We start from the raw sequence: 458,621 nt of genomic DNA, 5'->3' as shown, positions 1-458,621 counted from the left end.
CCAGCGCCGTTTCCGGGCGCAAACCGGCGGCGGCGACCACCGCATCCACCGTCAGCGTACGCTGGCGGTCAAGAGTGACGCGAATTCCGTCGGCGTTCTGCGCCAGGCTTTGCAGCTGCGACTTCAGCATCAGATCCACGCCCATGTCGGTCAGACGATGCTGCAGTCGGCTGCTGGCTTCCGGCGGCATCAGCGCCGACAGCACGCTGGCGGAGTTATCCACCACCGTCACCGCTTTGCCGGCGCGGCAGAAATCCATCGCCAGCTCGCAGCCAATCAGCCCGCCGCCGACGATCAGCACCCTTTTTGCATCGCGCAGCTGGCTTTGCGCCGCGCCGTATTCCCGCTGGCTGTTGAGGGTCAGCATCAGCTCGCGGCCCGGCACCAGCGGGATAAACGGCGTCGCGCCGGTGGCCAGCACCAGTTTGTCATAGCGCCACTCGCGGTCCTGGCTCTTCACAACCTGATTATCGGCGTCGATATCGCTGACCCAGGTATGCGGAAACAGGCGCAGATTGTACTGCTCGGCAAACTCGCCCGCCGTTTGCAGGGTCAGATCGTCGGCGTTCTGCCCGCGGCTGACCACATGGCTGAGATCCGGTTTGTTGTACTCATCCATGCTGTCGGCGGCGATCAGGGTCAGCGGGATGTTCGGGTCCTGCTTGCGAATATTTTTCACCAACTGACGGGCCGCGAAGCCCGAGCCGATGATGACGATGCCATCACTCATTTTGCCTCCGACGCCAGCACATCAAACACATCTTTACCCAGCGAACATTCAGGGCAGAGGAAGTTATCCGGGACTTCGCTCCAGGGTGTACCCGGCTGAACGTCCTGGTTCGGTTCGCCCTGTTCGGGGTCGTAAATCCACTGGCAAACGCTGCACTGCATTTTCGGGCCGAGATCGGCTACCGCGGGCGCGGCGTAGGGCGTTGCCTCAGGCGCGGCTGGTTGCGCCTCGCTCGCCGGCAGCGGGGAGAGGGCCCACTGGCGGGCGATCTGACGACCGTGTTCGCGGCACAATTCCAGCGCGTCAAGGTCCGGGCGCCATTTGGCCTTCAGGCTCAGGGACATTTCAAAGCCTGCATCCTGTAAACGCGTGGACAGGCGATCAACCGCGCCGCCGCTCCAACCGTGGGAGCCAAAGGCGCTGGCGCGCTTGTTACGAAAACGCAGGCCGGTCATCTCTTCCACCAGCCCTGCTATTTTCGGCATCATCACGTTGTTCATGGTGGAGGTGCCGACCAGCACGCCCTTCGAGCGGAACACGTTGGTCAGAATGTCGTTTTTATCGCTGCGGGCGACGTTGAAAATTTTCACCGCCACGCGGGGGTCCACGTCGGTAATGCCCTGGGCGATCGCGTCGGCCATCATGCGGGTGTTGTTGGACATGGTGTCGTAGAAAATGGTGATGCGGTCTTCCTGATAATCCGCCGCCCACTCGAGATATTTTTCGACGATCTGCGTCGGGTTATCGCGCCAGACCACGCCGTGGGAGGTAGCAATCATATCTACCGGCAGGTTGAAGTCGAGGATTTCACTAATTTTCGGCGTCACCAGGCGGCTGAACGGGGTCAGAATGTTGGCGTAGTAGCGCTGGCACTGTTCATAAAGCTCAACCTGGTCAACTTCATCATTAAACAGATGCTCATCGCAGTAGTGCTGGCCGAAGGCGTCGTTGCTGAACAGCACCGCGTCGCCGGTCATATAAGTCATCATGCTATCCGGCCAGTGCAGCATCGGGGTTTCGACGAAAATCAGCTGTTTGCCGTTGCCGATATCCAGGCTGTCGCCGGTTTTCACCACCTTAAAGTTCCACTCCGGGTGATGGTGGTGGCCGGTAATGGAGTCGATAGCGTTGGCGGTGCAGTAGATCGGGGTATCCGGGATTTGCGTCATCAGTTCGGTCAGCGCGCCGGCATGGTCCTCTTCCGCATGGTTGATAATGATGTAATCGATATCGGCGAGGTCGATTTCACCGCGCAGGTTCTGCACGAATTCGCGACTGAATTTATGATCGACGGTATCGATCAGCACATTTTTTTCTTCCCGGATGAGATAGCTGTTGTAGCTGCTGCCGCGCAGCGTTTTGTATTCAGTCCCGTGGAAATCACGCACTTCCCAGTCGCGTTGGCCAACCCAATGAATGTTATTTTTAACCAGAATAGACATAGCAACCTCAATTAATTCAGCGTTGTTCAAAAAAGATATTTTGCTTATATCAAGATGCGTGCCATGTTTTTAATTTATTGAATTTAATGTGTTTTTTATTTTCCGATAAATCTGTTGATGTCAAAATGACAATGGTTAAAATAGTCGATATGACTATGTGGATTGTCAGAATGACTATGAGGCGACAATGAGTTTCTCCGTCGAGGCCCTGGCGAAAATCGCCATTGATTTACAAAGCGATCTCGGCCACGCCGACCGTTTTTCCCGACTGATTACCACCCTGCGGCAGATACTCGGCTGCGATGCTTCGGCGCTGCTGCGTTACGAAGCGCACCAGTTTGTGCCGCTGGCGATTGATGGCCTGGCCCAGGACGTGCTTGGCCGGCGCTTTGCCCTTGAAGGCCACCCGCGGCTGGAGGCGATTGCCCGCGCGGGGGACGTGGTGCGTTTCCCGGCGGATAGCAGCCTGCCGGACCCCTATGATGGGCTGATCCCCGGTCAGGAGAGCCTGAAGGTGCACGCCTGCGTCGGCCTGCCGCTGTTTGCCGGGCAAACCCTGATCGGCGCGCTGACCCTCGACGGCATGGATGCGGACCGTTTTGACAGCTTCAGCGACGAGGAGCTGCGCTTGATTGCCGCGCTGGTGGCCGGGGCGCTGAATAACGCGCTGCTGATCGCCCGGCTGGAGAGCCAAAACGTGCTGCCGGAGCAGGCTATCGTATATCCGCCAGCCGAACGTCAGGAGATCATTGGCCTGTCGGCGCCGATGCTGCAGCTGAAGAAGGAGATCGACATCGTCGCGGCTTCCGACTTAAACGTGCTGATTAGCGGCGAGACCGGGACCGGCAAAGAGCTGGTGGCGAAAGCGGTCCATCAGGGATCGCCGCGGGCGGTCAATCCGCTGGTGTACCTTAACTGCGCGGCCCTGCCGGAGAGCGTGGCGGAGAGCGAGCTGTTTGGTCACGTTAAAGGGGCGTTTACCGGGGCGATCAGCAACCGCAGCGGTAAATTTGAAATGGCGGACAACGGGACGCTGTTCCTCGATGAAATCGGCGAGCTGTCGCTGGCGCTGCAGGCCAAGCTGCTGCGGGTGCTGCAGTATGGCGATATTCAGCGCGTCGGCGACGATCGCAGCCTGCGGGTTGATGTGCGGGTGCTGGCGGCCACCAACCGCGACCTGCGTCAGGAGGTGGTGGAGGGGCGTTTTCGCGCCGATCTGTATCATCGTCTGAGCGTGTTTCCGCTATCGGTTCCGGCGCTGCGCGAGCGGGAAAATGACGTGGTGCTGCTGGCCGGCTATTTCTGCGAACAGTGCCGTTTGCGCATGGGGCTGGCGCAGGTGATTTTAAGCGAGGCGACGCGGGCCAGACTGCTGGCCTGGCCGTGGCCGGGCAACGTGCGCGAGCTGGAGCACGCGATTCATCGGGCGGTGGTGCTGGCGCGGGCGACGCAGGCGGGTAATGACATCGTGCTGGAGCCGCAGCATTTTCAGCTGGCCGGGGAAGCGCCTGCCTTGCCGGGCGTCAGCCCGCAGCCGGCGGCGGAAGCGGTGAGCCTGCGTGAGGCGACGGAGGCGTTCCAGCGCGAAGCGATAGCCAGCGCGCTGGCGGCTAACGGCCGCAGCTGGGCCGCCGCCGCCCGCGCGCTGGGGCTCGACGTCGCCAACCTGCACCGGCTGGCGAAGCGTCTGGGCCTTAAAGGATCCCGGCCTGATAAAAGTTCTGCAGGTTAATCGCGCCGACCAGCTGGCCGTTTTCATCCACCACCGGAGCGGCGCTGATTTTGTGCTTCATCAGGCGCTCTTTGGCTTCTATCGCGCGGCTTTCCGCCTGCAGGGTGACGCCGTTGCGGGTCATCGCCTGGCTGACGATATCCTGCAGGCTGCCGCCGCCCACCAGCCAGCGGCGCAGGTCGCCGTCGGTAAACACGCCCTGCACGTGATTGCGCTCATCGCAGACCGCCACCAGCCCCAGGCCGGTGCGGCTGAGTTCGAGCATCGCGTCCATCACGCTGGTGTCGACGTCTACGCGCGGCACGTCGCCGTCACGGCGCATCAGATGGTGAACCTTGTTCAGCAGCCGCGCGCCCAGCGCCCCAGCCGGGTGCGAACGGGCAAAATCTTCTTCGTTAAAGCCGCGGGCCTGCATCACCGCCATCGCCAGCGCGTCGCCGAGCATCAGGGTATTGACGGTGCTGGAGGTTGGGGCGAGGTGCATCGGGCAGGCTTCGCGTTCCACCGCGATATCGAGCACCGCTTTCGCCGCCAGCGCCAGCGGCGACGTGGATTTACCGGTCATCGCCAGCAGCGGAATCGACTTTTCCTCCAGGCGCGGGACGATAAGATCCAGCTCTTTGGCGCTGCCGGAGTAGGAGATAAACAGCATCACGTCGCGGCTGTCGAGCATCCCGAGATCGCCGTGCAGCGCTTCCGCCGGGTGGACGAAAAATGCCGGGGTGCCGGTACTGGCGAAGGTGGCGGCCAGCTTTTTACCAATATGGCCCGATTTGCCGATACCGGAGACCACCAGTTTGCCCTCGCAGTGGATGATGGTTTCCGCCGCGCGGATGAAGTCGTCGCCCAGGCGTTCAGGCAGGCGGCTCGCCTCCTGAAGCTCCAGCATTAGGGTCTGGCGTCCGGCTTCTAACAGAAAGTTACTCATGATGTTCTCCAGTAATAATGACTTCGATGCCTTTGTCTTCCAGCGCCTGCTTAAATTCCGGGCTGATATCGGCATCGGTAATCAGTTTGTCCACGCTCTCGAGGCCGCAGACGATATTGGGACTTTTACGGCCAAACTTTGACGAGTCGGCCATCAGGATAACTTCGCGGGCGGCATTGCACATCGCTTTGCTGACCGTATAAACCTCATTAAAGGTGGTGACGCCGGCGATTAAATCAATCCCGTCGGTGCCCATAAACAGGCGGTCGAAGCTGAATTGTTCGAAGGCGTTTTCCGCCAGCTGGCCGTGAAAAGAGGCCGATTTCTTGCGGAATGTGCCGCCCGGCATCAGGATGGTTTGCTCATTATCCAGTTCGGAGAGGGCGTTGACGATATGCAGGCTGTTGGTCATCACGGTGATGTTGTTGAAGCGGCTGAGCATCGGCACCATTTGCAGTACGGTGCTGCCGGCATCAAGAATGATCGAGTCGCCATCGTGAATAAAGCTGACCGCGGCTTCGGCAATCCGCTCTTTTTTATGGGTGTTGATCAGCGTTTTGTGGTCGATGGGCGGGTCGGCCTCGTCTTTATTTAACACCACGCCGCCGTAGGTGCGGATAACGGTACCGGCATTCTCAAGGATCACCAGATCCTTACGGATGGTCGTGCCGGTGGTGTCGAAGTGTTGCGCCAGCTCTTCGACCGAGCATTTGCCCTGCGATTGCAGGTGCTCGAGAATGGCTGCCTGGCGCTGACGTGGTTTCATAGGCGTTGTATCCTGCGTTTAAAGTTTCGAAATGATAATTTCGCAAGATATTAACGTTCACAACGAAATTATCCATGTTTCGGATTAAGCGCTAATGATAGTGCATTCTGACAGAGCGGATCATTGGGAAAGATCACATCAGGCTGCAATTCCTTAAGATGTTTGCCGTGGAGAGCGGGGATTTTTCGCGGCCTGGCGAAGACGGTGAGGCCTTTCATTAACAGCGTATCGCGGATGCGGTCGTCTTCGTCGACGGCGATGGCGACGACGGCCCGCGGCTTGAACCGCCCCGAGGAGCGGCCCACGCCGACGCGGCCCTGCTGGCACAGCCGATCGAACGCGCGATTGAACTGGCGGATTTGCCAGCCGCCAAAGGCAAGCTGGGTTATCCAGGCGATGGCGGCGACGGTGATGAGCGCGGTAACCATAAAATCTCCTTAAAGTGTGGGAAAATTCCCCCGGAGGCGGCGCGTTGCGCCTGTCCGGGCTACCAGAAAGCCGCATAATCGGTAGCCCGGACAGATGCGCAGCATCGCCTCCGGGAAAACAGTGCGCAACGTTTTAAAACATCACCTGCCCGCCGGTGACGTTAATGGACTGGCCGGTGCAGTAGGAAGCCTGCGGGCTGGCGTAAAACATCAACACGTTAAGTACGTCCTGGTAATCGCAGCCGCGCTTCAGCGGGACTTTGTCGATGTAATACTGCTCGACCTGCTCCTCCGGGATCCCCAGCTTGGTGGCGTACTGCGGCAGTAGCGACTGGAACATCGGCGACTTCAGCAGGTTACCCAGCATCAACGAATGGACGGTGATACCGTACTCCGCGAGATCTAATGCCAGAGACTGCGTCAGCCCCACGCCGCCAAATTTCGCCGCGCTGTAGCCGGAGTTGTGCTTGCTGCCCACTTTGCCGGATTTCGAGTTGATCTGGATGATGCGTCCTTTTATACCGTCGCGGATCATCAGCCGCGAAAACTCGCGGGCGCAAAGGAAGTAGCCCACCAGATTCACCTGCAGCGAGCGGTCGAAATCCCCCAGCGCGAAATCGCTGATAAACGCCGCTTTAGCGATCCCGGCGCTATAGACCAGCAGGTCGACGCGGGAAAAAATGTCGTCCACCCCGCGGGCGAGGGCGACGACGCTGGCTTCGCTGGTGGCGTCCGCGCCGAAGCCCCACGCCGTTCCTTCGCCATATTCCGCGTTAATCGACTGTGCGACGCGGGTCGCTTTATCGCTCTGAATATCGACCACCGCCACGCGATAGCCTTCTGCAGCAAGCCCGCGACACAGAAACTCCCCTAAGGTTTGTCCCCCACCAATGACAACAGCAACCTGATTCATACTTTTCTCCTTACAGCTTAAGCAACAAATTTCAGTACGCAGCCGGCGGCGATGCCTTCCGGCACCGGGCCCGCCACGTGTACGGTTCCGGGGAATTCCGCTTCGCGGTGACCGTCAAAGCGCAGCGTGATATGGCCCAGCTCGCGCAGGTTCTGCTCGGCGACGTCGCCGACGGCGGTGACCGGGTAGCGCAGCTCGCCAAGCTGGAGCTCAGCGCCCGGCACCAGCGCGCCGGAGAGCTCGCCGTGGTTGTGAATAAAGCAGTACTCTTCGATATCGGCCGGGGCGCCTTCGCGGAAGGTGATCAGCATCTGCTCGTCCAGCGCCATCGCCGCGCTGGCGCCGATATGGGTAATGGTGGTCTGGTAAATCACGGTCATCTTCAGGCACCTCTTATTGGTAAATAAATCCGGAAACGAACCAGGCGATCAGCACCGTTGGCGCGCCGGTCAGGAAGCGGCTCACCAGAACCGACGGTACGCCGACGCGCACGGTGTCCTGGCGCGCTTCCGCCAGCGACAGGCCAACCGGGATAAAATCGCAGGCGGCCTGGGCGTTGATGGCGAACAGCGCGGGCAGGGCGAGATGCGGCGGAATATTGCCAAGGCCAATCTGCACGCCAATCAGCACGCCGATAACCTGGGCGATGACCGCGCCGGGGCCGAGAAACGGCGACAGCAGCGGGAAGGAGCAGATCAGCGCCAGGGTGACGAGGCCCAGCGGATGGCTGGCGAGCGGCGCCAGACCGTGGGCAATCCAGTCGCCGATGCCGGAGGCCATGATGATGCCAATCAGCGCCGAGACGAAGGCCATAAACGGCAGAATGGTTTTTAGCACCGTATCGATGGTGTCGCGCCCGGCCTGGAACAGCACCGCCACGACGGAGCCCATTCCCATACCAACTTTGGCCAGCAGGCCGTCGCTCTGCTCGGTGATCTTTTTGCTGGTGTCATAGTCGCGGGCCGCCGGCTGGGCAGGCGCGGCCTGCGGGGCCGGGGAGTGCCCCTCTTCCAGGGCGAAAATGTTCTCCTCTTTGACGCCGGAAACGTAAATGTCTTCGACGATATACTGCGCCAGCGGACCCGATTTGCCGGTCGCGTGGATATTAATGGTCGGGATGCGGCGCTTCGGGTAGATACCGCAGCGCAGGGTGCCGCCGCAGTCGATAATCGCCACGCCGATTTCCGCTTCCGGCGGCTCGCCCTCTTTGAAGCCATCGACCGCCTGCCAGCCGGTGAGGCGGGCAATTTTATCGACGATCGCCGGGCGGGTGCCCGCGGTGATATAGACAATCTTTTTATCGGCAACGGCGTCGAGTTCGAGCGGGCCGCCCCAGCCGCCGGCGCCTTTTTCAATGCGAATACGGGTCATGATGTCGCTCCTGACAGATGCACTTTCTGCTCAAGCTGGATGGCCATTTTTTTCTCAAAAATCGACGTGGTCAGGTCGGTCACCCAGCCGCGGAAGAAGTTCGTCACCAGGCCCACCAGCAGATAGCTCACCGCCAGCGGCCCTAACGGCAGACCGAGGGTGGTGAGTCCATTGGCGATCCCCAGATAGACGAACAGTTCGCCGGGGTTGATGTGCGGAAACAGGCCGTTCATTGAGTGGCAGCTGTAGGAGGCCGCCGCGTAGTAGCTCGGTTTGTATTTCTCGGGCATAAAGCGCCCAAGGCTCAGGGTCATCGGGTTACAGAAAACGAAGGTGCCGATGCAGGGCAGCAGCAGGTAGCGGGAGATCGGATTACCGGCGCAGCGTTGCGCCAGCTTTTCGATCCGCTGCTGACCAATAAAGTTGATCAGCGCGTTCATGATCACCAGCAGACTGATCAGCAAAGGCAGGATCCCGGTGACCATACCGGTGAACACCTCGCCTCCCTTCTGAAACAGGCCGATAAACCATTCGGCGCCGTGGGTAACGACTTCAATCATTGTTCTCTCCTTCAGCGTGTTATTTTTCTTGCTAACTGGCAGCTGATTTTAATCATTTTAAAAGGTTTTAAATTGTTATATTGATCGCAAAATGAAAGATAAATATTTTATTTTGAAAGATTGTGGCTGAAGTGAGCGAAGGATCCGGCGGGGTGGGAGGAAAAAGAGCGATAAAAAAGAATTTACATTGCCGCCGCTTCCTTGTGAGCGGGCGCATGCTTTACCATAATTACCCCTTGCCGATTTGTTAAATGGATGTCCCATGTTGAAGCGTCGTTCCCTGGCTTTACTCCCCCTGTGCGTTCTCCTCGCTGCCTGCAGCAGCAAACCTCAAACTCCTGCTGAAAAGGAAATGGCGGGCGGTACGGGCGGTTTTTTACTCGAGCCGCAGCATAATGTGATGGAGATGAGCGGCGATTTCGCCAATAACCCGGCGGCGGAACAGTTCATTGATAAAATGGTGAGCAAGCACGGCTTCGACCGACAGCAGTTGCATCAAATCCTCTCCCAGGCCAAACGCCTGGATTACGTGCTGCGTCTGATGGACCGTCAGGCGCCCACCGGGCTGCCGCCGTCAGGGCCAAACGGCGCCTGGCTGCGCTACAAAAAGCAGTTTATTACCCCGGATAACGTGCAGAACGGCGTGGCGTTCTGGAACCAGTATCAGGATGCGCTCAACCGCGCGTACCAGGTATACGGCGTGCCGCCGGAGATTATCGTCGGGATTATTGGCGTCGAGACCCGCTGGGGCCGGGTGATGGGGAAAACCCGCATCCTTGATGCGCTGGCGACGCTGTCGTTTAACTATCCGCGCCGCGCCGAGTACTTCTCCAGCGAGCTGGAAACGTTCCTGCTGATGGCGCGCAGCGAACAGGACGACCCGCTCGATCTGAAAGGCTCCTTCGCCGGCGCGATGGGCTACGGTCAGTTTATGCCCTCTTCTTATAAGCAGTACGCCGTGGACTTTAACGGCGACGGGCATATCAACCTGTGGGATCCGGTCGATGCGATCGGCAGCGTGGCGAACTACTTCAAGCAGCACGGCTGGGTGAGCGGCGATCTCGTGGCGGTACAGGCGCTAGGCCAGGCGCCTGGGCTGAACAATGGGTTCAAAACCAAATACAGCGTCTCGCAGCTGGCGGCGGCAGGACTTACCCCGACTCAGCCGCTGGGTAACCATCAGCAGGCGAGCCTGCTGCGTCTGGACGTCGGCACTGGCTACCAGTACTGGTACGGCCTGCCGAACTTCTACACCATTACCCGCTATAACCACAGCACCCATTACGCGATGGCCGTCTGGCAGCTGGGTCTGGCGGTTTCTCAGGCCCGCATGCAGTAATCCCGCCTTCTGCGCTCCTCTCCGTCCGGAGAGGAGTCTGTAACATTTTGCAGCATTTCCTTTTGTTGACGCCAATTTACATTTCGCGCCTCTTTTAATATTGTTATGTTATAACGTTTTATTGAGGCGTAAACATTGACTTCCTTATTGATGACTTCAGGCATCGCCCGGTTGGGGATGGCCTGCGTGCTGCTGGCCGCTCTGTGGCTGGCAACCTGGTGGGCGGTATCGCTGCCATGATTGAGCTCGATCACCTGGTGGCGGGCTATGAGGGCCTGGCGATTACGCCGTCGCTTAGCGGCACGCTTGCAACGGGGAGTATGACCGCTATCGTCGGCCTGAACGGCTGCGGGAAATCGACGCTGTTAAAGACGCTGGCCGGGTTTATTCCGCCGGTCAGCGGCCGCCTGAACTGGCGCGAGGGACGGCCGGTTATCGGCTGGCTGGCGCAGCGGCACGCGCTGGAGTCGCAGTTTCCGCTCACGGTGCAGGATGTCGTCAGCCAGGGCGCCTGGCCGCGCGTATCGCTGCTGCGTGGGCTCGGCGGAGAGGTGCGTCAGCGCATCGTAGCAGCCATAGAGCGGGTGGGGCTGTTAACGCTGGCGAAAACGCCGATTGAGGAGCTCTCCGGCGGCCAGTTTCAGCGCATGCTCTTCGCACGGGTGATGGTGCAGCGCGCGCCGCTGGTGATGCTCGACGAACCGTTTACCGGCATCGATGAAGCCACCTGCCGCGAGCTGATGGCGCTGATCCTGGAAATGTATCAGCAGGGGCAGACGATTCTGGCGGTGCTGCACGATAACCAGCGGGTCGCCGACTATTTCCCGGAAACGATGCTGCTGACGCCGCAGCGCGCCCGCTGGGGCAGTACGCCTGATGTGCTTCCCGCCTTTCACGGCGCGAGGCTGGCATGATCTGGCATACGTTCATTCAGCCCTTTATCGAATTTGGCTTTATGCGCCGCGCGCTGCTGGTGTGCCTGGCGTTGTCCCTGAGCACCACCATGCTCGGCGTCTTCTTACTTTTACGCCGCATGAGCCTGATGGGCGATGCGCTCTCGCATGCAATTTTGCCCGGCGTGGCCGCGGGCTATCTGCTCAACGGGATGTCGCTGCTGGCGATGACCGTCGGCGGTTTTATCGCCGGCATCGCGGTCGCGCTGGTGGCGGGGTGGGTCAGCCGACGCACGCCTTTAAAAGAGGATGCCAGCTTTGCCGGATTTTATCTCGGCTCCCTGGCGCTGGGCGTCACGCTGGTCTCGCTACGCGGCTCTAACGTCGACCTGCTGCATCTGCTGTTCGGCTCGATTCTGGCGGTGGACAGCGATTCGGCGGTGTTTGTGAGCGGCGTCGCCAGCCTGACGCTGATCGGCATCGCCCTGTTTTATCGCGGCCTGGTCAGCGAAGCCTTCGACAGCGTCTGGCTTCAGGTAAACGCGCGAAGATTGCCTGCGCTGCTGCACGGCCTGTTTCTCGCCCTGCTGGTGCTCAATCTGGTGGCCGGGTTTCAGGTGCTCGGCACACTGATGGCGGTGGGAGTCATGATGCTGCCCGCGATCGCGGCTCGCTGCTGGGCGCGGACGCTGCCGGGCATTCTGCTGCTGGCGGCGCTCATCGGCGGCTTTTGCGCATGGATGGGGCTGAGCCTGTCGTGGGCGGCAAACCTGCCAGCCGGGCCCGCTATTGTGCTGACCGCCAGCGGTATCTTTTTTATATCGGTGTTTTTTGGCACGCGCAGCCGGCTGGTTGTCGGCTGGCGTAAATTAATGGGGTAAGGAACATGATGAAACGTACCGGGATATGGCTGGCGCTGGCATTGGGTCTGGCATCGCACGGGGTGATGGCGAAAACGCTAAACGTGGTGAGTAGTTTTTCCGTATTAGGCGATATGGCGCAGCAGATTGGCGGCGAACATGTGCATGTAGATACGCTGGTGGGGCCGGACGGCGACCCGCACACCTTTGAACCCTCGCCGAAAGACAGCGCGCTGCTGAGCAAAGCCGATGTGGTGGTGGTGAACGGCCTGGGACTGGAAGGCTGGCTGGACAGGCTGATTAAGGCATCGGGGTTTAAAGGCGAGCTGGTGGTGGCTTCCGGCGGCGTAAAAACCCATACGCTGGAAGAAGATGGCGCAACGGTAACCGATCCGCACGCGTGGAACAGCGCCGCGAACGGTGCGCTGTATGCGCAGAATATCCTCAACGGCCTGGTGAAAGCCGACCCGGAGGATAAGTCGGCGCTGGAGGCCTCCGGTCAGCGCTATATCAGCCAGCTCAATGAGATCGATCGCTGGGCAAAAGATCGGTTCAGCGCCATTCCGCAGGCAAAGCGTAAGGTGCTGACCAGCCATGACGCGTTCGGCTATTTTGGCCGCGCTTATGGCGTGACCTTCCTCGCGCCGCAGGGATTGTCTTCGGAAAGTGAAGCCAGCGCGGCGCAGGTGGCGGCCTTAATCAAGCAAATTAAAGCCGACGATGTGCATACCTGGTTTATGGAAAATCAGCTTGATCCAAGACTGGTTAAACAGATTGCCAGCGCAACGGGCGCGCAGCCGGGAGGAGAGCTCTACCCTGAAGCGCTCTCTAAACCGGGCGGCGTGGCGGACAGCTACGTGAAAATGCTGCGCCACAACGTGGAGCTGATTGCGGCGAGTATGAAATAAATGAAGCCGGCCCGCCGCGGGCCGGTTAACTGACCTTATTATTCTGCAAGTATCTGTTTGAATTTTTTTAATTAATGTCAATCCACAGACAATACAGCTCACCCCCAGCAGGATCTGTACGCCTTGGTACAGCGAGTTAAATGAGCGGGTAAACATAGGCAGTAGCGCGGTAAACAGTGACACGACGCCGCAGATAAACAGACGCAGGCGTATTCACGTTCTGCTCGGAGGTCATCGCTGCTTTGGCCATTCCTGGTAACCTCGTATTTCACTCTTCCTTATACGTGCGATGAATTGTATACCGGCGCCCCCTGGCGGCTATCCGAAAATACGCCGTCGGGCGCGGTCGATGTTTTTCGGAAGCCGACTCGTAAATTCGTTACCTCATCCCCATATCTCTGCTGAAAGTGCTATCTTTGATGGCCTGGTTGTACAGCTTACGTGGGGCGACGAATGACAGATTCCGAATTAATGCAGCTGAGCGAGCAGGTGGGGCAGGCGCTGAAAGCGCGCGGCGCGACGGTGACCACGGCGGAGTCCTGCACCGGCGGCTGGGTCGCCAAAACCCTTACCGATATCGCCGGTAGTTCGGCATGGTTTGAGCGCGGTTTTGTGACCTACAGCAATGAAGCGAAATCGCAGATGATTGGCGTCAGCGAAGCGACGCTGCTTGAGCATGGCGCGGTGAGTGAACCGGTGGTCGTGGAGATGGCGATTGGCGCCCTGCGCGCGGCCCGCGCGGACTATGCGATTTCGGTCAGCGGCATTGCCGGACCGGATGGCGGCAGCGCGGAAAAGCCGGTGGGAACCGTCTGGTTTGGCGTCGCCAGCGCCAGCGGACAGGGCGTGACCCGGCGCGAATGCTTCGCTGGAGACCGCGAGTCGGTACGCCGCCAGGCCACGGCCTATGCGCTAAATCTCCTCTGGCAACAATTTCTACAAAATACTTGATACTGTATGACTATACAGTATAATTGCTTCAACAGAACAGAATTCACTACCCGGTTACACCCGGCATGAGAGGAGTAATAATGGCTATCGACGAAAACAAACAGAAAGCGTTGGCGGCAGCACTGGGCCAGATCGAAAAACAATTCGGTAAAGGCTCCATCATGCGCCTGGGTGAAGACCGTTCCATGGATGTGGAAACTATCTCCACCGGCTCGCTTTCCCTTGATATCGCCCTGGGCGCAGGCGGCCTGCCGATGGGCCGTATCGTCGAGATCTACGGACCTGAATCTTCCGGTAAAACCACGCTGACGCTGCAGGTTATCGCCGCCGCGCAGCGCGAAGGTAAAACCTGTGCGTTTATCGATGCGGAACACGCGCTGGACCCGGTTTACGCACGCAAGCTGGGCGTCGATATCGACAACCTGCTGTGCTCCCAGCCGGATACCGGCGAACAGGCTCTGGAAATCTGTGACGCGCTGGCGCGTTCCGGCGCGGTAGACGTTATCGTCGTCGACTCCGTTGCGGCGCTGACGCCGAAAGCGGAAATCGAAGGCGAAATCGGCGACTCTCATATGGGCCTCGCGGCGCGTATGATGAGCCAGGCGATGCGTAAACTGGCGGGCAACCTGAAGCAGTCCAACACGCTGCTGATCTTCATCAACCAGATTCGTATGAAAATTGGCGTGATGTTCGGTAACCCGGAAACCACCACCGGCGGTAACGCGCTGAAGTTCTACGCCTCCGTGCGTCTGGACATCCGTCGTATCGGCGCGGTGAAAGAGGGCGACAACGTCGTCGGCAGCGAAACCCGCGTTAAAGTGGTGAAAAACAAAATCGCCGCGCCGTTTAAACAGGCTGAATTCCAGATCCTCTACGGTGAAGGTATTAACTTCTACGGCGAGCTGGTCGATCTCGGCGTGAAAGAGAAGCTGATCGAGAAAGCCGGCGCCTGGTACAGCTACAGCGGCGATAAAATTGGTCAGGGTAAAGCGAACGCAATCTCCTGGCTGAAAGAGAACCCGGCTGCGGCAAAAGAGATTGAGAAGAAAGTTCGTGAACTGCTGCTGAGCAATCAGGACGCCACGCCGGACTTCGCGGTTGATGGCAACAGCGAAGCGGAAACCGAACAGGATTTCTGATATCGTCTGAACAGACTAACAAGGGGCCGCTTACGCGGCCCTTTTGCTTTTTTGATTAGCGAGGCTGCCCGTGACTGAAACTTCATCCCGCCGCTCTGACTACGCCAGGCTGCTGGATCGCGCGATTCGCATTCTGGCAATGCGCGACCACAGCGAACAGGAGCTAAGGAGCAAACTGGCCGCGCCGGTTATGAGTAAAAACGGCCCGGAAGCGTTAAACGTGACGCCGGAAGAGGTCGATAACGTCGTTGAATGGTGTATTGAGAACCGCTATCTGGACGACGAACGCTTTGTTCGTCAGTTTATTGCCAGCCGCAGCCGCAAGGGATACGGCCCGGCGCGCGTCCGCCAGGAGCTAAAGCAGAAGGGGATTTCCCGCGAGACGATAGAGGCAGCCATGCGCGAGTGCGAAATCGACTGGGCGCAGCTTGCCAAAGAGCAGGCGCAGCGAAAATATGGCGAACCCCTGCCCACCGTATTTGCCGAAAAAGTCAAAATTCAGCGCTTTTTGCTCTATCGCGGTTATCTGATGGAAGATATTCAGGAAATCTGGCGAAATTTTGCAGATTGACCCATCCGGGATTTTACTTCCCCGTGAAGAAAACTTATCTTATTCCCACTTTATTTTCGTGAGTAGCCTGCCGGTCAATACTGGGTAGTGGCTGCCAGCGACATTTCGTTAGCTTGATTTCAGGATAATTATGAGCAAGAGCACCGCTGAGATCCGTCAGGCGTTTCTCGACTTTTTCCATAGTAAAGGACATCAGGTAGTTGCGAGCAGCTCCCTGGTGCCGCATAACGACCCGACCCTGCTGTTTACCAACGCCGGGATGAACCAGTTCAAGGATGTCTTCCTTGGTCTCGACAAACGTAATTATTCGCGCGCGACCACCGCGCAGCGTTGCGTTCGTGCGGGTGGTAAACACAACGATCTGGAAAACGTCGGCTACACCGCGCGTCACCACACCTTCTTTGAAATGCTGGGCAACTTTAGCTTCGGCGATTATTTCAAACAGGACGCCATCAAATACGCATGGGAACTGCTGACCGGTGAAAGCTGGTTCGCCCTGCCGAAAGAAAAACTGTGGGTGACCGTTTACGAAACCGACGATGAAGCGTTCGATATCTGGGCAAATGAAGTTGGCGTACCGCGCGAGCGTATTATCCGCATCGGCGACAACAAAGGCGCGCCGTTTGCTTCCGATAACTTCTGGCAGATGGGCGACACCGGGCCGTGCGGCCCCTGCACCGAAATCTTCTTCGACCATGGCGACCATATCTGGGGCGGCCCTCCGGGAACGCCGGAAGAAGACGGCGATCGCTATATTGAGATCTGGAATATCGTCTTCATGCAGTTCAACCGTCAGGCTGACGGAACCATGGAGCCGCTGCCGAAGCCGTCCGTAGATACCGGTATGGGCCTCGAGCGTATTGCCGCCGTGCTGCAGCACGTCAACTCCAACTACGATATCGATCTGTTCCGCGATCTGATTAAGAGCGTGGCGAAGGTTACCGGCGCGACCGATCTCTCTAACAAGTCGCTGCGCGTTATCGCTGACCACATTCGTTCCTGCGCGTTCCTGATAGCCGATGGCGTTATCCCGTCGAATGAAAACCGCGGCTACGTGCTGCGCCGCATCATTCGCCGCGCAATTCGCCATGGCAATATGCTGGGCGCGAAGGAGACCTTCTTCTGGAAACTGGTTGCCCCGCTGATTGACGTGATGGGTTCCGCCGGCGAAGAGCTGAAACAGCAGCAGGCTCAGGTTGAGCAGGTGCTGAAGACCGAAGAAGAGCAGTTTGCCCGTACTCTGGAGCGCGGACTGGCGCTGCTGGATGAAGAGCTGGCTAAACTGCAGGGCGACACGCTGGACGGCGAAACCGCTTTCCGCCTGTACGATACCTACGGCTTCCCGGTTGACCTGACCGCGGACGTTTGCCGCGAGCGCAACATCAAAGTTGATGAAGCGGGTTTTGAAGCGGCAATGGAAGAGCAGCGCCGTCGCGCGCGCGAATCCAGCGGCTTTGGCGCGGACTACAATGCGATGATCCGCGTCGACGGCGTCTCTGAGTTTAAGGGCTATGACAGCCTGGAGCTGAACGGCAAAGTCACCGCGCTGTTTATCGATGGCAAAGCGGTTGATGCGGTTAACGCGGGCCAGGAAGCGGTGGTCATTCTCGATCAGACGCCGTTCTACGCGGAATCTGGCGGCCAGGTGGGCGACAAAGGCGAACTTAAGGGCGCCGGTTTTTCCTTCCAGGTCAACGACGCGCAGAAATACGGTCAGGCCATTGGTCATATCGGTAAAGTCACCGGCGGCTCGCTGAAAGTCGGCGACGCCGTGCAGGCCGATGTTGATGAGGCTCGCCGTCAGCGCATCCGCCTCAACCACTCCGCAACGCACCTGATGCACGCGGCGCTGCGCCAGGTTCTTGGTACGCACGTTGCGCAGAAGGGTTCTCTGGTTAACGACAAAGCGCTGCGCTTTGACTTCTCGCATTTTGAAGCGATGAAGCCGGAGGAGATCCGCGCGGTAGAAGATCTGGTGAACGCGCAAATTCGCCGCAACCTGCCGATCGAAACCAATATCATGGATATTGACGCTGCGCGTGAATCCGGCGCGATGGCGCTGTTTGGCGAGAAGTATGACGATCGCGTTCGCGTGCTGAGCATGGGTGATTTCTCCACCGAGCTGTGCGGCGGTACGCACGCCTCGCGCACCGGTGATATCGGCCTGTTCCGCATTACCTCTGAATCCGGCACCGCCGCGGGCGTGCGCCGTATCGAAGCGGTCACCGGCGAAGGTGCGATGGCGATGCTGCATGCGCAAAGCGATCAGCTGAGCGATATCGCGCAGCTGCTGAAAGGGGACACCCACAGCCTCGGCGACAAAGTACGTGCCGCGTTAGAACGCAGCCGTCAGCTGGAAAAAGAGCTGCAGCAGTTGAAAGAGCAGGCTGCTGTGCAGGAGAGCGCAAATCTCTCCAGCAAAGCGGAAGAGATTAACGGCGTTAAGCTGCTGGTCAGCGAACTGGCTGGCGTTGAGCCGAAAATGCTGCGTACTATGGTTGACGATCTGAAAAATCAGCTGGGTTCAACGGTTGTTGTGTTGGCCACGGTCGCAGAGGGTAAGGTTTCTCTGATTGCAGGTGTGTCTAAGGATGTGACAGACCGCGTGAAGGCAGGGGAACTGATTGGTATGGTCGCCCAGCAGGTGGGCGGTAAAGGGGGCGGTCGTCCGGATATGGCGCAAGCCGGCGGTACCGATGCGTCTGCTCTCCCTGCTGCGTTGGCCAGTGTGAAAGGCTGGGTAAGCGCAAAACTGTAATAACTATAATTGCATAGATGCTGTGATTCTCGGATTACAGCATCTTGCGCGAGAAGCACTGATAACGATAAAGTCGGGTTGAAGTTGTGTATATCGGCTAAACTTAGGTTTAACAGAATGTGATGCCGTGACTGCTTACACCGTAGGGTGTTTGTCATCGCTTACTTTTTGGCGTTATATGATGGATAATGCCGGGATACGAGAGACCCGACTCTTTTAATCTTTCAAGGAGCAAAGAATGCTGATTCTGACTCGTCGAGTTGGTGAGACCCTCATGATTGGAGATGAGGTCACTGTGACAGTTTTAGGGGTGAAGGGTAACCAGGTACGTATTGGCGTTAATGCCCCTAAAGAAGTCTCCGTGCATCGTGAAGAGATCTACCAGCGTATCCAGGCTGAAAAATCCCAGCAGTCCAGTTACTAAGGTTTTCGCGCCTCGCTATTCGGTGAGGCGCCTCCTTCCATCCCCCGTTTTTGCCACTTTTCCTCTCCGATAGCCCCTCTTTTTTGTCTCTTTCTCCTCGTCCGCGACAATTATCTTTTGTGTTAGCAGCGGCGTAATCGCCAATTTCTTGTTGATAAAATACTCTTTTTGCCGTTTTCACAGGCTAATTGCGCGGGAAGTGTGCAAACGAAAAAAAGGTCTCGAAAAAAGGTTTGACTTATAAGTACCAGAAAGTAATATGTGCGCCATCGCAGCGACGAAGAGCAGAAACAAGTTCTTCGAAGCACTCGTAAGAGGCGTGTGGTGAGGTGGCCGAGAGGCTGAAGGCGCTCCCCTGCTAAGGGAGTATGCGGTCAAAAGCTGCATCCGGGGTTCGAATCCCCGCCTCACCGCCATTTTGCATCCGTAGCTCAGCTGGATAGAGTACTCGGCTACGAACCGAGCGGTCGGAGGTTCGAATCCTCCCGGATGCACCATCTTACTTGATACGGCTTTAGCAGCAGTATCAAAATCTGCAGTAAAGTAAGTTTCCCGATGCATCCGTAGCTCAGCTGGATAGAGTACTCGGCTACGAACCGAGCGGTCGGAGGTTCGAATCCTCCCGGATGCACCATATTCTCCGTACCTTCAGCAACGAAGATGTGGATGAGGTGGCGGTATTAGCCGCAAGCACCAGGGAGGATAACGTTGCTTTAGCAACGGCCCGAAGGGCGAGCCGCAAGGCGAGTCATCCTCCCGGATGCACCATCTCTTACTTGATACGGCTTTAGTAGCGGTATCAATATCGGCAGTAAAGCAAGTTTCCCGATGCATCCGTAGCTCAGCTGGATAGAGTACTCGGCTACGAACCGAGCGGTCGGAGGTTCGAATCCTCCCGGATGCACCATATTCTCCGAGATAGCAGCCACGCTGTTGTTTCATGGTCTGCGAGATAATCGCCAGCACCGGGGAGGATAACGTTGCTTCAGCAACGGCCCGAAGGGCGAACCGAGTGAGTCATCCTCCCGGATGCACCATCTCTTACTTGATACGGCTTCAGCAGCGGTATCAATATCGGCAGTAAAGCAAGTTTCCCGATGCATCCGTAGCTCAGCTGGATAGAGTACTCGGCTACGAACCGAGCGGTCGGAGGTTCGAATCCTCCCGGATGCACCATCTTCTCCGAGATAGCAGCCACGCTGTTGTTTCATGGTCTGCGAGATAATCTCCAGCCACTCTCTTTGTCTCAAAACCTCTTAAACGCAATAATTCACCTTGTCCTTCAGCACTTTTTTCATTGGCAACTCCCTCTTTCCACTATAATTTATTCCTGTTAACCGACCTGATCCTGGGTGGGATAAGTGCAAGGAGAGAAATCCATGAAATGGTTCAAAGCAATATCTGCGTGTTGCGCGACGCTTCTGGTCGCCGCCACGCTTGCGGGCTGCGCAGGTTCGTCCACAAAGGAAAGTACCGGTGGGTATATTGACGATACCGTCGTGACCACCAAAGTCAAAACCGCGCTCTTCAATGACAAAGAGATTAAGTCTTCGGAAATTAGCGTCCAGACCTTTAAAGGTCGTGTACAGCTCAGCGGCTTTGTCTCATCCGCCGATAGCGCTAAACGAGCGGTAGAAGTGACGCGAAAAGTGCAGGGCGTTCGTATGGTTGAGAACGATTTAAGAATCAAATAAACGCACCACACTGCATCTGTATCAACAAGGGCGCCATCGAGTGCCCTTGTTGCATCTACCGCTGGCAGCGACAAAGCAGACCTTTTGCGTTACAGTAACTCCTCCTTAACCGGTTGGTGAGAAGACGATGTACGAACGTTACGCAGGACTGATTTTTGATATGGATGGCACGATCCTCGATACCGAGCCGACGCATCGTAAGGCATGGAACGAGGTTCTGGGACGTTACGGTATGCGTTTTGATATGCAGGCCATGGTCGCGCTTAACGGTTCTCCTACCTGGCGGATCGCTCAGGCCATTATCGAATTAAATCAGGCTGATTTAGATCCTCACTCTCTGGCGCAGGAAAAAACGGACGCCGTGAAAGCGATGCTGCTTGATAGCGTCCGCCCCTTACCGCTGATTGAGGTGGTTAAGGAGTGGCACGGTCGTCGTCCGATGTCGGTCGGTACCGGCAGCGAGAGCGCCGTTGCTGAAGCGCTGCTGGCCCATCTGGGCCTGCGTCACTACTTCTCGGCGGTAGTTGCCGCCGATCATGTCGCCAACCATAAACCCGCGCCTGATACTTTCTTACTCTGCGCTGAGCGCATGGGCGTTGCGGCGGAGAAATGCGTGGTCTTTGAAGATGCGGACTTTGGTCTGCAGGCGGCGAAGCGCGCCGGAATGGATGCCGTGGACGTGCGGTTGCTGTGAGCGACTCGCTGTCGCTGATATCGCTGTTTGCCAGCAGCTTTTTGAGCGCCACGCTGCTTCCCGGCAATTCGGAAGTGGTGTTGATTGCCATGCTGCTGGCGGGGGTGAGCCAGCCCTGGTTACTGGTTTTAATAGCAATAATCGGTAATAGCCTTGGAGGGGTAACTAACGTTATTCTGGGGCGCCTGTTTCCGCTGCGCAAAACATCGCGCTGGCAGGAGAAGGCGTCCGGCTGGCTGAGGCGCTACGGCGCGGCCGCGCTATTATTAAGCTGGGCGCCTGTTATAGGCGATTTGCTGTGTTTACTGGCGGGATGGATGCGCATTTCCTGGGGACCAGTGCTCTTTTTTTTATGCCTTGGCAAAGCAATACGCTATATCGTCGTTGCGGCGATAACGCTTCAGGGCATGACGTGGTGGCACTAATTGGACTGATTGTTCAACCATTACAATTATGCTAATTCAAACGATTTCGACAGGCGGGAGGTCAAATTGATCCCGGACGTATCACAGGCGCTGGCCTGGCTGGAAAAAAATCCGCAGGCGCTGCAGGGTATTCAACGTGGTCTTGAGCGCGAAACGCTGCGCGTCAATGCTGACGGCACGCTGGCCACTACCGGTCATCCGCAGGCACTGGGTTCAGCGCTGACTCATAAATGGATTACCACCGATTTTGCCGAAGCTTTGCTGGAATTTATTACGCCGGTTGATGGTGATATCCAGCATATGCTCACCTTTATGCGCGATGTTCATCGCTATACCGCACGTCATATTGGCGACGAGCGCATGTGGCCGCTGAGCATGCCTTGCTATATCGCGCCCGGCCAGGATATTGAACTGGCGCAGTACGGTACCTCTAATATTGGCCGCCTGAAAACGCTGTATCGCGAAGGGCTGAAAAATCGCTACGGCGCGCTGATGCAAACTATCTCCGGCGTGCACTATAACTTCTCGCTGCCGATGGCTTTCTGGCAGGCTAAGTGCGGCGTGGAGGATGCCGAAAGCGGTAAAGAAGCGATCTCAGCGGGCTATTTCCGCTCCATTCGCAACTACTACCGTTTTGGTTGGGTGATCCCATACCTGTTCGGCGCTTCCCCGGCGATCTGCTCGTCGTTCCTGCAGGGCAAACCGACGTCGCTGCCTTTTCAGGAAGCCAGCAACGGCATGTACTACCTGCCTTACGCGACCTCGTTGCGTCTGAGCGATCTGGGCTATACCAATAAATCGCAAAGCAATCTCGGAATTACGTTTAACGATCTCTACGAGTATGTGTCAGGATTGAAGCGGGCGATTAAAACGCCTTCCGAAGAGTATGAAAATATCGGGCTGGAGAAAGACGGGAAGCGTCTGCAAATCAACAGCAACGTGCTGCAGATCGAAAACGAGCTGTACGCGCCGATTCGCCCGAAACGCGTGACCCGCAGCGGCGAAACGCCTTCCGACGCGCTGCTGCGCGGCGGTATTGAATACATTGAAGTGCGCTCCCTGGATATCAATCCGTTCTCACCGATTGGCGTTGACGAGCAGCAGGTGCGTTTCCTCGATCTGTTTATGGTCTGGTGCGTGCTGGCTGATGCGCCGGAGATGAGCAGCGACGAGCTGCTGTGCACGCGCACCAACTGGAATCGGGTGATTCTGGAAGGCCGTAAGCCGGGCCTGACGCTGGGTATTGGCTGCGAAACCGCGCAGTTCCCGCTGGCTCAGGTCGGTAAAGATCTGTTCCGCGATTTACGCCGCGTGGCGCAAACGCTGGATAGCATCCACGGATGCCAGGCCTATCAGCAGGCCTGCGATGAGCTGGTCGCCTGCTTCGACAATCCCGAATTAACCTTCTCGGCGCGCATTCTGCGTTCTATGCTTGAAGAGGGGATTGGCGGTACCGGCAGAGAGCTGGCCGATCGCTATCGGACGATGCTGCGCGAAGAGCCGCTGGAAATTTTAAGCGAGGCGGATTTTGTTGCCGAGCGTGAAGCATCGCTACAGCGTCAGGAGAAGGTGGAAGCGGCGGATAGCGAGCCGTTTGAAGCGCTGCTGGCAAGGCACGCGTAGCTTTCCGGGCCGTAAAAAAGAAAACGGCCACATCACTGTGGCCAAACTTTCATCTCTGATTCAGGGATGATGATGATAATAAATGCGCGTCTTTCATATACTCAGACTCGCTGCCTCAAAAAGAGTTCATTTTATTTTTAAAAAAATCACTATCGGAGGTGAAGAATGCCGTTGTTAGATAGTTTCACAGTCGACCATACCCGAATGGAAGCGCCTGCGGTGCGTGTCGCGAAGAAAATGAACACGCCTCACGGCGATGAAATCACCGTTTTCGATCTGCGATTCTGCGTGCCAAACCAGGAAGTGATGCCGGAAAGAGGCATTCATACCCTCGAGCACCTGTTTGCCGGCTTCATGCGCGATCACCTGAACGGCAATGGTGTGGAAATTATCGATATCTCTCCGATGGGTTGCCGCACCGGGTTTTATATGAGCCTGATCGGTACGCCGGACGAGCAGCGCGTCGCGGATGCCTGGAAAGCGGCGATGGCCGACGTGCTGAAGGTGAAAGATCAGAACCAGATCCCGGAGCTGAACGTTTACCAGTGCGGAACCTACACCATGCACTCGCTGGAAGAAGCTCAGGAAATCGCTCGCCATATCATCGAGCGCGATGTCCGCGTCAATAGCAACGATGAGCTGGCGCTGCCGAAAGAAAAACTGCAAGAACTGCACATCTAGTGCTTCTGCCACGGCCCGGCGAACCCCGTCGGGCCGCTATTCCCTGACGCCGCGGCGATGTCGACGACTTTAACCTTCAATTTTCAACACCGTTCGCTGGTGCCTTTTGCCCATGATTACGCTCATGGCGATAGCGAACCCTGGCATCAGCACGATTGCGCCCAACTGCTGCATATTCTCAGCGGCGTGGTGCGGGTGGAAACTGCGCATGGCTACTGGGTCGTGCCGCCGGGGCGAGGCGTCTGGCTGCCCGCCGGTACCCCGCACACCCTACGGGTTACCGGCGCTGCGGCTGCGCGAACCCTGTTTATCGATCCCCTCGCGCGCGCCGATCTTCCCGCTGCCTGCCAGATAGTGCAGGTGACTCCGCTGCTGCGTGAACTGATTGTCGCGTCGCTGACGCTGGCGGAATCCTACGCGCCGGGCAGCCGCGATGAACGCATCTACGAACTGATCCTTGATGAAATTCGCGTCATGGCGGTGCTGCCGTTTGGCCTGCCGGAGCCGCAAAGCGAAGCGCTGCGCCGTTTATGCCAGAAGGTAAGAGAAGCGCCCGGCGACTCGTGGAGCAGCGCCGAGGCGGCGAAAGAGAGCAGCATGAGCGAGCGCACGCTGAATCGTCATTTTCAGCAGCAGACCACGCTCACCTGGAGTGAATGGGTGCGCCGGGCGAAGCTGATGGAAGCGCTGGTTCGCCTGGCGCAGGGGCAGTCGGTACTGCGGGTGGCGCTGGATCTCGGCTACGGTAGCCACAGCGCTTTTAGCGCTATGTTTCGCCGGGTAACAGGCGTCGCCCCCAGCGACTACTTCCGTTCGCCGGAGTAATGGCCTGCGCTCATCGCATTGCACAGCGCCTGCAGCGAGGCGCGCGCCACGTCGTTATCAATTCCCACCCCCCAGCGGCTGTCGCCATTCGGGAAGACGCAGCGAATATAGGCGACTGAACGGCTGTCGCTACGTTCGCCGAGGGTATGCTCGTGATAATCCTTAATCACGATGTTTTGCTTTAACAGGCCGCTCAGCCCGCTGGCGGCTGCGGACAGCAGGCCGTTGCCGCGGCTCTGCAAACGTCGCGTTTCGCCGGCGATGCGCAGGGAAGCCTGCAGAGAAAGCTGGCCGTCCTGCTGGCTATCGCTTTGGTAATCCAGCAGCGCCAGCGGCGGCTGGGGGACCAGCCCGTAGCGTGCGCGAAACAGTTGCCACAGCGCGTTGTGGGTCATCTCCTTACCATGCGTATCGGTTTCGCGCTGGACGTGCAGGCTAAAATCCTGCTGCAGCGCGCGCGGCAGCTTCAGGCCATGATTCTGTTCAATCAGCCACGCGCTGCCGCTTTTGCCGGACTGGCTGTTAACGCGGATCACCGCCTCGTAGCTACAGCCGATATCCTGCGGGTCGATAGGCAGGTAGGGCATTTCCCAGCGATCGCCGGGCCGGCGGGCGTCGAACCCTTTTTTGATCGCATCCTGATGCGAGCCGGAAAAGGCGGTATAGGCCAGGCTTCCCGCCCACGGGTGGCGCGGATGAACCGGGATCTGGTTGCAGCTTTCGACGATTTCGACCACCCGGTTCATCTCAGCGAACCTGAGCCGGGGATCGACGCCCTGGCTGTAGAGATTCATCGCCAGCGTCACCAGACAGACGTTACCGGTGCGCTCGCCGTTGCCGAACAGGCAGCCTTCGACGCGGTCGGCGCCAGCCATCACCGCCAGCTCCGCGCTGGCGACGCCGGTTCCCCGGTCGTTATGCGGATGAACGCTAATGCACACATCGGCGCGGCGCGAGAAGTGACGACAAAAATACTCAATTTGATCGGCATAAACGTTAGGCGTGTTCACTTCTACCGTCGCGGGCAGGTTGATAATCATCGGCCGTTCGGCGCAGGGCTGCCAGATTTCCGCCACCGCTTCGCAAATCTCCAGCGCGAATTCCGGCTCGGTAAAACAAAAAGTTTCCGGGGAGTACTCGTATTGCCAGCGGGTCTGCGGCTGCTGTTCGCACCGTTGGCGGATAAGCCGGGTAGCGCGGGTCGCCAGCTCGACGACCTGCGCTTTGTTCATTCCAAAAACCCGCTCGCGGAACAGCGGAGCGGTGGCGTTATAGAGGTGAACGGTGGCGCGGTGGGCGTCGCGCAGCGATTCGAAGGTCCTGAGGATTAAATCTTCCCGCGCCTGGGTCAGCACCTGAATCGTCACGTCCTGCGGGATGCGCCGTTCTTCAATAAGTTGACGCACAAAGTTGAAATCGGTTTGCGAAGCCGAGGGAAAGGCCACCTCGATCTCTTTAAATCCGCACTCTAGCAGCAAGTCCCAGAACTGCAGTTTGCGCGCGCTGTCCATCGGCTCGGCCAGCGCCTGGTTGCCGTCGCGCAGGTCGGTGGAGAGCCAGCGCGGGGCACGGGTAATTTGCTGCTCCGGCCAGCGGCGGTCGGGCAGGGCAATCGGCGGATAGGGACGGTATTTTTCACCAGGTTGAGTCAGCATGATTTTCTCCTTCTAAGCGAGTCTTTATCGTGCATGACAAGGCGAAAAGGCATCTCCAGCGAACTGGACATAAACTAGCGCAAACTGGACAACCTGCGCGGCGGCCATAAAAAAGGGATCCGCAGATCCCTTCAGGTCAAACCTTAGTGCGCGCCGCCACCGCCGCCGCCGGCGCTGAACGGCGGTCTGGCAAACCACACCAGCCCGAGCAGAAGGATAAATATCGCCGCCGAGAACCAGAAAATTTCGTTGGCGGAGATAATCAGCCCCTGGTTGGTTATCTGCTGCGCGATCCAGCCGGACGCCTGCTGCTGCGTCATCCCTAATCCCTGCAGCTGGTCATACATCTGCTGGGCGTTGGGATTATACGGCGTCACCGACTCGGTAAGCTGAGCATGGTGCAGCGCCTCGCGGTTCGTCCACATGGTGGTGGTAATCGAGGTGCCGATGGAGCCCGCCAGGGTACGCGTGAAGTTCGACAGGCTCGATGCCGCCGCCAGCCTTTCCGGCGGCAGACCGGAAAGCGTAATGGTCGTCAGCGGCATAAAGAAGCAGGCCACCGCAAAGCCCTGGATAAACTGCGGCCACGCCGAGGCGCCGAAGTCCATACCCGGTTCGAAGGTCCACGCGCGCCAGTAAAAACAGACCGCGTACATGATAAAGCTGAAGGTGACCAGCCGACGCATATCCAGCTTATGCGCGAAGCGGCCGATAATCGGCGACAGGATAACCGGGATCACCCCGACCGGCGCCGAGGCCAGACCGGCCCAGGTGGCGGTATAGCCGTATACCTCCTGCAATAGCTGCGGCAACAGCACGATAGCGCCAAAGTAGAGCATATAGGCGAGGCTGATACACAGGCAGCCGATGGTGAAGTTTCGCGACTTAAAGAGCGACAGGTCGACTATCGGGTTGTCGTCGGTTAGCTCCCAGACGATAAGGAAGCTTATCGCCACCACTGCGACAATGGTCAGGATGATGATCTCGTTCGAGGCGAACCAGTCCAGCTCTTTACCCCGGTCGAGCATCACCTGCAGGCTGCCGATACCGATGATCAGCAGCGCCAGGCCGACGCCGTCGATCCGCCGCTGCTCGGTGCGGGTTTCGCGGTTGCGCAGGGTCTGTAGCGTCATCACCACCACGGCGATACCAATCGGCACGTTGATAAAGAAGATCCAGCCCCAGTGGTAGTTGTCGCTGATATAGCCGCCGAGGATAGGGCCGCAAATCGGCGCGACGATCACCGTCATTGACCACAGCGCCAGCGCGATAGAGCGCTTGGCGGGCGGGTAGTTGCTGAGCAGCAGACTTTGCGACAGCGGGATCAGCGGACCGGCGACGATCCCCTGAATCACGCGGAAGAAAATCAGCATCGTCAGGCTGTTTGACATGCCGCAGGCCCAGGAGGCGATGGCGAACGCCACCGTCGACCAGAGGAACAGCTTCACTTCGCCAACGCGCTTTGCCAGCCAGCCGGTAATCGGAATGGAGATAGCGTTCGCTACCCCAAACGAGGTGATAACCCAGGTGCCCTGGCTCAACGATGAGCCAAGGTTACCGGCGATGGTGGGGATGGCCACGTTGGCGATGGTGGAGTCCAGCACCTGCATAAAGGTCGCGAGCGACAGCGCAATGGTCATAATGACCAGCTGCGCGCCTTCCAGCGGTTTTTGCTGTTGCATTACGCTCACCCCGAATTATCCGGCGTTGGCCTGGATGATGTCGTTTATCAGCTTATTGACCGGCTCGAGGCCGATTTCGCGGGCATTACTTTCGTAAACCGGGGAGCTACGCACCTGACTTGCCAGCATCTCGCCGCCGCGGTCGGTGGTGTTCACCTCAACGAGGGTCGACAGGCCGATGCGCAGCGGGTGCTCCGCCAGCTGTTTTTCATCCAGCTCAATACGTACCGGCAGGCGCTGAACCACTTTGATCCAGTTGCCGGTGGCGTTCTGCGCGGGCAGCAGCGAGAAGGCGCTACCGGTACCCATATCGAGGCCGACCACTTTACCGGTGTATTTCACATCGTCGCCGTAAATATCGCTGATCACGGTGGCCGGCTGACCGATACGCATATGCGCCAGCTGCGTTTCTTTAAAGTTGGCGTCAATCCACAGGTTGGTCGCCGGAACGACGGCCATCAGCGGCGTGGTGCTGCTGATTTGCGCGCCGGGCTGTACGGAGCGACGCGATACGTAGCCGCTAATCGGGCTGACGATTTTTGTCCGCTGCAGGGCCAGCCAGGCGTTACGCACTTCGGTGGCCGCCTGCAGCACAGCAGGCTGCTGTTCCAGCTTCGTACCCAGCACGATTGCCTGGTTGGCGTTGTACTGCTGAATCGCCACGTCCAGTTCGGCCTGGGCGCTGGCAACCGTGTCGCGGGCGTGCTGCAGCTCTTCGCGGCCAATCAGGTTGGCGGCCCCCAGCGGAATACGGCGGTTAAGGTCGGTCTGCGCCTGGGAAAGCGCGGTTTTTTTAACCTCAATGCTGGCCTGCAGCTGCTTGCTGTTGATCATCTGCTGGCGCGTTTGACGCACGCTGGCGGCCAGCTGGGTTTGCGCTTTTTCAAACGCCTGCTGGGCATCGGTCTGGTCGAGGGTGACCAGCGGATCGCCTTTTTGCACGTAGTCGGTGTTGTCGGCCCAGACTTTCGTCACGCTGCCGGACACCTGCGCCATAATTTGCACCTGATTCCCTGCCACATACGCGTCATCGGTCTCTTCGAAGTGACGCAGTACTAAAAACCAATAAATCCCGTATGCCACGGCAACAATAATAAAGAGCAAGGTCAGCAGCAGCAGGGCGCCTTTACGCTTCCCTTTTTTGCTGCCCGGTTGCTGCGGGGTTTGGCTCTCCGCATTTGCGCTCATGTTATTCTCCACGATCTTATTATTTCACATCGGCTGAGCCGACCTGTTTATCAGAAAGGCCAGCAGAAGATCTGCTGGCCTGTTCGTTTCTTTGTCAATCCAGAAAAAGCGTTGAGCGGTTGGTTCCGCGCTTAGCGCAGAGACTCCGCAAGCACGCCATCCTCTTCCATTTGGTCGAGGCGACCAAGCAGTTTACGGGTGATGTGCTCGAGCTGATCTTTTTCGCTGGTGCTTAAAGAAGACCAGAGCTGATGCAGGCAGTTGTGCTGCGGCGGTAACACTTCGCGCAGGAACTGATGCCCCTTTTCGGTGAGCTGTAAATGCAGGCAGCGACGATCGTTATCGCTTTCGCGGCGCTCAATCCAGCCGCGTTTTTCCAGCTCGTCGGCAATGCGCGTGGCGTTGGTACGGGAAGAGCCCAGCGCGCAGCTCAGCTCAGAAGGCTGAATGCTGTGGTTTTCCTGAGACTCAAGCGTGATCAGCGCCATAAACAATGTCTCGTTAATCCCTTGCGCTTTCAGCATCTTGTTACGGTTTTCCAGCAGCTTTCCCTGCATATGCATGCAAAGGCGGGTGAGCAGAATTTCCTGAAAAGGAAAGTCTTCGTGACGGCTGGCGCGGAACTTGAGCATTTGCTCAATGGGAGTAAACGAACTATCCATTTTGGTTATGACCTCATTAATTACAGTCGATATAATAACTATTGTGACAAATAAATCAAATGAATTATTGACAAAAATTGATACTTTAGGCTTATAGCCATAGGCCGATTTTCCAGACAACACCGTAGGTTAGGGCGCTTAGAAGCGTAGGCAAAATAATGCTGCGCGTTTTCCAGAAGGCCAGGCCCAGCACGGCGAAGCCAGCCAGTGTAGGCAGCAGGCGGCGGGCGTCGTGGAGAATTTCCGGCACGCTGGAGACCACCAGCAGCGCGCAAATAGAGGCGATGCCGATGGTATCGAGCAGCACGCCGATCGGACCGCGACGCGTCGGACGCGCGTTGTCGGCGCGCAGGCGCAACGGCAGATAGCGAAACAGATAGTTTACGCAGCCGACCACAACGCCGATCGTCAGGACATCACTGTTCATCGGGCATCCCCTGTAGGCTGGCCTGTACCAGAGCGGTCAGGCAGCCGCAGACAATCCCGGCCAGGATGGCGGCGGGTATGGAAAACAGAATCATTCCCCCCAGCGCCCCTGCCAGCGCGGCGGTCACGCTAAGCGACTGCTTGCGCTGGAAAGAAGCCAGTAAAAAACTCATAAACAGCGCGGGAAGCATAAAGCCCAGCGCCGCCTCCACTGCCGGAAAGTCGGTCAGCAGGCCGCTGCCTGAATACGCGCCGATCAGCGTGCCGAAGACCCACGACGCCCAGGACAGAAAAGCGATACCGATCATCCAGCTTTCGCTCCAGCGTCGACCGTCGCGTACCAGTTTAGCGGTGGCGGCGGCAAACACCTCATCAGTCAGGCCGAACGCCCAGATCGCGGTTTTTTTGTTGCTCAGCGCGCGCGGGATGCGGCTGCGCAGGGAAGGGCCGTAGAGAACGTGACGAACGTCCATCGCCATGACGGTGAGCGCGGCGACCCACAGCGAGCTTCCCGCCGCCAGCATCGCGACGATCACGAACTGGCTAGCACCCGCGTAAATAATGCAGGAGAAGAACAGGCTTTCCAGGGGAGTGAAGCCGAGCTTCGTGGCGTTGAGGCCGAAGGCGAAGGCCACGGGAATATAGCTAATGACGATAGGCAGGCTGTCTTTCAGGCCTTCAGCCAGCGTGGCCTCAGCGGCGGGAGGGGTATGCGTCAATGCGTCAGAATTTTCCATAGGAATTGCTTATTAATCACTCACGTGAAAATCACATGATTAAACAGGTAGATTTACCTTAGCAGAGAGCCGTGCGGCTTAACAGCCGCTAAGAGGCTGATGGTTAAAGTTATGCACATTTTTTGCATATAAACCCATCGGGCGGGTAAGGCGGGGCGATGATAGCGAAGGTGGAGTCTGTATGTTCTGATGGCCCGGAAAGGCGGGAGCCTTTCCGGGGAAACGCGATAAAAGCGGGAGATTATTTCTGCGCGGCCAGCGCTTCGTTCACCCAGCCGTCAAACTGCTGCTGGTGGGCTTTGATCCAGCCGTCGACGTGGCCCTGAATATCCGCTTCCGAACCATGCCCCTCGTGCATCATGGCATTCTCGGCGTTGATATCGGCAATCGGCAGCTTCATGATGCTAAACAGCTTCGCCGCCGCCGGGTTTTTCTCGGCCCAGGCTTTGTTGGCGACGATATGCATGGTGCTGACCGGGAAGCCGTAGTTGGCGCCATTAGAGAGCTTCGTGTCGATATTTTTTTGCACGCCCGGCAGGGAGGAGAACGGTACCTGCAGCCAGACGACGTCTTTACCCGGTTTCAGCACATCGCTGACCCAGTAAGGCGTCCAGGTGTAGTAGATGACCGGCTTGCCCTCTTTATAGCGGGCAATGGTGTCGGCCATCATGGCGGCATAGTTCCCCTGATTGTGGGTGACGGTGTTATTCAGACCATAGGCATCAAGCTGATGGTTAATTACCGCTTCACAGCCCCAGCCAGGCGTACAGCCGGTCAGGTCGGCTTTGCCGTCGCCGTTGGTGTCGAACAGTTTGGCGATTTTCGGATCTTTTAGCTGGTCGATAGATTTGATGTGGTACTGCTCGGCGGTTTTCTTATCAATCAGGTAGCCCTGCGCCGCGCCGTTCACAAATACGCCTTGGCGGTAGAACTTTTTATCGCCGCCGGCGGCAGCGTACATATCGTCGTGCAGCGGCTGCCAGTTGACTGCGGTAAAGGTGGCGTCGCCGGAGGCGAGCGAGGTATAGCCGACGTTGTAATCCACTTCGCTCGGCTTATCGACGGTATAACCGAGCTTCTCCAGCGCGCGGCTGACCAGCAGGGTCTGGAAGGTCTCTTCCGAAATAGTGCTCTGAATCGGCTTAACGGTAATGCCTTTGCCAGGCAGATCCGCCGCGAAGGCGGTGGTGGAAATGAGGGCGGTTAACGCTGTGGCAAGGATCGCTGTATGTCGCATCGTTGTTCCTTTTACTTATCAGAAGGGGAGTCTATCCCCCCGATTGCCGGGGGGATGGGCTCTTATTTACAGAAAGGGCGAGTTATCAGCCCCAGTGGGCCGGTTGCATACCAGCGGCGGTTGCCGCGACTGCGCGAGTCCCGTCCTACGGCCTGAGTCAGACGGTCAAGAATAATGGCGAGGATAACAATCCCGACGCCGCCAACGGTGGCCAGGCCCATATCAAGGCGACCGATGCCGCGCAGTACCATCTGGCCGAGACCGCCAACGGCAATCATCGAGGCGATGACCACCATCGACAGGGCCAGCATCAGCGTCTGGTTGACCCCGGCCATAATAGTCGGCATGGCCAGCGGTAGCTGAACCTTAAACAGCAGCTGACGCGGGCTGGCGCCGAAGGAGCGCGATGCTTCAATCAGATCCGCCGGCACCTGGTTAATCCCCAGAATGGTCAGGCGGACAATCGGCGGCAGGGCGAAGATAATGGTGACCACCACGCCCGGAACGTTGCCGATACCGAACAGCATCACGATGGGCACCAGGTAAACAAATGCCGGCGTGGTCTGCATCGCGTCGAGCAGCGGACGGATGATTTTCGCCGCCCGCGGGCTGCGCGCCAGCCATATCCCAAGCGGCAGGCCGATCAGCATACAAAACAGCAGTGCGGTCAGCACCAGCGCCAGGGTTACCATCGCCTGCGACCAGGCGCCGATAGCGCCGATGGCGATCAGCGAAATCAGCGTCGCCGCGCCCATGCCGACGCTGGAAATCTGCCAGGCAATCAGCGAGAAAATAATAATCGCCACCGGCGCCGGCATGCCCAGCAGCAGCTGCTGGAAGGCGCTCAGGATGTAATCCACCGGTACGCGTATTCCCTGGAATAGCGGACGGAAATGCATCACCACCCAGTCGATGCCGTGCGTGACCCAGCTATCGAGCGGGATCAGCGTGTTATGGAACGGGTCCATAATATTGAAGTGTTCCGGCTGCGGCGCGGGCGCGCTGCTCAGCCAGTCGGCGCTGCCGCCGTTGGTCGGCGCTGGCGTAGAGGTGCCCCAGGCATCGGCGGATTGCGCTGCGCTATCCGCCGCCGGCGCGGTGTCCCACGGATTAGATTGATCAGCCATTGTTTGCCCCCTCGCGATCTAAAGCCTGCAGCAGCATGCGTTTGGAAATGATGCCGACGTACTGTTGCCCTTCATCGATAACCGGCACCGCACACGGTGCATGGCCGACGTGAGAGAGCAGCTCGCTGAGCGGCGTTTGCGCATCCACCGCCTGCGGGGAGTCGATTAACGCCGCATCGATTCCCTGGCCTTCGCTCAGCGCGGCTTTCAGAGAATCAATGGAGATAATGCCAACAAACTTATTCCCGCGTTCAATGACGTAGCCATATTCGCGGTCTTCATCCTGCAATAATTTCAGCGCGGAGCGCGGGCCGAAACCAGGCGTTTTACGAATCAGCCCCACCGGGCTGCGGCGGGCAATATCTTTAGCGCTGAACACCTGGCTAATATCGACGCCGCGGAAGAAGGTTCGGACATAATCATTGGCCGGATTATTGAGTATTTCATCCGGCGTGCCGACCTGAACCACTTCACCATTTTGCATAATGGCAATACGATCGCCAATCCGCATGGCTTCATCGAGATCGTGGGAAATAAATACCACGGTACGCTGATGCCGGGCCTGTAATTTAGTGAGCTCATCCTGCATTTCGGTACGAATTAATGGGTCGAGCGCTGAGAAGGCTTCATCCATTAACAGAATATCGGGGTTAATCGCCAGCGCGCGGGCGAGACCAACGCGCTGGCGCATGCCGCCGGAGAGTTCGTCCGGGTACGCATGAGCATAATTTTCCAGGCCGACCTGACGCAGCGCCTCCAGCGCTTTTTCCTGGCGTTCCTGAGTCGGCACGCCGGCCAGCTCCATGCCGAAACCGGCGTTGTCGAGCACGGTCATATGCGGCATAAGCGCAAAGGATTGAAAAACCATCGCAATCTTTTTTCTGCGCACCTCGCGGAGCTCGGCGTCAGAGATTTTAGCGATATCGACGCCGTCGATCAGGACCTGGCCGCGGGTGGGTTCAATCAGGCGATTGAGAAGGCGAACCATGGTGGATTTCCCCGAACCGGAGAGCCCCATGATGACGAATATCTCGCCTTCTTCAATGGTCAGACTGGCGTTCTTTACGCCAAGCGATAACCCCGTCTTTTCCAGTATTTGTTCTTTCGATAGTCCTTTGTCGATATATTTGAAAGCCCGCTGCGGGTGCTCGCCAAATATCTTATAGAGATTCTTGATTTCTAATTTAATTGCCATGCAAGAGAGTGTTTCCTGTTATTTATTAATATCGATATGGTACCCGGTGGTGATAATTGCTTTTTTACACCCTAACATACTGAGAATCTGTGACAACCCTTTATGTGGCGTTGCCAGGGAAATGCGCGGGAGAGAATTCCGGTACATCCCCCGTGATATAAGGGCTGAGCGCGAATGACTTGTGGTCGATATTTTTTAGTTATGTTGCCTTAATTCAGGTGAAAATCGAGGGCATGTTGTTGAATATGACACGGTGATGACCGAAAGATATTGAGTGAGGTGAAAACAAATAATGTGAAATAAATCACCAGGAAATATGCTGATATATTCCTGGTGAAAGTAAGGCTAAAAGTCCCAATCGGCGTCGACGGTTTCTTCCGCTTTTCCCATCACATACGATGAACCTGAACCGGAAAAGAAGTCGTGGTTTTCGTCGGCATTCGGCGAGAGCGCGGCGAGGATCGCCGGATTGACGGCGGCCATTTCCGCCGGGAACAGCGCGTCGTAGCCGAGGTTCATCAGCGCCTTGTTGGCGTTGTAGCAGAGAAAGGCGTTGACCTCCTCAATCCAGCCGCTATCGGCGTACAGTTCACGGGTGTAGGCCAGTTCGTTGTCATACAGATCCATCAGCAGGTCGAGGGCGAAGTTTTTCATCTCTTCGCGCTTCTCGGCGCTGACTATTTCCAGTCCTTTCTGGAATTTGTAGCCAATGTAATAACCGTGTACCGCTTCATCGCGGATAATCAGGCGAATCAGATCGGCGGTGTTGGTCATTTTCCCCCGGCTGGAGAAGTACATCGGCAGCCAGAAACCGGAGTAGAAGAGGAAGGATTCGAGAAAGACGCTGGCGATTTTTTTCTTCAACGGTTCATCTGCCTGATAGTACTCCAGCATCAGCTGCGCTTTGCGCTGCAGCGGCGCGTTTTGTTCGCTCCAGGCATAGGCGGCATCGACGTCTTTGGTCTGGCAGAGCGTCGAAAAGATTGAGCTGTAGGAGCGGGCGTGCACCGCCTCCATAAAGCTGACGTTCGACAGTACCGCTTCCTCGTGCGGGGTGAGGGCGTCGGCCATCAGCGCCGGCGCGCCGACGGTATTCTGGATGGTATCGAGCAGGGTCAGCCCGGTGAAGACGCGAATCGTCAGCTGCTGCTCCGCCGGGGTGAGGGTTTGCCAGGCGGGGATATCGTTGGACAGCGGCACCTTCTCCGGCAGCCAGAAGTTGCTGGTCAGCCGATTCCAGACCTCCAGATCCTTATCATCTTCAATCTTGTTCCAGTTGATGGCGCTGATGCGCGATAAATGGGTCATCCTGTTCTCCTTATAGCGCGCAGGACACGCAGCCTTCAATTTCGGTACCTTCCAGCGCCAGCTGGCGCAGACGGATGTAATACAGCGTTTTGATGCCCTTCTTCCACGCGTAGATTTGCGCTTTGTTGATGTCGCGCGTGGTGGCGGTATCGGGGAAGAACAGGGTTAGCGACAGCCCCTGATCGACGTGACGCGTCGCCTCGGCGTAGGTGTCGATGATCTTCTGCGGGCCGATTTCGTAAGCATCCTGATACAGCGCCAGGTTGTCGTTGGTCATAAACGGCGCCGGATAGTAAACCCGTCCGGTTTTCCCCTCCTTGCGGATCTCAATCTTCGACACGATCGGATGGATGCTGGAGGTCGCGTGGTTGATGTAGGAAATCGAGCCCGTCGGCGGCACCGCCTGCAGGTTGCGGTTATAAATACCGTAGCGCATCACGTCATCGCGCAGCTGCCGCCACATATCGCGGTCGGGCAGAACAATACCGGCACGGGCGAACAGCGCGCGGACTGTCGCCGTTTTCGGCTGCCAGTCGCCTTCCAGGTAGGGGCGGAAATAGTCGCCGCTGGCGTACCGCGACTGCTCGAATCCGGCAAAACGCGTCCCTTTTTCCCGCGCTATCAGCATCGAGGTGCGCAGCGCGTGCCAGGTGATGGTATAGAAATAGAAATTGGTGAAATCCAGGCCCGCTTCGCTACCGTAGGCAATACCTTCGCGCGCCAGATAGCCGTGCAGATTCATCTGCCCAAGGCCGATGGCGTGCGAAGCGGCATTGCCCGCCGCTACCGACGGTACCGAACGGATGTCGCTCATCTCGGAAACCGCCGTCAGGCCGCGCACCGCGACCTCGACCGTGCGGGCGAAATCAGGAGAGTCCATGGTGTGGGCGATATTCAGCGAGCCGAGGTTGCAGGAGATATCCTGGCCGATGCTGGCGTAATCCAGGTTTTCGTCAAAGGTAGAAGGCGAGTTGACCTGCAGGATCTCCGAGCACAGGTTGCTCATATTGATGCGCCCGGCAATCGGGTTCGCGCGATTCACCGTGTCTTCAAACATGATGTACGGATAGCCGGACTCAAACTGAATTTCCGCCAGCCGCTGGAACAGGTCGCGGGCGCGGATCCAGCGTTTGCTGACCCGCTCGTCGGCCACCAGTTGCGCATACATTTCGCTTACCGCGATATCGCCGAACGCTTTACCGTACAGGCGCTCGACGTCGTAGGGGGAGAACAGCGCCATCTGCGCATCTTCTTTCGCTAGCTGAAAGGTGATATCCGGAATCACGACGCCGAGAGAGAGCGTTTTAATGCGGATTTTTTCATCGGCGTTCTCGCGTTTGGTATCCAGGAACCGCAGGATATCGGGATGATGGGCGTGCAGATAGACCGCGCCGGCCCCCTGGCGCGCGCCGAGCTGGTTGGCGTAGGAGAAGGCGTCTTCCAGCATTTTCATCACCGGTACCACGCCGGAGGACTGATTCTCGATGCGCTTGATTGGCGCCCCGGCTTCGCGAAGGTTGGAGAGCAGAAACGCCACGCCGCCGCCGCGCTTGGATAGCTGCAGCGCCGAGTTCACCGCCCGGCCAATGGATTCCATATTATCTTCGATACGCAGCAGAAAGCAGGAGACCAGTTCGCCGCGCTGCTGTTTACCGGCGTTGAGGAACGTCGGCGTGGCGGGCTGAAAGCGCCCGGAGAGGATCTCATCGGTCAGTTGATGGGCCAGCGTCTCGTTACCCTGCGCCAGGGCCAGGGCCACCATGCAGGTGCGGTCGGCAAAGTCTTCCAGGTAGCGCTTTCCATCGAAGGTTTTCAGCGCGTAGCTGGTATAGAACTTCCATGCGCCGAGAAACGTCTGGAAGCGAAAACCGCCGTCCCGGGCATGGGCAAATAGCTCGAGAATAAACTGGCGATCGTAGCGTGCCAGCACCCTGGCATCGTAATAGCCTTCGGCGACCAGCCACGTCAGCTTGTCGTCCTGGCTGGCGAAGGGCACGGTATTGGGCGCGACGTGGCTGGCCATAAACGCCGCCACCGCCTGATGGTCTTTGTCAAACGGGATGCGGCCGTTGCTGTCGTAGAGATTCAGCATCGCGTTGAGGGCGTGGAAATCCGGCGCCTCGCTGGTTATACGTTCTGCGGTTGTCGTTGCCAAAATTCGCTTACTCCTTTACGCACGTTGTCGACATCTTGCGGGGTGCCCATCAGTTCAAAACGATAGAGATACGGTACGCCGCATTTCAGCTTGATGACGTCGCCAGCCCGGCCATAGGCCTCGCCAAAATTGCGGTTGCCCGCGGCGATGACGCCGCGAATGAGCTGGCGGTTGTGCGGATCGTTAAGAAAGCGGATCGCCTGTCGAGGGACCGCGCCCGCCGTGCCGCCGCCGCCATAGCTGGGGACGATGAGAATGTAGGGTTCGTCTACCTGGATGCGCTCGCGCTCGTTAAGCGGAATACGCACGGCGGGCAGCCCCAGACGCTGGACAAACCGGTGCGTGTTTTCCGAACTGCTGGAGAAGTAGACGATCAGGCTCATACGCTGGCCGCTGTAACTGTCGGGCGCAGGCGGTTGATCATGTCGGGACGAAAGCCGGACCAGCGGGTCTCTCCGGCAATGACCACCGGCAGCTGGCGGAAACCTTGCTCGCGCAGCAGATCGACGGCTTCAGGATGGTGGTCGATATTGATCGTGTCGAATTCAAACCCGCGGGTTTCCATGGCCCGCTTAGTGGCATGGCACTGTACGCAGTCGTTTTTAGTGTAAATAGTAATGCGCATGATTCGTATTTCCATTTAAAATAGCAGTACGGCGCTAAAACTGACGTCGCGTGCTATGGGTTACCGATAAAGGAAATACTAGATGTAGTTATTTAAAAGTTCAACAACGCAATATATATGGTTTTTGTAAAGATTAGCCCCCGCAAAAGGATTCTGCGGGGGGCGGGACTTTGTAACGTGAGATTACAGGCGCATGCTTACCGCCAGGCGGTTAAAGGCGTTCATCAGGCTGATGGCGAAGGTCAGATCGCTAATCTGGCGGGCGCTAAAATGGTCCAGCAGCGGCAGATAAACATCGTCTTGCGCATGGCTTTCGGCGATATGGGTGACCGATTCCGCCCACGCCAGCGCCGCGCGTTCGGCATCGCTGAAATGGGCGCTCACCCGCCAGCCTGCCAGCGCGTCCAGCTTGTTCTGCGCCACACCGGATTTACGCAGGGCTTTGCTGTGCATCTCCAGGCAGAAGGCGCAGCCGTTGATTTGCGACACCCGCAAATACACCAGTTCGATCAGCGCGCCATCCAGCTCGCTTTTTTCCAGCGCAATTTTGGCCTGAACCAGGGCGTTATAGACTTCCGGGCTCAGTTCATTGTACGGCTGACGTAGTGTGTTCATTTTACTCTCCTCATTAAGACGCGAGGAAAATAGCACTATAATGGACTGCATAAGATAGCCATATTGTGATGAAAAAAGCAGACCATGATGGACGCCCAAAAAATCCCCCACTACCGACGCATTGCCAGGCAGCTTAAGCAGGCGATTGAACGCGGCGAGCTGGCTCCCGGCAGCAGGCTGCCTGCGAGCCGGGTATATGCTCAGGAGCTTGGCGTATCGCGGGCGACGGTTGAGAACGCCTGGGGCGAGCTGGTGGCGCAGGGGTGGCTGGAGCGGCGCGGACAGGCGGGGACCTTTGTTAGCGAGCGGCTTATTCCGCAGCAAAACGCGCCCGTTCAGCCCGTCGCGGGCGATGAGCCCGCGGCGCCGCTGCCGTTTCAGCTGGGGCTGCCCGCGCTGGATCTGTTTCCACGCGGCCTGTGGGCGCGCGTGATGGGGCGGCGTCTGCGTACGCAAACGCGTTTTGACCTTGCGCCAGGCGATCCCTGCGGAGAACTGACGCTTCGCCGGGCGATCGCCGATTATTTGCGCCTGTCGCGCAGCATTGAATGTCGGCCTGAGCAGGTCTTGATCACCGGTAGCTACGCGGCCTCGATGCGCCTTATATTGCGCACGCTGGCGCGGCCTGGCCAGCAAATGTGGATGGAAGATCCGGGGTTTCCGCTGATCCGCCCGGTAGTGAACGACGAGGGGGTAGCGATCAACCCCGTTCCGGTCGACGACGACGGGATGGATATTGCCTGGGCGCAGCGGCATTACCCGACTGCCCATTTCGCGCTGCTGACCCCGGCTCATCAGAGCCCGCTCGGCGTGGCGCTCTCGCTGTCCAGGCGCAGACAGCTCCTGCTATGGGCGGCGCAGAATACCGCGTGGATTATCGAAGATGATTACGATAGCGAATTCCGCTATCACGGTAAGCCGCTGCCGCCGCTGAAAAGCCTCGACGCCCCGCAGCGGGTCATCTATGCCGGGGCGTTCAGCAAGTCTTTGTTTCCGGCATTGCGCGCTGCCTGGCTGGTGGTGCCTGAACCGCTGGTGGCGCAGTTTCGTGAACAGGCCGCGCTAATGAGCTGTAGCGTGCCGACGCTGTGGCAGCAGACGCTGGCGGATTTTATTCGCGAAGGCCACTTCTGGCGACATCTGAAGAAAATGCGCGCCAGCTATGCCCAGCGCCGCCTGTGGCTTGAGTCGGCGCTGCGCGCGCAGGGCTTTACCGTGGTGCCTCAAGCGGGGGGGATCCAGATGGTGGTCAGGGTGGCCGGTGACGATCGCCTTCTGGCGCAGCGCGCCAGGCGGGCCGGTCTGGCCGTCCAGGCGCTGAGCGACTGGCGGATGGAGAGTCGGGGAGATGGGGGGCTGATCATGAGCTTCACTAATCTGACGTCGGCGGAAATGGCCAACGAGGCCGTGCGTAAGCTTGATGCCGCGCTTTACGCGAAGAGATAACAAAAACCCCTGCAGAGCAGGGGTCGACGCGTATTTGTTATCTTCATGGGTCTGGCAGTTTTATTATCGACGTAAATTCAGTAATACGCCAATAAATACCCCAACGGCTGCTGCGGCGCCGACGCTTTGCCACGGTTTGTCGCGCACGTAGCTGTCAGCGCAGCCCATGGCGTCGCACGCCGCCTGCTGGACGCGGTTGTTGCCGTTAAGCCGGGCGCGGGTCTCTTTCAGCAGCGCCTGCGCTTTTTTGCGCGCGGCCTCCGCTTCGTCTTTGGCGTCGCTGCCCCACGATTTCAGCACCTCTTCCAGCGTATCCGCTAATTGGCTGACATCGTTATGGATATCTTCAGCGCTCTCTTCTACGTTGTTGCGGTTTGCTCGGTTGGCCATTGGTTTCTCCCTTAATTCCATTGAGTCTATAAGTGTAGGACAAGATTTTGAATTATGCTGTAAATAGCCCTTTATGGAATATTCCGAAAGCGTTGCCTTTAATGAATAAGGTAAGGTTAACGTGCGGTAAAAGATAATGAGGAATGAGTATGTATTTAAGACCCGATGAGGTGGCGCGTGTTCTTGAAAAAGCCGGCTTCACCATGGATGTTGTGACGCAAAAAGCGTACGGCTATCGCCGTGGCGATAATTATGTTTATGTGAACCGTGAAGCTCGTATGGGGCGTACCGCGTTAATTATTCATCCGGCTTTAAAAGAGCGCAGCACAACGCTTGCGGAGCCCGCGTCGGATATCAAAACCTGCGATCATTATGAGCAGTTCCCGCTCTATTTAGCGGGGGATGCTCAACAGCATTATGGTATTCCACACGGGTTCAGTTCGCGAATGGCGCTTGAGCGTTTTCTGAGCGGCCTGTTTGGCGAAACGCAGTATAGCTGACAAAAAGCGGCTGGCGGAACCAGTCGCTTTTTTGCATCAACTCAGGCTTTGGCCTGCGGGCAGGGGGCTGACGCGGAACAGGCGACGGCAGTAGTCGAGGAAATAGCCGTACGCGGCGCCCATCATCATTGATACCACGATATTGGAACTCACCGCCGCGGCTATCTGATGCCAGTCGGCGCCGACAACCAGCAGAATCGCCACGTATACCGGTGACTGGAACGTCACATAGGCCACCACATCGGCAATGTTCTTCATCCAGCCGGACGCGCTGATGCGACGCGCCTGGCGCATCGCGAAATCGCGATAAAAGCCGTAAGGCACCGCAATAATAATGTTCACCGGAATCGCCACCAGTCGCGAAGATAACGACTGCTGAAAAGTCATTCCGGAGAGAAAAATTTCGATCATCATGTTTACAACGGTGCAGTAAACCACCATCGCAAAGGTGTCTGCTACCGCATGACGCAAGCGGGACTGCGCAGAGAACATCGGTGTGCTCCTCGAAAATGAAGTCGATAATGCCAGAAGATTGGCGGGAAATCAGCGTTTTTGGGTGCCTGTTTTGATGTGCGTAGATTATATCTCTGCATTAAAAGAGGCAACTAGCTATAAATTTTTATTTAAAGGCTTTTGGTCGATAAAATACTCTGCTTCAGGCTGTTTTTTGTTCGTTACGCTACTTTTGTTGCCATTGTTTATTTTTATAATACATTTCAAATAGATAGTTGATTTGTGCGCTGTAGGGATCGGCGGGAGGCCGGAGCGAGAGAGGGCGATTGCGCGACAGAATCGCGTCGCGGTGGGCGTGGCGTCACTTTTGGCATTTTTTACTCGTCAAAAAGCAAAATGTCAGCATGATATGCTGATTTATTCGCTGGGTGAGCATTCAGATTTTTTGCATGACTATTCCGCCAGCGTCAGTGCCGCCTTGTGATGGCCTGGCGTGGATATACGGATAACCTGCTGAGCATGCAGGAAATAAGCTAAAGGTATTGGCTGGTTGATATTTTTCTTTTCGCCCGGGTTTATTCACTACGTGAAATTTCGCTTTTATCGATTTGTTTATCTTATTTATTGCCAAATATAGCTGATGGTATATCCGCAATTATTGAAAGGCTGGAAATAAATAATCGTATCAATTAAACTAGCGCCGTAATCTTTGTTTCATTTGCTATTTGGGAATTTTTTGAATTATATGTCATTACTATTAGAGAAATTGAATAATATCCGTTCACTCCGCGCCATGTCCCGTGAATTCTCCATTGACGTGCTTGAAGATATGCTGGCAAAGCTAAGGACCGTCACTGAAGAAAAACGTGCTGAAGAGCAGGCTGCTCAGGCACTGCGGGCAGAACATCAGGAGAAACTAAATACCTGGCTGGAATTAATGATTGCTGATGGTATTACGCCTGAACAATTAGTGGGCCACAATAGCGCTTCCTCGAAAGGCAACAAAAAGCGCCAGCCGCGTCCGCCTAAATATCGTTTTACCGATCATACCGGCGCCGAGAAAACGTGGACCGGGCAGGGACGTATGCCGAAGCCGCTTGCGAAAGCGGTGGCTGAGGGAAAATCCCTTGATAGTTTCCTGATCTAATCGTTAAAACGGTGGGGAAACCCACCGTTATCGTTACCCGGCTTAATCAGCATACGCCAAAATCGCCGTCTTCTTTATATGCCGTCACATCGGCTGCCTTCAGCGTATATTTCTCGCCCTGCTCGTTGTTTGCCTGAACGGCAATAATGCGATCGTCCTCGACTTCAACGACTTTAAGTTTTGGCCCACCCGCGCGCGGTTGTACCAGGTCACCGACTGAAAACATACTGCTTCTCCTGTGTGCTGATAAATCTTTCGCTGACAATAACCATAGCTCAGCAAAAGCGTTACCAACAACTGAGCAAAAGAGGTAGAGGCTAGCGGCGGTTCCACGGCATCAAAGCCAAAAGACGCGCCATACCGCAAAAACCGGTGATCCCGGCGAAGGTTAATCCGGCGCCGACGAAGGCGCTAAGCAGAAAAAAGCCGCTGTTAAAAGCGTAACCTAAAGCGACGCCAAGCAAGATCAGAACCCCGGCGACGATCTGGACCTGGCGCATCAGCGGCAGCGGCTGAGATTTATCCTCTTTCACCGGCAGACCCGCCGCTTTCCACGCCTGAATTCCGCCAGCCAGCAGCTTTGCCTGCGCCGGTGCGGCGGCCTGCGCCAGACGGGCGGCATTATTCTGCGTGCGCGAACCCGCCTGACAGTGAAAAACGATCGTCTCTTCAGGGCTGGCGCGCAGCGCCGCGCCATTCGTCAGGGTTGCCAGCGGCACGAGTTCCGCGCCGGGAATATGCTCGCGGGCGTATTCATCGGCATCGCGGATATCGATCAGCCGCGCGCCGTGGTTGATGAGGGCCCGGGCTTCGGCAGGAGAAAGAGTAGCAATAGTCATAAACGCTCCTTAAGGGCAATAGATTGACTTCAGCGTGGTGACGATGTGCCGAACCGCTGGCCGGGTAATGAAGTAGTGGATGCGCTGTGCCTGACGTTCGCAGCCGATCAGGCCTTCATCGCGCATTCGCGCCAGATGCTGGGAGGTTGCGGAGGGGCTCAGCCCGGTGATGCGCGCCAGTTCGCCGGCGCTGGTGCCCGGCGCATCGCATAGCATGCACAGAATCAATAGCCTACTGGGGTGGCTCATGGCTTTCAGCAGCGCGGCGGCTTCCCCGGCGCTGGCCTGTAGCTGTTCGGGTGTATTCATTTATTTTAGTCTTTTCTAAATTTAGTAAAGTCTAAAATAAAAAGCCGCAGTGCGCCAGCACTGAATGCTGCAGTGACAAAATGGCGCGGCTGAAACCTGGTAACGGTAATGACGGTAATATGGCCGCTGCGCTTCACGCCGCGAGCGAATCAGAAGCGGCTTCCGCGACGAGCGGCGCGGCGATACAGCGTGCTGCGCGCGACGCCTAAAGCCTGCGCGGCCTTACTGATATTGCCGTTATAGCTTGCCAGCGTATCGGCAATCAGCTGCGCATCGTGCTGCTGAAGCCCACGCGGCGGGCGGGGGGCGGGCGAACTTCGGTATTCCTGGGGCAAATCACCCACTGCCAGCGTTTCACCCTCTTCGGCGAGCGCCAGCAGTACCCTCATCAGGCTTTGCAGCTGGCGGACGTTGCCTGGCCAGGGCTGAGTCGCCAGGTGTTGCACAAGCGCCGGGCCCAGCGCGACGCGACGCTTTTCTCCGCCAAGATCGCGCCACAATCGCTGGATAAACGCCGGGAGTTCAGGCCACTCGCGCAGCGGCGGCAGCGTCAGAGCAAACTCGCGCAGGCGGTAGAGCAGATCTTCGCGGAAGGTACCTTCGGCGACGCGCTGCGCCAGGTTGCGGTGGGTGGCGCAAATCACAGCGAAGTTAACCGGCGAGCTCCGGCTGGCGCCAAGCGGCGTGACCTCTTTCTCCTGTAAGATCCTCAGCAGCCGGGTCTGCAGCGTTAACGGCATATCGCCGATCTCGTCAAGAAACAGCACGCCGCCGTCGGCCTCGCGAATTTTGCCGATATAGCCGTTTTTGTTTGCGCCGGTAAACGCCCCGGGCTGGTAGCCAAACAGCTCGGATTCAATCAGCGATTCCGGAATGGCGGCGCAGTTGATGGCGACGAACTTGCCGCCGCTCCAGCGGCTGTGCCGGTGCAGGGTGCGGCTGACGTACTCTTTGCCGCAGCCGGTTTCGCCTTCGATACACAAACCGATCCCGGCGTTAAGCAGACGCAGCAGCTTCTCCCCTTCGCGCTGGCTGGAGAAGAGCAGATCGATACCTGGGCGTGGGGTCACCGCGACGCTTGCGGTAGCGGGCGCGCGCAGACGGTAATAGTAGTGCCGATCCCCGGCGGCGAGCGGCAGCGGTATGCTGACGGCGGTTTGCCGCAGCCGTGGAAAAAGCTGCTGGAAGGTGAGATGGCCGAACTGTTCTGCGTTGAGCGAGAATTCGCGCATCGCCAGCCGGTTGGCGGCCGTCAGAACCGCATCCGTAAACACCAGCAGCAGTTCGTCGACGCCGTCGAGTTTCTCCGGCTGAGGATGCAGGCTCATCAGCCACTGCTGCGGATGCAGACTCTGCTTAAACCACAGATATTCTATTTGCTTCGCGGCGCCTTTCACCCACGACAGCGTTCGCGCGTGCGGATAGTGCGCCGGGCCGGAGATATCCAGCACCCCGGCGATATTGCCATCGGGGCTTTGCAGCGGCACGGCGGCGCAATAAAGTCCCCGGTTGCTGGTCAGGAAATGCTGGCGGCCATCGATTTCGCAGCTGTCGTCAATCGCCAGCGCGGTGCCAATGGCGTTGGTTCCGCGTCCGCTTTCGCTCCACAGATTGCCCGGCGCTAAAGCGAAGCGCTGCGCTTTCTGCATGGCGTGCGTATCGCCAAAGGTTTGCAAAACCAGACCGCTGGCGTCGGAGAGAACCACGACGGATTGCAGGTCGTTGACTTTGCGGGAAAGCGCATTGACGACCGGCTGGGCCAGCGTTTGCAGGCGGCTGTGGCTGGCGAGCCTCTCGGCCAGTTCGCTGGCGTGCAGGCGAGGGAAGTCATCCGTGGCGGGGTCGAGGCCATAGCGCTGGCTGCGGCACCAGGAGTCGCTCAGCAGCGGACTCGCTTCGATCTCTGGCGTCAGGGCAAACGGATTTCCTGGCACGGGACACCTCGTGGTTTTATTTGTGTTGCAATATTGTAGCTATAAGGTTTTTGTAGTGTTGCGATTTGCGACACATAAGAGACATTCCGTGCGACAGAACGAAAAGTGAATTTATTAAATAATTGAAAATAAATAATTATTTTAAACCTGGAAAAATGGCATAACCCCTGCAATGGAGGAGAGGCGCAGCGAGCAGCCGTACAAAACTAATACGCCGCTGCGCTTCAACCCTACATGAAGGAGATTCGCGATGCGTTATGCACATCCTGGCACGCCGGGCGCTTTGGTTGCACTGAAGTCAGCCTACGGTAACTTTATTGACGGTAAATTTGTCGAACCGATCGGCGGTGAATTCTTTATGAATACCTCCCCGGTCGACGGTAGCAACATCGGGCAGTTTCCGCGTTCTGATGCCAAAGATATCGACTTCGCCCTTGATGCGGCGCACCGGGCCGCCGACGCCTGGGGTAAAACGTCGGCTCAGCATCGCGCGAATCTGCTGCTGCAGGTTGCCGACCGTATTGAAGCCAATCTGGAATATCTGGCGGTGGCGGAGAGCTGGGATAACGGCAAGCCGATCCGCGAAACCCTTAACGCCGATCTGCCGCTGGCGGTCGATCACTTCCGCTATTTCGCCGGCTGCCTGCGCGCGCAGGAGGGAAGCACGGCGGAGATTGATGAAACGACGGTGGCTTACCATTTCCATGAGCCTCTCGGCGTGGTCGGGCAAATAATTCCGTGGAACTTCCCGCTGCTGATGGCCGCCTGGAAGCTGGCTCCGGCGCTGGCGGCTGGCAACTGCGTGGTACTTAAACCGGCGGAGCAGACGCCGCTTAGCATTACGCTGCTGCTGGAGATTATTGGCGATCTGTTCCCGGCGGGCGTACTTAACGTGGTGCAGGGTTTTGGCAAAGAGGCGGGCGAAGCGCTGGCAACCAGTAAACGCATCGCCAAAATCGCCTTTACCGGCTCCACGCCGGTAGGCCGGCATATTATGGCCTGCGCGGCGGAAAATATTATCCCCTGTACCGTTGAGCTGGGCGGGAAGTCGCCGAATATCTATTTTGCCGACGTGATGGAAGGCGAAGAAGAGTATATCGAGAAGGCGGTAGAGGGCCTGGTGCTGGGCTTCTTTAACCAGGGCGAGGTCTGCACCTGCCCGTCCCGCGCGCTGATTCAGGAGTCTATCTACGAGCCCTTTATGGCGCGGGTCATGGATAAGGTAGCGCAAATTCGCCGCGGCGACCCCTTTGATACCGACACGATGATCGGCGCGCAGGCGTCGCGTCAGCAGTTCGATAAGATCCTTTCCTATATTAAGATCGCCCGCGATGAAGGCGGTAAGATCCTGACCGGCGGCGAACGCGCCAGTATCTCTGCCGAACTGGATAACGGTTTCTATATTCAGCCGACGCTGATTCAGGGGCGCAACGATATGCGCAGCTTCCAGGAGGAGATCTTTGGCCCGGTTATCGGCGTCACCACCTTTAAAGATGAAGCCGAGGCGCTGTCTATTGCTAACCAGACCCAGTTTGGCCTTGGGGCCGGGGTGTGGACGCGGGATACCAATCTGGCCTATCGCATGGGGCGCGGCATTAAGGCCGGCCGAGTGTGGACCAACTGCTATCATATTTACCCTGCGCACGCCGCGTTCGGCGGTTACAAACAGTCCGGCGTAGGGCGCGAAACCCATAAGATGGCGCTTAACGCCTATCAGCAGACGAAGAACCTGCTGGTGAGCTACGGCACGGCGCCGCTGGGTCTGTTCTGATCGGCGCCCTCAGCTATTTATTTTAGTAAAACCCGCAATCTTCAGCACGGATTGCGGGTTTATTATTCCACAAAGAAAGTGCTGTTATTCGTTTTGCCTTCCTTACTTTCACATGAAATACCCTTGCCATTGATATCCCCTATATATAATTACTCAGGTGATTATTGTTTATTTGGTTACGAAAATAAGATTAAAACCAATCTAGGATTTATCCTAATATTGTGTAAATTCACGGTCCGCTCACAGAATGATTGCCGAAAAATCGCGGTAAATTTAAGTGTGATTGTTAAATTACACTGTCTGATGTTGATTTTTAATGTTGTTGTCTCGTGATTTTTGGTTGCGTTAATTAACAAACAGAGCAATGTTTTGAATATTATTTTCATATGTAAAATAAAACAGCATTTCATTAACATAACAAAATATTGCGAATTGTAATGGGTAAGGATATTATTTATTTGTTCCCTTAATGAATGGTTTATCAATTACGCCGAAGTAACTTTCTTTTTAATAAAAGAGTCAAATAAGCAGCTCAGATTTTTTGCTGCCTGCTATCCTGCGGACGGAACGCGAATATTATTAACATGGAGGATCTGTACGCAGATTTGTACGAGGCTTAAGCCCTCGCGCTCAATCTGTCGAAAATATAAGTTAGAGATGAGATGAATAATGAAAACGCAATTTCGTATTATGGCAATGTTTGTCGGTGCTCTGGTTTCCGCTAGCGCATTATCCAGTCCTTCACAACCGGCCAGTTCAGCAATGACCGTTAACCCCGGTTCTAATGCGGGAACCCAGGGCACGGGCGGCCAGGTAGAATTTACCGGCTCCATTACTGACTCCTCCTGTAATGTCGATAGCACCAGCGCGAACCAAAGCGTCGATCTGGGGAAATGGGCGAGCAGCTATTTTACCGGCGCTGGTTCTGAAACGACGAAAACCGCCTTCCACATCAAAGTAAAAGATTGTCCTTCCACCGTTACCACCGTCTCGGTACTGTTTGACGGTACCCGCGATACCAACAATAGCGATCTGCTGGCGATTAACGGTACCGCAAGCGGGGTGGCGATAAAGCTTTACGAAGACGACAAGTCAACGCCGGTTGATCTCGGCGCCGTGTCACGCGGCCACAGCGTTACCGCTGGCGCGAGCGGGGCGGCGACAGGTACCGCCGATCTGGAATTCTTTGCCGACTATGTCTCAACCAGCGCGGTTTCCGCCGGTTCTGCCAACGGTACGGCCAACTTCAATATGGTTTACAACTAATACCCTAAAAGCGGGTAAAGCTGCGGTTATTCATGGCTTCCCAGACCGAGCCGCCGCCTGGCTGAAATACGGGCTGCAGCATTACTGCAAATTTTTTATCAGCTTCAGGTCGTGATACCCGCTTTTATTATTCCCGGACGGTAGTCATTATGAAACGAACGATCGCCGCGATAGCCTTTTTATTGCTATCAACTGCGGCACAGGCCGGTATTGTCATGGGAGGAACCCGTGTTGTTTATCAGGAAGGGAAACGTGAAGCCGCAATATCGGTCACCAACGCGGATACTCATTCACCTTATCTGGTGCAATCGTGGGTGGAAAACTATGCGGAAAACAATAAAAGCCGCGTGCCTTTTATTGTGACGCCGCCGCTTTTCCGTCTCGATCCCGAACAGCAGAACGTATTGCGTATTAACTATATTGGCGGAACGCTGCCCACCGATCGCGAATCCGTTTTTTGGCTCAACGTAAAAAGCATTGCGCCCACGAAAAAAGATGAAGTGAATAAGCTTCAGGTTAATATTAAATCAAAATTTAAGATTTTCTATCGTCCGAATGGTCTCCCGGGGGAGCCTGCCGATGCATGGCGCAAGGTGACGTTTAAAATCGAAGGTTCCAGACTGGTTGCCCAAAACCCGACGCCCTATTTTGTCTCCTTTTTTGTTATTTCGGTTGGCGCGACAGACATTCCTGAACCCGGCATGATTGGCCCCCTTGACCATAAAGAGTGGCCGATTACTCATTCCGGGGTAGTTAAATGGCGCGCTATTAATGACTTCGGTGGTATTACGGATTACGCGCAACAGTAATTATTTTGCTTCGCCTGGTCGGGATATTGTGAAAAATAACACTTCTGATATGACTTCCGTTTATTCGGCGATCGCGGCGCCAACCGGCGGGATTTTCTTATTGCCGACGGCGATTTTTCTGCTGTGCCAAAGCGGTATCGCGCGGGCGGAGGACTACTTTGATCCAGCGGCATTAGAATTTGCCAATCCGCAGCAAAAGACCGCTGATTTACACTATTTTGCTAAATCAGGCGGCCAGCAGCCCGGGACATATCCGGTCAGCATCTGGGTAAATAACCAGGAAATAGCCCAGAGCGAGGTGACATTTGTCGACAGCAACGGCGCGCTGCAGCCGCAGTTAACCCCGGCGCAGCTGGCGGAATATGGCGTCAACGTCAGCGCTTTCCCGGCGTTTAATACCCTGCATGAGGGAGAGCCGTTCACCCACATCGAACGCTATATCCCCGATGCCAGCAGCCGTTTTGACTTTGCCACTCAGCGCCTGAACTTAAGCATTCCCCAGGCGGCAATGAACGTGCAAAGCCGCGGGTACGTCGATCCGGCGCGCTGGGATGAGGGGATTCCGGCGGCGTTTGTTAACTACAACCTGACCGGGTCGCAAACCCGGCAGTCGGATGACAACAGCCGCTCCAGCTACCTGAATTTACGCAGCGGAGTGAACTTTGGCGCCTGGCGACTGCGTAACGTCTCGTCGATGGAGTATGACCGGACCCGGCGCTGGAATTCACAGAGCACCTGGCTGCAGCGCGACCTGAAGTCACTCAAAAGCCTGCTGCGGATGGGCGATACCTTTACGAGCGGCGACGTTTTCGACAGCGTGCAGTTTCGCGGCGTCCAGCTGATGTCCGATGATGAAATGCTGCCGGATAGCCAGCGCGGCTTCGCCCCGACGATCCGCGGGATGGCGCACAGCAATGCGAAAGTCACCATCTCCCAGCATGGCTACGTTATCTATGAAACGTTCGTTTCGCCGGGGGCGTTCGCCATAAGCGATCTCTATCCGACGGCGCAAAGCGGCGACCTCGAAGTCCAGGTAAAAGAGAGCGACGGTTCGGTGCGGACCTTTACCCAACCCTTTTCAGCCGTACCGTTTATGCTGCGCGAAGGACGGGTGAAATTCAGCCTGAGCGCCGGGCGCTACCATTCGGGGCAGAGCCGGACGCCATCGCCGACGTTTTTACAGGGGACGCTATTTTATGGGCTGCCGGCTGAGTTCACGCTCTACGGCGGTAGCCAGCTGGCGCAGGATTACCAGTCCTGGGCGCTCGGCGTCGGACGCGGCTTTGGCGAGCTGGGCTCGCTTGGGGGCGATGCGACATGGGCCAACACCACGACGCCGTCGGGAAAGCGCTCGGCGGGCCACTCGCTGCGCGTGCAGTACCAGAAGGATTTTGCCGGAACCGGCACCTCATTTAGCCTCGCCAGCTATCGCTACTCTTCTGGCGGTTATTACGACTTTAGCGAGGCCAACGCGCTTGAGAGCCGCAATGGTCTCGTGGACAACAAGCGCAGCCGCGAGGAAATCTCTGTATCGCAGGCGTTTGGCGGTATGAGCAGCCTGGCGATTTCCGCCTGGTCGCAGGAATACTGGCACCGCCAAAGCCGCGATGAAACAATCCATCTCGGATTCTACAGCGCCTGGCGAGGCGTTTCGTGGGGCGTGGGTTATTACTACACCCAGTCTTCCGATCGCCAAAAAGCCGATCGCTCGTGGTCCTTCAACCTGAGCATTCCGCTTGGCGGCCCGCTTGCCGAGAGCGCGATTAGCTACAGCACCACCTCCGGCAATAACGGACGCACCTCGCAGCAGGCGTCGCTGTATGGTTCGATTCCGCGTAATCCCAATCTCTATTATTCCCTGCAGCAGGGCTACGCTAACGGCGGCCAGGGGAGTAACAGCAGCGCATCGCTAGATTACCATGGCGGCTACGGAACCGCGCAGCTCGGCTATCGCCAGGATAGCGCAAGCCATCAGCTGACCTGGGGCGCATCGGGCTCCATCGTCGCCCATCCTCATGGCGTGACGCTGGGGCAGACCGTCGGCGAAAGCTTTGCCATCGTACGCGCGCCGGGAGCCGCCGATGTGGCGATTCAAAACGGCAGCAACGTGCACACCGACTGGCGGGGGTATGCGGTGGTGCCCTCGCTGACGGCGTATCGCAAAAACACCATTACGCTCGATACCGAATCGCTGGCCGACGATGCCGATGTTGAGCTGGAAGGACAGACGGTGATCCCCGGCGGCGGGGCGGTGGTGCAGGCAAACTATCAGACCCATATCGGCAACCGCGTACTGTTTACGCTCAGCGACAGCCGCGGCCCGCTGCCGTTTGGTGCCAGCGTTCGCCTGCGTAAGGCTGAAGACGAGCAAGGCGCGGCTCCGGGCGGCATGGTGGCCGATGGCGGGCAGGTCTATCTGAGCGGTATCCCGCAAGAAGGGACGCTTGATGTCGCCTGGAACGCCGACAATATCTCGCGGAAATGCGCGCTGCATTTCCATCTTACCGATACCGTACAGCAGGGGCAGAGTCCGGTAAAAACCGTCTCTGGCGTCTGCCAGTAGGTCAGCACAGAGGTGATTTTGCGCATAGTATCGTTTTTATTGCTGCTAATGGCCGGGATTTATAGCCACGGCGGGTGGGCGGAAACCTGCAAAGTGGATATCGGTCAGATGACCGTTAACGTCCAGAATATCAAGTACCTGCCTACGCTGCCGCTGAATACGCAGATGACCAGCGTGATGGCGGATAACGGCAGCGGAATTCATTTCACCTGCGATCTTCAGCTGCCGAAAGCGGCGGCTAAACGTCTGGTGTATCGGCAGCTTAAAACCGCCTCATCGCCCCTGTCGATCGGCGGCCAGCACGTTTTTCCCTCCGCGCTGGACGGCATGGGCTACACGTTGGGTTTTCAGTGCAGCGGCGGCGCCATTCGCGTGATTGATGGCAGCCATGCGGCCGGTAGCGCGGAGTCCGTGACGGTTTGCGACAGCAATGAAATAGCTAACCTGCTGACGCAGCAGCAGATTGTGGTGAAAGTCTTCGTGACGTTTTATAAGACCGGCGAGGTCGCCCTGGCCAGCGGTAACCACGCTAACGTTCCGGCGCAGCCGCAGATTGGCGAACTGACTATTCAGCAGCAGGCCGACAGCAGTGCCGCTTTTGTCGCCAGCCCGCCGGTCACTCTCGATATGGCCGCGCTGAATGTCGATATCGGCAGCAGCGGCAGCTGTCAGGTCTCAACCGCGAATATTCACGTCAGCCTCGGCGCGGTAAATAAAGCGGAGTTTAAAGGCAAAAATACCGTCGGCGGCAGCGCCAGGAGCTTCTCCATTCCGGTCTTCTGCTCCACGCCGACCGATATCCGTATTGGTTTTTTTGGCGTGACGACGCAAACCGGGGGAACGGATACCCTGGCGCTCAGCAAAGACAATGCCTCCGCGAGCGGGGTGGGCGTCAGGCTCACCTACGGCAATAACAGCGCCCCGGCGCCGGCAGCCGGAACCGGCGTCAAAATTAACGAGGCCAGCAACTTACCTGTGCTCAAGCGGATTACCGCCAGCAGCGCCGGCGCGGCGGAAAATATCAACTTCAACGCCCAGTACGTACAGACGGATGACGCGGTAACCGCCGGCACCGCCAATAGCATGGTGACGTTTGCGCTGGAGTATAACTGACCGTCGCTTTCGCGCTGTGGCTCACAAAAAAGAGATGTCATAACGATTTTTCGCACGGTGAGCGGATCGGTACGCTATCAATGATCGAGAGATTAAGCGGCTGGCCGGGAGTACTTTTGTGCGGGAAAATCGAAAATGAAAATCGCCTTTGGTGATCTTAAGCCTCTATTGCAGGCGCAGCGCGTTTTTGTCGGCGGGCAGAAGCTGGTCTGCGCCCACGCCTTTTACCGTGATGATCTGCCGATCGACGTACCGGAAAATTTAGCTACCGAGGCCTATACCACCTACTGGGGGCGCTGCGGCGAACGGCTGGCCTCACTGGGCGCTTTTAGCTATACGCGAACCCTGCTGCCGGCGCTCATCAGGGTAGGGCGCTACACCTCGATTGCCGATCGGCTCCAGGTGCTGGGCGACCGGCATCCGCTGGAGTGGGCCAGCGCCAGCCCGGTTTTTTATGCCCATCACTCCGGCGTGATGGCGACGCTGGCGGCCGACAGCGGCAGGCCCAACCAGTTTTACCCTTTTGAGAAAACACCCCGGCCAATCACCATCGGCAACGATGTGTGGATTGGTCAGAATGTCACCCTGGCGCAGGGCATCACGATTGGCGATGGGGCCGTTATTGCCGCCAACGCGCTGGTGGTCAAAGACGTCGCGCCGTACGCTATCGTCGGTGGTAATCCGGCGAAGGTCATCCGCATGCGCTTTAGCGAGGCGATTATCGCGCAGCTGCTGGCGCTACGCTGGTGGCGTTACTCTGCCCAGGATATTGCCGCTTGTCCGGTTAATCAGGTTGAACGCTTTTGCGAGCTGCTCGCCGGGCGCGCCGCCGAAGGGACGCTGTCCGCTTTTTCGCCGCCGGTATTGACGGCGACCATGATTAAAGATTTTATGGCGAATAAACAGAACCCGCTGCGCAGCGCGGTTTAATCAAAAGCGGTTCACATTAGGACAAGGATATAAAGATGAAGTTGAAGTCAGGTCTTGCTTTCATCATTGCCGCCATCGCCTTTGGCGCCCAGGCGCGCGACATGAACAGCATCCAACAAAGCGGCGAACTTAAAGTCGGTGTGCCGGGAGACTACGCGCCGCTGGCGTTTCACAATAAAGCCGGAGAACTGCTGGGCTACGATGTGGATATGGCGAAAGATCTCGGCAAGCGGCTTGGCCTGAAGGTGCGCTTCGTGCCGACCAGTTGGCCAACGCTCTCCGCCGATCTGCAGGCCGATAAGTTTGATATCGCCATGGGCGGGGTGACGGAAACCGCGGCGCGGGCGAAGGATTTCGCGTTAAGCCAGCCGGTGGTGCCGAACGGCAAGATTGCGCTGGCTAACTGCGCGTCGGCGCCAGCCCTCGGTAGCCTGGAAAAAATCGACCAGCCGAACGTGAAGGTGGTAGTGAATCCGGGGGGAACCAACCAAAGCTTTGTCGATGAACATATCAAGCATGCGCAAATTATCCGGGTGAAAAACAATATCGATAACCTTGAAGCGCTGCGGCAGAAAACGGCGGATATGATGGTGACCGACCTGATTGAAGGCGTCTATTACCAGAGCAATGAACCGGGCGTATTCTGCGTGGCTAACGAGACGCCGTTCCCGGGCACCGCCAGCTTTAAAGTCTACATGATGAATAAAGATAACCCGCAGCTGCTCGAGAAGGTAAACCAGTGGCTGGCCAGCCAGGATAAAAATGTGCTTAAGCAGAAGTGGCGCATTCATGACCAGGTAAAACCATAGTGCAATAAAGGTTTTCTATGCGGGTTTGGCGGAAGATAATCAGCGCATCGGGTTTTCCGCCAGCACATCGTGAAGCAGCCAGTCATAAAACACCGTCACTTCCGGACGCATGACCGCATGCTGCGGCGTCACGATGTAGTAGGACCAGGTGAGCGGCCAGCGGCGGGCGGGCTGTAGCTGGACGAGCTGCCCCGTGGCGAGGAGCTGTTTTACCAGCGCCCGGCGGACGAGGGCGACGCCGCGCCCGCTGAGGGCGGCAAGGATAACCGCCGACGTTGAGTCGATATGCATTCCGCTATCGCGCGCCGTCGGGGCCTGAGCCGCGGCCAGCACATCCTCCCATGAGGGAAAGCTGGCGCCGGGATGCGGCGTATCATCATGAATTAGCTTTTGCGCCGCCAGCCAGTCGCCGCAGGCGATTTTTTCTGCCGGGACGATAAGCGGGCTGTACACCAGCACCGCCTCCTCATCCATCAGCCAGGTTTTATCGACCCCGGGCCAGTCGCCGCGGCCGCAGCGAATGCCTAAATCCGCTTCGCCGTGGGCCACATCCATCAGCTTTTCCGTAACGTTGAGGCGCAGGTCGATATTTTCATGGGCGGCGGAGAAGCGATTTAAGCGCTCCATCAGCCAGTTCATCATCAGCACCTGCGAGGCGGTGATCACCACCACCGAACGCGCCCGGCGGCCGCGAAGCTTATTCAGCCCGCTCTCCAGCTTATCCAGTCCCTGCGTAATATCCTGCAGCGCTTCCTGGGCCTCGCTCACCAGGGTCAGACGCGCTTTACCGGCACGGGTGCGGTGCAGCAGCGGATGGCCGACCCACTCTTCCAGCGCCCTGACCAGTTGCCCGACGGCGGCGGGGGTGACCCCCAGCTCGCGCGCCGCGCCGGTAAAGCTGCCGTGGCGGGCGGCGGCTTCAAAAGCGTGAAGCCATTTCAGTCGGTTAAGCGATCGCATGCTGGATATCCCTCAGTCAAATTTCGCCCCAGTATAGGCTATCAAGATAGATTTTCTTTGCTGCAGGACTATTTCTTCTCATTCGTCAGCGCGGTTGTGGACAGGCATGCTGAGGCCATACAAGCAAACGTGAAGAGGTGAATGATGAATACGACGTTTATGGGAAAAAAACTGCTCGTGGTTGGCGGAACCAGCGGTATGGGGCTGGCGACGGCCAAACGGGTGGTGGAGAATGGCGGCAGCGTGGTGCTGGTGGGCAATCGCCGGGAAAAGGCCGAACGGGCGCGCCAGGCGCTGGCGGCAGCGGGGAAGGTAGATGTTATCGTCGCTGACCTGACGAGCGAGGCCGGTATGCAGCAGGTTATGGCGAACATCAATGCAGAGCATCAGGATATCAGCCTGCTGGTCAACGCCGCCGGCGTCTTCTTCCCGAAGCCGTTTATCGAACATGAAATGGCCGATTACGATCGGTATATGCATCTCAACCGCGCGACGTTTTTTATCACCCGCGAGGTGGTGCGCAATATGCTGGCCAACGGCATCAAAGGCTCGATTGTGAATATCGGGTCGATGTGGGCGCAGCAGGCCATCGGCGCGACGCCGTCCTCGGCATACTCCATGGCGAAGGCGGGGCTGCATGCGCTGACGAAAAACCTGGCGATTGAGCTGGGCGGCAGCGGTATTCGCGTCAATGCGGTATCCCCGGCGGTGGTGCATACGCCAATCTATGAAGGCTTTATTCCTGAAGAGGATGTGAAGGCGGTGATGAATAGCTTTGACGGCTTCCATCCCATTGGCCGCGTCGGCACGCCTGATGATATCGCGCAGACCGTCGCTTTTCTCCTCAGCGAGAGCACCCGCTGGGTGACCGGCGCGGTTTGGGATATTGATGGCGGCGTGATGGCTGGTCGGAATGCCTGATTACGTTCATTATGTCAGTCAGGGTATTGGCATAACCAAAACGAATTCAGGATAAAAAGAGTCCATGAGCGCTGAGATAACGCTGCCCGTCGGGCAGCAAAACCAGAATATTATTCGCCTGGCGACGGCACAGGCGCTGGCGGGGGCAAACTCGGTGGTGTTTTACGCCACCGGCGCGATTGTTGGCAACGCCATCGCGCCCTCTCCGACGCTGGCAACGCTGCCTGTGACCATTTTTGTGCTGGGTATGGCCGCCTGCATACTGCCGTTTGGCGCACTGGCCAGAAGGCGCGGACGCAAAACGGTCTTTATGACCGGCACCGGGGCCGGCGTGTTGACGGGAGTACTGGCTGCGCTGGCGGTGGTGCTCGGTTCGTTCTGGCTATTCTGTATCGCGGCCTTTTTCGGCGGCGCCTATGCGGCGGTGGCGGTTTCTTTCCGCTTTGCCGCCACCGACGGCGTCAGCGGCGAGCGGCGCGCCCGGGCGCTCTCCCTGGTCATGGGGGGCGGCGTGGCGGCGGGGGTTATCGGCCCGATGCTGGTGACCGGCACCATGAATCTGTGGCCATCGCACACCTTCGCAATGACCTTTATCGCTCAGGGACTGGTGGCGGCGCTATCGGCGCTGGTCTTGCTGGGGGTAAAAACCGCCGCGCCGGTGGCGCAGACCCAATCTGGCGGGCGTCCACTGGGCGAAATCGTACGCCAGCCGGGGTTTTCCCGGACGGTCTTCAGCGGCGCAATCTCCTATATGGTGATGAACTTTCTGATGACCGCCGCGCCGCTTTCCATGCACATGCACGGTATCCCGCAGCAGGCGTCGAATCTGGGCATTCAGTGGCACGTGATCGCCATGTACGGCCCCGGATTTTTTACCGGCAAGTTGATTAATCGCTTTGGCGCCCGGCGTATTAACGCCGCAGGGTTGATTCTGCTGGTGCTGTCGGTGATGGTTGGCCTCGCCGGTATCGACGTTATGCACTACTGGCTGTCGCTCATCCTGCTCGGCATTGGCTGGAACTTCGGCTTTACCGGCGCGTCGGCGCAGATTATGGATTTTCACCGCCCGGAAGAGAAAACTCAGGTGCAATCGCTGAACGATTTTATTGTCTTCGGGGTCATGATGATTGGCTCGTTTTCCTCCGGCGCATTGATGAATCTCTTCGGCTGGAATGCCGTGCTGTGGGGTTCGCTGGCGCCGGTTGTGGTTGCGCTGGCGGCGCTACTGGTGGGGGGAAGGGCAGCCCAGAGGGTCTAACTTTTGCGTGATTTAACGCGCAAGCGCACGATATCGCGCATGGCGCGAATCAGGGGTTCTTTGCTGCGGCCGCGGCGGAAAATCAGCGAAAAAGGCGCTTGATAGCCATATTCCGTCGGCAGCAGTGCGCGCAGCTTATGCGATTGCACCCATGGCAAAGCGTAGTGTTCCGGCAGATAGCCGACGTATTTGCCGGACAGAATCAGCATCAGCTGCGCTTCCATACTTTCCGCGCTTGCGACGCTCCGCTTAAAGCCCTTACGCCCTAAATCGCTGCTGCTCCAGTAGCTGCGGGTGACCATTCGCATCTCGGAAATCAGTGCTTCCGTCGGATGTTTAAGGGTAAATAGCGAGTGTTTGTCGCCGCAATAGAGCCAGTTTTGTTCGCGATAGAGCGGATGGGACACCACGCTATTGGCCTGCAACGAGAAGGTACCGATGGCAATATCCAGTTCATTGTTCAGTACGCCCTGCAAAAGCGCGTTCGGGCTTTTGACCTGTAAATTGATATGCACCCGCGGGAAACGTTCGCTAAATGTGGCGATGATGTCGCTCATCGGCAGCATCGGGTCGGTAATTGTTGAATCGATCACTCCAAAGTTAAAGATCCCGGTTTGTTCGCCGCGTAGCGTCGCCGTATTGCGCTCAAAATCCTCCATTGAATTCAGCAGGTCGATGCTTTGCTGGAGTACGGTTTCCCCTTTTTCGGTCAGAGAAAAACCGCCCCTGCCGCGACGGCAGAGGATGATCCCAAGTTTCTCTTCCAGTTCGCTCATATAGTTGCTGATAGCCGAAACTGTCAGGTTGAGCTCCTGCTGCGCATTGGCGTAGCCCTGGTATTTCGCTACGGTAATAAACACGTGTAACAGCCGCAGATTGGGAAATTTTCCAACTGACATAAAGGGGATACTCCGCTGTAAGCTCCGGTTTTGTTGTTATTTTTCTAAACTAATTTTTTGGCTTTGACTATTTTTTCTCTATTCCCCGTTCAGCAGTATGTCTTCATCGCCCAATAAGCCATGGAGACACCGCAATGACTACCGCAACAGAAAAAAACTATCCGCAGCCGCAGGACGGTGAAATCCCGCGCTTTAGCGGATTGCCGACTTTTTTCCGCCTCCCTTTCGCACCGCAGGCCGCTGAGCTGGATATCGGCATCGTAGGCGTGCCGTGGGACGGCGGAACAACAAACCGTGCGGGAACTCGCCACGGGCCACGCGAGCTACGCAATGCCTCAAGCCTGGTGCGTCGGATCCACCAGACTACCCGCCGTTCTCCCTATGATTACGCCCGCGTTGGTGACCTGGGGGATGTGCGTATCAATCCGGTTGATATGCAGGATAGCCTGGCGCGCATTGAGGCCTGGTATCGCGCCCTGGCTGAACAGCAGGTGATGCCTTTAACCGCTGGCGGCGACCATCTCACCACGTTGCCGATTTTACGCGCGCTCGGACGGGATAAACCGCTGGGAATGATCCATTTTGATGCCCACTCGGATACCAACGACAGTTATTTCGGCGGCGAGCGCTTTACCCACGGTACCCCGTTTCGTCGTGCGGTAGAAGAGGGGGTTCTCGATCCACGGCGTACGGTACAAATTGGTATTCGCGGCGCGCTGTTTTCCGCAGATGAACACTGCTGGGCGGAGGAAAACGGCATCACCATCATTCGCATGGAGCAGGTGGACGAGCTGGGTATTGACAAGGTGATGCAGCGGGCGCGCGCGATTGTCGGCGAGCAGCCTACCTATATCAGCTTCGATATCGATGTCCTGGATCCGGTCTATGCGCCAGGTACCGGAACGCCGGAAATTGGCGGTATGACCACGCTGCAGGCGCAGCGCTGCGTTCGTCAGCTTGCGGGATTGAATCTGATTGGTGCCGACGTAGTGGAAGTCTCGCCGCCCTTTGATCAGGGCAATCTCACCAGCCTGACCGGCGCGACCATGATGTTTGAACTCTTGTGCCAGCTTGCCGACGCCCATCATTGGCGCATTTCTCTATAAATAACGAGGGAGCCTTATGATGAAAAGAAATCTCTCATTGCGCTATCTCGCCACTACGCTGGTTCTGGCATCGGGACTTGTCCCGGCGGCCAATGCGGCGGACGCCACCCTGACGCTACAGCTGGCGGATACCAAATTCAGCAGCTTAATCCTCGGCGCGCTATATCACACCGGAGCGTACCCGGCAGGCGGATGCGATCCCCTATGCCAAAACCGGGGCCAATATTATGGTGCGCAGCTTATCAGACAATATCATCCACCACGCCGCCATCAACGCGTAGCGCCGCACCTGACGTCGCTGAAGCCTGTGTCGAGCAGACGTAAACCACCATATTGGCAACTTCTTCCACCGTGGCCGCGCGCTGAATCACCGAGCTTGGGCGGTTCGCCATCACGAACTCTTTTGCCAGCTGTTCCAGCGATTTCCCGGTTTTCGCGACTTCATCTTTCATCATCTCAGCAAAGCCATCAGAGATAGTTGGCCCCGGCAGCACGCTATTGACCGTGACGCCGCTTCCGGCGACAAACTTCGCCAGCCCGCGGGCCAGCGACAGCTGAGCGGTTTTAGTCACGCCGTAATGAATCATATCCGCCGGAATATTACGTGCCGATTCCGAAGAGATAAACACCACCCGACCCCAGCCTTGCTGCACCATAGCCGGTAGCAGGGCACGGGAAAGACGCACTCCGGACATCACGTTGGTTTGCCAGTAGTTTTCCCAGGTTGCATCATCGGTTTCATAGAAATCCTGCGGGCCGTAAATACCGGCGTTATTCACCAGAATGTCGACCCCGCTCACCGCCTGCACCAGCAAATTGACGCCCTCAGCGCTGCTTAAGTCGGCGATCGCCGGACGCGTTGTTGCGCCGGGAACCGCATTTTGCAAACGGGCGAGGGCCGCGCTCACGCTACGCTCGCTGCGACCATTAATTATCACTTCCGCGCCGCTGGCCGCCAGACCTTTGGCGATGGCGAAACCAATACCGCCGGTAGAGGCGGTGACCAGTGCGACTTTCCCCGATAAATCAATATTCATGCTGACAGCCTTATTTTTTGTCGGACAGACCATTAAGCGTAGCAGCGGATATGAGACTATTGACGTTTTCGGGCTTAATAACCGCTCTGTTTGTTCACCAGGTTTTTCAGCGGCAGCGCCTGCCGCAGCCGCTGGATGTTGTCCAGCAGCTGGCGGGCAATCACCTCCGTCTGCGCGATGGAGGCCATATGCGGAGTGATAACCACCTGCGGATGTTGCCATAGCGGGTCTTGCTGGGGCAGCGGCTCGACGGGGAAGACGTCAAGCAGCGCGCCGGAGAGCTTGCCGCTATCCAGCGCCTCGAGCACGTCCCGATTCACCATATGCTCGCCGCGGCCGCAGTTAATCAGCGCCGCACCGTCGGGCAACTGCTGCAGTAAAGGATGGGCGAGGATGCCTCGCGTCTGCTCGGTTAACGGCAGGACGTTGATCAGCGCATCCAGTTGGCCAAGGAATTCGCCGGCCTGCGCCTCCCCGTGGTAGCAGCGCACGTCGGTAAGGGCTTTTTCGCTACGCGCCCAGCCGGAAACCCGATACCCCAGCCCGGCCAGCTGCGAGGCGATATAGCCGCCAATTTCGCCGAGGCCCATGACGCCAACGTGATAATCGGCTGCCGCTCGCTGCGGATACATTTTCCAGACGCGCTCGCGCTGGTGGGCCAGCGCCCGGTCAAAGCGCCGCTGAAACCACAGCACGCCCCACAGCGCGTATTCAAACATACCGTGACGAAAATCTTCATCCACCACCCGACAGAGCGGAACGTCGCTGGCGAAAACGCTGGCGGGCAAATGGTCGACGCCGGCGGACGCGGCCTGGATCAGCTTCAGCTGAGGCGAGCGCGCCAGCAGCTGCGGGTCGGGAAACCAGCAGCAGGCGCATTGCGCCTCGCGGGCGGCGGGGTCCTCTGGCAGAACCGCTTTCACTTGCGGAAACAGCGCGAACGCGGCGCAAATTTCCTCGCTGTACTGAGGATCGTTACAATCCACGACGATGGTTAACTGAGTCATAGGCATTAGCTTTTATAAGAAGTATCAAGACGATCGAGGCGGCGTAGCCACGCCTGCCACACCAGCTGGCGTTCATGTTCAACCCCCATCAGCTGCTCGCAGGCGTGTCGGCTCAGCGGCTCAGGTATCGTATGAATGGGGCTGAGCGGTGCCAGCTGCGCGGCGGCCATCTGGATCTCGCAGGCGCGGTTCAGGTAGTACATGATATAAAACGCATCGGCGACGGTGCGCCCGACCGACAGCAGGCCGTGGCTTTGCAGGATCATGGCGATGTTCTCGCCGAGCGAGCGTTGGATCCGCACCCGTTCATCGAGATCGAACGCCACGCCTTCATAAGGATGGTAGCCGACGCGTTGATAAAATTCGGTGCTGATTTGGTTAAGCTGCAGCAGCCCGTCTGCGCAGGCGGCAACCGCCATCCCCGGCAGCGTATGGGTGTGGATCACGCAGTGGGCGTCTTCGCGGGCCATATGGACCGCGCTATGAATCGTAAAGCCCGCCGAGTTCGCCGGGGCGCTGCCTTCGACGACCTTACCCTGCATATCGACCACGATTAAATTGCTGGCGGTGACTTCGTCAAACATCATGCCGAAGGGGTTAATCAAAAACCGCGGCTCGCCGTCGCCGGGCAGGCGTACGGAAAAGTGGGTATACAGCGTGTCTTCCCATCCGAAGAGCGCCGCCAGACGATAGGCGGCGGCCAGCTGCTGGCGTAGTTCCCGTTCAGTTGCCATTTATTGCACTCCCATAAATTCACGAATGCGGGTCAGCGACGGATCGGCGACATCGTTACGAATGCGCTGCGGCGGCATATCGCTCTGCACGACGCCGTTTTCCATCATCACCACCCGGTCAGAAATTGATAAGGCGAAGTCCATCTCGTGGGTCACGATAATCATCGTCATGCCTTCGCGGGCGAGGGACTGAATGACCTTCAGCACTTCGCCAACCAGTTCAGGGTCCAGCGCCGACGTGGGTTCATCAAACAGCATGATGTCCGGTTTCAGCGCCAGGGCGCGGGCAATGGCTACGCGCTGCTGCTGGCCGCCGGAGAGCTGGTACGGGTACTTTTCGGCGTGCGCCAGCAGACCGACGCGATCCAGCAGCCACAGCGCCTGCTCCCTGGCGGCGGCGCGGTCAAGCAGCTTGTGATAGAGCGGGGCGAGCATCACGTTATCCAGCACCGTGCGGTGGGGAAACAGGTTGAAGCCCTGGAACACCATGCCGATGCGGCGTACGCCCGCGCGCATTTGCTGTTTATCGACAACGGATGCGCCTTTCAGATAATCCTCGCCGTAAAGAATGATCTCGCCGCCGTCGATGCTCTCAAGGGCGTTAATCGTGCGGATCAGGGTGGTCTTGCCGGAGCCGGACGGGCCGATGATGCTGATCACCTCGCCGTTTTCCACTTTCAGGTCGATGCCTTTCAGCACGTGGTGCTGGCCCCAGGATTTTTCGATGGCATGGAGATCCAGCGCCGGCGGGTTGCCGCTGGCGGCCTGCGCTTTTTGCATCTGTACCGGCGGCTTCAGGTTCTGGCGCAGGGTTGCGCATTCACTCTCATTGAGCGTTTGCGGACGCTTACGTTGAATATCCAGCAGGTTTTCCAGCCCCCTGAACAGCCAGGTAAACACCGTCACCACCATGACGTAATAAACGGCGACCGCCAGCAGCGTCTCCATGACGAGGAAATTCTGCGCATACAGGCGCTGGCCGGTCAGCAGCAGTTCCGGCAGCGAAATCACCGACAGAATCGAGCTGAGTTTGATGATGGTGATGTATTCGTTAATCAGGGTGGGCAGGGAAATACGAAACGCCTGCGGGATAATAATTAAGCGCTGAACGCCGATAAAACTAAAGCTTAAGGCATGGCCGGCTTCGCTTTGCCCTTTGGCGACCGAAAGCAGTCCGCCGCGATGGATTTCCGCCATATAGGCCGCTTCGGTCACCGTCATTGATACCAGCCCGGCAATAAACGGAATGCCGAGCAGCGGTTGGGTGGCCGGAAACAGCTGCGGCAGGTTATAGACAAAGACCAGCAGGACCATCAGCGGCACGCTGCGAAAAAACCAAATATAGAGTTCGACGGGAACCTTCAGCCAGCGCGGGCCGGAGAGCTTAGCGCAGGCTAAAAGAAAACCTAATATCAGGCCAATAAACCAGGACAATGAACTGACGACAACTACGGTGACACACGCCTGCCAGAATGCCCCAACGCTAAATAATGAGAAAAAGTATCCCCAATCGAACTCCATACCGACTCCCGTTTCATTATTGTATTAGTTGATGCTTTCTAAGTTGTATTTCTTGATGATGGCGTCGTATTTGTCATTGGCTTTAAGGGTGGCTAACGTTGATTTAATGGCCTCGGCCAACTCGGTATTGCCTTTGGCGACGTAAATTCCCAGCGGCAGCGGATAGACCAGGCGGTTTGAGCTAATGGCCAGGCGACCGCGGCTTTTTTCGACGATAATTTGCGCCGCCGGGGCGATTTCTAACTGGGCGTTGATATTTTTCGACAGCAGGGCCTGGGAGGCTTCCGGCGCGGTCGGGAATTCCTGAATACTAATGGCCGGTTTGCCGTTTTTCAGACAGTACTCGTCGGAGTGCGTTTTCAGGCTCGAAACCCAGGCGGTACCCGCCTGCAGTCCCACCTTCACGCCGCACAGTTCGTCTTCCGTTTTCGGCTGAATAGTGCTGTTTTTTAGCGCAATGATTGACGCGCCGGACAGGGCATAAGGGATAGCGTCCGCCTGCTTCTGGCGCTCGGGCGTCACGTACATACCGGAGATCACCGCATCGTATTTTTTACCGATGCCTAAGATCAGACTGGTGAACTTCGTGTCGATAAGCTGCGGTTTGGCCTTCAGATGCTCGGCGATCAGCGCCGCGAACTCCGGGTCGATACCGACAATGTTGTTATTGCTGTCGTAGGACTCAAAGGGCGGATAGGTCACCTCCATCCCCACTTTAAATACGCCCTCGGTCAGCAGCTCTGCGGCCTGAGCCAGCGGTGAAAAACAAGCGGTGACGGCGATGGATAAAGCCACACGGCGCGAGAGTTTTTTTAGCGTTTTGTTCATCATTTATCCTCACGGGTTATTTACGGTTTTTTGCTGTGCTTGTTTTTTCAGATGACCAAAGGTGTTAGTGCCGCGGGCGCGTTCAGGGAGCTGGAGCTCGCCTCGGGTGACTTTCTCGCGCAGGTAGCGATAGGTCTGTAACGCCTGGCTCCACATATGCTCACCAATGCTCAGTTCTTGATACTCGCTGGCTTCGCCTGCCTCAAGGAAGCCCGGCAGCGGGCGGATCAGCGTGTGGTAGTCGCAGGCGAAGAACAGCGGGAAGGAGTAGCGCTCCTGCGGCACCTTGCGTACGCGGTGTGCAGTTGCAACAAATGTGCCAGCGCTCAGGACTTCGAGCATGTCGCCGATATTAATCACGAAAGCCTCTTCTCCGGTCGCGTTCTTCAGCGGCGGGGCGTCGATCCAGTCGCTATCTTCATTCAGCACTTCAAGACCCGGCTGGTCGGCGAGCAGCAGAGTGAAGCACTCATAGTCGGTATGTGCACCAATACCGGGAACGTCTTCGGCGCTGGCGTCAAAGGGGTAGTGGATCAGGCGCAGCTTCGACGGCGGGCAGGTGACCATCGACCTGAAATAGCCTTCCGGCAGGCCAAGGGCGAGAGCGAAGGCGTCAAACAGGCGATGTCCAAGGGCGAAGACCGCCTCATAGTAGGCCAGCACCCGGGATTTAAACGCCGGCACGTCCGGCCACTCGTTGGCGCCAATCAGCGGCGTTTTCGCCATGACGTACGGGTGGTCGTCAGTGGCCTGAAAGCCGATATCGAACGCTTCTTTGTGATCCGGCTTGCCGGAGCCGTAAATCTCTTCGCCTTCCGGAACGTAGCCTTTATGGCTTTTCGACTGTCCGATGTAGTACGCCATCTTGCGCTCCATCGGCAGGGCGAAAATCTCTTTGGCCGCCGCGCGGACCCCGGCAATCAGTTCAGGCGCGATGCCGTGGCCGGTAATGTAGAAAAAGCCGACTTCGCGGGCCGCCTGGCCGATAGCGTCGGCCACCGCCTGGCGTCGGGCGAGATCGTCGCAGGTCAGGTCGCTGATATCGATGGTCGGTAATTCAGTAAAAGAACTTTTTGCAGCGGTCATTTCTTCAGTTCCTTATTCAGTTAGCGAGGTGGATTCAACAAAATGCCGCTGTTCACGCTGGGCCATCCAGGCATTCAGCGACCACAGGTCGGCGACCGGAACGTTAGTAAACGGCAGGTGATGCAGGTAGCCATCGGGGCCAAACTCCGGCGTAAGGGTGGTTTGCTGGTAGCCGCGCCGGTTCTGCGATTGCCAGATCTGTTCCCAGAAGCGCTGTTGAAACTGCAGGGCCGACTGATATTCCGGCGCGGCGGGGTGCGGCACCTGCGGTCCCTGGTCGTAGCCGACGCGGGCCTGAATATGGTGAACCCGTTCGATAAAAGCGCTGAAGTCATCGCAGGGGTCATCCAGCAGGCGCTCGCTTACCACGATCCAGTGGCTGATATCGGCGGTAAAGCGCAGCTGCGGCAGCTGTTGAACGATCTCCAGCGTCAGCCACGGGCTATACAGCGACGTGGCGCGATGGGTTTCAAAGCTGCAGAACAGCTCATATTCGGCGGCGAGCTCATGCGCCCTGCCGAGAAAATCCACCTGCTGCGCCAGCGGCCAGCGGTCGTTACCGGCCAGCAGGTTTACGAAGCGCGGATTAAGCGCTTTTGCCGCCGCAAAACGTTCTTTTAAGCGCTCCAGGTGCTGCGCGGGCGTTTCGCTCTGAGCCGGAATGACGCCGCCGCCGCTGAAGACAATGGCGATATACTCCAGCGCGGACGCGTCGATGCGTTGGGCCAGCGTCCGCTGCTCTTCCACCGTCAGCGGAACCCGCGCTTCAATGCCGCAGCAGCCGACGCTTTTGAGTTCGTTGACCGTTTGCTGCCACGGGGTGGTGACGCCCCACAGCGTACGAAAGACGTTAAGCTGCATGGTTTTTCCTCTATGGGTATTTCACGCCGGGGAGAACGCAGAGCATTTCATACAGCAGGTTGGCGGCCAGCTGGGATGTGTTGCCGCTGACGTCGTAGGGAGGCGAGACCTCGACCAGGTCGCAGCCTATCAGGTTCAGGCCGCGGCAGCCGCGCACGATTTCCAGCGCCTGAATCGATGTCAGGCCGCCGACTTCCGGAGTGCCGGTGCCGGGTGCCCAGATGGGGTCGAGGCTATCGATATCAAAGCTGAGATAAACCGGGCCATCTCCCATCTGCTGGCGAACCTCGGCCATCAGCGGGGCCAGGGATTTGTGCCAGCACTGCTCCGCCTGGACCAGACGAAAGCCGCGATCGACGCCCCACTGGAAGTCGCCGGCGGCGTAGCCCTGCGCGCGTTGGCCTATCTGAACGACGCGTTTGAGGTCCAGCAGCCCCTCTTCGACGGCGCGGCGGAAGGTGGTGCCGTGGGCGATCTTTTCGCCGAACATTTCATCGTTGGTATCGGTGTGGGCATCGATGTGAATCAGCCCAACCGGACCGTGCTTTTTGGTTAGCGCGCGCAGTATGGGCAGGGTAATGGTGTGATCGCCCCCGAGAGTCAGGGGGATAAGCGGAAAACTATTCAAACCGGTGTAGTAATCTTCGATGATTTGCACCGATTTGAGCAGATTGTAGGTGTTAATCGGTACGTCGCCGATATCCGCTACCGACAGAGAATCAAAAGGCGCGGCGCCGGTGGCCATATTGTACGGACGAATCATCACCGATTCGGTACGAATGTAGCGCGGCCCGTAGCGCGTTCCGGAACGTTGTGAGGTCCCAATATCCAGCGGGATGCCGACAAATGCTGCATCAAGTCCCTGTAAGTTATCAATAAATGGCAGACGCATCATTGTGGCGCGGCCGCCAAAACGCGGCATTTCGTTGCCACCCTGCGGTTGATGAAAGACGTTATCCATTTCAGCTCCTGAATCTGACCAACAAAACTCAACAACTGGAATAGTGCGAAAGATGCGCTGGACTTTAAATCGTCTGCCGCAAATACTTAGTTCATTTATTAGTGAACTAAAACGCCATGCTTAACGACGCGACGCTTAACATTCGACAGCTCCAGGTTTTTGAGGCGGTGGCCCGTCTTGAGAGCTATGGCCGGGCCCAGCAGGAGCTGGGGATTTCCGTTTCCGCAATCAGCAATGCGATGTCGCAGTTGGAAGGCCAGCTTGGCTTTAGCTTGTGCCAGCGCGGGCGCGGCGGCTTTGCGCTGACCGAAAAAGGGCAGCATTTTTTACAGCAGGCGATCCGCGTGCTGAGTGAACTGAACGAGCTGGAGCGCCAGTCGGCGCTGCTGAAAGGCGAGCATAGCGGTACGATTTGTATCTCAACGCTTGATTCCATCGAAACGGAAACCGCGCTGTCGCTGCCGGTGGTGCTGCGCAGCTTTAGCGATAAGTTTCCCAATGTGCATATCAAGCTGATTATCCGTACCCCGGCGGAACAGCTAAACGGCGTACTGAATAACCATATCGATCTCGCTATCGGCAGCTACAACTCGCGGGTGCATAACATCATTAGCGAACCGCTCTACCGCGAGCAGCACTGGCTCTACTGCAGCGACCTGCATCCTATGTTCTTTAGCCGACAGCTCGATAAAGAGCTGATCAGCCAGTGTCCGCTGGTGACGCGCAGCTACTGGAATACCAGCGATCTGCGGCGGCGCGGCTTCAGCAAGGGCAGCGCGACCGTTGAAACCGTCGATGCGCAGCTGCTGTTGATCCTGTCCGGGAAATATATCGGCTACCTTCCCGAGCACTACGCCTGGCCTTGGATTAAGGAGAATCGCCTGCGCGTGCTGCTGCCCAATGAGTTTGGCTTTCAATCTCCCTTCTCAGCGATATGCAAACGCGGGCGCAGCAATGAACCTTACCTGAAGGAGTTTCGCAATCTTCTGAAGAAGAATACGGTGGCCAGACCGAAGTGGAGTGAGTGATCTTTTGGTCTGGATTTAGAAAAAACTTATGCCTGATTTGATTTGGCAAACGCCCGTTGAATATCAGGCATATAAACTGCGGTTTGCTATTAAAAATATGGATTTGAGTAAAATCTCAGATAAAAATATCGCTAGGTACCAGGATAATTCCCATCTATTAATTGGTTAAAAAATAGCCTTTTTGTGTGTTTTTTCTGAATTAATGGCAAATCTAACGCCTGGCGTTGTTTGTTAAAATTTTTTCTGCTGGAATCGACAAATATATTTTTTGAACTTTTTTTTCTAATGGATGGGAAAATGATAAGAAATAGATTATTAGCATTGGTGTGCATTTCTGTCGGTTTATTACAGGGGTGCGCTAATGTTAAAAAACCACAGAGCGCGCTAATAAAAAAAGATGTGATTCAAAATGAACAGCCGGCTCAGATTCCTGCCTTACAGCAGTGTATCCAGGATGTTGATGCTTTAGTTAAGCTCGATAAAAAGTTTCAGCAGGATTCAAACGAGCTGTATGGTTTAATCAACGACGCTAAGTTTTATGCTTCTGTTTCAAGCCAAACGTCGGCCAGCGTAAAGTCAACGATTACTCCACTTTTTGAATACAAGATAAATGATAAGTGTAATAGTATTTCGCAGAAATTAATTAAAGAGTTCGAAATCCGGGCAAGAAAAGCCGAACTTAAGAATGGGCTGGCCAGATGATGTACCATAAGGGGGAATTGAATATATATAATCTTCGCGGTCTTGCGATTTTATTGTCTCTCTTTACCCTTATTATGATGTCTCCCGCTCGTGCTGAGAGAGGAGATTTCCTTGATAATATATCGAAACTCGAAATCAACAATCCGCCGGCCTCAGACGCCGCCAGCGGGGATTCGGCGTCGGCTAAACAACATAACGATAGCCGTGATAAAAAAGCACCGCAAAAGCAGGACGTCGTCAGAAAGAAAGTGAATCAGACGAAAACTGAAAGTACGCTTAGCGCTTTGCGCAAACAAAATGCGGAGCTGAGCGCTGCGGCCAAAGCGGCGGAGAAAAAGCTCGATGAAACGACGCGCCAGCTGTCGGCGCAGATTGCCGCGCTGAAAGCGCAGCGTGGGCAGCAAGAGAGCGGCGCTCCTGCCGCCGCTAGCGCGCTAATGAAGAAAAACGCCGAGCTGACCGCCGCCGCCGACGCGGCGCAAAAAAAGCTGGATGACACGACCCGCGACCTGTCGGCGCAAATTAGCACATTGAAGGCTCAGCATGCGCAGCGCGAAAGTGGGCAGAAAACCGCGCTTGATGCGCTAACGAAAAAGAATGTCGAGCTGGCCGCCGCTGCTGCCGCCGCGCAGAAAAAGCTCGATGACACGACCCGCACGATGTCGGTGCAAATCGCCGCGCTGCAAACCCAGAAGGAGCAGGGGGAGAGCCTGCAAAAAACCACCATTGATACGCTGACGGGAAAGAATCTGGAACTTCGCGCAGCAGCAACAGCGGCGCAGAAAAAGCTGGATGAGACCACCCGCACGCTATCGGCGCAGATTGCCGCGCTGAAAACTGAGAACACGCAGGGCGAAAGCCAGCAAAAAACCGCTCTTGACGCGCTGTCGAAAAAGAACGCTGAGCTCATCGCGGCGGCTGAAACGGCGCAGAAAAAATATGATGCTTCAGTCGCTGCGTTGAATGATAAAAATAAAGAATTACAGTCAACGCTCGATAGCCTGGCCATCAAGCAAAGCGATGTAAACCTGGCGGATAAAAGCAACAAAAATGCCTATGCGCTGGGTGTTTTCTACCTGACTCAGGCGCTATCCGATGTGAATAAAATGGCCGACAATAATGTCAAGCTAGCGCCTTCAGCGTTGGTTTCCGGGTTTAACGATGCCTATAATAAAAAGCTTAGAATGCAGGAAAACGAAATTGAAAGCATCGTCAACATGCTTAACGAAAAACTATCGTCTAAGTACATTGATATTGAAAAAAGAATCATGGCTAAAATCAAAAACAAAAAATATGAGGTTTTGCCTAATGGCGTCTATTTTGTGATTGATAAAAAGGGGAAAGCTCCGTACAAGCAGAATGAGACTTTATCCTTGAATATTCTGGAGAAAAAGATGGATGGTACGCCGATACTTAATACGATGAATTCAACGATGGTGTACGATAAACAAACCGATCCGCTGCTGGCTAAGGTATTATCATCCGGTTTTAAAGGCGGAACGGTGACGCTGTATGGTCAGGCCGGCTCATTATATAGCACCACACCGGCTGACGTGAATCCTGATACTTTAATCTCCATCACCTTCGAGTTAATGCCCTAAGCGATAAATAGCAAGTTCCGGCCGGATTTGCGTATCCGCAAAGTCATTGCCCGTATACGAAATGTTTGCAGTAACGCGCCTGGGACGGATATTGCTTCTGTAACAATCGCCTGGCGGGCAGATTATTACCCAGCGCGCATTTAACCGGTCGCTTCCAACTGCAGTAAATCCATCAGATATATGAGGTTTGAGTCAAAGGCGTTAGGGTAGGCACCGAAGCTCTGTTTGGTTTGTTGTTTGGTCAGAAGTCGGTAGTAGCGGAACTGCCAGAGCTTACTACCGCTGGACTTGATTAGTAGGGTAACTCCGTCACCATCATACTGCTGCTAATCATCATATTTAGGTTTGGCGGCTTTGGTTTCCGTATCAGTTAACGGCTTGGTTTTTCTTGCCATGGGGAGTCTCCATGCGTTTAGGCCCAACGAAAACAATAGAGCTTTGCGTTGGGCCTACCAATGGGATTAAAAGGTTCAGATTTAATTAGTTGGCATCAGACTTCGCGGGACAAATTCAAGGCACAAAAAAGCCCGCAGGGCTTGCGCCGTGCGGGCTCTTAGGACTTCATCGGATGACTCTGGTAATCACCGATGGAGAATTTTGGGCTGGCGGAGTCTGAATTGCTTGTGTAATCCATTGAATTCACTTTGGTAACTAGTAGTTTGACTTTTCGCTGGTGCCTATTTAGGTGCCTAAAAATTTTTTCTCCCTTTGATGAGAAAAATGAGACGAGATAGGTACTGTGCGTGGTGATTTCTAGTTGAGTCGTCACGCTGAAAAACAGACTTGACCTGCTCACCGTTGAGTAACAGACCACAACTTAAGTTGACCCTCAACTGTTGTGACAACGGCTGTGATTTCCTCTCCTCGCTTAGAGTGGACTGGACCAGCCCACCCCAACGCTGGCCGCTATGTGCCAAATATAGTCATTCACACCCTGAGAGTTACACTTTTAAGTGATTCAGGGTATGCGCTTATTGGTTACGAATATTGTGCCAGAATCATGTGATTTGATGATTTCCGCTTTGCTTTCGAGCCAGTAAGTGCTCCACGTTCGCTAACGAATACTCAGGGCATGCAGAAAAACTGCTGACTATATTTCTTTCGAAGAGCGTGGAATGCATACCAATCCCCGATAAAAAGGAGTTGGTGATGACTGCGAAAGATCAGTTTGCTGCTCATGTTGGTTTGGACTGGGCGGATAAAAAACACGATGTCTGCGTTCAGTTTAAAAACGGTGATCGCATATTCCATGTGATTGAACATACGCCTGAGGCACTTGATATCTGGCTCAATGAGTTACACCAGAGGGCGAAAGGCAGGATTGCTATTGCCGTTGAGCTGAAGAAAGGCCCGGTGGTGTATGCACTCCAGAAGTACCCATTTGTCACTGTTTTTCCAGTACACGCGTTGTCACTGGCCCGCTACCGACAGGCTTTCTGGCCCAGCGGTGCGAAGGATGATCCGCAGGATGCTGAGCTGGCATTAGACCTGATGCTACGTTATCCCCACAAGATAAAAGCCATTGAAGCCGACAATCCGGATATCCGATTACTCCAGCAATTAGTTGAGCAGCGCCGACTGCTGGTCGAAGACAAGCGTCGTTTTGTTAATCGGCTCATCAATACGCTTAAGCAGTATTACCCTCAGCCCCTGGAATGGTTCTCCCATCGGGACAGCTCACTGTTCTGCGAGCTAATCATTCGCTGGCCGAGTCTGCAACAACTCAAACGGGCTCGCAGCGATACTGTCCGTAATTTTATGAATGCTAAAGGTGGTCCTGCTGTTGCATATACCGAACAGCGGGTTGCAAGTATTGCCAGCGCTATTCCCCTGACCACAGATAAAACTGTCATCGAGGCAAATGCCTTGATGGCAATAGCACTAGCATCCCAAATCAAACTGACAGGCGACCTAATCAGAACCTACGATGAACGTATTGAATCCTTATTCGATACGCTTCCGGATGCAGAACTGTTCAAATCACTTCCTGGAATGGGACCGTGTATGGGCCCACGGATGCTTGCAGCACTGGGTGATAACCGCGACCGCTTCAACAGCGCCGAAGAAATTCAAAACTACGCTGGCATCGCACCAGTAACCGAGCGAAGTGGTCAAAAATCCTGGGTACACTGGCGTTGGCAGTGCGCGAAGTTCGTCCGACAGACATTCGTGGAATGGACTGCGAAGACGGTTAACTCATCGTACTGGGCCAGACTTTATTACCAGGGCCAGCGAGAAAAAGGGAAATCTCATCAGTCAGCGCTCCGGGCTCTGGCATTTAAATGGATAAGGATCATTTACCGCTGCTGGAAGACCAGAACCCGGTACGACGAAGCGAAATATTTGCTGGCACTGGAAGCGCGAAAGTCGCCCTTACTGAAGCCATAAAAAGCTTGTCGAATGTCTCAGGGCGTGAAGCGGACCTTTCATACTTCTTGGTATATTCAGGCGAATAAGCCTTAATGCGATGAAACAAATATCGACGCTTGCTGTACAGGCGGAACGGCGAAGTATCGCTGCATACGTTTAATCTCCTCTGCGGGTGGCAGACCAAACAGGCGTTTAAACTCGCGATTAAATTGCGACGGACTTTCATAACCGACGGCGTAACTCGCTGCAGCAGCAGTTATTTGCTGACGCACCATCAACATCCGCGCCTGGTGCAGGCGTACCGATTTAACATATTGCATCGGCGGCATCCGGGTTATCGCTTTAAAATGGCTGTGAAACGTCGGCACACTCATTCCGGCTTCCATCGCCAGTTGCGTCAGCGTTAACGGCTCAGCGTAGGTAGCATGGATGCGCTGTAGCACTTTACCGATTTTGCCAAATTGCCCTTGCAAGGTCAGCGCGGCGCGCATGGCATTTCCCTGTGCGCCTGTTAATACGCGGAAATAGAGCTCACGTACCCGTGCAGGACCGAGGATCGCCGCTTCAAGCGGATTGTTAAGGACTTCGAGCAAGTGCCGCACGGCCGTTTTTACCGCGTCGTCCATTGGGCTCGACATCATGCTTTGCGGCGCGGCGAGAGGATATCGGGCGTCATGCTGTTCAATCTGCAACATCAGTTCAGCGGCCAAATGAAAATCCAGATGCATATAAATCGCCAGCAACGGATGTTCAGCGGACGCGTCGGTTTCCATCACAAACGGCACCGGCACCGAAACCGCCAGGTAGTGCTGTTCATCATATAAATAGGTCTGCTGACCAAAATAGCCGCGTTTGCTCCCCTGGCAGACAATCACGATCCCCGGATCGTAAAGCACTGGCGTTCTGGCAAGTGGACGATCGGCACGCAATATTCGCACATCAGGCAATGCGGTAAGGTTATATCCCTCCTGCACCGCAAGTGCTTTAACTAAGGTAATCATCCCGGGCATCACAGCACCTCATAAAATCAGGCAAGAAAAATAGAAGATACGGCCTAAAAATGCGGCAGGACGTAGAATACCATGCAACCTTCATTGTTCATGGGAGTTCTTTTATGACATCTGCAAAAACGATTTTAATCACCGGCGTCAGCAGTGGCTTTGGCCGTGCACTGGCGCAGGAAGCCCTCGCCACAGGCCATCGGGTCATCGGTACCGTGCGCAGCCGCGAAGCACAGCACGATTTCGAGGCGCTTCATTCGCAGCGGGCTTTCGGCCGTCTGCTCGATATCACGGACTTTGAGCATATTGATGAGGTGGTTGCGGAGATTGAGTCTACCGTCGGTCCGGTTGATGTGCTGGTAAACAATGCCGGTTACGGTCATGAAGGCATAATGGAAGAATCCTCGCTCGCAGAGATGCGCCGCCAGTTTGAAGTCAATGTGTTTGGCGCAGTGGCAATGATCAAAGCCATGCTACCGGGCATGCGCCAGCGTCGTCATGGCCATATTATTAATATCACCTCGATGGGCAGTTTCATTACCCTGCCCGGCATCAGCTATTACTGCGGCAGCAAATTTGCGCTGGAAGGAATATCAGAAACGTTAAGTAAAGAGCTGGCTCCGTTCAACATACACGTAACCGCCGTGGCACCTGGCTCGTTTCGCACCGACTGGGCCGGACGATCGATGGTACGCAGCGCTCGCAGCATCCCGGACTACGACGCTTTATTTGATCCGATTCGTCAGGCACGTGAAGAAAAAAGCGGTAAGCAACTCGGCGATCCCGTTAAGGCCGCACATGCCATGCTGGCAATGATTGAGAGTCAGAACCCTCCAACGCATTTATTGTTAGGCAGTGATGCATTAAGTTTAGTGCGGCAAAAGCTCGAGGCATTAGGTAAGGAAATAGAACAATGGGAAGAAATAACACGTTCAACGGATGGCTGATCAGCTGCTGAGACAGAGAGCATACTGGATAATGGATTATGGCTGGTCGCACAAGCGCTCATTTCGCTCGGGCATCATGCTGATGCCCTTGCAGTTCAGCCTTTTTACTTTCAGGCTTCCAGGCTTGCGGTGAAATCAACTTCCGCTCCTCGCTCATAGCAGACTGCGCTCACTCACTGCAGCGAGCGTTATTTTGAGTTTAGTGCCAGCCTGGTACAGTCAGGTAGACAGTACTTGTTTCAGGCCTTCATCATTAAAAACGATTCCGGTCTTCAGGACGCCATAACACCAGTGCACCAGTTTCCGCATCAGCGCACCAATGGCCACCATTTTAGGTTTACCCCGCAGGCACATCTCGTCGTAAATATTACGCATCCGCTTATTGTAGATTTTTCCGCACAGCGCAGACATGTAAAGCTTCGCTCTCAACTGAGGCGGACCGATTTTCGACATCCGGGGCCGGCTCCGAACCGATGTGCCTGAACGTTTCTCGATCGGCACCACACCCAGAAATGCGGCAGCCTGCTCAGCTGATGAAAAGTCATGGCTGCGAAGCACGACCAGCATATGCATTCCCAGCTGGGGGCCAACAGATTTAATTGAGGTCAGAAGTGTATAATCACGCCTCAGTGCAGGGCTGGCTTTGATATGCGCTTTAATCTGCCGCTCGATATTGCTTACCTCCTCGCGCAGCAGCTGCGCCATATGCATGCAGGAACTGATAATATCTGCAGGTGTGTCTGTGGACAGGTATTTTTCCAGCCTGTTCTCCTCACGCAGGGCATCACCCAGTAGAACATCCCGCCGTCGCAGGAGTGCACCGAGATATCTGATTTCGGGGGCCGGCGGCTCCCAGCGGTGAGGGTTCTTAAGGAATGCGTAGCAGGCCAGCATATACGCATCCACCTTATCCGTTTTTGTCATTATTCCCATGCCGCGTGCAAACTCTCTGCTACGGTGAGGGTTGGCCAGAGAGACATAGAAACCAGCATCATGTAACTCAGTAGCCAGCCGTTCGTGATAAACCCCGGTAGCCTCCATCACCACATGAACATCTTCCGGACCGCAGTGCTGGAGCCTGAGCCAGCGAAGAATATTTTCAACTGAATGTCTGTTATTTTGGATGTTACGGGTTTTTATGCGTCCTTTGATACCGTCATAAAGCATGCAAAGATCCAGGGTGTTTTTACTTACGTCAATGCCGACTGGAAACATGGTTAAACTCCTCTCACATAAACCGTCACGCCTGTTCGCCTTGTACATACGGAGTCGAGCTCCCGGTAACCGTTCAACCTGATGTGCTGGCGTGAAAGGTGAAGCGGAGGGCCATATGCTGCTAAACAAGGTTCAGCGGTGCAGACTTTTCTGACCTTAAGGGAAGGGGGCGGCTCACTCTGCTTCAGTGGTGGTAGCTAATCACCACAAACTGTTAGATACAAGGGTGGGGGATTATTACGGCTGAAGCCGTAATGCTTTTTTCGTCCTCGCTTCGCTGCGAGGGTCTCCGGCGCTTTGCGCCTCCCATGCGCTGACGCGCATGCCCAAATCATTAACAAATAAGAATGCGTCTCATCTGTTGACATGTCACAGGGCAGCGTGTACGGTGAATGAATACTGTATGTATATACAGTATACGTAAAAATTATCGCACACTTTCATCAGCATAAAAGGAATTCACCATGGCTGAACAACAGAAAAATGCTCAGGTACTGAATGGCATCAACGACGACATCACCGAATTAAAATCCCTGACCACACTGCGGAAGCGGGTCGTCAGCGATGGAGAAATAGTATCGAAATCCGCGAACGGGTTCCGGCTCTCAAACGGCAGTACCGGCGTCATCCTGCGTAATGACGGCCGGGACTTTTATGCCCTGACCACGGCTGCCGGTCAGTCTCAGGACGGGCAGTGGAACACCCTGCGCCCCTTTTCATTCAGTCTCTCCACCGGTCGCGTCTCACTGCGAAACGGCGTGGATATCTCCGGCGGAGCTGTCGTTTCCCATAATGCCGGCATTTCCACCTCCCTGACCGGGCCTGACCCGCTCATTAACGGCCAGACCTATGATGCCGCGCCCGTGTACACGGATTTCACTACAGGTAAAGTCACCACAAGAATGATGATGGGCGCCAGGGTGAATGCCGGTCGTGACGATTTCGGCATACTTTCCTACCGCGACTGGCACGGTAAATGGCATGAGTTGCGTCTTCGCCCCAATGCCGAACTGGATGCCGGACAGTTTATTAAACGTAATCCGGATGGCTGGTTCTGGGCAGGGGGAAACAAAAATATCAGCAGCACTGAGAGAGTAACCAACGGTGTTCATTTGCAGGGCGCGAGCGATTTAGCCGCCGACTTTTATCACCAGGAGCGTATCGGACAGCATCATTTTCTGGGGCTGCATGTGGCCAATGGCGGCGCTCAGGGCTGGTACGAATTCCGTAACGACGGCCATGCCTACACCAACGGCGCCTGGAGCAGCAGCTCTGATTCCCGCATGAAAACGGACATCGAAAAAATCGATAATGCGCTGGACAGACTCCACCGTATCGGCGGGTACACCTACCTCAAACAGGGGAAACCCGAAGCCGGGGTGATTGCCCAGGAAGTGGAGGCCGTGCTACCGCAGGCCGTGACGCAGACAACGCTGACGCTCAATGACGGCAGTGTGCTGCCGGATGCGCGTAGTATCAATATCAACGGTGTGGTCGCCCTGCTGGTTGAAGCACTGAAGGAAGAACGTCAGGCGCTGGTTCATGAGAAGGAGGCCAGACTGTCGCTTGAACAACGTCTGGCATCGCTGGAAGAACGTGTGGGTCGGGAGGGCTGATTCATGGATGAGTATGATTTCAACGGTGGGGTACCACCATTACCGGGTAATGTATGGTTTCCTGCTGATGAAGACGGTCCTGGGCGTTGGGCCGCGCCCACTACGGGAAGTCAGACTGGTGATATTCTGACTGTATGGCCGTCAAACGGATATACCCCTCCTGATACTTCTTATCTGCCACCATCAACCTTAGGGCCCGGCTGGGCTGATTACGATATGGCAGGCGTGGCTTCTGACCAGGGCTACCTTTTATATGGTGTTCCGGTAAGGGTCGTTCTGGATATACTGACAGAAGAGGGTGACTGGCCCGGCTGGACCATCGGTCTCTATGAAGCTTATCGGGAACAGGAGCCCGTGTCTGCCGCCATGGCCACTCTCGACCGGGGACTGATTTCGGGGTTACCTGACCCCTCCAGGCCTGCCGTTGTACCTTATGCCCGGCTGGAGCCAGAATCCCCGAACCCGGAAAAAATTTCCCGCGTAATGACAATCCAGCCCTTAAATGCCGTCACAGATGTGCCGGTAAATGCGTTACCCGCACCAGGAGGAACAGTGAACGTTCAGCGGCGTCTGACCGATCTGGTATCCGGGGGGAATCAGTACCTGGTGGTGACAGGAGGAAAACCCATGTCTGTTCGTGTGGTTGATGCCAGTCTCGTGAAGGACAAGACACCACAATCAGACCGATTCCTGAAGAATACTTATCAGGCAACCATTGCGCCCGGGCTTCCACCTCTTATTTTCACTACTGATTATATTAATGATTCCAGGATGTTTCCCAAGAATTATGTTCCAAACGCCAGAGGAATTATTAGCGGACAGGGGGTTTATGGTACAGCCGGCTATACCTCCTCTACCAGAAATGACGATGTCATTGTGAGATTCCCGGCAGGGAGTGGAGCCAGCCCGCTGTATATATCCTCTGTAGAGGTATTAAATCCTGTGTCACTACATCAGCGTCAACTGGCTGAGACAGATATCAGGAACAGAATAGATGCGGCGATCAAAACCGAGGAAAACCGTAAATACCTGTTTGGCAAAGCAGGTATTCAGGAGACGCCGGCGTTCACTCCGGAAATGGTGAAATCAGCCAGCGCCCTGCTGACGGCACCGGCGGCGATGATGCTTAACCGGGCACCTGCCGGGATACAACTATCTGCAACGGGCACGGGAGTAATGACTGCTGTGGGTGAATGGGCAGGCTCGATTGCCGGCGCGTTATGGCGAGGGGCGGTCGGAACGGCGGCTGCCAGCACCGCGGGTCCCATGGTTGCTGCCGCATCGACGATATTTTTCTCGCGGCCTGCAGGGGGGGGCAGTGACAAGGTTCCGGGACGCGATATTAATATGATGGCGGCTCAGGTCAGTCTTTTTAATACGGGTAAGGTGAAAATCGAACCCGGGATGAAAACAGTTGATCTGCCGGTACGCGGCTTTATCTCCACGGACAGTAATGGACGGCAGTCGGTGATGATGGTGAAAACTGGCTCCGGCGGTGTACCTGCCACGGTACCGGTACTGAGTGCCGTGCGCGACAAGGCCACCGGTCTGGATAAAATCACGGTACCAGCCGTCGCGGGCGCCCCGTCGCGGACCATCCTGATTAACCCTGTACCGGTCGGTCCTGCGGCACCATCACATACCGGCAACAGTACGCCGGTTCCGGTGACGCCGGTGCACACTGGTACCGATGTTAAGCAGGCGGAAAGCATCGTCACCACAACATTGCCGGTGGCGGATATTCCTGCGTTGCAGGACTTTATCTACTGGCAGCCGGATGCGACCGGTACTGGCGTTGAGCCGATTTATGTGATGCTGAATAGTCCTCCAAAATCAGTTACTCATAAACACAAGCATTATCCGCCTAAAGGAGTATCCTGGAAGGATATTGTTAATAAAACTGCTAATGGAGGGAGTGCTAAATTTAAACCAGATGTAAATATTCCTGAAATTGATGTAGATGCATGGGAAAATGGACAAACAACAGCAAAACATCCCACATGGAAGGTCAAAAAGTATGATCGTGTAATAGGAGCTTATGCTGGAAAAGAAACTCAGTGGGTTGTTGTAAAAGAATCTCAGGGGGTTATTCACTCTCATCCAGTATCAGAACAAAAAGCTAAGGAGTACATGAAATGAGAATAAATCGTACAGAAATCGACTTCAATGGTGGGACAGTAACAGATGATACATTATTTATAACGGATTTTGATGGACCAGTAGACTATATTGATGAAGATATCTTGCTGGTAGAATATGCAAATGATTTTTCAGTAGATGTCTCATTTCATGAAGGTTCGAACGATTTAAGTGTTAACGTTATACGTGGAAGTGACTGGGATAATCCTGTATACAGAAAAACTATAGGGCTTCGTGATAAATCTGTATTGTTACAATCAATCAGAGAAGCAATTGAAATTGCAGTTAAAGGTTAGAAAATGCTATTCAATTTATGATGACTGGACAGTACCAAACTGCCTCCGTCTGAAAATACGAGATCGAATAGTTTTTCCCTTTTTTAAGCCGCCTGATCATGGGCGGTTTTTTTGTAAGCGTGAAGCTAGCACGGTGAGCGGATACCAGAAACGGAGGATGTCATGAGCCTTTTTATCTGGATGGAAAATTGATCCAAATGAAGAGAATGGTAAAATATATCTAAATACGGGGATTTTATGAGCAGATTAAAACTAATTGAGTTAGGGCGGGATTCTTTAAATAGAAAAATCAGCGTGAACGAATTTGTCTCTAACATAGTAATAGCCAGAAGGGAATCCTATGGAAGCGAAGAAGCAAATAAAGATATAGATCATTGTGCAGGAGAGCTATTTATTATTGCCGATTGTTTTAATCCTGAACCAGACAGAGAAAGTTATGAACTTGATGAGACTGGATTAAGAAATGAGGTTAAGGCCACTCTTGAAAAATTTCATCTTCTTTGACCTTCAACCGTTGTGCAATTAGTTGATAGCCAACCTCTCGGGTTGGCTAATTCTGATTAACCCTGTGCCGGTCGGACCTGGTGTGCCATCGCATACCGGCAACAGCACGCCGGTTCCGGTGCCGCCTGCTGAAAGCCGTGAGGCTGAACTGGCGTAAGCAACAGGAGACGTGGGGAAGCCGGGCAGGGCTGGATGAGGGGATAATGGATAGCCGTGTCGAATCAAGGGCTTAGCTCTTATAAAGGTATTAAGACCAATTCTTAAACGTTATTACTTATTCTCCCTCTTTTTTGCCTTGCCTCTTTGCTTTTTCCCTCATAGCGTCCAAAACCCATGCGCTAAGTGACAGGCCAGCTACGTCGGCAAGCTCAGCAAAATGAGCCTTGTCTTCAGGCAACAAGCGTACCCAAAACAGAATGGTCTGGCAAAGGCGCTGAGAGAAATTGGCCGCATTGAGCGGACGCTGTTTATGCTCGACTGGTTCCGCGATCCTGCACTACGTCGGCGAGTACAGGCGGGACTGAATAAAGGGGAAGCCCGTAACGCGCTGGCGCGGGCGGTATTCCTACACCGGCTGGGTGAAATCATCTTGAAATTAATGCGCATACAGGGTTTGCAGATGAATTAGGACGGGCAGGAGGAGCAACTGGGCGCTCTGGGGCTGGTATCCGGACAAGTTCCTGCGTCAGTTGCTCCCGGCTGTCAATACCGATAGCCCCCGTCAGGTCAGAAAATGACGGTTGTTCATTTTTTTCAAGCACATGCAGCAGGGCAAGAGGCGCGTCAAGCTTCCCTGCAACCCAGGCCGCATACTCACACACGGAGCGTGTTGATGACGAACCATCCACGCAGGCAATAACGGTGTTTTCCATATCATTAATTTCTGACATTAATGACCTCCCATCAGTTTTTCGACTTCTTCGGGTTTATCGTGAACACCAAAGCGATCAACGATTGTACGGGTTGCTTCGTTCATCCCTCGGATCTCAACGTCTGTTCCTTCTCTGCGGAATTTAATAACCACCTTATCCAGAGCGCTGACTGACGTAATGTCCCAGAAATGAGCATGCGTCACATCAATGACCACTTTCTCTACGGCCTCGCGAAAATCAAAATACGCCATAAAGCGGTCGGCAGAGGCAAAGAACACCTGCCCGGTGACCTTATAGATCCGGGTTTCTTCCCTGAGTTCTGAAGAGACAGCCAGAAAACGCGCCACTTTAGTGGCAAAATTCAGGGAAGCGATCAGCACACCAGTGAGTACCCCGAATGCCAGATTATGAGTGGCCACCACCACCACCACCGTTGCCAGCATCACCACGCTGGTTGAAACAGGATGGCTTTTAAGATCTACAACTGAACGCCATGAAAAGGTACCAATTGAAACCATAATCATCACGGCGACCAGCGCGGCCATAGGGATTTGCGAGACCAGGTCCCTGAGGAAGACTACCATACACAGCAGGACCACACCGGCAGTGAGGGTGGACAGACGGCCCCGGCCGCCGGACTTGACGTTGATAACGGACTGGCCAATCATTGCACAGCCCGCCATCCCCCCGATAAAGGAGGTGCAGATATTGGCGATGCCCTGGGCCTTGCACTCCCTGTTTTTATCACTGGGAGTATCCGTCATATCGTCCACAATCGTGGCCGTCATCATTGATTCCAGGAGTCCTACAACAGCGAGCCCTGCGGAGTACGGGAGAATAATCAGGAGCGTATCAAGATTCAGCGGGATGTCCGGCACCAGGAAGACCGGGAGGCTGTCAGGCAGTTTCCCCATATCCCCGACAGTACGCACATCCAGATGCAGCCACATGGCAATAGCCGTCAGTACCACGATACAGACAAGGGGGGAAGGGATTGTTTTATTCAGATACGGGAAGAGGTAAATAATGGCGAGCCCCCCTGCCGTCATGGCATAAACATGCCAGGTCACATTGGTGAGCTCAGGTAACTGCGCCATGAAAATCAGGATCGCGAGTGCATTAACGAATCCGGTGACCACGGAGCGTGAGACGAAGCGCATGAGGCTGCCGAGCTTAAGATAGCCAGCTATCAGCTGGAATATGCCGGTCAGCACGGAGGCAGCCAGTAAGTACTGCAGTCCATGATCCTTCACCAGGGTCACCATCAGGAGCGCCATTGCCCCCGTTGAGGAAGATATCATCGCCGGGCGACCACCAAAGAAGGCCATAATCAGCGGGATACAAAAGGCGGAGTAAAGCCCCACCTGAGGGTCAACACCGGCAATAATGGAAAAGGCGATCGCTTCTGGAATGAGTGCGAGCGCGACAACAATACCAGCCAGCACGTCACCACGGACGTTACCCAGCCAGTCCTTACGCGTCGAGGACAGCAACATAGTAATTTCTCAGTTTTCAGATGTAGTTAGCCCCGGAGGACATAAGTTTTAAATACGATAAAGCACATCCGCAGACGGGATGTTATTGCGTGCGTGCTGAGGCTCGCTCAGTACAGCGGAGGAAGGAAAAACTCAGGGTGGCGTAATGCGCATGGTCAGCAGGTAAATCCTCGAAATCAGGCACTCAGCCCTTAGTGAACAGAATAAGCCAGCGCAATGTACTTTTGCGCTGACCACATGCTCTGCTTGATGTAGAGTCTTACTACTATAAACGAAAATACAACACGATCAATGCAAAGGCCCCATACAGGCAGTTTAAGCAACAGAATATGACTGTCGGTGGTCAAGGTAACCGCATGGATGTCTTGATATCAGATAGATAACGTTTCGTGAACATCCCCTACGCTGATTAAAAAAGTTCTTAACGTACAATAATTTTCGAGATCCAAACTGACCCCTTCATGGCGATGTGCCTCTCTGTGAGATGGAAGAAAGACCGGAGACTTCAGTTTAGCCTGGCACTGTTTTCAGGGAAGAGATCAAGTTGAGGGGCATAAAAAATCCCCCGGAGGCACTTGCCGGGGGCAACTGAAACGACATTAATTGCTGTGTACATCACAAAATAATCTGTAGTAAACGATAAGTAAGTTCAAGTAACTTTTTACTGGTCAGATGTAGTGTGTTTTTAACAGCCTACCAGAATTAATAATGCAATAGATTTTAATGCTGATAGATTATCATTCTTAAGCCGATAATACTAAAGTGTCTATTTGAATCAGACTAGAATGAAGCTGGTAAGTGAGAAAACTGATGCAAATGTTATTATGAATCGTTCATAATTAATTTAAGTACGATCTTGTAATTTGCACTAACGTGTTATAATTTTGTAATGTACGATGTTTTCTATCTTAGTTTTAAGTGGGTTAAATTGATTCTGTCTCTTAGAGTTTTATAATAGGATTTGTATGTTAAAAAATTTCCCTGATGAGAAATATATATCTGATCGGAATTCATCTTTTATTAAACGAGTGTTTTTTTTACGTCAGGTTGGAGTCATTCTATGCTTTATCCCAATATATTCAGTTCTTCAAGAGCAATCACACCAAAAAATAACGATTGCCCTATTGACTCTGAATGCGCTTACTTGGCCAACAGTTGCTTATCTTGCAAGTATAATGTCAACGGATATGCTGTATACAGAAAAAAAGAATATGATACTCGATTCATTTTTTGCGGGTATTTGGATTGCAGTGATGCAAGCCAGCCCAATTCCATCATTATTCATTGTTTCAGTTCAAATAGCTGATCGCTATGCTGCGGGTGGGTGGAAAATATTAAAGCCAGCATTAACGTGGATGATGCTTAGTTTCCTGATAGTTTGGTTAGCAAATGATTTCAGATATACGATGGATTTCAGTATTCAAACTGTATTGCTTTCTTTACCCTTGGCTACCTGTTATCCCATAGTATTGAGTGTGGTTTCACGAAATTTATCTATTAAGCTGAGGAAAAGAAGGGAGTTACTGGAAATGCAGGCTTTAATGGATCCGGGGTTAGATCTACCAAATCGACGTTTTTTTGAACAGAAAATGGAAAGCGCTTTTCGGGCTACTCGAAATAAAAGAATCCATTCATATCTTATGCTAATTGACGTTGATAATTTTAAAAATATCAACGATACATATGGTCATGAAGTTGGTGATGCGGTGTTATCACGTATATCATCAATACTACGAGAGTGCGCGGGGGAGAAGGACGTACCAGCAAGATTTGGTGGCGATGAGTTAGCCATTATTGTTAACAACAGTACTAGTCAGCAAGTTTTATCCATGGTTAATATAATTCAGAAAAAAGTTAAAGATCTTTCATTGCCTTCTCACAAGGATATTTACTGTACTATCAGTATCGGTATTTCTTGTGCAGAAAATAAAAATTCAATCATTGAGTGGATCAAAGAGGCTGATGAAATGTTATATCAAGTTAAACGTAACGGGAAGAATGGCTATTGCATGCAGAATAATTAAAAGTGTTATGGTTTTATTTATCGTGATTATTGACATATACATGTTTAATATTTTAATAAAAAATTTTCTAGAATGTTATCTTTTTGAGTATTAGTGAAATTTACATCTAAACTTTAACACTTACCCTAGGCACTCAACACGTCTCAAACCTATTATTTATATTATTTTAATAATGAAATCATGTTTTTATTTTCTTATTCAAGTTCATTTGATTTGAATGATCGATCGATTTATGGAATGTGATAGGTTTAGCCTATTGTTAGATCGTTATCGATCATTTTAAACTATTTCTCTTTCATTTTTATTTATGACACGATTAGGATTATTCTTAGTTCCGGTGTTTTTTTATGATAAAGAACAGTGTGGAAATAGAATCCTGTAGCTTTGTTTTAGAACCATCCTACAAAAAAGATGGTTCTATTCATTCATGGGAAATTCTTACAAAAAGTGTAAAAAAAAAGAACGCTAATAATTTTCATGCTAATGAAGGCGTCTTCTGTTTCAGTTCCCTGAACGACAAAGAAATCATCGATGTGTTTAACAAACAGATATTGATAATTGAAGGAATTGATGCATTCAAATTGAACTTTAAGCCAGTTTCATTGAACGTCGACAGTATCATTAGCGATTATATTCTAAACGATATATATATTTCTGATTACTTAAAAAATCAAAAAAGCATAGCTTTTGAAATTAACGAGTATTTTCATGAGTTCAATACTAAATGTCCTATGGCTGACTTGAAGTGTCTTTCAAAATTATGTCCAGTATGGCTGGATGATTTTGGTAGAGGTTTAACCAGTTTAACAATTATTGAGATGTTTAATTTTGAATGTATAAAAATCGATAAGGATTATTTCTGGGAAATACAAAATGAGAGTGGCTTTTTTAAAAAAATAAATGAAGTGAAATCATACTGCAATTTTTTAATTGTTGAAGGTGTTGAGACGATAGAACAAAGAAATAAAGTACATTCTGTTGTTAATAGCGCTTGTCAGGGACGATTATGGATGGAGAATTATTACTATGTCGAGAGTTAAAGTCAATGATAAAAATACATGAAAAATGTCCATTTTGTGGCTTACATTTAATTAACGAGGACCGTTGTCAAAGTTGTCATGCATTCCAGATTAAAGGATATGTGTCAAGAGAAGCACGCAAAAGAGTTAATTTTGTATCTATCAGCATCTCTGTACTGGTAGTTCTATTTGGGGCCTTGATTGTGTTTATGGTTTCTAAAAGTATCGGAGCATATATCTCTGTAATCACGTGTTCTCTTGCTGTTTATTTTATTATGAAAAAAATATTGATTATAAAAGAAGAAAAAAAAGGGAAGGTGGTTTGGAAAAGAGCAATAATTACATGGTAGAAAATAACTAAATAATATAATGACGCGGGTACTTTGAACACAAGTCTCGGATCCCGAGGTTTTCTTACCGTATTCTTATGAAGAAAATTTCCGGTGGCTACCGGGGATCCACGCAAGTGTAGGCGTAAATCAACCACCTGCGGTCGAAACTGACTGCCGCAGAACCCTGTGATAATGGTCATACTTAGTGATTTATGCTGAGCTGAAAAACTTTGTCATATTCAAAACACCCTGTCGCTGTTTATTTCAGACGACATGCTTAAAAGCTGGATACAATCTGCCCGTGATTATCGACCTGTGGTCGAGGCCAGTCATTGGCTGCGCGGATGATGGCTCAGCTGGCTCTATCGCATTAGCGCATGCATGTCCGCAACGTCTGTGCCCGACGGAATGACTTAAATCCCAGCATCAGACGTATTCGTCGTTTGATATTTCGGTGCTCCTGCTCAATCAGGTTATTCAGATACTTACTTTGCCTGATGGTGATGATTTCTTCTTCTGATTTGTTGGCATTGACTGTGGCCAGTACCGCTGTATTGGCGCCACTTTTATCGATGGTCACCACCTTAGGTTCGCCATGCTGGCGATTGGCTTTGCGAAAGAAGCGCAGGGCCGCTGCGGCATCCCGTTTTGCCGTCAACAAAAAGTCGATGGTCTGACCTTCGGTATCGACTGCCCGTTACAGATATTTCCACTGTCCCCTGACTCTGATGTAAGTTTCATCCATTCGCCACCAGGGCCCCACGGCAGGTTTATGCCGTCGAAATGCCCTATCCAGCAGAGGTACCAGCCGTATAATCCAGCAGTGAAGAGTGAAATGGTCGACGGTGATACCGCGTTCAGCCATTATCTCCTCCAGATTTCGGAGGCTTAGTGAGTAAGCCAGATACCAGCGAACACACTGAGCAATAATATCGACAGGATAGTGCAGACGTTTGAAGGCTTTTAGGATCATGCATAGTCAGGTAACATCGCAAAAACACAGCATGTTATCTGACGGCTTCTTAATGCGACAGAGCCAGATTGTAACCCACGCCGCTCTGTTTTCTGCAAAGCGAGCAATGACAACGATAAAATACTTCGGGTTTATGAGTAAGTTCAAATTCAACTGTTCCACACAAATAAGATCCTTTCATTTCAAAGCCATTCCTGCAAGGGCTAAAAGATTTTTATGAAACATTACCACCTTTTTAGTACTGATATAGGAGCGCTCTTTATGGCAACTCAAAATCAGTTAACAGCCAACAAAGACTAAACAGTGTCGCCAGACAGCTCAACGAGAGATCGAGAAAAACGCTAGACTATGAATCTCCCGCAGAGCGGTTCAATCAATGTGTTGCATCCCTCGGTTGAACTCACAGCCAGATGTGGACGTTGCTACCAACAGTCTGAGTGATTCCACGGAGAATCGACCATCATGTATTTTCAGGACCAAGATGCTCGCAGAACCAGTCAACAACCCTATTTATGACAACGGGTTGATACCAGTGATCATCACCGTGTTCTGCACTTTCAATAAGTACATAGTCCGCTTTGTTTCCCGATTTCAAAAGGGCTTTGTAAAGCGTTGTGCTCTGCTTAGGTGATACTAATGTATCCTTACTTCCATGCATTATTAGGAACGGAGGTTTACATCCCTTGAGATGTCCTATGGGGCTTGCATTTATCGCTTTTTCAGGTGTAGTACTGATGGAAGCACCTGCAAAATTCTTGAATGCTACACCATTAATTAGCAGTGATTCCGTGACTGCAGGAGACAGATGCACTTTTTGCCGGTGATCCGGAAAACCGTCACCTATGTTACGCAGATCTGATATTCCGTAAAGCGTAACAACAGCCTGCACATCAGCGGACTGGCTGAGAAAATCGCCGTGATCGAATGATTTATCGCCATTAGTGGTACCAAGCATCTGCGCCAGCCATCCTCCAGCAGAATCGCCAAATACACCAATTCGTGAGGGGTCAATTCCATAATCGGGGCATGTTGACGAAGGTACCTTACTGCTGCTTTGGCGTCTATCACTGGCGCAGGGAAAATATCCGGAATTGACCTGTATTCTGCCGCTGCAACTACAAAGCCAGCCTTCGCTAAAGCCATGCGCATTTCCACAAATTTGTTGTGTTCAGCTGTCATAAACCCTCCCCCAGGAAAATAGATGATGGCTGGTTTCAAAATGTTGGTACGAGGAACCAGAAAAGACATATGCAATTGTCTGACAGAACGAGTTTTTTTTACTGTCTCTTAAACTACATCACTGATATTATCTATAGGGGTTTTAGTCAAGGCGACTTTGATAATTTTCGCCCCATGAACATAACCAGGAAGATCATGATAACCAGGAGAAATTTCATTATTTTTTTTAGAAATCATAAAAAATACCTTTTTTTTAAAATATTTTTTCGCCAGTTCACCTATAATTCTGAAAGGGTAGGCCATCCTGTCAGATAATTTTTAAGGCCGAATTAATGGTGACGGAAATTAAATTCGCTATAATACCCATTTGGAATATGTACAGACTGATATTGATAATAGACATACTTAAAATCTAATCCTCTATAATTACACCATTCCGACCGAGTCTGGTGAAATCGGTTCTGTCTCCTGATGACTACTGTATACATACATATCAGAAGGCTCATCAATTCAAATGCTTGTGTTATCTACAAACCACGAAAAGTGATATTTATATTCATAGTCAGTTACGTCCCCGGGTTATTGTTATTTTTTTCATATCTCAACCGGTCTTCACGAAAGCGATCAGCATTATCGACAATCCAGGTCCACAGCGGGATCATCCGTACAAGTAACTCCATACCTGTATCAGACAGCTCGTATTCGACTCGCGGCGGTATTTCACTGAAATCATGGCGGATAACCAGTCCGTCACGCTCAAGCTGTCGTAATGTACGCGTCAGCATGCGCTGAGTCACTCCATGCATACGCCTGCCAATTTCGGCGTGACGTAGTCTGCCATAAACGCCAAGCGTGTTGACAATACCCAGCGACCAGCGACTTCCTGCATGAGCCAGCACCTCCCGTCGCAAGCCATCATCATCATCTCTCAGCCCCTTACAAACAGCCTGCGAATACTGAAGAATCTCTTCCCGATCCATTTCACTGACCCCCGGTATCATACATGTACCTTCTTTTTTAGCCTGTTATGAATTGCTAGAGTGGCGCAACAATTCATGTAAGGACAGATTATGAACAAAACTGATCTTAACACTACGTCTGAAAATATCCTCGTTCTCGGTGCCGGTGAGCTGGGCCTCCCCGTTCTGCGAAATCTTGCCGTTCGGGCAAAAGATGTGGAGGGAACGAAAATCAGCGTGCTGCTGCGCGAAAGTACCGTAACGTCAGATGAACCTGGAAAACAATTCGTTATCACGGAAATCAGAAACCTCGGTATTAATATAGTCACGGGCGATCTCGTCATGAGTTCTGTCGACGATTTGGCCAGCCTCTTTGCGCAATTTGACACAGTCGTTGGCTGCACGGGGTACGCGGCCGGAATAAATACACCGATGAAACTGGCGCAGGCGGCCCTGCAGGCGCGGATTCCACGATATTTTCCATGGCAGTTTGGAGCTGATTTTGATGCCATCGGACGCGGCAGTCCACAAGACATCTTCGACGCGCAGATTGACGTGCGTGATTTACTACGCAGCCAGCATGAAACTGAGTGGGTCATCATTTCGACCGGCATCTTCATGAGCTATTTGTTCGAACCAGACTTCGGTGTGGTCGATCTGCAGAACGATACTGTTCACGCACTCGGCAGTATTGACAACACCATAACACTGACAACACCTGATGATATCGGGATGCTGACGGCAGCGATCGTATTTACAACTCCTCGCATCCGGAATGAAATTGTGTATATCGCCGGTGATACACTGACCTACGCAGAGGTAGCAGATAAGCTGCAATCAGCGCTTGGCCGTCCTTTCAGCTGCACGGAATGGAGCGAACAATATCTGATGGATAAACTCGTGCTCAACCCGCAAGACATGATGTCTAAGTATCGTGCTGTTTTTGCACAGGGGCGGGGAGTTGCATGGGATAAAAAGCAGACATTCAATGAACGCCATGACATTCCGGTTACCGACGTGGCAGCCTGGATAAATGCAAACCTGACCCCGGGCAGCTCATTATAAACGTATTAAAGCTGCTGTAATAAATACCAGAGTCTTTCTCCTGCCTACCCGAATATGGTGAAGAGAAAGACTCTGTTCCCCCTGTAGGCACTGATAGCAAAGGGGTTACGCTGTGTGAGCTGAAAACCGGCTCTCCGGTAAACCGGGGAATACGGCTGATTCCGCTCTTAGCAACGCTCCATCATGCCTTGACGGCACAGAAAGACCCACGCTGGCACTGGTACAATACAGCGTTGTGAATGCTTCTCCCGCGAGTGTCGGGCAAGTGCTCTGAACTCCTGGAGAGGGCAGGATACTCTCCGTCGTTCCGTCCGGACGATAACGTACAACACGGCTTCCTCCCCATTCGGCATTCCAGACATAGCCCAGTGCGTCCACGCAGGAGCCGTCAGGCGCCCCATTTCCTTCTGTTGCAGTGAACACGCGCTGGTTATTCATAGAGGGGTAATCACAGCACATTATACGGCCCTGCATCGAATCACAGTAATACATCGTGCTGCCGTCCGGACTGAAACAGATGCTGTTCGGGATAGCCACCTCAGGCAGGGGTAGCGTCTCAATGCTGAGTGTCGCTGCATTTAGCCTGTGAAATCTTCCTATGACTTTCGCGGGGTACCCGTCATCCATGGTCCCGAAGACGAAATTACCCTCGCGGTCGCACCGACCATCCCCTGTCCGTGTTCCCGGTCCTCCCGGTGACGCCACTACCGGCGTAAAGATACCCGTATTCAGATCGCAGAAGGCGAATCGGGACGCCAGTCCCATCAGTAAAACGTCAGAATTTTCAGTAAGTGCAAACGATCCGAGGCGCTCAGGCAGGGACCAGCGCATCACAACACTGCTGTCTTCTTCAAGGGCAAGCAGCTCGCAGCCTTCAATGTCAGTCCAGTAAATCCTGCGTGTCCTCTCGCACCAGATTGGGCACTCTCCCAGCAAATTTCTGGCATCAGCAGCCACTGAAAACATGTTATTTCTCCCGCATATAAAAGTTTCGCATCGCGCCTGACCAAAAGCTTACGGCCATTTGCACTATGGCAGATGGCCGTAAGGAGCAATTCCCACCCCGTCAGGGCAAAAAACGCGCTGAAAGTTTGTCACCAAAAAGCATGATGGCGAGTCCTGCCAGCATGACCAGCATGCCCCCCAGTTTGAGCAACGAAACCGGTCGCCGTACAGCACCCAGCAGACCGAAATGGTCAATCATCTGCGACGAGAGTAACTGCCCAACGATTGCCAGCCCGAGCAGGGCTGAAAAACCGATTTTCGGTGCCAGCACCACGTAGCTGAACAACGCACAGGCACCGATCAGGCCGCCCGCCAGACTCCATGCTGGCTGAGAAGGAATAGCGGCGAGAGAGCTAAATAACCCTCCACGTAGCAGCGAGTAAATCCCGAGGCTCAACGCCCCGGCCGTAAAGGAAAAGAACGCGGCGGTGACCGAATCGCCCCCGAGTCCTTTTGCGAGCTGACTGTTCAGGGTCGTCTGCAGGGTAATACCAAGACCCGCTGCAAAAGCTATTACGTAATAAATCGCGCTCATGCTGTTATTCCCTGTCAGTTTGCCTGTACCAGCGGCAGGAATTTCTCCGCAAAGATGTCCGGCTCATACCCGGCGGCGGCAAAAAGGTGTTCGCGTGATTCATCGATGGCAGCACGAAGACGCTCGCTGTCCACGCCCAGAACTTTGCCGTTCTGCTTGACGATGCGCCCGCCAATCATGACAGTATCGATGTTGCTGCGTTCAGTTGCATGCACCACCGTCCCGAAGGCATTCCCGTTCGGATAGAGATTGAGATCAGCAGCGTTAATCAGGATGAGGTCGGCCTGTTTGCCTGGCGTCAGGCTACCCACTTTATCCTGTAGTCCGGCACAGGTCGCACCATCGACCGTTGCCGATTTAAGCAGTTGCGCTGCGGGGAGCGTTGTCAGTGAATGCCCTGAATCACAGCAGTGCTGCTTATGCATACCCATTACTCGCTGCAGGTAGAACGCCACGCGCATTTCCATAAACATATCTGTGCTGTAAGACGTTTCGTTATCCACGCTCAGGCCAGGATTGATGCCATGGCGCTGCGCGGCCTCAATGGCAAACATCCCGTTTTCAATGCCATAGTGCGAATCTGAGCGCGGACAAACGTTCACCCGTACGCCGGCTTCACGCAGGATTTCCCAGCCCTCATCAGGCAGTGCAGTGCAGTGGTTGAAGATATTGTCCGGGCCCAGCAGGCCCTGCTGATGCAGTGATTTAAGCTCTGAAGCCATTTCAGCGCCAAAGAATTCGGTCACGATTGGCAGCCCGAGCCGGCGGGCCTCGGCCCACAATTCCGGCTCCAGCTGGGCCATGACGCCCAGAGAAACCAGTCCCTCAGGATTGTCTTTGAAATATTTTTCCTGCAGACGCTGCCAGTTATCCGGCCAGTGAGCTTTATCCCATTCGCCTGCTACCGGCGCGCCGGAAGCATGAATAGCGCGAATTCCGGCATCAAGCAGGGCTTCAACGGCGGCGTCTGCATGTGCTGCGGTACGGCTGTTGTGCGAGTTATCAATCATGGTAGTGATACCCGCATCAATCGCGCCCAGCGCCGTCAGGAGATTACCGACATAGATATCTGCGGGCCGGTAGTATTTCGCAAACGAGAAATGCGTGGCATTGCTATAGTCGTCCAGACAGGTGGCGTTGGGGTTGATGCGGCGCAGCTGGCCTTCCCATGCGTGACGATGAGAATCGACCATCCCCGGCATGGCAATCATATTTGTGGCATCAATAACGTGAACACCTTCGGCGTTCAGGTCCTTACCGATGGCGGTAATGGTTGAGCCTGTGACAAGGATATCGCCACGCTCAATGTTACCGACATTCTCATCCATGCTCAGTATGGTTGCTCTACGAATCAGTGTTGCTGGCGGATTTTCCGTCTGATTATTAACAATATTTCTGCTGTAATCGGTCATTTGAATTGTCTCTTTCAGGTTCAGAAGGAAAACAATACGCCTCCTGTTTAAGCTGAAAAAGATGACTAACGTGTTTTCATCATTCAGAATTTGCGAATAATGATAATTATCACCGTCACATGCTATTCAGGAGCGCAATCAGTGGATCGAATTCAGGCTATGCAGGTTTTTATAAGGGTGGCTGAGGCCGGAAGCTTTGTCCGGGCAGCGGAAATACTGTCCCTGCCTTCTTCTACTGTTACCAGCACCATCAAAAACCTGGAGAAATATCTGCAGGTGCGTCTGCTGAACCGGACCACAAGACGGGTCAGCCTTACTCCGGAAGGTATGCAGTATCTGGCGCAGTGCCGGGAAATTCTGGCCTTAATTGAACATACGGAAGCCAGTCTGGCCGATTCGAACAGGCGCCCCCGTGGCCGTTTACGCGTTGATATGCCCGGCGGTATAGCGCACTTCCTCGTGATGCCAAACCTGAAAGAGTTCTACAGCCGTTATCCTGATATTTACCTGATGATCGGCGTCAGCGACCGGCAGGTTGACCTGGTTCAGGAGGGCGTGGACTGCGTGATCAGAACCGGAGAGTTACTTAACTCCACGCTTGTAGCCCGTCCGCTCAGAAAATTTCGCTGGATCACCTGCGCCTCTCCCGATTATCTCAGGGAGTACGGTATTCCGCAGTCACCTGAAGATTTATCTCATCACCGGGCTATTCATTATTTTTCCGGACAAAGCCGGCGTACAGACGAATTGCGTTTTGTAAAGGGAAAAGAAACGCTGTCCGTACCCGTCAGGGGGCAGGCAGCCGTCAACGAGACGGGACTCTATATAAAAATGTGCCTAGAAGGGTTCGGACTGGCGCAGCTTGCTGAAAATGTTGTAGCAGAACACCTGCAGAAAGGAACGCTGGTTGAAGTCCTGGCAGACTGGCAGCCGTCGTCTGTTCCGGTCACACTGCTTTATCCCCATCAGCGATTTCTTTCCCCAGCTGTACGTGCATTTGCAGACTGGATAGATGAAATATTCAGTTGATACGTCTGTCACCGCTCCCCGTTGCACATCAAAAGTCGCCCGTATTCAGAGAGCCTGAAAGAACGGCAGACTTTGTTTCTGCGGATCCAGGCATCCCGGAGCAGCTACTTCTCGGAGAAAGGCTGTACCCAGTCCGGTTTATGGGGGACGCCGGCTAAGAGCGCCAGCCGCATCCGGGCCCGCTTTCAACTGAAGTGTCTGAGTAAAATACTTTCAAGGATGTGAAAAACGGTCCTGATGCGCTGCGGTACCAGGGTCTGATAGGGCCGGTAAAGATAAAGCTGCCAGGTTTCCAGTTTCAGTTCCGGCAGGACATTGACCAGCCTGCCGTCTTCAAGGTATTCCCTGCAGGCCAGATTACTCGACTGAATGACAGCTTTACCGGCTAACGCAGCCTGGATCTCAGACTGGGAGTCGGTGGTAAAAAACTCCAGGTGGCGCGGTACAAAAGTATCAACGCCATCGAGCATATATTCGAATACTTTTCCGGTTTCAGGATTCAGCAGGCCACTGAAAGGGTAGCGCTGGCGCAGATCGTCGAAATTTTTCGGCGCGCCCAGCTTCTCAATGAGCCCGGGTGATGTCATCAGCGCGTGATGAACCAGCGTAATGGGCCTGACGATAAAATTCGGGTTTGGCTCCCGCTCTATACGGATCCCCATGTCAATGCGGTTCTGAACAGTATCCAGCTTCATCATGTCTAACCGCCAGTCTATAAACAGCTCAGGATAAGGATCGAGGGAGGTAAGAAGCTCATATAACACCTGCTCGTGGCCGGGAAACCGGAATAGCGTGATCCTCACAACTCCCCTCATCTCATTGTCATCTCTGGCCGTCTGAAAAAGGGCCTCTGAGTCTTCAAGCAGCCGCATGGCTCGGGGCAAGAAAATCTCACCAAAGCTGGTCAGCACAATGGATCGGGTGTTGCGGTTAAAAAGCGGTTCCCCCAACTGATGTTCCAGCTCAGCAATCGTTCGTGTCACCACTGATGGAGAAATGGCCAGCCTGACTGCCGCTTCGCGAAAATTCATTGTTTCTGCAGCAGTAACAAAAAATCTCAGGGCATCGAGTTTATTCATAATAATTGTGTTTTTAGCAATTCTGATTTTCTAAATTAACAATTTTTCAGCAATAAACCCAGCCGTATACTTAGCATCTAAGAATAGTTAATGCCTTAAAGAAGGGTGAAATAATCATGAAAATGAGAAGGTTAGGTAGCCAGGGGCTTCATGTCTCGGAAATTGGGCTGGGGTGCATGGGCATGGACCATGGCTATGGCTATTCAGTTGAAATCCGTGAGCGAACAAAGCTGATAGACAAGGCTGTAGAACTGGGCTGCAACCTTTTCGACACTGCCCCCATTTACGGTTTTGAAAACGAAGAACTGCTGGGTGTTGCGCTCAGCAAACACAGGGACAACGTCGTCATCGCGACTAAGTTTGGCGTGACCGGAATGGAAAATAGTGATGGACAGCTGGTGCCGGTATTAGACAGCCGTCCGGCGTCTGTCAGAGAGCAACTGGAAGGTTCTCTCAGGCGCCTGAAGACCGACCATATCGACCTGTTTTATCAGCATCGTGTCGATCCAAAAGTTGAGCCGGAAGTGGTGGCGGGATTAATGAAAGAGCTGATCGCGGAGGGAAAAATAAAGCACTGGGGCTTATCCAATGCGCCCGTCTCTTACATACGACGGGCTCATGCCATCTGCCCGGTCACCGCGGTTGAAGACCAGTATTCAATGATGTGGCGTAAACCTGAGCAGGATTTGTTCAAAGTCTGCGATGAACTTGATATTGGCTTTATGGCCTACAGCCCGCTGGGTAATGGATTCCTGAGTGGTCAGGTGACCGCTGATACAACCTACGGGGAAGGCGATTACCGGGGCATGATGGGGCGCTTTAAACCTGAAGTAATGGAAAATAACCAGGCGCTACTGGATTTGATTGCTCAAATAGCGGAAAAAAGCAACGCAACTTCAGCACAGATTGTTCTTGCCTGGGAGCTGGCTCAGAAGCCTTACATCGTACCGATCCCGGGAACAACAAAACTACACCGGCTGGAAGAGAATTTTCACGCCGCAAATGTTCAGCTCAGTGACGCCGAATTAAATGATATCAACGAAGCCTTATCCCGGCTTGAAATTGACGAAACATTCTTCTGAAAAAAGAGATTTAAATGAAAACAACTGTATTTGTTACCCACCCCAATATTAATCAGTCCCGGGTTAACTCAGCCCTGGCAAAAGGTGCAGCATCACTGACCGGCGTTGAGGTGCGTTATCTGTATGACCTGTATCCGGATGGCAAAATCGACGTGGTCGCTGAACAGGCTGCACTGGAGAAAACGGATCGTATCGTTCTGCAGTTCCCGATGCAGTGGTACAGCACGCCGCCACTTCTCAAACAGTGGCTTGACGATGTACTGACGTATGGCTGGTCACATGGTGGAGAAACACAGGCGCTGCGCGATAAGCAACTCATGCTGGCCGTTTCGCTGGGTGGTGCAGAGTCTGCCTATCAGCCTGATGGCGCTGCCGGACATACGGTAGGCGAGTACCTGCTGTCTTTTGAAACCATCTCCGGGTATCTGGGTATGAACTACATCAAGCCGTTTATTACAGGCGGAAGCGCGACGATAACTGACGAAGAAATCGCAGCTCAGGTCGAACAATATAAAACGGTATTAGCCTGATTACTTTCGGGCGACCATCAGTGTTTTAAAACGCCCTCAAATGTGCCGTTGCCGTTAACGGCACATTTTTATCTATGGGAAGGAGAAATCCTGTGTCTTTACAGCCAGTTGAACTGAATAAAGCATACCGATTATTGCAAGTCGGCCCAACTACAATGATTTCCGCTAAACATAATGGTAATGCCAATGTAATGGCCGCCGCATGGGTGAGTCTGGTGGGGATCAATAAAGTCATGGCGTATATCAGTCCGCAGGCTTACACCCGTGGATTGGTGGAAGAAAGTGGTCTGTTTGCCGTACAGATACCCGTAGTCAGCCAGATGGAAACCGTTTTGTACGCAGGTGAGCACAGCTACCGTGACAGGCCTGAAAAGAATCATAAAATACCGATGTTCTACATGAAAGAGTTCGATATTCCGCTGGTAGAGGGCTGTGCTGGCTGGCTTGTATGTAAGGTAATGCCAAATGCGGAATACGAGCTGGAACATAATCTGTTCATGGGAGAAATTGCCGGGGCGTGGAGTGACGATCGGGTTTTTCGCAATGGGCACTGGATATTTGATGAAGCACCAGACGAATTACGAACCATACACTATGTCGCCGGGGGGCAGTTTTATGCCATCGGCAAAGGAACCCGCTTTGACCATGGTCCGGGCAAAGACTGATACACGAGTGCTTTTTGTACTGGTACAACAAACTGCAGGGGCTGGTTGTTAAAATGCTTTTCTTTTCTCTCATGACCAGCAGCAGGCGATGTTGCCTCTGAGCCAGAAGGGGAAGCCGCTTTTCGACGCCTGCAGCCTGCCTTCCTATATGCTCCTGTCAGCCCGCAGCACTCATCAATGAACAATGGCATATCAAAGAGAAGGATCTGTGTCTTTAACCAGAAAGTGACAGTTTTGTTCTACCCACCGGTTGAGTTCATTTGCTGCCTGCCAGAGGGACGTTCCCAGCTCCGTGAGTGCATATTCGACTTTGGGCGGTACTTCACGAAAGACAGTGCGCGTAACAAGATGCCTGCTTTCAAGTTCCTTTAGAACGTTTCTCCGGCACCTCAGATAAAATAGACGGGTTTGCAGCGGCTGCCGGCTCAATACTTTTTTCGAGGATCAGTATGTTGTCAAGTCACTACAGGAGCAGTTTGCGGCCTATGCGGACATTTTCCCGGCACAGCACAGCTATCGCTCAGTATGCGGTCTGGCTGGCGCTGGCTGAAAAAGGAATTGGTGCCAATCTGCAGCATTATAATCCTCTGATCGATGAAGATATTCGCACTGAGTGGAATGTTCCTCCATCATTGAAACTCCGCGCGCACATGAATTTCGGTGCTATCCTTTCACCCGCCAGTGAAAAAGCCTTTATGGGTGATGAAAAGCGATTCATCGTTGCCAAACAGTCCTGAGGCTTGCTTATTATATTATTACTGACAGCGCTCGCCCTGAACGGCCTTTTCACCGAAAAATCCGCTCATCGGGATAGTACAGATGGCTCCGGTACTATTAAGACGCTTCAGAACCTCAATGGAAAGCATCCGCTTTAGAAGTTCAGCTGGTACCCTCCTGTGTAAGCCCATTCAGCCCGGCTGCTGTAAAGGTTCCAGGTGTACATCTCGTCCGGCAGCCATTCCGGTGCAGGCTCCTGCAACTGAGATTGCTGTGGTCATCAGTAATGGTACGGTCCAGCCTCCGGACAACTCCTGTACTTTTCCCAGCAATAGCGGTCCCATCGCCGCCATCAGATAACCGATACTCTGCGCCATGCCTGACAGCGCGGCAGCATCACCAGCGTTTGTAGTGCGCAACCCGATGAAGGTCAGACCCAGCATCATGCTGGCACCCGAGCCGAAGCCGAGGAGTGCAGCCCACAGCATCGCCAGATTTGGCAAATAAAGGATGCCAATAAAGGATACTGCGGTTAAAAGGCTGACACCAGCAGCGGCTAATTTCTGATCGTTAAGACGACGCAGCGTGGCTGCCAGAATTAAGCCGGGAATAGCGGTGGTGAGCTGAAGGATGCCATGTACCTCACCAGCCTGAGCTGAGGATAGCCCACTGCCTGTCAGAATGACTGGCAGCCAGCCGACCGCAACATAAAAGGGCATCGCATTCAAGCCCATAAACATGGTGACCTGCCACGCCAGAGACGAGCGCCAGACCGCAACGGTCGCTGCTTTTTTCTCACCTGCTACTGGCAATTGATGCTTTTTCTTCAACTGCGGCAACCATAAAAGCATCGCAAGGAGCGGTGCAATAACCAACATGGCTAACGCGATGTTCCAGCCCCAGCTCTGCGTCAGAGGAATGACAATGGTAGAGCCGATGGCGCCAGCGGTGCCCATGGTGATGGAATATGCTCCCGTCACGGAAGCCACGTTTCCGGAAAAGTCACGTTTAATCAGGCCAGGCAGCAGGACATTGCCCAGGGCAATCCCGATACCAATTAATACTGTTCCGCCATAAAGCGCCCAGACGCTGTCTGTTGAGCGAAGCACAATCCCCGCTGAAATCACGACCAGGGCACCAAAAAGGGTGCGTTCCAGGCCATACTTGCGGGAAATCGATGCGCTCAGTGGAGAAAAGGCGGCAAAGGCCAGTAAAGGCAGCGAGTTAAGCAACCCAACGGCTGTGATACTCAGCCCAAAATCATGGCGAATGGACTCTAAAACGGGTGCGATAGCGGTAAAAGGAACACGCAGGTTAATGGCAATAAAAAGAATGCCGATCACAAGTATGATTGAAGACCACTTGTTCGTCGTGTGGGACATAAGTTTTGCTTTCTCTGAAAAAAAGAAAGACTTTAAAGGACGCATGAGTTACAGAATATAGATAATCTGACAACATATAGCTAAATCATGCCAGTTAATAAAAAACCGGTGACCTCACCGGAAGAGTTTAATGCCGATGATTTCAGTCAGGCCGCTATCGCCCTGCATGTATCATCGTCAGGCGAGTATGCCGGGCAGCGTCCGCACGCTCATCGCAAGGGGCAACTTATTCTCTCTATGCGCGGTGCAGTGCGCTGTGAGGTTGACGATGCGCTGTGGCTTGTTCCACCGGGGCATGCCGTCTGGGTTCCGGGAGAGATCCCGCACCGTTGCCGGATCACGAAGAATGCAGATACGTGCTTTTTATTCATCGAGCCCGGCGCAGCAGCGATGCCGGAAATTTGCTGTACCATAGCGGTTACACCTCTGGTCCGCGAGCTTGTTCTGTATCTTGCAGAGCAGGAACATACTTATTCTCCTGACAGTAAAACCGCCAGGCTTGCAGCGGTGCTGCTGGAGCATATTCCGGATGTGCCGGTCGAAGCACTCCATCTTCCTGTATCAGATCATCCTAAAATCCGGATTATGGCTGAGGCACTCTTTAATGAGCCAGATGACCGGCGAACGTTAAAGCAATGGGCTGCTCATCTGGCCATCAGCGAGCGATCTCTGGCCAGGCTGATAAAAGAGGCGACAGGAATGAGCTTTGGCCGCTGGCGTCAGCAGCTGCATTTGATGATTGCACTAAGCCATCTGTCTGAAGGTCAGCCCGTGCAGCGCGTAGCCGGAACTCTAGGGTATGATTCGGTAAGTGCGTTTATTACGATGTTCAGAAAAGCGCTGGGTAAATCACCGACGCAATATTTCTCTTCCCTGGATTAGTGCACAAGCACAGAAGTCGAATTTATCTAAATAACACCAGCGTCCGCTTTTCGCTCATAGCTGACATTCAAAGCGCTAATAATTTTTGTATGTTTTCTATTCCACATGATGTCAGTTGTCGGGAATGGTTTGACTATCCAGCAGGTATAGCATTCTTTTCAGATTAACAAACTGAACGCTCCGATAGGGTATGCAGGTACACGTATGGCGTGTAATGCAGAGTGAAAAGATGATCGATAAAACCGATCGATTGGTAAAAATTGATCTACAAAATGAATTATCCGGCTCGGTAGTGTCTGTGCTAAATTCCCAAAAAATCATTTAACGTATTGTTTATTAATTTATTTCCTGTCTTCTGGCGGTCGGCTTTCTTTTGTCTTGCGGGCACGGCATGGGAATGCGACAGCAGGTGATGGAATGAAAAGATGTGCCCGATGTAACAAGAAAAGAGGTGTTCTGGACCGGATTTTCGGGCTGGATAAAGAGTTCTGCGATGACTGTCTGATGGTGGTTAACCAGGAAATCAGAGAAAAAAGAGTGATAACCACACCTGTACAAAAATCACCGGAACGCTCTTCCTGATAATGTTTTTTACCCGGCAGGTTATTGCCCCCTGATGGGGTGACAACTCTGAAGCTTCCCCCTGTTTACATTCCCTTTGCTCAATGAAAATCAACATCGATATCAGCGTCATCATTCCTGCCTTCAATGCGGCTGACAGCATCGGGGTTCTGGTCCATACACTGCTTGGCGAAACAACACTCAGTACTGAAATCATTGTTGTGGATGATGGCTCCACCGACGAAACATGGACGGTACTCAGCGCCATTACAGATGAACGGCTTATTCTCATTCGTCAGGAAAATCAGGGTGTGTATGCTGCCCGTAATGCTGCACTGGCGATTTACCGTGGCGAATGGGTGGTGTTCCTGGATGCGGATGACCGGGTTGCGGCAGATTTTCTGCAGGAGCGGCTGCGCACAGCACGCGAAGCACAGGCCGATGTCGTCCTTTTCAATGCCCGGCATACAGACAGCGTCGGACATCTGCGGCATCCCGTTCACCGCAGACAGCCTTACGGCCAGACGCTGACGGGTCAGCAGTGGATACGCCATTGCGTCAGCCAGAGGGAATGGCCGCATTATCTGTGGCTGCAGATAATCCGTTCAGCGTATATTCGCGAGCATGACCTGCGATTCCAGGAAGGGAAAAGCCACAAGGACATTCTCTGGACGATACAGCTTGCCGCCGCAGATGGCCGGTTTTATTTCTCTGACATACAGGATTACCTGTGGGTGAATAACCCGGCGTCAATTACCCACCGCTCGGATTATTACGATATCCGCGCGTTCAGCTATAGCGACGTGATTGCAGATATTCTGGCACTCAGCGCACAGATGCAGTACCGGTCTGTCAGACGAGCGCTGGTCAGGCATGCGCTGGTGGAAAGCCGTCATTTTCTGGGCCTGTACCGGCGCAGGGTGAATGACCGGCATGCGGTCCGGGCGCGTTTTCGTGTGCGGATAGCCTTTCGCCATCTGGTACCCGGCGTGAGCAACCTGAGCGATGTCTTTTTCCTCCTGAAGCTGGTTCGCAATATTTATCTGCCAGGTGTCCGCAATACTCCCGCAGCCGTTTCGCAGTTGCGGCGTTAATCCATGGATATCTCAACGCTTCTGGCACGGTCGTGGCAAACTGCGACAACGGGTGATGGCTCAGTTCGCTCTGCCAGGGATATCGTCGAACGCTGGTATGACAAAGGCGGTGACCTCACCCGACTAACCCGGCGATTTATGCTGCGGGAATGCCTGTGGATAGCCGTACATTACCAGGGTACCGAAGCGGTACTCACCCGACAGTTCCGGCTGCTGACCGTGTTACTGTATCTGGGCGGTTATTTTCCGAAAGGGAATGCCGGTGGTATGCTCCCGGAGAAATGTTTCATTTTACTGAACGCCCCGGAATTAAGCTCCCTTCTGGCAGACGATACGGCCCCTGATGTTCTGGTGGCGTCCTGCCGCACCCTCTTCTACTGCAGACAGATATCTCCGCTAAGGTGTTACCGCCATACCCGCTGTCTGAGCGAACATCTGTATCAACTGATGGATATCTGATAAAAGCACCAGTCGTTGTGCTGGTGCCTGAGGGGCTGATCGCTGACGGTGTCGGCGTCAACGATCAGGGCTAACGTCATTATTTCCCTCCTCTGGATCTGCCGCTGGTGATGTCAGTAACGGTTTGATAGCCCTTGCGGGTCATCAGCCCGGTAGCCTTCCGGGCGCGGAGCATATCGATGCTGTCGATGAACGGAGACTGCTCTGTCACACTGAAGCCGTGACGGTCAGTACGCACCAGACCGTACTTTTCCACGATAAAATTCACCGCATCACACAGTGAGATTCCCGCATCAATGTTCTTCTGGATCACACTGTCGTCGCCAAACGGTGTGTCGTTCATCATCAGACCGTAGTGTTGTTTCAGCAGATACTCCAGCAATTTTCGCCAGCTTTCGACTGACGACAGACGTGACGAGGCCGCCCTTTGAGGGGACAGGGATTGTATTTGCATGGTTTGAGCTCTTTGTTGGCTGGTTTGACTAAGGAAAAGCGTTTGGGATTTATGCGCTTATTGCAGATGTCGGATAAATTACGATGAACAAATAGCCACAGGAGCCGAGGGTATCGGCCTCACATATCAGCCCTTTTGCGTGGAGCGTGATGCAGCGCTGAATGTGGGGAGTGAGTTCGCTGCTGGCCAGCATAAGCTCCATTTGCTTCATCAGTACCGGAAATGCCTGGTCCAGATAGCGTAAATCTGCTTCATTAAATGTCCCGGCAATGCTGGCGCGGTCAGCAAGGTAATGCAGGTGGTTACCCTCCTGTACCAGCCGTGCACCAAAACACGGTGTGATGTTGCGTCTGAGGCCCCGCCAGGGTTCCGCGATGTTATGGTTGATTACACGGGTTGCTTTCTGCATGTAAGTACTCCTTAACGGTGAGTCAGTTCAGGGTGACGCTGCGCAGAATCACATACGGACTGTTGCGGTCCTGTCGGCGTTCAGCAAACACGGCCAGCACACCCGGGATATCCTGCACTTCCCTGCCGTGATAATGGCAGATACTGCCGGACCACTTATTTTTCCCGGTACAGAAGCGAAACAGCCGGGACTCAGAATGCTGGCGGTATATCGCCATTGCCTGACGTTTACTGATGATTCTGATCGTTATTCTCTCCCTAAAGCCAGCCACGCTCGGCAAATGAGACGATGTCCATGCCTCCCACGACCAGGTGGTCCAGCAGGCAGATATCCACGAGTTTAAGTGCCTGCTTCAGATGGTCAGTGAGCAATCTGTCGGCATGGCTGGGTTCGGAATAACCTGACGGATGATTGTGTGAAAGCACGATGGCAGCCGCGTTGTATTTCAGTGCTGCCTTTATCACTTCACGGGGATGTACCTGCGTATGGTTGATGGTGCCGGTGAAGAGCGTTTCATGGGTAATAAGACGATGCTGGTTATCAAGGAAGAGCGCCATGAATACTTCACGCTCCAGTGTGGTGAGCTGCAGGCGAAGCCAGTCGCGAACTGCATGGCTGGAGGTAAATGCCTCTCCGGGCTCACGTAACTGGCGTTCCAGCAGGGTCAGAGCGCGTCTGATGGTGCGCTGTGCAGTGGGAGATATTCCCCCACTGTCGGGGGGACTTGTGGTGGTATTCATTTGCTTTTCCTGTCTGTTGACGTATCCGGGACGGATGTCTTGTACAGTTTCCTGGCAACAACGAACTCGTTGTGTAAGGATTCGAACCATGCCCAGATATGGAAGAGAGGGGGACCCGTCGGGACATGCAGGAGGGGTTCGTCGGTCACAACCTCTCAGTCCTCATCTCTGACCGTTGTTTTCCCCAGAGCATCCCACAGGGCATCAAGGTGAGACAGTTCATACAGCATGGCGGGACGCTCAGTCGATAATGCGCATGATGGCGTTACATTCCGGCTGATGCAGCGCATAGTCACGCAGACGCCAGTAATGTTCCGTCATGGCGTCGCATTCCGTGCGACAAGCGTGATGACTGTAAGTCATCAGACAGACGGCAATCCCTGCGGCTTCGGCACTCATGTCTGCGGCGTTGCCATTCATGGCGTTGAACAGCGACCAGAAGGCATCACTGTCCGTTTCCGGAACCATGAAGGCCCCGCCGTTGCTGAGAGTATAAAAATTCCAGATACCACCGCTGTAGTCAGCGCAGAATCGGTCCATCCACGCAAAGACCTGCGGTTCAAGGGTTATCCACTGCGGGATGTTACCAAAGTGCTGCGGCCAGAACTCCACACGCTGTTCGTCCGGTACGGGCGTGGCTGTCAGCGTTGGTTCAGAACCGTCATTGCCAACCAGAACAGCTAACTTATTGTTAATATTGATAATATCTGTCATGTTAATTTTCCTTATGCATGGATATGTCAAATGGAGGTCTCAGGCCAGGGATTGATTTCGGTGGCAGGGTGCAGGTGATTACCTGCCCAACAGCTCCATCATGTTTTCCGCCATCACCCAGAGCGCACGGTTTAACTTAACGTCGCTATCAATCCCGTTTACTGCGCGGGTGTGGGTACGTTTACCCTGCGCGGTACGGCCACTTAGCCCGCCTTTCAGCAGGTTTTCCTGAATGCGCTGGTAAGTGGTCCACAGGTCATCGCTCTCGTCCTGCCAGCGGCGGGGTGCAAGAATTTGCGCTTCGGTTACTGGCTGGTACTCTTCCCCAAAACGGTATGTCAGCGCCGCTGTAGCCAGTGCATGTTGTGCGGGTGACGGGAGTTGCAGGGACTGCATGGCGTCACGTTTCTCTTCCACCCGGTCAAAGACGCTGAGAACCTCATAGGCCCCCTCAATCACCTTCCCGACAACGTCGCCCCTGTGTGGCACGCGGATCTCGCCGAACGACTGTCCGCAAACGAGCGAATTGGTGCAGACGCTTCGGAATATTCCCGGCAGTAACTGAAAACTTGATGCGCCATCGTGCGAATTCAGAATGATGATTTCCGGTACCTGCTGACCGTTTATCTGACCGGCACGACGCAGGCGCAGCATATGCTTTGTATGTTCCCGTCGGCTCTGGTCGCGCACTCGTGACTGACAGGCAAAGAATGGCTGGAACCCTTCACGTTTAAGGTTCTCCAGCAGGGTAATAGTGGGTATGTAGGTGTACTTTTCGCTTCTGGAGTCGTGCTTGTCTTCCCCGAAGACGCTGGGGACATGTTGCATCAGTTCTTCGTGGGTTAAGGGACGGTCACGGCGAATCTGGTTCACCCGACCAAAACGGCTGGCTAATCGCATAGTTGATTCCTCATCTGATTAATCTGAAGGCGTAAAAGCAAAAGCCCCTGCTCCGTGAGGAGGCAGGGGCTGGATGTGTTGTTCTCAATGAACGGATAGGGCGGGATTACAGCGTATCCAGAATCTTCAGTATCTGCGCCATCAGGGCGGTGATAAGTGCAGTGACCAGCAACGTGACCGCTTCCCGGGCTGTATCAATGCTGCTGTCATCGTAGCCTGCCTGACGCAGACGAATTTCAATAAATTGACGGGCCTGATGCCCGCCGCACCAGGTCAGTGCCTGGGCCAGGGTCGTCACCAGCATTTTCAGAAAGGTCATAGGATTTACTCTGGACTGCGCAGCGGCAGCCCATTGGTCATGTGGAATTTTTTAGGTTGGGAAACGTTAATCAGGGGCGGGGGACTCAGTGGTAAGTGTAACGCCATCCCCCCTTATCAGTAGTGACGACGACTTCTGAAGCCACGCAGTTATTGTAAAAACTCACGCTGACGGACTGCCCGTAACGCAGGGTAGCAGGCAAAATAGTTTCTTTATTGCTGGAGTACAGATATTTCTGGTTGGCAATGCGACAGTTTCCCCGGTTCACGTCAATATTTTCGACTTTCACGGTGTTATCCAGTGCAGTGACCACGACCGTGACGTAGCGTGTTCCGGCAGGGTGAACCTGATTACTGGTCTCCACTTTGATGGATGGCGTTGGCTCTGCCAGCGCCAAGGCTGACAGTGCAAACAGTGCGGGCACCAGCATGTGTTTAAATTTCATAAACTGTTCCTTTTAAAAATAACGTAATCAACAGGTATTAAATTCAGATGCAGGCTAGAGTGCATCTTTACCCACGCAGCCGTGGGTCCCGAATACTGGCAATACCTTTGCTGCCCCAGCCAGCGTGAATGTGGCATCCTTAACACCGTCTCCGGTTACTGAGACCTGTTTGCCATTACGTAGCTGACCCCAGGCCAGCGCCAGGTTATTACCGCCCACTCGACTGCCAGATTCGCTGATGTCGATGGGGGCTCCACCGTCGATACTGACCTGAAGGTTTTTATCTTCATCCATACTGACCTGATGCCCGCTGGCGTCAGTGAATATGACCGTGGCCGGTTGCGAGCCGTAATCCTCACAGGTCAGAGACAGTTGCGATTGACTTTCCCCATTGATAACAAACTCTGATACTCCCTGGCCCCAGCCCCGGGTCCAGGTGGTTTGATTACCGAAGGCCATTGCCACTGCCGGTACCAGCGCACAGGTCAGTAGTAAAGGGTGAATCATTTTTCTGTTCATTTTTGTGCACCTCTGGTTTTCGTAAAACGCTACCCGGAAAGGGTATCTGCATGTTTTTTAGTAGAAGACAGACAGTCATAAGCATCCCGTTGGGATTTTATAGCTGCAAAAAAGGAGGGGATAACGATGAAATTCGATCGAACCGATCGACAAAATTGATCGTGGTTCAGTAAATATATTTACCGTAAACCTCGCCCGAGTTTATCGATGGTCCGGTTTCACTTCGGAAGGGTGATATATATCTGAGATTTTATTGAACACAGGCTGAGGAAATGCATCACTGAGGCGGTATGGCGCAGACACCGTCCTCTGTGACAGGAGGAACACTAAAAAAGCGGTTATAGAAGAGATTACAGGCTCTGTGATCGCTGGTGTCAATGTGAAAATATTTTGCCATGTACTGGCTGAGTATATGCTGAAATTCGTCGTAGATTTGTTGAGACCCCCGCTTGTGCTTCACCCTGATTTCATCGACTAAACGATAACATTGCTCCAGCAGGTGGTCGGCGTCGCCGTTCAGCAACGCATGAAACGCGGCAACGGCAAATAATTCATTCGCAGGCCCGGCATTAAGCCAGACGCTGACTTCGGTACAAACCAGCGTTTCCCATAGTGACATCAAATTCAGGCGTAAGGCTTCCTCTTTTAACAGACGGGTTAGTGGAGGGAATGCGTAAATATCAGTGTCAAATAGCCTGCGTGACAGATTTAAATCAGCAAAGGCAAGATGCTTAACTCCGTACAATGCTTCCTGTACAGCATCTGAACCGTATTTATCCGTTAACGCTTTCAGTAAGGTCGATTTAACCGGTTGAGGTGTTTCCATTGCTTTTATGCCACTCAGCACTCCTGACTGACAGCAGGGGATAACATCCTTCATCATCCGGTTTATAGCAGCAGGTGCGATGATAATGTTTCTGGCGATATTTGCACCGCCCTTAGAGTTAGGGTAAATGTGGCATAGCTCAAGATCCAGCCAGGGGATTAACCTTTTTGTCGTATCAGCAACTCTGTGCCCGTTCAGCATATTATACGTTTTTTGGTGGACAGCTTTGCGCTGATATAACCGAATGAGGTCTGCAATATCCGTCGGACCGGTGATACTCCCCAGTCCAAGGGAATTATTTTTTAGCATTGATTCTACGTTAATCCAGTAAGAGTGCTTAACCAGTCTTATAATGGCATCGTCATCGATTAACCTCCGGGCTTTATCCCGATGTTCCTTACAACAATAAAACTGATTGCGGGTTTCAGATATACTGATGCCACAGGCGGGATACTGGCATATTAATGCTGCTCTTTCCGTTCGTCTGGCTGCATTTAACTGTCTGCCCTGATAATGTACCGGGCATAGCCGTAATATCCGTTCGGCGGGTGAATGGCCGATCTGTGCCATGCAGTTATTTCTTTTACATACGGCCATAATTAAACTCTTATTTAATGTGATAATGTATTTGCTTTTGTTGTTAATAACAACGATGCTATTTTTATATGTCATTAAATATATTTATTAATCAACATTAATTAAATGTTAATGTATTTGTCTCAAATGAGTAAGAAATACACTAGCAAAACACATTGTGTTAAATTACATGTTTTGATGGCTATTAATGGTTCATATCCACAGAGCTTTCCACCAGTCGTCATTATCTGTTTTTTAGCACTGTATTCTGAGAAAACCCCGCGCGGATTGCGACCAGTCGCGACTGGCGCGGGGTTTTTGCCTCTGTGGCTGTTTTTCGAAGACATTTAACCGGTTTACGCTCTGGCCATTCGGGTCTCTGTAGTGAAGTGTTCCGATTAATATTCCAGCCTGTTAAAGTCAAAGTATTCAAAACCATACCTGCCAGTGACATTCTCTGGCGATGCAATAATCGGATTATGTCCGTTCTCCAGGAATGCCGGTGGAATACACCATGAGTGGCGACATTCCAGGGAGGGCATGGCAATATACACCGCAGAATGACGGCCGGGACGAATAAAACAAATCAGACCCAGTGCGATTAACTGCTCAAGAACAGATTGTGATTTACTGGCGTCACGCAGCCGGTTCGGGCCGTTCCGGTTTACCTCATTTTTCCTGAGTGGATATCCCTCATTATCGAGAAATTTCTCCTTAAGCCACCTGAACATCTCGTAAACGTCCTCCATAAATGCATTCCGTTCAGAAGAAGGGAAAAACAGCCTTTCCGCTTCTTCAAGATGCCATTCCACAATTTTGAAGGCGGCCTGGATGACCCCCCGCGAAATACATAAACTCTCAGGTGAATACATATATGTCAGAATGGCCGCAACCCTGAGGGCATTCGCCCCCGCTTTGGCTGCAATTTCACTGATATGCTCCATCTGCTGTCCGGGGGCTGCTTTACGGCTGAGATCTGACTGTTTTTCTGCCCAGTAAGCGGTCGCATCATCAGATAACCTGAGCGTTTGTTTCTGCGAGTCGTTACTATAAAAACGTACCTTCTGCTTATCAAGTAACTGGTTAATTTTCTGGTGGAATACATTTAATGCTTCATCAGACTGAGCGTGACCTGTATTGGTGTGGCGACGACCCAGTGTGCTGATGGTATTGATGTAAAGAAACCGTGACAGAAAACCACTCCCCTTGCTGAGTTCACCGTGGTTGCGGCAGTAATTTTCAAAGACCGGAGGCTGAACCATTAATGCCAGGGTCAGACAGGCATTGATATCGTACTCTTCGCCGCCCGGGCGGTGGTATTCATAGGTCTCCCCGTCCCAGGCTTTATTCAGTAAACCGAGGTTGTTTTTCAGATACCCTTTAAAAAAGGTAATTGCCTCATCTGAGACCACCCCGGCTTCAGAGTACCGGCTCAGACCTTCCAGGAGCGCCTTTGCGGTGGTGTCATCATAAAGCATCGCCAGGCGGGTCGGAGGCTGCTGCCGGGTTTCTGCATGTTCATCTAACAGCCGTTCTTCCTCCGTCCCCTCAGAACCGCTTTTGATGGCAGTGTACAGATTACTGGTCAATGCTTTCTGGTGTATTTTCCAGATATTGTCAGCACGCAGGTGTGCCTTCATCAGACCGTCGTGCTGCTGCTTCATTTGCTCAGCGAATCGGTAAAAAGGCTTCATCACTTTTTTGCTGATACTGGTCTTACCTTCACCGGAGACCGCCAACGTCAGTAGATACAGTGCACAGTGCATCGGATCCGATGAGTGTGGTGGTACCACCTCAATATGAGCCTGACAGGCGAGGGAAGCAGCTGCCAGTACGGCCCCCGCTATCAGTTCCGCCGGGATACCCGTCTCGTTATAAAGAGCATCAATGACATCCCGCATCACCGGCGGGAACGCGCAGACAGGGTAACCCTCCGGGGTTCTGTTTTGTACGGGAATATAAGGCTCCGGCATTTTCGGAATGACAGTGTATGGCAGTAAATTCTGCATGTAATATTCTCCTTGGTTACTGTTTTCAGTAACGGGTTAGTTGTGAATATAATAAAATAGCCAAGCGTCAAAATTTATTTAAAGTAATAATCTTACCAATAAATAATCGCATTCTGTTTCCTTGCAACTGGCAAAAATATGTCGCAGCGAGCGCATATTTAAATCAGAGACGTTGTTATATAACCTGCGTATCCTCCTTTAATTTTTACCAATACTATCTCATCGCTTATGATGCCTGCTGGCGTTCCAGCAGCCATGCATCTAGCTCTGACTCAAGCCAGCCGACGGACTGCATACCCAGCCTGCGCTGTTTCGGGAAGGTCGGGTCGTAACGCGGTGACTTCGGGTTGATCCAGTCATAGATGGTTGAGCGGGCGATGCCCGTTTTGTTAACAACGGCGCGTATGCGCAGTATCCTGATACCTTGTACAGACATATCTGTTAATTCCCCCTGTTCTTTCGATATGGACGCAATTGTATGGTGCCGGAACAGGTAATGGCACCCGCCTGGTGGCTGTAGCAAAAAAGCATTTTATAACAACGAGATAGGGTTTTTTTTAGGGTTTTTTCCCGTTTTTTGTTGGTGACAGAATGTTTTTTTTTCGAAAATGGTGTCGGAAGCGTCTGGCTAAGGGCAAGAATGAGTCGTTCAAGGTGTCAGGCAAGGAAATTTACTGGAGTATAGAAATTGTCATTCGAAAAGAGGGACTTCATGGCTGATTTAGACAGGGATTTTACCCCTGATGAGTTACTCATCGTATTTCGTAAAAAGAGGAAAGCGTTACGTTTTCATCTCGGGGTCAGACAGAAACATATCGCCAGGCAATGGCTGAATAAAGATACTGAAATTGTTATCGTGCTACAAACAGGGAGACAAACGAAGGATGAAGATTTAGCGCGGCGACTTGCTGATGAGCACGGAGAGAAAAAATGGCGGCGTTATCTGAAAATTTTCAGTCTTTCAGAATGGATGATAAAGGGGATCAGGAACGATATGTCTGAGGCTGAACAATACTGGGAGCAGGGAACATCGGCTCTCGAATCTGATCCAGATCATGCGGTACAATTAATGCTGAAGGCTATCGCGTTGTTGGATCGCGGTCTGAAACGCAGTGAATCCGCAGCAGGTAAAAGAATCAAGGAACGGCATAAACTCAATTCTGCTTATGGCGGAAAGGTCAAAGCGACACGTTTTGATGGCGTTAAAGACGAAGTGATAAAACACCTGGAAGCGCAACCTGAGGGCTGGGAAACTAAAACCGATGCCATCAACGCAATTATTAAAGCGTTAAGGCCCTATATTGAGGAGCATGGATGGCCTTCCGCACAGGATAAAAACGACTCACGGGACGCGGCAATGGTGGAGGCAAGCCAGAGCAAGTTGTTGGCTGAATGGTCAGTCAAAGACAAAAGAGTGAAGGCGGCGTTCGCGAAGGCAGTACAAAAACGTATCGGGGTGTCGCAAAATCGATAGTCCGGTACCTTGAGAGTGCGTACGTGATTCAATGTGACTGCCTTTTCTCAGATGTGGCTGTGCAGAAGAGCATAGAGCTGATAAAAAGACGATACGAGCTCCCCTGAACATCATCGTCTTTTTAGCGATACTGACAGGGTTGATAGCGATACAACTTTTTAATGAGTAATCTGTCGGGAGTACCTTGCACTTTTTAATGGTATGCCGGATCACACTGTCCAATCTGGCAATGGTATTCGTCGTGTAAAACCGCCTCTGCCGCTGGTACCCCAGGTCATGGGTTAATGCTTTGTAGTCCTTCTAAGATACGAGCCGCAGGCTATTACGCACCATGTGAATGATACAGAACTTAATCCGCTCTCCGGATAAACTGCATTAATGGCGTCAGAGATGCTCTTCAGCTCATCAACGTAGGTGATGAGGATATCTTAACTTCGGCACAACTCAGCTCATAGCTTAATTAGTTGATAAAAATCAGCGTGGGTAGGATCAGCTTTCCAATAGTTACCGAAATTCTCAACGACTAGGTAAATGTCATCATACAGCGGTCAGTTCTGCATCCCCACTATATTTGCTCGTATGTTAACCTAGCATTAGTACAACATCATTCTTAGGCGAATGGCCCAGCAGGCTTTTTACTCCTTAAAAATTCACTTCTGGTTAAGTAAATTATTCAATGATTTTTGTCATTTAAATCAATTGGTTAATTTTAATTGCGATTTGCTTTTAACCCTAGCGATTTAGACGTATTATTTTGAGATTAATCCACTTGCCATGCATTCCCTACCACATTTTAAATGTGAATGGAGAATTATTTTAAGGTTATATATCATGGAGTTATTGAAGTTTCTGGCGGCGATTTTAGTAATTTACTTGTTGTTTTTTAGAAAGAAAAAACGTAAATCTCCAAAGTCTTATGCTTCAAGCCCCGTGAAAGCACCGCCAAAAGAATGGCTCGCTGACATCAAGAAAAAAGAGGCGGTTGTGCGAAACGATGATAGTGAAGACGATAACCTTGCAACTTTTACATTGAGCGGTGGCCGGGGTGTTGAACTTCGGGTGACAACCAATCATTACCGGAACACCTCAAAGTCAGCAGGTGCACTAGCTCGATGGGTACTTCCGGGTGAGATGATAACTGTAGCTGGTGTAGCAATTAGCGGTGGCCACATTTACTTGGGGCAACGTATGAAGCCCTCCGGTCAGGAATCAGGCGGCTATTATGACGATGGAAATGAGGCATCATTAATTGATGACACATGTAAGATAAAACCTACTTCTTATCTTTACGAGGACAGTTCATTAGGATACTGGCCCAGTTTTTCCTCTCTTTCCCCAGAAGCACGCGGTGCGTATGTCAGTTGGCTCGCCAGCGATAGGTCTGATCCATCGTGTCCTATCGGCTATGTTTTTATCTACCTCTACGGTCTGGAAAGAAAAGCGCTCATAGATTCCACTGACCCAAAATTCCCTGATGCTGAGTTCCGTAATCTGTTCAAAGAAGTCGCTCGGTTAAGATCCGTATTCATTGAGAACCGCTCATTCCGTGGATATTCGGCCCAGTTACTCGAAGCCATGTCTTTTCTGCGCCCGAACATGGGCTTAGCCACTGAGCTCGATAGCAATTCAGGTTTCAGCAACAGCATGCAATTTAAGCTGGCTCTGGCAAAAACTGTACATGAAGGAGTTCCTGTATCAGCTGAACTGGCGTTGAACTGGGTAATAAACCACACCGAGTATTCGCTGCGTACCCCGGCTCGCCGCTGTGCTAAAGAGTTTGCTGCACTTTTCAAACGGCGTTACACCCTCAAATATGGTGAAGGGATGGTCGTTAAGGCGAATAAAACGCGGCTAAGGTTAGATTACACACCAGCAAGTCCTAGTTTGCGAGGTGTTCGACTTCCTGTTCCCGACCTGCCTGATCCAAGTGCGTTGAAGAGCCCTGTCCAGAAAATTATGGCTCTTGCCGACATATGTACGGATGAACTTGATGCTTATAGTCGCTACCTTGGTAGGAAAGGTACGTCAGTCAATGATACGGCTGCAATTATGTTGCTCCCTTCAGAGATCGTTAATGAAAGTGCAGAAAAAATATTAAGCTCATTCAAACGCTGGGCTGATGAGGCGATCCTCGTCAAGGAGGGGTTAGTCTCAGTTGCTGACTTTTGGGCACATATGAATGCCAGTTGCCCCAATAAGATCAATAAAAAAGAGGCCGATTTGATGCATGCCTTTGCTCTGAAGATGGGTTACGGTCTGGCACCTGACCCGTATTATCACCATGTGAAGGCGGATGTTGATGGGACACTTGTTCTATTCCCTGCCGCCGAAGGTGGACGCTTCTCACCTTCTCCTGAATTTATCTCAGCAGTAATGACGCTCAGATTAGGGGCGATGGTCGCCTTGATTGACGATTCTCTTGATCAAGCTGAACAGAAAGTGCTTGAGAATGCCATCAACAACAATACTGGCTTCACCGATGATGAAAAACGCTCTCTACATGCGTATTTAACGTGGCAACTTCATACCCCAGCCAATATGACAGGAATGAAAAGCAGGATTGAGTTGATGGGGGCCGCGGAAAAAGCTGCTGTGGGCAAAGTTATCGTTAGTGTTGCCTGTTCGGATGGGACAATAGCGCCTGCCGAAATCAAACAGCTTGAGAAGATTTATTCAAGTTTGGGGCTGGATCCCTCATCTGTCTCGAGCAATATCCATCAGCATTCCGCAACTGAACATGATCTCGTCTCGTCTGTACCAACTGATCAGCCAGCAGTAGGGTTCAGACTGGATGCTAATGTACTTGCCCGCCACGAATCTGCCACGGATGATGTTCGTAAATTGCTGAACACAATTTTCACCGAAGAAGAACCGGAAGAGCTAGAAAGCGCTCCAGCCTCATTAACGGAAACGGGGGGGCTTGACTCCGCACATAGCCAGCTTTATCGCAGTTTGCTGGAGAAAGAACAGTGGTCCCGAAAAGAGGCGACAGAATTGTGCGGAAATTTGAATTTGATGCTCGGCGGTGCGCTTGAGGTGATTAATGACTGGTCCTATGCGGTGGTTGATGCTCCGGTACTGGACGATGCCGATGATGATATCTGGGTTGACCTGGAAATTGCTAAAGAATTAGAGGGATAGTGAATGTCTGTAACACGTATAAGAGTGAAAGAACGCGACGCTATTATTCAGTCACTTAAGTCAGGTGTAACGCCAAGGATAGGCATTCAGCATATCCAGGTTGGCCGCGTGAATGAGATCACCGCTCTCCACCAAGATATTGAGAGGATTGCTGACGGTGGTGCAAGCTTCAGACTTATCATCGGTGAATATGGTTCTGGTAAAACGTTCTTTCTGAGTGTTGTGCGCTCTATTGCGCTAGAGAAGAAGCTGGTGTCAATCAGTGCAGACCTTTCTCCTGACAGACGCATTCACTCATCGGGAGGTCAGGCTCGTAATCTCTATTCTGAGCTTATGAAAAACATGTCCACCAGAAACAAGCCGGATGGTAATGCGTTACTTAGCGTTGTTGAAAGATTCGTTACGGAGGCAAGGAAGGAAGCTGACAAGGACGGCTCCGAGGTTTCATCAGTTATTCATAAACGCCTGGCAGCACTATCAGATATGGTCGGCGGATATGACTTTGCGAAGGTCATTGATTCATTCTGGCGGGGGCATGAGCAGGATAACGAAACGCTAAAATCCAATGCCATTCGCTGGTTGCGGGGAGAGTACACTACTAAAACTGATGCCCGTAACGATCTCGACGTTCGGACTATTATCTCAGACGCTTCATTCTATGACTTTTTGAAGCTGATGAGCCTTTTTGTCCGCCAGGCAGGCTATGCCGGTCTTTTGGTCAGCCTAGACGAAATGGTGAACCTCTTTAAACTGAATAATACGCAAGCAAGAACAGCGAACTACGAACAGATTTTGCGGATCCTGAATGACTGCCTGCAAGGCTCAGCCGAGAATATTGGTTTTATCCTCGGGGGGACGCCAGAGTTCCTTTTCGATCCGCGCAAAGGTCTTTACAGCTATGAGGCGCTCCAATCACGTCTGGCGGAAAATCGGTTCGCGCAAAAAGCAGGAGTGATTGACTACTCGTCTCCCACTTTGCATCTTGCCAGCCTCACCCCTGAGGAACTGTATATTTTACTGAGAAATCTTCGCCATGTTTATGCAGGCGGAGATCCAGAGAATTATCTGGTTCCAGATGAGGCGCTGACTGGATTTCTGCATCACTGTAGTAAAACCATTGGAGACGCTTACTTCCGTACCCCCCGTAATACCATAAAAGGTTTCCTGGACATGCTGGCCGTGCTGGAACAAAACAGAACGATGAACTGGCAAACACTAATCGAGGGTGTGGCGATTGAAGAGGACAGGCCCAGCGAAATGGATGACGCTATTATAGAAGAAAGCGATGACGACGACGGACTGGCGAACTTCAAATTATGAGCAGTGTCTATGATAGTCTCGATCCCCGCGTCCGTAAGTGGGTTTACAAGCAGGGGTGGTCTACATTAAGGCCCTTGCAGGAGAGTTCTATCCCGGCAATTTTAGCCCGTGATCGAGACGTGCTAATCAGTGCAGGCACAGCAGCGGGTAAAACAGAGGCTTTCTTTCTTCCTGCCTGTTCGGCGGTTGCAGATCTCACTAATGGATTTGGCATCATCTATATCAGCCCGTTGAAGGCATTGATTAACGATCAGTACCGTCGTCTTGAGAGCCTTGGAGATGCATTGGAAATGCCAGTGACTCCTTGGCACGGGGATGTACCACAAAGCAAAAAGAAGAAGGCTCGGACGAATCCTTCTGGCATTTTACTGATTACACCTGAGTCACTTGAGTCTTTGCTCATAAATTCAATGGGCTGGCTCAAACAGGCGTTTTCGTCAGTCGCATACATCGTTATTGATGAGTTTCATGCTTTCATTGGCTCAGAGCGTGGTGTACAGCTGCTTTCTCTGCTCAATAGAATTGACCATGTGCTTGGACGCCAGGTAAATCCAATTCCCCGCGTTGCGTTGAGTGCCACGCTGGGGGAACTGGAGAAAGTGCCCGAACTTTTGCGCCCGGACAAACGACTACCCTGCGTAACTGTTACAGATAGTAAGAGCGAGGCCACTCTTCAGGTACAGGTCAAAGGTTATCTGGAGCGAGTGCTCCAAAAAGGAGAAGAACTTCAGAGTTCAGCTGAACATGAGGTTTGCTCTGACATTTTTAGACTTTGCCGTGGCGACTCTCATTTGGTCTTTGCAAACAGTCGAAAGCGGACTGAAAGCATTGCTGCCACGCTGAGCGACATGTGTGAGGAACAAATTGTTCCGAATGAATTCTTTCCCCACCATGGTTCCCTTGCCAAGGAATTACGTGAGGCGCTTGAATCTCGTCTTCAGAAAGGAAATTTGCCCACAACAGCTGTTTGTACAATGACGCTCGAGTTGGGAATTGATATAGGTAAGGTTAAGTCGGTTATACAAGTTACGCCTCCGCATTCTGTTTCCAGTCTACGTCAGCGTATGGGACGTTCTGGGCGACGCGACTCCCCATCAGTTCTAAGAATCCTAATTACAGAAAATGAGCTTACTGGAACTAGCAGTATCGTTGACCTCCTACGGCTACAGTTGGTCCAGTCGATGGCAATGATCAGATTGATGATCTCTAAACAATGGTTTGAACCAGCAGATGCTCGACAGATGCATTATTCCACGCTGTTGCACCAGATTCTTGCTATTACGGCACAATGGGGCGGAGTTCGTGCCGACCAGCTCTGGTCGCAACTATGCCAGACAGGACCATTTAGAAATGTAGATTTAAACGATTTCAAAAGCCTGCTTAAACATATGGGAGCATGTGGCCTACTCACTCAATTTGCTAGCGGCGAAATGGTTGTTGGGGCAGAGGGGGAGAAACTGACTAACCATTACACGTTTTATGCCGTGTTCAATACACCAGAAGAGTTCCGCATTGTCACCGGAAACAGAACCCTTGGAACAGTGCCTGTGGACTCCCCACTGCTACCAGACCAACACATCATCTTCGGTGGGCGGCGCTGGAAAGTGACAGAGATCGAGACAGAGAAAAAAGTTATCTATGTAGAGGCGACCAAAGGCGGTCAGCCACCACAATTTAGTGGGGGAGGTATGTCTGTTCATGATGCCGTTCGTCAGGAAATGCTCGCTATCTATAGGGAAGGTGATTACCGCATAGCAATAGGTAGCAAGAAAGTAGATTATGCCGATACTGCCGCCAGAAACCTATTTGCGGAAGGCTGTAGTAACTTTCAGCGTTATAACCTGCAAAATGAGTATTTTATTACGAGTGGGCAACACTGTTACGTAATTCCCTGGATGGGGGATAAAGTTGTGAATACGATTACAGCCTTGCTCATACGTTGTGGTTTTAAAGCCAATTCATTCGTAGGTGTTATAGAGATTGATGATGCAAGTGTAGCAACCGTTCAACAAGCCCTTAAAAAAATGCTGTTGTCAGGCTTACCATCTGCATTTGATCTTGCCGAAGATGTTCCAGAAAAGTTCTTGGATAAATACGACGAGTATTTACCAGAGTCCCTGCTTGCGAAAGGATTTGGGGAAAAAGCGTATGACATTGAATGTACTCGTATTTGGTTGAAGCAGCACCTTCAGTAAACTGGCTACGCAATAAAGGGGGTCTTGCTCCCAATAGATAGAGGCCGGTTGATGTTAGCAACGTCTGCTCTTGGTAAGGATCGGAAAGAAAGACAGGTTTTAAGTTCCGCTTTGAGCTGTGAGTTCAACTGAGGGTGTAAGCACCCCTGCTTCAGTTCCATGCACTTTTTGAGAGTTCCGGTTTTTCAGCCATCAGCCGGTACTCTTCCGGTGTCAGGTTATTCAGGGATTCATGAGGCCGCTCGTTGTTATATTCCATCAGCCAGCGCTCGGTAATTTCCCGTGCTTCATTCAGTGTTCTGAACAGGTAAAAATCCAGGATTTCTGTCCGGTATGTTCGGTTGAACCGTTCGATAAAAGCATTTTGTGTCGGCTTACCCGGCTTGATAAATTCGAGCTGTACGCCATGTTCTTCGGCCCATTGTGCCAGCGCCAGCGAGACCAGCTCTGGCCCGTTGTCCATCCGCATTTTCAGCGGGTAGCCGCGGTTTGCCACGATCCTGTCCAGCACCCGGATGACTCGCTGAGCCGGGATATTCAGGTCGATTTCTATCGCCAGTGCTTCACGGTTAAAATCATCCACCACATTAAAGGTTCGGAAGCGTCTGCCGCAGACCAGCGCGTCGTGCATAAAATCGATGGACCAGCTCTGGTTTAACGCTTGCGGTGTCGCCAGTGGTGCGGGATTACGCACAGGCAGCCGCTGTTTTCCCTTGCGGCGAAAATTCAGTTTCAGCAGGCAGTAAATCCGGTGAACACGTTTATGGTTCCAGGTATTACCCTGCCTGCGCAGCAGCTGGAACAGTTTCTTAAAACCGTAGCGCGGATAGCGTTCTGCCAGCTCAGTCAGCGCGTGGATCACAGGTTCATCACGCCGGGTATCGGGCTGATAAAAATACACCGTCCTGCTCAGCGATAACGTCCTGCAGGCCTGGCGTAAACTCATGGCAAATTGCACCGTCAGATAGCTGACGAGTTCACGCTTTATCGCTGGTTTTAAAGCTTTTTTTCGATGACGTCTTTAAGTGCCCGGCACTCAAGGCTGAGATCAGCAAACATCTGTTTTAAACGTCGATTCTCATCCTCAAGATCTTTGATTTTTTTAATATCGGCCGCTTCCATCCCACCATATTTCGCCTTCCAGTTGTAATAGCTGGCTTCCGAAATAGCGGCCTCACGGCACACATCCTTGACGGTACGTCCGGCTTCGACGGACTTCAGAACGGCGATGATCTGGTGTTCAGTGAATCGGATCTTACGCATAGCGATCTCCTCAGGGGACATTATCAGTATGTCGGAAGATCTCTAAAAGTGAATGGTTCGTTTTGCCGGGATACTTACACCACTGCCACTGCCACTGCCACTGCCACTGCCACTGCCACTGCCAGTGACTTGTTCTCCTTTACAGACATACCCAGTTTAAAAATATCCACTTCACTGGTAAAACCTTCGGTTGCAGTTGCTCTACATCTGCAGGCGCATTGTGGGGCACAACTTGAGAAGATTGTATGGACGCCGAATAAGGATGACGTTTTGATGGGCTGGAAGCCGACATGGCGACCACGTTGCGGTCGCTAAGTATAGTTAGAGATTGCTCGATTTTATACGTTAGCGTCCGCGCCCTGGCAGTGTTGCGAAAGGTCAGCTCGCTCAACAGCTGTTCAAGTTCACTAACATTGTTGCGGGACTGTTCGAAGATTGCTTCCAGACTGAAGATTGATTTTTGCGCATGCTGCCGTGTCTTCATTTATTTCTGCGGCTCCATATCCCTTCAGTTACGAGCATATTATGCTAATTAGCTTGATTTCTAAAACTATTAACTTCGGCTTGAAATATAAAGTCTCATTCGGCCCACTATTAAAGTGGGAACCGTCATTAATTATCCGTCACCCTGCTAAACGCACTCCTTTCATACCTCCCTCAATCATACTTCCGCGATCAGCAGCCATAACAAAATCAGCCCACCACTGCATCATTGGACGACGTTGCTCCAGATAATCAGTGCGGTTGTATGCTCGACGTACTTCATTCTTATCTACATGGGCCAATGCAGCCTCAATAACATCAGGTGGAAAGTTTTGTTCATTAAGGGCCGTACTGGCAATAGATCGCAGACCGTGTGAGACGAGCACTCCGCCAAAACCTGCACGTTTTAGTGAGGCGTTTACAGTCTGACTGTTCATTGGCTGGTTGGGCTTGATACGGCTGGGAAAGATAAATTCTCGGTTGCCGCTTACTGGTTTCATCATTTCCAGAACAGCCATGGCTTCATCTGATAAAGGAACAGTATGGTCACGGTTCATTTTCATCCGTGACGCAGGGATTTTCCATTCTCGCGCTTCCATGTCTACTTCTTCCCAACGGGCTTCAGCCGCTTCGGCAGGGCGGGAAATAGTAAGAAGTTGCCACATGAACAGGCAGCGTGTGGAAAGGCTAATGCTGGCTGTTCGCATTGTCTGCATCAATTGAGGTAGCTGATCCGGTCGAATGCTGGGCATGTTCTTTTTCTGAGGCTTCTCGAAGGCTTTACCTATATTAACGCTGGGAACAGCATCAATCAGCCCTGTGTTTTGGGCATAGATCATGACCTCATTAATGCGCTGGCACAGGCGACGAACGGTTTCCAGTGCTCCTCTGGCCTGAACCGGTTGGACGGCCTGAACCAGTGTGTGAGCTTTAATATCTGTAACGCTAACGTCGCCAATCGCAGGAAAGACATCTCTTTCAAGAGAGCGCCAGATATCTTCCGCATAGTCCTCTGTCACACTAGCTTTCTTCACATTCCACCAACGTTCAGCTACGAGCTGGAAAGTATTGGTTTTGGCTTCCAGCGAACTGCGAAGTTGTTCTTGCTGATGTTCCTGTGGATCGATTTGTTTCGCCAGGAGAGAGCGAGACTCTGCTCTGTAGTTTCTGGCATCGGCAAGGGTAACTGACGGGTAGGGACCAATACTCTTCTTCGCTCGTTTCTTAGTGACAGGGCGAATGTAGCGAAACTGCCAGATTTTACTTCCGCTGGTTTTGATGAGTAGCTCAAGGCCATCGCCATCATAGAGAACGTAGTCCGCTTCTTTGGGTTTAGCAGATTCGATTTCCTTAACGGATAGAGGTTTGGTTTGTCTTGCCATTGCCGGGTTTCCATAGTTTTAGGCACCTCAAAAACAATATAGCTTTATGAGGTGCCTAACAAGGTGCCTAAAAGGTTCGGATTTAATTAGTTGGCATCAGACTTCGCGGGACAAATTCAAGGCACAAAAAAGCCCGCAGGGCTTGCGCCGTGCGGGCTCTTAGGACTTCATCGGATGACTCTGGTAATCACCGATGGAGAATTTTGGTGGAGCTGGCGGGAGTTGAACCCGCGTCCGAAATTCCTACATCCTCGGTACTACATGCTTAGTCAGTCTTTACATTCGCCTGGCACCTGCGGACAGACACGCCACTACCAGACTAGCCTGATTAGTTTTAACGCTTCAACCCCAGGCAGGGCCTCCACGCGATCTCTTTTGGGTTTGACCTCTCTTTGATCCCCGTCTTAAGAGCGGAAGCTAGGGAGAGAGGGCTCAGAGCAGGTTATTAAGCTGCTAAAGCGTAGTTTTCGTCGTTTGCGACTATTTTTTTGCGGCTTTTTACGAGGCCAACCGCCCCTCGGCATGCACCTTGGGTTTCGCAAATCCCGTCGAATCCAGAATCAGCCCCAATGTGTACGTTGAGTATAACAGATTTATGAATGCGCTTACCAGCCCTCGTTTCGAGGATTATGGCGTCAGGTTGGGTGAAAAATCAGCATCAACAATGATATAGCGTCAGGGTCAGCAAAACTGACCCTGATGGAAAGGGGAATTAACGACCCGCGTGCTTCATAATTCGGGCTTTATCTACCGCCCACTCGCGGTCTTTGATATCGGTACGCTTGTCGTGCTGCTTTTTACCTTTCGCTACGCCGATTTTGACTTTGCACCAGGCGTTCTTCCAGTACAGCGAAAGAGCGACCACAGTGTAACCTTCGCGGTTGATACGCCCGTACAGGGTATCCAGTTCACGCTGGTTGAGCAGGAGCTTGCGGGTACGCGTCGGGTCGCAGACGTAGTGAGTGGAAGCAACGGCCATTGGCGTAAAGTTGGCGCCAAACAGATAGGCTTCGCCATCTTTCAAAATGACATAGCTATCACCTATGTTGGCTTTACCTGCGCGGAGAGATTTTACTTCCCATCCCTGCAGGGCAAGACCAGCCTCGTATTCATCTTCGATAAAGTATTCATGACGGGCGCGTTTATTCAGCGCTATGGTGGCTGATCCAGGTTTGTGGGCTTTTTTCTTAGTCATAATATCCTGAAGTCATCGTCTTAAAACAGTCGTACCTCAATCTTCCCGCGAGGCGTAATGGGCTATCTTAGCACGAGTTGCGGTACAGCGTTTTTTTTAGCAGCAGATAAATGATATTATTTGCACCGTGTTTATATGTGGAACCTGCTATGCCTCAGATTAGCCGTACCGCCCTGGTGCCGTTCAGTGCGGAACAGATGTATCAACTGGTAAATGATGTGAAGTCCTACCCTGATTTTCTGCCGGGCTGTACCGGTAGCCGGGTTTTGGAGCTCGGGCCGACGCAGATGACCGCGGCGGTTGACGTATCCAAAGCGGGTATCAGCAAGACCTTCACAACGCGAAATACGCTGACCAGTAACCAAAGTATTCTCATGAGTCTGGTCGATGGTCCGTTTAAGAAGCTGATTGGCGGTTGGAAATTTATCCCCCTAAGCCCGGAAGCGTGCAAAATTGAGTTTCATCTCGATTTTGAATTCACCAATAAGCTGATTGAAATGGCGTTTGGTCGCATTTTCAAAGAGCTGGCCATGAATATGGTGCAGGCGTTCACGACGCGGGCAAAAGAGGTCTACAGTGCTGGCTAACATCGTCGTTGAAGTAGCCTACGCGCTGCCGGAAAAGCAGTATCTGCAAAGCGTTAAGCTGGAAGAGGGCGCGACGGTCGAGCAGGCGATCGTGGCCAGCGGTCTTCTGGCGCTGCGTGATGATATCGATCTGGCGAAGAACAAGGTGGGTATTTATAGCCGCCCGGCGAAGCTTCAGGATCGGGTCCACGATGGCGATCGGGTAGAGATCTATCGGCCGCTGATTGCAGACCCGAAAGAACTGCGTCGCCAGCGGGCTGAGAAGAGCGCGGGAAAGTAACCGTTTCGCGCAAAGCTCAGAGATAAAAAAAGCGCTCATTGAGCGCTTTTTGCATATTGATAGCCTTACTCCGCCGTCAGGGCAGGTTTGTTATCAATGTTGGTCAGCACACCGCTGCTGTTGAAGGTCAGGGTAAGCGTCTGTTGGGTAACTTTTTCATGCCCAGGCTGCTGACGGAAAACGTAGAACCAGGTATTGGTGCCAAACGGATCCGACATCATCGGGGTACCAAGAGCATAGGCAACCTGTTGTTGCGTCATGCCGACACGAATTTTTGCTACGTCGGTTGGTGCCAGATAGTTACCCTGGTTAATGTCAGGACGGTAAACCACTCGTTCCAGAGTGGAACAGCCTGCGGTCAACATAAGAAGAACCGCTGCGGCAGCAGTCAGCATTTTACAGCGCATAGTGATTTGATTCCTTTTTGGGCCCGAGCAGTACGTGGCTCATCTGTAATATGCCGATGATAATAGACCTTTGCCCGGTTGGGAACCTTCGGCTGCAGGTCTATCGGCAATTTGCTGTTCACTATGACTCTGTGAAAATCAAAAAGTTTAGGCGGCAAGCAACTCTTTCGCGTTTGCCAGGGTATTACGAGTGACTTCACTACCGCCCAGCAGGCGGGCCAGTTCCTGCAAACGAGCGCGTTTATCCAGAGGGTGCATGTGCGTCTCGGTCATTTCACCGTCCGTTTCCTTGCAGACGAAGAAATGGTGATGTCCACAACCGGCAACCTGCGGTAAGTGGGTGACGCACATCACCTGGGTTGATTCGCCTAATTGACGCAGCAGTTTACCGACGACCGCCGCCGTAGGGCCGCTGATGCCGACATCCACTTCATCGAAAATCAACGCCGGAGTTTCCATCTTACGCGCGGTGATGACCTGAATCGCCAGCGCAATACGTGACAGCTCGCCTCCGGAGGCAACTTTAGCAATCGGCTGCAGCGGCTGACCCGGGTTAGTGGTGACGCGGAATTCGATATGGTCCGCGCCTTCAGCCGTAAGGTGGCGTTCATCAAACGCGACATCAATGGCGAACACACCGTGCGGCATCGAGAGTGAGTGCATACTCTCCGTAATTAGCCGAGTCAATTCATCGGCGCTATTTTGGCGCAGGGTATGCAGCTGCTTTGCCGTATCCAGCGCCAGCTGATGATGCTCAACGACCAGTTGGCTAAGAGATTCCAGAGAACCGGCGCTATCATCCAGCATACGCTGCTCTTCCAGTAGTGATTGGTAAAGGTCAGGAAGCTCTTCGGGCGTGATTTGGTGCTTCCGCGCCAGGGCGATCTGTCGGGAGATACGCTGCTCCAGCTCAAACAGGCGGTTCGGATCGAGATCGAGGCGATCGTGATAATGGCGCAGTTCGTCCGTTGCTTCGCTAAGCTGGATAGACGCCTCTTCAAGCATATCGAGTACCCCGGAGAGGTTACTGTCCATACCTGCCAGCTCGCTGACCAGCTGCTTCGCGGCGTACAGTTGACTCTGCAGGTTGGATTCTTCGCCGTCCGCCAGTACCGTCAGCGCATGCTGGCAGGTCGTCAGCAGCTGACCGCTGTTAGCCAGACGTTTGTACTCTTCGTCAATTTGTTCGAATTCACCCGACTGCGGGTTGAACTCGTTTAGCTCTTTTAATTGATATTGCAGCAGGTCCGCACGGGCTGCGCGCTCCTGGCTTTGCTGCTGATGCTGCGCCAGATCGCGACAGCTTTTATGCCACTGACGATAGCGCTCTGCCATTATCTGAGTAAGCGCATACTCACCGGTATAGCCATCAAGCAGCGTCTTCTGGTGTTCGGGTTTAGTCAGCAGCTGGTGGGCATGCTGGCCGTGGATCTGGATAAGCAGTTGACCCAGATCGCGAAGCTGGGATAAAGGGACAGCCGTGCCGTTAATAAAACCGCGAGAGCGGCCGTCTGCGCTGATGACGCGGCGAAGTAAACACTCACGCCCGTTTTCCAGCTGGTTCTGTTCCAGCCAGCGCTGAGCGGCAGGTGTGTCTTTCAGGGAGAAGCGGGCGCATAGATCAGCCCGGTTGGCGCCTCTGCGCACCATATCGGCTTCCGCCCGACCACCGAGGCACAGCCCCAGCGCGTCGATAGCGATCGATTTACCGGCGCCGGTCTCGCCGGTAATGGCGGTCATACCGCTGTGAAAATCGATTTCAAGCTCACGAACAATAGCAAAATTACTAATAGTGAGTTGTGCCAACATAGCTGCCTTCCTGTATGAAAAACCATTACTGTGTTTTCGTACAGTATAATCTGGTTTTTTATCCAGTAAAGGGGCTGGCTATAAAATCAGAACAATTTTTTCGACCAGCCAAGCTTGGTGCTTAATGTATTGAAATAGCTGTAATCTTTTGGATGGATGAGATTAAGGTGATAATCACAGCGGCGGATCAGCACATCTTCACCATCCTGAATTGGAAGCGCTATCTGGCTATCGCAGCTAATTTCGAGGTCGCTACAGCGTTGAGAAAAGCGCAGGCGAATGGTGCTGTCACCATTGATCACCAGCGGGCGTGCCGAGAGCGTATGCGGGAACATGGGGACCAGGGTGATAGCATCCAGTGAAGGCGTGAGAATCGGCCCTCCGGCAGAGAGTGAATAAGCCGTGGAGCCGGTGGGCGTGGAGATAATCAGGCCATCGGAGCGCTGAGAGAAAGCAAACACCTCATCAATGTAAACTTCAAACTCAATCATATGCGCCACTTTGCCGGGGTGCAGGACAACTTCATTAATTGCCGTGCTGATGCGCTTCTGGCAATCCTGCTGACACACCTGAGCTTCCAGCAGAAAGCGTTTTTCGGCGATATAGTGGCCTTCGAGCACATCGGCGAGCTGCTGTAGCGCGTTATCCGGGTCGAGATCGGTCAGAAAACCGAGGTTGCCGCGGTTAATCCCAATAACGTTAATGTCGTAGCGCGCCAGCGTACGCGCTGCGCCGAGCATATTGCCATCGCCGCCAACCACGACGGCCAGGTCTGCCTGTTGGCCAATTTCGGCCAGCGTCCCGGTCTTCACATTGCTGAGCTGCAGTTCATGCGCGATTTGCTGCTCAACCAGCACTTCATAACCTTTGCTGGACAGCCAGCGCCAGAGCATTTCATGTGTGGTCAGCGCGGTTGGGTGACGAGGGTGTCCCACAATGCCTATACACTTGAAGTGGTTCTTCATGATCTGGATGTCCTTGCGTTAAATGAATAGTGACAATCTGGCCGCGTTCCCTTGAAACCAGGAAACTGATCCCCATAATAAGCGAAGTTAGCGAGATGAATGCGAAAAAAACGCGGAGAAATTCATGAGTAGTAAAGAACAGAAAACGCCTGAGGGGCAAGCCCCGGAAGAAATTATCACGGAGCAGCACGACGACGTTGAGGCGGTAGAGCCTGAGGTTTCGGCTGAGCAGGTGGATCCGCGCGATGAAAAAATTGCGAATCTGGAAGCTCAGCTTGCTGAAGCGCAGAAGCGCGAACGTGAAGTATTGCTGCGTGCGAAAGCCGATGAAGATAACCTGCGCCGCCGTACCGAGCTGGATATCGAAAAAGCGCATAAGTTTGCGCTGGAGAAATTCGTCAACGAGCTGCTGCCGGTCATCGACAGCCTGGATCGCGCGCTGGAAGTCGCTGATAAAGCTAACCCGGATATGGCGCCGATGGTTGAAGGCATCGAACTGACGCTGAAGTCCATGCTCGACGTGGTACGTAAGTTCGGCGTGGAAGTGATTGGCGATACGAACGTGCCGCTGGATCCGAACGTCCATCAGGCCATTGCGATGGTTGAGTCCGAAGACGTCGCGCCAGGCAACGTGCTGGGCGTTATGCAAAAGGGTTATACCCTGAACGGTCGTACTATTCGCGCGGCGATGGTCACCGTCGCGAAAGCGAAGTAAATAAGCGAAACGGCTACCGCGAGGTGGCCGTTTTTCTATTCCCTTCTGCCAGTCCGCAGGGGGGGCTATGACTCAGCCACGCTCTCGCGAATGGGTTTAACCGGCATCACCTTCACCCGTTTAATCATATTCTCCTGAACATCAAGAATATCGATATCATACTGTTCAATGCGTACGCGGGTACCCGGAGCGGGGATCTCTTCGAGTGCTTCGAGGATGATACCGTTAATGGTTCGCGCTTCATCTTCCGGGAGATGCCAGTTAAATGCCTTGTTGATTTCCCGTACGTTGGCGGTTCCATCGATAATCACTGAGCCATCATTAAGCGGCGTCACCTCTTCAGCAAGCGTAGGCGACATTGAAGTCGTAAAATCGCCGACGATCTCTTCGAGGATATCCTCAACCGTAACCAGTCCCTGAATGTCGCCATATTCATCAACGACCAGACCCACTTTCTTTTTATTGCGCTGGAATTTCACCAGCTGCGTACTGAGCGGCGTTCCTTCCGGCACGAAGTAAATTTCATCGGCGGCGCGCAGCATGACTTCTTTTGTGAACTCTTTTTTCTCGGTCATCAGGCGATAAGCTTCGCGTACCCGCAGCATGCTGATGGCATCGTCCAGCGTGTCGCGGTACAGCACGATGCGCCCGTGCGGAGAGTGAGTCAGCTGGCGGACAATGGATTTCCAGTCGTCGTTAATATTGATACCGACAATATCGTTGCGCGGGACCATGATGTCGTCAACGCTGACTTTCTCGAGGTCCAGCACGGAGAGCAGCATGTCCTGATTGCGGCGGGAGATCTGCGAACGTGATTCATTAACGATAGTACGCAGCTCATCTTTGCTTAATGCCCCGCTAATGACGATGTCGGTTTTAATGCCCATCATGCGCATCAGAATGCGGGTAATCGTGTTGAGCAACCAGACCAGCGGCATCATCAGTATTTGCAGCGGCGCGAGCAGGAGGCTGCTGGGATAGGCGACCTTTTCCGGATAGAGCGCCGCGATGGTTTTTGGCAGCACTTCGGCAAACACCAGCACCACAAACGTCAGGACGCCGGTGGCAATGGCGACGCCGGCATCGCCATACAGGCGCATACCCACAATGGTGCCCAACGCCGAGGCAAGAATGTTGACGAGGTTATTGCCAATGAGAACCAGGCTAATGAGACGGTCAGGCTTGCGCAGGAGCTTTTCGACGCGTTTTGCCTGACGATTGCCCTGCTTGGCCATATGACGCAGGCGATAGCGGTTTAGCGTCATCATGCCGGTTTCTGAACCGGAGAAATAGGCGGAGATAACCACCATGACGATCAGCGTCACGATCAGCGTGGTGGTGGAGATATGTTCCACTTGGGCTTCCTTAAAGACTTAGCTCATGAACTGTTGCAATACGCGGCTACCAAAGTAGGCCAGCGTCAGCAGCCCTGCGCCAGTCACGTTAAACCAGACGACCCGGCGTCCGCGCCACCCTTCATGATAGTGGCCCCAAAGCAGGACGATATAAACGAACCACGCAATAATAGACAGTACTGCTTTATCAATGTTTTCCGCGCTAAACAGGTTGTGCATATAAAACAACCCGGTGCACAGCGTCAGGGTTAATAGCACCACGCCTATCTGGGTGATGTGGAACATTTTACGTTCAATGCTCATCAGCGGCGGCATTTCGCTACTGAAGGTCAGCTTTTTATTCTTTAGCTGATAGTCAATCCACGCCAGCTGCAGCGCGTAAAGCGCAGCGATAATCAGGGTAGCATAAGAAAAGAGCGACAGGCCGATATGGACCAACATCCCCGGCGTGGTTTCCAGATGCGTGATGTACTCGTTCGGCATAAAGGTCGCGAACGCGAGGTTGATTAAGGCGAAGGTGTAGACAATGGGCAGCAATAGCCAGCCGCGATTACGCGAAGCGACGATGGTCATCACCGTACAGATCATCAGGCTGACCAGCGATCCCACGTTTAATAGACTGAGGTTCTGCCCGCTTTCGCCGCCGGGAAAAATGCGTGACTCTAGCGCGAAGGCGTGACAAATCAACGCAATAGTTGCGGAAAGAATCGCCATCCGCCGCCAGCTGCTGTTTTTTTGCAGCAGGCCAGGGACGATCAGCGCGAGGCTGATGGAGTAGGCGACAAGAGCGAGTAGAGCAAAAACAGGCATATGGGCGTCGACTGTTGACTAAATAGTAAAGAGAAGCAGTATAGCGTCACGCGACTCTGGCTCCAACCGTTGCAGCACATTCGCGTTTATGTCGTGTTATACTGCGCCCATTCCGTTTTTGTGTCGCTGCGGCGACCGACCGTTTCCACCTCAGGCGAGAGACAATGTTTGATAATTTAACCGATCGTTTGTCGCGTACGCTGCGCAACATTAGCGGCCGCGGACGCCTTACTGAAGACAATATTAAAGATACCCTGCGCGAAGTGCGTATGGCGCTGCTGGAGGCGGACGTTGCTCTGCCTGTGGTACGTGACTTCATCAACCGCGTAAAAGAAAGCGCGGTAGGTCATGAAGTCAACAAAAGCCTGACCCCGGGCCAGGAGTTCGTCAAAATCGTGCGCAACGAACTGGTTGCCGCGATGGGCGAAGAGAACCAGGCGCTGGATTTAGCCGCGCAGCCGCCAGCCGTGGTGCTGATGGCCGGTTTGCAGGGTGCGGGTAAAACCACCAGCGTCGCGAAGCTGGGTAAGTTCCTGCGTGAAAAGCACAAGAAGAAAGTGCTGGTGGTTTCCGCTGACGTCTATCGCCCTGCGGCGATCAAGCAGCTGGAAACGCTGGCCGAGCAGGTTAGCGTTGATTTCTTCCCGTCTGACGTAGGTCAGAAGCCGGTTGATATCGTTAATGCCGCGCTGAAGGAAGCGAAGCTCAAATTCTACGACGTGCTGCTGGTGGATACCGCCGGTCGTCTGCACGTTGATGAAGCGATGATGGATGAGATTAAGCAGGTTCATGCGTCTCTCAATCCAGTAGAAACCCTGTTTGTTGTCGATGCGATGACCGGCCAGGATGCGGCGAACACGGCGAAAGCGTTTAACGAGGCCCTGCCGTTGACCGGGGTCGTGCTGACCAAAGTGGACGGCGACGCCCGCGGCGGTGCGGCGCTGTCGATTCGTCATATCACCGGCAAGCCGATTAAATTCCTTGGCGTTGGCGAGAAAACCGAAGCGCTGGAGCCGTTCCATCCGGACCGTATCGCTTCCCGTATTCTCGGCATGGGCGACGTTCTGTCGCTGATCGAAGATATCGAAAGTAAGGTTGACCGTGCGCAGGCTGAAAAGCTGGCTTCCAAACTGAAAAAAGGCGACGGTTTTGATCTCACCGATTTCCTTGAACAGCTGCGGCAGATGAAAAACATGGGCGGTATGGCCAGCCTGATGGGCAAGCTGCCGGGCATGGGACAGATACCGGACAACGTTAAATCGCAGATGGACGATAAGGTGCTGGTGCGTATGGAAGCCATCATCAACTCGATGACGCTGAAAGAGCGCGCGAAACCGGAAATTATTAAAGGTTCGCGCAAGCGCCGCATCGCCGCAGGCTGCGGAATGCAGGTGCAGGATGTGAACCGTCTGCTCAAACAGTTTGACGATATGCAGCGCATGATGAAGAAGATGAAGTCGAAAGGCGGCATGATGAAGATGATGCGCGGAATGAAAGGTATGATGCCGCCTGGGTTCCCCGGGGGGCGATAGTATCGTCGCTATTTTGCTGTCGGGGCGCGCTTCTTTTTTTATCCATTGTTGGCGCGCTCTGGCTCAGTTACCCCATTTAGGGGGCCTTCCACGGCAGAGTTTATAACTGCTGATTGCAATTTCCCCAGAAATCAGTAAAATTTTCGGGCTTTTAATATGACACCGGGCTCCGTTCCTCGATGGGGCCCGGTGTTTTATTCACACAAGAGGATGTTATGGTTACTATTCGTTTAGCACGTCACGGCGCGAAAAAGCGTCCGTTCTACCAGGTTGTTGTTACCGACAGCCGTAATGCACGCAACGGTCGCTTCATTGAGCGCGTTGGTTTCTTCAACCCGATCGCTTCTGCGACCGAAGAAGGAACTCGTCTGGATCTGGATCGTATCGCTCACTGGGTTGGCCTGGGCGCTACTGTTTCCGATCGCGTAGCTGCGCTGATCAAAGCCGCTAACAAAGCAGCTTAATCTGTCACGGTGGTCATGATGAGCAAGCAACACACCGCACAAGCACCTGTTGAACCGATTGTATTAGGCAAGATGGGTTCTTCCTACGGTATCCGTGGTTGGCTCAGAGTGTTTTCCTCCACCGAAGACGCCGAAAGCATTTTTGACTATCAGCCCTGGTTTATCCAGAAGGCGGGTCAGTGGCAGGTTGTTGAGCTGGAAAGCTGGCGCCACCACAATCAGGATATCGTCATTAAGCTGAAAGGCATTGACGATCGCGATGCAGCGAATCTTTTGACTAATTGCGAAATTGTCGTGGATTCATCGCAGCTGCCTGCGCTTGAAGAGGGTGACTATTACTGGAAAGACCTGATGGGCTGCCAGGTAGTGACCACTGAAGGCTATGGTCTCGGTAAAGTCATCGATATGATGGAAACTGGATCTAATGACGTTCTCGTCATCAAGGCAAACCTGAAAGATGCATTTGGTATCAAGGAGCGGCTGGTTCCGTTCCTCGATGGGCAGGTTATCAAGAAAGTCGATCTCGCTACTCGTACTATCGAAGTAGATTGGGATCCTGGTTTTTAAATTCTCCGGATAAACGGTAAAAAAACGGCGCTATGGGGATTGGCTTGTGTTTATAGGTATCGTTAGCCTGTTTCCTGAAATGTTCCGCGCAATTACCGATTACGGGGTAACTGGCCGGGCAGTAAAAAATGGCCTGCTGAGCATCCAGAGCTGGAGTCCTCGTGATTTCGCTCATGACCGGCACCGTACCGTGGACGATCGTCCTTACGGCGGCGGACCGGGGATGTTAATGATGGTGCAACCTTTACGGGATGCCATTCATGCAGCAAAAGCCGCGGCAGGTGAAGGCGCAAAGGTGATTTATCTTTCACCTCAGGGACGCAAGCTTGATCAAGCGGGCGTCAGCGAACTGGCAACCAATCAGAAGCTGATTTTGGTATGCGGTCGCTACGAAGGCGTAGATGAGCGCGTAATTCAGACCGAGATTGATGAAGAATGGTCAATCGGCGATTACGTTCTCAGCGGTGGCGAGCTACCGGCAATGACGCTGATTGACTCCGTTTCCCGGTTTATTCCGGGGGTTCTGGGTCATGAAGCTTCAGCAATCGAGGACTCTTTTGCTGAAGGATTGCTGGATTGCCCGCACTATACGCGGCCTGAAGTGTTAGAAGGTATGGAAGTACCGCCGGTATTGCTGTCGGGAAACCACGCTGAGATACGTCGCTGGCGTCTGAAGCAGTCGCTGGGCCGGACCTGGCTTAGAAGACCTGAACTTTTGGAAAACCTGGCTCTGACTGAAGAGCAAGCAAGGTTGCTGGCGGAGTTCAAAAAGGAACTCGCGCAACAGCAGCATAAACATGATGGGATGGCGTAAGCCCCCAATATCAGTTTACCCAGGATAAGAGATTAAATTATGAGCAACATTATTAAGCAACTTGAACAAGAACAGATGAAGCAGGACGTACCTTCCTTCCGTCCGGGTGATACCGTGGAAGTGAAAGTATGGGTTGTTGAAGGTTCCAAAAAACGTCTGCAGGCATTCGAGGGCGTGGTTATCGCTATTCGTAACCGCGGTCTGCACTCTGCATTCACTGTTCGTAAAATTTCCAACGGCGAAGGCGTTGAGCGTGTCTTCCAGACTCACTCTCCGGTAGTTGACAGCATTTCTGTCAAACGTCGTGGTGCTGTACGTAAAGCTAAACTGTACTACCTGCGTGAGCGTACCGGTAAGTCTGCTCGTATCAAAGAGCGTCTTAACTAAGATTCGCTTTCGCGACATCCTGAATGAGAGGGCTGGCCTGATGGGCTGGCCCTTTTTTTATCTTTATTTTAACCATTTTATTGTGAATCATTTACAATACGGCCCTTATTCGGAGGGGCGGTGGTCAGCGATATTCTTCATCAATCAGCATCTCAACGGCGGGCCGCATGGCTGGCGCTGTTTGCGATCGCGCTGATCGTGGTGGCGCCGTTGATCTCAGTCGCTTTGCAAAAAGATCCGATGAGCGGAATGTACCACGCAATGATGACGATGGCGGAAGATGCGCCATCACATCAGATGGCGATGATGCACGCCGACGCTTCGATGCCGCAACGCTCGCACGGCGTACCGCTCGATCATGCTGAAGCCTGTGGCTACTGCGTGCTGTTAGCTCACGTGCCAGGCCTGATTTTCGCGCTGATGCTGCTGCTTGTCATGGTGCTTCGACGCCAGCGAGTCCCTGTTAGCCGACCGGTACACAAACACTGGCATTACTTTCCCTGGCTTTATCCTCTTACCCGAGCGCCGCCGCGTCCGTCTGCTTTCCCCCTTACATAAAAAATAACCTGCGCACTGCGCAACGTTCTCTTTTGCTTTTAAAAAAGGAAAAGTATGACTACCTGCACCTCGCGCGCGGCATGGCTGAACCTGCTGCGGCGTCTTCATTTCTATATCGGACTGTTTATCGGACCGTTTATTTTTGCGGCGGCTCTGACCGGTACGCTATATGTCGCCACTCCACAGCTGGAAAGCTGGCTCTATCAGAATGCGCTTCGCGGTACGCTCAGTGGAGAAAAACAGCCGCTCAGCGCGCAAATTACCGTAGCAACAGAGGCTATACAGGGAAACCTGCGCCTGCATGCGGTACGCCCGGGGATACTGGCTGGCGATACTACCCGAGTGATGTTTATTGACCCGAACCTTGGCGAGTCGGAAACGCGGGCAATTTTTGTCGATCCGGTGACGTTAAGCGTGAAAGGAGATCTGCCGGTTTACGGTACCAGCGGTATTTTGCCGCTGCGTCAGTGGATTGATTATGCCCACCGCTCATTGCTCCTGGGGAGCGTTGGCCGCCTGTACAGCGAGCTCGCTGCGTCCTGGATGTGGGTTGCCGCTCTCGGTGGGATCGCGCTGTGGTCGATGACCCGCCCGCGTCGTCGCATTAACAATAAGATGCAGAATAGCCGCCGCCTGCATGTCTCTCTCGGATGGGCATTGCTGGTTGGTATGCTCATATTTTCTGCGACCGGTTTAACCTGGTCACAATGGGCCGGTGGTAACGTCGATAAGATGCGCGCCGCCTTTGGTTGGCTGACGCCACAGGTGAATACGCAGCTGGAAAGTGCCGTTCCGGCAGTTCACGATTCGCATGCGGAACATCATATGGGAAGCAAGATGATGGGCGAGGCGGCATCTCCGCTGCGCGTAGAGGAGTTTGACAAGATTCTGCTGGCCGCACGTGCTGCGGGGTTGGATGCCGGCAAGCTGGAGATTCGACCGCCGTCGGGTCCCGGGCGCGCGTGGACGGTAAATGAAATCGACAGAAGCTGGCCAACCCAGGTTGATGCTGTCGCGATCGAGGGGTCAACGATGCGGATCGTGGACCGTACGCATTTTTCCGACTTTCCGCTCATGGCCAAGCTGACCCGCTGGGGGGTTGATTTCCATATGGGAATTTTGTTCGGCCTTGTTAATCAGCTATTGCTTATCGCGTTCGGAACCGCACTCTGCGTGATGATAGTGGTGGGATACCGCTTGTGGTGGATCCGCCGCCCGGCGCGCGCGGCGGCTAACCCGGCCAATACGTTGATACAGGCGTGGTTTGGATTAGCATGGCCCGCTCGTCTGCTGACTGCCGTTATTGCGGTGTTGTTGGGGGTAGCGCTGCCGTTAATGGGGGGCAGTCTCGCGCTATGTCTCGCCGTTGATTATCTGCGCTGGCGCGCAGCAACGGCGATGTTAGAGGCTAAATCAGTCGAATAGGTTGTTTAAGGCGTGCTGATAACCACCGTGACGCGGCGGTTTTCAGCGCGTCCTTTCGCGGTATCGTTACTGGCTATCGGATACTTTTTCCCGAGTCCGCGAGTAGTCAAATTGGCGCGCGGAATATTCGCCCCTTCGGCCCATGCATCCGCAACGCTGTTGGCGCGCTTAAGCGATAACATTTCGTTGTAGCCATCTTCGCCGTAATTATCAGTATGGCCTTCGAGGCGGCTGTGGGTAATACCGGTGGTGGCCAGGCGTGAAGCCATCGTGCGGATTTGCTGCTTGCTATCGGCACGCAGGTGGTAATCATTTTTATCAAATAAGATGGTATCAGATATTCCTAATGACCAGTCGCCGTTGGTTTCAGTAAAGCCGTATGACTTCATTGCTGCAATTTGTTCTGCAGAGAATTTTCCTTGCGGAGCCTGGCAGCCGCTAAGAAAAATTGCGGCAAGTAAAGCAGGTGCAAAATATTTCCCAATCATGGTGATTCCTTTTATTTTTGCGTTTGCTGCAAGCGCTGGTGTTTCATCCGATACATATTTTGATCGGCAAGCTCTTGCAGATTTTCCGCGGAGGCATGTTCCCAGGTTAAAGCGTATCCAATACTCAGTGACAGACTGGTGGTGTGGCCATTGTGGAGATTAAATGGCTGGATAAACTGTTCGGACAACGCACGGCACAGGGCCTGAACTTCGGTCTCTGAATGCACATCGCGTAGCAGAATGGCAAATTCATCGCCGCCGAGACGCCACGCCTGATGCTGTTTGCCGACAAAGGCCATCAGGCGGCTCGCGACTTCAATTAACACTTTATCGCCAGCTGCGTGGCCCCAGTTATCGTTAATAAGCTTGAAGTTATCGCCATCAAGAAATAACAGCGCGGAACTACTGTGGACTGTTTCGTCTTTCATCAGCTCATTAATGACATTACGGAAAGCCGCTCTGTTAGCCAGACCGGTTAACGGATCGTGCAATGAACTGCGCAGGAGCTGGGCATTTTTAGCCTGAAGCTGCCGCTGCCAGTCCTCCATTTCGCCCAATAGGCTATTAAAGTCCTGGGCAAACAGGTGGAATTCTTCAATGCGTTCTTCGGGGACCCGGCGAGAAAAATGGCGATTTTCGCGAATGTCATGCACCACTTCGGTAATGCTCTGTAACGCAGCCACAATGCCGCGGTGCAGCGAGTGGGTCAGGAGCAAGGCGATGCAGGAAGCAAGAAAAATACTGCCGGTGAGCACAATAATTGAGATGCCAAGAAAATAGCTAATCAGCCGGTCCAGCGCGGTCAGACGGAGTTCACCGATGATTTTCCCCTGGTGCCAGATAGGCTGTACCGTGGGGTCAGGGAATAGCCATTTGCTGATAACGTCGCTGATTTTATCCTGCCTGACCAGCCGCTCGTTATGCCATGAGGCGAAGGGCTTTTGTCGGCCATCGACCAGAATGGCTTTGGAGAATTGCCCCTGTCTTCCCAGCGTGGCCAGCGTATCTTCAGCCGCTGCGCTATCGCCAAAAACGAGCGCGGCTTCCAGGCTGCGGCCCATGGTAGCGGCGGTAAGCTCCAGGTTTTTTTGTGCGTATTGCTTAAGTGTGAATATGGAAGCGGCGCAGAGTAACAGCCAGACCAGTGTCATAGAGATCACCACGCTTATCATGCTGATACGGCGCAGCGCTCTTTTAAATGTGGGGCGCGGGGCCTGAGAAAAATCCTTATTCATGTGATGTTTTCCGGGCAAGCATCAGCACCTCGGGATTAACCCGAACGCCGCTGTGCGTCAGTACATCCAGATTTACGGAAAATCTGACTCTCTCATTGTTTATAAGCAGGCAAAAAGCGCTGCCAATAGAGCAATCGGTGTTTTGTTCCGCAATAAGTAATAGGGGCCGGTTTCCATATTTGGCCGTAAATTCAGACTGTTGGATCGGTGATTCACTGCCAAAATAAAAACCATCGCAGGTCGTCTGTAAGGCTTCTTCTGTATTACGAACAATCACGGGTTTATAAGGCAATATTTCCGGTGCTTCTTCGGCCAGGCTATGGATATAACGTGATGTCGAAAAAATACATAGCCTTGGAGGACCTGATAATTGCGGCCAGCGTGTATAAGTCACGATCCCCGAAACGATCGTCCGAACATTTTCAGACGGTCCGGAGGCAACAGCAGAGATACCCACGAGTGATAGTACTAAAGTCAAAAAGAGACGGTGAAGAACAGTCATTACGGTTCCGTCAGGTTGTCATTGCGTGGGGGATGCAGATTGCTGAAACCCGGGCGAAGAATAGCATTATTGATGAAAAGCGTCATTAGCCAGCCTCGCCGCTTTAAGATAATTCTCACCAGGATTTTTCGTAAAAGAATCGCTTTTAAAAAGGGAGTAACGGGCGTTAAATCGCCATGTGTAAATAATAATGTACAATAAAAAGGGAGTTTAGCGCGATTTAATTTCCACGTGTAAAGTAAAATTTACGGAATATGGATTGAAATCTTTACTTTGTGTGGTATCGTTACGTCATCCTCGCTGAGGCAATAACTATCGCAAACGAGCTATACAGGATCGCAATCATGCAAAAAGACGCGCTGAACAACGTACATATTACCGATGAACAGGTTTTGATCACTCCGGATCAGTTAAAAGCTGAATTCCCTTTGAGCGTTGAGCAGGAAGCGCAGATCGCGCACTCTCGGCAGACCATCTCTGACATCATCGCCGGTCGCGATCCGCGCTTGCTGGTGGTGTGTGGTCCTTGCTCAATTCACGATCCTGAAACCGCCATTGAGTACGCTCGTCGTTTTAAAGCTCTTGCCGCAGAGGTCAGCGATAGCCTCTATCTGGTCATGCGCGTCTATTTTGAAAAACCCCGTACCACCGTTGGCTGGAAAGGGCTGATTAACGATCCGCATATGGATGGTTCTTTTGATGTGGAAGGCGGCCTGAAGATTGCGCGTCATCTGCTGGTTGAACTGGTCAATATGGGGCTACCGTTGGCGACGGAAGCGTTGGATCCAAATAGTCCTCAGTACCTCGGCGATCTGTTTAGCTGGTCCGCTATCGGCGCGCGTACGACGGAATCCCAGACTCACCGCGAAATGGCTTCAGGCCTGTCGATGCCGGTTGGGTTTAAAAACGGCACCGACGGTAGCCTTGCCACCGCCATTAACGCGATGCGCGCTGCCGCAATGCCGCACCGTTTCGTCGGCATCAACCAGGCTGGACAGGTGTGCCTGCTGCAAACCCAGGGCAACCCGAACGGTCACGTCATTTTGCGCGGTGGGAAAGCGCCAAACTATGGCCCGGAAGACGTCGCGAAGTGCGAAAAAGAGATGACTCAGGCGGGACTGAAGCCTTCCCTGATGGTAGATTGCAGCCATGGGAATTCGAATAAAGACTACCGCCGTCAGCCCGCGGTTGCGGAATCCGTGGTCGCGCAGATCAAAGATGGTAACCGTTCCATTATTGGTCTGATGATTGAGAGCAATATCCACGAAGGTAATCAGTCCTCTGAGCAGCCGCGTTGCGATATGAAATACGGCGTCTCGGTGACCGATGCCTGCATTAGTTGGGAAACCACCGATGCGCTGCTCCGCGAACTTGATAAGGATCTGCGAGGCCATCTGGCGGCTCGTCTGGCGTAAGAGGATTGTATGGTTGCTGAACTGACCGCGTTACGCGATCAAATTGATGAAGTCGATAAAGCGCTGCTGGAGCTGCTGGCGAAGCGCCTGGAGCTGGTAGCGCAAGTCGGAGAGGTTAAAAGCCATTATGGCCTGCCGATTTACGTCCCTGAGCGTGAATCGGCGATGCTGGCCTCCCGCCGTGAGGAGGCTGCTGCGCTTGGGGTTCCGCCGGATCTTATCGAAGATGTCCTGCGTCGCGTCATGCGTGAGTCTTATTCCAGCGAAAACGATAAAGGTTTTAAAACGCTTTATCCGAACCTGCGTCCGGTCGTTATTGTCGGTGGCGGCGGGCAAATGGGGCGTCTGTTTGAGAAAATGCTGACGCTTTCCGGATATCAGGTTCGTATCCTGGAGAAAGACGACTGGTCGCGGGCGGACGAGATTGTCGCCGATGCCGGTATGGTTATCGTCAGCGTGCCGATTCATATCACGGCGGCGACGATTGCTCAGCTGCCTCCGCTGCCGGCGGACTGCATCCTGGTCGATTTGGCTTCGGTGAAAGCGGAACCGCTGCAGGCGATGCTGGCTGCGCATAAAGGTCCGGTATTGGGTCTGCATCCTATGTTTGGTCCTGATAGCGGCAGCCTGGCGAAGCAGGTAGTGGTGTATTGCGATGGCCGCCAGCCTGAGGCCTACCAGTGGTTTCTTGAGCAAATTCAGGTCTGGGGCGCTCGGTTGCATCGTATCAGCGCCGTCGAACACGACCAGAACATGGCCTTTATTCAGGCGTTGCGCCACTTTGCTACCTTCGCTTATGGCCTGCATCTGGCCGAAGAGAACGTGCGTCTTGAGCAACTTTTAGCGCTCTCGTCGCCAATTTATCGTCTGGAGCTGGCGATGGTTGGCCGACTGTTTGCCCAGGATCCGCAGCTCTACGCTGACATTATTATGTCCTCGGAAAATAACCTGGCGCTGATTAAGCGATACTACCAGCGTTTCGGTGAAGCTATCGGCCTGCTGGAGCAGGGGGATAAACAGGCGTTTATCGATAGCTTCCGTAAGGTTGAACACTGGTTCGGGGACTATGCCCAGCGCTTCCAGAGCGAAAGCCGGACGTTGCTGCGCCAGGCGAATGATAATCGGCAGTAAGGCGTAAAACGCGTATACAATAAAGCCAGAGGGGTGACCCGCTGGCTTTTTTTATAGGGATGAAAACGATGGCTGAACCACAACCGCTGTTTGATTATACCGGGCATTTACCGGAGTGTCCGACCTGGAGCGAAGCCGAACAGGCCTTGTACTGGGCCGATATTATGGAGTGCGAGATTCATCGTTACGACGTGCGGACGGGTGAACATCAGGTACTACAGTTTCCCGAGGAGCCCGGTTGTTTTGCCCTGCGCGCGAAGGGCGGTTTTATCGTCGCTTTACGTAGCGGTATCTGGCTCACGGATGCGCATGGCCTGCTGCAGCGAAAAGTCTGCGATAACCCCAGCAATCCGCAATTAGCACGCTTTAACGATGGTGGAACCGATCGCGACGGCCGTTTTTATGCCGGAACTTTCTGGGGGCCGGGCGATTTTAACGGCGCGCTCTTGATGCGCATCGATAGCGATCTCTCCCCGCAGGTTATCCAGTGCGATATTCACGGCGCTAACGGTCTGGCGTTTAGCGAAGACAAGCGTTGGATGTATACCTCGGATACGCCGAATGCCGTTATCTATCGAACACCTCTCGATAAGCGGGGCGAGGCGGGGAAACGCGAGGTCTTTCGCCGTTTTCATCCGGGTGAGGGAATTCCTGATGGCGCGGCCATCGATGCTGAAGGTTGCTACTGGAGCGCGATGTTTGACGGTTGGCGTATTGCCCGCTTTTCACCGACGGGCGAGCAGCTGGAGGAGCATCGTTTACCGGTGCGTTGCCCGACGATGGTCTGTTTTGGCGGAACGGATATGAAGACGCTCTATATCACCACCACGCGGGAGAATATGGATGCTGAGGAAGTGGCGAAATATCCGCTTTCCGGGGCCATCTTCACCCTGCCGGTTAGCGTGGCAGGGATGAAGAAATTGCCGTTTATAGAGCGTTAAACCGGATCGACCGGTACCACGTTTTCGCTGGCATAACAGCCCAGCACCTTCATGGAACGGGTTATCTCGGCCAGCTCTTTTAAGGCTTTACGCATTGGCAGTGATTCCAGGTTGGCCTGGATATCCAGATAAAACATCTCTTCCCACGGATTACCGTGAATGGGACGCGACTCCAGCTTGGTCATGATCAGGTTATGGTTTCGCAGCACCAGCAGCGCTTCTACCAGGGCCCCGGCTTGCTGGCCGGTGGCCATCAACAGCGTGGTTTTTGCGGGAACCTGATCGGATACTTCCACCGCTTTACGCGCCAGAACCAGGAAGCGGGTGATATTTTGCGTTTGGTTAGCCTGACAATGTTCCAGTACCTGCAAACCGTGCAGCGCTCCGCCTGCTTCGCTGCCCAGGGCGGCCACGGTCGGCGATTTAGCCTGAGCGACTTTTTCCATCGCTGAGGAGGTGCTATCGGTATATTCAATATTCCAGTGCGGATAGCGGCTGAGGTACTGGCTGCACTGCTGGAACGGCTGCGGATGGCTGTAGACCGTCGTAATCTGTTGCGCGTCGGTGGATGTTGAAACCAGCACGCAGTGATCGATAGGCAGAGTCAGCTCGCCGACGATAGATAAAGTAGTGTGCTGCAGAAGATCGTAAACATCATTGATGCCGCCGGAGCTGGTATTTTCAATAGGGACCACGGCATAGTCGGCCTGGCCCGTCTCCACTTGCTCAAAGATATCGGCGAATTTCGCACAGCCGCTTTCGATAAACTGTTCAAAGTGGCGGGCGGCATACTGGCGGGCCGCAAGATGCGAATATGAACCTTTCGGTCCGAGAAACGCCACGCGGGCGGAGTGCGGATTGATTTTATTGAGGTGCTGCTGCAGTAGCGTTTGTTGGGTAAGGACCGAGTCTTCAATGATCAGCTGGAACAGGCGCGTGATGTAGTGGGCATCGAGATGATGTTTTTTTCCCAACGTCATCAGGCGTTCCAGCAGGTCCCGCTCGCGGTCGATATCCCGCACCGGGCGATGCGATGCCAGCTTGGCTTTTCCTACCTCTACGGCCAGGCCGCGGCGTTCCGCCAGCAGCGCCAGCAGCTTCTCATCCAGAGCGCTGATCTTATCGCGTAGCGCCAGTAATGGGTTTTCCTCGGTCATATGTGTTGCCTTTCTTGTTATTGATTATCAATAAAAAAGGCCTCCCGTTTGGGAGGCCTTGTTGTTCGTCTTCGCATTCTTTATCACACGACGAATTGCCTCCCATTCAGGGGAAGGTAAAAAAGAATGCGAAGAAGAACAGGTTCGGTTGCATGATGAATTCCTTGAGTTAGTGGGGATTACAGTACCTGTACTGTTTTCACTCTGTCAATAAAAAACGCGCCCGGAGGCGCGTGGCATGACACAAGCTTAAGTTAAGGATTACTCTTCTTCTTCCACAAAGCCTGCCTCTTTCACCGATGTGGCGGCGCGGCGGGCTTCCCCTTTGTGCTGCACTTTATTGAGCTGCCGTTCCAGCTTGTTGATCAATTCGTTGATTGCGGCATACATGTCTTCGTGCCGCGCGCTGGCAACCAGATGCCCGTTTGGCGTATTGATGGTGGCGTCAGCGACAAAACCCTGCGGCTCCTTAGAGAGGATGATGTGCGGGTTAATTAAGTGGGTTTGCCATTTATCCAGTTTGGCGAGACGGTCTGCGACGTGCTGGCGGATTGCCGGAGTAATTTCCATTTGTTTACTGGTAATGTTCATTGTCATAAATTTTACCTCTTGTCTTTCCCGTCTTGGTGAACTCAGCATACCTCGCCCAATGTCAAAATGCGTGATTTAAATCACATTTTATTGTCACTTTTTGTCAACAAATCTGTTTTGTGAGACAGGACAGGAACAGGTGAGATTTTACTTGTGGAAAGGAAGAAAGAGATCCATATTTGATGAGTTAACTCGGCGCTAAACCGCTTCAGCTGAGCTATTTAACGAATAAAAAAACGGCAGCCATTTGGCTGCCGTTTTGCTTATCTAAGGGCTATCAGGTGTTCTTGCTGTTGGCCGCAATAATTTTCGCAACCTTGTCAGCCTGCGCGTTCATCTGCATCTGACGGTAGGCGTTTTCCATCTTCGGCAGCGCATCGCGGGTGGCCTGCGTATCCGGATAGTTACGCAGCATGCCGTCTACGCGGTTAACTACCGCAACCCATGCGCCACGATCGGTGTAGTAATCCACTACCGACAGCTCGTACTTCGCCAGACGATCCTTCAGGAACACCATACGTTTATAGGCGTCAGTAGAGTACTGGCTGTTGGGATAGCCACGAACCAGTTTGGAGAAGTCGTTAAAGGCATCGCGCGCGTGTTGCGGGTCGCGGTCAGAACGGTCGACGCCGAAGAAGCCCTGCAGCGCACTGTCATCCAACGCCATATTTGTCAGACCACGCATATAAATAACGTAATCAATGTTAGGATGGGTCGGGTTCAGGCGCACAAAGCGATCGATAGCGGCCTGAGCCAGCGGTAGATCGGCGTTTTTGTAGTACGCATAAATCAGGTCCAACTGTACCTGTTGGGAATAAGGTCCAAAGGGATAACGGTTATCCAACGCTTCCAGTTGCGTTATTGCCTGTTTCCAGTTACCGTCCTGCAGCTTTTGCTGAGCGGTCGCGTAGATCTCATTCGGCGGATTATCGGGCACCTCCTCCTTTGAGCCAGAGCAACCCACCAAAGCCAGGCTCAGTGTGGCTGCTGCCACCAGGTATTTCATGCGCGTCATGACGTTTTGACTTCCTCAAAATGTTTATGCGGGAGAATCTCTGTTCCTGCTCCCGATTAAGACCAGCTACAATAGCACACTATATTAAACGGCAAAGCCGTAAAACCCAACGTTAAAACGAAGAAGCTGTATATGGCACAACGAGTACAACTCAACGCAACGGTGTCCGAAAATCAACTCGGACAACGCTTAGATCAGGCTTTGGCCGAATTGTTCCCGGATTATTCGCGTTCGCGCATAAAAGAATGGATCCTTGACCAGAGAGTGCTGGTAAACGGCTGCGTCAGCGACAAGCCGAAAGAGAAAGTGCTGGGGGGAGAGACGATTGCTATCGATGTTGAAATCGAAGAAGAAGTCCGTTTCCAACCGCAGGATATTCCGCTCAATATCGTTTATGAAGATGATGACATCCTCGTAATTAATAAACCGCGCGATTTAGTTGTGCACCCCGGCGCGGGCAACCCTGACGGTACTGTGCTGAATGCGCTGTTGCACTACTATCCGGCCATTGCTGACGTGCCGCGGGCGGGGATCGTGCACCGTCTTGATAAAGACACCACCGGTTTAATGGTGGTAGCAAAGACTATCCCAGCGCAAACCCGGCTGGTGGAATCCCTGCAGCTGCGTGAAATTACCCGTGAATATGAAGCGGTGGCGATTGGTCATATGACGGCTGGCGGAACGGTTGAAGAACCGATTAGCCGTCACCCGACCAAGCGTACGCATATGGCGGTACATCCCATGGGGAAACCGGCGGTGACGCACTATCGGATCATGGAGCATTTTCGCATTCATACTCGTTTGCGTTTGCGCCTCGAGACCGGTCGTACGCACCAGATTCGCGTGCACATGGCGCACATCACCCATCCGCTGGTGGGCGATCAGGTTTATGGGGGACGCCCGCGTCCGCCTAAAGGTGCGTCGGAAGAGTTCATCACTGCTCTGCGTAAGTTCGACCGCCAGGCTCTCCACGCCACGATGCTGCGCTTATACCATCCGATCAGCGGTATTGAGATGGAATGGCATGCGCCAATTCCGCAGGATATGGTTGATTTGATCGATGCCATGCGCGCTGATTTTGAAACTCATAAAGACGATATCGACTGGTTATGACTAAAGTGATTGTACCGCAATGGCCGATGCCGGAAGGCGTGGCTGCCTGTAGTTCCACGCGCGTTGGCGGGGTGAGTTTATCGCCATACGATTCACTTAACCTCGGCGCTCATTGCGGAGACAATCTGCAGCACGTAGAAGAGAATCGTCGGCGCATGTTCGCCGCCGGCGGTCTGCCGTCATACCCGGTGTGGCTGGAACAGGTTCACGGTACGGCAGTGTTGAAACTCGACGGCGGGCCGTACGCTTCAAAGCGCGCGGATGCGTCATACTGCAATGTGCCGGGTACGGTATGCGCGGTAATGACCGCAGATTGCCTGCCGGTGCTTTTTTGTAACCGCGCGGGTACGGAAGTTGCGGCTGCTCATGCCGGCTGGCGAGGTCTTTGCGAAGGCGTGCTGGAAGAAACCGTTGCCTGTTTTGCCGATAGCCCGGAAAACATTATGGCCTGGCTTGGCCCCGCCATCGGGCCGGATGCGTTTGAGGTCGGCCCGGAAGTGCGCGAAGCCTTTGTGACAAAAGATGCTCAAGCGGAGCGCGCATTTCGCCCTGCGGGTGAGAAGTATTTTGCTGATATCTATCAGCTTGCTCGTCAGCGTCTGACGGGCGTTGGCGTTGAGCAGATTTTTGGCGGCGACCGCTGCACCCTCAGCGAAAAAGATGATTTTTTCTCTTATCGTCGCGACAAGACGACGGGTCGTATGGCAAGTTTCATCTGGCTGATATAACCTGCCGAGCTAAGACGATCCAGAAGGCAAACTTATTTTTGCATAGTTCAGGTCTTTAACCTTGAATAATTGAGGGATGACCTCATTTAATCTCCAGTAGCAAATTTGACCTGTTATGGGAGGAGTTATGCGTCTGGATCGTCTTACCAATAAATTCCAGCTTGCTCTTGCCGATGCCCAGTCTCTTGCGCTTGGGCACGACAACCAATTCATCGAACCTCTTCATCTAATGAGCGCCTTGCTGAATCAGGAAGGGGGATCGGTACGTCCTTTATTAACTTCGGCTGGCATTAACGCCGGAGAGTTACGCACCAATATTGAACAGGCGTTGAGCCGATTGCCGCAGGTGGAAGGTACCGGTGGCGATGTTCAACCGTCCCAGGATTTAGTGCGTATCCTTAACCTTTGCGACAAGCTGGCGCAAAAGAGAAAGGACAACTTTATTTCGTCAGAACTGTTCGTTCTGGCGGTACTTGAATCCCGCGGCACGCTGACCGACCTTTTAAAATCCGCCGGAGCCACAACCGCTAACGTGAGTCAGGCGATTGAACAAATGCGCGGAGGTGAAAGCGTGAACGATCAGGGAGCCGAAGACCAACGTCAGGCTTTGAAAAAATTTACCGTCGATCTAACCGAACGTGCCGAGCAGGGTAAGCTTGACCCGGTGATTGGCCGTGATGAAGAAATTCGTCGAACGATTCAGGTTCTGCAGCGTCGTACCAAAAATAACCCGGTGCTTATTGGTGAACCCGGCGTAGGTAAAACGGCCATTGTTGAAGGACTGGCGCAGCGGATCGTCAATGGTGAAGTACCGGAAGGATTGAAGGGGCGTCGGGTCCTGGCGCTCGATATGGGCGCGCTAGTGGCGGGTGCCAAGTATCGCGGTGAGTTTGAAGAACGCTTAAAAGGCGTGCTAAACGATCTCGCCAAGCAGGAAGGCAACGTCATCCTGTTTATCGATGAGCTGCACACGATGGTGGGCGCAGGTAAAGCAGACGGTGCCATGGACGCCGGGAATATGCTGAAACCGGCGCTGGCGCGTGGTGAGCTGCACTGCGTGGGCGCCACGACGCTGGATGAATATCGCCAGTACATTGAGAAAGACGCCGCGCTGGAGCGTCGTTTCCAGAAAGTGTTCGTTGCGGAACCGACGGTTGAAGATACCATTGCGATTTTGCGTGGTCTGAAAGAACGTTATGAACTGCACCACCACGTGCAGATCACTGACCCGGCGATTGTAGCGGCGGCTACGCTGTCCCACCGTTATATCGCTGACCGACAGCTGCCGGACAAAGCTATTGACCTGATCGATGAAGCTGCATCCAGTATCCGTATGCAGATTGACTCAAAACCGGAAGAGCTGGACAGACTCGATCGACGCATCATTCAGCTCAAGCTGGAACAGCAGGCGCTGAAGAAAGAGTCTGATGAAGCCAGCATTAAGCGGTTGGATATGCTGAATGAGGAACTGGCGGATAAAGAGCGTCAATATTCAGTCTTAGAAGAAGAGTGGAAGGCTGAAAAAGCGTCGCTCTCCGGCACCCAGACGATTAAGGCCGAGCTGGAACAGGCTAAAATCGCGATTGAGCAGGCGCGTCGCGTCGGCGATCTGGCGCGGATGTCCGAGCTGCAGTACGGCAAGATCCCGGAACTGGAAAAACAGATGGCGGCGGCAACGCAGTCTGAAGGCAAGACGATGCGCCTGCTGCGGAATAAAGTCACGGATGCGGAAATCGCGGAAGTGTTGGCTCGTTGGACGGGGATTCCGGTTGCGAGAATGCTCGAAGGCGAACGTGAGAAGCTGCTGCGTATGGAGCAGGAGCTGCATAGCCGCGTTATTGGTCAGAACGAAGCGGTTGAAGCGGTATCGAATGCGATCCGCCGTAGTCGTGCCGGGTTATCCGATCCTAACCGTCCGATTGGCTCGTTCCTGTTCCTCGGTCCTACTGGGGTAGGTAAAACAGAACTCTGTAAAGCGCTGGCTAACTTTATGTTTGACAGCGACGATGCAATGGTACGTATCGACATGTCAGAGTTTATGGAGAAACATTCCGTTTCACGTCTGGTTGGGGCGCCTCCGGGATACGTCGGTTATGAAGAAGGTGGCTATCTCACTGAGGCGGTCCGCCGTCGTCCTTATTCCGTCATCCTGCTGGATGAAGTGGAAAAAGCGCATCCGGATGTCTTTAACATTCTGCTGCAGGTACTGGACGATGGACGTTTGACTGACGGGCAGGGGAGAACGGTCGACTTCCGCAATACGGTTGTCATTATGACCTCCAACCTCGGTTCGGATCTCATTCAGGAACGTTTTGGTGCGCTGGATTACAGTCACATGAAAGATCTGGTGCTGGGTGTGGTTAGTCAAAGCTTCCGCCCGGAGTTTATCAACCGTATTGATGAAGTGGTTGTCTTCCACCCGTTAGGTGAAAAACACATTGCTTCTATTGCGCAGATTCAGCTGCAGCGGTTGTATAAACGACTGGAGGAGCGCGGCTACGAAGTCCACCTCTCTGATGAGGCGCTGAAGCTGCTGAGCGAAAATGGGTACGATCCGGTTTATGGCGCACGTCCTCTGAAACGTGCTATTCAGCAGCAGATCGAAAACCCCCTGGCACAGCAGATTCTTTCCGGTGAGCTGATACCAGGTAAAGAAGTGCAGCTGGTCGTGAAAAATGACCGGATAGTGGCAGTGCAGTAAATCACAAAACAGCAAAAACGGGCCCCCTGGGCTCGTTTTTGTTTAAAAACCAGGCAATAATTTAATCTCAGCCGATATTTTGGCCGAAAATTAAGCAGGTGAGGTTTTTTTTTTAAAATTCCCCTTGCCACTTCAGAATTACTCCCTATAATGCGCCTCCACTGACACGGAACAACGGCACGCAAGCCGCCGGGTCAGCGGGATTCAGCGATGAATACCGGCAGAGAAAAGCGAAATTAAACGCTTGACTCTGAATGAGGAAAACGTATTATACGGGACCTCGCAACGGTGAGCGAAAGCCGCGTTGCACTGCTCTTTAAAAATTTATCAGACAATCTGTGTGGGCACTCAAAGTGACATGGATTCTTAACGTCTTCGGACGAAAAATGAATACCAAGTCTCAAAGAGTGAACACGTAATTCATTACGAAGTTTAATTCTACGAGCATCAAACTTAAATTGAAGAGTTTGATCATGGCTCAGATTGAACGCTGGCGGCAGGCCTAACACATGCAAGTCGAACGGTAGCACAGAGAGCTTGCTCTCGGGTGACGAGTGGCGGACGGGTGAGTAATGTCTGGGAAACTGCCTGATGGAGGGGGATAACTACTGGAAACGGTAGCTAATACCGCATAACGTCGCAAGACCAAAGAGGGGGACCTTCGGGCCTCTTGCCATCAGATGTGCCCAGATGGGATTAGCTAGTAGGTGGGGTAACGGCTCACCTAGGCGACGATCCCTAGCTGGTCTGAGAGGATGACCAGCCACACTGGAACTGAGACACGGTCCAGACTCCTACGGGAGGCAGCAGTGGGGAATATTGCACAATGGGCGCAAGCCTGATGCAGCCATGCCGCGTGTATGAAGAAGGCCTTCGGGTTGTAAAGTACTTTCAGCGGGGAGGAAGGGAGTAAGGTTAATAACCTTATTCATTGACGTTACCCGCAGAAGAAGCACCGGCTAACTCCGTGCCAGCAGCCGCGGTAATACGGAGGGTGCAAGCGTTAATCGGAATTACTGGGCGTAAAGCGCACGCAGGCGGTCTGTCAAGTCGGATGTGAAATCCCCGGGCTCAACCTGGGAACTGCATTCGAAACTGGCAGGCTGGAGTCTTGTAGAGGGGGGTAGAATTCCAGGTGTAGCGGTGAAATGCGTAGAGATCTGGAGGAATACCGGTGGCGAAGGCGGCCCCCTGGACAAAGACTGACGCTCAGGTGCGAAAGCGTGGGGAGCAAACAGGATTAGATACCCTGGTAGTCCACGCTGTAAACGATGTCGACTTGGAGGTTGTTCCCTTGAGGAGTGGCTTCCGGAGCTAACGCGTTAAGTCGACCGCCTGGGGAGTACGGCCGCAAGGTTAAAACTCAAATGAATTGACGGGGGCCCGCACAAGCGGTGGAGCATGTGGTTTAATTCGATGCAACGCGAAGAACCTTACCTACTCTTGACATCCAGAGAACTTAGCAGAGATGCTTTGGTGCCTTCGGGAACTCTGAGACAGGTGCTGCATGGCTGTCGTCAGCTCGTGTTGTGAAATGTTGGGTTAAGTCCCGCAACGAGCGCAACCCTTATCCTTTGTTGCCAGCGGTCCGGCCGGGAACTCAAAGGAGACTGCCAGTGATAAACTGGAGGAAGGTGGGGATGACGTCAAGTCATCATGGCCCTTACGAGTAGGGCTACACACGTGCTACAATGGCATATACAAAGAGAAGCGACCTCGCGAGAGCAAGCGGACCTCATAAAGTATGTCGTAGTCCGGATTGGAGTCTGCAACTCGACTCCATGAAGTCGGAATCGCTAGTAATCGTGGATCAGAATGCCACGGTGAATACGTTCCCGGGCCTTGTACACACCGCCCGTCACACCATGGGAGTGGGTTGCAAAAGAAGTAGGTAGCTTAACCTTCGGGAGGGCGCTTACCACTTTGTGATTCATGACTGGGGTGAAGTCGTAACAAGGTAACCGTAGGGGAACCTGCGGTTGGATCACCTCCTTACCTGAAAGAACCTGCCTTTGTAGTGCTCACACAGATTGTCTGATAGATGTAAAGAAGCAAGACGGCTGCGAAGTCGCGACACCTCGTGTCCCCTTCGTCTAGCGGTTAGGACTCCGCCCTTTCACGGCGGCAACAGGGGTTCGAATCCCCTAGGGGACGCCACTTGCTGGCTGTGAGTGAAAGGCACAACCAACCGATATCTCAAAACTCATCTTCGGGTGACGTTTGAGATATTTGCTCTTTAAAAATCTGGATCAAGCTGAAAATTGAAACGACACACAGCTAATGTGTGTTCGAGTCTCTCAAATTTTCGCGACACGACGATGTTTCACGAAACATCTTCGGGTTGTGAGGTTAAGCGACTAAGCGTACACGGTGGATGCCCTGGCAGTCAGAGGCGATGAAGGACGTGCTAATCTGCGAAAAGCGTCGGTAAGGTGATATGAACCGTTATAGCCGGCGATGTCCGAATGGGGAAACCCAGTGCAATTCGTTGCACTATCGTTTGATGAATACATAGTCAAACGAGGCGAACCGGGGGAACTGAAACATCTAAGTACCCCGAGGAAAAGAAATCAACCGAGATTCCCCCAGTAGCGGCGAGCGAACGGGGAGCAGCCCGGAGTCTGAATCAGCTTGTGTGTTAGTGGAAGCGTCTGGAAAGTCGCAGGGTACAGGGTGATACTCCCGTACACTAAAGCACACAGGCTGTGAACTCGAAGAGTAGGGCGGGACACGTGGTATCCTGTCTGAATATGGGGGGACCATCCTCCAAGGCTAAATACTCCTGACTGACCGATAGTGAACCAGTACCGTGAGGGAAAGGCGAAAAGAACCCCGGCGAGGGGAGTGAAAAAGAACCTGAAACCGTGTACGTACAAGCAGTAGGAGCCTCTTTATGGGGTGACTGCGTACCTTTTGTATAATGGGTCAGCGACTTATATTCTGTAGCAAGGTTAACCGTATAGGGGAGCCGCAGGGAAACCGAGTCTTAACTGGGCGTTAAGTTGCAGGGTATAGACCCGAAACCCGGTGATCTAGCCATGGGCAGGTTGAAGGTTGGGTAACACTAACTGGAGGACCGAACCGACTAATGTTGAAAAATTAGCGGATGACTTGTGGCTGGGGGTGAAAGGCCAATCAAACCGGGAGATAGCTGGTTCTCCCCGAAAGCTATTTAGGTAGCGCCTCGTGAATTCATCTTCGGGGGTAGAGCACTGTTTCGGCTAGGGGGTCATCCCGACTTACCAACCCGATGCAAACTACGAATACCGAAGAATGTTATCACGGGAGACACACGGCGGGTGCTAACGTCCGTCGTGAAGAGGGAAACAACCCAGACCGCCAGCTAAGGTCCCAAAGTCATGGTTAAGTGGGAAACGATGTGGGAAGGCCCAGACAGCCAGGATGTTGGCTTAGAAGCAGCCATCATTTAAAGAAAGCGTAATAGCTCACTGGTCGAGTCGGCCTGCGCGGAAGATGTAACGGGGCTAAACCATGCACCGAAGCTGCGGCAGCGACACTATGTGTTGTTGGGTAGGGGAGCGTTCTGTAAGCCGTTGAAGGTGGCCTGTGAGGGTTGCTGGAGGTATCAGAAGTGCGAATGCTGACATAAGTAACGATAATGCGGGTGAAAAACCCGCACGCCGGAAGACCAAGGGTTCCTGTCCAACGTTAATCGGGGCAGGGTGAGTCGACCCCTAAGGCGAGGCCGAAAGGCGTAGTCGATGGGAAACAGGTTAATATTCCTGTACTCGGTGTTACTGCGAAGGGGGGACGGAGAAGGCTATGTTGGCCGGGCGACGGTTGTCCCGGTTTAAGCATGTAGGCGGATGTTCCAGGTAAATCCGGAACGTTATCAACGCTGAGGTGTGATGACGAGGCACTACGGTGCTGAAGTGACAAATGCCCTGCTTCCAGGAAAAGCCTCTAAGCATCAGGTAACATCAAATCGTACCCCAAACCGACACAGGTGGTCAGGTAGAGAATACCAAGGCGCTTGAGAGAACTCGGGTGAAGGAACTAGGCAAAATGGTGCCGTAACTTCGGGAGAAGGCACGCTGATATGTAGGTGAAGTGGTTTACCCATGGAGCTGAAATCAGTCGAAGATACCAGCTGGCTGCAACTGTTTATTAAAAACACAGCACTGTGCAAACACGAAAGTGGACGTATACGGTGTGACGCCTGCCCGGTGCCGGAAGGTTAATTGATGGGGTTATCCGTAAGGAGAAGCTCTTGATCGAAGCCCCGGTAAACGGCGGCCGTAACTATAACGGTCCTAAGGTAGCGAAATTCCTTGTCGGGTAAGTTCCGACCTGCACGAATGGCGTAATGATGGCCAGGCTGTCTCCACCCGAGACTCAGTGAAATTGAACTCGCTGTGAAGATGCAGTGTACCCGCGGCAAGACGGAAAGACCCCGTGAACCTTTACTATAGCTTGACACTGAACACTGGTCCTTGATGTGTAGGATAGGTGGGAGGCTTTGAAGCGTGGACGCCAGTCTGCGTGGAGCCATCCTTGAAATACCACCCTTTAATGGCTGGTGTTCTAACGTGGGCCCGTTATCCGGGTTGCGGACAGTGTCTGGTGGGTAGTTTGACTGGGGCGGTCTCCTCCTAAAGAGTAACGGAGGAGCACGAAGGTCAGCTAATCCTGGTCGGACATCAGGAGGTTAGTGCAATGGCATAAGCTGGCTTGACTGCGAGCGTGACGGCGCGAGCAGGTGCGAAAGCAGGTCATAGTGATCCGGTGGTTCTGAATGGAAGGGCCATCGCTCAACGGATAAAAGGTACTCCGGGGATAACAGGCTGATACCGCCCAAGAGTTCATATCGACGGCGGTGTTTGGCACCTCGATGTCGGCTCATCACATCCTGGGGCTGAAGTAGGTCCCAAGGGTATGGCTGTTCGCCATTTAAAGTGGTACGCGAGCTGGGTTTAGAACGTCGTGAGACAGTTCGGTCCCTATCTGCCGTGGGCGCTGGAGAATTGAGGGGGGCTGCTCCTAGTACGAGAGGACCGGAGTGGACGCATCACTGGTGTTCGGGTTGTCATGCCAATGGCATTGCCCGGTAGCTAAATGCGGAAGAGATAAGTGCTGAAAGCATCTAAGCACGAAACTTGCCCCGAGATGAGTTCTCCCTGACTCCTTGAGAGTCCTGAAGGAACGTTGAAGACGACGACGTTGATAGGCCGGGTGTGTAAGCGCAGCGATGCGTTGAGCTAACCGGTACTAATGAACCGTGAGGCTTAACCTTACAACGCCGAAGATGTTTTGGCGGATTTGAGAGAAGATTTTCAGCCTGATACAGATTAAACAGAATTTGCCTGGCGGCACTAGCGCGGTGGTCCCACCTGACCCCATGCCGAACTCAGAAGTGAAACGCCGTAGCGCCGATGGTAGTGTGGGGTCTCCCCATGTGAGAGTAGGGAACTGCCAGGCATCAATTAAGTGAAGAGCCCATCCTGACGGATGGGCTTTTTGCGTTTCAGATAAGCAAAATCGTCCCGGCCAGCCATGCGTTCCCCTCCTTCCTTGTAATATAAAAGCCTGTCCAGAGGGACTTACCCTCATATTTCACTTCATCCCAGCCTGTCCGTTCGCGTTAATCTTGAATCGCCACAGTAAGAAATAAAATGTGATATTTATCACATATAAAATAATAACAATTATATAACATTTGGTTTACTAATTAATTTGTCTGAGTGAGTTGGGTCATCCAACACAGCAGATTGCAGTCTTTGCTGGAGCAGAATTACAATGACAGAAAGCAGTATTAGCGAACGTGAATCCCAGGATCACGGTGATACCCGGCGTCGTATATGGGCAATCGTAGGGGCATCATCAGGGAATTTGGTTGAATGGTTTGATTTCTACGTCTATTCATTTTGCTCACTCTACTTTGCGCACATCTTCTTTCCTTCTGGCAACACCACTACGCAATTGTTACAAACTGCAGGGGTCTTCGCTGCTGGTTTTCTGATGCGTCCGATCGGGGGCTGGATATTCGGGCGTATTGCCGATCGCCGTGGACGTAAAACCTCCATGCTTATCTCTGTTTGCATGATGTGTTTTGGTTCTCTGGTGATTGCCTGCTTGCCGGGTTATGCAACGATAGGGACCTGGGCTCCGGCTCTGCTATTGCTGGCTCGTTTATTCCAGGGTCTGTCCGTTGGCGGAGAATACGGTACCAGCGCTACCTATATGAGCGAAGTTGCCGTAGAAGGTAAAAAAGGCTTCTATGCCTCATTTCAGTACGTCACGCTGATTGGCGGCCAACTTCTGGCTGTACTTGTTGTTGTTGCGTTACAACAGATCCTCAGCGATGAGGCGCTGCATGCGTGGGGATGGCGGATCCCCTTCGCTCTCGGCGCAGTATTAGCCATCGTTGCCCTGTGGCTGCGCCGCCAGTTGGACGAAACCTCAAAACAGGAAACTCGCGCGTTAAAAGAAGCGGGATCGTTTAAAGGATTATGGCGTAACCGCAAGGCATTTATCATGGTGCTCGGATTCACTGCCGCAGGTTCATTAAGCTTTTATACCTTTACAACCTATATGCAGAAATATCTGGTCAACACCGCTGGCATGACGGCGGGTACCGCCAGCATGATTATGACCGCGGCTTTATTTGTTTATATGCTGGTTCAGCCGCTTTTCGGCGCGCTCTCGGATAAGATTGGCCGCCGGACCTCAATGCTCTGTTTTGGCGTACTTGTTACCGTCTTTACTGTCCCGATTCTCAATGCATTACAGAACGTGAGTTCGCCGTATGCAGCATTTGCTTTAGTAATATGTGCCCTGCTGATAGTGAGCTTTTATACCTCAATTAGCGGAATTCTGAAGGCTGAAATGTTTCCGGCACAGGTACGCGCCCTGGGGGTTGGGCTATCTTATGCGGTGGCGAATGCGCTATTTGGCGGCTCGGCCGAGTACGTCGCGCTGTCATTAAAATCGGCAGGAATTGAGCACGCTTTTTACTGGTACGTGACCGTAATGGGAGCGATCGCATTCCTGGTGTCCCTGACGCTACATCGTAAAGGCAAAGGTCTACGTTTGTAGGCTTACTGATGTGCCAGCTGCCATACCGCATAGCCGGTAGTGGCACCTGCCACATCCCAGGCGAAATCCTTCCAGCTCCAGCCGCTCCCGGATGGGCGGCTGTCCCATAGCTCCTTCGATGCCCCTAAACTCACGGAAAACATAAAGCCAATGGCGGCACTACGGTCGCGGCTATAGCCCTGATGTTGGGCATATTCGTTGCCTGCGGCGGAAAGCATGGCTGAGGCGAGGAAGTGTTGGGCTTTATCCTGGCCACTCCATGCATCATTAGCCATATGGCTGCAGCCGGTCAGTAATAATAGTGGGACAATAAGCATGATGACGCGCATACTAATTCCAGAAAAAGCCCCGCTGGGCGGGGCGAGAATTCAGAGAATACGGCTGATAAGACGGTCGATTCGAATACGTCGCAGACGCCTGATCAGTTTGCGTACCTTTATCGGGTAATCGGCAATACTTTGCAAATCGCGATAATGCTGAACGATCGTAGTATGTTTGCGGATGAGATTGAGCTCTTTTTCACGCATTGCGCCAAGCTGATGTTTAGGGTCGTGGATAAGAATCGCGTTCTCTAAATCCAGTCGCCAGGCGCGCGGGTTCAAGTTGTTGCCGGTCAGCAGCATCCATTCGTCATCAACCCACATGCCTTTCAGGTGGTAGCTGTTATCGTCGTCCTTCCATAAACGGACAATCAGCTGATCGGTGTTGACATAATACTGTAGTCGGCTCAGAAAGCGCCGCAGATTGATTTCATAAAGGTAGGGCAGCGCGCCGATAATTTTAAAGGGCTGATCTTCCGGTATATAGAAATCATTAGCGGTTTTATCACCAACAATAATTTCAACTTTCTTCCCGCTGCGTAGCAGTTGAATGATATTACGCACTAGCAGAGCGGGCAGGTTGAAATAAGGGGTACAGATAGTCAGCTTATGCTCAGCGCAGGGCATCAGATGGAAAATGGTTTTATTCAGCAGGCTGGTCTTCCCCAGACCAACTAAAGGGGTAACCGACAGCTGATCTTCATCAGCATTGCCGAGAAAATGATAGCCGCTATCGCGGAGTTCCTGGCGATACTGACGGATGTCATTTTTGATTTCCGGACTTTTTGGCCGATCGGCCCTGTCAAGGCGGTTAACTCCACGCCCTTGCACCAGGTTATTCTCAACCCAGTCGAACATCACATCGGCCATTTTACCGTTGCGAATGCACTGGTAGCGGTCATAGCGATACTTATCGTGCTGATGCAGGTAAACGTCATTCAGACTGGCGCCGCTGTAGAGCACGCTGTCATCAATGATAAAGCCTTTGAAATGGAGAACGCCGAGCGCTTCCCGGGTATTGACCGGAACGCCATAAACCGGGATGTCAACACCGGGGTTTTCCTGAGCCATGCGGCAGTACCAGTCGGCATTGGTGTTTGACGCCGCGGCGCCAATACGCCCGCGCTGGGCGCGATGCCAGTCGACCAGCACCTGCACATCTAATTCTGGACGCTGACGCTTAGCGTCGTATAGCGCCTGCAAAATTCCTTTGCCGCCATCATCCTGTTCCAGATAAAGCGCAATGATACAAATACGCTGGGTGGCTTGAGCTATCCTGGCCAGTAACGCTTGCCGAAAATCTGCCGGAGCGTAAAAGAACTCGATATCATCAACTGACTGAGAAAGCTTAGGGAGTTGGGCAAGGTGTTGTTGATGTTTATTGCGTTTAAATTTTGACAACATCACAGTGCGTTTCTTCTCTGTTTATTGAAGGGTCTTCTGTACCATGCAGACGACGTAAGCGGGCAATAATACCATTACTGCCCGTTAAAGTAGTCAACAATTGCGGCCAGCCGTTTGTAATTGCTCAGGTACAAGCTGTAGAGACAAACTGACAATCCCATCTTCAAGCTGAATATCAACCGAGAATCCTAGCTTTCTGGCAAGGCCGATCATGCCTTTATTATTCGGCATGGTAATACCATTCAGCCGCTGCAGGCCGTGGTTTTGCGTATAGGCAATCAGCTTTTCCAGGAGCTTGCGGCCTAAACCCATACCTTTCAGGTCGGAGCGCACCAGGACGGCAAACTCGGCATCGATATTATCCGGGTCGGAGATCGCCCGCGTCACGCCGAGGATCTCATCCCCCTCGGCCGTGGTGCGCACAGCAACAAAGGCCATTTCTCGATCGTAGTCGATCTGCGTCATATTGGCTAAATCATCATGGGTAAATTCGTTGATTTCGCTGAAGTAACGATAATAGAGATCTTCCTTTGTGACCTGAGCGATAAAGGCCATCAGCTGCGGCTCATCTTCCGGGAGTATGGGACGGAAAAGGCAGCGTTCGCCATTCTTCATCACCACCCACTCCTCCTGCTGCTGTGGATAAGGGCGTATGGCGAGGCGGCTTTCGCTGTCGCCGGTGAAAGGGGCGAGCGTTAACGTGACGTCAAGCGCGGTGAACTCGTGGCCGGAAGCCAGAAGAGGGTGAATATCCAGGCGCTGTATTTCCGGGCAGTCGACGATCAAATTCGATACCTGTACCAGTAGCTGGCTCAGGCCGGGTATATCGAGCGGGCGCAGCGCGCTGCGCCCGCGCACTTTTTTACTTTTGATGGCCTGGATAACGAGGTAGCGCGCAAGGTTCATATTCAGCGGCGGGAGCGCGACGGCGGCCTGATCCTCAGCCCGCCATTCGACGCCGCCTTCTCCCAGCATGATCAGCGGCCCAAAAACCGGATCGTGCTCAACCACAACCCGCAGCTCTTGCGCCCCGGCGCGATTAGCCATGCTTTGCACCAGCAGCCCGTGAATACGCGCCTGAGGCCAGGTCATTTTGACGCGATCGAAGATCGCATCCGCGGCCTGCTGTACCTCGGTTGCCGTGCGCAGATAAAGCATAACCCCCTGAACTTCCGACTTATGCGGAATATCGGGCGAGCGTAGCTTCAGAGCGACGGGGTAGCCAATCTGCTCGGCGATATGTACAGCCTCGGCGCTATCGGCGGCAATCCACGTTGGCAGAGTATGAATACCGTAAGCGCGCAGCACGGGGCTCACTTCATGGGTATCCAGCGACGTTGCGCCTTCATTCATTGCGCGTTGCAGCAGGCTGTGCGCTTCGGCAGTGTTAGTGGTTAACGAATCTGACAGGACCGGAGTTTCCCTGAGCTGTTTCTGGTTACGCCGGTACTCCACCATGTGCATAAAAGCGGTAATCGTTCCCTCAGGCGTTCGATAGGTCGGCAGCCCCGCATCGCTAAACAGACGCCGCGCTTCTTGTGAAGAGAACTCACCGCACCAGTTGGTGAGAACCGTAACGTATTTGCCGCGCGGATGACGCTTCAGAGCGTCAATCAGCGCCAGCGCGCTCTCTGTCCCCGGCGCGGCAGCGCTGGGGGAATGGATCACCAGTAGCGCATCGTAGTCATGGCTATCCAGCAATATGTTCAGCGCTTTGAGGTAATGCTCGCTGCTGGCGTCATCGCGGAGATCCAGCGGGTTGGCGATAGCGATAGTTTCCGGTAATGCCTGACGGAGAGCGCTGCTGGTCTCTTCGCTGAGAGCGGCGAGTTTGCCGTTGCGCAGCCAGAGCTCATCCAGCGCCAGCGCAGCCGGAGCGGCGCCGTTGCTGATAATCATCAGTTTCTCGCCGCGCAGCGGGCGCATGTGGCTGAGGGTTTCGACCGCAGAGAACAGCTCGTGCGTATCCTGTACCCGCAATAAGCCTGCGCGCTGAATAGCGGCGTCCCACGCCGGATCCATGCCGGAGTTGACGTGCAGGAGCTTCTGCGCAGCCGGACTGCGTCCGCTTTTAATCACCAGGATCGGCTTATTACGCGATGCGCTACGGGCCGCCGAGACAAAGCGGCGGGCATCGCTGAGGTGTTCGAGATAGAGCAAAATCGCGCTGGTTTTACTGTCGCGAGCGAGGAAATCAAGCAGGTCATCAACGTCGATGTCCAGGCTATCGCCCAGCGCAATAAAGTAAGAAAAACCCATCTCACGCTGCTGAGCCCAGTCGAGGATAGTATTGGAGACCGCCGCCGATTGCGAAATAAACGCCAGTTTACCGCGATGTATAGGCACCGGCGAAAAGCTGGCGTTAAGACCCTGCCACGGCGCAAGCAGGCCAAGACTGTTCGGGCCGAGCAGCCGCATCTGATAGCGAGCGGCACATTCCAGCAGAGCGGGATACTGTTCGGGTATGGAAGAGAGAATGATGCAGGTTTTGCACCCTTTTTGCCCCAGCGCTTCCAGCAGCTCAAGGTTTCTGCGGGCGTTGGTGCAAAGCACCGCGAGATCGGGCGTGAAGGGCAGGCTATCGACGTCAGGCCAGGCCAGTACGCCCTGAACCGCTTTCCACGCTGGCGTAACGGGGAGGACGGGGCCGTTAAACCCGCCAGCCAGCAGGTTGCGCATCATCAGATAACCGGCGCGCTGTGGTTTCATTGACGCGCCAATAACGGCGATCGACTTTGGCCGCAGCAATGCTTCCAGGCCTCGTTGGCTCATACCGGTCTCCTTTGATCCCCAGTGACCGAATGATTTTAAACGTTTTCTATCAGTTGTGCTGTGATACTGCCCTTATGCTGGGTTTTTCCTGCCAGGTAGCGCGTTCTGAATAAGCTGAAGTGATCGCCAAGAGCCGCGGCCGCGGTTTTATCCCCCGCCAGATCCAGCAGCGCAATCGCGACTTCGGCGGTACAGTATTGACCTTCTGCGTGCGCTTCCCGTAGGTGATAAGCGGAGATGCGCGACAGATCGACGGAAATCATCGGCAGCGCGTCAAGCCAGGGGCTTTTGCGGAACATTTTTCGCGCTTCGGGCCAGGTGCCATCAAGCATGATAAACAGCGGTGGTTTACCCGGGAGCGGGGAATCAAGAACCTGACGCTCTGCGTCGGCATAAGACGCAGGAAAAACCACCATCGGCTGATATTGCGGGTCGGCGACTAAATCCAGCAGCGCCTGCGGTGGTTCGGTTCGTGACCACTGAAAGGCTTCGGTATCCGGCAGGATATCGGCAATCAGGCGTCCGGTATTGCTGGGCTTCATTGGCTCGGTATCGAACATGACCAGGCAAAAACGGCTGGTAGCGGCAACCGGGTTGAGGGTGGCGCAGAGGCACTGTTTCAACGGTAGCAAGCAGCGCTGGCAGCGGTGGATGCGGTTGCCGCGAGCAAGAAAAGGCCGGGTAGCGCGCGCGAGGCGTTCGGCGCGAAGGCGGAGGACGGCGTTATCAGTCATGGGGATCGCTAAGAAAAAACGCCATTGTCGCAGAGGTGAAAACGGGGCACAAGCGGTGCCCCGTGAGGTTTACTGCTGGCCTGCTTCATTTAGCCAGCTATCGAAAGGCGCTTTGGGGACGGCGCCATTCAGCATGTCGATGACTTCGCCATTTTTAAACATCATAATGGTCGGGATGCTGCGAATGCGAAAGCGAGCGCTCAGTTCGCGTTCCATCTCGGTATTCACTTTCACGAAACGCATTTCACCGCTGCGTTCTTCAGCCACATCTTCAAAGATTGGCGCAAAGTTACGGCAGGGGCCGCACCACGGCGCCCAGAAATCAACAACAACGGGCAGATCGTCCTTCAGCAGTTTATCCAGCGTTGCCCCGGTCGCGTTGATCACATCGCCATCAAAAAGATCGTGACCGCAGCGCCCGCATTTCGCGCCATCGGCGCTACGATCGTCGGGGATGCGGTTCAGAGCCTGACAACTGGCACAAACGGTATTCATAACTAACCTCTGGTTATGGGTTGCAGCGCGGCACGTGGCCGATTTGTTTCTGTAATGTTACATATTATCGATGCACAGCTAATAAAGGACAATGAGTTTTATTCAATGAATACGATAGACTCAGGCTTTTAAATGAAATAATGGCTAAGTGATGACACATCGGGTAATCTGCGCGCTTCGCGCAGCGCAGGTGGAGAAAATGAATGAGCGACGACGAACTGAAAAATAAAAGCGGCAAGGTCAAAGTGATGTATGTCCGCAGTGATGATGATTCTGACCGACGTACCCATAACCCGCGTACCGGGAAGGGCGGGGGACGTCCAGGAAAGTCTCGTGTTGACGGTCGTAACCGCCCTGCGCGCGATGAAAAAGAGAGCCGCGGTGGCGATCGTAAACGTGACGATCGCAAGCGTGAAGGCTTTGGCGGTGAGAGTTCCTCTCCGTGGCGTACCGTATCCCGTGCGCCGGGTGATGAGGCGCCGGTAAAAGCGGATCACGGCGGGATCAGCGGAAAAAGCTTTATCGATCCTGAAGTGCTGCGTCGCCAGCGCGCGGAAGAAACCCGCGTCTATGGTGAAAACGCTTGCCAGGCGCTCTTCCAGAGCCGTCCGGACGCCATTGTACGCGCCTGGTTTATCCAGAGCGTGACCCCGCGCTTCAAAGAAGCGCTGCGCTGGATGGCGGCGAATCGTAAAGCCTATCACGTGGTTGATGAAGCCGAGCTGGCGAAAGCGTCCGGCACTGAACACCATGGCGGGGTTTGCTTCCTGATTAAAAAGCGCCATGGCACTTCCGTTGAGCAGTGGGTAGCTAAAGCCGATGCTGAAGATTGTGTTCTGGCGCTGGAAGATGTCGGTAACCCGCATAACCTCGGCGCGATTATGCGCAGCTGCGCGCACTTTGGCGTCAGGGGCGTGGTGGTGCAGGATGCTGGCGTTATGGAATCCGGCGCCGCGATTCGTACTGCGGAAGGCGGCGCGGAACACGTTGAACCGATTACGGGCGACAGCTTTATTGATACGCTTGAGCGCTTCCGTAAAGCGGGCTACGCGATTGTTTCTACTTCCAGCCATAACGGGACTCCGCTGTTTAAAGCCGAGCTGCCGAAGAAAATGGTGCTGGTGTTAGGCCAGGAGAGTGACGGTCTTTCCGACGCCGCTATTTCCAGCGCCGATCTGAACATCGCGATTGAAGGCACCGGTAACGTTGAAAGCCTGAACGTGTCCGTAGCCACCGGCGTGCTGCTGGCTGAATGGTGGCGTCAGAACAAGGCGTAACACCTTGTCTCAGCGTCAAAATGCCAGCGTAATGCTGGCATTTTCATTTTCAGAGCTATTCGCTTTCAGCCGGCAGCCGGGGTACCCAGTCAATCGGCGCTTCGCCGCGTTCGGCCAGCCACTGATTCGCCTGCACGAAATGATTACTGCCAAAGAACCCGCGGTGGGCGGAGAGCGGCGACGGGTGCGGCGCTTTGAGCACGCAGTGGCGCTGGCGATCGATTATCGCGCCTTTCTTCTGCGCATGCGAACCCCATAGCAGAAATACCACGCCTTCCCGATGCTGGTTAATCAATGAAATCACTTTATCGGTAAAGGTCTCCCATCCGAGGCTGGCGTGCGAGTGCGCCTGCCCGGCACGAACCGTTAATACGGTATTGAGCAGCAAAACACCCTGACGCGCCCAGCTTTCGAGATAACCGTGAGTCGGGCGCTGAAAGCCCGGTATCGTCCCTTCCAGCTCCTTGTACATATTCAGCAGCGACGGCGGTATCTGAATTCCTGGCAGAACCGAGAAGGCCAGGCCGTGCGCCTGCCCGGGTCCGTGATAAGGATCCTGGCCGAGGATCACCACTTTGACGTCGCTTAACTCCGTATAACGAAACGCGTTAAAGACATCTTTTTGCGGGGGATAGATGGTGATTCCCGATTGGCGTTCTTCAGCTACGGTTTTCAGGGTATTAACAAACCAGGGTTGCTGCTTCTCTTCTGCCAGCACGTCATGCCAGGTTAATGGGGTGGTCATTTTGCTCTCCTGCAAAGTGTCATCGCCATAGCTTAACTGCATCTTTCAACATCACAAAATTTGCTCCGCGCGATTGCCGTTTTTCATGCAAAAAAAATTGAAAATTTACAAATTTATTTGGTGTCTGGCACGGCGTAACTTGATGTAAAACAATAATATCCAGCTATGACCACTTTTGCGATGTGGTTTTTGTTGATTTAAATCAAAGAATGCCGGGTGCCCGGCTGATATATATACACTCATAGAACAATGGTTTTACCAATTGGCCGCGAAGGCCAATAATCGAACAAACCCTGCCTGGGAGGCAAAAAATGATTACTGGTATCCAAATTACTAAAGCTGCAAACGACGACCTGCTGAACTCTTTCTGGCTGCTGGATAGCGAAAAAGGCGAAGCCCGCTGCCTGTGCGCAAAGGCCGGTTTTGCTGAAGATGACGTGGTTGCGGTGAGCAATCTGGGCGAGATCGAATACCGTGAAATTCCGGTAGACGTGAAACCTGAAGTCCGCGTTGAAGGCGGCCAGCACCTGAACGTTAACGTTCTGCGTCGCGAAACTCTGCTGGATGCGGTTGAACATCCGGAAAAATACCCGCAGCTGACCATTCGCGTATCTGGCTATGCGGTACGTTTTAACTCACTGACTCCGGAACAGCAGCGCGACGTTATCGCCCGTACTTTTACCGAAAGCCTGTAAGTTTAAGTTTTGATATAAAAACGCCGGGATATCCCGGCGTTTTTTTACTCTTCGTTTGACTGCTGCGGTGTATCCGCTGCGCTTGGTTTACGACGCTTGCCAATATTTTTGGTATCGCGGTGGCGTTTTTTGACGCGCGGCTTCTCTTTTTCTTTCTCTTTCTTCTCTGCTCGCTTCGCTAAAACCTTCTTGGAGGGTTTACCGGTTTGCTTCTCGCTGGGCGCGCGGGTTGTCGGGCGCAGTTCATCGATAACGCGAGCTTTTAACGGCTCTTCAATATAGCGGCCAATTTTACCCAGCAGCAGGTGGTCGTGGGCTTCAACCAGAGAAATGGCGGTTCCTTTTTTACCCGCGCGCCCGGTACGACCGATACGGTGCAGGTAGATATCCGCCGTGCGCGGCAAGTCGAAATTGAATACGTGACTCACGTCCGCGATATCGATACCGCGGGCGGCAATGTCGGTAGCGATTAATACATTAATACGGCCATCGGTGAGACGGCTAATCGCTTCATTACGTTTCGCCTGTACCATCTCGCCTTCCAGCCAGCAGGTATTGATACCCGCTTCACGCAGCCAGCCCGCCAGTTCATGCACGCGCTCGCGCTTGCGTACGAAGACGATAGAACGCGTCGCTTCCGGCTGCTTCAGAAGATGCACGAGGAGGGCGGTTTTATGCTTGATGTCATCCGCGCGGTAATACCACTGATGGATCTTTTTACGTTCGCGAGTGGATGGGGTCGCCGAAACTTCCGCCGGCTCTTCCAGCAGACGCTCGGCAAAATCCTTAATGGCGTCGCCTTCGAGGGTGGCGGAGAACAGCATGGTCTGCTTACGCCAGCGGGTTTCACCGGCGATATGTTCGATATCCTGCGCGAAGCCCATGTCCAGCATGCGGTCAGCTTCATCAAGGATCAGCGTTTCAACGGCGCGGCAATCAAAGTTTTCTTCTTTAATATATTGCAGCAGGCGACCGGTCGTGGCGACCACGATGTCCTGGTTCTCGCTGAACACTTCGGCATGGTTCATATAGGCGACACCGCCGGTGATCGTGGCGATATCCAGATGAGTATGTTTTGCCAGTTCACGCGCATGGTCGGCAACCTGCATCGCCAGTTCGCGAGTGGGGGTCAGGATAAGGATGCGCGGCGGACCAGACTTCTTGCGCGGAAAATCGAGCAGATGCTGCAACGCTGGCAGGAGATACGCCGCCGTTTTACCGGTGCCGGTCGGGGCTGAACCGAGAATATCACGGCCATCAAGCGCAGGCGGAATAGCGGCGGCCTGAATGGCTGTCGGGCGTGTGAAACCTTTATCCTGGAGTGCGTCCAGCAGGTTTTCGTCGAGTTCAAGTTCGGAAAAAGTCGTTACAGTCATGATCTACCTCTGAGTGGACCGCCGATTATAGACGTTACGGACGCAATGTTCATCTGTTTGTAAGGCTATCTGTTCTCCGGTATTGTGCATAGCCTTAAGCTCAGAAGTTTTTTGCCCGCAAGGTTATCGAGGATGTCCCAGTCGAAGTTTGCGCTGCCGCGCAATGGTTTTACGTTTAAGCAGTTTTTTGTCGCCCACGACCGATGCGCGATGAAAGTGGGTACCGACGGTATTTTACTTGGCGCATGGGCGCCGATCGCCCAGGTTAAACGCGTGCTGGATATCGGCGCCGGCAGCGGTCTGTTAGCGCTGATGCTCGCGCAGCGAACCGGGGAGACGGTTATCGTAGATGCTGTGGAGCTGGATGAAGAGGCGGCAGCGCAGGCGCAAGAAAACGCTGCGGATTCTCCATGGGCCGGGCGTCTGCAGATTCATCAGGCGGATATTCAGCAATGGCAGCCGCCGCAAACCCGGCGCTACGAGCTGATTGTCAGCAATCCGCCCTTTTTTGCCGACGGCGTGCCTTGCGCAACCTCGCAGCGCGAGCAGGCTCGTTATACTTCCTCACTCGATCATGCGACATTATTAACCTGCGCCGCCGAGCTGATTACGGAGGAGGGATTTTTCTGCGTCGTGCTTCCGGTCGACATTGGAAACGCCTTTGTGCAACGGGCGCAGAATATGGGCTGGCATCTGCGTCTGCGTACCGATGTTGCGGAAACGGAAATGCGTCCGCCGCATCGGGTTCTGTTGGCTTTTTCTCCAACGCCTGGAGACGAGTGCTTTAGCGACAGGTTGATTATCCGTGGGCCGGAGCAGCAGTATTCCGAAGGTTTTACTGCTTTGACCCAGGATTTTTATCTTTTTATGTGAGCCAGCGGCGAGAGCACAGATGGCCCGCTATCCGGCAGCTGTTCCGGATAGTCGAGCGTATAGTGCAGCCCTCGGCTCTCTTTACGTAGCATGGCGCAGCGCACAATCAGCTCGGCAACCTGTACCAGGTTACGCAGCTCCAGTAAATTATTGGAGACGCGAAAGCGGGCGTAGTATTCGTCCAGCTCCTGCTGCAGCATATTAATGCGGCGCAGGGCGCGCTCGAGGCGGCGGGTGGTGCGCACGATGCCGACATAGTCCCACATCAGCAAGCGCAACTCATGCCAGTTATGCTGAATCACGACCAGTTCATCCGGTATTTCGACCTGACTTTCGTCCCACGATGGCAGTTCGTTGACCGCCTGCGCGAAAGGCATGCGCTTAACAATATCCTCGGCGGCGGACCATCCGTAGACAAGGCACTCAAGCAGCGAGTTTGACGCCATGCGGTTCGCGCCGTGTAATCCGGTATAGCTCACTTCGCCGATGGCATACAGTCCGTCGACGTCTGTACGCCCGTTATCATCAACCATGACGCCGCCGCAGGTGTAGTGCGCTGCGGGAACGACGGGCACCGGCTCTTTCGTCAGATCGATGCCAAGCCCCAGAAGCTTCTCGTAGATCATCGGGAAGTGGTGGCGAATAAATTCTGCGGGTTTATGGCTGATATCAAGATACATGCAGTCAGCGCCCAGGCGTTTCATCTCATGATCGATGGCTCTGGCGACGATATCGCGCGGGGCCAGCTCGCCGCGCTCGTCAAACTCCGGCATAAACCGCGTGCCGTCCGGGCGTTTCAACAGGGCGCCCTCGCCGCGCAGCGCTTCCGTTAACAGGAAGTTGCGCGCTTGCGGATGGTACAGCGCGGTTGGGTGAAACTGATTAAATTCGAGATTGGCGACCCGACAGCCGGCACGCCAGGCCATCGCGATACCATCGCCGGAAGAGACGTCAGGATTCGTTGTATACTGGTAAACTTTCGCCGCGCCGCCGGTTGCCAGCACTACGGCTTTTGCGCTACAGGTTTCAACCGCTTCTTTATTACGATTCCAGATCCACGCGCCCACCACCCGGCGCGTACCGGGCAGGCCGATTTTATCGGAGATAATCAGGTCAACGGCGTTGCTGCGCTCCAGCACGCGGATGTTGGGGTGGGCCAGCGCCTGGCTCACCAGGGTGGTTTCAACGGCTTTACCGGTCGCATCGGCGGCATGGAGGATTCTGCGGTGACTGTGCCCCCCCTCGCGGGTCAGATGGTAGCTCTCCTCACCGTTCGCCTGTACCTGGGTATCGAACAAGACGCCCTGATCGATCAGCCACTGAACGCAGGGTTTGGCGTTGCTCGCCACAAACGACACCGCATGGCGATCGCAAAGACCCGCCCCGGCGATCAACGTATCCTCGATGTGGGATTCCACGCTGTCGGTTTCATCAAACACGGCGGCAATTCCGCCCTGCGCGTAAAAAGTAGAACCTTCACTGATAGGGCCTTTGCTGAGAACCGTGACCGTGCAGCGCTCCGCCAGGCGTAAGGCAAGGGATAATCCGGCAGCGCCGCTGCCAATAATCAGCACATCACAGGAGGAATCGGAAGTTGTTTTCATAGCCTTTGTTTAATTTACTAAACACAATAAGCGAACAATAGCACCAGCCCGCGAGAAATCGTACAATTTTTTTACTCATTGTTGTGAGGGCTAAACATTACGGCTTAATGAGGCGGGCGGGGAAGCGAAAAAAGGTTTTGCGAAGCGGCTCGTTAGCTTCAGATTTTATAGTGAAATAAAAGCCGGGTTACGTTACCCTTCTGGCGGGTCTTGCGCTTTTTCTTATTATCTTACATATCGTTTAGCTACCGGGACATATAATGAGAGATAACAATCCGTCAGCCGGTGCCGGACGAAAAACAAAGGCGTAACGGAACTTTATTGTTTTCAGACACTCCAACCCTCTGCTTGCTCATTTATGCAGTAATTGGGTGGTGTTTTTGAATACGCATGGGAATTGGGTTTGGGGAGACATTACCTCGGATGAGCGAGCAGTTAACGGATCAGGTCCTCGTTGAACGGGTCCAGAAAGGAGATCAGAAAGCATTTAACCTGCTGGTGGTGCGCTATCAGCATAAGGTTGCAAGCCTGGTCTCCCGCTACGTGCCGCCGGGCGATATCGCTGACGTTGTTCAGGAATCGTTCGTCAAAGCATGGCGTGCGCTGGATTCTTTCCGGGGGGATAGCGCTTTTTACACCTGGTTATATCGCATCGCCGTCAACACGGCGAAAAATTATCTGGTTGCTCAGGGACGCCGTCCGCCGTCCAGCGATGTTGATGCGAATGATGCTGAAAACTTCGAAAGTGGCGGGGCATTGAAAGAAATTTCGAACCCTGAGAACTTAATGTTGTCAGAAGAGCTGAGACAAATAGTTTTTCGTACCATTGAATCGCTTCCGGAAGATTTACGCATGGCAATCACCTTGCGGGAGCTGGATGGCATGAGCTATGAAGAAATAGCCGCCATCATGGATTGTCCGGTGGGCACAGTGCGTTCGCGCATCTTCCGGGCGCGAGAAGCTATTGATAATAAAGTTCAACCGCTAATCAGGCGTTGACGATAGCGGAATACTGGAAAAGGGTATCAGGCATGCAGAAAGAAAAACTTTCGGCCTTAATGGATGGTGAAACGCTGGATAACGAACTGCTCAACGAGCTGGAGCGTTCATCTGAAATGCAAAAAACCTGGGAGAGCTACCATCTCATCCGCGATTCGCTGCGAGGCGATACGAGTGAGGTGCTCCATTTTGATATCTCAGCTCGCGTCATGGCCGCCATTGAAAACGAGCCCGTTCGTCAGACGGTTCCTCTTATTCCTGAATCTCAGCCCGCACCGCACCAGTGGCGTCAGATGCCTTTCTGGCAAAAAGTACGCCCATGGGCCAGTTCGCTCACCCAGATGGGCGTTGCCGCGTGCGTATCCCTCGCTGTGATTGTCGGCGTCCAGCAGTATAATGGCCAGTCTGATTCATCCCAGCAGCCGGAGGCGCCGGTGTTTAACACCATGCCGATGATGGGTAAGGCCAGCCCGGTTAGCCTGGGCGTACCGGCTGAGGCTTCAGCGGGTAGCGGTCAGCAGGCTCAGGTACAGGAACAGCGCCGCAGAATTAATGCTATGCTGCAGGACTATGAATTGCAGCGTCGCCTGCATGCGGAACAGCTCCAGTTTGGTCAGGCCCAGACTCAGCAAGCCGCCGTTCAGGTACCGGGCTATCAAACTTTAGGAACGCAATCGCAGTAATGAAGCAACTTTGGTGTGCCATGTCGCTCATGGCAGGCAGCCTGTTCTTCTCCGTCAACGCCTCGGCTGATACATCGTCCGGGGCGTTGTTGCAGCAGATGAACCTGGCCAGCCAGTCCCTCAACTACGAGCTCTCTTTCGTCAGCATCAACAAGCAGGGCGTTGAGTCGCTGCGCTATCGACACGCTAAACTGGATAATCGCACCCTGGCTCAGCTCCTGCAACTTGACGGACCTCGTCGCGAAGTCGTGCTGCGCGGAACGGAAATCAGCTACTTTGAACCTGGGCTCGATCCTTTTACCCTGAACGGCGACTATATCGTTGATTCCCTGCCTTCGTTGGTCTACTCCGACTTTAAACGTCTGGCGTCCTATTACGACTTTATTTCCGTTGGACGAACGCGTATTGCCGATCGTTTATGCGATGTGGTGCGCGTCGTGGCTCGCGATGGCACCCGCTATAGCTATATCGCATGGCTAGACGCTGAAACTAAGCTGCCTCTGCGCGTAGATCTGCTTGACCGCGATGGTGAAACGCTTGAGCAGTTCCGGGTCGTCTCGTTCAACGTCGGTGATAACGTGAGCGCCAGCATGGAAACCTTATCTAAGGCGAATCTGCCTCCGCAGCTGTCGGTGCCGGAGGGGGGCAATAAGGCCAACTTTAACTGGGCGCCTACCTGGCTGCCGCAGGGCGTTGCCGAAGTGTCCAGCAGCCAGCGTCGTCTCCCTACCTTTGATGGTCCGGTTGAGTCCCGTTTGTATTCCGATGGGCTGTTTAGTTTCTCTATCAATATTAATCGCGCCACCGCGAATAGCAGCGATCAGCTGCTGCGTACCGGGCGTCGTACCGTGGCGACTACCGTGCGTGATAACGCAGAGATAACCATTGTTGGCGAGCTGCCGCCGCAAACGGCAAAGCGTATTTCCGACAGTATTAAATTCAGGGCAGTTCAATGATTAAAGAGTGGGCGACGGTCGTCTCCTGGAATAATGGCATTGCGCTGGTTCATTGCGATGTTAAAGCATCCTGCAGCAGCTGCGCTTCCCGCGCCGGCTGCGGCAGCCGGGTACTGAATAAGCTTGGGCCGCAAACCAGCCATACCATTAGCGTTCCCTGCGAGCAGCCGCTGTCGGTCGGGCAAAAAGTGGAACTGGGCATTGCTGAGAGTAGCCTGCTCGGGTCGGCAGTACTGGTGTATATGGCGCCGTTAGTCGGATTGTTCGTGATGGCATCGATATTCCAGGTGCTGTTTGCCAACGACTTCGCTTCACTATGCGGGGCAATTTTGGGCGGCGTGGGCGGGTTTCTGGTCGCGCGCGGTCTTTCGCCGGGCTTAGCCTCCCGGCAGTCGTGGCAGCCGGTTATTATCAGCGTCGGCTTGCCGCCAGATTTAGTCCGCATCGAGACGCCTTCCTCCCAACTGGGTCAGTGATTCACTGGCCCTTATCTTTATTTATAACTCCCGCAAGAACTCGTCATTTACTCCGGTTATGCTAGCGGTAAGAGCATTTCCTGGTTTCGTGGATGTAGTGTAGAATGCGGCGTTTTCGGATTAAAAAACGTCAGGCACAGAACAGCGGCCTCATGATTCGCGTAAGGCATAATTAACTCTAAATATGAAGAATATACGTAACTTTTCAATCATCGCTCACATCGACCACGGTAAGTCGACGTTGTCTGACCGTATTATCCAGATTTGCGGTGGCCTTTCCGATCGTGAAATGGCAGCCCAGGTTCTGGACTCCATGGATCTTGAACGTGAGCGCGGTATCACTATCAAGGCGCAGAGCGTCACCCTGGATTACAAAGCGGCCGATGGCGAAACCTATCAGCTGAACTTTATCGATACTCCCGGCCACGTCGACTTCTCTTATGAAGTTTCTCGTTCGCTTGCCGCCTGTGAAGGCGCTTTGCTGGTGGTTGATGCCGGTCAGGGCGTAGAAGCCCAGACGCTGGCTAACTGCTATACGGCGATGGAAATGGACCTTGAAGTCGTACCGGTCCTGAACAAAATTGACCTGCCCGCAGCCGATCCGGAACGCGTGGCGGAAGAGATTGAAGACATTGTCGGTATTGATGCCACCGATGCGGTACGCTGTTCAGCGAAGACCGGCGTTGGCGTACCGGATGTGCTGGAGCGCCTGGTGCGCGATATTCCGCCGCCGGAAGGCGATCCGGAGGCGCCGCTGCAGGCGCTGATCATCGACTCCTGGTTTGATAACTACCTCGGCGTCGTTTCTTTGGTGCGTATTAAAAACGGCACCATGCGCAAAGGCGATAAAATTAAGGTGATGAGCACCGGTCAGGTGTATAACGCCGATCGTCTGGGGATTTTCACGCCGAAACAGGTTGACCGTACCGAGCTGAAATGCGGCGAGGTAGGCTGGCTGGTTTGCGCCATTAAAGACATTCTCGGCGCGCCGGTCGGCGATACGCTGACGCTTGCGCGCAACCCGGCGGAGAAAGCGCTGCCTGGCTTTAAAAAGGTGAAACCGCAGGTGTATGCCGGCCTGTTCCCGGTAAGCTCTGATGATTATGAGAACTTCCGTGACGCGCTGGGCAAACTGAGCCTCAACGATGCTTCACTGTTCTATGAGCCGGAAAGCTCTACCGCGCTGGGCTTCGGCTTCCGCTGCGGCTTCCTCGGTCTTCTGCATATGGAGATCATCCAGGAGCGCCTGGAGCGTGAATACGATCTGGATCTGATCACCACGGCGCCGACGGTAGTCTATGAAGTAGAAACCACCTCGAAAGAAGTTATCTACGTCGATAGCCCGTCGAAGCTGCCGCCGCTGAACAATATCCAGGAGCTGCGCGAGCCGATCGCTGAGTGTCACATGCTGCTGCCGCAGGAGTTTTTAGGCAACGTCATTACCCTGTGTATCGAAAAACGCGGCGTGCAGACTAACATGGTCTACCACGGTAATCAGGTGGCGCTGACCTATGAAATTCCGATGGCGGAAGTGGTACTCGACTTCTTTGACCGTCTGAAGTCCACCTCCCGCGGCTATGCGTCGCTGGACTACAACTTCAAGCGCTTCCAGGCTTCCAACATGGTGCGTGTGGATGTGTTGATTAACGGCGAGCGCGTGGATGCGCTGGCGCTGATCACGCATAACGACAATGCGCCGTACCGCGGCCGCGAACTGGTAGAGAAGATGAAAGAGCTGATCCCGCGTCAGCAGTTCGATATCGCTATCCAGGCTGCCATCGGTAACCACATTATTGCCCGTTCTACCGTGAAACAGCTGCGTAAAAACGTCCTCGCGAAATGCTATGGCGGCGACGTCAGCCGTAAGAAAAAGCTGCTGCAGAAGCAGAAAGACGGTAAGAAACGGATGAAGCAGGTCGGCAACGTTGAGCTCCCGCAGGAAGCGTTCCTCGCCATTCTGCACGTTGGTAAAGACGGCAAATAACCTAAGGAGTTGGCATGGCGAACATGTTTGCCCTGATCCTGGTCATCGCTACTTTGGTGACGGGTCTGTTGTGGTGCCTGGATAAGTTTATCTTTGCGCCAAAACGTCGCGAAAGTCAGGCCGCTGCCCAGGCGGCGACCGGCGACCAGTTAGATAAGAAAACGCTGAAAAAGGTTGGCCCGAAACCGGGCTGGCTGGAAACCGGCGCTTCGGTATTCCCGGTTCTGGCGATTGTGCTGGTGGTTCGCTCATTTATTTATGAGCCCTTCCAGATCCCATCCGGATCGATGATGCCGACGCTGCTGATCGGCGATTTTATTCTGGTTGAGAAGTTTGCCTACGGTATTAAAGATCCGATTTACCAGAAAACGCTGATCGAAACCGGGCATCCGAAACGCGGCGATATTGTCGTCTTTAAATATCCGCAAGATCCGCGCCTGGATTATATTAAGCGCGCGGTCGGTTTGCCGGGCGATAAAGTGACCTACGATCCCATAGCTAAACAGGTTACTATCCAGCCGGGCTGTAGTTCTGGCCAGGCCTGCGGCAACGCGCTGCCGGTTACTTACTCCAACGTTGAGCCGAGCGATTTCGTTCAGACCTTCTCCCGTAGCAACGGCGGCGAAGCGACCAGCGGTTTCTGGCAGCTGCCGAAAGGCGAGACCAAAGCCGATGGTATCCGCCTGACCGAACGTAAAGAGACGCTGGGCGAAGTGACGCACCGTATTCTGACCGTACCGATTGCTCAGGATCAGGTGGGGATGTATTACCACCAGTCCGGTCTGCCGCTGGCGACCTGGATTGTCCCGCCGGGACAGTATTTCATGATGGGTGACAACCGCGATAACAGCGCCGACAGCCGTTATTGGGGCTTTGTGCCGGAGGCGAATCTGGTGGGTAAAGCGACCGCAATCTGGATGAGTTTCGAAAAACAGGAAGGCGAATGGCCTACCGGCGTACGTTTATCGCGTATCGGCGGTATCCAGTAATTTTCCTGCCCTCTTCACGCTGCCGCCGCAATAACGGCAGCGTGAATTATTTAAGATTTAAATCTATTCAAACTAACGACATCCCTTGTCGTTGCGTATAGAATATCCCCCCGAAGTTTTAGGTTGTCTCTCGTAAGATTGACACAGCACACGAAACCGCGTTGGTTTTTACTCAGGTCGGTTTCGTGTGCTGCATTTTTGACGCATTCATCTATTGGTAACGCATGAACCCCATCGTAATTAATCGGCTTCAACGGAAGCTGGGCTACACTTTTCATCATCAGGAGCTGTTGCAACAGGCATTAACTCATCGCAGTGCCAGCAGCAAACACAATGAGCGCCTGGAGTTTTTAGGTGACTCAATATTGAGCTTTGTGATCGCAAACGCGCTCTATCATCGTTTCCCTCGGGTAGACGAAGGCGATATGAGCCGCATGCGCGCGACGCTGGTGCGAGGTAACACGTTGGCAGAAATTGCCCGCGAGTTCGAATTAGGAGAATGTCTGCGTCTTGGGCCGGGTGAATTGAAAAGCGGAGGCTTTCGCCGTGAATCGATACTGGCGGACACCGTTGAAGCTTTAATCGGCGGGATTTTCCTCGACAGCGATATTCAGAACGTTGAGCGCCTTATTCTCTCCTGGTACCAGAGTCGTCTGGATGAAATCAGCCCTGGTGACAAGCAAAAGGATCCGAAGACCCGCTTGCAGGAATATCTGCAGGGGCGTCATCTGCCGCTGCCGTCGTACCTCGTTGTACAGGTACGCGGAGAAGCGCACGATCAGGAATTTACTATCCACTGCCAGGTTAGCGGCCTGAGTGAACCGGTGGTTGGCACGGGGTCTAGCCGTCGTAAGGCGGAGCAGGCTGCCGCCGAACAGGCGCTGAAAAAGCTGGAGCTGGAATGAGCGAAGAAAAAAACTACTGCGGATTTATTGCCATCGTTGGTCGTCCAAACGTGGGCAAATCCACATTGCTGAACAAGCTACTCGGGCAGAAGATCTCTATTACTTCCCGAAAAGCGCAGACGACGCGTCACCGCATCGTTGGTATTCATACTGAAGGCCCGTACCAGGCGATCTACGTCGATACCCCGGGCCTGCATATGGAAGAAAAACGTGCGATAAACCGCCTGATGAACAAAGCGGCAAGCAGCTCTATTGGCGACGTTGAGCTGATTATTTTCGTCGTTGAAGGTACCCGCTGGACGCCGGACGATGAGATGGTGCTCAACAAGCTGCGCGACGGCAAAGCGCCGGTGATTCTGGCGGTCAACAAAGTCGACAACGTACAGGAAAAAGGGGATCTGCTGCCGCACCTGCAGTTCCTCGGCAGCCAGATGAACTTCCTCGATATCGTGCCGATTTCCGCGGAAACCGGGCTGAACGTTGATACTATTGCCGGTATTGTGCGTAAGCATCTGCCGGAGGCGATTCATCATTTCCCGGAAGATTACATTACCGACCGTTCTCAGCGCTTTATGGCTTCCGAGATCATTCGCGAAAAGCTGATGCGTTTCCTTGGCGCCGAACTGCCGTATTCCGTCACCGTCGAAATCGAGCGTTTTGTAACCAATGAACGCGGCGGTTACGATATTAACGGTCTGATTCTGGTTGAGCGTGAAGGGCAGAAGAAGATGGTGATTGGCAACAAAGGGGCCAAAATCAAAACTATCGGTATCGAAGCGCGTAAAGACATGCAAGATATGTTTGAAGCGCCGGTTCACCTCGAACTGTGGGTGAAAGTGAAATCCGGCTGGGCTGATGACGAACGCGCGCTGCGCAGTCTCGGTTACGGCGACGATCTCTAAGAGCCATTTTGATGGAAGGCTGGCAGCGCGCTTTCGTCCTGCATAGTCGTCCCTGGAGCGAAACCAGCCTGATGCTGGACGTCTTCACGGAAGAATCCGGCCGCGTGCGCCTTGTGGCTAAAGGCGCACGTTCTAAACGCTCCAACCTCAAAGGCGCGCTTCAGCCCTTTACTCCCTTACTGCTTCGCTTTGGCGGGCGCGGCGAAGTCAAAACGCTGCGCAGCGCGGAAGCCGTCTCGCTGGCGCTCCCCCTTAGCGGTATCACGCTCTACAGCGGCCTTTACGTCAACGAACTGCTCTCTCGCGTGCTTGAGCACGAAACGCGCTTCTCCGAACTCTTCTTCGATTATTTGCACTGTATCCAGTCTCTGGCTGGCGCAAGCGGCTCGCCGGAACCGGCGCTTCGGCGTTTTGAACTGGCGCTGCTTGGGCACCTGGGGTATGGCGTGGATTTCCTGCATTGCGCCGGCAGTGGAGAAGCGGTTGACGATGCGATGACCTATCGCTACCGTGAAGAAAAAGGCTTTATCGCCAGCGTGGTTATTGATAACAGCACCTTTACCGGGCACCATCTTAAAGCGTTGGCGAGCCGTGAATTTCCCGACAGCGATGCGCTGCGCGCGGCAAAACGTTTCACACGTATCGCCCTGAAGCCCTATCTGGGCGGGAAGCCGCTAAAAAGTCGCGAGCTTTTTCGTCAGTTTTTGCCCGCGCGGGCTGCGCGAGCCGATAAAACAAATAACGATTAACGAGGATTGTCATGGCTGAATTACTGTTAGGGGTCAACATTGACCACATTGCGACATTACGCAACGCCCGCGGTACCGCTTATCCGGATCCGGTACAGGCGGCTTTTATCGCCGAGCAGGCCGGCGCTGACGGTATTACCGTCCATCTGCGCGAGGATCGTCGCCATATTACCGATCGCGATGTCCGTATTTTGCGCCAGACGCTGGATACCCGCATGAACCTTGAGATGGCGGTGACGGAAGAGATGCTGAATATCGCCTGTGAGACTCAGCCCCATTTCTGCTGCTTGGTACCGGAAAAACGCCAGGAAGTGACCACCGAAGGCGGACTGGACGTGGCGGGCCAGCTCGACAAAATGCGCGATGCCTGTAAACGTCTTGCCGACGCCGGTATCCTGGTTTCTCTGTTTATTGATGCGGACAACGCGCAAATTAAGGCCGCAGCGGACGTGGGCGCCCCCTATATCGAAATTCACACCGGCTGCTACGCCGATGCGCAAACCGACGCTGAGCAGGCAAAAGAGCTGGAGCGTATTGCCAAAGCGGCGACCTATGCCGCCAGTCTGGGGCTGAAGGTCAATGCCGGTCATGGCCTGACCTACCATAATGTAAAAGCCATTGCGGCGCTGCCGGAAATGCACGAGCTGAATATCGGCCATGCGATTATTGGCCGGGCGGTGATGAGCGGCCTGAAAGAGGCGGTTGCGGAAATGAAGCGTCTGATGCTGGAAGCCCGTGCCTGATGGCTATTCTCGGACTGGGTACTGATATAGTTGAAATCGCCCGTATTGAAGCGGTGATCGCCCGCAGCGGCGACCGTCTGGCCCGTCGCGTACTGAGCGATCACGAGTGGGCGATATGGCAACAGCATCAGCAGCCGGTCCGTTTTCTGGCTAAGCGTTTCGCCGTTAAAGAAGCGGCGGCCAAGGCGCTTGGCACCGGCATCCGCAATGGCCTGGCGTTTAACCAGTTTGAGGTTTACAACGACGAGCTGGGGAAGCCAAAGCTACGGTTGTGGGGCGAGGCGAAGAGTCTGGCCGAGCGGCTGGGCGTCAGCAGCATTCACGTGACGCTGGCCGATGAACGCCACTATGCCTGCGCCACGGTGATTATCGAAAGTTAGATTTACAGGCAGACCGGATAAGTCCATCCGGTAATGTCATAATTTGTCCGCGTGATGCAGCAGGACAAATTTATCCCACAGCTGCTCTTCATTTTCGTTATGCGCCGGGTCTTTCAGAATGGTATTCGGGATCGGACACACCTTTTGGCAGGTCGGCGTATCATAGTGGCCAACGCATTCGGTGCAGCGGTCGCTGTTAATTTCATAAATGCTATCACCCATGGATATCGCCTCATTCGGGCACTCAGGCTCGCACATATCGCAGTTGATACATTTTTTGGTGATTAACAGCGCCATCAGGAAATTCTCAGAAACAACACAAACAGGGCGGGCATTATACGCCCATTTTCCGCCCGGGCCAGCTCTTTTCAACCGTGGGGCGACCATCCGTAGCGGAGAAATTTTGCCCGGCTTGAGCCAATAAGAGTGAGTGAGTTTCTGCCAGCTGGCGTGGCACTCGGCGTTATACCAGCTTTTTCACCAGCGCTTCGCTGTGGCGAATCCGCTCCGGAGCGTGCTCAAGATCCTGCTGCACCAGCCCCATAAACAGGAGATCGGTCAGCATCATCTGCGCGCTGGTAGAAGAGATGGCGGCGCTGCGCGTGGCCTGCTCCTCCGCAATGGTGTACAGGCACAGCGTAGCCTGCTGCTGAAGCGCGTTGGGGTTAAAACCGGTGAGCGCCAGGATCTGGCTCCCTACCCGTAACGCTTCACCGGCCGCCATATTGATCTCGCGTCGTTCACCGGAGTAGGAGATGGCCAGCAGCAGATCGTCCGGCGACATCGCCTGTACCGTGGCCAGCAGCGCGTGCATATCCTGTTCAGAGACGGCGTTAATGCCGATTTTCATTAGCTTCCAGCTAAAGTTTCTCGCCACCAGGCCCGATGCGCCGATACCGGTAATGATCACCCGTCGGGCGTGGCGCAGCAGCGTGACGGCTTCCAGCAGCTTCTCTTCGGTGTTGACGTCCAGCGAGGCGTGCATAGCCGCGATGTTATCCTTAATCAGCTTTTCGCCAACCAGCCGAAGAGGATCGTCGCCGCGAATCTGATTATGCACCGGTACGGACTGCGGCGTAGGGGCGCTTGCCAGGGCTTCGCTCAGCGCCAGCTTTAACGCCGGGAAGCCTTTGAAGCCCATTTTCTGCGCAAATTTCACTACGCTTGACTGACTGACGCCGGCTTCGCCCGCCAGCTGCTGTGAGCTAAGGTGGCGGGTTTGATCCGGTTGAGCCAGAATGAAATCGGCCAGTTTTTTATCGCTTGCGGCCAACGTAGGGTAGCGCTGGCGAATACGGGTCAAACAGTTCATAGCGGCTCCGGAGGACAGCTTCACCCTCGGCTGAAAGAATTTTGTATTCGATTATAAGAGGATTATCGCGAATTAAAAATTCTATGCCTAAGATTTCTCTGCAAATGTGTTTTCTTAATCCGGATTCAACGACAGCGTATGTTTTCGCTATTGGCGACGCAAGGCTGTTAAGCTATTGGTAATCGAGCGATCGTACATGGGAGTAGGTTTTGAATAGCAGCACGCGGAGAGTGGTTTTTTTTGATCTGGATGGAACCTTGCATCAGCAGGATATGTTCGGCAGCTTTTTGCGCTATATCCTGCGCCATCAGCCGCTGAATGCGCTGCTGGTGCTTCCTTTATTGCCTGTTATTGCCGCCGGACTGATGTTGTACGGTCGCGCCGCGCGCTGGCCGATGAGCCTGCTGCTGTGGGCTTCAACCTTCGGACGCAGCGAGCATCACCTTAAACGCCTGGAGGCCGATTTTGTTCGCTGGTTTCGCCAGCACGTTACGGCCTTCCCGGTGGTTCAGTCGCGGCTTAACCATTATCTGTCCAGCACGGACGCCGATGTCTGGCTGATTACCGGTTCGCCCCAGTCGCTGGTTGAGCAAGTCTATTTTGATACCGCCTGGCTACCGCGGGTCAATCTGATTGCCAGCCGGATGGAGCGGCGCTGCGGCGGCTGGGGGTTAACCCTTCGCTGCCTCGGCAATGAAAAGGTGGCGCAACTGGAACAGAAAATAGGCGCTCCGCTGCGATTGTATAGCGGCTACAGCGACAGCGAGCAGGACAACCCGCTGCTCAATTTTTGCCAGCACCGCTGGCGGGTGACGCCGCAGGGCGATCTTCAGCAGTTAGAATAGTGTGTAATACATAGCGCCCATGTATAATGCGCCCCGCTTTTCTGCAGGAGTGCCCGCTTTGTCTGACCATGAATTAAATGATGAATACTGGATGCGTCACGCCCTGACGCTGGCCAAACGCGCCTGGGAAGAGGGCGAAGTGCCGGTCGGCGCCGTGCTGGTGCATAATCATCAGGTCATCGGCGAGGGCTGGAACCGGCCAATCGGCCGCCACGATCCGACCGCGCACGCCGAGATTATGGCCCTGCGTCAGGGCGGACTGGTGCTGCAAAACTATCGCCTGATTGACGCAACGCTGTACGTTACCCTTGAGCCTTGCGTGATGTGCGCCGGAGCGATGGTGCACAGCCGTATTTCCCGGCTGGTATTTGGCGCCAGGGATGCGAAAACCGGCGCCGCCGGGTCGCTGATGGATGTGTTGCATCATCCAGGCATGAATCATCGGGTAGAAATAACGGAAGGGATTATGGCGGAGGCCTGTTCCGGCATGCTGAGCGATTTCTTTCGCTGGCGGCGCGAAGAGAAAAAAGCGCTGAAGCGAGCTGGCCAGCAAGTGCAGGACTAATGCCCGGCGCCGGGGATTTTTAATTTTGCGTTATCAACCAGCGTTTCGGCGCGAAAGTTGAAAAAGGACGAAGCGTACTGTTCCGGTTTATCCAGCTCATCCGGCATGACCGCCGGATAGTGTTCGCCCAGGGCCGCCATCTGCGCCTCTTTTCTCTCTTTTTCAGAGAGATAGCCCACAAGGCTAATATGATATTTGCGAATGTTTTCGACGTAGGCGTAGGCTTCGTGTCCGCGTGCAAAGCCGTACTTCAGGCGGCTATAGTAGTTTTTCTGGCTTAACAGCGGCAGACGCTGTTTGACATCGGCCCAGCTATTCGGGTCGCCTTTCTGCTTTTTCGTCAGCGCCATCGCGTCAAGCATGTGCGCGTAGCCCATATTGTAAGCCGCCAGCGCAAACCAAATGCGCTCGTCCTGCGGCACCGACTCCGGCACTTTATTCATCATATCCTGCAAATAACGCATACCGCCGTCGATGCTTTGTTCGGCGTCGGTGCGATCGGTCAACCCCAGGCTTTGGGCCGTATTGCGGGTAAGCATCATTATCCCGCGCACGCCGGTAGGAGAGGTGGCCTGCGGATCCCAGTGCGATTCCTGCCACGAAATAGCCGCCAGCAGACGCCAGTCTATCTGTCGGGCATATTTTTCAAACATCGGCTGCAGGTCCGGGAGAACGCTTTCTACGGCGCGCAGGAAGGTGCGGGTGTCGACATAATCAAAATCGTTGCCGTGGCCGAGGTATTTCTCCTCCAGCCTCGCCAGGGTGCCGTCTTCATTAATATTATTGAAGAAATCGAGCATTGCCGCCGACAGGGAATTGTCTTCGCCTTTTTCGCTAAACCAGGTGACCGGCTGCTCGTCGCTGATATCGAGGGCGACGGCCAGCTCCGGGTGAACGCGCTGGAACAGGCTGACGGCGACCGAATCCGCCACGGTATAGTCGAGCTTACCATCGATGACCGCCTGCATTAGCGCCGTCGTCCCGCGCTTATCGTCCACGCGCCAGTCGAGGTCGGGATATTTTTGCTCTTTCAATGCCTGGAGATCGTTAATCGCCACGTGCCCGGGAGCGATCGCCAGCTGCGCGGCGGTAAGATTTGCCAGGGTGCGCGGGCGCAGGTTGCCTTTGCGATACACCAGCTGTTGCGAAACGGAATAGTAGGTCGGTCCGACCTGATAGTTTTTCACCCGCTCGGAGTTGTAGACCAGACCGGCAGCCAGCATGTCGGCTTTGCCTTCATCGAGATCGTCGAAGAGCTGGCTGATATTCTGCCTGACGGTGACTTTGAGCTCGACGCCAAGGTAGTCGGCAAACTGCTGCGCCAGCTCATAATCAAAACCGTAGGTTTTATCATTGAGGGTCGCGAAGGTCATCGGCGAATTAATGGTGCTGATGCGCAGTTCTCCGCGCGCCATGATCCCCGCCACGCGGTTTTCTGGTTTACCCATCCACGGGAGAGACGGCCACAGGGCGGCCGCCAGCAGGAGGGTCACAATGCCGATGAGCAGATAATTAATCTTTAGTTTTTTCAGATAGTTAATCTTCTGCAGCTTCGGGTTCCTCAGCAGATTATGACCAGAAAAAGTAAAAGGTTGTCTTGGATTGAGCGGCATTTTGCTTAAGAATGCGTCAGTTGGCAACTTATTCGCGAGATGAGTCACATTAATTGATAAACCCCGGCAATCATTTTATTTCTACGCAAACGGTTTCGTCGGGGCGCAGGATTCACTATAATGGCGCCCGTTTCCCCCCTGGCTCACCATGAAAGCTTCGAAGACGAGAGACTTATGATGGAAATTTTGCGTGGTTCACCTGCACTGTCGGCATTCCGTATCAATAAACTGCTGGCACGTTTCCAGGCGGCCAACCTTCCGGTCAGCACGATATATGCCGAGTACGTTCATTTTGCCGACCTTAGCGCCCCGCTCAGCGGCGACGATCGCGAGAGTCTGGCAAGGTTGCTCAAATATGGCCCGAACCTAAGCAGCCATACTCCAACCGGCAAGCTACTGCTCGTTACCCCCCGTCCCGGCACCATCTCTCCCTGGTCTTCTAAAGCTACCGACATCGCCCATAACTGCGGCCTGTCTCAGGTGGTGCGTCTGGAACGCGGCGTGGCGTATTACGTCGAAGCGGGCAGCCTGAATGACGAACAGTGGTCGCTGGTGGCGGCCGAACTGCATGACCGCATGATGGAAAGCGTCTTCACGGCGCTGGAAGAGGGTGAAAAACTCTTCGCCCACCATCAGCCCACTCCGGTCACCAGCGTTGACCTGCTGGGCCTCGGCCGTCAGGCGCTGATTGACGCCAACCTCCGTCTGGGGCTGGCGCTGGCCGAGGATGAAATCGACTATTTGCAGGATGCTTTCCAGAAGCTGGGCCGCAACCCGAACGATATCGAACTTTATATGTTCGCGCAGGCGAACTCTGAGCACTGCCGACACAAGATTTTTAACGCCGACTGGGTCATTGATGGCGAAAAGCAGCCGAAGTCGCTGTTCAAAATGATCAAAAACACCTTTGAGAAAACCCCGGACTACGTGCTGTCTGCTTATAAAGACAACGCCGCGGTAATGGAAGGTTCAGCCGTGGGTCGCTACTTCGCCGACCACGAAACCGGCCGCTACGACTTCCACCAGGAAGACGCGCATATTCTGATGAAGGTCGAAACCCATAACCACCCGACGGCGATCTCTCCGTGGCCGGGCGCGGCGACCGGTTCCGGCGGCGAAATTCGCGATGAAGGCGCGACCGGGCGCGGCGCGAAACCGAAGGCGGGCCTGGTGGGCTTCTCTGTTTCGAACCTGCGTATTCCCGGTTTTGAACAGCCGTGGGAAGAGGATTTCGGCAAGCCGGATCGCATCGTCACCGCGCTGGATATCATGACCGAAGGCCCGCTGGGCGGCGCGGCGTTTAACAACGAATTCGGTCGTCCGGCGCTTAACGGCTACTTCCGTACCTATGAAGAGAAGGTCGCCAGCCACAACGGCGAAGAGCTGCGCGGCTATCACAAGCCCATTATGCTGGCGGGCGGTATCGGCAACATTCGCGGCGAACACGTGCAGAAGGGCGAGGTTGTCGTCGGCGCGAAGCTGATTGTTCTCGGCGGCCCGGCGATGAACATCGGCCTCGGCGGCGGTGCGGCCTCTTCAATGGCCTCCGGCCAGTCTGATGCCGATCTGGATTTTGCCTCCGTACAGCGCGATAACCCGGAGATGGAACGTCGCTGCCAGGAAGTTATCGACCGCTGTTGGCAGCTGGGCGACGCCAACCCGATTCTGTTTATCCACGACGTCGGCGCCGGCGGTCTGTCGAACGCGATGCCGGAACTGGTCAGCGACGGCGGACGCGGCGGTAAATTCCAACTGCGCGATATCCTCAGCGATGAGCCGGGCATGAGCCCGCTGGAGATCTGGTGTAACGAATCGCAGGAACGTTATGTGCTGGCGGTCGCGCCGGAGCAGCTGCCGCTGTTTGATGAGCTGTGCCGCCGCGAACGCGCGCCGTACGCGGTGATTGGCGAAGCCACCGAAGCGCTGCATTTGAGCCTCGACGATAGCCATTTTGACGATCGCCCGATCGACCTGCCGCTTGACGTGCTGCTGGGCAAAACGCCGAAAATGACCCGCGACGTGCAGACGCTGAAAGCCCAGGGCCAGAGTCTGGTACGTCAGGAAATCACTATTGCCGACGCGGTGAATCGCGTGCTGCACCTGCCGACCGTGGCGGAGAAAACCTTCCTCGTCACCATCGGCGACCGCACCGTCACCGGTATGGTGGCGCGCGATCAGATGGTGGGGCCGTGGCAGATCCCGGTGGCTAACTGCGCGGTGACTACCGCCAGCCTTGACAGCTATTACGGCGAAGCCATGTCTATTGGCGAACGCGCGCCGGTGGCGCTGCTGGACTTTGCCGCTTCCGCCCGTCTGGCGGTCGGCGAGGCGCTGACCAACATCGCGGCGACGCAGATTGGCGCGCTCAATCGCGTGAAGTTGTCGGCAAACTGGATGGCCGCAGCCGGTCACCCGGGCGAAGACGCCGGGTTATATGAAGCGGTAAAAGCGATTGGCGAAGAGCTTTGCCCGGCCCTGGGACTGACCATTCCGGTGGGTAAAGACTCCATGTCGATGAAAACCCGCTGGCAGGAAGGTACCGAACAGCGCGAGATGACCTCTCCGCTGTCGCTGGTGATTTCCGCCTTTGCCCGCGTGGAAGACGTACGCCGTACCGTCACCCCGCAGCTCGCAACCGTTGATAACGCCCTGCTGCTGATTGATTTAGGCAAGGGGAACAATGCCCTGGGCGCGACCGCGCTGGCGCAGGTTTACCGTCAGCTTGGCGATGTGACTGCCGACGTTCGCGATGTCGCGCAGCTGAAAGGCTTCTGGGATGCGATGCAGGCGCTGGTGGCTGAAGGTAAGCTGCTGGCGTGGCACGACCGGTCTGACGGCGGCCTGCTGGTCACGCTGGCCGAGATGGCCTTTACCGGCCACTGCGGCGTCAAGGTTGATATCGCCGCGCTCGGCGAGGATCGTCTGGCCGCGCTGTTTAACGAAGAGCTTGGCGGCGTGATTCAGGTGCGTGCCGCCGACCGCCAGGCGGTGGAAGCGCTGCTGGCCGCTCATGGTCTGGCGGATTGCGTTCACTATCTTGGCCAGGCTACGGCGGGCGATCGCTTTGTCATCGAGGCCGACGGTCATCCGCTATTCAGCGAAAGCCGCACAACGCTGCGCATGTGGTGGGCGGAAACCACCTGGCAAATGCAGCGTCTGCGCGATAACCCGGAGTGCGCCGACCAGGAGCACGAGGCGAAAGCCAACGACGCCGATCCGGGCCTCAACGTGAAGCTCTCCTTCGATATCAATGAGGATATCGCGGCGCCTTATATTGCCACCGGCGCGCGTCCGAAGGTCGCGGTGCTGCGCGAGCAGGGCGTAAACTCCCACGTTGAAATGGCGGCAGCGTTCCATCGTGCCGGCTTTGATGCCATCGACGTGCACATGAGCGACCTGCTGGCGGGCCGTACCGGTCTTGCTGACTTCCAGGCGCTGGTGGCCTGCGGCGGATTCTCCTACGGTGACGTTTTAGGCGCCGGTGAGGGCTGGGCGAAATCAATCCTGTTCAATGAGCGGGTTCGCGACGAATTTGCCACTTTCTTCCATCGTCCGCAAACCCTGGCGCTGGGCGTGTGCAACGGCTGCCAGATGATGTCTAACCTGCGCGAGCTGATCCCGGGCAGCGACCTGTGGCCGCGCTTTGTGCGTAACCAGTCAGACCGCTTTGAAGCGCGCTTCAGCCTGGTTGAGGTGACCCAGAGCCCGTCGCTGCTGCTGCAGGGAATGGTGGGATCGATGATGCCGATTGCCGTATCCCACGGTGAAGGGCAGGTTGAAGTCCGCGATGGCGCGCATCTGGCGCATCTGGAAAGCAAAGGCCTGGTGGCGCTGCGCTTCGTCGATAACTTCGGTAAAGTGACGGAAAACTATCCGGCTAACCCGAACGGGTCGCCGAACGGCATCACCGCGGTGACCAGCGAAAGCGGGCGCGCGACCATTATGATGCCGCACCCGGAGCGCGTGTTCCGTACCGTGTCGAACTCCTGGCACCCGGAAAACTGGGGCGAAGACAGCCCGTGGATGCGTATTTTCCGCAACGCGCGTAAACAGCTGGGCTAAAAACCGTTCGCGAATCGCATTAAGCCTCCTGCCCGCGCAGGAGGCTTTTTTATTTGTGAAGCTCATCGGCAAAAGGTGTCGGGGATCGCCGACAAACGCGCTATAGAGATGTCGTCAAAAGGAGACATTTAACCTGTTGATTTATAATAGCATTGCTAAACCATTCATCCGGTGTTGCTAATCAGCGACACTTTGCGCAAAAAACGATCATCATTATTTATACGCTTGAATAGTAAAAAGGTATTATATTTCATTGTGTTAATAAAATGTTTTGAGATGTGGCATAGTTCGTGCATAATTATAACCAGTGGCTCATTCACCTTCTTATGTCAGCCCCTTCGGGACGCGCTACATAAACTTCGAATGACGCACAAACAGGTGCCTGCCGTCCAACTCCTGATAACAGCTCTGCTTTATCAGTCATCGGGCGAAACGTCGAGTAAGGCACCGCCTCATTGCTTAATAAAGCCAGGCTCCCGTAGCCTGGCTTTATTATTTCTGGCGTAGATGTTTCTTGCGTCCTCAGTTAGCATCGTCATGAGCTAATGATTGAGACACTATCCTTGAAGCGACTCTCCCTTTTTCCCCGTTCGCTGCGCCAGCTGGTCACGCTATCCTTCGTGCTGATCTTGCTTCCGCTGCTGGTGCTGGCATGGCAGGCGTGGCAAAGCCTCAACGCGCTGAGCGCGCAGGCGGCGCATATCAACCGTACCACGCTTATCGATGCCCGCCGCAGCGAAGCGATGATTAACGCATCGCTGGAGATGGAACGTAGCTACCGTCAGTACTGCGTGCTGGACGATCCGACGCTGGCGCGGGTCTACCAGAATCAGCGCCAACGCTACAGTGAAATGCTCGATGCTCACGCGGGCGTCCTGCCTGATGAGAAAATCTGGCGGGCGTTGCGTCAGGATCTCGACGATCTGGCGGAGCTGCAGTGTAAAAATAGCGGTCCGGCGGCGAAGTCAGCCGCCAGCCTGGAAGCGTTTGCCTCCGCCAATAGCGACATGGTTCAGGCGACCCGAACGGTGGTCTATTCGCGCGGGCAGCAGCTGCAGCAGGAAATCGCCGAGCGCGGTCAGTTCTTCGGCTGGCAGGCGCTGGTGCTGTTTCTGCTCAGCCTGGCGCTGGTGCTGCTTTTTACCCGCATGATTATCGGCCCGGTGAAGGGCATTGAGAGAATGATTAACCGGCTGGGGGAGGGAAAATCCCTGGATGACGCCGCGCTGTTTACCGGTCCGCGCGAGTTGCGCTCCGTCGGCAAACGCATTATCTGGCTGAGCGAACGCCTTGCCTGGCTGGAATCCCAGCGGCATCAGTTCCTGCGCCATCTTTCCCATGAGCTGAAAACGCCGCTGGCCAGCATGCGCGAAGGGACAGAGCTGCTTGCCGACCGGGTGGCCGGGCCGCTGACGCCCGAGCAGCAGGAGATCGTGGAGATTCTGGATAACAGCAGCCGCAACCTGCAAAAGCTGATTGAGCAGCTGCTGGACTACAACCGCAAACAGGCCGATGGCCCGATTGCGCGCGAGACGGTCAACCTGGCCGAACTGGTGGAAAACGTGGTTTCCGCCCACAGCCTGCCGGCAAGAGCTAAAATGATGCATACCGAACTGGCGCTCAGCGAGCGTTTTTGCGAAGCGGAGCCTGCTCTGCTGGTGAGCGTACTGGATAATCTCTACTCCAATGCGGTGCACTATGGTGCTGAATCCGGTAACATTCGAATCCATAGCTATCGGCACGGCGAGCAGGTGCGCATTGACGTCATTAACAACGGCGAGCCGATCCCGCCCGCAGAGAGAAACATGATTTTTGAGCCTTTTTATCAGGGAAGCCACCAGCGTAAAGGGGCGGTAAAAGGCAGCGGTCTGGGGCTGAGCATTGCCCGCGACTGTGTACGGCAAATGCAGGGCGAGCTGAGCCTGGTTGATGATAAATCCGGGCTAATCTGTTTTCGTATCACGCTCCCCGTCGCCGAGTCTGGAAAAAATAACGTATAACTATCGGGTGATTATGTCCCACTTCTTCGCACTTGTCCGTCCCCTCAGGGGATGGCTGCTGTCAGGCATTTCGTGCCTGGCGCTGGCGGGATGTTCCGCCTCTACATCACCACACGCTGCGGATGGCAAAACGCTCTCCGCGCTGCCGCAGCACCAGGTCGCCGATTTTCTTTCGGTCGAGTGCGCCGACATCTGGACCCTGCAGAGCGACGCCAGCGATAAAAACCCGCTGTACTGGCTGCGGGGAATTGACTGCGCGGATCGCCTTGCTCCGGTACAGGCGCGGGCTGAAGCCCGGCAGCACGATGCCAACAGCTGGCAGGATGCCTTTAAGCGCGGCATTTTGCTGGCCGATGCCAAAATCACGCCCAATGAGCGTCGCGATCTGGTGGCCAGCCTGGATACCTTTAGCCCGCAAATTGCCGCCCAGGTTCGCCCGCTCTATCAGCTCTGGCGCGATGCCCAGGGCCGGCAGCTTCAGCTGATTGACGAGCGCTCCCGCTACGCCAAACTGCAGCAGTCAAGCGATGCGGAGCTTGAGACGCTGCGTCAGCAGGAAATTGAATTACGCAATCAGCTCGAGCTGACGACCCGCAAGCTGGAGAATCTCACCGATATCGAGCGTCAGCTCTCCAGCCGTAAACCCGGCGGGAACTTTAGCTCAGACGCCGGGCACGGCAGCGATAAAGTCCCGGAGGTGATTCATGACGATCCGTAAACCCGCCCGCCTGCTGTTAGTGGACGACGATCCGGGCCTGCTGAAGCTGCTGGGCATGCGTCTTGTCAGCGAAGGATACAGCGTGCTGACCGCCGAGAGCGGGCCGGAGGCGCTGCGCATGCTGGGCCGTGACAAAGTGGATCTGGTGGTCAGCGATCTGCGGATGGACGAGATGGACGGCCTTCAGCTGTTCAGCGAAATCCAGAAGGTGCAGCCGGGAATGCCGGTGATTATTCTCACCGCGCACGGTTCCATTCCGGACGCCGTCGCCGCGACCCAGCAGGGTGTGTTTAGCTTTCTGACCAAGCCGGTGGATAAAGACGCCCTGTATAAAGCCATTGATGACGCGCTGGAGCAGAGCGCGCCGACGACCGATGAGCGCTGGCGCCAGGCGATTGTGACCCGTAGCCCGCTGATGGAGCGCCTGCTGGAGCAGGCCGGGATGGTGGCGCAGTCGGACGTCAGCGTGCTGATTAACGGCCAGAGCGGTACCGGCAAGGAGATTATCGCCCAGGCCATCCATAACGCCAGCCCGCGCCGGGACAAACCCTTTGTCGCTATTAACTGCGGCGCGCTCCCCGAACAGCTGCTGGAGTCGGAGCTATTCGGCCACGCGCGCGGCGCCTTTACCGGCGCGGTCAGCAACCGGGAGGGGCTATTTCAGGCCGCGGAAGGCGGCACGCTGTTTCTGGATGAGATCGGCGATATGCCGGTGGCGTTACAGGTAAAACTGCTGCGCGTTTTACAAGAGCGTAAAGTCCGCCCGCTGGGCAGCAATCGCGATATCGACATTGATGTGCGGATTATTTCTGCGACCCATCGCGACCTGCCAAAAGCGATGGCGCGCGGCGAGTTTCGCGAAGATCTGTTTTACCGCCTGAACGTGGTGAATCTGAAAATCCCGCCGCTGGCCGAGCGTACGGAAGATATTCCGCTGCTGGCGAACCATCTGCTGCGCCAGTCTGCCGATCGCCATAAACCCTTTGTACGCGCATTCTCCACGGATGCGATGAAGCGGCTGATGGCCGCCAAATGGCCGGGCAACGTGCGCCAACTGGTGAACGTGATTGAGCAGTGCGTGGCGCTGACCTCTTCGCCGGTCATTAGCGACGCGCTGGTGGAACAGGCGCTGGAAGGGGAAAACACCGCGCTGCCGACGTTTGTCGAGGCGCGGAACCAGTTTGAGCTCAATTACCTGCGCAAGCTGCTGCAAATTACCAAAGGCAACGTCACGCATGCGGCGCGGATGGCGGGGCGCAACCGCACCGAATTTTATAAGCTGCTGTCGCGCCACGAGCTCGACGCTAACGACTTTAAAGAGTAGCTCCGTAGGATGACGCAAGTTATGATACGGTTAGCAACCGGTTACGCGACTAAGACAGGAACACCATGAAAAAGATTGATGCGATTATTAAACCTTTCAAACTGGATGACGTGCGCGAAGCGCTGGCCGAAGTCGGCATCACCGGGATGACGGTAACGGAAGTGAAAGGCTTTGGCCGCCAGAAGGGGCATACCGAGCTGTATCGCGGCGCGGAGTATATGGTGGATTTTCTGCCGAAAGTGAAAATCGAAATCGTTGTCACCGATGATATCGTCGACACCTGCGTGGATACCATCATCCGTACGGCGCAGACCGGCAAAATCGGCGACGGTAAAATCTTTGTCTTCGATGTCGCGCGCGTGATTCGTATCCGCACCGGCGAAGAAGACGACGCGGCGATTTAAGCTTAAAAAACGGATGATGGCTTAAGAACTTCAATTCCATCCAGATTTGTAGCCCCGGTAAGCGCACCGCCACCGGGGTTATTATACCGGGTTACAGCACCTTATGCGGCCCGAAACATTCGTAATGGATGTTGTCCTTATTGACTCCCAATTCAACCAGCTGCTGCGCGGCAAATTGCATAAACGCCACCGGGCCGCAGAGATAGAACTGCATCTGCGGGTCGCCGATCTTGTCGGCCAGGGCCGATAAATCCATCAAACCTTCGCTATCAAACGCGTCCGCCTGACGGTCCGCTTCGCTCGGACTGCGGTACCAGACGTGAGAAGTAAACTTCGGCAGCGTTTCACCCAGCGCTTTCACTTCGTCCGCGAAGGCGTGCACGTCGCCGTTCTCTGCCGCATGGAACCAGTTCACCTGCGCCGGATGCTGCGCTTTCGCCAGTACGTCAAGCATCGCCAGCATCGGCGTCTGCCCCACGCCGCCGGAGAGCAGCGTGACCGGCGTTTCTGGCGCCACGTTGAGGAAGAAATCTCCTGCAGGTGCCGCCAGATAAACCACATCGCCTTCTTTGGCGGAATCATGCAGCCAGTTCGACACCTGCCCGCCGTTTTCGCGCTTAACCGCAATGCGATAGCCTTTGCCGTCGGGTTTGCGGGTCAGGGAGTACTGACGAATTTCCTGATGTGGGAAACCTTCCGGCTTCAGCCAGACCGCCAGATACTGGCCTGGATGATATTCCGCTACCGCGCCGCCGTCGACCGGCTCAAATTCAAAGCTGGTAATCAGCGCGCTGCGCGGCGTTTTTTTGACGATGCGGAACGCGCGGGTGCCTTCCCAGCCGCCGGTTTTGCTGGCGCTTTCGTTATAGATTTGCGCTTCACGATTAATAAAGACGTTGGCCAGTATGCCGTAGGCCTTGCCCCAGGCATCCAGTACTTCCTGGCCCGGACTGAACATTTCGTCAAGAGTGGCCAGCAGGTGGGTACCGACAATGTTGTACTGCTCGGGCTGGATCTGGAAGCTGGTGTGCTTCTGGGCGATTTTCTCCACCGCCGGCAGCAGGGCAGGCAGGTTCTCAAGATTGCTGGCATAGGCGGCAATAGCGTTGAACAGCGCCTCGCGCTGGTCGCCGTTGCGCTGATTGCTCATATTGAAGATTTCTTTGAGTTCAGGATTATGAGCAAACATCCGGTCGTAAAAATGGGCGGTCAGTTTCGGACCGGTTTCAACCAGCAGGGGGATGGTGGCTTTCACCGTAGCGATGGTTTGCGCGTCGAGCATAGCAGCTTCCTTTGTAGGTTATCTTAATGATGCATTTTGAATGCATCTTATAAAAATACCCCTGCTTTGTAAATGGTTCTTTAACGCTTTGCCCTACGGCAGTGACAACATGAAATATTCGCATCACAAACCTGAAAACAAATCCGTTGATAATTGCAGGAGCTTTATTGCTCAAAGCCTTGTGTTACGCGGAGCCAATCGTTTGCGTAAAATCCTTTGTCAAGACCTGTTATCACAGAATGATTCAGTTATACTGTGGGCCGTTGTCCAATCGGACCGCCTTTTAAGGCCGAAATTCTATTGTTAGCTGAGTCAGGAGATGCGGATGTTAAAGCGTGAAATGAACATTGCCGATTATGATGCCGAACTGTGGCAGGCTATGGAGCAAGAAAAAGTACGTCAGGAAGAGCACATCGAACTGATCGCCTCCGAAAACTACACCAGCCCACGCGTTATGCAGGCGCAGGGCTCTCAGCTGACTAACAAATACGCTGAAGGCTATCCGGGTAAGCGCTACTACGGCGGCTGTGAATACGTCGATATCGTGGAGCAACTGGCTATCGACCGCGCGAAAGAGCTGTTTGGCGCTGACTACGCTAACGTGCAGCCGCACTCCGGTTCCCAGGCCAACTTCGCGGTCTATACCGCTCTGCTGCAGCCGGGCGACACCGTTCTGGGTATGAACCTGGCGCAAGGCGGTCACCTGACTCACGGTTCTCCGGTTAACTTCTCAGGCAAACTGTATAACATCATTCCTTACGGCATTGATGAGTCCGGCAAAATTGACTACGAAGATATGGCGAAGCAGGCTCAGGAACACAAACCGAAGATGATTATCGGTGGTTTCTCTGCCTACTCCGGTATCGTTGACTGGGCAAAAATGCGCGAAATCGCTGACAGCATTGGCGCATACCTGTTCGTTGACATGGCCCACGTTGCCGGCCTGATTGCCGCAGGCGTGTACCCGAACCCGGTTCCGCATGCGCACGTGGTGACCACCACTACCCATAAAACCCTGGCGGGTCCGCGCGGCGGCCTGATCCTGGCGAAAGGCGGTAGCGAAGAACTGTACAAAAAACTGAACTCTGCCGTATTCCCGAGCGCCCAGGGCGGCCCGCTGATGCACGTTATCGCGGCCAAAGCGGTTGCGCTGAAAGAAGCGATGGAGCCAGAGTTCAAAGTCTATCAGCAGCAGGTTGCTAAAAACGCCAAAGCGATGGTGGAAGTGTTCCTGAACCGCGGCTACAAAGTGGTTTCTGGCGGCACTGAAAACCATCTGTTCCTGCTGGATCTGGTGGATAAAAACCTGACCGGTAAAGAAGCTGACGCTGCGCTGGGTCGCGCCAACATCACGGTCAACAAAAACAGCGTACCGAACGATCCGAAGAGCCCGTTTGTGACCTCCGGTATCCGTATCGGTTCTCCGGCGGTCACCCGTCGCGGCTTTAAAGAAGCGGAAGTGAAAGAGCTGGCCGGCTGGATGTGCGACGTGCTGGACAACATCAATGATGAAGCGGTCATTGAGCGCGTGAAGGGCAAAGTGCTGGACATCTGCTCCCGCTTCCCGGTTTATGCGTAATCGTAGTCGTTAAAATTAAAAAGGCCGCAATCGCGGCCTTTTTTGCGTCTGAAGATTAGCGTCGATCGAGGGAAATAGCGCCGGGCCCGGTTATTGCCAGCAGCAGGAAGGCGCCGGCAATGCTGACGTTTTTCCAGAAGTTAATCATGTTCGGCAGCACCGCATCGCCAGACATATCCCAGTAGTGATGGCCTATTACCGCGGTGCCAAGAGTATAAAAAATAAAGATCACCGCCAGAGGGCGGGTGAAAAAGCCCAGCACAATTAAAATGGCCGCCGGCACTTCCATAATAATGGCAATGATGGCCGCAAGCGTTGGCATCGGCGCGCCGGAGGAGGCCATGTACTGCACCGTGCCGCTAAAGCCGAGCAGCTTGGGATAACCGAAAAGAATAAACAGCACCACTACCGCGATACGCGCAATCAGCAGCAGCAGAGAGCGGGAGGAGCCAAAGTCAAAGTAGCGTAGAGTGTTCATAATCAGCTCGTTATGAGAGACGTGTGATTTAAACGTACTACACAAATTTGCGCTCCGCCACGTCCTCTGACGATTAACGCAGCGTTTGCAATTGCTCCTCAACATACAGATAACCGATCCCCATCAGCTGCTGGGCGCGGGTCAGTGTGCCAAAGCCGATTTGAGTGGCGTGCGCTCGCGGCGTATCGCCGTGGTCAAAGGGATTAAAGCCGGTTTGTTTAACGATACTTTCCAGCCACTGTTCGCCAAAGGCACAGCTGCGACCGTATAGCCAGATCTGATTAATATTCAAAATATTCAAGAAATTATAAAGGCTTAAGCCAATGGCGTTGGCCGCGCTGTCAACCCATGCGCGAATATGCACGTCCCCCTTTTCCCAGGCCTCAATGAGCGATGCCGTGGTTAACTGCTCCGGGGAGCGCTGCGCCTCAGGCTGGGTTTTGAGCCACATTCGCGCCTGTTTTTTCAACGCGCTGAGGGAGGCTACGGTTTCAAGACAGCCGTATCTGCCGCAGTCGCAGGCCTTGCCGTCAGGATTCACAATCGTGTGTCCAATCTGCCCGCTGCCGTAGAGGCTTCCTCGATAAATCTGATCGTTAATCACAAACGATGAGCCAATACCGTAATCGACGTTGATCACGCAAAAATCCGGTTGTGGGCCCTGATGCTGCCATTTCTCGGCCAGCGCCAGCATCACGCAGTCATTATCTACCCGCACCTGCACGCCGAGCTGTTCTTCCAGCAGATACTTTATTTCAATCGGCGTTTTCCAGCGCGCCTGGGGCATAGTTTGTGAAACGCCGGTTATCGGATCTACCTGACCATGGACGCCAAGCGCCAGATGAATACTGTGCTGCGGGTAGAGACGGTGGATACGCCGCCAGCATGCAATAATGCTCTCCAGCAGGGCCTGCGGCGTAGGCGCGTCGATGGGCACATGCTGGCAGCCGTCAACTGCCAGTAGACGGGCGTCGGCAAGCTGATACTCAATACTGGTTGGCGTGATATTCATGCATAGCGTCCAGGCTCCGCGCGCGGGGATCTGGTAGCTTCCGCTGTTCATTCCGCGTTTGCTCATTTTTTCCGTGGAATGGTCGATCAGTCCCTCGCTGAGCAGCTCTTCAAGAATATTGCTCACCGCCGGAATAGAGAGTCCGGTGAGCTGAGAAAGCTGGGATTTACTCAGCTGCTTCTCCCGCCAGAGATGAGCCAGAAAAATGGATTTATTGGTCTGTCTGACCCGGGCGTTATTTAAACCGGTACGCTGCATACACTTAACTCCCTTAACTATATAGCGTGAGCATTGCGCATTTTAGCAGCTAAGTGACGATATAAACTCCTCTCATAGCGAATTTTACCTTACTTTGTTTAGTGGAGGCGTCATGTACGGTTCGGTTAAGGTCTGGCAGGAGATAATCACATTACCTACGTGGACAACGGGGGCGGAGGATCCGAACCCTATGTTTCTGGAAAAACGCGTTTATCAAGGTTCTTCCGGTAACGTTTATCCCTACGGCGTGATTGACACCCTGACCGGCGAACGTGAGATGCGCGATTATCAGGCAGTATGGATGGAGAATGATTTCATTCGAATTATGCTGTTACCGGAACTCGGCGGCCGTATACATCGGGCGTATGACAAGGTTAAACAGCGCGATTTCGTATATTACAATGAAGTGGTGAAGCCCGCCCTGGTGGGGCTGCTGGGGCCCTGGATTTCCGGCGGTATCGAGTTCAACTGGCCGCAGCATCATCGCCCGACGACCTTTATGCCGGTCGACTTTTCGATCCAGTGCGGGGAAAACGGCGTGCAGACCGTATGGATGGGGGAAGCGGAGCCCATGCGCGGTTTGCAGGTCATGACCGGGTTTACACTTTATCCTGACCGCGCGCTGATTGAAATTACCGGCAAGGTCTTTAACGGTAACGCCACGCCGCGTCATTTCCTGTGGTGGGCCAACCCGGCGGTAAAAGGCGGCGATGCTCATCAGAGCGTTTTTCCGCCCGACGTCACCGCCGTGTTCGATCACGGCAAGCGTGATGTTTCCGCTTTCCCTATTGCCACCGGCACCTACTACAAAGTCGACTATTCTGCGGGCGTCGATATCTCCCGTTATAAAAACGTTCCTGTACCCACCTCGTATATGGCGGAGAAATCGGACTACGATTTTGTCGGCGCTTATCACCACGACGAGCGCGGTGGGCTACTGCATGTCGCCGACCACCACGTTTCGCCGGGCAAAAAACAGTGGAGCTGGGGCTATGGCGACTTTGGCCAGGCGTGGGACCGCAATCTGACGGATGAAAACGGCCCCTATATTGAGCTAATGACCGGCGTCTACACCGATAACCAGCCTGACTTTACCTGGCTTGCGCCTTATGAAGAGAAGGTGTTTGTGCAAAATTTCCTTCCCTATAGCGAGCTGGGGATGGTGCAAAATGCCAATACGCAGCTGGCGCTGAAGCTGGTTCGCGATTCTGAGCAGCTGCAGCTCGGCGTTTACGCCATTGCGCCGCTGGAAAATATTGTTGTTGAACTCAGCGCGGAAAAGCAGCCGCTGTATGAGACTCAGCTTACGCTGAAGCCGGGAGAGAGCTGGCGGCATACGCTGCCGCAAAATGACGCCGGTCGTTTGACCATTAAGGTGAAAAGTGCAGACAAGCAAGTGCTACTGGATTATCACGAACATATTACTCAGCAGACGCCGCTGCCCGAACCGGCCTCTGCGCCGGCGATGCCTGAAGAGATTCACAACGGTGATGAGCTCTATTTTATCGGCCAGCATCTTGAACAATACAATCACGCCAGCCGCTATGCCGCAGATTACTATCGCCGGGCGATAGCCCTCGATCCGCAGGATTATCGTAATAATGTTGCTCTCGGGACGCTGGCGTTTAACCAGGCCGACTGGGTTTTAGCGGAGCAATGTGCCCGCGCCGCGCTACTCCGCGCTCATCGTCTGAATAAAAATCCGCGCGATGGCGAAGCCAGTATGCTGCTTGCCAGCGCGCTGGAAAGGCAGGGAGATGAACAAGGCGCCTGGGATCACTATTACAAAGCATCCTGGAGCGGTAACTGCCGCGATGCTGCATGGTGGGCGCTGGCGCGGCTGGCGATGAAGCGCGGTGATACGGTCGACGCGCTGGAAAAGGTCAACACCAGCCTGCAGTTCAACGCCAGCAACCATCTGGCTATGGGGCTGAAAGCGCTGGCGTTAGCGAAGAGCGGGCGGACGAAAGCGGCGCAGGAGTATATTTTCGCCTGCCTTAAACCATACCCGTTGAGCTATCCGCTGCACTGCGTGCGCTGGATGATTGAGCCCGGCGACGAAGCGCGAGAGAACCTGCTGCGGGTAACGGGGCGCAGAGGGATCAACGGCAGCCTGCTGGCGGGCTGGCTGCTCTCCATCGGTCAGAAGCAGGCGGCGAAGGAGGTGCTTGAGGTTCTGGATTGCCAGGAAGCGCTGCCGATGCTGTGGCGCGCCTCGTTAAGTGATGACGCGAATAAACGGCAACAGTTAATTGCCGAAGCCGAGCGCTGCCATCCGCAAAAAGTGCGTTTCCCCAATACGCTCGATGAAGTCCGGATGCTGCAAACTCTGAGCGATAGCGCTTTTGCCCGCTATCTGCTCGGTTGTTTCTGGTACAGCAAACGTCGCTATGAAGAGGCGGTCAGCTGCTGGCGCGAGACGCTGGAAAAATCTCCCGACTACGCGCCCGCTCATCGCCTGCTCGGGGTCTACGCCTGGAACAAACAACAGGATGCCGCGCAGGCGCTGGCTTATCTGCAGCGGGCCGTAGAGCTTGAGCCCGAAAATGCGCGCTTCCTCTTTGAGCTTGATTTCCTGAAAAAATCGCTGGGTACGCCGGTAAACGAACGACTGGAAACGCTGGCGGCGCGCAAAGCGGTGGTGCTGAAGCGGGACGATCTGACCGCTGAGCTGCTAAGCCTGTGGAACGCGGCCGGCCATTATGCCAATGCCGCCGCTATTCTCGGTACGCGCGTGTTTCATCCCTGGGAAGGCGGGGAAGGGAGAATCACCGGTCAGTATTTGCTCAATCAGCTGCATCGGGCTTTGCAGTTTATCGAACGCGAGGCGTTTACGCAGGCCGCGCACTGTCTGAAAGACGCATTACGCTATCCCGATAATCTGGGGGAGGGGCGACTGCCCGGGCAGACGGACAACGATATCTGGTATTTGCTGGGCTACTGCGCGGAACAGGCTGGGGATGCGCAGCAGGCAGCAGAATATTACCAGCTTGCCCTACAAGGAGGCTCAACGCTGGACGCCGGGCGTTACTACAACGATCAGCCCGCTGATTACCTTTTCTGGCAGGGCATCGCGCTGCGTAAGGGCGGTAACCCGGCGCAGGCCGAGCAGCACTTCCAGAATTTTATCGCCTGGGCCGGGCAGCATCGGGATGACGTTCCGCAAGCCGACTTTTTTGCCGTCTCTCTCCCGGATTTGGTGGTGCTTGATGTCTCAGCGCAGCAGCAGCACCAGCAGCACTGTTTGTTTATTGAAGCGCTGGGCCATCTGGGGCTGGGCAACTTATCCGCCAGCCAGCAGGCGATGCAGCAACTGCTGCAGCTGAACCCGGCTCATGATAAGGCGCATTTGATTCGTCACGCCCTGCAAAGCGGCATGTTTTCCTGAACCTGAACCTGAACCTGAACCTGAACCTGAACCTGAACCTGAACCTGAAACGGGCGGGCCTGGCCCGCCTGAACCCTACTGTTCCCTGCGTTTCCCTTATAGAGGAATCATTATGAATAACGCGCAGACACATCTGAAAATGGGCTACGTCTGGACTATCTGTCTGGTCGCCGCCTGCGGTGGTTTACTGTTTGGCTATGACTGGGTAGTCATTGGCGGCGCAAAGCCGTTTTATGAAGCCTGGTTTTCCATTACCGACCCGGCGCAGTCCGGTTGGGCAATGAGCTCGGCGCTGGTGGGCTGCGTTTTCGGCGCATTAATCTCGGGATGGTGCGCCGATAAACTCGGGCGTAAGCTGCCATTAATACTTTCCGCCGTGCTGTTCAGCGCTTCCGCGTGGGGGACGGCGGTCGCCAGTAGTTTCGACATGTTTGTGGTTTATCGCATTGTGGGCGGCGTGGGGATTGGTCTGGCATCCGCTCTCAGCCCGCTTTACATTGCCGAAGTCAGTCCGGCAGAAAAAAGAGGGCGCTTTGTTGCGGTCAACCAGCTCACTATCGTGATTGGCGTGCTGGCCGCTCAGCTTATCAACCTGATGATTGCGGAGCCGGTGGCGACGGGGGCAACGCAGCAGATGATTGTGGAAACCTGGAACGGACAGATGGGCTGGCGCTGGATGTTCGGTGCGGAACTGGTTCCGGCGCTGGCGTTTCTGGTCCTGATGTTTTTTGTTCCCGAATCGCCGCGCTGGCTCATGAAGGCCGGTAAGCCGGAGCGTGCCCGAGCCGCGCTGGAACGCATTGGTTCCGCCGACTATGCCGACAGAATATTACGCGACATCGCGCACACGCTGGAAAAAGATAACCATAAAGTATCCTATGGCGCACTGCTGGCTCCGCAGGTTAAACCGATCGTTATCATTGGCATGGTTCTCGCCGTCTTCCAGCAGTGGTGCGGAATTAACGTCATCTTTAACTACGCACAGGAGATTTTTGCCTCAGCGGGCTTCGATATTAACAGCACGCTTAAATCGATCGTCGCGACGGGGGTTGTAAACCTGGTATTTACCCTCGCCGCGCTGCCGCTGGTGGATAAAATCGGCCGCCGTAAACTGATGCTGCTTGGCGCTTCAGGCTTAACGCTGATCTATGTGCTGATTGCCGGCGCTTACGCCATGGGAATTATGGGCTGGCCGGTACTGTTGCTGGTGCTGGCGGCTATTGCTATTTACGCCTTGACCCTGGCGCCGGTCACCTGGGTGCTACTGGCGGAAATCTTCCCCAACCGCGTTCGCGGACTCGCGATGTCTTTAGGCACCCTGGCGCTATGGATTGCCTGTTTCTTGTTAACCTACACTTTCCCGCTGCTTAATGCCGGGCTGGGCGCGGCGGGCAGCTTCCTGCTGTATGGCGTCATTTGCGCTGCCGGCTATCTCTATATTCTGCGCAACGTGCCGGAAACGAAAGGGGTAACTCTCGAAGCCCTGGAAGAACAGCTGGCGCAACGCCATACGGGCGTTAATGCGGCGAAGCAGGAGCAGACGCGCTAATGGCGGAAGAGTGGATTCTGGAGAACGCGCATCTGCGGATGTGCGTCTCTTCTCTGGGCGGCAAAGTGCAAAGTTTATTCTCGCGGCAATACCAGGCGCCGGTGCTATATGAAAATCCCGCCGGCGGTATGTTTCCGATGCTGCCGATGGCCAATCGCGTCGCCGGAAACCGCTTTATTTTTCAGGGACGCGAGATAGTCCTGCCTCGTCACCACGCCGACGCGCATTTTTTTCTCCACGGCGACGGGTGGCTACAGCGCTGGGATATCATTGCGCGCGACGGCGACTTTTGCGTGTTACAGCTGCGTCGGCAACATGCCTGCGGTTTCGATTACCTGGCGCAGATCCGCTACCAGCTGCTGCGTAACCAACTGATAGCATCGCTGACGCTTACCCACTGCGGTAGCACGCCTATCCCCTACGGCTGCGGTTTTCATCCCTTTTTCTCCTTTGATAAGCGCAGCACGGTGCAGTTTACTGCCGGTGGCTACTGGCCGGAAGGGGAACAACACCTTCCGCTGGACTGGCAAAGCCATCTTCCCGGCTATGCCGATTTCAGCCACCCGCAGTACGGTGAGGATCGCTGGCTGAACGTCGGCTATTCCGGCTGGAGTGGACGAGCGAGGATAGTAAGTGATGTGATGACTATCACAATTCTTTCGCAAACTTCGTGGTTGATGCTCTTCAGAATGCAGGGTGAACCGTTCCTTTGCCTCGAGCCGCAAACTCACCCGGTAAACGCCCATAACATGGACGGCCAGCCGGGGCTGCGGGTTTTGGGCGCCGGAGATACGCTGAATTTTTCGCTAAAAATAGACGTTCAGGGGCGCGAGTAGCGCCATTTATGGGCGAGGGCATCTTGCACCCGCCCCGCTTTATCGCCAGACTGTCGCCTCCATTCGGGAGGGAATTATGGTCTTGCACTCCACGCGCTGGCTGGCGCTAAGTTATTTCACCTACTTCTTTAGCTACGGCATCTTCCTGCCTTTCTGGAGCGTCTGGCTTTCCGGACTTGGCCTGACGCCGGAAACGATCGGCATGCTGCTCGGCGCCGGGCTGGTGTCGCGATTTCTTGGCAGCCTGCTGATTGCCCCGCGGGTCAGCGACCCGTCCCGTCTTATCTCTTCTCTGCGCATTCTGGCGCTGCTGACGCTGCTCTTCGCGCTCGCATTTTGGATCGGCCACCAGGTCGCCTGGCTAATGGTGATTATCGTCGGCTTTAACCTCTTTTTCTCGCCGCTGGTGCCGCTGACCGACGCGCTGGCGAATACCTGGCAAAAGCAGATCACCATGGACTACGGGCGCGTGCGCCTGTGGGGATCGATCGCTTTCGTGATTGGCTCGGCACTGACCGGGAAGCTGGTCAGCCTGTATGACTACCGGATGATTCTGGTGATGCTCAGCATCGGTATCGCGTCAATGCTGATCGGCATGCTGCTGAAACCGTCGGTGCAGCCGCAGGGGGAATCCCGCCACCAGGAAGCGGCCGGGCTGTCGGCCTGGCTTACGCTGGTGCGGCAAAGCTGGCGCTTCCTCGCCTGCGTCTGTTTGCTGCAGGGGGCGCACGCCGCCTACTATGGGTTCAGCGCAATCTACTGGCAGGAGGCGGGGTATTCCGCCTCCGCCGTGGGCTATTTGTGGTCGCTGGGCGTGGTGGCGGAGGTGGTGATTTTCGCGCTGAGCAAAAAAGTCTTCCGCCGTTTTAGTGCCCGCGATCTGCTGCTGCTGTCCGCGGCGTGCGGAGTGATTCGCTGGACGCTAATGGGCTGGACGACGGCGCTACCCTGGCTTATCGTCGCGCAGATCCTCCACTGCGGCACCTTTACGGTGTGCCATCTGGCGGCGATGCGCTATATCGCGGCTCGCCAGGGAAGCGAAGTGATCCGCCTGCAGGCTGTCTACTCCGCAGTAGCGATGGGCGGCAGCATTGCGGTAATGACGGTATTTGCCGGCTTTCTCTACCAGCATCTGCACCAGGGCGTTTTCTGGGTGATGGCGCTGGTGGCCTTACCGGCGCTGGTGGTGCGGCCAAAAGCGGTGGCTTAGGCCTCGAGCATCTTGCAAATCTGCTGCTGCTGATGAGCGCTGAACGTCTCGTCGGCATGAAACAGCGGCGGTGAAAACAGCGGTAGCGCCGTGGTATAGGGAGTGACGATCAGCGTCACTTCCTTCGGCGCGCCCTCTTTCTGAAAGGTGCTTACGCTCAAATACTTGATATTGAGCGGCAGCAGGGTTAACTCGCGCAGCTGCTGCTCCAGCGACTGCTCAAGGTCAGGATTATCATCGGTAAGCAGAACCACCTGCTTCTCCTGCAGATCGTTTTTTTGCATCAACCACGCGCCGAAAATCACCGCGATTAAACTGACTTCCTCCTGGCTAAAGCGGACCTGCCAGCTGGCTTCGAACTCCTCCAGCGCCGCCTGAGTGGTGCGCATCAAACGGGGATACAGACGGCCAATCTCCTCCGGCAACGCGTTATCGATACCGATAGCGAAAACGCTGCGGTGTAGCGCCTGCGAGAGGTGTATATAGAGCTGATCGCTTAGACCCTGCTCATCGCTGAACGGACGCCCCGCCAGGTTCTGAAAGCGGTGAATCAGCCCGGAGATGGCCAGATGCAGACGCCGGTCCTGCTGGTGCCCGTCGCGGATGGGATCGGGGGTTTTCAGCAGCATAAACAGCAGGGTCAGAAACAGCTGTTCTCCGGCATGGGGCGTCGTCGCCACCCGACGCTGCCAGTGACGAACAATCTCCTCCGCGAGGGTAAACTCGGCGGCGGCCTGCGCCCAGCGCTGCTGCTCGTGGGTGAAAGAGGGGCTCTGCCCAAGGTGGTGCTGCAGTAAACAATACTGTAAATAAAGACGCAGAAAATGCACGTCGCGGCAGTCAAACTGCCGGTTCAGGGTCCGGGCGCAGCGGTTCACCAGGGCCTGGAGATTGGTGTCGTCATACAGCGTGCGCGCGATACCCTGCTGTTTAAGCTGCGTTTTTAATGCCGGGGTAAAATGGTGGCTGACAAAATGCGGGCACAGACGCAGCCCGCGGCGCAGAGCGTGCAGCAGGCACAAGCGTTGATCGAGCGCGGCGCCTTCCATCCGATAGCTGCCGTCCGCTTGTGAAGTCAGGGTCAAGCGGTGATAACGCTGAATTTCGCGTCCCGTCTCCGCGATGTCCTGCCTGGCGGTATCCTCATCAACCTGAGTGAGGCTACCCAGCCATTCGGGCGTCACGGATTGCCCGGGCAGATAAAACATCAGGAGCACCTGGCTACGGCGCTGTGGACTGGAAAGCACAGATGGTGGTTCAATCACTGTCATCATCCGGTTAGTTCCAGTTAGGGTTTTCGTTAAGCGTAGTTAATGTATTCAGGGTGAGCAGGGCACGCCCGCGTTTTTACATCAGGATTGCTGGCGCGGTTCACAGAATTTTTCACGTGAGGAACAGATGAAGAGAGTGAAACAATGCGTCAGCGCAGCGTTTTTCATGTTTTTATCGCTATCCGCGGCGGCGCATCCGCACAGTTTCATCAGTTTGCAAACGGAGGCCGTGGCGGAAAATGGCCTGCTCACCGGCTTTAAAATGCGCTGGACGATGGATGAAATCACCTCCGCCGATCTGCTCTATGATGCGGGCAACGCTAAACCCGGTAGCGAAATCTGGAAAAAGCTGGCGGCGGAAGTGATGGCGAACGTGCTGGGCCAGCACTATTTCAGCGAGCTATGGCATAACGGCCAGCGGGTAAAGTTTGATAATCGACCCGACGGCTATGGCCTGGAGCGCAGCGGCCATCAGGCGGTGCTCACCTTTACCCTACCGCTGGCGAAGCCGCAGCCTCTGGCCGGGCAAACCTTTACCTTTTCAACCTACGACCCGACCTATTACGTTGATATGTATTATGACAAAGACGCTGATTTCGCTCTGCCGGCGGCGATGAAAACGATCTGCGCGGCAAACATGATGACGCCGAAACCGAATGAAAAAATGTTGTCCTATGCGCAGTCGCTGGATAAAGCGGATGCGCCGCCGGAGGATATGGAACTGGGGAATTACTTCGCGCAAAAGGTGACGCTGCAATGTCGCTGATTTTTACTCAAAACAGCCGTTCTCCGCGCTGGCGTCAGCTTTGGCCGCTGGCGCTCTTTTTGCTGCTGGCGGCAGGGGCTGGCTTCTGGCTATGGCGGGCCTGGCCGCAGGTGCTGCTGCAAAGCGCGGTCTGGCAGCGCGCGCTGAATCTTGAACTAAGCCGGCTTCTGCAGGCGGTAGCGGAAAATCCCTCCGCCGCCGGGCTGTCGCTGCTGGGGTTTAGCTTCGTCTACGGCGTCCTGCACGCGCTGGGGCCGGGGCACGGTAAAGTGGTGATTACCACCTGGCTGGCGACCCATCCTTCGAAGCTGAAATCCAGCATTGGCCTGACCCTGGCCGCCTCGCTGCTGCAGGGGTTGGTGGCCATCGCTTTAGTGGTGGTCGTGCTTACCCTGCTACGTCTTCCGGCAAGAGCGCTGCACCTGAGCAGCTTCTGGCTGGAAAAGGGAAGCTATCTGCTGGTCGGCGCGCTGGGCCTGTTGCTGTGCTGGCGGGCGCTGAAAAAGCTGCGGATGCTGCTGCGGCGACCGAAATTTACCGCTTTTACCCCGCATCACGTGCATGACGCTCACTGCGGCTGCGGGCATAAGCATCTACCGGCGCCGGAACAGCTGCAAAGCGGCGATGACTGGCGGGCGCGGCTGGCGATTGTGCTGTCGATGGGGATGCGGCCCTGCTCCGGAGCCATTATGGTGCTGCTGTTCAGTAAGGTTATCGGCGTATTTGGCTGGGGGATGGCGGCCGCGATGGCGATGGCGGCGGGAACCTCGCTCACCATTAGCGCGCTGGCGCTGCTGGTTCACGGATTCCGTCAACTGGCGGTCAGGCTGAGCGCGAACCGGGCGCCGGCGCCATGGAAGCAGGTAGGCTGGGCGACGCTGGCGCTGGCCGGCGGCGTGATTTTGCTGGCGGCGGCTATCGTGATGTGGAGTAGTGCGATACCTCCGGGCGGCGGCCTGCGTCCGTTTTAACGGGATAAAAAAAGGAAGCCGCGGCTTCCTTTTTGCTTTTCATTCAGTGAGAGATTAACGCTTCAGCGCTTCGCTCAGATGCTCGCGCATATTGGCCAGCATGGCTTTTACAACGCGCGGGTTGCCTGCAACGATGTTGCCGGTCAGCAGGTAGTTATGGCCGCCGGTAAAGTCGCAGACGATAGCGCCTGCTTCACGGGCGATCAGCTCGCCTGCCGCGAAATCCCACGGTTTCAGCGCGATTTCAAAGTAGCCGTCAACGCGGCCAGCGGCAACGTAGGCCAGATCCAGGGCCGCGGAACCGGTGCGGCGGAAATCCGCGCATTCGGTATACATGTTGCCGAGGATATTCATGTAAGAGGTCGCGTGCTGTTTTGCTTTGAACGGGAAGCCGGTGGCGATAATCGTGCCATCCAGATCGCGAGCGCTGCTGCCGCGCAGACGGTAGCCGTTCAGCTGCGCGCCCTGGCCGCGGGTCGCGGTGAACAGTTCGTTACGCATCGGATCGTAAACCACGGCGACTTCAGTACGGCCTTTAATGCGTACGGCGATGGACACGGAGAAGTGCGGCAGACGTTTTACGAAGTTGGTGGTGCCATCCAGTGGATCGATAACCCATTGAACATCCTGATCTTCACCTGCGTGTTCACCGCTTTCTTCGGTGATGATGGTGTGCTGCGGGTAAGATTTGCGAATGGTTTCGATAATCATTGCCTCGGCGGCTTTATCGACGTTAGTCACAAAATCATTGCTGCCTTTCTGGCTGGTTTCTACGGAGTCAGGGGTTTCGTAGTGCTTGGCAATTAAATTACCCGCCTTGCGCGCTGCGCGCACGGCGATGTTCAGCATCGGATGCATCGGTCTCTCTCACTGGATGTTAAAGAACGGGAAAAAACGGCGCATATAGTAACAGTGAAATCTGCCTATGTCTCCGTTTTATGATAGCATGCACGAATAATCTTTAGCCGAAGAACCATAATGCTGCAAAATATTCGAATCGTACTGGTAGAAACCTCACACACCGGCAATATGGGCTCTGTCGCCCGCGCAATGAAAACCATGGGGTTAACCAACCTCTGGCTGGTCAATCCGCTGGTGAAACCCGATTCTCAGGCCATCGCTCTGGCGGCCGGCGCCAGCGACGTGATTGGCAATGCCAACATCGTCGACACCCTCGATGAAGCGCTGGCGGGCTGTAGCCTGGTTGTCGGAACCAGCGCCCGCTCCCGCACGCTGCCGTGGCCGATGCTCGATCCGCGCGAATGCGGCCTGAAAAGCGTCGCCGAAGCGCAGCATGCGCCGGTTGCGCTGGTATTTGGCCGCGAACGCGTTGGCCTGACTAACGACGAGCTACAGAAGTGTCACTATCACGTGGCGATTGCCGCTAACCCGGAATACAGCTCGCTGAACCTGGCGATGGCGGTGCAGGTCATCGCCTATGAAGTGCGTATGGCATGGCTGGCGGCGCAGGAGCAAAATGAGCCCGTCGTCGAGCATGAAGAAACGCCTTATCCACTGGTGGATGATTTAGAGCGTTTCTACGGCCATCTGGAGCAGACGCTGCTGGCAACCGGGTTTATCCGCGCCAGTCATCCGGGCCAGGTGATGAACAAGCTGCGCCGTTTGTTTACCCGCGCCCGCCCGGAAAGCCAGGAGCTGAACATCCTGCGCGGTATGCTGGCGTCAATTGAGCAGAAGAATAAAGAATAGCGCTGTCTGTTTGCCGGGGGGCGCTGCGCTTACCCGGCCTACCGATCGCCTCCCCCGATGGGGGAGGGCATCAGATCGCGCTTAAGTAAAACGGCACGGAAAGCCAAATACCTGACTAAAACAGTCAAGTAAATAGTTGACCAATTTACTCGGGAATGTCAGACTTGCCTTGCTATGCAATACCCATATTAATAAAAAGCCCGGGCAGGGGCGAGTTTGAGGTTAAGTAAGACATGAGACTGACATCTAAAGGGCGTTATGCCGTGACCGCGATGCTTGACGTTGCGCTCAACTCTGAATCGGGTCCGGTTCCGTTGGCTGATATTTCAGAGCGTCAGGGAATTTCGCTTTCCTATCTGGAACAGCTGTTCTCTCGCCTGCGCAAAAATGGTCTGGTTTCCAGCGTACGTGGTCCAGGCGGCGGTTATCTGTTAGGTAAAGAAGCGGGTAGCATCGCGGTTGGCGAAGTTATCAGCGCAGTAGACGAATCCGTTGACGCCACCCGTTGTCAGGGCAAAGGCGGCTGCCAGGGCGGCGATAAGTGTCTTACTCACGCGCTGTGGCGCGATCTGAGCGAGCGACTGACCGGTTTTCTGAATAACATCACGCTGGGCGAACTGGTGAATAACCAGGAAATCCTTGATGTCTCCGGTCGTCAGCACAACCATGAATCCCAGCGTAATACCCGTGCTCAGGACGCTATTGACGTCAAACTGCGCGCGTAGTTCTCGTTCAGTTTCATCTTGCAGCTATTCGGCTGCAAGATGAAACGAGCTGAGCCAAAAAGATAAAAAAGATTTTCGAATCAGGCCGGGATGCTCCGCCATCCTGTGTACTCGGTCGTACATCCAGCCGGTTGCCTGATTCCTTGCATTGAAGCGATGTACGGAGTTTATAGAGCAATGAAATTACCGATCTATCTCGATTACTCCGCAACCACGCCGGTGGACCCGCGTGTTGCCGAGAAAATGATGCAGTTCCTGACTCTGGACGGGACCTTTGGTAACCCGGCCTCCCGTTCCCACCGTTTTGGCTGGCAGGCTGAAGAGGCGGTAGATATCGCCCGTAATCAGATTGCCGAGCTGGTCGGTGCCGACCCGCGCGAAATTGTCTTTACCTCCGGCGCGACGGAATCCGATAACCTGGCGATTAAAGGTGCAGCCAACTTTTATCAGAAAAAAGGCAAGCACATCATCACCAGCAAAACCGAACACAAAGCCGTGCTGGACACCTGCCGTCAGCTGGAGCGCGAAGGGTTTGAAGTCACCTACCTCGCCCCGCAGCGTAACGGCATTATCGATTTAAAAGAACTGGAAGCCGCGATGCGTGATGACACCATCCTTGTTTCCATTATGCACGTGAATAACGAAATCGGCGTGGTGCAGGATATCGCTACCATCGGCGAGATGTGCCGCGCCCGCGGTATCATTTACCACGTTGACGCGACCCAGAGCGTGGGCAAACTGCCTATCGACCTGAGCCAGCTGAAAGTTGACCTGATGTCCTTCTCCGGCCACAAAATCTATGGCCCGAAAGGTATCGGCGCGCTGTACGTGCGTCGTAAACCGCGTATTCGTATCGAAGCGCAGATGCACGGCGGCGGTCACGAGCGCGGCATGCGTTCCGGTACGCTGCCTGTCCACCAGATCGTCGGTATGGGTGAAGCTTACCGTATCGCGAAAGAAGAGATGGAAAGCGAAATGGCCCGCCTGCGCGGCCTGCGTAACCGTCTGTGGGACGGCGTGAAAGATATGGAAGAGGTTTATCTCAACGGTGACCTTGAGCAGGGCGCGCCGAATATCCTCAACGTCAGCTTTAACTACGTTGAAGGCGAGTCGCTGATTATGGCGCTGAAAGACCTGGCGGTTTCCTCCGGTTCAGCCTGTACTTCCGCAAGCCTCGAGCCGTCCTACGTGCTGCGCGCGCTGGGGATGACCGACGAGCTGGCGCATAGCTCTATTCGTTTCTCTTTAGGTCGTTTTACTACCGAAGAAGAGATTGACTACACCATCAATCTGGTCCGCAACTCCATCGGCCGTCTGCGCGAACTCTCACCGCTGTGGGAAATGTTCAAGCAGGGCGTGGATCTGAACAGCATTGAATGGTCACATCACTAATTCGGCACCAATAAGGAGAATTCATCATGGCTTACAGCGAAAAAGTTATCGATCATTACGAGAATCCGCGCAACGTCGGCTCTTTCGACAATAGCGACGAAAACGTCGGCAGCGGTATGGTTGGCGCGCCGGCGTGCGGCGACGTGATGAAGTTGCAGATTAAAGTCAACAATGAAGGTATCATTGAAGACGCGCGTTTCAAGACCTACGGCTGCGGTTCCGCTATTGCTTCCAGCTCCCTGGTGACCGAATGGGTAAAAGGGAAATCGCTGGACGAAGCTCAGGCGATTAAAAACACCGATATCGCTGACGAGCTCGAGCTGCCGCCGGTCAAAATTCACTGCTCTATTCTGGCGGAAGACGCGATTAAAGCCGCGATTGCGGATTACAAAAGCAAACGTGAAGCAAAATAATTAAGAGTTGAGGTTTGTTATGTCGATTACTTTAAGCGACAGTGCAGCAGCGCGAGTCAACGCCTTTCTGGCCAACCGCGGTAAAGGGTTTGGCCTGCGCCTGGGAGTCAGAACTTCCGGCTGTTCAGGTATGGCTTATGTACTGGAGTTTGTTGACGAACCAGCGGCAGAAGACACCGTGTTTGAAGACAAAGGCGTGAAGGTCGTGATCGACGGCAAAAGTTTGCAGTTCCTCGACGGTACGCAGCTTGACTTCGTCAAAGAAGGCCTTAACGAAGGGTTTAAGTTCACCAACCCGAACGTGAAGGACGAGTGCGGCTGCGGCGAAAGCTTTAACGTGTAATCGGTTATCCCTGACCCCACCGTAGTCTCGCTGCGCGTGGGGTTTGCTTTATCTCGTTAACCCTGAGGTTGCTATGGACTATTTTACCCTCTTCGGGTTACCGGCCAGCTATACCCTTTCGTTAGAACCCCTGGCTGCCCGGTACCAGGAACTACAGCGCCAGTATCACCCCGATAAGTTCGCCAGCGGCAGCGCGGCCGAACAGCTCGCCGCGGTGCAGCAGTCCGCCACCATTAATCAGGCGTGGCAAACCCTTCGCCACCCGCTGACCCGCGCCGAATATCTCCTTTCGCTTCATGGTTTCGATCTCGCCAGCGAGCAGCACACCGTGCGCGATACCGCGTTCCTGATGGAACAGCTGGAGCTGCGCGAAGAGCTGGATGAAATAGGCAAAGCGAAGGATGAAGCGCGGCTGGAAAGCTTTATCAAGCGGGTCAAAGCGCAATTTGATACCCGGCATCAGCTGATGGTTGAACAACTGAATAACGAGACGTGGGAGGCGGCGGCGGATACCGTGCGCAAGCTGCGTTTTCTCGATAAACTGCGAAGCAGTGCGGAACAACTCGAAGAAAAACTGCTCGATTTTTAATTTTCGGAAGCAATTATGGCCTTATTACAAATTAGTGAGCCCGGACTGAGCGCCGCGCCGCACCAGCGACGTCTGGCGGCGGGTATCGACCTGGGCACCACCAATTCACTGGTGGCTACCGTGCGTAGCGGCCAGGCCGAAACTCTGCCCGACCGTCAAGGGCGCTATTTGCTGCCGTCGGTGGTGAACTATCAGGCTTCGGGTTTGACGGTGGGCTATGACGCGCGGCAAAACGCCGCTCAGGATCCGGTCAATACCATCAGCTCGGTCAAGCGCATGATGGGGCGTTCTCTGGCCGATATCGAGGCCCGCTACCCGCATCTGCCTTATCAACTGCAGGCAAGCGAAAACGGCCTGCCGATGATTCAGACGCCAGGCGGTCTGCTCAACCCGATTCGCGTTTCTGCCGATATCCTCAAGGCGCTGGCCGAGCGCGCTACCGAAGCGCTGGCGGGCGAGCTCGACGGGGTGGTGATTACCGTGCCGGCCTACTTCGATGATGCTCAGCGTCAGGGAACCAAAGACGCGGCGCGTCTGGCGGGCCTGCACGTGCTGCGTCTGCTGAACGAACCCACCGCGGCGGCGATTGCTTACGGCCTGGACTCCGGTCAGGAAGGGGTCATCGCGGTTTACGATCTCGGCGGCGGCACCTTTGATATCTCCGTGCTGCGCTTAAGCCGCGGCGTGTTTGAAGTCCTGGCTACCGGCGGCGATTCCGCACTCGGCGGCGACGATTTCGACCACCTGCTGGCCGATTATCTGCGCGAGCAGGCTGGCCTGAGCGATCGCAGCGACAACCGCCTGCAGCGCGAGCTGCTCGATGCGGCGATCGCGGCGAAAATCGCCCTCAGCGATGCCGAGACGGCGCGGGTGAATGTCGGCGGCTGGCAGGGGGAAATCACCCGCAGCCAGTTTAACGATCTGATCGCACCGCTGGTCAAACGCACTCTGCTGGCCTGCCGTCGCGCGCTGAAAGACGCCGGCGTTGAGGCGCAAGAGGTGCTGGAAGTGGTGATGGTGGGCGGCTCGACCCGCGTGCCGCTGGTGCGCGAGCGCGTCGGCGAATTCTTTGGCCGTACGCCGCTGACCTCTATCGACCCGGATAAAGTCGTCGCCATCGGCGCGGCGATTCAGGCGGATATTCTGGTGGGCAACAAGCCGGACAGCGAACTGCTGCTGCTCGATGTGATCCCGCTCTCCCTGGGGCTGGAAACCATGGGCGGTCTGGTGGAGAAGGTTATCCCGCGCAACACCACCATTCCGGTGGCGCGCGCGCAGGAGTTCACCACTTTCAAAGATGGTCAGACGGCGATGTCTATCCACGTCATGCAGGGCGAGCGCGAGCTGGTGCAGGACTGTCGCTCCCTGGCGCGTTTTGCGCTGCGCGGCATTCCGGCATTGCCGGCGGGCGGGGCGCATATTCGCGTCACCTTCCAGGTGGATGCCGACGGCCTGCTGAGCGTGACGGCGATGGAGAAATCGACCGGCGTCGAGGCCTCTATCCAGGTGAAACCGTCCTACGGTCTGACCGATGGCGAGATCGCCAGCATGATTAAAGATTCGATGAGCTACGCCGAACAGGACGTCCAGGCGCGCATGCTGGCCGAGCAAAAAGTTGAAGCCGCGCGCGTACTGGAAAGTCTGGTCAGCGCGCTGGCCGCCGATGCCGCGCTGTTAAGCGCCGCAGAGCGTCAGGCTATCGATGACGCCGCGGAGCAAGTGCGCGCCGCTGCGGCAGGCGATGATGCCGATGCAATCAAAGAAGCGATTAAAAATATCGACACACAAACCCAGGAATTCGCCGCACGTCGTATGGATCAATCGGTCCGTATCGCGCTGAAAGGCCAATCCGTGGACGAGGTTTAAAATGCCAAAAATTGTTTTTCTGCCCCACCAGGACCTGTGTCCGGATGGCGTAGTTGTGGAAGCTGAGACCGGTGAGACCATTCTTGATGCTGCGCTGCGTAGCGGTATTGAGATTGAACACGCCTGCGAAAAATCCTGTGCCTGCACCACTTGCCACTGCATCGTGCGTGAAGGCTTTGACTCGCTGGCGGAAAGTACCGAAGATGAAGACGACATGCTGGATAAGGCCTGGGGGCTTGAGCCCGACAGCCGTTTGAGCTGCCAGGCGCGGGTGACTGACGAAGATTTGGTCATCGAAATTCCGCGTTACACCATCAACCACGCACGCGAGCATTAATATGGGACTGAAATGGACCGATAGTCGCGAAATCGGCGAAGCGCTGTACGACGCCTTCCCGGATCTCGACCCGAAAACCGTTCGCTTCACCGATCTGCATCAGTGGATATGCGACCTGGAAGAGTTTGATGACGATCCAAACGCATCCAATGAAAAAATTCTTGAGGCGATTCTGCTAGTCTGGTTAGACGAAGCCGAATAATTTTCGCGTTATGATTTACCCGGTGGTTATAAGCCGGATAAATCAACGGGCGAAAGAACTTTACGGGCTGCCATACGGCGGCCCGTTTGCTAAGAAGGATAATGATAATGACCGAAGCTATGAAAATTACGCTTACCGCTCAGCCAGCCGATGCGCGCTGGGGAGAAAAAGCGTCTTACAGCATTAATAACGACGGCATCGCCCTGCACCTGAACGGCAAAGACGACCTGGGTTTGATTCAGCGCGCGGCGCGAAAAATTGACGGCATGGGCATCAAACACGTTGCGCTTGATGGCGAAGGCTGGGACACCGACCGCGCATGGGCGTTCTGGGCGGGTTATAAGGGGCCGAAAGGCAGCCGCAAAGTGGAGTGGCCGGCCCTCGACGATGCGCAGAAAAGCGAACTGGATAACCGCTTGACCATTATTGACTGGGTCCGTGACACCATTAACGCCCCGGCGGAAGAGCTGGGGCCGGAACAGCTGGCGCAGCGTGCGGTAGACCTGCTGTGCAGCGTGGCCTGCGATAACGTCTCTTATCGTATCACCAAGGGTGAAGACCTGCGCGAGCAGAGCTACCTGGGCCTGCACACGGTCGGTCGCGGCTCCGAGCGCCCGCCGGTCCTGCTGGCGCTGGACTATAACCCAACCGGCGATAAAGAAGCCCCGGTGTACGCCTGCCTGGTCGGTAAAGGCATCACCTTTGACTCCGGCGGATACAGCATCAAGCAGAGCGCCTTTATGGACTCGATGAAGTCCGACATGGGCGGCGCGGCAACGGTGACCGGCGCGCTGGCGTTTGCCATCACTCGCGGCCTCAATAAGCGCGTGAAGCTGTATCTGTGCTGCGCCGATAACCTGATTAGCGGCAACGCCTTTAAACTTGGCGATATTATTCACTATCGCAACGGTAAAACCGTGGAAATCATGAATACCGATGCGGAAGGTCGCCTGGTGCTGGCTGACGGCCTGATCGATGCTTCTGCGCAAAAGCCTGAGCTGATTATCGATGCCGCCACGCTGACCGGCGCCGCGAAAACCGCGCTGGGTAATGATTATCACGCGCTGTTCAGCTTTGACGATGGTCTGGCGAATCGCCTGCTGGCGAGCGCGCAGGCTGAAAACGAGGCCTTCTGGCGTCTGCCGCTGGCTGAGTTCCACCGCGGCCAGTTGCCGTCGAACTTCGCCGAGCTGAACAATACCGGCAGCGCGGCCTATCCTGCGGGCGCCAGCACCGCAGCGGGCTTCCTGTCCCACTTCGTGGAGAACTATCACCAGGGCTGGCTGCATATCGACTGTTCGGCGACCTACCGTAAATCTGCCGTTGAGCAGTGGTCGGCGGGCGCGACCGGCCTCGGCGTGCGCACCATTGCCAACCTGCTGACGGCAGAGTAATGGATTTTGCCGGGTGGCGCTGCGCTTACCCGACCGACAAAACTCGTGGGCCCGTGCGAGCGCAGCGCCGCCGGGCGATTTTGAAGTAGCGAAACTATGTCCGAAACTAAAAATGAGCTAGAAACCCTGCTGGAGAAGGCGGCGACCGAGCCAGGCCACCGTCCGGCGTTTTTCCGTACTTTGCTCGAAGCCACCGTTTGGGTGCCGGGAGCCGCCGCTCAGGGCGAGCAGGTTGTGGAAGATAGCGTACTGGACCTGCTGCACTGGGAAAAAGATGATGGCACATCGGTTATTCCTTTTTTCACCTCGCTGGAAGCGCTGCAGCAGGCCGTTGAGGACGAACAGTCTTTCGTGGTGATGCCGGTGCGCACGCTGTTCGCGATGACCCTGGGCGAAACGCTCTATCTCAATGCCAAACTCCCTACTGGCAAAGAGTTTGCGCCGCGAGAAATTAGCCATCTGCTGGGGGAAGAGGGCAGCCCGCTCAGTACCCAGACCGTGCTTGAGGGCGGCGAGTCGCTGCTGCTGTCTGAGGTTGCCGAACCGCCCGCGCAGATGGTGGACTCGCTGACCACGCTGTTCAAGACGCTGAAAACGGTGAAGCGCGCGTTTTTATGCTCTATTAAAGACAGCGCCGATGCCCCGGCCAACCTGCTGATTGGTATTGAAGCGGAAGGCGATATTGAGGCGGTGATTCAGGCCACCGGCAGCGTTGCGACCGATACGCTTCCCGGCGACGAGCCGATTGATATCTGCCAGGTGGTGGAGGGTGAAAAGGGGATTAGCCACTTTATGATTGCCCACATTACGCCGTTCTATGAAAAACGCTGGGGCAGCTTCCTGCGTGACTTTAAGCACAATCGCATTATCTAACCGAACGGGGGCTTACGCCCCCGTTGCTTTGTCTACTGCGCCGGTTCAATCGGCAAATCCGTCCGCGCGCCCCATTCGCTCCATGAGCCGTCATACAGGCTGACGCCGTTAACGCCCAGCGTGGTTAGCGCCAGCACCACGACCGCCGCCGTCACGCCGGATCCGCAGCTGGCAATAATCGGCTGCTCAAAGTCGACGCCCTGGCGAGCGAAAATCTCGTTCAGTTCATCGGTGGTTTTGAGTTCGCCGTTAATCACCAGTTCGCTCCAGGGGACGTTTAGCGCGCCGGGAATATGCCCGCTGCGCAAACCCGGGCGCGGCTCGGCCACCTGACCATTAAAACGCCCGGCCGGGCGAGCATCGACGATCTGCGCCGATCCTTCATGGCTGACCAGCAGCACATCGGTCAGACGCTTGATCGCCTGCGGATCGAGACGAGCGTCAAAATCACCTTCCGGCAGTTCAGGGAGGCCCTGCTCCAGCGGCAGCTCATCGCGACGCCAGCCTTCGAGGCCGCCGGCAACAATAGACACTTTTTCAACGCCGAAGGTGCGCAGCATCCACCAGGCGCGCGGCGCGGAGAAGAGATTGCCTTCATCGTATACCACCAGATGCTTATCGCTGCTGACGCCCAGTTCGCGCATGGCGACGGCAAACGCCTCCGCGCGCGGCATCATGTGCGGCAGCGGGCTGGTATGGTCGGAGAGGGCTTCGATATCGAAAAAAACGGCGCCGGGAATATGGCCCGCCTGATACTCAGCGTTAAGATCGCGCTGTTCCTGTCCCGGCGGAGCCATACGGGCGTCAATAATCTGGATTTCCGGGTCATCAATATGTTCCGCCAGCCAGTCGGCAGCGACAAAAAACGAGGTAGACATCGGCGTCTCCTTTTTTATTGTTCAAGAGTGAATTGTCGACGTTTTCCGGGAGAGTGACAAGTTATGGATCCCAGAGTGGCGACCGTATCACGGATGATTCACTCTCGGGAGTTTGATTCTATTCTCGTCGCTGTTGGTAATGATATTGTTAACGCATAATAATGTGTTCACTTAATGTATCCGGCCTGCGGGCCGAGGGGTTAGAAGGATGAAACCATTTCGTTTGGCGGCACTATCTCTGGCGCTGCTCACCGCGCTATCGTTGACCGGCTGCGACGACAGCGGCAAACCGCAGGCAGCTACGCCCGCGGCGTCTGCGGCGACGGATAAAGCTAGCGCGAAGCCGGATGCCAGCCAGCTGGCGGCGCTGGCGGAAAAAAGCAAAGGCAAAGCGCTAACGCTGCTGGATGCCTCGGAAGTACAGCTCGACGGCGCGTCGACGATGGTGCTGACCTTCTCAATCCCTCTGCAGCCGGACCAGGATTTCTCCCGTAGCGTACATCTGGTCGATAAAAAAAGCGGCAAAGTTGATGGGGCCTGGGAGCTGGCGCCTAACCTGAAAGAGCTGCGGCTTCGCCATCTTGAGCCAAAACGCGAGCTGATTGTATCGGTAGATCCAACCCTGGCGGCGCTGAATAAAGCGACCTTTGACAGCAGCTTTGAAAAAACCATTACCACCCGCGATATTGCCCCGAGCATCGGCTTTGCCAGCCGCGGCTCGCTGCTGCCGGGGAAAGTAGTGGCCGGATTGCCGGTGATGGCGCTGAATGTCGATAACGTCGACGTCAATTTTTTCCGTATTAAACCGGAATCACTTTCGGCCTTCGTCAGCCAATGGGAATACCGTAATTCATTGAGCAATTGGGAGTCGGACGAGCTGCTGAAGATGGCCGATCTGGTCTATACCGGCCGTTTTGACCTCAACCCCGCGCGTAATACGCGTGAAAAACTGCTGCTGCCGCTGGCGGATATCAAACCGCTGCAGGAGCCGGGCGTGTATATCGCGGTGATGAACCAGGCGGGCCGCTACAGCTACAGCAACGCCGCGACGCTGTTCACCCTCAGCGATATCGGCGTATCCGCGCACCGTTACCACAACCGGCTGGATGTCTTTACCCAAAGTCTGGACAACGGCGCGGCGCAGTCCGATATCGATGTTCAGCTCTTGAACGCCAAAGGGCAGACGCTGGCGCAGGCGAAGAGCGACGGCCAGGGCCATGTGACGCTGCAAACGGACAAAGAAGCGGCGCTGCTGCTGGCGCGTAAGGACGGGCAAACCACCCTGCTGGATCTCAAACTCCCGGCGCTGGACCTGGCTGAATTTTCCATTGCCGGCGCGCCGGGGTTCAGCAAGCAGCTATTTATGTTTGGTCCGCGGGATCTCTATCGTCCGGGCGAAACGGTGATCCTCAATGCTTTACTGCGCGATAGCGACGGTAAACCGCTCCCCGAGCAGCCGGTGAAGCTGGAAGTGGTGCAGCCGAACGGCCAGGTCATTCGTTCGACGGTCAGCAAACCGGTTAACGGCCTGTACCAGTTTACTTATCCCCTTGATAGCGGCGCGGCGACCGGGATGTGGCACATTCGCGCCAGCACCGGCGACAACCAGCCGCGCGAGTGGGATTTTCACGTCGAAGATTTTATGCCTGAGCGTATGGCGCTAAATCTCACGCCGCAAAATGCGCCCGTCTCTCCGGCTGCGGATGTTAGCTTTGCGGTGACCGGTGCTTATCTGTACGGCGCGCCGGCCAGCGGCAACTCGCTGCAGGGCAAACTGTTCCTGCGTCCGCTGCGCGACGCCGTGCCCGCGCTGCCGGGCTTCCAGTTTGGCGACATTGCCGAAGAGAACCTTTCCCGCAGCCTGGATGAAGTACAGACCACGCTGGACGATCGGGGCCATGCGGAAGTCACCGCCGCCAGCCAGTGGCAGGAGAGCCGCTCTCCGCTGCAGGTGATCCTGCAGGCCAGCCTGCTGGAGTCCGGCGGACGTCCGGTCACGCGCACCGTCAGACAGCCAATCTGGCCTGCCGATACGCTACCGGGTATCCGGCCAGAATTTGCCCTGAAAGAGGTTTATGACTATCGCACCGACAGCACCGTCAAGCAGCCGGTGGTGGATGAAAACGGCGCCGCCGCGTTTGAGATTGTGTATGCCGATGCGAAAGGTGAGAAGAAGGCGGTCTCCGGGCTACAGGTGCGGTTAATTCGCGAACGCCGCGACTACTACTGGAACTGGTCCGATAGCGAAGGCTGGCAGTCGCAGTTCGATCAAAAAGATCTTCAGGAAGGCGAGGAGTCGCTGGATATTTCAGCCGGACAAACGGCGAAAGTGAGCTTCCCGGTCGAGTGGGGTTCTTATCGCCTGGAAGTCAAAGGGCCAGATGATGTGGTCAGCAGCGTGCGCTTCTGGGCCGGATACAGCTGGCAGGATAACAGCGACGGCCAGGGGGCGGCGCGTCCGGACCGCGTCACCATGAAGCTGGATAAACCGGCCTATAAACCGGGCGATACCATCAAGCTGCATATCGCCGCGCCGGCAGCCGGTAAAGGCTATGCGCTGGTGGAATCAAGCGAAGGGCCGCTGTGGTGGCAGGAGATTGACGTCCCGGCGGAAGGGATGGACTTATCGATCCCGGTGGATAAAGCGTGGAATCGTCACGACCTGTACCTCAGCGCGCTGGTTATTCGTCCGGGGGATAAATCCCGCTCCGCGACGCCAAAACGGGCGGTGGGCCTGCTGCACCTGCCGCTCGGCGACGAAAATCGTCGTCTGAATATGGCGCTGGAGGCGCCGGCTAAAATGCGCCCGAACCAGCCGCTGACGGTGAAGGTTAAGGCCAGCGTCAAAGAAGGCGAGATGCCGAAACAGGTTAACGTGCTGCTCTCCGCCGTGGATAGCGGGGTACTGAATATTACCGACTACGCGACGCCGGACCCGTGGAACGCTTTCTTCGGCCAGAAACGCTACGGGGCCGATATTTACGATATCTATGGTCAGGTGATTGAAGGGCAGGGGAGACTCGCCAGCCTGCGCTTCGGCGGCGACGGTGATGAACTTAAGCGCGGCGGCAAACCGCCGGTTAACCACGTGACGATTATCGCCCAGCAGGCGCAGCCGGTGGTGCTGGATGAGAAAGGCGAAGGGACGGTGACTCTGCCGATTGGCGACTTTAACGGCGAACTGCGGGTGATGGCCCAGGCGTGGACCGCTGACGATTTTGGCAGCAGCGAAGGGAAAACGATCGTGGCTGCGCCGGTCATTGCCGAGCTGAACATGCCGCGCTTCCTCGCCAGCGGGGATACCACGCGGCTGGCGCTGGATCTCAGTAACCTGACCGATAAGCCGCAAACCCTCAACGTTGCGCTGGCCGCCAGCGGTCTGCTGCAGCTTGAAGGGGGAGAAATACCGTCGGTGCAGCTGGCGCCCGGCGCGCGCAGCACCCTGTTTGTACCCGTCCGCGCGCATGAAGGTTTCGGCGATGGTCAGGTGAATGCCATCATCAGCGGCGTGAACCTGCCAGGTGAAACGTTCACGCCAATGCAAAAACAGTGGAAGCTCGGCGTGCGTCCGGCTTTCCCGGCGCAAACTGTCAATTCGGGCGCCGTCCTGCAACCAGGCGAAAGCTGGCAGGCTCCGGCGGCGCAAAGCGAGGGCTTCTCGCCGGCGACGCTGCAGGGACAGCTGGTGTTCAGCGGCAAGCCGCCGCTGAACCTGGCGCGCTATATTCGCGACCTGAAAGCCTATCCCTATGGTTGCCTGGAGCAGACCACCAGCGGGCTGTTCCCGTCGCTCTATACCAACGCCGTCCAGCTTAAAGCGTTGGGTATCAGCGGCGATAGCGATGAAAAACGACGCGCGGCGGTGGATATCGGCATTTCTCGCCTGCTGCAGATGCAGCGCGATGATGGCGGTTTCGCCCTGTGGGATAAAGAGGGTCCGGAGGAGTACTGGCTAACGGCCTACGCGATGGACTTCCTCGTCCGGGCGGGCGAGCAGGGCTACAGTGTCCCGACTAACGCCGTCAACAGCGGTAACCAGCGTCTGCTGCGTTATTTACAGGAGCCGGGGCTGATGACCGTCCGCTATAGCGATGATGCCCAGGCCAGCCGCTTTGCCGCTCAGGCCTATGCCGCGCTGGTGCTGGCCCGGCAGCAGAAAGCACCGCTCGGCGCGCTGCGCGAGATCTGGAGTCGTCACGACCAGGCGCGTTCCGGTCTGCCGCTGCTGCAGTTGGGCGTAGCGTTGAAATTGATGGGCGATGCGCCGCGCGGCGACGAGGCCCTGAAGCTGGCGATGGCCACGCCGCGCCAGGATGCGAAACGCTGGCTCGGCGATTACGGCAGCGAGCTGCGCGACGATGCGCTGAAGCTGGCGCTGCTGGAGGAGAATAAACTGCTGCCGGAAGCGCAAAATACGCTGCTCAGCAATCTGGCGGAAGAGGCATACGGCCAGCGCTGGCTTTCGACGCAGGAGAGTAATGCTCTGTTCCTGGCCGGGCGTACGTTGCAGGACCGTCCCGGCAGCTGGCAGGCGCAAACCTCCGTGCAGGCCGAACCGCTCTCCGGCGATAAAGCGCAAACCCGCAACCTGACCGGCGACCAGCTGGCGGCGCTGCAGGTCACCAACACCGGCCAGCAGGCGCTGTGGCTTCGCCTCGACAGCAGCGGATATCCGCAGAGCGCTCCGCAGCCGGGAGGCAACGTGCTGGGAATCGAGCGGCAAATTTTCGATACCCAGGGCCAGCAGAAATCGCTCGCTTCGCTGCGCAGCGGCGAACTGGTGCTGGTGAAGCTGGAAGTCACGGCCAAACGCAACGTGCCGGACGCGCTGGTAGTGGATTTACTCCCGGCGGGGCTGGAGCTGGAAAACCAGAATCTGGCTAACAGCAGCGCCAGCCTGCAGGAAAATGGCGAAGCGGTGCAGAATCTGCTTAACCAGATGCAGCAGGCGGATATCCAGCACATTGAGTTTCGCGACGATCGCTTCGTCGCCGCGGTGGCTATCAATGAAGGCCAGCCGGTGACGCTGGTTTATCTGGCGCGCGCGGTGACGCCGGGCACTTATCAGGTACCGCAGCCGCAGGTCGAGTCAATGTACGTGCCGCAGTGGCGGGCAACCGGCGCGGCCAGCGGACCGCTAACCGTTGCGCCCTAAATGCGGGTATTGAAGCGTATAAAACGCCGCTGGCGCGGGCTGGCGGCGTTTATTTTTTTGCTGTGGCTATTGCTGCTGGCGGCCGATCGGCTATGGCCGCTGCCGCTGCATGAGGTTACGCCTGCCAGAGTGGTGGTGGCGGAAGACGGCACGCCGCTGTGGCGCTTTGCCGATGCGCAGGGCGTCTGGCGCTATCCGGTGACGCTGGCCGACGTTTCGCCGCGCTATTTACAGGCGCTGATCCACTATGAAGATCGCTGGTTCTGGGATCATCCCGGCGTCAATCCGCTCTCGATCGCTCGCGCCGCCTGGCAGGATCTCACTTCCGGCAGAGTGATCTCCGGGGGCAGCACCCTCACCATGCAGGTGGCGCGCCTGCTCGATCCTCATCCCCGCACCTTTGGCGGCAAGCTGCGGCAGCTATGGCGAGCGCTGCAGCTGGAGTGGCATCTGTCAAAAAGCGAGATCCTCACGCTCTACCTCAACCGCGCGCCGTTCGGCGGTACGCTGCAGGGGATCGGCGCGGCCAGCTGGGCCTATCTGGGTAAACCCCCCGCGCAGCTAAGCTACGGCGAAGCGGCGCTGCTGGCGGTATTGCCGCAGGCGCCGAGCCGCTTACGTCCGGACCGCTGGCCCGAGCGGGCGCAGGCGGCGCGCGATAAAGTCCTGCTGCGAATGGAAAGCCAGGGCGTGTGGCCGTCGCAGCCGGTGGGAGAAGCTCTCGAAGAGCCCGTCTGGCTGTTTCCGCGGCAGATGCCGCAGCTGGCGCCGCTTTTTGCCCGCCGCGCGCTGGCGAGCAGTCGCGCAGAGAAGGTGGTCACGACGCTGGATGCCGGGCTACAGCGGCAGCTGGAAGATCTGGCGCTGAACTGGAAATCGCGCCTGCCGCCGCGCAGTTCTTTAGCGATGATCGTGGTCGACCATACCAATATGAAGGTGCGCGGCTGGGTAGGATCGGTGGATATTGGCGATGATAGCCGCTTTGGTCATATTGATATGGTCTCGGCGATCCGCTCCCCCGGCTCGGTACTGAAGCCGTTTGTCTATGGTATGGCGCTGGATGAGGGGCTGATCCATCCGGCCTCATTACTGCAGGACGTGCCGCGACGCTTTAGCGACTACCGACCGGGCAACTTTGACAGCGGGTTTCACGGGCCGGTGAGCGCCAGCGACGCGCTGGTTCGCTCGCTGAACCTTCCGGCAGTGCAGGTGCTGGAGGCCTACGGACCGAAGCGTTTTGCCGCCAGGCTACGCAATGCCGGATTGCCGCTGATGCTGCCCGCTGGCGCGGAGCCGAATTTATCGCTGATCCTCGGCGGCGCCGGCGCGCGTCTGGCGGATATCGTGGCGGCGTACAGCGCGTTCGCCCGCCACGGCAAGGCGGGACAATTGCGCATCACGCCGGACTCGCCGCTGGTTGAGAGGCCGCTGCTGTCGCCGGGGGCCGCGTGGATCGTGCGGCGCATACTGGCCGGCGAAGCGCAGCCGGTGCCCGATGCGTCGCTGGTGAAGGTGGTGCCGCTGGCGTGGAAAACCGGCACCAGCTACGGCTATCGCGACGCCTGGGCGATCGGCGTGAATGCCCGCTATCTGATTGGTATCTGGACCGGACGGCCCGACGGCACGCCGGTCGTCGGACAGTTTGGCTTCGTCAGCGCGGTGCCGCTGCTGAATCAGGTCAATAATCTGCTGCTGGCGCGACCGGCTATGAGCCGCGGCGGATTACCGGCCGATCCTCGCCCGTCGTCGGTCAGCGCCGGGACCGTGTGCTGGCCCGGCGGGCAGAATTTAGCGGCGGGCGACGCGAACTGCCGCCGACGGCTGGCAACCTGGCTGCTCGACGAGAGCCAGCCGCCGACCCTGCTGCTGCCTGGTCAGGAGGGGATTCGCGGGATTCGTTTTCCGGTATGGCTGAATGAGAAAGGGGAGCGGGTGGCGGCAGATTGCCCAGGCGCGGTGGCGAAAAGCCTCGACGTCTGGCCGCTGCCGCTTGAACCCTGGCTGCCCGCGGGCGAACGGCGTCGCGCCAGGTTGCCGGCGGTTTCGGCGGACTGCCCGCCGGTGCAAACCGTCGATGCCGCCCCGCTGGTGCTATCCGGCATCCGTGAAGGCGCGGTGGTTAAACGTCTGCCCGGCGAGCTGAAGGTGATGCTGCCGCTGCAAACGACCGGCGGGGAAGGGCGGCGCTGGTGGTTTCTGAACGGCGAACCGCTGACCGCGGAAGGCGCCAGCGCCATCCTTAACCTTGAGCGCCCCGATAGTTATCAGCTAGTGGTGATGGATGAGGCGGGGCAGATTGTTGCCGCTAACTTCACCGTGCAATAAACAGAACTTGCCTGAATTAGCCGGATTTGTTGTTTAAGGTCGCTTTTTTTTAAAAAAATGTTACCTAAACACATAGGCAACCGCCTTAGATGATGATTATAATTCGCGCCGTATTTATCGGTCTCATCTGCGAAACAGAACAACATATATAAAGAGGTTATCATGGCTATTGAACGTACTTTTTCCATCATCAAACCAAACGCGGTGGCAAAAAACGTTATTGGCGGCATCTTTTCTCGCTTTGAAGCTGCAGGGTTCAAAATTGTTGGCACCAAAATGCTGCATCTGACCGTTGAGCAGGCTCGCGGCTTCTATGCTGAGCACGAAGGTCGCCCGTTCTTTGACGGTCTGGTTGAATTTATGACTTCCGGTCCGATCGTGGTTTCCGTGCTGGAAGGCGAAAATGCGGTTCAGCGTCATCGTGACCTGCTGGGCGCAACCAACCCGGCGAACGCGCTGGCGGGTACCCTGCGCGCAGACTACGCTGACAGCTTCACCGAGAACGGCACCCACGGTTCCGATTCTGTTGAATCCGCCGCGCGCGAAATCGCGTTTTTCTTTGCTGAAGGCGAGGTTTGTCCGCGCACCCGCTAATCTTCGTCGGCTTTTCGACCGTCGCGGTATTGGCTGCGCGCGTTCACCCGGTCACATAGTTATCTATGCTCCCGGGGCTTCACTTGCTTGCCGCCTTGCGACAATCGAAAATCCTTATAGGATCTGCCAGGCAGTTACAGATTTTTTCATCATTGCAGCGTGCAAACGTGGTATTGATGAGCCAGAATTTGTAGAATACAGCGCCCCGGATGAGCAGTCGCTCCCGGGGCGTTTCTTTTTTCAACCCTCCAGGGGCCATAACGTGTAATAACGAGGCCGGAATCAATTATGTCTGAACAAATAGTCACGCCTGATAGCGCCGCTCTGACGGTGCCGAACAAAGATGCCAAAATCAACCTGCTGGATTTGAACCGTCAGCAGCTGCGCGAGTTTTTCAAAAACATGGGCGAAAAGCCTTTTCGCGCCGATCAGGTGATGAAATGGATGTATCACTACTGCTGCGATAACTTTGATGAGATGACCGACATCAACAAGGTTCTGCGCGGAAAATTAAAGGAAGTCGCGGAGATCCGCGCGCCGGAAGTCGTGGAAGAGCAGCGCTCGAGCGACGGCACCATCAAGTGGGCGATTGCCGTTGGCGATCAGCGCGTCGAAACCGTGTACATCCCGGAAGACGATCGCGCCACCCTGTGCGTTTCTTCCCAGGTGGGCTGCGCGCTGGAGTGTAAATTCTGTTCTACGGCCCAGCAGGGTTTTAACCGCAACCTGCGGGTTTCGGAAATTATCGGCCAGGTCTGGCGCGCGGCGAAAATCGTCGGCGCGGTGAAGACCACCGGCGTACGTCCGATTACCAACGTAGTGATGATGGGGATGGGCGAGCCGCTGCTGAACCTGACTAACGTGGTTCCGGCCATGGAAATCATGCTTGACGACTTCGGCTTTGGTCTTTCTAAGCGTCGCGTCACGCTCTCCACCTCCGGCGTGGTGCCAGCGCTTGATAAGCTTGGCGATATGATTGACGTCGCGCTGGCCATCTCTCTGCACGCGCCGAACGATACCATTCGCGACGAAATCGTGCCGATCAACAAGAAATACAACATCGAGACCTTCCTGAACTCGGTGCGCGGCTATATTTCGAAGTCCAACGCCAACCAGGGCCGCGTCACTATCGAATACGTCATGCTGGATCACGTCAACGACGGCACCGAGCATGCGCATGAGCTGGCCGCGCTGCTGAAAGATACGCCGTGCAAGATCAACCTGATCCCATGGAACCCCTTCCCTGGCGCGCCGTATGGCCGTAGCTCCAACAGCCGTATCGACCGTTTCTCCAAGGTGTTAATGGAGTATGGTTTCACCACGATCGTGCGTAAAACCCGCGGCGACGATATCGACGCCGCCTGCGGTCAGCTGGCCGGCGACGTTATCGACCGTACCAAGCGTACGCTGCGTAAACGTATGCAGGGCGAAGCGATCGACGTGAAGGCGGTCTGATCATAAATGATGCAGCGCACAGCCTGGGCGGTGCGTTGCATATTTGTGGAATAGCCGGGCGAAATACGCTGTTGTGGTTAATAATTACGGTGCGTTTTTGTCGACTTTGAGGCAGTATGTAGCGGTACAACAACCGCTTAGCATTCAATTTTGATAAGTCTCTGTGATACCAGGTCATACGGACTTATACTGTTTGTCTGACGTTGAGCAGATGTCTCGCGGCGCGGGGTAACCGGCGCTGAATTTTAAATTTCACGTACCAGTAGTTGTAGCGAATGAATACTGAAGCCACTCAAGACCATCAAGAAGCAAACACTACGGGCGCGCGTCTGCGTAATGCCCGCGAACAACTCGGGCTCAGCCAGCAGGCGGTGGCTGAACGCTTATGCCTGAAGGTTTCCACGGTTCGTGATATTGAAGACGATAAGGCACCCGCCGATCTTGCTTCAACCTTCCTGCGCGGCTATATCCGCTCTTATGCTCGCCTTGTGCACATTCCAGAAGAAGAGCTGCTGCCGATGATGGCCAAGCAGGCTCCGATTCGGGCGGCGAAAGTTGCCCCCATGCAGACCTTCTCGCTGGGTAAACGTCGCAAAAAGCGCGACGGTTGGCTGATGAGCTTTACCTGGCTGGTGCTGTTCGTGGTGATCGGCCTCAGCGGCGCCTGGTGGTGGCAGGACCACAAAGCGCAGCAGGATGAGATCTCCACGATGGCCGATCAATCCTCCGCCGAACTGAATTCTGGCGATAACAACAGCCAAAGCATCCCGCTGGATAATCAATCGGCGAATTCCGCACCGGATACCGCTGCCAATAGCGCGCCTGTCGAGACCTCTCCGGCGCCGACTCCAGCACCGGCCCCGGCTCCGGTCGAGAATAACGCCGTGGTCGCGCCTTCGCAGGCAAACGTTGATACGGCGGCAACTTCGCCGTTACCGACCGATCAGGCAAACGTGACCGCTGCGGCGGCCTCCGCGCAGGATCTGGTGCTGAACTTCACCGCCGACTGCTGGCTGGAAGTGAGCGATGCGACCGGTAAAAAGCTGTTCAGCGGTTTGCAGCGTAAAGGCGGTAACCTCAACCTGAGCGGCCAGGCACCTTATAAACTGAAAATCGGCGCCCCGGCAGCGGTACAGATTCAGTATTTGGGTAAACCTGTCGATTTAAGTCGTTTTATCAGAACTAACCAGGTTGCACGTCTGACCCTTAATGCCGAACAATCACCGGCGCAGTAACAGACGGGTAACGCGGGAGATTTTTCATGCATAACCAGGCTCCGATTCAACGTAGAAAATCAAAACGAATTTACGTTGGGAATGTGCCGATTGGCGATGGCGCCCCCATCGCCGTACAGTCGATGACAAACACGCGCACCACCGATGTGGCGGCGACGGTAAATCAAATTAAAGCCCTCGAGCGCGTTGGCGCGGATATCGTGCGCGTTTCGGTGCCGACGATGGATGCGGCGGAAGCGTTCAAACTTATCAAACAGCAGGTTAACGTCCCGCTGGTTGCCGATATCCACTTCGATTACCGCATTGCGCTGAAGGTAGCGGAATACGGCGTTGATTGCCTGCGTATTAACCCGGGCAATATCGGCAACGAAGAGCGTATCCGCATGGTGGTGGACTGCGCTCGCGATAAAAATATTCCTATCCGTATCGGGGTAAACGCCGGTTCTCTGGAAAAAGATCTCCAGGAAAAATACGGCGAACCGACCCCGCAGGCGCTGCTGGAATCGGCAATGCGCCATGTCGATCATCTCGATCGTCTCAACTTCGATCAGTTTAAAGTCAGCGTAAAAGCCTCCGATGTGTTCCTCGCGGTTGAATCCTATCGCCTGTTGGCGAAACAGATCGATCAGCCTCTGCACCTCGGGATCACCGAAGCGGGCGGCGCGCGCAGCGGCGCGGTGAAGTCCGCGATCGGCCTCGGCCTGCTGCTGTCTGAAGGGATCGGCGATACGCTGCGCGTCTCTCTGGCGGCGGATCCCGTTGAAGAGATCAAAGTGGGCTTCGATATTCTCAAGTCGCTGCGTATTCGCTCTCGCGGGATCAACTTTATTGCCTGCCCGACCTGTTCACGTCAGGAGTTTGACGTTATCGGTACCGTTAACGCGCTGGAGCAGCGCCTGGAAGATATCATTACGCCGATGGATATTTCGATCATTGGCTGCGTGGTAAACGGTCCCGGCGAGGCGCTGGTTTCCACCCTCGGCGTAACCGGCGGCAATAAGAAAAGCGGCCTGTACGAAGACGGCGTACGTAAAGACAGGCTGGATAACGACGATATGATCGATCAGCTGGAAGCGCGTATTCGCGCTAAAGCATCGATGCTGGATGAGGCGCGTCGTATCGATATCCAGCAGGTTGAAGCGAAATAACGTGTTGGGAAGCGATACGCTTCCCGTGTATGATTGAACCTGCGGGCGCGAGGCGCCGGGGTTCATTTTTGTATATATAAAGAGAATAAACGTGGCAAAGAACATTCAAGCCATCCGTGGCATGAACGATTATCTGCCGGGCGAAACCGCTCTCTGGCAGCGCATTGAAGGCTCACTGAAGCAGGTGCTTGGTAGCTACGGTTACAGCGAAATCCGTTTGCCGATTGTAGAGCAGACCCCGTTATTCAAACGCGCTATCGGCGAAGTGACCGACGTGGTTGAAAAAGAGATGTACACCTTTGAGGACCGTAACGGCGATAGCCTGACTCTGCGTCCGGAAGGCACGGCTGGCTGCGTACGCGCCGGTATCGAACATGGTCTCCTGTACAATCAAGAACAGCGCCTGTGGTACATTGGGCCGATGTTCCGCCACGAACGTCCGCAAAAAGGCCGCTACCGTCAGTTCCACCAGATTGGCGCCGAAGCGTTTGGCCTGCAGGGGCCGGATATCGATGCCGAGCTGATTATGCTGACCGCCCGCTGGTGGCGCGAGCTGGGCATCTCCGGCCACGTTGCGCTGGAGCTGAACTCTATCGGTTCGCTGGAGGCTCGCGCTAACTATCGCGACGCGCTGGTGGCCTATCTTGAGCAGTTTAAAGATAAGCTGGACGAAGACTGCAAACGCCGCATGTACACCAACCCGCTGCGCGTGCTGGATTCTAAAAACCCGGACGTCCAGGCGCTGCTGAACGACGCCCCGACGCTGGGCGACTATCTTGATGAAGAGTCCAAAACGCATTTTGCCGGGCTGTGCGCGCTGCTGGATGATGCCGGTATTCGCTATACCGTGAATCAGCGTCTGGTACGCGGTCTCGACTACTACAACCGCACCGTGTTTGAGTGGGTCACCACCAGCCTCGGTTCCCAGGGCACCGTCTGCGCCGGAGGCCGTTACGATGGTCTGGTTGAGCAGCTTGGCGGTCGCGCTACCCCTGGCGTCGGCTTTGCGATGGGGCTGGAACGTCTTGTTTTACTGGTTCAGGCAGTGAATCCGGAATTTAAAGCCGATCCTGTTGTCGATATATACCTGGTAGCCTCCGGAACTGACACCCAGTCCGCAGCAATGCGTCTGGCTGAACAGGTACGCGATGCGTTACCCGGCGTTAAGCTGATGACCAACCACGGCGGCGGCAACTTTAAGAAGCAGTTTGCGCGCGCTGATAAATGGGGCGCTCGCGTTGCGCTGGTGCTGGGCGAATCAGAAATCGCCGACGGAAACGTGGTAGTGAAAGATTTACGCTCAGGTGAGCAAACTACCGTAACGCAGGATAGCGTTGCTGCGCATTTGCGCACACTTCTGGGTTAATCTCCCGGGAATCATTAGTCAGGAGAAGGACTGCGTGGAACTTTACAATAACGAAAACGATCAGGTCGATGCGTTAAAGCGTTTCTTTGCTGAAAATGGCAAGGCGCTGGCCGTCGGGGTGATTTTGGGCGTTGGCGCGCTGGTTGGCTGGCGCTACTGGACCTCCCATCAGCTGGACACCGCCAGGGGCTCGTCTCTGGCATATGAAAATGCGATTTCCGCGCTCAAATCGGATAAACCCGAAGCGCTGAACGCGGCGCAGAAATTTGCCGCCGACAGCAAAAACACCTATGGTGCGTTTGCGTCTCTTGAGCTGGCGCAGCAGTTTGTCGATAAAAACGACCTGCAGAACGCTGAAAAGCAGCTTCAGCAGGGGCTGGCAGCCGCTTCTGATGATAACCTGAAATCGGTTATCAATATGCGTCTTGCTCGCGTACAGCTGCAGCTTAAGCAGCCTGATGCCGCGCTGAAAACCCTGGATGCCGTGAAAGGCGAAGGCTGGACCGCGATTGTCGCCGACCTGCGCGGCGAGATCCTGCTGAGCAAAGGCGATAAGCAAGGGGCGAAAGCGGCATGGGAAGCGGGCGCGAAAAGCGATGCTTCACCGGCGCTCAGCGAAATGATGCGTATGAAAATAAATAATTTGTCCATCTGAGAGGGACTCGATGCAATTGCGTAAATTACTTTTGCCAGGGCTGCTTTCCGTTACCTTATTGAGCGGTTGTTCGCTGTTTAACAGCGAAGAAGATGTGGTGAAAATGTCGCCACTGCCGACGGTGGAAAACCAGTTTACGCCGTCCACGTCCTGGAGCACCTCCGTTGGCGGCGGTATTGGCGAATTCTACTCTAACCTGCACCCGGCGTTTGCTGATGGCGTTGTGTATGCCGCCGATCGTAAAGGCACCGTTAAAGCCCTGAATTCAGGCGACGGCAAAGAGGTGTGGTCGGTTAACCTGGCCGAGAAAGACGGCTGGTTCTCCCGCGCGCCTGCGCTGCTCTCCGGCGGCGTGACCGTCTCCGGCGGCCATGTTTATATCGGTAGCGAAAAAGCGAAAGTTTACGCGCTGAACACCAGCGACGGTACCGTTGCATGGGAAGCGAGCGTGGCGGGTGAAGCGATTTCCCGTCCGGTCGTCAGCGACGGTATGGTGCTGATTCATACTACTAACGGTCAGCTGCAGGCGCTGAACGAAGCTGACGGCGCGGTGAAATGGACCGTTAACCTGGATATGCCAGCGCTCTCTCTGCGCGGCGAATCCGCTCCGGCTACCGCGTACGGCGCAGCGATTGTGGGCGGCGATAACGGTCGCGTCAGCGCGGTGCTGATGCAGCAGGGCCAGATGATTTGGCAACAGCGTATCTCTACCGCCACCGGTCCGACTGAAATCGACCGTCTTAACGACGTCGACACGACGCCGGTTATCGTGAACGGCGTGATTTATGCGCTGGCCTATAACGGCAACCTGACGGCGCTGGATCTGCGCAGCGGCCAGATTATGTGGAAACGCGAGCTGGGTTCAGTGAACGATTTCATCGTCGACGGCAACCGTATATACCTGGTTGATCAAAACGACCGTCTGCTGGCGCTTACTACCGACGGCGGCGTGACGCTGTGGACGCAAAGCGATCTGCTGCACCGTCTGCTGACGGCGCCTGTGCTGTATAATGGCAACCTGGTGGTTGGCGATAGCGAAGGCTATATGCACTGGGTCAACCCGGAAGATGGTCACTTTGTGGCTCAGCAAAAGGTAGACAGCTCAGGCTTCCTGACCGATCCGGTTGTGGCTGACGGCAAGCTGCTGATTCAGGCGAAAGACGGCACGCTGTACGCGATTACGCGTTAACAACAGCGGTAGTCTATTTTTGAGAAACGGCCCCTGGCAGACAGGGGCCGTTTTGGCTTTTTTAAAAACGCCGTGAAAATGGCGTTGTATCGATTTTAGTATGAGGCATTTAACATGATACCTGTGGTCGCGCTTGTCGGGCGCCCTAACGTTGGAAAATCCACGCTTTTTAACCGCTTAACGCGCACTCGCGATGCGTTGGTCGCGGATTTTCCGGGGCTGACTCGTGACCGTAAGTACGGTCGTGCTGAAGTGGAAGGCCGCGAATTTATCTGTATCGATACCGGCGGGATCGACGGTACCGAAGATGGCGTAGAAACGCGGATGGCGGAACAGTCGCTGCTGGCAATCGAAGAAGCGGACGTCGTGCTGTTTATGGTCGATGCGCGTGCGGGCCTGATGCCGGCGGATTCGGCAATTGCGAAACATCTGCGCTCTCGTGAAAAACCGACCTTCCTGGTGGCAAACAAAACTGACGGCATCGATGCCGATCAGGCGATTGCCGATTTTTGGTCGCTGGGTTTAGGCGAGATTTATCCCATCGCCGCTTCACACGGTCGCGGCGTCACCAGCCTGCTGGAGCATGTGCTGCTACCGTGGGTTGACGAGGTGAACCCGCCGGAAGAAGTGGACGAGGACGCGGCATACTGGGCGCAGTTTGAAGCGGAGCAGAACGGCGCAGAAGTTGAAGAGCCGGAAGATGATTTTAACCCGCAGGATCTGCCGATTAAGCTGGCGATTGTGGGCCGCCCGAACGTGGGTAAGTCAACGCTCACCAACCGTATTCTGGGCGAAGATCGTGTGGTGGTTTACGATATGCCGGGAACCACTCGCGACAGCATCTACATCCCGATGCAGCGCGATGAGCGGGAATACGTTCTTATTGATACCGCAGGCGTGCGTAAGCGCGGGAAAATTACCGATGTCGTCGAAAAATTCTCGGTGATCAAAACGCTGCAGGCGATTGAAGATGCCAACGTGGTGCTGTTGGTCATTGATGCGCGCGAAGGGATTTCCGATCAGGATCTCTCCCTGCTGGGCTTTATTCTCAACAGCGGCCGCTCGCTGGTGATTGTCGTCAATAAATGGGACGGCCTGAGCCAGGAAGTGAAAGAGCAGGTGAAAGAGACCCTCGACTTCCGTCTGGGCTTTATCGACTTTGCCCGCGTGCACTTTATCTCCGCGCTGCACGGCAGCGGCGTTGGCAACCTGTTCGAATCCGTACGCGAGGCGTACGACAGCGCCACCCGTCGCGTGGGCACCGCTATGCTGACCCGCATTATGACTATGGCTGCCGAAGACCATCAGCCGCCGCTGGTGCGCGGCCGTCGCGTGAAGCTGAAATATGCCCACGCCGGTGGTTATAACCCACCGATCGTGGTGATTCACGGTAACCAGGTTAAAGACCTGCCGGATTCGTACAAACGCTATCTGATGAACTACTTCCGTAAATCGCTGGAAGTGATGGGTACGCCGATTCGTATTCAGTTCAAGGAAGGGGAAAACCCGTTTGCCAACAAACGTAATACCCTGACGCCGAACCAGATGCGTAAGCGTAAGCGCTTGATCAAGCATATTAAGAAAAGCAAGTAAGTTAGCCGCCAGCCTCAAAAATCTAAAGCCCGCACCCGTCGGGCTTTTTTATTATCGCTATTGTTCATGCGCAGAATAATAATAAACTCGCTTGAGGCCGCGTTATAAATGTGAGAAAAACCAAGGAGGATAGATATTTTTGTGACAATGAGGTCAGAATGAAAAGCCTTTTAACTCTCCTGATGCTGTGTCTTATTCCCATAGCCTGTGCTGCTGAATCACAAGCGATTGAACCGCGCGTTAAGCCTGCTTATCCCGCGAAAGCTGAAAAAAAAGGAATACCAGGTCAGGTTAAAGCGCAATTTGACGTTGATGAGAACGGGCGGGTGATTAACGTTCAGTTATTAAGCTCCGATCCTTCAGGAATGTTTGATAATGAAGTCAGGGCCGCAATGGAAAAATGGCGATACGTCAAAGGGAAGCCTTCCAGCAATAACATCATTACCATTCATTTCACGCCCGGGCCGTCTTGCGTAGAGGTGCCAGCGCCAAACCAGCCCGGCAGTATTCAAAGCAGGGGCGTCCCTTTTCGCTAAAGTTGAACGCACGTGAAATAACGTAGGGACAATCGTAATAAACGCCGGGAACAGGGATATGAAAAAAACAATAGTGATGGTCGGTTTGGTTATTTTAGCCAGCAGCTGTGCGCCGTTTCATCCTGCTGACTGCCATAAAACATCAGCGCTTGGGAGCTGTAGCTCCGGACGATTCAGCGATGACGATGAATATGGCAGGCAGGCGAGAGCGATAAAAGAGTCTATTGATTCCCGGTTATCCAATCGCTACGGCTGGACGGGTAAAAAATGCACGATACATCTGAGTTTTAGCGATGAGGGTAAACTGAATAGCGTGACAACGAGCGAAGGTAATAAAGCATATTGTGCCGCGCTGGTTGATGCCGCTAAACGGGCCACTTTTCCGCCGTTCACCGATAAGCAGGTCTATGACGCTTTTGCTCAGTCCCGATTCAGTATGCAGGGTGAATAAAATTAAACGCGGCGGCCAGGCAGGGGGCGAATAGCCTGCGGAGGGTTAATGAGCGGCAGCAGCCACAGATTATGCAACCGTGATAAAATAAAGCTATATACCCATTGTCAGGAGTCACCATGGAATTTGATTGCCCCGTGTGCCATGCGCAGCTTGCTGTGCAGGGCAATAGCGCCCATTGCGAGCGTTGTGCGAAAGATTATGCTGTTGAAGCCCGCTGCCCGGATTGCCACCAGCCGCTAGAAGTATTAAAAGCCTGCGGCGCGGTGGATTACTTCTGCCAGCACGGCCACGGGCTGATTTCAAAAAAACGCGTCGAGTTTGTGCCTATTTAATCTTTATCGCTGACGCAGCCTTCACCGTCGCGCCAGAGTTCAATCAGTGAATTTGGCGCACGCTCCTCGGGAATGAGGATAATCAGGCTGTGATAATGCTGTTCGCTAATTATCTGAATGCGGAAGAAACGCTGGTCGCCGCTCCCCGGCGAGTCGGGCTGACCTGGCGGTTTGCCCAGCGGTAGCGACTGTTGGAGAATCGTCGCGATCCGCTGCCTTTGTTGCTCGTTAAGCCGGGCAACGACAATCTTCCGCATCCCGCTGAGCGCCGGGATCCAGGCGACGCCACCCTCGCGCGCCAGCTCAATGACCGCGTCATCGCTGAGATCGGGGAGTTTCATAGCGCGACTCCGACCCGCTCCCAGGCCTGAGTAATCGCATCAGCGGCCTCTTTGCCAGAGCGTTTCTCGCCATGGTGAATCGTCAGTCTGGCAAAGGCGGAGAAGTCGGCGTCTTTTGCCAGAGAGTGATCGCACACCGCGTCGTACCAGGCATATCCCGCTTTTTCCCATGCAAAACCGCCGATTGCGCTGGCGGCGAGATAAAAGGCGTGATTAGGAATACCGGAGTTAATATGAACGCCGCCGTTATCCTGCTGGGTATGAACAAAATCTTTCATATGCGCGGGTTGCGGGTCTTTGCCAAGGATAGGGTCATCATAAGCGGTGCCAGGCTGCGACATAGAGCGCAGACCTTTGCCGTGGATGCCTTTCGCGAGTAGCCCCTCGCCAATGATCCAGTCCGCTTTGTCAGCCGTCTGCTGGCGCTGATATTGTTTGACCAGCGATCCAAAGACATCCGATAGCGATTCGTTGAGCGCGCCGGATTGTTCGAAATAGATGAGACCGGCTTCGCTCTCCGTCACGCCGTGGCTTAGCTCGTGCGCCACCACGTCAATAGCGATAGTAAAACGATTAAAAATCTCGCCATCGCCGTCGCCGAATACCATTTGTTGGCCGTTCCAGAACGCGTTTTGATATTCGTGACCATAGTGCACGCTGCCGGTGAGCTTCAACCCGCGGTTATCCAGCGAATCTCGCTGGTAGCTCTTCCAGAAAAAATCATGGGTGATGCCGAGATAGTCATAGGCTTCATCAACGGCTACGTCGCCGTTAGAGGGCTGTCCCTCAAAACGGACCTGGGTACCCGGCAGATCCTGGGTCTGCCCGGCATCATAAATGTCACGCTCAAGCAGGCCCGGCGTCGTGACGTGGGCGGCGGCGGGGCGGCCCGGAACGTGCGCCATCAGGGTCTGAACATGGCTGAGGGTATTCTGCGCGCAGCGCTGCTGCTGAAGAGAACCACGATCGACAATACGACGTAAGATGTAGGGCGGGATCACATAACGGGGATAAGCTTCTGGCATGTCACGCTCCTTAGCCGGGTAAAACCGTTTTAAAAGGGCATGACTGCAGTATAGTTATCACCGGTCGAAATGGCAGGATAATCAGGCTTTTTTGCGGGTACGGGTTTTCTTCACCGGCGTGATGTTCTTCACTTCGCTCTCTACCCAACCATCGTTCAGGCGGGTCGTGAGAAGGTCACCCTCGCGCACCTGCGTCGTTTGTTTCAGCACTTTGCCGTCGCTGACGGAAGTGACGCTATAGCCGCGGGCGAGCGTCGCCAGCGGGCTGACGGCTTCCAGATGCGTGACCATATTACCGAAGCGTTCACGTTGATCGCCAAGACGCGCGCGGATGTTTTCCGCCAGCCGGTATTCCAGCTGTTGAATACGGCTCTGGGCGCGGTGAATGCGCGGCTGCGGATTTTGTTGATTCAGGCGCTGCGCGGCGCGCTGTTGGCGCTGGTCGGCGCGCTTCATCTGCGTCTCAAGAGCGAAACGCATGCGTTGGCGCAATCTTTCGAGTTCCGTTTGCTGACGGGCCAGCCGCAGCTGGGGATGCTGCTGCTGCAGGCGGTGAAAAATTTGGGTAAATCGGCGATGGCGGTTGGCAAGGAAGTAGTCCATCGCCATTTCGAGACGCTGCTGCCCGGACTGGAGCTGGCGCAGCAGCTCCTGCTGGTTGCGGCTGACAATTTCTGCCGCGGCGGAAGGCGTTGGCGCGCGCAGGTCGGCAACAAAGTCGGCGATAGTGACGTCGGTCTCATGGCCTACGGCGCTGACGATGGGAATAGGGCTGGCGAAAATCGCCCGCGCCACCCGCTCGTCGTTAAAGCTCCATAGATCTTCCAGCGAACCGCCGCCGCGCCCGACAATCAGCACATCGCACTCATGGCGCGCGTTGGCCAGTTCAATGGCGCGAACGATCTGCCCCGGCGCATCTTCACCCTGTACGGCGGTCGGGTAGATAACGACCGGCAGGGAAGGATCGCGGCGCTTGAGTACGTGCAAAATATCGTGCAGCGCAGCGCCGGTTTTAGAGGTAATAACGCCAATGCAGTGCGCGGGGGAGGGGAGCGCTTTTTTATGCTGCTGATCGAACAAGCCTTCCGCGGCCAGCGCTGCCTTGAGCTGTTCATACTTCTGCTGCAGCAGACCTTCGCCCGCCGGCTGCATGCTTTCGACGATAATTTGATAATCGCCGCGCGGCTCGTAAAGCGTGATATTGGCGCGTACCAGCACCTGCTGCCCGTGCTGCGGGCGGAAGGTCACGCGGCGGTTGCTGTTGCGGAACATCGCGCAGCGCACCTGGGCGTTATCGTCCTTTAAGGTGAAGTACCAGTGACCAGAAGAGGGTTGGTTGAAGTTTGAAATCTCGCCGCTAATCCACACCTGGCCCATTTCACGTTCCAGCAGCAGTCGAACCGACTGATTGAGGCGGCTAACCGTGTAAATTGAGGGGGATTGAGATGGCAACATGTGAGCAAGATCAAATTTTAAATCAGCAGGTTATTCAGTCGATAGTAACCTGCTGGGAGGGGATCGCAAGTATTATTTGCAAAAAAGGGTAGATGCAATCGGTTACGCTCTGTATAATGCCACGGCAATATTTATCCACCCTGGTCGAGATATTGCCCATGCTACGTATCGCTAAAGAAGCCCTGACGTTTGACGACGTCCTCCTCGTTCCCGCTCACTCAACCGTTCTGCCAAATACCGCCGATCTCAGCACTCAGCTGACGAAAACCATTCGTCTGAATATTCCTATGCTTTCCGCTGCAATGGATACCGTGACTGAAGCGCGTCTGGCAATTGCCCTGGCACAGGAAGGCGGCATCGGCTTTATTCATAAAAACATGTCTATTGAACGCCAGGCTGAAGAAGTAAGGCGCGTGAAAAAGCATGAATCCGGCGTGGTGACCGACCCGCAGACCGTCCTGCCAACCACCACCCTGCGCGAAGTCAAAGTACTGACCGAACGCAACGGTTTTGCTGGCTATCCGGTGGTGACCGAAGACAACGAGCTGGTCGGCATTATCACCGGTCGCGATGTGCGTTTCGTCACCGACCTGAATCAGCCGGTTAGCGTTTATATGACGCCTAAAGAGCGTCTGGTGACCGTTCGCGAAGGCGAAAGCCGCGAAGTGGTCTTTGCCAAAATGCATGAGAAACGCGTTGAGAAAGCGCTGGTTGTGGATGACAGCTTCCATCTTCTCGGCATGATCACCGTTAAAGATTTCCAGAAAGCAGAACGTAAACCGAACGCCTGTAAAGATGAGCAGGGTCGCCTGCGCGTTGGCGCGGCGGTTGGCGCGGGTGCGGGCAACGAAGAGCGCGTTGATGCGCTGGTTGCCGCGGGCGTAGATATTCTGCTGATCGACTCCTCTCACGGCCACTCTGAAGGCGTATTGCAGCGTATTCGCGATACTCGCGCTAAATACCCTGACCTGCAAATCATCGGCGGCAACGTGGCGACCGGTGCGGGCGCTCGCGCGCTGGCGGAAGCCGGCTGCAGCGCGGTGAAAGTGGGTATCGGCCCTGGCTCCATCTGTACGACCCGTATCGTGACCGGCGTGGGCGTTCCGCAGATCACCGCCGTTTCCGACGCGGTTGAAGCGCTGGAAGGCACGGGTATCCCGGTTATCGCCGACGGCGGTATCCGTTTCTCCGGCGATATCGCGAAAGCGATTGCCGCGGGCGCGGCCGCCGTCATGGTCGGTTCGATGCTGGCGGGTACCGAAGAGTCTCCGGGCGAAATCGAACTCTATCAGGGCCGTTCTTACAAGTCTTACCGCGGTATGGGTTCCCTGGGCGCGATGTCTAAAGGTTCCTCCGATCGCTACTTCCAGACCGATAACGCCGCCGACAAACTGGTGCCGGAAGGTATCGAAGGTCGCGTCGCCTATAAAGGGCGTCTGAAAGAGATTATTCACCAGCAGATGGGCGGCCTGCGCTCCTGTATGGGTCTGACCGGTTGTGGTACCATCGACACCCTGCGGACCAAAGCGGAATTCGTGCGCATCAGCGGCGCCGGTATCCAGGAGAGCCACGTTCACGACGTGACCATCACTAAGGAATCCCCGAACTACCGCATGGGCTCCTGATTTTCATCGCCCGGCCACGCGCCGGGCGATTTATTTAACCTGTATCACTTGCCTCGGAATTATCGTCAATGACGGATAACATTCATAAACATCGTATTCTTATCCTGGACTTCGGTTCTCAGTACACCCAGCTGGTTGCGCGTCGCGTTCGTGAATTAGGTGTCTATTGCGAACTGTGGGCATGGGACGTGACTGAAGCTCAAATTCGTGAGTTTAATCCTAACGGCATTATTCTTTCCGGCGGCCCGGAAAGCACCACCGAAGATAACAGCCCGCGCGCGCCGCAGTATGTCTTCGAAGCCGGCGTGCCGGTTTTTGGCGTATGCTACGGCATGCAGACCATGGCGATGCAGCTGGGCGGACACGTTGAAGCGTCTAATGAGCGTGAGTTTGGCTATGCCCAGGTTGAGGTTCAAACCGATAGCGCCCTGATCCACGGTATTGAAGATGCGCTGAGCGCGGATGGTAAGCCGATGCTGGACGTCTGGATGAGCCACGGCGACAAAGTCACCGCCATCCCGTCTGACTTCGTCACCGTTGCCAGCACCGAAACCTGCCCGTTCGCCATTATGGCTAACGAAGAGAAGCGCTTCTACGGCGTGCAGTTCCACCCGGAAGTGACCCACACCCGTCAGGGTCTGCGCATGCTGGAGCGTTTCGTACGCGATATCTGCCAGTGTGAGGCGCTATGGACGCCAGCCAAAATTATCGACGATGCTATTGAGCGCATTCGTCAGCAGGTTGGCGACGATAAAGTCATTCTCGGCCTCTCCGGCGGCGTGGACTCGTCTGTTACCGCAATGCTGCTGCATCGCGCTATCGGCAAAAACCTGACCTGCGTCTTCGTGGATAACGGTCTGCTGCGTCTGAACGAAGCCCAGCAGGTTATGGACATGTTCGGCGACCGTTTCGGCCTGAATATCGTTCACGTTGAAGGCGAGGCGCGTTTCCTGTCTGCGCTGGCGGGGGAAAACGATCCGGAAGCGAAGCGTAAAATCATCGGTCGCGTGTTCGTGGAAGTGTTTGACGAAGAAGCGCTGAAGCTGGAAGACGTTAAATGGCTGGCGCAGGGCACGATCTACCCTGACGTCATCGAATCCGCCGCTTCCGCAACCGGTAAGGCGCACGTCATCAAATCTCACCACAACGTGGGCGGCCTGCCGAAAGAGATGAAGATGGGCCTCGTTGAGCCGCTGCGCGAGCTGTTCAAAGATGAAGTGCGTAAGATTGGCCTCGAGCTGGGTCTGCCGTACGACATGCTGTACCGTCACCCGTTCCCGGGCCCGGGTCTGGGCGTGCGCGTGCTGGGCGAAGTGAAGAAAGAGTACTGCGACCTGCTGCGTCGCGCGGACGCAATTTTCATCGAAGAGCTGCACAAAGCTGACCTGTACAACAAAGTGAGCCAGGCGTTCACCGTGTTCCTGCCGGTTCGCTCCGTCGGCGTCATGGGCGATGGCCGTAAGTACGACTGGGTGGTCTCCCTGCGTGCCGTCGAAACCATCGACTTTATGACCGCGCACTGGGCGCACCTGCCGTATGATTTCTTAGGCCGCGTGTCCAACCGCATCATCAATGAAGTCAACGGTATTTCCCGCGTGGTGTATGACATCAGCGGTAAGCCGCCGGCGACCATTGAATGGGAATAAAATTTATTCTTTGTGTTAATTGAATAAAATAATGCCATTAGTGATTGACGTCATTAATGGCATTTTTTATAAGAATTACCGTAACTTACGGCATCCTCTAAAACGATGAATACGGTTTGTCTTACCGATAAATCAAAGTCACCGGATTCATACTGTTAGCCCCGTTCTTCAATCTCCGCGGGCGTCTTCTCACGGTGATCCCATGCAATTGACATCGCCAGGCCGAAAACCACCAGCGCCAGCGCGGCGGAAACCGCTAAACTGCCCCTCATCCCAAGATGATGATTCAGCCACGCGTAGACAAACGGCGAGGCGGCGGCCAGCAGCTGCGCGGGAATCAACAGAATGCCGGTTCGCCGGGCATAATCCTTCGCGGCGAAAAGCTGCAGCGGCAGGGTGGCTTTAAATACGGTCGTCAGGCCGTTGATCGCGCCGTAACCCAGTACAAATCCGCCGGCCGCCCAGGAGAGATAAGACCCGCTCAGACCGAGCGCAAAGCAGAGCGGCATCACCAGGGTGGTCAATAGCGTTAACCTTAACGGCGTAAGGGCGGAACCGGACGCTACTTCGAGAAAGCGCGCGCCGGTTTGCCCAATCCCCCACAGCATTCCCACTGCGACAGGCAGCCCGACGCTGGCGATAAACTCCGGGAGATGCGTCGAGGTACCGTTGGAAACGAAGGTCACCAGCGCAATCAGCGACGCGTAGAGCAGGGCGGAGCGCTTATCGCGGCCGGAGAGCCGCTGGCGTTTAATTGTCCGCCGGGGGGAGGGCAATTTATGATTTGGCATTTTCCACAGCAGCATAGCGCTAAGCAGGCCGAACAGGGCATAGATCAGCAGCGCATGCCGCCAGTTCATCTGCGTCAGCAACCCTGCCCCGAGCGGCCAGAACAGAGCCGAAGCCAGCCCTCCGGCCAGCGTCACGCGCGAGATGGTGAGTCTGGCGCTTTGCCCATAACTATTCACCAGCGCGGCGAACAGCGCGTCATAGAGCGCCAGGCGCATGCCGACTCCGGTCAGGGCCCAGGCGGCAAACCAGGCCGACAGGCTATGAACGTAAGCCATGATCAGGCAGCCTGCTGAAATCATCAGCGTACCTGTGACCACTATCCGTTGGCCGCCAAAGTGGGCCAGTAGCCGGGCGACAAACGGGGAGAGCATCGCCATCATCAGCATGGCGATAGTCAGGCCAAAGTAGATTTCCGTTGCGGCCCAGCCGGTTTCATGGGCTATAGCCCTGGCGAAAGTGCCGGGCATATAAAACGATATGCCCCAATTAATCAGTTGGTTGCACCCGGCGGCAAGCGTGACAAAGCCCGGCGCGGAGAGTGATTTTGTAGGTGTATCCATGATCGTCCATTTTGTTACGCTGTTGTCGCAGCATACCCTGCACGCTATTGTGGAGGCAGGCCGGTCCATTTATGACCCTTATAAGAGAAACTTTGTGATGACGACGCTCAATCTGGGAAATCTGGCGACGTTCCGCCTGGTGGTACAGCGCGGAAGCTTCTCAGCCGCAGCTGACCTGCTAGGGCTGTCGCAGCCAGCGGTAAGCCTACAGGTACGTCAGCTGGAACAATTTCTGCAAACCAGACTGCTGGAGCGCACCGGGCGGGGCATTAAGGCGACGGCGGCCGGAATCGCCTTGCTGGCGCATAGCGATCGAATTGAGCAGGCGGTGAGCGCAGCGGTGCAATCGGTTAGCGAATTCAACCGGGAAATTAGCGGTTCGGTGACGCTGGGGAGCGGGGCAACCGCCTGTATCCATCTGTTACCTTCGCTGTTGCAGAAGCTGCATCAGGATCATCCTCTGCTGACGGTGAAGGTCACGGTCGGCAATACGCTGGAAGTGGTTCGGGCTATCGAAGAGAATCGGCTCGATCTCGGGCTTTGTACGCTGCCGGCGAACGGACGCAGCCTGGCGGTAACGCCGGTATTAGATGAAGAGTTTGTCTGTATTTTTAGCGATGGACAGGACGAGCCGCCCTTGCCGCTGACGCCAGAAATACTGCAATCCTTGCCGTTAATTGCCTTTGAAGCGGGAAGTGGAACCCGGGATCTGATTGATGGCTGGTTTCGTCATGATGGACTGATGGTTGTGCCCGTCATGCAGTTAGGCAGCATTGAGGCAATTAAGCGTATGGTGCGCGCGGGACTGGGGTACAGCATTGTGCCGCGTATGGCGGTAGAGCATCCGCAGGATCGCATCGGCCTGAATGTGCAATCGTTGACTCCGCTGCTGTATCGCCAGCTAGGCGTCGTCATGCGCCAGGATAAAATCATCAGCAAAGGCATTGCTGAAGTGCTGCGTTTGCTACCTCAAATCGGTTGCTGAACGCGGTACGCAGCGCTTACTTTTGCACAGGCGTTTTCAGCGAGTCGGAAGGATCAACGGTGATGGTGGATTGTTGCGACTGCTTTTTATCCTGATGATGATACCAGGCGCCGATGGAGGAGTAGACAAAGCGTCCAAAGAAGAAGATAAAGCTGATAAGCAGTACGATACGGGTCATGCGACGGTTAAATCGATGTCGTTTACGCATACTGGGTGCCTGACTCACAAAAGGTTCCTTAAAGTATACCCAAAAGATGGGCGATGTGCGTATTAAGGCACAGTAAAGCGGAAGGGTCAATTGATGAGGATGTAAAAATCCCAGGGATAAAACATTAATTAATGTTATATAAGATAATCCTCGTATTTACATGCTTTCTGCTTATCGCAGATTGATGTTAAAAAAAAGGCATTATTAATATTAGCCTCGAGATTTCTTGATTTATATCAATCGTCTATTTTTTCCGACAACTAAAATCACCAGCCAGTTCCGCGTTGTTATTCCTTGCGCGATAATGAAGGTTGGTTGGATGCCCGCCTGAATATACCCTGCAGGATTTAGGGTTATCCGTAGAGCATCTATGAAAATAATTAAACTGTACAGGCAATATCGGGATAAATGGTGGGCGTTGCCGCTGATCTTGCCTGTTCTTTTACTCCCTCTGGCAAGATGGGCTAACACCGATGCATTACTCGATGGTAATGAAGTTTATCTTTACTATTTACCCCTGGCGTTAGTACTGAGCCTGATGCTGTTTTTCGGCTGGACCGCTTTGCCGGGAATCGTTCTCGGTTTGTTGCTTACCATTACGCGCGGCATGACGCTGGAAGATTCCATCGGCGTGATTTTTCATTTTCTTATTCCGACGGTTCTTTCCTGGGGCGGGTATCGCGTTTTTGTCCCGCGCAGGCAGCAAATCTCGCATGGCAATGTGAGACTGATGCCTCAGAGATTGGTCTGGCAGATGCTGCTGCCATCGCTGATCTTTCTTGTTCTTTCCCAACTCGCTGAGTACCTTGGAATTCATCCCCGAGCTACTGGGTTGATTGGTGTTAATCCCTTAAGCTTGCGTTCGCTTATCACCTTTCAGGCCCTTATGGCTGGGTGCTTGACCGGCGTGCCGTTATGCTATTTTCTTATTCGAATTATCCGCAACCCTCTCTATATTCGAGGGTTTGTTTCTCAGATTCGCCTGCAGATCGATCCAAAAATAAAACGCTTAGAATTTATTTTATGGGCGGCAGTGCTGATCATTTTATTGGTGCTGCTATTAATGCCGTTGAATAGTACGAGCACTATTTTTAGCACAAATTATACCTTGTCTTTACTTATGCCAGTGATGCTTTGGGGCGCTATGCGCTTTGGTTATCGCTTCATTTCATTGGTCTGGTCTCCTGTTTTAATTGTTATAATTCACTTTCATAATCAATATCTCCCACATTCACCGATTTACAACAATCAGCTGGCTATTACCTCCTCCAGCTATCTGGTGTTTTCATTTATTATCGCCTATATGGCGATGCTGGCGACGCAGCAGAGAATTTTTTATGCGCGCATGCGCAGGATGGCCTTCATGGATCCGGTTGTACGCTTGCCCAATATTCGGGCGCTGAGCCGGGCGTTAAATAAATCCTCCTGGTCAGTGTTGTGCTTCTTACGCATTCCTGAGCTGGAAATATTAGGCCGCCATTACGGCGTTCTGTTGCGTATCCAGTACAAGCAGCTGCTGGCCGAGTCACTCAGCGAGCTATTGCAGAGTGGGGAGGATATCTATCAGATGGCCGGGCATGAGCTGGTAGTCCATCTGAACAGCGAAGAGCATCAGCAGCGAATCCCCCTGCTTTATGAGCATCTCAAAAAGTTTCGTTTTGTCTGGAATGGCATGCCTTTGCAGCCACCCGTGGGGTTCAGCTATTGCAACGTTCGCTCTCCGGTGATTCATCTGCATTTACTGCTGGGTGAACTCAGCAGCGCGGCCGACCTTTCCCTCGCCACCGGCAGTCCTGAAAATTTACAGCGTCGCGGAGCCATCAATACGCAACAGGAGCTGAAAGACAAAGTCACTATAATGAATCAGCTGGTGAAGGCGCTGGAGCAGGATCGCTTCATGCTGATGGCGCAACCCATTGTCGGCATCCGGGGGGATAGCTACCACGAAGTTCTGCTCAGGATGCTGAACGACGATGATGAAGTCATCATGCCGGATACCTTTTTACCGGTGGCGCACGAGTTTGGACTGTCGGCGCGTATTGATAGCTGGGTCCTTGAACATACGCTCATCTTTATGGACAAGCGGCGCAAAAAGCTTCCGGGAATGCGTCTGGCGATAAATATCTCACCTTTTTCTGTGAGTAACAGCCATTTCCATCAGCAGGTAAAAACGCTGCTGGAGCATTATGACATCGAACCCTGGCAGATTATTTTTGAGCTGACGGAGAACCATTCGCTGACCAATCCCGAACAAGCGCGGAAAACCCTCGCGCAGCTTCAGGACCTGGGCTGTCGGGTCGCGATTGATGATTTTGGCACCGGCTATGCCAGCTACGCGCGGCTGAAAACGATGAATGCGGATCTGCTGAAAATTGACGGCAGTTTTATTCGTAATCTGGTGACCAGTAGTCTGGACTATCAGGCCGTTGCCTCTATTTGCCTTCTTGCGAGAATGAAAAATATGCAGGTGGTGGCTGAATATGTCGAAACGCCAGAGATTCGTCAGGCCGTGGTTTCACTGGGGATTGATTACATGCAGGGCTATGATATCGGCAAACCGGCCCCGCTTGAGGCGTTGGTTGAGGATGAATAAACGAATGGGCCGGAAAGTCCGGCCCATATGAGTGAAGCTAGCTTGTCGCGTCAGGCTTCTCTTCTTCGCTGATTTTCAGCCACCAGTCAGGCACGCCTTCCCAGTACTCCTGCTCTTTTTCCAGATCGAGCAATACCAGCGCATTCTGGCTAAACCAGTCATGCGGGAAGGTCAGCGTCCAGTGGTTCGCCTCGGTTTTCAGCGTAAGGGTTGGCGGCGTGGTCGTCGCCTGTCGCTGGTTATTCAGCAGCACCCCAAGGCGCAGCAGCTGTATTAACGGCAGAAACTGCTTTTTCTTAAACAGCGTGAAACGCGGTAAATCATCCAGCTTAATCGCTTTACGGTGATAGCGAACTAAGGTGGCCATCAGCATCTGCTGTTCCTGATTAAAGCCCGGCAGATCGCTGTTTTGCAGGATATAAGCCGAATGACGGTGCATGCCGCTGTGGTTAATATTTAAGCCGACTTCATGCAGCATCGTCGCCCATTTCAGCAGCGCCGCCAGATGAGGGTTCGCAAGCTTAGGGTTCTGCTCCTGCCATTGCTCAAAAATATGCGTGGTGGTCTCCAGTACCCGACGCGCCTGCTCGCGGTCGATATTGTACTGGTTCGCCAGGCTTTGCGCGGTGCGGCTACGGATATCCTGGTGACGGAAACGTCCTTCCATCTCGTACAGTACGCCTTCGCGCAGCGCGCCGTCGGATAAGCGCAGCTCTTTAATCGCCAGCGCGTCAAACACCCCGCAGAGAATCGCCAGGCCGGGCGCAAAAACGGCTTTACGATCTTCCGAGAGCCCGGGCAGGCTCAGCGAGTCGAAGTTTTTATACTTCAGCAGCTCTTCGACCAGCATCTCGAGGCGCTCGGGAGTGATGAACCCGTCTTTCTCGCCCATGGCCACCAGCACTTCGTGGGCGGCTTTAATGGTGCCCGACGCGCCGAGGGCGACGTTCCACCCCTGGATGCGGAACTGCCACGCCAGGGTTTCCAGCTTTTGCACGGCCGACAGACGCGCGCGCTGGAAATTCTCTTTGTTGATGACGCCGCCAGCAAAGTAGGCCTGAGAGAAGCTCACGCAGCCCATACGGCGGCTTTCCACCAGGCGAGGCTCGAAATCCTCGCCGATCACCAGCTCGGTAGAGCCGCCGCCGATATCGATGACCAGCTTACGGCCTCGCTCCGGCTGCGTATGCTCCACGCCCATAAAAATCAGACGCGCTTCCTCGTTGCCGGGGATGATTTCAATGGGGTAGGGGATGACCTGCTCCGCGCGCTTGAGGAACTCTGCGGCGTTTGTCGCCTGGCGCAGCGTGTGCGTGCCGACGATGCACACGCTGGACGGGTCAAAACCCTGCAGGCGCTCGGCGAACAGCGACAGGCAGTTCAGCCCGCGCGTCATAGCCTCTTCGCTCAGTACAGAGTTTTCATCCAGACCGTCGGCCAGATGTACGCGCTGTTTCAGACGACCGATGATCTGCATTGCCCCGTCAACGACGCGGGCGATCACCATATGAAAACTGTTCGAACCGAGGTCGACCGCAGCGAACTCCTGCGGCCGAGGGGCATTATCGTTTATTGGCATAGGTTAGTCGGGCTGTTCAAGTGATTTGAGGTAGTCGTATATCGCCATCTGTGCACGGACTTTACGGCGATTGCCGCGCGGCACGTAGCGATTGCTCAGTTCTTTATCAAGATAGCGCGCTTTCACCGTATCGTTGAAGAGGAGATCGAAAATATCCAGCACCCGCTGTTTCAGCCGCGGATCCAGCAGCGGCGCGGCAACTTCGATACGATAGTCAATATTGCGCGTCATCCAGTCCGCCGACGATAGCCAAACCTGCTTATCGCCGCCGTTTTCAAAGCAATAAACTCGGTCATGCTCAAGGAAACGGTCAACAATGCTGGTCACGCGAATGTTTTCGCTGATGCCTTCGAGGCCGGGGATCAGCGAGCACATGCCGCGAATAAGTAAATTAACCGGCACGCCGGAGCTAGACGCGGCATAGAGACGGTCTACCAGGCCTTTATCGACGAGGTTGTTCAGCTTCAGCATGATCCCCGACGGCTGGCCATTCTGCGCGTTGGCTATTTCGCGATCGATCATCTCATAAAGCAGGCGACGCGAGTTTTGTGGCGACACCAGCAGATAATCGAAGCTGACCGGGCGGTAGGGGTTTTCAATAAAGTTAAATACCCGGCGGACTTCATTGGTGATGCGCGCATCGGCGGTCAGCAGCGAGTAGTCGGTGTAAAGCCGCGCGGTTTTTTCGTTGAAGTTTCCGGTACCGATATGCGCATAGCGAACGACTTCATCGCCCTCTTTTCGCGAAACCAGGAACAGCTTGGCGTGGATCTTGAGGCCCGGCGCGGAGAAGATAACGTGCACGCCGGCTTCGGTCAGGCGCTTAGCCCAATGAATATTGGCTTCTTCATCGAAACGCGCCTGCAGCTCCACGACCACCGTCACTTTCTTACCGTTGTGGGCGGCATGAATCATCGAATCGATAATCCGTGAATCTTTCGCGACGCGGTAGATGTTGATTTTGATAGCCAGCACGCTTGGGTCGAAAGAGGCCTGGCGCAGCAGCTCAAGGACGTGTTCAAACGTATGGTACGGGTAGTACAGCAGCACGTCGCGTTCGCGAATCGCGTCAAAGCCGTTACGGAATTTATCGAACCACAGATGGCGCAGACGCGGCATCGGTTTATTGACCAGATTAGCTTTGCCGACGTTCGGGAAGCCGATAAAGTCTTTAAAGTTGTGGTAACGACCGCCCGGCAGCATCGAATCGTAGTTGGAGATGGAGAGCTTATCGCGCAGCATTTCGACCATTGCGTCCGGCATGTCGCGCTGATAAACGAAGCGCACCGGCTCGGCGGTCAGACGCTGTTTCAGGCTGGAGGACATCAGCTCCATCAGGCTCGATTCCATCTCGTGCACCAGATCGTATTCGGCGTCACGGGTCATTTTCATCGAGTAGGCGTTCAGCGCGTCGTAATCGAAAAAGCCCTTGAAGATATCATCCAGGCAGTATCGCAGGATATTATCTAGCAAAATCATTGGCTTGCGCCGGCGAGGCGCTTCCGGCGGCAGGTTCACAAAACGCGGCACCTTGTCAGACGGAATCTCCAGCAGCGCGTAATTGATGGTATCCCCGCGAATAATTTCGACGGCCAGGTAGGTGTAATCATCCTTCAGAAACTGCACCAGATCCGTTTCGCGATTAATCAGAATTGGCGTGATGTGCTGACGAAGATACAGCTTGAAGTAGTTACGCAGCCAGGACTGCTGGTTGACGGAGAGCTGGCGTTCGTTGATCAGGAAAATCTGGTTACGCGCCATTTCCAGCAGCAGCTCGTTGTATAAGCCGTCAAATTCCTGATCGGCCTTAAGCACGCGAGCCTGGATTTTGCCTAGCAGGTGACGAGAGTGGGCGGTACTGCCTTGTTCTTCGCTAATGATGATGCGGCGCTTAAGTTCGGCGAACCGCACTTTATAGAATTCATCGAGGTTGTTGGAGTAAATTCCCAAAAAGCGCATGCGCTCAATCAGCGGGTTGCTTTTGTCCGCCGCTTCCTGAAGTACGCGTTCGTTAAAGGACAACCAGCTGAGTTCTTTTTCGATGTATAGCTTTTCCTGGCCCATTACAGCTCACACTCCGGTTGATGTATGTTGCTTTTTCATTATGGCGAGCTTTGCCACTGAATGTCCAATTATGTCAAAGAAGTATGACTGTTTTCTTGCAGTATATAGCGAAGAAAAACAGACGATTTTCACGACATACGTTATGGTCAAGGCAAGGTGAGATTCAGGAGCAAAACCATGTGGGAGACGCGGGCGTTAGAACTGAATAATCAGGATATATGGAACTGGTCATCGGTATGCAATCTGGTCAGGTATGCCTCTCAGCACGGCTTTAATACTATCGTGGTGGGGCAGGCAGATCTCTTCGGTAAGCTGGTGTCCCCGAAGGGATATACGCCTTTTCACTATAACGATAGCGTTTCCAGTCAGCAGCGAGCGCGCTGTGTCTACCTTAATCGTCTCGCCATGTATTGCCGCGAGCAGGGGCTGCGATTTTATTTACAGGCGAAAGAGCTGGGGTTCCCAACGGAATTGCTGTTGTCGCATAAGTATCTGCTGGATAACCAGCAAGGGATCCTTTTTGATGTCGATTTCTGGAGCCGCTGGCTGACAGACAAAATTCGCGGCGTTTGTCAGGGAATTCCAGCGTTAACGGGGTTAATTATTGCGCTTTCCAGCACCGATGGTTTATTGCCGATTACGCGTCCTAAATGGGATATAAACGCCAGGGATGAGCCTGAAAATGCCCGGCAACCGTCGCAAAGCTTTGTGCTCTATCGCCGTTGTTTTCAGGCGCTGAGCCAGGTGGTTAGCGCGCAAAATAAACATCTGGTTTTACGGGTTTTCCCTGCAAGTAATGATGATCTTGGCACCGTTCTCGATGCTATCGAGCCGCTTCCGCCAACCGTTTCGGTATCGATCAAGTTAACGCCAGAACGTTTCTGGCCAGCATTTCCAAATAATCCCGCGCTGCTTCAGGTCACTCTGCGCGACGTCTGGGTTGATATTGATTTAGCCGGCGAAGAGGTGGGTTGGGGCGTTATGCCTTTCTTGCGCATCGATGAGTTAAAAGGCCGACTGCTGTGGTGCCAAAGCGCGAATCCCAGAATCACCGGTGCGATATGCAAAACCAGTTGGGAGAGCGTTGATAACCACTGGATACCGGAAACGTTAAGCGAATGCAATTTGTTTGCCTGTAGCCAGCTGTTAGGTCATGGCGCGGGAAAGACCCAGGAGCAGCTGTTGGATCTCTGGCTGGCTGAGCGTTACGGCTGGTGCCCCGATGTTTCAGTCGCCCGCCGTTTTCAGCAGCTACTGGAGCAGGCAACGGAGCTGCTTTACCAGGCGATTTACGTCCGCGATCACGTTTTTCACCGCCATAGTCAGCTACCGGAAAGCTATGGTCAGGCCGTATGGAGTTTGTACAGCCAGCTGGCGCGCGATCACTGGCTGCCGGGGTCGGCCCAGGACATCCACTTCACGCGTGACGATCCGCAAAAATCGATGGAAAACCTCACGCGAATTGCGCAAGAGAAGGATGAGGTCGCGGCAGATGCCCTGAAACTATGCGCGCAGGCGCTGGAGTTTGCCGAGAATGCCGCGTTTCCCGCGGCGCTCTATCGGCTCTGGCAGAATGAATGGCGTGGGCTAGCGCTCTACTGTCAGCTGTTCACGCATGCGCAGAAGGCTTTTTTTACGCTGCATTTTGCTCGTGAGGTGGAGAATAGCTGGAGTATGAGAGAAATCTGCCATATCAACGTGCAGGCGTTGTATCAGGGGGCATCCGAAATGGAGATGCTTTGCCAGCAGATGCGCGAAGCATCGCCTGGGTTTCATATTATGTTCGATGCGGGTCGGGTTCGTAGCCTGGCTGATAGCCTGAGCAGCGAACTGTCGGCGCTCAGGCATTAGGTATTACCGCGTGCGGTATAAAGCCTCGACCAGGCTGAGTATCGCCAGCGCCTGGCCATATGGCATCGCGGTCAGGGGGATCCGCCGGTAATGGTCAAGATCGTGTCCCATTGCCGTGCCAAATGAGACCTGGGTTAATTCCCCCTCCGGCGAGATATGCTTAATAATGCCTGCAATTGCTCGTTCGGCAACGGGCAGATAGCGGTCGTCGAGGTAGCCGAGACGTATCGCTTTCAGGATACCGGCTGCGAATCCCCCCGTTGCTGAGGCTTCAGCGTAGCTTGTGGCATCATCTAATAGCGTCGGCCATAGCCCGTTTTCACATTGACAGCGGGCGAGGGCGGATACCTGGCCCTGCAGGATGTTACAGAGCTGGCGATAGAAGGCGTCATGCTCATCAAGATTGAGCATTTCCAGCAGTTCAGGAATCGCCAATGTTATCCAGCTATTACCGCGAGCCCATAGCGCCCCGGCAAAATGGTGCCTGCCGTTGAAGTTCCAGCCGTGAAACCATAAACCGCTTTTTCTGTCCGTAAGGTAGTGAAGGTGCTGTAGAAATTGAAATTTTGCTTCTTCTACCCAGTAAGGTTTTTGTAATAAAAGCCCAAGCCTGGCCAGAGGCAGAATCGCCATCATCAAGGTGTCATCCCAGATTTGCTGATAATGCGCGTTTTCGTAGGTGACATGCTGCATGCAGCCTTCATCAGTACGTGGAATCTGACGATAAAGCGCATCTCCCCAGACTTCCAGATACGCGCGCCATTCGTGACGAGCGTCCTGCTGGTAGCGACCGGCAAGCGTCAAAAAAGGGATCGCGGTGTTAATATTTTTCTCCGGCGTTCCTTCGGCGAAGCGGGCGCTGAACCAGTCGTCAATAATCTGCCTGGCGCGAGACGATCCGGTAAGTTCATGGTAGCGGTAGAGACCAAACAAGCCGATGCCATGTGTCCATTCCCATCCCGCCCAGCCTTTTGTGTCAATCACGCGCCCGTCAGGCAGGCGCTGCAGGAATTGACCGCTGTCATCCTGAATAGCGGTGAGGCTATCGATCAGTTTTTCGATAAGAAGGATGAGTTCAGGATGGCTTATTTTCTGCGACATAGTGATTCCCTTGTGTTGTCGTTTCAGCAATGTGCTGCCAGTGGGTATTCATATGCGGATGTCCGGTAAGCAGCTCTACGGTTTGTCGTACCTGCGTTGATGCATCTTCTGGTTTACCGCCAGACCGCAGACGCTCTAGCTCGCAGGTCAGCGTCTGATGACACTCCTGGCTTAGACGAAAGCGAAACGCACCGTACATCGCCAGCAGAGTGAGTAAACCCGGTCCGATAAGGAATACCCACCAGATGCCGTTTAGCGCGGCGGCATCTTGCGATTCAGCGCCTTTGGTAAAGCCAAACGCCTCCAGCGCCAGTCCGACAATAAACAGGGCTAGCGCCTGGGAAAATTTGCGCGTTAGCATCATGACGCCCGCGTAAATGCCTTCACGTCTGACGCCGGTATAAGCTTCATCCACATCAGGTAAAAAGTTGTAGACGTTCCATGGGATAAGATAGGTTCCGCCGCGTGCGATACCCATCACGATGGCTCCACCCAATAAGAGCCATGACAAATGACTTATGGAGGCGGAAAGCTGGCTGAACCACAATAAGGCGCACATAATCAATCCAATCGCCAATTTGTAGGCGTTGCCGTTGCCGATGCGAATACAAAGCCAGGTAAAGAAAGGGATGGCAAAAAATTGAAATAGCGTCATCAGGCTCATTGCCTGGGAAGCTAAGGATGCGCCGACCTGAAGTACGTAGGTGAGATAGTGCATAAACAGCGAGCCGAAAATATCCAGGGCGACGGCTCCGCCCACGTACATCATGATGTGAATGCGAAAAGTACGTAAACGGAAAGTTGAAGCCATCTCTCGATACAGCGAGATAAGTGTTTTTCCCATCCCGCGCTGAGCCGAAGGCGGCGGCAGATTCTCCCGCTCCCAGGTTCCCCGCCAAACGAAGATCCACGGTAGGGCGAAGAGTACGGAAAAGACCAGGCCGATATATAAAAATGCCTGCGATTTATCGGCGACGTGCGCCAAAATTTGTCCTGGGATAAGTGCAGATAAAAACGCTGTCGCCTGGGCAAATAGCATCCGCGCGCCAGACATTTTTGAACGCAGATCGTAACGCGATGTCATCTCCGCGGGCAGCGTATCGTAGGGCACCATCAAGAGAGTAAAAACGGTGCTGAATAACAAATAAGTGCCAAGATACCAGGCATAGCCAAAACCGCTTACCCACATCAGGGCAAAGCAAAAAGAGAGCGGCGCGCCGATAATAAAGAATAGTCGGCGTCGCCCCCAGCGCGTGCGAATATTGTCGGTGATATAACCCATGATCGGGTCGGTGATGCCATCCCAAATTTTGGCGATCGCAAAGATGGATGCGGCGGCGGCGGGAGAAAGACCCGCCACTTCAATATAAAAATAAAGCAGCCAAAGCCCGGTGATCGTCATTGCGCCGCTGCCGAAGATATCGCCCATCCCCCAGCAGAGAATATTGCGTGTTTTTACTTCCCGTGGTGCCGTTACTGTCCTCGTCATTTTTCCTGTCTCTTCTGTCAGTAAAGAGGAAGTAGCACAGTAAAAGAGGTGAAAATTTTGCGGAATCGTCATCAAGTCGCTTTTGTTAAGAACTGAGAGCGAGGCGTTGAAAGCGGATTAAATGAAATAAATAGCGTGATATGGCCAGCAGTATTCGCACGGGCGAAAAAATGAAATGTGATGTCTATCGCTATTTCTGCGGAAGATGGGAGAAGAAATGTGTGCTTAATCACAGATGAACGGCGGGAAAAAAGGGAGTTGTGAGAATGCCGACAGATTACCTATGTCAGGGCTGTTTTGCCCTACGGCGATCGATAATGACTGTGTTCAGATAGCTTTCCCGTTTCATCTCAGGAAAACTTATGAACATTTTTCTTTCAAACTGGCACCCGCACGCAGATGGTATGACTCGCGACACTGAGATTTTTCAAAAAGCGCTGGATACCTTATCGCAAGCGGGCGGCGGTACGCTGGTGGTGGAAAGTGGAAAATATTACCTTGGCGGGTTACGCATGGGGTCAAATACCTGTCTGTGGTTGTCACCCGGTGCGGAACTCATCGTCAGCGATAATTATGCTGACTTCACCCAGGCGGTGGCCTTAAGCCGTGCAGAGTGCTCCGACCGGGCTTTTCTCTATGCCCGGGATGCCGAAAATATCTCGATTTGTGGGGGCGGTACTATTTACGGTAATGCCGATGGTTGGTTCTCCTCATCGGTTGACGATATGGGCTATCGCACGCCCGCCGAACAGCGACCGCGCATCATTCTTCTGGAAAATTGCCAGCGGGTCAGGCTGGAAAATATCCGTGTACACCATGCGCCGATGTGGACCATTCATCTTGTTTCGTGTTCACAGGTGGTGATTGATGGCATTAGCGTTGATAACGATCTGACCATGGCGAATACTGATGCGCTGGATATCGATAGCTGTCAGCAGGTACATATTGCTAATAGTTTTTTTAGTGCGGCGGACGATGCAATTTGTCTGAAAACCACCGATAAACCGGCGGCTATCCAACGACCTTTACGTCAAGTGACAATCGTCAATTGTACCCTGCACTCAAAAAGCTGCGCTTTTAAAATCGGCACGGAAACCTGGCAAGATATTGAAGATATTGTGGTCAGCAATTGCACTATCTTTGATTCGAATCGCGGTATTGGCCTGATTTCACGCGATGGTGGCCGGCTACGAAGAATGCTCTTTACCAGCATGACTTTTGCGTGTGTGGCGGCGCCAGCCTGTCACTGGGGGGAGGCGGACCCGATTTTCCTCTCCGCGCGTCGCAGGCATCCGCAGATCGAGCCCGGTGAGATTACGCAAATCCAGTTTCGCGGGCTTAGCGGAGAATGTGAAGGCGCCATCAATATGCACAGTGAAACCCCAGCCACGATCAATCGAATACGACTTGAGAATATTCAGCTTACCCAGCGGCTGCATCGCCACGGCGGGCAGGGGAATTATGATATTCGTCCGCCTTGTAATCCTCTTTCGCCAACAGGAATGGGTATCGATAACGCCTGGTGCCTCAATCCAGAGACGGGAAAGGCCTGGGGAGTCGAACCCTATCCTGGAGGGCTACCCGTCCTGTTTGCGCAAGGGGTTTCCGATTTGGTCGTCAGAGGACTTGATTGGCAGCGTCCAGTCCCCCTACCGGCAGGCTGGAACACGCAAGCGCTGTGTCTGGAAAAGTGCGAGCGGTCATCGGTGCGGGAAGCCTGAGCCAATGAAAAACGCCTCCAGCGGACGCCAGAGGCGGGAAAGTTTACTCTTCTGCCGCGTATCCCTGCGGCGGAAGAGGAACATTGTCAAGCCAGGCTTCGTTGCCCTCCGCGCGCAGGCGGCCGTCGACAAACCAGCTGATAGCCAGGGGGTAGATATCGTGTTCCTGAGCTTGTACGCGGGCGGTGATGTCGTCTTCGGTATCTTCAGCGAACACCGGTACCTTAGCCTGCAGAACCACCGGGCCTCCGTCCAGTTCGTCAGTGACGAAATGCACCGATGTTCCGTGCTCTTCATCACCATTTTCCAGCGCCTGGCGATGGGTGTGCAGCCCCGGATACTTTGGCAGCAGGGAAGGGTGGATATTCAGCATACGCCCCTGATAGTGGGCGACAAAAGCCGGGCTAAGAATCCGCATGTAGCCGGCCAGCACCACCAGATCCGGCGCGTAAGCATCGATCTCGTGCATCAGCTCGCGGTCAAAGGCTTCCCGGTTGGCAAACTGGCTGGCGGCGAGCGCGTGAGCCGGAATATTGGCCACGCGCGCGCGCTCAAGGCCGAACGCGTCGGCCTTGTTGCTGAAGACTGCACGCAGGGTGCCGTTGATTTTCTTCCGGGCGCAGGCGTCAATGATCGCCTGCAGGTTGCTACCGTTACCGGAAATCAGCACCACGATGTTTTTCATTCAATGACCACACGCTGTTCGGAATCAGAGGCTTTGATATACCCTATTTTCCACGCGCTTTCACCTTTGTCGTTCAGGAAGGCAACGGCTTTATCCGCCGCTTCCGCCGGCAGCGCGATAACCATGCCAACGCCGCAGTTAAAGGTGCGATACATTTCGTGGCTGCTGACGTTACCGGCGGTTTGCAGCCAGTTGAACACGTCCGGCCACTGCCAGGAGGATTCATCGATGACTGCCTGAGTGTTGTCCGGCAGGACGCGCGGGATGTTTTCCCAGAAGCCGCCGCCGGTCAGGTGGGCGATGGCGTGCACGTCGACGTTGGCAATCAGGTCGAGTACGGATTTCACATAAATGCGGGTCGGCGCCAGCAGATGGTCGGCCAGTGGCTTACCGTTGAGATCGGTGGTTTGCGGGTCAACGCCGCTGACTTCGATAATTTTGCGCACCAGAGAGTAGCCGTTCGAGTGCGGGCCGCTGGAAGCCAGCGCCACCAGCACGTCGCCGTCGGCCACTTTGCTACCGTCGATAATTTCTGATTTTTCTACTACGCCGACGCAGAAACCAGCCACATCATAGTCTTCGCCGTGGTACATGCCCGGCATTTCCGCCGTCTCGCCGCCCACCAGCGCGCAGCCTGACTGCAGGCAGCCTTCAGCGATGCCGCTGATTACGCTCGCCGCGGTATCGACATCCAGTTTGCCGGTGGCGTAGTAATCCAGGAAGAACAGCGGCTCTGCGCCCTGAACCACAAGGTCGTTTACGCACATGGCGACCAGGTCGATACCGATAGTGTCGTGACGCTTCAGGTCCATCGCCAGACGCAGCTTGGTGCCGACGCCGTCGGTGCCGGAGACCAGAACCGGTTCGCGATACTTCTGCGGCAGCGCGCACAGCGCGCCGAATCCGCCCAGTCCACCCATCACTTCCGGGCGACGGGTTTTCTTCACCACGCCCTTAATACGGTCGACGAGAGCGTTGCCTGCATCAATATCCACGCCGGCATCTTTATAGCTGAGAGAGGTTTTATCGGTCACTGCGAAGTCTCCACGCGTTTGCGGTAGCAATAAAAAACGGCGCAATTCTAACAGGGATAGCAAACGTTTGCGAGCCTGCTTTGCAGTCGACGTAAAACGGCCGTTAAGTGCGCAAATTTGATACTGTTCACGAAAATGAAACCGGGTACAGTCTTCTGCTTGCCAGCGTTGCCGGGAATAATCATCATGCCACTGAAACCGGTTTCTTTTGTGCTGCAAGCAGAGAGAAACCGTGAATTTGATGGATTCTGGAGGAAAGCTGAGGATGAAAATTGCCGCATTTGATATCGGTGGCACGGCGTTAAAAATGGGGGTAATGACGCGCGAAGGCACGCTGCTGGAGAAAGGAAAGCAGACCATCATCGACAGCGACGGCGACCAGATCCTGCAGGCGATGCTGGTGTGGATCGCCGCGCACCCGGCGTGCGAAGGGGTGGCCATCAGCGCGCCCGGCTACGTTAACCCGCATACCGGCTTTATCGAAATGGGCGGCGCCATCCGTAAATTCGATAACTTCGCCATCAAGGACTGGCTTGAGCAGCAGGTGCGCCTGCCCGTGGCCATTGAGAACGATGCTAACTGCGTACTGCTGGCCGAGCGCTGGCGGGGTAAAGCCGCCGACATGAGCAACTTTCTGGTCCTGACCATCGGCACCGGCATCGGCGGGGCGATTTTCTGTAATAACCAGCTGGTCCACGGCGCGCGCTTCCGCGCCGGCGAGTTCGGCTATATGCAAACCGCGCGTCCGGGTACCCGCGATGTGCGGCGCTATTCGATGAATGAAAACTGCACGCTGCGCGTGCTGCGCCATCGCTACGCTGAGCATATCGGTAAGGCGCTGGATGACGTCACTGGCGAAGAGATTTTTGACCGCTACGATGCGGGCGACGCCATCTGTCGACGTCTGGTCGCGGAATTCTTTAACGGCCTGGGCACCGGACTATATAACCTCGTTAACTTATTCGACCCGCAAACGATTTTGATCGGCGGCGGGATTGTGGAACGGCCGGGCTTTCTGGCGCTGCTGCGCGAACATCTGGCCTGGTTTGGCATTGCGGAATATATCGACACCGTTAGCCACGGCAACGATGCCGGGCTGGTAGGCGCGGTTTACCATTTCAATCAGCAATACCGGTCGCATAGCGGCGACTGCGCATAGGGAGAGAACATGTCTGGATTTAAAGAAGGTTTTCTGTGGGGCGGCGCGGTGGCGGCGCATCAGCTGGAAGGCGGCTGGAAAGAGGGCGGTAAAGGGGTTAGCGTCGCCGACGTGATGACCGCAGGCGCGCACGGCGTACCGCGCGAAATCACCGATGGCGTGTTGCCGGGGAAAAACTACCCCAACCACGAGGCGATCGATTTTTATCATCGCTATAAAGACGACATTCAGCTGTTTGCCGAAATGGGCTTCAAGTGCTTCCGTACCTCTATCGCCTGGACGCGCATCTTTCCGCTGGGCGATGAGCAAGAGCCTAACGAAGCCGGGCTGCAGTTTTACGACGACCTGTTCGATGAGTGCCGCAAGCACGGCATCGAGCCGGTGATTACGCTCTCCCACTTCGAAATGCCGTACCATCTGGTGACGGAGTACGGCGGCTGGCGTAACCGTAAACTGATTGATTTCTTCGTCCGCTTTGCCCAGGTGGTGTTTACCCGCTACCAGCATAAAGTGAAGTACTGGATGACCTTCAATGAGATCAATAACCAGGCCAACTTCCACGAGGATTTTGCGCCGTTTACCAACTCCGGACTGAAATATCTGCCGGGAGAGGACCGCGAGCCGGTTATGTATCAGGCGGCGCACTATGAACTGGTCGCCAGCGCGCTGGCGGTTAAAGCCGCTCGCGAAATTAACCCGTCATTGTGGGTTGGCTGCATGATCGCCATGTGCCCGATTTACCCGCTGAGCTGCGCGCCCAACGACATGATGATGGCGATGAACGCCATGCACCGCCGCTACTGGTTTACCGATGTTCACGTCCGCGGCCGCTACCCGCAGCATCTGCTGAACTACTTCGAGCGCCGCGGATTTGCGCTGGATATCACCGAAGAAGACCGCGTGGCGCTGACCCAGGGCTGCGTCGACTATATCGGCTTTAGCTACTATATGTCGTTCGCCACGAAAGCAACGGATGACAACCCGCAGCTGGATTATGATGAAAGCAAGAGCCTGGTCTCTAACCCGTACGTGCAGAAGTCAGATTGGGGCTGGCAGATTGATCCGGTCGGGCTGCGCTACTCCCTGAACTGGTTCTGGGATCACTATCAGCTGCCGCTGTTTATCGTCGAGAACGGCTTCGGCGCCATTGATGTTCGCGAAGCGGACGGTTCGGTGGATGACCAGTATCGAATCGACTATCTCTCTGCCCATATCGCCGAGATGAAAAAAGCGGTCGTTGAGGATGGCGTGGACCTGATGGGCTACACCCCATGGGGCTGTATCGACCTGGTCTCCGCGGGAACCGGTGAGATGAAAAAACGCTACGGCTTTATCTATGTAGATAAGGACAATGAGGGCAACGGCACGCTGGCGCGTAGCCGCAAGAAATCTTTTGCCTGGTATCAGCAGGTTATCGGCAGCAACGGCGACAAGCTATAAAACTGCCGTAAAGCCCCATCCAGCCCCGCCTTCGCGGGGTTTTTTTATTTTGTCTTATACTGGCTCAGGCAGCGTAAAGCATTTTGGTTGATCCCGGTCAAACATATCGGCTATGGCGTAAAAGGTAAAAGGCGGTATAATCCGGCGATTTTTTTGTGGCTGCCCCTCAGAGGAGAAAGAGAATGAAGATCGTGGAAGTGAAACACCCACTCGTCAAACACAAGCTGGGCCTGATGCGTGAGCACGACATCAGCACCAAACGCTTCCGTGAACTCGCCTCAGAAGTTGGCAGCTTACTGACTTATGAAGCAACTTCCGATCTGGCGACTGAAAAAGTCACCATCGAAGGCTGGAACGGCCCGGTAGAAATTGAGCAGATCAAAGGCAAGAAAATTACCGTTGTGCCGATTCTGCGCGCGGGTCTGGGAATGATGGAAGGCGTGCTTGAGCACGTACCCAGCGCGCGCATCAGCGTGGTGGGCATCTACCGTAACGAAGAGACCCTTGAGCCGGTTCCTTACTTCCAGAAGCTGGTATCTAATATCGACGAACGCATGGCGCTGGTGGTTGACCCGATGCTGGCAACCGGCGGTTCAATGATCGCCACCATCGACCTGCTGAAAAAAGCGGGCTGCAGCAGCATTAAGGTGCTGGTTCTGGTGGCGGCCCCGGAAGGCATCGCCGCGCTGGAAAAAGCGCATCCGGACGTTGAGCTGTACACCGCGTCCATTGACCAGGGCCTGAACGAGCACGGATACATTATTCCGGGGCTCGGCGACGCCGGCGATAAGATTTTTGGTACGAAATAATTGATGAAGTAGAAAAAGCCGACTTTGAGAGTCGGCTTTTTTTTGAATAAAACACACCAACAGCAATCAACAAACGACTCTCAGAGGAAAATGCCATGACGCGCCGTGCTATCGGGGTGAGTGAAAGACCGCCGCTTTTACAGACAATCCCGCTTAGTTTGCAACATCTGTTCGCCATGTTTGGCGCAACGGTACTGGTGCCCGTTCTGTTCCATATCAACCCGGCTACGGTACTGCTGTTTAACGGCATCGGAACGCTGTTATATCTTTTCATCTGCAAAGGCAAAATTCCGGCTTATCTTGGATCGAGCTTTGCGTTTATCTCTCCGGTGCTGCTTTTGCTGCCGCTAGGTTACGAAGTCGCTCTCGGCGGATTCATCATGTGCGGCGTGCTGTTTTGCATCGTCTCCTTTATCGTCAAAAAAGCTGGAACCGGCTGGCTGGACGTGATGTTCCCGCCGGCGGCGATGGGGGCGATTGTCGCGGTTATCGGCCTGGAGCTGGCGGGCGTCGCGGCGAACATGGCCGGTTTGCTGCCCGCTGACGGGCAATCGCCGGACAGCAAAACCATCATTATTTCGATGGTGACGCTGGCGGTGACGGTTTTCGGTTCGGTGCTGTTCCGCGGTTTCCTGGCGATTATCCCGATTTTAATCGGCGTGCTGGTCGGCTACGCGCTCTCCTTCGTGATGGGCGTCGTCGATACCACGCCCATCGCCGATGCCCACTGGTTCGCGCTGCCGACCTTCTACACCCCGCGCTTTGAATGGTTTGCGATTTTCACCATTCTGCCCGCCGCGCTGGTGGTGATCGCCGAACACGTTGGACATCTGGTGGTGACGGCCAATATCGTCAAAAAAGATCTGATCCGCGATCCGGGCCTGCATCGTTCAATGTTTGCCAACGGCCTGTCTACGGTGATCTCCGGCTTCTTTGGCTCAACGCCAAACACCACCTACGGTGAGAACATTGGCGTGATGGCGATCACCCGCGTCTACAGCACCTGGGTTATCGGCGGCGCGGCGATCATCGCGATTCTGCTCTCCTGCGTCGGCAAGCTGGCGGCGGCGATCCAGATTATCCCGCTGCCGGTAATGGGCGGCGTTTCGCTGCTGCTGTACGGGGTCATCGGCGCATCCGGGATTCGCGTGCTGATCGAATCTAAAGTCGATTACAACAAGGCGCAGAACCTGATTCTGACCTCCGTTATCCTGATCATCGGCGTCAGCGGCGCGAAAGTGCATATCGGCGCCGCTGAGCTGAAAGGCATGGCGCTGGCGACCATTGTCGGCATCGGCCTGAGCCTGATCTTCAAGCTGATAAGCGTGCTGCGTCCGGAAGAGGTGGTCCTCGACGCTGTGGATAGCGAAGAAGCAAAACATTGATCCCTATACCGGGCGGCGATCCCGCCCGGTTCTCTCCTTGCCTATTTCTGTGCTAAACTCTCCGCGTTTTTCTGCAAGCCTATGTTGAGGTCCATCTGAACGCACCGGCACAGCTCTCTTTGCCACTGTATCTTCCCGATGATGAAACTTTCGCGAGTTTCTGGCCGGGTGATAACCCTTCTCTTCTTGCTGCCCTTCAGAACGTGCTGCGGCAGGATCATAGCGGATACATCTATATCTGGTCACGGGAAGGGGCGGGGCGCAGCCATCTCCTGCACGCGGCCTGCGCGGAACTCTCCCAGCGCGGCGATGCGGTGGGCTACGTTCCGCTGGATAAACGGACGTGGTTCGTTCCTGAAGTGCTGGATGGAATGGAACAGCTGTCGCTGGTTTGCATCGATAATATTGAATGCGTGGCGGGCGATGAACTGTGGGAAATGGCGATTTTCGACCTCTACAACCGCATCCTCGAGTCTGGTAAAACCCGGCTGCTGATCACCGGCGATCGACCGCCGCGCCAGCTTAATCTCGGGTTGCCGGATCTGGCCTCGCGTCTCGACTGGGGGCAAATCTACAAGCTGCAGCCGCTGTCGGATGAAGATAAGCTCCAGGCGCTTCAGCTGCGCGCCAGGCTGCGCGGTTTCGAAATGCCGGAAGACGTCTGCCGCTTCCTGCTCAAGCGCCTGGATCGCGAAATGCGTTCGCTATTTATGACCCTCGATCAGCTCGATCGCGCTTCGATTACCGCCCAGCGCAAGCTGACCATTCCTTTTGTAAAAGAGATCCTCAAGCTTTAGCAGAGCTGCGGCTTGAGGCTCCTCCTGTTTAGTTGACGATCTCCAGTACCTGCTCCGGCGGACGACCGATACGGGCCTCGCCGTGGCTGACGACGATAGGCCGCTCAATCAGCTTTGGATTATCGATCATTGCCTGGATCAGCGCCTCTTCGCTGAGCTGCGGATTAGCGAGATCGAGGGATTTATAGAGATCTTCTTTCTGGCGCATTAAGTCGCGCGCGCTGGCCATTCCCAGCATCTTCAGCAGCTGGCGCAGCGTGGCGGCATCCGGCGGCGTCTCCAGATAGAGCACCACTTCAGGGTCGATGCCGTTAGCCTTCAGCAGGCTCAGGGTGTCGCGACTCTTGGAGCAGCGCGGATTGTGATAGATTTTGACCGTATCGGACATGAGATCTCCTTACATTTTCTGGTACGGTTTGAAGCGTTCCTGCAGCTGACGCAGCTGATCGATACGCGCATCGTAGCGGGCCTGCTGCAGGCTGCCTAATTTCACCTGTGAGCTGGCGCTGCTGAGCAGGGTAATGGCCTGATCGAGTCGGCCTACCAGCGCCATGCCTTCCGCGCGCGCTGCCAGCTCCTGATCGCGATTTCCCAGCTTAGCTTCCGCTTGCGCCAGCAAATCCCAACCATTGACGTCATCTTTATTGTTAAAGGTATAGCGGTTAAGGATCGTCGCCGCTTCCCCCGGCTGCCCGCCTTCCAGCAGGGCGTTGGCGAGGTTGAGCTGTAGTACCGGGTTAGTACGCAGTTCCCGGGCGCCCTTCAGGCGGTTAATCGCGTCTGTGGCTCGCTTTTGTCCGAGATCGATATCGGTCGCCAGGTCAAGGTACCAGGCATTTTGCGGTTCGGCGCTCAGCAGCGGCTGTAGCGTTTTGCGCGCCAGATCGTAATTGTTGCTGCCCATCGCCAGCAGCGCGCGGCCGTACTGGGCGGCGTGCTGTTCGCGAATATTGCCTTTTTCCCAGTTGCTCAGCAGGTCGTTGCCCAGCTTATTGTCGCCGGAGGTGTACATTCCGAGCGTTCTGGCTTTCGCCAGGTAGAAGTCAGGCGAGGATTGCACGACCACCGGGCGCATCTGGTTCGCACGGTTGCGGGCGTCGGCGAGACGGCTTTCCGGTAAGGGGTGGGTCAGCAGCATTTCCGGCGGCCGGGTCGAGTAACGCGACTCGTCAAGCAGCTTGCCCATAAACGCCGGCATCGCCTGCGGATCGAAACCTGAACGTTGAAGGACCTGAATACCAATGCGGTCGGCCTCTTCCTCGTTTTGGCGGGTAAAGCTGATCAGCCCCTGCTGGCTGCCCGCCAGGGTGCCGGTCAGCGCGGCCATGCCGGCCTGCGGGCTGGCCATCGCCAGCAGAATCGACCCCAGCGCGCCAACCCAGGTCAGCGGAGCGTTGCGCTTTTGGTCTTCCATCGCGCGGGCAAGGTGGCGCTGGGTGACGTGAGAAATTTCGTGCGCCATGACCGACGCCAGCTCGCTTTCATTATCCGAGTAGCGGAACAGCGCCGAGTGCAGTACGACGTTACCGCCGAAGAAAGCAAAGGCGTTTATTTGATCGTTGTTAATCAGATAAAAGTGGAACGGAGTGCGCACCGAATTGGCGTGCGCCACCAGGCGCATGCCTAAACCGTTGATATATTGCACCAGCAGCGGATCGTTAATTAACGGCGCGCTGCCGCGCAGCTGGCGCACGTAATAATCTCCCATCTGCATTTCCTGGCCAATGGAGAGCGTGCTTCCTGCGGAGGTGCCCATGTCCGGCAGAGTGTCTGCGGTATCGGCAAAAGCAGGTAATATTGAACCCAGCGTCAGCGACGCTATGACGGTCGCCACCAGCGTTTTCTTCAACTGCCTGAACATAACCTCTGTCCTGTAATGTAGGTGTGCCAGTTTGACCGATTGTGCGGCGTAATGTTCCCTGACCGCAAGCAGGTTCAGCGAGTTTAGCCGTCGTTCGCGGCGTTGCAAATATGATATTCACCCGGTCATTAATGTTTGTGGTTTTACCCATAAAAAGCGAAGTCTTTTTTGTGACATTTCGATACAATTCCCGAGATTGTTACAGCTCCGCTCTTCAGGGAAGGGTTTTATGCTTCAGATGTTAATGCAGTGGTACCGTCGTCGGTTCAGCGATCCGGAGGCGATAGCGCTGCTGGTCATTTTGCTGGCTGGGTTCGGCATTATGTTTTTCTTCAGCGGCCTGCTGGCACCTCTACTGGTATCTATTGTTCTGGCCTATTTGCTGGAGTGGCCCACCGTCAGGCTGGAGCGTATCGGTTTTTCACGTACCTGGGCCACCTCGGTCGTTCTGATTTTGTTCGTTGGCATCCTGCTGTTGATGGCGTTTGTGGTGATGCCGGTTGCCTGGCAGCAGGGCATTTATCTGATCCGCGATATGCCGGGAATGCTGAATAAACTTTCCGATTTCGCCGCGACGGTGCCGCGCCGTTATCCGGCCTTAATGGATGCCGGCATTATCGACGCGATGGCGGAGAATATGCGCAGCCGCATGTTAACCGTAGGCGATTCGGTAGTGAAGTATTCGCTGGCCTCGCTGGTCGGGCTGCTGACCCTGGCGGTCTATCTGGTGCTGGTGCCGCTGATGGTTTTCTTTCTGCTGAAGGATAAAGAGCAGATGCTTAACGCCGTACGCCGGGTGCTGCCGCGCAACCGCGGGCTGGCCGGGCAGGTGTGGAAAGAGATGAACCAGCAAATTACCAACTATATCCGCGGCAAGGTGCTGGAGATGATCGTCGTCGGCGTGGCGACGTGGATTGGCTTTATCCTATTTGGCCTCAACTATTCGCTGCTGCTGGCGGTACTGGTGGGGTTCTCGGTATTAATCCCCTATATCGGCGCGTTTGTGGTCACCATTCCGGTGGTGGGCGTGGCGCTGTTCCAGTTTGGCGCAGGAACCGAGTTCTGGAGCCTGTTTGCGGTGTACCTGATTATTCAGGCGCTGGATGGCAACCTGCTGGTACCGGTACTGTTCTCGGAAGCGGTTAACCTGCATCCGCTGGTGATTATTCTGTCGGTGGTGATTTTTGGCGGTCTGTGGGGATTCTGGGGCGTATTCTTCGCGATTCCGCTGGCGACGCTCATCAAAGCGGTGGTGCACGCCTGGCCGGATGGCCTGATCGTGGAAGACGAGCATTAGCGCGAAGCCGCAAGGAATGCCCTAAAAAAAGACGCCGGGTGGTTGAGAACGACCCGGCGTCTTGCGTTTGTCTTAGCGTCAGGCGTTTTCTTTCAGCCAGTTCAGCACCACGTCGTGGTGATTGCTGGTTTTGAAATCATCAAACACATGTTCGATTTTGCCGTTGGCGTCGATGAGGAAGCTAATACGATGGATACCGTCGTAGGTTTTCCCCATAAAGGTTTTTTCACCCCAGATACCAAACTGCTCGCATACCTGATGATCTTCATCAGACAGGAGAGTGAAGTTCAGCAGCTCTTTTTCGGCGAAACGGGAGAGTTTTTCTGGTTTATCCGTACTGATACCCAGTACTTCAACGCCTGCTTTTTTCAGGTCGTCCATATTATCGCGTAAACCGCACGCCTGTACGGTGCAGCCCGGGGTCATGGCTTTCGGATAAAAATAAACCAGAACACGCTGTCCCTGGAAGTCGGTCAAATTTACTTCCTCGCCGTCCTGGTCCGGTAAGCTAAATTTCGGTGCAATATCACCGGCTTTCAGTGGGTTCATCACTCAAACTCCATCCTGTTCATCATGCTGTGAATAATTAACAATGTTAATACTGCCTTGTGCATTCAGTTCTGTACATAGGGCTTTGAACGCTTGTTCGATATTTGATGCATTTTGCGTAGTCGGGCTGTGGGCGGTGATCTGGATAAAAAGCTGTGCTGACTCGTCGTTTGCACCGGGCTGAGTGCGGGAAACCAGCTCGGCAATGTTCATTTTCCACGTATCGCACAGCGCCGTAAATCGCTCAATGATATGCGGCGAATCCGGCACCTCAACCTGAACCCAGACGGTGTTCTGCATCGCCTGAGGCGGCCTCGCGGTTGTACGCTTCATCACGATAAGCAGATCCAGCTCGGCGCCTTTCAGCGGCAGAGTTGACTCAATCAGGTTAATTGCATTCCACGAGCCGGAAAGCAGCATGATAAACGTAAACTCATCGCCAAGCATGGCCAGCCGACTGTCTTCGATATTACAGCCGCAGCTGCTGACGTGACGAGTGATCGTATTCACGATGCCTGGGCGGTCAGCACCCAACGCGGTAATAACCAGATAGTGTTGTAATGAGGCTGTCAAACCTGTTCTTCCTTTAAAAAGGTGAGGTAACGTTAGGAAAGCATAAAAAAAACCGGCATACAACATCCCTGATGGCATCGGGTCTCTTGCTTTTATTGCGACTCCAAACGTAACATTGAGAATCTTGTCCCACTTATGCTCTGAGGATGGCCCATGTTTACGGGAAGTATTGTAGCGCTTGTCACGCCGATGGATGAAAACGGCAACGTCTGCCGGTCAAGCCTGAAAAAACTGATTGATTATCATGTCGCCAGCGGCACCTCGGCGATTGTTTCGGTAGGAACTACCGGAGAGTCCGCAACATTGAGCCATGAAGAGCATGGTGACGTGGTCATGCAGACGCTGGAACTGGCCGACGGGCGTATTCCGGTTATTGCCGGCACCGGTGCAAATGCAACCGCAGAGGCGATTAGCCTGACCAAACGATTTAACGATAGCGGCGTGGTTGGCTGCCTGACGGTCACGCCGTATTACAACCGTCCGACCCAGGAAGGGCTGTTCCAACACTTTAAAGCTATCGCAGAGCATACTGACCTGCCGCAAATCCTGTATAATGTGCCGTCCCGTACCGGTTGCGATATGCTGCCTGAAACCGTTGGCCGTCTGGCGGAAATTAAAAATATTATCGGTATTAAGGAAGCGACGGGGAACTTAAGCCGCGTTCATCAGATCAAAGAGCTGGTTTCAGATGACTTTATTCTGCTGAGCGGCGATGACGCGACCGGAATGGACTTTATGCAGCTTGGCGGTCACGGCGTGATTTCCGTAACGACAAACGTTGCGGCGCGCGAAATGGCCGAGATGTGCCGACTGGCGCTAGCAGGTCAATTTGCCGAAGCTCGTGCGATTAACCAGCGTCTGATGCCATTGCATACCAAATTATTTGTCGAACCCAACCCTATCCCGGTCAAATGGGCCTGTAAGGCGTTGGGTCTTGTGGCGACCGATACGTTACGCCTGCCGATGACCCCGATTACCGAAAACGGTACTAAGGTCGTTACCGCAGCGCTGAAGCATGCCGGTTTGCTGTAAAGTTTAGGGAGATTTGATGGCTTACTCAGTACAGAAGTCGCGCCTGGCGAAGGTTGCGGGTGTTTCGCTGGTTCTACTCCTCGCGGCCTGTAGTTCTGACTCGCGCTATAAGCGTCAGGTGAGCGGCGACGAGGCCTATTTGCAGGCTACGCCGCTTAGTGAACTTCACGCGCCAGCAGGGATGATCCTGCCGGTTCAGGTGGGTGATTATAATATTCCGGTTGCAACCAGCACCGGTAACACAGGCAAAGCCCTGGACATCCGTCCGCCGGCCCAGCCTCTGGCGCTGGTCAGCGGCGCGCGTACGCAGTTTAACGGTGATACCGCAACGCTGATGGTGGAAAACGGTCGCAGCGGTTCGCTGTGGGCGCAGGTGGCAAGCATCGTGCAGTCGAAAAACTACACTATCGCTAAACGCGACGATGCCAGCCAGACGCTGAATACCGACTGGGTCGAATGGAATCGCCTCGATGAAGACCAGCAGTACCGTGGTCGCTATCAAATCTCAGTTAAGCAGCAGGGCTATCAGCAGGCGGTGATCGTGAAGCTGGTGAATCTGGAGCAGGCGGGTAAACCTGTTGCCGATCCGGCTTCGCTGCAGCGCTACAGTACCGCCATGCTGAACGTCATTTCCGAAGGTCTGGATCTGAACGCCACCAGCGCGCAGAACGCCGCGCAGAAAAATGCCGGGGCAACCTTCGACGTGCAGAGCGGGGCTGATGATACCGGCCTGCCGATGCTGATCGTTCGCGCACCGTTTAATCTGGTATGGCAACGCCTGCCGGGCGCGCTGGAAAAAGTGGGTATGAAGGTAACTGATAGTTCTCGCTCTCAGGGTAACTTGTCCGTGACCTATAAACCCCTTTCCGACAGCGGCTGGACCGATCTGGGCGCTCGCGACCCGCAGCTGGTGTCCGGCGATTATAAACTGCAGGTCGGGGACCTCGATAACCGCAGCAGTCTGCAGTTCATCGACCCGAAAGGTCATACTCTGACGCAGTCGCAAAATGATGCCCTGGTTGCCGTATTCCAGGCCGCATTAAGTAAGTAATTAACAGGGCTGGAGCAATCCGGCCCTTTTTAATGTATAGTGACGCAAACGTGTGCGTCGGCAGAAAAGCACAAATTTTTATCGTTAATCATCACTGGAGTGACAAAGATGCAAAAGCAAGCTGAGTTGTATCGTGGTAAAGCGAAGACGGTATACAGCACCGAAAACCCGGATCTGTTGATACTCGAATTCCGTAACGATACGTCAGCAGGGGACGGCGCTCGCATTGAGCAGTTCGATCGTAAAGGCATGGTGAACAACAAGTTTAACCATTTCATTATGAGCAAGCTGGCGGAAGCGGGTATCCCGACCCAGATGGAAGCGCTGTTGTCCGATACCGAGTGTCTGGTTAAAAAGCTGGATATGGTGCCGGTGGAGTGCGTGGTGCGCAACCGCGCCGCCGGGTCGCTGGTGAAACGCTTAGGGATTGAAGAAGGCATTGAGCTGAACCCGCCGCTGTTCGATCTGTTCCTGAAGAACGACGCCATGCACGATCCGATGGTCAACGAATCCTATTGCGAAACCTTTGGCTGGGTGAGCAAAGAGAACCTGGCGCGGATGCAGGAGCTGACCTTCAAAGCTAACGATGTGCTGAAAAAGCTGTTTGACGACGCGGGCCTGATCCTTGTGGACTTCAAGCTGGAGTTTGGTCTGTTCAAAGGCGAAGTGGTGCTGGGAGACGAATTCTCTCCGGACGGCAGTCGTCTGTGGGATAAAAATACCCTGGATAAAATGGACAAAGACCGCTTCCGCCAGAGCCTCGGCGGCCTGATTGAAGCCTACGAAGAAGTCGCCCATCGCCTGGGCGTGAAGCTCGACTAATCCCCCGACGCCAGAAGAAGTTTTCTTCTTCTGGCGCTCTTCTTGCTGTTTCCTGTGGTAATCCTTCGCTGAACCGCCTACGATCTTATTCATTGGTTAATATGATGAATTGAGGTGCTTATGCGCTGGCAAGGACGTCGCGAAAGCGACAATGTGGAAGATCGTCGTGGTCAATCAGGTTCACCGATGGGCGGCGGAGGCGGTTTTCGTCTCCCCAGCGGCAAAGGCGGCATCGTGCTGCTGATTATTGTCCTGGTGGCGGGCTATTACGGCGTAGATTTAACCGGCATGCTGACCGGCGAACCGGTAACACAACAGCAAACCACCACTCAACGCTCCATCAGCCCGCAGGATGAAGAGGCCGCGAAATTCACGAAGGTGATTCTGGCGGACACGGAAGATACCTGGGGCGCGATTTTTAAAGATATGGGCCGCCAGTACGCGCAGCCGAAGCTGGTGATGTATCGCGGCGCGACGCGGACCGCCTGCGGCACCGGCCAATCGGTGATGGGGCCTTTTTACTGCCCTGCGGACAGCACGGTGTATATCGACCTGTCATTCTACGATGAGATGCAAAGCAAGCTCGGCGCCGGCGGCGACTTCGCGCAGGGCTACGTTATCGCCCACGAGGTTGGCCATCACGTTCAAAAGCTGCTGGGTATTGAATCGAAAGTGCGCCAGCTGCAGCAAAACGCTTCGCAGGCGGAAGCGAATCGCCTGTCGGTGAAAATGGAGCTACAGGCGGACTGCTTCGCGGGCGTCTGGGGCTACAATATGCAGAAGCAGGACTACATGGAGACCGGCGATCTGCAGGAAGCGCTGAACGCCGCAGAGGCGATTGGCGACGATCGCCTGCAGCAGCAGAGCCAGGGGCGCGTGGTGCCGGACAGCTTTACCCACGGAACGTCGCAGCAGCGCTATACCTGGTTTAAACGCGGCTTTGATAGCGGCGACCCGGCGCAGTGCAACACCTTCGGCAACGCGCTGTAATGCTCTCCGGCCATGGATGAACTGCGTCACCTGACGGCGCAGATGGCGCGCGAAGGTATTCGTCGTCTGCTGGTTCTCAGCGGCGACGATGCCTGGACCCTGCGTCAGGCGCAAACAGTACGTACTGAGCTGGCCTCAGACGGACTGTGGGTCGGTCCGCGGCCGATGCCTGAACCGTACGCCTCGCCTGCTGCCCTGAAATCGCTACTGGGCCGCGAATTTCAGCACGCCTTTTTCGATGCCCGCGAGGGTTTTGACGTCGCGGCGTTTGCCGCGTTAGCCGGTACGCTGCGCGCCGGGAGCTGGCTGGTATTACTCACGCCCGACTTCGCGCAATGGCCGGCTCGTCCTGATGCGGATTCTCTGCGCTGGAGCGATGCTCCCGACCCCATCTCCACGCCGAATTTTGTTTATCGTTTTTGCCAACAGAGTAGTGCGGATAACGCGTCCATTCTCTGGCGGCAGGGCGAGGAGTGCGTAGTGCCGGCGTTTGCCGCGCGTCCGCGATGGCGTCCCGCCGATGGTCATCCGCTGGCGGAGCAGGCCGCCGTGCTTGCCGAACTGTCCGGTTCCCCTCCTGGTATTGCGGCGCTGACCGCCGAACGCGGACGAGGAAAGTCCGCTCTCGCGGGAATGCTTATTCGCCAGTTGGCAGGCGATGCCATCGTCACGGCACCGGCGCGCGCGGCGACGGAGGTCATGGCGGCTTTCGCCGGTGAGGCTTTCCGCTTTATGGCCCCCGACGCATTGCTGGCTTCCGACTGCACCGCCGGATGGCTGATTGTTGACGAGGCCGCCGCTATCCCCGGGCCGCTGCTGCGCCAGCTTGTCTCCCGCTTCCCAAGGACGCTATTGACCACCACCGTGCAGGGGTACGAAGGGACCGGGCGCGGCTTTTTGCTTAAGTTTTGCGCCAGCTTTGCGCATCTGCGGCAGTTTAGCCTGACGGCGCCCATCCGTTGGGCGAGCGGCTGTCCGCTGGAGGCGGCGATTGCGCGGCTGCTGCTGTTCAACGACGAGACCTTTCAGCACGCGCCAGGCGGCGATATCGCGCTGGAAAGCGTCAGCCAGCAGAGCTGGCGGCGACAGCCTGCGTTACCAGAAGCGATGTATCAGCTGCTCTCCGGCGCCCACTATCGCACGTCGCCGCTGGATCTGCGGCGCATGATGGATGCGCCGGGGCAGCATTTTACCTGCGCCCGCAGCGGCAACCGCATCGCCGGGGCGCTGTGGCTGGTGGAGGAGGGCGGTCTTGAGCCATCCCTTAGCCAGGCGGTGTGGGCCGGCTACCGCCGTCCGCGCGGTAATCTGGTGGCGCAGTCGCTGGCGGCGCACGGCGGCAGCCCGCTAGCGGCCACGCTGACAGGGCTGCGTATCAGCCGTATTGCCGTGCATCCGGCTCGCCAGCGCGAAGGGCTGGGGCAGCGGCTGGTGGCCCAGGCGGCGTCGCAGGGTGCGGAGCGGGATTATCTGTCGGTGAGTTTCGGCTACACGCCTGAGCTGTGGCGCTTCTGGCAACGCTGCGGTTTTACGCTGGTGCGGCTGGGCACCCATCGGGAAGCCAGCAGCGGCTGTTATACCGCGATGGCGCTCTATCCTCTCAGCGAAGCGGGCCAGCGGCTGGCAAGCGAAGAGTCCGCGCGTCTGCTGCGCGATGAGTTCTGGCTGCGCGACTGGCGAGATGAGCCTTCGCCGTTGCCGGAGCGGAAAGCGACTATTCTTAGTGAAGAGGACTGGCTGGAAGTGGCGGGTTTTGCTTTTGCCCATCGTCCGCTGCTGACCTCGGCGGGTAGCCTCAATCGCCTGCTTATACGGGTGGATCTGCCGCTTCCGGCGCTGCGGGCCCGCCTGCAGCAGCAGGATGAGACCACGGTTTGCCGAACGCTAGGTTTATCCGGACGGAAAGCGCTTCTGGTCAGGCTGCGCGAAGAAGCGGCGCAGGCGCTATCAGGCGTGAATGCGGATCGTGCCAACGACCTGCGCCAGCAGGTTCAAATGCTGCAATTTTTTTAACTAACTCCTTCAGCTAAATGGCATGGTCATATTTCGCCTGCGGCGTAAACTTCCTTGCAGACATTAAGGAGACAGCCATGAAACACGATCATTTTATTGTTCAAAGTCCCGCGACACCTGCACAGCAACTGCTGCTGCTGTTTCATGGCGTCGGCGATAACCCGGTGGCAATGGGGCAAATCGGCAGCTGGTTTGCGCCGCTCTTTCCCGAAGCGCTGATCGTCAGCATCGGCGGCGCGGAGCCGTGCGGCCCGCCTCCGGGGCGCCAGTGGTTCTCCGTGCAGGGCGTCAGCGAAGAAAACCGCCAGCAGCGCGTGGATGCGATCATGCCGACCTTCATTGAAACGGTTCGCTACTGGCAACAGAAGAGCGGCGTCAGCCCGCAGGCGACGGCGCTGATCGGCTTCTCGCAGGGGGCGATTATGTCGCTGGAGAGCATTAAAGCCGAGCCGGGTTTGGCATCGCGGGTGATCGCCTTTAACGGCCGCTATGCGACGCTGCCGGAGACGGCGACGACCGCGACCACCGTGCACCTGATCCACGGCGGCGAAGATCGGGTGATCGATCTGGCGTGGGCGGTGGCGGGGCAGGAGGCGCTGCAGCAGGCCGGCGGTGACGTGACGCTGGATATTGTTGAAGATTTGGGGCACGCGATTGACGATCGCAGTATGCAGTTTGCCCTCGATCATCTGCGCTTTACCGTACCGAAGCACTATTTCGACGAAGCGCTCAGCGGTAGCACGCCAAAAGACAGCGATATTATTGAACTGCTGTAAATAAAAATCCCGGAGGCGATGCTGCGCATCTGTCCGGGCTACTGGACCTACAGACGGCAGTGAACTCGTAGCCCGGGCAAGGCGCGTCGAGCGCCGCCCCCGGGAACAAAGCGCGCAGGGGAACCGCGCATTCCAGGAGGCGATGCTATGCATCTGTCCAGGCTACCGGTCCCGCAGGCGGAAGCGTTGCGTGGACCGGGCGATGTCTTTGCTGCAATCTGAAATAAATTGCTTACTTCTTCTTCGACGGGTCGTTCTTCGGCCAGTCGTCGTCATCGTCCCACTTGTCGTTGAAGTCGCGATGCGGCGGCAGGTCCGGCTTATTGTTGAGGAATTTTTTGTGGTCAACGCGGGTCAGATCTTTAATCACGTTAATCATCACGCCCACCAAAAATACCAACACCAGAACCCACCAGTATTTCGTTAGCCAATCCATGCGCTTACCTCTTCTCTATTGATGCCGTCAGGCGACCAGCTGTTCCATGATGCGCTGGTACATCCGCGCTAGCAGCTGGAGGTCGGCGGCATTCACACACTCGTTTATTTTATGAATGGTGGCGTTCACTGGCCCCAGTTCAACCACCTGCGCCCCCATACGCGCGATAAAACGCCCATCGGAGGTGCCGCCGTTAGTCAGCAGCTGCGGTTTTATTTCATTATAGTGCTCAATGGCGTTAACCACCGCATCAACCAGCTTACCGCGGCTGGTCAGGAACGGCTGACCCGAGAGCCACCAGTCAACGCTGTAGCGCAGCGCGTATTTCTCCAGCAGCGCCACGACGCGCGCTTTAATCATTTCGTCGGTCAGCTCGGTACTAAAGCGGAAGTTGAACTGGACGAACATATCGCCGGGAATCACGTTGTTGCTGCCGGTCCCGGACTGCACGTTGGCGATTTGCATACTGGTCGGCGGAAAAAATTCGTTGCCCTTATCCCACTCGATAGTCACCAGCTCCGCCAGCATCGGCGCGGCGCGGTGAACCGGGTTATCGGCGAGGTGCGGATAGGCCACGTGCCCCTGCACGCCGTGAATGGTCAGGTTGCAGGTCAGCGAGCCGCGACGGCCGTTTTTCACCACATCGCCGACGACTTCGGTGCTTGAGGGTTCACCGACCAGGCAGTAGTCCAGACGCTCGTTGCGCGCCATCAGCGCTTCCACAACCTTAACGGTGCCGTTTTTGGCGCTGGCCTCTTCATCCGAGGTGATCAGAAAGGCCAGACGGCCTTTATGGTCCGGATACTGGGCGACAAAGCGCTCGGCGGCAACCACCATCGCCGCAAGCGAGCCTTTCATATCGGCCGCGCCGCGGCCAAACAGCATGCCGTCGCGAATAGTCGGCTCAAAAGGGGGGTTAATCCAGCGATCGGCATCGCCCGACGGGACGACATCGGTATGACCGGCGAACGCCAGCGTTTCCCCGCGCCCGCGCCAGGCCCAGAAGTTTTGGGTATCCCCGAAATCCATCGGTTCAACGGTAAAGCCAATCGCACGCAGACGTTCAATCATTAACGCCTGGCATCCCGCATCATCGGGGCTGAGGGAAGGGCGGCGAATAAGCTGCTGAGCCAGCTCAATGACCGGGCAAGACATAGACTACACCTCGTTAAACTGCTGATAACTTGATTCACTGAAACCCAGCAGCATAGGCTGACCGGGCGCGCAGAGCAATGGGCGTTTAATGATTGCCGGCATTTCCAGCATCAGTTTCGCCGCTGCGTCGGCGTTATTGATACCGGCGCGGACCGTTTCGTCCAGCTTGCGCCACGTTGTCCCTCGGGTGTTAAGCAGCGCTTCCCAGCCGAGTTCAGCGATAAAGGTGTCTAATAAACTGCGATCCAGACCGTCGACACGATAATCATGAAAACGATATTCTATCTGCTGGGCTTCCAGCCAGCGGCGGGCCTTTTTTATGGTGTCGCAGTTTTTTATCCCGTACATGGTGAGCATGATTAAACCTTTCCCGTTGAATTAAATGATTAGCTAAGATTCTTCCGAATATATAAGCCTTCAATAAATAATACGTGAATTGTTTTAATAAATATCATTTTTTCCCCCTGATATATATCCAGGTTTACACTCTGAACATTTTTTGCGCGCCGAACGGCGGCTACTGCTAGCGGCAGGGCGATCCTGGCACGATAGGCTGATGTGCAAATGTTGCTAAATGTTGCTGTTGGTCACATTAAATTGCTCAAATTAGGCTCATAGTACTTACGAATGAAAGGGGTATTCAGCAGGGGGGTAATGATAGTCATCAGAGCGATAGCGCAAACCATCTTTTAACCATCAATGAATTTGCATAAAATCACCCATAATAATAAGAGAGGCTATTATGATTGAACACGAACTGGGGAACTGGAAAGACTTTATCGAAGGCATGCTTCGTAAATAGTTTTCCGCAATAAAAGCATGGCGATTTCACAGGCAGAATAATAATGCAGTTGAAGCGACCACATGAAAAAGGCGACCTGTCCGGTCGCCTTTTCTGTTATTTGGCCCCGGCGAAAATATCGTCAGGGCGCGTCCCGATTATTGCGGCCGCTCCTTGAGCGGGAAGCGGCGGCGCACCAGCACGAAGAACAGCGGCACGAAGAAGATAGCCAGCACCGTGGCGGAGATCATCCCGCCCATTACCCCGGTGCCGACGGCATGCTGGCTGCCGGAGCCCGCCCCGGTACTGGTGGCCATCGGCAGTACGCCGAAGATAAACGCCAGCGAGGTCATCAGGATTGGCCGCAGACGCTGGCGGCAGGCGGAGAGCGTGGCGGTAAGCAGATCTTCGCCTTTCTGATTCAGTTCATTGGCAAATTCGACGATCAGAATGGCGTTTTTCGCCGACAGGCCGATTACCGTCAGCAGGCCCACCTGGAAATAGACATCGTTTTCCAGACCGCGCATCCAGGTCGCCAGCAGCGCGCCGATAACCCCCAGCGGCACCACCAGCATCACCGAGAACGGCACCGACCAGCTTTCGTACAGCGCCGCCAGGCACAGGAACACCACCAGTAGCGAGATGGCGTAAAGCGCTGGCGCCTGCGCCCCGGAGAGGCGTTCCTGATAGGACATCGCCGTCCATTCGAGGCCAAAGCCGTTCGGCAGCTGCTGGGCCAGCTCCTCCATAAGCGTCATGGCGGTACCGGTACTGACGCCCGGCGCGGCTTCACCGACGATTTCTACCGCCGAGTAGCCGTTGTAGCGCTCCAGACGCGGTGAACCGGTCTCCCAGCGCGAGGTGGCGAAGGCGGAGAAGGGCACCATCGTGCCGCTGCTGTTGCGTACGTACCACAGATTGATATCGTCCGGCAGCATGCGATACGGCGCCGCCGCCTGAACGTAGACCTTCTTCACGCGGCCGCGGTCCATAAAATCGTTGACGTAGCTTGATCCCCACGCGGTCTGCAGCGTGTCGTTGATATCGTCAATAGAGACGCCCAGCGCCTGCGCTTTACGCTGATCGATATCCACCTGCAGCTGCGGGCTATCGTCGAGGCCGTTGTGGCGCACGCGGGTGAGCTGGTTATTTTTAGCGGCCAGCTCCAGCAGGGTATCGCGGGCGGCCATCAGCGCTTCGTGCCCGTTGCCCGCGTGATCCTCCAGTTCCATATCGAAACCGGCGGAGCTGCCCAGACCGCTGATGGCCGGCGGGCTGCTGGCAAAGACGCGCGCTTCTTTAATTTTGTTAAACGCTTTGGTTGCGCGTTCGATGATGGCGAAAGAGGAGCCGGTGGTGGGATCGCGTTGGTCCCAGTCTTTCAGGCGTACGAACATACGCGCCACGTTCTGGCCGTTGCCGCCGGGGCCGGAACCGATGGTTGCGAACACCGATTCAACATTTTGCTTTTCATTGTTCAGGAAGTAGTCTTCCGCCTGCTGCACCACCTTCAGGGTTTGCTGCTGGGTCGAACCGCTTGGCAACTGCACCGAGGTGGTAAACATGCCGCGGTCTTCCAGCGGCAGGAACGACGTAGGCAGATGCAGAAACAGAAAGACCATTCCGCCCAGCAGCAGGACGTAGATCATTATCCAGCGTAGCGAACGATGAAGAATTTTGCCGACCGCGGTTTCGTAGCGGCTGGCGTTACGGTTAAAGGTGCGGTTAAACCAGCCGAAGAAGCCCCGCTGTCCGTGGGTTTCGCCTTTGTGAACCGGTTTTAACAGCGTGGCGCACAGCGCTGGCGTCAGGATCATCGCCACCAGAACCGACAGCACCATCGCCGAGACAATGGTAATCGAGAACTGGCGGTAGATCGCGCCGGTGGTGCCGCCGAAGAAGGCCATCGGCACAAATACCGCCGATAGCACCATGGCGATACCGACCAGCGCGCCCTGGATCTGACCCATGGATTTTCGCGTCGCTTCCCGCGGCGAGAGGCCCTCCTCGCTCATGATACGCTCGACGTTCTCCACCACTACGATGGCATCGTCCACCAGCAGGCCTATCGCCAGCACCACCGCGAACATGGTTAAAGTGTTAATGCTGTAGCCGCAGGCGTAGAGGACGGCAAAGGTCCCCATCAGCACTACCGGAACGGCGATGGTCGGGATCAGCGTGGCGCGGAAATTTTGCAGGAACAGATACATCACGAGGAACACCAGCGCGATGGCCTCAAGCAGCGTTTTCACCACGTCGGTAATCGATGCCTTCACAAATGAGGTAGTTTCGTAAGCGACTTTATATTCCAGGCCGTGCGGGAAGTACTGGGAGAGTTCGTTCAGGCGGTCGATCACGCGTTCGGCGGTCGCCATTTCGTTTGCGCCAGAGGCCAGCTTAACCCCCAGCCCGGACGCCGCCTGGCGGTTGTAGCGGCTGAGGTAATCGTATTTTTCCGCTCCCATCTCGACGGTGGCGACGTCACCGAGGGTGACCTCCGAACCGTCCTGATTAACCCGCAGGGTAATATCACGGAACTGTTCCGGCGTTTGTAACAGCGATTGTGAATTAATCGTCGCGTTGAGCGCCTGTTTGTCCACCGATGGCGTGCCGCCCAACTGGCCGACGGCGATCTGCGCGTTCTGCGAAGAGATGGCATCGGTGACGTCTTTTGCCGTCATTTGAAAGCTGTTGAGCTTGGCCGGATCGAGCCAGATGCGCATCGAATACTGGGAACCATAAGCGTCAATGTCGCCGACGCCATTCACCCGGCTGAGCGGGTCCTGAATATTACTGGCGACGTAGTCGGCGATATCCTGTTTATCCATGCTGCCGTCGGTGGAGACGAAGGCGATCGTCAGGATATTGGTATCCCCGGTTTTGCGTACCGTTACGCCCTGGTTCTGGACGGCCTGTGGGAGCTTACGCATCGCCGATTGCAGCTGGTTCTGCACCTGCTGGACGGCTTCATCCGGGTCGGTTCCGGCGGTAAAGCTCAGCGTCACGGTGGCCTGTCCGGTGCCGCTGCTCTGGGATGACATATACATCAGGTTGTCGAGGCCGGTCATATTCTGCTCGATAACCTGAGTGACGGTATTTTCCAGCGTCTGTGCCGAAGCGCCGGGATAGTTTGCTGTGATCCGCACGTTGGGTGGGGCAAGTTCAGGATATTGCTCAACGGGAAGCGACAAAATTGCGAGGATACCGGTCAGGCATAAAAGGATTGCCAGAACCCACGCAAAAATGGGGCGATCGATAAAAAAATTCGCCATCAGAATTAGGACCTCATTTTGCACATTTTTTTGTTATTGCACAGCCTGTGACACTCTAGCGGCAAGCCCTCAGGCAATCGTGGAGAAAATAAGGAGATAGTGTAATTTATCGTGTGCCTTTTATGGCAGCGTAAAGAACTCTCCTTCTATCTCTATCAGCGCCTGCTTCTCTGCGCGCCGCCGCAAACGTGACCATTATTACTTAGCTAAATAAAACGTAATTTCATTTAAGTCAAAAAAATTGATCCACCTCGGGTTATTACCAAAAAATCGGCAACCTGTGCAAATGCACATTGTTCCGGCACCGTTTTGTCGGGTAATAGATAGTCATGCGAATTGAGGGGTTATTCACCACGAAGACTGAAGGATGTCATGAACCACTTTATTTTAAGCGATAGTCATAAATGCATCGGATGCAAGGCTTGTGAGGTTGCCTGCGTCATGGCGCATAACGATGAGCAGCATGTATTGACCCCGCAGCGTTTTCTGCCGCGTATTACGGTTATCAAGCGCGAGCAAAAACGTAACGCCGTAACCTGTCACCATTGTGAAGGGGCACCGTGCGCCCGCAGTTGTCCGAATGGCGCTATCAGCCAGTTTAACGACAGCGTCCTGGTGAATCAGGAGAAATGTATCGGCTGTAAATCCTGTATGGTTGCCTGCCCGTTTGGCGTGATGCAGATCGTCCTGACGCCGGTAGAGGAGGGCAGAGTCAAAGCGACGGCGCATAAATGCGATTTGTGCGATGGTCGCGAAGAGGGGCCCGCCTGCGTGCAAAACTGTCCGGCCGAGGCGCTGCAGCTGGCGACGGACAGCACGCTGCTGAATCTGGCGAAGCAGCGGCGTCAGCGCGCGGCGCGTCTGGGTCATCCCGGCGCGGCGGTATTGGCGTGTTCCGCCGGAAAAGTCGCGCAGATGGAGGCGACGCCGCCGCGCGGCGAGCCCGACAAGCTATCCGCCGAGACCCGTAAGGCGAACTTTGACGAAATTTATCTGCCATTCAGCGCTGGTCAGGCCAACCGCGAGGCGGAACGCTGCCTGAAGTGCGGCGAGCACAGCATTTGTGAATGGACCTGCCCGCTGCATAACCACATCCCCCAGTGGATCGAGCGCGTAAAAGAAGGGGATATCTCCGCCGCCGTTGAGCTCTCTCACCAGACTAACTGCCTGCCGGAAATTACCGGCCGCGTCTGCCCGCAGGATCGCCTGTGCGAAGGAGCCTGCACGCTGCGCGATGAGCATGGTTCGGTGACCATCGGCAATATTGAACGCTATATCTCCGACCAGGCGCTGGCCAACGGCTGGCGGCCGGATCTTTCTCAGGTCGTTGAAAGCGGCAAGCGGGTGGCGATTATCGGCGCGGGTCCTGCCGGGCTTGCCTGCGCCGACCGGCTGGTGCGCAATGGCGTGAGTCCGGTGGTCTTTGACCGCCATCCGGAAATCGGCGGCCTGCTGACCTTTGGTATTCCGGCCTTTAAGCTGGATAAATCTCTGCTGGCCCGGCGGCGGGAAATCTTTACCCAGATGGGCGTGCGCTTTGAGCTGAACTGTGAGATAGGCAAAGATATCCCGCTGACGACGCTGCTTGATGACTATGACGCGGTATTTATTGGCGCCGGAACCTATCGCTCGATGAAAGCGGATCTGCCGAATGAAGACGCGCCCGGCGTATATGACGCGCTGCCGTTCCTGATCGCTAACACCAAACAGGTGATGGGGCTGCTGGAGCTGCCGGAAGAGCCTTACGTCAACACCGAAGGGCTGAACGTTGTGGTGCTCGGCGGCGGCGATACGGCGATGGACTGCGTGCGTACCGCGCTGCGCCACGGCGCGAAGCAGGTGACCTGCGCCTATCGTCGCGATGAAGCCAACATGCCCGGTTCGAAGAAAGAGGTGAAAAACGCGCGCGAAGAGGGGGCGCAGTTTGAATTTAACGTCCAACCGGTGACCCTGGAGCTGAACGAAGAGGGGCACGTCAACGGCGTACGCTTTCTGCGCACCCGGCTGGGCGCGCCTGACGCTCAGGGGCGCCGCAGCCCGTCGCCGATCCCCGGAAGCGAGTTTGTCATGCCCGCCGACGCGGTGATCATGGCCTTCGGTTTCCATCCGCACGGTATGCCGTGGCTGGAATCCGTCGGCGTTAAGCTCGACAGCCGCGGGCGGATTAAAGCCAATGTGGAAAGCCGCTATCGCTATCAGACCACCCATCGTAAAGTGTTTGCCGGCGGCGATGCGGTGCGCGGCGCCGATCTGGTGGTGACCGCCATGGCGGAAGGCCGCCACGCGGCGCAGGGGATCATGGATTTCCTCGGCGTTAAATCGATTCCGCTTCACTGACGACAAAGCGGGTTCCGCAGCGTAGTATGATATCGTTATTTCACGCTGTGGGGCCCGTATGTCACTCAATATCAACGTTATCAAAGATAAAATCCTCTCCGAAAACTGGTTCGTTCTGCGCAACATGACCTATGAACTGACGCGCAGCGACGGCAGCGTGGTTCGCCATAGACGCGAAGTCTACGATCGCGGCAACGGCGCTACCATCTTGCTGTATAACCGCCATAAGCAGACCGTCGTGCTGGTTCGCCAGTTCCGCATCGCGACCTGGATAAACGGCAACGAAGACGGGATGCTGATCGAAACCTGCGCCGGGCTGCTGGACAGCGACGAGCCGGAGGAGTGCGTGCGTAAAGAAGCCATTGAAGAGACCGGCTTCGAAGTCGGTGAAGTGCGCAAACTGTTTGAACTGTTTATGTCGCCCGGCGGCGTCACCGAGCTTATCTATTTCTTTATTGCCGAATATGACGATACTCAGCGGGCCAACGATGGCGGCGGCGTTGATGATGAAGATATTGAGGTGCTGGAGCTCCCTTATCATCGGGCGCTGGAGATGATGGCGAACGGGGAGATCCGCGATGGCAAAGCGGTGATCCTGCTGCAATATTTGCAAACCTCCGGGCTGATGAACGGGGATCTCTGATAAATCCGATTGAGTAAAACCTCGCCGCTGGTGAACATAGCCGCTGTGTATGGCGTTTTCTCCGGGGTTGTGCCGCTCATGTTGCATCGGGTTATTTTATTTCTGCTTTTCGGTTTACTGCCGACGTCGCTGGTGCGGGCGGCGCCGGCGCAACAGCTCTTCAATGACTGGCAGGTAACCTGCAACAATCAGAACTTCTGCGTGGCCCGCAACGTCGGGCTGCATCACGGCCTGGTCATGACCCTCACCCGCAGCGCCGGGGCGGCCACCAGCGCCAGCCTGCGTATTGAGCTCGGCGGCGTGGGCAACCCGGTCGCGGCGCTGGCGCCCATTGCGCCGCGCCTTCGCCTCGATGGTAAACCCCTGTCCCTGGGCGATAAACATTGGCAGATCGCCGACAAACTGCTTAAAACCGACGATAGCGTCACCATTGATGCTTTCCTGCAGCAGGTGCAGGACGCGCAGACGATGACGCTTGAAAATGGCCTACAGAGTATCTCTCTACAGGGGCTGAAAGCTGCTCTGCTGTTTATCGATAACCGGCAGAAGCGCGTGGGGAGCGAAACCGCGTGGGTGGGGAAGGGGGAAGAGCCGCCGCTCAGCGTTCCGCCTGCGCCGGCGCTGCGGTCGGTAGCGAGAATCGACGTCGCGCAATCGCCTCTCAGCCGCGATGAACTTAACGATTTAATGGATTACGGCAACGAGCGCATGAACAGCAGCGCCTGTTCGCTGGATCCGTTTCGCCGCGAGGTGCGGGTTGCCGCGCTAACCGACGATAAGGTTTTGCTGATGACCAGCTGTGAAGCGGGCGCCTACAACACGATTTGGCTGGCCTGGCTGGTGTCGCGTCAGCGACCGTATATTGCTCATCCGCTACGGCTTACGCTGCCTTTCCAGCCGCCCGGCGATGTGCCGCGTGACGTCGAGCTGGTGAACGCCCGCTACGACGATCGACGCCAGGAGCTGGTGACGCTGGATAAAGGGCGCGCGCCCGGCGACTGCGGGACGCAAACGCGCTGGCGCTATGACGGCCAGCGCTTTAGCCTGGTACGCTACGCGCAGCAGCCGCAGTGTGATAACTGGCAGGGGCCAGACGCCTGGCCCACGCTATGGGTTACCCGTTCTGTACCTCGTCCCCTACGCTGACGATATGCTCAACGGTAAAGCCGAAGTAAGGGAAGAGCTTATCGGCCGGGGCCGATTCACCGTAGCCGGTCATGCCGACAATTTTTCCTTTTAGTCCCACATATTTATACCAGTAGTCGGCGATCCCGGCCTCCACGGCGACGCGGGCGCTGACGTCCGATGGCAGCACGGACTCCCGATAGGCTTCATCCTGGGCATCAAACACGTCGGTCGATGGCAGGGAGACTACGCGCACGTTCACCCCTTTGGCCAGCAGCTTCTCCGCGGCCAGAACGGTGATCTCGACCTCTGAACCGGTGGCTATCAGGATCAGGTCCGGCTTGCCGCCGGCGTCCTTCAGTACGTAGCCGCCGCGGGCGATATTCTGTACCTGCTCCGGCGTGCGCGCCATCTGGGTCAGATTTTGCCGGGAGAGGATCAGCGCCGTCGGCCCGCTATGACGCTCTACCGCCAGTTTCCACGCCACCGCGGCCTCGACCTGATCGCACGGTCGCCAGGTGCTGAAGTTTGGCGTCAGGCGCAGGCTGGCCAGCTGTTCTACCGCCTGGTGCGTCGGGCCGTCTTCGCCGAGACCGATGGAGTCGTGGGTATAGACCATTATTTGCCGCGCTTTCATCAGCGCCGCCATACGCGCCGCGTTGCGGGCATATTCGACGAACATCAGGAAGGTGGCGGTATAAGGTACAAACCCGCCGTGGTGGGCGATGCCGTTGGCGATGGCCGTCATCCCGAATTCACGTACGCCGTAGTGAATATAGTTACCCGCCGGATCGTCTTTCAGCGAAGTCGAACCTTTCCAGATGGTCAGGTTACTCGGCGCGAGATCCGCGGAGCCGCCCAACAGTTCCGGTAGATGTGGGCCGTAGGCATCGAGGGCATTTTGCGAAGCCTTACGAGTGGCGATTTTCGCCGGATTGGCCTGCAGTTCAGCGATATATTTCCGCGTCGTTTCATCCCACGACTCAGGCAGTCCGCCGCTCATACGCCGCGTAAACTCCGCTGCCAGCTGAGGATGGGCCTGCTGATAGGCGGCAAACTTCTCCTCCCAGCTTTTCTGCGCTTTTTGTCCCTTTTCACGCGCGTCCCAGGCCCGGTAAATCTCTTTTGGGATCTCAAACGCCGGGTGATGCCAGCCCAACTGCTGGCGCGCCAGCGCTACTTCCTGTTCTCCCAGCGCGGCGCCGTGAGCCTCTTCTTTGCCGGCTTTATTCGGTGAACCAAAGCCTATCACCGTACGGCAGATAATTAGCGAGGGTTTGTCCTTCACGCTCTGGGCTTCCAGAATCGCTTTCTTCACGGCTTCGGGATCGTGGCCGTCAATTTCATGCACCACATGCCAGTGATAGGCCTCAAAGCGTTTTGCCGTGTCATCGGTAAACCAGCCTTTGGTTTCGCCATCAATGGAAATGCCGTTGTGGTCGTAGAAGCCGATAAGCTTGCCCAGTCCTAGCGTACCCGCCAGAGAGCAGACTTCGTGAGAAATCCCCTCCATCAGACAGCCATCGCCCATAAACACGTAGGTAAAGTGGTCGACGATCTCATGGTCTGGCTGATTAAACTGCGCCGCCAGCGTGCGCTCGGCGATAGCCAGCCCCACCGCGTTCGCCAGCCCTTGCCCCAGCGGCCCGGTGGTGGTTTCAACCCCCGGGGTATAGCCGATTTCCGGGTGGCCCGGCGTTTTGGAATGCAGCTGACGGAAGTTTTTTATCTCTTCGATGGGCAAATCATAGCCCGTCAGATGCAGCAGGCTGTAGAGCAGCATCGACGCGTGGCCGTTGGAGAGAATAAAGCGGTCGCGATCGTACCATTGCGGGTTTTCAGGATTGTGCTTAAGGAAATCGTTCCACAGCACCTCTGCGATATCGGCCATGCCCATCGGCGCGCCGGGGTGGCCGGAGTTGGCTTTCTGGACTGCATCCATACTCAGGGCGCGGATGGCGTTAGCGAGTTCTCTACGGGACATAATGTGCTCCTGAAACAATAGGTTGTATGAGTTTTTATTGGTTTAGGATAGAGAGGATGATGAGTTGCATAACTAAAAAGCATAGCAGACGGGGCTATCATTGCTTCTGAAACTAAGTTACATAAACATTATAAATCGATAACAAATATAACTTTGTTATGGCGAGAGTTTGGCGGTGTTCAAAGTTTACGAAGCCGTCAGGCGAGATACTAGGTGACCCTTTAGGGTGAACACCAGGTAGGCCATTACGCTTCACCCCCTACGATCGATACGTGAAAGGAACGATAAAATGGATGAGCAGTTAAAACAAAGCGCCCTTGATTTCCACGAATTCCCGGTCCCCGGAAAAATCCAGGTCTCCCCGACAAAACCGCTGGCTACCCAACGCGATCTGGCCCTGGCCTACTCGCCGGGCGTTGCCGCGCCCTGTCTGGAAATCGAGAAGGACCCGCTGGCAGCCTATAAATATACCGCGCGCGGCAACCTCGTCGCGGTGGTCTCCAACGGCACGGCCGTACTGGGGCTGGGCAATATCGGCGCGCTGGCCGGTAAGCCGGTGATGGAAGGCAAAGGCGTTCTGTTTAAAAAGTTCGCCGGCATCGATGTGTTCGATATTGAAGTCGATGAGCTGGACCCGGACAAATTTATCAACGTCGTTGCGGCGCTGGAGCCGACCTTCGGCGGTATCAACCTCGAAGATATCAAAGCGCCGGAGTGCTTCTACATCGAGCAAAAGCTGCGCGAGCGCATGAATATTCCGGTCTTCCATGACGATCAGCACGGGACGGCGATTATCAGTACCGCAGCGATTCTCAACGGGCTGCGGGTGGTGGAGAAAAACATTTCCGACGTGCGGATGGTGGTCTCCGGCGCGGGCGCGGCGGCGATCGCCTGTATGAACCTGCTGGTGGCGCTGGGAATGCAGAAACACAACATCGTGGTCTGCGACTCGAAAGGCGTTATCTATAAGGGCCGTGAGCCGAATATGGCGGAGACGAAGGCGGCCTATGCGGTAGAAGACAGCGGCAAACGCACGCTGGATGACGTGATTGACGGGGCGGACATTTTCCTTGGCTGCTCAGGCCCGAAAGTGCTGACTCCGGAGATGGTGAAAAAAATGGCCCGCGCGCCGATGATTCTGGCGCTGGCCAACCCGGAGCCGGAGATTCTGCCGCCGCTGGCGAAAGAGGTACGCTCCGACGCCATTATCTGTACCGGACGTTCTGACTATCCGAACCAGGTAAACAACGTTCTGTGCTTCCCGTTCATCTTCCGCGGGGCGCTGGACGTCGGCGCAACGGCGATTAACGAAGAGATGAAGCTGGCGGCAGTACACGCGATTGCCGAGCTGGCGCACGCCGAACAGAGCGAAGTGGTGGCCTCCGCCTACGGCGATCAGGACCTGAGCTTCGGCGCGGAATATATCATTCCGAAACCGTTCGACCCGCGGCTGATCGTTAAGATCGCCCCGGCAGTGGCGAAAGCGGCGATGGACTCCGGCGTGGCGACCCGCCCGATCGCCGATTTTGACGCCTACATTGAGAAGCTCAGCGAGTTCGTCTACAAAACGAACCTGTTTATGAAGCCGATTTTCTCCCAGGCGCGTAAAGAGCCGAAGCGGGTAGTGCTGGCGGAAGGGGAAGATTCCCGCGTCCTGCACGCGACCCAGGAACTGGTCTCTCTTGGGCTGGCGAAACCGATTTTAATCGGTCGCCCGGGCGTCATTGAGATGCGAATCCAGAAGCTAGGGCTGCAGATTAAAGCCGGGGTTGACTTTGAGATCGTGAATAACGAATCCGACCCGCGCTTTAAAGAGTACTGGAACGAATATTACAGCCTGATGAAGCGCCGCGGGATCACTCAGGAGCAGGCGCAGCGGGCGGTGATCAGCAATACCACGGTGATCGGCGCAATCATGGTGCAGCGCGGCGAAGCCGATGCGATGATCTGCGGCACCATCGGTGACTATCACGAGCATTACAGCGTCATACAGCCGCTGTTCGGCTACCGCGAAGGAGTCCATGCGGCCGGGGCGATGAACGCGCTGCTGCTGCCGAGCGGCAACACCTTTATCGCCGACACCTATGTCAATCACGATCCGTCGCCGGAGCAAATTGCCGAAATCACCCTGATGGCGGCGGAAACCGTTCGTCGTTTCGGTATTGAACCGCGGGTGGCGCTGCTGTCGCACTCGAACTTTGGCTCCTCTGACTGCCCGTCCGCCAGCAAAATGCGCCAGGCGCTGGAGCTGGTGAAGGCGCAGGCGCCGGAGCTGATGATCGATGGCGAAATGCACGGTGATGCCGCGCTGGTGGAAAGCATTCGTAATGAGCGGATGCCGGATAGCCCGCTGAAAGGCTCGGCTAATATTCTGGTGATGCCGAATATGGAAGCGGCGCGTATTAGTTACAACTTACTTCGCGTCTCCAGCTCCGAAGGCGTCACCGTCGGACCGGTGCTGATGGGCGTCGCGAAGCCGGTGCATATTCTGACGCCAATTGCTTCGGTACGGCGTATCGTAAATATGGTCGCGCTGGCCGTTGTCGAAGCGCAAACTCAGCCACTGTAATTTTCATTTAATTATTTCAGGCGCGGGAATTATCCCGCGCTTTTTTATTTCTGTTTATAAGTGATCTATCTCACCTTTCAAATCAACTTGCCGAATTTTGTTATTTACTCCCGCGGAAACTTGTCACGATAAGCGCAAGTTTTAGCGGAGCGGTGAGCCATGGATAAAGAACGCATCATTCAGGAATTTGTACCCGGTAAGCAGGTGACGCTGGCGCATCTGATCGCGCATCCGGGGGCAGAACTGGCGAAAAAGATCGGCGTTCCCGAATCTGGCGCTATCGGCATTATGACCTTAACCCCTGGAGAAACCGCGATGATCGCCGGTGATTTAGCGATGAAGGCCGCCGATGTGCATATCGGTTTTCTCGACCGGTTTAGCGGCGCGCTGGTGATCTACGGCTCGGTCGGCGCGGTAGAAGAGGCGCTGCTACAGACGGTAAGCGGGCTCGGTCGATTATTAAATTATACCCTCTGCGAGTTAACCAAAAGCTAATTAGGTGCGGCGATGAAACGTATTGCATTTGTCGGTACGGTGGGCGCGGGAAAAACAACGCTATTTAATGCGCTGCAGGGAAATTATTCCCTCGCGAGAAAAACGCAGGCCGTGGAATTTAATGAAGAAGGCGATATCGACACCCCGGGAGAATATTTCAACCATCCGCGCTGGTACCACGCATTAATTACCACGCTGCAGGATGTCGATACGCTGATTTATGTCCACGCGGCCAACGATACCGAAAGTCGCTTACCCGCTGGGCTACTGGATATTGGCGCGAATAAACGACACATCGCCGCGATTAGCAAAACGGACGTGCCGGACGCCGACGTCGCCGCGGTGCGGCAACTGCTCTACGAGATGGGGTTTCAGGAACCGATTTTCGAACTCAACGGTCACGATCCGCAAAGCGTAAAGCATCTGGTGAATTACCTGAGTGAGCTCAGCCAAAAGGAGGAAGGGGCAGGTGAAGAAACTTATCACAGCTAACGATATTCGTGCGGCCCACGCACGAGGCGAAGCGGAAATATCGGTTGTGCTGCGCGCCAGCATCATCACCCCGGAAGCCCGCGAAGTCGCGGAGCTGCTGGGCGTCGCCATCCGGGAGTGCGATGAATCTGCGCCAGAGCCGGCGGCACCGGCGGCAGAGGATAAAACCGAAAGCCAGCGCATTCGCGAAACCATTATCGCGCAGCTGCCGGAAGGGCAGTTTACCGAAAGCCTGGTGGCGCAGCTAATGGAAAAAGTGATGAAGGAGAAGCAGTCGCTGGGGATGGACGCGATGCAGCCCAGCTTTAAGGCGGTTACCGGTAAAGGCGGCGTGAAGGTTATTGACGGCGGCAGCGTGAAGTTCGGCCGCTTCGACGGCGCGGAGCCGCACCGGGTCGGCCTGACGGATTTAATTACCGAGCAGGACGGCAGCAGCATGGCCGCCGGGTTTATGCAGTGGGAAAACGCCTTTTTCCCGTGGACGCTGAACTATGACGAGGTCGATATGGTGCTGGAGGGCGAACTCCACGTGCGCCATGAAGGCGAAACCATGGTGGCCAAAGCCGGGGACGTGATGTTTATCCCGAAAGGCTCCAGCATTGAATTCGGCACGCCGTCGACGGTGCGCTTCATGTATGTCGCCTGGCCTGCGAACTGGCAATCGCTATGAAAGATTTCATCACCGAAGCCTGGCTCAGAGCGAATCATACGCTCAGCGAAGGGGCAGAAATTCATCTGCCCGCCGACGCCCGCCTGACGCCATCGGCCCGGGAGCTGCTGGAAAGCCGCCGTCTGCGCATCAAGTTTATCGACGAGCAGGGCAGCCTGTTCGTTGATGACGACGCGCAGCAGCCGCAGCCGGTACACGGTTTGACCAGCAGCGACACGCACCCGCAGGCCTGTTGCGAACTGTGCCGCCAGGCGGTGAAGAAAAAGCCGGACACCCTGACCCACCTGACGGCGGAAAAAATGGTCGCCAAAAGCGACCCGCGGCTGGGCTTTCGCGCCGCCCTCGACGCCACTATCGCCCTGGCAGTCTGGCTGCAAATCGAACTGGCGGAGCCCTGGCAGCCGTGGCTGGCGGATATCCGCTCGCGCCTCGGCAACATTATGCGCGCCGACGCCCTGGATGAACCGCTGGCGGCGCAGTCCATCGTCGGGCTGAACGAGGATGCGCTGCACCGGCTTTCCCACCAGCCGCTGCGCTATCTCGACCACGATCATCTGGTGCCGGAAGCCAGCCACGGCCGCGATGCCGCGCTGCTCAATCTGCTGCGCTGTAAAATTCGTGAAACGGAAACGGTCGCCGCGCAGGTCTTTATTACCCGCAGTTTTGAGGTATTGCGCCCGGACCTTCTGCAGGCGCTGAACCGCCTCTCCAGCACCGTCTACGTGATGATGATTTTAAGCGTGGCGAAACATCCGCTGACCGTCAGCCAAATCCAACAGCGTCTGGGAGGGGAGCAATGATTATTGAACGCGCCCGTCAGCTCGCTTTGCGTTCACCCGCCCGGGTGGTGTTTGCGGACGCGCTGGATATTCGCGTCCTCAAAGCGGCGCACTATCTCCAGCAGCAGAGGCTGGCAAAGCCGATTTTGATCGCCAGCCCTTTTGCCCTGCGCCAGTTCGCCCTCAACCATCGCCTGCCGATGGACGGTATGCAGATCGTCGACCCGCTCAGCAACCGGCAAATACGCGCAGCGTTTGCCCGGCGCTGGCTGGACCGCGCCGGGGAAAAAACGCCGCCGGACGCCGAGGAAAAACTCAACGACCCGCTGATGTTCGCCGCCGCCATGGTCGGCGCCGGTCAGGCCGACGTGTGTATTGCCGGCAATCTCTCCTCGACGGCGAACGTGCTGCGTGCCGGATTACGCATTATTGGCCTTCAGCCTGGCTGCAAAACGCTGTCGTCGATTTTTCTGATGCTTCCGCAGTACGCCGGACCGGCATTAGGGTTCGCCGACTGCAGCGTGGTGCCGCAGCCGACGGCGGCGCAGCTGGCGGATATCGCCATCGCCAGCGCGGAAACATGGCAGGCCATCACCGGCGAAGAGCCGCGCGTGGCGATGCTGTCGTTTTCCAGCAACGGCAGCGCCCGTCATCCCAACGTCGCCAACGTACAGCAGGCCACCGGGATCGTACGCCAGCGCGCCCCGCAGCTGATGGTTGATGGCGAACTGCAGTTTGACGCCGCCTTCGTTCCGGAGGTCGCCGCGCAAAAAGCGCCCGCCAGTCCGCTACAGGGCCGGGCCAACGTGATGGTTTTTCCCTCGCTGGAGGCGGGCAACATTGGCTACAAAATCGCCCAGCGCCTGGGCGGCTACCGCGCGGTCGGGCCGCTGATTCAGGGACTTGCCGCGCCGCTTCACGACCTCTCCCGAGGCTGTAGCGTGCAGGAAATTATCGAACTGGCGTTGGTGGCAGCAGTGCCGCGCCAGACTGACGCGAGCCGGGTAAACCGCTCGCAAACACGGGTTGTATAAACGGTCCCGTTCTGGACCCCATGAGAGGAAAACACAATGGAAGCATTAGGAATGATTGAAACCCGGGGCCTGGTTGCGCTGATTGAGGCCTCTGACGCGATGGTAAAAGCCGCGCGCGTGAAGCTGGTTGGCGTCAAGCAGATTGGCGGCGGTCTGGTGACCGCGATGGTGCGCGGCGATGTGGCGGCGTGCAAAGCGGCGACGGATGCGGGTGCCGCGGCGGCGCAGCGCATTGGCGAGCTGGTCTCAGTGCACGTTATTCCGCGCCCGCATGGCGATCTGGAAGAGGTGTTCCCCATCAGTTTCAAAGGCGACAGCAACATTTGACTCACGGCCGGATAAGCCGCGCAAGCGCCGCTATCCGGCATTAACGCGCGCTATTGCCTGATGGCGCTGCGCTTATCAGGCCTACGACTCACCACGTAATCCAGGGAGGCGGGTATGAAACTGGCAGTCGTCACGGGACACATTGTCTGCACCGTCCGCCATCAGGGGCTGGCGCACGACAAGCTGCTGATGGTGGAGATGATTGATGCCGCAGGGAAGCCTGACGGGCAGTGCGCCGTCGCCACCGATAGCATCGGCGCGGGGGCCGGGGAATGGGTACTGCTGGTGAGCGGCAGCTCGGCGCGACAGGCGCACCGCAGCGAGGCGTCTCCTGTCGATTTGTGCGTCATCGGTATCGTCGATGAAGCGGTGGCCGGCGGTCAGGTGATTTTCCATAAATAGGACTGAACATCATGAATCAACAGGATATTGAACAGGTGGTGAAAGCGGTACTGCTGAAAATGACGGACAGCAGCAAGCCGGACAGCACCGTTCATGAAATGGGCGTCTTCGCCTCCCTTGATGACGCCGTCGCGGCAGCAAAAGTGGCTCAGCAGGGGCTGAAAAGCGTGGCGATGCGTCAGCTGGCGATTCACGCCATTCGCGAGGCGGGCGAAAAATACGCCAGGGAATTAGCGGAGCTGGCGGTGAGCGAAACCGGCATGGGCCGGGTGGAGGATAAATTTGCCAAAAACGTGGCGCAGGCGCGCGGTACGCCGGGCGTGGAGTGCCTCTCTCCGCAGGTGCTGACCGGCGATAACGGCCTGACGCTGATTGAAAACGCGCCGTGGGGCGTGGTGGCCTCGGTCACCCCATCCACCAACCCGGCGGCGACGGTGATTAATAACGCCATCAGCCTGATTGCCGCGGGCAACAGCGTGGTGTTCGCCCCGCATCCGGCGGCGAAAAAGGTCTCTCAGCGGGCGATTATGCTGCTCAACCAGGCGGTGATTGCCGCGGGCGGCCCGGCCAATCTGCTGGTCACCGTGGCGAACCCGGATATTGAAACGGCCCAGCGGCTGTTTAAGTACCCCGGCATTGGTCTGCTGGTGGTCACCGGCGGCGAAGCGGTGGTGGAGTCCGCGCGAAAACATACCAATAAACGTCTGATCGCCGCCGGGGCCGGTAACCCGCCGGTGGTGGTCGACGAAACCGCCGACCTGGCGCGCGCCGCGCAGTCCATCGTCAAAGGCGCCTCGTTTGATAACAACATCATCTGCGCCGACGAAAAGGTGCTGATTGTGGTCGATAGCGTTGCCGACGAATTGATGCGCCTGATGGAAGGCCAGCAGGCGGTGAAGCTCACCGCCGCTCAGGCCGAGCAGCTTCAGCCGGTGCTGCTCAAAAATATCGACGAGCGCGGCAAAGGCACCGTCAGCCGCGACTGGGTTGGCCGCGACGCCGGCAAGATTGCCGCAGCCATCGGCCTGAACGTTCCGCCGCAGACGCGTCTGCTGTTCGTTGAAACCCCGGCCAGCCATCCGTTTGCCGTCACCGAACTGATGATGCCGGTGCTCCCGGTGGTACGGGTGGCCAACGTCGACGAAGCCATCGCGCTGGCGGTTCAGCTGGAAGGCGGCTGCCACCATACGGCGGCGATGCACTCGCGCAATATCGACAACATGAACCAGATGGCGAACGCCATTGATACCAGCATTTTCGTCAAAAACGGGCCGTGCATCGCCGGACTCGGCCTGGGCGGGGAGGGCTGGACCACCATGACCATCACCACGCCAACCGGGGAGGGGGTGACCAGCGCGCGCACCTTTGTCCGCCTGCGCCGCTGCGTGCTGGTAGACGCCTTCCGAATTGTATAAGGGATGACCGATGGCACACGACGAACAACGTTGGCTCACGCCCCGGCTGCAAAAAGCGGCGGTCCTGTGTAACCAGACGCCTGCGCTCAGCGGTTCGCCGCTGTGGCTGGGCGTGGATTTAGGCACCTGCGATGTGGTGTCGATGGTGGTCGACGGCGACGGGCAGCCGGTTGCGGTGTGCCTCGACTGGGCGGACGTGGTGCGCGACGGCATCGTCTGGGATTTCTTCGGCGCCGTCACCATCGTGCGCCGCCATCTCGACGCGCTGGAACGGCAGCTTGGCTGCCGCTTCACTCATGCGGCGACCTCATTTCCGCCGGGCACCGACCCGCGTATTTCGATCAACGTGCTGGAGTCCGCAGGGTTAGAGGTGAGTCACGTACTCGATGAACCGACCGCGGTGGCGGACCTGCTGCAGCTCGATAACGCCGGCGTGGTGGATATCGGCGGCGGCACCACCGGGATCGCCATCGTGAAGCGCGGCAAGGTGACCTACTCCGCCGATGAAGCGACCGGCGGCCACCATATCTCCCTGACCCTTGCCGGTAACCGCCGCATCCCGCTGGAAGAGGCGGAGCAGTACAAGCGCAGCAACGCGCAGGAGATTTGGCCGGTGGTGAAGCCGGTGTACGAAAAGATGGCGGAGATCGTCGCTCGTCATATTGAGGGTCAGGGAATAGCCGATTTGTGGCTGGCGGGCGGCTCCTGCATGCAGCCGGGCGTGGATGCGCTGTTTCGTAAGCGCTTCCCGGAATTACAGGTGCATTTACCGCAGCACAGCCTGTTTATGACCCCGCTGGCGATAGCCAGCAGCGGGAGAGAGAAAGCGGAGGGAATCAATGCAAGCTGAACTGCAGACGGCGCTCTTTCAGGCATTCGACACCCTGAATTTGCAGCGGGTGAAAACCTTCAGCGTGCCGCCGGTGACGCTGTGCGGCCTCGGCGCGCTCAGCGCCTGTGGCCAGGAAGCGCAAGCGCGAGGCGTAAACCATCTGTTTGTGATGGTCGACAGCTTCCTGCATCAGGCGGGACTGACCGCGGGGCTTGCGCGCAGCCTGGCGGTGAAAGGCGTGGCGATGACCGTCTGGCCCTGTCCGCCAGGGGAGCCGTGCGTTACCGACGTCTGCGCGGCGGTGGCGCAGCTGCGCGAAGCGAAGTGCGACGGCGTGGTGGCCTTTGGCGGCGGTTCGGTGCTGGACGCGGCGAAAGCGGTGGCGCTGTTGGTCACCAACCCAGAGCAGACGCTAAGTGAGATGACGGAAAGCAGCGTACTGCGCCCGCGTCTGCCGCTGATTGCGGTGCCGACCACCGCCGGAACCGGCTCAGAAACCACCAACGTGACGGTGATTATCGATGCGGTCAGCGGGCGCAAGCAGGTGCTGGCCCACGCCTCGCTCATGCCGGACGTGGCGATTCTCGACGCCGCCCTGACCGAAGGCGTTCCGCCCCAGGTGACGGCGATGACCGGGATAGACGCGCTGACCCACGCCGTTGAGGCGTACAGCGCGCTCAACGCGACGCCCTTCACCGATAGTCTGGCGCTTGGCGCGATAGCGATGATCGGCCAGGCGCTGCCGAAAGCCGTGGGTTACGGCCACGACCTCGCCGCCCGCGAAAGTATGCTGCTGGCTTCCTGCATGGCGGGAATGGCTTTTTCCAGCGCCGGTCTGGGCTTATGCCATGCGATGGCGCATCAGCCCGGCGCGGCGCTGCATATTCCACACGGGCAGGCTAACGCCATGCTGCTGCCAACGGTGATGGCGTTTAACCGCATGGTATGCCGCGAGCGGTTCAGGCAAATCGGCCGGGCGCTCATCGCTAAAAAAACCGATGACCACGAGGCAATCGCCGCCGTTGAGGCGCTGATCGCTGAAGTCGGCCTGAGCAAACGACTCTCTGATGCCGGGGCGAAGCCCGAACATTTCAGCGCATGGGCGCAGGCGGCGCAGGAAGACATTTGTCTGCGCGCCAATCCACGCACCGCCACCCGGGAGCAGATTATCGATCTGTACGCGGCGGCGCACTGATGCGGCCTTAACACCGGCGAATTTTCCCGGAGGCGATGCTGCGCATCTGTCCGGGCTACAAGCCTGGCAAGCCGCGCTGAACCGGTAGCCCGGGCAAGGCGCTTTGCGCCGCCCCCGGGGGAAGACCGCAGAGTGTTAATACAAATCTTAAATGACAGGGAGTAAAGGCTATGGGAATTAACGAAATCATCATGTACATCATGATGTTCTTTATGCTGATTGCCGCCGTGGACAGGATCCTGTCGCAGTTTGGCGGTTCGGCGCGCTTTCTCGGCAAGTTTGGCAAAAGCATCGAGGGATCCGGCGGCCAGTTCGAAGAGGGCTTTATGGCGATGGGCGCGCTGGGCCTGGCGATGGTCGGGATGACCGCGCTGGCGCCGGTACTGGCGCACCTGCTCGGTCCGGTGATTATTCCGCTGTATGAAATGCTCGGCGCCAACCCGTCGATGTTCGCCGGAACGCTGCTGGCCTGCGATATGGGCGGCTTCTTCCTCGCCAAAGAGCTGGCGGGCGGTGACGTGGCGGCGTGGCTCTATTCCGGCCTGATCCTCGGGGCGATGATGGGGCCGACGCTGGTGTTCTCCATTCCGGTCGCGCTCGGCATCATCGAACCCTCCGATCGCCGCTACCTGGCGCTGGGCGTGCTGGCCGGGATCGTCACGATTCCGATCGGCTGTATCGCCGGCGGTCTGGTGGCCATGTACTCCGGCGTGGAGATTAACGGACAGCCGGTAGAGTTCACCTTCGCGCTGATCCTGATGAATATGATCCCGGTGCTTATCGTCGCGGTGCTGGTCGCGCTGGGGCTGAAGTTTATTCCGGAAAAAATGATCAACGGCTTCCAGATCTTCGCCAAATTTCTGGTGGCGCTGATCACCATCGGCCTGGCGGCGGCGGTCATCAAGTTCCTGCTTGGCTGGGATCTGATCCCAGGGCTTGACCCGATCTTTATGGCTCCCGGCGACCAGCCCGGCGAGGTGATGCGCGCTATCGAAGTTATTGGTTCGATCTCTTGCGTGCTGCTCGGCGCTTACCCGATGGTGTTGTTGCTGACCCGCTGGTTTGAAAAGCCGCTGATGCGCGTCGGTAATCTGCTGAAAATCAATAATATGGCCGCTGGCGGGATGGTGGCGACGCTGGCTAACAACATCCCGATGTTCGGCATGATGAAGCAGATGGATACCCGCGGCAAAGTGATCAACTGCGCGTTCTCCGTCTCCGCCGCATTCGCGCTGGGCGACCACCTGGGCTTCGCCGCCGCTAACATGAACGCCATGATCTTCCCGATGATCGTCGGCAAGCTGATCGGCGGCGTTACCGCTATCGGCGTGGCGATGCTGCTGGTGCCAAAAGATGAAAACGTACCCGCGGCAGCGAAAACCGAAGCGGAGGCGCAATCGTGAAAACTCGCCAGCTGCTGAGCGTAGGTATCGATATCGGCACCACCACCACTCAGGTGATCTTCTCCCGCCTTGAGCTGGTTAACCGTGCGGCGGTGTCGCAGGTGCCGCGCTACGAATTCATCAAACGCGAAATTAGCTGGCAAAGCCCGGTCTTCTTCACGCCTGTCGATAAGCAGGGCGGTCTGAAGGAGGCCGAACTCAAGACGCTGATTCTGGCGCAGTATCAGGCCGCCGGCATTGCCCCCGAATCGGTGGATTCCGGGGCGATCATTATTACCGGCGAAAGCGCGAAAACCCGTAACGCCAGGCCGGCGGTGATGGCGCTCTCGCAGTCGCTGGGCGATTTCGTGGTGGCCAGCGCCGGGCCGCACCTGGAGTCGGTGATTGCCGGTCACGGCGCCGGGGCGCAAGCCCTGTCGGCACAGCGCCTGTGCCGGGTTCTCAACATCGATATCGGCGGCGGCACGTCAAACTATGCCCTGTTTGACGCCGGCAAAGTCAGCGGCACCGCCTGCCTCAACGTCGGCGGTCGCCTGCTGGAGACCGACGGCCAGGGGCGCGTGGTCCACGCGCATCAGCCTGGACAGATGATTGCCGATGCGGTTTTCGGCCCCGGAACCTGCGCCCGCTCGCTGAGCGCCGGGCAGCTTACCCAGGTGGCGCGGCGGATGGCGGAGCTGATCGTCGAAGTCATCGACGGCGCGCTCTCCCCGCTGGCGCAACGGCTGATGCAAACCGGCCTGCTGCCCGCAGGCGTTAAGCCTGAGGTGATTACCCTTTCCGGTGGAGTGGGCGAGTGCTATCGCCACCAGCCCGCCGACCCGTTCTGTTTTTCTGACATTGGACCGCTGCTGGCCACGGCGCTGCACGAGCATCCGCGCCTGCGTGAGATGAACGTGCAGTTCCCGGCGCAAACCGTGCGCGCCACGGTGATTGGCGCCGGCGCGCACACGCTTTCGCTCTCTGGTAGCACCATCTGGCTGGAGGGGGTTCAGCTACCGCTGCGCAACCTGCCGGTGGCGATCCCGCTTGATGACGCCGATCTGCTGAGCGCCTGGCAGCAGGCGCTGATGCAGCTCGATCTGGATCCTAAAACGGATGCTTACGTGCTGGCGCTTCCCGCATCGCTACCGGTGCGCTACGCCACCCTGCTGGTGGTGATTGACGCGCTACTGGCTTTTGTCGCGCGCTTTCCCAACCCGCATCCACTGCTGGTGGTGGCGGAACAGGACTTTGGCAAAGCGCTGGGCATGCTGCTGCGCCCGCAATTACAACAACTCCCGCTGGCGGTCATCGATGAGGTGAGCGTCCGGGCGGGGGACTATATCGACATTGGTACGCCTCTTTTTGGCGGATCGGTTGTGCCGGTGACGGTGAAATCACTCGCATTTCCTTCCTGAGGGAACGACTTATGAAACTAAAGACCACATTGTTCGGCAATGTTTATCAGTTTAAGGATGTAAAAGAGGTGCTGGCTAAAGCCAACGAATTGCGTTCGGGGGATGTGCTGGCGGGCGTGGCGGCGGAAAGTTCGCAGCAGCGCGTGGCGGCGAAGCAGGTGCTCTCCGATATGACGGTCGCCGATATTCGTAACAACCCGGTGATTCCGTATGAAGAGGATTGCGTGACGCGCCTGATCCAGGACGACGTCAACGAAACCGCCTATCAGCGGATTAAAAACTGGACCATCAGCGACCTGCGCGAATACGTACTCAACGATGAAGTCACCAGCGACGATATTGCGTTTGTGCGCAAAGGGCTGACCTCAGAAGTGGTGGCGGCGGTGGCGAAGGTCTGTTCCAACGCCGACCTGATCTACGGCGCGAAGAAAATGCCGGTGATTAAAAAAGCCAACACCACCATCGGCCTGCCTGGCACCTTTAGCTGCCGCCTGCAGCCGAACGATACCCGCGATGACGTGCAGAGCATTGCCGCGCAAATCTACGAAGGGCTCTCTTTCGGTGCGGGCGATGCGGTGATCGGCGTCAACCCGGTGACCGATGACGTGGAGAACCTGACCCGCGTCCTCGATACCGTCTATGGCGTTATCGATAAATTCAATATCCCCACCCAGGGCTGCGTGCTGGCGCACGTCACCACCCAGATTGAAGCGATCCGCCGCGGCGCCCCGGGCGGCCTGATCTTCCAGAGCATCTGCGGCAGCGAAAAGGGGCTAAAAGAGTTTGGCGTGGAGCTGGCGATGCTCGATGAGGCGCGGGCGGTCGGCGCCGAGTTCAACCGTATCGCCGGGGAGAACTGCCTGTACTTTGAAACCGGGCAGGGCTCGGCGCTGTCGGCTGGTGCCAACTTCGGCGCCGATCAGGTGACGATGGAGGCGCGTAACTACGGCCTGGCGCGGCACTACGATCCGTTCCTCGTCAATACCGTGGTGGGCTTTATCGGGCCGGAATATCTCTATAACGATCGGCAGATTATTCGCGCCGGTCTGGAAGACCACTTTATGGGCAAGCTGAGCGGCATCTCGATGGGCTGCGACTGCTGCTACACCAACCATGCCGACGCCGACCAGAACCTCAATGAAAACCTGATGATTCTGCTCGCCACCGCCGGCTGCAACTACATCATGGGCATGCCGCTCGGCGACGACATCATGCTCAACTATCAGACCACCGCGTTTCACGATACCGCCACCGTCCGTCAGCTGCTGAATTTACGGCCGTCGCCGGAGTTCGAACGCTGGCTGGAAACCATGGGCATTATGGCAAACGGTCGTCTGACCAAACGGGCGGGCGATCCGTCACTGTTCTTTTGATGACGCGGGGATGACACATGATGGATCAAAAGCAGATTGAAGAAATTGTACGTAGCGTGATGGCGTCAATGGGACAACCGCAAACGGCTACGCAAGCGCCTGAGGCGACGGTGGCGAAATGCGCCAGCCAGTGTGAGGTGGCGGCGGAGAGCTGCACGCTGGATTTAGGTTCGCCAGAGGCGAAAGGCTGGATTGGCGTGCAGCAGCCGCATCGCGCGGAAGTGCTGGCCGAACTGAAGCGCAGCACCGCGGCGCGCGTGTGTACCGGCCGCGCCGGCCCGCGTCCGCGCACCCTCGCGCTGCTGCGCTTTCTCGCCGACCACTCGCGCTCCAAGGATACGGTGCTGAAAGAGGTTCCGGAAGAGTGGGTGAAAACCCAGGGATTGCTGGAGGTACGCTCCGAAATTAGCGACAAAAACCTCTACCTGACGCGCCCGGATATGGGCCGTCGGCTGAGTCCGGAGGCGATTGAGGCGCTGAAGGCGCAGTGCGTGGCGAATCCTGACGTTCAGGTGGTGGTGTCCGATGGCCTCTCTACCGACGCGATCACCGTCAACTATGAAGAGATCCTGCCGCCGCTGCTGTCGGGGCTGAAGCAGGCCGGGCTGAAGGTCGGTACGCCGTTCTTCGTCCGCTACGGGCGGGTCAAAATTGAAGATCAGATTGGCGAAATCCTCGGCGCGAAAGTGGTGATCCTGCTGGTGGGCGAACGTCCGGGGCTGGGGCAGTCGGAAAGCCTCTCCTGTTACGCCGTTTATTCGCCGCGCGTGGCCACCACCGTCGAAGCGGACCGGACCTGTATTTCAAATATCCACCAGGGCGGCACGCCGCCGGTAGAAGCCGCCGCGGTGATCGTCGATTTGGCCAAACGCATGCTGGAGCAGAAGGCTTCCGGCATCAACATGACTCGGTAAGGAGGCATCATGCCTGCATTAGATTTAATTCGCCCTTCGGTGACGGCCATGCGCGTGATTGCTTCAGTGAATGACGGCTTTGCCCGCGAGCTTAAATTACCGCCGCATATACGTAGCCTCGGACTCATCACGGCGGATTCAGATGATGTGACTTATATTGCCGCTGACGAAGCGACAAAACAGGCGATGGTCGAAGTGGTATATGGCCGCTCGCTCTACGCCGGCGCGGCTCACGGTCCTTCGCCAACCGCAGGTGAAGTGCTGATTATGCTGGGCGGCCCGAACCCGGCGGAAGTTCGCGCCGGTCTGGATGCGATGGTGGCGCATATCGAAAATGGGGCTGCGTTCCAGTGGGCCAACGATGCCGAAGATACGGCGTTTCTGGCGCACGTGGTGTCGCGAACCGGCTCTTATCTCTCGTCTACCTCCGGTATCGCGCTGGGCGATCCGATCGCTTACCTGGTAGCGCCGCCGCTGGAGGCGACCTTCGGCATCGATGCGGCAATGAAATCGGCCGACGTTCAACTGGTGACCTACGTGCCGCCGCCGTCGGAAACCAACTATTCCGCCGCGTTTTTGACGGGTAGTCAGGCCGCCTGTAAAGCCGCCTGCAATGCCTTTACCGATGCCGTTCTGGATATTGCCCGTCATCCAATCCAGCGCGCGTAAGGGGGAAGCGATGATCAACGCCCTGGGATTACTGGAAGTGGACGGTATGGTCGCCGCCGTTGACGCGGCGGATGCGATGCTGAAGGCGGCCAACGTGCGGCTGCTCAGCCATGAGGTCCTCGACCCCGGCAGGCTGACGCTGGTGGTGGAAGGCGACCTGGCGGCATGCCGGGCGGCGTTGGATGCCGGCAGCGCTGCGGCGCAGCGTACGGGGCGCGTTATTAGCCGTCGGGAGATCGGTCGCCCGGAAGAGGATACCCAGTGGCTGATCGGCGGCTTTCAACGACCGCCGAAAGCGCCCGAGCCGCCTGAGCGGTCCGAGGAAGCGGAATCCTCCGCGCCCTTACTGACGCTGCTGGCGTCGGCGCGTCAGGGAATGACGGCCGGGGAAGTGGCCGCGCATTTCGACTGGTCGCTTGAGAAAGCCAGGAAGGCGCTGGAGCAGCTGTTTTCTACCGGAGCGTTGCGTAAACGCAGTAGCCGCTATCGCTTAAAAAATTAACCTGTCGGAGGTGCCGGGAGCGTGAAAACGCTCCCGGTTTAAAAGATCATGAAAAAGAAAACACCGGTCAACCTGCACCATCTTTATCATGAAGCATTACCCGAAGACGTTAAGCTAACGCCGATGGTCGAGGTGGACAACGTCCACCAGCGGCGAACCACCGATGTCTATGAACATGCCCTGACGATTACCGCCTGGCAGCAGATTTACGATCAGCTTCATCCGGGGAAATTCCACGGTGAATTTACTGAAATCCTGCTCGATGATATTCAGGTCTTTCGTGAATATACCGGTCTGGCGCTGCGCCAGTCCTGCCTGGTGTGGCCTAACTCGTTCTGGTTCGGTATTCCGGCCACCCGCGGCGAGCAGGGATTTATTGGCTCGCAGTGCCTCGGCAGCGCCGAAATCGCTACCCGGCCCGGCGGCACGGAGTTCGAACTCAGTACCCCGGACGATTACACCATCCTTGGGGTGGTCATTTCAGAGGACGTGATTACCCGCCACGCGGGCTTCCTGCATCACCCGGAAAGAGTGCTGCATATGCTGCGTAACCAGTCGGCGCTGGAAGTTAAAGAGCAGCATAAAGCGGCGCTGTGGGGCTTCGTGCAGCAGGCGCTGGCGACGTTCAGCGAGAATCCGGAAAACCTGCATCAGCCCGCGGTGCGCAAAGTGTTGGGCGATAATCTGCTGCTGGCGATGGGGGCGATGCTGGAGGAGGCCCAACCGATCGTCACCGCCGAGAGCATCAGCCATCAGAGCTACCGGCGGCTGCTGTCCCGGGCGCGGGAGTATGTACTGGAGAATATGTCGGAGCCGCTGACCGTTCTCGACCTGTGTAATCAGCTGTACGTTAGCCGCCGCACGCTGCAAAACGCGTTTCACGCGATTCTCGGAATAGGGCCGAACGCGTGGCTGAAGCGTATACGGTTAAACGCGGTGCGCCGGGAGCTGATCAGCCCGTGGTCGCAGAGCGCCACGGTTAAGGATGCCGCAATGCAGTGGGGATTCTGGCATTTGGGCCAGTTCGCCACCGATTATCAGCAGCTGTTCGCCGAGAAACCGTCGCTGACGCTGCATCAGCGGATGCGGCAGTGGGCGTGATGGCGATTGATTTACCGGATGGCGTTTCGTGCCGTTATCGTAGGCCTGATAAGCGTAGCGCCATCGGGAAAAACAGCGCCGGATGGCGGCGTAAACCCCTTATCCGGCCTATGAACCGCGCCATCAGGCAATTTTATACCCAGTCGCGCACCTGAATGAACTCGCCTAGCGCCGCTTCCGGGCTATCCGCTGCCGGCTGGTAGTTATATTCCCAGCGTACCAGCGGCGGCATCGACATCAGGATGGATTCGGTGCGGCCGCCGGTTTGCAGGCCGAACAGGGTGCCGCGATCCCATACCAGGTTAAACTCCACGTAGCGCCCGCGACGGTAGAGCTGAAAATCCCGCTCGCGTTCACCCCAGGCTATTTCCCTGCGTCGCTCGACAATCGGCAAATACGCCTCGGTATAGCCGTTACCCACCGCCTGCATAAAGTTGAAGCAATGGTCGAAGCTGGGGGCATTCAAATCATCGAAAAACAGGCCGCCGATGCCGCGCTGCTCGTTACGGTGTTTGAGAAAGAAGTAGTCATCGCACCACTTTTTATAACGCGGATAAACGTCTTCGCCAAAGGGCTGGCACAGATCGCGGGCGGTACGATGCCAGTGAACGGCATCTTCTTCAAAGCCGTAGTAGGGGGTTAAATCGAAGCCGCCGCCGAACCACCATACCGGATCGGCGCCCGGTTTTTCCGCGATAAAGAAACGCACGTTGGCATGGCTGGTGGGGATATAGGGGCTGCGCGGATGCACGACCAGCGATACGCCCATCGCTTCAAAGCTGCGGCCAGCCAGCTCAGGACGGTGAGCGGTAGCGGAAGCCGGCATCGCATCGCCGTGCACGTGCGAAAAATTCACGCCAGCCTGCTCAAAGATCCCGCCATCGCGCAGCACCCGGCTGCGCCCGCCGCCGCCGCCTTCCCGCCGCCAGCTATCTTCGACAAATTCGTCGCCGTCAACGGCGCTGAGCTGTTGGCAGATAGCATCCTGGAGCTGAAGAAGGAAGGCTTTTACCTGGTGCGCATCGGGTCTCATTAACGTCTCTTCGAGTGGGCTTTCTGGTTATCGAACCAGTGGAAATAGCTGATAATGCCGTTGGCAATCGCCGTGGCGATTTTCTGCCGGAACGCGGTGGTGCCGAGCAGTTTTTCTTCGTTCGGATTGGTAATAAACGATGTCTCCACCAGTACCGACGGAATCGACGGCGATTTCAGCACCACGAACGCCGCCTGTTCGGTATTGCGGCTGTGCAGCTTATGCACCGGCTTAATCTTTTTCAGGATATGCGAGCCGAGCGTCAGGCTGTTTTTAATGGTATCAGTTTGTACCAGGTCGAACAGCACTTGCTGCAATAGATGGTCTTTATCCGTCGTTTTCTTGCCGGCCACTTCATCTGCCCGGTTTTCTCGATCCGAGAGATATTTTGCCATGGCGCTACTGGCGCCGCGGTTGGAAAGGGCGAAAACGGAGGCGCCGGCCGCGCTCGGGTTGGTGAAGCCGTCAGCGTGAATTGACATAAAGAGATCGGCGCCGTGCTGGTGGGCGATCTCCACGCGGTCATAGAGCGGAATAAAGGTGTCGCCGCTGCGCGTCAGGCGCGCATCGATACCGTTGCTGCGCAGGATGCTGCGTACGTTTTTGGCGATCGCCAGCACCACGTGCTTCTCTTTTGAACCGTTATGGCCGATAGCACCGGTGTCGATACCGCCATGGCCCGGGTCGAGCATCACGACGCGTTTGGCGCCTTTTTTCTTCGCTGCGGGTTTGCTGTGCCCATTGGATGTCTTCAATGGCTGTTGTTCTTTCGCGCTGGCCTGTGAGGCGATCCCTGAAAGCGTGATTGCTGCCAGCCCGGCTTTCAGCACCTGGCGGCGCGAAGCAAGTATTTTTAAAGGTTTAAAAGTGCTCATTCGGCCTGAATTGCAAACAAGTGGTAACCAATGTTATATCGTATCGTGTTTTCTGATACGACCATTCAAAATAAGAATTGTTTTACTTTTCATTTCAATACATGACAAAGTCATATTATGCCATTTTTTGCGGCTCATTGCGCCTGATATTGGCTATCGGGCACAATCGCGCCATAATCTCTGTTTTTAACCGTCAATGGTGGGGAATACCATGGAGATACGCGTTTTTCGCCAGCAAGATTTCGAAGAGGTCATTACCCTGTGGGAGCGTTGCGATCTCCTGCGCCCATGGAACGATCCGGAAATGGATATTGAACGTAAGCTGAATCACGATGCCAGCCTGTTCCTGGTCGCCGAGGTTAACGGGGAAGTGGTCGGCACGGTGATGGGCGGTTATGACGGTCATCGCGGGTCTGCTTATTATCTGGGGGTGCATCCTGAATATCGCGGACGCGGTATTGCTAACGCGCTGCTTAATCGGCTGGAGAAAAAGCTGATTGCCCGCGGCTGCCCGAAAATAAACATTATGGTACGCGAAGATAATGATGTGGTGCAGGGAATGTACGAACGCCTTGGCTATGAGCATTCAGACGTGCTGTGCCTCGGCAAGCGCCTAATTGAAGATGAAGAATACTGAGTTTATCCCCGCCGATTTTGATACCCACGGCCGCCTGCGTTTACCGTTTCTTTTTTGGTGCGTGCTGCTGCTTCAGGCGCGGACGTGGGTGCTATTTCTGATGGCCGGCGCGTCGCGCCAGCAGGGCGACGCGCTGCTGAATCTGTTTTATCCGGACCACGATAATTTTTGGCTGGGGTTGCTTCCCGGCATCCCGGCGGTGCTGGCGTTTATCATTAGCGGGCATCGTCAGCGCTTTCCCCGGCTCTGGCCCCTGATGCGCTGGCTGCTGGCGCTTTCCCAGCTATTGCTGTTGGTCTGGCAACCGCTGCTGTGGATGAGCGGCGAATCGCCCTCGGCGGTGACCATCGGCCTGCTGGCGGCGGATCTTTACGCGCTCTGGTGGCTGTTGAGCAGCCGTCGGCTGAAGGCCTGTTTTCGCGAAGAACAGGTTTAACGGCACTTTTTGCCGATCGCGCACTCCAACATGCGTTGAATAAATCAGAAAGGACACTCAGTCATGAAATCGCTACGTTTACTTCTCTGCGCACTACCGCTGGCTTTAACCGGCTGCTCGACGATGAGCTCGGTGAACTGGTCGGCGGCCTATCCGTGGAACTGGTTTGGCTCCTCCACGGAAGTGACCGAACAGGGCGTAGGCAACCTGACGGCGTCAACGCCGCTGAGCGAACAGGCGATCGGCGATGCGCTCGGCAGCAGCTACCGCCTGCGCAGCGGCATGAAAACGGCTAACGGTAATATTGTGCGCTACTTCGAAGCGTTAAAAGATGACAAGGTCGCGCTGACCATCAACGGCGAGAGCGGGACTATCAGCCGCATCGACGTGCGCGATAGCAATATCAAAGCCGCCAGCGGCGTGAAAATCGGTACCCCGTTCAGCGATATCTACAGCAAGGCGTTTGGCAACTGCCAAAAAGGCAGCAATGACAACGGTGCCGTGGTGGAATGCAAGGCCGAGGGCAGCCAGCATATTAGCTATGCTTTTACCGGCAACTGGAACGGTCCTGAAGAGTTAATGCCTTCCGACGACACGCTGAAGAACTGGAAAGTGAGCAAGATTATCTGGCGCCGCTAATTTGATCTGAAGTGATTCGAGGTCCTGAAAAAGCGGGTACAATAGCGCCTTAAAAAAGCCACAGCGTGGTGGCTGTCCTATTTTTCAGGAGGAGCGATGTCTCAGGTTCAGAGCGGCATTTTGCCGGAACATTGCCGTGCGGCGATTTGGATTGAAGCAAATGTCAAAGGCGATGTTGACGCCCTGCGTGAAGCCAGCAAAGTGTTTGTCGATAAGTTAGCCACCTTTCAGGCGAAATACCCGCAAGCGAAGCTGGGGGCGGTGGTGGCTTTTGGTCATAACGTCTGGCGTCAGCTGAGCGGCGGCGTTGGGGCCGAAGAGCTAAAAGACTTTCCGGCCTACGGCAAAGGTCTGGCGCCGTCGACCCAGTACGATGTGCTGATCCACATTCTCTCCGCGCAGCATGAACTGAACTTCTCTGTGGCGCAGGCGGCTATGTCCGCTTTTGGCGCAGTAGTTGATGTTAAAGAAGAGATTCATGGTTTTCGCTGGATTGAAGAGCGCGATCTGAGCGGCTTTGTCGACGGTACTGAAAACCCGGCCGGCGAAGAGACGCGCCGTGAAGTGGCGGTGATTCAGGATGGCGTCGATGCGGGCGGCAGCTACGTATTCGTGCAGCGCTGGGAGCACAACCTCAAGCAGCTTAATCGCATGAGCGTTCCTGACCAGGAGATGATGATTGGCCGCACCAAAGAAGCCAACGAAGAGATTGACGGCGACGATCGTCCGGACACCTCTCACCTGAGCCGCGTGGATCTGAAAGAAGAGGGAAAAGGGCTGAAGATTGTCCGTCAGAGCCTGCCGTACGGCACCGCCAGCGGTACCCACGGCCTCTACTTTTGCGCCTACTGCGCCCGTCTGTACAACATTGAGCAGCAGCTGCTGAGCATGTTCGGCGATACCGACGGTAAGCGCGATGCGATGCTGCGTTTTACCAAACCGGTGACCGGCGGATACTACTTCGCGCCTTCGCTGGATAGACTGCTGGCGCTGTAAGATTTCCCCTCTCCCCACAAGGGGAGGAAACCGTTCGGCGCGGCAGGCAAGCGTCGAACGGTTTCCGGTTCTGGATGCGTGATTCAGATAAGCTTTGCCATTTCCTTATTCTCTTTTCGACTTCCAAATCGCCAAACGGTATATAAAACCGTTACTCCTTTCATAGCCGTTATAAATATGATGATCAGCAGAAAATCATCATATTGATAAGGGTGCGCAATGGCCGTTAAATCATTAACAAAAGGATATCTGGCGCTGGCTGCTTCTGTGCTGCTGGTCGCGCAGGCGCAGGCGACGGAACTGCTGAACAGTTCTTACGATGTTTCCCGCGAGCTGTTTGCCGCCCTTAACCCGCAGTTTGAACAGCAGTGGGCGAAAGATAACGGCGGCGATAAGCTGACGATTAAACAATCTCATGCCGGGTCATCAAAACAGGCGCTGGCGATTCTGCAGGGGCTTAAGGCCGACGTGGTGACCTACAATCAGGTGACCGACGTCCAGATTCTGCACGACAAAGGCAAACTGATCCCGGCGGACTGGCAAAGCCGTCTGCCGAATAACAGCTCGCCGTTTTACTCGACGATGGGATTCCTGGTGCGTAAAGGTAACCCGAAAAATATCCACGACTGGAATGATTTAGTGCGTTCCGATGTGAAGCTCATTTTCCCGAACCCGAAAACCTCCGGCAATGCCCGTTACACCTACCTGGCGGCGTGGGGCGCGGCGGACAAAGCTGACGGCGGTGATAAAGCGAAAACCGAGCAGTTTATGACCCAGTTTCTGAAAAACGTCGAAGTGTTTGATACCGGCGGGCGCGGCGCAACCACCACCTTTGCCGAGCGTGGGCTTGGCGATGTGCTGATTAGCTTTGAATCTGAAGTAAATAACATTCGGAAACAGTACGAAGATCAGGGCTTTGAGGTAGTCATTCCTAAAACCAATATCCTCGCGGAATTCCCGGTCGCCTGGGTGGATAAAAACGTGCAGGCCAACGGAACAGAGAAAGCGGCGAAAGCCTACCTGAACTGGCTCTATAGCCCGCAGGCGCAGACCATCATCACCGATTACTCCTATCGCGTGAATAACCCGGACGTGATGAACAAACTGAAAGATAAATTCCCGCAGACCGATCTGTTCCGCGTGGAAGATAAATTTGGTTCCTGGCCGGAAGTGATGAAAACCCACTTTACCAGCGGCGGCGAGCTGGACAAACTGCTGGCGGCGGGGCGTAAGTAATGTTTGCAGTATCGACTAAACGCGTGCTGCCGGGCTTTACCTTAAGCCTCGGGACCAGCCTGCTGTTCGTCTGCCTGATCCTGTTGTTGCCGCTCAGCGCGCTGGTGATGCAGCTTGCCCAGATGAGCTGGGCGCAGTACTGGGATGTGGTCACCAACCCGCAGGTGGTGGCGGCCTATAAAGTGACGCTACTCTCGGCGTTTGTGGCGTCGATTTTTAACGGCGTCTTCGGCCTGCTGATGGCGTGGATCTTAACCCGCTACCGCTTCCCGGGCCGCACGCTGCTGGATGCTCTGATGGATTTGCCGTTTGCGCTGCCGACGGCCGTTGCCGGCTTAACCCTCGCGTCGCTCTTCTCCGTGAACGGGCTGTACGGCGAGTGGCTGGCGAAATTTGATATTAAAGTCACCTATACGTGGCTCGGTATCGCGGTGGCGATGGCCTTTACCAGCATCCCGTTTGTGGTGCGTACCGTGCAGCCGGTGCTGGAAGAGTTGGGCCCGGAATATGAAGAAGCGGCGGAAACCCTGGGCGCCACGCGCTGGCAGAGCTTTCGCAAGGTGGTGCTGCCGGAGCTCTCCCCGGCGCTGATGGCGGGCGTTGCGCTGTCCTTTACCCGCAGCCTCGGTGAGTTTGGCGCGGTGATTTTTATCGCCGGCAACATTGCGTGGAAAACGGAAGTGACCTCGCTGATGATTTTTATCCGTTTGCAGGAGTTTGATTACCCGGCGGCGAGCGCGATTGCTTCGGTGATCCTCGCGGCCTCGCTGCTGCTGCTGTACTCGATTAACACTCTGCAAAGTCGCTTTGGTCGACGCGTGGTAGGTCATTAATGGCGATCGTTGCTCAATTGAAGCGTTATGACGCTCCCCGCATTAACTGGGGAAAATGGTTTCTGATAGGTGTTGGGGTGCTGGTTTCTGCCTTCATCCTGATTGTGCCGATGGTCTATATCTTCGTGCAGGCCTTTAGCAAAGGCCTGATGCCGGTACTGCAAAACCTTGCAGACCCGGACATGCTGCACGCCATTTGGCTAACGGTCATGATTGCCTTGATTACCGTACCGGTAAACCTGGTTTTCGGTACGCTGCTGGCGTGGCTGGTGACGCGCTTTACCTTTCCAGGCCGTCAGCTGCTGCTGACGCTGTTGGATATACCGTTTGCCGTCTCGCCGGTGGTGGCGGGCCTGGTTTATTTGCTGTTTTACGGTTCTAACGGTCCGCTGGGCGGCTGGCTCGATGAGCATAACCTGCAGATTATGTTTGCCTGGCCGGGCATGGTCCTGGCGACCATTTTTGTGACCTGTCCGTTTGTGGTCCGCGAACTGGTGCCGGTGATGATGAGCCAGGGCAGCAATGAAGATGAGGCGGCGATTCTGCTCGGCGCGTCGGGCTGGCAGATGTTCCGCCGGGTTACGCTGCCCAATATTCGCTGGGCGCTGCTCTACGGCGTGGTGCTGACTAACGCCCGCGCGATCGGTGAATTCGGCGCCGTGTCGGTGGTTTCCGGCTCAATCCGCGGCGAAACCTTATCGCTGCCGCTACAAATTGAACTACTGGAGCAGGATTACAATTCCGTCGGTTCGTTTACCGCCGCCGCACTGCTGACGTTAATGGCTATTTTGACCCTGTTTTTGAAGAGTATGGTGCAATGGCGTTTGGCCAATCAGGAAAAACGCGCGCAACTGGAGGGAAATCATGAGCATTGAGATTGCCAATATTAAGAAGTCTTTTGGTCGCACGCAGGTGCTGAATGATATCTCGCTGGATATCCCCTCCGGACAGATGGTCGCGCTGCTGGGGCCGTCAGGCTCCGGGAAAACCACGCTGCTGCGTATCATCGCCGGGCTGGAAAATCAGTCCAGCGGCCATATCCGTTTTCACGGTACCGACGTCAGCCGCGTGCATGCGCGTGACCGTAAAGTCGGCTTCGTGTTCCAGCACTACGCGCTGTTTCGCCATATGACGGTGTTCGACAATATCGCCTTCGGCCTGACGGTACTGCCGCGTCGTGAACGACCGAATGCTGCCGGCATCAAGGCAAAAGTCACCAAGCTGCTGGAGATGGTCCAGCTGGCGCATCTGGCGGATCGCTATCCGGCCCAGCTTTCCGGCGGGCAGAAGCAGCGCGTCGCGTTAGCGCGCGCGCTGGCGGTTGAACCGCAGATTCTGCTGCTGGATGAACCTTTTGGCGCGCTGGACGCCCAGGTCCGTAAAGAACTGAGACGCTGGCTGCGTCAGCTGCACGAAGAGCTGAAGTTTACCAGCGTATTTGTTACGCACGATCAGGAAGAGGCGACCGAAGTGGCCGATCGCGTGGTGGTCATGAGCCAGGGCAATATCGAACAGGCCGATGCGCCCGATCGGGTATGGCGCGAGCCGGCCACGCGTTTTGTGCTGGAGTTCATGGGCGAAGTTAACCGCCTGAAGGGAACCCTTCGCGGCGGTCAGTTCCACGTCGGCGCGCATCGCTGGCCGTTGGGCTATACCCCGGCGTACCAGGGGCCGGTCGATCTGTTCCTGCGTCCGTGGGAAGTGGACATCAGCCGTCGCACCAGCCTGGATTCGCCGCTGCCGGTACAGGTGCTGGAAGCGAGCCCGAAAGGCCACTACACCCAATTAGTTGTGCAGCCTCTCGGGTGGTATGACGAACCGCTAACCGTGGTGCATCAGGGTGAAGACGCGCCGCATCGCGGGGAACGCCTGTTTGTTGGCCTGCAGAACGCGCGTCTGTACAACGGCAATGAACGTATTGAGCCGCGCGAGGAGCTTGCTCTGGCTGAATCGGCCTGATAGCTTATTGCGTAGTTTATCGCCCGGTGGCGCTTCGCCTATCGGGCCTACAGTAATCACTGCGTCTTGTAGGCCGGGTAAGCGAAGCGCCACCCGGCTTTTTTATTGAGTAGAAATCGTGAATACACTCGAATACACCATCGGCAATACTCCTCTGGTCAAACTGCAGCGCATGGGGCCGGACAACGGCAGCGAAATATGGGTCAAACTCGAAGGCAACAATCCCGCGGGCTCGGTGAAAGACAGAGCGGCGCTGTCGATGATTGTCGAGGCTGAAAAGCGCGGAGAGATTAAGCCCGGTGATGTGCTGATTGAAGCGACCAGCGGCAACACCGGCATTGCGCTGGCGATGATCGCCGCGCTTAAAGGCTATCAGATGAAGCTGCTGATGCCGGACAACATGAGCCAGGAGCGCCGTGCCGCCATGCGCGCCTACGGCGCGGAGCTGATTCTGGTGACGAAAGAGCAGGGAATGGAAGGCGCGCGTGACTTAGCGTTAGCAATGGCCCAGCGCGGCGAAGGCAAGCTATTGGATCAGTTCAACAATCCTGATAACCCGTACGCGCACTACACCACCACCGGGCCGGAAATCTGGCGGCAGACTGACGGGCGGATCACCCATTTTGTCTCCAGCATGGGCACCACCGGCACCATTACCGGCGTATCGCGTTTTCTGCGCGAGCAGGATAAAGCGGTGAGCATCGTCGGACTGCAGCCGGAAGAGGGGAGCAGTATTCCCGGCATTCGCCGCTGGCCTGCCGAATATATGCCGGGCATTTTTAACGCGCAGCTGGTGGACGTGGTGCTCGATATCCATCAACAGGATGCCGAAAACACCATGCGGATGCTGGCGGTGAAGGAAGGGATTTTCTGCGGCGTCAGTTCCGGCGGCGCGGTGGTGGGCGCATTGCGCGTTGCCCGCGAAAATCCCGGCGCGGTAGTGGTGGCGATCGTTTGCGATCGCGGCGATCGCTACCTTTCTACCGGTGTATTTGGCGAAGAGCATTTTACCCAGGGCGCGGGAATTTAAACCTCGGGCGCGTCGAGCAGGTCGGTACCGTAGGAGTTATCCACGGTGCAGAGCCAGCGTTCGCCCTGCTGACGAAAGACATAGGTTGCGCGCCGCGTGACCTGTGTTATCCCGGCTTCCGTCGGGATATCCAGCCGGGTTTCCATAATCACCAGCGCATTGCCGCCGCCTTCGATGATCTCCATTTTTCCCTGCGTCACCACCAGCCGGTGCTGAAAATAGTCGGCAATGGCGATAAACGCGTTGCGGATATTTTCTTTGCCTCTGGCCACCATGCCTGGTTTGACGACCAGCGCGGCGTCTTCAGCGTAATACTCCATCAGTGTCGCGTAATCTTCCTGGGAGATAGCGCGATCGCAGGCTTCGATGGCGGCTTTAAGCTGTGGGTTGGGATTGTGCATTTGTGGCGATTCTCGCATTGTCGGGCTTGAATAAAAGCGTTTTGCTTACTTTGCCGTCAGCTTATCAAGGAACACCCATAGCTTCTCATTCATTTCGCGATAATCCCAGGCGCGCATCTCCTGTTCACTACGAATGAAACGCCTGCCTCTGGCGGCGCTAAGCTCCTGCTGTGAATGGGCGATAAGCAGCTCGATGACCTCAGCGTCAAACTCCATGTGGCACTGGAAGCCATAGACCCGGTCGCTGTATTTCACAATTTGCCGCGGGCAGCCTTCGCTGGAGGCCATCACTTCCGCCTCTGGCGTCAGGCCCGGCATATCGTTATGCCAGTGGCCGACGACCAGCGAGGGGCCAAAATGGGCCAGTTTGTCATCCTGCAGGCCCGCGGTGGTGAGCGTGATGGGATAGTGGCCGACCTCTTTTTCCGGGCTCTGCATGACCGGCGCGCCCAGCGCTTCACCGATAAGCTGCGAGCCGAGGCAAATCCCCACCACGATCCGTCCTGCGGCAATGGCCTGCGCAATCAAACGCTGCTCGGCGTGGCTATCAAACCAGGGGCACTCAGTTAATGTGGTGCGCGGCGACTGCGGGCCGCCGAGCACAACCAGCATATCAAAGGCGTTGGCGTTTTCCGGGAGCGCATCTCCCGCATATACCCGAGACCAGCTGATACCGTAGCCGCGCGCCTGCGCCCAGCGCAGGTAAGCTCCCGGCGCTTCAAAGACTTCATGGACGATAAAGTGGATCTGCATAGCGTTAACTCCCGTCACTGTTGTTGTAATATCTGGTATAAGTCATTGGCGAGCTTATTAATTTCATTCTCGCTTAGCGTCGCAAGCGACAGCCGTAGCCCGTGCGCTGGTTCGCGGATACCGAACGTTTCGCCTTCGCGAACCAGCCAGCCGGCGTGCGCCAGACGAAGCGCCACCGGCTGACTCGGCTCCTCCAGCGGGAACCAAAAATTAAGCCCGTCTCCTGGCGTCAGGTGGGTGATTCCGCGGCTGGCGAGGGCGGCAATCAGCTTTTCATGCTGTTGACGATAGTGGCGCCGGGTTTCCGCCAGAGAGGCCATAAAGGCGTTGTCGTTAAGGCAGGCGATGACCAGATCCTGCAACAGATGGCTGACCCACTGGCTACCGGAATTAAGCCTGAGGCGCAGCGCCGCCGACGTGTCGGCGTCGCTGGCGACGATGGCCAGACGTATATCCGGCCCCAGGGTTTTTGACAGGGAGCGTACCAGCGCCCAACGCTGGCTTTCCGCGGCGATAGGGGAGTACCAGGGCGTGGCGGAGAGCAGCGCGAAATGATCGTCAACAATCACCAGAACCTGCGGATAGCGGGCCAGTATTTCGCGTATTGCCCGGGCGCGGGATTCGCTGAGGCTACAGCCGGTCGGATTGTGCGCGCGCGGGGTGATAATGACCGCCCGGGCGCCGTTGCGCAGCGCCTCTTCAAGGGGCTCAGGCTGCATGCCTTCCCCGTCGACCGGCACCGGCGAAGGGTGAAAACCGGCATAGCGCAGCATATTGATGCTGCTGAGAAAGCAGGGATCTTCAATGGCCACGCTATCGCCGGGCAGCAACAGGGCGCATAGCAGGCGCTCAAGCGCATCGACGGCGCCGCTGGCGAGGTTAATCTCGGCGTCCATCTCCAGATCCGGGTTAACCCAGCGACTGGCCCACGCGGCCAGCCGGGGCTCAACCGCCGCATCGCCGTACAGACGTGGCGCTAAAGCAATCGCGCCGAGGGAGTGCTTGAGGTTCGCCAGGCGAGCGGGATCGGGATTGCCGCTGGAAATATCCTTCAGCGGGGAAGAGGGATCGCCCCCTTCAAGGGCGGGAAGAGTATTATGCGTTTTAATGGCGGTGCCATTACGCCCCTGACTGACGGCCAGACCGGAGGTTACCAGGCGCTTATAGGCGGCAGCGACGGTATTGCGGTTAACCGCCAGCTTGCCCGCCAGCTCGCGGACCGGCGGCAAAATATCGCCAGGCTTGAGCGCGCCGCTTTGTACCAGATGGCGGATATTATCGAAGATCTCACTGGCAGTTTTTCCAACGATCATTATTGACCTATGACAAAATGAATTTTAGCATAGGACGAATGATAATCAGAGTCTGACTCGCTGTCCAGCGGGAGGAGAAAGGATGGATCAGCAAGATGAAATACAATCGGTGCTCTTTAGCGATAAAAGCCGTGCGCTGCAGGTCGATATTGTGGCCGTGCAGTCGCAGGTGGTTTACGGCAGCGTAGGCAACAGTATTGCGATACCGGCGATAAAGCAGCACGGCCTGCGGGTGATGGCGGTGCCGACGGTGCTGTTTAGCAATACGCCGCATTACGATACCTACTACGGCGGGGTGATCCCGGAAGAGTGGTTTGCCGGTTATTTAAAGGCGCTGGAGGAGCGTGACGCGCTCCGCGAGCTGCGGGCGGTAACGACCGGCTATATGGGCAGCGCCGTGCAGATTAAGCGTCTGGCGCAATGGCTGCAGCGCATTCGCGAGCAGCGTCCTGAACTGTGTATTCTCGTTGATCCCGTCATTGGCGATGTGGATAGCGGTATCTACGTCAAGGCCGAGATCCCTGAAGCCTATCGTACGCATTTGCTCCCGCTGGCTCAGGGGATCACGCCCAATCTGTTTGAGCTGGAGACGCTAAGCGGCCTGCCTTGTCATCATCAGCAGGAGGCGATTATTGCCGCCCGTAGTCTGCTCTCTGATTCACTGCAATGGGTGGTTATTACCAGCGCGCCGGGAGCGGATAGCGCCACGATCAACGTGCTGGTGGTTAGCGCAGAGTCGGTCGAGGTGATCGAACATCCGCGTGTAGAAACCGACCTTAAGGGAACGGGCGACCTTTTTTGCGCCGAACTGGCGAGCGGCCTGGTTTGCGGGATACCGCTGGGCGATGCCGCTAAAGCCGCCGCGCAGCGGGTGCTGGCGGTCATGACATGGACCGAGGAACAGGGCTGCGATGAGCTCATTCTGCCGCCGCGAGGGGAGGGAGTATGAAGAGCTATCGCTTAGTGGTGCGCCAGCAGGGAAGAGTCGTCGGTCATTTTGAGACGACCGGCAGCGAAGCGCTGGAAGATGTTTGCGAAGTGGGGTCGCTATTTGGCGCCGTGGGCGGATATCAGTGTGATTTACAGGTTTCTGACAGCGAGAAGCGGATTCTGGAAAGCGGCCCTGAGGGGATGAAAATACTTTCGCGGGAGAAGTGCTATCGGCCGTTTAAAGCGGCGAGATAAAAAAATGGCGCCCTGAGAGGCGCCATTCTTCTGCGGCAAGAATTACTTCTTGATGCGGATAACCGGCGTTTCACCCACGGTTACGCTACCGGACAGTTTGATCAGCTCTTTGATCTCGTCCATGTTGGAGATAACAACCGGAGTCAGGGTAGACTTGGCTTTCTCTTCCAGCAGCGGCAGATCGAATTCGATAACCGGGTCGCCGACTTTCACACGCTGGCCTTCTTCAGCGATACGTTTGAAGCCTTCGCCTTTCAGTTCAACGGTATCAATACCGAAGTGAACGAACAGCTCGATGCCGCTATCAGATTCGATTGAAAAAGCATGGTTGGTTTCAAAAATTTTACCGATGGTACCATCTACCGGCGCAACCATTTTGTTGCCAGTAGGTTTGATAGCAATGCCATCACCCACAATTTTTTCCGCGAAAACTACATCCGGCACGTCTTCAATGTTGACGATCTCGCCAGAGAGCGGGGCAACAATCTCAATAGTTCCGGTGTCTTTTTTGTCATCAGAAACCAGAGATTTCAATTTATCGAACAAACCCATGATCTTCTCCTAAGCAGTAATTTGGGCCGCGCATCTCGTGAATTAGCAGATTGTTTTTTCTTCAATGAACTTGTTAACCAGCGTCATTAACTCGTCCGTTGTCGGTTGAGCAAGAGCCTGCTCTGCTAATACTTTCGCATCTTCGAAGTTCGTGTTACGGATAATCTTCTTGATGCGCGGGATGGAAATGGCGCTCATAGAGAACTCGTCCAGACCCATACCCAGCAACAGAAGTGTAGCACGTTCATCGCCCGCAAGCTCACCGCACATGCCAGTCCATTTGCCTTCAGCATGAGAAGCATCAATAACTTGCTTAATCAGCGTCAGCACGGACGGGGACATTGGCTGGTAAAGATGTGAAATCATATCATTACCACGGTCAACTGCCAGAGTATACTGCGTTAAATCATTGGTACCGATACTAAAGAAATCAACTTCTTTGGCTAAGTGACGAGCAATTGTCGCAGCGGCTGGGGTTTCCACCATCACGCCAATCTCAATGGACTCATCAAAAGCTTTACCTTCGTCGCGCAGTTCCTGTTTGTAGATTTCGATCTCTTTTTTCAGTGCACGCACTTCTTCAACAGAGATGATCATCGGGAACATGATGCGCAGTTTACCGAAAGCGGAAGCACGCAGGATTGCACGAACCTGGTCACGCAGAATCTCTTTGCGATCCATGGCGATGCGCACCGCGCGCCAGCCGAGGAACGGGTTCTCTTCTTTCGGGAAGTTCATGTACGGCAGCTCTTTGTCGCCGCCGATGTCCATGGTGCGAACGATAACCGCCTGCGAGCCGCACGCTTCGGCAACGGCTTTGTAAGCGGCGAACTGTTCTTCTTCAGTTGGCAGCGAGTCGCGGTCCATGAACAGGAATTCTGTACGATATAAGCCAACGCCTTCTGCACCGTTACGCTCGGCACCTTCAACGTCGCGTACGGTACCGATGTTGGCGCAGACTTCAACCTGATGGCCGTCCAGCGTGATGGCCGGCAGGTCTTTCAGCTTAGCCAGTTCCGCTTTTTCTTCAGCGACCTGAGCCTGCAGGTTGCGCAGTTCTTCGATTTGTTGGTCGCTCGGGTTAACCAGAACCTGATTATTCACCGCGTCGAGAACCAGATAGTCGCCGTTTTTCACCTGGCTGGTCACGCTGCCGGTGCCCACGATGGCCGGCAGTTCAAGGGAACGCGCCATGATGGAGGTGTGGGAAGTACGACCGCCCGCGTCGGTAATGAAACCCAGCACCTTGTTCAGGTTCAGCTGCGCGGTTTCAGACGGAGTGAGGTCAGCGGCAACCAGAATAACTTCATCCTGAATCGCGCTCAGATCGATGATGGCCAGACCGAGGATGTTGCGCAGCAGGCGCTTACCGATGTCGCGTACGTCAGCCGCACGCTCTTTCAGGTATTCGTCATCCAGTTCTTCCAGGGCAGTAGCCTGACCTTCGATAACTTCATTGGCTGCCGCATCGGCAGTCATATGCTTATCTTTAATCAGGGCTATGATTTCCTGCTCAAGCTCCTCATCTTCCAGCAGCATGATGTGCCCTTCGAAGATGGCTTCTTTTTCTTCACCGAAAGTTTCACCAGCTTTGGTTTTGATGACCTCCAGCTGGGCGGAGGCCTTGGTGCGGCCGTTCAGAAAACGTTCAACTTCCTGATCAACCTTATCGGCAGAAATTTTCTTCCGGTCGATGACAATTTCGTCTTCTTTCAGCAGAAGAGCTTTGCCGAAAGCGATACCCGGGGATGCTAAAATGCCTGAAATCATAACCCTACCTTACTTGTGACTGATATTAAAAAGAACCCGTGAACTTACTCGAGTTCAGCCATCAGTTTAACCAGATGCTCAACTGCTTTCTGCTCATCTTCGCCTTCGGCAGAGAGAGTCACAACGGTGCCCTGGGTCAGGCCCAGAGTCTGCAGTTTGAACAGGCTTTTGGCGCTGGCGCTTTTGCCGTTGGAGGTTACAGTGATCTCAGAAGTGAAGCCTTTTGCTTCTTTAACAAACTGAGCAGCAGGGCGGGTGTGCAGACCGTTCGGAGCGGTAATAGTAACTTCTTGCTGGAACATTATATTTCCCCAACTTATAGGTTTAGTGTTGTGGACCTAAAGTTTAGCCTAACGGCCAAACTTTAGCCTGTATCGTTAGCGCCGGCATCACGTATCCGGCTCCGGCACCAGCAGCAGCGAATCGCTGTGGAAACCTTCAGGCCGTTAACGTCTACCACGTCATTAAACATTATGCCGCTAAAGGAAGACTTGAACCAAATCATAAAATCGATTCAGCTTATGGAAATCCAAATCGGAATAATTTCGCGCATCGAAATAAATGTGCTGGTTAAATACCAGACCCAACGAAGTGAATCAATGCCAGGAGGGGTAAAAGTTTGATGTGCGCCACAAAAAAGCACCTGAAAAGGTGCTTTTTTACACGATATTAACAAGCTGGCATTACTGTTGCAGTTCTTTCTCAGTGAAAAGATCGGCAAACAATGCGGTGCTTAAATAGCGCTCACCTGAAGAAGGTAGGATAACCACAATATTCTTATTGGTAAAGGATTCATCCTGCTGCAGCTTCAGCGCAGCGGCAACGGCGGCGCCAGAAGAGATCCCGGCCAGAATGCCTTCCTCTTCCATCAGGCGGCGCGCGGTGGAAATGGCTTCTTCGTTGGTGATCGCAACCACTTTATCCACCAGCTTCAAATCCAGGTTGCCTGGGATAAAGCCTGCGCCAATACCCTGAATTTTATGCGGGCCGGGCTTCAGCTCAACGCCTGCCAGCGCCTGGGCGATAACCGGGGAATCGGTGGGTTCAACGGCAACGGTAATCAGATCTTTTTTACCCTTGGTGCCTTTGATATAGCGGCTCACGCCGGTCAGCGTACCGCCAGTACCGACGCCGGAGATGAAGACGTCAACCTGACCATCGGTATCTTCCCAGATTTCCGGGCCGGTGGTTTTTTCATGAATTTCCGGGTTGGCCGGGTTGCTGAACTGCTGCAGCAGCAGGAATTTCTCCGGATTGCTGGCGACAATCTCTTCGGCTTTCTGGATGGCGCCTTTCATGCCTTTAGCGCCTTCGGTCAGCACCAGATTGGCGCCCAGGGCCTTCAGCAGCTTGCGGCGTTCGATGCTCATGGTCTCCGGCATCGTCAGCGTCAGTTTATAACCGCGCGCCGCAGCCACGTAGGCCAGAGCGATACCGGTATTACCGCTGGTCGGTTCCACCAGCTCAACGCCGGGTTTCAGCACGCCGCGTTTTTCGGCATCCCAAATCATATTGGCACCGATACGGCATTTTACGCTAAAGCTCGGGTTACGAGATTCTACCTTTGCCAGGATGCGCCCGTTACCGATGCGGTTCAGTCGTACCAGCGGCGTATGGCCGATAGTCAGGGAGTTGTCTTCAAAAATCTTACTCATGGCCCGTCCTTAACTGTATGAAATTTGGGAGTACGGCTTCAGCATACCCGCTTAAAGAATATGCGGAAGTAAGGATTTAGCATATCTATATTCGGAAGAGAAATAATGACAAGCCAGAAGTAATAAGGAGCGGCATAAGCCGCTCCGAAAGCGATAGCGCTACTTCCACATCGCGTGTTTGTCGCGGTAGCAGTCGACCCACATTGCCGTCGCGCCGCAAATAGCGACGGGCAGTATCACCAGGTTCAGTATCGGGATCATGGTAAACAGGCTGGTTAAGGCGCCAAACTGCATATTGGTCACTTTACGCGTGCGCAGCGCCTGGCGCATCGTTTTAAACGGCACCTTATGGTTATCAAAAGGATAATCGCAGTACTGAATCGCCAGCATCCAGGCGCTGAACAGGAACCACAGCACGGGAGCTATGGTCTGGCCGATACCGGGAATGAAGTAAAGGATCAGCAGAACGATGGCCCGCGGGAGATACCAGGCGAACTTCTGCCACTCACGCTTCATGATGCGCGGCACATCTTTCATGATGCCGAAAATCCCGACGTCCGGCGGCGTCGCGCCCGTCAGGCGCGCTTCAAGCTGCTCGGCCAGCAGGCCGCTAAAGGGGGCGGCAATCCAGTTGGCGATTGTCGAGAAGAAGTAGCCGAAGACAAGCAGTATAGAAATGACCACCATGGGCCACAGCAGATAGTTAAGCCATTGCAGCCATTCAGGAACATGGCTCATCAAAGAGGGGATCCAACTGCCCAGACGCGTGAACAACCACCAGAATGCGCCGCCCATCAGAATAATGTTGACGAGCAAAGGGAGGAATACGTATCGACGGATCCCCGGCAGCCCGATCAGCTTCCAACCCTGCGAAAAGTAGTAGACGCCACTGCGCGGGGTCGTTACGGATGATGAAACCATAGTCAGGTAATGCTCCTTTTTTGACATCCAGGCTGAATGCCGGGCTATTTTATCGGGTTAGCAGACAATAACCAGTTAGGAAATGTTCGAAAAAACAGCAAAAAGCACGATTTAGTTCATCTTTATGTAGTGAAAGCCCCAGACGCACTTGCACTTGATGTAATCGGCAAATACTCTTAGTGAGTAAATGTTTGCCGTGGTGGCAAGGTGTTAGAACAACAGAGAATATAATGATGCAGGATTTGCGTCTGATATTAATCATTGTTGGCGCGATCGCCATAATCGCTTTACTGGTGCACGGTTTTTGGACCAGCCGTAAAGAGCGCTCCTCGATGTTTCGCGATCGCCCACTGAAACGTATGAAGTCACGCGACGATGAAGAGTCGGAAAGCGACGACTTTAATGACGATGTTGAAGGCGTTGGTGAAGTCCGGGTTCATCGGGCCAGTCATGCGCCGAATGGCGTTCATGGGGAGCATGAAGCACCTCGTCAGCCGCAGCACCAGTATCAGCCTCCTTATGAGCGTCAGGCGCAGCAGCCACCTGTGCGCCCGGAAGAGCCTGTCCGTGCAGCGCAGCCGCCGCAACAACAGCCTGTTCGCCCGCAGGCCCCGGTTCAGCAACCGCATCACGCCGTGCCGCCTCAGCAGCCGGTAATGCAGCCGGTACAGCCTCCGCAGCCACAGCAACCCGTTCAGCATGTGCAGCAGCCGGTTCAACAACCCGCCATCGCTCCAGAGCTTCAGCCGACGCCAGAACCTCAGGCCCCTGAGCCGCAGCAGGCCGCGCCGCAGCCTAAAGAGCGTAAGGAGACGGTCATCGTGATGAACGTCGCCGCGCACCACGGTTCGCAGCTTAACGGCGAGCTGTTAATCAACAGCATCCAGCAGGCGGGTTTCAAATTTGGCGATATGAATATCTTCCATCGCCACCTCAGCCCTGACGGCAGCGGTCAGGTGCTCTTCAGCCTGGCCAATATGGTTAAGCCCGGCACCTTCAATCCGGACAGCATGGCGGATATGATGACGCCTGGGGTAACTATCTTTATGCAGGTTCCGTCCTTTGGCGATGAACTGCAAAACTTTAAGCTGATGCTGCAGTCCGCGCAGTACATTGCCGATGAAGTCGGCGGCGTAGTGCTAGACGATCAGCGTCGGATGATGACGCCGCAAAAACTGCGCGAATATCAAGACCGTATTCGTGAAGTGAAAGAGGCTAACGCCTGATTCATCTTCTTGCGTTTCATCTACTCATCCTGAACCCCCGCCCGTCGGGGGTTTTTTATCATTGATGGTGTGATATGGAATCGAACGAACAAAAACTGACTGAACTGCGAACCACGCTTCGCCATCATGAATACCTGTACCACGTCATGGATACGCCGGAAATTCCTGATGCTGAATACGATCGGCTGATGCGTGAACTACGTGAACTGGAAGCTCAACATCCTGAATTGATTACGCCCGATTCACCTACCCAGCGCGTCGGCGCCGCACCGCTAGCCGCATTCAGCCAGATTCGCCATGAAGTGCCGATGCTGTCGCTGGATAACGTTTTCGATGAAGAGAGCTTCCTTGCGTTTAATAAGCGCGTTCAGGATCGGTTGAAAAATACCGATGATCTGACCTACTGCTGTGAGCTCAAGCTGGATGGCCTGGCGGTCAGTATCCTGTATGAAAACGGCTTGCTGGTACAGGCGGCGACCCGCGGCGATGGAACGACCGGTGAAGATATCACCTCCAACGTACGCACCATTCGCGCTATCCCTCTGAAGCTTCGCGGCGACAATATTCCGCAGCGGCTTGAGGTTCGTGGAGAGGTTTTCCTGCCGCAGGCGGGGTTCGAAAAAATCAATGAAGAGGCGCGGCGAACCGGCGGGAAGGTATTTGCTAACCCGCGAAACGCCGCTGCAGGTTCTTTACGCCAGCTCGATCCGCGGATTACCGCGAAGCGTCCACTCACTTTCTTTTGCTACGGCGTGGGCGTGCTGGAAGGCGGCGAGCTGCCGCGAAGCCACTCAGCGCGCTTGCAGCAGTTTAAGTTCTGGGGACTGCCGGTCAGCGAGCGCGTAAAGCTCTGCCATTCTCCAGAGGAAGTGCTTACTTACTATCGCAAGGTTGAAGAAGATCGGCCGAATCTGGGGTTTGATATTGACGGTGTGGTTATCAAAGTGGATTCGCTTGCGCTTCAGGAACAGCTTGGCTTCGTGGCCCGCGCGCCGCGCTGGGCGGTGGCGTTTAAGTTTCCGGCCCAGGAGCAGATGACTTTCGTGCGCGATGTCGAGTTTCAGGTCGGGCGTACCGGCGCCATCACGCCGGTAGCGCGTCTGGAGCCGGTACAGGTCGCCGGCGTCCTGGTCAGCAACGCGACGCTGCATAATGCTGATGAAATCGAGCGTCTGGGGCTGCGCATCGGCGATAAGGTGGTTATTCGCCGCGCCGGTGATGTTATCCCTCAGGTCGTGAACGTCGTTCTCTCAGAACGCCCGGAGGAGACGCGTGAAATCGTGTTTCCCACCCATTGCCCGGTATGTCATTCCGACGTTGAACGCGTAGAAGGCGAAGTGGTGACCCGCTGTACCGGCGGTCTGATCTGCGGCGCCCAGCGTAAAGAAGCGCTCAAGCATTTTGTCTCCCGTCGCGCCCTGGACGTGGAGGGAATGGGCGATAAAATCATCGATCAGCTGGTTGAAAAAGAGTACGTGCATACGCCTGCCGATCTCTTTCAACTGACGCCGGGTAAGCTTACCGGGCTCGATCGCATGGGGCCAAAATCAGCGCAAAACGTGGTGGATGCGCTGGAGAAGTCAAAAGAGACCACCTTTGCTCGTTTCCTTTACGCGCTGGGGATCCGCGAAGTGGGTGAGGCGACGGCAGCCGGTTTAGCGGCCCACTTTGGCACCATTGAGGCGCTGGAGCAGGCTTCAATTGACGATCTGCAAAAAGTGCCCGATGTCGGGATTGTGGTCGCCACGCACGTGCGTAATTTCTTTGCCGAAGAGAGCAATCGCGAAGTGATTGCTCAGCTGCGTAAAGAAGGCGTCCGCTGGCCGGCGCCGGTGGTGGTCAATGCGGAAGAGATCGATAGCCCCTTTGCCGGCAAAACGGTGGTTCTGACCGGTAGCCTGAGTCAGCTCTCCCGTGATGATGCGAAAGCCCGGCTGGTTGCGCTCGGCGCGAAGGTGGCGGGCAGCGTGTCGAAGAAGACCGACCTGGTTATCGCCGGGGAGGCGGCGGGCTCTAAGCTCGCCAAAGCGCAGGAGCTAGGGATTGCGGTGATCGATGAAGACGAAATGCTGCGTCTGCTCGGAGAGTCGCGTGGATAAAGAGCAGCTTATTGAGATTGCCAATACGGAAATGCCGTTTGGTAAATACAAAGGGCGGCGCTTAATCGATGTGCCGGAAGAGTATTTGCTGTGGTTTGCCCGTAAGGATCAATTTCCCGCCGGGCATCTTGGCGAGCTGATGGCATTAACGCTATTGATTAAAACGGAGGGGCTGACCAGCCTGGTCGAGCCCCTTAAGCGTCCGCGTTAGGCTTCGGAGGCGCGATTTTTCTCCTGCGCCTGTAACGCTTCGGCCTGGCGCTTATAGCGCCGCGCCAGCACCGCACAGACCATAAGCTGAATCTGATGGAAGATCATCAGTGGCAGCACCATTATTCCCAGAATTGAGGTCGGGAAGAGAATATTGGCCATCGGAATGCCGTTCGCCAGGCTCTTCTTCGACCCGCAGAAGACAATCGTAATTTCATCCGCTTTATTGAACCCGCACCGGCGCGCCACAAACACGTTGATAGCAATGACAATCGCCAGCAGCACGATGCTGACAATAACGATAAACAGCAGCGAACCAACGCCGACTTTGTGCCAGATACCGTTAACCACCGCCTCGCTGAACGCCGAATAGACCACCAGCAGGATGGAGGTCTGGTCGGTTTTCGAGATCCACTTTTTATGTTTTGCCACCCAGTTGCCAATCCATGGACGCGAGAGATGTCCCAGCACAAACGGCAGCAACAGCTGCAGCATAATCTTGCCGACCTGCTCCAGACTCCCGCCCGCGCCGTGCAGATTCATCAACAGGCCGACCAGCAGTGGCGAAATGAAGATCCCCAGCAGGCTTGAGGCCGAAGCCGAGCATACCGCAGCCGCCACGTTGCCGCCCGCCAGAGAGGTAAACGCAATGGCCGACTGGACGGTGGCGGGAAGAATGCAGAGATAAATAAACCCGGTATAGAGCGCCGGATCGACGTTAACGGGCGCCCACCAGGCGAACAGCACGCCAAGCACGGGAAAAACGATAAACGTGCTGCACATAACCCAGAGATGCAGACGCCAGTGGCTGCCCCCGGCAACGATCGCCTCACGGGAGAGCTTGGCGCCGTGCATAAAGAACAGCAGCGCGATGGCGGCGGTGGTTAAATGTTCAAAGAAGGGGACAAATCCGCCGCGCGCAGGAAAAAAGGAGGCCAGCAGGACGACGGTGACTAACGTTAGGGTGAATGGATCAAGAATGCGGAAAAATTTCATAAACGCTCCTGAAAATCGATGTCGCTATTGTGCTTTCTTTAGTTTGAGAAATAAAATCGATTTATTGCATCTATTCATGAAAAAAAGAGATGAATTATTCGCTGCGTCAGTTAAAAGTTTTTGTGACCGTTGCCCGCGTTAAAAGCTTTAGCCGGGCAGGGGAGAGCATTGGTCTTAGCCAGTCTGCGGTCAGCCATAGCGTAAAAGAGCTGGAGCACCAGACCGGCGTACGCCTGCTTGACCGAACGACGCGTGAAGTGGTGCTCACGGAGGCAGGACAGCAGCTGGCGGCCCGGCTTGAGCGCTTGCTGGATGAACTCAATAGCACGCTGCGTGAGGCCGGTCGCGTCGGGCAGCAGCTGATGGGCACCGTCCGGGTGGCGGCCAGCCAGACCATTTCCGCCCATCTGATCCCGCAGTGCATTGCCTACAGCAACCGGCGCTATCCGGAGATAGATTTCGTTCTGCACGATCGCCCCCAGCAGTGGGTGCTGGAGAGCATTCGGCAGGGAGAAGTGGATTTTGGTATCGTTATCGATCCCGGCGCCGCGACCGATTTACAGTGCGAGACGGTTCTCGCTGAACCATTCCTGCTGCTTTGCCGCAGCGATCACCCTTTTGCCGGACGGGACGCGGTGAGCTGGCAGGACCTACAGCACCAGCGGCTGGTTTTGCAGGATTATGCTTCTGGCAGCCGTCCGCTGATTGATGCTGCGCTTTCAGGATTCGCCGTTACCGCGAACATCGTGCAGGAAATCGGGCATCCGGCCACGCTATTTCCGATGGTTGAGTCGGGGATAGGCATCAGTATATTACCCGCATTAGCGCTGCCGCTCCCGCAGGGGAGCCGTTTGCAGGTGAAGCGGCTGACGCCGGTAGTGGAACGCCAGCTGATGCTGGCGCGGCGTAAAAACCGCTCCCTATCGACAGCCGCAGAGGCGCTGTGGGAGGTGGTGCGGCTGCAGGCGGCCCGGCTTACCGCCTTACGCGAAAACGATCCCTTGTATCAGAAATGAAATCAATAGCTTTTTGATATCAAACGTCCGGGAAAACTGTATTGGTAATCGATTGCGTCGCATCGTTATAACAAGATGGTAGCCAATCATTTTATCCATTCTTCAGTTTTTAAGGACAGCTTATGAGCGACACGCTTTTCTCACAGAACCCCTGGTATAGCGCCGATATTATTCGCGGATATAAGCCGGATTTTACGCCGCGCGTGGCTTTTATTCTTGGTTCTGGTCTAGGGGCGCTGGCGGAACAAATTGAAGATGCGGTGGCGATATCTTACGAGAAGCTGCCCGGCTTCCCGGTGAGTACGGTTCACGGCCATGCCGGCGAGCTGGTGCTGGGAAATCTGGCCGGCGTACCTGTTGCCTGCATGAAAGGGCGCGGGCACTTCTATGAAGGACGGGGCATGCCGGTGATGACCGATGCTATCCGCACGCTAAAGCTGCTGGGGTGTGAACTACTGTTTTGTACTAACGCGGCCGGTTCGTTGCGCCCGGAGGTCGGGCCGGGTAGCCTGGTGGCGCTCAGCGATCACATTAATACGATGCCGGGCACGCCAATGGTTGGCCCGAATGATGAACGTTTCGGCGAGCGCTTTTTCTCTCTGGCCAACGCCTATGATGCGGATTATCGCGCCGTTCTGCAGAGCGTGGCGGCGGAAGAAGGGTTTCCGCTGACCGAAGGCGTATTTGTTTCCTATCCCGGGCCGAATTTTGAGACGGCGGCAGAGATTCGCATGATGCAGATTATCGGCGGCGATGTGGTGGGGATGTCCGTGGTGCCGGAAGTGATTACCGCCCGTCATTGCGGGTTAAAAGTGGTGGCAGTCTCAGCGATTACCAATCTGGCTGAAGGGCTGGGCGATGTGAAATTATCTCACGCGCAAACCCTGGCGGCGGCCGAACTCTCCCGGCAGAACTTTATCAACCTGATCTGCGGCTTCTTGCGCAAACTGGCCTGAAAAAAATAATAAATATGACCCCGCTTGCGGGGTTTTACTTTAATGGCAAGGAACGGAAAAATGGGTATCGCCTCTCGCTTAAAGCTCATGTCGTTTTTGCAATATTTTATCTGGGGAAGCTGGCTGGTCACCCTGGGTTCTTACATGATAAACACGTTGCATTTCACCGGCGCAAACGTCGGTATGGTCTATAGCTCCAAAGGGCTGGCGGCTATTATCATGCCCGGCGTTATGGGAATTATTGCCGATAAATGGCTACGTGCAGAACGGGCCTACATGCTCTGCCATCTGGTCTGCGCAGGAGTGCTTCTTTATGCGACGACCGTTACCGACCCGGATACCATGTTCTGGGTAATGCTGATTAACGCGATGGCCTACATGCCGACCATCTCCTTGTCTAATAGCGTCTCCTACTCCTGCCTGGCGCAGTCCGGTCAGGATCCGGCGACCGCGTTTCCGCCTGTTCGCGTGTTTGGCACGCTCGGCTTTATTGTCGCCATGTGGATGGTGAGCCTGATGGGTCTGGAGCTGAGCAGCGCGCAGCTGTATATCGCCTCTGCCGCGTCGTTATTGCTGGCGCTCTACGCGTTTACGCTACCGAAAATTCCCGTGACCGAGAAGAAAGCCAGCACCACATTGGCCGCGAGACTGGGGCTGGATGCATTCGTATTGTTTAAAAATCCGCGGATGGCCATTTTCTTTTTCTTCGCAATGATGCTCGGGGCGGTACTGCAAATCACCAACGTCTTCGGTAACCCCTTCCTGCATGATTTCGCCCGCAACCCGGCGTTTGCCGACAGCTTTGTCGTGCGCTATCCCTCTATTTTGCTTTCTGTTTCGCAGATGGCGGAAGTCGCCTTTATTCTCACTATTCCGTTCTTTCTGAAACGCTTTGGCATTAAAACGGTCATGTTGATGAGTATGCTGGCGTGGACGCTGCGCTTTGGCTTTTTTGCCTTTGGCGATCCGTCTCCGTTCGGTTTTGTACTGCTGTTGATGTCGATGATTGTTTACGGCTGCGCATTCGACTTCTTTAATATTTCAGGGTCGGTATTCGTTGAGCAACAGGTGGGAGCGAATATTCGCGCCAGCGCGCAGGGGCTGTTTATGACCATGGTGAACGGTGTCGGCGCGTGGGTTGGTTCGGTTCTCAGCGGCTTGGCCGTGGACTACTTTTCTCTGGACGGCGTAAAGGACTGGCAAACCATCTGGCTGGTGTTCGCAGCCTATTCATTAATGCTGGCGGTCATTTTTGCCCTGTTCTTCCGCTATAAACATGAACCTGAGCAGCGAATGGAGAAAGAGCTGGCCCATTAATCCTCTTCAGCGGCGGGGCATGTCCCGCCGTTTCATTTTCTCTGATGTAATGTGGTAACTTTGCGCATTATCCTTCGCCCCAGGAGCGCATGAGCCATGGAACGCACGCATCGTATCGATCTGAAGTTATTGCGCTATTTTCTGGCTGTCGCAGAAGAGCTGCATTTTGGCCGTGCGGCGGCGCGGCTGAATATGTCGCAGCCTCCGCTCAGCATTCACATCAAAGATCTGGAGCAGCAGCTCGGCACGCTATTGTTTGTTCGTCACTCCCGCAGCGTGGCCTTGACCCACGCAGGAAAAATCCTGATGGAGGAGTCCCGTCGTCTGCTTTCCAGCGCGAATCAGGCTCTGGCGCGCGTGGAACAGATTGGGCGGGGTGAGGCCGGGCGGGTGGAGTTGGGCGTGATAGGCACGGCAATGTGGGGAAAAATGCGTCCGGTGATGCGTCGTTTTTTGAAAGAGCATCCTAACGTGGAAGTGCTTTTCAGAGAGAATATGCCCGCGATGCAGATGGCGATGCTGGAACGACGCGAGCTGGACGCCGGCGTCTGGCGAATGGCAACGGCGCCTTCTCCTGGCTTTACCAGCCTGCGCTTGCATGAGTCCTCTTTTCTGGTGGCCATGCCGGAAGAGCATCCGCTAGCCGCGCGTAAGGCGATCCCGCTTGCGACGTTGCGTAACGAATATTTTGTCACTATGCCCTCAATACATACCGACTGGACGTTTTTACAACGCGTGTGCCAGAGTGCCGGATTCTCGCCGATGATTATCCGTGAGGTAATGGAGCCGCAAACGGTGCTGGCGATGGTCAGTATGGGGATCGGCATTACGCTCATCGCCGATAGCTACGCGCAGATGGCATGGCCGGGGGTTGCGTTTCGTCCGCTGGAAGAGCGGATATCCGCTGATTTGTATATCGTCTATGACCAGCATCAGGCGACGCCTGCGCTGGAGAAACTGGTTGCGGCGCTAGTGAATTAAGCGTCATTGCCGGATGGCAAGGTAAAAGGCTGCTCCGGCTTTGTGTATCGCAGATAGCAAAAAAGCGCCTTTAGGGCGCTTTTTTACATTGGTGGGTCGTGCAGGATTCGAACCTGCGACCAATTGATTAAAAGTCAACTGCTCTACCAACTGAGCTAACGACCCGAAGTGGTGGGTGATGACGGGATCGAACCGCCGACCCCCTCCTTGTAAGGGAGGTGCTCTCCCAGCTGAGCTAATCACCCACTTCGGTACTTCATTTTACGGCAAGAAATCCAGCTGGCGAGAAAGTGGTGGGTGATGACGGGATCGAACCGCCGACCCCCTCCTTGTAAGGGAGGTGCTCTCCCAGCTGAGCTAATCACCCACTTCTCAATTTCTTGCTACACGGCGGAGACTACGTAAAGTAGTTGGTGGGTGATGACGGGTTCGAACCGCCGACCCCCTCCTTGTAAGGGAGGTGCTCTCCCAGCTGAGCTAATCACCCCCGCTGTGTGGAGTCGCATTATAGGGAGAGTTGGAAATGAGTCAACGCCTTTTCTAAATAATTTGTTTGTTCGTCGTAAAATTAAACAAAACGATCGCAATGTCATCTGTGGCGCATGATTTATAAACAAAAAGGGGAAAGCGTGACGTTGAAACGGTAACAACATTGAGGAATCAGCCCACGGTGTTAGAATATTCCCCCATAAAATCTAACGAACGCTGCCGCGTGTCGGCACCTTTATCAAACGTAAGGCCACTTCATGAAAATCAAAACTCGCTTCGCGCCCAGCCCGACAGGCTATCTGCACGTTGGCGGCGCGCGTACTGCTCTCTATTCCTGGCTTTTTGCACGTAACCACGGCGGTGAGTTTGTGCTGCGTATTGAAGACACCGATCTCGAGCGCTCAACGCCGGAGGCCATTGAAGCCATCATGGATGGTATGAACTGGCTGAGCCTGGAATGGGATGAGGGTCCGTACTTCCAGACCAAGCGTTTTGATCGCTACAACGCCGTCATTGATGAAATGCTGCAGGCGGGCACGGCCTATAAATGCTACTGCTCCAAAGAGCGCCTGGAAGCGCTGCGTGAAGAACAGATGGCGAAAGGTGAAAAGCCGCGCTACGACGGTCGCTGCCGCCATGGCCACGAGCATCATGCTGACGACGAACCTTGCGTTGTCCGTTTTGCCAACCCGGAAGAGGGTTCCGTTGTTTTTGACGACCAGATCCGCGGTCCGATCGAATTCAGCAACCATGAGCTGGACGATCTGATTATCCGTCGTACCGACGGTTCCCCGACCTACAACTTTTGCGTGGTGGTTGACGACTGGGATATGGAGATCACCCACGTTATCCGTGGCGAAGACCATATCAACAACACCCCGCGCCAGATTAACATCCTGAAAGCGCTGAATGCGCCGGTGCCGGTTTACGCCCACGTCTCGATGATTAACGGCGACGATGGTAAAAAACTCTCCAAGCGTCACGGCGCGGTCAGCGTTATGCAGTATCGCGACGACGGCTACCTGCCGGAAGCGCTGCTGAACTATCTGGTGCGTCTGGGATGGTCCAGCGGCGACCAGGAGATTTTCTCTCGCGAAGAGATGATTAAACTGTTCAGTCTGGGAGCGGTGAGCAAATCTGCCAGCGCGTTCAACACGGAAAAGCTGCAGTGGCTGAACCACCACTATATCAATTCGCTGGCCCCGGAATATGTGGCAACGCATTTACAGTGGCACATTGAGCAGGAAAATATCGACACCCGTAATGGGCCTCAGCTGGCTGATCTGGTGAAACTGCTGGGCGAACGTTGCAAAACGCTTAAAGAGATGGCGGCGAGCTGCCGCTATTTCTATGAAGATTTCGCCGAGTTTGATGCCGATGCGGCGAAAAAACATCTGCGTCCGGTTGCCCGCCAGCCGCTGGAAATGGTGCGCGACAAATTAGCCGCCATGAGTGACTGGACGGCCGAAAACGTCCACCACGCGATTCAGGCGACGGCCGATGAGCTGGAAGTGGGAATGGGAAAAGTGGGGATGCCGCTGCGCGTCGCGGTGACCGGTGCAGGCCAGTCTCCGGCGCTTGATGTCACCGTGCATGCAATCGGTAAGTCACGTAGCGTAGAACGAATCAATAAAGCGCTGGCCTTTATTGCTGAACGGGAAAGTCAACAATCCTGATAGTAATATCGGGATTTATAAAACGGTGGGGCAAGCTAACCCCGCCGTTTTTTTTGCCTATTTTTTAGCATCAGCAATACCCAGCCGGGATAGAAACCCGCTGATCCCTTCGCGGGCAAGAAAATCGCGCAGGTGCAACTGCTCTGCGGGGGTCATCAGGTGCATGGTCTCAACAATCTGGCGCCAGATCGTATCAGCATCATTCACAAAGTATTTAACGACTGGTTCCGCCAGCTGGTTATCAAGGGTTAAATGGCGCAGCGCCGGGATATTTGCCAGGAAATCGATTACCGCTTTGTCGATGACAATCACGCGAGCGCGCCCGCCTTTCACACCGGGTATGGCTTCCGTCCGCCAGCTTTGCTCTCTGGCCCAACGGTTAATGGTTTGCCGGGCGAGATTAAGGCACTCGGCGAGCTCCGCTGGCGTCATTTTTTCTTTGAGTTTCATCATGATTTCACCGATCGCGGATACCCAGTCGGTTGAGTAGCCCGGTGATCCCCTCGCGTAGCAACAGCGACATAAACAGCTTTTGCTCACCCGGCGTCATCTCTTTACATAGCGTAAGCAGCAGAGATTCCAGATCGTTATCCGTTGCGGAATAGGGGACGGGGTTTTCGGCCACGCGCTGTGCGCTGCGGATAAACTCGCGAACCTGCTCATTAACATGTACGAGGCGCGCTTTACCGCCCTGTACGCCGGGTCGCGGGGAAGTTTGCCATCCCTCTTTGCGTACCCATTTGTTAATCGTTTGCCGACTGAAGCCAGTCAGATGCGCTATTTCTTCAGGTGTCATTCGTTCCTTGAGCATACTATTTCCTGAGTAAATATGTGGGAATTAGTTGCACATGTTATAGCATCCTTTTAAAGGAAAGCGTGACATGTTTAGCTTCTGGCTGCGATAAGGCTCGCAATGTCAGCCGTTTGCCTGCTTTTTCAGCGATCAAATAGCTGGGATTGATTTTGCCGTTGACACCTGGCGAAGGAATTCATATTATGCCGCCCGTCAACACGACACGCTTTACGTTACGGGGCTATAGCTCAGCTGGGAGAGCGCTTGCATGGCATGCAAGAGGTCAGCGGTTCGATCCCGCTTAGCTCCACCAAAACCTGCACCCATCAGGTTTGGTTCGTAAAGAGGTCCTGTGGGGCTATAGCTCAGCTGGGAGAGCGCTTGCATGGCATGCAAGAGGTCAGCGGTTCGATCCCGCTTAGCTCCACCAAATTCGGAACCCTCGCTGCGGCGGGGGTTTTTTTGTTTGTCTGCTGGAGGAAATGTAAAGCATTCTTTGAATAAGTCAGCAAACCTCTGCGTTAAGTAATTTCAGATTTTTTCACTATTTAAAATCTTGCCTGCCTTTATTAAGCAACATAATATCTGTTGCCTAAATATATTTATTGCAGCCGGAGTTTTAATTAACAATAATGATTGATCATCTTAACATTAAGATCAAAAAAACTCTGCTGGCTTTCCTGGTCTGCCTTATCGCAATTCCGCTGTCCCGATTTATTTCGCCGCAAACCATTATTGACGGAAATCAAATTTATTTGGCATGGTTACCGCTGAGCTTAATGTATTCGGTGCTTTTTATTTTTGGCCGCTACGCCGTTGCGCCATTGATAATCGCGTTTGCGATCACCAACGCCTGGATAATCGATCTGACGCTAGCCCAGGCGCTGATCCTGCTATTCTGCCAGCTCTTTTCGGTTTTCGTCTCCTGCGCTATTGTCCGCTTTCAGCTTGGAAGGCGCTGGCGCGCCGGGCTGACGGCAAAACATATGGGCGCGAGGATTTTTTGGGGAGGCTTTTTCGCTCCCCTCCTGTTGAAGGTCACTATGTACATGGCGGGGCGTTTTTTTTCGTTTCCGCTGGCGATCTCCAGCTATTTCGGCAATATGTCAGTTATTTACACTATTATCGATATACAAAGCCTGATTAGCGCCGCATTAATTTTTACGACATTCTTTTATTATCCGTTGCGGATGATTATCAGTCCGCATTATGCGCGAGCATTCTGGCGCAATCTTTGTCACGCGTGGCGGACGCGCGAGCAGCGGGTATTTACGTTGTATTGGTTTGTGGCCCTGGCGGCAATATTACTGGTGCTGTGTACGCCTTATGATTCTGTTTTTATTGCCGGTTATTTAGTCCCGCTTATTTTCATTTTATACTTCATTGGTATTAGCCGCCTGGGACATACGCAGATTCGCATTTCATGGTCCGTTTCCGCCTTTTTACTCGTGGCGTATAACCAGAATTTTTTACATGGGGTACAAACTGAATATTCACTATCATTTGTTCTTTCAGTACTAATTTGTTTCACTATCTGCCTGTTTTATATGGCGGATATCTATGCTCGCAGTGAAAGAATGAAGCTCAGGTGGCGAGATCAGGCGGAAGAAGATCCGCTAACCGGTTTACCGAATCTACGCGCGCTGGAGAGCCACCTGCAGCGAAACCCTGCTGTTGCCATCAGCAGCCTGCGTATTCAGAATCTGGATTTTCTGAGTCGTCATTACGGCATGATGATGAGAGTAGAGAGCAAAAGGCAGATTGCCCGCAAACTACAGCCGCTATTGGCTCAGGGAGAGCGCATATATCAGCTCCCCGGCAGCGAGCTGTTGCTGGTGCTTAATGGCCCGGAGCCAGAGGCGCGTTTAAATCATATTGTTTCCACGCTTAACCATAAAAAGTTTAGCTGGAACAACCAGGCGTTGGATCTGGAATTTGGCGCATCATGGGGCGGCTACGGCGGTAAAGAATCCGAGCTTCATCCGATGCTCGGTCAGCTTAGCTGGTTATCGGAGCAGGCCGGGGCGGGGCGGCGCGTATTAGCGCTGGACGCGGCGCAAGAGCAGATATCCGATCAAACAAGCGAACAGGTACGGCTGCTGGCGAAAATTAAACAGGCGCTTAGCGAGCGTGGAGTGGTGCTGTACGCCCAGCCTATCCGGAATGCCTGCGGAGAAGGGTACTATGAGATACTTAGCCGTATGCGCTGTGGTAATACCATCATTACGCCCGATAGGTTTATTCCACTGATTGCGCAATTTAACCTGAGCCAGCGTTTTGATATGCAGGTACTGGAAACGCTGTTTAGTTCGCTCAAAAACCACCACGGTCGGCATTTCTCCGTTAACCTGCTGCCCTATACGCTGATGCAAAAGGATAGCGCGGCGCAAATCATCGCTCTGTTTAAACGCCATAACCTGTCGGCAGAGGCGATAACGATTGAGGTTACCGAGGAGCAGGCATTTTCCGATGTTGAGACCAGCATGCATAACATCCAGCTGCTGCGAGATTTCGGCTGCGGCATCGCGATTGATGACTTTGGTACCGGCTACGCTAACTACGAGCGCCTGAAAAGCCTGCAGGCCGATATCCTGAAAATTGACGGCTGCTTCGTGCGTGATATCGAGACCGATCCGCTGGATGCCATTATGGTCAAATCTATTATTGAAATGGCCAAGGTTAAGAAAATGAAGGTGGTGGCGGAATATGTTGAAACGCCTGAGCAGCGGGAAAAGCTTCTTGAGTTAGGCGTTGATTATTTGCAGGGGTATCTGATCGGTAAGCCGCTGCCGTTGAGCGAACTGCGGACATGAAAAAGCCGGGACTTGCCCGGCTTTCGCTAATTACAGTACCAGCGCGGCGATAGACGCAGAGAGCACGCTCACCAGCGTAGAACCGTACACCAGCTTCAGGCCGAAGCGGGAAACCACGTTACCTTGCTCTTCATTCAATCCTTTAATTGCCCCGGCGATAATACCGATAGAGGAGAAGTTAGCGAAGGAGACCAGGAAGATAGAGATGATGCCTTCCGCACGCGGAGAGAGCGTGGCGGCAACTTTCTGCAGATCCATCATGGCGACGAATTCATTAGAAACCAGTTTGGTGGCCATAATACTCCCTACCTGCAGCGCTTCACCCGCCGGTACGCCCATAACCCAGGCTACCGGATAGAAGATATAGCCGAGGATCCCCTGGAAGGAGATGCTATAGCCGAACCAGCCGGTGACGGTGGCGAACAGGGCGTTCAGCGCGGAAATCAGCGCGATGAAGCCAATCAGCATGGCGGCAACGATAATCGCCACTTTAAAGCCCGCCAGGATGTATTCACCCAGCATCTCGAAGAAGCTTTGGCCTTCATGCAGGTTGGACATCTGCAGGTTTTCTTCGCTTTCGTCGACGCGGTACGGGTTAATCAGCGACAGAACGATAAAGGTGCTGAACATGTTCAGTACCAGCGCCGCGACCACATATTTCGGCTGCAGCATGGTCATGTACGCGCCCACGATAGACATGGAGACGGTAGACATCGCGGTCGCCGCCATGGTGTACATGCGGTTGCGGGACATCTTGCCAAGAATATCTTTATAAGCGATGAAGTTTTCGGACTGGCCCAGAATCAGGGAGCTGACAGCGTTAAAGGATTCCAGCTTGCCCATGCCGTTGATTTTGGACAGTACGGTACCGATAGCGCGAATGACGATAGGCAGAATGCGAATATGCTGCAAAATACCGATCAGCGCGGAAATAAAGACGATCGGGCACAAAACTTTCAGGAAGAAGAACGCCAGACCTTTGTCGTTCATGTTGCCGAAGACGAAATTTGTCCCTTCATTAGCGAAACCGAGGAGTTTTTCAAACATCTCGGAGAAGCCCTTCACAAAACCCAGGCCAATGTCAGAGTTCAGGAAGAACCAGGCCAACAGCACTTCAATGACCAGCAGCTGAATGACATAACGAATACGAATCTGCTTACGGTTGTGGCTGACCAACAGGGCCAGAATGGCCACCACTACGATCGCGAGAATAAAGTGCAGGACGCGGTCCATATTTGCTCCAAATATGAGGCAGGTTAAATTTCTGTGCACATTCTATGTAACAAGCGCAAAGAAAACGAGAGCTAGCACACACTATTGCAAGGATATGTGACTAATGGCAAAAATAGTGATCAACCATGCATTTTTGTTATGTTACGTAAAGGTTTTAAAAGTTGCTCTCTTGTACTATTCTGGTGATTAATTAAAAGCGTTTATCAGTTCCCCCGGTTTTTCAGTTGCCGACCCGCTATCGTTCCCTCCTATCATAGCAATCATTATCACCATTCCAAATGAACTTGATAATCATTCGCATTTTGATAGCATGAAACATAGCAAAGGCTATATTTCCAGAGGCAGAAAATGACAAACAGTCGCGTTGAGAATAGCAGCGGTCGCGCAGCGCGCAAGATTAAGCTCGCCCTGATGGGGCCGGCGTTCATTGCTGCCATCGGCTATATCGATCCGGGTAACTTCGCCACCAACATCCAGGCCGGTGCCAGCTTTGGCTACCAGCTGCTGTGGGTGGTGGTATGGGCTAACCTGATGGCGATGCTGATTCAGGTGATGTCGGCGAAGCTGGGCATCGCCACCGGAAAAAATCTGGCGGAGCAAATTCGCGACCATTATCCGCGTCCTGTGGTGTGGTTTTACTGGGTGCAGGCCGAAATTATCGCGATGGCGACCGATCTTGCCGAGTTTATTGGCGCGGCTATCGGATTTAAGCTGGTTCTCGGCGTGTCATTGCTGCAGGGCGCGGTGCTGACGGGGATTGCGACGTTTCTGATTCTGATGCTCCAGCGTCGCGGTCAAAAGCCGCTGGAAAAAGTGATTGGCGGGCTACTGCTGTTCGTCGCGGCGGCGTATGTCGTAGAGCTTATCTTCTCTCAGCCCGCGCTGGCGCCGTTAGCGAAAGGGATGCTCGTTCCATCTCTGCCGACCAGCGAGGCGGTGTTTCTTGCCGCCGGGGTGCTGGGAGCGACCATTATGCCGCATGTCATCTATTTACACTCGTCGCTCACTCAGCACCTGCATGGAGGCACGCGCAAAGATCGCTATAACGCCACGCGCTGGGATGTGGCGATTGCCATGACCATTGCTGGTTTTGTCAACCTGGCAATGATGGCGACCGCCGCCGCGGCCTTCCATTTCAACGGCCACACCGGAGTTGCCGACCTCGATCAGGCCTATCTGACGCTTGAACCCTTGCTGAGCCACGCGGCAGCCACCATCTTTGGCCTGAGTCTGATTGCGGCGGGTTTATCTTCTACGGTTGTTGGGACCCTGGCGGGGCAGGTGGTGATGCAGGGCTTTATCCGCTTTCATATCCCGCTGTGGTTTCGTCGGGCGATCACCATGCTGCCGTCGTTTATCGTGATTTTAATGGGCCTGGATCCCACGCGTATTCTGGTGATGAGCCAGGTATTGCTGAGTTTCGGTATTGCCCTCGCGCTGGTGCCGCTGCTGATATTCACCAGCGACTCGCGCCTGATGGGCGATCTGGTCAATTCCCGGTGGGTAAAACTGCTGGGGTGGGCGATTGTCGCAGTCGTTGTGGCGCTTAACGGCTGGCTGATTGTTGGGACGATATTTAGTTAAACGCGACAACGAGAAAGGGAGCCGGATGGCTCCCTTTTACAATAAATATTAATGATGACCGTGGCCGTGGCCGTGGCCATGTCCGCGACCGCCTGGTCCACGACCCCAACCGCCGCGTCGGTCATCACGATCATTCCAGCCTTCACGATAGCCGCGCTCGTAGGCTTTACGTTTATCCCAGCCGCGATGCCAGCCGTTATCGTGACGACGCCAGCGGTTATCGCGCCATTCATAGTGTCTACGCCAATAATCACGGTCGCGCCAGCCGCCACCGTCCCAGTAGTTACCATAATTGTCGCGATCGCCAATTTGTAATTTTATTGATGGCAACAGGGTGATTTCACCAGCATTAGCGACCAATGGCGCTGAAGCCAGAAGCACTGCAGCCAAAATCAGTGACCTGAACATACTCTTCTCCTTCACGATCGGGGCCGTTGTCGGCCTGTTAACCTGATATTACGGGGCGGTAAAGCCCCGTCGTATCGGAGGAACTCCTAAATCGCCAGTGAGAGCACTTTTTGCTAAAGTAACAATGAATTTACACCGCAAGGATCGCGTCGATGGTTGCCCGCTCTTCGGCGCTGAAATGGCGATTTTCCAGCATGCCAACCGCATCGTCGAGCTGCGAGGTTTTACTGGCGCCAATCAGTACCGAAGTGACTTTCTCATCGCGCAGCACCCAGGCCAGCGCCATCTGCGAAAGCTTCTGTCCGCGGGATTCGGCCAGCGCGTCCAGCTGGCGAACTTTTTCCAGTTTGCTTTCGGTAAGCTGATCCGGTTGCAGGAACCGGCTACCGCTGGCGGCGCGGGAGTCAGCCGGAATGCCGTGCAGGTAACGGTTGGTTAACTGGCCGCCCGCCAGCGGTGAAAACGCTATACTTCCCACCCCCGAGGTGTGCAGGAAATCCAGTAATCCCTCTTCGACCCAGCGTTCAAACATCGAATATTTTGGCTGATGAATCAGGCACGGCGTGCCGAGATCGTTAAGGATGTTGACGGCTTGCCGGGCCTGTTCGAGCGGATAATTAGACAAGCCGACGTACAGCGCCTTGCCCTGGCGGACGATGTGGTCCAGCGCGCGCATGGTTTCCAGCAGCGGCGTTTCGGGGTCAGGGCGGTGGTGGTAGAAAATGTCGATATAGTCCAGGCCCATTCGTTTAAGGCTTTGATCGAGGCTGGCGATCAGGTACTTGCGCGATCCCCAGTCGCCATAGGGGCCGTCCCACATGGTGTAACCGGCTTTGCTGGAGATGATCAGCTCATCGCGATAGGGCAAAAAATCCTCTTTCAGAATACGGCCAAAATTGCTCTCCGCCGATCCCGGCGGTGGCCCGTAGTTATTGGCTAAATCGAAATGGGTTATGCCGAGATCGAATGCGTGACGCAGAAGCTGACGGCTGGTTTCCACCCGCGTTTCATCGCCAAAATTATGCCAAAGCCCCAGAGAAACTGCCGGTAGCTTTAGTCCGCTATGACCGCAGCGGCGGTATTCCATCGTTTGATATCGCGTGGCGTTTGCCTGGTAAACCATACTTCCTCCGCAGATAAAACAGGGTTGTGTATACGTTTACACTAAAGAATCTTTGGCGCCGAGTATACTCCCTGAACGCGTAAATTTTACTTGCCACCGCATTTGTTGGGTGCAATGTGGACAGCGCAACTGCTTATTCAATACTCAACTTATCTGCATGAGAGGAGAGTGGGGATATGCAACCGACTTACACCATTGGCGATTATCTGCTGGATCGTCTCGTAGACTGCGGTATAGACCGCTTGTTTGGCGTACCTGGTGATTACAATTTACAGTTTCTCGACAGCGTTATTGCGCATCGGAATTTAGGGTGGGTGGGTTGTGCAAATGAGCTAAACGCGGCCTATGCCGCTGATGGCTATGCGCGTATCAAGGGCGCAGGCGCGCTGTTGACCACCTATGGCGTCGGCGAGCTGAGCGCGCTGAACGGCATCGCCGGGAGCTACGCTGAACATGTACCGGTCCTGCATATCGTCGGTGCTCCCTGTACCGGCGCCCAGCAGCGCGGCGAGCTGCTGCACCATACGCTTGGCGATGGCGATTTCAGCCATTTTTCGCGTATGAGTGAACAAATTACCTGCTCTCAGGCGGTGCTGGCGGCGGGAAATGCCTGCCATGAAATAGACCGGGTTCTGAGCGAAATGCTCACCCATCATCGTCCTGGTTATCTGATGCTGCCGGCCGATGTGGCGAAGGCAAAGACCACGCCGCCTGCTCATCGTTTGCTTATTCAGGGGCTGCCCGCCGATGAGAACCAGCTGGCGGGTTTCCGCGAGCACGCCGGACGGATGCTAAGAAGCAGCCGTCGCGTATCGCTGCTGGCCGATTTTCTCGCCCAGCGCTATGGGTTACAAAACGCTCTTCGAGAGTGGGTGGCGAAGGTACCCGTTGCTTACGCCACGATGCTCATGGGCAAAGGTCTTTTTGATGAGCAACAGAGCGGTTTTGTCGGGACGTATAGCGGGATAGCCAGTGCGGAGGAGACTCGCGATGCTATCGAAAACGCGGATACCATTATTTGTATCGGTACGCGTTTTACCGACACTATTACCGCCGGTTTTACCCAGCACCTTCCACTGGAAAAAACGATAGAAATACAGCCCTTTGCCGTTCGGGTTGCCGATCGCTGGTTCAGCCGGATTCCCATGGAAAAGGCGCTCGCCATTTTAATCGAGCTCTCTGCCAGCCTGGCGGCAGAATGGGTTTCGCCGAATATTCAGGCGCCCGGCGTGAGTGGCGCGCCAGAGGGGAGCCTGACGCAGAAAAACTTCTGGAATACGGTGCAGAAACAGCTCCGTCCTGGAGATATTATCCTTGCCGATCAGGGTACCGCCGCTTTTGGCGCCGCTGCGCTTAAGCTTCCGGTCGACGCGACGCTGATCGTCCAGCCGTTATGGGGATCGATAGGCTTTACCCTTCCTGCGGCCTACGGGGCGCAAATCGCGGCAGCGGAGAGAAGGGTGGTGCTGATTGTTGGCGATGGCGCTGCGCAGTTAACTATTCAGGAGCTGGGATCGATGCTCAGAGATAAGCAGCGTCCGCTGATTTTGTTGCTCAACAACGAAGGCTATACGGTCGAGCGCGCGATTCACGGTCCCGAGCAACGCTACAACGATATTGCGCTCTGGGACTGGAATCGTCTGCCTGATGCTTTCGCTCCCGACGTCCCCTCCCGCTGCTGGCGAGTGACGCGCACGCAGGAACTACAGGAAGCGATGAATAGCAGCGTCGCCTCAGACAGGCTGACGCTGGTGGAGGTGATGCTGCCAAAAATGGATATCCCCGATTTTCTGCGTACGGTCACTCAGGCACTGGAAGAGAGAAACAGCCGCGTTTAATCGTTGGGGCGTTTGGCGATCATCAGCGGTTTCCCGGCAAGTAATAGCCAGGCGGGAAGCATAACGATGCACAGCAGCGGAAGTAACGTGGAGTCTGGCACCACGACCGCTGCCATAAACAGGCTCAACCAGCCATCGCGCGTCACCACCAGCGTCAGTCCGAGGATCGCGCAGGAAACGGTGATAGCGGCCGGGACGGCATCCACGTGCGCGTGAAGCATCAGTCCGAGCGCGACGCCGACGAACACCGCCGGGAAAATCCGCCCGCCGCGAAAGCCGCAGGCGGCAGCCAGCACCAGCGCCGCCATCTTCACCAAAGCAATAAGCATGAAATCGCTGGCGGTCAATGTCTGGCTAAAGGCTAATTGCTGCATTTCTTCGAGGCCTTTGAACAGGGTAATATGTCCACCGATGACGCCCAGGATCCCCAATAAAAATCCACCAATACCGAGGGTTAAGATCGGATTTTTCAGCCGTTGCATCAGCGCGTGTAAACGCGGTAAGCACCAAACGCCAACCATGCCGACGGCAATAGCAATAAGCGTAACGATAGCCCCGCTAAAGATATCGACAAGCTGCCACTGATTGTACTGCGCGATAGGTAACGAAAAATTGGGGTGGAAAAATAGCCCGGTGGTCAAAGAGCCCGCCGCCGCGGCAAGCAATGGTGCGAAGAGCCGGTCCCAGAGCGGGACATCGTTACTGCTGTTCAGCGTTTGCGAAAAGATCAGCGCCGCAGCAACAGGCGTACCGAATAGCGCTCCGATGGTGCCGGAAGAGGCGAGGATCGTCCAGTCGAGCGCGCTGACGCGGGGGAAAATGCGTGAACCAAGGGCCACCGTCAGAGCGATATTAATTACCATAATAGGATGTTCCGGCCCCAGGCTAACGCCGCCTGCCAGGCCAATTATCAGCGCCGCGAGCAGGCCGGGCAGCGCGCTGGGGCTCACCGGGGCGCCAATGAGCGACTCGGTGGCCGGATCGGGTCCGGCGTGCCCTGGGCTAAAACGTACGACCAGACCTACGGCAATGCCGGTGCAGGTGAGAATAGCGATCGTCCAGAAAGGGCCGCTGGCGTTCATGCCCAGAGCTCCTGGCAGGTTACTCCAGAGAATCTTCTGCAACATGGCTGCCGTTTTCATCGCCACAATCAATACCAGGCTGGCAGCAATACCGATCACGATTGCGGGTATCGATAATAACAGCATCGTTCTGGCGCGCGGGTGCAGCATGAAAATATCCTTCTGAAAATTTCGAAGCACTACTTTGCCCGTACGCGTTTAGGACGTTGGCGCAAATGGTGCTGAAACGATAAAGTAACGAGGTAGCCTGACGATCGTGCCGCACAATATTTTCATAAATTACAGCCTAACTGTGACATAGGTCGCTAAACAAAGGGCACTTATACGTTGGTCGTTGTTGTTAGGTCGTCATGAATTTAGAGTGTGCCAAAGAATCATTTTGACTTTAGCGGAGCCGTAACGGAATGACAAAATTTGCTTTAGTAGGGGACGTTGGCGGAACGAATGCCCGTCTGGCGTTATGCGATCTTACAAGCGGGGAAATATCCCGTGCCAAGACCTATTCCGGGCTCGATTATCCCAGTCTTGAAGCCGTTGTTCAGGTCTATCTGGAAGAGCATAACGTCCAGGTAGAAGACGGCTGTATTGCCATCGCCTGTCCGATTACCGGCGACTGGGTGGCGATGACCAACCACACCTGGGCATTTTCTATCGCTGAGATGAAAAAGAACCTGGGTTTCTCGCATCTGGAAATCATTAACGATTTTACTGCGGTGTCGATGGCAATCCCCATGCTGAAAGCTGAACATCTGATTCAGTTTGGCGGCGCGAAGCCGGTGGAAGGTAAGCCGATTGCCGTCTATGGCGCAGGTACCGGGCTGGGCGTTGCTCATCTGGTACATGTTGATAAACGCTGGGTGAGTCTGCCGGGCGAGGGCGGCCATGTGGATTTCGCGCCCAATAGCGAAGAAGAAGGCATTATTCTGGAAGAGCTGCGTACCGAGCTGGGGCACGTCTCCGCCGAACGCGTATTATCTGGGCCCGGGTTGGTCAATCTTTATCATGCGATCGTTAAGTCTGATGGGCGTCTGCCGGAAAACCTGCAGCCTAAAGATGTCACCGAACGCGCGCTGGCCGATACCTGCATCGATTGTCGTCGCGCCCTGTCGCTGTTTTGCGTCATTATGGGGCGATTTGGCGGTAACCTGGCGCTGACGCTCGGTACCTTTGGCGGCGTGTATATTGCTGGCGGCATTGTGCCGCGTTTCCTCGAATTCTTTAAAGCGTCCGGTTTTCGCGGCGGATTTGAAGATAAAGGCCGGTTTAAAGCCTTCGTCCAGGATATTCCGGTGTATCTGATCGTTCACGACAATCCGGGACTGCTGGGCTCCGGCGCGCACCTGCGTCAGACGCTCGGGCAGGTTCTGTAAGCGCCGAATCTTACCCGAATAAAACGTTTATTTGGGTAAGAAATCCTACAGATGCATGAGCTGGCGAAACTCTTTCACCTTGCTGCGGCTCACCGGAACCTGAAACTCAAGGTCACGAAGCCGCAGAATATAGGTGTTGTTGAACCAGGGTTCGATTTCGCGAATTTTGTTCAGATTGACGCAGTACGAGCGGTGACAGCGAAAAAAGTGTGCGGGCGGCAGCTTGTTGCAGAATTCTGTGATATTCATCGGCATCACGAACGATTCCTTCCGGGTATAAACAAACGTCATCTTTTCATGTGCTTCCGCGTAGTAAATATCGTGGATGCTGGTGACGATAATCCGCTCATCTTTAATCAGATTAATCGTGTCGTTTTCCCGGGTCGGATTGGGCGCTGCTCCGGTAGCTGTGCTAGCCTGCTGCTGTTGCAGCCAGGCGCCGGTCAGCTTTTGCAGCATGTTGATAATGCGCGATTCCTGGTAGGGTTTAAGGATGTAATCGAACGCCTCCAGCTCAAAGGCTTCCACCGCATGCTCTTTCCACGCGGTAATAAAAACGATAAAGGGCTTATGCGCGAACTGGCTGATGTTTTGCGCCAGCAGTACGCCATCCAGCGACGGGATGTTGATATCGAGAAAAATAGCGTCGACTTTGTTGTGCTGTAAAAACTTCAGCACATCGAGTCCGTCGTCAAAGGTACCGACAATCTCCATTTCGCTATGGGTATTAATCAACCAGGTGAGCTCTTGCTGCGCGAGGAACTCATCTTCCACAATGATGACTTTCATTTTATCTCCGCTCATGACAGCAGCGACTCCGTAGCCACCTGAGGCGCGTATTGGGTTGGCACATAGAAAGCGATTTCGGTCCCCGGCGTCAGGCGTCGGATATGCAGGCCTTCTCCGTACAGTAGCTTGACCCGGTGATGAACGTTGAGTAAACCGATTTTATTTCCCGGCATTTCGTCAGCTTCTACCCTTGCTACCACCGCGGGGTCGATACCGTTCCCCGTATCGCGAACGCTAATCCGTACTCGATTCCCGCACTCATTAATGCCGATGGTCACCACGCCTTTTCCTTTGCAGGGCTGAATTCCGTGGACGATAGCATTCTCCACCAGCGGCTGAATAAGCAGGCTGGGGATCATAAAACTGACTTCATCATCAATATCATAAATCACCGTCAGCTTATCGCCGAAGCGAGCCTGTTCAATCGCAATATAATCCTTGATTTGATACAGCTCCCTTTTGATATCTATTTGTTCATCATCTTTTAATTCAATGTTGTAGCGTAAATAGCGCGACAAATTAAAAATTAGCTGACGCGCGGTGTCTGGATTCATGCGAATCGACGACGAAATGGCGTTCAGGGCATTAAATAAGAAATGGGGATTAATTTTACTCTGCAGCGCGCGCAGTTCGGCTTTATTGGCCATTTCTCGGAGCTGTTCAGCGCGGGAGACCTCCAGCTGCGTGGAGATGATTTGCGACAGGCCAATCGCCATTTCCTGCAATGAAGAGGTGATGCGGTGCGCGTGGCAGTAATAGATTTTTAGCGTACCGGTGACGACGCCTTTTTCCCACAGCGGAATGACCAGCATGGAGTGTATTTCCGGCGTCCGATGAGCTTCATCATTGTTTTTGATAATGATTTTTCCATAGCGGATCGCCTGCTGCGTCGTCGGGCTGATAACGTCGTCGTTATCGCGGTAGTTGATTTCCCCGACACCGACGTAGGCCATCACCTGCTGGGTATTGGTAATGGCGACAGCATCGGCATTGATATCGCGGCGGATAATATCGCATACCTGACGCAGGGACTCGCTATTGACGTGGCGAAACAGCGGTAGCGTTTTGTTGGCGATGTCGAGCGCCAGTTTTGCCTGGCGGGCGGCGCTGGCTTCCTTTTCTCCCTCAACGCTCTGCACCAGCAAAACGATAAAGCCGATACATACGCTGCCGAGGATCATCGGAATACCGATTTTTGACACGATATCGATCCCCAACGCCAACGAAGGCGCCCATACGACCACGAGGATCATGGTTAACGTCTCACATAGCATCCCGGCGAGGATCCCCGCTTTCCAGCGCTGCGCTTTCGGTACTTTACGACTGATAAAACCGGAGAGCAGACCGGCGACGATGCTGGTAATAAAACAGGGGACGGCGGTGACGCCATCGATATCGATCAGGTAGCGATGTATCCCGGCGATCGCGCCGACAATCGCCCCAACCCAGGGACCGAATAGGATCCCGCCGGACATGACTGCGATAATACGCACGTTGACCAGCGATCCTTCGACCGGTACGCCTGACCAGGTACTGAACAGGGCAAAGAGAGAGAAGATCGCGGTAACGGCCAGCAGCTCTTTTGGCGTATGCGCGGATTTATGCAGAAGTTCACGAAACAGGCGCAGGCGAATGAGGAAAAAGAGACAAATCAGCATTAATGCCGCACGGTCAAAAACCGCCAGCAGCATAGTAAATATTTCGTGCATGTGTGCGCCGTGTTAATCGCGAGAAAGCAATATGATAGAAAACCTCGCGGCAGAAGGCCAGCTGAAGGGATGAATAGGGAAAAGTATTACAAATAAAAGGGGATTAATGATAAAGGCCTGAGATTCAACAGCGTCTACCGATGAGAAATGATTCAAGTAAAATTATAGATATCAATATGTTAATTTTAATGAGTTAAGCGAGGTGGGTAAAGAACATTGCTGCCCTATTTTGCTGAATTGATGCCCGTTTTTAACGCCAGAATTTTTTTTTGCCTTTCCCCTCGACAGCGGGAATTTTTTCGGGTTATTTTCTAAACGTGCTGCACATGCAGCAGCGTCGCTCGGACGGTCCGGGCGCTAACGTTAATCCGAGGAATCTATGGCTGAATTCAGTCCTGAACGCCGTTTTACGCGTATCGATCGTCTCCCCCCGTACGTTTTTAATATCACCGCTGAACTGAAAATGGCTGCGCGACGCCGCGGCGAAGATATTATTGATTTCAGCATGGGTAACCCCGATGGCGCGACCCCGCCGCATATCGTCGAGAAGCTATGCACCGTTGCCCAGCGTCCCGATACGCACGGCTATTCCACCTCTCGCGGAATTCCGCGCCTGCGCCGGGCGATTTCACGTTGGTATCAAGAGCGTTATAACGTTGAGATCGATCCGGAATCAGAAGCGATAGTGACCATTGGTTCAAAAGAGGGCCTGGCGCATCTGATGCTGGCGACGCTTGACCATGGCGACACCGTACTGGTGCCCAATCCCAGCTATCCTATTCACATTTACGGTGCGGTGATCGCCGGAGCCCAGGTGCGCTCGGTACCTCTGGTTGAAGGCGTAGATTTCTTTAACGAGCTTGAGCGCGCCATTCGTGAGAGTTACCCGAAGCCGAAAATGATGATCCTCGGTTTCCCTTCCAACCCGACCGCGCAGTGCGTCGAACTGGAGTTCTTTGAGAAGGTCGTGGCGCTGGCGAAGCGTTATGACGTACTGGTTGTGCACGATCTGGCCTACGCCGATATTGTTTATGATGGCTGGAAAGCGCCCTCTATTATGCAGGTTCCCGGTGCGCGAGATGTCGCCGTCGAATTCTTTACGCTATCGAAAAGCTACAATATGGCGGGCTGGCGTATCGGCTTTATGGTTGGCAACAAAACGTTGGTTAATGCGCTGGCGCGTATTAAAAGCTACCACGACTACGGCACCTTCACCCCTCTACAGGTTGCAGCCATTGCGGCGCTTGAAGGCGATCAGCAGTGCGTTCGCGACATTGCCGAGCAGTATAAGCGCCGTCGCGATGTGCTGGTGAAAGGGCTGCATGAGGCCGGATGGATGGTGGAATGTCCGAAGGCGTCAATGTATGTATGGGCGAAGATCCCTGAACAGTATGCGGCGATGGGCTCGCTGGAGTTCGCTAAAAAGCTGCTGCAGGATGCTAAAGTCTGCGTTTCGCCGGGTATCGGCTTCGGGGATTATGGCGATACCCACGTACGCTTCGCTTTAATTGAGAATCGCGATCGTATCCGCCAGGCGGTGCGCGGTATTAAATCCATGTTCCGTGCAGACGGACTGCTGCCCGCATCGACGAAGCTAACCAGCGAAAGCAACGAATAAAAAAAGGAGCCGAGAGGCTCCTTTTTTTAACACCGTTACAGCTAGATCATCAGGGCGAAAGTCCCGGCCCAAACGATGACCATAAAAGAAATGCCCATTAAAAAATATTTCACGACTCATCACTCCGCGATCTCGGCGAGACGCCTTAAATGAATTTGACCTTCGTTGTTTGTTCAACTATCGCTCACAAAAAATTCACTTTTTCCGATGGCGATAGCTGTAAATTCTGAGCTCAAACTGCTCCAGATGGCGCTAATGTACGCCTAAAAAATGAGGGAAACAAGAGCCATTTTTTTATTAATTTTTAGTTACTTACGAGTGTCGTGATTCGACGACACATTAATTTCATTCGGTATTAAATTTTATTCTGGCGACGGCCATCAACGATGATTTTCGTATTGATATAGTTGTTTGATTTTGGGCTTTTTTCTGCCTGAAAGCGGGGGAGGGATAGCGGGCGGATTCAGGAAGTTAATCATTTCGAAAGGCGCTATTCGTACGAAGAGCGTGCGAGGGTGAAAAGTAATGCTAAGACACAAGCGCGAAATAAAACCGTAGAGCCGATAAGCGATTAGGCCAGTGCCTTTAAGCCTGGCCAGGATAGGTAACTGAAGCGCTCCGTTAGTTTGGCCGCTGCCCTCTGTACCAGCAGGATGCCGCTGACCAATACCCCTTCGCTTCGTCTGCGGAGTATGACGATGAAACAGGCAATGCTTGCTTCTTCCCGCAATAAGCGTACGCCAACTGAAGATTTGACGGCTTCTGAGCGACTGGAAAGATCCGTCTGGTTGATACAACGTTCAGGGAGTCGGAGGCCATGCTGGTATGCACGAATTTGCCGCTATCGCCAGGCAAAGCGCTATGCTAGTTGATACGAGATAATTTAACTGAAGTAGCTAAAGATCATAGTAAAACAGGGGAGTGAAGTATAAAGCCAGCGAGCAGATGAAAAGATACTCCTGTCCGCATTTTTAGCTATAAATTACCTTATCTTCGGCAGCAGAGCACGGACTATTCTAATTGACATTTTTGTAATATCAGAGGGCGGCTATGGATCATTTATTGTATTTTTCAGCGCCGCGTTAACACTATCTATCTCATTTTTACTCTTTTCGCAAACCTCATATTACACATCAAGATTCTCATTAACGTAGAGGGATTTCTTATCGAGCTCTGGGTTTAATTTCATGAATTCATCAATGAAGTCAGTAAGGGTTTTATTTTGTAAAGTGAATTGAGGTTCATTAATGATCTTTTTATTTAAAATAATCGTGGGCTCCCTGGCGAGCTCAAGGGGGCGACTGCTTATGGTATGCTCATAAATCTTCTCTACATCCTTGCTGATAATGTAAATTTTATTGATCGATATTGGCAGATTACTACTATTATCTGGAGAAAAATGGCAAAAAAGAGTGTTGTTAGCAGGATTTATTGCACTAACCTCTTTTGCTAAATGGTTGTGTTCGGGGCATTCTAGCAGTTCTCCAAGATTTTTTGAGGTAACATACCAAAGCCCAGAAACAATCGCTTTAAGCTGGATTTGTATTGCATGGTTACCTTGCTGCGTCTCTATAGCCGAAACGCTATCTTTCAGCTCTAAAACTCGATCTACCCTGGAATAATACGACCATGTCGCTTCGTTTTTTTTTAAAGTATCGCTTTGATTCACACTATAAAGAGAGCGTTTGTTTATGCTTTCTTTATTCTGAGTCAGAGCAATATTTAACGTTCCTGTGATGCTAGTTAATTTTACGCACAGGTTTATTGCACCGATATCATGCCAGTGGAGTAAATCTTCAATCTCACAATCTAGCAGCTTTTGCGCGCGGGAAATGGAACAATATTCTAACGGCGGGATATTGTTTTGTTTCCATATATTTCTTTCGGTTTTACTAATCATAATTACTTTCTTCTTACGAGATGGTTACTTTTGTGTTGTTGATGTTAATTTGGCAGTGAAAATATCTTATACGGTATTTGTTAGTAATGCTTTGATGAATTAGCACGATTCATATGATTTTTAGCTTGAATTCACATTAATTCGAAGTCCTATAATTTGATATGAGCTATATACTTATTATAATTCATATTATATATTTTTATTATGAATGATTTGTTTGTTATTTATTTGTTGAGGGCATTTAAATCTCATCAATAGCGCGTTCCTTGCTGGAACAACTCAATATTAGATGTTTATTTCCACTAACCGCTCTTACGGCCTGTGGCATGATAATATTCATCTGCCCTGAAGCATCAGGTCTGCAAGAATTTGTAGATCGGTTTCTTAAATCACCACCGGCCAGGCTTTGCTGGTGCGCTGAAAGCGAAAAATGAAGGGCGTTACCTGAAGGGCGTTAACTGTTGGTCTGGAAAAACTGATGAGAATGTCCCCTGCAGGAATCGAACCTGCAACTAGCCCTTAGGAGGGGCTCGTTATATCCATTTAACTAAGGGGACGACGCGCCGCATTATAGCGTTATTTTCGGCGCGCGTTAAGCTTGTGCGGGCCAACTGCTTAATCTATAGCCACTTAGCGTTTATTTCTCTCTTCAGCGGCACGCGCTTTCTTCTCATGGCTCATGTCATTGCGGATCTGCGCATGGCTTAATAAAGCGAAAATAAAGGTCCCGCCGCATATGTTGCCGGCAAGCGTTGGCAGAGCGAAAGGCCAGATAAATTCCTGCCACGGCAGCGCTCCGTTGAACACCAGATAGAAAATTTCGACACTGCCAACCACGATATGAGTGGTGTCTGCCAGGGCGATAAGCCACGTCATCAGGATGATGACGATAATCTTTGCGGAACCCGCGGCAGGAAACATCCATACCATGGTCGCGACCAGCCATCCGGAGATAATCGCATTGGCAAACATCTCCAGCGGCGGATTTTGCATCACCTTCAGGCTAATTTTGAGAAAAGCCTCGCGAGTGGGCTCATCAAAAACAGGCATGACATCGAACGCCCATGCTGCGATAGCGGTTCCGATTAAGTTACCCGCCAGTACGACTCCCCATAGACGCAACAGCAGGCCGATATTGCCGAGCGTGGGCTTATGCATAATCGGCAGGACGGCGGTCACGGTGTTCTCGGTAAACAGTTGTTGGCGAGCGAGGATGACGATTACAAAACCAAAGGTGTAGCCGAGATTTTCCAGCAAAAAACCACCGGGAAGTTCGCTAAGATGGACATGGAAGATACCTTTGGCGACCAGCGAAGCCCCCATTGAAAGTCCGGCGGCAATCGCTGACCATAGTAGCGCCATAGCATCGCGCTCAAGCTCTTTCTCACCTTCCTGGCGAATCACTTCATGGGTAGCCATTGCCTGTGAAGGCAGCCGTTCTTCATCAACCTCAATTTCTTCACCATTCTGTTTTTCATCACTTTCTACCTCAACATCTTCACTATCATGGTGAGTTTGCGGTTTCATCACTTTTCCTCAACGATGGGTCTTTATTATAATCGTAGAGCGGTTTCGGCTGTTCGGGTCGGATAAGCTCCTAAATTCTTCACAATGACAAGATTAGCAATACGGAAATTGCAAAATGTGTATAGAATCGGGACATCAACAATGATGCTAAAAAAGGCTATGCTGAAAGCAGGCACATGCTTACGGGCGATATCTTAATGGAGGCAGCTGTCCCCCGATAACCCCCAGCGATAGCTAAAATTAACAGGGAGACACCTATGAATTTTCGCCTGTCGGCGCTTGCGCTTGGCGCCACATTGCTGGTGGGATGCGCCAGTTCTAGTTCTGGCGATCAACCGCAGGGGCGTTCAGATCCGCTTGAAGGCTTTAACCGTACCATGTTCAACTTCAACTTTAATGTTGTCGATCCCTATGTCCTTCGCCCGGTCGCGGTGGCGTGGCGTGATTATGTTCCGCAGCCTGCGCGTAATGGTCTGAGTAATTTTACCAGCAACCTTGAAGAGCCGGCGGTAATGGTGAACTCCTTCCTGAAAGGCGATCCCTATAAAGGAATGGTGCACTTTACGCGTTTCTTCCTGAACACCATCCTTGGGATGGGGGGCCTGGTTGATGTGGCCGGGATGGCGAATCCGAAACTGCAGCGCGTTGAGCCTGCGCGCTTCGGTAGCACGCTGGGTCACTATGGCGTCGGTTATGGTCCATATGTGCAATTGCCTTTCTACGGCAGCTTCACCCTGCGTGATGAGGGGGGGGATATGGCGGATGACTTGTATCCGGTTCTTTCCTGGCTGACATGGCCGATGTCTATCGGTAAATGGATGGTTGAGGGCGTTGAAACGCGCGCGCAGCTGCTGGATTCAGACGGCTTGCTTCGTCAGTCCTCCGATCCGTATATCTTAATGCGTGAAGCCTACTTCCAGCGTCACGACTTTATCGCCAACGGCGGTAAACTTTCTCCGAATGAGAACCCCAACGCCCAGGCGATTGAGGGCGATCTTAAAGATATCGATTCACAGTAACCGACGGGTTGAAAGTAAAAAGGGTGAACATGATGTTCACCCTTTTTTGTTGCTGCTGAGGATCAGAAACGGTAGTTGAAGTTCGCGCCGTAGAGCCAGGCTTTACCTTCTGATTTAAAGGTATATGGCCCTTCTGTAAATTCAACGTGCTGACCGTGCATATAGGACACACCGACGTCGACTGAGGCATCTTTATTAAAGGCGTAAGTCGTACCGGCGCTGAGCCACAGGCGATCCTGGTCCGGAATAGAGATAGAGCGATTGGAAGCCGGTACCGGGCTATCATCAAAGGCGATACCGGTACGGAAGGTCCAGTTATCGTCATGATAATAGGTGGTACCCAGCGCGATACGGTAGGAATCTTTAAAACCTTCGTCTTTATAGAACAGTGTTTCGCCACCGCTGGTTTTGGTTGCTTTCAGCTCCTGGAACTGGCTCCAACTGGTGTAAGCCAGACTGTAGTGAACGGCCCATTTTGGCGCCACGCGGTTATACCCTGAAATTTCCCACATTTCTGGCAGATTCAACGTCAGAGAACCGCCAATCGTGGAGCCGCCGGTGCCGTACGGCAGGCCCAGGCCCAGAGCAGAGTTGATGGGGTTGAGGGAAGACGGCAGGCTGCTCTTATAATCCCCATCAAAATCAACTTTAATTTCAGAGCGATAGGTCAAACCGTAGCGGTTGTTTTTATCGACTTCATATAAAATACCGGCATTCCAGCCGAAGCCCCATTCATCCCCCTTCAGACGAGCAATTTGGGTGTCGCGGCTGATACCGCCGGCCTGTTGACCAATTGCCGCCGCCTGAGCCGGGGAGAGTTTGCCTGCTTTCACCATTCCCGGTAGCTGAGCGCCGATGATATCCGGTAAATCGCCCGCATAGCGCTCTAATTTCGCCCGCGCGTAGACGGCGTCAAAGCCCAAACCAAAACTCCAGTGGTCGTTGAGGCGATATGCGCCGCTCAGGTTCAGGTTGAGCGTTTCGAGATCGGTCGTACCGCCCATCGAGCCTGCGGCAAAATCGTTGTTGAACTCGGTGGCTAAACCATAGTTCGACGTGAGGGAGGCCCCCCAACCGAACTGGTCGTTAATCGGCGCCACGAAGTGCAGATTCGGCACCCATGCGGTTGGCGCGATATTGTCCTGGCTGGCATCATTACCGATAACTGAACTGCCGGTGACGTTGACATCAGGATCGACGAAAATGGCGCCGCCCGAGAAGGTTGGACGGTCGAACATCATAATTAACGCCGGGTTACGGCTGGCGTTGCCCGCATCATCAGCAATAGCGCCTTCACCTGAATAGGCGCGACCAAGGCCCGATGAAGAGAATTCGTTAAGCTGAAAGCCTGCTGACCAGGCCTGGGTTGAAACCATTGCTACAGCCACTGCAAGGGCAGATTGGGTAAGGCGGGTTTTCTGGCTCATGCCCATAACCTCATAGAGTTATTTTTTATTTAAACAATGTTACATGCTGTAACAGGAGCGCGAAGTGTAGGGTCTGCTTTACAACAGAGAAATCAGACCAGTGCGCTGAGTATAGGTCTGACCAGATGATATGTTGCAAGTTTGTTTATAAGTTTTTTCAATTGTGATCTAAGAAACGCGATCCAGTTGGCAATTTTGCTGGGGCAGCTGATACCCAAAGTGGGCGGTTTTTGTTTTGGATCATTTTTAAGTGTGATTTCGGTCACTTATCCCGTTTGTCGCCATTAACGACTGGAGGCTGGCATGCCCTGGGCGTAAAATAAGCACATTGTTTGTCTGGCACTTTGAGTGCATATACAGAGGAAATCTACGATGAGTAAATGCAGTGCTGATGAAACCCCGGTTTGCTGCTGTATGGATGTTGGCACCATTATGGACAACACCGATTGCACCGCATCCTATAGCCGCGTGTTTGCGAACCGTGCCGAGGCAGAAGAAACGCTCGCCGCATTAAGCGAAAGAGCGCGTAACGTTGAATCTGAGCCGTGCAAAATCACCCCGACCTTTACAGACGTAGAGGGTGGCGTGAAGCTGGATATCGATTTCGTGTTCAGCTGTGAAGCTGAAACCCTGATTTTCCAGCTCGGCCTGCGCTAATCCTTTCCCCGGACGCCCCTCATGGCAGGGGCGTTACCTTTTCTAATCAATGTGTTTTGGCTCCCACTTTTTCGCTTCCCCGATTGGCTTAATGTAAAATATTAGTTAAAACTGTTATCAGGTCAGACCACTTTGTTTTATCGGTTAACAGGGGAGCGTTATGAGTCAGGCATTACCGCTAGTCACCCGCCAGGGCGATCGTATCGCGATAGTCAGCGGTTTACGTACTCCGTTTGCCCGACAGGCGACGGCTTTCCACGGCGTGCCGGCCGTTGATTTAGGTAAACTGGTGGTCGGCGAAATGCTGGCTCGCAGTACTATCCCCGCGGACATAATAGAACAGCTGGTATTTGGTCAGGTGGTGCAGATGCCGGAAGCGCCGAATATTGCCCGGGAAATTGTACTGGGGACCGGTATGAGCGTGCATACTGATGCCTACAGCGTCAGCCGCGCCTGCGCGACCAGCTTTCAGGCGGTGGCCAACGTCGCGGAAAGCCTGATGGCAGGCACTATTCGCGCGGGTATCGCCGGCGGGGCCGACTCCTCTTCCGTATTACCCATTGGTGTCAGCAAAAAACTTGCCCGAACGCTGGTGGATGCCAATAAAGCCCGTACGCTGGGGCAGCGCCTTAAGCTATTTTCCCGTCTGCGTTTTCGCGACCTTTTGCCCGTACCGCCAGCCGTTGCCGAATACTCAACCGGCCTGCGAATGGGGGATACCGCCGAACAAATGGCGAAAACCTGGGGTATCACCCGCGAACGGCAGGATGCGCTGGCGCTTCGTTCGCACCAGCTTGCCGCCAAAGCCTGGGAGGAAGGGAAGCTATCGGCAGAAGTGATGACGGCGTATACGCCGCCGTTCCGTGAGCCGCTGGAACAGGATAATAATATTCGTAAAAATTCAACCCTGGCGGATTACCAAAAGTTACGCCCGGCCTTCGATCGCCAACACGGGAGCGTGACCGCCGCTAACAGTACGCCGTTGACCGATGGGGCAGCGGCGGTGATTCTGATGACCGAGTCCCGGGCGAAAGAGCTGGGTCTTGTCCCGTTGGGCTATCTGCGAAGCTACGCTTTTACCGCGATTGATGTTCGCCAGGATATGCTGCTGGGCCCGGCCTGGTCGACGCCGCTGGCGCTGGAAAGAGCGGGGCTGACGCTGGCTGATTTGACCCTGATTGATATGCACGAAGCTTTTGCCGCGCAAACGCTGGCTAACCTGCACTGTATGGCCAGCGATCGCTTTGCCCGCGAAGTGCTTGGCCGCTCTCAGGCGATCGGGGAAGTGGACGAGAGTAAATTTAACGTGCTAGGCGGCTCGATTGCCTACGGTCATCCGTTTGCCGCCACCGGCGCGCGGATGATTACCCAAACGCTGCATGAGCTGCGCCGTCGCGGCGGAGGATTTGGGCTGGTCACCGCCTGTGCGGCGGGTGGATTGGGTTCAGCGATGGTTCTGGAGGCCGAATAATGGAAACCGTATCGGCATTTACGCTTGAGGTTCGCCCGGACAATATCGCCGTCATCACCATTGACGCGCCCGGCGAAAAAATGAATACCCTGAAAGCTGAGTTCGCCAGCGAGGTTCGGGGGATCATCCGTCAGATCCGTGACAATAAAGAACTGCGCGGCGCGGTGTTTATCTCGGCAAAACCGGATAATTTTATCGCCGGGGCGGATATCAATATGATTGCCCGCTGCCATTCCGCTCAGGAAGCCGAAGCGCTGGCCCGCCAGGGTCAGCAAATCATGGCCGAGATCCACGGGCTGTCGATTCCGGTGATTGCCGCTATCCACGGCGCATGTCTGGGCGGCGGGCTTGAGCTGGCGCTGGCCTGCCACGGGCGGGTATGTAGCGATGACGATAAAACCCGGCTTGGTCTGCCGGAGGTTCAGCTAGGGCTGCTGCCCGGCTCCGGAGGAACTCAGCGCCTACCGCGATTAATTGGCGTCAGCGGCGCGCTGGAGATGATCCTCACCGGTAAGCAGCTTCGCCCGCGTCAGGCCCTGAAGGCGGGGCTGGTCGATGAGGTGGTGGCGCAGACTATCCTTCTGCAAACCGCGGTTGAACTGGCGCTCAAAGGTCGCCCGGCAAGCCGCGCTGTTCCGGCGCGCGAACGTATTCTCGCAGGCCCGCTTGGCCGCAGCCTGCTGTTTCGTCTGGTAGCGAAAAAGACGCATCACAAAACCCAGGGAAACTACCCGGCAACTGAGCGCATTCTGCAGGTGATGGAAACCGGGCTGGCGCAGGGCTGCAGCAGCGGCTATGCAGAGGAGGCTCGCGCTTTTGGCGAACTGGCGATGACGCCGCAATCGCAGGCGCTACGGTCGATTTTTTTCGCCAGCACCGATCTGAAAAAAGATCGTGGCGCGGATGCTGAGCCCGTCGCGCTGCGCAGCGTGGGCATCCTTGGCGGAGGACTGATGGGGGGCGGTATCGCTTACGTCACCGCATGCAAAGGCGGATTACCGGTACGCATTAAGGACATTCAGCCGCGCGGGATAAATCACGCGCTGAAGTACAGCTGGGATCTGCTCGACAAACAGGTGCGTCGCCGCTATCTGCGCGCCAGTGAGCGCGATCGCCAGATAGGATTAATTTCCGGCTCGTTAGATTACCAGGGATTCGCACATCGCGATGTGGTGATCGAGGCGGTATTTGAAGATCTTGCGCTCAAGCAAAAAATGGTCAGCGAAGTTGAACAGCACTGTCGTCCGGAGACGATCTTTGCTTCTAATACATCGTCTTTACCGATCGGCGAGATCGCGGCGCAGGCAAGCAGGCCGCAGCGGGTCATCGGGCTTCACTTCTTTAGTCCGGTAGACAAAATGCCGCTGGTGGAGGTGATTCCCCATATCGGTACGGATCGGCAGACAATTGCGACAGCGGTTAAGCTGGCGAAACTGCAGGGGAAAACGCCGATTGTCGTCGCCGATAAAGCGGGCTTTTATGTTAACCGCATTCTGGCCCCCTACATAAATGAAGCCATGCGCCTGTTGATGGAAGGCGAGCCGGTAGAGCATATTGATAACGCTTTGGTTAAATTCGGTTTTCCGGTTGGCCCGATTCAGCTCCTTGATGAAGTGGGGATCGATACCGGTACCAAAATTATCCCGGTGCTGGAAGCTGCGTGGGGAGAACGTTTCAGCCCGCCTGCAAACATCATTAGCTCGATTCTGAATGACGATCGCAAAGGGAGAAAAAATAACCGGGGTTTCTATCTTTATGCGGCAAAAGGGCGTAAAAGCAAAAAACGGCCCGACCCGGCTATCTACTCTTTACTGGGTATTTCCTCTCCGCAGGCGCGCTTGTCAGAACAGCAGGTGGCGGAACGTTGCGTGATGATGATGCTTAACGAAGCGGCGCGCTGCTTCGATGAGCGAGTGGTTCGCAGCGCCCGCGATGGCGACATCGGCGCCGTGTTTGGCATTGGTTTTCCGCCATTTCTTGGCGGCCCGTTCCGCTATATGGATACCCTGGGAGCGGGGGAGGTCGCGGCGATACTGCAGCGCCTGGCCGCTCAGTACGGCCCGCGTTTTACACCATGTGACACTTTGTTACACATGGCCGAGCAGGGGGCGACCTTTTGGCCCGCTGAGGAACGTAGGACCTAAGTTATGGTCAAAGAAGGTAAATCCGGCAACGTACGGCGCTGCGCTTTGGCGATTTTGTAAGCAATAGTTGACTATACTTACGCCATTGAGGTAAAAAACAGCGTTTCATTCGTTGAATGGATCAGGCACAATGCCCGGCCACCGGGTCACCTGCGTATCATCTACGTCGGTAAGACCGCGGTGCTTCTGGTTAACAAAAGCGGTGCAATATGCAAGTTTTTATCATGCGTCACGGCGACGCTGCCCTCGATGCAGCCAGTGACTCGGTTCGTCCATTAACCGTCTGCGGTTGCGATGAGTCTCGTCAGATGGCAACCTGGCTGAAAGGTCAAAAAGTGGATATTGAGCGGGTTCTTGTGAGTCCCTTCCTGCGTGCAGAACAGACCCTGGAAATTGTTGGGGAGTGCATGAATCTGCCAAAAGATGTCGACGTGATGCCGGAACTCACGCCGTGCGGCGATGTTGGCATGGTTAGCGCTTATCTGCAGGCGCTGGCGAATGAAGGTGTGGCGACGGCGCTGGTCGTGTCCCACCTCCCTCTGGTGGGGTACCTCGTCTCAGAGCTGTGCCCGGGGGAAACGCCCCCGATGTTCACCACTTCGGCGATTGCCTGCGTTACGCTTGATGCCAGCGGCAAAGGCGAATTCAACTGGCAAATGAGCCCCTGCAATTTGAAGATGGCGAAAGCTATCTGATCCCCTCCGGGGCTGACGTTTTACGGAAGCTCCGGCGGTTGCCACTCTTCAACTTCAATCAGTACCAGCAGTGCGGCGTCGCCGCCGTACTCTTTTGGTGCCTGATGAAACGCCATAATATGCGGGTGCTGAGCCAGCCACAGCGGCGTCTGCTGTTTGAGAATATGCTTCCCGTGCCCGTGCATCACGCAAGCGCAGAATACATGCTCGCGACGACAGGCGGCAATCAAGGCTCCCAGCTCCTGCTTGGCCTGCTGCTGGGTTAACCCGTGCAGGTCGAGAAACAGCTCCGGCGAATAATCACCCCGACGCAGCTTCTTCAGCTCAAAGTGGCTGACGTCCGAGCGCACGTACTTCACCGAGCCTTCAGTATTCAGCAGCGGCTGAAACTCATCGGAAAAGTAGTGGCTATTGTCAGCCTGTTCCTGAAGCAGCCGCTTGGGTGGGACCTCAGCGATTTTTTTGCGTAGCGGGCGATGAACGATAGTGTCCTGCTTAATCTGACGCGTGCCGGTCATCAGCTGCCGGAACAATGCCTGATCCTCCTCGCTTAGCGATGTTTTCTTTTTCATTACCTGATCTCATTTTTTCTTTGTCGGTAGTTTACCCGACTCGCCACGCATCCAGGCAAGGAAAACCTATTTTTCCCCTTCAGTCTGACCTAAGAATGCTGATTTATCCCCGTCTTCGTGGCAAACTAGCCGCCGAATTTATAGCAGAGCGTGCCCTGGGGGATAGCGTGGATAAAATTTTTGTTGATGAAGCCGTTAATGAGCTTCATACCATTCAGGACATGCTGCGTTGGGCGGTAAGCCGCTTCAGCGCTGCAAATATCTGGTACGGACACGGCACTGATAACCCGTGGGATGAAGCCGTACAGCTGGTGATGCCGTCGCTGTATCTGCCGCTTGATATTCCGGTAGATATGCGTACCGCGCGTCTGACTTCCAGCGAAAAACATCGCATCGTTGAGCGCGTCATTCGCCGTATTAACGAGCGCATTCCGGTCGCTTATCTGACCAACAAAGCCTGGTTCTGCGGCCATGAGTTTTACGTTGATGAGCGCGTGCTGGTGCCGCGCTCGCCGATTGGCGAACTCATTAATAACCATTTTTCCGGCCTGATTGACCACTATCCGCAGCACATCCTCGATATGTGCACCGGCAGCGGCTGTATCGCCATCGCCTGCGCATACGCTTTCCCGGAAGCGGAAGTCGATGCGGTGGATATTTCTCTTGACGCGCTGGCCGTGACCGAGCAGAACGTGGAAGATCACGGCTTAATTCATAACGTGACGCCGATTCGCTCCGATCTATTCCGCGATCTGCCGAAGGTGCAATACGATCTGATCGTGACCAATCCACCGTACGTTGATGAAGAAGATATGTCCGACCTGCCGGGCGAATATCGCCATGAACCGGTTCTGGGACTGGCTTCCGGCAGCGATGGCCTGAAGTTGACCCGCCGGATCCTGGCCTGCGCGCCGGATTATCTCAGCGATGACGGTATCCTGATTTGTGAAGTCGGTAACAGCATGGTACATCTGATGGAGCAATATCCTGACGTGCCGTTTACCTGGCTGGAGTTTGAAAATGGCGGCGATGGCGTCTTTATGCTGACCAAACCGCAGCTGATTGCCGCCCGCGCGCATTTCGGCATCTATAAAGACTAAAACAACACGCAAACATAACGACAAAAACGGAGCCGTGATGGCAGGAAACACAATTGGACAACTCTTTCGCGTCACGACGTTCGGCGAATCGCATGGCCTGGCGCTGGGCTGCATCGTTGACGGCGTGCCGCCAGGCATTCCGCTTACCGAAGCCGATCTCCAGCACGATCTCGATCGCCGTCGTCCGGGAACCTCGCGCTATACCACCCAGCGCCGCGAGCCGGACCAGGTGAAGATCCTCTCCGGCGTATTCGAGGGCGTGACCACCGGGACCAGCATTGGCCTGCTGATTGAGAATACCGACCAGCGTTCTCAGGACTACGGCGCCATTAAGGACGTTTTCCGTCCGGGACACGCTGACTACACCTACGAGCAGAAATATGGTCTGCGCGACTATCGCGGCGGCGGTCGTTCCTCTGCGCGTGAAACCGCCATGCGCGTGGCCGCCGGGGCGATTGCCAAGAAATTCCTCGCCGCGAAATTCGGTATTGTGATTCGCGGTTGCCTGACCCAGATGGGCGATATCCCGCTGGCGATAAAAGCGTGGGATCAGGTAGAGCAGAACCCGTTCTTCTGCCCGGATCCGGACAAAATCGAAGCGCTTGATGAACTGATGCGCGGCCTGAAAAAAGAGGGCGACTCCATCGGGGCGAAGGTTACCGTGGTGGCCGATGGCGTACCGCCGGGGCTGGGCGAGCCGGTATTCGACCGCCTGGATGCCGATATCGCGCACGCGCTGATGAGCATCAATGCGGTGAAGGGCGTGGAAATTGGCGATGGTTTTGAGGTGGTGAAACTGCGCGGCAGCGAAAACCGCGATGAAATTACCAAAGCGGGCTTCCAGAGCAACCACGCGGGCGGCATTCTCGGCGGCATCAGCAGCGGTCAGCAGATCGTGGCGAATATCGCGCTGAAGCCGACCTCAAGCATCACCGTACCTGGACACACGATCAATCGCTTTGGCGAAGAAGTCGAGATGATCACCAAAGGGCGTCACGATCCATGCGTCGGTATTCGTGCGGTACCTATTGCCGAAGCGATGCTGGCGATCGTGTTAATGGATCACTTTATGCGTCAGCGCGCGCAAAACGGCGACGTGACGACATCAATTCCACGCTGGTAATAGATGAAAAAAACCGTTATCGCACTGCTGGCGCTCCTCGCCAGCGCTACCAGCCTGGCGGCAACGCCGTGGCAGAAAATCACGCAGCCCGTTAGCGGCAGCCCGCAGTCCATTGGCGCCTTTGCCAATGGCTGTATCGTTGGCGCCCAGGCGCTGCCGTTAAACGCCACCGGCTATCAGGTGATGCGTACCGATCAGAACCGCTACTTCGGCCATCCGGACCTCGTGCAGTTTATTCAACGTCTGAGCAATCAGGCGCACAATAAAGGCATGGGGACGGTGCTGATTGGCGACATGGGTATGCCGGCCGGGGGACGCTTTAACGGCGGCCACGCCAGCCATCAGTCCGGGCTGGACGTCGATATTTTTCTTCAGCTGCCGCAGGCGCGCTGGAGTTCAGCTCAGCTGCTGAAACCGCAGGCTCTGGATCTGGTGGCCCGCGACGGCAAGCGCGTGGTACCGTCGCTATGGAGCCCGCAAATCAGCCAGCTGATTAAGATGGCGGCGGAAGATAGCGAAGTCACGCGTATTTTCGTCAACCCGGCGATTAAGCAGCAACTGTGCCTGGATGCCGGTAACGATCGCGACTGGCTACGCAAGGTCCGCCCGTGGTTCCAGCACCGCGCGCATATGCACGTACGCTTGCGCTGCCCGGCCGGCAGCCTCGAGTGTGAAGATCAGGCCCCGCCTCCGGCTGGCGATGGCTGCGGCGCGGAATTGCAAAGCTGGTTTGAACCCCCTAAACCCGGATCAACCCCTCCTGTGAAGAAGACGCCGCCTCCGCTGCCGCCTTCCTGCCAGGCGCTACTGGATGAGCATATTCTTTAATGGATAGTTTTATCGACGTTTTTATGGTGTCACCGACGGTACTGGTCGTACTGTTCTTCGTGGCCATTCTGGCGGGTTTCATCGATTCTCTGGCGGGCGGCGGCGGATTATTGACCGTTCCGGCCCTGATGGCGGCGGGTCTTCCCCCTGCGCAGGCGCTGGCCACCAACAAGCTGCAGGCCTGCGGCGGGTCGCTGTCCGCTTCGCTGTATTTCATTCGCCGCAAGGTGGTGAATCTGGCCGATCAGAAGCTGAATATTCTGATGACCTTTCTCGGCTCGACCGGCGGCGCGCTGCTGGTTCAGCACGTTCAGTCCGACGTTCTTAAGCAAATACTGCCCATTCTGGTTATCGGTATCGGCCTCTATTTTCTGTTGATGCCGAAGCTCGGTGAAGAGGACCGGCAGCGCCGTCTGTATGGCCTGCCGTTTGCCCTGATCGCCGGCGGCTGCGTTGGCTTTTACGACGGTTTCTTTGGCCCGGGCGCCGGATCTTTTTACGCGCTGGCGTTCGTCACGCTGGCCGGGTTCAACCTGGCGAAATCGACCGCACATGCGAAATTGCTGAACGCGACGTCTAACGTTGGCGGCCTGCTGCTGTTCATCATCGGCGGCAAGGTCATTTGGGCTACCGGCTTTGTGATGATGGCCGGGCAATTTATCGGCGCTCGCGCGGGATCGCGGCTAGTGCTGAGCAAAGGACAGTCACTGATTCGACCGATGATCGTCGTGGTGTCGGCGGTGATGAGTGCAAAACTGCTTTATGACAGCCATGGACAGGAGATCCTCCACTGGCTGGGGATGAACTAATGAACAGCACGCATAAATACGAACAGCTGATCGCGATCTTCGACGGCTGTTTTGCTGACGATTTTAATACCCGTCTGATTAAAGGCGATGACGAACCGATCTATCTTCCGGCAGATGATGACGTGCCTTACAATCGCATTGTCTTTGCCCACGGCTTTTATGCCAGCGGACTGCACGAGATATCGCACTGGTGCATTGCCGGAAAGGCGCGCCGCGAGCAGGTTGATTTCGGTTACTGGTACTGCCCGGACGGTCGCGACGCGATGACTCAGTCTAAATTTGAAGACGTCGAGGTGAAGCCTCAGGCATTCGATTGGCTGTTTTGCGTGGCGGCGGGATATCCATTTAACGTCAGCTGCGACAACCTGGAGGGGGATTTTGAACCCGACCGCATCGCTTTTCAGCGGCGTGTGCATGCCCAGGTGATGACCTATCTGGAGCAGGGGATCCCCGAGCGTCCCGCGCGTTTCATTAAGGCGCTGCAAGAATATTACCAAACGCCGCCCTTGACGGCAGAACAGTTCCCGTGGCCGGAAGACCTGCATTAAGGCCACGCTTTACATACTATGAGGAAAGAAGATGATCGCGGAGTTTGAATCACGCATTCTGGCGTTAATTGATAATATGGTCGACCACGCCAGTGATGACGAACTGTTTGCCGGCGGTTATCTGCGCGGCCACCTGACGCTGGCGGTGGCCGAGCTGGAAGGAGAGGGCGAGCATACTGCGCAAGCGGTGCATGACAAAGTCGCCCAGAGCCTTGAAAAAGCCATCAGCGCGGGCGAACTGTCGCCGCCGGATCAGATTCTGGTGCAGGAAATGTGGAACAGTCTGTATCAGAAGGCGATGCAGAAATAGTTCTGCTTTCTGCCAAAGCCCGGCGATCGCTCCGCCGGGCCCGATTTTCCCTCGATTATTTCACCGCTTTCCCTTTCAGCAGCTTTCTGACCCATAGCCGGTTAGGGTTCAGCGCCGCCAGCGTTTCTTTATCCATCGGTAATGGCTCATTGCTCATTTGCGACGCCAGAATTTCAGCCGCCAGCGGCGCGGAGCACAGGCCGCGTGAACCCAGCGCGCCCAACATATACAGGTTGCGGTAAACCGGCGCTTCTCCGGCCTGCTCCTGGCGTTCAGCCAGCGAGGCATATGCGCTTAAGGTAGCGTCATAATCAGGCACGTTGCCGACCATCGGCAAATGATCGCGGGTTGCGCAGCGCACGCCGCTGCGTGACTGATTCGCGCTCACGTCTACCTCCCGCGTCCATTCCGCCTGCGGGAAGCAGTCAATCAGGCGCTGCCGATTCTGCTGCTGATCGTCGGCGCTAAACGCGGCATCTGCCTGTCCTCGGTGGTAGCTTGCGCCAATGCAGTGCTGCTGATTATGCGGGTTTTGCGGCGTCAGGTAGCCGTTGTAGCACAGGACCTGGCGCAATTTCGATAGCCCTGGCGTTGTCGGAATATGGCTGACCTGACCGGCAACCGGGTACATGGGAAGATGCTCCGTCTGGATGAAGTGGGTCAACCGATGGCCGTTGGCCAGTATCACGACCTCGTGGTACTGGCGCTGGTTTAACTGCCAGCCGCTATTGTCTGCGCTGAGAGCCTCTACCGGGTAATCGTAGTGAACGCGGAGTCCGCGAGTCGCGGCGAGGGCCAGCAGCTCAGCGGTTAACTGCTGCGGACAAAGCCAGCCGCCTGCCGGATAGGCGATGCCCCCGCAGCCGGTTTCGACACCGGTTTGTTGCTCTGCGGCCTCGGCGTCCACGGCGACGGCGATTTCCGGCGGCAGATTAAGCTCAATCATCTGAGCGATTTTCTGCGCGCTTTTGACATCCCAGCCCAGCTGCGTCACGCCGCACCATTCATGATCGAACATCACCGGCAGCGTGTCGTACAGACGGCGGGCGAAAGTAAACGCCGCCGGGAAGAAGCGGGCCAGGGCGGGATCGTGCTGGCTGAGCAGCGGATAGAGCGCGCCCTGGCGGTTTCCGGAGGCGCCATCGGCCGGCGCGCTGTCGGCGCAGTATAACGTCACCTGCCATCCGCGGCGCAGCAGCGCCAGCGCGAGCAGGGCGCTGGCGATCCCCCCGCCGATGATTGCCGCATCGCGCTGTTCCGTACCGCTGCGGGCAAACCACGGCGCGCGTGCGGGGATCTCCAGCGTCTGAAGCATTTCACCGGTGAGCATTTCGCGCTTGCGGCCAAAACCCTTGCGCTTGTGCATGCTGAAGCCGGCTTCCTGCAGCCCGCGGCGCACAAAACCGGCGGAGGTGAAGGTCGCCAGGGTGCCGCCGGGTCTGGCCAGACGGGCCATCGCCGCAAACAGCTCCGCCGTCCACATGTCCGGGTTTTTTGCGGGGGCAAAGCCGTCGAGAAACCAGGCATCCACCTGCCGATTAAGCGAATCATCGAGCTCGTTGGTCAGCTCATTAATATCGCCAAACCACAAGTCCAGCGTGACCCGGCCCTCGTCCAGCAGCAGACGATGGCAGCCCGCGATGGGCAGAGGCCACTGCGCCTGCAGCTGCTCGGCCCAGCTTGCAAGCTCCGGCCAGCGCTGGTGAGCGAGGCGCAGGTCGTCCGCTTTCAGCGGAAATTTTTCGAAACTGATGAAATGTAATCTTTGCAGGGTAGCTTGTGGATTCTCGCGGTGAAAAACGTCAAACGCCTGCCACAGCGTGAGGAAATTGAGGCCGGTACCGAACCCGCTTTCGGCAACCACAAAAAACGGGCGGGGATGCCCTGGAAAGCGTTCATTGAGCCGATTGCCGCCGAGGAAGACGTAGCGCGTCTCTTCCAGACCGTTGTCATTGGAAAAGTACACATCATCAAAATCTCGGGAAACAGGTGTACCCTCAGCGTTGAATTCCAGGTTGGCAGGTTGTATGGCGTTTTGTTTCACGTAAGTTACTCGAATCACAAGGCGTAGAACGATCTTAACGATGTGTGCCTGAGGGCGCAAATTTATACACAAATTGGCTGATCGGACTTGTTCGGCGTACAAGTGTACGCTATTGTGCGACTCGAAACTTACTATAGTGCGACTTACAGAGGTATTGAATGAAACGTGCAGTGATTACTGGCCTGGGCATCGTTTCCAGTATTGGTAATAACCAGCAGGAAGTCCTGGCATCTCTGCGTGAAGGACGCTCCGGGATCACTTTCTCTGAAGAGTTTAAAGATTCGGGAATGCGCAGCCACGTATGGGGCAACGTCAAACTGGACACCACCGGCTTGATCGACCGTAAAGTGGTTCGTTTCATGAACGATGCCTCAATCTATTCCTATCTCTCTATGCAGCAGGCTATTGAAGATGCTGGCCTGAAAGATGAAGTCTATCAGCAAAACCCGCGCGTGGGTCTGATCGCCGGTTCCGGCGGTTCTTCTAAATCTCAGGTTTTCGGCGCTGACGCCATGCGTAGCCCGCGCGGCCTGAAAGCGGTTGGCCCTTACGTGGTGACCAAAGCGATGGCGTCAGCGGTATCCGCTTGCCTCGCAACACCGTTCAAAATCTACGGCGTGAACTACTCCATCAGCTCCGCCTGCGCGACTTCCGCCCACTGCATCGGTAACGCCGTTGAACAAATCCAGCTGGGCAAACAGGATATCGTGTTTGCCGGCGGCGGCGAAGAGCTGTGCTGGGAAATGGCGTGTGAATTCGACGCGATGGGCGCGCTGTCCACCAAATACAACGAAACGCCGGAAAAAGCGTCTCGTACCTATGACACCCACCGTGATGGTTTCGTTATCGCGGGCGGCGGCGGCATGGTTGTGGTTGAAGAGCTGGAACATGCCCTGGCGCGCGGCGCGCACATCTATGCTGAAATCGTTGGCTACGGCGCAACGTCCGATGGCGCAGACATGGTTGCCCCGTCCGGTGAAGGCGCGGTTCGCTGCATGAAGATGGCGATGGACGGCGTTGATACGCCGATTGACTACCTGAACTCCCACGGCACCTCTACCCCGGTAGGCGATGTGAAGGAGCTGGGGGCGATTCGTGAAGTCTTTGGCGATAACAGCCCGGCTATCTCCGCGACCAAAGCGATGACCGGCCACTCCCTGGGCGCCGCTGGCGTACAGGAAGCTATCTACTCCCTGCTGATGCTGGAACACGCCTTTATTGCCCCGAGCATCAACATTGAAGAGATGGATGAGCAGGCGGCTGGCCTGAATATCGTGACCGAGCCGACTGAACGCGCGCTGAAGACCGTGATGTCTAACAGCTTCGGCTTTGGCGGGACTAACGCCACGCTGGTGATGCGCAAATACAGCGCATAACGAGCACGCTTTACCAGGGGAGCCCGTTGGCTCCCCTTTTTTGTATTCTTGACAGACCCCTGCGCGAAAAGGCAAACTCCTGCCACAACATTAGTCTCTCAGATAATGCGTAAGCGTTTAACGTCATCCAACGCGCCTTAACCCTGATAATCAGGTGGAGGGGGCGTGGCTATCACCTCGCCTTACTCTGCGAACTGGAGTAAAGCATGTCCGCAGTCACTGAAACAAAACATACCCCTTCAGCGAATGGTTCGCTGTTTCGCATCACTTTCGCCGTTTTTCTGACCTATATGACCGTCGGCCTGCCGCTACCGGTTATCCCCTTGTTTGTCCATCAGGAGCTGGGATTCGGCAACACCATGGTTGGCATCGCTGTCGGTATTCAGTTTCTGGCGACCGTATTAACCCGCGGCTATGCCGGCCGCCTTGCCGACCAGTACGGCGCCAAACGCTCTGTCCTGCAGGGGATGCTGGCCTGCGCGCTGGCGGGGGGCGCCTGGCTGTGCGCCGCGCTGCTGCCAGTGCCGGTGATGGCGAAGTTTGGCCTGCTGGTGCTTGGTCGCCTGATCCTGGGGTTTGGGGAAAGCCAGCTGCTCACCGGGAATTTAAGCTGGGGGATGGGGCTGGTGGGGCCCATGCGATCCGGTAAAGTCATGTCATGGAACGGCATGGCGATCTACGGCTCGCTGGCGGCCGGGGCCCCGCTGGGGCTGCTAATCTACAGCCATTACGGCGTCGCGGCGCTGGCCTGCGTCACCATGGTACTGCCGTTAGTGGCCTGGGCGATTAACGGCACGGTGCGTAAAATTCCTGCTCACGGCGGCGAGCGCCCGTCGCTGTGGAGCGTGGTTGGGATGATCTGGCGGCCCGGTATCGGTCTTGGCCTTCAGGGCGTTGGCTTCGCGGTAATTGGCACCTTTGTCTCTTTGTATTTCGCCAGCAACGGCTGGGCGATGGCCGGCTTTACGCTGACCGCGTTTGGCGGGGCATTCGTGCTGATGCGCGTGCTGTTTGGCTGGATGCCGGATCGCTTCGGCGGGGTAAAAGTGGCCATCGTTTCGCTGCTGATTGAAGCGATAGGCCTGGCGCTGCTTTGGCAGGCGCCCGATGCCTGGATCGCGCTGGCGGGCGCGGCGCTAACCGGCTGCGGATGCTCGCTTATCTTCCCGGCGCTGGGCGTCGAGGTCGTGAAGCGGGTACCGCCGCAGGTACGGGGAACGGCGCTTGGCGGCTATGCCGCGTTTCAGGATATCTCCTACGGCGTCACCGGCCCGCTTACCGGGCTGCTCGCGACTTCGTTGGGCTACTCTTCGGTCTTCCTGGCCGCGGCAATATGCGCCGTGCTGGGGATCCTGGTTACCCTGGTGTCGCTGCGTAAGTAGCGCTTTCATTCGGCCCGCCATGCGGGCCGATGAGATGTCTTTAAATCACCAGCCACAGCAGGCCAAGCGCCACGATAGCTGCCAGCGCGATAACCCACGGTTTTTTCAATGCCAGCCACGGTGAGGCGGAAGGCGCCTGAACCGGCGGGATCGCCAGCGTCTCCTGGGCTCTGGCGACCCTGAGCACGAAAATTTTGTTAAGCAGCGTCAGCAGCTGAGCCGCGCTGAGCGGCGTTTGCGCCGTCGCGTGCCAGTGGGTTTGGGCAAAATCCATCACTCTTTGCCATTCCGCGGCTTCAAGCGGCTGTTTTAATGCGGCCTGCAGCGAGGTCAGCGTCGGCGCAGCCTGAGAACTGAGCGTTTGCCGCGCGTGGAGCCAGTAGGAGAGGGGCGTAAAGTGGGTCGCCGGGATCAGCTCTCCGCTCTTGACGCCGCTTAGCTCCAGCATGGATTGCCAGATAAGCTTGCTGGACTCGCCGGTGGCCGCGGCGAGTTTGGTCACCTGCTGATTGAGCGTGTTGTGCTCCGCTGGCAGCAGCGGACGATGCGTTGGCGGGCGCTGCTGCGGCTGAGGAATCGACAGCTGGCCGCTTTGCAGGAGCTGCAGAACATTCTCCAGCTGCGGCTGGGTCAATGCATGCAGCGCGGTTTGACCGTCATGCTGACGAATATAATCGCTGACCGCCTGGCGATTGTTGCCCTGGTTCAGCAGTTCGCTCAGCTGCGCCAGGATTTGCCGACGGTGATGATTTTGCTGGGCGAGGATTAAGCGCTGGTTCAGGCTGTGCTCGGCGGCGGCAAAATGGCTTGCCAGCAGCGGCGCATCGTTTTTCAGGCTAAGATCGTGTTTTACGCAGGCCCACACTTCCGCATTTTGCTGCGAGGTTAAGGCCACCAGGCGCGTAATGAGCCGCTCAAGCGCGGTACGCTGCTGAGTGGTGAGCGGAGGTTCGCCCGATCCCGGAGGGCGTTCGGACATACCTGAAACGGGTTGCGTCATGATTAATCCTTTGCGTATTGCTGTACTAAGGGCCGGGTGATGATGTTCCTGGCGGCCAGATTATGGCACACTTCCCCGGTTTACTCTCGCTCTCAGACAGGTACTGAACCGTGAAAATCCTCGTTGATGAAAATATGCCCTATGCGCGCGAGCTTTTTAGCCGCCTGGGGGAAGTCAAGGCCGTTGCTGGCCGCCCTGTCCCGGTCGATGCGTTGAATGACGCCGATGCGCTGATGGTGCGATCCGTCACCAAAGTTAACGAAGCGCTGCTTTCCGGCAAGGCGATCAAATTTGTTGGCACCGCGACGGCGGGTACCGATCATGTCGATCAAGCGTGGCTGCAGCAGGCGGGAATCGGCTTTTCCGCTGCCCCGGGCTGCAACGCTATCGCGGTGGTGGAATATGTGTTTTCGGCGCTGTTAATACTGGCCGAGCGCGATGGTTTTGCGCTTAGCGACCGTACCGTCGGGATCGTGGGCGTCGGTAACGTGGGCGGGCGCCTGCAAAAGCGTCTTGAGGCGCTGGGAATAAAAACCCTGCTTTGCGATCCGCCGCGCGCCGATCGTGGCGATGAGGGCGATTTTCACACCCTCGACGAGCTGGTGCAGGAAGCGGACATTCTGACTTTCCATACGCCGCTCTATAAGGAAGGGCAGTACAAAACGTTGCACCTGGCGGATGAGGCGCTGATTCGCCGCCTGAAGCCGGGGACGATTTTAATCAACGCCTGCCGTGGGCCAGTGGTGGATAACGCCGCGCTGCTGCAGCGGCTGCAGGCCAATCAGTCGTTAAGCGTGGTACTGGATGTCTGGGAGCCGGAGCCGGACCTGAATACCGAATTGCTCAAGCGGGTGGATATTGGTACGCCGCATATTGCCGGTTATACCCTTGAAGGAAAAGCGCGCGGCACGACGCAGGTTTTTGAGGCTTACAGCGCGTTTATTGGTCATCCGCAGCAGGTGGCGCTGGACACATTGCTGCCGGCGCCGGAGTTTGGCCGCATTACGCTGCACGGGCCGCTCGATCAGGCAACGCTAAAACGGCTGGCGCATTTGGTGTATGATGTGCGCCGCGATGATGCGCCGCTGCGAAAAGTCGCGGGCGTTGCGGGCGAATTCGACAAACTGCGTAAAAATTATCAGGAACGCCGTGAATGGTCTTCGCTGTACGTGCAGTGCAGCGATGCGCAGGCGGCGACGCTGTTGCGCCAGCTGGGCTTCAACGCCGTACATCATCCTGTTCGTTAATATCATCTTAATGCTCCTGCTGGATAATCCGGCAGGGCCGCTTTTTTCTGGAGTACACCACCATGTCTGAAGGCTGGAATATTGCCGTACTGGGCGCAACGGGCGCCGTAGGCGAAGCCCTGTTCGAAACGCTTGCCGATCGTCAGTTCTCGGTGGGGGATATTTATGCCCTGGCTCGAAGCGATAGCGCTGGGGAACATCTGCGCTTTTCGGGCAAGTCGGTTGTCGTACAGGATGCGGCCGAATTCGACTGGACCCAGGTCCAGCTGGCCTTTTTTGCCGCCGGCGTCGAAGCGACCGCGGCGTATATCGACGACGCCACAAACGCGGGCTGCCTGGTGATTGATTTAAGCGGTCTGTTTGCGCTGGAGCCGGACGTGCCGCTGGTGGTGCCGGATGTCAACCCGTTCGTGCTGGCGGATTACCGCAATCGTAACGTTATTGCGGTACCGAATAGCCTGACCAGCCAGCTGCTGTCGGCGTTAAAACCGCTGATCGATCAGGGCGGCCTGTCGCGCATCAGCGTGACCAACCTGCTGTCCGCCTCCGCCCACGGTAAAAAAGCGGTCGATGCGCTGGCGGGGCAGAGCGCCAAATTGCTTAACGGTGTTCCGATCGATGAGGACGACTTCTTCGGCCGCCAGCTGGCGTTCAATATGCTGCCGCTGCTGCCCGATCGGGAAGGAAGCGTGCGCGAAGAGCGTCGTATCGTCGATGAAGTCCGCAAAATTCTGCAGGATGACGGCCTGATGATCTCCGCAAGCGTCGTTCAGTCGCCGGTATTCTACGGTCATGCACAGATGGTCAGCTTTGAAGCGCAGCGCCCGCTGGCGGCGGAAGAGGCGCGCGATGCCCTTAGCCGCGGCGAAGATATCGAGCTGTCAGAAGAGGGCGAGTTCCCGACGCAGGTCGGCGATGCTTCCGGTAATGGCCGCCTTTCCGTCGGCTGCGTGCATAACGATTACGGGATGCCGGAGCAGGTGCAGTTCTGGTCCGTTGCCGATAACGTCCGTTTTGGCGGCGCGCTGATGGCAGTGAAAATCGCTGAGAAGCTGGTTCAGGAGTATCTGTACTGATGTCTGAGATGGAGCAGCCGCCGGTCTACAAAATTGCGCTGGGCATCGAATATGATGGCAGCAAGTACTACGGCTGGCAGCGGCAGAATGAAGTTCGCAGCGTGCAGGAGAAGCTGGAAAAGGCGCTTTCGCAGGTGGCGAACGAGCCTGTTAACGTTTTTTGCGCCGGCCGTACGGACGCCGGCGTTCACGGCACCGGTCAGGTGGTGCATTTTGAAACGCGCGCGCAGCGTCAGGATGCCGCATGGACGCTGGGCGTTAATGCCAATTTACCCGGCGACATTGCGGTGCGCTGGGTGAAGCCGGTTCCGCAAGATTTTCACGCCCGCTTCAGCGCCACGGCGCGTCGCTATCGTTATGTTATCTATAATCATCGTCTGCGGCCGGCGGTATTGAGCCGCGGCGTAACCCATTATTATCTGCCGCTGGATGCGGAGCGGATGCAGCGCGCCGCTCAGTGTCTGCTGGGAGAGAATGATTTCACCTCGTTTCGTGCGGTACAGTGCCAGTCGCGCACGCCGTGGCGCAACGTGATGCACATCAACGTCACCCGTTATGGTGCATATGTGGTGGTGGACATCAAAGCGAATGCCTTTGTACATCATATGGTAAGGAACATTGTCGGCAGTCTGATGGAAGTAGGTGCCGGTAACCAGCCTGAGAGCTGGATTGCAGAACTTCTGGCGGCAAAAGACAGGACGCTTGCCGCCGCAACGGCAAAGGCGGAAGGATTGTATCTGGTGTCGGTGGACTACCCGGCCCGCTACGACCTCCCGGTCATGCCGATGGGCCCGCTGTTTCTGGCGGACTAACCGGGTTATTAAGGGCTAACGCAAACTATGGACCTGATTCACTTTTTAATTGATTTTATTCTGCATATTGATGTGCATCTGGCTGAGCTGGTCGCAGAGTACGGTATTTGGGTATACGCGATTTTATTTTTGATTCTGTTCTGCGAAACCGGTCTGGTGGTCACGCCGTTCCTGCCGGGGGATTCTCTGCTGTTTGTGGCGGGCGCGCTCTCCGCGCTGCCGACCAACGATCTCAACGTGCATTTAATGGTGCTGCTGATGGTCATTGCCGCGATTGTTGGCGATGCGCTGAACTACACGATTGGCCGGCTGTTTGGTGAAAAGCTTTTCAGCAATCCCAATTCGAAAATTTTCCGCCGCAGCTACCTGGATAAGACCCATAGCTTCTACGAACGCCACGGCGGTAAAACTATCATTCTGGCGCGTTTCGTGCCGATCGTCCGAACGTTTGCGCCGTTTGTGGCGGGAATGGGGCATATGTCCTATCGTCATTTTGCGATGTATAACGTTGTTGGCGCGCTGCTGTGGGTGCTGTTATTTACCTATGCGGGTTATCTGTTCGGCGATTTGCCGATCGTACAGGAAAACCTTAAGCTGCTGATTGTGGCGATTATCGTCCTCTCCGTATTGCCTGGCGTGATTGAAGTCATCCGCCACAAGCGGGCGGCGGCGAAACAGGCGAAATAACGCGGCGACGATCTTCGGGCGGTATGCCGCCGTCCGAAGAGTGAAGTGTGAGCGGTTCGACCACTTTTTTATCCCATGTTACGGGATGTTATGATTTAATGTGCAACATTCATGGTCTGTAAGGGGCAAAAATGGCATTATGCGCCCCTTGCGACAAAACTGGCATCGACCAGGTTCAGGTAGAAAGGTTATCAATGAGCTGGATTGAACGAATTAAAAGCAATATAACCCCCACCCGTAAGGCAAGTATTCCTGAAGGTGTATGGACCAAGTGCGACAGCTGCGGACAGGTATTGTACCGCGCAGAGCTGGAGCGCAACCTGGAGGTTTGCCCTAAGTGCGATCACCACATGCGTATGTCGGCGCGCAACCGCCTGCATAGTCTGCTGGACGAAGGTTCCCTCGTGGAGCTGGGTAGCGAGCTCGAGCCGAAAGATGTGCTGAAGTTCCGCGATTCGAAAAAGTATAAAGACCGTCTGGCGTCCGCCCAGAAAGAGACCGGCGAAAAAGACGCGCTGGTGGTCATGAAAGGCACCCTGCACGATATGCCGGTTGTTGCCGCCGCTTTCGAATTCTCCTTTATGGGCGGGTCAATGGGCTCCGTGGTCGGCGCGCGCTTTGTTCGCGCGGTTGAGCAGGCTCTGGAAGACAACTGCCCGCTGATTTGCTTCTCCGCATCCGGCGGCGCGCGTATGCAGGAAGCGCTGATGTCGCTGATGCAGATGGCGAAAACCTCCGCTGCGCTGGCGAAAATGCAGGAGCGCGGCTTGCCGTATATCTCCGTGCTGACCGACCCAACCATGGGCGGCGTCTCGGCGAGTTTTGCAATGCTGGGCGATCTCAACATCGCTGAGCCAAAAGCGCTGATCGGCTTTGCCGGTCCCCGCGTTATCGAGCAGACCGTTCGCGAGAAGCTGCCGCCGGGGTTCCAGCGCAGCGAGTTCCTGATTGAGAAAGGGGCGATCGACATGATCGTACGCCGCCCGGAAATGCGTCTGAAGCTGGCCAGTATCCTGGCGAAGCTGATGAACCTTCCGGCGCCAAATCCGGAACCCGCTCACGAAGGCGAGGTGGTGCCGCCGGTACCGGATCAGGAACCAGAGGCCTGATAATGGAGAGGGCAGGCCTGACGGCGCTGCCCTTTTTTATACGCGTAGCGATCTTAACTCTTGCCGGACATCATGGAAAAACAACCTATTCCTCAGGCCGCGTCGCCCCTGGCTACGTGGCTTTCTTATCTGGAGCATCTGCACAGCAAAACTATCGATCTCGGCCTGGCGCGCGTCAGCGAGGTCGCGAAGCAGATGGCGGTATTAAAACCGGCGCCGTTTGTCTTCACGGTGGCGGGAACCAATGGTAAAGGCACTACCTGCCGTACCCTGGAGTCGGCGCTGATGGCGGCGGGCTACAAGGTTGGAGTTTACAGTTCGCCGCATCTGGTACGCTACACCGAGCGGGTGCGCGTGCAGGGCGAGGAGCTGACGGAGCTGGCGCACACTACCTCTTTTGCCGAAATTGAAGCCGCGCGCGGTGAGATTTCCCTGAGCTATTTTGAGTTCGGCACGCTTTCCGCGCTGTGGCTGTTTCAGCAGGCGCGGCTGGATGTGGTGATTCTTGAGGTGGGCCTGGGCGGCCGCCTGGATGCGACCAATATCGTCGATGCCGACGTGGCGGTTGTGACCAGTATCGCCCTCGATCATACTGACTGGCTGGGGCCGGATCGCGAAAGCATCGGCCGCGAAAAGGCGGGTATTTTCCGCGCCGGCAAAGCGGCCATCGTCGGTGAACCCGATATGCCGTTGACCATTGCTCAGGTGGCGGATGAAAAAGGGGCGCGGCTCCTGCGCCGTGACGTTGACTGGCGGTACGAGGCCGGGGAACAAGGCTGGTCTTTCTACGATCGGCAGGGGGCGTTGACCGACCTGCCGCTGCCGCAGGTTCCGATGCCGAATGCGGCTACGGCGATTGCGGCCTTGCGCGCCAGCGGGCTTAAGGTTAGCGAGCAGGCGATTCGCGACGGCGTACAACGCGCGATGCTGCCGGGGCGATTCCAGATAATCAGCGAGGCTCCCCGGACGATCCTTGATGTTGCCCATAACCCGCATGCGGCGGCATATCTCGCGGGGCGTCTCAGAACCTTATCGAAAACGGGGCGCGTGCTGGCGGTTATTGGTATGCTGCATGACAAGGATATCGCAGGTACGCTGGCAAATCTGCAGACGGAAGTTGACGACTGGTACTGCGCGCCGCTGGAAGGGCCGCGTGGAGCCACGGCGGAGCAGCTGCTGGAACATTTGCGCACAGGCAAAGTCTATATTAGCGTCGCGCAGGCGTGGCATGCCGCGATGGCGGACGCCAGACCTGAAGATACGGTGCTGGTATGTGGTTCATTCCACACGGTGGCGCATGTAATGGAAGAAATAGACGCGGGGAGAATCGGTGGCGAGTAAGTTTCAGAACCGTTTAGTCGGGACGATTGTGCTGGTGGCGCTGGGGGTGATTATCCTGCCAGGGCTGCTGGATGGTCAGAAAAAACATTATCAGGATGAGTTTGCCGCGATCCCGCTGGTGCCAAAGCCGGGGGATCGCGATGAGCCGGATATGTTACCTGCAGCGACTCAGGCGCTGCCTTCGCAGCCTCCGGAAGGGGCGGCGGAAGAGGTGCGAGCAGGCGATGCCGCTGCGCCATCGCTGGATCCGTCGCGAATACCGGTGAACAACAACAGTTTTGATGTGGTCCAGGAGCCGGTTGTGACGCCGAAGCCGCAGCCGAAACCTCAGCCGAAGCCTCAGCCTAAGCCGGTAGAGAAACCGCAGACGCAGCAGGTTACGGCGCAGACGCCGCCGCCTAAACCGCAGCAGCAGGCTGAAATTCCGGCGCCGACCGGCAAAGCTTATGTTGTGCAGCTGGGCGCGCTGAAGAACGCCGATAAGGTCAACGAAATTGTTGGTAAGCTGCGCGCTTCCGGCTTTAAAGTTTACACGTCGCCTTCGACGCCGGTGCAGGGTAAAATCACCCGTATCCTCGTGGGGCCGGATACTTCAAAGGATAAGCTGAAAGGCCAGCTTGGCGAGCTGAAGCAGATTTCAGGACTTAGCGGCGTGGTCATGGGCTACAGCCCGAACTAACTCTCTCTTTTTTAAAGGAGTAGAGGGCCGGAACCCCTGTCTGACGCGCCCTGAAGAGGCGAAAGGCAGTATGGCGTTGAATGTTTTTTCAGCGCCATTTTTATTTCTGTAGGGCATGGAAATCCCTACGCAAACGTTTTCTTTTTCTGTTAGAATGCGCCCCGAACCGGACGACAGGGCGTAAAATCGTGGGACGTATATGGTCTGGATTGATTACGCCATAATTGCGGTGATTGGTTTTTCCTCACTGGTTAGCCTGATCCGCGGCTTTGTTCGTGAAGCTTTATCGCTGGTAACCTGGGGATGCGCTTTCTTTGTTGCCAGTCATTACTACACTTACCTGGCTGTCTGGTTCACGGGCTTTGAAGACGAACTGGTCCGAAATGGGATTGCTATCGCGATACTGTTTATCGCAACGCTTATCGTCGGCGCTATCGTTAACTTTGTGATAGGTCAGCTGGTGGAAAAAACCGGCCTGTCGGGAACCGACAGGGTGTTAGGGATCTGCTTTGGCGCCCTGCGCGGGGTGTTAATCGTCTCAGCGATTCTGTTCTTTCTCGATAGCTTTACCGGTATGGCGAAAAGCGAAGACTGGCAAAAGTCTGAGCTTATCCCGCAGTTCAGTTTCGTTATCAGATGGTTTTTTGACTATCTGCAGAGCTCGTCAAGTTTCTTGCCCAAAGCATAAGCGTTGGGATGTAGCTTAACGAGGAAAAGACGTATGTGCGGTATTGTCGGTATCGCCGGTGTTATGCCGGTAAACCAGTCGATTTATGACGCGTTAACGGTGCTTCAGCATCGTGGCCAGGATGCCGCAGGCATCATCACTATTGATGCGAACAACTGTTTCCGTTTGCGTAAGGCGAACGGACTGGTGAGCGACGTTTTTGAAGCTCGCCATATGCAGCGTATGCAGGGCAATATGGGGATTGGTCACGTTCGTTACCCGACGGCGGGCAGCTCCAGCGCCTCCGAGGCACAGCCTTTCTACGTCAACTCGCCGTACGGCATTACGTTGGCGCACAACGGTAACCTGACTAACGCTCACGAGCTGCGTAAAAAGCTGTTTGAAGAAAAACGCCGCCACATCAATACCACCTCTGATTCCGAAATTCTGCTCAATATCTTCGCCAGCGAGCTGGACAATTACCGCCACTATCCGCTGGAAGCAGACAACATTTTTGCGGCGATCGCTGCCACCAACCGCCAGATTCGAGGCGCTTACGCCTGCGTGGCGATGATTATCGGCCACGGCATGGTCGCCTTCCGCGACCCGAACGGCATCCGTCCGCTGGTGCTGGGCAAGCGCGATATCGGCGATGGCCGCACCGAGTATATGGTGGCTTCGGAAAGCGTGGCGCTGGATACGCTGGGCTTTGAGTTCCTGCGCGACGTGGCGCCTGGCGAAGCGGTGTACATCACCGAAAAAGGTCAGCTGTTCACTCGTCAATGCGCGGAGAACCCGGTCAGCAACCCGTGCCTGTTCGAATACGTCTACTTTGCGCGTCCGGACTCCTTCATCGATAAAATCTCCGTCTACAGCGCGCGCGTTAATATGGGCACGAAGCTGGGCGAGAAAATTGCCCGCGAGTGGGAAGATCTGGATATCGACGTGGTCATTCCTATCCCGGAAACCTCCTGCGATATCGCGCTGGAAATTGCCCGTATTCTCGACAAACCTTACCGCCAGGGGTTTGTTAAAAACCGCTACGTTGGCCGCACCTTTATCATGCCGGGCCAGCAGCTGCGCCGTAAGTCCGTGCGCCGTAAGCTTAACGCCAACCGCGCCGAGTTCCGCGATAAGAACGTGCTGCTGGTGGATGACTCCATCGTGCGCGGCACTACCTCAGAGCAGATTATCGAGATGGCGCGGGAAGCCGGGGCGAAGAAAGTGTATCTGGCCTCCGCGGCGCCGGAAATTCGCTTCCCGAACGTGTATGGCATCGATATGCCGACCGCCAATGAGCTGATCGCACACGGGCGTGAAGTGGATGAGATTCGCCAGATCATCGGCGCCGATGGCCTGATTTTCCAGGATCTGGACGATCTGATTGACGCGGTGCGCGCTGAGAATCCGGATATTCAGCAGTTCGAATGCTCGGTGTTCAACGGTATCTACGTCACCAAAGATGTCGATCAGCAATATCTGGACTATCTCGATTCCCTGCGTAACGACGATGCGAAAGCGGTTCAGCTGCAAAACGAAGTTGAAAACTTAGAGATGCATAACGAAGGGTAATCCTTTGATTTGCTGAAAGCCCGCGGTCCGGAGACTGCGGGCTTTTTTATTTTCTCGCGCCAATTGCGGGTCCGCGGTTGCGTCGGGGGCTATAATCCGGCAAAGTCTGCGCCATCGTGTGAAAGGGGCAATCATCGTGAAGCGACTCATTATCGGTATATCTGGCGCCAGCGGCGCAATCTACGGCGTGCGTTTGCTCCAGGTTTTGCGCGAGGTGCCTGATGTCGAAACCCATCTTATTTTAAGCCAGGCGGCGCGGCAGACGCTGGCGCTGGAGACGGATTTCTCCCTGCGGGAGGTGCAGGCGTTAGCCGATGTGGTGCACGATGCCCGCGATATCGCCGCCAGCATCTCTTCCGGCTCTTTTAAAACCGCGGGAATGGTCATTTTGCCGTGTTCGATAAAGACCCTTTCCGGCATTGTTCATAGCTATACCGATGGGCTATTGACCAGGGCGGCAGACGTGGTGCTCAAAGAGCGTCGCCCGCTGGTGCTGTGCGTAAGGGAAACGCCATTCCACCTTGGCCACCTGCGTCTGCTGGTCCAGGCGGCGGAAATGGGCGCGGTGATTATGCCGCCGGTTCCCGCGTTTTATCATCGGCCAAAGACCCTTGATGACGTGATAAACCAAACGGTCAACCGCGTTATCGATCAGTTTGATATTTCTCTTCCTGAAGACCTCTTTACCCGCTGGCAGGGAGCGTAAAGCGCACTAAGATAGTGCGCTTTATTCACATCTGCATTGCCGCAGTGCAATTTTGTCGCCTCGATCAAATCCTCAACATTTAATTTGTTTTTTTGCGCTGTGACACTGCGGTTTATCCGTTATTGCTGGTATCTTCCCTTTTAAGACAAACTTGCAACCTTTATTTAACAAATTTAACGCCATTTCCAGCACGCACTGAGAAAATGGCATAAAACGTGCAAGATTTTGTCGGCAGCACAAATAACAAAATAACGCATCGCATAACAACATCACGACACTTAAGGGTAACCTATGAAGAAGACGGTCCTGGCTCTCTCTTTAATGATGGGCATTTGCAGCGCCTCCAGCGCGTTCGCCGCGCTGCCGCAGAGTATTCGCATTGGCACCGATGCCACCTACGCGCCTTTCTCTTCTAAGGATGCGAAAGGGGATTTCGTGGGTTTTGACATTGATTTGGGCAATGAGCTCTGTTCGCGTATCAAAGTAAAATGTACCTGGGTTGGCAGCGATTTCGACTCCCTGATCCCGTCGCTGAAGGCCAAGAAAATCGACGCTATCATCTCTTCGTTGTCGATTACGGAAAAACGCCAACAGGAAATCGCCTTCTCTGACAAGCTCTACGCCGCCGACTCGCGCCTGATTGCCGCCAAAGGCTCGCCGATTCAGCCGACGCTGGAATCGCTGAAAGGCAAGCATGTCGGCGTGCTTCAGGGCTCTACCCAGGAGGCCTATGGTAATGAACGCTGGCGCAGCCACGGCGTCGATGTCGTGGCTTATCAGAACCAGGATTTGATTTACTCAGACCTCTCCGCTGGCCGCCTTGACGCCGCATTGCAGGATGAAGTGGCCGCGAGCGAAGGTTTCCTCAAGCAACCCGCCGGTAAAGATTTCGCGTTTGCTGGTCCTTCCGTTAAAGACAAAAAATTCTTCGGTGATGGTACCGGCATCGGCCTGCGTAAGGACGATAGCGAGCTGAAGGCCGCGTTTGATAAAGCGCTGGCTGACATGCGTAAAGACGGTACCTACGACAAAATGGCGAAGAAGTACTTCGACTTCAACGTTTACGGTGAGTAAGACGCCCGCTGGCCCGGACTCCGGGCCACGCGTATCTATTTCTGCCCATTATTGGTGCAACTGCGCTTTTTGCGGATCGCTTTGGTGCAAAGAATTCCGCACGGGATGTTAATAAGTGCATAGTTAAGCGTTTCTGATGCGAAAAAATTTGCTTCCCGGCGCGGAATGTTTTGCCTTACCGGGGCGAATAATGGCACGATAACTGCCGTAAGTACTTCTAATAAATCCGTTAGAATGACAGTCTGTTGAGGATAGTTATGAAAAAACTGGCGTTGTCTCTCTCTTTAGCGCTGGCCCTTTCCAGCGTTTCCACTGTATTCGCAGCCATTCCGCAAAAAGTCCGCATCGGCACCGATCCTACTTATGCCCCGTTCGAATCCAAGAATGCACAGGGTGAATTGGTTGGTTTTGACATCGATCTGGCAAAAGAGCTCTGTAAGCGCATCAATACGCAATGTACCTTCATTGAGAACCCGCTGGACGCGCTGATCCCGTCTTTAAAAGCGAAGAAAATCGATGCCATTATGTCTTCGCTTTCAATCACCGAAAAACGTCAGCAGGAAATTGCCTTCACCGACAAGCTTTACGCGGCGGATTCGCGCCTGGTCGTGAAAAAAGGCAGCGATATTACGCCAGACCTCGCGAAGCTGAAAGGTAAACGCGTTGGCGTTCTGCAGGGTACCACTCAGGAAACCTACGGCAACGAGCACTGGGCGCCGAAGGGTATTGAAATCGTTTCCTACCAGGGGCAGGACAATATTTATTCTGACCTGACCGCTGGACGTATCGATGCTGCGTTCCAGGATGAAGTCGCCGCCAGCGAAGGCTTCCTCAAACAGCCTATCGGCAAGGATTATCAGTTCGGCGGCCCGTCGATTAAAGACGAGAAGCTGTTCGGCGTCGGCACCGGTATGGGGCTGCGTAAAGAGGACAACGAACTGCGTGAAGCATTGAATAAAGCCTTTGCCGAGATGCGCCAGGACGGCACCTACGACAAGCTGGCGAAGAAATATTTCGATTTTAACGTGTACGGCGACTAATCATCCCGCGTACCCCATCGCGCGTGATTTCACGCGCGATGGTTGATGACAGACAGGGCAGACAGCATGCTGTACGGGTTTTCACAGGTTATATTTCAGGGCGCGCTGGTCACCCTTGAGCTGGCGTTAAGCTCGGTCGTTCTGGCGGTGCTTATCGGCCTGGCGGGCGCTGGGGCGAAACTTTCTAACAATCGTCCATTAGCGCTGATTTTTGAAGGCTATACCACTTTAATCCGTGGTGTCCCCGATCTGGTGCTGATGCTGCTGATTTTCTACGGGCTGCAGATCGCGCTTAACAGCGTGACCGATGCGCTTGGCCTGGCGCAGTTTGATATTGACCCAATGGTGGCGGGTATCATCACGCTGGGCTTTATTTACGGCGCCTACTTCACCGAAACTTTTCGCGGCGCCTTCCTGGCGGTGCCGACGGGGCATATTGAAGCGGCGACGGCTTTCGGCTTTAGCGGCGGGCAAACCTTTCGTCGCATTCTGTTCCCGGCAATGATGCGCTATGCGCTGCCTGGAATAGGCAACAACTGGCAGGTGATCCTCAAAGCGACCGCGCTGGTCTCGCTGCTGGGGCTGGAGGATGTGGTCAAGGCAACCCAGCTGGCGGGTAAAAGCACCTGGGAGCCGTTCTACTTCGCCATCGTCTGCGGCCTGATTTATCTCGTATTTACAACGGTTTCCAATGGTGTGCTGCTGATGCTCGAACGCCGTTACTCTGTGGGCGTGAAGAGGGCTGACCTGTGATTGACATTATTCAGGAGTACTGGAAATCCCTGCTGTGGACCGACGGCTACCGCTTTACCGGCGTCGCGATTACGCTCTGGCTGCTGATCTCTTCCGTGGTGATGGGCGGCATCCTGGCGGTTTTCCTCGCAATAGGCCGAGTGTCGAGCAACAAATTTATCCAGTTCCCTATCTGGCTATTCACCTATATCTTTCGCGGCACGCCGCTGTACGTTCAACTGCTGGTGTTCTATTCCGGGATGTATACGCTGGAAATCGTCAAAGGCACTGAACTGCTGAACGCCTTCTTTCGCAGCGGGCTGAACTGTACGGTGCTGGCGCTGACGCTGAACACCTGCGCCTATACCACGGAGATTTTCGCCGGGGCGATTCGTTCAGTGCCGGCAGGCGAGATAGAGGCCGCCCGGGCGTACGGTTTTTCCTCGGTTAAAATGTATCGCTGCATTATCCTGCCTTCCGCGCTGCGTATCGCTCTGCCTGCGTACAGCAACGAAGTGATTCTGATGCTGCATTCCACCGCGCTGGCTTTTACCGCCACGGTGCCGGATCTGCTGAAAATTGCCCGCGATATTAACTCGGCAACCTACCAGCCGTTTACCGCCTTTGGTATTGCCGCAGTACTGTACTTAATTATCTCGTATGTGCTGATTAGCCTGTTTCGCAGAGCGGAAAAGCGCTGGCTCCAGCACATCAAACCTTCTTCGACGCACTGAGAACGCCATGTCCGACAATAAATTAAATGTAATCGATCTGCATAAACGTTACGGCGAGCATGAGGTACTGAAAGGCGTCTCACTGCGGGCGAAAGCCGGAGACGTGATCAGTATTATTGGCTCATCCGGTTCCGGTAAAAGTACCTTTTTGCGCTGCATTAACTTTCTTGAAAAGCCCAGCGAAGGGACGATCGTCGTTAACGGGCAAAACATTGGCCTGGTTCGCGATAAAGACGGTCAGTTAAAGGTTTCGGATAAGAACCAGCTGCGCCTGCTGCGTACCCGCCTGACGATGGTGTTCCAGCACTTCAACCTGTGGAGCCATATGACGGTGCTGGAAAACGTGATGGAAGCGCCGATTCAGGTGCTGGGCCTGAGCAAACAGGAAGCCCGCGATCGGGCGGTCAAATATCTGGCAAAAGTCGGTATTGACGAACGCCAGCAGATTAAATATCCGGTGCACCTTTCCGGCGGCCAGCAGCAGCGCGTTTCCATTGCCCGCGCGCTGGCGATGGAGCCCGACGTACTGCTGTTTGATGAACCGACGTCGGCGCTTGACCCTGAACTGGTGGGCGAAGTACTGCGTATTATGCAGCAGCTGGCGGAAGAGGGGAAAACCATGGTCGTGGTAACGCATGAAATGGGCTTTGCGCGCCATGTCTCTTCGCACGTGATTTTCCTGCATCAGGGCAAGATTGAAGAAGAAGGGCACCCTGACGATGTTTTCGGTAATCCGAAAAGCCAGCGCCTGCAGCAGTTCCTGAAGGGCTCGTTAAAGTAATACTGCCTATGCCTCCGGCGGAATCCCCTCCGCCGGGACGGCTAGCGCTCCAGCCGATACACCCAGTCATCGTAGTCCATTCCGTTCAAATGATACGCTTTTTCGAGCACCTGAATGCGGATAAAACCGTGTTTTTCCAGCAGGCGGGAAGAGCCAGCGTTATTGCCCAGAACCCAGGCATTTATCGCGTGAACGCCGAGCTGGTTAAAGCCGTAGTCGCAAATTGCTTTTAACGCTTCGCTGGCGTATCCCTTTCCCTGAGCATCGGGCAGGAGAGCGTATCCGATATCCGCTTCGTGCGGATTTTTACCGCTGATGCGCAGGCCGATATCGCCAACCGCCGCGCCGCTGGCGTCGCGCAGTACGAATACGCCAGGGTCAGCGCAGCGGGATTCAAACAGCGTCCGCAGCGCTGGCTCTTCAAGAACCTCGCCCATATAGCGCATCACTTCCGGGTCTCGCCGTAAGCGCAGGAAAAATGGCCAGTCGGATGCGTGAAACGGCGAGAGGCGCAGGCGCGGCGTAGTGAGTATTATCATCATGCAGTCCATAGAGGTGGATTATTCCGCCACCTTAACATCATAAAGCGCTGAGTCTAACCGACCCTCGGTGAAGCCCGGCGCTGATTTTCGAGGCCGCCGAGATAGCGCAGCACGGTGTTGCTCTCTTGCGTCGCCCTCAACTGCAGCGCCAGGTTGAGGTTGTCCAGCACCTCGGCGTGGGCGATCAGCGGTGAATCCCCGGCAAGCCGTCCCTCCATCACCAGCCAGCCGACGACGGTTTTCCAGCGCCACAGCGGCGAATTGCCTTTCACCCGCTGTACCGGCCCTGGAAACTGGCCTGAGCCTCGTGCGCCATCTTTCAATAAGGCGATGGCCTGTCGCGTCAGGCCGGTGAGTTCAGCAATATCGCTTAATCCAACCAGCGCGGAATCGACGGATTCGACCCGCGCATTCAGGGGCGGGGCGGATTCGATATTGGCAATCGCTGACAAAATGGCCTGTTCGAGAGAATCGCATTCGCGGTCGAACTCCAGATAGACCGCCGTTCCGTAAAAGCAGACCAGGGCATCAGCGCAGCCTGCCGCATGCAGCGCATCCTCTAGTCCCACGGTATGCGCGGTGACGCCGGAGAGGGTGAGCGTAAAGTTATACAGCGCCATGGTTTAATCCTTCTTGTGGTTAATCTGACCCGATACGGGTACCAGACAGCGATCGACCATGCGGATGATTTGCCTGGCATGGTGCATGGGCGCCGCCGGCGTTGACCAGATGCTCATCATGTGTTCCCGATGGTGGGCTGTTCCGCACATCAGTCGCCCAAAACAGTGCGCGCTTTTGCCGCCAGGGAGAAAAATCCAGCCGCGCGCCAGCGCGTAGTCAATAGCGGATCTGATATGTTTATCCGGATGTTCCTTCATCAATGTGTCCTGCTAATACTGAATATAATGTTGACGGATGTCAACGGTTGGGTAAAGTTAAATCACACGCAGGGGTTATGACAGAGTGAAGGGGAGATCGCTGGAATGAGATTCACAGTTAAGACGCGACAGACGCGGTGGTTTTTACGCGTTGCGAGGAGGGTTCCACAAATAACAGAGCAGGGAGATCGCCGAGACCTCCCTGAAGGCCCCTGAACTATTTCAGGACATCGGCAAGGGCCTCTTCCAGATCGTACCAACGAAAGCCAAATCCGGCGGCTTCCAGGCGTTTTGGCAGCGCGCGCTGGCCGCCGAGTACCAGAACGGAAGATTCTCCCATCAGCAGGCGAATCGCCGCCGCCGGGACGCGGAAAATGGCGGGCCGATTCAACGCATGGCCCAGCGCGTGGGCGAACTGCTCGTTACGCACCGGGTAAGGGGAAACCATATTAAACGGCCCCCGCAGGTCGTTATCCAGCAGCCAGAGGATACCGTTGACCATGTCGTCAATGTGGATCCACGCCAGATATTGCCTTCCGCTACCGATAGGGCCGCCGAGGCCAAGTTTAAAAGCCGGCGTCATTTTGGCCAGAATGCCGCCGCGCGGCGCCAGCACCACGCCGGTACGCAGCAGGCAGACGCGGGTGCGATCGCTCTGTGCTTCACAGGCGATTTGCTCCCAGCGGGCGCAAAGCTTATGGGTAAACTCGTTGTGCGGCGGCTCTTCTTCGGTAACCACGACTTCACCGAGGTCGCCATAGTAACCGGTGGCGGAACCGCTTATCAGCACCGTGGGTGGCGTATCGCTGGCGTTGCACAGCTTGACCAGCTTTTGCGTGATATCCCAGCGGCTGTGGCAGAGACGTTGTTTCTGCTCCGCCGTCCAGCGTTTATCGGCGATCGGCTCGCCTGCCAGATTAATGACGGCATCAATGCCGTTGAGGTTCGCCTGATGCTCGAAATCGCGCCACAGGGTGACGCGTGGGTCGAGGCGGCTTTTGGCCTTTTCCGGGCTGCGCGTTGAAACCGTTACGTGATGCCCCAGCTCCAGTAGCCGGGGGATCAGATGTCGGCCTATCAGGCCGGTACCGCCAGTAAGCAGAACGTTCATAGCGCCTCCCTAAGATGATGCGCCTAACGCCGCCAGCTCATCGTCATGGATACCGAATCGGCGTAGCGCAGCGCATGCAGTTTATCGATCTCTACTTCAGCATAAGTGACCCAGTGATGTTCGCGTGCGATATCGAGCACATCCTGAGTTAATTTTTCCAGCAGAGAGAAGCGGTTATTCTCAATATGGCTAATAATGCGCTTGGTGATGGTGCGGTAGTTCAGCGCATCGTTAATGTCTTCGCTGTTGCGTGATTTCTCCGCCGGATAATGGATAGCGACGTTAACCACCACGTCCTGGCGGTTGGCGATCTCTTCCTCTTTAATTCCGATAAAAGTACGCAGGCGCAGGTTCTTAATTCGAATAATGGCGTCTGGTTGAGACATTGCAGGCTTCCTCCGTGTAGTAATTTCCGCCATCATACATCAAAGCTTCCCGGGCGAGCAGGGGGTTAATGGGCTTCTGTTTTCAGCAGCGCTTCAACGGTGGCCGGGCGCTGGCGAATGCGCTCGAACCAGTTATGCACAGCCGGAAAACTGGCGAGGTCGATACGCTGGCGCTGATGGGCATTCACCCACGGCCAGCAGGCGATATCGGCGATGCTGTAGTGATTGCCGCCAAGCCAGGGGCTCTCGCCAAGGCGCCGATTGAGCACGCCATACAGACGCTGCGTTTCCACCTGATACCGTTCAATGGCGTAGGGCACCGCCTGCGGAGCAAAGTGGTTGAAATGATGATTTTGCCCGAGCATCGGCCCTAACCCACCGACCTGCCAGAATAACCACTGTAGCGTAACGTGGCGTTCGCGGAGTTCGCCGCTCAGTAATTTGCCGGTTTTTTCAGCCAGATAAAGCAGGATCTCGCCGGACTCAAACAGGCTTAACGGGGCGCCGCCGTCGGCGGGAGCATCGTCAACGATCGCCGGGATCTTGTTGTTCGGTGAAATCGCCAGAAACGACGGTTGAAACTGCTCCCCCTTACTGATATCCACCCGGATCAGGCGGTAAGGCAGCTGCGCTTCTTCAAGGAAGAGCGTGATTTTGTGGCCATTAGGGGTGGGTGCGTAGTAAAGATCGATCATGAGAGTCCCTCGCCGTCACAGGTCGCAAACTTTTCGAGTATAGGTGAACTGGCATCATCCGGCAGGTTTGCCTCATTCTGGATGACTTTCGCCGATAGCGTACACCTCAGAGAAGTATGTAAGATCCTGAGGCTAGCGGTCAGTGACATCCTCTGAAAGACAGGATATGTTGGCGTATCGCCCCATTACATTAGCCATTGAGGATGCTATGAGCCAGCCCGCGATTACCCTGTGGTCCGACGCCGATTTTTTCTCGCCATATGTGATGTCCGTCTACGTTGCCCTGCAGGAAAAGAGCCTGCCTTTTACCCTAAAAACCGTCAACCTCGACAGCGGCGAGCATCTGCAAAGCGGCTGGAAAGGCTACAGCGCGACGCGACGCGTACCGCTGCTGGAGATCGGCGAGTTTTTTCTGAGCGAATCCTCCGCGATTACCGAATATCTGGACGAGCGCTTTGCGCCCCCGGAATGGGAGCGGCTTTATCCGCATGACCTGCAAAAGCGCGCGCGGGCGCGTCAGGTACAGGCCTGGCTGCGCAGCGATTTAATGCCGATCCGTGAAGAACGCTCAACGGACGTGGTCTTTGGCGGCGCAAAGAAGCCTCCGCTCAGCGACGCCGGGCAAAAAAGCGCCGCTAAGCTGTTTGAAACGGCTGGCGTACTGCTGTCCCACGGCGGGCAGAATCTATTTGGCGAGTGGTCCATTGCCGATACCGACCTGGCGCTGATGCTCAATCGACTGGTCCTTAACGGCGATGAGGTCCCCGCCGCGCTGGCGGATTACGCCGTCTTCCAGTGGCAGCGGGCGTCGGTACAGCGCTACGTCGCACTCTCAGCCAAACGCGCGGGCTGATAAGCTTCAGCGGTTCCGTTATCATAGACGCATCGTCATGCGTGGAGATAAATTGTATGAAGCTGATGTTTGCCTCGGATATCCACGGCTCTTTGCCTGCCGCTGAACGCGTGCTTGAGCTGTTCGCGCGCAGTGGTGCGCAGTGGCTGGTTATCCTCGGCGATGTGCTTAATCACGGGCCGCGTAACGCTCTTCCAGAAGGCTATGCCCCGGCCCAGGTCGCGGAGGCGCTCAATCGCGTGGCGGAGCGGGTGATTGCCGTACGCGGCAACTGCGACAGCGAAGTCGATCAGATGCTGCTCCATTTCCCCATTACCGCCCCCTGGCAGCAGGTTTTGAGCGAGCGAACCCGCCTGTTTCTGACCCACGGACATCTGTATAGCCCCGATAATTTGCCTCCCCTCGCCGCTGGCGATGTGCTGGCTTATGGTCATACTCATATTCCGGTTGCCGAGAAACGCGGTGAGATTTTCCTCTTCAACCCCGGCTCGGTCAGCATCCCTAAAGGGGGATTTACCGCCAGCTACGGTCTGCTGAACGAGGGGCAATTGCAGGTTTTAGCACTCGATGATAATCAGGTTATTGCAGAGGTCGCAATTTACCCGTAATTTACCCCTCAACCGTATAGACGCGCCGCAAGAGCGCTTTAAAAAGTAAGGTTTCCTGATGGCGGAACAGAATCATTTGGCAAGCACAGAATGGGTCGATATTGTTAATGAAAACAATGAGGTGATAGCACAGTCCAGCCGCGAACAAATGCGTGCGGAGTGTTTGCGTCATCGTGCGACCTACATTGTTGTTCATGATGGGATGGGCAAAATCCTGGTACAGCGCCGTACCGAAACAAAAGATTTCCAGCCTGGCATGCTGGACGCTACCGCCGGCGGCGTGGTGCAGGCTGACGAGCAAATGCTGGAGTCCGCGCGCCGGGAGGCGGAAGAAGAGCTCGGTATTGCCGGCGTGCCTTTTGCTGACCACGGGCAGTTTTACTACGAAGATAAACACTGCCGCGTCTGGGGCGGCCTGTTTAGCTGCGTCTCGCACGGGCCGTTCGCCCTGCAGGAAGAAGAAGTGAGCGAAGTGTGCTGGCTGACGCCGGAAGAGATCACCGCCCGCTGCGATGAGTTCACCCCGGATTCATTAAAAGCGCTGGCGCTGTGGATGACCCGCAATGCCAATAATGAGTCAGCAAAAAGCGAAAAGCAGGAAGAGGCCGAGTAGTTTTAACAGCTATCCCTCATGCATAAACTGGATGCGATGGGTCTTCTGTCGCTCCAGTTTCCCTCGCTAAGCCGCTCCAGAAGAGCACGGCCGGCTTCGATGCCAATCTTGTGATGCGGTACCGCCATCGTCGTTAACGGCGGCTGGCAGACCCGACTTACGTCACTATCCCCAAAGCCGACGACGGCTAAATCATCAGGAACTTTGATGCGCCGACGCTGGCATTCATACAGCGCTCCGCATGCCAGCTCATCGGAAACGCAGACCAGCGCATCGAGTTCCGGCCATGCCAGCAAAAACTCCGGCAGCTGTGAAGCGCCGGTGGAAAAGTTGGCGGGCAGCGCGGCGTTAATCACCCGGTTTGGCGACATGTGATGGCGCAGCATGGCTTTATACCATCCCTGTAAATGCTGCTGAAAAATCCACTGTTCCTGATTGGCGCACAGCAGACCGATATTCTGATAGCCGCGGTGGATAAGCATCTCCGTCAGCTCGAACATCGCCGCCACGTTATCAATGCCGATATTCATGTCGATAGGATCGGCGCGCATTGCGCCCATCTCCACCACCGGAATCGAGGCGTTCTGCAGCCAGTGGCGTACGGTATCGCTGTGCTCAACGCTCAGTAGAATGGCGGCGGCGATATTAGAAGCCAGCAGCGTTTCCAGTAGTTTCTCTTCCTGCTCCAGACGGTGCTGCGATTCCGCCAGCATGATTTGATATCCTGCCGGCTGTAATATCTGCTGAAGCCCGGCAAACATCGCCGAGCAGCCCGCTTCCGCAAGATTTGGCACCACCATGGCGATGGTTCGTGAGGAGGCTGACGCCAGCGCGCTGGCGGCAAGATTAGGCATGTACCCCAGCTCCTGCACCGCCGCTTCGATTTTTTCACGTAGCTTATCGGAAACTTGCTCCGGCGTGCGAAGGGCGCGGGACACGGTCATCGTTCCTACGCCAGCCAGTTGCGCAACGTCGGCGATCGTGACTTTTCCGGTACTACGCCGTTTTCGGGTTAGAGACATACACATTCCTGCTAAACAGACGTTTTTTATTATCATCCATTACTTCACGTGTCAGGAGTATACGCCTTAAACCGGCCTTTTTGCTGCGTTTTGATGGGATGATTGCGAATTGATAGCGCTATCACAAATCTGAATGTTCAACGTTGGTAGCGCTATCTTTGTGATCGCTCTCGCAGATAACTCTTGGCGGCTTGCATAAAGTTTGCCCATCTTTTGCTAAAAGTGGGGGTGACAAAATGCTCAAAACATGGCTCTCGGATGCCACCATCATGCTGCGGCAGAGCGTGGAAACCTGGCCACAGGCGCTGGACATCTGTGCCCAACCGCTGCTCAAGGCCGGTGTGATAGAACCTGCGTACGTAAAGGCCATCGTGGAGCAGCATCAAAGGTTGGGGCCCTACTATGTACTGGCTCCGGGTCTGGCGATGCCGCACGCGCGACCGGAGGAGGGAGCGAAAGGCTTAGGGCTGTCGCTGCTGAAGCTGGGGCAGGGCGTGTCCTTTGGCTCGGAAGAGTTCGACCCGGTTGATATTGTCATTATGCTTGCGGCCCCGGATAAGCATAGCCATATCGAAACAATCTCTGCGCTGGCGGAATTATTTTCCAGCGATGAAGATATGAATAAATTACATCAGGCAACCAACCTGGAGGAGATAAAAACTATCATCGCGCGTTTCTGATTTAATTTTATTATCCGACTTATAACCCATTACGCACCTGCGTGATGCGGACGTACTCTACCCAAAAAAGGTGATAACAATGAAAATTATGGCAATTTGCGGTTCTGGCCTGGGCAGTAGTTTTATGGTTGAGATGAATATTAAAAAGGTGCTGAAAAAGCTCGATATCGAGGCTGAGGTGGAGCACTCCGATCTGTCGTCGGCAACGCCGGGCGCGGCAGATTTATTCGTGATGGCAAAAGATATTGCCGCCAGCGCCAGCGTCCCGGAAAGCCAGCTGGTGGTGATTACCAACATCATCGATATTAACGAACTCGAAGCGCAGCTGCGCGCGTGGTTCGCCAGACAATAACTATTTATAGCGAGGTGGATATGTTTATCCTTGAAACGCTGAATTTTGTTGTTGATATACTCAAAGTACCCTCGGTACTGGTCGGTTTAATTGCCTTAATTGGTCTGGTAGCGCAAAAGAAATCTTTCTCCGATGTCGTCAAGGGAACCATTAAAACTATTCTGGGTTTTATTGTTCTCGGCGGCGGCGCGACGGTATTAGTCGGTTCGCTGAATCCGCTGGGGGGGATGTTTGAACACGCATTTAATATTCAGGGCATTATTCCTAATAACGAGGCGATTGTTTCTATTGCGCTGGAAAAATACGGTGCTTCAACCGCGCTTATAATGGCGTTCGGGATGGTAGCGAATATTGTAGTCGCCCGGTTTACGCGTCTGAAGTATATCTTCCTGACCGGCCACCACACCTTCTATATGGCCTGTATGATCGGCGTGATTCTTACCGTGGCGGGTTTTGAAGGTATCGGGCTGGTCTTTACCGGTTCCCTGATCCTCGGCCTGGTGATGGCGTTCTTCCCGGCGCTGGCCCAGCGCTATATGAAGCGTATTACCGGCACGGATGACATCGCTTTCGGCCACTTCGGCACCCTGGGCTATGTCCTTTCGGGATGGATCGGTAGCGTCTGCGGTAAAGGCTCGCGTTCAACCGAAGAGATGAACCTACCGAAAAACCTGAGCTTCCTGCGCGACAGCTCCATCTCCATTTCGCTGACCATGATGATTATCTATTTGATTATGGCCGTGAGCGCGGGGCGTGAATATGTTGAAAGCACCTTCAGCGGCGGCCAGAACTACCTGGTATACGCCATCATCATGGCGATTACCTTCGCCGCCGGGGTGTTCATCATCCTGCAAGGGGTACGTCTGATCCTGGCGGAAATCGTCCCGGCCTTTACCGGATTTTCGGAGAAGCTGGTGCCTAATGCCCGTCCGGCGCTGGACTGCCCGGTGGTCTATCCCTATGCGCCCAATGCGGTACTGATTGGCTTCCTGTTCAGCTTCCTCGGCGGTCTGGTCGGGCTATTCCTCTGCGGGCAGTTCAAGTGGGTGCTGATTCTGCCCGGCGTGGTGCCGCATTTCTTTACCGGCGCGACCGCCGGCGTATTTGGCAACGCCACCGGTGGGCGGCGCGGGGCGATGATCGGGGCGTTTGCCAACGGCCTGCTGATCACCTTCCTGCCGGTACTGCTGCTGCCGGTGCTGGGCGCGATTGGCTTTGCCAACACCACTTTCTCGGATGCGGATTTCGGCGCCGTCGGTATCGTGCTGGGTAACCTGGCCCGCTATTTGTCGCCGTTTGCAATTACCGGACTTGTGGTGGCGTTGTTCGTACTGCTGGTGGTGTACAACGTTTTTGCGAAAAAGAGATCTGCGGGCGGCGGCGCGCAGGAGAACAGCGGAGCTAAATCATGAATGTGAAAGAAGTGACCCAACTGGCGCGGGATATTCGCGTCGCCACCCTTAAATCGCTGACGGATCTCGGTTTCGGCCACTACGGCGGCAGTATGTCGGTTGTGGAGACGCTGGCGGTACTGTACGGCGCGGTGATGAAAATCGACCCCGCCGATCCGGACTGGCCCGAGCGCGACTACTTTGTGCTGTCGAAAGGTCATGCCGGCCCGGCGCTATACAGCACGTTAGCGATTAAGGGATATTTTCCGCTAGAGGAGCTGAGTACGCTAAACCAGAACGGTACGCGGCTGCCAAGCCACCCGGACCGGCTGAAAACGCGCGGGGTGGACGCCACTACCGGCTCGCTGGGGCAGGGGATTTCCATCGCCGGCGGAATGGCGCTGTCGCATAAGCTGGCGGGGCGGGCGAATCGGGTGTTCTGCATCGTTGGCGACGGCGAGCTGAATGAAGGCCAGTGCTGGGAAGCGTTCCAGTTTATTGCCCATCATCGCCTGAATAATCTGACCGTGTTTGTTGACTGGAACAAGCTACAGCTTGACGGCAGGCTAGACGAGATCATTCGCGCCTTCAATCTGGAAGATAAATTCCGCGCCTTTGGTTTTGACGTCGTTACCGTCAAAGGCGATGACATCCCCGGACTGCTGGCGGCGGTTCAGCCCGTTCCTCCCGTCGATGCGCGCCCGCGGGTAGTCATTCTCGATAGCGTGAAAGGCCAGGGCGTGCCGTATCTCGAGAATCTCAGTAACAACCATCACTTGCGCCTGACGGACGAGATGAAAGAGACGCTAAACGAGACGATTCGCCAGCTGGAGGCCGAACATGATTAAAGTTGCACCTGCAGGACAAAAAGATGCCGTAGAGATGCGTAAAGTCTATGCCGGGTTTGTCGCGCAGCAGATTGAAGCCCATAGCCCGATTATCGCCCTGGAAGCGGATCTGATGAGCTCTATGGCGATGGACGGCGTTGCGCGGCAGCATCCACAGCACGTCATCAATTGCGGCATTATGGAAGCGAACGTGATCGGCACCGCCGCCGGGCTATCGTTGACCGGGCGCAAGCCGTTTGTCCATACCTTTACCGCTTTCGCCAGCCGCCGCTGCTTCGACCAGCTGTTTATGGCGCTGGACTATCAGCGGAATAACGTCAAAGTGATTGCCTCTGACGCGGGGGTGACCGCCTGTCATAACGGCGGAACCCATATGTCATTTGAAGATATGGGGATTGTGCGCGGCCTCGCGCATTCGGTGGTGCTGGAAGTGACCGATGCGGTGATGTTCGAGGATATCCTGCGGCAGCTTATCGATCTCGACGGTTTTTACTGGGTACGCACGATCCGCAAACAGGCGCCGAGCGTCTATGCGCCGGGTTCGACGTTCACGATTGGCAAAGGTAATGTGCTGCGCGAAGGTGACGACATCACCCTGATAGCCAACGGGATCATGGTGGCGGAAGCCCTTGAGGCAGCGCGTCAGCTTGAGCAGGAAGGGGTCAGCGCGGCGGTGATTGATATGTTTACCCTGAAGCCCATCGACCGCATGCTGGTGAAAAATTACGCCGAAAAAACCGGGCGTATCGTGACCTGTGAAAATCACAGTATTCATAACGGGCTGGGATCGGCGGTGGCGGAAGTGCTGGTGGAGACCTGCCCGGTTCCGATGCGTCGTGTGGGGGTGAAGGAGCGCTATGGCCAGGTGGGAACGCAGGACTTTCTGCAGAAGGAGTATGGCCTGACGGCGCATGATATTGTCTCGGCGGCGCGAGAGCTGCTGTAAATAAAAAGGCGACCGTGAGGTCGCCTTTTTTCATCCAGCGGGCAGATTATGCTTGCTGCTGGGACGACTGAATCGCGGTCAGGGCGATGGTATAGACGATATCGTCAACCAGCGCGCCACGGGACAGGTCGTTCACCGGCTTACGCATCCCCTGCAGCATCGGCCCGATAGAGATCAGGTCGGCAGAACGCTGTACGGCTTTGTAAGTGGTGTTACCGGTGTTCAGGTCCGGGAAGATGAACACGGTAGCGCGGCCGGCAACCGGAGAGTTCGGCGCTTTGGATTTCGCTACGTCAGCCATGACCGCAGCATCGTACTGCAGCGGGCCGTCGATCATCAGGTCAGGACGTTTTTCCTGCGCCAGACGCGTCGCTTCGCGTACTTTCTCTACATCGCTGCCGGCGCCAGAGGTACCGGTGGAGTAGGAGAGCATGGCTACGCGTGGTTCGATGCCGAAGGCAATCGCGGAGTCTGCGGACTGGATAGCGATTTCAGCCAGCTGTTCAGCGGTCGGATCCGGGTTGATCGCGCAGTCGCCGTAAACGTACACCTGTTCCGGCAGCAGCATGAAGAATACGGAAGAGACCAGAGAGCTACCCGGCGCAGTTTTGATCAGCTGCAGCGGCGGACGGATGGTGTTGGCGGTGGTGTGAACCGCGCCGGATACCAGGCCGTCGACTTCGTCTTGTTCCAGCATCAGGGTGCCGAGAACCACGTTGTCTTCCAGCTGCTCGCGGGCAACCGCTTCGGTCATGCCTTTGCTCTTACGCAGCTCGACCAGGCGAGCAACGTAGCTTTCGCGAACCACTTCCGGGTCAACGATTTCAATACCGGCGCCCAGCTCTACGCCCTGAGAAGCGGCAACGCGGGTGATTTCATCCGGGTTACCCAGCAGTACGCAGGTCGCGATACCGCGCTCGGCGCAGATAGCCGCGGCTTTAACGGTACGCGGTTCGTTGCCTTCCGGCAGCACAACACGCTTGCCTGCTTTACGCGCCAGCTCGGTGAGCTGATAGCGGAAGGCTGGCGGAGAGAGACGACGGCTGCGCTCGGAAGTCGCGGTCAGGGATTCAATCCAGTCGGCGTTGATATAGTTAGCCACGTATTCCTGAACTTTCTCGATGCGCTCGTGATCGTCAACCGGCACTTCCAGGTTGAAGCTCTGCAGGCTCAGAGAGGTCTGCCAGGTGTTGGTGTTAACCATGAATACCGGCAGGCCGGTAGCAAACGCGCGTTCGCACAGCTTGCTGACGCGCGGGTCCATTTCATAGGCCCCGGTCAGCAGGATGGCGCCGATTTCCACGCCGTTCATCGCGGCCAGGCAGGCGGCGACCAGTACGTCAGGACGGTCCGCGGAAGTGACCAGCAGAGAACCTGCGCGGAAGTGTTCCAGCATGTGCGGAATGCTACGCGCACAGAAGGTGACGGACTTCACGCGGCGGGTATTGATGTCGCCTTCGTTGATGATGGTGGCGTTCAGGTGATGCGCCATATCAATCGCGCGGGTGGCGATCAGATCGAAGCTCCACGGCACCGCGCCCAGAACCGGTAATGGGCTACCGTCCTGCAGCTGAGCCGGATCGATCTTCACGACTTTTGCTTTGGAAGAGTCGTCGAAGATTTCCGACAGGTCCGGGCGAGTACGGCCCTGTTCGTCAACCGGCGCATTCAGCTTGTTGACGATGACGCCGGTGATGCTGGTGTTTTTCGCGCCGCCGAAGCTGCTGCGGGTGAGCTCAATGCGCTCTTTCAGCTGTTCCGGGGTATCGGTACCCTGGGACATCACAAAGACGATTTCAGCGTTCAGCGTTTTCGCGATTTCGTAGTTCAGAGACTGGGCAAACTGATGTTTGCGGGTCGGGACCAGACCTTCAACCAGCACCACTTCAGCATCCTGCGTGTTGGCGTGGTAGTTGGCGATGATCTCTTCCATCAGCACGTCTTTCTGGTTGCTGGAGAGCAGCGACTCAACGTGGCTCATTTTCAACGGCTCTGCGGCCGGAAGGTCGGAGTTCGCGCGAATGATGGTGGTGGTCTGGTCTGGCGCATCGCCACCGGCACGCGGTTGAGCGATAGGTTTAAAGACGCTCAGGCGAACGCCTTTACGTTCCATAGCACGGATAACACCGAGGCTGACGCTGGTCAGGCCTACGCTGGTTCCGGTAGGGATCAGCATGATTGTACGGGACACGATATATCCTCTTTCGTTACCGCCAGTATCAGGCGGGATACAAAACAGCACCGCCAGCTAGGCTGGCGGTGTGGAATCAGGCGGTCAGACGGTTGGCGTCCTGCGCGATGACCAGCTCTTCGTTGGTCGGAATGACGATAGCCGGGCGAGTGCCTTCTTTGTTGATGAAGCCAGACTTGCCAAAACGGGCAGCCAGGTTACGCTCGTGATCAACTTCAAAGCCCAGTACGCCCAGTTTGCCCAGAGACAGTTCGCGAACCATCGCGGCGTTTTCACCGATACCACCGGTGAACACAACGGCGTCCAGACGACCGTCCATCAGCGCGGTGTAGGAGCCGATGTATTTTGCCAGGCGGTGGCAGTAAACATCCATTGCACGTTTAGCGTCAGCTTTTTCCTGGTAGTTGTCTTCAACATAGCGGCAGTCGCTGGTCACTTCGGTCAAACCGAGCAGGCCGGACTCTTTAGTCAGCATTTTGTTGATGGCGTCTACGCTCATGCCCAGGGCATCGTGCAGATGGAAAATGATTGCCGGGTCGATATCGCCAGAACGCGTACCCATCACCAGGCCTTCCAGCGGAGTCAGACCCATGGAAGTGTCAACGCATTTACCGTTGCGGATAGCGGAAACGGAACCACCGTTGCCCAGATGGCAGGTGATGATGTTCAGCTCTTCAACCGGTTTGTTCAGAACTTTCGCGGCTTCCTGAGTCACATAGAAGTGGCTGGTGCCGTGCGCGCCGTAGCGACGTACGCCGTGTTCTTTGTACAGGCTGTACGGCAGGGCATAGAGGTAAGATTCTTCCGGCATGGTCTGATGGAACGCGGTGTCGAACACGGCAACGTTCTTGTCTTTCAGATTAGGGAAGGATTTCAGGGCTTCTGCGATACCGATCAGGTGCGCCGGGTTGTGCAGCGGGGCGAAAGACGCGGAGTCTTTAATTCCCTGAATAACGGAGTCATCGATAACGACGGAGCTGGTGTATTTTTCACCACCGTGAACGATGCGGTGGCCGATTGCGGTCAACTGAGCAGACAGTTCTGGTTTTTGTGCCAGAATAGTGTTAACGATAAAGTTCAGCGCTTCACTGTGAGCAGCGCCAGCGCCTAATTCGGCTTCTTGCTTGCTGCCATCCATTTTCCATTTGATACGGGCTTCAGGAAGATGGAAACATTCTGCTAAACCAGACAGGTATTCGTCACCGTTGACGGCATCAAGGATAGCGAATTTCAGAGAGGAGCTACCGCAGTTCAGAACCAGTACTAACTTACTCGACATGGAAGTACCTTTTATGATACGTGGCTAAAAAAACGTCAGTGTGTCACAAAGCGTAGCGCAGGATGACATTGACATTTATGATTAACATCATGCCTTGTACTGTTTTCGGGCACGATGAGAGAAGTACATTTGATTTTATGTCATTTTGCATAATTTTCAGCCAGTGGCAGAATATGCGATAATTTGACTAACCTGGTAAAAGGGTCTAACCGCCCCTCAGGTGCGCACAGAATACCTGATTGAGTGCGCCATTGCCAAAATCTTTTGAACGTTGTCATGCACAGTTGGTGTTTTGCACAAATTTTTTAAGTTTTATATGTAAAGTTGAGGTAAGCCATGTCCGGTCCCGAGAATCGCTCTGTGAGTTTTTTTGGCTTGTTTCGCCACGGGCAGCATTATGCAAAGACCTGGCCTCTGGATAAGCGCCTTGCTCCGGTGTTTATTGAAAACCGCATTATTCGCGCCACGCGTTATGCGATTCGTATCATGCCGCCGGTGGCGATTTTCACGCTGTGTTGGCAAATCGCCCTCGGTGGCCAGCTGGGCCCGGCCGTCGCCACCGCGCTGTTTGCGCTGAGCCTGCCGATGCAGGGTTTATGGTGGTTGGGCAAGCGTTCAGTGACGCCGCTGCCGCCGTCGATACTGAGCTGGTTTTATGAAGTGCGCGGTAAACTGCAGGAGGCCGGGCAGGCGTTAACGCCGGTAGACGGAAAGCCTGATTATCAGGCTTTAGCTGACACGCTTAAGCGCGCCTTCAAACAACTGGATAAAACTTTCCTTGATGATTTGTAATTGCATCGGGAAAACGCATATAAAAGAAGGCGCATAATTCATGCGCCTTCTTTTTTCACGCCGTAAAAGTGCAACAGGAGTCAAAAATGGAAATGACCAATGCGCAGCGTCTGATTCTGTCGAATCAATACAAAATGATGACGATGCTCGATCCGGACAACGCTGAACGCTACCGCCGCCTGCAGACCATCATTGAGCGTGGATACGGGCTGCAGATGCGCGAGCTGGACCGCGAGTTTGGCCAGCTTACCGAAGAAACGTGTCGCACCATCATTGATATCATGGAGATGTATCACGCGCTGCATGTCTCCTGGACGAACCTGAAGGACGCCAGCGGGATTGACGAGCGTCGGGTCACCTTCCTCGGATTTGACGTGGCGACCGAGGCCCGCTACCTCGGCTATGTCCGCTTTATGGTTAACGTTGAAGGGCGCTACAGCCACTTTGACGCCGGGACTCACGGCTTTAACTCCCAGACCCCAATGTGGGAAAAATACCAGCGCATGCTGAGCACCTGGCACTCCTGCCCGCGCCAGTATCATTTAAGCAGTAACGAAATTAATCAAATTATCAACGCCTGATGGAGGTTCCCGTGCAGTGTAAAGGTTTCCTGTTTGATCTTGACGGGACATTGGTCGATTCGTTGCCGGTTGTGGAGCGTTCGTGGTGCAAATGGGCGGATCGATTCAGTATCCCTCATGATGAAGTGTTGAACTTTATTCATGGCAAACAGGCGATAACCTCATTACGTCATTTTCTTCCCGGCCGCAGCGAAGAAGAGATTCAGTCCGAGTTCGTCTGGCTGGAAAAGGTCGAAGCAGCGGATACGGATGGCGTAACGGCGCTGCCGGGAGCGGTGGCGCTGCTCAGGACGCTTGATGACGCGGGGATCCCTTGGGCGATCGTGACGTCAGGTTCGATTCCCGTCGCCCACGCCCGTCACCGCGTCGCGGGGCTGCCTGAGGCGAAGGTTTTCGTCACCGCCGAGCGCGTAAAGCACGGGAAACCCGCTCCGGATGCCTATCTGCTTGGGGCCGAGCTGTTAGGGCTGGCGCCGGGAGATTGCGCCGTGGTGGAGGATGCCCCTGCCGGGTTGCTCTCTGGGCTGAATGCCGGTTGTCGGACCATCGCGGTCAATGTGCCCGCCGATGCGCCGCGTCTTGATGAAGCTGATTTGGTGTTAACAACGCTTGAAAATCTGCTGGTTGAGCGCCTGCCTGACGGCAATGTGAATGTTAGCCTTAAAGATTAATCTCATGATTTAGCCCCGCGCCGGCGGGGCTTTTTTATGCCAAACTTCCAACTCCATCTTCTGACAAGGATAAGTTGTGAACGGTGAACTGATTTGGGTGTTATCTCTTCTTGCCGTAGCCGTCGTACTCTTTGCCACCGGAAAAGTGCGCATGGATGCTATCGCATTGCTGGTGATTGTCGCTTTTGTCCTTAGCGGCACCTTAACGCTCAGCGAGGCCTTCTCGGGATTTAGCGATCCCAACGTTATCCTTATCGCCGCGCTTTTCATTATTGGCGATGGGCTGGTGCGCACCGGGGTCGCCACCAAAATGGGCTCCTGGCTGGTGAAGGTTGCCGGTAACAGCGAAACCAAAATGCTGGTCTATTTAATGCTAACCGTTGCCGGACTAGGCGCTTTTATGAGCTCGACCGGCGTGGTGGCCATTTTTATTCCCGTGGTGCTCAGCGTGTCAATGCGCATGAACACGTCACCTTCGCGGTTGATGATGCCGCTCAGTTTTGCCGGACTTATTAGCGGAATGATGACTCTGGTGGCCACACCGCCCAATCTGGTCGTCAATAGCGAGCTGTTACGCGAAGGGCTGCAAGGATTCAGCTTTTTTAGCGTCACGCCGATAGGCCTGGTGGTGCTGGTCCTGGGCGTTTTCTATATGCTGGTGATGCGCTTTATGCTTAAGGGAGACGAAGGCGAACAGGTCCGCGATGGCCGTAAGCGAAGCACCTTCCGCGATCTTATCAAAGATTATCACCTCACAGGGCGCGCGCGCCGCCTGGCCATTCGGCCTGGCTCGCCGATGATTGGCCAGCGCCTGGACGACCTGAAACTGCGCGAGCGCTATGGGGCGAACGTCATCGGCGTTGAGCGCTGGCGGCGCTTCCGGCGGGTTATCGTTAACGTTAACGGCGTATCGGAGTTCCGCGCCCGCGACGTTTTGCTGATCGATATGTCGGCCTCCGATGTGGATTTACGTCAGTTCTGCGGCGAGCAAATGCTGGAGCCCATGGTGCTGCGCGGCGAATACTTTTCCGATCAGGCGCTGGACGTAGGGATGGCGGAAGTCTCCCTGATCCCGGATTCCGAACTGATTGGCAAGACGGTGCGCGAAATCGCCTTTCGTACCCGTTTCGATTTGAACATCGTGGGTCTGAAACGCGATGGCAAAGCTCTTGACGGCGCGGTCACCGATGAAGCTTTGCAGCTTGGCGATATCATGCTGGTGGTGGGGAACTGGCGGCAGATAGCGCTGCTGGCCAAGCGGGGTCGTGACTTTGTGGTGCTGAATATGCCCATTGAGGTTAATGACGCCTCGCCGGCGCACAGCCAGGCGCCGCACGCAATTTTCTGTCTGGTGTTGATGGTCGCACTGATGCTGACTGACGAAATTCCGAACCCCATAGCGGCGATCGTTGCCTGCCTGCTGATGGGGAAATTCCGCTGTATTAACGCCGAAAGCGCCTATAAAGCCATTCACTGGCCGAGCATTATTTTGATCGTCGGGATGATGCCTTTTGCTCTGGCGCTGCAGAAAACCGGCGGCGTGGATCTGGTGGTGCAGGGATTAATGGACGTGGCGGGAAGTAAAGGACCGTACCTGATGCTTGGCTGCCTGTTTGTGATGTGCGCGGCTATCGGCCTGTTTATATCCAATACGGCCACCGCGGTACTGATGGCGCCCATTGCGCTGGCCGCGGCAAAGTCGATGGGCGTTTCGCCTTATCCTTTTGCGATGGTGGTCGCCATGGCGGCCTCGGCGGCGTTTATGACGCCGGTATCGTCGCCGGTGAACACCCTGGTACTGGGGCCGGGTAAATACTCATTCAGCGATTTTGTCAAAATCGGCGTGCCGTTTACTATCCTGGTGATGGTGGTGTGCGTTCTGCTGATCCCGGTGCTGTTTCCGTTCTGATTCAGCAGCGTTCTTTCCCCGGTCAGGCTGCGGCTGGCCGGGGAGCGGTTATTTTATAAAGGCGAATCCTGGCTGATTTCATCAAGCGAAAGGTGGAAACTCGGCACGAAAACCTGCATAAAGTAGTCCATCTCTGCGCTGCGGCGCGATTCCAGCGTTTTCTCAAGGCGGCCTTTGGCCAGCAGAAATTCATTATTCCCCGCCGATAGCTCTTCCAGACACTTCAGGTAGGCGCAAAGCGCATCTGCCTGCTTGACAAGGAATTTTTCCTCGTCGCTGTAGTGCTGTTCGTCGATGAGCGGCTCAAAAATATCGCGCAGTTCATCAGGAACCATATCGACCAGTTTCTGCTGGGCGATTTTCTCGATGGCCTTGTATTCTTGCGCGATCTGCGAGTTGAAATATTTTACCGGCGTCGGCAGGTCGCCGGTCAGAACTTCCGAGGCATCGTGATACATCGCCAGCAGGGCAATGCGCTCGGCGTTAACCTGACCGCCAAATTTACGATTTTTGATCGCCGCCAGCGCATGGGCCACCATCGCGACCTGTAAGCTGTGTTCGGAGACGTTTTCGGTGCGCACATTACGCATCAGCGGCCAGCGGTTGATCAGTTTCAGGCGGGAGAGGTGGGCAAAGAAATGACTCTGACTCATAGGAACCCTTAATCAGTTACGACGTCGGGTGACATTGTGCGCAGGGATTGCCGCCGGATGCAAATCCCGGCGGCTGGACAGATGAAGTCAGAGCTGGTGGTAGCCGGAAAGGAAACGCCCGAAACGGGTAATCGCCATTTCAAGATCGTCTTCGCGCGGAAGGGTCACGATACGCACGTGATCCGGCCACGGCCAGTTAAAGGCGGTACCCTGAACCAGCAGGACTTTTTCCTGCAGCAGAAAATCGAGCACCATCTTCTGGTCATCGTGAATATTAAAGCGCTTAGCGTCGATTTTCGGGAACATATATAGCGCGCCTTTCGGCTTGGTGCACGATACGCCCGGAATGTCGTTAATCAGCTCCCAGGCGCGATTGCGCTGCTCATATAAGCGCCCGCCGGGAACAATAAATTCGCTGATGCTCTGATAGCCACCGAGAGCGGTTTGGATCGCATGCTGGGCCGGGACGTTGGCGCACAGGCGCATAGAGGCCAGCATCTCCAGACCTTCGATATAGCCTTTTGCGTGTTTCTTCGGCCCGTTAAGCACCATCCAGCCCTGGCGGAAGCCGGCAACGCGGTAGGTTTTTGACAGACCGTTGAAGGTGATCGTGAGGAGATCCGGGGCCAGCGGCGCAATAGAGTGGTGCTGCGCCTCATCGTAGAGGATTTTGTCGTAGATCTCATCGGCGAAAATAATCAGATTATGCTGGCGGGCGATCTCGACGATCTCCATCAGCAGCTCTTTTGAGTACACCGCGCCGGTTGGGTTATTCGGGTTGATAATCACGATGCCGCGGGTACGCGGGGTGATTTTCGCGCGGATATCGTCGAGGTCCGGGAACCAGTCGGACGACTCATCGCAGAGATAATGCACCGCTTTACCGCTGGAAAGCGAGACCGCGGCGGTCCAGAGCGGATAATCCGGCGCCGGAACCAGCATTTCATCGCCGCTATTCAGCAGCGCCTGCATGGCCTGAACGATAAGTTCGGAAACGCCGTTGCCGATATAAATATCTTCGACCGTCACATCACGCATGCCGCGAGCCTGGTAATGCTGCATGATGGCCTTACGTGCGGAATAGAGGCCCTTTGAATCGCTATAGCCCTGGGAAGTCGGGAGGTTGCGGATGACGTCAACGAGGATTTCGTCAGGCGCGTCAAAGCCAAACGGCGCTGGGTTGCCGATGTTCAGCTTCAGGACTTTGTTGCCTTCTTCTTCAAGGCGTTTCGCCTCTTTCAGAACCGGGCCGCGGATGTCGTAACAGACGTTATCTAACTTGCTGGATTTTTCGATGGGGGACATGAACCTTGACCTTTTAGCTGTTATCGCCACTCCCTGCCGTGGAAGTCAGCACGGAATAATGTACTCCGCATCCCCGCTGTTTTGAAGGGTTAACAGGAGAAGATTTTGCTATTCATGTTTTTTTGGTTTAATTGATTTCTCTGGTGGGTGGGTGTTTTGTTTATACAATAAACCTTTAATACTTTCATTGGTGGTCATATATTGCGTTATCTACTGATTCTGTAAACGTTTATCTGGCTTGTTGATTTAACGGAAATAAGTGCTTATTTTTTGCGCAAAAACCGCGTCGCTTTCATATGTACGTTTAATTCACAATACACAGAATGTTTTAACAACTTTGCCAGATATTTTTAATGAAAAGCATTTAATTGATAAATGAGTTTTATTTTATGCAAGGAATATTCTTAGATTTGTAATTTAATTAAAGCGCGGGTCAGCATTTAAAATTGCCTGAGATAATACTGATTAACGCTTATAAATATTGTGGTTTTCGGTTAGAATAACGTCGTTAATACCGATATAAGGCTATGCCAGGTAGCCTGTTTCTTTATTAATACATTGTTATTGCAGGTTTTTGTTATCTTCCTGACGCGATGGCAAAGTTTGTCGCTGGTGCGGATGCGGGCAATGGTCATTGACGGCTATTTTTTGCGTCTCATCACAAAAAAACAAAGCGCCGTAATTAAAAGCGCTCAGGCATACGAGCAAAATATTACTCTGAAATTCCGCGCATTTGCTGTGGATGAGTGCTTTCTAATGCAATAACGTTCGTCCAGTTGTTCATCCGTCTGCCCGTGGCGGGTCACGCGAAGCTTAAGGAATAGCCGGAAACCTGGAGCACAGCATCAACAAGGCAGGTCAGCATTAGCCGCCTGAATGTGAAGCAAATATGATAAATGAAAATCGTTCGATACTAAATTTAGACCTCGACCTCTTGAGAACCTTTGTTGCCGTCGCCGATCTCAATACATTTGCCGCTGCCGCCGTTGCGGTATGCCGGACTCAGTCAGCGGTAAGTCAGCAGATGCAGCGGCTGGAGCAGCTGGTCGGCAAAGAACTTTTTGCTCGCCAAGGACGCAATAAACTTCTGACCGAGCAGGGCATTCAGCTGTTGGGCTACGCGCGGAAAATTCTGCGTTTTAATGATGAAGCCTGCATGTCGCTCATGTTCGGTAGCCTGCAGGGAACGCTGACCGTTGGTGCGTCAGATGAGACAGCGGATACTATTTTACCGTGTTTATTAAATCGGATTGGCAGTTTTTATCCGCGGCTGACGCTTGAAATCAAAGTTCTCAATCATATTGATATCGTCGATCGGCTGAAGAAGGGAGCTATCGATCTTGCGCTGACCACCCGACCCACGAAGGGTTTTGACATGCTGACGCTACGCGCTTCGCCAACGTTGTGGTACTGCGCAGCGGACTACGTCCTCCCTCAGGGCGAGTCTGTCCCGCTTGTTCTGCTGGATGCCCCGGATCCGTTTCGGGAAGAGATCGTTGCGGTACTCAACGCCGCTCGCGTCCCCTGGCATCTTTCCCACGCGGCAACCTCAATGGCCGGGGTGAAGGCGGCGGTGAAGGCCGGGCTCGGGGTGACCGCGCAGCCGGTAGAGATGATGAGCCCTGAATTCCGCGTTCCGGGGCGGTGTGACGGCTTACCCGTGCTGCCGGATACCCACTATATGCTGAACTGCGATTCTCAGCAGGCAAGCGAACTGACGCAGGCTATTTTTCAGTCGCTGAGCGCGGAGTACCAGCCGTGGTCCACGCAACGTGTTTATACCCCCGAAGGGGGAGATAATTCCCTTATTTCCTGAGTGGGAAAAGCTAACAAACATCACAAAAACTGGTAACAAAATGTAAGTGTAAAAACGAACCCCCGACGTGTGAAATCGCCGCTGCGGTTCGTTTTTTTCAAATTTTATTGATTAATAGAATGTTTTGTTGATTTGTTTTGATGTAAATCAGTGAGTTAGATCTGCTCTTCCTCTCATTTCTCGACTTTTCTCTGCACTTTCAATACTTCCTGCTAATGTTAAAAAACCGGATAGTTTGTTGCCGTTTTCTTGGTTGAATTAACAAAAGCGTGTCACAGATCAAGAAAATACCCCTCTTTAGGGGGAGGAATCGTGGCTAAATCCTGTCAAAATAGGCGGGTAATTTTGATTTACGGCGGAAACGGACACGATTCAACAGCACTAAATCCGAAGAGTATGCAAGGTTATTCCGCATAAAAGGGCATTTAATGTTAATGAAAAAAATCCAATGTAAATTAATGTTGTGAAAACTTTTGTTAAAGTTGACAAAAGGTTAATGAAAGGAGTAAAAAGCCACCGCAACTGGCCTTCCACATCACCCAGGGACGCTTTTTTGCACGGCTATTTTTTTATTCCTCCCCGTGAAACGCTGTGGCGTTCATCTGCCAGTAAGAGCAGAGGGTTTTAGCGCTACACTTTTTTGGTTAAGCAATGCGTATGTCAACATCCACTGAAGTCATCGCTCATCATTGGGCATTCGCTATATTTCTCATCATCGCTATCGGCCTGTGCTGCCTGATGCTTATCGGCGGTTGGTACCTTGGCGGACGCGCGCGCGCGCGTAGCAAGAACACGCCGTTTGAATCCGGGATCGACTCCGTCGGTTCGGCTCGCTTACGTCTTTCTGCGAAGTTTTATCTGGTTGCCATGTTCTTCGTTATCTTCGACGTGGAAGCCCTGTATCTCTACGCATGGTCGACTTCTATCCGTGAAAGCGGCTGGGTCGGCTTTGTGGAAGCCGCAATTTTCATTTTAGTGCTACTGGCTGGTCTGGTTTACCTCGTTCGTATTGGCGCTCTGGACTGGACGCCTGCGCGCTCCCGTCGCACGCTGGTTAACCCGGAAACAGACAGTCCCACTAACCGTCATACGCAGTAAAAGCGAGGCAATAAGATGGATTATACGCTCACCCGCATCGATCCTAACGGTGAGAACGACCGTTACCCCCTGCAAAAACAGGAGATCGTAACCGACCCCCTGGAGCAAGAAGTCAACAAAAGCGTGTATATGGGGAAACTCGAACACGCTTTGCATGACATGGTGAACTGGGGCCGTAAGAACTCAATCTGGCCTTACAACTTTGGCCTTTCTTGCTGCTACGTGGAAATGGTGACGTCATTCACTGCGGTGCATGACGTTGCGCGTTTTGGTGCAGAAGTATTGCGTGCCTCCCCGCGTCAGGCTGACCTGATGGTGGTCGCGGGCACCTGCTTTACCAAAATGGCGCCGGTCATTCAGCGTCTTTATGACCAGATGCTGGAGCCGAAGTGGGTTATCTCGATGGGCGCATGCGCCAACTCCGGCGGTATGTACGATATTTACTCTGTCGTGCAGGGCGTGGATAAGTTTATTCCGGTTGATGTTTACATCCCGGGCTGTCCGCCGCGTCCGGAAGCGTATATGCAGGCGCTGATGCTGCTGCAGGAATCCATTGGTAAAGAACGTCGTCCGCTCTCTTGGGTGGTAGGCGATCAGGGCGTTTATCGCGCCAATATGCAGTCGGAACGCGAGCGTAAACGCGGCGAACGTATTGCAGTGACCAATCTGCGGACTCCGGACGAGATTTAACTTGCGCCTGCGGGCGGGATGAAAACTTCGCAAATCAATCTACTACAGCGCGAAGTCTCGCCGGCAGTCACCACGGACCTTTTGCAATGGTGAACAATATGACCGATTTAACCGCGCATGACGCCGCACCAGCCTGGCAAACCCGCGATCACCTTGATGACCCGGTGATCGGCGAACTGCGCAACCGTTTTGGGCCGGATGCCTTTACCGTTCAGCCAACCCGCACCGGCGTTCCGGTGGTTTGGGTGAAGCGTGAACAGCTGCTTGAGGTGGGTGATTTCCTGAAGAAGTTGCCGAAGCCTTACGTGATGCTGTTTGACCTGCACGGCATGGACGAACGTCTGCGCACGCACCGCGACGGTTTACCTGCCGCGGATTTTTCCGTTTTCTATCACCTGATTTCAATCGACCGCAATCGCGACATCATGCTCAAGGTCGCATTGTCTGAAAACGATCTGCATCTGCCGACCTTCACCAAACTGTTCCCGAACGCCAACTGGTATGAGCGTGAAACCTGGGAGATGTTTGGCGTGACCTTCGATGGTCACCCGAATCTGCGCCGCATCATGATGCCGCCGACCTGGGAAGGCCACCCGCTGCGTAAAGACTACCCGGCGCGCGCAACCGAATTTGACCCGTTTGAGCTGACCAAAGCCAAACAGGATCTGGAAATGGAAGCGCTGACCTTCAAACCGGAAGAGTGGGGCATGAAGCGCGGGACCGAAAACGAGGACTTTATGTTCCTTAACCTCGGCCCTAACCACCCCTCCGCGCACGGTGCGTTCCGTATTATTTTGCAGCTTGATGGCGAAGAGATCATCGACTGCGTTCCTGATATCGGCTACCACCACCGCGGCGCTGAGAAGATGGGCGAGCGCCAGTCCTGGCACAGCTACATTCCGTATACCGACCGTATTGAGTACCTCGGCGGCTGCGTTAATGAGATGCCGTACGTGCTGGCGGTGGAGAAACTGGCGGGAATAACCGTGCCGGATCGCGTCAACGTCATCCGCGTAATGCTCTCCGAGCTGTTCCGTATCAACAGCCATCTGCTGTACATCTCCACCTTTATCCAGGACGTCGGGGCGATGACGCCGGTGTTCTTTGCCTTTACCGACCGCCAAAAGATCTACGATCTGGTGGAAGCAATTACCGGCTTCCGTATGCACCCGGCCTGGTTCCGTATCGGCGGCGTCGCGCACGACCTGCCCCGCGGTTGGGATCGCCTGCTGCGTGAATTCCTCGAGTGGATGCCGAAGCGTCTGGATTCCTATGAAAAGGCCGCGCTGCGCAACACCATCCTGATCGGTCGTTCGAAAGGGGTTGCCGCCTACAACGCCAAAGAAGCGCTGGAGTGGGGCACCACCGGCGCGGGCCTGCGCGCGACCGGCATCGGCTTCGACGTACGTAAATGGCGTCCTTATTCTGGCTATGAAAACTTCGACTTTGAAATCCCGACCGGCGGTGGCGTCTCCGACTGCTACACCCGCGTGATGCTGAAAGTGGAAGAGCTGCGCCAGAGCCTGCGCATTCTTCAGCAGTGCCTCGATAACATGCCGGAAGGCCCGTTCAAGGCGGATCACCCGCTGACGACGCCGCCGCCGAAAGAGCGCACGCTGCAGCATATCGAAACCCTGATTACGCACTTCCTGCAGGTTTCCTGGGGGCCGGTCATGCCGGCGCAAGAATCCTTCCAGATGATTGAAGCGACCAAGGGTATTAACAGTTACTACCTGACCAGCGACGGCAGCACTATGAGCTACCGTACCCGCGTGCGCACGCCAAGCTTCGCGCACCTGCAGCAGATCCCGGCCGCTATTCGCGGCAGTCTGGTCTCCGACCTGATTGTCTATCTGGGTAGTATCGATTTTGTTATGTCAGACGTGGACCGCTAATTATGCACGAGAATCAACAACCACAAACCGAGGCTTTTGAGCTGAGTGCGGCAGAGCGTGAGGCGATTGAGCACGAAAAGCACCACTACGAAGACCCGCGTGCGGCGTCCATTGAAGCGCTGAAAATCGTTCAGAAGCAGCGCGGTTGGGTGCCGGACGGCGCAATCTACGCTATCGCCGATGTGCTGGGGATCCCGGCCAGCGACGTAGAAGGCGTGGCGACCTTCTACAGCCAGATTTTCCGCCAGCCGGTGGGTCGTCACGTGATTCGCTACTGCGACAGCGTGGTGTGCCATATCACCGGGTTCCAGGGCATTCAGTCGGCGATCGAGAAGAAGCTGGATATCAAACCGGGTCAAACCACCTTTGATGGCCGTTTCACTCTGCTGCCGACCTGCTGCCTGGGCAACTGCGACAAGGGGCCGACCATGATGATTGATGAGGACACTCACAGTTATCTGACGCCGGAAGCGATTCCTGACCTCCTGGAGCGGTATAAATGAAAACCATTATTCGTACTGCCGAAACCCATCCGTTAACCTGGCGTCTGCGCGACGACAAACAGCCGGTATGGCTGGATGAATACCAGAGTAAAAACGGCTACGCCGGGGCGCGTAAAGCGCTCTCCGGCATGGCGCCGGATGAAATCGTCACTGCGGTAAAAGACGCCGGCCTGAAAGGGCGCGGCGGCGCGGGCTTTTCCACCGGTCTGAAGTGGAGCCTGATGCCGAAAGACGAGTCCATGAACATCCGTTACCTGCTGTGTAACGCCGATGAAATGGAGCCGGGCACCTATAAAGACCGCCTGCTGATGGAACAGCTGCCGCACCTGCTGGTGGAAGGCATGCTGATCTCCGCGTTCGCGCTGAAAGCCTACCGCGGCTATATCTTCCTGCGCGGCGAATATATCGAAGCGGCACAGCACCTGCGCCGGGCAATCGCCGAAGCGACCGAAGCGGGCCTGTTGGGGAAAAATATCCTTGGCACCGGTTTTGACTTCGAACTGTTTGTGCACACTGGGGCAGGGCGCTATATCTGCGGCGAAGAAACCGCGCTGATTAACTCCCTCGAAGGCCGCCGCGCCAATCCACGTTCGAAGCCGCCGTTCCCGGCCAGCTCCGGCGTATGGGGGAAACCGACCTGCGTGAACAACGTTGAAACCCTGTGCAACGTTCCGGCGATTCTGGCCAACGGCGTCGAGTGGTATCAGAACATTTCTACCAGTAAAGACGCCGGCACCAAGCTGATGGGCTTCTCTGGACGGGTGAAGAACCCGGGCGTCTGGGAACTGCCGTTCGGCACCACCGCGCGCGAGATCCTCGAAGATTACGCGGGCGGCATGCGCGATGGTCTGAAGTTTAAAGCCTGGCAGCCGGGCGGCGCGGGCACCGACTTCCTGACCGAAGCGCACCTCGATTTGCCGATGGAGTTCGAAAGCATTGGTAAAGCGGGTAGCCGTTTGGGTACCGCGCTGGCGATGGCCGTCGACCACGAGATCGGCATGGTTCCGCTGGTGCGCAACCTCGAAGAATTTTTTGCCCGCGAATCCTGCGGCTGGTGTACGCCCTGCCGCGACGGCCTGCCGTGGAGCGTGAAGATCCTGCGCGCCCTGGAGCGCGGCGAAGGCCAGCCGGGGGATATCGAGACGCTTGAGCAACTGTGTCGATTCCTCGGTCCGGGTAAAACCTTCTGCGCGCACGCGCCGGGCGCGGTTGAACCGCTGCAGAGCGCGATCAAATATTTCCGCGAAGAATTCGAGGCTGGCATTAAGCAGCAGTTCAGCAATACCCATGCAATTAACGGTATTCAGCCGAACCTGCTTAAGACGCGCTGGTAATCTAAAGGTTTTTTATTTTTGGAAGCACGCAAATGGCTACGATTCATGTAGACGGCAAAGAATACGAGGTCAACGGAGCGGACAACCTGCTAGAAGCTTGTCTCTCTCTGGGCCTTGATATTCCATACTTTTGCTGGCATCCGGCGCTAGGGAGCGTCGGTGCTTGCCGCCAGTGTGCGGTGAAGCAATATCAGAACGCGGAAGACACGCGTGGCCGCCTGGTGATGTCCTGTATGACTCCGGCATCCGACGGCACTTTTATTTCCATCGACGACGCAGAAGCGAAGCAGTTCCGCGAAAGCGTAGTTGAGTGGCTGATGACCAACCACCCGCATGACTGTCCGGTGTGCGAAGAGGGCGGCAACTGTCACTTGCAGGATATGACCGTGATGACCGGTCATAGCTTCCGTCGCTACCGCTTTACCAAGCGTACCCACCGCAACCAGGATCTGGGGCCGTTCATCTCGCACGAAATGAACCGCTGCATCGCCTGCTACCGCTGCGTCCGCTACTACAAAGATTATGCCGACGGCACCGACCTTGGCGTTTACGGCGCGCACGACAACGTCTACTTTGGGCGCCCGGAAGACGGCACGCTGGAAAGCGAGTTCTCCGGCAACCTGGTGGAAGTCTGTCCGACCGGCGTGTTTACCGATAAAACGCACTCCGAGCGCTATAACCGTAAATGGGACATGCAGTTTGCGCCAAGCATCTGTCAGCAGTGTTCCATCGGCTGTAACATCAGCCCCGGCGAACGCTATGGCGAACTGCGTCGTATCGAAAACCGCTATAACGGTACCGTTAACCGCTACTTCCTCTGCGACCGCGGTCGTTTCGGCTACGGCTATGTGAATCTCAAAGACCGTCCGCGTCAGCCGGTTCAACGCCGCGGTGACGATCTGATTACCCTTAACGCCGAGCAGGCGATGCAGGGGGCGGCGGATATTCTGCGCCAGTCGAAGAAAGTGATCGGTATCGGCTCCCCGCGCGCCAGCCTCGAAAGCAACTTCGCGCTGCGCGAACTGGTCGGCGTCGGGAACTTCTATACCGGCATCGCGAAGGGCGAACAAGAGCGCCTGCAGATGATGCTGAAAGTGCTGCGCGAAGGCGGTATCCATACCCCGGCGCTGCGCGAAATCGAATCCTACGATGCGGTGCTGATCCTCGGCGAAGACATCACCCAGACCGGCGCGCGTATCGCGCTGGCGGTGCGTCAGGCGGTGAAAGGCAAAGCGCGCGAAATGGCGGCGGCGCAGAAAGTCGCCGACTGGCAGATCGCCGCGATCCTTAACATCGGCCAGCGCGCGAAGCATCCGCTGTTTGTCACCAATATTGATGACACCCGCCTCGATGACATCGCCGCATGGACCTACCGCGCGCCGGTGGAAGATCAGGCGCGCCTCGGCTTTGCCATCGCCCATGCGCTGGATGAAAGCGCCCCGGCGGTCGAAGGGCTGAGCGGCGAGCTGAAAGGCAAAATCGACGTGATCGTTCAGGCGTTAGCCGGAGCGAAAAAACCGCTGATTGTCTCCGGAACCAACGCCGGCAGCATTGAAGTGATTCAGGCGGCGGCCAACGTGGCGAAAGCCCTGAAAGGCCGCGGCGCCGATGTCGGCGTGACGATGGTCGCCCGCGCGGTCAACAGCGTTGGCCTCGGCATGATCGGCGGCGGCTCGCTTGAAGAGGCGCTGAGCGAACTGGAAACCGGCGCAGCCGATGCGGTTATCGTGCTGGAAAACGACCTGCACCGCCACGCTTCAGCCGCCCGCGTTGATGCGGCGCTGGCGAAAGCGCCGCTGGTGATGGTGGTTGACCATCAGCGTACGGCGATTATGGAAAAAGCGCATCTGGTGCTCTCCGCGGCAAGCTTTGCGGAAAGCGACGGTACCGTGGTCAACAACGAAGGTCGCGCCCAGCGCTTCTTCCAGGTTTACGACCCGGCCTACTACGACGCGAAAACCGTAATGCTGGAGAGCTGGCGCTGGCTGCACTCATTGCACAGCACCGTGAACAATCGTCAGGTTGACTGGACCCAGCTGGACCACGTGATTGACGCTGCCGTTGCCGCACTGCCGCAGCTGGCCGGTATCAAAGACGCCGCGCCGGATGCGACCTTCCGCATTCGCGGCCAGAAGCTGGCCCGTGAACCGCACCGCTACAGCGGTCGTACGGCGATGCGCGCCAACATCAGCGTGCATGAACCGCGTCAGCCGCAGGATAAAGACACCATGTTCGCCTTCTCCATGGAAGGGAACAACCAGCCGTCCGCGCCGCGCTCGCAAATTCCGTTTGCCTGGGCTCCGGGCTGGAACTCCCCGCAGGCGTGGAACAAGTTCCAGGATGAAGTGGGCGGTAAACTGCGCCACGGCGATCCGGGCGTGCGTCTGTTTGAAGCTTCCGCTAGCGGTCTTGAGTACTTTACCGCAGTACCGGCAAGCTTCCAGGCAGAGGACGGGAAATGGCGTATCGCGCCTTACTATCACCTGTTCGGCAGCGACGAGCTGTCGCAGCGTTCTCCGGTATTCCAGAGCCGCATGCCGCAGCCGTACGTTAAGCTGAACCCGGCAGATGCCGCGAAGCTTGGGGTGAACGAAGGCGCAATGGTCTCTTTGCGCGTTGATGGCCAGGCGCTTAGCCTGCCGCTGGTGATTTCGGCGGGGCTGACGGCAGGGCAGGTTGGCTTACCGATGGGCATGCCAGGGATTGCGCCGGTACTGACCGGAGCGCGTATTGATACTCTGCAGGAGGCGAAAGCATGAGTTGGTTAACTCCCGATCTCATCGACATTCTGTTAAGCATCCTTAAAGCGGTGGTGATTCTGCTGGTCGTGGTGACCTGCGGCGCGTTTATGAGCTTCGGCGAACGTCGTCTGCTGGGCCTGTTCCAGAACCGTTATGGACCTAACCGCGTGGGCTGGGGCGGTTCGCTGCAGCTCGTCGCCGACATGATCAAAATGTTCTTTAAAGAGGACTGGGTTCCGCGCTTCTCGGATCGCGTGATCTTTACCCTGGCGCCGGTTATCGCCTTTACTTCGCTGCTGCTGGCCTTCGCCATTGTGCCGGTCAGCCCGACGTGGGTAGTGGCCGATTTAAACATCGGGATTCTGTTCTTTCTGATGATGGCAGGCCTGGCGGTCTATGCGGTGCTGTTCGCCGGTTGGTCGAGCAACAACAAATACTCGCTGCTTGGCGCGATGCGTGCTTCCGCCCAGACCCTGAGCTACGAAGTGTTCCTCGGGCTTTCCCTGATGGGCGTAGTGGCGCAGGCCGGTTCGTTCAACATGACCGATATCGTCAACAACCAGGCGCATCTGTGGAACGTCATCCCGCAGTTCTTTGGTTTCGTGACCTTTGCGATTGCGGGCGTGGCGGTATGTCACCGTCACCCGTTTGACCAACCGGAAGCGGAGCAGGAGCTGGCCGACGGTTACCACATCGAATATTCCGGCATGAAGTTCGGTCTGTTCTTCGTCGGTGAATATATCGGCATTGTTACCGTATCGGCGCTGATCGTGACGCTGTTCTTCGGTGGCTGGAATGGCCCATGGTTACCTCCTTTCATCTGGTTCGCGCTGAAAACCGCGTTCTTTATGATGATGTTCATTTTGATCCGCGCATCATTACCGCGTCCGCGCTATGACCAGGTAATGTCCTTTGGCTGGAAGGTATGCCTGCCGTTAACGCTGATCAACCTGTTGGTAACGGCGGCTGTCATTCTCTGGCAGGCGCAATAAGGGGTGAATTGACCATGACCTTAAAAGAATTATTGGTAGGGTTTGGCACCCAGGTCCGCAGTATCTGCATGATCGGGATGCACGCCTTTGCCAAACGAGAAACTCGGATGTACCCGGAAGAGCCGGTATATCTGCCGCCGCGCTACCGTGGCCGTATCGTGCTGACGCGCGATCCGGACGGCGAAGAGCGCTGCGTTGCCTGTAACCTGTGTGCGGTAGCCTGTCCGGTAGGCTGTATCTCTCTGCAAAAAGCGGAGACCAAAGACGGCCGCTGGTACCCGGAGTTTTTCCGCATCAACTTTTCACGCTGTATTTTCTGCGGCCTGTGCGAAGAAGCGTGCCCGACCACGGCGATTCAGTTGACCCCGGACTTTGAGCTGGGCGAATACAAACGTCAGGATCTGGTGTACGAAAAAGAGGATCTGCTGATTTCCGGTCCGGGTAAATACCCGGAATATAACTTCTACCGGATGGCGGGTATGGCAATCGACGGCAAAGATAAGGGCGAAGCAGAGAACGAAGCCAAGCCTATCGACGTCAAGAGCCTGTTACCGTAAGGAGAGGGCAATGGAATTCGCTTTTTATATCTGTGGCCTGATAGCCATCCTCGCAACCCTGCGGGTGATCACCCACACAAATCCGGTGCACGCGCTGCTGTACCTGATCATTTCGCTGTTGGCGATTGCCGGGGTGTTCTTCTCGCTGGGGGCTTACTTCGCCGGCGCGCTGGAAATTATCGTTTATGCGGGCGCCATTATGGTGCTGTTCGTGTTCGTGGTGATGATGCTCAACCTGGGCGGCAGCGAAATCGAACAGGAACGTCAGTGGCTGAAACCCGGGATCTGGATTGGTCCGGCCATTCTTTCCGCGGTGCTGCTGGTGGTGATCGTTTACGCCATTCTCGGCGTTAACGATCAGGGTATCGACGGCGCGGCGATTAACGCCAAAGAGGTGGGTATCGCGCTGTTTGGGCCGTACGTTCTGGCGGTGGAGCTGGCCTCCATGCTGCTGCTCGCGGGTCTGGTTGTCGCCTTCCATATCGGTCGCGAAGAACGCGCCGGGGAAGTGCTGAGCAATCGTCCGAACGACAGCGATAAAAGAAAAACGGAGGAACACGCATGATCCCCTTAACACATGGACTGATCCTCGCCTCTGTCCTGTTTGTCCTCGGCCTGACGGGGCTGGTTATCCGCCGCAATCTGCTGTTTATGCTGATTAGCCTGGAGATCATGATCAATGCCGCCGCGCTGGCTTTCGTGGTTGCAGGGAGCTACTGGGGCCAGACCGATGGCCAGATAATGTATATCCTCGCCATCACCCTCGCCGCCGCGGAAGCGAGTATCGGCCTGGCGCTGCTGCTGCAGCTCCATCGTCGTCGCCAGAACCTGAACATCGATTCAGTAAGTGAGTTGCGCGGATGAACATGCTTGCCTTAACCATTCTTTTGCCATTGATTGGCTTTGTTTTGCTGGCCTTCTCCCGCGGCCGCTGGTCGGAAAATCTATCCGCCACCGTGGGGGTGGGCTCGGTAGGCCTGGCGGCGCTGGTGACGGCGTTTGTCGGCGTCGACTTCTTTGCCAACGGCAAACAGGCGCTCAGCGTTCCGCTGTGGACCTGGATGTCGGTCGGCGACTTCAACATCGGCTTCAACCTGGTGCTGGACGGCCTCTCTCTGACCATGCTCTCCGTGGTCACCGGCGTCGGTTTCCTGATCCACATGTTCGCCTCCTGGTATATGCGCGGTGAAGAGGGCTACTCCCGCTTCTTCGCCTATACCAACCTGTTTATCGCCAGCATGGTCGTTCTGGTGCTCGCGGATAACCTGCTGCTGATGTACCTCGGCTGGGAAGGCGTGGGCCTGTGCTCCTATCTGCTGATCGGCTTCTACTACACCGATCCGAAGAACGGCGCGGCGGCGATGAAAGCGTTTGTGGTGACCCGCGTCGGCGATGTGTTCCTGGCGTTCGCGCTGTTCATTCTCTACAACGAACTGGGCACCCTGAACTTCCGCGAAATGGTCGAACTGGCGCCTGCGCACTTTGAGGCCGGCAACAACATGCTGATGTGGGCTACCCTGATGCTGCTGGGCGGCGCGGTGGGTAAATCCGCGCAGCTGCCGTTGCAGACCTGGCTTGCGGACGCGATGGCGGGCCCAACGCCGGTTTCCGCGCTAATCCACGCCGCGACCATGGTCACCGCCGGTGTCTATCTGATTGCGCGCACGCATGGCCTGTTCCTGATGACCCCGGAAGTCCTGCATCTGGTGGGGATCGTCGGGGCGGTAACGCTGGTGCTGGCAGGCTTCGCCGCGCTGGTGCAGACCGATATCAAACGCGTGCTCGCTTACTCCACCATGAGCCAGATTGGCTATATGTTCCTCGCGCTCGGCGTGCAGGCGTGGGATGCGGCGATTTTCCATCTGATGACCCATGCGTTCTTTAAAGCGTTGCTGTTCCTGGCGTCCGGCTCGGTGATCCTTGCCTGCCACCACGAACAGAACATCTTCAAGATGGGCGGCCTGCGCAAATCAATTCCGCTGGTATACGTCTGCTTCCTGGTCGGGGGCGCGGCGCTGTCCGCGCTGCCGCTGGTGACTGCTGGCTTCTTCAGTAAGGATGAGATTCTGGCGGGCGCGATGGCGAACGGTCATCTTAATCTGATGGTCGCCGGTCTGGTCGGGGCGTTTATGACCTCCCTGTACACCTTCCGTATGATTTTCATCGTGTTCCACGGTAAAGAACAAATTCACGCTCACGCAGGGAAGGGGATTACCCATCATCTGCCGCTGATTGTGCTGCTGGTGCTCTCGACCTTCGTTGGCGCGCTGATTGTGCCGCCGCTGGAAGGCGTGCTGCCGCAGACCACCGAGCTTGAACACGGACGCGTCATGACGCTGGAAATCGCCTCCGGGGTGATTGCCATCGCGGGCATTCTGATTGCCGCCTGGCTGTGGCTGGGTAAACGCACGCTGGTGACGTCGATTGCCAACAGCGCGCCGGGTCGTCTGCTCGGTACCTGGTGGTACAACGCCTGGGGCTTTGACTGGCTGTATGACAAAGTATTCGTCAAGCCGTTCCTCGGCGTGGCGTGGCTGCTGAAGAGCGATCCGCTGAATGCGCTGATGAACATTCCGGCAATCCTTTCCCGCTTCGCAGGCAAAGGCCTGGTGGTGAGCGAGAACGGCTATCTGCGCTGGTATGTGGCTTCAATGGGCATCGGCGCGGTCGTGGTGCTGGCGCTGCTGATGGTATTGCGTTGAGTTTGCGGAGGGCGGGCGTTGTCGGGTAGCGCTTACCCGTAGGCCCGGCGGGCAGAGCGCCGCCGGGCAACAAAACCCGCAATTCGAAGTGAATTTTCTGTGAGAATTCGTTGAAAATCGGTCCTGAACGGGACTTTAACAAGGAATAAAGATCGCCATGTTATTACCCTGGCTAATATTAATTCCCTTTATCGGCGGCTTCCTGTGCTGGCAGACTGAACGCTTTGGCGTGAAGATGCCGCGCTGGATCGCGCTGATCACTATGGGATTGACGTTTCTGCTTGGCCTGCAGTTGTGGATGCAGGGCGGCTATTCTCTCACGCAATCAACCGGTATTCCGCAGTGGCAGTCGGAATTCGTGATGCCGTGGATCCCGCGATTCGGTATCAGCATCCATCTGGCTATCGACGGCCTGTCGCTGCTAATGGTGGTGCTGACCGGGCTGCTCGGCGTGCTGGCGGTGCTCTGTTCATGGCGCGAAATCGAGAAATATCAGGGCTTTTTCCATCTTAACCTGATGTGGATCCTCGGCGGCGTGATCGGCGTATTCCTGGCTATCGACCTGTTCCTGTTCTTCTTCTTCTGGGAAATGATGCTGGTGCCGATGTACTTCCTGATCGCGCTGTGGGGCCATAAAGCCTCCGACGGTAAAACGCGTATCACGGCGGCAACCAAGTTCTTCATTTATACCCAGGCGAGCGGGCTGGTGATGCTGATTGCCATCCTGGCGCTGGCGTTTGTCCACTTCAACGCTACCGGCGTGTGGACCTTCAACTATGAAGAACTGCTGAAAACCCCAATGTCCCACGGCGTGGAATACATGCTAATGCTGGGCTTCTTTATCGCTTTCGCGGTAAAAATGCCGGTGGTTCCGCTGCACGGCTGGCTGCCGGACGCGCACTCTCAGGCGCCGACCGCCGGTTCCGTTGACCTCGCGGGGATTCTGTTGAAAACCGCGGCCTACGGCCTGCTGCGCTTTGCGCTGCCGCTGTTCCCGAACGCTTCCGCCGAATTTGCCCCTATCGCCATGTGGCTGGGCGTCATCGGTATTTTCTACGGCGCGTGGATGGCCTTCAGCCAGTACGATATCAAGCGTCTGATTGCTTACACCTCCGTTTCCCACATGGGCTTTGTGCTGATTGCTATCTATACCGGCAGCCAGCTGGCTTACCAGGGCGCGGTGATTCAGATGATTGCCCACGGCCTGTCCGCTGCCGGCCTGTTTATCCTTTGCGGCCAGCTGTACGAGCGCCTGCATACGCGCGATATGCGTCAGATGGGCGGTCTGTGGAGCAAAATCAAGTGGCTGCCGGCGCTGTCGATGTTCTTTGCGGTCGCGACCCTCGGGATGCCGGGTACCGGTAACTTCGTCGGCGAATTTATGATTCTGTTCGGCAGCTATAAAACCGTACCGGTGATTACGATTATTTCTACCTTCGGTCTGGTGTTCGCTTCCGTGTACTCGCTGTCGATGCTGCATCGCGCGTACTTTGGTAAAGCAAAAAGCGAAATCGCCGCGAAAGCATTGCCGGGAATGTCCCTGCGTGAACTGTCGATCATCCTGCTGCTGGTTGTTCTGCTGGTGCTGCTGGGCTTCTTCCCACAGCCGATTCTGGACACCTCGCACTCTGCGATGAGCAACATTCAGCAGTGGTTTGTTAATTCTGTTTCTACTACAAGGCCGTAATTCGCCATGACAATAACTCCACAACAACTGATCGCACTGCTACCGCTGCTGATCGTCGGCTTGACGGTGGTGGTTGTGATGCTCTCCATTGCGTGGCGACGCAATCATTTCCTCAATGCCACGCTGTCGGTTCTCGGCCTGAACGCCGCGTTGATATCACTCTGGTTCGTGGGTCAGAACGGAGCGATGGACGTCACGCCGATGATTCGCGTAGACGGCTATTCGATGCTCTACACCGGGCTGGTGCTGCTGGCGAGCCTCGCCACCTGTACTTTCGCCTACCCATGGCTTGAGGGTTACAAGGACAATAAAGAAGAGTTCTATCTGCTGGTGCTGATCGCCGCGCTGGGCGGCATTCTGCTGGCGGGCGCTAACCATCTGGCGGCGCTGTTCCTCGGTATCGAACTGATTTCGCTGCCGCTGTTCGGCCTGGTCGGCTACGCCTTCCGCCAGAAACGCTCGCTGGAAGCCAGCATCAAGTACACGATTCTGTCCGCCGTTGCCTCTTCGTTCCTGCTGTTCGGTATGGCGCTGGTATATGCCAATTCCGGCAACCTTTCGTTCCTGGCGCTCGGTAAGAGCCTGACGGATGGCATGCTGCACGAGCCGCTGCTGCTGGCCGGTCTCGGTTTGATGATTGTCGGCCTCGGCTTTAAGCTGTCGCTGGTGCCGTTCCACCTGTGGACGCCGGACGTTTACCAGGGGGCGCCTGCGCCGGTCTCCACCTTCCTGGCGACCGCCAGTAAGATCGCCATCTTCGGCGTGGTGATGCGTCTGTTCCTCTATATGCCGGTTGGCGGCAGTGAGGCGGTACGCGTGGTGCTGGGTCTTATCGCCTTTGCGTCGATTATCTTCGGTAACCTGATGGCGCTGAGCCAGACCAATATCAAACGTCTGCTCGGCTACTCATCCATTTCTCATCTTGGCTACCTGCTGGTGGCGCTGATTGCCCTGCAGAGCGGCGAGATGTCGATGGAAGCGGTGGGGGTTTACCTGGCGGGTTACCTGTTCAGCAGCCTCGGCGCGTTCGGCGTGGTGAGCCTGATGTCCAGCCCGTACCGCGGCCCTGATGCCGATTCGCTCTACTCCTACCGAGGCCTGTTCTGGCATCGTCCGATTCTGTCGGCGGTGATGACGGTGATGATGCTGTCTCTTGCCGGTATCCCAATGACGCTGGGCTTTATCGGTAAGTTTTACGTGCTGGCGGTAGGCGTGCACGCGCACCTGTGGTGGCTGGTCGGGGCGGTAGTGCTGGGTTCAGCGATTGGCCTCTACTACTATCTGCGCGTGGCGGTGAGCCTCTATCTGAGCGCGCCAGAGAAACTGAATCGCGATGCGCCGTCTAACTGGCAGTACAGCGCCGGGGGCATCGTGGTGCTGATCTCCGCGCTGCTGGTGCTGGTACTGGGCGTATGGCCGCAGCCGTTAATCAGCATCGTACAGTTGGCTACGCCGCTGATGTAATCATATCCGTCGTGGGTAAAAAGGATCGCTTCGGCGGTCCTTTTTTTATCTACGCGAAAGCGGTGGGACCTTTGCTTTAATATTTTTTGTAATATTCATGCTTTTTATCATATTAATCTCACTTTACATTTCCACTCATCCTCTTATTTTCCGTACTATTATTACTACGCACACTGTTGTGTTTTGTAGATGGAGAAAGTGAATGAAAACAAGGCGTAAGCATTTGACCATCGGGGAGGTTCAGCGTTTGGTTGAAGCGGCCAGGCGGGGGGCAAATCCGGAACGCGATGTCTGTTTACTGTGGATGTGTTTTAATCATGGGTGTCGGGTGAGCGAAATTCGTCACTGGAAACTCTCTGATATCGATATTCAAAGCGGGGTCATTTATATTCGTCGGCTGAAAAATGGCTTTTCAACCACGCATCCTATTTATAAACAAGAGGTAAAGGTACTCAACGAGTGGCTGCGCGTGCGTAATAATTACCCCGGGAATAATTCTGGTTGGCTCTTTTTATCACGTAATGGCCAGCCTTTATCCCGCCAGAGAATATATCAAATGATGAAAAATCTGAGCCTTGTTGCCCAGTTGGAAATTAATGCGCATCCGCATATGCTGCGCCACGCGTGTGGTTTCGCGCTGGCGAATAACGGTGTGGATACGCGATTAATTCAGGATTTTCTTGGGCACCGGAATATTCAGCATACGGTTATTTATACGGCAAGTAATGATGCAAGATTTAGAGAGGTTTGGTAAATGAAATAGTCATTTTGTATCAAACTGACTCCTATGCTATCCACAGGTGGTAACAATGTCAATTTATGATTAACAATGTTTTTTGTTATTATTTTCATGTGGTTACATTAAATATAGGCGTCATTTATTTTTCGGTTTTTTTAATTAGCTTCACGTATGGTTTGTACCTCTTCCCACTCTTTAGTTTTTTATCGTGTTTATTAGGCTTTTCCCTGGTAAATACGAAATAAAAAATGCCCTCCCTGGCAATATATATTTCAATTAATTGAAGTGGTCAAATTGATACAAAATGACCACTTCAGAATATTATATCCATTTCATGGGTCAATGTTTTGTTGTGTTATTAATATCAAACGTAAATAAAAGGATGCGCACGGTATTGCGCTTTTAAGTTAATGCATTGACTGCATTGAAAAGGACAAATCATGAAAAAAACATTACTTGCTGCTGTTGTTGCCGCCTGCGCGACGATCTCTGGTGCTGCGCTGGCAGATGACGGTCAGGTGAAGTTTATTGGCGACATCATTGATGCTGGTTGCGACGTGGTCAACGACCTGTCTAACCCGCTGGAAGTCCAAATGGGACAGATCGCCAAGACGGCGTTTACCGGTACCGGTTCTACTGCGGCTGAGCAAGGTTTTGATATCCAACTGAAAAACTGCCCGACTACGGTTACTAAAGCATCGGTACTGTTCTCCGGCACTAACGTCGGCGGCGACAATAGCAAACTGCAGCTGACCGCAGAACCTAATGTCGCTACAGGCGTGGCTCTGCAGCTGGTTTATGGCAGCACTAACAGTACCCTGCCGCTGTTCACCCGTTCTACCAGCCTGACCATCCCATCTACCGGTGATATCGATCTGCCGTTCCGCGTTCGTTATATCCAGACCGACACAACTGTTGTTGCTGGTAAAGCTAACGGTAGCGCTAACTTCACTATCAGCTACAACTGATCCTCCGTCTATTAGACCGTGCTAGCGAGCCGAAATCGGCTCGCTTTTCCAGGGAGCTGGAGATGAAACGATACCTGAAAGTGTTGATGGCTGGATGGCTGTTGGTGGGCGCTACGGCACATGCGGGCGTCGTGACCGGCGGTACTCGCCTGATTTATCCGGGCGGTAAAAAAGAGGCCACGCTGAGCGTAACCAACAATGATGCTACACCCTATCTTATTCAGAGCTGGGTGGAGAATGATAAAGGGGCCGCGCCCTTTCTGTTAACGCCGCCGTTATTTCGCCTGGACGGTGAGCAGCAGACCCGCCTGCGGGTGATTTATAGCGGCGGATTGCCCGAAAACAAAGAAAGTATGTTCTGGATGAATATCAAAGCGATTCCATCCTCACAGGCCAAAGCTGGCGCCAACACATTACAGATCGCTATTAAAACCCGTATCAAATTAATTTATCGGCCGAAATCCGTCGAGGGAACGCCGGAAACAGTGACGGGTCAGCTTCGCTGGACGCGCAGCGGCAATACGCTACAGGTCACTAATCCCACCGCGTTTTATATGAATTTCGCCGAGGTGAAAATCGGTGGCGCGGAAGTCAAAGAAGCCAACTGGGTGGCGCCTGGCGCGACGGCGCGTTTTGATTTGCCGCGCGGCAGTACAGGCTCTTTGCAGTGGAAACTGATTAATGATTACGGCGGTATTGGCGCGCAGCACAGCGCTAATTTGTAAAGGCTATCAGGCCAGGGAGTTCCAGAGACAATGAACAATAATCATAACAAATGGCGGCTTAACCGGATAGCCGGAGCTCTGGCCGTTGCCTTGATACCGTGGTGTGATACTGCGCTGGCGCGGGATGTGTTTAACCCGGCGTTATTGGAAATGGATGGCCCGCAGACGGGGGTCAGGGATTTATCGGCTTACGAACACGCTGGAGGGCAGCAGCCGGGAACCTATCGGGTCGATATTTACCTCAACAATATCTTTATGGAAACCCGGGATGTCACTTTTCAGCAAAGCCGGATCCCGGGGGAAACGGCCCTGCAGCCGTGTCTGAACGTTGAAGAGCTTGCCGAATGGGGCGTGCGCGTTAAGCAATTCCCTGAATTAGGCCGTAAATCGGCGGACTGCGCGGACTTGGGCGTTATACCACAGGCAACGGCTGACTTTCGTTTTAGTCAGCAACGCCTGTTATTAAGTTTCCCTCAGGCGGCGGTTACCAGCGCGGCGCGGGGCTGGGTCGACCCGAAGCAGTGGGATGACGGCATAGCGGCCCTTCTGCTGAACTACTCCGTAAGCGGGGCGAATAACTGGTCGCGCAAGAATGACATGCCGGATAGTGACAACCAATACGTTAACTTGCGTCCCGGTATCAACATGGGTCCGTGGCGTTTGCGCAACTACACTACCTGGTCACGTAACAGCAGCGAAGGCGAGTCCAGTAACAGCTGGGATACGGTTTATACCTATGCCCAGCGTAATATTAATGCCCTGCAAGGGGTGATGACGTTGGGCGATAGCAGCACCGACGCCGACATTTTCGAAGGCATTCCTTTTCGCGGGGCGATGCTGGCTTCCGATGACGATATGCTGCCGGAAAGCCTGCGCGGCTATGCGCCGGTGGTACGCGGGATTGCGCGTACCAATGCCCAGGTCATTATTCGCCAGAACGGCTATGAGATTTACCAGACCTATGTCTCCCCCGGCGCGTTCGAAATCACCGATATGTATCCGACCGGTGGCTCGGGCGATTTATCGGTCACTATTAAAGAATCCGATGGCAGCGAGCAAAACCTGATCGTGCCTTATGCTTCACTGCCTGTCCTGCAGCGCGAGGGCCGCCTCAAATATAGCGTGACCTCCGGCGTATACCGGGCCTACGACAATAGCATTGATGAAACGCCCCTTACTCAGGGGACGGCTATTTACGGTCTACCGTTGGGGATAACCCTGTACGGCGGCGGTCAGTTTAGCAGCAAATATCAGTCCCTGGCGCTGGGGGTGGGGAAAAACCTTGGCGATCTTGGCGCCGTATCGACCGATGTCACCCAGGCCTGGTCGAACCGACAGGATCAAGACAAAGAGAGCGGGCAGTCGGTGCGTATTCGTTATAGCAAAGATCTTCCAGGCTTAGGGACTAACATTTCCCTGGCCGGATATCGCTATGCTACCAGCGGCTACTGGGATATGCAGGAGGTGCTGGATACCTATCGGGACGATAATTATACCCCTTCAATCGAACGGCGGCGCAATCGCGGGGAAGTGACGCTCAGCCAGAGCCTTGGCGAAGAAATGGGGTCTCTCTCGCTAAACTATATCCGCGAAGATTACTGGAACACCGGGCGCACGATGGAGTCCGTCGGCGTGGGATACAACAATAGCTGGCGCGGCGTCAGCTACAGCATGAACTACAGCTATAACCGTAATACCACCGACCAGAATACCGGAACGCGCAATGATGAAGACCACCTTTTCGCTCTGAGCATCAGCGTGCCGCTGGGGGAATGGCTGCCGAAACCAGTTTATGCCAGCTACTCCCTGAACAGCAGTAAGAATGGCTCCACCAGCAACAACCTGGGCCTTTCCGGCACTTTGCTTGAGCGTGATAACCTGAGCTGGAGCGTACAGGAAGGATACACCAGCCAGGGACGAGGGGAGAGCGGCAGCATTAATGCCGACTGGCGCGCGACCTATGGCGAGCTTACCGGCGGCTACAGCCATGATAAATACAGCCATCGCCTGAACTACGCCCTGCGCGGTGGAGTCCTGGCGCATGAAAATGGCCTGACGCTGGGGCAGCCTTTTGGCGAAACCCTCGCTTTAGTTAAAGCGCCCGGCGCTTCCGGGGTTGGGATCAATAACCAGACCGGCGTCAGAACCGACTGGCGGGGCTACGCCGTGGTGCCTTACGCCTCGCCGTATCGCAAGAATATCTTGACCCTTGACACCAGCACGATGCCGGACGATGTCGATCTCGAGCTAACTACTCAAACGGTGGTGCCAACCCGCGGGGCGGTGGTTCGCGCAAACTACTCCACCAGCGTCGGTAGCCGGGTTCTGATGACGGTTCGTCGGGCGAATGGTCAGCCGGTACCTTTCGGCGCGATGGTCAGCGTACCCGGAGCCGCGGCGTCAGAGCAGGCATTTATCGTTGGCGAGGGCGGACAAGTTTATCTGACCGGGCTGGAGTCTAATGGAGCGCTTAACGTGAAATGGGGAGCTGCCGCACAGGAGCGCTGCCGGATTCAGTACGCGCTGCCGTCAGGTAAAACGCTCACCGGCATTATTGTAGCCCCGGGGCTATGCCGCTAATCGAAAGGATGCAGAAATAATGAAACGATTTTTATGGGCAATATTAGCAGGCCTGTCGGCGCTGGCGCTATCGCCGCAGGCGATGGCGGCAACCGGGTGGTGTGAGACGACTTCGGCTGGTCACGCTCCATTTCGCAATACATTCTCATTTATTGAAACCTTTACTAATCCCTCGCAAAACCAGGCTGGGATGACGTTTCCTCGCCTGTACCGTTGGAATACCGGGGGAAATTATAATGCAAAATGTGATTGTGGCAGCTATATCACTGGGCCTACATATTTTAAAGCCACGGTCCCTGGGATGGCTGCGACGCAAAGTCGAGGCGGGGTAAATTATTATCAGCTTAATAAATATCTGGAAATTGCCAGCGAGCTATATATTGCCGGGGGCGTGAATGACTATTTCCCAACACCTATCGACAATAAAAGCAATAACAATAACCAGGGCTTTGCTTGCAATGCGGGCGGTTCAACTTTTCAGAGTGGTTCAGTGGGATACGTTTCGCTCTATTTTACTCGACCATTTGTTGGTCAGGTGACTATCCCTCCGACGGTTATCCTTAATGTCTATGGAACAAGAATCTCTGGAAGCTACGGTGCAAATCCATTAACGCAGATCTCAATGAGCGGCTCGGTTACGGTACCGCAGTCCTGCGAAATAAATACCGGTCAGCCAATTAACATTGATTTTGGCGATATTGCTGGCAATAACTTCAAAACGGCCAACCAGATGCCGACGGGCTTCACTCCTTACGAGGTAAATATGACCGTGGCCTGCACCAATATTTCGGCAGGGGTTAAAATTGCTCTCTCATTCCAGGGCACGGCTGACTCCCATGACAACACTGCGCTGGTGACGACCAATAGCGATATTGCGGTGCGGATTGAAAGTATTACCGGAACCAAAATTCCAGTGATTTCAGGGCTGCTGCCGGTCGATCTGAACTATTCGACCCAGACCGGGGATACCACTATGAAAGTCTATCCGATAAATACCACCGGTAATTTACCCGCTGGCGGTGGGTTTACCGCCACGGCAACCATTCAGGCTGAAATTGAATAGCAGGAGTCAATAATGAAAAAGGCGCTATGGTTGGCATTGTTGCTGCCTGTTTTTTCATCCTGGGGCGGAATACCCTTAAATATAAAAGGCACGATTTATTATTATCCCTGCGATGTGAGCACTGATACAAAGTATCAAGAGGTGAATTTCGGTACGCTGGTGAAAACAAATTTTCAGGCGGCCGGCTCCGCTTCGGAGTGGAAAACCTTTACTTTAAATGTCGAAAACTGCCCGGCAGGAACCACTAAAGCGACGGTGAAGTTTGACGGCGTGACGGACGGCGATGACGCCACGCATTTCGCCAATGTGGCGGCCAGCGATGCGGCGCAGCGTATTGCGCTGCAAATAACCAATAGCGACCATTCCACGACCTATAAAAATCAGGACAAGATGACGGTTGCGATTAACAGCAGTACGCAAAAGGGCGTTTTTCCGCTGGCTGCCCGTTTATATTCAACTCAGGGCGGAGCGACGGCGGGTAACTTTGAATCGGTGGTGCAGTTAACATTTACCTATCAATGACCTGATGAGCTAACTGGATGAAAAGGAATGGCGTATGCAGGAAGATACGGAATATCTGAGCGTAAAGGATGTTGAGCGACTGGTACTTGCCGCAAACTATTGTGCTCACCCGGAAAGAAATAGCTGCATGATTCAAATGTGCTTTTTGCACGGCTGCCGGATTAACGAAATTACCGCATTAACTTTGCGAGATATCGACCTGCCGGGAAAACGAGTTTATATTCGCCGGGCGCGTCACGGTATTTCTGGGTATCATCCATTACAACCGAAAGAGGTTCTCTCACTGCAGCGCTGGTTGCTAGCCAGAGAGTGTTATCCGGCGCAAAATGATTTATTATTTATCTCCTCTCGCGGTAATAAAATGACCCGTCAGCGTTTTTACCAGATTATTCGTGAATGCTGCGAGCTGGCAAAATTGAAGCAAAATATTCACCCGCGGATGCTGCGCCATGCCTGCGGCTATGAACTGGGAAAAAAAGGCATTGATGACGACTCTATCCAGGATTACCTGGGTTATCGGAATTTGAAATCTATCCTGCGTTATAACAGCTACGTTGAAGAGTAGCTGGCGGCGTATTCGCGGCTTTTGTCTCTGCCGCGTTACGCCTCTTTTTTATTCTACGGTATAGACCATGAAATCTTCCGCCAGCACGGTAGACGGGAATATCTCTCGGCACTCTGCCAGCAGGCGCTGGCAGCCTTCAGCGTCATAGCGAGAACTAAAATGCGTGGCGATAAGCGTACCGACGTCGGCGTCGTGCGCCAGCGCGGCGGTTTGCTGGCTGGTTGAATGGCCACGGCTATTCGCTTTTTCCGCCATCGCCTGTTCGAGGGTCACCTCATGGACCATAACATCCACGCCGCGGGCCAGTTCCAGCGCCGCCGGGCAGGGGGCGGTATCGCCGAAAATCGCCAGCTTCTTACCCGGCGTTGCCGGGCCGAGGTAGCGGCTGCCGTCAATCATCCGACCATCCAGCTCAACCGTCAGCCCCTGCTTTAAACGGTGGAACAGCGGGCCGGGAGGCACGCCTTCGGCGATAAGCCGGGCGGCATCGAGGGTGCCCGGCTTATCATGCTGTTCGATACGATAGCCATAGCACTCGACCGGATGGTTTAACGGCCAGGCGGTGACCCGGAAGCCGGCTTCATCAAACACCAGCCCCGGTTCGACTTCGACGATAGTGAGCGGATAATCGGTCCAGGAGCCGCTCAGGCGCAGCGCGGTTTCCACAAACTCTTTAAGCCCCTTTGGCCCGTACAGCGTCAGCGGCAGAGTATTGCCCTGCATCGAGCGGCTGCACAGCAGGCCGGGGAGGCCGAAAAGGTGATCGCCATGTAAATGGGTGATAAAAATCTTGTTCAGTTTGCCGGGGTGACAGGCGGTGCGCAGAAACTGATGCTGAGTTCCCTCTCCGCAGTCGAACAGCCACATCTCCGCCATTGTTGGCTGTTGCAAATTCAGCACTATCGACGTCATATTACGCGTACGGGTCGGCACGCCAGCGGATGTCCCCAAAAAGAGTAATTCCATCGTCCAATATCCTCAGGGCGTGGGTCAAAAAAACAAAGTATACCAACTAAGGAACCGCAGATGATGACATGGCAGGATCTTCACCACGCCGAACTGACCGTCCCCCAGCTATATGCCGTGCTGAAATTACGCTGTGCGGTGTTTGTTGTCGAACAATCCTGCGTCTATCAGGACATCGACGGCGACGATCTGGTGGGAGAGAACCGCCATCTTCTCGGCTGGCGCGGCGATGAACTGGTGGCCTACGCGCGCATTCTCAAGAGCGATGACGAGTTTGAACCGGTAGTGATTGGCCGGGTGATTATCAGCCCGGCGGCGCGCGGCGAGAAGCTGGGTTATCAGTTGATGGAACAGGCGCTGGCCAGCTGTCGTCAACACTGGCCGCAAAAGGCCATCTATCTTGGCGCCCAGGCGCACCTGCAAAAATTCTACGCCAGCTTCGGTTTTGTGCCGGTGACCGAAGTTTACGACGAGGACGGCATCGACCATATCGGCATGGCGTACGAAATCGCCACCCACTGACCGTCGCGCGAATTAAAAGCCGCTCCCTCATCGTGGGTACTGCTATTCCTCAGTAGTACCCCGTATAATGTGGGGTTTTTACTCCGTGGAGGTTCGCGTGCTGTCTGTTTCCACCGCGCTGGAAAGCCTATACCGCTGCCTGGATGAAGCGTTCCCGCCATCGCCCGGCACGCGAATTTACGATATCTCCTTTGCGCTGAATGACGCTTTTGATCCGCTGCTGTGGTGCAACCATCAGCGGCAGTGGCCGCAGTTTTACTGGCAGCAGCGCAGCGGCGATGAAGAGCTGGCGGCGCTGGGAGCGGTAAAAACCTTTGCTTCCCTGACGCAGGCGCACGATTTTTTGCGCCAGCAGGGGCGTGATGACCTGCGAATTTGCGGCCTTAACGCCTTTGATCCTCAGCAGGGCCTGTTGCTATTGCCGAGGCTGGAGTGGCGTCGCCTGGGCGGCAGCGCCACGCTACGTCTGGTGCTGTCCAGCGAGAGCTCGCTCCGCGACGATGCCCGCGCGGCGCGTGAATTTCTCGATTCGCTGACGGCGAAACAGGCGCAGGCCACCGCGATGCCCTCTCTGCTTAGCGAACAGCATTTCCCGGCTTATCCGCAGTGGCGAGCGCTGATTACGCAGGCGACGCAGGCGATAGCGGCGGGGGAGATGGATAAAGTAGTGCTGGCTCGCGCCACCGATTTGCATTTCGCCGCGCCGTTAAACGCCGGATCGATTATGGCCGCCAGCCGTCGCAGCAATCTTAACTGCTTCCACTTCCTGATGGCCTTTACCCCGCGAGAGGCATTCGTGGGTTCAACGCCGGAACGGCTGTGGCGGCGGCGCGGCGCGCTATTGCGTACCGAAGCGCTGGCGGGAACCGTCGCCAGCCATGCGGACGATCGTCAGGCCCAGCGTTTGGGCAACTGGTTGATGGGCGACGATAAAAATCAGCGCGAAAATATGCTGGTGGTGGAGGATATCTGCCAGCGGCTGCAAGGGGAGACGCGCGCGCTGGAAGTGCTGCCGCCGCAGATTGTTCGTTTGCGGAAAGTTCAGCATTTGCGGCGCTGTATATGGGCCGAGCTGGATAAACCCGATGATGCCCGCTGTCTTCATCTGCTTCAGCCCACGGCGGCGGTCGCAGGTTTGCCGCGTCAGGTGGCGCTGGATTTTATCACCCGTAATGAGCTTTTTACCCGCGGCTGGTATGCAGGCTCCGCTGGCTATCTGTCGCTGGCGCAAAGCGAATTTTGCGTCTCTCTGCGTTCGGCGAAAGTCGAAAACCATACGCTCAGACTGTATGCCGGGGCGGGGATCGTCAGCGGCTCTGACCCTGAGCAGGAGTGGCAGGAAATTGAAAATAAAGCCGCGGGTTTGCGTTCGTTACTGCTTACAGAAACATAGATAAAACGATGCATATCAAAACGGCAACAGTCTGCTTTATCTATACTTAGCCTCAATATTTGATACTGGACAAATTCATGTCAGTAAGCGCATTTAACCGACGCTGGGCGGCGGTGATCCTTGAAGCTTTGACCCGCCACGGCGTGCAGCACATCTGCATTGCGCCCGGATCGCGTTCGACGCCTTTAACCCTGGCGGCGGCGGAAAACCACGCGTTTATTCACCATACCCACTTTGATGAACGCGGTCTTGGCCATCTGGCGTTAGGGCTGGCGAAAGCCAGCGGCCAGCCGGTGGCGGTAATTGTGACCTCCGGTACCGCGGCGGCTAACCTCTATCCGGCGCTGATTGAAGCCGGGTTGACCGGCGAAAAACTCATTTTGCTGACCGCCGACCGGCCGCCGGAGCTGATCGACTGCGGCGCGAATCAGGCTATACGCCAGCCGGGCATGTTCGCCTCGCATCCGTCGCACACAATATCCCTTCCGCGCCCGTCGCAGGATATCTCCTCCCGCTGGCTGGTCTCGACCCTCGACCAGGCGCTCGGCGCGCTGCACGTCGGCGGCGTTCATATTAACTGCCCGTTTGCCGAACCGCTGTATGGCGATATGGACGACACCGGCGCCGAATGGCAGCAGCAGCTCGGCGACTGGTGGCAGAGCGATAAGCCCTGGCTGCGTCAGTCTCTGCAGACCTCAAGCGAAAAGCAGCGTGACTGGTTTTTCTGGCGCCAAAAACGCGGCGTAGTGGTCGCCGGACGGATGAGCGCGGAAGAGGGCCAGAAGGTTGCCGAGTGGGCGAAAACGCTCGGTTGGCCGCTGATTGGCGATGTGCTCTCGCAAACCGGGCAGCCGCTTCCCTGCGCCGATCTGTGGCTCGGCAACGCAAAAGCGGTCAGCGAACTGGCGCAGGCGCAAATCATTGTTCAACTGGGCAGCAGCCTGACCAGCAAACGCGTTTTGCAGTGGCAGGCTAACTGCGAACCCGAAGAGTACTGGCTGGTGGACAACCTGCCGGGGCGTCTGGATCCTGCCCAGCATCGCGGTCGTCGCCTGGTCTGCGCCATTGACCGCTGGCTTGAGCAGCACCCGGCGGAAAAACGCCAGCCGTGGGCCGTCGTTATTCCTGAACTGGCGCGCCAGGCCTGGCAGGCGGCGGTCGCCAGCAGCGAGGCGTTCGGCGAGGCCCAGCTGGCGCAGCGAATCCGGCGCTATCTGCCGGATCAAGGGCAGCTGTTTGTCGGCAACAGCCTGGCGGTACGTTTAATTGACGCGCTGTCGCAGCTACCGGCGGGTTACCCGGTCTACAGCAATCGCGGGGCCAGCGGAATCGACGGCCTGCTGGCGACGGCGGCCGGGGTGCAGCGCGCCAGCGCGCGCCCTACGCTGGCTATCGTCGGCGATCTGTCGGCGCTTTACGATCTCAACTCGCTGGCGCTGCTGCGTCAGGCTTCAGCGCCGATGGTGCTGATTGTCGTCAACAATAACGGCGGGCAGATTTTTTCCCTGCTGCCCACGCCGCAGGCGCAGCGAAGCCAGTTCTATCTGATGCCGCAGAATATCCATTTCGCCCATGCGGCGGCGATGTTCGATCTGACCTATCATCGCCCTGCGGACTGGAATGAACTGGAACAGGCGCTGGACGTTGCCTGGCGAGCGCCCGGCGCGACGCTGATTGAGCTGGTGGTCAACGAAACCGACGGTACGCAAACTTTGCAGCGGCTGCTGGCGCAGGTGAGTCAGCTATGATCCTCCACGCGCTGGCCGAACGCGGCCAGCCGGGCCATCCCTGGCTGGTCTTTTTGCACGGTTTTTCCGGCGATTGTCGCGAATGGCTGACGGTCGGCCAGGCGTTTGGCGCGTATTCGCGTCTCTATATTGATCTGCCGGGCCATGGCGGTTCAGCGAATATTGCGGCAAACAGCCTGGCCGAGGTTGGTCATCTTGTTGAGAAAACGCTTAATAGTTACAACATACTTAAGTACTGGCTGGTGGGTTACTCCCTTGGCGGACGGGTGGCCATGTACTTTGCCTGCCAGCCGCGCGAAGGGCTCTGCGGGCTGGTGGTGGAGGGGGGGCATCCGGGGTTAACGGATGAAAACCAACGTTTGCTGCGCCGCCACGGCGATGCCGCCTGGGCTGAACGCTTTCGCCGCGAGCCGCTGACCCAGGTGTTTGCCGACTGGTATCAGCAGCCGGTCTTTGCTTCCCTTGATGCCGCGCAGCGGGCGGCGCTGATTGCGCTACGCAGCCGCAATAACGGCGGTGCGCTGGCGGCAATGCTGCAGGCCAGCTCGCTGGCGGAACAGCCCGATCTCCGCGAACCGTTACGGGCTCGCGAGTTCCCTTTTCATTACCTTTGCGGCGAACGCGACGGCAAGTTTCGCGCCATCGCCGATGAGCTATCGGCCACCACGCACGTGATTAATCATGCCGGACACAACGCGCATCGGGAAAACCCCGATGCTGTCGTGGCTTGTCTGGCGCAGTTTTTAGCGAATTAACTGAAGGACACTTTATGATCTCTCTTGATGAAGCAATGCTTTACGCCCCGATTGAATGGCAGGACTGCTCCGAAGGCTACACCGACATTCGTTACCAAAAATCGGCGGATGGGATTGCCAAAATCACCATCAACCGCCCGCAGGTACGCAACGCATTTCGTCCGCTGACCGTCAAAGAGATGATTCAGGCGCTGGCGGATGCCCGCTATGACGACAATATCGGCGTCATCGTGCTGACCGGTGAAGGCGACAAAGCGTTTTGCGCCGGCGGCGATCAGAAGGTCCGCGGCGACTACGGCGGCTATCAGGATGATTCCGGCGTTCATCACCTCAACGTTCTCGATTTCCAGCGGCAGATCCGCACCTGCCCGAAACCGGTGCTGGCGATGGTGGCGGGTTATTCCATTGGCGGCGGCCATGTCCTGCATATGATGTGCGATCTGACCATCGCGGCGGAAAACGCTATCTTTGGCCAGACCGGTCCGAAAGTCGGCTCCTTCGACGGCGGCTGGGGCGCCTCGTATATGGCGCGCATCGTCGGGCAGAAAAAAGCCCGTGAGATCTGGTTCCTGTGCCGCCAGTACGACGCGCAGCAGGCGCTGGATATGGGCCTGGTCAATACCGTGGTGCCGCTGGCGGATCTGGAAAAAGAGACCGTGCGCTGGTGCCGGGAAATGCTGCAAAACAGCCCGATGGCGCTGCGCTGCCTGAAGGCGGCGCTGAACGCCGACTGCGACGGCCAGGCGGGACTGCAGGAGCTGGCGGGTAACGCCACCATGCTGTTCTACATGACCGAAGAGGGTCAGGAAGGGCGCAATGCTTTCAACCAGAAGCGCCAGCCGGACTTCAGCAAATTTAAACGGAATCCGTAATGCGGCAGGCGCAGGTCTACCGCTGGCAGCTACCGATGGACGCGGGTGTGGTGCTGCGTGAACGGCGGTTAAAAACCCGCGATGGTTTGCTTCTGCGCCTGCGCGACGGCGAGCGCGAAGGCTGGGGGGAAATCTCTCCCCTGCCGGGATTCAGCCTGGAAACGCTGGATGACGCGCGGACGGCGCTGCTGGCGTGGGCGAGCGCCTGGCGAGATGGCGAAGACGGCGCGCTGCCGGCCCCGCCGTCGGCGGCTTTCGGGGCGAGCTGCGCACTGGCGGAACTGTGCGGCGAGCTGCCGCAGGCGGCGGATTATCGTGCGGCGCCGCTCTGTTCCGGCGACCCGGACGAGCTGTTCGCCAGGCTTTCGCTGATGCCCGGCGAGAAGGTCGCCAAGGTCAAAGTTGGCCTGTATGAGGCGGTGCGCGACGGTATGGTGGTCAATCTGCTGCTGGAGGCGATTCCCGATCTGACGCTGCGCCTCGACGCTAACCGCGCCTGGACGCCGCTGAAAGCCCAGCAGTTCGCTAAATATGTTAATCCGCACTATCGCAGCCGCATCGCCTTTCTCGAAGAGCCTTGTAAAAATCGCGACGATTCGCGCGCTTTTACGAAAGAAACGGGTATCGCTATCGCCTGGGATGAGAGCCTGCGCGAGGCGGACTTTAGCTTTGCCGCCGAGCCGGGGCTGCGGGCGGTGGTGATTAAACCGACCTTGACCGGCAGCCTGCAAAAGGTACGCCAGCAGGTGGCGCATGCGCATGCGCTGGGGCTGACGGCGGTGATCAGCTCATCCATTGAGTCGAGCCTTGGACTGACGCAGCTGGCGCGAATCGCCGCCTGGCTTACCCCGGACACGATACCCGGTCTGGACACCCTGAGCCTGATGCGCGGCCAGCTGGTGCGCCGTTGGCCGGATAGCGAGCTGCCGTGTCTGAGCGTTGATGAGCTGGAGCCGCTGCTGTGACCTTTAGCGACTGGCCCTGGCGTCACTGGCGGCAACGGCGGGAAGAGGCCCGGGCGCTGCGCTTGAATGAGCGGCGGCTAAGCTGGCGAGAACTGTGCGCGCGCATTGATGCGCTGGCGGCGGGATTTCACGCCCAGGGGGTCAGCGACGGCGATGGCGTGCTGCTTCGCGCTTACAACCAGCCCGATGCTTTGCTGGCATTGCTGGCCCTGCTGCAGTGCGGCGCGCGCGTTCTGCCGCTGAATCCGCAGCTGCCGGCTCCTCTGTTGGCGGAACTGCTGCCGTCCCTTGGCCTGCGCCACGCGCTGGCGCTGAACGGCGGCGACCTTCCGGTAGCGCTTAATGCCTTAGTTTTGCGCGTTGGCGACGGCGCGTACGCGGCGGCCTGGCGAGAAGATCGTATCGCTTCCATGACGCTCACCTCGGGGTCGACGGGGCTGCCGAAAGCGGCGGTGCACGCTTTTCGCGCCCATCTTGCCAGCGCAGAGGGCGTGCTGGCGATGATACCCTTTGCGCCACACGATGACTGGCTGCTGTCGCTGCCGCTGTTTCACGTTTCCGGTCAGGGCATTCTCTGGCGCTGGCTATTTGCTGGCGCAGGCCTGACGGTACGCGACAAGCAGCCGCTGGAACAGGCGTTACGCGGCTGTACCCACGCCTCCCTGGTGCCGACTCAGCTATGGCGCCTGCTTAACGGCGACGCCGGGGTGTCGTTAAAAGCGGTTCTGCTCGGCGGCGCGGCGATTCCGGTGGCGCTCACCGAACAGGCCCGCAGGCGCGGTATCCGCTGCTGGTGCGGCTACGGGCTAACCGAGTTTGCCTCCACGGTATGCGCCAAGGAGGCGGACGGCCTGGCGGATGTCGGGCGGCCGCTGCCGGGGCGCGAAGTGCGGATTGTCGATGGCGAGGTCTGGCTGCGCTCGGACAGCATGGCGGAAGGCTACTGGCGCGATGGGCAAACGGTCCCCATCGCTGATGCCGACGGCTGGTTCGCCACCCGCGATCGGGGACAGCTGGAGCACGGCAGGCTGACTATCCTCGGAAGAGTGGATAACCTCTTTTTTAGCGGCGGAGAAGGTATTCAGCCGGAAGAGGTGGAGCGGGTTATCGGCGCACACCCATTGATTGGGCAAGTTTTTATCGTGCCGCAGGATGACGCGGAGTTTGGCCAGCGGCCGGTGGCGGTGGTGGAATGCAGCGCGCATTGCGAACCGTGCGAGCTGGCAGGCTGGTGCGCCGATAAGCTGGCGCGGTTTCAGCAGCCGGTGCGCTGGCTGCGGCTGCCTGAATCGCTGAAAACCGGCGGAATTAAAATTTCCCGCCGGGCGCTACGCGACTGGGTCAACCAGCAGGAGAGCTCCGCCTCAGAAGCGCTGGACGTGCAGTAGCTGCTGCGTATGCCAGCGGCCCAGCGCAAAAACGGTGGTCAGCGCACCGAGCAGGGCGCAGAACATATCGGACTGAGTATCCCAGGGATCGCCCTGGGTGCCGAGAAATTCATCGGCGCCCTGTCCCAGCGCCAGCGCCGCCCACCATTCGATCAGCTCGTAGACGGCGCTAATCGCTAGCGCAATGCAGCAGACCACGAAACCGAGCATTTTACGCCCGTGAACGTAGCCGCCGCGCAGCAAAATCTCCCGCGCCGCCAGCGCCGGGACCAGCCCCTGGAAAAAGTGTCCCAGCTTATCGTAGGGGTTGCGGCTCAGCCCCAGCCATTCCTGTACGTCAAAGCCGATGGGCACTTTGGCGTAGGTGTACATACCGCCGACCATCAAAATGATGGCATGGAAGAAAACCAGCGTGTAAAGCAGCGGCGTCAACGGATAACGCGAGCGCGTGGCCAGCAAAAGCGGAACGAGGATAATGACCGGCGTGACTTCCATCAGCCAGGTGAGTTTGTCCCCTGCGCTGATACCGGTGTAAGCGAGGATCAGGGCCAGCGCCAGCGCGGCGAATGTTAACCCCGAACGGGATGCTGCGACGGTCATAACGGATCACCAGAAAGTTAAAACGATAACTATCAGGCAGATGCAGGAGAAATTCAATCGATACCGTCATTGGCGGCGGTTGACGACCGCCAATGACGTTGTCTATCAGGAGGAGGGAATATCGCCGGGCGTTTTTTGCTGACGTTTACGCATATATCGCAGCAGCGGGGGCACAACAATCACCGCGATGGCCAGCAGCAGGAGCGTTTTGGTCACGCCGCTTTGCCACAGAATCGCCACGTTGCCGTTGCTGATGGAGAGCGCGCGGCGCAGGTTCTGCTCCAGCATCTCCCCCAGCACGAAGCCTAAGATCAGCGGCGACATCGGGAAGTGCATCTTACGCATGATGTAGCCGAGCACGCCCAACCCAACCATTAATAGCAGGTCGAAGGTGGTGCTGTGCACCGCGTAGACGCCGACCGCGGACACGGCGGCGATAGCCGGGACCAGAAACCACAGCGGGATGGTCAGCATGCGGGTGAACAGACCGATCAGCGGAATGTTCATAATCAGCAGCATCACGTTGGCGATGAGCAGCGCGGCGATTAACCCCCAGACGATATCCGGCTGTTCGGTAAACATCGCCGGCCCCGGGGTAATATTGTAGAGGGTCAGCGCGCCCATCATCACCGCGGTGGTCCCGGAACCGGGGACGCCGAGCGTGAGCATCGGAATAAACGAGCCGCAGGCGGAAGCGTTATTCGCCGCTTCCGGCGCCGCGACGCCGCGAATATCGCCTTTCCCGAAGGTGTCGCTGTTGCCGCTGAGCTTTTTCTCGGTCATATAGGTGATGGCGCTGGCAATGGTCGCCCCCGCGCCCGGCAGAATGCCGACAAAAAAACCCACCACCGATGAGCGCAGGGTCGCGCCGACGCACTGTCCCGCCTCTTTAGCGTTAAACAGCATACGGCCGGTTTTGCGCACCAGCTTCTGCCCGCCGCTGGTGCTCTCCAGCATCAGCAAGATCTCCGAAACCGAAAAGAGGCCAATCACCACCACGATAAACTGCACGCCGTCGGAGAGATGAACGCTGTCGAAAGTGAAACGATACACCCCGGTATTGGCATCAACGCCCACCGTCGCCAACCCCAAACCGATCAACGCGGCGAGGAACGACTTGAGCGGTTTTTGCGCCATCATGCTGCCGAGGCAGGCGATGGCGAAAACCATCAGGGCGAAATATTCCGCCGGGCCGAACGCCAGCGACCACTGCGCCAGTATGGGGGCGAACAGAATCATCCCGCCGATAGCGATCATTGAACCGACGAAGGAGCTGACGGCGGAGATCGACAGGGCCACGCCGCCGCGCCCCTGCTGCGCCATAGGATAACCGTCGATGGCGGTCATAATGGCGGCGGCATCGCCGGGCACGTTAAGCAAGATCGATGAAATACGTCCGCCGTATTCACAACCTATATAGACCGTGGCCAGCAGAATGAGCGCCGATTCAGCGGGCAGATGCAGGGCAAAGGCCAGCGGCAGTAGGATCGCCACGCCGTTAATTGGGCCCAGGCCCGGCAGCAGGCCGACGATGGTGCCAACGAAGCAGCCAATCAGCGCGATCAGCAGGTTGGTCGGCGTCATGGCGACGGCGAAGCCCTGCGACAGATAAATCCAGATATCCATAAACTCCTCCGTTAACTCAACCAGACGCCGAGCGGCAGGGTGACATCGAGCAGGGCGTCAAAGACGTACCACAGCGCGATGCCCATCGCCACGCCGGCTACCCCGGCAGCGGGCAGGGTGGCGCCAAACAGCAGGCCAAAAACGGCGGTCAGCAGCGCGGTGGCCAGAGGAAAACCCAGCCATTCAAAACCCCACGCGTAGACCACCAGCGCCACCACCATCGTCAATAAACGTTGTAAAACCAGACGCCCAGGCCAGGTGATGGCATCGGGCCGACGCAGAAGCAGTAAAACAGAGCACAGCAGCATCAGGCCGATAATGCCTACCGGGAAAGGGCGCGGGCCGACGGGTTCATAGGCGTATTCGCTGTGGATTTGCCAGGCGATAAACATTCCCCCCGCGCAGAGCAGCAGCCACACACCGGCAAAAATACGATCGCTCATCGCAACCTCCGTTAATTATTTTGCCAGGCCAAAGGATTTCGCCTGCTGGCGATACGCTTCCACCTGCTTTTTGACATAGGCGTCCAGTTCCTTGCCGTTCATGTTGAATTCAAACAGGCCGCGCAGCTCGCGCTGCTTTTTGAACGCGTCGGTCTGCTGCAATTTAGTGAACTCATCCACCCACCACTGATAGTCGGCGTCGCTGACTTTCGGGCCCACGAAGAAGCCGCGAATAATCGGCCATACCAGGTCATAGCCCTGCTCTTTGGCGGTGGGGACATTGGCGAGCGCGCCCGGTAGCCTTTCGTTAGCGAAGACCGCCAGCACGCGGATTTTATTGCCCTGTAGATAAGGCACCATTTCGCTGAGATCGCCGGAGACTGCCTGCACGTGATTGCCCAGCAGCGCGGTGACCGGTTCGCCGCCGCCCTCAAAGGCCACGTAACGCATTTTGTGCGGATCGACGTTCGCTTTTTGCGCCAGCAGCGCCGCTTTCATCCAGTCCTGGCTACCGATTGAGGCGCCGGCGCCGATGACGATACTGGCGGGATTTTTTTCCATCGCCGCCATGAACGACGGCAGGTTTTTCCACGGCGAGTCGGTGCGTACCGCGATCATGCCGTAATCGGTGCCGACGCTGGCCAGCCAGCGGACATCATCCACGCCGTAGCGGCCAAACTTGCCCTGCGCCAGGTTGAGCAGCGAGCCGCCGGAAAAGGCGACCACGGTACCGGGTTCGCCGGGACGCTGGGCGACGATCGCATTGTAGGCCACTGCCCCTACGCCGCCGGGCATGTAGGTGACGCGCATCGGTTTTTTGATGGCGCCGGTTTCCATCAGGCTGACCTGAATCAGTTTGCAGGTGAGATCGAAGCCGCCGCCGGGCTTGGCGGGCGCGATACATTCGGTACGGGAAGGCGCCTCGACGGCCCAGGCGGAGGCGGTACAAAGGCATAGCGCGAGGGCGCTAAGATGGCGCAGGAATGGAATATTCATAGGCTTCCTCAGTCAGTTACAGGGTACGTTTTTTTGATTATGTGAACCGGCATGTGGCTATTCGGTTGCATGATTGTTAAAACAATTACCTTTCATTTCCCTTTCAACGCGGCAGCAACTTTTCAGGATGTGATATGCGTCTCTTACTGGCAGAAGATAACCGTGAGCTGGCTCACTGGCTGGAGAAAGCGCTGGTACAGGGCGGGTTTGCCGTGGACTGCGTATTTGATGGCCGGGCGGCCGATCATCTGCTGCAAAGCGAAAAATATGCGCTGGCGGTGCTGGATATCGGCATGCCGGGACTCGACGGTCTGGAGGTGGTGCAGCGCCTGCGAAAGCGCGGGCAGACTCTTCCCGTCCTGCTGTTAACCGCCCGCAGCGCGGTGGCGGATCGGGTTAAAGGGCTGAACGTCGGCGCCGATGACTATTTGCCAAAACCTTTTGAGCTCGAAGAGCTGGATGCCAGGCTGCGCGCGCTGCTGCGGCGTAGCGAAGGCCAGGTGCATGAGGTGCAACAGATCGGCGCGCTGGAATATCGCGATGAAGGCTATTTTTTACTGCGCGGGCAGACGCTGTCGTTGACGCCGCGCGAGCAGGCGCTGCTGACGGTGCTGATGTTCCGCCGTACGCGGCCGGTGTCGCGCCAGCAGCTGTTTGAACAGGTTTTCAGCCTCAGCGATGACGTCAGCCCGGAAAGCATTGAGCTGTATATTCATCGTCTGCGTAAGAAACTTCAGGAGAGCAACGTGCGTATCGTGACCCTGCGCGGCCTGGGCTACGTGCTGGAGCTCGCTCATGAGGTGGGGTAAACCGCAGTCGTTATTCGCCCAGCTGCTGCTGTTTCTCGGCCTGCCGCTGGTTTTGCTGTGGGGGCTGTCGGCGTTCAATAGCTACGTCAGCGCCCTGCAGGCGGCGACCCAGGCTTACGATCGTACGCTGCTCTCCTCCGCCCGCACGGTGGCGGAGCGTCTGGTGGTACGCCACGGCAGGCTGGAAGTGAATGTTCCCTGGGTGGTGCTCGATAGCTTCGAGCTGAATATGAACGATCGCCTGTACTATAAAGTTCTCGATCCCGAGAGGCGGGTGATTTCCGGTTTTGACGACCTGCCGCCAATGCCGCCATCAACCTCTCGTACCGATCTCTATCCGGCGCTGGCGTGGTTTTATCATACCGAATATCGCGGCCAGGCTATTCGCGTGGCGCGGCTGCTGCAGCCGGTTAACGAAGGCGGCGTTGTCGGCATGGCGGAAATCTATATCGCCGAAACGCTGCGGTCGCGGCGCTGGCTGGCGGGACAGCTGCTGTTTTCATCATGGATCTCGCAGGGGCTATTAGTGCTGCTGACGCTGGTGCTCGCCGGCTGGCTGCTGCGCCGCGTGCTGCGGCCAATGCGCCAGCTTTCGGCGCTGATGGTACGGCGCGAACCCGGCCTGTTGACGCCGCTGCCGGAGCTGCTGCCGTGGTCGGAAACCCGGCTGCTGATCGTCGCCTTTAACCGCTATATCGACCGGCTGCGGGTGATGATTTCCCGCCAGGAGCGGTTTAGCGCCGACGCGTCTCATCAGCTCAAAACGCCGCTAGCGGTGTTGAAAACTCAGGCTTCGGTGGCCCTGGCGAGCGGCGATCCCCGACTGTGGCGCGAGAGCCTGGAGGCGATGAGCGGCACGCTTAATAGCACGATCCTGCTCACCGAGCGCCTGCTGCAGCTGGCTACCATCAAACGGAAAGAGCAGGGGGAACAGGCGTTCCCGCCGGTAGACCTTCAGGAGATCGTTCACCATAGCTGCTTTTCCCGTCTTCAGCAGGCGCGGAGCAAAGCTATCGATCTCGGTTATGAGGGGGAAACCTCGACGGTGACCATCGCCGGAGACGGCGTTTTGTTGAGCGAGCTGTGCGCGAATCTGCTGGATAACGCGATTCGCTATACGCCGCAGGGGGGGATCGTCACCGTCAGCCTGCATCGTGACGGAGAGGCGGTGCTGCTGGATGTCGAAGATAGCGGGCCGGGGATCGATGATGCGCAGATTCAGCAGGCGCTCATGCCGTTCCATCGTCTGGAAAACGTGGGGGATAACCCCGGCGCCGGGCTTGGCCTGGCGCTGGTTAGCGATATTGCGCGCCTGCACCGCAGCCATCCGCAGCTGCTGCGGAGCGAAACGCTGGGCGGGCTGAAGGTCAGGCTGCGCTTTTTGCGCGCGCGTTCAGAGTAAGCCTTTCAGGGTGAGGGTCCGGCGGGTCGCCACGTTCAAATCATAGTGAGGAAGATCCTCGGCTTTCACCCAGGCGTAGTCCTGAAACTCTTCGTTGATCGTCACGTCGCGATTGGCGCTGATGCAGTCGAAGATCAGGTAAATCATATAAATTTCTTCCCGGCGGCCATCGGCGTAGGTTTTAACCCGGACGTCGTCGCGAAAGGTCCACGGGGTGACGTTGGTCAGCTGCAGTTTTTCGCCCAGCTCTTCACGAATTTCTCGCCGCAGCGCCTCTTCAATGCGCTCGCCTGGCTCGACGCCGCCGCCGGAGAGCGCCCACTGGCCGGGAAACACGCCGCGATCGTCGGCCATTTTACACAGCAGATAGTGGCCTTCATGTTGAATGAGCGGGCAGACGATAGTCCTTTGACGCATGATTTCTCCTTAATGATGATGCGGATAAAAATTGTAATGGCCCAGTTTGCGAGCCGCCTCGGCAAACCGCAAGCGAAAACGCGCGGTGAATGCGAGTGGTGGTAGGGTGAGCGCAAGTTAATTGGTCAGGGGCCATCATGGAACAGATAGCAAGCCACTCGCCGCACGATGCGGTCTTTAAACATCTTTTGTCCCAACGGGCAACGGCGCGCGATTTTTTGCATATTCATTTGCCGAAGCATTTGCGGGAACAGTGCGATCTGCGGACGCTGCAGCTGGAGTCCGGCAGTTTTATTGAAGAGGACTTACGCGCCAGCCATTCGGATATCCTTTATTCGCTAAAAACCCATGGCGGAGAGGGGTATATCTACATTCTTATTGAGCATCAAAGCTCTCCCGACAGGCATATGGCGTTTCGCCTGATGCGATACGCCATCGCGGCGATGCAGCGTCATCTTGATAAAGGGCATCATCAGCTGCCGCTGGTGATTCCTCTGCTCTTTTATCACGGCAGGACCAGCCCCTACCCGTATTCAACGCGCTGGCTGGATGGCTTTCCACAGCCAGAGATGGCCGAGCGGCTGTATAGCCGGAGTTTTCCTCTGATAGACGTCACTGAGATCCCTGACGATCGGCTTGTACAGCACCGCCGGGTCGCTATGCTTGAGCTACTGCAAAAACATATCCGCCAGCGGGACCTGATGGACATCTCTGAGCAACTGGTCAGAATATTATCCTTGGGATACACTACGCGTCGGCAGTTTAAAACGTTGCTGAATTATATGCTTCAGGCGGGTAACGCCGCCGATCCGGTGGCCTTTTTACGCAAGCTCGCGCAAAAGACGCCGCTCAAGCCGCATAAGGAGACGCTGATGAATATTGCTCATTTTCTGGAAGAGCGTGGCCGTAAAGAGGGGATCCTTCAGGGAATGAAGGCGGGGATAGAAAAGGGCTTACAAAAGGGCCGACGTGAAGGTCGCAATGAAGGCCGACGTGAAGGTCGCAATGAAGGCCGAAATGAAGGCCGACATCAAGGTCTGCAGGAGGCGACGCAACGCATTGCCCTGGCGATGCTGGATGAGGGGCTTGAGCCTTCTCAGGTCGCAAAGCTGACCGGTTTATCGCAGCAGCAGCTCGCTAAGCTCCGGCACTAAAATCGTTTAAAAAGCGCAAAATGGCAGCCTTAAGGGCTGCCATCAGTACTTATTCCCCGTGCTTTAAGGCCTGTAACGCCGCTGCAACACCCGCGCCGTAGTCGGGGTGGACTTCGCTGAACAGGCCAATTTGTCGCTGCTGAATAAACTCAGGAATATCCCGCATATCATTGGCGATACGCTGGAACATTCGCTGATGCTCATCTTCGCCTAATAGCTCAAACAGTCTGCGCGGCTGGCTAAAGTAGTCGCTATCTTCCCGGTGATCCCAGTGCGCCGCCGCGCCTTCAAGGCTTAAAGGCGGCTCGCTAAAGTCCGGTTGTTCCTGAAACACGCCAAAGCTGTTGGGCTCATAAGTGACGCCGTTGCCGCTATTGCCGTCAACGCGCATCGCGCCGTCGCGGTGATAGTTATGGAACGGGCAGCGCGGAGCATTGACCGGAATTTGATGATGGTTAACGCCCAGACGATAGCGCTGGGTATCGCCGTAGGAAAACAGCCGTCCCTGCAGCATCCGGTCCGGAGAGAAGCCCACGCCAGGCACCACGTTCGCCGGATTCATCGCGACCTGCTCAACCTCAGCGAAGTAGTTATCCGGGTTGCGGTTAAGCTCCAGTACCCCGACTTCAATCAGCGGATAATCGCCGTGCGGCCAGATTTTGGTCAGATCGAAGGGGTTGTAAGGGACCCGGCTGGCTTCCGCTTCCGGCATTATCTGCACGTAGAAGGTCCAGCGCGGGAAATCGCCTCTTTCAATCGACTCATAGAGATCGCGCTGCGAACTCTCGCGATCTTCTGCTACCAGGCGTTTCGCTTCATCATCCATCAGGTTGGCGATCCCCTGCTGGGATTTGAAGTGGAATTTCACCCAAAAACGTTCATTTTCAGCGTTAATAAAGCTGAACGCGTGGCTGCCGAAACCGTGCATATGGCGATATGAGCGCGGGATGCCGCGGTCGCTAAAGTCGATGGTTAACTGATGCAGCGTTTCGGGAAGCAGGGAGAAAAAATCCCATTTCCAGGTTGGATTACGCAGGTTGGTGCGCGGGTCGCGTTTGACAACGTGGTTAAGGTCGGGAAATTTCAGCGGGTCGCGAAGGTAGAAAATCGGCGTATTGTTGCCCACCAGATCCCAGTTGCCCTCTTCGGTATAGAACTTGATAGAAAAGCCGCGAATATCGCGCTCGGCGTCAGCGGCGCCGCGTTCTCCGGCGACGGTTGAGAAACGCAGGAACAGGTCGGTGGTTTTACCGACTTCGGAAAAAAGCTTTGCTCGGGTATAGCGGGTGATATCGTGGGTAACGGTCAGTTTGCCGTATGCCCCGGAGCCTTTAGCGTGCATTCGGCGTTCCGGGATAACCTCACGGTCAAAGTGGGCCAGTTTTTCCAGAAACCAGACATCCTGCAGCAGCATCGGGCCGCGAGGACCTGCAGTCACGACATTATTATTATCGACAACCGGCGCGCCGGCACCGGTGGTTAGTCCTTTCTTGCTCATCTTTATCTCCTGACAAAGTTTTATGTAACTTATTCATCTCCCTGAAGGAAAAAAATAAGCTGAGCACACTTTGTAGAATAAATAGCCAGCACGGACAATCTGGCTCTGGCTATCGAATTGATACCCGGAGCCGTTGGCAAAATTCCGGTAGCAACTGGTTACAATCACAATGGCAAACGTCGCTTTAGTTCATTGATTCCTTAGCATTCGGCAGTACAATTTCGCGGTTTTTTGGGATTTTCTTATTATTATTTTCTGGATAGATAAAAATGAAAAAAAGCATATTTATGGCCCTCGCTGGCATGATGTTCGTCTCGACGGCGGCAAATGCGATCAGCGTCAGCGGGCAGGCCGGTGAGCACTACACCAATCTCGGCGTCGGATTCGGCACCGAATCGACCGGCCTGGCGGTAACCGGCAACTGGCTGCACAATGATGATGACGGCGATGCGGCGGGTCTGGGATTGGGCCTGAACATCCCCCTTGGGCCATTCCTGGCCACCGTGGGCGGCAAAGGCGTTTACACCAATCCGAACAACGGCGATGAGGGCTACGCGGCGGCGGTCGGCGGCGGTCTGCAGTGGAAAATCGGCGACAGCTTCCGTCTGTTCGGCGAATACTATTACTCTCCGGATTCACTCTCCAGCGGCATCGACAGCTATCAGGAAGCCAATGCTGGCGCGCGCTTTACCATTATGCGTCCTCTGAGCATCGAAGCCGGCTACCGCTACCTCAACCTGGCGGGTAAAGACGGCAACCGCGATAACGCGGTCGCTGACGGTCCGTACGTCGGCGTCAACGCCAGCTTCTAATCTCTCCGGCGCGGTATTCCGCCGCGCCTGATTTTCAGGCTTTTTCGCCAGCCGCTTTGCGATATAGTATTTCTACTTATCAGGCTGGAGTTCATAATGTTAAACGTGGAAATGCTGTCCACCGGCGATGAAGTACTGCATGGGCAAATCATCGATACCAATGCCGCGTGGCTGGCGGATTTCTTTTTTAATCAAGGATTACCCTTAAAGCGTCGCCATACCGTTGGTGACGATCTCGACTCCCTGGTGGCGATTTTACGCGAGCGCAGCGAGCATGCCGATGTGCTGATCGTCAACGGCGGTCTGGGGCCGACCAGCGACGACCTGAGCGCGCTGGCCGCCGCGACGGCCAAAGGCGAAGGGTTGATTTTGCACGAAGCGTGGCTGGAAACCATGACCCGTTTCTTTGCCGAGCGCGGCAGGCCCATGGCCGCCAGCAATCGTAAACAGGCGGAAATTCCGCAAAGCGCCGAGATGATCGATAACCCGGTTGGAACCGCCTGCGGTTTTGCCGTGCAGCTAAACCGCTGCCTGATGTTTTTTACCCCCGGCGTGCCTTCCGAATTTAAGGTGATGGTCGAGCAGGAAATCTTACCGCGCCTGCGCGAGCGTTTCCCGCTGCCTGCTGCGCCGCTGTGCCTGCGTCTGACCACCTTCGGCCGTTCCGAAAGCGAACTGGCGCAGAGCCTCGATCATCTGCAGCTGCCGCCGGGCGTGGTGATGGGCTATCGCTCCTCGATGCCGATTATCGAACTGAAGCTGACCGGGCCCGCTGAACAGCGCGAGGCGATGCTGGCGCTGTGGCTGGAAGTGCGGAAAGTGGCCGGAGAGAGCATGATTTTCGAAGGCACAGAAGGCCTGCCCGCGCAGATCGCCCGTCGTCTGCAGGAGCGTCAGCTAAGCCTGACGCTGAGCGAGCAGTTTACCGGCGGCCTGCTGGCGCTACAGCTTTCACGCGTCAATGCGCCGCTGTTGGCCAGTGAAGTCATTCCGTCGCAGGAAGAGACTCTGGCGCAGTCCGCGCGCTGGGCGGCTGAGCGGCGCGAGAAACATTTTGCCGGCCTGGCGCTGGCGGTCAGCGGCCAGGAGAGCGATCACCTGAATTTTGCGCTTTCTACGCCGGACGGCACCCACGCGCTGCGGGTGAAATTCACCACCAGCCGCCACAGCGTGCAGGTGCGTCAGGAGGTGTGCGCGATGATGGCACTGAACATGCTGCGCCGCTGGCTGAACGGCCAGCCGGTGGCCGGCGAACACGGCTGGATTAACGTCGTCGAATCTCTCACGGTGTAAACAAACCTCCGCGTCGGGAGTCTTTCCCGACGCGCGATGAGTCCAGCCAGCTGTACTTGCTTTTAAATATTCTGTGTACTACCTCGCATTTTTATCCTTCCGAACGTCCACCCTGCTGGAATAGCGTCGTCATTTGAAGCCGCTCACAATTTATCCGCCTGACAACCGCAACACTGATTCCAGTATTCAGGATTGGAGTCCAGTATGTTGGAATCAAGCAAAGTCCCGGCGCTGACCCGCGCCATTGATATTCTCAATTTGATCGCCCGCATCGGTCCCTGCAGCGCGGCGACCATTATTGACGAACTGGGTATTCCGAAAAGTACCGCCTATCTGCTGTTGGGAGAGCTGAAAAAACAGCGCTTCCTCAGCATGGATAATCAGGATAACTACTGCCTGTGGACCAAGCTGGTTGAGCTGGCCGGGCAGGCGCTGAGCAAAATGGACCTGCGCGAGCTGGCGCGTCCGCGCCTGACGCAGCTGATGGATCAGTGTGGGCTGCTCTGCCACCTGGGCATTATCGACAGCGGCAACGCCTACTACATTCTGAAGATTGAGTCCCCGGCCACCATCAGCGTGCGCTCGCATGAGGGGAAGAGCCTGTCGCTGTATCGCTCCGGTATCGGTAAATGCCTGCTGGCCTGGCAGCCCGAGCGGGTTCAGGAGTCGATTATCAGCGAGCTGCGGTGGGAACGGGCGACGCCAACCACTATCACCAGCGCCCAGCAGCTTCGCGATGAGCTGGGGCGTATTCGCGCCCGCGGCTGGAGCTTCGATAACGGCGAAGACTATCCCGACGTTCGCTGCGTGGCCGCCCCGGTGTTTAACGCCAATAACGAGCTGACCGCCGCCATTTCCGTGGTGGGTACCCGTCTGCAAATCAATGAAGACAATCGCGATTACCTCGCCGGTAGGGCGATTGCCTGCGCCAAAGATATTTCCCGTCTGCTGGGGTGGAAGAGCCCCTTCGAACAACAAGCCTCATAATAAGGAGAAGATCATGACCCTACCGAAAATTAAACACGTCCGCGCCTGGTTTATCGGCGGCGCTACCGCAGAGAAAGGCGCTGGCGGCGGCGATTATCATGACCAGGGGGCAAATCACTGGATTGACGATCATATCGCCACGCCGATGAGCAAATATAAACAGTATGAACAGTCTCGCCAGTCGTTTGGCATCAACGTTCTCGGTACGCTGATCGTTGAAGTGGAAGCCGAAAACGGGCAGACCGGCTTTGCGGTGTCGACCGCGGGCGAGATGGGTTGCTTTATCGTGGAAAAACATCTGAACCGCTTTATTGAAGGTAAGTGCGTCAGCGATATCAAACTGATCCATGACCAGATGCTCAACGCTACCATGTATTACTCCGGATCCGGCGGTCTGGTGATGAATACTATCTCCTGTATCGACCTGGCGCTGTGGGATCTGTTCGGCAAAGTGGTTGGGCTGCCGGTTTATAAACTGCTGGGCGGCGCGGTGCGCGATGAAATTCAGTTCTACGCCACCGGGGCGCGCCCGGATCTGGCGAAGGAGATGGGCTTTATTGGCGGCAAGATGCCGACCCACTGGGGGCCGCACGATGGCGACGCGGGGATCCGCAAAGATGCCGCGATGGTGGCCGATATGCGCGAAAAATGCGGGCCGGACTTCTGGCTGATGCTGGACTGCTGGATGAGCCAGGACGTGAATTACGCCACTAAACTGGCCCACGCCTGCGCGCCCTCTAACCTTAAGTGGATCGAAGAGTGCCTGCCGCCGCAGCAGTACGAAGGCTACCGCGAGCTGAAACGCAATGCGCCAGCCGGAATGATGGTCACCAGCGGCGAGCACCACGGCACGCTGCAATCTTTCCGCACGCTGTCGGAAACCGGCATCGATATTATGCAGCCTGATGTGGGCTGGTGCGGCGGTCTGACCACGCTGGTGGAGATTGCGGCGATCGCCAAATCGCGCGGCCAGCTGGTGGTGCCGCACGGCTCGTCGGTCTATTCGCACCACGCGGTCATTACCTTTACCAATACGCCGTTCAGCGAGTTCCTGATGACCAGCCCGGATTGCTCAACGATGCGTCCGCAGTTTGACCCGATTCTGGTTGACGAGCCGGTGCCGGTAAACGGGCGCATTCATAAAAGCGTGCTGGATAAACCGGGCTTCGGCGTCGAGCTGAACCGCGACTGCAACCTGAAACGTCCTTATAGCCACTGATCCCGTCGTGCCGCACAGCGCAGATGTGCGGCCCATTGTTGAGGATATTACGATGAGCAACACCTTGCTTGAAAGCGTGGTGAAGAAAAACCGCGCCCGTTTGATCCCTTTTATGCTGGCGCTGTACGTGCTGGCGTTTCTTGACCGTTCGAATATCGGCTTTGCCAAAGAGACCTATCAGCTGGATACCGGCCTGAGCAACGAGGCCTATGCGCTGGGGGCGGGGATTTTCTTTGTGGTGTACGCCTTTCTCGGGGTGCCCGCCAACCTGCTGATGCGCAAATTCGGCGCAAGAAAATGGATCGGCTGCACCACCTTGCTGTGGGGGCTTCTCTCCGCGGCGATGGCGTGGGCGGACACCGAAGCGAAGTTTCTGCTGGTGCGTACCCTGCTGGGCGCCGCCGAGGCGGGCTTCTTCCCGGGTATGATCTACCTGACTTCCCAGTGGTTCCCGCAGCAGAACCGCGCCAGCATTATGGGGCTGTTTTATATGGGCGCGCCGCTGGCGCTGACCCTCGGGTCGCCGCTCTCCGGCGCGCTGCTGGAAATGCACGGCTTTATGGGACATCCCGGCTGGTTCTGGATGTTTATCATTGAGGGGCTGCTGGCGGTCGGCGCCGGGTTCTTCACCTTCTTCTGGCTTGACGATACGCCGCAAAAGGCGCGTTTCCTGAGCGCTGCCGAAAAACAGGCGTTAATCAGCGAGCTGGCCAGCGAAGAGCAGAAAAAGGTGACTTCGCGTTTGTCCGATGCGCTGCGCAACGGCCGCGTCTGGCAGCTGGCCATTATTTATCTGACCATTCAGGTAGCGGTTTACGGTCTGATCTTCTTCCTGCCGACCCAGGTTGCCGCGCTGCTCGGCACCAAGGTGGGGTTTGTGGCTTCGGTGGTGACCGCTATTCCGTGGGTAGCGGCGCTGTTCGGGACCTGGCTGATTCCGCGCTACTCCGACCGTACCGGCGAGCGGCGTAATATTGCCGCATTCACCCTGCTGGCGGCGGCGATTGGCATTGCGGTCTCCGGGCTGGTGTCGCCAGTGCTGGCGATTATCGCGCTGTGCGTTGCCGCCGTGGGCGTCATTGCCGTACAGCCGGTGTTCTGGACCATGCCGACGCAGCTGTTGTCCGGCACGGCGCTGGCCGCGGGCATCGGTTTCGTCAACCTGTTTGGCGCCATCGGCGGTTTTCTGGCGCCGATTATCCGCGTCCAGGCTGAAACAATGTTCGCGAGTGATTCTGCCGGATTAGTGACGCTCGCCTGCGTGGCGATTGTCGGAGTTGTTATTATCTTTTCACTGCGCGTCAATCGTACGGTGCCGCAGGCTGACAGCGTACAGCATTAATGTAAGGGAGAACTATGAACGCAATTTTATCGAACCCATTTAAAGCGGGATTGTTGCAAGGGGAAGCGCAAATTGGCTTGTGGCTGAGCTCGACCTCTTCGTATATGGCTGAGATTGCCGCCACCTCGGGTTACGACTGGCTGCTGATTGACGGCGAACATGCGCCCAATACCATTCAGGACCTGTATCATCAGCTGCAGGCCATCGCGCCCTACGTCAGCCAGCCGGTGATTCGCCCGGTGGAGGGCAATCGTAGCCTGATTAAACAGGTACTGGATATCGGCGCCAGAACGCTGCTGATCCCGATGGTCGATACCGCTGAACAGGCGCGGGAGATCGTCTCGGCTACCCGCTATCCGCCGGTGGGCACCCGCGGCGTCGGGGCCGGGGTGGCCCGCGCCGCGCGCTGGGGGCGGGTAGAGAACTATATGGCGCAGGCCAACGATGAACTGTGCCTGCTGATTCAGGTGGAGAGCAAAACCGCCCTCGATAATCTGGATGCGATCCTCGAAGTGGAGGGGATTGACGGCGTCTTTATCGGCCCGGCTGACCTATCGGCTTCGCTGGGCTACCCGGACAACGCCGGGCATCCGGACGTTCAGCGCATTATCGAACAGAGCATCCGCCGCATTCGCGCGGCGGGAAAAGCCGCCGGTTTCCTCGCCGTTGACCCGGAGATGGCGCACAAAGCGCTGGCGTGGGGGGCCAATTTTGTCGCCGTGGGCGTTGATACCAACCTCTATACCCGCGCGCTGGATAAACGGCTGGCGATGTTCAAGCCGATAGCCGAACAGGCGGAGGGAAAGGGGAGCTATTAGTCCCCCCGCAGCCGGTGCTGGTATCAGGCCAGCGCCTGCGCCAGCAGAGAGATGGGATGTTCGCAGCGTTTGCTGGTGGACATCTCAATCTGCCATTTGCAGGTTTCACAATCGGTCACCACCAGGTCGGCGCCGCTCTCCTCAATTTGCCGGAACAGCGGCGCGCCAATGGCCTGCGATGAGTCATAGTTCTCCGACTTAAACCCATAGGTGCCGGCAATGCCGCAGCATTGAGAGTCGAGCACCTCCAGCTGCAAGCCGGGGATCAGCCGCAATAGCTCAAGGGTATACAGCGACCAGCCCATTTTCTCCATATGACAGGGGGTGTGATAGACCACCTTCAGCGGCAGCGGTTTTAGCTGCAAAGGCCGCCCATCATCCAACTGACGCCAGATCCAGCGGGTTGCCAGCTCAATACGATCGCGAACGTCGCGGTTCTCAATATCGAGTACGTGCGGGTATTCATCGCGTAGGGTAAAGGTGCAGGTTGATGAGGTCGCAATAACAGGGAGGCTATTTTCCCGCATCGCGGTGACGTTGCTCTGCGCCTGCTTGCGCGCCCTGGCAAAAAAAACCGTTGGCAATCAGCGGCACGCCGCAGCACTGCTCCTTACTGAATAACTGCACGCCGATGCCCATGGCGTTCAGCACCCGGATAAGATCTTTGCCCAGCTGTGGGTGGTTGTAGTTGACATAGCAGCCGTGAAAAAACGCCACCTGTTCGGCGTATTGCGCCTGCTGAGCAGACAGCTGACGATACGCGCGGCGAAAGGTGCCAAAGCCATATTTCGGCAGCGTACGGCGGTGATCGATTTTAAGCGCGGCGTCGAGGAGTCGCCGTACCGGCTTCAGCCCGGTGGTGGCGTTCACCAGCGGGGCAAACGGCGTGGAGAGGGTGCCCATCAGGTCGGTATGGCTGAGGATCGCATCGCGCAGGGTGGGCTTTTGCCGACCATACTCCATGCGCGCGCGCTGGATAATATCGCCGATTTTGACGTCTGAGGGGCAGGCGACTTCACAGCGTTTGCAGTTAATGCAGTATTTTAACGCCTCGTCGTAGAGCGTGCCGTCTTTCAGGCGCAGGCGCTCGCCGTCCGGCCCGGCCTGTTTTGGCCCAGGGTAGCGCGGGTTAACCCGGCTGACCGGGCAGGCGGTGGTGCAAACGGTGCATTTAATGCAGTGTTCAAAACGCGTGTCGTTCATGACTCACCTCCGGCAAGCTCGCCGATTAACCTTGCGGCGTGCAGCGCGGTGACCGCGCAGACGCCGCCGCCGCATCCCAGCGCGATGGCATCAAAACCGCCGAGAATAGAACCTACGGCGAACAGATTCTCCAGCGTCTGCCCCTGAAGCTGCGGACGCAGGGCCGCATCGGTTTTCAGGCCGAAACGCTGCCAGGGCTGGGAAGCAAAAAAGTCCTGCTGATACCAGCGCTCGCGCGGTAGCGTCTGCTGCAGATCAAGGCCAAGAATAGGCTCGCGCACGCCGCTGCGTTCGGCGACCAGCCCATTGCTGAAAAAGCTGCCGCTGGCCAGCACCGCGAAGCGCGGGCGCAGCGGGATATCGCCGTGGTTGCGCGTCCAGATAGCGTTAACGATACCGTTCTGCTGGCTAATATTGATGACTTCGTCGCCGGTAAGCCAGGTGCCGCCGCCGCGGATAAAATGCCGCTGGAGCTGGGCGTGCAGGCGCATCCCCGGCACCGACGGCGGCAGCGTAGGCAGCAGGCGCAGCGGGCAGGGAAGGCGCTGCTGTAGCCACTGATACAGACGATCGTCGGCGAGGCCGAAGCAGGCGGGCATGATAATGAAACGGTGCCGCTGCGCCAGCGGACGCAGCGCCGCCAGCAGCGCTGGCCACTGCGTTTCATCGTCCAGACGGCGGGCGATATTGGCGGCGCGAAATTCGGATGGGCTATCGCGCAGAACATCAAGGAGCGGTAAATCTATCTCCTGCGCTTCGGCGTGAACGCCATGCTGGTTCAGCGAGGCGGCGGCAAGATGCGGCTGGAAGTCGCCGAATCCGCTGATGCCGACCACGCAGACGCCGTTGGCGGGCAGCGGCGCGGTGGCAATCTCCTGCGGCGAAAGCCAGGCCGCGCGTAAGGTTCCCAGCGGCGTCACGCGCAGATGCGGCTGGCTGGCCTCACCCTGCATGGCGATACCGCAGTCGGCAAACAGAGCCTGCGCCTGGCTGGCGTAACCCATTACCCGTTCGGCGCCGAGTCTGGCATAAGGATGCTCGGAAAGCTGGCGGGCCAGCTGGCCGATGCCGTGAGCAACATCGGTGACGGTTTCGCCATTCGGCAACGTCGAGAGCAGATCCAGCGAGGCGGAAGAGAAGTGCAGGGCGCTTTGGCCGCGGCTGATAATCACGCTGCGCAGGCCGCGCTGATTGAGCGCCAGCCCGCAGAGCAGCCCGGCAAGGCCGCCGCCGATAATGGCGCAATCAAACTTCATCCTGATGCTCCTTTTGTAATCCGCACAGGCCGAGATAGACCCAGCGGGTGAACTCGCTTTCGCGCAGCGCGTCTCCCCAGGCCACCGGCTGGACGCCTTTCCAGCGCTCGTTCAGAAATTCAGACAGCTGGGTAAGGGAGCGCGCGGAGGTGGTGACGTTAAAACGCGCGAGCAGCCCGGCGGCCCGGCAGGCGCACAGCTCGCCCTGACAGGTGCCCATGCCGACGCGGGTGCGCCGGCGCAGGTCGAGCAGGTTTTTCACCGCCAGATTTTCGACCGCGTACTGAACCTCGCCGGCGGTGACCGCTTCGCATTCGCAGACCAGGCTGCGGTGCTGGCGGCTATCGCCAAGCCAGGCGGGGGTACGATCGCCGTGGCGATAAATGGCCGACCCGCGCAGCGATGCTGGTAAAGCGATGATTTTGCGTAACGTGGTTTCCGTCGGCTCCTGCGAGCCGGGAAGCGGCGCATCGGCGGTTGTACAGGGGGCGGTATTGCCGAGCTTGCGGCATACCGCATCCGTAGCCCATTCCGCCATCAGGCGGTAGGTCATCAGCTTACCGCCGGTGATGGTGATAAAACCTTCCATGCCGTCGCGCTGGGCGTGGTCGAGCAGCACGATGCCGCGGCTGACGCTGCGTCCACTGGGATCGTCATCGCTGGCGACCAGCGGACGTACGCCGGAGTAGGCGCGCAGTATCCGGGTCCGCCCCATGATCGGCGCCAGCTTTTCCCCCTCGCGTAGTAGCGTATCGACTTCCCCGGCCGTCACCCGGTTGTCGTCAATTTCGTCATAGGGAATGTGCATCGAGGTGGTGCCAATCAACGAAATGGTATCGCCGGGTACCAGGATATCGGCGTCAGCCGGTTTGCGGCAGCGGTTGATAACCTGACGGTTAATGCGGTGGTCGAGGATCAGCAGCGATCCTTTTGCCGGAAACATCGCGATGCGCAGGTCGGCATACTCT

At 55.4% G+C, this 458,621-nt stretch carries 423 protein-coding genes, 13 tRNA genes, 3 rRNA genes, 1 other RNA gene, 11 pseudogenes and 1 other annotated feature (2 of these 452 only partly in view); of the genes and pseudogenes, 279 read left to right on the top strand and 172 right to left on the bottom strand.

The window, feature by feature from the left end; genetic code table 11:
• Together norW and norV are read right to left on the bottom strand one after the other, a co-directional pair.
• Positions 1-730 carry the 5' portion of an NADH:flavorubredoxin reductase NorW gene (norW, locus tag BWI76_RS22265; protein WP_004132900.1) on the bottom strand. It extends 404 nt beyond the left edge of the window, so 730 of the gene's 1,134 nt are visible here — the first part of the coding sequence; its start codon is at positions 728-730; its stop codon lies beyond the left edge, outside the window.
• Positions 727-2,172: an anaerobic nitric oxide reductase flavorubredoxin gene (norV, locus tag BWI76_RS22260; protein WP_004132898.1), complete on the bottom strand. Its 1,446-nt coding sequence runs from the start codon at positions 2,170-2,172 to the stop codon at positions 727-729. Before norV ends, norW begins: the two co-directional genes overlap by 4 nt.
• Positions 2,173-2,359: 187 nt before the next feature.
• Between norV and norR the strand changes: the two genes are divergently transcribed.
• Positions 2,360-3,904, top strand: coding sequence for a nitric oxide reductase transcriptional regulator NorR (gene norR, locus BWI76_RS22250; RefSeq protein ID WP_049099407.1), 1,545 nt, complete (start codon positions 2,360-2,362; stop codon positions 3,902-3,904).
• Here norR and gutQ read toward each other — a convergent pair.
• The 7 genes from gutQ to srlA all read right to left on the bottom strand — a co-directional run bounded on the left by gutQ (position 3,867) and on the right by srlA (position 8,870).
• Positions 3,867-4,832, bottom strand: a complete 966-nt coding sequence (gene gutQ, locus BWI76_RS22245) for an arabinose-5-phosphate isomerase GutQ (RefSeq protein WP_004132895.1) — start codon at positions 4,830-4,832, stop codon at positions 3,867-3,869. The genes norR and gutQ overlap by 38 nt on opposite strands.
• The gene (gene srlR, locus BWI76_RS22240) at positions 4,825-5,598 is read right to left on the bottom strand and encodes a glucitol operon DNA-binding transcriptional repressor SrlR (RefSeq protein WP_049088690.1); all 774 of its coding nucleotides are present in this window, start codon (positions 5,596-5,598) and stop codon (positions 4,825-4,827) included. The genes gutQ and srlR overlap by 8 nt, the downstream gene beginning before the upstream one ends.
• A gap of 68 nt (positions 5,599-5,666) precedes the next feature.
• Positions 5,667-6,026, bottom strand: a complete 360-nt coding sequence (gene gutM, locus BWI76_RS22235) for a transcriptional regulator GutM (protein ID WP_024358436.1) — start codon at positions 6,024-6,026, stop codon at positions 5,667-5,669.
• A 133-nt stretch (positions 6,027-6,159) separates the two neighbouring features.
• Complete coding sequence (srlD, locus tag BWI76_RS22230) at positions 6,160-6,939, bottom strand: sorbitol-6-phosphate dehydrogenase (RefSeq protein ID WP_004132228.1); 780 nt, start codon at positions 6,937-6,939, stop codon at positions 6,160-6,162.
• Positions 6,940-6,956: 17 nt separating this feature from the next.
• Positions 6,957-7,319: a PTS glucitol/sorbitol transporter subunit IIA gene (gene srlB / locus BWI76_RS22225; protein ID WP_004132227.1), complete on the bottom strand. Its 363-nt coding sequence runs from the start codon at positions 7,317-7,319 to the stop codon at positions 6,957-6,959.
• Positions 7,320-7,332: 13 nt separating this feature from the next.
• A complete protein-coding gene (locus BWI76_RS22220; protein WP_004132226.1) occupies positions 7,333-8,310 on the bottom strand; it encodes a PTS glucitol/sorbitol transporter subunit IIB in 978 nt (325 codons plus the stop codon).
• Positions 8,307-8,870 (bottom strand): PTS glucitol/sorbitol transporter subunit IIC, encoded by a 564-nt coding sequence (gene srlA, locus BWI76_RS22215; RefSeq protein ID WP_004104818.1) that lies wholly within the window; start codon positions 8,868-8,870, stop codon positions 8,307-8,309. The genes BWI76_RS22220 and srlA overlap by 4 nt, the downstream gene beginning before the upstream one ends.
• 262 nt (positions 8,871-9,132) lie before the next feature.
• On the opposite strand from srlA, the gene mltB reads away from it, so the two are divergent.
• The 20 genes from mltB (at position 9,133) to BWI76_RS22110 (ending at position 24,655) form a co-directional block, all read left to right on the top strand.
• Positions 9,133-10,209: a lytic murein transglycosylase B gene (gene mltB, locus BWI76_RS22210; RefSeq protein WP_024358434.1), complete on the top strand. Its 1,077-nt coding sequence runs from the start codon at positions 9,133-9,135 to the stop codon at positions 10,207-10,209.
• Between the two features lie 203 nt (positions 10,210-10,412).
• Positions 10,413-11,123 carry a metal ABC transporter ATP-binding protein gene (locus tag BWI76_RS22205; protein ID WP_165909807.1) on the top strand — a complete coding sequence of 237 codons (711 nt, stop codon included), beginning with the start codon at positions 10,413-10,415 and terminating at the stop codon, positions 11,121-11,123.
• Positions 11,120-11,983 (top strand): metal ABC transporter permease, encoded by an 864-nt coding sequence (locus BWI76_RS22200; RefSeq protein ID WP_049087227.1) that lies wholly within the window; start codon positions 11,120-11,122, stop codon positions 11,981-11,983. The genes BWI76_RS22205 and BWI76_RS22200 overlap by 4 nt, the downstream gene beginning before the upstream one ends.
• 8 nt (positions 11,984-11,991) lie before the next feature.
• Complete coding sequence (locus BWI76_RS22195; protein WP_004132219.1) at positions 11,992-12,870, top strand: metal ABC transporter substrate-binding protein; 879 nt, start codon at positions 11,992-11,994, stop codon at positions 12,868-12,870.
• A gap of 453 nt (positions 12,871-13,323) precedes the next feature.
• Entirely contained in the window at positions 13,324-13,821 is a 498-nt protein-coding gene (gene pncC / locus BWI76_RS22185; protein ID WP_049087226.1) for a nicotinamide-nucleotide amidase, read from the top strand.
• A gap of 80 nt (positions 13,822-13,901) precedes the next feature.
• Complete coding sequence (gene recA / locus BWI76_RS22180; RefSeq protein ID WP_064371623.1) at positions 13,902-14,960, top strand: recombinase RecA; 1,059 nt, start codon at positions 13,902-13,904, stop codon at positions 14,958-14,960.
• A 70-nt stretch (positions 14,961-15,030) separates the two neighbouring features.
• Entirely contained in the window at positions 15,031-15,531 is a 501-nt protein-coding gene (recX, locus tag BWI76_RS22175; protein ID WP_004132212.1) for a recombination regulator RecX, read from the top strand.
• Positions 15,532-15,661: 130 nt separating this feature from the next.
• A complete protein-coding gene (gene alaS / locus BWI76_RS22170) occupies positions 15,662-18,289 on the top strand; it encodes an alanine--tRNA ligase (RefSeq protein ID WP_024358428.1) in 2,628 nt (875 codons plus the stop codon).
• Positions 18,290-18,527: 238 nt separating this feature from the next.
• The gene (csrA, locus tag BWI76_RS22165; RefSeq protein WP_000906486.1) at positions 18,528-18,713 is read left to right on the top strand and encodes a carbon storage regulator CsrA; all 186 of its coding nucleotides are present in this window, start codon (positions 18,528-18,530) and stop codon (positions 18,711-18,713) included.
• Positions 18,714-19,036: 323 nt separating this feature from the next.
• A tRNA-Ser gene (locus BWI76_RS22160) sits at positions 19,037-19,129 on the top strand.
• A gap of 4 nt (positions 19,130-19,133) precedes the next feature.
• A tRNA-Arg gene (locus tag BWI76_RS22155) sits at positions 19,134-19,210 on the top strand.
• Positions 19,211-19,270: 60 nt separating this feature from the next.
• Positions 19,271-19,347 (top strand) — tRNA-Arg (locus tag BWI76_RS22150).
• Between the two features lie 196 nt (positions 19,348-19,543).
• Positions 19,544-19,620, top strand: a tRNA-Arg gene (locus BWI76_RS22145).
• Positions 19,621-19,812: 192 nt separating this feature from the next.
• Positions 19,813-19,889 (top strand) — tRNA-Arg (locus BWI76_RS22140).
• Positions 19,890-20,092: 203 nt separating this feature from the next.
• A complete protein-coding gene (locus tag BWI76_RS22135) occupies positions 20,093-20,407 on the top strand; it encodes a BON domain-containing protein (RefSeq protein WP_004132919.1) in 315 nt (104 codons plus the stop codon).
• A gap of 127 nt (positions 20,408-20,534) precedes the next feature.
• Entirely contained in the window at positions 20,535-21,101 is a 567-nt protein-coding gene (gene yqaB, locus BWI76_RS22130; RefSeq protein WP_004123996.1) for a fructose-1-phosphate/6-phosphogluconate phosphatase, read from the top strand.
• On the top strand, positions 21,098-21,526 hold the full coding sequence (locus BWI76_RS22125; RefSeq protein ID WP_004123993.1) for a YqaA family protein: 429 nt from the start codon (positions 21,098-21,100) through the stop codon (positions 21,524-21,526). Before yqaB ends, BWI76_RS22125 begins: the two co-directional genes overlap by 4 nt.
• A 66-nt stretch (positions 21,527-21,592) precedes the next feature.
• On the top strand, positions 21,593-23,149 hold the full coding sequence (gene gshA / locus BWI76_RS22120) for a glutamate--cysteine ligase (RefSeq protein ID WP_004132920.1): 1,557 nt from the start codon (positions 21,593-21,595) through the stop codon (positions 23,147-23,149).
• Between the two features lie 165 nt (positions 23,150-23,314).
• A complete protein-coding gene (gene luxS / locus BWI76_RS22115; protein WP_004104795.1) occupies positions 23,315-23,830 on the top strand; it encodes an S-ribosylhomocysteine lyase in 516 nt (171 codons plus the stop codon).
• A gap of 57 nt (positions 23,831-23,887) precedes the next feature.
• The gene (locus BWI76_RS22110; protein WP_004132922.1) at positions 23,888-24,655 is read left to right on the top strand and encodes an AraC family transcriptional regulator; all 768 of its coding nucleotides are present in this window, start codon (positions 23,888-23,890) and stop codon (positions 24,653-24,655) included.
• On the opposite strand, the gene leuA is transcribed toward BWI76_RS22110, so the two are convergent.
• The 14 genes from leuA to BWI76_RS22040 form a co-directional block, all read right to left on the bottom strand.
• On the bottom strand, positions 24,634-26,310 hold the full coding sequence (gene leuA / locus BWI76_RS22105) for a 2-isopropylmalate synthase (protein ID WP_004132925.1): 1,677 nt from the start codon (positions 26,308-26,310) through the stop codon (positions 24,634-24,636). The genes BWI76_RS22110 and leuA overlap by 22 nt on opposite strands.
• Positions 26,311-26,453: 143 nt before the next feature.
• Positions 26,454-27,992, bottom strand: coding sequence for a multidrug efflux MFS transporter permease subunit EmrB (gene emrB / locus BWI76_RS22100; RefSeq protein ID WP_004123984.1), 1,539 nt, complete (start codon positions 27,990-27,992; stop codon positions 26,454-26,456).
• 15 nt (positions 27,993-28,007) lie between these two features.
• Positions 28,008-29,180: a multidrug efflux MFS transporter periplasmic adaptor subunit EmrA gene (emrA, locus tag BWI76_RS22095; protein WP_004123983.1), complete on the bottom strand. Its 1,173-nt coding sequence runs from the start codon at positions 29,178-29,180 to the stop codon at positions 28,008-28,010.
• A 131-nt stretch (positions 29,181-29,311) separates the two neighbouring features.
• A complete protein-coding gene (gene mprA, locus BWI76_RS22090; RefSeq protein ID WP_004104785.1) occupies positions 29,312-29,842 on the bottom strand; it encodes a transcriptional repressor MprA in 531 nt (176 codons plus the stop codon).
• Between the two features lie 91 nt (positions 29,843-29,933).
• On the bottom strand, positions 29,934-30,269 hold the full coding sequence (gene ygaH / locus BWI76_RS22085; RefSeq protein WP_004132928.1) for an L-valine transporter subunit YgaH: 336 nt from the start codon (positions 30,267-30,269) through the stop codon (positions 29,934-29,936).
• Positions 30,259-31,005 carry an AzlC family ABC transporter permease gene (locus tag BWI76_RS22080; RefSeq protein WP_004132932.1) on the bottom strand — a complete coding sequence of 249 codons (747 nt, stop codon included), beginning with the start codon at positions 31,003-31,005 and terminating at the stop codon, positions 30,259-30,261. The genes ygaH and BWI76_RS22080 overlap by 11 nt, the downstream gene beginning before the upstream one ends.
• Positions 31,006-31,246: 241 nt before the next feature.
• Positions 31,247-32,242 carry a glycine betaine/L-proline ABC transporter substrate-binding protein ProX gene (gene proX / locus BWI76_RS22075; protein WP_004132934.1) on the bottom strand — a complete coding sequence of 332 codons (996 nt, stop codon included), beginning with the start codon at positions 32,240-32,242 and terminating at the stop codon, positions 31,247-31,249.
• Positions 32,243-32,304: 62 nt separating this feature from the next.
• The gene (gene proW / locus BWI76_RS22070; RefSeq protein ID WP_004132936.1) at positions 32,305-33,369 is read right to left on the bottom strand and encodes a glycine betaine/L-proline ABC transporter permease ProW; all 1,065 of its coding nucleotides are present in this window, start codon (positions 33,367-33,369) and stop codon (positions 32,305-32,307) included.
• Positions 33,362-34,564, bottom strand: a complete 1,203-nt coding sequence (proV, locus tag BWI76_RS22065) for a glycine betaine/L-proline ABC transporter ATP-binding protein ProV (RefSeq protein WP_024358419.1) — start codon at positions 34,562-34,564, stop codon at positions 33,362-33,364. Before proV ends, proW begins: the two co-directional genes overlap by 8 nt.
• 345 nt (positions 34,565-34,909) lie before the next feature.
• Positions 34,910-35,872: a class 1b ribonucleoside-diphosphate reductase subunit beta gene (gene nrdF, locus BWI76_RS22060; protein WP_004132940.1), complete on the bottom strand. Its 963-nt coding sequence runs from the start codon at positions 35,870-35,872 to the stop codon at positions 34,910-34,912.
• A 10-nt stretch (positions 35,873-35,882) separates the two neighbouring features.
• A complete protein-coding gene (nrdE, locus tag BWI76_RS22055; protein ID WP_024358418.1) occupies positions 35,883-38,027 on the bottom strand; it encodes a class 1b ribonucleoside-diphosphate reductase subunit alpha in 2,145 nt (714 codons plus the stop codon).
• Positions 38,000-38,410, bottom strand: a complete 411-nt coding sequence (gene nrdI, locus BWI76_RS22050) for a class Ib ribonucleoside-diphosphate reductase assembly flavoprotein NrdI (protein WP_004135055.1) — start codon at positions 38,408-38,410, stop codon at positions 38,000-38,002. Before nrdI ends, nrdE begins: the two co-directional genes overlap by 28 nt.
• Positions 38,407-38,652: a glutaredoxin-like protein NrdH gene (gene nrdH / locus BWI76_RS22045; RefSeq protein ID WP_004135058.1), complete on the bottom strand. Its 246-nt coding sequence runs from the start codon at positions 38,650-38,652 to the stop codon at positions 38,407-38,409. The genes nrdI and nrdH overlap by 4 nt, the downstream gene beginning before the upstream one ends.
• Before the next feature lie 183 nt (positions 38,653-38,835).
• A complete protein-coding gene (locus BWI76_RS22040; RefSeq protein ID WP_024358417.1) occupies positions 38,836-39,267 on the bottom strand; it encodes a carboxymuconolactone decarboxylase family protein in 432 nt (143 codons plus the stop codon).
• Positions 39,268-39,354: 87 nt separating this feature from the next.
• Between BWI76_RS22040 and BWI76_RS22035 the strand changes: the two genes are divergently transcribed.
• A complete protein-coding gene (locus tag BWI76_RS22035) occupies positions 39,355-40,713 on the top strand; it encodes a PLP-dependent aminotransferase family protein (RefSeq protein WP_024358416.1) in 1,359 nt (452 codons plus the stop codon).
• Positions 40,714-40,776: 63 nt separating this feature from the next.
• Here BWI76_RS22035 and BWI76_RS22030 read toward each other — a convergent pair whose 3' ends face one another.
• The gene (locus BWI76_RS22030; protein WP_004123945.1) at positions 40,777-41,103 is read right to left on the bottom strand and encodes a DUF883 family protein; all 327 of its coding nucleotides are present in this window, start codon (positions 41,101-41,103) and stop codon (positions 40,777-40,779) included.
• A 149-nt stretch (positions 41,104-41,252) separates the two neighbouring features.
• On the opposite strand from BWI76_RS22030, the gene BWI76_RS22025 reads away from it, so the two are divergent.
• A complete protein-coding gene (locus tag BWI76_RS22025; RefSeq protein WP_004123942.1) occupies positions 41,253-41,603 on the top strand; it encodes a DUF2002 family protein in 351 nt (116 codons plus the stop codon).
• Positions 41,604-41,639: 36 nt separating this feature from the next.
• Here the strand turns inward: BWI76_RS22025 and alaE are convergent, their stop codons facing one another.
• On the bottom strand, positions 41,640-42,095 hold the full coding sequence (gene alaE / locus BWI76_RS22020) for an L-alanine exporter AlaE (RefSeq protein ID WP_004123939.1): 456 nt from the start codon (positions 42,093-42,095) through the stop codon (positions 41,640-41,642).
• Positions 42,096-42,801: 706 nt separating this feature from the next.
• Between alaE and stpA the strand changes: the two genes are divergently transcribed.
• Positions 42,802-43,203 carry a DNA-binding protein StpA gene (gene stpA, locus BWI76_RS22010; RefSeq protein WP_004135062.1) on the top strand — a complete coding sequence of 134 codons (402 nt, stop codon included), beginning with the start codon at positions 42,802-42,804 and terminating at the stop codon, positions 43,201-43,203.
• 46 nt (positions 43,204-43,249) lie between these two features.
• Here stpA and BWI76_RS22005 read toward each other — a convergent pair whose 3' ends face one another.
• The 4 genes from BWI76_RS22005 to BWI76_RS21990 form a co-directional block, all read right to left on the bottom strand.
• Complete coding sequence (locus BWI76_RS22005; RefSeq protein WP_004135063.1) at positions 43,250-43,429, bottom strand: hypothetical protein; 180 nt, start codon at positions 43,427-43,429, stop codon at positions 43,250-43,252.
• A gap of 91 nt (positions 43,430-43,520) precedes the next feature.
• Positions 43,521-44,042, bottom strand: coding sequence for a rhodanese family protein (locus tag BWI76_RS22000; protein ID WP_064371622.1), 522 nt, complete (start codon positions 44,040-44,042; stop codon positions 43,521-43,523).
• 9 nt (positions 44,043-44,051) lie between these two features.
• Complete coding sequence (locus BWI76_RS21995) at positions 44,052-44,351, bottom strand: ArsR/SmtB family transcription factor (protein ID WP_004135065.1); 300 nt, start codon at positions 44,349-44,351, stop codon at positions 44,052-44,054.
• Between the two features lie 149 nt (positions 44,352-44,500).
• Positions 44,501-46,285: a sigma-54-dependent Fis family transcriptional regulator gene (locus tag BWI76_RS21990; protein ID WP_049089883.1), complete on the bottom strand. Its 1,785-nt coding sequence runs from the start codon at positions 46,283-46,285 to the stop codon at positions 44,501-44,503.
• A gap of 250 nt (positions 46,286-46,535) precedes the next feature.
• On the opposite strand from BWI76_RS21990, the gene BWI76_RS21985 reads away from it, so the two are divergent.
• From BWI76_RS21985 to BWI76_RS21950, 7 genes are all read left to right on the top strand, one after another.
• A complete protein-coding gene (locus tag BWI76_RS21985) occupies positions 46,536-48,056 on the top strand; it encodes an aldehyde dehydrogenase family protein (protein ID WP_004123921.1) in 1,521 nt (506 codons plus the stop codon).
• Positions 48,057-48,725: 669 nt separating this feature from the next.
• Positions 48,726-49,322 carry a fimbrial protein gene (locus BWI76_RS21975; protein ID WP_004135068.1) on the top strand — a complete coding sequence of 199 codons (597 nt, stop codon included), beginning with the start codon at positions 48,726-48,728 and terminating at the stop codon, positions 49,320-49,322.
• A 149-nt stretch (positions 49,323-49,471) separates the two neighbouring features.
• A complete protein-coding gene (locus tag BWI76_RS21970; protein WP_049085037.1) occupies positions 49,472-50,131 on the top strand; it encodes a molecular chaperone in 660 nt (219 codons plus the stop codon).
• Positions 50,132-50,159: 28 nt separating this feature from the next.
• Positions 50,160-52,694 carry a fimbria/pilus outer membrane usher protein gene (locus BWI76_RS21965; protein WP_064371658.1) on the top strand — a complete coding sequence of 845 codons (2,535 nt, stop codon included), beginning with the start codon at positions 50,160-50,162 and terminating at the stop codon, positions 52,692-52,694.
• A 48-nt stretch (positions 52,695-52,742) separates the two neighbouring features.
• Entirely contained in the window at positions 52,743-53,807 is a 1,065-nt protein-coding gene (locus tag BWI76_RS21960) for a fimbrial protein (protein ID WP_004135073.1), read from the top strand.
• Positions 53,808-53,942: 135 nt separating this feature from the next.
• Complete coding sequence (locus tag BWI76_RS21955) at positions 53,943-54,737, top strand: CatB-related O-acetyltransferase (RefSeq protein ID WP_049085033.1); 795 nt, start codon at positions 53,943-53,945, stop codon at positions 54,735-54,737.
• A gap of 35 nt (positions 54,738-54,772) precedes the next feature.
• The gene (locus BWI76_RS21950; protein ID WP_004135074.1) at positions 54,773-55,546 is read left to right on the top strand and encodes a transporter substrate-binding domain-containing protein; all 774 of its coding nucleotides are present in this window, start codon (positions 54,773-54,775) and stop codon (positions 55,544-55,546) included.
• 39 nt (positions 55,547-55,585) lie between these two features.
• Here the strand turns inward: BWI76_RS21950 and BWI76_RS21945 are convergent, their stop codons facing one another.
• Complete coding sequence (locus BWI76_RS21945) at positions 55,586-56,506, bottom strand: LysR substrate-binding domain-containing protein (RefSeq protein ID WP_064371621.1); 921 nt, start codon at positions 56,504-56,506, stop codon at positions 55,586-55,588.
• Between the two features lie 144 nt (positions 56,507-56,650).
• On the opposite strand from BWI76_RS21945, the gene BWI76_RS21940 reads away from it, so the two are divergent.
• Together BWI76_RS21940 and BWI76_RS21935 are read left to right on the top strand one after the other, a co-directional pair.
• Positions 56,651-57,427 carry an SDR family NAD(P)-dependent oxidoreductase gene (locus BWI76_RS21940; RefSeq protein WP_004135077.1) on the top strand — a complete coding sequence of 259 codons (777 nt, stop codon included), beginning with the start codon at positions 56,651-56,653 and terminating at the stop codon, positions 57,425-57,427.
• A 64-nt stretch (positions 57,428-57,491) separates the two neighbouring features.
• Positions 57,492-58,685, top strand: coding sequence for an MFS transporter (locus BWI76_RS21935; RefSeq protein WP_004135079.1), 1,194 nt, complete (start codon positions 57,492-57,494; stop codon positions 58,683-58,685).
• Here the strand turns inward: BWI76_RS21935 and BWI76_RS21930 are convergent.
• The gene (locus BWI76_RS21930; protein ID WP_004135081.1) at positions 58,682-59,584 is read right to left on the bottom strand and encodes a LysR family transcriptional regulator; all 903 of its coding nucleotides are present in this window, start codon (positions 59,582-59,584) and stop codon (positions 58,682-58,684) included. The genes BWI76_RS21935 and BWI76_RS21930 overlap by 4 nt on opposite strands.
• Positions 59,585-59,718: 134 nt before the next feature.
• On the opposite strand from BWI76_RS21930, the gene speB (BWI76_RS21925) reads away from it, so the two are divergent.
• Both speB (BWI76_RS21925) and BWI76_RS28815 read left to right on the top strand, forming a co-directional pair.
• Positions 59,719-60,690 (top strand): agmatinase, encoded by a 972-nt coding sequence (speB, locus tag BWI76_RS21925; protein WP_004135083.1) that lies wholly within the window; start codon positions 59,719-59,721, stop codon positions 60,688-60,690.
• Positions 60,691-60,709: 19 nt separating this feature from the next.
• A pseudogene (locus tag BWI76_RS28815) lies at positions 60,710-60,920 on the top strand (ABC transporter substrate-binding protein); the annotation flags it as partial.
• Between the two features lie 12 nt (positions 60,921-60,932).
• On the opposite strand, the gene BWI76_RS21915 reads toward BWI76_RS28815, so the two are convergent.
• The 8 genes from BWI76_RS21915 to speB (BWI76_RS21880) form a co-directional block, all read right to left on the bottom strand.
• Positions 60,933-61,727 (bottom strand): SDR family NAD(P)-dependent oxidoreductase, encoded by a 795-nt coding sequence (locus BWI76_RS21915; RefSeq protein ID WP_004135085.1) that lies wholly within the window; start codon positions 61,725-61,727, stop codon positions 60,933-60,935.
• Positions 61,728-61,801: 74 nt separating this feature from the next.
• Positions 61,802-62,734 (bottom strand): 2-hydroxyacid dehydrogenase, encoded by a 933-nt coding sequence (locus BWI76_RS21910; protein WP_004135087.1) that lies wholly within the window; start codon positions 62,732-62,734, stop codon positions 61,802-61,804.
• Between the two features lie 5 nt (positions 62,735-62,739).
• Positions 62,740-63,468 carry a class II aldolase/adducin family protein gene (locus BWI76_RS21905; protein ID WP_004135089.1) on the bottom strand — a complete coding sequence of 243 codons (729 nt, stop codon included), beginning with the start codon at positions 63,466-63,468 and terminating at the stop codon, positions 62,740-62,742.
• The gene (locus BWI76_RS21900; RefSeq protein WP_004135091.1) at positions 63,469-64,989 is read right to left on the bottom strand and encodes an amino acid ABC transporter permease/ATP-binding protein; all 1,521 of its coding nucleotides are present in this window, start codon (positions 64,987-64,989) and stop codon (positions 63,469-63,471) included.
• Positions 64,990-65,013: 24 nt separating this feature from the next.
• Positions 65,014-65,817, bottom strand: a complete 804-nt coding sequence (locus BWI76_RS21895; protein ID WP_004135093.1) for an ABC transporter substrate-binding protein — start codon at positions 65,815-65,817, stop codon at positions 65,014-65,016.
• 9 nt (positions 65,818-65,826) lie between these two features.
• Complete coding sequence (locus BWI76_RS21890; RefSeq protein ID WP_004135095.1) at positions 65,827-66,903, bottom strand: isopenicillin N synthase family dioxygenase; 1,077 nt, start codon at positions 66,901-66,903, stop codon at positions 65,827-65,829.
• 12 nt (positions 66,904-66,915) lie between these two features.
• On the bottom strand, positions 66,916-67,764 hold the full coding sequence (locus BWI76_RS21885; protein ID WP_004135097.1) for a sugar phosphate isomerase/epimerase family protein: 849 nt from the start codon (positions 67,762-67,764) through the stop codon (positions 66,916-66,918).
• Between the two features lie 10 nt (positions 67,765-67,774).
• Positions 67,775-68,725 (bottom strand): agmatinase, encoded by a 951-nt coding sequence (speB, locus tag BWI76_RS21880; RefSeq protein WP_004135100.1) that lies wholly within the window; start codon positions 68,723-68,725, stop codon positions 67,775-67,777.
• Positions 68,726-68,841: 116 nt separating this feature from the next.
• Here speB (BWI76_RS21880) and BWI76_RS21875 point away from each other — a divergent pair, with 116 nt between their 5' ends.
• From BWI76_RS21875 to BWI76_RS21865, 3 genes are all read left to right on the top strand, one after another.
• Positions 68,842-69,753: a LysR family transcriptional regulator gene (locus BWI76_RS21875; protein WP_004135102.1), complete on the top strand. Its 912-nt coding sequence runs from the start codon at positions 68,842-68,844 to the stop codon at positions 69,751-69,753.
• Positions 69,754-70,050: 297 nt separating this feature from the next.
• Positions 70,051-70,455, top strand: a complete 405-nt coding sequence (locus tag BWI76_RS21870) for a hypothetical protein (RefSeq protein WP_024358399.1) — start codon at positions 70,051-70,053, stop codon at positions 70,453-70,455.
• 248 nt (positions 70,456-70,703) lie between these two features.
• Positions 70,704-72,056 (top strand): FKBP-type peptidyl-prolyl cis-trans isomerase N-terminal domain-containing protein, encoded by a 1,353-nt coding sequence (locus BWI76_RS21865; protein WP_224246997.1) that lies wholly within the window; start codon positions 70,704-70,706, stop codon positions 72,054-72,056.
• A 203-nt stretch (positions 72,057-72,259) separates the two neighbouring features.
• Here the strand turns inward: BWI76_RS21865 and BWI76_RS21860 are convergent.
• Positions 72,260-72,451, bottom strand: a pseudogene (locus tag BWI76_RS21860) (integrase arm-type DNA-binding domain-containing protein); the annotation flags it as partial.
• A gap of 754 nt (positions 72,452-73,205) precedes the next feature.
• On the opposite strand from BWI76_RS21860, the gene BWI76_RS21855 reads away from it, so the two are divergent.
• Positions 73,206-74,444: an IS110 family transposase gene (locus BWI76_RS21855; RefSeq protein WP_004132572.1), complete on the top strand. Its 1,239-nt coding sequence runs from the start codon at positions 73,206-73,208 to the stop codon at positions 74,442-74,444.
• 71 nt (positions 74,445-74,515) lie between these two features.
• Here BWI76_RS21855 and BWI76_RS21850 read toward each other — a convergent pair whose 3' ends face one another.
• Positions 74,516-75,436 carry an AraC family transcriptional regulator gene (locus BWI76_RS21850; RefSeq protein ID WP_012540028.1) on the bottom strand — a complete coding sequence of 307 codons (921 nt, stop codon included), beginning with the start codon at positions 75,434-75,436 and terminating at the stop codon, positions 74,516-74,518.
• 104 nt (positions 75,437-75,540) lie between these two features.
• On the opposite strand from BWI76_RS21850, the gene BWI76_RS21845 reads away from it, so the two are divergent.
• Positions 75,541-76,374 (top strand): oxidoreductase, encoded by an 834-nt coding sequence (locus BWI76_RS21845; protein WP_004136823.1) that lies wholly within the window; start codon positions 75,541-75,543, stop codon positions 76,372-76,374.
• 219 nt (positions 76,375-76,593) lie between these two features.
• Here the strand turns inward: BWI76_RS21845 and BWI76_RS21840 are convergent, their stop codons facing one another.
• A complete protein-coding gene (locus tag BWI76_RS21840; RefSeq protein ID WP_004136825.1) occupies positions 76,594-77,589 on the bottom strand; it encodes an IS110 family transposase in 996 nt (331 codons plus the stop codon).
• Between the two features lie 464 nt (positions 77,590-78,053).
• Here BWI76_RS21840 and BWI76_RS21835 point away from each other — a divergent pair, with 464 nt between their 5' ends.
• The 5 genes and pseudogenes from BWI76_RS21835 to BWI76_RS21815 form a co-directional block, all read left to right on the top strand.
• Positions 78,054-79,205, top strand: coding sequence for a tail fiber domain-containing protein (locus tag BWI76_RS21835; protein WP_064371620.1), 1,152 nt, complete (start codon positions 78,054-78,056; stop codon positions 79,203-79,205).
• Between the two features lie 3 nt (positions 79,206-79,208).
• A complete protein-coding gene (locus tag BWI76_RS21830; protein ID WP_077265773.1) occupies positions 79,209-81,344 on the top strand; it encodes an S-type pyocin domain-containing protein in 2,136 nt (711 codons plus the stop codon).
• A complete protein-coding gene (locus BWI76_RS21825) occupies positions 81,341-81,640 on the top strand; it encodes a hypothetical protein (protein WP_004136829.1) in 300 nt (99 codons plus the stop codon). The genes BWI76_RS21830 and BWI76_RS21825 overlap by 4 nt, the downstream gene beginning before the upstream one ends.
• 237 nt (positions 81,641-81,877) lie before the next feature.
• A complete protein-coding gene (locus BWI76_RS21820; RefSeq protein ID WP_004136830.1) occupies positions 81,878-82,144 on the top strand; it encodes a colicin immunity domain-containing protein in 267 nt (88 codons plus the stop codon).
• Between the two features lie 403 nt (positions 82,145-82,547).
• Positions 82,548-82,730: pseudogene (locus tag BWI76_RS21815) on the top strand (Tn3 family transposase); the annotation flags it as partial.
• 79 nt (positions 82,731-82,809) lie between these two features.
• Here the strand turns inward: BWI76_RS21815 and BWI76_RS21810 are convergent.
• Positions 82,810-83,016, bottom strand: a pseudogene (locus BWI76_RS21810) (universal stress protein); the annotation flags it as partial.
• Positions 83,017-83,033: 17 nt separating this feature from the next.
• Positions 83,034-84,512 (bottom strand): SulP family inorganic anion transporter, encoded by a 1,479-nt coding sequence (locus BWI76_RS21805; protein ID WP_064371619.1) that lies wholly within the window; start codon positions 84,510-84,512, stop codon positions 83,034-83,036.
• A gap of 965 nt (positions 84,513-85,477) precedes the next feature.
• Here BWI76_RS21805 and BWI76_RS21800 point away from each other — a divergent pair.
• The 3 genes from BWI76_RS21800 to BWI76_RS21790 all read left to right on the top strand — a co-directional run bounded on the left by BWI76_RS21800 (position 85,478) and on the right by BWI76_RS21790 (position 87,905).
• A complete protein-coding gene (locus BWI76_RS21800; protein WP_004136836.1) occupies positions 85,478-86,536 on the top strand; it encodes a sensor domain-containing diguanylate cyclase in 1,059 nt (352 codons plus the stop codon).
• A gap of 347 nt (positions 86,537-86,883) precedes the next feature.
• The gene (locus BWI76_RS21795; protein ID WP_004136841.1) at positions 86,884-87,576 is read left to right on the top strand and encodes an EAL domain-containing protein; all 693 of its coding nucleotides are present in this window, start codon (positions 86,884-86,886) and stop codon (positions 87,574-87,576) included.
• Positions 87,543-87,905, top strand: a complete 363-nt coding sequence (locus tag BWI76_RS21790; protein WP_145977447.1) for a hypothetical protein — start codon at positions 87,543-87,545, stop codon at positions 87,903-87,905. The genes BWI76_RS21795 and BWI76_RS21790 overlap by 34 nt, the downstream gene beginning before the upstream one ends.
• 370 nt (positions 87,906-88,275) lie before the next feature.
• Here BWI76_RS21790 and BWI76_RS21785 read toward each other — a convergent pair.
• Positions 88,276-88,860, bottom strand: a pseudogene (locus BWI76_RS21785) (IS6 family transposase); the annotation flags it as partial.
• A 61-nt stretch (positions 88,861-88,921) separates the two neighbouring features.
• Positions 88,922-89,041, bottom strand: a pseudogene (locus tag BWI76_RS28705) (S-(hydroxymethyl)glutathione synthase); the annotation flags it as partial.
• A gap of 94 nt (positions 89,042-89,135) precedes the next feature.
• On the opposite strand from BWI76_RS28705, the pseudogene BWI76_RS28810 reads away from it, so the two are divergent.
• Positions 89,136-89,258 (top strand): annotated as a pseudogene (locus BWI76_RS28810) (IS30 family transposase); the annotation flags it as partial.
• Between the two features lie 62 nt (positions 89,259-89,320).
• Here the strand turns inward: BWI76_RS28810 and BWI76_RS21775 are convergent.
• A pseudogene (locus BWI76_RS21775) lies at positions 89,321-90,276 on the bottom strand (alpha/beta hydrolase fold domain-containing protein).
• Positions 90,277-90,605: 329 nt separating this feature from the next.
• On the bottom strand, positions 90,606-91,040 hold the full coding sequence (locus tag BWI76_RS21770; protein ID WP_004136852.1) for a winged helix-turn-helix transcriptional regulator: 435 nt from the start codon (positions 91,038-91,040) through the stop codon (positions 90,606-90,608).
• A gap of 69 nt (positions 91,041-91,109) precedes the next feature.
• Between BWI76_RS21770 and BWI76_RS21765 the strand changes: the two genes are divergently transcribed.
• Positions 91,110-92,063: an aromatic alcohol reductase gene (locus BWI76_RS21765; RefSeq protein ID WP_004136853.1), complete on the top strand. Its 954-nt coding sequence runs from the start codon at positions 91,110-91,112 to the stop codon at positions 92,061-92,063.
• 105 nt (positions 92,064-92,168) lie between these two features.
• Here BWI76_RS21765 and BWI76_RS21760 read toward each other — a convergent pair whose 3' ends face one another.
• From BWI76_RS21760 to BWI76_RS21750, 3 genes are all read right to left on the bottom strand, one after another.
• On the bottom strand, positions 92,169-93,029 hold the full coding sequence (locus BWI76_RS21760) for an SMP-30/gluconolactonase/LRE family protein (protein ID WP_004136854.1): 861 nt from the start codon (positions 93,027-93,029) through the stop codon (positions 92,169-92,171).
• A 100-nt stretch (positions 93,030-93,129) separates the two neighbouring features.
• Positions 93,130-93,603 (bottom strand): DMT family transporter, encoded by a 474-nt coding sequence (locus tag BWI76_RS21755; RefSeq protein WP_004136855.1) that lies wholly within the window; start codon positions 93,601-93,603, stop codon positions 93,130-93,132.
• 14 nt (positions 93,604-93,617) lie between these two features.
• The gene (locus BWI76_RS21750) at positions 93,618-95,015 is read right to left on the bottom strand and encodes an amidohydrolase family protein (RefSeq protein WP_004136856.1); all 1,398 of its coding nucleotides are present in this window, start codon (positions 95,013-95,015) and stop codon (positions 93,618-93,620) included.
• Positions 95,016-95,156: 141 nt separating this feature from the next.
• Here BWI76_RS21750 and BWI76_RS21745 point away from each other — a divergent pair, with 141 nt between their 5' ends.
• Positions 95,157-96,044: a LysR family transcriptional regulator gene (locus tag BWI76_RS21745; protein WP_004136857.1), complete on the top strand. Its 888-nt coding sequence runs from the start codon at positions 95,157-95,159 to the stop codon at positions 96,042-96,044.
• 185 nt (positions 96,045-96,229) lie between these two features.
• Here BWI76_RS21745 and BWI76_RS21740 read toward each other — a convergent pair whose 3' ends face one another.
• Positions 96,230-97,123: a LysR family transcriptional regulator gene (locus tag BWI76_RS21740; protein WP_004136858.1), complete on the bottom strand. Its 894-nt coding sequence runs from the start codon at positions 97,121-97,123 to the stop codon at positions 96,230-96,232.
• 116 nt (positions 97,124-97,239) lie between these two features.
• Between BWI76_RS21740 and BWI76_RS21735 the strand changes: the two genes are divergently transcribed.
• The 3 genes from BWI76_RS21735 to BWI76_RS21725 all read left to right on the top strand — a co-directional run bounded on the left by BWI76_RS21735 (position 97,240) and on the right by BWI76_RS21725 (position 99,400).
• Positions 97,240-98,205: an aldo/keto reductase gene (locus BWI76_RS21735; protein WP_064371617.1), complete on the top strand. Its 966-nt coding sequence runs from the start codon at positions 97,240-97,242 to the stop codon at positions 98,203-98,205.
• A gap of 14 nt (positions 98,206-98,219) precedes the next feature.
• On the top strand, positions 98,220-98,735 hold the full coding sequence (locus BWI76_RS21730) for an NAD(P)H-dependent oxidoreductase (protein WP_004136860.1): 516 nt from the start codon (positions 98,220-98,222) through the stop codon (positions 98,733-98,735).
• A gap of 92 nt (positions 98,736-98,827) precedes the next feature.
• Positions 98,828-99,400: a flavin reductase family protein gene (locus BWI76_RS21725; protein ID WP_004136862.1), complete on the top strand. Its 573-nt coding sequence runs from the start codon at positions 98,828-98,830 to the stop codon at positions 99,398-99,400.
• A 192-nt stretch (positions 99,401-99,592) separates the two neighbouring features.
• Here the strand turns inward: BWI76_RS21725 and BWI76_RS21715 are convergent, their stop codons facing one another.
• Complete coding sequence (locus BWI76_RS21715; protein ID WP_072123626.1) at positions 99,593-99,829, bottom strand: winged helix-turn-helix transcriptional regulator; 237 nt, start codon at positions 99,827-99,829, stop codon at positions 99,593-99,595.
• Between BWI76_RS21715 and BWI76_RS21710 the strand changes: the two genes are divergently transcribed.
• Complete coding sequence (locus BWI76_RS21710) at positions 99,799-100,137, top strand: nitroreductase family protein (RefSeq protein ID WP_323092569.1); 339 nt, start codon at positions 99,799-99,801, stop codon at positions 100,135-100,137. The genes BWI76_RS21715 and BWI76_RS21710 overlap by 31 nt on opposite strands.
• 171 nt (positions 100,138-100,308) lie before the next feature.
• Here the strand turns inward: BWI76_RS21710 and BWI76_RS21705 are convergent, their stop codons facing one another.
• Entirely contained in the window at positions 100,309-101,499 is a 1,191-nt protein-coding gene (locus BWI76_RS21705; RefSeq protein WP_004136868.1) for a CynX/NimT family MFS transporter, read from the bottom strand.
• A gap of 87 nt (positions 101,500-101,586) precedes the next feature.
• On the opposite strand from BWI76_RS21705, the gene BWI76_RS21700 reads away from it, so the two are divergent.
• The 3 genes from BWI76_RS21700 (at position 101,587) to BWI76_RS21690 (ending at position 104,495) form a co-directional block, all read left to right on the top strand.
• The gene (locus BWI76_RS21700) at positions 101,587-102,381 is read left to right on the top strand and encodes an AraC family transcriptional regulator (RefSeq protein WP_012540031.1); all 795 of its coding nucleotides are present in this window, start codon (positions 101,587-101,589) and stop codon (positions 102,379-102,381) included.
• 665 nt (positions 102,382-103,046) lie between these two features.
• Positions 103,047-104,036, top strand: coding sequence for a glycosyltransferase (locus tag BWI76_RS21695; protein WP_004136877.1), 990 nt, complete (start codon positions 103,047-103,049; stop codon positions 104,034-104,036).
• Positions 104,037-104,039: 3 nt separating this feature from the next.
• Complete coding sequence (locus tag BWI76_RS21690; protein WP_224238154.1) at positions 104,040-104,495, top strand: hypothetical protein; 456 nt, start codon at positions 104,040-104,042, stop codon at positions 104,493-104,495.
• A gap of 79 nt (positions 104,496-104,574) precedes the next feature.
• Here BWI76_RS21690 and BWI76_RS21685 read toward each other — a convergent pair whose 3' ends face one another.
• The 12 genes from BWI76_RS21685 to BWI76_RS21625 form a co-directional block, all read right to left on the bottom strand.
• A complete protein-coding gene (locus BWI76_RS21685; RefSeq protein WP_004136885.1) occupies positions 104,575-104,949 on the bottom strand; it encodes a TA system toxin CbtA family protein in 375 nt (124 codons plus the stop codon).
• 49 nt (positions 104,950-104,998) lie between these two features.
• Positions 104,999-105,358: a type IV toxin-antitoxin system YeeU family antitoxin gene (locus BWI76_RS21680; protein ID WP_004136886.1), complete on the bottom strand. Its 360-nt coding sequence runs from the start codon at positions 105,356-105,358 to the stop codon at positions 104,999-105,001.
• A gap of 22 nt (positions 105,359-105,380) precedes the next feature.
• The gene (locus BWI76_RS21675) at positions 105,381-105,602 is read right to left on the bottom strand and encodes a DUF987 domain-containing protein (RefSeq protein WP_064371656.1); all 222 of its coding nucleotides are present in this window, start codon (positions 105,600-105,602) and stop codon (positions 105,381-105,383) included.
• Positions 105,603-105,615: 13 nt separating this feature from the next.
• The gene (gene radC / locus BWI76_RS21670) at positions 105,616-106,098 is read right to left on the bottom strand and encodes a RadC family protein (RefSeq protein WP_004136890.1); all 483 of its coding nucleotides are present in this window, start codon (positions 106,096-106,098) and stop codon (positions 105,616-105,618) included.
• A gap of 240 nt (positions 106,099-106,338) precedes the next feature.
• Entirely contained in the window at positions 106,339-106,812 is a 474-nt protein-coding gene (locus BWI76_RS21660) for an antirestriction protein (RefSeq protein WP_004136892.1), read from the bottom strand.
• Between the two features lie 78 nt (positions 106,813-106,890).
• Entirely contained in the window at positions 106,891-107,712 is an 822-nt protein-coding gene (locus BWI76_RS21655; protein ID WP_004136895.1) for a DUF932 domain-containing protein, read from the bottom strand.
• Between the two features lie 106 nt (positions 107,713-107,818).
• The gene (locus tag BWI76_RS21650) at positions 107,819-108,031 is read right to left on the bottom strand and encodes a hypothetical protein (protein WP_004136899.1); all 213 of its coding nucleotides are present in this window, start codon (positions 108,029-108,031) and stop codon (positions 107,819-107,821) included.
• A gap of 85 nt (positions 108,032-108,116) precedes the next feature.
• Complete coding sequence (locus tag BWI76_RS21645) at positions 108,117-108,476, bottom strand: hypothetical protein (protein WP_004136901.1); 360 nt, start codon at positions 108,474-108,476, stop codon at positions 108,117-108,119.
• Between the two features lie 54 nt (positions 108,477-108,530).
• Complete coding sequence (locus tag BWI76_RS21640) at positions 108,531-108,995, bottom strand: hypothetical protein (protein ID WP_004136903.1); 465 nt, start codon at positions 108,993-108,995, stop codon at positions 108,531-108,533.
• 277 nt (positions 108,996-109,272) lie between these two features.
• Entirely contained in the window at positions 109,273-110,391 is a 1,119-nt protein-coding gene (locus tag BWI76_RS21635; RefSeq protein WP_224238153.1) for a hypothetical protein, read from the bottom strand.
• A 404-nt stretch (positions 110,392-110,795) separates the two neighbouring features.
• A complete protein-coding gene (locus tag BWI76_RS21630; protein WP_004136907.1) occupies positions 110,796-112,406 on the bottom strand; it encodes a YfjI family protein in 1,611 nt (536 codons plus the stop codon).
• A gap of 226 nt (positions 112,407-112,632) precedes the next feature.
• Positions 112,633-112,842: a helix-turn-helix transcriptional regulator gene (locus BWI76_RS21625; RefSeq protein WP_004136909.1), complete on the bottom strand. Its 210-nt coding sequence runs from the start codon at positions 112,840-112,842 to the stop codon at positions 112,633-112,635.
• Between the two features lie 276 nt (positions 112,843-113,118).
• Here BWI76_RS21625 and BWI76_RS21620 point away from each other — a divergent pair, with 276 nt between their 5' ends.
• A complete protein-coding gene (locus tag BWI76_RS21620; protein ID WP_004114617.1) occupies positions 113,119-113,880 on the top strand; it encodes a hypothetical protein in 762 nt (253 codons plus the stop codon).
• Here the strand turns inward: BWI76_RS21620 and BWI76_RS28805 are convergent.
• Positions 113,803-114,308, bottom strand: a pseudogene (locus BWI76_RS28805) (transposase); the annotation flags it as partial. The gene BWI76_RS21620 and the pseudogene BWI76_RS28805 sit on opposite strands and share 78 nt — an antisense overlap.
• Before the next feature lie 403 nt (positions 114,309-114,711).
• Between BWI76_RS28805 and BWI76_RS21615 the strand changes: the two are divergent.
• The 3 genes from BWI76_RS21615 to BWI76_RS21605 are packed head-to-tail and all read left to right on the top strand — an operon-like array spanning position 114,712 to position 120,536.
• On the top strand, positions 114,712-117,021 hold the full coding sequence (locus tag BWI76_RS21615; RefSeq protein WP_004136913.1) for a TerB N-terminal domain-containing protein: 2,310 nt from the start codon (positions 114,712-114,714) through the stop codon (positions 117,019-117,021).
• A 3-nt stretch (positions 117,022-117,024) separates the two neighbouring features.
• On the top strand, positions 117,025-118,341 hold the full coding sequence (locus BWI76_RS21610) for an ATP-binding protein (RefSeq protein ID WP_004136914.1): 1,317 nt from the start codon (positions 117,025-117,027) through the stop codon (positions 118,339-118,341).
• Positions 118,338-120,536, top strand: a complete 2,199-nt coding sequence (locus BWI76_RS21605) for a DEAD/DEAH box helicase (protein ID WP_004136916.1) — start codon at positions 118,338-118,340, stop codon at positions 120,534-120,536. Before BWI76_RS21610 ends, BWI76_RS21605 begins: the two co-directional genes overlap by 4 nt.
• Before the next feature lie 151 nt (positions 120,537-120,687).
• Here BWI76_RS21605 and BWI76_RS21600 read toward each other — a convergent pair.
• The 5 genes from BWI76_RS21600 to smpB form a co-directional block, all read right to left on the bottom strand.
• Positions 120,688-121,799 (bottom strand): IS3 family transposase gene (locus BWI76_RS21600; RefSeq protein WP_142981865.1). Its coding sequence is split into 2 segments (ribosomal slippage): positions 120,688-121,538 and positions 121,538-121,799, totalling 1,113 coding nucleotides; the frame shifts between segments, so codons are not numbered across the junction.
• A gap of 139 nt (positions 121,800-121,938) precedes the next feature.
• Entirely contained in the window at positions 121,939-122,283 is a 345-nt protein-coding gene (locus BWI76_RS21595) for a hypothetical protein (RefSeq protein WP_004136919.1), read from the bottom strand.
• 139 nt (positions 122,284-122,422) lie between these two features.
• Positions 122,423-123,664: an integrase gene (locus tag BWI76_RS21590; protein ID WP_064371615.1), complete on the bottom strand. Its 1,242-nt coding sequence runs from the start codon at positions 123,662-123,664 to the stop codon at positions 122,423-122,425.
• A gap of 204 nt (positions 123,665-123,868) precedes the next feature.
• Positions 123,869-124,232, bottom strand: a transfer-messenger RNA (tmRNA) gene (ssrA, locus tag BWI76_RS21585).
• A gap of 144 nt (positions 124,233-124,376) precedes the next feature.
• The gene (gene smpB, locus BWI76_RS21580) at positions 124,377-124,859 is read right to left on the bottom strand and encodes an SsrA-binding protein SmpB (protein ID WP_004104655.1); all 483 of its coding nucleotides are present in this window, start codon (positions 124,857-124,859) and stop codon (positions 124,377-124,379) included.
• A gap of 149 nt (positions 124,860-125,008) precedes the next feature.
• On the opposite strand from smpB, the gene BWI76_RS21575 reads away from it, so the two are divergent.
• Positions 125,009-125,446 (top strand): type II toxin-antitoxin system RatA family toxin, encoded by a 438-nt coding sequence (locus BWI76_RS21575; RefSeq protein WP_004104653.1) that lies wholly within the window; start codon positions 125,009-125,011, stop codon positions 125,444-125,446.
• Positions 125,436-125,726 (top strand): RnfH family protein, encoded by a 291-nt coding sequence (locus tag BWI76_RS21570; protein WP_024358398.1) that lies wholly within the window; start codon positions 125,436-125,438, stop codon positions 125,724-125,726. Before BWI76_RS21575 ends, BWI76_RS21570 begins: the two co-directional genes overlap by 11 nt.
• 65 nt (positions 125,727-125,791) lie before the next feature.
• Here BWI76_RS21570 and bamE read toward each other — a convergent pair whose 3' ends face one another.
• The 3 genes from bamE to nadK form a co-directional block, all read right to left on the bottom strand.
• Positions 125,792-126,133, bottom strand: a complete 342-nt coding sequence (gene bamE / locus BWI76_RS21565; RefSeq protein ID WP_004123807.1) for an outer membrane protein assembly factor BamE — start codon at positions 126,131-126,133, stop codon at positions 125,792-125,794.
• Between the two features lie 147 nt (positions 126,134-126,280).
• Complete coding sequence (recN, locus tag BWI76_RS21560) at positions 126,281-127,942, bottom strand: DNA repair protein RecN (RefSeq protein ID WP_024358397.1); 1,662 nt, start codon at positions 127,940-127,942, stop codon at positions 126,281-126,283.
• Between the two features lie 86 nt (positions 127,943-128,028).
• Complete coding sequence (nadK, locus tag BWI76_RS21555; protein WP_004104646.1) at positions 128,029-128,907, bottom strand: NAD(+) kinase; 879 nt, start codon at positions 128,905-128,907, stop codon at positions 128,029-128,031.
• A 124-nt stretch (positions 128,908-129,031) separates the two neighbouring features.
• Between nadK and grpE the strand changes: the two genes are divergently transcribed.
• The gene (grpE, locus tag BWI76_RS21545; RefSeq protein ID WP_004123793.1) at positions 129,032-129,622 is read left to right on the top strand and encodes a nucleotide exchange factor GrpE; all 591 of its coding nucleotides are present in this window, start codon (positions 129,032-129,034) and stop codon (positions 129,620-129,622) included.
• A gap of 65 nt (positions 129,623-129,687) precedes the next feature.
• Here the strand turns inward: grpE and BWI76_RS21540 are convergent, their stop codons facing one another.
• Entirely contained in the window at positions 129,688-130,977 is a 1,290-nt protein-coding gene (locus BWI76_RS21540; RefSeq protein WP_004853327.1) for an HlyC/CorC family transporter, read from the bottom strand.
• An 18-nt stretch (positions 130,978-130,995) separates the two neighbouring features.
• Positions 130,996-131,787: an inner membrane protein YpjD gene (locus BWI76_RS21535; RefSeq protein ID WP_004123787.1), complete on the bottom strand. Its 792-nt coding sequence runs from the start codon at positions 131,785-131,787 to the stop codon at positions 130,996-130,998.
• A 164-nt stretch (positions 131,788-131,951) separates the two neighbouring features.
• Between BWI76_RS21535 and ffh the strand changes: the two genes are divergently transcribed.
• The 7 genes from ffh to BWI76_RS21500 all read left to right on the top strand — a co-directional run bounded on the left by ffh (position 131,952) and on the right by BWI76_RS21500 (position 137,534).
• A complete protein-coding gene (gene ffh, locus BWI76_RS21530; RefSeq protein ID WP_004123779.1) occupies positions 131,952-133,319 on the top strand; it encodes a signal recognition particle protein in 1,368 nt (455 codons plus the stop codon).
• 215 nt (positions 133,320-133,534) lie between these two features.
• Positions 133,535-133,783, top strand: coding sequence for a 30S ribosomal protein S16 (gene rpsP / locus BWI76_RS21525; protein WP_004123777.1), 249 nt, complete (start codon positions 133,535-133,537; stop codon positions 133,781-133,783).
• Between the two features lie 18 nt (positions 133,784-133,801).
• Complete coding sequence (rimM, locus tag BWI76_RS21520; protein ID WP_004123774.1) at positions 133,802-134,350, top strand: ribosome maturation factor RimM; 549 nt, start codon at positions 133,802-133,804, stop codon at positions 134,348-134,350.
• Positions 134,351-134,396: 46 nt separating this feature from the next.
• Positions 134,397-135,164 (top strand): tRNA (guanosine(37)-N1)-methyltransferase TrmD, encoded by a 768-nt coding sequence (trmD, locus tag BWI76_RS21515; protein ID WP_004104636.1) that lies wholly within the window; start codon positions 134,397-134,399, stop codon positions 135,162-135,164.
• Between the two features lie 39 nt (positions 135,165-135,203).
• The gene (rplS, locus tag BWI76_RS21510; RefSeq protein WP_004104634.1) at positions 135,204-135,551 is read left to right on the top strand and encodes a 50S ribosomal protein L19; all 348 of its coding nucleotides are present in this window, start codon (positions 135,204-135,206) and stop codon (positions 135,549-135,551) included.
• 120 nt (positions 135,552-135,671) lie between these two features.
• Complete coding sequence (locus tag BWI76_RS21505) at positions 135,672-136,109, top strand: DUF2946 domain-containing protein (protein WP_004136927.1); 438 nt, start codon at positions 135,672-135,674, stop codon at positions 136,107-136,109.
• A 54-nt stretch (positions 136,110-136,163) separates the two neighbouring features.
• On the top strand, positions 136,164-137,534 hold the full coding sequence (locus BWI76_RS21500) for a PepSY-associated TM helix domain-containing protein (RefSeq protein ID WP_049086776.1): 1,371 nt from the start codon (positions 136,164-136,166) through the stop codon (positions 137,532-137,534).
• A gap of 5 nt (positions 137,535-137,539) precedes the next feature.
• On the opposite strand, the gene BWI76_RS21495 is transcribed toward BWI76_RS21500, so the two are convergent.
• The 3 genes from BWI76_RS21495 to BWI76_RS21485 are packed head-to-tail and all read right to left on the bottom strand — an operon-like array spanning position 137,540 to position 139,759.
• Positions 137,540-138,022: an OmpA family protein gene (locus BWI76_RS21495; RefSeq protein ID WP_004136929.1), complete on the bottom strand. Its 483-nt coding sequence runs from the start codon at positions 138,020-138,022 to the stop codon at positions 137,540-137,542.
• Between the two features lie 11 nt (positions 138,023-138,033).
• Positions 138,034-139,257 (bottom strand): diguanylate cyclase DgcN, encoded by a 1,224-nt coding sequence (gene dgcN / locus BWI76_RS21490; RefSeq protein WP_004136930.1) that lies wholly within the window; start codon positions 139,255-139,257, stop codon positions 138,034-138,036.
• Complete coding sequence (locus BWI76_RS21485; RefSeq protein ID WP_049250678.1) at positions 139,250-139,759, bottom strand: YfiR family protein; 510 nt, start codon at positions 139,757-139,759, stop codon at positions 139,250-139,252. Before BWI76_RS21485 ends, dgcN begins: the two co-directional genes overlap by 8 nt.
• A gap of 344 nt (positions 139,760-140,103) precedes the next feature.
• Between BWI76_RS21485 and aroF the strand changes: the two genes are divergently transcribed.
• From aroF to BWI76_RS21470, 3 genes are all read left to right on the top strand, one after another.
• On the top strand, positions 140,104-141,174 hold the full coding sequence (gene aroF / locus BWI76_RS21480) for a 3-deoxy-7-phosphoheptulonate synthase AroF (RefSeq protein WP_004136932.1): 1,071 nt from the start codon (positions 140,104-140,106) through the stop codon (positions 141,172-141,174).
• A gap of 9 nt (positions 141,175-141,183) precedes the next feature.
• A complete protein-coding gene (tyrA, locus tag BWI76_RS21475; protein WP_004136934.1) occupies positions 141,184-142,305 on the top strand; it encodes a bifunctional chorismate mutase/prephenate dehydrogenase in 1,122 nt (373 codons plus the stop codon).
• Positions 142,306-142,373: 68 nt separating this feature from the next.
• Positions 142,374-143,246, top strand: a complete 873-nt coding sequence (locus BWI76_RS21470) for an SMP-30/gluconolactonase/LRE family protein (RefSeq protein WP_004136936.1) — start codon at positions 142,374-142,376, stop codon at positions 143,244-143,246.
• Here BWI76_RS21470 and pheA read toward each other — a convergent pair.
• The 3 genes from pheA to bamD form a co-directional block, all read right to left on the bottom strand.
• Positions 143,243-144,403, bottom strand: a complete 1,161-nt coding sequence (gene pheA, locus BWI76_RS21465) for a bifunctional chorismate mutase/prephenate dehydratase (RefSeq protein ID WP_024358391.1) — start codon at positions 144,401-144,403, stop codon at positions 143,243-143,245. The genes BWI76_RS21470 and pheA overlap by 4 nt on opposite strands.
• A gap of 30 nt (positions 144,404-144,433) precedes the next feature.
• Positions 144,434-144,558 (bottom strand) — a sequence feature (Phe leader region).
• A gap of 106 nt (positions 144,559-144,664) precedes the next feature.
• Positions 144,665-145,000, bottom strand: coding sequence for a ribosome-associated translation inhibitor RaiA (raiA, locus tag BWI76_RS21460; RefSeq protein ID WP_004104616.1), 336 nt, complete (start codon positions 144,998-145,000; stop codon positions 144,665-144,667).
• Between the two features lie 271 nt (positions 145,001-145,271).
• Positions 145,272-146,009 carry an outer membrane protein assembly factor BamD gene (gene bamD, locus BWI76_RS21455; RefSeq protein WP_004123741.1) on the bottom strand — a complete coding sequence of 246 codons (738 nt, stop codon included), beginning with the start codon at positions 146,007-146,009 and terminating at the stop codon, positions 145,272-145,274.
• Positions 146,010-146,141: 132 nt separating this feature from the next.
• Between bamD and rluD the strand changes: the two genes are divergently transcribed.
• The 8 genes from rluD (at position 146,142) to BWI76_RS21415 (ending at position 157,607) form a co-directional block, all read left to right on the top strand.
• The gene (rluD, locus tag BWI76_RS21450; protein WP_004123738.1) at positions 146,142-147,122 is read left to right on the top strand and encodes a 23S rRNA pseudouridine(1911/1915/1917) synthase RluD; all 981 of its coding nucleotides are present in this window, start codon (positions 146,142-146,144) and stop codon (positions 147,120-147,122) included.
• The gene (gene yfiH, locus BWI76_RS21445; protein WP_004136947.1) at positions 147,119-147,850 is read left to right on the top strand and encodes a purine nucleoside phosphorylase YfiH; all 732 of its coding nucleotides are present in this window, start codon (positions 147,119-147,121) and stop codon (positions 147,848-147,850) included. The genes rluD and yfiH overlap by 4 nt, the downstream gene beginning before the upstream one ends.
• A gap of 127 nt (positions 147,851-147,977) precedes the next feature.
• Entirely contained in the window at positions 147,978-150,551 is a 2,574-nt protein-coding gene (clpB, locus tag BWI76_RS21440) for an ATP-dependent chaperone ClpB (protein ID WP_064371614.1), read from the top strand.
• Between the two features lie 455 nt (positions 150,552-151,006).
• Positions 151,007-152,546 (top strand): 16S ribosomal RNA (locus BWI76_RS21435).
• Positions 152,547-152,633: 87 nt separating this feature from the next.
• A tRNA-Glu gene (locus BWI76_RS21430) sits at positions 152,634-152,708 on the top strand.
• 190 nt (positions 152,709-152,898) lie between these two features.
• Positions 152,899-155,805: ribosomal RNA gene (locus BWI76_RS21425) — 23S ribosomal RNA — on the top strand.
• 69 nt (positions 155,806-155,874) lie between these two features.
• Positions 155,875-155,990: ribosomal RNA gene (gene rrf, locus BWI76_RS21420) — 5S ribosomal RNA — on the top strand.
• The 16S, 23S and 5S rRNA genes sit together here with 1 tRNA gene alongside, the layout of an rRNA operon.
• Positions 155,991-156,308: 318 nt before the next feature.
• Complete coding sequence (locus tag BWI76_RS21415; protein WP_004132772.1) at positions 156,309-157,607, top strand: MFS transporter; 1,299 nt, start codon at positions 156,309-156,311, stop codon at positions 157,605-157,607.
• A gap of 2 nt (positions 157,608-157,609) precedes the next feature.
• Here the strand turns inward: BWI76_RS21415 and BWI76_RS21410 are convergent, their stop codons facing one another.
• The 5 genes from BWI76_RS21410 to trxC form a co-directional block, all read right to left on the bottom strand.
• Positions 157,610-157,924: a YfiM family lipoprotein gene (locus BWI76_RS21410; RefSeq protein WP_369816503.1), complete on the bottom strand. Its 315-nt coding sequence runs from the start codon at positions 157,922-157,924 to the stop codon at positions 157,610-157,612.
• Positions 157,925-157,975: 51 nt separating this feature from the next.
• Entirely contained in the window at positions 157,976-159,331 is a 1,356-nt protein-coding gene (gene pssA, locus BWI76_RS21405; protein WP_024359372.1) for a CDP-diacylglycerol--serine O-phosphatidyltransferase, read from the bottom strand.
• Positions 159,332-159,424: 93 nt separating this feature from the next.
• Positions 159,425-162,103, bottom strand: coding sequence for a bifunctional acetate--CoA ligase family protein/GNAT family N-acetyltransferase (locus BWI76_RS21400; protein WP_004132776.1), 2,679 nt, complete (start codon positions 162,101-162,103; stop codon positions 159,425-159,427).
• Between the two features lie 35 nt (positions 162,104-162,138).
• A complete protein-coding gene (locus tag BWI76_RS21395) occupies positions 162,139-162,837 on the bottom strand; it encodes a tRNA-uridine aminocarboxypropyltransferase (protein WP_004132777.1) in 699 nt (232 codons plus the stop codon).
• A gap of 69 nt (positions 162,838-162,906) precedes the next feature.
• Complete coding sequence (gene trxC, locus BWI76_RS21390) at positions 162,907-163,332, bottom strand: thioredoxin TrxC (RefSeq protein WP_004104599.1); 426 nt, start codon at positions 163,330-163,332, stop codon at positions 162,907-162,909.
• 203 nt (positions 163,333-163,535) lie between these two features.
• Between trxC and BWI76_RS21385 the strand changes: the two genes are divergently transcribed.
• On the top strand, positions 163,536-164,609 hold the full coding sequence (locus BWI76_RS21385) for a tRNA/rRNA methyltransferase (RefSeq protein ID WP_004132781.1): 1,074 nt from the start codon (positions 163,536-163,538) through the stop codon (positions 164,607-164,609).
• A 55-nt stretch (positions 164,610-164,664) separates the two neighbouring features.
• Here the strand turns inward: BWI76_RS21385 and ung are convergent, their stop codons facing one another.
• Positions 164,665-165,354 (bottom strand): uracil-DNA glycosylase, encoded by a 690-nt coding sequence (ung, locus tag BWI76_RS21380; protein ID WP_004132784.1) that lies wholly within the window; start codon positions 165,352-165,354, stop codon positions 164,665-164,667.
• A gap of 311 nt (positions 165,355-165,665) precedes the next feature.
• On the opposite strand from ung, the gene grcA reads away from it, so the two are divergent.
• Complete coding sequence (grcA, locus tag BWI76_RS21375) at positions 165,666-166,049, top strand: autonomous glycyl radical cofactor GrcA (RefSeq protein ID WP_004104596.1); 384 nt, start codon at positions 165,666-165,668, stop codon at positions 166,047-166,049.
• A gap of 44 nt (positions 166,050-166,093) precedes the next feature.
• Here grcA and srmB read toward each other — a convergent pair whose 3' ends face one another.
• Positions 166,094-167,425, bottom strand: a complete 1,332-nt coding sequence (srmB, locus tag BWI76_RS21370) for an ATP-dependent RNA helicase SrmB (RefSeq protein WP_024359371.1) — start codon at positions 167,423-167,425, stop codon at positions 166,094-166,096.
• A 132-nt stretch (positions 167,426-167,557) separates the two neighbouring features.
• Between srmB and trmN the strand changes: the two genes are divergently transcribed.
• Positions 167,558-168,298: a tRNA(1)(Val) (adenine(37)-N(6))-methyltransferase TrmN gene (trmN, locus tag BWI76_RS21365; RefSeq protein ID WP_004132794.1), complete on the top strand. Its 741-nt coding sequence runs from the start codon at positions 167,558-167,560 to the stop codon at positions 168,296-168,298.
• Here the strand turns inward: trmN and nadB are convergent.
• Complete coding sequence (gene nadB / locus BWI76_RS21360; protein WP_049085824.1) at positions 168,283-169,902, bottom strand: L-aspartate oxidase; 1,620 nt, start codon at positions 169,900-169,902, stop codon at positions 168,283-168,285. The two genes, trmN and nadB, sit on opposite strands and share 16 nt — an antisense overlap.
• Positions 169,903-170,187: 285 nt before the next feature.
• Between nadB and rseD the strand changes: the two genes are divergently transcribed.
• From rseD to acpS, 12 genes are all read left to right on the top strand, one after another.
• The gene (gene rseD / locus BWI76_RS28800; RefSeq protein WP_155552530.1) at positions 170,188-170,286 is read left to right on the top strand and encodes a rpoE leader peptide RseD; all 99 of its coding nucleotides are present in this window, start codon (positions 170,188-170,190) and stop codon (positions 170,284-170,286) included.
• A 39-nt stretch (positions 170,287-170,325) separates the two neighbouring features.
• On the top strand, positions 170,326-170,901 hold the full coding sequence (rpoE, locus tag BWI76_RS21355; RefSeq protein ID WP_004104583.1) for an RNA polymerase sigma factor RpoE: 576 nt from the start codon (positions 170,326-170,328) through the stop codon (positions 170,899-170,901).
• Positions 170,902-170,933: 32 nt separating this feature from the next.
• Positions 170,934-171,584, top strand: coding sequence for an anti-sigma-E factor RseA (rseA, locus tag BWI76_RS21350; protein WP_004132795.1), 651 nt, complete (start codon positions 170,934-170,936; stop codon positions 171,582-171,584).
• A complete protein-coding gene (gene rseB, locus BWI76_RS21345; RefSeq protein WP_004132796.1) occupies positions 171,584-172,540 on the top strand; it encodes a sigma-E factor regulatory protein RseB in 957 nt (318 codons plus the stop codon). The genes rseA and rseB overlap by 1 nt, the downstream gene beginning before the upstream one ends.
• Positions 172,537-173,016 (top strand): SoxR-reducing system protein RseC, encoded by a 480-nt coding sequence (gene rseC, locus BWI76_RS21340; protein ID WP_064343102.1) that lies wholly within the window; start codon positions 172,537-172,539, stop codon positions 173,014-173,016. Before rseB ends, rseC begins: the two co-directional genes overlap by 4 nt.
• 184 nt (positions 173,017-173,200) lie before the next feature.
• The gene (lepA, locus tag BWI76_RS21335; RefSeq protein ID WP_004123687.1) at positions 173,201-175,000 is read left to right on the top strand and encodes a translation elongation factor 4; all 1,800 of its coding nucleotides are present in this window, start codon (positions 173,201-173,203) and stop codon (positions 174,998-175,000) included.
• A gap of 14 nt (positions 175,001-175,014) precedes the next feature.
• Entirely contained in the window at positions 175,015-175,989 is a 975-nt protein-coding gene (gene lepB, locus BWI76_RS21330) for a signal peptidase I (RefSeq protein ID WP_004123684.1), read from the top strand.
• A 224-nt stretch (positions 175,990-176,213) separates the two neighbouring features.
• Complete coding sequence (rnc, locus tag BWI76_RS21320) at positions 176,214-176,894, top strand: ribonuclease III (protein ID WP_004104573.1); 681 nt, start codon at positions 176,214-176,216, stop codon at positions 176,892-176,894.
• The gene (era, locus tag BWI76_RS21315; protein ID WP_004134890.1) at positions 176,891-177,796 is read left to right on the top strand and encodes a GTPase Era; all 906 of its coding nucleotides are present in this window, start codon (positions 176,891-176,893) and stop codon (positions 177,794-177,796) included. Before rnc ends, era begins: the two co-directional genes overlap by 4 nt.
• An 11-nt stretch (positions 177,797-177,807) precedes the next feature.
• Positions 177,808-178,545: a DNA repair protein RecO gene (gene recO, locus BWI76_RS21310; protein ID WP_004134893.1), complete on the top strand. Its 738-nt coding sequence runs from the start codon at positions 177,808-177,810 to the stop codon at positions 178,543-178,545.
• Between the two features lie 11 nt (positions 178,546-178,556).
• Positions 178,557-179,288, top strand: a complete 732-nt coding sequence (gene pdxJ / locus BWI76_RS21305; RefSeq protein WP_004123677.1) for a pyridoxine 5'-phosphate synthase — start codon at positions 178,557-178,559, stop codon at positions 179,286-179,288.
• Positions 179,288-179,668, top strand: coding sequence for a holo-ACP synthase (gene acpS / locus BWI76_RS21300; RefSeq protein ID WP_004123676.1), 381 nt, complete (start codon positions 179,288-179,290; stop codon positions 179,666-179,668). The genes pdxJ and acpS overlap by 1 nt, the downstream gene beginning before the upstream one ends.
• A 36-nt stretch (positions 179,669-179,704) precedes the next feature.
• On the opposite strand, the gene BWI76_RS21295 is transcribed toward acpS, so the two are convergent.
• The gene (locus BWI76_RS21295) at positions 179,705-179,965 is read right to left on the bottom strand and encodes a YfhL family 4Fe-4S dicluster ferredoxin (protein WP_004114478.1); all 261 of its coding nucleotides are present in this window, start codon (positions 179,963-179,965) and stop codon (positions 179,705-179,707) included.
• Between the two features lie 166 nt (positions 179,966-180,131).
• Entirely contained in the window at positions 180,132-180,980 is an 849-nt protein-coding gene (locus tag BWI76_RS21290) for a MurR/RpiR family transcriptional regulator (RefSeq protein ID WP_004134895.1), read from the bottom strand.
• Between the two features lie 209 nt (positions 180,981-181,189).
• Here BWI76_RS21290 and yfhb point away from each other — a divergent pair, with 209 nt between their 5' ends.
• Positions 181,190-181,825 carry a phosphatidylglycerophosphatase C gene (yfhb, locus tag BWI76_RS21285; protein ID WP_004134897.1) on the top strand — a complete coding sequence of 212 codons (636 nt, stop codon included), beginning with the start codon at positions 181,190-181,192 and terminating at the stop codon, positions 181,823-181,825.
• 58 nt (positions 181,826-181,883) lie between these two features.
• Positions 181,884-182,390 carry a tRNA adenosine(34) deaminase TadA gene (gene tadA, locus BWI76_RS21280; protein ID WP_004134899.1) on the top strand — a complete coding sequence of 169 codons (507 nt, stop codon included), beginning with the start codon at positions 181,884-181,886 and terminating at the stop codon, positions 182,388-182,390.
• Here the strand turns inward: tadA and mltF are convergent.
• Positions 182,387-184,003, bottom strand: a complete 1,617-nt coding sequence (gene mltF / locus BWI76_RS21275) for a membrane-bound lytic murein transglycosylase MltF (RefSeq protein ID WP_024359368.1) — start codon at positions 184,001-184,003, stop codon at positions 182,387-182,389. The genes tadA and mltF overlap by 4 nt on opposite strands.
• 174 nt (positions 184,004-184,177) lie before the next feature.
• On the opposite strand from mltF, the gene purL reads away from it, so the two are divergent.
• From purL to glnB, 5 genes are all read left to right on the top strand, one after another.
• Positions 184,178-188,065 carry a phosphoribosylformylglycinamidine synthase gene (gene purL, locus BWI76_RS21265; protein WP_064371655.1) on the top strand — a complete coding sequence of 1,296 codons (3,888 nt, stop codon included), beginning with the start codon at positions 184,178-184,180 and terminating at the stop codon, positions 188,063-188,065.
• 563 nt (positions 188,066-188,628) lie between these two features.
• The gene (locus BWI76_RS21260; RefSeq protein WP_004134904.1) at positions 188,629-190,065 is read left to right on the top strand and encodes a sensor histidine kinase; all 1,437 of its coding nucleotides are present in this window, start codon (positions 188,629-188,631) and stop codon (positions 190,063-190,065) included.
• 13 nt (positions 190,066-190,078) lie between these two features.
• Entirely contained in the window at positions 190,079-190,783 is a 705-nt protein-coding gene (gene qseG, locus BWI76_RS21255) for a two-component system QseEF-associated lipoprotein QseG (RefSeq protein ID WP_024359366.1), read from the top strand.
• Positions 190,770-192,107, top strand: a complete 1,338-nt coding sequence (glrR, locus tag BWI76_RS21250) for a two-component system response regulator GlrR (RefSeq protein ID WP_024359365.1) — start codon at positions 190,770-190,772, stop codon at positions 192,105-192,107. The genes qseG and glrR overlap by 14 nt, the downstream gene beginning before the upstream one ends.
• A 65-nt stretch (positions 192,108-192,172) precedes the next feature.
• Complete coding sequence (glnB, locus tag BWI76_RS21245; protein ID WP_002914032.1) at positions 192,173-192,511, top strand: nitrogen regulatory protein P-II; 339 nt, start codon at positions 192,173-192,175, stop codon at positions 192,509-192,511.
• A gap of 91 nt (positions 192,512-192,602) precedes the next feature.
• On the opposite strand, the gene hmpA is transcribed toward glnB, so the two are convergent.
• Positions 192,603-193,793, bottom strand: coding sequence for an NO-inducible flavohemoprotein (gene hmpA, locus BWI76_RS21240; RefSeq protein ID WP_024359364.1), 1,191 nt, complete (start codon positions 193,791-193,793; stop codon positions 192,603-192,605).
• A 325-nt stretch (positions 193,794-194,118) separates the two neighbouring features.
• On the opposite strand from hmpA, the gene glyA reads away from it, so the two are divergent.
• Positions 194,119-195,372, top strand: a complete 1,254-nt coding sequence (glyA, locus tag BWI76_RS21225; protein ID WP_004134918.1) for a serine hydroxymethyltransferase — start codon at positions 194,119-194,121, stop codon at positions 195,370-195,372.
• 55 nt (positions 195,373-195,427) lie between these two features.
• On the opposite strand, the gene BWI76_RS21220 is transcribed toward glyA, so the two are convergent.
• Together BWI76_RS21220 and BWI76_RS21215 are read right to left on the bottom strand one after the other, a co-directional pair.
• Positions 195,428-195,850 carry a DoxX family protein gene (locus tag BWI76_RS21220; protein WP_004123642.1) on the bottom strand — a complete coding sequence of 141 codons (423 nt, stop codon included), beginning with the start codon at positions 195,848-195,850 and terminating at the stop codon, positions 195,428-195,430.
• A gap of 73 nt (positions 195,851-195,923) precedes the next feature.
• Positions 195,924-197,120: an ROK family transcriptional regulator gene (locus BWI76_RS21215; protein ID WP_004134920.1), complete on the bottom strand. Its 1,197-nt coding sequence runs from the start codon at positions 197,118-197,120 to the stop codon at positions 195,924-195,926.
• Positions 197,121-197,232: 112 nt separating this feature from the next.
• Here BWI76_RS21215 and BWI76_RS21210 point away from each other — a divergent pair, with 112 nt between their 5' ends.
• From BWI76_RS21210 to BWI76_RS21195, 4 genes are all read left to right on the top strand, one after another.
• Positions 197,233-200,508, top strand: coding sequence for a DUF5107 domain-containing protein (locus BWI76_RS21210; RefSeq protein ID WP_064371613.1), 3,276 nt, complete (start codon positions 197,233-197,235; stop codon positions 200,506-200,508).
• Positions 200,509-200,620: 112 nt separating this feature from the next.
• On the top strand, positions 200,621-202,057 hold the full coding sequence (locus BWI76_RS21205) for a sugar porter family MFS transporter (protein WP_024359362.1): 1,437 nt from the start codon (positions 200,621-200,623) through the stop codon (positions 202,055-202,057).
• Positions 202,057-202,893, top strand: a complete 837-nt coding sequence (locus tag BWI76_RS21200) for an aldose 1-epimerase (RefSeq protein WP_064343099.1) — start codon at positions 202,057-202,059, stop codon at positions 202,891-202,893. The genes BWI76_RS21205 and BWI76_RS21200 overlap by 1 nt, the downstream gene beginning before the upstream one ends.
• Positions 202,894-202,969: 76 nt before the next feature.
• Positions 202,970-204,103 (top strand): 3-phenylpropionate MFS transporter, encoded by a 1,134-nt coding sequence (locus BWI76_RS21195; protein ID WP_004134925.1) that lies wholly within the window; start codon positions 202,970-202,972, stop codon positions 204,101-204,103.
• On the opposite strand, the gene csiE is transcribed toward BWI76_RS21195, so the two are convergent.
• Complete coding sequence (gene csiE, locus BWI76_RS21190; RefSeq protein ID WP_004134927.1) at positions 204,100-205,377, bottom strand: stationary phase inducible protein CsiE; 1,278 nt, start codon at positions 205,375-205,377, stop codon at positions 204,100-204,102. The genes BWI76_RS21195 and csiE overlap by 4 nt on opposite strands.
• Before the next feature lie 124 nt (positions 205,378-205,501).
• Here csiE and BWI76_RS21185 point away from each other — a divergent pair, with 124 nt between their 5' ends.
• Together BWI76_RS21185 and BWI76_RS21180 are read left to right on the top strand one after the other, a co-directional pair.
• On the top strand, positions 205,502-206,140 hold the full coding sequence (locus BWI76_RS21185) for a DUF1007 family protein (protein WP_004134929.1): 639 nt from the start codon (positions 205,502-205,504) through the stop codon (positions 206,138-206,140).
• Positions 206,131-207,111, top strand: coding sequence for a nickel/cobalt transporter (locus BWI76_RS21180; protein WP_064371612.1), 981 nt, complete (start codon positions 206,131-206,133; stop codon positions 207,109-207,111). Before BWI76_RS21185 ends, BWI76_RS21180 begins: the two co-directional genes overlap by 10 nt.
• A 54-nt stretch (positions 207,112-207,165) precedes the next feature.
• Here BWI76_RS21180 and suhB read toward each other — a convergent pair whose 3' ends face one another.
• Positions 207,166-207,969: an inositol-1-monophosphatase gene (suhB, locus tag BWI76_RS21175; RefSeq protein ID WP_024359357.1), complete on the bottom strand. Its 804-nt coding sequence runs from the start codon at positions 207,967-207,969 to the stop codon at positions 207,166-207,168.
• Between the two features lie 120 nt (positions 207,970-208,089).
• On the opposite strand from suhB, the gene trmJ reads away from it, so the two are divergent.
• The 11 genes from trmJ to sseB all read left to right on the top strand — a co-directional run bounded on the left by trmJ (position 208,090) and on the right by sseB (position 216,955).
• The gene (gene trmJ / locus BWI76_RS21170; RefSeq protein ID WP_004134934.1) at positions 208,090-208,821 is read left to right on the top strand and encodes a tRNA (cytosine(32)/uridine(32)-2'-O)-methyltransferase TrmJ; all 732 of its coding nucleotides are present in this window, start codon (positions 208,090-208,092) and stop codon (positions 208,819-208,821) included.
• Between the two features lie 233 nt (positions 208,822-209,054).
• The gene (gene iscR / locus BWI76_RS21165) at positions 209,055-209,546 is read left to right on the top strand and encodes a Fe-S cluster assembly transcriptional regulator IscR (RefSeq protein WP_004104510.1); all 492 of its coding nucleotides are present in this window, start codon (positions 209,055-209,057) and stop codon (positions 209,544-209,546) included.
• Positions 209,547-209,723: 177 nt separating this feature from the next.
• Positions 209,724-210,938, top strand: coding sequence for a cysteine desulfurase (iscS, locus tag BWI76_RS21160; RefSeq protein ID WP_004134936.1), 1,215 nt, complete (start codon positions 209,724-209,726; stop codon positions 210,936-210,938).
• A gap of 26 nt (positions 210,939-210,964) precedes the next feature.
• On the top strand, positions 210,965-211,351 hold the full coding sequence (iscU, locus tag BWI76_RS21155; RefSeq protein WP_002913991.1) for a Fe-S cluster assembly scaffold IscU: 387 nt from the start codon (positions 210,965-210,967) through the stop codon (positions 211,349-211,351).
• Between the two features lie 19 nt (positions 211,352-211,370).
• Complete coding sequence (gene iscA, locus BWI76_RS21150) at positions 211,371-211,694, top strand: iron-sulfur cluster assembly protein IscA (RefSeq protein WP_002913979.1); 324 nt, start codon at positions 211,371-211,373, stop codon at positions 211,692-211,694.
• A 73-nt stretch (positions 211,695-211,767) separates the two neighbouring features.
• A complete protein-coding gene (hscB, locus tag BWI76_RS21145; protein WP_004104505.1) occupies positions 211,768-212,283 on the top strand; it encodes a co-chaperone HscB in 516 nt (171 codons plus the stop codon).
• A 15-nt stretch (positions 212,284-212,298) separates the two neighbouring features.
• Positions 212,299-214,149, top strand: coding sequence for a Fe-S protein assembly chaperone HscA (hscA, locus tag BWI76_RS21140; RefSeq protein WP_049100577.1), 1,851 nt, complete (start codon positions 212,299-212,301; stop codon positions 214,147-214,149).
• 1 nt (position 214,150) lies between these two features.
• A complete protein-coding gene (fdx, locus tag BWI76_RS21135; RefSeq protein ID WP_004104503.1) occupies positions 214,151-214,486 on the top strand; it encodes an ISC system 2Fe-2S type ferredoxin in 336 nt (111 codons plus the stop codon).
• 1 nt (position 214,487) lies between these two features.
• Positions 214,488-214,688 (top strand): Fe-S cluster assembly protein IscX, encoded by a 201-nt coding sequence (gene iscX / locus BWI76_RS21130; protein ID WP_004104502.1) that lies wholly within the window; start codon positions 214,488-214,490, stop codon positions 214,686-214,688.
• A 107-nt stretch (positions 214,689-214,795) separates the two neighbouring features.
• Positions 214,796-216,082 carry an aminopeptidase PepB gene (pepB, locus tag BWI76_RS21125; protein ID WP_049085713.1) on the top strand — a complete coding sequence of 429 codons (1,287 nt, stop codon included), beginning with the start codon at positions 214,796-214,798 and terminating at the stop codon, positions 216,080-216,082.
• Between the two features lie 96 nt (positions 216,083-216,178).
• The gene (gene sseB / locus BWI76_RS21120; RefSeq protein ID WP_004136447.1) at positions 216,179-216,955 is read left to right on the top strand and encodes an enhanced serine sensitivity protein SseB; all 777 of its coding nucleotides are present in this window, start codon (positions 216,179-216,181) and stop codon (positions 216,953-216,955) included.
• A 32-nt stretch (positions 216,956-216,987) separates the two neighbouring features.
• Here sseB and sseA read toward each other — a convergent pair whose 3' ends face one another.
• Entirely contained in the window at positions 216,988-217,833 is an 846-nt protein-coding gene (sseA, locus tag BWI76_RS21115; protein ID WP_024359354.1) for a 3-mercaptopyruvate sulfurtransferase, read from the bottom strand.
• Between the two features lie 208 nt (positions 217,834-218,041).
• Between sseA and BWI76_RS21110 the strand changes: the two genes are divergently transcribed.
• The 13 genes from BWI76_RS21110 (at position 218,042) to BWI76_RS21050 (ending at position 235,870) form a co-directional block, all read left to right on the top strand.
• Positions 218,042-222,988 carry an alpha-2-macroglobulin family protein gene (locus tag BWI76_RS21110; RefSeq protein WP_064371611.1) on the top strand — a complete coding sequence of 1,649 codons (4,947 nt, stop codon included), beginning with the start codon at positions 218,042-218,044 and terminating at the stop codon, positions 222,986-222,988.
• Positions 222,989-225,313, top strand: a complete 2,325-nt coding sequence (pbpC, locus tag BWI76_RS21105) for a peptidoglycan glycosyltransferase PbpC (protein ID WP_064371610.1) — start codon at positions 222,989-222,991, stop codon at positions 225,311-225,313.
• 162 nt (positions 225,314-225,475) lie between these two features.
• Complete coding sequence (gene ndk, locus BWI76_RS21100; RefSeq protein ID WP_004114414.1) at positions 225,476-225,907, top strand: nucleoside-diphosphate kinase; 432 nt, start codon at positions 225,476-225,478, stop codon at positions 225,905-225,907.
• A 288-nt stretch (positions 225,908-226,195) separates the two neighbouring features.
• On the top strand, positions 226,196-227,362 hold the full coding sequence (locus tag BWI76_RS21095; protein WP_004123586.1) for a bifunctional tRNA (adenosine(37)-C2)-methyltransferase TrmG/ribosomal RNA large subunit methyltransferase RlmN: 1,167 nt from the start codon (positions 226,196-226,198) through the stop codon (positions 227,360-227,362).
• 275 nt (positions 227,363-227,637) lie between these two features.
• The gene (rodZ, locus tag BWI76_RS21090; protein WP_049088335.1) at positions 227,638-228,597 is read left to right on the top strand and encodes a cytoskeleton protein RodZ; all 960 of its coding nucleotides are present in this window, start codon (positions 227,638-227,640) and stop codon (positions 228,595-228,597) included.
• Positions 228,598-228,623: 26 nt separating this feature from the next.
• Positions 228,624-229,745, top strand: coding sequence for a flavodoxin-dependent (E)-4-hydroxy-3-methylbut-2-enyl-diphosphate synthase (gene ispG / locus BWI76_RS21085; RefSeq protein WP_004136451.1), 1,122 nt, complete (start codon positions 228,624-228,626; stop codon positions 229,743-229,745).
• Between the two features lie 91 nt (positions 229,746-229,836).
• Entirely contained in the window at positions 229,837-231,111 is a 1,275-nt protein-coding gene (gene hisS, locus BWI76_RS21080) for a histidine--tRNA ligase (RefSeq protein WP_004136452.1), read from the top strand.
• A gap of 34 nt (positions 231,112-231,145) precedes the next feature.
• On the top strand, positions 231,146-231,766 hold the full coding sequence (locus tag BWI76_RS21075) for a YfgM family protein (protein WP_004123578.1): 621 nt from the start codon (positions 231,146-231,148) through the stop codon (positions 231,764-231,766).
• A gap of 10 nt (positions 231,767-231,776) precedes the next feature.
• The gene (bamB, locus tag BWI76_RS21070) at positions 231,777-232,955 is read left to right on the top strand and encodes an outer membrane protein assembly factor BamB (RefSeq protein WP_004104478.1); all 1,179 of its coding nucleotides are present in this window, start codon (positions 231,777-231,779) and stop codon (positions 232,953-232,955) included.
• 114 nt (positions 232,956-233,069) lie between these two features.
• Positions 233,070-234,548 (top strand): ribosome biogenesis GTPase Der, encoded by a 1,479-nt coding sequence (der, locus tag BWI76_RS21065; protein ID WP_004136453.1) that lies wholly within the window; start codon positions 233,070-233,072, stop codon positions 234,546-234,548.
• Between the two features lie 158 nt (positions 234,549-234,706).
• The gene (locus tag BWI76_RS21060) at positions 234,707-235,084 is read left to right on the top strand and encodes a TonB family protein (protein ID WP_004136454.1); all 378 of its coding nucleotides are present in this window, start codon (positions 234,707-234,709) and stop codon (positions 235,082-235,084) included.
• A gap of 58 nt (positions 235,085-235,142) precedes the next feature.
• Positions 235,143-235,535 carry a cell envelope integrity TolA C-terminal domain-containing protein gene (locus BWI76_RS21055; protein ID WP_004136455.1) on the top strand — a complete coding sequence of 131 codons (393 nt, stop codon included), beginning with the start codon at positions 235,143-235,145 and terminating at the stop codon, positions 235,533-235,535.
• Between the two features lie 119 nt (positions 235,536-235,654).
• The gene (locus BWI76_RS21050; RefSeq protein ID WP_004136456.1) at positions 235,655-235,870 is read left to right on the top strand and encodes a zinc ribbon domain-containing protein; all 216 of its coding nucleotides are present in this window, start codon (positions 235,655-235,657) and stop codon (positions 235,868-235,870) included.
• Here BWI76_RS21050 and BWI76_RS21045 read toward each other — a convergent pair.
• The 3 genes from BWI76_RS21045 to xseA form a co-directional block, all read right to left on the bottom strand.
• Complete coding sequence (locus BWI76_RS21045) at positions 235,867-236,211, bottom strand: protealysin inhibitor emfourin (RefSeq protein WP_004136458.1); 345 nt, start codon at positions 236,209-236,211, stop codon at positions 235,867-235,869. The two genes, BWI76_RS21050 and BWI76_RS21045, sit on opposite strands and share 4 nt — an antisense overlap.
• Entirely contained in the window at positions 236,208-237,236 is a 1,029-nt protein-coding gene (locus BWI76_RS21040) for a M4 family metallopeptidase (RefSeq protein ID WP_024359345.1), read from the bottom strand. The genes BWI76_RS21045 and BWI76_RS21040 overlap by 4 nt, the downstream gene beginning before the upstream one ends.
• A gap of 81 nt (positions 237,237-237,317) precedes the next feature.
• Positions 237,318-238,691, bottom strand: coding sequence for an exodeoxyribonuclease VII large subunit (gene xseA / locus BWI76_RS21035; RefSeq protein ID WP_004136462.1), 1,374 nt, complete (start codon positions 238,689-238,691; stop codon positions 237,318-237,320).
• A 158-nt stretch (positions 238,692-238,849) separates the two neighbouring features.
• Between xseA and guaB the strand changes: the two genes are divergently transcribed.
• Together guaB and guaA are read left to right on the top strand one after the other, a co-directional pair.
• Positions 238,850-240,316, top strand: coding sequence for an IMP dehydrogenase (gene guaB / locus BWI76_RS21030; RefSeq protein WP_004123540.1), 1,467 nt, complete (start codon positions 238,850-238,852; stop codon positions 240,314-240,316).
• Positions 240,317-240,384: 68 nt separating this feature from the next.
• Complete coding sequence (guaA, locus tag BWI76_RS21025) at positions 240,385-241,962, top strand: glutamine-hydrolyzing GMP synthase (RefSeq protein ID WP_024359343.1); 1,578 nt, start codon at positions 240,385-240,387, stop codon at positions 241,960-241,962.
• A gap of 155 nt (positions 241,963-242,117) precedes the next feature.
• Here guaA and BWI76_RS21020 read toward each other — a convergent pair whose 3' ends face one another.
• On the bottom strand, positions 242,118-243,314 hold the full coding sequence (locus tag BWI76_RS21020) for an MFS transporter (protein WP_004136468.1): 1,197 nt from the start codon (positions 243,312-243,314) through the stop codon (positions 242,118-242,120).
• 97 nt (positions 243,315-243,411) lie between these two features.
• On the opposite strand from BWI76_RS21020, the gene BWI76_RS21015 reads away from it, so the two are divergent.
• A complete protein-coding gene (locus BWI76_RS21015) occupies positions 243,412-244,299 on the top strand; it encodes a LysR family transcriptional regulator (protein WP_024359341.1) in 888 nt (295 codons plus the stop codon).
• Between the two features lie 16 nt (positions 244,300-244,315).
• Here BWI76_RS21015 and BWI76_RS21010 read toward each other — a convergent pair whose 3' ends face one another.
• On the bottom strand, positions 244,316-244,507 hold the full coding sequence (locus BWI76_RS21010) for a YfgG family protein (protein ID WP_024359340.1): 192 nt from the start codon (positions 244,505-244,507) through the stop codon (positions 244,316-244,318).
• Between the two features lie 370 nt (positions 244,508-244,877).
• Between BWI76_RS21010 and BWI76_RS21005 the strand changes: the two genes are divergently transcribed.
• Positions 244,878-247,100: an EAL domain-containing protein gene (locus BWI76_RS21005; RefSeq protein WP_004136474.1), complete on the top strand. Its 2,223-nt coding sequence runs from the start codon at positions 244,878-244,880 to the stop codon at positions 247,098-247,100.
• 37 nt (positions 247,101-247,137) lie between these two features.
• On the opposite strand, the gene ppx is transcribed toward BWI76_RS21005, so the two are convergent.
• Both ppx and ppk1 read right to left on the bottom strand, forming a co-directional pair.
• Entirely contained in the window at positions 247,138-248,679 is a 1,542-nt protein-coding gene (gene ppx / locus BWI76_RS21000; protein WP_004136480.1) for an exopolyphosphatase, read from the bottom strand.
• A gap of 3 nt (positions 248,680-248,682) precedes the next feature.
• Positions 248,683-250,743, bottom strand: coding sequence for a polyphosphate kinase 1 (ppk1, locus tag BWI76_RS20995; RefSeq protein ID WP_004123499.1), 2,061 nt, complete (start codon positions 250,741-250,743; stop codon positions 248,683-248,685).
• Between the two features lie 177 nt (positions 250,744-250,920).
• Here ppk1 and BWI76_RS20990 point away from each other — a divergent pair, with 177 nt between their 5' ends.
• Entirely contained in the window at positions 250,921-252,594 is a 1,674-nt protein-coding gene (locus BWI76_RS20990) for a hypothetical protein (protein ID WP_004136483.1), read from the top strand.
• 3 nt (positions 252,595-252,597) lie between these two features.
• Here the strand turns inward: BWI76_RS20990 and BWI76_RS20985 are convergent, their stop codons facing one another.
• Positions 252,598-253,695: a glycoside hydrolase family 105 protein gene (locus BWI76_RS20985; RefSeq protein WP_004136485.1), complete on the bottom strand. Its 1,098-nt coding sequence runs from the start codon at positions 253,693-253,695 to the stop codon at positions 252,598-252,600.
• Positions 253,670-255,124 (bottom strand): MFS transporter, encoded by a 1,455-nt coding sequence (locus BWI76_RS20980; protein ID WP_049088330.1) that lies wholly within the window; start codon positions 255,122-255,124, stop codon positions 253,670-253,672. Before BWI76_RS20980 ends, BWI76_RS20985 begins: the two co-directional genes overlap by 26 nt.
• A gap of 422 nt (positions 255,125-255,546) precedes the next feature.
• Here BWI76_RS20980 and BWI76_RS20975 point away from each other — a divergent pair, with 422 nt between their 5' ends.
• Positions 255,547-256,905, top strand: coding sequence for a glycoside hydrolase family 28 protein (locus tag BWI76_RS20975; protein ID WP_049086061.1), 1,359 nt, complete (start codon positions 255,547-255,549; stop codon positions 256,903-256,905).
• Positions 256,906-256,948: 43 nt separating this feature from the next.
• On the opposite strand, the gene purN is transcribed toward BWI76_RS20975, so the two are convergent.
• Together purN and purM are read right to left on the bottom strand one after the other, a co-directional pair.
• Complete coding sequence (purN, locus tag BWI76_RS20970) at positions 256,949-257,590, bottom strand: phosphoribosylglycinamide formyltransferase (RefSeq protein ID WP_004136490.1); 642 nt, start codon at positions 257,588-257,590, stop codon at positions 256,949-256,951.
• Positions 257,587-258,624: a phosphoribosylformylglycinamidine cyclo-ligase gene (gene purM / locus BWI76_RS20965; protein ID WP_004136492.1), complete on the bottom strand. Its 1,038-nt coding sequence runs from the start codon at positions 258,622-258,624 to the stop codon at positions 257,587-257,589. The genes purN and purM overlap by 4 nt, the downstream gene beginning before the upstream one ends.
• Positions 258,625-258,889: 265 nt before the next feature.
• On the opposite strand from purM, the gene bglK reads away from it, so the two are divergent.
• From bglK to BWI76_RS20935, 5 genes are all read left to right on the top strand, one after another.
• Positions 258,890-259,783 (top strand): beta-glucoside kinase BglK, encoded by an 894-nt coding sequence (gene bglK / locus BWI76_RS20960; RefSeq protein ID WP_004136493.1) that lies wholly within the window; start codon positions 258,890-258,892, stop codon positions 259,781-259,783.
• Between the two features lie 9 nt (positions 259,784-259,792).
• Positions 259,793-261,223, top strand: a complete 1,431-nt coding sequence (locus BWI76_RS20955) for a 6-phospho-beta-glucosidase (RefSeq protein WP_004136494.1) — start codon at positions 259,793-259,795, stop codon at positions 261,221-261,223.
• Between the two features lie 182 nt (positions 261,224-261,405).
• Positions 261,406-262,032 (top strand): uracil phosphoribosyltransferase, encoded by a 627-nt coding sequence (gene upp / locus BWI76_RS20945; protein WP_004123492.1) that lies wholly within the window; start codon positions 261,406-261,408, stop codon positions 262,030-262,032.
• A gap of 95 nt (positions 262,033-262,127) precedes the next feature.
• Positions 262,128-263,417 (top strand): uracil permease, encoded by a 1,290-nt coding sequence (uraA, locus tag BWI76_RS20940; protein WP_024359333.1) that lies wholly within the window; start codon positions 262,128-262,130, stop codon positions 263,415-263,417.
• Positions 263,418-263,512: 95 nt separating this feature from the next.
• Entirely contained in the window at positions 263,513-264,214 is a 702-nt protein-coding gene (locus BWI76_RS20935; protein WP_212739160.1) for a DnaA inactivator Hda, read from the top strand.
• A gap of 28 nt (positions 264,215-264,242) precedes the next feature.
• Here BWI76_RS20935 and arsC read toward each other — a convergent pair whose 3' ends face one another.
• Together arsC and bepA are read right to left on the bottom strand one after the other, a co-directional pair.
• Positions 264,243-264,602, bottom strand: a complete 360-nt coding sequence (gene arsC, locus BWI76_RS20930) for an arsenate reductase (glutaredoxin) (RefSeq protein WP_004136504.1) — start codon at positions 264,600-264,602, stop codon at positions 264,243-264,245.
• Between the two features lie 9 nt (positions 264,603-264,611).
• Positions 264,612-266,075, bottom strand: coding sequence for a beta-barrel assembly-enhancing protease (bepA, locus tag BWI76_RS20925; protein ID WP_004136506.1), 1,464 nt, complete (start codon positions 266,073-266,075; stop codon positions 264,612-264,614).
• A gap of 229 nt (positions 266,076-266,304) precedes the next feature.
• Here bepA and BWI76_RS20920 point away from each other — a divergent pair, with 229 nt between their 5' ends.
• Complete coding sequence (locus tag BWI76_RS20920; RefSeq protein ID WP_004123481.1) at positions 266,305-267,372, top strand: AI-2E family transporter; 1,068 nt, start codon at positions 266,305-266,307, stop codon at positions 267,370-267,372.
• A 78-nt stretch (positions 267,373-267,450) separates the two neighbouring features.
• Here BWI76_RS20920 and bcp read toward each other — a convergent pair whose 3' ends face one another.
• Positions 267,451-267,921 (bottom strand): thioredoxin-dependent thiol peroxidase, encoded by a 471-nt coding sequence (gene bcp, locus BWI76_RS20915; protein ID WP_004104423.1) that lies wholly within the window; start codon positions 267,919-267,921, stop codon positions 267,451-267,453.
• Between the two features lie 3 nt (positions 267,922-267,924).
• On the bottom strand, positions 267,925-268,494 hold the full coding sequence (locus BWI76_RS20910; RefSeq protein ID WP_004123480.1) for a glycine cleavage system transcriptional repressor: 570 nt from the start codon (positions 268,492-268,494) through the stop codon (positions 267,925-267,927).
• A 153-nt stretch (positions 268,495-268,647) separates the two neighbouring features.
• On the opposite strand from BWI76_RS20910, the gene dapA reads away from it, so the two are divergent.
• The 6 genes from dapA to ypfH all read left to right on the top strand — a co-directional run bounded on the left by dapA (position 268,648) and on the right by ypfH (position 275,178).
• Positions 268,648-269,526 carry a 4-hydroxy-tetrahydrodipicolinate synthase gene (dapA, locus tag BWI76_RS20905; protein ID WP_004136508.1) on the top strand — a complete coding sequence of 293 codons (879 nt, stop codon included), beginning with the start codon at positions 268,648-268,650 and terminating at the stop codon, positions 269,524-269,526.
• A 16-nt stretch (positions 269,527-269,542) separates the two neighbouring features.
• Positions 269,543-270,577, top strand: a complete 1,035-nt coding sequence (gene bamC / locus BWI76_RS20900; RefSeq protein WP_004104418.1) for an outer membrane protein assembly factor BamC — start codon at positions 269,543-269,545, stop codon at positions 270,575-270,577.
• A 108-nt stretch (positions 270,578-270,685) separates the two neighbouring features.
• A complete protein-coding gene (gene purC / locus BWI76_RS20895) occupies positions 270,686-271,399 on the top strand; it encodes a phosphoribosylaminoimidazolesuccinocarboxamide synthase (RefSeq protein WP_004136516.1) in 714 nt (237 codons plus the stop codon).
• A gap of 120 nt (positions 271,400-271,519) precedes the next feature.
• Positions 271,520-272,389: a neutral zinc metallopeptidase gene (locus BWI76_RS20890; protein ID WP_024359331.1), complete on the top strand. Its 870-nt coding sequence runs from the start codon at positions 271,520-271,522 to the stop codon at positions 272,387-272,389.
• Positions 272,390-272,401: 12 nt separating this feature from the next.
• Entirely contained in the window at positions 272,402-274,402 is a 2,001-nt protein-coding gene (locus BWI76_RS20885; protein WP_049086062.1) for a tRNA(Met) cytidine acetyltransferase TmcA, read from the top strand.
• Positions 274,403-274,479: 77 nt separating this feature from the next.
• Positions 274,480-275,178: an esterase gene (gene ypfH, locus BWI76_RS20880; RefSeq protein ID WP_004136522.1), complete on the top strand. Its 699-nt coding sequence runs from the start codon at positions 274,480-274,482 to the stop codon at positions 275,176-275,178.
• A gap of 232 nt (positions 275,179-275,410) precedes the next feature.
• On the opposite strand, the gene BWI76_RS20875 is transcribed toward ypfH, so the two are convergent.
• From BWI76_RS20875 to BWI76_RS20865, 3 genes are read right to left on the bottom strand one after another with little or no spacing between them, the layout of a single operon-like run.
• A complete protein-coding gene (locus tag BWI76_RS20875) occupies positions 275,411-275,614 on the bottom strand; it encodes a YpfN family protein (RefSeq protein ID WP_004123464.1) in 204 nt (67 codons plus the stop codon).
• 27 nt (positions 275,615-275,641) lie between these two features.
• Positions 275,642-276,769 carry a succinyl-diaminopimelate desuccinylase gene (gene dapE / locus BWI76_RS20870; protein WP_004136523.1) on the bottom strand — a complete coding sequence of 376 codons (1,128 nt, stop codon included), beginning with the start codon at positions 276,767-276,769 and terminating at the stop codon, positions 275,642-275,644.
• Between the two features lie 3 nt (positions 276,770-276,772).
• Entirely contained in the window at positions 276,773-277,126 is a 354-nt protein-coding gene (locus tag BWI76_RS20865) for an ArsC family reductase (RefSeq protein ID WP_004136525.1), read from the bottom strand.
• Between the two features lie 385 nt (positions 277,127-277,511).
• Between BWI76_RS20865 and ypfM the strand changes: the two genes are divergently transcribed.
• The gene (gene ypfM, locus BWI76_RS28220; protein WP_100181659.1) at positions 277,512-277,571 is read left to right on the top strand and encodes a protein YpfM; all 60 of its coding nucleotides are present in this window, start codon (positions 277,512-277,514) and stop codon (positions 277,569-277,571) included.
• A gap of 137 nt (positions 277,572-277,708) precedes the next feature.
• On the opposite strand, the gene acrD is transcribed toward ypfM, so the two are convergent.
• A complete protein-coding gene (acrD, locus tag BWI76_RS20860) occupies positions 277,709-280,822 on the bottom strand; it encodes a multidrug efflux RND transporter permease AcrD (protein WP_004136527.1) in 3,114 nt (1,037 codons plus the stop codon).
• Between the two features lie 372 nt (positions 280,823-281,194).
• Between acrD and aegA the strand changes: the two genes are divergently transcribed.
• The 3 genes and pseudogenes from aegA to BWI76_RS20840 all read left to right on the top strand — a co-directional run bounded on the left by aegA (position 281,195) and on the right by BWI76_RS20840 (position 284,948).
• Positions 281,195-283,159 (top strand): formate-dependent uric acid utilization protein AegA, encoded by a 1,965-nt coding sequence (gene aegA, locus BWI76_RS20850; protein ID WP_049099595.1) that lies wholly within the window; start codon positions 281,195-281,197, stop codon positions 283,157-283,159.
• A 58-nt stretch (positions 283,160-283,217) separates the two neighbouring features.
• Positions 283,218-283,815: pseudogene (gene nudK / locus BWI76_RS20845) on the top strand (GDP-mannose pyrophosphatase NudK).
• 65 nt (positions 283,816-283,880) lie between these two features.
• Positions 283,881-284,948, top strand: a complete 1,068-nt coding sequence (locus BWI76_RS20840; protein ID WP_024359326.1) for a DUF1176 domain-containing protein — start codon at positions 283,881-283,883, stop codon at positions 284,946-284,948.
• On the opposite strand, the gene tkt is transcribed toward BWI76_RS20840, so the two are convergent.
• Complete coding sequence (gene tkt / locus BWI76_RS20835; RefSeq protein WP_004136533.1) at positions 284,917-286,911, bottom strand: transketolase; 1,995 nt, start codon at positions 286,909-286,911, stop codon at positions 284,917-284,919. The genes BWI76_RS20840 and tkt overlap by 32 nt on opposite strands.
• 289 nt (positions 286,912-287,200) lie before the next feature.
• On the opposite strand from tkt, the gene maeB reads away from it, so the two are divergent.
• The 18 genes from maeB to eutR all read left to right on the top strand — a co-directional run bounded on the left by maeB (position 287,201) and on the right by eutR (position 304,483).
• Entirely contained in the window at positions 287,201-289,480 is a 2,280-nt protein-coding gene (maeB, locus tag BWI76_RS20830; protein ID WP_004136534.1) for an NADP-dependent oxaloacetate-decarboxylating malate dehydrogenase, read from the top strand.
• Positions 289,481-289,639: 159 nt separating this feature from the next.
• Entirely contained in the window at positions 289,640-289,975 is a 336-nt protein-coding gene (gene eutS, locus BWI76_RS20825) for an ethanolamine utilization microcompartment protein EutS (protein WP_004123425.1), read from the top strand.
• Between the two features lie 12 nt (positions 289,976-289,987).
• Complete coding sequence (eutP, locus tag BWI76_RS20820) at positions 289,988-290,467, top strand: ethanolamine utilization acetate kinase EutP (RefSeq protein WP_004136535.1); 480 nt, start codon at positions 289,988-289,990, stop codon at positions 290,465-290,467.
• Complete coding sequence (gene eutQ, locus BWI76_RS20815; protein WP_004136536.1) at positions 290,445-291,137, top strand: ethanolamine utilization acetate kinase EutQ; 693 nt, start codon at positions 290,445-290,447, stop codon at positions 291,135-291,137. The genes eutP and eutQ overlap by 23 nt, the downstream gene beginning before the upstream one ends.
• The gene (gene eutT / locus BWI76_RS20810; RefSeq protein ID WP_004136537.1) at positions 291,134-291,937 is read left to right on the top strand and encodes an ethanolamine utilization cob(I)yrinic acid a,c-diamide adenosyltransferase EutT; all 804 of its coding nucleotides are present in this window, start codon (positions 291,134-291,136) and stop codon (positions 291,935-291,937) included. The genes eutQ and eutT overlap by 4 nt, the downstream gene beginning before the upstream one ends.
• Positions 291,934-292,950, top strand: coding sequence for a phosphate acetyltransferase (gene pta / locus BWI76_RS20805; RefSeq protein WP_049085974.1), 1,017 nt, complete (start codon positions 291,934-291,936; stop codon positions 292,948-292,950). Before eutT ends, pta (BWI76_RS20805) begins: the two co-directional genes overlap by 4 nt.
• 36 nt (positions 292,951-292,986) lie before the next feature.
• Complete coding sequence (eutM, locus tag BWI76_RS20800; protein WP_000387720.1) at positions 292,987-293,277, top strand: ethanolamine utilization microcompartment protein EutM; 291 nt, start codon at positions 292,987-292,989, stop codon at positions 293,275-293,277.
• Positions 293,278-293,391: 114 nt separating this feature from the next.
• Positions 293,392-293,679 (top strand): ethanolamine utilization microcompartment protein EutN, encoded by a 288-nt coding sequence (gene eutN / locus BWI76_RS20795; protein ID WP_004123418.1) that lies wholly within the window; start codon positions 293,392-293,394, stop codon positions 293,677-293,679.
• 11 nt (positions 293,680-293,690) lie between these two features.
• Positions 293,691-295,094, top strand: a complete 1,404-nt coding sequence (locus BWI76_RS20790) for an aldehyde dehydrogenase family protein (protein WP_049088214.1) — start codon at positions 293,691-293,693, stop codon at positions 295,092-295,094.
• 10 nt (positions 295,095-295,104) lie between these two features.
• Positions 295,105-295,944 carry an ethanolamine utilization protein EutJ gene (gene eutJ / locus BWI76_RS20785; RefSeq protein ID WP_004870732.1) on the top strand — a complete coding sequence of 280 codons (840 nt, stop codon included), beginning with the start codon at positions 295,105-295,107 and terminating at the stop codon, positions 295,942-295,944.
• Complete coding sequence (eutG, locus tag BWI76_RS20780) at positions 295,934-297,121, top strand: ethanolamine utilization ethanol dehydrogenase EutG (protein ID WP_004870733.1); 1,188 nt, start codon at positions 295,934-295,936, stop codon at positions 297,119-297,121. Before eutJ ends, eutG begins: the two co-directional genes overlap by 11 nt.
• A gap of 170 nt (positions 297,122-297,291) precedes the next feature.
• Complete coding sequence (eutH, locus tag BWI76_RS20775) at positions 297,292-298,524, top strand: ethanolamine utilization protein EutH (protein ID WP_004123412.1); 1,233 nt, start codon at positions 297,292-297,294, stop codon at positions 298,522-298,524.
• Positions 298,521-299,924 (top strand): ethanolamine ammonia-lyase reactivating factor EutA, encoded by a 1,404-nt coding sequence (eutA, locus tag BWI76_RS20770; RefSeq protein WP_049085972.1) that lies wholly within the window; start codon positions 298,521-298,523, stop codon positions 299,922-299,924. Before eutH ends, eutA begins: the two co-directional genes overlap by 4 nt.
• Positions 299,925-299,935: 11 nt before the next feature.
• Positions 299,936-301,297 carry an ethanolamine ammonia-lyase subunit alpha gene (gene eutB / locus BWI76_RS20765; RefSeq protein ID WP_004870740.1) on the top strand — a complete coding sequence of 454 codons (1,362 nt, stop codon included), beginning with the start codon at positions 299,936-299,938 and terminating at the stop codon, positions 301,295-301,297.
• A gap of 20 nt (positions 301,298-301,317) precedes the next feature.
• Positions 301,318-302,211, top strand: a complete 894-nt coding sequence (eutC, locus tag BWI76_RS20760; protein ID WP_004870743.1) for an ethanolamine ammonia-lyase subunit EutC — start codon at positions 301,318-301,320, stop codon at positions 302,209-302,211.
• 9 nt (positions 302,212-302,220) lie between these two features.
• Positions 302,221-302,880 carry an ethanolamine utilization microcompartment protein EutL gene (gene eutL / locus BWI76_RS20755; protein WP_004123400.1) on the top strand — a complete coding sequence of 220 codons (660 nt, stop codon included), beginning with the start codon at positions 302,221-302,223 and terminating at the stop codon, positions 302,878-302,880.
• Between the two features lie 10 nt (positions 302,881-302,890).
• Entirely contained in the window at positions 302,891-303,382 is a 492-nt protein-coding gene (gene eutK, locus BWI76_RS20750; RefSeq protein WP_004870745.1) for an ethanolamine utilization microcompartment protein EutK, read from the top strand.
• Between the two features lie 48 nt (positions 303,383-303,430).
• Positions 303,431-304,483, top strand: a complete 1,053-nt coding sequence (gene eutR / locus BWI76_RS20745) for an HTH-type transcriptional regulator EutR (protein WP_004870747.1) — start codon at positions 303,431-303,433, stop codon at positions 304,481-304,483.
• A 133-nt stretch (positions 304,484-304,616) separates the two neighbouring features.
• Here eutR and hemF read toward each other — a convergent pair whose 3' ends face one another.
• Together hemF and amiA are read right to left on the bottom strand one after the other, a co-directional pair.
• Entirely contained in the window at positions 304,617-305,516 is a 900-nt protein-coding gene (gene hemF / locus BWI76_RS20740; protein WP_004870749.1) for an oxygen-dependent coproporphyrinogen oxidase, read from the bottom strand.
• Complete coding sequence (amiA, locus tag BWI76_RS20735; protein WP_004870750.1) at positions 305,516-306,391, bottom strand: N-acetylmuramoyl-L-alanine amidase AmiA; 876 nt, start codon at positions 306,389-306,391, stop codon at positions 305,516-305,518. Before amiA ends, hemF begins: the two co-directional genes overlap by 1 nt.
• Before the next feature lie 211 nt (positions 306,392-306,602).
• Between amiA and BWI76_RS20725 the strand changes: the two genes are divergently transcribed.
• From BWI76_RS20725 to cysM, 9 genes are all read left to right on the top strand, one after another.
• Complete coding sequence (locus BWI76_RS20725) at positions 306,603-307,028, top strand: GNAT family acetyltransferase (RefSeq protein WP_004853033.1); 426 nt, start codon at positions 306,603-306,605, stop codon at positions 307,026-307,028.
• Positions 307,015-307,464 (top strand): DUF2919 domain-containing protein, encoded by a 450-nt coding sequence (locus BWI76_RS20720; protein WP_004870752.1) that lies wholly within the window; start codon positions 307,015-307,017, stop codon positions 307,462-307,464. Before BWI76_RS20725 ends, BWI76_RS20720 begins: the two co-directional genes overlap by 14 nt.
• A gap of 63 nt (positions 307,465-307,527) precedes the next feature.
• Entirely contained in the window at positions 307,528-308,103 is a 576-nt protein-coding gene (locus tag BWI76_RS20715) for an RpoE-regulated lipoprotein (protein WP_004870754.1), read from the top strand.
• Positions 308,104-308,199: 96 nt separating this feature from the next.
• Positions 308,200-309,099 carry a Dyp-type peroxidase gene (locus tag BWI76_RS20710; protein WP_004870755.1) on the top strand — a complete coding sequence of 300 codons (900 nt, stop codon included), beginning with the start codon at positions 308,200-308,202 and terminating at the stop codon, positions 309,097-309,099.
• A gap of 219 nt (positions 309,100-309,318) precedes the next feature.
• The gene (gene cysP / locus BWI76_RS20705) at positions 309,319-310,335 is read left to right on the top strand and encodes a thiosulfate/sulfate ABC transporter substrate-binding protein CysP (protein WP_004870758.1); all 1,017 of its coding nucleotides are present in this window, start codon (positions 309,319-309,321) and stop codon (positions 310,333-310,335) included.
• On the top strand, positions 310,335-311,168 hold the full coding sequence (gene cysT / locus BWI76_RS20700) for a sulfate/thiosulfate ABC transporter permease CysT (RefSeq protein ID WP_004123378.1): 834 nt from the start codon (positions 310,335-310,337) through the stop codon (positions 311,166-311,168). Before cysP ends, cysT begins: the two co-directional genes overlap by 1 nt.
• Entirely contained in the window at positions 311,168-312,043 is an 876-nt protein-coding gene (gene cysW, locus BWI76_RS20695; protein WP_004870763.1) for a sulfate/thiosulfate ABC transporter permease CysW, read from the top strand. Before cysT ends, cysW begins: the two co-directional genes overlap by 1 nt.
• Positions 312,033-313,127, top strand: coding sequence for a sulfate/thiosulfate ABC transporter ATP-binding protein CysA (cysA, locus tag BWI76_RS20690; RefSeq protein ID WP_004123374.1), 1,095 nt, complete (start codon positions 312,033-312,035; stop codon positions 313,125-313,127). The genes cysW and cysA overlap by 11 nt, the downstream gene beginning before the upstream one ends.
• 118 nt (positions 313,128-313,245) lie before the next feature.
• Positions 313,246-314,157, top strand: coding sequence for a cysteine synthase CysM (gene cysM, locus BWI76_RS20685; RefSeq protein ID WP_004870767.1), 912 nt, complete (start codon positions 313,246-313,248; stop codon positions 314,155-314,157).
• Here the strand turns inward: cysM and BWI76_RS20680 are convergent.
• Genes BWI76_RS20680 through ptsJ form a run of 3 tightly spaced genes read right to left on the bottom strand, consistent with a single transcriptional unit; the run spans position 314,154 to position 316,624 of the window.
• On the bottom strand, positions 314,154-314,558 hold the full coding sequence (locus BWI76_RS20680; RefSeq protein WP_004870769.1) for a YybH family protein: 405 nt from the start codon (positions 314,556-314,558) through the stop codon (positions 314,154-314,156). The genes cysM and BWI76_RS20680 overlap by 4 nt on opposite strands.
• A 45-nt stretch (positions 314,559-314,603) precedes the next feature.
• Positions 314,604-315,311: a GMP synthase gene (locus tag BWI76_RS20675; RefSeq protein ID WP_004870773.1), complete on the bottom strand. Its 708-nt coding sequence runs from the start codon at positions 315,309-315,311 to the stop codon at positions 314,604-314,606.
• Between the two features lie 14 nt (positions 315,312-315,325).
• Entirely contained in the window at positions 315,326-316,624 is a 1,299-nt protein-coding gene (gene ptsJ, locus BWI76_RS20670; RefSeq protein WP_049085971.1) for a transcriptional regulator PtsJ, read from the bottom strand.
• Between the two features lie 82 nt (positions 316,625-316,706).
• Between ptsJ and pdxK the strand changes: the two genes are divergently transcribed.
• Both pdxK and BWI76_RS20660 read left to right on the top strand, forming a co-directional pair.
• Positions 316,707-317,573, top strand: coding sequence for a pyridoxine/pyridoxal/pyridoxamine kinase (gene pdxK / locus BWI76_RS20665; protein ID WP_004870781.1), 867 nt, complete (start codon positions 316,707-316,709; stop codon positions 317,571-317,573).
• Entirely contained in the window at positions 317,570-317,809 is a 240-nt protein-coding gene (locus BWI76_RS20660; protein ID WP_004104337.1) for a hypothetical protein, read from the top strand. Before pdxK ends, BWI76_RS20660 begins: the two co-directional genes overlap by 4 nt.
• 42 nt (positions 317,810-317,851) lie before the next feature.
• Here BWI76_RS20660 and crr read toward each other — a convergent pair whose 3' ends face one another.
• The 5 genes from crr to cysZ all read right to left on the bottom strand — a co-directional run bounded on the left by crr (position 317,852) and on the right by cysZ (position 322,707).
• A complete protein-coding gene (crr, locus tag BWI76_RS20655) occupies positions 317,852-318,361 on the bottom strand; it encodes a PTS glucose transporter subunit IIA (protein WP_000522253.1) in 510 nt (169 codons plus the stop codon).
• A 42-nt stretch (positions 318,362-318,403) separates the two neighbouring features.
• Positions 318,404-320,131, bottom strand: a complete 1,728-nt coding sequence (gene ptsI, locus BWI76_RS20650; RefSeq protein ID WP_004870786.1) for a phosphoenolpyruvate-protein phosphotransferase PtsI — start codon at positions 320,129-320,131, stop codon at positions 318,404-318,406.
• Between the two features lie 44 nt (positions 320,132-320,175).
• Entirely contained in the window at positions 320,176-320,433 is a 258-nt protein-coding gene (gene ptsH / locus BWI76_RS20645) for a phosphocarrier protein Hpr (protein WP_002913505.1), read from the bottom strand.
• A 381-nt stretch (positions 320,434-320,814) separates the two neighbouring features.
• Positions 320,815-321,786 carry a cysteine synthase A gene (cysK, locus tag BWI76_RS20640; protein ID WP_004870789.1) on the bottom strand — a complete coding sequence of 324 codons (972 nt, stop codon included), beginning with the start codon at positions 321,784-321,786 and terminating at the stop codon, positions 320,815-320,817.
• Positions 321,787-321,945: 159 nt separating this feature from the next.
• On the bottom strand, positions 321,946-322,707 hold the full coding sequence (cysZ, locus tag BWI76_RS20635) for a sulfate transporter CysZ (protein WP_004870791.1): 762 nt from the start codon (positions 322,705-322,707) through the stop codon (positions 321,946-321,948).
• Between the two features lie 230 nt (positions 322,708-322,937).
• Between cysZ and zipA the strand changes: the two genes are divergently transcribed.
• The 3 genes from zipA (at position 322,938) to BWI76_RS20620 (ending at position 326,243) form a co-directional block, all read left to right on the top strand.
• Entirely contained in the window at positions 322,938-323,933 is a 996-nt protein-coding gene (zipA, locus tag BWI76_RS20630) for a cell division protein ZipA (protein WP_004870793.1), read from the top strand.
• Between the two features lie 74 nt (positions 323,934-324,007).
• On the top strand, positions 324,008-326,032 hold the full coding sequence (gene ligA / locus BWI76_RS20625; protein WP_049099598.1) for an NAD-dependent DNA ligase LigA: 2,025 nt from the start codon (positions 324,008-324,010) through the stop codon (positions 326,030-326,032).
• Positions 326,025-326,243: a DUF3820 family protein gene (locus tag BWI76_RS20620; RefSeq protein ID WP_004870796.1), complete on the top strand. Its 219-nt coding sequence runs from the start codon at positions 326,025-326,027 to the stop codon at positions 326,241-326,243. Before ligA ends, BWI76_RS20620 begins: the two co-directional genes overlap by 8 nt.
• Here the strand turns inward: BWI76_RS20620 and BWI76_RS20615 are convergent.
• Positions 326,240-327,238 carry a bile acid:sodium symporter family protein gene (locus BWI76_RS20615; protein WP_004870798.1) on the bottom strand — a complete coding sequence of 333 codons (999 nt, stop codon included), beginning with the start codon at positions 327,236-327,238 and terminating at the stop codon, positions 326,240-326,242. The two genes, BWI76_RS20620 and BWI76_RS20615, sit on opposite strands and share 4 nt — an antisense overlap.
• Before the next feature lie 89 nt (positions 327,239-327,327).
• Here BWI76_RS20615 and BWI76_RS20610 point away from each other — a divergent pair, with 89 nt between their 5' ends.
• From BWI76_RS20610 to BWI76_RS20595, 4 genes are all read left to right on the top strand, one after another.
• Positions 327,328-328,254 (top strand): LysR family transcriptional regulator, encoded by a 927-nt coding sequence (locus BWI76_RS20610; RefSeq protein ID WP_024359306.1) that lies wholly within the window; start codon positions 327,328-327,330, stop codon positions 328,252-328,254.
• Positions 328,255-328,376: 122 nt separating this feature from the next.
• Positions 328,377-329,210, top strand: coding sequence for a xanthosine phosphorylase (gene xapA / locus BWI76_RS20605; RefSeq protein ID WP_024359305.1), 834 nt, complete (start codon positions 328,377-328,379; stop codon positions 329,208-329,210).
• A 60-nt stretch (positions 329,211-329,270) separates the two neighbouring features.
• The gene (locus BWI76_RS20600) at positions 329,271-330,527 is read left to right on the top strand and encodes a nucleoside permease (protein ID WP_004870802.1); all 1,257 of its coding nucleotides are present in this window, start codon (positions 329,271-329,273) and stop codon (positions 330,525-330,527) included.
• Positions 330,528-330,623: 96 nt separating this feature from the next.
• Positions 330,624-331,508, top strand: coding sequence for a LysR family transcriptional regulator (locus BWI76_RS20595; RefSeq protein WP_064371609.1), 885 nt, complete (start codon positions 330,624-330,626; stop codon positions 331,506-331,508).
• An 89-nt stretch (positions 331,509-331,597) separates the two neighbouring features.
• On the opposite strand, the gene BWI76_RS20590 is transcribed toward BWI76_RS20595, so the two are convergent.
• From BWI76_RS20590 to BWI76_RS20575, 4 genes are all read right to left on the bottom strand, one after another.
• A tRNA-Lys gene (locus BWI76_RS20590) sits at positions 331,598-331,673 on the bottom strand.
• A gap of 4 nt (positions 331,674-331,677) precedes the next feature.
• Positions 331,678-331,753 (bottom strand) — tRNA-Val (locus BWI76_RS20585).
• A 46-nt stretch (positions 331,754-331,799) separates the two neighbouring features.
• Positions 331,800-331,875 (bottom strand) — tRNA-Val (locus BWI76_RS20580).
• Between the two features lie 44 nt (positions 331,876-331,919).
• A tRNA-Val gene (locus BWI76_RS20575) sits at positions 331,920-331,995 on the bottom strand.
• A 259-nt stretch (positions 331,996-332,254) separates the two neighbouring features.
• Between BWI76_RS20575 and gltX the strand changes: the two genes are divergently transcribed.
• Positions 332,255-333,673 (top strand): glutamate--tRNA ligase, encoded by a 1,419-nt coding sequence (gltX, locus tag BWI76_RS20570; RefSeq protein WP_004870805.1) that lies wholly within the window; start codon positions 332,255-332,257, stop codon positions 333,671-333,673.
• Between the two features lie 57 nt (positions 333,674-333,730).
• On the opposite strand, the gene BWI76_RS20565 is transcribed toward gltX, so the two are convergent.
• Positions 333,731-334,126, bottom strand: coding sequence for a YfeC-like transcriptional regulator (locus BWI76_RS20565; RefSeq protein ID WP_049086873.1), 396 nt, complete (start codon positions 334,124-334,126; stop codon positions 333,731-333,733).
• Between the two features lie 4 nt (positions 334,127-334,130).
• On the bottom strand, positions 334,131-334,484 hold the full coding sequence (locus BWI76_RS20560) for a YfeC-like transcriptional regulator (protein WP_004123321.1): 354 nt from the start codon (positions 334,482-334,484) through the stop codon (positions 334,131-334,133).
• Positions 334,485-334,703: 219 nt separating this feature from the next.
• On the opposite strand from BWI76_RS20560, the gene BWI76_RS20555 reads away from it, so the two are divergent.
• The 3 genes from BWI76_RS20555 (at position 334,704) to BWI76_RS20545 (ending at position 337,279) form a co-directional block, all read left to right on the top strand.
• Positions 334,704-334,779 (top strand) — tRNA-Ala (locus BWI76_RS20555).
• 41 nt (positions 334,780-334,820) lie between these two features.
• Positions 334,821-334,896, top strand: a tRNA-Ala gene (locus BWI76_RS20550).
• Positions 334,897-335,098: 202 nt separating this feature from the next.
• Entirely contained in the window at positions 335,099-337,279 is a 2,181-nt protein-coding gene (locus tag BWI76_RS20545) for an EAL domain-containing protein (protein ID WP_064371608.1), read from the top strand.
• Between the two features lie 30 nt (positions 337,280-337,309).
• Here the strand turns inward: BWI76_RS20545 and BWI76_RS20540 are convergent, their stop codons facing one another.
• A complete protein-coding gene (locus BWI76_RS20540; protein ID WP_004104312.1) occupies positions 337,310-338,512 on the bottom strand; it encodes a NupC/NupG family nucleoside CNT transporter in 1,203 nt (400 codons plus the stop codon).
• A gap of 348 nt (positions 338,513-338,860) precedes the next feature.
• Between BWI76_RS20540 and BWI76_RS20535 the strand changes: the two genes are divergently transcribed.
• Positions 338,861-340,096, top strand: a complete 1,236-nt coding sequence (locus tag BWI76_RS20535; RefSeq protein WP_004870823.1) for an Nramp family divalent metal transporter — start codon at positions 338,861-338,863, stop codon at positions 340,094-340,096.
• Between the two features lie 48 nt (positions 340,097-340,144).
• On the opposite strand, the gene BWI76_RS20530 is transcribed toward BWI76_RS20535, so the two are convergent.
• Both BWI76_RS20530 and mgrA read right to left on the bottom strand, forming a co-directional pair.
• Complete coding sequence (locus BWI76_RS20530; RefSeq protein ID WP_004870824.1) at positions 340,145-340,504, bottom strand: DUF2502 domain-containing protein; 360 nt, start codon at positions 340,502-340,504, stop codon at positions 340,145-340,147.
• Positions 340,505-340,634: 130 nt separating this feature from the next.
• Positions 340,635-341,627: an L-glyceraldehyde 3-phosphate reductase gene (gene mgrA / locus BWI76_RS20525; protein ID WP_024359299.1), complete on the bottom strand. Its 993-nt coding sequence runs from the start codon at positions 341,625-341,627 to the stop codon at positions 340,635-340,637.
• 176 nt (positions 341,628-341,803) lie between these two features.
• Between mgrA and BWI76_RS20520 the strand changes: the two genes are divergently transcribed.
• Positions 341,804-343,465 (top strand): alpha-keto acid decarboxylase family protein, encoded by a 1,662-nt coding sequence (locus tag BWI76_RS20520; RefSeq protein WP_004870826.1) that lies wholly within the window; start codon positions 341,804-341,806, stop codon positions 343,463-343,465.
• On the opposite strand, the gene BWI76_RS20515 is transcribed toward BWI76_RS20520, so the two are convergent.
• Positions 343,462-344,697, bottom strand: a complete 1,236-nt coding sequence (locus BWI76_RS20515) for an ion channel protein (RefSeq protein WP_004870829.1) — start codon at positions 344,695-344,697, stop codon at positions 343,462-343,464. The genes BWI76_RS20520 and BWI76_RS20515 overlap by 4 nt on opposite strands.
• Positions 344,698-344,951: 254 nt before the next feature.
• Between BWI76_RS20515 and glk the strand changes: the two genes are divergently transcribed.
• Positions 344,952-345,917 (top strand): glucokinase, encoded by a 966-nt coding sequence (gene glk, locus BWI76_RS20510; RefSeq protein WP_004870830.1) that lies wholly within the window; start codon positions 344,952-344,954, stop codon positions 345,915-345,917.
• Positions 345,918-345,962: 45 nt separating this feature from the next.
• Here glk and BWI76_RS20505 read toward each other — a convergent pair whose 3' ends face one another.
• Positions 345,963-346,706, bottom strand: coding sequence for a LytR/AlgR family response regulator transcription factor (locus tag BWI76_RS20505; protein WP_004870833.1), 744 nt, complete (start codon positions 346,704-346,706; stop codon positions 345,963-345,965).
• Positions 346,707-346,717: 11 nt separating this feature from the next.
• Positions 346,718-348,397 (bottom strand): sensor histidine kinase, encoded by a 1,680-nt coding sequence (locus BWI76_RS20500; protein ID WP_162685387.1) that lies wholly within the window; start codon positions 348,395-348,397, stop codon positions 346,718-346,720.
• Between the two features lie 397 nt (positions 348,398-348,794).
• Between BWI76_RS20500 and alaC the strand changes: the two genes are divergently transcribed.
• Positions 348,795-350,033 carry an alanine transaminase gene (gene alaC, locus BWI76_RS20495; RefSeq protein ID WP_004123291.1) on the top strand — a complete coding sequence of 413 codons (1,239 nt, stop codon included), beginning with the start codon at positions 348,795-348,797 and terminating at the stop codon, positions 350,031-350,033.
• 41 nt (positions 350,034-350,074) lie between these two features.
• On the opposite strand, the gene ypdK is transcribed toward alaC, so the two are convergent.
• The 4 genes from ypdK to BWI76_RS20480 form a co-directional block, all read right to left on the bottom strand.
• On the bottom strand, positions 350,075-350,146 hold the full coding sequence (gene ypdK / locus BWI76_RS28215) for a membrane protein YpdK (RefSeq protein WP_077777854.1): 72 nt from the start codon (positions 350,144-350,146) through the stop codon (positions 350,075-350,077).
• A 1,013-nt stretch (positions 350,147-351,159) separates the two neighbouring features.
• A complete protein-coding gene (locus BWI76_RS20490; protein ID WP_004870838.1) occupies positions 351,160-351,933 on the bottom strand; it encodes a hypothetical protein in 774 nt (257 codons plus the stop codon).
• 485 nt (positions 351,934-352,418) lie between these two features.
• Positions 352,419-352,490 (bottom strand) — tRNA-Arg (locus BWI76_RS20485).
• 73 nt (positions 352,491-352,563) lie between these two features.
• Positions 352,564-353,460, bottom strand: coding sequence for a formate/nitrite transporter family protein (locus BWI76_RS20480; RefSeq protein ID WP_004870839.1), 897 nt, complete (start codon positions 353,458-353,460; stop codon positions 352,564-352,566).
• Positions 353,461-353,717: 257 nt separating this feature from the next.
• Here BWI76_RS20480 and mlaA point away from each other — a divergent pair, with 257 nt between their 5' ends.
• Positions 353,718-354,479: a phospholipid-binding lipoprotein MlaA gene (gene mlaA, locus BWI76_RS20475; RefSeq protein WP_004870841.1), complete on the top strand. Its 762-nt coding sequence runs from the start codon at positions 353,718-353,720 to the stop codon at positions 354,477-354,479.
• Positions 354,480-354,541: 62 nt separating this feature from the next.
• Here the strand turns inward: mlaA and fadL are convergent, their stop codons facing one another.
• The gene (gene fadL / locus BWI76_RS20470; protein WP_049249965.1) at positions 354,542-355,906 is read right to left on the bottom strand and encodes a long-chain fatty acid transporter FadL; all 1,365 of its coding nucleotides are present in this window, start codon (positions 355,904-355,906) and stop codon (positions 354,542-354,544) included.
• A gap of 372 nt (positions 355,907-356,278) precedes the next feature.
• On the opposite strand from fadL, the gene BWI76_RS20465 reads away from it, so the two are divergent.
• From BWI76_RS20465 to sixA, 4 genes are all read left to right on the top strand, one after another.
• Entirely contained in the window at positions 356,279-356,563 is a 285-nt protein-coding gene (locus tag BWI76_RS20465) for a YfcZ/YiiS family protein (protein ID WP_004870845.1), read from the top strand.
• 160 nt (positions 356,564-356,723) lie between these two features.
• Positions 356,724-358,034: an acetyl-CoA C-acyltransferase FadI gene (gene fadI, locus BWI76_RS20460; protein WP_004123265.1), complete on the top strand. Its 1,311-nt coding sequence runs from the start codon at positions 356,724-356,726 to the stop codon at positions 358,032-358,034.
• A complete protein-coding gene (fadJ, locus tag BWI76_RS20455; RefSeq protein ID WP_024359295.1) occupies positions 358,034-360,178 on the top strand; it encodes a fatty acid oxidation complex subunit alpha FadJ in 2,145 nt (714 codons plus the stop codon). Before fadI ends, fadJ begins: the two co-directional genes overlap by 1 nt.
• 209 nt (positions 360,179-360,387) lie before the next feature.
• Positions 360,388-360,873 (top strand): phosphohistidine phosphatase SixA, encoded by a 486-nt coding sequence (gene sixA / locus BWI76_RS20450; RefSeq protein ID WP_004870849.1) that lies wholly within the window; start codon positions 360,388-360,390, stop codon positions 360,871-360,873.
• A gap of 20 nt (positions 360,874-360,893) precedes the next feature.
• On the opposite strand, the gene smrB is transcribed toward sixA, so the two are convergent.
• Positions 360,894-361,445: an endonuclease SmrB gene (smrB, locus tag BWI76_RS20445; protein WP_004870851.1), complete on the bottom strand. Its 552-nt coding sequence runs from the start codon at positions 361,443-361,445 to the stop codon at positions 360,894-360,896.
• Between the two features lie 167 nt (positions 361,446-361,612).
• Between smrB and prmB the strand changes: the two genes are divergently transcribed.
• Genes prmB through BWI76_RS20415 form a run of 6 tightly spaced genes read left to right on the top strand, consistent with a single transcriptional unit; the run spans position 361,613 to position 366,163 of the window.
• Positions 361,613-362,545 carry a 50S ribosomal protein L3 N(5)-glutamine methyltransferase gene (gene prmB, locus BWI76_RS20440; protein ID WP_064371654.1) on the top strand — a complete coding sequence of 311 codons (933 nt, stop codon included), beginning with the start codon at positions 361,613-361,615 and terminating at the stop codon, positions 362,543-362,545.
• Between the two features lie 37 nt (positions 362,546-362,582).
• Entirely contained in the window at positions 362,583-363,668 is a 1,086-nt protein-coding gene (aroC, locus tag BWI76_RS20435; protein ID WP_004852905.1) for a chorismate synthase, read from the top strand.
• A gap of 3 nt (positions 363,669-363,671) precedes the next feature.
• Positions 363,672-364,496 carry a penicillin-insensitive murein endopeptidase gene (gene mepA / locus BWI76_RS20430; RefSeq protein WP_004870856.1) on the top strand — a complete coding sequence of 275 codons (825 nt, stop codon included), beginning with the start codon at positions 363,672-363,674 and terminating at the stop codon, positions 364,494-364,496.
• Positions 364,496-365,305, top strand: a complete 810-nt coding sequence (locus BWI76_RS20425) for a sulfite exporter TauE/SafE family protein (RefSeq protein WP_024359293.1) — start codon at positions 364,496-364,498, stop codon at positions 365,303-365,305. Before mepA ends, BWI76_RS20425 begins: the two co-directional genes overlap by 1 nt.
• Positions 365,305-365,853 (top strand): elongation factor P hydroxylase, encoded by a 549-nt coding sequence (locus BWI76_RS20420; protein WP_004870863.1) that lies wholly within the window; start codon positions 365,305-365,307, stop codon positions 365,851-365,853. The genes BWI76_RS20425 and BWI76_RS20420 overlap by 1 nt, the downstream gene beginning before the upstream one ends.
• A gap of 31 nt (positions 365,854-365,884) precedes the next feature.
• Positions 365,885-366,163 carry a YfcL family protein gene (locus BWI76_RS20415; protein ID WP_004870865.1) on the top strand — a complete coding sequence of 93 codons (279 nt, stop codon included), beginning with the start codon at positions 365,885-365,887 and terminating at the stop codon, positions 366,161-366,163.
• A gap of 55 nt (positions 366,164-366,218) precedes the next feature.
• Here BWI76_RS20415 and mnmC read toward each other — a convergent pair whose 3' ends face one another.
• Positions 366,219-368,207 carry a bifunctional tRNA (5-methylaminomethyl-2-thiouridine)(34)-methyltransferase MnmD/FAD-dependent 5-carboxymethylaminomethyl-2-thiouridine(34) oxidoreductase MnmC gene (gene mnmC / locus BWI76_RS20410; protein ID WP_049085910.1) on the bottom strand — a complete coding sequence of 663 codons (1,989 nt, stop codon included), beginning with the start codon at positions 368,205-368,207 and terminating at the stop codon, positions 366,219-366,221.
• Between the two features lie 158 nt (positions 368,208-368,365).
• On the opposite strand from mnmC, the gene fabB reads away from it, so the two are divergent.
• Positions 368,366-369,583: a beta-ketoacyl-ACP synthase I gene (fabB, locus tag BWI76_RS20405; protein ID WP_049085908.1), complete on the top strand. Its 1,218-nt coding sequence runs from the start codon at positions 368,366-368,368 to the stop codon at positions 369,581-369,583.
• A 206-nt stretch (positions 369,584-369,789) separates the two neighbouring features.
• Complete coding sequence (locus BWI76_RS20400; RefSeq protein WP_049088433.1) at positions 369,790-370,965, top strand: MFS transporter; 1,176 nt, start codon at positions 369,790-369,792, stop codon at positions 370,963-370,965.
• Between the two features lie 40 nt (positions 370,966-371,005).
• On the opposite strand, the gene flk is transcribed toward BWI76_RS20400, so the two are convergent.
• Complete coding sequence (gene flk, locus BWI76_RS20395; protein ID WP_004870874.1) at positions 371,006-371,965, bottom strand: flagella biosynthesis regulator Flk; 960 nt, start codon at positions 371,963-371,965, stop codon at positions 371,006-371,008.
• A gap of 110 nt (positions 371,966-372,075) precedes the next feature.
• On the opposite strand from flk, the gene pdxB reads away from it, so the two are divergent.
• From pdxB to hisP, 15 genes are all read left to right on the top strand, one after another.
• Positions 372,076-373,212 carry a 4-phosphoerythronate dehydrogenase PdxB gene (pdxB, locus tag BWI76_RS20390; RefSeq protein ID WP_004870875.1) on the top strand — a complete coding sequence of 379 codons (1,137 nt, stop codon included), beginning with the start codon at positions 372,076-372,078 and terminating at the stop codon, positions 373,210-373,212.
• A gap of 62 nt (positions 373,213-373,274) precedes the next feature.
• A complete protein-coding gene (locus tag BWI76_RS20385; protein WP_004870877.1) occupies positions 373,275-374,288 on the top strand; it encodes an aspartate-semialdehyde dehydrogenase in 1,014 nt (337 codons plus the stop codon).
• Positions 374,288-375,100, top strand: coding sequence for a tRNA pseudouridine(38-40) synthase TruA (gene truA, locus BWI76_RS20380; protein ID WP_004870879.1), 813 nt, complete (start codon positions 374,288-374,290; stop codon positions 375,098-375,100). Before BWI76_RS20385 ends, truA begins: the two co-directional genes overlap by 1 nt.
• Before the next feature lie 27 nt (positions 375,101-375,127).
• A complete protein-coding gene (locus tag BWI76_RS20375) occupies positions 375,128-375,787 on the top strand; it encodes a DedA family protein (RefSeq protein WP_004123217.1) in 660 nt (219 codons plus the stop codon).
• A 194-nt stretch (positions 375,788-375,981) separates the two neighbouring features.
• Positions 375,982-376,896 (top strand): acetyl-CoA carboxylase, carboxyltransferase subunit beta, encoded by a 915-nt coding sequence (accD, locus tag BWI76_RS20370; protein ID WP_004870882.1) that lies wholly within the window; start codon positions 375,982-375,984, stop codon positions 376,894-376,896.
• 72 nt (positions 376,897-376,968) lie between these two features.
• The gene (gene folC, locus BWI76_RS20365; protein WP_004870883.1) at positions 376,969-378,237 is read left to right on the top strand and encodes a bifunctional tetrahydrofolate synthase/dihydrofolate synthase; all 1,269 of its coding nucleotides are present in this window, start codon (positions 376,969-376,971) and stop codon (positions 378,235-378,237) included.
• Complete coding sequence (dedD, locus tag BWI76_RS20360; protein ID WP_004870885.1) at positions 378,227-378,916, top strand: cell division protein DedD; 690 nt, start codon at positions 378,227-378,229, stop codon at positions 378,914-378,916. The genes folC and dedD overlap by 11 nt, the downstream gene beginning before the upstream one ends.
• A gap of 199 nt (positions 378,917-379,115) precedes the next feature.
• A complete protein-coding gene (gene cvpA, locus BWI76_RS20355; protein WP_004104143.1) occupies positions 379,116-379,604 on the top strand; it encodes a colicin V production protein in 489 nt (162 codons plus the stop codon).
• A 33-nt stretch (positions 379,605-379,637) separates the two neighbouring features.
• Positions 379,638-381,155 carry an amidophosphoribosyltransferase gene (purF, locus tag BWI76_RS20350; protein WP_004870888.1) on the top strand — a complete coding sequence of 506 codons (1,518 nt, stop codon included), beginning with the start codon at positions 379,638-379,640 and terminating at the stop codon, positions 381,153-381,155.
• Positions 381,156-381,291: 136 nt separating this feature from the next.
• The gene (locus BWI76_RS20345) at positions 381,292-381,861 is read left to right on the top strand and encodes a UbiX family flavin prenyltransferase (RefSeq protein ID WP_049087137.1); all 570 of its coding nucleotides are present in this window, start codon (positions 381,292-381,294) and stop codon (positions 381,859-381,861) included.
• 291 nt (positions 381,862-382,152) lie between these two features.
• Positions 382,153-382,935: a lysine/arginine/ornithine ABC transporter substrate-binding protein ArgT gene (argT, locus tag BWI76_RS20340; RefSeq protein WP_024359280.1), complete on the top strand. Its 783-nt coding sequence runs from the start codon at positions 382,153-382,155 to the stop codon at positions 382,933-382,935.
• 257 nt (positions 382,936-383,192) lie between these two features.
• Positions 383,193-383,975 (top strand): histidine ABC transporter substrate-binding protein HisJ, encoded by a 783-nt coding sequence (gene hisJ, locus BWI76_RS20335; RefSeq protein ID WP_004123203.1) that lies wholly within the window; start codon positions 383,193-383,195, stop codon positions 383,973-383,975.
• A gap of 66 nt (positions 383,976-384,041) precedes the next feature.
• Entirely contained in the window at positions 384,042-384,728 is a 687-nt protein-coding gene (locus BWI76_RS20330; RefSeq protein ID WP_004123199.1) for a histidine ABC transporter permease HisQ, read from the top strand.
• Positions 384,725-385,441 (top strand): histidine ABC transporter permease HisM, encoded by a 717-nt coding sequence (hisM, locus tag BWI76_RS20325; protein WP_004870894.1) that lies wholly within the window; start codon positions 384,725-384,727, stop codon positions 385,439-385,441. Before BWI76_RS20330 ends, hisM begins: the two co-directional genes overlap by 4 nt.
• Before the next feature lie 7 nt (positions 385,442-385,448).
• Positions 385,449-386,222 (top strand): histidine ABC transporter ATP-binding protein HisP, encoded by a 774-nt coding sequence (gene hisP, locus BWI76_RS20320; RefSeq protein WP_004870897.1) that lies wholly within the window; start codon positions 385,449-385,451, stop codon positions 386,220-386,222.
• 41 nt (positions 386,223-386,263) lie between these two features.
• Here the strand turns inward: hisP and BWI76_RS20315 are convergent, their stop codons facing one another.
• The 6 genes from BWI76_RS20315 to yfcG form a co-directional block, all read right to left on the bottom strand.
• Positions 386,264-386,761 carry a GNAT family N-acetyltransferase gene (locus BWI76_RS20315; RefSeq protein WP_024359278.1) on the bottom strand — a complete coding sequence of 166 codons (498 nt, stop codon included), beginning with the start codon at positions 386,759-386,761 and terminating at the stop codon, positions 386,264-386,266.
• A gap of 56 nt (positions 386,762-386,817) precedes the next feature.
• A complete protein-coding gene (locus tag BWI76_RS20310; RefSeq protein ID WP_049087138.1) occupies positions 386,818-387,384 on the bottom strand; it encodes a hypothetical protein in 567 nt (188 codons plus the stop codon).
• A 3-nt stretch (positions 387,385-387,387) separates the two neighbouring features.
• Positions 387,388-387,642, bottom strand: a complete 255-nt coding sequence (locus tag BWI76_RS20305; RefSeq protein WP_004870903.1) for a hypothetical protein — start codon at positions 387,640-387,642, stop codon at positions 387,388-387,390.
• A 217-nt stretch (positions 387,643-387,859) separates the two neighbouring features.
• Positions 387,860-388,753, bottom strand: coding sequence for a TIGR01777 family oxidoreductase (locus BWI76_RS20300; RefSeq protein WP_024359275.1), 894 nt, complete (start codon positions 388,751-388,753; stop codon positions 387,860-387,862).
• Positions 388,754-388,776: 23 nt separating this feature from the next.
• On the bottom strand, positions 388,777-389,139 hold the full coding sequence (gene folX / locus BWI76_RS20295; protein ID WP_004104107.1) for a dihydroneopterin triphosphate 2'-epimerase: 363 nt from the start codon (positions 389,137-389,139) through the stop codon (positions 388,777-388,779).
• Positions 389,140-389,204: 65 nt separating this feature from the next.
• The gene (gene yfcG, locus BWI76_RS20290) at positions 389,205-389,834 is read right to left on the bottom strand and encodes a GSH-dependent disulfide bond oxidoreductase (protein ID WP_049087139.1); all 630 of its coding nucleotides are present in this window, start codon (positions 389,832-389,834) and stop codon (positions 389,205-389,207) included.
• Between the two features lie 208 nt (positions 389,835-390,042).
• Between yfcG and yfcF the strand changes: the two genes are divergently transcribed.
• Genes yfcF through yfcD form a run of 3 tightly spaced genes read left to right on the top strand, consistent with a single transcriptional unit; the run spans position 390,043 to position 391,908 of the window.
• A complete protein-coding gene (gene yfcF / locus BWI76_RS20285; RefSeq protein WP_049087140.1) occupies positions 390,043-390,687 on the top strand; it encodes a glutathione transferase in 645 nt (214 codons plus the stop codon).
• 56 nt (positions 390,688-390,743) lie between these two features.
• Positions 390,744-391,295 (top strand): phosphodiesterase, encoded by a 552-nt coding sequence (gene yfcE, locus BWI76_RS20280; protein WP_004870910.1) that lies wholly within the window; start codon positions 390,744-390,746, stop codon positions 391,293-391,295.
• A gap of 58 nt (positions 391,296-391,353) precedes the next feature.
• Entirely contained in the window at positions 391,354-391,908 is a 555-nt protein-coding gene (gene yfcD, locus BWI76_RS20275; protein WP_004852867.1) for an NUDIX hydrolase YfcD, read from the top strand.
• A gap of 2 nt (positions 391,909-391,910) precedes the next feature.
• On the opposite strand, the gene BWI76_RS20270 is transcribed toward yfcD, so the two are convergent.
• Complete coding sequence (locus BWI76_RS20270) at positions 391,911-392,930, bottom strand: LacI family DNA-binding transcriptional regulator (protein WP_004870912.1); 1,020 nt, start codon at positions 392,928-392,930, stop codon at positions 391,911-391,913.
• A gap of 236 nt (positions 392,931-393,166) precedes the next feature.
• Here BWI76_RS20270 and BWI76_RS20265 point away from each other — a divergent pair, with 236 nt between their 5' ends.
• The 5 genes from BWI76_RS20265 to BWI76_RS20245 all read left to right on the top strand — a co-directional run bounded on the left by BWI76_RS20265 (position 393,167) and on the right by BWI76_RS20245 (position 397,147).
• On the top strand, positions 393,167-393,610 hold the full coding sequence (locus BWI76_RS20265) for a PTS sugar transporter subunit IIA (protein ID WP_004870914.1): 444 nt from the start codon (positions 393,167-393,169) through the stop codon (positions 393,608-393,610).
• A gap of 79 nt (positions 393,611-393,689) precedes the next feature.
• Positions 393,690-393,962: a PTS sugar transporter subunit IIB gene (locus BWI76_RS20260; protein WP_004870916.1), complete on the top strand. Its 273-nt coding sequence runs from the start codon at positions 393,690-393,692 to the stop codon at positions 393,960-393,962.
• Positions 393,963-393,982: 20 nt separating this feature from the next.
• On the top strand, positions 393,983-395,374 hold the full coding sequence (locus BWI76_RS20255; protein ID WP_049087141.1) for a PTS ascorbate transporter subunit IIC: 1,392 nt from the start codon (positions 393,983-393,985) through the stop codon (positions 395,372-395,374).
• The gene (locus tag BWI76_RS20250) at positions 395,371-396,201 is read left to right on the top strand and encodes a transketolase (RefSeq protein ID WP_004870920.1); all 831 of its coding nucleotides are present in this window, start codon (positions 395,371-395,373) and stop codon (positions 396,199-396,201) included. Before BWI76_RS20255 ends, BWI76_RS20250 begins: the two co-directional genes overlap by 4 nt.
• The gene (locus BWI76_RS20245; RefSeq protein WP_004870922.1) at positions 396,194-397,147 is read left to right on the top strand and encodes a transketolase family protein; all 954 of its coding nucleotides are present in this window, start codon (positions 396,194-396,196) and stop codon (positions 397,145-397,147) included. Before BWI76_RS20250 ends, BWI76_RS20245 begins: the two co-directional genes overlap by 8 nt.
• A 46-nt stretch (positions 397,148-397,193) precedes the next feature.
• Here BWI76_RS20245 and pta (BWI76_RS20240) read toward each other — a convergent pair whose 3' ends face one another.
• On the bottom strand, positions 397,194-399,338 hold the full coding sequence (pta, locus tag BWI76_RS20240; RefSeq protein ID WP_049100290.1) for a phosphate acetyltransferase: 2,145 nt from the start codon (positions 399,336-399,338) through the stop codon (positions 397,194-397,196).
• A 76-nt stretch (positions 399,339-399,414) separates the two neighbouring features.
• Positions 399,415-400,617, bottom strand: a complete 1,203-nt coding sequence (gene ackA / locus BWI76_RS20235; RefSeq protein WP_004123156.1) for an acetate kinase — start codon at positions 400,615-400,617, stop codon at positions 399,415-399,417.
• 336 nt (positions 400,618-400,953) lie between these two features.
• Here ackA and yfbV point away from each other — a divergent pair, with 336 nt between their 5' ends.
• The 4 genes from yfbV to BWI76_RS20215 all read left to right on the top strand — a co-directional run bounded on the left by yfbV (position 400,954) and on the right by BWI76_RS20215 (position 404,570).
• Positions 400,954-401,409 carry a terminus macrodomain insulation protein YfbV gene (gene yfbV, locus BWI76_RS20230; RefSeq protein ID WP_024359269.1) on the top strand — a complete coding sequence of 152 codons (456 nt, stop codon included), beginning with the start codon at positions 400,954-400,956 and terminating at the stop codon, positions 401,407-401,409.
• 86 nt (positions 401,410-401,495) lie between these two features.
• A complete protein-coding gene (locus BWI76_RS20225) occupies positions 401,496-401,990 on the top strand; it encodes a YfbU family protein (RefSeq protein WP_004123152.1) in 495 nt (164 codons plus the stop codon).
• 11 nt (positions 401,991-402,001) lie between these two features.
• Entirely contained in the window at positions 402,002-402,661 is a 660-nt protein-coding gene (locus tag BWI76_RS20220; protein WP_004870931.1) for a sugar phosphatase, read from the top strand.
• Positions 402,662-402,737: 76 nt separating this feature from the next.
• Entirely contained in the window at positions 402,738-404,570 is a 1,833-nt protein-coding gene (locus BWI76_RS20215; protein ID WP_004870932.1) for an SLC13 family permease, read from the top strand.
• Positions 404,571-404,623: 53 nt separating this feature from the next.
• On the opposite strand, the gene yfbR is transcribed toward BWI76_RS20215, so the two are convergent.
• Complete coding sequence (gene yfbR, locus BWI76_RS20210; RefSeq protein WP_004870934.1) at positions 404,624-405,223, bottom strand: 5'-deoxynucleotidase; 600 nt, start codon at positions 405,221-405,223, stop codon at positions 404,624-404,626.
• A gap of 87 nt (positions 405,224-405,310) precedes the next feature.
• Positions 405,311-406,528, bottom strand: coding sequence for an alanine transaminase AlaA (alaA, locus tag BWI76_RS20205; protein WP_004870936.1), 1,218 nt, complete (start codon positions 406,526-406,528; stop codon positions 405,311-405,313).
• Positions 406,529-407,417: 889 nt separating this feature from the next.
• Here alaA and BWI76_RS20200 point away from each other — a divergent pair.
• The 21 genes from BWI76_RS20200 to BWI76_RS20095 all read left to right on the top strand — a co-directional run bounded on the left by BWI76_RS20200 (position 407,418) and on the right by BWI76_RS20095 (position 431,169).
• Complete coding sequence (locus BWI76_RS20200) at positions 407,418-408,344, top strand: LysR family transcriptional regulator (protein WP_004870937.1); 927 nt, start codon at positions 407,418-407,420, stop codon at positions 408,342-408,344.
• Between the two features lie 651 nt (positions 408,345-408,995).
• On the top strand, positions 408,996-409,442 hold the full coding sequence (gene nuoA / locus BWI76_RS20190; RefSeq protein ID WP_004870939.1) for an NADH-quinone oxidoreductase subunit NuoA: 447 nt from the start codon (positions 408,996-408,998) through the stop codon (positions 409,440-409,442).
• Positions 409,443-409,457: 15 nt separating this feature from the next.
• Complete coding sequence (gene nuoB, locus BWI76_RS20185; protein ID WP_002913178.1) at positions 409,458-410,132, top strand: NADH-quinone oxidoreductase subunit NuoB; 675 nt, start codon at positions 409,458-409,460, stop codon at positions 410,130-410,132.
• A gap of 86 nt (positions 410,133-410,218) precedes the next feature.
• Positions 410,219-412,027 carry an NADH-quinone oxidoreductase subunit C/D gene (gene nuoC, locus BWI76_RS20180; protein ID WP_004104077.1) on the top strand — a complete coding sequence of 603 codons (1,809 nt, stop codon included), beginning with the start codon at positions 410,219-410,221 and terminating at the stop codon, positions 412,025-412,027.
• Between the two features lie 2 nt (positions 412,028-412,029).
• The gene (gene nuoE / locus BWI76_RS20175; RefSeq protein ID WP_004104075.1) at positions 412,030-412,530 is read left to right on the top strand and encodes an NADH-quinone oxidoreductase subunit NuoE; all 501 of its coding nucleotides are present in this window, start codon (positions 412,030-412,032) and stop codon (positions 412,528-412,530) included.
• Positions 412,527-413,864 (top strand): NADH-quinone oxidoreductase subunit NuoF, encoded by a 1,338-nt coding sequence (nuoF, locus tag BWI76_RS20170; protein WP_004870941.1) that lies wholly within the window; start codon positions 412,527-412,529, stop codon positions 413,862-413,864. The genes nuoE and nuoF overlap by 4 nt, the downstream gene beginning before the upstream one ends.
• Positions 413,865-413,896: 32 nt before the next feature.
• Complete coding sequence (gene nuoG, locus BWI76_RS20165) at positions 413,897-416,623, top strand: NADH-quinone oxidoreductase subunit NuoG (protein ID WP_064362352.1); 2,727 nt, start codon at positions 413,897-413,899, stop codon at positions 416,621-416,623.
• Entirely contained in the window at positions 416,620-417,597 is a 978-nt protein-coding gene (gene nuoH / locus BWI76_RS20160) for an NADH-quinone oxidoreductase subunit NuoH (protein ID WP_004870946.1), read from the top strand. The genes nuoG and nuoH overlap by 4 nt, the downstream gene beginning before the upstream one ends.
• A gap of 14 nt (positions 417,598-417,611) precedes the next feature.
• Positions 417,612-418,154: an NADH-quinone oxidoreductase subunit NuoI gene (gene nuoI, locus BWI76_RS20155; protein WP_004104066.1), complete on the top strand. Its 543-nt coding sequence runs from the start codon at positions 417,612-417,614 to the stop codon at positions 418,152-418,154.
• Positions 418,155-418,164: 10 nt separating this feature from the next.
• Entirely contained in the window at positions 418,165-418,719 is a 555-nt protein-coding gene (nuoJ, locus tag BWI76_RS20150) for an NADH-quinone oxidoreductase subunit J (RefSeq protein WP_004123127.1), read from the top strand.
• Complete coding sequence (gene nuoK / locus BWI76_RS20145) at positions 418,716-419,018, top strand: NADH-quinone oxidoreductase subunit NuoK (protein ID WP_004104062.1); 303 nt, start codon at positions 418,716-418,718, stop codon at positions 419,016-419,018. Before nuoJ ends, nuoK begins: the two co-directional genes overlap by 4 nt.
• A complete protein-coding gene (nuoL, locus tag BWI76_RS20140) occupies positions 419,015-420,856 on the top strand; it encodes an NADH-quinone oxidoreductase subunit L (protein ID WP_004870951.1) in 1,842 nt (613 codons plus the stop codon). The genes nuoK and nuoL overlap by 4 nt, the downstream gene beginning before the upstream one ends.
• A 157-nt stretch (positions 420,857-421,013) precedes the next feature.
• Positions 421,014-422,543: an NADH-quinone oxidoreductase subunit M gene (gene nuoM, locus BWI76_RS20135; protein ID WP_004870953.1), complete on the top strand. Its 1,530-nt coding sequence runs from the start codon at positions 421,014-421,016 to the stop codon at positions 422,541-422,543.
• 6 nt (positions 422,544-422,549) lie between these two features.
• On the top strand, positions 422,550-424,007 hold the full coding sequence (gene nuoN, locus BWI76_RS20130; protein ID WP_024359263.1) for an NADH-quinone oxidoreductase subunit NuoN: 1,458 nt from the start codon (positions 422,550-422,552) through the stop codon (positions 424,005-424,007).
• Between the two features lie 202 nt (positions 424,008-424,209).
• Positions 424,210-424,761, top strand: a complete 552-nt coding sequence (locus BWI76_RS20125) for a tyrosine-type DNA invertase (RefSeq protein WP_024359262.1) — start codon at positions 424,210-424,212, stop codon at positions 424,759-424,761.
• 425 nt (positions 424,762-425,186) lie between these two features.
• Positions 425,187-425,714 carry a fimbrial protein gene (locus BWI76_RS20120; protein ID WP_064371605.1) on the top strand — a complete coding sequence of 176 codons (528 nt, stop codon included), beginning with the start codon at positions 425,187-425,189 and terminating at the stop codon, positions 425,712-425,714.
• Between the two features lie 62 nt (positions 425,715-425,776).
• Positions 425,777-426,439: a molecular chaperone gene (locus BWI76_RS20115; protein WP_004870966.1), complete on the top strand. Its 663-nt coding sequence runs from the start codon at positions 425,777-425,779 to the stop codon at positions 426,437-426,439.
• Positions 426,440-426,469: 30 nt separating this feature from the next.
• Positions 426,470-429,019: a fimbria/pilus outer membrane usher protein gene (locus BWI76_RS20110; protein WP_084402807.1), complete on the top strand. Its 2,550-nt coding sequence runs from the start codon at positions 426,470-426,472 to the stop codon at positions 429,017-429,019.
• 19 nt (positions 429,020-429,038) lie between these two features.
• Positions 429,039-430,082, top strand: a complete 1,044-nt coding sequence (locus BWI76_RS20105; protein WP_024359258.1) for a fimbrial protein — start codon at positions 429,039-429,041, stop codon at positions 430,080-430,082.
• Positions 430,083-430,094: 12 nt separating this feature from the next.
• Positions 430,095-430,604, top strand: coding sequence for a fimbrial protein (locus BWI76_RS20100; protein ID WP_004870973.1), 510 nt, complete (start codon positions 430,095-430,097; stop codon positions 430,602-430,604).
• Between the two features lie 34 nt (positions 430,605-430,638).
• Positions 430,639-431,169, top strand: a complete 531-nt coding sequence (locus tag BWI76_RS20095; RefSeq protein ID WP_004870975.1) for a tyrosine-type recombinase/integrase — start codon at positions 430,639-430,641, stop codon at positions 431,167-431,169.
• Between the two features lie 48 nt (positions 431,170-431,217).
• On the opposite strand, the gene rnz is transcribed toward BWI76_RS20095, so the two are convergent.
• Positions 431,218-432,135 carry a ribonuclease Z gene (gene rnz, locus BWI76_RS20090; RefSeq protein WP_004870977.1) on the bottom strand — a complete coding sequence of 306 codons (918 nt, stop codon included), beginning with the start codon at positions 432,133-432,135 and terminating at the stop codon, positions 431,218-431,220.
• 60 nt (positions 432,136-432,195) lie between these two features.
• Between rnz and BWI76_RS20085 the strand changes: the two genes are divergently transcribed.
• The 7 genes from BWI76_RS20085 to menE all read left to right on the top strand — a co-directional run bounded on the left by BWI76_RS20085 (position 432,196) and on the right by menE (position 439,778).
• Positions 432,196-432,657: a GNAT family N-acetyltransferase gene (locus BWI76_RS20085; protein ID WP_004870979.1), complete on the top strand. Its 462-nt coding sequence runs from the start codon at positions 432,196-432,198 to the stop codon at positions 432,655-432,657.
• A 97-nt stretch (positions 432,658-432,754) separates the two neighbouring features.
• A complete protein-coding gene (gene menF, locus BWI76_RS20080; protein WP_064343415.1) occupies positions 432,755-434,050 on the top strand; it encodes an isochorismate synthase MenF in 1,296 nt (431 codons plus the stop codon).
• Positions 434,051-434,127: 77 nt separating this feature from the next.
• Positions 434,128-435,798, top strand: a complete 1,671-nt coding sequence (gene menD / locus BWI76_RS20075; RefSeq protein WP_049100297.1) for a 2-succinyl-5-enolpyruvyl-6-hydroxy-3-cyclohexene-1-carboxylic-acid synthase — start codon at positions 434,128-434,130, stop codon at positions 435,796-435,798.
• Positions 435,795-436,553 (top strand): 2-succinyl-6-hydroxy-2,4-cyclohexadiene-1-carboxylate synthase, encoded by a 759-nt coding sequence (gene menH / locus BWI76_RS20070; protein ID WP_024359254.1) that lies wholly within the window; start codon positions 435,795-435,797, stop codon positions 436,551-436,553. The genes menD and menH overlap by 4 nt, the downstream gene beginning before the upstream one ends.
• 14 nt (positions 436,554-436,567) lie before the next feature.
• Positions 436,568-437,425, top strand: coding sequence for a 1,4-dihydroxy-2-naphthoyl-CoA synthase (menB, locus tag BWI76_RS20065; protein WP_064343068.1), 858 nt, complete (start codon positions 436,568-436,570; stop codon positions 437,423-437,425).
• Positions 437,425-438,390 (top strand): o-succinylbenzoate synthase, encoded by a 966-nt coding sequence (gene menC / locus BWI76_RS20060; protein ID WP_004133983.1) that lies wholly within the window; start codon positions 437,425-437,427, stop codon positions 438,388-438,390. The genes menB and menC overlap by 1 nt, the downstream gene beginning before the upstream one ends.
• Positions 438,387-439,778, top strand: coding sequence for an o-succinylbenzoate--CoA ligase (gene menE, locus BWI76_RS20055; protein ID WP_004133985.1), 1,392 nt, complete (start codon positions 438,387-438,389; stop codon positions 439,776-439,778). The genes menC and menE overlap by 4 nt, the downstream gene beginning before the upstream one ends.
• Here menE and BWI76_RS20050 read toward each other — a convergent pair.
• The 4 genes from BWI76_RS20050 to BWI76_RS20035 all read right to left on the bottom strand — a co-directional run bounded on the left by BWI76_RS20050 (position 439,755) and on the right by BWI76_RS20035 (position 443,443).
• Positions 439,755-440,378 carry a DUF2238 domain-containing protein gene (locus BWI76_RS20050; protein WP_004133986.1) on the bottom strand — a complete coding sequence of 208 codons (624 nt, stop codon included), beginning with the start codon at positions 440,376-440,378 and terminating at the stop codon, positions 439,755-439,757. The two genes, menE and BWI76_RS20050, sit on opposite strands and share 24 nt — an antisense overlap.
• Positions 440,379-440,483: 105 nt before the next feature.
• On the bottom strand, positions 440,484-442,004 hold the full coding sequence (locus tag BWI76_RS20045) for a tripartite tricarboxylate transporter permease (RefSeq protein WP_004133990.1): 1,521 nt from the start codon (positions 442,002-442,004) through the stop codon (positions 440,484-440,486).
• A gap of 11 nt (positions 442,005-442,015) precedes the next feature.
• A complete protein-coding gene (locus BWI76_RS20040) occupies positions 442,016-442,447 on the bottom strand; it encodes a tripartite tricarboxylate transporter TctB family protein (protein WP_004133992.1) in 432 nt (143 codons plus the stop codon).
• Positions 442,448-442,462: 15 nt separating this feature from the next.
• On the bottom strand, positions 442,463-443,443 hold the full coding sequence (locus BWI76_RS20035; protein ID WP_004133994.1) for a Bug family tripartite tricarboxylate transporter substrate binding protein: 981 nt from the start codon (positions 443,441-443,443) through the stop codon (positions 442,463-442,465).
• A gap of 134 nt (positions 443,444-443,577) precedes the next feature.
• Here BWI76_RS20035 and tctD point away from each other — a divergent pair, with 134 nt between their 5' ends.
• Positions 443,578-444,252: a transcriptional regulator TctD gene (tctD, locus tag BWI76_RS20030; RefSeq protein WP_004133997.1), complete on the top strand. Its 675-nt coding sequence runs from the start codon at positions 443,578-443,580 to the stop codon at positions 444,250-444,252.
• Complete coding sequence (locus tag BWI76_RS20025) at positions 444,239-445,654, top strand: HAMP domain-containing histidine kinase (RefSeq protein WP_004133999.1); 1,416 nt, start codon at positions 444,239-444,241, stop codon at positions 445,652-445,654. The genes tctD and BWI76_RS20025 overlap by 14 nt, the downstream gene beginning before the upstream one ends.
• Here BWI76_RS20025 and nudI read toward each other — a convergent pair.
• Positions 445,646-446,071, bottom strand: a complete 426-nt coding sequence (gene nudI / locus BWI76_RS20020; protein ID WP_004134001.1) for a nucleoside triphosphatase NudI — start codon at positions 446,069-446,071, stop codon at positions 445,646-445,648. The genes BWI76_RS20025 and nudI overlap by 9 nt on opposite strands.
• A 137-nt stretch (positions 446,072-446,208) precedes the next feature.
• Between nudI and BWI76_RS20015 the strand changes: the two genes are divergently transcribed.
• Positions 446,209-447,225 carry an Rpn family recombination-promoting nuclease/putative transposase gene (locus BWI76_RS20015; protein WP_049087154.1) on the top strand — a complete coding sequence of 339 codons (1,017 nt, stop codon included), beginning with the start codon at positions 446,209-446,211 and terminating at the stop codon, positions 447,223-447,225.
• A gap of 49 nt (positions 447,226-447,274) precedes the next feature.
• Here BWI76_RS20015 and BWI76_RS20010 read toward each other — a convergent pair whose 3' ends face one another.
• Positions 447,275-448,723 carry a catalase gene (locus BWI76_RS20010; protein WP_064343065.1) on the bottom strand — a complete coding sequence of 483 codons (1,449 nt, stop codon included), beginning with the start codon at positions 448,721-448,723 and terminating at the stop codon, positions 447,275-447,277.
• Positions 448,724-448,992: 269 nt separating this feature from the next.
• Between BWI76_RS20010 and BWI76_RS20005 the strand changes: the two genes are divergently transcribed.
• The 6 genes from BWI76_RS20005 to yfaU all read left to right on the top strand — a co-directional run bounded on the left by BWI76_RS20005 (position 448,993) and on the right by yfaU (position 455,194).
• Complete coding sequence (locus BWI76_RS20005; protein ID WP_004123076.1) at positions 448,993-449,535, top strand: YfaZ family outer membrane protein; 543 nt, start codon at positions 448,993-448,995, stop codon at positions 449,533-449,535.
• A 96-nt stretch (positions 449,536-449,631) separates the two neighbouring features.
• Complete coding sequence (locus tag BWI76_RS20000; protein WP_004134004.1) at positions 449,632-450,828, top strand: nicotinamide mononucleotide deamidase-related protein YfaY; 1,197 nt, start codon at positions 449,632-449,634, stop codon at positions 450,826-450,828.
• Between the two features lie 204 nt (positions 450,829-451,032).
• The gene (locus BWI76_RS19995) at positions 451,033-451,815 is read left to right on the top strand and encodes an IclR family transcriptional regulator (protein WP_004123072.1); all 783 of its coding nucleotides are present in this window, start codon (positions 451,033-451,035) and stop codon (positions 451,813-451,815) included.
• Between the two features lie 13 nt (positions 451,816-451,828).
• Positions 451,829-453,034, top strand: a complete 1,206-nt coding sequence (gene rhmD / locus BWI76_RS19990; protein WP_004134009.1) for an L-rhamnonate dehydratase — start codon at positions 451,829-451,831, stop codon at positions 453,032-453,034.
• 52 nt (positions 453,035-453,086) lie between these two features.
• Complete coding sequence (locus tag BWI76_RS19985; RefSeq protein WP_024359242.1) at positions 453,087-454,376, top strand: MFS transporter; 1,290 nt, start codon at positions 453,087-453,089, stop codon at positions 454,374-454,376.
• 14 nt (positions 454,377-454,390) lie between these two features.
• Positions 454,391-455,194, top strand: coding sequence for a 2-keto-3-deoxy-L-rhamnonate aldolase (gene yfaU, locus BWI76_RS19980; protein WP_064371604.1), 804 nt, complete (start codon positions 454,391-454,393; stop codon positions 455,192-455,194).
• 23 nt (positions 455,195-455,217) lie between these two features.
• On the opposite strand, the pseudogene glpC reads toward yfaU, so the two are convergent.
• The 3 genes and pseudogenes from glpC to glpA all read right to left on the bottom strand — a co-directional run.
• A pseudogene (gene glpC / locus BWI76_RS19975) lies at positions 455,218-456,397 on the bottom strand (anaerobic glycerol-3-phosphate dehydrogenase subunit GlpC).
• The gene (gene glpB / locus BWI76_RS19970; RefSeq protein WP_064371603.1) at positions 456,394-457,653 is read right to left on the bottom strand and encodes a glycerol-3-phosphate dehydrogenase subunit GlpB; all 1,260 of its coding nucleotides are present in this window, start codon (positions 457,651-457,653) and stop codon (positions 456,394-456,396) included. The pseudogene glpC and the gene glpB overlap by 4 nt, the downstream one beginning before the upstream one ends.
• On the bottom strand, positions 457,643-458,621 hold the 3' portion of the coding sequence (gene glpA / locus BWI76_RS19965) for an anaerobic glycerol-3-phosphate dehydrogenase subunit A (RefSeq protein WP_049087157.1). 644 nt of this gene lie beyond the right edge of the window; 979 of the gene's 1,623 nt are visible here — the last part of the coding sequence; the start codon falls outside the window, past its right edge; it ends in the stop codon at positions 457,643-457,645. Before glpA ends, glpB begins: the two co-directional genes overlap by 11 nt.

This window comes from Klebsiella sp. M5al (genome assembly GCF_002090195.1).
In the GTDB taxonomy this organism is placed as follows: domain Bacteria; phylum Pseudomonadota; class Gammaproteobacteria; order Enterobacterales; family Enterobacteriaceae; genus Klebsiella; species Klebsiella grimontii.
This window is presented reverse-complemented; position numbering and strand designations above follow the sequence as displayed.

What these genes read in the sequence shown, in the direction of transcription:
- uraA (WP_024359333.1), top strand. Translation starts at nt 262,128, where the DNA reads ATGACGCGCCGTGCTATCGGGGTGAGTGAAAGACCGCCGCTTTTACAG.
- BWI76_RS21535 (WP_004123787.1), bottom strand. Translation starts at nt 131,787, where the DNA reads ATGCCTGTTTTTGCTCTACTCGCTCTTGTCGCCTACTCCATCAGCCTC.
- BWI76_RS20985 (WP_004136485.1), bottom strand. Translation starts at nt 253,695, where the DNA reads ATGTCGCAGAAAATAAGCCATCCTGAACTCATCCTTCTTATCGAAAAA.
- ppk1 (WP_004123499.1), bottom strand. Translation starts at nt 250,743, where the DNA reads ATGGGCCAGGAAAAGCTATACATCGAAAAAGAACTCAGCTGGTTGTCC.
- nuoA (WP_004870939.1), top strand. Translation starts at nt 408,996, where the DNA reads ATGCGTATGTCAACATCCACTGAAGTCATCGCTCATCATTGGGCATTC.
- ackA (WP_004123156.1), bottom strand. Translation starts at nt 400,617, where the DNA reads ATGTCGAGTAAGTTAGTACTGGTTCTGAACTGCGGTAGCTCCTCTCTG.
- BWI76_RS21620 (WP_004114617.1), top strand. Translation starts at nt 113,119, where the DNA reads ATGGCTGATTTAGACAGGGATTTTACCCCTGATGAGTTACTCATCGTA.
- bamD (WP_004123741.1), bottom strand. Translation starts at nt 146,009, where the DNA reads ATGACGCGCATGAAATACCTGGTGGCAGCAGCCACACTGAGCCTGGCT.
- purC (WP_004136516.1), top strand. Translation starts at nt 270,686, where the DNA reads ATGCAAAAGCAAGCTGAGTTGTATCGTGGTAAAGCGAAGACGGTATAC.
- BWI76_RS21830 (WP_077265773.1), top strand. Translation starts at nt 79,209, where the DNA reads ATGGATGAGTATGATTTCAACGGTGGGGTACCACCATTACCGGGTAAT.
- pbpC (WP_064371610.1), top strand. Translation starts at nt 222,989, where the DNA reads ATGCGGGTATTGAAGCGTATAAAACGCCGCTGGCGCGGGCTGGCGGCG.
- BWI76_RS21500 (WP_049086776.1), top strand. Translation starts at nt 136,164, where the DNA reads ATGACTACCTGCACCTCGCGCGCGGCATGGCTGAACCTGCTGCGGCGT.
- nrdF (WP_004132940.1), bottom strand. Translation starts at nt 35,872, where the DNA reads ATGACCCATTTATCGCGCATCAGCGCCATCAACTGGAACAAGATTGAA.
- BWI76_RS21110 (WP_064371611.1), top strand. Translation starts at nt 218,042, where the DNA reads ATGAAACCATTTCGTTTGGCGGCACTATCTCTGGCGCTGCTCACCGCG.
- rnz (WP_004870977.1), bottom strand. Translation starts at nt 432,135, where the DNA reads ATGGAATTACTCTTTTTGGGGACATCCGCTGGCGTGCCGACCCGTACG.
- luxS (WP_004104795.1), top strand. Translation starts at nt 23,315, where the DNA reads ATGCCGTTGTTAGATAGTTTCACAGTCGACCATACCCGAATGGAAGCG.
- BWI76_RS20600 (WP_004870802.1), top strand. Translation starts at nt 329,271, where the DNA reads ATGGGTATCGCCTCTCGCTTAAAGCTCATGTCGTTTTTGCAATATTTT.
- leuA (WP_004132925.1), bottom strand. Translation starts at nt 26,310, where the DNA reads ATGCTGACTCAACCTGGTGAAAAATACCGTCCCTATCCGCCGATTGCC.
- bcp (WP_004104423.1), bottom strand. Translation starts at nt 267,921, where the DNA reads ATGAACCCACTGAAAGCCGGTGATATTGCACCGAAATTTAGCTTACCG.
- BWI76_RS21630 (WP_004136907.1), bottom strand. Translation starts at nt 112,406, where the DNA reads ATGCAGAATTTACTGCCATACACTGTCATTCCGAAAATGCCGGAGCCT.
- eutK (WP_004870745.1), top strand. Translation starts at nt 302,891, where the DNA reads ATGATCAACGCCCTGGGATTACTGGAAGTGGACGGTATGGTCGCCGCC.
- BWI76_RS20865 (WP_004136525.1), bottom strand. Translation starts at nt 277,126, where the DNA reads ATGCTCACCATGTACGGGATAAAAAACTGCGACACCATAAAAAAGGCC.
- hscA (WP_049100577.1), top strand. Translation starts at nt 212,299, where the DNA reads ATGGCCTTATTACAAATTAGTGAGCCCGGACTGAGCGCCGCGCCGCAC.
- BWI76_RS20305 (WP_004870903.1), bottom strand. Translation starts at nt 387,642, where the DNA reads ATGAAGGAACATCCGGATAAACATATCAGATCCGCTATTGACTACGCG.
- BWI76_RS20595 (WP_064371609.1), top strand. Translation starts at nt 330,624, where the DNA reads ATGGAACGCACGCATCGTATCGATCTGAAGTTATTGCGCTATTTTCTG.
- argT (WP_024359280.1), top strand. Translation starts at nt 382,153, where the DNA reads ATGAAGAAGACGGTCCTGGCTCTCTCTTTAATGATGGGCATTTGCAGC.
- trmN (WP_004132794.1), top strand. Translation starts at nt 167,558, where the DNA reads ATGTCCCAGTCGAAGTTTGCGCTGCCGCGCAATGGTTTTACGTTTAAG.
- BWI76_RS20005 (WP_004123076.1), top strand. Translation starts at nt 448,993, where the DNA reads ATGAAAAAAAGCATATTTATGGCCCTCGCTGGCATGATGTTCGTCTCG.
- rluD (WP_004123738.1), top strand. Translation starts at nt 146,142, where the DNA reads ATGGCACAACGAGTACAACTCAACGCAACGGTGTCCGAAAATCAACTC.
- BWI76_RS21770 (WP_004136852.1), bottom strand. Translation starts at nt 91,040, where the DNA reads ATGATACCGGGGGTCAGTGAAATGGATCGGGAAGAGATTCTTCAGTAT.
- BWI76_RS20420 (WP_004870863.1), top strand. Translation starts at nt 365,305, where the DNA reads ATGAACAGCACGCATAAATACGAACAGCTGATCGCGATCTTCGACGGC.
- crr (WP_000522253.1), bottom strand. Translation starts at nt 318,361, where the DNA reads ATGGGTTTGTTCGATAAATTGAAATCTCTGGTTTCTGATGACAAAAAA.
- nadB (WP_049085824.1), bottom strand. Translation starts at nt 169,902, where the DNA reads ATGAAAACAACTTCCGATTCCTCCTGTGATGTGCTGATTATTGGCAGC.
- BWI76_RS20885 (WP_049086062.1), top strand. Translation starts at nt 272,402, where the DNA reads ATGGATGAACTGCGTCACCTGACGGCGCAGATGGCGCGCGAAGGTATT.
- BWI76_RS21930 (WP_004135081.1), bottom strand. Translation starts at nt 59,584, where the DNA reads ATGTCAGTTGGAAAATTTCCCAATCTGCGGCTGTTACACGTGTTTATT.
- grcA (WP_004104596.1), top strand. Translation starts at nt 165,666, where the DNA reads ATGATTACTGGTATCCAAATTACTAAAGCTGCAAACGACGACCTGCTG.
- BWI76_RS22220 (WP_004132226.1), bottom strand. Translation starts at nt 8,310, where the DNA reads ATGACCCGTATTCGCATTGAAAAAGGCGCCGGCGGCTGGGGCGGCCCG.
- BWI76_RS21740 (WP_004136858.1), bottom strand. Translation starts at nt 97,123, where the DNA reads ATGAATAAACTCGATGCCCTGAGATTTTTTGTTACTGCTGCAGAAACA.
- suhB (WP_024359357.1), bottom strand. Translation starts at nt 207,969, where the DNA reads ATGCATCCGATGCTGAACATCGCCGTGCGCGCAGCGCGCAAGGCGGGT.
- mprA (WP_004104785.1), bottom strand. Translation starts at nt 29,842, where the DNA reads ATGGATAGTTCGTTTACTCCCATTGAGCAAATGCTCAAGTTCCGCGCC.
- eutS (WP_004123425.1), top strand. Translation starts at nt 289,640, where the DNA reads ATGGATAAAGAACGCATCATTCAGGAATTTGTACCCGGTAAGCAGGTG.
- BWI76_RS20025 (WP_004133999.1), top strand. Translation starts at nt 444,239, where the DNA reads ATGAGGTGGGGTAAACCGCAGTCGTTATTCGCCCAGCTGCTGCTGTTT.
- mltB (WP_024358434.1), top strand. Translation starts at nt 9,133, where the DNA reads ATGTTGAAGCGTCGTTCCCTGGCTTTACTCCCCCTGTGCGTTCTCCTC.
- tkt (WP_004136533.1), bottom strand. Translation starts at nt 286,911, where the DNA reads ATGTCCCGTAGAGAACTCGCTAACGCCATCCGCGCCCTGAGTATGGAT.
- pdxJ (WP_004123677.1), top strand. Translation starts at nt 178,557, where the DNA reads ATGGCTGAATTACTGTTAGGGGTCAACATTGACCACATTGCGACATTA.
- tctD (WP_004133997.1), top strand. Translation starts at nt 443,578, where the DNA reads ATGCGTCTCTTACTGGCAGAAGATAACCGTGAGCTGGCTCACTGGCTG.
- der (WP_004136453.1), top strand. Translation starts at nt 233,070, where the DNA reads ATGATACCTGTGGTCGCGCTTGTCGGGCGCCCTAACGTTGGAAAATCC.
- BWI76_RS21940 (WP_004135077.1), top strand. Translation starts at nt 56,651, where the DNA reads ATGAATACGACGTTTATGGGAAAAAAACTGCTCGTGGTTGGCGGAACC.
- BWI76_RS20490 (WP_004870838.1), bottom strand. Translation starts at nt 351,933, where the DNA reads ATGATTAGTAAAACCGAAAGAAATATATGGAAACAAAACAATATCCCG.
- cvpA (WP_004104143.1), top strand. Translation starts at nt 379,116, where the DNA reads ATGGTCTGGATTGATTACGCCATAATTGCGGTGATTGGTTTTTCCTCA.
- bepA (WP_004136506.1), bottom strand. Translation starts at nt 266,075, where the DNA reads ATGTTCAGGCAGTTGAAGAAAACGCTGGTGGCGACCGTCATAGCGTCG.
- radC (WP_004136890.1), bottom strand. Translation starts at nt 106,098, where the DNA reads ATGAATACCACCACAAGTCCCCCCGACAGTGGGGGAATATCTCCCACT.
- srlA (WP_004104818.1), bottom strand. Translation starts at nt 8,870, where the DNA reads ATGATTGAAGTCGTTACCCACGGCGCCGAATGGTTTATCGGCCTGTTT.
- glnB (WP_002914032.1), top strand. Translation starts at nt 192,173, where the DNA reads ATGAAAAAGATTGATGCGATTATTAAACCTTTCAAACTGGATGACGTG.
- BWI76_RS21730 (WP_004136860.1), top strand. Translation starts at nt 98,220, where the DNA reads ATGAAAACAACTGTATTTGTTACCCACCCCAATATTAATCAGTCCCGG.
- flk (WP_004870874.1), bottom strand. Translation starts at nt 371,965, where the DNA reads ATGACGCAACCCGTTTCAGGTATGTCCGAACGCCCTCCGGGATCGGGC.
- alaA (WP_004870936.1), bottom strand. Translation starts at nt 406,528, where the DNA reads ATGTCCCCCATCGAAAAATCCAGCAAGTTAGATAACGTCTGTTACGAC.
- BWI76_RS21195 (WP_004134925.1), top strand. Translation starts at nt 202,970, where the DNA reads ATGGTCTTGCACTCCACGCGCTGGCTGGCGCTAAGTTATTTCACCTAC.
- BWI76_RS20300 (WP_024359275.1), bottom strand. Translation starts at nt 388,753, where the DNA reads ATGAACGTTCTGCTTACTGGCGGTACCGGCCTGATAGGCCGACATCTG.
- BWI76_RS22200 (WP_049087227.1), top strand. Translation starts at nt 11,120, where the DNA reads ATGATCTGGCATACGTTCATTCAGCCCTTTATCGAATTTGGCTTTATG.
- BWI76_RS21205 (WP_024359362.1), top strand. Translation starts at nt 200,621, where the DNA reads ATGAATAACGCGCAGACACATCTGAAAATGGGCTACGTCTGGACTATC.
- maeB (WP_004136534.1), top strand. Translation starts at nt 287,201, where the DNA reads ATGGATGAGCAGTTAAAACAAAGCGCCCTTGATTTCCACGAATTCCCG.
- BWI76_RS21650 (WP_004136899.1), bottom strand. Translation starts at nt 108,031, where the DNA reads ATGACCTTTCTGAAAATGCTGGTGACGACCCTGGCCCAGGCACTGACC.
- glpB (WP_064371603.1), bottom strand. Translation starts at nt 457,653, where the DNA reads ATGAAGTTTGATTGCGCCATTATCGGCGGCGGCCTTGCCGGGCTGCTC.
- BWI76_RS21605 (WP_004136916.1), top strand. Translation starts at nt 118,338, where the DNA reads ATGAGCAGTGTCTATGATAGTCTCGATCCCCGCGTCCGTAAGTGGGTT.
- nuoG (WP_064362352.1), top strand. Translation starts at nt 413,897, where the DNA reads ATGGCTACGATTCATGTAGACGGCAAAGAATACGAGGTCAACGGAGCG.
- sseA (WP_024359354.1), bottom strand. Translation starts at nt 217,833, where the DNA reads ATGTCTACCTCGTTTTTTGTCGCTGCCGACTGGCTGGCGGAACATATT.
- BWI76_RS20015 (WP_049087154.1), top strand. Translation starts at nt 446,209, where the DNA reads ATGGAACAGATAGCAAGCCACTCGCCGCACGATGCGGTCTTTAAACAT.
- BWI76_RS21835 (WP_064371620.1), top strand. Translation starts at nt 78,054, where the DNA reads ATGGCTGAACAACAGAAAAATGCTCAGGTACTGAATGGCATCAACGAC.
- BWI76_RS22035 (WP_024358416.1), top strand. Translation starts at nt 39,355, where the DNA reads ATGGACGCCCAAAAAATCCCCCACTACCGACGCATTGCCAGGCAGCTT.
- ppx (WP_004136480.1), bottom strand. Translation starts at nt 248,679, where the DNA reads ATGCCAATAAACGATAATGCCCCTCGGCCGCAGGAGTTCGCTGCGGTC.
- BWI76_RS21010 (WP_024359340.1), bottom strand. Translation starts at nt 244,507, where the DNA reads ATGCGTAAACGACATCGATTTAACCGTCGCATGACCCGTATCGTACTG.
- nuoM (WP_004870953.1), top strand. Translation starts at nt 421,014, where the DNA reads ATGTTATTACCCTGGCTAATATTAATTCCCTTTATCGGCGGCTTCCTG.
- BWI76_RS21700 (WP_012540031.1), top strand. Translation starts at nt 101,587, where the DNA reads ATGCCAGTTAATAAAAAACCGGTGACCTCACCGGAAGAGTTTAATGCC.
- BWI76_RS20565 (WP_049086873.1), bottom strand. Translation starts at nt 334,126, where the DNA reads ATGATGAAACTCAAAGAAAAAATGACGCCAGCGGAGCTCGCCGAGTGC.
- BWI76_RS21960 (WP_004135073.1), top strand. Translation starts at nt 52,743, where the DNA reads ATGGCCGGGATTTATAGCCACGGCGGGTGGGCGGAAACCTGCAAAGTG.
- BWI76_RS21095 (WP_004123586.1), top strand. Translation starts at nt 226,196, where the DNA reads ATGTCTGAACAAATAGTCACGCCTGATAGCGCCGCTCTGACGGTGCCG.
- BWI76_RS21850 (WP_012540028.1), bottom strand. Translation starts at nt 75,436, where the DNA reads ATGCCCGGGATGATTACCTTAGTTAAAGCACTTGCGGTGCAGGAGGGA.
- hmpA (WP_024359364.1), bottom strand. Translation starts at nt 193,793, where the DNA reads ATGCTCGACGCGCAAACCATCGCTACGGTGAAAGCCACCATCCCCCTG.
- BWI76_RS21945 (WP_064371621.1), bottom strand. Translation starts at nt 56,506, where the DNA reads ATGCGATCGCTTAACCGACTGAAATGGCTTCACGCTTTTGAAGCCGCC.
- BWI76_RS21615 (WP_004136913.1), top strand. Translation starts at nt 114,712, where the DNA reads ATGGAGTTATTGAAGTTTCTGGCGGCGATTTTAGTAATTTACTTGTTG.
- BWI76_RS21820 (WP_004136830.1), top strand. Translation starts at nt 81,878, where the DNA reads ATGAGCAGATTAAAACTAATTGAGTTAGGGCGGGATTCTTTAAATAGA.
- srlR (WP_049088690.1), bottom strand. Translation starts at nt 5,598, where the DNA reads ATGAAACCACGTCAGCGCCAGGCAGCCATTCTCGAGCACCTGCAATCG.
- BWI76_RS21385 (WP_004132781.1), top strand. Translation starts at nt 163,536, where the DNA reads ATGAGCGACGACGAACTGAAAAATAAAAGCGGCAAGGTCAAAGTGATG.
- BWI76_RS20500 (WP_162685387.1), bottom strand. Translation starts at nt 348,397, where the DNA reads ATGCTGCTGGCGGTTTTTGACCGTGCGGCATTAATGCTGATTTGTCTC.
- BWI76_RS20375 (WP_004123217.1), top strand. Translation starts at nt 375,128, where the DNA reads ATGGACCTGATTCACTTTTTAATTGATTTTATTCTGCATATTGATGTG.
- eutR (WP_004870747.1), top strand. Translation starts at nt 303,431, where the DNA reads ATGAAAAAGAAAACACCGGTCAACCTGCACCATCTTTATCATGAAGCA.
- norV (WP_004132898.1), bottom strand. Translation starts at nt 2,172, where the DNA reads ATGTCTATTCTGGTTAAAAATAACATTCATTGGGTTGGCCAACGCGAC.
- BWI76_RS21685 (WP_004136885.1), bottom strand. Translation starts at nt 104,949, where the DNA reads ATGCAAATACAATCCCTGTCCCCTCAAAGGGCGGCCTCGTCACGTCTG.
- BWI76_RS20270 (WP_004870912.1), bottom strand. Translation starts at nt 392,930, where the DNA reads ATGTCTCTAACCCGAAAACGGCGTAGTACCGGAAAAGTCACGATCGCC.
- raiA (WP_004104616.1), bottom strand. Translation starts at nt 145,000, where the DNA reads ATGACAATGAACATTACCAGTAAACAAATGGAAATTACTCCGGCAATC.
- eutP (WP_004136535.1), top strand. Translation starts at nt 289,988, where the DNA reads ATGAAACGTATTGCATTTGTCGGTACGGTGGGCGCGGGAAAAACAACG.
- nuoI (WP_004104066.1), top strand. Translation starts at nt 417,612, where the DNA reads ATGACCTTAAAAGAATTATTGGTAGGGTTTGGCACCCAGGTCCGCAGT.
- rodZ (WP_049088335.1), top strand. Translation starts at nt 227,638, where the DNA reads ATGAATACTGAAGCCACTCAAGACCATCAAGAAGCAAACACTACGGGC.
- arsC (WP_004136504.1), bottom strand. Translation starts at nt 264,602, where the DNA reads ATGTCCGATACGGTCAAAATCTATCACAATCCGCGCTGCTCCAAGAGT.
- ptsI (WP_004870786.1), bottom strand. Translation starts at nt 320,131, where the DNA reads ATGATTTCAGGCATTTTAGCATCCCCGGGTATCGCTTTCGGCAAAGCT.
- speB (WP_004135083.1), top strand. Translation starts at nt 59,719, where the DNA reads ATGACTACCGCAACAGAAAAAAACTATCCGCAGCCGCAGGACGGTGAA.
- pepB (WP_049085713.1), top strand. Translation starts at nt 214,796, where the DNA reads ATGACCGAAGCTATGAAAATTACGCTTACCGCTCAGCCAGCCGATGCG.
- menC (WP_004133983.1), top strand. Translation starts at nt 437,425, where the DNA reads ATGCGGCAGGCGCAGGTCTACCGCTGGCAGCTACCGATGGACGCGGGT.
- BWI76_RS21210 (WP_064371613.1), top strand. Translation starts at nt 197,233, where the DNA reads ATGTACGGTTCGGTTAAGGTCTGGCAGGAGATAATCACATTACCTACG.
- cysW (WP_004870763.1), top strand. Translation starts at nt 311,168, where the DNA reads ATGGCGATCGTTGCTCAATTGAAGCGTTATGACGCTCCCCGCATTAAC.
- rnc (WP_004104573.1), top strand. Translation starts at nt 176,214, where the DNA reads ATGAACCCCATCGTAATTAATCGGCTTCAACGGAAGCTGGGCTACACT.
- trxC (WP_004104599.1), bottom strand. Translation starts at nt 163,332, where the DNA reads ATGAATACCGTTTGTGCCAGTTGTCAGGCTCTGAACCGCATCCCCGAC.
- folC (WP_004870883.1), top strand. Translation starts at nt 376,969, where the DNA reads ATGGAAAAACAACCTATTCCTCAGGCCGCGTCGCCCCTGGCTACGTGG.
- eutG (WP_004870733.1), top strand. Translation starts at nt 295,934, where the DNA reads ATGCAAGCTGAACTGCAGACGGCGCTCTTTCAGGCATTCGACACCCTG.
- BWI76_RS20120 (WP_064371605.1), top strand. Translation starts at nt 425,187, where the DNA reads ATGAAAAAAACATTACTTGCTGCTGTTGTTGCCGCCTGCGCGACGATC.
- pta (WP_049085974.1), top strand. Translation starts at nt 291,934, where the DNA reads ATGATTATTGAACGCGCCCGTCAGCTCGCTTTGCGTTCACCCGCCCGG.
- BWI76_RS21640 (WP_004136903.1), bottom strand. Translation starts at nt 108,995, where the DNA reads ATGAACAGAAAAATGATTCACCCTTTACTACTGACCTGTGCGCTGGTA.
- bamB (WP_004104478.1), top strand. Translation starts at nt 231,777, where the DNA reads ATGCAATTGCGTAAATTACTTTTGCCAGGGCTGCTTTCCGTTACCTTA.
- fadI (WP_004123265.1), top strand. Translation starts at nt 356,724, where the DNA reads ATGAGTCAGGCATTACCGCTAGTCACCCGCCAGGGCGATCGTATCGCG.
- pssA (WP_024359372.1), bottom strand. Translation starts at nt 159,331, where the DNA reads ATGTTGTCAAAATTTAAACGCAATAAACATCAACAACACCTTGCCCAA.
- BWI76_RS22080 (WP_004132932.1), bottom strand. Translation starts at nt 31,005, where the DNA reads ATGGAAAATTCTGACGCATTGACGCATACCCCTCCCGCCGCTGAGGCC.
- BWI76_RS22005 (WP_004135063.1), bottom strand. Translation starts at nt 43,429, where the DNA reads ATGTTTTCAGTCGGTGACCTGGTACAACCGCGCGCGGGTGGGCCAAAA.
- fabB (WP_049085908.1), top strand. Translation starts at nt 368,366, where the DNA reads ATGAAACGTGCAGTGATTACTGGCCTGGGCATCGTTTCCAGTATTGGT.
- BWI76_RS21045 (WP_004136458.1), bottom strand. Translation starts at nt 236,211, where the DNA reads ATGAAACTCCCCGATCTCAGCGATGACGCGGTCATTGAGCTGGCGCGC.
- BWI76_RS21695 (WP_004136877.1), top strand. Translation starts at nt 103,047, where the DNA reads ATGAAAATCAACATCGATATCAGCGTCATCATTCCTGCCTTCAATGCG.
- gltX (WP_004870805.1), top strand. Translation starts at nt 332,255, where the DNA reads ATGAAAATCAAAACTCGCTTCGCGCCCAGCCCGACAGGCTATCTGCAC.
- srlB (WP_004132227.1), bottom strand. Translation starts at nt 7,319, where the DNA reads ATGACCGTGATTTACCAGACCACCATTACCCATATCGGCGCCAGCGCG.
- BWI76_RS20955 (WP_004136494.1), top strand. Translation starts at nt 259,793, where the DNA reads ATGTCTGGATTTAAAGAAGGTTTTCTGTGGGGCGGCGCGGTGGCGGCG.
- menD (WP_049100297.1), top strand. Translation starts at nt 434,128, where the DNA reads ATGTCAGTAAGCGCATTTAACCGACGCTGGGCGGCGGTGATCCTTGAA.
- purN (WP_004136490.1), bottom strand. Translation starts at nt 257,590, where the DNA reads ATGAAAAACATCGTGGTGCTGATTTCCGGTAACGGTAGCAACCTGCAG.
- BWI76_RS20110 (WP_084402807.1), top strand. Translation starts at nt 426,470, where the DNA reads ATGAACAATAATCATAACAAATGGCGGCTTAACCGGATAGCCGGAGCT.
- BWI76_RS20520 (WP_004870826.1), top strand. Translation starts at nt 341,804, where the DNA reads ATGCAACCGACTTACACCATTGGCGATTATCTGCTGGATCGTCTCGTA.
- BWI76_RS20560 (WP_004123321.1), bottom strand. Translation starts at nt 334,484, where the DNA reads ATGCTCAAGGAACGAATGACACCTGAAGAAATAGCGCATCTGACTGGC.
- BWI76_RS21220 (WP_004123642.1), bottom strand. Translation starts at nt 195,850, where the DNA reads ATGAACACTCTACGCTACTTTGACTTTGGCTCCTCCCGCTCTCTGCTG.
- hisP (WP_004870897.1), top strand. Translation starts at nt 385,449, where the DNA reads ATGTCCGACAATAAATTAAATGTAATCGATCTGCATAAACGTTACGGC.
- purL (WP_064371655.1), top strand. Translation starts at nt 184,178, where the DNA reads ATGATGGAAATTTTGCGTGGTTCACCTGCACTGTCGGCATTCCGTATC.
- cysP (WP_004870758.1), top strand. Translation starts at nt 309,319, where the DNA reads ATGGCCGTTAAATCATTAACAAAAGGATATCTGGCGCTGGCTGCTTCT.
- emrA (WP_004123983.1), bottom strand. Translation starts at nt 29,180, where the DNA reads ATGAGCGCAAATGCGGAGAGCCAAACCCCGCAGCAACCGGGCAGCAAA.
- accD (WP_004870882.1), top strand. Translation starts at nt 375,982, where the DNA reads ATGAGCTGGATTGAACGAATTAAAAGCAATATAACCCCCACCCGTAAG.
- rimM (WP_004123774.1), top strand. Translation starts at nt 133,802, where the DNA reads ATGAGCAAGCAACACACCGCACAAGCACCTGTTGAACCGATTGTATTA.
- BWI76_RS20310 (WP_049087138.1), bottom strand. Translation starts at nt 387,384, where the DNA reads ATGGCGCTGTATAACTTTACGCTCACCCTCTCCGGCGTCACCGCGCAT.
- iscU (WP_002913991.1), top strand. Translation starts at nt 210,965, where the DNA reads ATGGCTTACAGCGAAAAAGTTATCGATCATTACGAGAATCCGCGCAAC.
- eutJ (WP_004870732.1), top strand. Translation starts at nt 295,105, where the DNA reads ATGGCACACGACGAACAACGTTGGCTCACGCCCCGGCTGCAAAAAGCG.
- proW (WP_004132936.1), bottom strand. Translation starts at nt 33,369, where the DNA reads ATGGCTGATCAATCTAATCCGTGGGACACCGCGCCGGCGGCGGATAGC.
- lepA (WP_004123687.1), top strand. Translation starts at nt 173,201, where the DNA reads ATGAAGAATATACGTAACTTTTCAATCATCGCTCACATCGACCACGGT.
- nuoJ (WP_004123127.1), top strand. Translation starts at nt 418,165, where the DNA reads ATGGAATTCGCTTTTTATATCTGTGGCCTGATAGCCATCCTCGCAACC.
- BWI76_RS20000 (WP_004134004.1), top strand. Translation starts at nt 449,632, where the DNA reads ATGTTAAACGTGGAAATGCTGTCCACCGGCGATGAAGTACTGCATGGG.
- clpB (WP_064371614.1), top strand. Translation starts at nt 147,978, where the DNA reads ATGCGTCTGGATCGTCTTACCAATAAATTCCAGCTTGCTCTTGCCGAT.
- BWI76_RS20975 (WP_049086061.1), top strand. Translation starts at nt 255,547, where the DNA reads ATGAACATTTTTCTTTCAAACTGGCACCCGCACGCAGATGGTATGACT.
- guaB (WP_004123540.1), top strand. Translation starts at nt 238,850, where the DNA reads ATGCTACGTATCGCTAAAGAAGCCCTGACGTTTGACGACGTCCTCCTC.
- BWI76_RS20105 (WP_024359258.1), top strand. Translation starts at nt 429,039, where the DNA reads ATGAAACGATTTTTATGGGCAATATTAGCAGGCCTGTCGGCGCTGGCG.
- BWI76_RS19985 (WP_024359242.1), top strand. Translation starts at nt 453,087, where the DNA reads ATGAGCAACACCTTGCTTGAAAGCGTGGTGAAGAAAAACCGCGCCCGT.
- pdxK (WP_004870781.1), top strand. Translation starts at nt 316,707, where the DNA reads ATGGATCAGCAAGATGAAATACAATCGGTGCTCTTTAGCGATAAAAGC.
- BWI76_RS21655 (WP_004136895.1), bottom strand. Translation starts at nt 107,712, where the DNA reads ATGCGATTAGCCAGCCGTTTTGGTCGGGTGAACCAGATTCGCCGTGAC.
- folX (WP_004104107.1), bottom strand. Translation starts at nt 389,139, where the DNA reads ATGTCTCAACCAGACGCCATTATTCGAATTAAGAACCTGCGCCTGCGT.
- BWI76_RS21795 (WP_004136841.1), top strand. Translation starts at nt 86,884, where the DNA reads ATGATAAAGAACAGTGTGGAAATAGAATCCTGTAGCTTTGTTTTAGAA.
- norR (WP_049099407.1), top strand. Translation starts at nt 2,360, where the DNA reads ATGAGTTTCTCCGTCGAGGCCCTGGCGAAAATCGCCATTGATTTACAA.
- BWI76_RS21975 (WP_004135068.1), top strand. Translation starts at nt 48,726, where the DNA reads ATGAAAACGCAATTTCGTATTATGGCAATGTTTGTCGGTGCTCTGGTT.
- rseA (WP_004132795.1), top strand. Translation starts at nt 170,934, where the DNA reads ATGCAGAAAGAAAAACTTTCGGCCTTAATGGATGGTGAAACGCTGGAT.
- srmB (WP_024359371.1), bottom strand. Translation starts at nt 167,425, where the DNA reads ATGACTGTAACGACTTTTTCCGAACTTGAACTCGACGAAAACCTGCTG.
- BWI76_RS21590 (WP_064371615.1), bottom strand. Translation starts at nt 123,664, where the DNA reads ATGGCAAGACAAACCAAACCTCTATCCGTTAAGGAAATCGAATCTGCT.
- BWI76_RS20890 (WP_024359331.1), top strand. Translation starts at nt 271,520, where the DNA reads ATGCGCTGGCAAGGACGTCGCGAAAGCGACAATGTGGAAGATCGTCGT.
- trmJ (WP_004134934.1), top strand. Translation starts at nt 208,090, where the DNA reads ATGCTGCAAAATATTCGAATCGTACTGGTAGAAACCTCACACACCGGC.
- BWI76_RS20050 (WP_004133986.1), bottom strand. Translation starts at nt 440,378, where the DNA reads ATGACCGTCGCAGCATCCCGTTCGGGGTTAACATTCGCCGCGCTGGCG.
- yfcE (WP_004870910.1), top strand. Translation starts at nt 390,744, where the DNA reads ATGAAGCTGATGTTTGCCTCGGATATCCACGGCTCTTTGCCTGCCGCT.
- BWI76_RS21915 (WP_004135085.1), bottom strand. Translation starts at nt 61,727, where the DNA reads ATGAATATTGATTTATCGGGGAAAGTCGCACTGGTCACCGCCTCTACC.
- BWI76_RS20675 (WP_004870773.1), bottom strand. Translation starts at nt 315,311, where the DNA reads ATGCAGATCCACTTTATCGTCCATGAAGTCTTTGAAGCGCCGGGAGCT.
- BWI76_RS21040 (WP_024359345.1), bottom strand. Translation starts at nt 237,236, where the DNA reads ATGCCAGAAGCTTATCCCCGTTATGTGATCCCGCCCTACATCTTACGT.
- BWI76_RS21840 (WP_004136825.1), bottom strand. Translation starts at nt 77,589, where the DNA reads ATGTTTCCAGTCGGCATTGACGTAAGTAAAAACACCCTGGATCTTTGC.
- iscX (WP_004104502.1), top strand. Translation starts at nt 214,488, where the DNA reads ATGGGACTGAAATGGACCGATAGTCGCGAAATCGGCGAAGCGCTGTAC.
- BWI76_RS20125 (WP_024359262.1), top strand. Translation starts at nt 424,210, where the DNA reads ATGAAAACAAGGCGTAAGCATTTGACCATCGGGGAGGTTCAGCGTTTG.
- mlaA (WP_004870841.1), top strand. Translation starts at nt 353,718, where the DNA reads ATGAATTTTCGCCTGTCGGCGCTTGCGCTTGGCGCCACATTGCTGGTG.
- BWI76_RS21755 (WP_004136855.1), bottom strand. Translation starts at nt 93,603, where the DNA reads ATGAGCGCGATTTATTACGTAATAGCTTTTGCAGCGGGTCTTGGTATT.
- eutB (WP_004870740.1), top strand. Translation starts at nt 299,936, where the DNA reads ATGAAACTAAAGACCACATTGTTCGGCAATGTTTATCAGTTTAAGGAT.
- gutM (WP_024358436.1), bottom strand. Translation starts at nt 6,026, where the DNA reads ATGGTTACCGCGCTCATCACCGTCGCCGCCATCGCCTGGATAACCCAG.
- yqaB (WP_004123996.1), top strand. Translation starts at nt 20,535, where the DNA reads ATGTACGAACGTTACGCAGGACTGATTTTTGATATGGATGGCACGATC.
- BWI76_RS21635 (WP_224238153.1), bottom strand. Translation starts at nt 110,391, where the DNA reads ATGGCACAGATCGGCCATTCACCCGCCGAACGGATATTACGGCTATGC.
- cysT (WP_004123378.1), top strand. Translation starts at nt 310,335, where the DNA reads ATGTTTGCAGTATCGACTAAACGCGTGCTGCCGGGCTTTACCTTAAGC.
- yfiH (WP_004136947.1), top strand. Translation starts at nt 147,119, where the DNA reads ATGACTAAAGTGATTGTACCGCAATGGCCGATGCCGGAAGGCGTGGCT.
- BWI76_RS20710 (WP_004870755.1), top strand. Translation starts at nt 308,200, where the DNA reads ATGTCTCAGGTTCAGAGCGGCATTTTGCCGGAACATTGCCGTGCGGCG.
- BWI76_RS21015 (WP_024359341.1), top strand. Translation starts at nt 243,412, where the DNA reads ATGACGACGCTCAATCTGGGAAATCTGGCGACGTTCCGCCTGGTGGTA.
- BWI76_RS21005 (WP_004136474.1), top strand. Translation starts at nt 244,878, where the DNA reads ATGAAAATAATTAAACTGTACAGGCAATATCGGGATAAATGGTGGGCG.
- amiA (WP_004870750.1), bottom strand. Translation starts at nt 306,391, where the DNA reads ATGAGCACTTTTAAACCTTTAAAAATACTTGCTTCGCGCCGCCAGGTG.
- rpsP (WP_004123777.1), top strand. Translation starts at nt 133,535, where the DNA reads ATGGTTACTATTCGTTTAGCACGTCACGGCGCGAAAAAGCGTCCGTTC.
- glk (WP_004870830.1), top strand. Translation starts at nt 344,952, where the DNA reads ATGACAAAATTTGCTTTAGTAGGGGACGTTGGCGGAACGAATGCCCGT.
- hemF (WP_004870749.1), bottom strand. Translation starts at nt 305,516, where the DNA reads ATGAGACCCGATGCGCACCAGGTAAAAGCCTTCCTTCTTCAGCTCCAG.
- BWI76_RS20980 (WP_049088330.1), bottom strand. Translation starts at nt 255,124, where the DNA reads ATGGGCGATATCTTCGGCAGCGGCGCAATGACGATCACCGGGCTTTGG.
- BWI76_RS20920 (WP_004123481.1), top strand. Translation starts at nt 266,305, where the DNA reads ATGCTTCAGATGTTAATGCAGTGGTACCGTCGTCGGTTCAGCGATCCG.
- ptsJ (WP_049085971.1), bottom strand. Translation starts at nt 316,624, where the DNA reads ATGATCGTTGGAAAAACTGCCAGTGAGATCTTCGATAATATCCGCCAT.
- aroC (WP_004852905.1), top strand. Translation starts at nt 362,583, where the DNA reads ATGGCAGGAAACACAATTGGACAACTCTTTCGCGTCACGACGTTCGGC.
- qseG (WP_024359366.1), top strand. Translation starts at nt 190,079, where the DNA reads ATGTCCCACTTCTTCGCACTTGTCCGTCCCCTCAGGGGATGGCTGCTG.
- speB (WP_004135100.1), bottom strand. Translation starts at nt 68,725, where the DNA reads ATGGATAACGTCTTTCATCAACCGCAGGGTGGCAACGAAATGCCGCGT.
- BWI76_RS20010 (WP_064343065.1), bottom strand. Translation starts at nt 448,723, where the DNA reads ATGAGCAAGAAAGGACTAACCACCGGTGCCGGCGCGCCGGTTGTCGAT.
- BWI76_RS21905 (WP_004135089.1), bottom strand. Translation starts at nt 63,468, where the DNA reads ATGGCAACTGAACGGGAACTACGCCAGCAGCTGGCCGCCGCCTATCGT.
- ndk (WP_004114414.1), top strand. Translation starts at nt 225,476, where the DNA reads ATGGCTATTGAACGTACTTTTTCCATCATCAAACCAAACGCGGTGGCA.
- BWI76_RS20660 (WP_004104337.1), top strand. Translation starts at nt 317,570, where the DNA reads ATGAAGAGCTATCGCTTAGTGGTGCGCCAGCAGGGAAGAGTCGTCGGT.
- iscR (WP_004104510.1), top strand. Translation starts at nt 209,055, where the DNA reads ATGAGACTGACATCTAAAGGGCGTTATGCCGTGACCGCGATGCTTGAC.
- alaE (WP_004123939.1), bottom strand. Translation starts at nt 42,095, where the DNA reads ATGTTCTCTGCGCAGTCCCGCTTGCGTCATGCGGTAGCAGACACCTTT.
- BWI76_RS21185 (WP_004134929.1), top strand. Translation starts at nt 205,502, where the DNA reads ATGAAGAGAGTGAAACAATGCGTCAGCGCAGCGTTTTTCATGTTTTTA.
- BWI76_RS20990 (WP_004136483.1), top strand. Translation starts at nt 250,921, where the DNA reads ATGTGGGAGACGCGGGCGTTAGAACTGAATAATCAGGATATATGGAAC.
- BWI76_RS21800 (WP_004136836.1), top strand. Translation starts at nt 85,478, where the DNA reads ATGTTAAAAAATTTCCCTGATGAGAAATATATATCTGATCGGAATTCA.
- BWI76_RS21765 (WP_004136853.1), top strand. Translation starts at nt 91,110, where the DNA reads ATGAACAAAACTGATCTTAACACTACGTCTGAAAATATCCTCGTTCTC.
- BWI76_RS20415 (WP_004870865.1), top strand. Translation starts at nt 365,885, where the DNA reads ATGATCGCGGAGTTTGAATCACGCATTCTGGCGTTAATTGATAATATG.
- eutM (WP_000387720.1), top strand. Translation starts at nt 292,987, where the DNA reads ATGGAAGCATTAGGAATGATTGAAACCCGGGGCCTGGTTGCGCTGATT.
- BWI76_RS21645 (WP_004136901.1), bottom strand. Translation starts at nt 108,476, where the DNA reads ATGAAATTTAAACACATGCTGGTGCCCGCACTGTTTGCACTGTCAGCC.
- zipA (WP_004870793.1), top strand. Translation starts at nt 322,938, where the DNA reads ATGATGCAGGATTTGCGTCTGATATTAATCATTGTTGGCGCGATCGCC.
- nuoH (WP_004870946.1), top strand. Translation starts at nt 416,620, where the DNA reads ATGAGTTGGTTAACTCCCGATCTCATCGACATTCTGTTAAGCATCCTT.
- BWI76_RS21180 (WP_064371612.1), top strand. Translation starts at nt 206,131, where the DNA reads ATGTCGCTGATTTTTACTCAAAACAGCCGTTCTCCGCGCTGGCGTCAG.
- BWI76_RS21485 (WP_049250678.1), bottom strand. Translation starts at nt 139,759, where the DNA reads ATGACTGTTCTTCACCGTCTCTTTTTGACTTTAGTACTATCACTCGTG.
- glrR (WP_024359365.1), top strand. Translation starts at nt 190,770, where the DNA reads ATGACGATCCGTAAACCCGCCCGCCTGCTGTTAGTGGACGACGATCCG.
- yfcF (WP_049087140.1), top strand. Translation starts at nt 390,043, where the DNA reads ATGAGCCAGCCCGCGATTACCCTGTGGTCCGACGCCGATTTTTTCTCG.
- eutN (WP_004123418.1), top strand. Translation starts at nt 293,392, where the DNA reads ATGAAACTGGCAGTCGTCACGGGACACATTGTCTGCACCGTCCGCCAT.
- BWI76_RS21410 (WP_369816503.1), bottom strand. Translation starts at nt 157,924, where the DNA reads ATGCTTATTGTCCCACTATTATTACTGACCGGCTGCAGCCATATGGCT.
- BWI76_RS20535 (WP_004870823.1), top strand. Translation starts at nt 338,861, where the DNA reads ATGACAAACAGTCGCGTTGAGAATAGCAGCGGTCGCGCAGCGCGCAAG.
- BWI76_RS20530 (WP_004870824.1), bottom strand. Translation starts at nt 340,504, where the DNA reads ATGTTCAGGTCACTGATTTTGGCTGCAGTGCTTCTGGCTTCAGCGCCA.
- BWI76_RS21680 (WP_004136886.1), bottom strand. Translation starts at nt 105,358, where the DNA reads ATGCAGAAAGCAACCCGTGTAATCAACCATAACATCGCGGAACCCTGG.
- recO (WP_004134893.1), top strand. Translation starts at nt 177,808, where the DNA reads ATGGAAGGCTGGCAGCGCGCTTTCGTCCTGCATAGTCGTCCCTGGAGC.
- acpS (WP_004123676.1), top strand. Translation starts at nt 179,288, where the DNA reads ATGGCTATTCTCGGACTGGGTACTGATATAGTTGAAATCGCCCGTATT.
- nudI (WP_004134001.1), bottom strand. Translation starts at nt 446,071, where the DNA reads ATGCGTCAAAGGACTATCGTCTGCCCGCTCATTCAACATGAAGGCCAC.
- csrA (WP_000906486.1), top strand. Translation starts at nt 18,528, where the DNA reads ATGCTGATTCTGACTCGTCGAGTTGGTGAGACCCTCATGATTGGAGAT.
- BWI76_RS21910 (WP_004135087.1), bottom strand. Translation starts at nt 62,734, where the DNA reads ATGACTCAGTTAACCATCGTCGTGGATTGTAACGATCCTCAGTACAGC.
- BWI76_RS22030 (WP_004123945.1), bottom strand. Translation starts at nt 41,103, where the DNA reads ATGGCCAACCGAGCAAACCGCAACAACGTAGAAGAGAGCGCTGAAGAT.
- dapE (WP_004136523.1), bottom strand. Translation starts at nt 276,769, where the DNA reads ATGTCTTGCCCGGTCATTGAGCTGGCTCAGCAGCTTATTCGCCGCCCT.
- BWI76_RS21885 (WP_004135097.1), bottom strand. Translation starts at nt 67,764, where the DNA reads ATGCAGCTTAACGTCTTTCGTACGCTGTGGGGCGTCACCACCCCGTGG.
- BWI76_RS21790 (WP_145977447.1), top strand. Translation starts at nt 87,543, where the DNA reads ATGGATGGAGAATTATTACTATGTCGAGAGTTAAAGTCAATGATAAAA.
- BWI76_RS21050 (WP_004136456.1), top strand. Translation starts at nt 235,655, where the DNA reads ATGGAATTTGATTGCCCCGTGTGCCATGCGCAGCTTGCTGTGCAGGGC.
- BWI76_RS20385 (WP_004870877.1), top strand. Translation starts at nt 373,275, where the DNA reads ATGTCTGAAGGCTGGAATATTGCCGTACTGGGCGCAACGGGCGCCGTA.
- pncC (WP_049087226.1), top strand. Translation starts at nt 13,324, where the DNA reads ATGACAGATTCCGAATTAATGCAGCTGAGCGAGCAGGTGGGGCAGGCG.
- BWI76_RS21935 (WP_004135079.1), top strand. Translation starts at nt 57,492, where the DNA reads ATGAGCGCTGAGATAACGCTGCCCGTCGGGCAGCAAAACCAGAATATT.
- dgcN (WP_004136930.1), bottom strand. Translation starts at nt 139,257, where the DNA reads ATGAATAAGGATTTTTCTCAGGCCCCGCGCCCCACATTTAAAAGAGCG.
- recA (WP_064371623.1), top strand. Translation starts at nt 13,902, where the DNA reads ATGGCTATCGACGAAAACAAACAGAAAGCGTTGGCGGCAGCACTGGGC.
- BWI76_RS20315 (WP_024359278.1), bottom strand. Translation starts at nt 386,761, where the DNA reads ATGATAATACTCACTACGCCGCGCCTGCGCCTCTCGCCGTTTCACGCA.
- yfbV (WP_024359269.1), top strand. Translation starts at nt 400,954, where the DNA reads ATGTCCGGTCCCGAGAATCGCTCTGTGAGTTTTTTTGGCTTGTTTCGC.
- BWI76_RS20540 (WP_004104312.1), bottom strand. Translation starts at nt 338,512, where the DNA reads ATGGACCGCGTCCTGCACTTTATTCTCGCGATCGTAGTGGTGGCCATT.
- fadL (WP_049249965.1), bottom strand. Translation starts at nt 355,906, where the DNA reads ATGAGCCAGAAAACCCGCCTTACCCAATCTGCCCTTGCAGTGGCTGTA.
- rplS (WP_004104634.1), top strand. Translation starts at nt 135,204, where the DNA reads ATGAGCAACATTATTAAGCAACTTGAACAAGAACAGATGAAGCAGGAC.
- BWI76_RS21575 (WP_004104653.1), top strand. Translation starts at nt 125,009, where the DNA reads ATGCCTCAGATTAGCCGTACCGCCCTGGTGCCGTTCAGTGCGGAACAG.
- BWI76_RS21290 (WP_004134895.1), bottom strand. Translation starts at nt 180,980, where the DNA reads ATGAACTGTTTGACCCGTATTCGCCAGCGCTACCCTACGTTGGCCGCA.
- BWI76_RS20515 (WP_004870829.1), bottom strand. Translation starts at nt 344,697, where the DNA reads ATGCTGCACCCGCGCGCCAGAACGATGCTGTTATTATCGATACCCGCA.
- BWI76_RS21295 (WP_004114478.1), bottom strand. Translation starts at nt 179,965, where the DNA reads ATGGCGCTGTTAATCACCAAAAAATGTATCAACTGCGATATGTGCGAG.
- BWI76_RS21895 (WP_004135093.1), bottom strand. Translation starts at nt 65,817, where the DNA reads ATGAACAAAACGCTAAAAAAACTCTCGCGCCGTGTGGCTTTATCCATC.
- bamC (WP_004104418.1), top strand. Translation starts at nt 269,543, where the DNA reads ATGGCTTACTCAGTACAGAAGTCGCGCCTGGCGAAGGTTGCGGGTGTT.
- era (WP_004134890.1), top strand. Translation starts at nt 176,891, where the DNA reads ATGAGCGAAGAAAAAAACTACTGCGGATTTATTGCCATCGTTGGTCGT.
- BWI76_RS21855 (WP_004132572.1), top strand. Translation starts at nt 73,206, where the DNA reads ATGACTGCGAAAGATCAGTTTGCTGCTCATGTTGGTTTGGACTGGGCG.
- BWI76_RS21060 (WP_004136454.1), top strand. Translation starts at nt 234,707, where the DNA reads ATGAAAAGCCTTTTAACTCTCCTGATGCTGTGTCTTATTCCCATAGCC.
- alaC (WP_004123291.1), top strand. Translation starts at nt 348,795, where the DNA reads ATGGCTGAATTCAGTCCTGAACGCCGTTTTACGCGTATCGATCGTCTC.
- rseC (WP_064343102.1), top strand. Translation starts at nt 172,537, where the DNA reads ATGATTAAAGAGTGGGCGACGGTCGTCTCCTGGAATAATGGCATTGCG.
- acrD (WP_004136527.1), bottom strand. Translation starts at nt 280,822, where the DNA reads ATGGCGAATTTTTTTATCGATCGCCCCATTTTTGCGTGGGTTCTGGCA.
- BWI76_RS21705 (WP_004136868.1), bottom strand. Translation starts at nt 101,499, where the DNA reads ATGTCCCACACGACGAACAAGTGGTCTTCAATCATACTTGTGATCGGC.
- BWI76_RS21415 (WP_004132772.1), top strand. Translation starts at nt 156,309, where the DNA reads ATGACAGAAAGCAGTATTAGCGAACGTGAATCCCAGGATCACGGTGAT.
- BWI76_RS20115 (WP_004870966.1), top strand. Translation starts at nt 425,777, where the DNA reads ATGAAACGATACCTGAAAGTGTTGATGGCTGGATGGCTGTTGGTGGGC.
- mltF (WP_024359368.1), bottom strand. Translation starts at nt 184,003, where the DNA reads ATGCCGCTCAATCCAAGACAACCTTTTACTTTTTCTGGTCATAATCTG.
- eutT (WP_004136537.1), top strand. Translation starts at nt 291,134, where the DNA reads ATGAAAGATTTCATCACCGAAGCCTGGCTCAGAGCGAATCATACGCTC.
- alaS (WP_024358428.1), top strand. Translation starts at nt 15,662, where the DNA reads ATGAGCAAGAGCACCGCTGAGATCCGTCAGGCGTTTCTCGACTTTTTC.
- BWI76_RS22135 (WP_004132919.1), top strand. Translation starts at nt 20,093, where the DNA reads ATGAAATGGTTCAAAGCAATATCTGCGTGTTGCGCGACGCTTCTGGTC.
- sixA (WP_004870849.1), top strand. Translation starts at nt 360,388, where the DNA reads ATGCAAGTTTTTATCATGCGTCACGGCGACGCTGCCCTCGATGCAGCC.
- BWI76_RS20330 (WP_004123199.1), top strand. Translation starts at nt 384,042, where the DNA reads ATGCTGTACGGGTTTTCACAGGTTATATTTCAGGGCGCGCTGGTCACC.
- BWI76_RS20680 (WP_004870769.1), bottom strand. Translation starts at nt 314,558, where the DNA reads ATGCACAATCCCAACCCACAGCTTAAAGCCGCCATCGAAGCCTGCGAT.
- BWI76_RS21055 (WP_004136455.1), top strand. Translation starts at nt 235,143, where the DNA reads ATGAAAAAAACAATAGTGATGGTCGGTTTGGTTATTTTAGCCAGCAGC.
- BWI76_RS20095 (WP_004870975.1), top strand. Translation starts at nt 430,639, where the DNA reads ATGCAGGAAGATACGGAATATCTGAGCGTAAAGGATGTTGAGCGACTG.
- rpoE (WP_004104583.1), top strand. Translation starts at nt 170,326, where the DNA reads ATGAGCGAGCAGTTAACGGATCAGGTCCTCGTTGAACGGGTCCAGAAA.
- dapA (WP_004136508.1), top strand. Translation starts at nt 268,648, where the DNA reads ATGTTTACGGGAAGTATTGTAGCGCTTGTCACGCCGATGGATGAAAAC.
- BWI76_RS21890 (WP_004135095.1), bottom strand. Translation starts at nt 66,903, where the DNA reads ATGACCGCTGCAAAAAGTTCTTTTACTGAATTACCGACCATCGATATC.
- cysA (WP_004123374.1), top strand. Translation starts at nt 312,033, where the DNA reads ATGAGCATTGAGATTGCCAATATTAAGAAGTCTTTTGGTCGCACGCAG.
- hscB (WP_004104505.1), top strand. Translation starts at nt 211,768, where the DNA reads ATGGACTATTTTACCCTCTTCGGGTTACCGGCCAGCTATACCCTTTCG.
- BWI76_RS21970 (WP_049085037.1), top strand. Translation starts at nt 49,472, where the DNA reads ATGAAACGAACGATCGCCGCGATAGCCTTTTTATTGCTATCAACTGCG.
- BWI76_RS20245 (WP_004870922.1), top strand. Translation starts at nt 396,194, where the DNA reads ATGATTAAAGTTGCACCTGCAGGACAAAAAGATGCCGTAGAGATGCGT.
- ligA (WP_049099598.1), top strand. Translation starts at nt 324,008, where the DNA reads ATGGAATCGAACGAACAAAAACTGACTGAACTGCGAACCACGCTTCGC.
- menB (WP_064343068.1), top strand. Translation starts at nt 436,568, where the DNA reads ATGATCTCTCTTGATGAAGCAATGCTTTACGCCCCGATTGAATGGCAG.
- grpE (WP_004123793.1), top strand. Translation starts at nt 129,032, where the DNA reads ATGAGTAGTAAAGAACAGAAAACGCCTGAGGGGCAAGCCCCGGAAGAA.
- BWI76_RS21760 (WP_004136854.1), bottom strand. Translation starts at nt 93,029, where the DNA reads ATGTTTTCAGTGGCTGCTGATGCCAGAAATTTGCTGGGAGAGTGCCCA.
- BWI76_RS21750 (WP_004136856.1), bottom strand. Translation starts at nt 95,015, where the DNA reads ATGACCGATTACAGCAGAAATATTGTTAATAATCAGACGGAAAATCCG.
- BWI76_RS20265 (WP_004870914.1), top strand. Translation starts at nt 393,167, where the DNA reads ATGCTCAAAACATGGCTCTCGGATGCCACCATCATGCTGCGGCAGAGC.
- BWI76_RS21995 (WP_004135065.1), bottom strand. Translation starts at nt 44,351, where the DNA reads ATGAATACACCCGAACAGCTACAGGCCAGCGCCGGGGAAGCCGCCGCG.
- aegA (WP_049099595.1), top strand. Translation starts at nt 281,195, where the DNA reads ATGAACCACTTTATTTTAAGCGATAGTCATAAATGCATCGGATGCAAG.
- mgrA (WP_024359299.1), bottom strand. Translation starts at nt 341,627, where the DNA reads ATGGTTTACCAGGCAAACGCCACGCGATATCAAACGATGGAATACCGC.
- menH (WP_024359254.1), top strand. Translation starts at nt 435,795, where the DNA reads ATGATCCTCCACGCGCTGGCCGAACGCGGCCAGCCGGGCCATCCCTGG.
- BWI76_RS20480 (WP_004870839.1), bottom strand. Translation starts at nt 353,460, where the DNA reads ATGAAACCGCAAACTCACCATGATAGTGAAGATGTTGAGGTAGAAAGT.
- smpB (WP_004104655.1), bottom strand. Translation starts at nt 124,859, where the DNA reads ATGACTAAGAAAAAAGCCCACAAACCTGGATCAGCCACCATAGCGCTG.
- nrdI (WP_004135055.1), bottom strand. Translation starts at nt 38,410, where the DNA reads ATGAGCCTGATCGTCTACTTCTCCAGCAGTTCGGAAAACACGCACCGG.
- BWI76_RS20465 (WP_004870845.1), top strand. Translation starts at nt 356,279, where the DNA reads ATGAGTAAATGCAGTGCTGATGAAACCCCGGTTTGCTGCTGTATGGAT.
- BWI76_RS22025 (WP_004123942.1), top strand. Translation starts at nt 41,253, where the DNA reads ATGTATTTAAGACCCGATGAGGTGGCGCGTGTTCTTGAAAAAGCCGGC.
- BWI76_RS20425 (WP_024359293.1), top strand. Translation starts at nt 364,496, where the DNA reads ATGGATAGTTTTATCGACGTTTTTATGGTGTCACCGACGGTACTGGTC.
- bglK (WP_004136493.1), top strand. Translation starts at nt 258,890, where the DNA reads ATGAAAATTGCCGCATTTGATATCGGTGGCACGGCGTTAAAAATGGGG.
- BWI76_RS20875 (WP_004123464.1), bottom strand. Translation starts at nt 275,614, where the DNA reads ATGGATTGGCTAACGAAATACTGGTGGGTTCTGGTGTTGGTATTTTTG.
- emrB (WP_004123984.1), bottom strand. Translation starts at nt 27,992, where the DNA reads ATGCAACAGCAAAAACCGCTGGAAGGCGCGCAGCTGGTCATTATGACC.
- xseA (WP_004136462.1), bottom strand. Translation starts at nt 238,691, where the DNA reads ATGTTGCCATCTCAATCCCCCTCAATTTACACGGTTAGCCGCCTCAAT.
- proV (WP_024358419.1), bottom strand. Translation starts at nt 34,564, where the DNA reads ATGGCAATTAAATTAGAAATCAAGAATCTCTATAAGATATTTGGCGAG.
- fadJ (WP_024359295.1), top strand. Translation starts at nt 358,034, where the DNA reads ATGGAAACCGTATCGGCATTTACGCTTGAGGTTCGCCCGGACAATATC.
- BWI76_RS20040 (WP_004133992.1), bottom strand. Translation starts at nt 442,447, where the DNA reads ATGAGCGATCGTATTTTTGCCGGTGTGTGGCTGCTGCTCTGCGCGGGG.
- BWI76_RS21660 (WP_004136892.1), bottom strand. Translation starts at nt 106,812, where the DNA reads ATGACAGATATTATCAATATTAACAATAAGTTAGCTGTTCTGGTTGGC.
- lepB (WP_004123684.1), top strand. Translation starts at nt 175,015, where the DNA reads ATGGCGAACATGTTTGCCCTGATCCTGGTCATCGCTACTTTGGTGACG.
- srlD (WP_004132228.1), bottom strand. Translation starts at nt 6,939, where the DNA reads ATGAATCAGGTTGCTGTTGTCATTGGTGGGGGACAAACCTTAGGGGAG.
- nuoL (WP_004870951.1), top strand. Translation starts at nt 419,015, where the DNA reads ATGAACATGCTTGCCTTAACCATTCTTTTGCCATTGATTGGCTTTGTT.
- glyA (WP_004134918.1), top strand. Translation starts at nt 194,119, where the DNA reads ATGTTAAAGCGTGAAATGAACATTGCCGATTATGATGCCGAACTGTGG.
- BWI76_RS20225 (WP_004123152.1), top strand. Translation starts at nt 401,496, where the DNA reads ATGGAAATGACCAATGCGCAGCGTCTGATTCTGTCGAATCAATACAAA.
- nrdH (WP_004135058.1), bottom strand. Translation starts at nt 38,652, where the DNA reads ATGCGCATTACTATTTACACTAAAAACGACTGCGTACAGTGCCATGCC.
- ung (WP_004132784.1), bottom strand. Translation starts at nt 165,354, where the DNA reads ATGACCACCCCATTAACCTGGCATGACGTGCTGGCAGAAGAGAAGCAG.
- BWI76_RS21825 (WP_004136829.1), top strand. Translation starts at nt 81,341, where the DNA reads ATGAGAATAAATCGTACAGAAATCGACTTCAATGGTGGGACAGTAACA.
- tyrA (WP_004136934.1), top strand. Translation starts at nt 141,184, where the DNA reads ATGGTTGCTGAACTGACCGCGTTACGCGATCAAATTGATGAAGTCGAT.
- BWI76_RS20035 (WP_004133994.1), bottom strand. Translation starts at nt 443,443, where the DNA reads ATGAATATTCCATTCCTGCGCCATCTTAGCGCCCTCGCGCTATGCCTT.
- yfbR (WP_004870934.1), bottom strand. Translation starts at nt 405,223, where the DNA reads ATGAGTCAGAGTCATTTCTTTGCCCACCTCTCCCGCCTGAAACTGATC.
- cysK (WP_004870789.1), bottom strand. Translation starts at nt 321,786, where the DNA reads ATGAGTAAGATTTTTGAAGACAACTCCCTGACTATCGGCCATACGCCG.
- BWI76_RS21690 (WP_224238154.1), top strand. Translation starts at nt 104,040, where the DNA reads ATGGATATCTCAACGCTTCTGGCACGGTCGTGGCAAACTGCGACAACG.
- mepA (WP_004870856.1), top strand. Translation starts at nt 363,672, where the DNA reads ATGAAAAAAACCGTTATCGCACTGCTGGCGCTCCTCGCCAGCGCTACC.
- nuoK (WP_004104062.1), top strand. Translation starts at nt 418,716, where the DNA reads ATGATCCCCTTAACACATGGACTGATCCTCGCCTCTGTCCTGTTTGTC.
- nuoC (WP_004104077.1), top strand. Translation starts at nt 410,219, where the DNA reads ATGGTGAACAATATGACCGATTTAACCGCGCATGACGCCGCACCAGCC.
- BWI76_RS20505 (WP_004870833.1), bottom strand. Translation starts at nt 346,706, where the DNA reads ATGAAAGTCATCATTGTGGAAGATGAGTTCCTCGCGCAGCAAGAGCTC.
- BWI76_RS20045 (WP_004133990.1), bottom strand. Translation starts at nt 442,004, where the DNA reads ATGGATATCTGGATTTATCTGTCGCAGGGCTTCGCCGTCGCCATGACG.
- xapA (WP_024359305.1), top strand. Translation starts at nt 328,377, where the DNA reads ATGAGCGACACGCTTTTCTCACAGAACCCCTGGTATAGCGCCGATATT.
- ffh (WP_004123779.1), top strand. Translation starts at nt 131,952, where the DNA reads ATGTTTGATAATTTAACCGATCGTTTGTCGCGTACGCTGCGCAACATT.
- BWI76_RS20610 (WP_024359306.1), top strand. Translation starts at nt 327,328, where the DNA reads ATGAATTATTCGCTGCGTCAGTTAAAAGTTTTTGTGACCGTTGCCCGC.
- BWI76_RS21625 (WP_004136909.1), bottom strand. Translation starts at nt 112,842, where the DNA reads ATGTCTGTACAAGGTATCAGGATACTGCGCATACGCGCCGTTGTTAAC.
- cysZ (WP_004870791.1), bottom strand. Translation starts at nt 322,707, where the DNA reads ATGGTTTCATCATCCGTAACGACCCCGCGCAGTGGCGTCTACTACTTT.
- recN (WP_024358397.1), bottom strand. Translation starts at nt 127,942, where the DNA reads ATGTTGGCACAACTCACTATTAGTAATTTTGCTATTGTTCGTGAGCTT.
- BWI76_RS20715 (WP_004870754.1), top strand. Translation starts at nt 307,528, where the DNA reads ATGAAATCGCTACGTTTACTTCTCTGCGCACTACCGCTGGCTTTAACC.
- BWI76_RS22195 (WP_004132219.1), top strand. Translation starts at nt 11,992, where the DNA reads ATGAAACGTACCGGGATATGGCTGGCGCTGGCATTGGGTCTGGCATCG.
- rhmD (WP_004134009.1), top strand. Translation starts at nt 451,829, where the DNA reads ATGACCCTACCGAAAATTAAACACGTCCGCGCCTGGTTTATCGGCGGC.
- BWI76_RS20100 (WP_004870973.1), top strand. Translation starts at nt 430,095, where the DNA reads ATGAAAAAGGCGCTATGGTTGGCATTGTTGCTGCCTGTTTTTTCATCC.
- BWI76_RS22110 (WP_004132922.1), top strand. Translation starts at nt 23,888, where the DNA reads ATGTCGACGACTTTAACCTTCAATTTTCAACACCGTTCGCTGGTGCCT.
- BWI76_RS20615 (WP_004870798.1), bottom strand. Translation starts at nt 327,238, where the DNA reads ATGAAATTTTTCCGCATTCTTGATCCATTCACCCTAACGTTAGTCACC.
- BWI76_RS21870 (WP_024358399.1), top strand. Translation starts at nt 70,051, where the DNA reads ATGATAAGAAATAGATTATTAGCATTGGTGTGCATTTCTGTCGGTTTA.
- eutH (WP_004123412.1), top strand. Translation starts at nt 297,292, where the DNA reads ATGGGAATTAACGAAATCATCATGTACATCATGATGTTCTTTATGCTG.
- eutL (WP_004123400.1), top strand. Translation starts at nt 302,221, where the DNA reads ATGCCTGCATTAGATTTAATTCGCCCTTCGGTGACGGCCATGCGCGTG.
- BWI76_RS20255 (WP_049087141.1), top strand. Translation starts at nt 393,983, where the DNA reads ATGTTTATCCTTGAAACGCTGAATTTTGTTGTTGATATACTCAAAGTA.
- BWI76_RS21215 (WP_004134920.1), bottom strand. Translation starts at nt 197,120, where the DNA reads ATGCAGCGTACCGGTTTAAATAACGCCCGGGTCAGACAGACCAATAAA.
- upp (WP_004123492.1), top strand. Translation starts at nt 261,406, where the DNA reads ATGAAGATCGTGGAAGTGAAACACCCACTCGTCAAACACAAGCTGGGC.
- ispG (WP_004136451.1), top strand. Translation starts at nt 228,624, where the DNA reads ATGCATAACCAGGCTCCGATTCAACGTAGAAAATCAAAACGAATTTAC.
- pheA (WP_024358391.1), bottom strand. Translation starts at nt 144,403, where the DNA reads ATGACCGAGGAAAACCCATTACTGGCGCTACGCGATAAGATCAGCGCT.
- BWI76_RS20260 (WP_004870916.1), top strand. Translation starts at nt 393,690, where the DNA reads ATGAAAATTATGGCAATTTGCGGTTCTGGCCTGGGCAGTAGTTTTATG.
- rseB (WP_004132796.1), top strand. Translation starts at nt 171,584, where the DNA reads ATGAAGCAACTTTGGTGTGCCATGTCGCTCATGGCAGGCAGCCTGTTC.
- nuoB (WP_002913178.1), top strand. Translation starts at nt 409,458, where the DNA reads ATGGATTATACGCTCACCCGCATCGATCCTAACGGTGAGAACGACCGT.
- smrB (WP_004870851.1), bottom strand. Translation starts at nt 361,445, where the DNA reads ATGAAAAAGAAAACATCGCTAAGCGAGGAGGATCAGGCATTGTTCCGG.
- BWI76_RS20545 (WP_064371608.1), top strand. Translation starts at nt 335,099, where the DNA reads ATGATTGATCATCTTAACATTAAGATCAAAAAAACTCTGCTGGCTTTC.
- BWI76_RS21900 (WP_004135091.1), bottom strand. Translation starts at nt 64,989, where the DNA reads ATGGAGTTCGATTGGGGATACTTTTTCTCATTATTTAGCGTTGGGGCA.
- fdx (WP_004104503.1), top strand. Translation starts at nt 214,151, where the DNA reads ATGCCAAAAATTGTTTTTCTGCCCCACCAGGACCTGTGTCCGGATGGC.
- BWI76_RS21845 (WP_004136823.1), top strand. Translation starts at nt 75,541, where the DNA reads ATGACATCTGCAAAAACGATTTTAATCACCGGCGTCAGCAGTGGCTTT.
- ygaH (WP_004132928.1), bottom strand. Translation starts at nt 30,269, where the DNA reads ATGAACAGTGATGTCCTGACGATCGGCGTTGTGGTCGGCTGCGTAAAC.
- BWI76_RS21805 (WP_064371619.1), bottom strand. Translation starts at nt 84,512, where the DNA reads ATGTTGCTGTCCTCGACGCGTAAGGACTGGCTGGGTAACGTCCGTGGT.
- csiE (WP_004134927.1), bottom strand. Translation starts at nt 205,377, where the DNA reads ATGATGACAGTGATTGAACCACCATCTGTGCTTTCCAGTCCACAGCGC.
- BWI76_RS20250 (WP_004870920.1), top strand. Translation starts at nt 395,371, where the DNA reads ATGAATGTGAAAGAAGTGACCCAACTGGCGCGGGATATTCGCGTCGCC.
- aroF (WP_004136932.1), top strand. Translation starts at nt 140,104, where the DNA reads ATGCAAAAAGACGCGCTGAACAACGTACATATTACCGATGAACAGGTT.
- guaA (WP_024359343.1), top strand. Translation starts at nt 240,385, where the DNA reads ATGACGGATAACATTCATAAACATCGTATTCTTATCCTGGACTTCGGT.
- ypfH (WP_004136522.1), top strand. Translation starts at nt 274,480, where the DNA reads ATGAAACACGATCATTTTATTGTTCAAAGTCCCGCGACACCTGCACAG.
- BWI76_RS21610 (WP_004136914.1), top strand. Translation starts at nt 117,025, where the DNA reads ATGTCTGTAACACGTATAAGAGTGAAAGAACGCGACGCTATTATTCAG.
- eutC (WP_004870743.1), top strand. Translation starts at nt 301,318, where the DNA reads ATGGATCAAAAGCAGATTGAAGAAATTGTACGTAGCGTGATGGCGTCA.
- gutQ (WP_004132895.1), bottom strand. Translation starts at nt 4,832, where the DNA reads ATGAGTAACTTTCTGTTAGAAGCCGGACGCCAGACCCTAATGCTGGAG.
- stpA (WP_004135062.1), top strand. Translation starts at nt 42,802, where the DNA reads ATGTCATTACTATTAGAGAAATTGAATAATATCCGTTCACTCCGCGCC.
- bamE (WP_004123807.1), bottom strand. Translation starts at nt 126,133, where the DNA reads ATGCGCTGTAAAATGCTGACTGCTGCCGCAGCGGTTCTTCTTATGTTG.
- nuoN (WP_024359263.1), top strand. Translation starts at nt 422,550, where the DNA reads ATGACAATAACTCCACAACAACTGATCGCACTGCTACCGCTGCTGATC.
- BWI76_RS22000 (WP_064371622.1), bottom strand. Translation starts at nt 44,042, where the DNA reads ATGACTATTGCTACTCTTTCTCCTGCCGAAGCCCGGGCCCTCATCAAC.
- iscS (WP_004134936.1), top strand. Translation starts at nt 209,724, where the DNA reads ATGAAATTACCGATCTATCTCGATTACTCCGCAACCACGCCGGTGGAC.
- BWI76_RS20200 (WP_004870937.1), top strand. Translation starts at nt 407,418, where the DNA reads ATGATAAATGAAAATCGTTCGATACTAAATTTAGACCTCGACCTCTTG.
- BWI76_RS21400 (WP_004132776.1), bottom strand. Translation starts at nt 162,103, where the DNA reads ATGAGCCAACGAGGCCTGGAAGCATTGCTGCGGCCAAAGTCGATCGCC.
- yfcG (WP_049087139.1), bottom strand. Translation starts at nt 389,834, where the DNA reads ATGATCGATCTTTACTACGCACCCACCCCTAATGGCCACAAAATCACG.
- truA (WP_004870879.1), top strand. Translation starts at nt 374,288, where the DNA reads ATGTCTGAGATGGAGCAGCCGCCGGTCTACAAAATTGCGCTGGGCATC.
- yfcD (WP_004852867.1), top strand. Translation starts at nt 391,354, where the DNA reads ATGGCGGAACAGAATCATTTGGCAAGCACAGAATGGGTCGATATTGTT.
- iscA (WP_002913979.1), top strand. Translation starts at nt 211,371, where the DNA reads ATGTCGATTACTTTAAGCGACAGTGCAGCAGCGCGAGTCAACGCCTTT.
- sseB (WP_004136447.1), top strand. Translation starts at nt 216,179, where the DNA reads ATGTCCGAAACTAAAAATGAGCTAGAAACCCTGCTGGAGAAGGCGGCG.
- BWI76_RS21875 (WP_004135102.1), top strand. Translation starts at nt 68,842, where the DNA reads ATGCTTAACGACGCGACGCTTAACATTCGACAGCTCCAGGTTTTTGAG.
- BWI76_RS21200 (WP_064343099.1), top strand. Translation starts at nt 202,057, where the DNA reads ATGGCGGAAGAGTGGATTCTGGAGAACGCGCATCTGCGGATGTGCGTC.
- BWI76_RS22040 (WP_024358417.1), bottom strand. Translation starts at nt 39,267, where the DNA reads ATGAACACACTACGTCAGCCGTACAATGAACTGAGCCCGGAAGTCTAT.
- BWI76_RS20790 (WP_049088214.1), top strand. Translation starts at nt 293,691, where the DNA reads ATGAATCAACAGGATATTGAACAGGTGGTGAAAGCGGTACTGCTGAAA.
- BWI76_RS21020 (WP_004136468.1), bottom strand. Translation starts at nt 243,314, where the DNA reads ATGGATACACCTACAAAATCACTCTCCGCGCCGGGCTTTGTCACGCTT.
- BWI76_RS21985 (WP_004123921.1), top strand. Translation starts at nt 46,536, where the DNA reads ATGCGTTATGCACATCCTGGCACGCCGGGCGCTTTGGTTGCACTGAAG.
- nuoF (WP_004870941.1), top strand. Translation starts at nt 412,527, where the DNA reads ATGAAAACCATTATTCGTACTGCCGAAACCCATCCGTTAACCTGGCGT.
- BWI76_RS21470 (WP_004136936.1), top strand. Translation starts at nt 142,374, where the DNA reads ATGGCTGAACCACAACCGCTGTTTGATTATACCGGGCATTTACCGGAG.
- BWI76_RS21395 (WP_004132777.1), bottom strand. Translation starts at nt 162,837, where the DNA reads ATGACTGATAACGCCGTCCTCCGCCTTCGCGCCGAACGCCTCGCGCGC.
- BWI76_RS21495 (WP_004136929.1), bottom strand. Translation starts at nt 138,022, where the DNA reads ATGATTGGGAAATATTTTGCACCTGCTTTACTTGCCGCAATTTTTCTT.
- BWI76_RS20840 (WP_024359326.1), top strand. Translation starts at nt 283,881, where the DNA reads ATGTTGCATCGGGTTATTTTATTTCTGCTTTTCGGTTTACTGCCGACG.
- hisJ (WP_004123203.1), top strand. Translation starts at nt 383,193, where the DNA reads ATGAAAAAACTGGCGTTGTCTCTCTCTTTAGCGCTGGCCCTTTCCAGC.
- yfaU (WP_064371604.1), top strand. Translation starts at nt 454,391, where the DNA reads ATGAACGCAATTTTATCGAACCCATTTAAAGCGGGATTGTTGCAAGGG.
- ptsH (WP_002913505.1), bottom strand. Translation starts at nt 320,433, where the DNA reads ATGTTCCAGCAAGAAGTTACTATTACCGCTCCGAACGGTCTGCACACC.
- BWI76_RS20720 (WP_004870752.1), top strand. Translation starts at nt 307,015, where the DNA reads ATGAAGAATACTGAGTTTATCCCCGCCGATTTTGATACCCACGGCCGC.
- BWI76_RS21595 (WP_004136919.1), bottom strand. Translation starts at nt 122,283, where the DNA reads ATGAAGACACGGCAGCATGCGCAAAAATCAATCTTCAGTCTGGAAGCA.
- BWI76_RS20400 (WP_049088433.1), top strand. Translation starts at nt 369,790, where the DNA reads ATGTCCGCAGTCACTGAAACAAAACATACCCCTTCAGCGAATGGTTCG.
- BWI76_RS20725 (WP_004853033.1), top strand. Translation starts at nt 306,603, where the DNA reads ATGGAGATACGCGTTTTTCGCCAGCAAGATTTCGAAGAGGTCATTACC.
- nadK (WP_004104646.1), bottom strand. Translation starts at nt 128,907, where the DNA reads ATGAAGAACCACTTCAAGTGTATAGGCATTGTGGGACACCCTCGTCAC.
- BWI76_RS21950 (WP_004135074.1), top strand. Translation starts at nt 54,773, where the DNA reads ATGAAGTTGAAGTCAGGTCTTGCTTTCATCATTGCCGCCATCGCCTTT.
- nuoE (WP_004104075.1), top strand. Translation starts at nt 412,030, where the DNA reads ATGCACGAGAATCAACAACCACAAACCGAGGCTTTTGAGCTGAGTGCG.
- BWI76_RS21955 (WP_049085033.1), top strand. Translation starts at nt 53,943, where the DNA reads ATGAAAATCGCCTTTGGTGATCTTAAGCCTCTATTGCAGGCGCAGCGC.
- proX (WP_004132934.1), bottom strand. Translation starts at nt 32,242, where the DNA reads ATGCGACATACAGCGATCCTTGCCACAGCGTTAACCGCCCTCATTTCC.
- BWI76_RS20085 (WP_004870979.1), top strand. Translation starts at nt 432,196, where the DNA reads ATGATGACATGGCAGGATCTTCACCACGCCGAACTGACCGTCCCCCAG.
- purF (WP_004870888.1), top strand. Translation starts at nt 379,638, where the DNA reads ATGTGCGGTATTGTCGGTATCGCCGGTGTTATGCCGGTAAACCAGTCG.
- BWI76_RS19995 (WP_004123072.1), top strand. Translation starts at nt 451,033, where the DNA reads ATGTTGGAATCAAGCAAAGTCCCGGCGCTGACCCGCGCCATTGATATT.
- BWI76_RS21735 (WP_064371617.1), top strand. Translation starts at nt 97,240, where the DNA reads ATGAAAATGAGAAGGTTAGGTAGCCAGGGGCTTCATGTCTCGGAAATT.